We start from the raw sequence: 461,373 nt of genomic DNA on the forward strand, positions 1-461,373 counted from the left end.
CGCCGTCGCCACGTGCGTCTCCGTGGGCCCGTACTGGTTCTCCAGCACCCCTCCCAGTCTCTTCATCAGCCGGCGCAGCGCGGGCGTCACCCTCAGCTGCTCTCCCGCCGTGATGACTTCCTTCAGCGCTCGCGGTGCCAGCCCCTCCCGGTCCGCCTCCTCCGCCAGGTTCTGCAACGCCACGAAGGGCAGGAACAGCCGCTGCACACCGCCGCTGTCCAGCTTCTCCAGCATCGCCCTCGCCTCCAGCCTCAGCTCCTCGGGGATGAGCACCAGCTCTCCGCCCGCTCCCCACGTGGAGAACAGCTCCTGGAAGCTCACGTCGAAGCTCAACGCCGAGAACTGCAACGTCCGCGGCTTCTCCGCCGAGCGCGCCACCTGCCAGCGAATCAGGTTGAGCAGCGGCCGGTGGTGCATCGCCACGCCCTTCGGCACTCCCGTCGAGCCCGACGTGTAGATGACGTAGGCCAGCGACTCCGGCCCCGGCACCGTCTCCGGGTTGCTCTCCGCGCACTCCGCCCAGGCCGCCGCCTCCTCGTCCAGGTACAGGCGCTTCGCCTCACTGGCCGGCAGCGTGTCTCCCAGTAGCTTCTGGGTGAGCAGTACCGGCGCCCGTGAAGCCCCGAGCATCAGCGCCAGGCGCTCGGCCGGGTACGCCGGATCCAACGGCACGTAGGCGCCACCGGCCTTGAGAATCCCCAGCACGCCCACAGCCAGGTCCATCGAGCGTCCGACGCACAGGCCCACCGGCACGTCCGGCCCTACCCCCAGGCTCCTCAGGTGGTGCGCCAGCCGGTTGGCCTTCCGATTCAGCTCGCCATAGGTGAGCCGCTCCTCCCCGAAGCTCACCGCCACCGCTTCCGGCGTCCGGTCCGCCCACGCCTCGAACAGTTCGTGCACCCCGTTGGCCGGGGCGTACAACACCTTCGTGTCGTTGAACTCCACCAGCACCCGCCGCCGCTCCGCCTCGTCCATCAGCGGCAGTGCCGACACCTTCCGCTCCGGCTCGGCGACGGCTCCCTCCATCAGCCGCGTGTAGTGCGCCGCCATCCGCGCCACCGTCGCCTCGTCGTACAGGTCCGTGTTGTATTCCCAGAGGCTCACCAGCCCTTCCGCCGTCTCCCTCACGAACAGCGTGAGGTCGAACTTCGCCATCCCCGGCTGGAAGGAGAGCTCGCTCACGGACACCCCGGGCAGCGCCATCGCCGTGAGCTCGGTCTGGTAGACGAACATCACCTGGAAGAGTGGCGACCGGCTCAAGTCCCTCACCGGCTGGAGCGCGTCCACCAGTTGCTCGAAGGGCATGTCCTGGTGCGCATAGGCGCCCAGGCATGACTCGCGCACCCGGCCCAGCAGCTCCCGGAAGCTCACGTCTCCCGAGGCTTCCACCCGCAGCGCCAGCGTGTTGAGGAAGAAGCCGATCAGCCCCTCCACCTCGCGCCGGTTCCGCCCGGAGATGGGCGTTCCCACCACCAGGTCCGTCTGCCCGCTGTAGCGCGCCAACAGGGCCTCGAAGCCCGTCAGGTACGCCATGAACAGCGTGACGCCCTCCTCGTTGCTCAGCGCCTTCACCGCCCCCGCCAGCCCCGCCGGCAGTGGCATGGTCAGGTGCGCCCCGCGGAAGGTCTGCACGGGAGGCCTCGGCCTGTCGGCCGGCAACTCCAGCACCGGCGGCGATCCGGCCAGCCGCTGCTTCCACCACTCGAACTGCTCCTCCAGCCGCTCGCTCTTCAGCCACTCCCGCTGCCACGCCGCGTAGTCCGCGTACTGCACTGGCAGCGCCGGCAACGTGGGCTCCGTCCCCGAGCAGTACGCCGCGTACAGCGTCTCCAGCTCCCGCGACAGCACGCTCAGGGACCAGAGATCGCACGCGATGTGGTGCATCACGAGCACCAGCACGTGCTCCTCCGCCGCCACGCGCAGCAGCTTCGCCCGCACCAAGGGGCCCGTCACCAGGTCGAACGGGCGGCGTGCCTCCTGCTCCACCCGCCGGGTGGCTTCGCCGGCCTCCTGCCCCTCCAGGTCTTCCACCACCAGCGTCAGCGCCAGCTCCGGCGCGACGTGCTGCACCGGCCGTCCATCCACCAGGAGGAACGTCGTCCGCAGCGTCTCGTGCCGCTGGATGATCTCCCCGAGGCTCCGCTGCAATGCGGATACGTCGAGCCGTCCTCGCAACCTCAGGGCATAGGGCACGTTGTACGTGAACCCACCGGGCTCCAGCTGCTCGATGAACCACAAGCGCTGCTGCGCGAAGGACAGTGGCAGTTCCCCCTCCCGCGACACGGGGACCAGTGGGGGAACTCCGGATTCCTCCGTGGCTCCCGGGAGTGCCTCGAGACGCGCCGCCAGCGCCTCCACCGTGGGCGCCTCGAAGAGCATCAGGATCGGGAACTCCCGCTGGAGCGCCTCACGCAGCCGCGTGGCCACCTGCGCCGCCAGCAGCGAGTGTCCGCCCAGTTCGAAGAAGTCGTCCCGAGCCCCTACCCTCGGCTGCTTCAGCAGCGGCGCCCAGATGTCCGCGACCAACTGCTCCATCCGCGTCCGCGGTGCCACGTACTCCTCGCGCTCCGCTCCCTCCGCCTCCGGCGCAGGCAGGGCCTCGCGATCCAGCTTCCCGTTCGGCGTCAGCGGGAGACGCTCCAGCCGCACGAAGGCCGACGGCACCATGTATTCGGGCAGCGTCTGCTTGAGCCAGGTGCGGAGTTCCTCGGGTTTCAACCCGGGGCCCGTGGCACCCTCACCCCGTCCCTCTCCCGGAGGGCGAGGGGAAATTGGGACCACGTAGGCCACCAGGTGCTTGCCGCTGGGAACAGTGTCCCTCACGACCACCGCCACCTCGCCCACCCCCGGGTACTTCGCGAGTGCCGTCTCCACCTCTCCCAGCTCGATGCGGAAGCCACGCACCTTCACCTGCGCATCCCGCCGGCCCAGGTATTCGAGCCTTCCGTCCGCCAGGTACCGGACCCGGTCTCCCGTCTTGTACAGCCGCGCCCGAGGGTCCTCGCTGAACGGATGGGGCACGAAACGCTCGGCCGTCAGCTCCGGCCGGTTCAGGTACCCCAATCCCAGCCCGTCTCCTCCCGCGTACAGCTCTCCCACCACCCCCACCGGCACCGGCTGCATCCGCTCGTCCAACACGTACACCACCGTGTTGGAGATCGGCCTCCCGATGGGCATCGGGTTCCCCACCTGCCCGGGCTCCGTCATGACGTAGCAGCAGGTGAAGGTGGTCACCTCCGTGGGCCCATACCCGTTCACCAGCGTCCCGGTCCTCCCTGTCTCCAGCACCGTCCTCACCCACCTCGGGTCCGCTGCCTCACCGCCGAACAACACCTGCCGCACCGTGAGGAAGGCTTCCGGGCACTCGGCCGCCACCTGGTTGAAGAGCGACGTCGTCAGGAACATCGCGCTCACCCGCTGCTCGCGCAGGAACGTGGCCAGCGCCTTCGGGGCCAGCGCTACCTCCCGGGGCACTCCGACCAGGCACCCTCCGTTCAGCAGCGCTCCCCACAGTTCCAGGGTGGACGCATCGAACGAGGTGTTGGACATCTGCGCGACACGGTCCTCCCCGGTGAACCGGACGAAGTGGGTGTCGCGCACCAGCCGGACGATGCCCCGATGCGGGATGCACACGCCCTTGGGCCTTCCCGTCGAGCCCGACGTGTACATGACGTACGCCAGGGACTCGGGCCCCACCGTCTCCTCGAGGTTCTCCCCGCGCTCGTGCGCGAAGGCCTCCGGCGACAGCTCCAGGATGAAGGCGCCACCCGCGGGCAGCTCCGAGGCCAGCTCCGGCTGGGCCAGCACCACCGTCACCGCCGTGTCCTCCAGCATGAACGCCAGCCGCTCCGGCGGGTACGACGGATCCAACGGGACGTAGGCGCCACCGGCCTTCAGGATGCCGAGCGTCGCCACCACCAACTCCACCGAGCGTCCCGCGCACAGGCCCACCAGCGTCCCCGCGCCCACGCCCAATCCCCGCAGGGTCCGCGCCACCTGGTTGGCCCGCTGGTTCAGCTCGGCGTACGTGAGCCGCTGCCCCTCGTACTCCACCGCCACGGCCTCGGGCCGGCGCACCGCCTGCTCCTCGAACAGCGCGTGGACGCTGGCGTGGCGTGGGTACTCCGTCCGCGTCTGGTTCCACTCCACCAGCAGCCGCCGCCGCTCCTCCCCGGTCAGCAGCGGCAGTGCGGACACCTCCTGCTCCGGCCGCGCCACGGCGCCCTCCAGCAGCAGCACGTAGTGCGCCGCCATCCGCGCCACCGTCGCCTCGTCGAAGAGGCCGGTGTTGTACTCCCACAGGCTCTCCCAGCCCTCCTCCGTTTCCCTCACGAACAGGTTGAGGTCGAACTTCGCCAGCCCCGTCTCGAAGGCCACCTCTTCCGCCACCACTCCGGGCAGGGGAAGAACGGGGGCCGGCTCGATCTGCGAGAACACCACCTGGAACAACTGCGCACGGCTCGGGTCCCGTATCGGCTGAAGGGTGTGGAGCAGCTGCTCCACCGGCAGCTCCTGATGCGCGTAGGCGCCCAGGCAGGCCTCACGCACGCGCCCGAGCAGCGTCCGGAAGCTCTCCGTCCCCGGGACCCGGGCCCGCAGGGCGAGCGTATTGACGAAGAGGCCGACCAGCCCCTCCAGCTCCCGCTGAGTGCGTCCCGCACTGGGCGAGCCCACCACGAAGTCCTTCTGCCCGCTGTAGCGCGCCAGCAGGGCCTGGAAGCCCGCCAGCAACGTCATGAAGGGGGTGACCCCCTCCTGGCGGCTCAGCTCCCGGAGGGCCCTGGAGAGCGACACGGGCAGCCGCATCGGAATCATCGCGCCACGGAAGGTCTGCACCGGAGGCCTGGGCCTGTCCGTCGGCAGCTCCAGCACGGGAGGCACCCCGGCCAGTTGTTGCTTCCACCAGCCCAGCAGTGAGTCCAGCGACTCGCCCTTCAGCCACTCCCGCTGCCACCGGGAGTAGTCCGAGTACCGCACCGGCAACTCCGGCAGGGAAGGCGCGCTCCCCGTGGAGAACGCCTGGTACAGCGCCGCCATCTCCCGTGCGAGCACGCCCAGGGACCAGCCGTCACAGACGATGTGGTGCAGCACGAGCACCAGCACGTGCTCCTCCGCCGCCACCCGCAGCAACAGCGCACGGAACAGGGGTCCCCGCTCCAGATCGAACGGGCGCTGGAACTCCTCCTCCACCCGCCGTTGGAGTGCCCCCTCCAGGCTCTCCACCGGAAGTGCGAACGTCAGCGCTGGGGCGATCCGCCGCACCGGCTGCCCCGCCTCCTGGGTGAATGTCGTCCGCAGCGCCTCATGCCGCCGGATGAGCTCCCCCAGGCTCCGCTCCAGCGCGGGCACCTCGAGCCTGCCCCTGAGCCGTGTGACGTACGGCACGTTGTACGTGAAGCCTCCCGGCGCGAGCTGCTCGAAGAACCACAGCCCCTGCTGCGCGAAGGACAGCGGCAGCGCCCCCTCCTCCGGCTGTGACACGAGCGGTGGAGGCCGTGGCCCCTGATGCGGCTCGGCGGCCGGCTCGAGCCGCCGCGCGAGCTCCGCCACCGTGGGGGCCTCGAAGAGCGCGCGCACGGGCAGCTCGACCCGGAGTACCTCACGCAGGCGCGAGACGGCCCGCGTCGCCAGCAGCGAGTGCCCACCCAGCTCGAAGAAGTGGTCGTGAGCACCCACGCGCCGCACGCCCAGCAACGAGGCCCAGAGTTCCGCGACGAGCTCTTCCAGCGCGGTCCGGGGAGGGACGTACTCCGTGCTCACTGCTTCCGGCTCCGGCTCGGGCAGTGCTTTGCGATCCACCTTCCCGTTGGGAGTGAGGGGCAGGGCCTCCAGCCACACGATGGCCGAGGGCACCATGTGCACGGGCAGGGTCTGCTTGAGCCAGGTGCGGAGCTCCTCGGGATTCAACCCGGGGCCCGTGGCACCCTCACCCCGTCCCTCTCCCGGAGGGCGAGGGGAAGTTGGCACCACATAGGCCACCAGGCGATTGCCACTGGCGCCGTTGTCCCTCGCCACCACCACCGCCTCGCCTACTCCCGGGTGCTTCGCCAGCGCCGTCTCGATCTCCCCCAGCTCGACGCGGAAACCGCGCACCTTCACCTGCTCGTCCCGCCGCCCCAGGAACTCGAGGTTTCCATCCGGCAGGTACCTCGCCAGATCTCCCGTCCTGTAGAGCCTCGCTCCCGGCCTCGAACTGAAGGGGTGGGCCACGAACCGCTCCGCCGTCAGATCCGGCCGGTTCAGGTACCCCAGCGCCAGTCCCTCGCCCCCCACATACAGCTCTCCGGCCACCCCCACCGGCACCGGCTGCATCCGCTCGTCCAGCACGTACACTTCCGCGTTCGCCGGTGGCGTACCCATGGGCACGGACACCGCCCCCTCCGGCACCCGCTCCACCACGAAGAACGTGGACGCCGTCGTGTTCTCCGTCGGCCCGTAGCCATTCACCAGGTACCGCGGCGCGCCCCGCTCCAGCACCATCCGCATCGCCTTCGGCTCCGGAGCCTCGCCTCCAGCCACCACGTACGTCAGCGTGTGGAACGCGTCCGGACACTCGGCCACCACCTGGTGGAACAGCGCCGTGGGCAACACCGTCGCGCTGATCCGCTTCTCCCGCAGGAACGCGGCGAGCACCCTCGGGGACAGCGCCACCTCCCGCGGCACGCCCACCAGACACCCGCCATTGAGCAGCGCGCCCCACACCTCCAGCGTCGACGCATCGAACGAGGTGTTGCACACCTGCGCGACCCGCTCCTCCCGCGTCAGCCGGACATGGATGGTGTCGCGCGCCAGCCGGACGATGCCCCGGTGCGGGATGCACACGCCCTTGGGCCGTCCCGTCGAGCCCGACGTGTACATGACATACGCCATCGCCTCCGGCCCGCCCGTCTCCCCGAGGTTCTCCTCGTCCTCGTGCGCGAACGTCTCCCAGGAGCGCTCCAGCGGCACCACTGTCGCGCTCATGGGCGGCAGCTTCGACACCAGCTCCGGCTGCGCCAGCACCACCGGCACCGCCGTGTCCTCCACCATGAACGTCAGGCGCTCCGCGGGATACGAAGGATCCAGGGGAACGTACGCGCCACCCGCCTTGAGGATGCCCAGCATCGCCGCCATCAGCTCCAGCGTGCGCTCGGCGCACAACCCCACTCGCGTCCCCTCCCCCACCCCCAGCCGCCGAAGGTACCTGGCCACCTGATTGGCCCGGCGGTTGAGCGCCGAGTACGTGAGCCGCTCCCCCTCGTATTCCACCGCCTCCGCCTCGGGCCGGCGCGCCGCGTGCTCCTCGAACAGCCCGTGCACCGTGGCGGGGCGAGGAGACTCCGTCCGTGCTGGGTTCCACTCCACCAGCACCTGGTGCCGCTCGGCGTCCGAGAGCAGCGGCAGCTCCGCCAGCGCCCGCTCCGGGTTCGCGAGCGCCCCCGCCAACAGCCGCGCGTAGTGCGCCGCCATCCGCGCCACCGTCGCCTCGTCGAAGAGGGCCGTGCTGTACTCCCAGAGGCCCACCAGCCCCTTGGGGGTCTCGCGCATGAAGAGCGTGAGATCGAACTTCGCCACCCCGGGCTCGAAGTCGAGCGCCTCCACGGCTACGCCGGGCAGGGTCAGCGCGGAGAAGGGCGCGGCGGTCTGGAGGGTGAACGAAGCCTGGAACAGGGGCGGCCGGCTCAGGTCGCGCGCCGGCTGGAGGGCATCCACCAGTTGCTCGAAGGGCACGTCCTGGTGGGCATGGGCCTCCAGGCAGCAGGTGCGCACCCGGCGCAGCAGCTCACGGAATCCCCGCTCGCCCGGCACCTCCACACGCAGGGGCAGCGTATGGGCGAAGAAGCCGATGAGCCCCTCCAGCTCGCGCCGGTTGCGCCCGGAGATGATCGAGCCCACCACGATGTCCCGCTGCCCGCTGTAACGCGACAGCAGCACCTGGAAGGCCGCCAGCAGCGTCATGAAGGGCGTGAGCCCCTCCTGGCGGCTCCACGTGCGCACCGCCTCGGAGAGCCCCGGCGGGAGCGGCACCGTGAGCACGGCCCCCTGGAGGGACTGGACCGGGGGCCTCGGCCGATCCGTGGGCAGCTCCAGCACCGGTGGCGCCCCGGCGAGCCGCTGCTTCCACCACGCGAGCTGCCCCTCCAGCACGTCCCTCGCGAGCCACTCCCGCTGCCACACCGCATGGTCCACGCACTGCACCCGGAGCGCGGGCAGCGCCGGGGCCTCGCCAGCGAGCAGGGCCCGGTACAGCCCGGACAGCTCCCGCTCCATCACTTCCAGCGACCAGCCATCACACACGGCGTGGTGCAGCGTGAGCAGCAGCACGTGCTCCGAGGCGGACAGGCGCAGCAGCTTCGCCCGCACCAGCGGCCCCTGCTCCAGGTCGAACGGGCGCCGCGCCTCCTCCTCCGCTCGCCGCCGGGCGGTGAGGGAACGCTCCGCTTCGGGCAGGGCCTCCAGGCTCTCCACGGGCAGCGGGAGCACCGGCTCGGGAGCTACCCGCTGGGACGGCTGCCCCTCCACCAGGACGAACGTGGTGCGCAGCGCCTCGTGCCGCCGGACGAGCTCCACGAGGCTCCGCTCCAGCACGGCCACGTCGAGCGGACCCGACAGCCTCGCGGCGAGCGGAACGTTGTAGGCATACCCACCCGGCGCGAGCTGCTCGATGAACCACAGCCGCTGCTGCGCGAAGGACAGCGGCGGCACCACGTTCCGGGATACCGGCACCAGGAGAGGAGCCCTGAGCCCCGGCCGCGTGCCCGGCTTCGCTCCAGGGGTGCTCTCGGGGGGCTGCACATCACGCACGTTCATATCGGCCTGGGAGTCCTGAATCGGAGGCAGGGGAGGCAGCGGGAGGACTTTCGAAACCACGGAGGAACAGGCTCAGGCGGGGCCGCCGGGCTGCTCCTTCAAGCGCTCCCGCAGGAGGAACTTCCGGATCTTCCCGGAGGGCGTCTTGGGCATCTCGGAGATGATTTCCAGGCGGTCCGGCCAGTACGAGACGGACATGCCGGCCTTGCGGAGGTGCTCTCGCAATTCATTCAAGGTGGGGGCCTCGTCGCGAGGCACCACGACGGCGCACACCCGCTCGCCACCGATGCGATCATCCGCATGGGCCACGACGGCGACCTCGCGCACCTTGGGATGCGCGTACAGCGCGGACTCGACCTCGACGACGGGAATCTTCAGACCGTGGCGGAAGATGATGTCCTTGAGCCGGCCCGCGATGCGGATGCCTCCGCGCCCGTCGTCGCGCGCCAGGTCGCCCGTGTCGAACCAGCCCTCCGCGTCCACACACGCGCCGTAGATGTCCTCGCGCTTGAAATACCCGAGGCACTGGCTCGCGCCGCGGACCAGCAACCGCCCCGCGCCATCCGGGAAGGGCGTCCCGTCCTCGGAGAGGGCTGAAGCGATCTTCACCTCCATCCAGGGAACGGGAGCACCGTCGCTGTTGGCGGGCCAGTCGGGTGGATCCTCGTTCCGGGTGATGGTGACGGCGCCGTTCTCCGTCATGCCCCAGAGCGTGTGCAGCCGGACGCCGAGCACCTCGCGCACCTCGGCGATGAGGTGGGGTGGCACGGGCGTGGAACCCGTGGCCAGACACCGGAGCGAGCCCACCTTCCGGGGCCGGCGCTTCTGCGACGCCAGCATGTTCAGGTAGTACGTGGGAATCCCATACATGAACGAGATCCCATGCTCCTCGATGAGCTTGAGGTGGAACTCGGGATCCGCCACGTCCAGGTAGACCGCCGTCGCCCCGAGCAGGACGGGCATCTGGAAGAGATAGGTGAAGCCACTCGAGGCGGTGAGGAGGCTCGGCAGGGAGATGACGTCGTCCGCGCCCAGTCCCATGGTCTCGTTGAGCGCGCGGGTGATGGAGTAGTTCGTGTTGTACGAGTGGATGACGCCCTTCGGCTCGCCGGTGGTGCCCGAGGTGTAGAGCACGTTGAACACGTCATCCGCGCGGGCCGTCAGCGCGTCCAATGAGCTGGACGGATGGCGCTCCTCCCACGGATGCGCGGTGAAGTGGGCGTCGAAGTCGAGCTCCCCCTCCCCCACCGCGCTGCCCGCCCCGAGGAAGATCCGGTGGCGCAGCGCCGGGAGTGCCGGGGCCATCTCGCGCAGCATGTCGCGGTGGGAGAAGCCGGTCCAGCTCGCGGGCCCGATGTACACGGGCGCCTCGGTCCTGTTGAGGATGAACTCCACCTCGCGCCGCCGGTAGTCCGGGGGAATGGGCGCGAGCACCGCGCCGATCCGCGCGCACGCCAGGGCCAGCGCGGTGAACTGCCACCAGTTGGGGAGCTGCACGGCGACGGGCTGCCCGCGCTCGACTCCCAGCTCGCGCAGGGCCCCAGCGAACCGCTCCATGTAACGGCCCAGCTCCGCGTAGCTGATCCTCGTGAGATCCCTCGAGAAGTACCGGGCCGCGATGATCGCTGTCTTGTCCGGGTGCTTCTGGATCGCATGGCGAAGGTCATCGACAACCGTTTCGTCGCGCCACCAACCCTTCTGACGATAGGCCGAGCCGTTGCTGCGCGCGACAGTGTTGCCGGATTTCTCCGCCATTGCCATGCCTCTCCCGTTGATTTGTCTTTATGTGATTTGCCGTTTCATGCCCTAACACTTTCTCAACGGCTGGCCAATGTCGGATTTTTTTTTTACATCGGCCCCAAAGTTCACACATTGACGAGGCATCGATCAATTTCTTATAGGGTGGTTCTCGTTAAGCATCGAAGTCACGAATTGTCTCCCCCCACCAATCATGACTCGCTCGATGACCGCAGCAACGATAGACGCTCGCGTCGAGCGTCCCCCCGATGGCGCCCTGCCCCCGCTCGAGGCCCATGCGAGACATATCCGGCGGCTCATCGTCCGGCTCGCCGCCACCCCGGCGGGATGCCACCTCGGAGGCTCCCTCTCCCTCGTGGAAATCCTCGTGGCGCTCCTCGGGCGCATCATGAAGATCCGCCCCACGGACCCCCACTGGGAGGAACGGGATCACCTCATCCTGTCCAAGGGACACGCCGCGGCGGGGCTGTATGCCGCCCTGTCTGAATTTGGCTTCTTCGATCCCGAGGAACTCGTCCAGCGCTACAACACGGAGGGCAGTCCATTCACGGGACATGTCAATGCAAGGGTTCCCGGCGTGGACTTCTCCACTGGGAGTCTCGGACATGGACTGGGTTTGGGAACCGGACTCGCGCTCGGCTACCGGCTGAAAGGTCTGTCCAATCGTGTCTATGTCATCTGTGGTGATGGCGAGATGGGAGAAGGCTCCAACTGGGAGGCCCTCCAGATCGCCGCGCATCGACGTCTGTCCAATCTGACCATCATCATCGACCGGAACGGAGGCCAGAACGACGGCCCGACCGAGGCGATCCTCTCGCAGGCGGCCCTGGCGGACCGGCTGCTCACGTTCGGGTTCTACACGGTGGAGGTGGACGGACACGATCTCCCGGCACTGCTCCAGGCGCTGGAGACCCCCGCCGCCGGGCCGGCCCCGCGCGCCCTCATCGCGAGGACCCAGAAGGGAGCGGGCGTGCCCATGTTCAAGGGCAAGGGTCCGCATTACGCGGTCTTCTCTCCCGAACAACTCCGGCGCGCGCTCGTGTCCATGGGAGAGACCCCGTGAGCGAGACCCAGACGGGCGGCGCGGATCTCGCGAGCGCCCCGGACGCCTGGCTGCGGGAGAATCCCCAGCTTTCCAACCGGCAGATCTTCCGGCATGCCCTCGCGCGCTTCGCCGACCAGGACCCGCGGCTCGTCCTGCTGGAGGCGGACCTCGCTGGCGGGGGAGATCCCTTCGCGGCCCGCCACCAGGGCCGCTACTTCAACCTGGGCATCTGCGAGGCCACGATGCTCGACATGGCGTGCGGCATGGCGCACGTGGGGCACGTCGTGTTCGCGCACACCTTCGCGCCCTTCGGGGCCATGCGGGCCTGCGAGCAGGTGCGGCTCGGCATGGCCTACCCCCAGGCCAACGTGAAGCTCGTCTGTGACTACGGCGGCGTCTCGGGCGCGTTCTTCGGCCCCACCCACCACGCCATCGAGGACCTCGCCATCCTCCGCGCCATGCCGGGAATGACGGTGTTCTCCCCCGCCGACGGGCTGGAGACGATCCTCGCCACTCGCGCGATGATCGAACACGACGGCCCGGTGTACATGCGGCTCGGCCGCAACCGGGTGAGCCGGCTCGAGGAGCCGCGCGGGGGCTTCGCGCTCGGCAAGGCACTGTGCCTCCGGGAGGGAACCGACGTGGGACTGATCGCCCACGGGGAGATCGGCGTCCACGTCGCGTTGGAGGCGGCCCGGCGGCTGGAGGAACGGGGCGTCTCGGCACGCGTGGTGAACCTGCACACGCTCAAGCCGCTCGACGAGGCGGCCATCCATGAAACGGCGGAGCGGACGCGGCTGCTCGTCACGGTGGAGGAGCACAACATCCTCGGCGGGCTCGGAGGCGCGGTGTGCGAGACGGTCTGCGCGCATGGGCCCGCCCGGCGGGTGCTCCGGATCGGCATCCAGGATCGCTACGACCCGCTCGCGGGCTCCCACGAGTCGCTGCTCCTCGGGCACGGGCTCGATGGCACGGCCGTGGCCAAGCGCGTTCTCGGCACGTTGTCGGAACCTGACTCAAGGAGGAGCTGATGCAGCTGCAGAAGCAGATGGATGCCAAGGATGTCGCGGGAATCAACGGGTGCCCCACGTGTGCCTTCGAGATCACCGGGGACGGCTACATGGAGGGCGAGGTCGTCACGTGCGAGGGCTGTTCCGCCGAGCTCGAGGTGGTGGGCCTGAAGCCCCTCCGCTTCGCCGAGGCGCCCGAGGTCGAAGAGGACTGGGGCGAGTAGTCCCCTCCCCATGAAGAAGATCGATCTCATCTACACCCGGCTGCGCACGGAAGAACGGATGATCCTCGAAGCGCTCCGCCAGCGGGACTGCGCGGTCGAGCTCCATCAGGACGCGGATCTCGTCCTTCCCCTGGATGCCGGGCGCTGGTCCGGGGGCGGCGTCGTGCTGATGCGGAGCATGTCGCTCACCCGCTCCCGGTACCTGGCGGCCATCCTGGAGGTGAAGGGCGCGCGCGTGTTGAACAGCTCCAGGGCCATCACCACGTGCGGGGACAAGATCCTCACGAACCTGGCACTGGCCGCACAGGGGATTCCCATGCCGTGGTCGTTCGCGGGCTTCGAGGAGGAGGCCTGCCTCGCGGAGATCGAGCGCCGGGGCTACCCGGTGGTGACGAAGCCGGCGGTGGGCTCATGGGGACGCATGGTCGCGCGCATCGACGGGCGCAACGCGGCCGAGGGCCTCCTGCAGATGCGCTTCGAGATGGGCGGCGCCAGCGATCACGTCGCGCTGGTGCAGCAGTACATCGACAAGCCGGGCTATGACCTGCGCGTCTACGTGCTGGGCCGGACGGTGGGCGGCATCCGCCGGCGCTCGGAGCACTGGGTGACGAACACCGCGCGCGGAGCCGTGCCCGAACGGTACGAGGTCCCCGAGTCCCACGCGACGCTCGCCGAGCGCGCCGCGGCGGCCGTGGGGGCGGACATCGCGGCCGTGGACCTGCTCGAGACGCGGAGCGGGGAGATCCTCGTGAACGAGGTCAACCACTGCGTGGAGTTCGCCCGGAGCATCGAGTCCACCCGCCTTCCGCTGCCGGAGCTGATCGCGGACTACGCCGCCGGGGTGCACCCATGACGCGCGTGGCCGTGCTGGGCGCCTCGGGCTACACGGGCGGCGAGGTGCTGCGGCTGCTCCTGGCCCACCCGGGCGTGGAGGTCGTGCAGGCCACCTCCGGGCAGTTCGCGGGCAAGCGCCTCGACTTCCCGCATCCAAGCATCCGGGGCATGAGCTCGCTGCGCTTCGTCTCGCACGAGGCGCTCGAGCCGTGCGAGCTGCTCGTGAGCTGCCTGCCCCAGGGTGGATTGCTCCAGCGCTGGGCCCAGGTGCGCGAGCTCGCGGGCCGGATCGTCGATCTCAGCGCGGACTTCCGGTTGGATCCAGCGGACCACGCACGCTGGTACGCGAAGCACCCGCGGCCCGAGGACGCGCCCCGCTTCGTCTATGCGCTCCCGGAGTGGACGGCCAGCGAGCTTCCCGAGGCCCGCTATGTGGCCATCCCCGGCTGCATGGCACACGCCGCGCTCCTGGGAATCCTCCCGCTGGTGCGCGCGGGCCTGGTGAAGCCGGAGCTCGTCGTGGACGCGAAGACGGGCTCCTCGGGCGGTGGCGCCACGCCGGACCGCGCGTCCCACCACCCCGAGCGTGCCTCCGCCCTCCGCTGCTACCGGCCCGTGGGGCACCGGCACACGGGGGAGATCGAGAACGTCGTCGAGCGGCTCACCCGGACGCGCCCCAGCGTGCACTTCAGCGCCACGGCCGTGCCGAGCGTGCGCGGCATCCTCGCGACGGTGCACGGCTTCGCCGCCAGGCCCTTCGACGAAAACGAGCCCCTGCGCGCCATCGCCACCGCCTACCGCGAGAAGCCCTTCGTGCGGCTCATCCGGCCCAACACGAGCGCCTCGCCCTTCCCCGAGCCGGGTCCGCTGCAGGGAACGAACTACTGCGACCTGGCCGTGGACGTGGACACGGAGCGCCAGCGGATCGTCGTGAACGTTGCGATCGACAACCTGGTGAAGGGCGCGGCGGGAACGGCCGTCCACGCCATCAACCTGATGCTCGGGAGACCCGAGACCGAGGGCCTCGGCTTCCGCGGCCTGCATCCCATCTGAATCACACGGGAGGAACACATGAGCACGAATGGAACCGCGGGGACCGAGCTGTCCCCCGGGCGGGCTTTCGCCGCGGCGGTCGTCTCTCAGGGCACGAAGGCATCCGTGGAGTTCTCCACGACGATCACCGACGCATTCCCGGGCTTCAAGCGCCGCCCCCGCATCGCGGTGCGCGGCCTCTTCAAGGTCGTGAAGACGGAGCAGCCCCAGGTCAAATACTGGTACGAGACGCGTCCCCAGGCCGCCCTCACCGAACAGGTCATCGACGCGCAGCTGAGGCAGGAAGCCACGTTCGAGTTCCACTCGGACAAGGCGGAGCTGAGGCCGACCACGGCGTGGGTGCAGGTCAACGCCGAGCTGCTGAATGACCCCGAGGCGCTCGCGACGTTCATCGACTACCGGCTGCTCGTGCGTCTGTGCACGGCGGAAAACCAGGCGCTCGCCCGCGGTCCCGGTGGCGAGCGCGTGCGGGGACTGCTGGAGACTCCTGGCATCACCCGGCTCGCGGCACGGGAGACCCCGGTCGCCTCGCTGCTGGCGGCGTGTGATCGCGTGGAGCAGGTGGGCGGCTCGGCGGACGGCATCCTCATGAACCCGGCGGACTACTACCGCTACTTCGTGGGCCAGGGCAGCCTGCTGCGAGACCTGGCGGACATGGGCGTGCGCATCGCCCGCGCTCGCATGGTGAACCCGGGAACCATCATCGTCGGGGACTACACCGCCGCCGCCACCATCTTCGACAGCGGCCGTTCCGTCATCCGCTTCGCCGAGGCCCCCAAGGGCATCTTCCCCCGCGAGGGGCTCGCCGTGTGCGGGGAGATCTACGAGTCCCTGGTGGTCCACCTGCCCACGCACTTCTACGTCGCCGCGCTGGTCTGACGGCAACCGGAACAGGGAGCTCGCGTGTCTCGACATCCTCTCAAGGTTCTCTACATCACCGGCTGGTGCCGCAACGGCAGCACCATCATCGGCAACGTGCTCAACGAGGTGGCGGGCTTCTTCCACACCGGCGAGCTGAGCTTCCTGTGGAAGAACGCCTACGGCAACGGCTCCAACACCGCCTGTGGCTGCGGTGAGGCGCTGACCCGCTGTGGCATCTGGTCCAGGGTGCTCCAGGAGGAGACGCCCCCAGGCCGGAGTCCCGCCGAGCATGCCCGCGACGTCGCGAGGCGTCAGACGGAGGGTGTCCGGACGCGCCACACGTGGAACATCCTCCGGGAGGGCACCCGCTCGGAGGCGGTCCGCGAATACGCCGCCACGCTGAGCCGGACGTACCGCGCCATCGCGAACGCGACCGGCAGCCACACCCTCGTGGACAGCGGCAAGCTCCCCTCCGAGGCGGCGCTCCTTCCGCACGTGGAAGGCGTCACGCCCTACTACCTGTACCTGGTGAGGGATCCGCGCGCCGCCGCGCACTCGTGGACGAAGACGAAGCAGTACGTCGTCCCGATGTCCACGTTCCGCAGCACCTCGTACTGGTTGGGGTTCAACCTCGCCTCCGAGGCCGTCATCCGGCGCTACCCCGTGCGCTCGTTCTTCCTCCGGTACGAGGACTTCATCGCCCATCCGGACAGCGTGGTGGACGGGCTGTTCGGGCTGCTCGGCGCGGAGGGGGTGGTGAATCCAGTGAAGGGGCGGACGGTCCACCTGGGCGGGAACCACACCGTCACGGGCAATCCAGATCGTTTCCGCGCCGGGACCACGCTCCTGCGTCCGGAGGACGACGCGTGGAAGAAGGAGCTCCCCTCCCGGGCAAGGGCCCTCACCGAGGCGCTGTCGTGGCCGCTGATGGCCCGCTACGGCTACTTCCAACCGCCGCGCACCCAGGCCCGCGCGAGCGTGGGCTCCGTGACCGCGAACAACGACACCCGGGAGGACGTCCGTGGAACTGGGACTGGCAGGTAGGGTCGCGCTCATCGCGGGAGGCTCGAGCGGGCTCGGGCTGGCCGTCGCCGAGGAGCTGGCGAAGGAAGGCGCCCATGTCGCCATCGGCGCGAGGGACCCGGAGAAGCTCGCCCGGGCCGAGCGCCGGTTGAAGGAGCTCGGCCGGGGCCAGGTACTCGCGACGGAAGTGGACCTGAAGAACCCCGAGGCTGTCCGCCACTGGGTCGAGGACGTGGCGGGCCGCATGGGGGCGCTCCACATCGCGGTGACGAACAGCGGCGGGCCTCCTCCGGGCCCGGCGACGAAGTTCGGCGTCGAGGCGTACCGGGAGGCCGTCGACGCGGTGCTGCTGCCTCCCATCAGCCTGGCGTTGGCCGCCCTCCCCCACATGCAACAGGCCCGGTGGGGGCGCCTGCTCTTCATCACCTCCGAGACGGTGGTCCGGCCCGTGGCGCGGTTCGCCCTCTCGGGGTTCTCCCGGCTCGGCATCGTCGGGTTCGCGTCCGCACTCGTGCAGGAGCTGGGGGACTGCGGCGTCACCGTCAACGTGCTCGCCCCGGGCTACACCCGCACGCCTCCGGTCGAGCGCACCGCGGGGGCCGGGGGAGACGTGGACTCGGGACTGCGCGCCATGGCGGCCCACATTCCCCTGCGCCGGGTGGGCCTCCCCGAGGAGTTCGCCGCCGCCGCCGCCTTCCTCGCCAGCGAGCGGGCCTCGTTCATCACCGGGACGGTGCAGCTCGTCGATGGTGGCGCGAGTGTGATCGGATGAGCGGCGGACCCATCGTGGTGAAGATCGGCGGCGCCCCGGGGGTGGACCTCGAGAACGTCTGCGCTGACGTCGCGGAGCTCGTCCGCCAGGGCGAGCGTGTCATCGTGGTGAATGGAGGCTCGGACGCCGGAGAGCGCCTGCTGAAGCTCCACTCGCTCGAGCGCCCCGAGGTCACCACGCCCTCCGGCAACGTCGTGCGCCTCACGAACGCGGCCACCCTGCGCATCCTGATGATGGCGTGGGTGGGCGAGGTGAACAAACGCATCGTCCTGGCCCTCGGGGAGCGGGGCATCTCCGGGCTCGGGCTGTGCGGCGCGGACGGACGGGTGCTCGTCGCCCGGCGCCGGCCTCCGTTGAAGATTCACGACAACGGGCGGCTCCGGATCGACCGGGAGCACCTGGCCGGGGAAATCACCTCGGTGAACACGGGCCTGCTGGGAACGCTGATGGAGCTGGGCCACGTGCCCGTCCTCTGCCCTCCCGCGGTCACGGAGGACGGCGTGCTGGTGAACGCCGATGCGGATCAGATCGCCGCTTCGGTGGCCACCGCCCTCGGCGCCCGGGCCTTCGTGATGCTGTCGAACGTGCCGGGACTGCTGGAGAACCCGAACGAGCCGCTGACGCTCGTGCGGCACAGCGACGACGTGGAAGGCTGCATGCAGCTCGCGGCCGGACGCATGAGGTACAAGCTGGACGCCGCGCGCAAGGCGCTCCAGGGCGGAGTCCCCTCCGTCTACGTGAGCTCCTCCCGCGTGCCCCGCCCCGTGTTCGTCGCCCTCACCGAGGAGTCCGGCACGAAGTTCACCCTCCCCCGGAAGGACGCGGCCAATGCGGGCACGTGAGAAGTCGATCGAATTCCTCAAGTGGATGGTGGAGCAGTACAGCCCCAGCCACCACGAGCAGGCCTTCTCCCGCGCCCTGGCCGCACAACTGGAGCGCCGCGGCTGGCGCGCGCACACGGACGAGGTGGGCAACACCATCGCCAGCCTGGGCGAGGGCGATACGTGCATCGCACTGCTCGGCCACATCGACACGGTGCCCGGCGAGGTGCCGGTGCGCATCGAGGACGGACGGCTCTTCGGACGCGGAACGGTGGACGCCAAGGGAGCCATGGGCGCCTTCATCGAGGCCGTCGAGCTGCTCGAGGAGAGCGAGCGCGCCGGGAAGACGTTCCTGCTGCTCGGGTGTGTCGAGGAGGAGGTGGCCATCACGCGCGGTGCGTTCCACGTCCGCGAGCGCTACCGCCCGGACTTCGTCATCAACGGAGAGCCGAGCGGAGCCCATGCCGTCACCATCGGGTACAAGGGGCTCGTCCGGGCCGAGCTCGAGTACCGGGCGAGCCGGCGCCACACGGCGAGCCGGGACTACCGCGCCCCCGCCGAGCACGTCGTCGAGGCCTGGAACCAGCTGCGCGCGGACTGTGACGCGTGGAACCGGGAGCGGCCGCTCTTCGAGCAGAACCTGCCCGCGTTGACCTCGTTCCAGACGGGCTCCACGGACACCGAGGAGTGGGCGCGGGCCAGCGTGAACGTCCGCACCGGGCCGGCCAGCGATGGCGAGCGGCTGCTGGCGCTCCTGGGGGGCGTTCCCGGCGTCACCGTGAAGGCCCTGTCGAACAAGGGGGCGGTGAGCACGGAGGGGAACGACGCGCTCTCGCGGATGTTCAAGCGCGCCATCCGCGAGCGGGGGGCTCGTCCGACGCTCCGGCTGAAGACGGGGACCTCGGACTGGAACACCGTGGCGGAGGCGTGGCGGGTGCCCACCCTCGCCTACGGTCCCGGCGACTCCTCCCTGGACCACACACCGCACGAGCACATCGGCCTCGACGAGTACGAGGAGGGCATCGCGGTGCTCGCTCGCGTGCTGGCGCTGTTGCCCACGAAGACGTCCGGGTGAGGGCTGTGACGGCGTGCACACCCTGGCTGTTCGCGCCGTCACAGCATCCCCCCGGCCTCGAGGTCAGACTGCTTCGTTTCAGGGCCCCCCAGACACGACACCCCGGTCGAAGCCGCCATGTCCCACATCACGAGCACCGAGTTCATCCTCCCCCACTCCCTGTCCGCCGAGGCGCGGAGCCAGCTCACCGATTCCCTCTATGCCGTCCACCAGCGCATCTTCGATGGCGTGGACCGGGAGTCTTTCGCCCGCTACGTGATCGAGTCCAACGCCGAGCACACGTGGCTGCTGCTCCACAAGAACGAGGCGGGAAAGGTGGTCGGCTACCTCGCCCTGCACCTCTTCGAGAAGCAGCTCGGTGACGAGCCACTGGCCGTGTTCCGCGCGGAGACGGGCCTGCTGCGGGAGTACCGGGGCGGCAACGTCACCGCGGGACTCTGGATGGAGCGGGTGATGCGCTATGTGCTGAAACACCCGGGCCGGCGCATGTTCTACATGGGCTCGCTGGTGCACCCGTCCAGCTACTGGCTGGTCACCCGGCACTGTGACGAGGTGTGGCCACGACGGGATCTGGAGACCCCCCCGGAGCTGCTGGCCTTCATGGACACGCTGGCCACGGAGTTCGGCCTGGAGAAGGAGGACCCGGCCCATCCGCTGGTGCGGAAGGTGGGCTGGCGCACGCGCGAAACGGAGATGGAGCGCGAGTATTGGGCGCACTCCGGCAAGCCGGCGGTGAATTACTTTCTCGAGACCAACCCCCGGTATGGCGAGGGGCACGGGCTGGTGACACTGGTGCCCATCACCCTGGGAAACCTGCTGAGCATCACCCGGGCGCTGCTGACGAGGCGGCTGCGCCAACCCATGGAGCAACTGGCGGCCCGGGTGCAGCGCACGCGCCTCGGAGCCCGCTTGGGTGCCTCTCAGATGATCCAGCAACTGCGCCGGGTGCCATTGCTGGCCCATCTCGACGAGGCCGCCCTGCGCGATCTGGCCGGGCGAGCGGAGCGCCTCGTGCTTCCCGCCGGCCGGTACGTCTTCCACGCGGGGAGCGCCTGCGACGAGCTGTACGTGCTGGAACGGGGCGCGGTCTACGTGCTGACCGAGGGAGAGGAGCTCGTGGACGAGCTCGGCAGCGGTGCGGTGTTCGGTGAGGGGGCCCTGCTCACGGGCGAGCGCCGCTCGGCGTCCATCCGCACGGCGACGGCGTCGACGCTGGTGCGCATCCCCCGCTCGGCGCTCCTGCCCCTGCTGGAGGGGGATGCGCGTCTGCGAGAGGGGATATGGAAGACGCACGCCGAGCGGCGCTTCGATGACCTGGCGCGTGGAAGTGAGCGGTACGGGCACCTCGGGCGCAAGGACCGGCTCGCCCTGCTCCGGGAAGGCGAGCACCGTGAGCTATCGCCGTGGGAGCAGCATGAGCTCGAGGCGGGCACCCAGTTGTTCGTCATGTCGGGCTCGGTGGATGTCGAGCACGAGGGGCTGGTGATGACCCAGCGGGGATCCACGTTCCTGGAGGCCCGGTGGCCGCTCCGGATGAAGGCCCGGGAGGCCACGCGGCTCTTCCTGTTGAAGCAGGAGCCGGCACCGCGGAACGAGGAGGTCTCGCTCCTGTACCTGGCGGCGGCGTAGGACAGACCAGCCAGAGACGAAATGGCCTGAACGTCTAGAAGCTTCGCTTATGAGCACCCGATGGAATCATCTGGGGACTAGAGGCAACTCGAGCCGGTGTTCCAGTCCCAGGTGGAACGAGAGGCCCCGGCTCTTCGCGCCCTGGATCAGGGCCGACTGGCCACCCCCAGGGCAGCCGGGCTCACTTTGGCTCACCTATCCTCTTGCAGTGGAGCGCGGGTCCCGCTATGAGAGGCACCACTTTTTGGCCAGGTAGCTCACCTGGTTAGAGCGGCGGTCTCATAATCCGCAGGTAGTCGGTTCAAGTCCGACCCTGGCCAAGGCCCCGTCTCCGGGTTCACTCGGAGACGGGGCTTCTTTTTGCCCGAACCCCGGTGAACTCCGGCCAACGTGAGAGGTCCCCCTCTCGCCCATGCCGTCCGACTCCGACTCCCGCTCCTCGGCTCCCGGTCCCGAGATGCCCCGCCTCCACGAGGAGCGCCTGCGTCTGGCCATCGAGGCCACCGGCCTGGGCACCTGGGACCTCGATCCCCTCACCGGCGCACTGCTCTGGGACGAGCGCTGCAAGGCCCTCTTCGGCCTGCCCCCAGAGGCCTCCCTCGACTACGACACCTTCCTCTCCCTCGTACACCCCGAGGACCGCCAACACGTCCACCAGGCCGTACAGCGGGCCCTGGATCCCTCCGGCAGCGGCTCCTACCGGCTCGACTACCGGGCCGTGAACCCCCGGGATGGCTCCATCCGCTGGTTGTCCACCTCGGGAAGGGCCTTTTTCGACTCGAACGGCCGCGCGGTGCGATTCCTCGGCACGGCGCGCGACATCACCGGGCGCGTCCTCGAACGCGAGGCCGCCGAGCGCGAGAAACACCGCGTCGCCACCCTCCTCGAGAACATCTCCGAGGCCTTCGAGGCCTTCGACCGGGACTGGCGCTTCATCTACCTCAACCGCGAGGCCGAGCGGCTCCTGGGCAGTCCTCGCGAGGAGCTCCTGGGCCGCACCCAATGGGAGGTCTACCCCGAATCCGTGGGCACCCCCGTGGAGCACTACTTCCGCCGCGCCGCCTCCGAGCGCATCCCCCTCTCCTTCGAGAACCACTACGCCCCCTGGGATCGCTGGTTCGAGGTCCACGTCTACCCCACCGATGAAGGCGTCGCCGTCCTCTTCCAGGATGTCACCGTGCGCAAGCGCCGCGAAGAGGAGCGCGAGCGGCTGCTCCACGAACAGACCCGTCTGCGCGAACAGGCCGAGCAGGCCCTGCGCGAACGTCAGCGCGCGGTGGAAGTCCTGGAGCATGGCGAGGCCCTCCTCGTCGTCGACAAGGACTTCCACATCCTCCTCGTCAATGAGCACCAGGAACGCCTCTCCCGCACGCGGCGCGAGGACACGCTCGGCCGGAGCCTCTGGGAGGTGTTCCCCCCTCTGGCCCACCCCGACTCCAGCTTCCAGCGCGCCTTCCGCCAGGTCCTGAAGCAGCAGGTGCCGGTGCAATTCGAGGAGTACTACGCACCCCTGGACCTCTGGGTGAGCATGAGCGTCTATCCCACCAGCGAGGGCGGGCTCGCCGTCTTCTTCCGCGACAGCACCGAGCACAAGCGCGCCGAGCAGTTCCGCGAGCGGCTCATGGGCATCGTCAGCCATGATCTGCGCAGCCCGCTGAACGGCATCGCCCTCACCACCGAGCAGTTGCTGCACCGCGAGGACGTCACCGGGCCCGTGCTCGCCGGAGTGCAGCGCATCGCCCGGAGCACCGAGCGCATGTCGCGGATGATCACCGATCTGCTCGACTTCACCCGCGCCCGGCTCGGCGGCGGCATCCCCCTGCGACTCCGGCCCTGTCAGCTCGTGGAGCAGGTGCGCGCCACGCTCGAGGAGCTCGAGGTGACGCACCCGGGCCGCATCGTGCTCTCCCATGCGCCCGGCTCGTACACCGGGGAGTGGGATCCGGACCGGCTCGCCCAGGCCGTCTCCAACCTCGTGGGCAACGCGCTCCAGCATGGCGCCCGTGACACGCCAGTGGAGGTGCGCCTGGCGCACGAGGGCTCCACGTTCGTCCTCTCCGTGCACAACCAGGGGCCGCCCATTCCCGAGGCGCTGCTGCCCCATGTCTTCGATCCCTTCTTCCGCGCCAACGATCACTCGCGCCAGGGTCTCGGACTGGGCCTCTACATCGTGCAGCAACTCATCCTCGCCCACGGCGGCTCCATCACCGTGGACTCCCGGATGGACGCGGGCACCACCTTCACCGTGCGCCTGCCCCACCCCGCGCCCACGCCCTGACGCGGGCACGGCACTCCGCCTCGTCCGCGTCAAGCATTCGTGCCCGCAGGGTGGTTTTTTTGACGGCTTCCCCTCCTGCCCTCCTAATGCGCCCACAGGCCGGTAGTGGCCTGTAGCAGCCCCGAGGAGGTAGTTCCGATGCAGGATGCCAGCGCCAGCCCGATGAGCTCCGAGGTCACCCCGGCCTCCGCCGACTCGAACGGCCCCGATGCCGCCGAGTCCGTGGTCTCCACCCACGTGCTCGTCCCCATCGAGCAGGTCCACAAGCTGCGCGAGCTCGCCCGCCGCACCCGCATCCACCAGAGCGAGTACCTCCGCGAGGCCGTGGAAGATCTGCTCTCCAAGTACGGCCGCCAGGCCAACTCCGAGGGCGAGCTGTGAGGACGGCCCTGCCCCTCCAGGCCCGCTCTCCCGCCCTCTCCCGCGAGAAGGCCTCGCCTCCCGTGGACACCCGCGGCTTCGGCACCCGCGGCTCCTCCGAGCGCCCTCCCTCCATCCGCGAGACCATCATCCGCTGGCTCAACGAGGAACTCTGAGACCTCTCGGGCGCTTCACGGGTGGGAACCCGGGGGGCGTGGCACCCTCACCCCGTCCCTCTCCCGAAGGGAGAGGGGTTGGAGTCAGGTGGACGGGAACGAGGCCTGCTGCCCTTCCTGTTCCTTGTCCAGCTTGCCGGCGAGCTCCTTGAAGGACAGGTGCCCCAGCGACATCAGCACCACGCCGAAGCCCACCTGCTGCACCGTCTGGCACAGCCACAGCACGTTCGCGTACGCCATCCCGTCCCCGTTCACCACCGAGGCCGGCAGGAAGAGCGACAACCCCACGCTGATCGCCGCCTGGAACGTGCCCACCATCCCCGGTGCCGCCGGAATCATCACCCCCACCACCAGCACCGACATCACCACGTACGCCTGGAACAGCGTCAGGCTCGTCGGGCCGAACGCCCTCGACAGCAACGCCATCCCCGCCCCGTTCAGCCCCCAGTACACCACCGTGTACAGGAAGAAGCCCACCATCTGGCGGCGATCCGGCAACTGCCGCATCGCCCCCACGAAGGTGTCCACGATGTCCGCGATCTTGTCCGCCACCTTCGGCACCACCCGGCCCACCGTGGAGCGCACCAGCCCCACCGCCGTGGCCCGGTGCTTCAGCGCGAACAGCAGGAACGTCAGCAGGCCGCCGAACCCCGCGAACATCAGGTGCGCTCCCAGCTTCACGAAGCGGATCCCTGGCACGTCCGCCGGCACGAAGAAGAGCAGCACCCACATGAGTATCGCGATCGACATGCCGTCCGTGATGCGCTCGAGCACCACCGACGTCATCGCCGCGCTCCGGCGGATGGAGCTGCGCTGCGCGATGAGCAACGGCCGCGCGAACTCGCCCAGCCGGAACGGCAGCACCAGCAGCATCATGAAGCCGATGCCCGAGGCCTCGTTCAGCTTGCGGAATGGCACCCGCTCCATCCCCGACAACAGGCAGCCCCACCGCAGCGTCCGTGACAGGTGCACCAGCGTCAGGATGACGAAGTACGGCAACACCCAGAGGTAGTTGGCCGACTTCAGGCTGGTCATCTGCGAGTCCCAGTCCGTGTGCCGGAATGCCCACCACGAGCACAGGAGGGTGACCAGCAGGCTGGCGATCAATTTGACGGCGCGATTCACATCGGCCCGTATACCCTCACCCCACTCCGGACTCCAGGGGTTCCCCCGCCAGCAAGCGGCCCGGCGAGGTGGCCATCAGCCGGGTGAAGGCCCGCTCCCCCACCCTGCTCCGCAATTCCCCCAGCGCCTTTCCCACCCACTCCCGCGCTCCCACCGGCCCGTGTAGGTCCGTTGCTCCCAGGGCGTACAACCCCTCCTCCAGGAAGGTCCGCGCCAGCTTCCTCGCCGTCCCTCCGTACCGCCCCGTCAGCGCCCCCACGTCCAGTTGCAGCAGCGCCCCCGCCCTCACCGCCTCCGCCGCCCGTCCCGGACGCTCGAACTCCAGGCTGCGCTCCGGGTGCGCCAGCACCGGCGTCACTCCCTTGAGGCGGATGCGGAAGAGGATGTCCGTCAGCGCCGGCACCGGCGAGGTGTAGGGCAGCTCCACCAACACGTACCGCCCCGCCCCCAGCAGCCGCGCCTCCGGCGTCCCCAGCACCCGGAGGAAGGCCTCGTCCAGGAAGTTCTCCGCGTTCGTCCCCAGCGCCAGCTTCACCCCCGCGCGCGCCAGCGCCTCGCGCAACTCCGCCAGGCGCTCCTCCACCACCTGCCGCGAATGCGAGGGGTACTCGGGCCGCGCGTGCGGACTGGGCGCCACCGTGGTGAAGCCCAGGTCCACCAGCGCCCGCGCCATCTCCACCGCGTCCTCCAGCGTGCGCGCCCCGTCATCCACCCCCGGCACCAGGTGGCAGTGCAGGTCGCACAGCCCGCTCACGCGTCGCCGCCGCGCTCGGGATGCTGATCGGCCGGCAGCTCGTCCTCCTGCTCGTCCGTCTGCCGAGCCGGCACCCGGTACTCCTCTCCCAGCCAGCGCCCCAGGTCCACCATGCGGCAGCGCTTGGAGCAGAAAGGAAACGCCGGGTTCTCGGCTCGCGGGGCGACCGGCTTCCGGCAGACAGCACACTCTTTCAAGGTCGTGGGCACGCCGTACTCATAAACCCCGCTGCCCGCCCCGGCCAGCGCGTTCACGGCCCCCGCTCCGCCCCCTAAGCCAGCCGAAGTCAGTCCGTTCAGGGGTCTGTCCTCAGCTCGAAAGCAGGAGGGAGCCCTCCGGGCACGGTCTCGCCAGACTTGTCCAACAGTTGGACAAGTTCGTGAAGAGCGCGCCCGGAAGGCGGACTCTCTCTCCCCTGAAAGGACTTTGTTCCGATGGCTTAGGGCGCTCCCTCCAGGAAGGAGTCCAGACCCTGGAGATCATCCGCGCCGAGGAAGTCCACCCCGTGCTCGAGCGCCACCCGCCAGACATCCGGGTGGTTCGGCGCCCCGAAGAAGCGGACCTTGCGCCCCCGGGCATGCGCGTTTTCCACGATGCAGGCCAGCCGCGCGCGCTGAGCCGCGTCGAGCTGCCCCGTGCCCGAGGAGTCCAGGTAGTCGCCCCAGTTGAGCGCGTAGTAGCCCCAGGCGCTGTCCGCCGGCGGATCCTCCGGCGAGTAGTCGTTGCTGTCCCGCACCGCGCGCCGCTGAGGGTAGCGGCTCACGAAGTCCTGCTTGCCCCCCGCGTCCCCCGTCAGCACCACCGTGACGGGGCCCGGGTGCACCTCGTCACCATCGATGCGGGTGAGCATCGGGTACTTCTCCAGCACGGCATGCAGGGTGTCCACGAGCTCCCGCCCGCCCTGCTTGAGATCCACCCACAGGGTGAAGGGCACGCCATCCCCATGCACCGAGCCCCGCTCGTCCACCCGCGCCTGGAGCGGCTCCAGGTAGAGCTGCTCCAACGAGCGCCTGGCGTCCCAGGGGAGATTGAGATGGGAGACGGTGAGCTTCCCGTCATTCAGATAGAGGTCCGCCTCCACGCTGTAGAAGCGGTGGTCGAGCGCATCCAGGAGCGGGCGCTCGTGCTCGTAGTCATTGTGGGCATGCGCGCGGACATGGTGGCCAGCCACCGGGTGGCGCGGAGCGGCGGCCAACGTGGCCACCTGACCCTCGCGGCAGGCCTCGGGCCTGGCAGCACACCCGAGTCCCCCGCACATGGCGAGGCCCAGGAAGACGGTGACGAGTTTCCGCACGGACATGATGAGCACCTCGGAGGAGCTTGCGGGTGGGGGACCGGGAGCATCCGTGCTTGACTGCCCCGGTACAACGACCTCCCAGGTGCTCTCCCATGCAGGTGCTCCGCTTCACCCGTCCCGGCGGTCCCGAGGTGCTCGACTTCGAGGAGCGTCCCGCCCCCACTCCCGGCCCCTCGGATCTCCTCGTGCGCGTGCATGCCACCGCGCTCAACCGCGCCGATCTCCTGCAGATCCGCGGCGGCTACCCCGCCCCTCCCGGCGTTCCCTCCGACGTCCCCGGTCTCGAGTACGCCGGCGAGGTGATCGCCACCGGTCCGCTCGCCCGCCGCTTCAAGCCCGGTGATCGCGTGATGGGCCTCGTGGGCGGAGGTGCCTTCGCCGAGCAGCTCATCACCCACGAGCGCGAGGCCCTCCCCCTTCCGGAGAACCTCGACTTCGCCTCGGCCGCCGCGCTCCCCGAGGCCTACCTCACCGCCTTCGACGCGCTCGTGCTCCAGGGTGGCCTGCGCATGGGCGAGTCCGTGCTCATCCACGCCGTCGCCAGCGGCGTGGGCTCCGCCGCCGCGCAGATCTGCCGCGCCCTCGGTGCCCGGAGCCTCGGGACGGGACGCAACGCGGTGAAGCTCTCCCGCGCTCCCGCCTGGGGCGTGGAAAAGACGGTGCTGTGTGATGCGCCTCCCCGCTTCGCGGAGGCCGTCCGGGAGGCCACCGGGGGACGCGGGGTGGACGTGGCGTTGGATCTCGTCGGCGGGGATTACCTCCCGGAGACGCTCCGGGCCATGGCGCCCCAGGGCCGCGTCCTGCTCGTGGGGCTCGTCGCCGGCCGGCAGGCTCTCACCGACCTGGACGTCCTCCTCACCCGGCGGCTGCGCGTCACCGGCACCGTGCTCCGCAGCCGGCCTCCCGAGGAGAAGATGGCGCTCGCCCAGGCCGCCGAGCGCAGTCTGCTTCCGCTGTTCCGCGCCGGGACGCTCACCCCCGTGGTCGATGCCGTGTACCCCATGCGCGAGGCCCGTGAGGCCCTCGCCCGCATGGCCAGCAACGACACCGTGGGCAAGCTCGTCCTCCGCTGGGAGTGACGCGACGCCCGAGCCTCAGGCGGGAACGAGTTCCACGGGCAGCACCGCGGGCCCGTGGATGGTGAACCCGGGCAGCCACTGCACTTCCGGCGAGCGCAGCCGCAGCCCGCGGATGCGCGAAACGAGCGCCTCCAGGCCCAGCCGCGCCTCCATCCGGGCCAGTTGCGCGCCCAGGCAGAAGTGCACCCCGTACCCGAAGGACAGGTGCTGGGTGGCCTTCTCCCGCCCCGGGAGGAAGCGCTCCGGCTGCTCGAACACCCGCTCGTCCCGGTTGGCCGAGCCAATCAGCCCGAACACCAGGCTCCCCGCCGGCACCTTCGTCCCCGACAGCTCCACGTCCTGCATCGCCATGCGGAAGCTGAGCTGCGTGGGCGGCTCGTAGCGCAACACCTCCTCGATGAAGCGCGGAATGTGCGTCCTGTCCGCCTTCATGAGCTCCAGTTGCTCGGGATGTTTCGCGAGCATCAGCACCGCGTTGCCGAGCAGTTGGGTCGTCGTCTCCATGCCCGCCGGCAGCAGCAGGAAGAGGAAGGACAGCAGTTGCTCATCCGTGAGCTTCTGCCCCTCCACCTCCGCCTGGAGCAGATCACTCACCATGTCATCGCCCGGCTGGCGGCGGCGCGCGTGGATGACCTCCGTCAGGTAGTCCTTCATCTCCCGCACCGTGGCCCGGATCTCCTCGTACTGCGCCTGCGTCGTCGCCGAGGAGATCAGCCCCATGTTCGTGGACCACCGCTTGAACTCCGAGAAGGTGCTCGGGTCCAACCCCAGCATCGCGCCGATGATGTTGCGCGGCTGCGCGAAGGTGAAGGCATCCACCAGTTCCACCTCGCCCTGGCGCACCGCGGCCTCCGCCAGATCCTCGCTCACCCGCCGGACCTGGGCCTCCAACCGGGCCATCCCCGCGGGGCCGAAGGCCCGGGTCACCAGTGCGCGCAGGGGGGTATGGCGCGGTGGATCCATCGACAGCATCGACTGGGCGACCGGATTGGGCCCCAGCCAGGCCGGCTCCGCCGTGACGGCGAGCGCCTCGGACGAGAAGCGCTTCGGATCCTTCAGGATGGCCGCCGCGTCCTCGTAGCGGGCCGCCGCGTAGGCGCCGAAGGGCTCCACGCGGCACAGCCCGGGCTCGCTCCGCATCTTCGCGAACAGGGCGGCGCGGTCGGACATGGTGAGGGTGGGGGCGAACAGGTCGTACGTCTGAATGGTGTCCTCCTGGAACGAGGCGGTACCGTAGACCAGGGATCCAACGCTTCCCAGAGACCCCCCGGGAAGCATCCAGGGCCATGGAGGACACATGTCGGGCTTCCGCTTCACCTGCCGGAGCTGTGGAGAGGTGCACGAGGGCATCCCCTCGTTCGGCGCGGATGCACCACAGCCCTACACCGCGCTCCCAGAGTCCGAGCGGGAGCAGCGGGCCGAGCTGAGCAGCGACCAGTGCATCATCGACGGCAAGGAGTTCTACGTCCGCGGCTGTCTGGAGATACCGGTGCACGGGCAGGAGGAGCCCCTGGTGTGGGGCGTCTGGGTCTCCGTGAGCGAGCAGAGCTTCCAGCGCATGAGCGAGCGCTGGGACGAACTCGGGCGCGAGAAGGAGCCCCCCTCCTTCGGCTGGCTGTGCACACACGTTCCGTTGTACCCGGACACCCTCCTGTTGAAGACACATGTGCGGACACGTCCGGTGGGACAGCGCCCATTCATCGAGCTCGAGCCGACGAACCACCCGCTGGCGGTGGACCAGCGCGAGGGCCTCCGCCCGGAGCGGCTCCAGGAGATCATCGAGACACTCCTGCACAAGAAGCAGGACGGGCCTCCGCCCATCGTCCGCGCGGTGTACGAGGCCCACGTGAAGGACTATGGCGAGCCGGATGCGCGGCTCGTCTTCGATGCATCCACCTCGGCGACGGGCACTCCTCCCTTGAGCCGCACCGAGGTGTGCATCTGGCGCGCGAACGACGAAGTGGACGTCACCTCCTTCCTCACCGTGGGCATGGCGGAGCGCCCCATGCCGGGAAAGGCAGGACTCCGAGCCGAGCTGCATTGGGGCATCCGCGCGAGCCTCAGCGAGGACGAGGAGCATCGCGCCGCGAGATTCCTCGCCAACCTGGCGTGCTATCCCTGGCAGATCGAGGTGACGCTCGATTGGTGGCACACGGTGGTCGACCCGGGAAGCATCCCGCTCTTCCCCCACTGCAGCTCCGTCCTCTTCCATCCTGCCTTCGTGGAGACCGGGCTCGACTGCATCCAGCACGAGGGCCAGACCGTCCACATCCTCTTCGTCGTCCCCATCACCCGGCACGAACGCGAGCTGGTCCGGCGTGGAGCCCGGGAGTTGATCGGCCACTGGGATCAGGAAGGTGTGGACGTATTCGTGGACCGCCCGGCACCTCTGGCCTGAGATGAATCCCCGTGGCCGATGCCTCGCCCACCACACCCAATGCCTTCACCCCGCTGATGCGGGAAGGCATCGACGGCATCCTCTCTGACGTCTTCTCCGACTGCACCGCCAGCGCCGAGTCCACGCCAAAGCAGGCCCCGGCACTCATCGCCGAGGTGGCCCTGGCCTCGCCCGAGCCCGTCACCGTGGTGGCCACCGGGCCCTTGTCCAACCTGGCCGCCGCGCTCCAGGCCGAGCCAAAGCTCCAGGAGCACATCTCCCGCACCTTCATCATGGGTGGCGCCGTGTCCGTGCCCGGCAACCTCTGCTGCGGCGTGCCCGAGAACTTCGACAACACCCAGGAGTTCAACAGGATCCCCTGGCGGCCATGGCGGCCGTCCACCCCGACGCCGTCACCTTCCAGGCTCAACCCGTGGAGGTGGTGATCGACGGGGCCTCGGCGGGCCGGACACGCACGGCCGAGGGCGGACAGAGTACGCGCGTGGGCGTGAGTGCCAACGCCCAGCGCTTCGAGGACCTGTTGCTGGAGAGCCTCACCGCCCAACCGTAGTCACTTCCCCGGGCTCAGGGACTGGCGACTCCCCACGCTGGCTCCTCGCCTCGCGACAGCTCGTCCCGAAGCGCCCGCGCCTCCTGGAGATCCAGGCACTCACCACCCGGCTCGAACCAGACACAGACCCGCTCCAGCATCCTCCGCGCCACCTCCGTCTGGCCCCCGTCCCTCAGCAAGCGGCACAGGCGCACCGTCGCACGCAGTTCCAACAGCCGCGCCCCCTGCGCACGAGCGACCACGAGGGCGCGGACGAAGCAGGGGCCCGCCTCCTCTTCCCTCGCCGCCCGCCTCAGGCACTCGCCCCGGATCAGGTGCAGCTCGGCGTCGATATTGATGTCCCCCGTCTCCGCGCTCTCGGCCAGTGCTTCATCAACCGCCGCCAACGCCTCCTGGACCTCCCCCTGCGCCAACCTGGCCCTCGCGATCACGCTCAGGCAGGAGGAGATCGGGTTGCGAATGCCCCTCACACGCCAGGCCTCGAGGAGCCTCTTCGCGATGCTGAGCCCTTCCCACGATTGCCCCAGCTCGGCCAGGGCGCATCCCCGGATGAGCGCCGCCCACGCGCTCCACATCACGAACCGGCGCTCGCTCGCGAACGTGAGGGCCCGTTCCACCAGCGACAACGCGCCCAGGGCATCCCGGCGGAGCAGGCGGGCACAAGCGATGTAGACCTGGGTGGAGCCCAGCGTGAAGGGATGGCCCACACGGCTGGCCAGCTCCAGCGCCTCCTGTCCACAGCGCCGAGACTCCTCCATCCGGCCGAGCACCGAATACACGATGGCGCCCTCCGTCAGCGCCATCATCCAGGGATCGCACCCGTAGCGGAAGATCATCGCCCGATGCTCCTCGGGAGAAAGCTTCGGTCCGTCCAGGACGCACGCCAGTTCCCGCGCGGCTTCCCGCGGCCGTCCCCAGAGGGAGAGAATGGCCGCGCTCATCACCCGGCCCTGGCCGAGCATACCCGGCTGCCCATGGCGCTTCCCCAGGTCCACGAGCCACCCCGCCAGCTCCTTCGCCCGGTGGTTCTCGGCCCGCCCCTGGTAATAGACGAAGAGACCCCAGAAGGACAGCTCGAGCCGCGGCAACGCCTCGCCTACCAGGGAGAGGAGCTCCCAGACGCGGGCGAACATCCGCTCCGTCCCGGGCGCGTCGTAGCCATGCACCTGCAGCATCGACAAGCCCAGATCCATGCGGATCTCCAACTCCCGCTGAAGACGCCGTGGCTCATCCGTCAGGACGGGCAACAACTCCAGCGCCCGGTTCAGATGACCCAGCGCCTCGGGGCTGTCCTCGCGCACGAGGGCGAGCCGTCCGGCCTTCGCCCAGTAGCCGATAGCGCGCGCGTGCTCTCCCGCCTCGGTGAGGTGGTGCGCGAGCACCTCCGGCCGCTCCTCCGCCAGCTGGGGGAAGTACGTCTCCACCGTCGGCACGATGCGCCGGTGGTAGCGCCGCCGCGTGCTCCGGGACAGGGACCGGTACGCGGCCTTCTGGAAGAGCGCGTGCCGGAACTGGTACTCCACCCCGGGCATGTATTCCCCCTCCCGCTCGATCAAGAGCCCCGCTTCCATCAGCCCGGCGATGTCACGCAGCACGGTGGTCTCATCGCGCTCCGACAGGAGGGCCAGCATCCGGGCACAGAAGACCCGCCCCACCACCGCGCCCAGCTGGGCCAGGGCCTTCTGGCGCGAGGGCAGCAGGTCCAACCGGGCCAGCAGCAACTCGTGCAGGGTGAGCGGGATGGACGCCGCCGCCCCGCCCTCCAGCACCATGCGCGTCATCTCCTCGATGAAGAGCGGGTTGCCATCCGTCTTCCCCACCAGCGTCTGGACCGTCTCCTCCGGCAGCTCGCGCTCCCGGGCCACCTGCCGCACCAGCGCCGCGGCGTGCCCGGCCGGCAACCGCTCCAACAGCAGCAAGTGAACCCCCTCGCGCCAGGGGCAGGCCGGCTGGAACTCCGAGCGGGCACTCAGGACGACGAGGACGCTCGCCTTCCCGCAGCGTTCCAGGAGGAAGCCGAGGAACTCGAGCAGGGAGGAGTCGGCCCAGTGCAGATCCTCGATGACCAGGAGCCGCGGCGGGTCATCACAAGGACAGCGCATGAGCATGCGGACCAGGGACTCGAAGGTCTTCTCCTTGCGCCTCTCGGGCGTGAGCTGGAGCAGCGGTGAGCCCTCGGGAAGGGGCAGCTCCAGCAGCAGGCCCAGCAGCGCCCTGTCTTCCTGGGACAGGCCCAGCGCCCCCAACCGGGCCTCCAGCTTCTCCTGGCGCAGCGCGGGAGGCTCCTCCGGGCGGATGCCCACCGCCACCTGAAGCAGCACGATGATCGGGTGCAGGGCCTGGGTGCTGTACCGGGACCAGCACTGCACCCGGATCAACGTGGACGACTCCGCCACCCGCTCGCACAGGGCCTCGATGAGGCGGGACTTGCCGATGCCCGCCTCACCGCTCACCAGGACGGCGGCCCCCTGCCCCCGCCGCGCCTGCTCCCACAGCCCCAGGAGCCGCTCCAGCTCCCGCTCCCGCCCCACGAGCGGGGAGAGCCGTCCGGCCCCGAGCGTCCGCTCGAACCGGGAGGCCACCTCCCGCTCACCCCGCACGCGGTGCGTCTCCAGGCTCACGCGTCCCGACAGCCCCTCGAAGTCGTGGGAGCCGAGCGGCTCGGACTGGAAGGCGCCCCGCACGAGCTTCCACGTCGCGCCGCTGATGACCACCTCTCCTGGCCCGGCCCGCCGCGCGAGCCACCCGGCCAACTGGGGGGCCTCGCCCTGGAGCCGCGGGCCCACCGTCATCCACTCCGTGTGGACGCCCCCGCGCACGAACAGGCCGGAGAGGGGCAGATGCGGCAGCCCGTGCCACAGCGTGTCCCGCAGCTCCCGCGTGAGCTGGAGCCCCGCGCGCACCGCGCGCTCCGAGTCATCCTCCCGGCCCTGCGTCCCACCGAAGCACGCCAGCACCTCGCCGCCCATGGACAGGGCCACGGTGCCCCCGTGCCGCTCGATGACCTCCAGGCAGGCCTCGTGGAAGGCCTGCTCCAGCTCGCTCATGTCCTCGGCATCGAGCGCCGCGCCGCCCTCGGAGAGCCCCGCGAGCTGACAGGACACCAGCGTCACCTGACGCCGCTGGAGCTCGGCGGAGGCGCCCCTCGCCTCATGGCTGGCCTCGAAGAGCCGCCCGCTCAGCTCGCGCACCTCCTGCCGCAGCTCCAGCGCCGAGGCGAAACGCCGGGCCGGCTCCTTCGCCAGCGCGGTGGCCAACAGCACCGCCACCCGCCGCGGCACCTCCGGGTGGCGCACACGGACCGGAGGCGCGGGCTCCGGGGAGGTGACCCGCTCGCGAAGCTCCGCCATCGTGGCGCCCTGGAAGGGCGGCTCCCTCGTGAGCAACTCGTACAGCACCACGCCGGCCGCCCAGATGTCGGTCCGCACGTCCTGCGGCTCTCCGCGCCACTGCTCCGGTGCCATGTAGGCCGGGGTGCCTCCGGCCGGCTGGAGCTTGGAGCCGACCGGCTCCACGGCCAGGTGCGATAGGCCGAAGTCCAGCAGCTTCACCGTCCCTTCCCGGGTGAGGAAGACGTTGCCGGGTTTGAGGTCGCGGTGGACGATGCCCCGCTCGTGCGCGTGCGCCAGGCCCGCGGCGATGGCCTCGAGAATCTCCAGCACGCGCCGCAGCCCGGGGCGCTCGCGCTCCAGCAGCCTGGCGAGCGACTCACCCTCCAGGCACTCCATCACCAGGAAGGGCACCCGGGCGGGGCCGGGCGTGGGACTCCACTCCGCCACGTCGAAGATGCGGACGATGTTCTCATGATCGAGCCGGGCCACCGCCCGCGCCTCGGCGAGCGCCAGCTCCTCGAAGCCCGGGCGGGGCAGCAGGAACTTGAGCGCCACCTCACGCCGCAGCATCGCGTCCCTGGCACGGAAGACCTGCCCCATTCCTCCTCGTCCCATCGGCTCGAGGATTTCGAAACGCCGATCGTCCGGGCCCCCGAGCCGCTGCCCGGGGACTGGCATGCGGGACGACGGCTCGACCTGGAGCACTTCCTTCAGGAAGGAGTCACCGGACTCGGAGGCCGTCCCGAGGGCCATGGAGTCCTGGCGCACGCCCGTGTCCGGCCACGCATGCATCTCCTCCTGAAGAGCATCCTTGCTCATCTCACCCTCCCCGGCCTCTTTCGCGCTCGAACCCCTCCTCGGAGAAAGAGAGGTGTGTCCCATGAAGTTAGGGAGCCAAATGACTCCGTGTGGAGCGCGGGCCGTCTACCGGGAGGGCAGGCGAATCCTCACGCGGCCTGACGTGGCAGGCCTTCCTGCCGTGCTGTCCGCAAGGCTTGCGCATACCACTCCAGCTCCGAGGCGAACCGATCGAAACGCCGGAGGTACGCCTTGTCGGCCGGAACACCCGCGTCGTCGAACGCGGCATACACCTTCGGGATGGGGAAGTGGCTGGGGATGCTCGCCATTCCGAGCTCGGCCAGCATGTCTCGAAGGTGCGAGACCGCACGGACCCCGCCGAAGCTGCTGCCGGAATACGAGACGATCGCCGAAGGGCGGAAGGAGTACTCCTCGTAGAAATGATCGAGCAGGTTCACCAGCGCGGGCGGGGCCGCGTGGTTGTACTCCGCGGTGACGATGACGAAGCCATCGGCCGCCCGGTACAGGGCCGCCAGGCGCTCGAGCTGTTCCGGCGCCGTCCCCGGGGCGTGTTCCTTGTACATGCGGTCGAGCAGCGGGAGCTTGTACTCCATCGGGTCCACCAGCGTGACGCGGTGGCCCCGCTCCTCCAACTGCCGCTGCACGAACTTCACGGCCTTGATGCCCTGGCGGTCCGAACGCACGGAGCCAAAGATGATGACGAGGTTCAAAGGCAAGGAAATGCTCCTGTTGGGAATTCAGGCCTTCACCGGCCCTGCACTCTCATGGAGTCGTGAGGACTCGAGATGTGAAGCAGGTCCCAGGCAGACCCCCGCCAGGCCGGAGCCCCCGCCACGACAACGCCCCGCCGCCCCCTCATCAGAGCGGCGAGGCGTCAGCCAGCGCGCGTCACTGCACGGCGAAGACGAGATCGTCCTGGTCGTCGTAGGAGTCGCCGATCGTGCAGGCCGCCACGCTGCCCGCGTAGCGGAAGCGGGCCCGGACGGCCTGCGTCCCTCCAGCGGGCAGCACGTACGTCGCCGAGAGCGTCTGCTCGCCTCCAACGCTGGGGGTGAGCGTGGTGAGGTACTGCCAGCTCGGGTTGTGGGCGTCCGCCGTGTAGTAGAGGTCCAGCTTGTCCGTCGTCGGGCTGCCCGCCCAGGCCCACACCGTGGCCTCCACGCGCACCGTCTTCCCGGCCGCGAAGGGCGTTCCATCCACCGTCAGCACGCGGATGCGCTCGTTCGACTCGTCCACGTGGTACGTGCCGTACAACCCGTCCGCGCAGGAGTTGAAGAGGGTGTTGGGCGCATGGAGCTCGGGGCCCGCGTTCCCCCGGCCCAGCAGCAGCAGGCCGGAGTCACACACGCTGTCCACCGTCTCGCACCGGGGCGCCAGGAGGACGGAGTCATACCGGGCACCCGGGCTCACCTGCTGGCGCTGGATGTCGAAGACCATGAAGCCGATCTCCCCCACGCCCACCACCATCTCGGTGCGCCCGTCGGCGTCCACATCGCCCACGAGCAGGGCGTCGTTCTCCCCCACCTGCGAGCCGAGCACCTCGCTGGCCCACTCCTCCGCGCGGCTGGAGCCATCGAGGATGCGCAGCTGGTTGCCCCGCGCGAAGACGTAGTCCGCCACCCCATCCCCCGTGAGCTCCTTCACGGCCAGGCCGTTGACCTGCCCGCCCACGTTGGCCACCGGCTCCACCACGGCGCCCGTCGCCGAATCCAACACCTGGAGCGCTCCGGCGGCCGTGCCGATGACGATCTCCGCCCGGCCATCCCCGTCACGGTCCGGCGTGTCGAGCGCGGTGATGTCCAGGTCCGCGGTGGTGAGCTGGACGTTCCTCGCCACCGGATCCACCACCCAGAGCTGGCCCGAGAAGTTGGCCACCACCGCCTCCAGCGCGGGATCCGCGTCCACGTTGGCCACCCGCAGGAGGGACAGGTGCAGCCAACCCCAGGGCGCCAGCGTGGGGCTCTGCCACTCCAGGGCACCGGTGGCCGCGTCGTGGACGTAGACGTAATGACCCGGAGCGCCGGTGTGCTCGGTGCCCACGGAGGACACCACCTCCAGCGAGCCATCCCCGTCCACGTCCGCCACCGCGAGCGAGCGGATGCTCAGGCCCGAGGGCAGCCGCACCCGCCACTGCTCGGCACGCGTCAGCCCGTCGTAGCAGAGCAACACCCCGTCGTAGCCGATGCTGGAGGTGACGAACACCTCCTGCGCCGCGTCGGCGTCCACGTTGGCGGTGGCGACGCGCCACATGCCCGTGAAGTCACTGCCGGTGGGCCTGCCGCTCACGTACTCCAGCGCGTGGGTCGCCGCGTCGTGGATGAAGTAGAGCCCATCATAGGAGCCGCCTTCCGACTCGAAGGAACCCGACACGAGCTCGGGCCTTCCGTCCGCATCCACGTCACCCGAGGCGAAGGCGCGGAACGGACCCTTCACGTCCACGCTGCGCCACTCGGTGAGGCGCGTGTCGGTGCCCACCACGTAGAGGAAGTCCGCCCCGGAGCTGGAATAGCCGGCACCGAACAGCAGCTCGCGCACGGAGTCCCCGTCCACGTCCCCCACGGCGATGTCCGTCACGCCATGCTCGGGGTTGTTGACGGACCACATCTCCACGCCCGTCATGCCCGTGAGGACATGGACGCGGCCCCACTGGGCGTCGCCGTACACCAGCTCCAGGAAGCCATCGCCCTCGACGTCCACGGCCCTCATCGCGGAGAGGTTGAAGATGGGAACGGACCACGCGAGCGTCCGCGTGTCCCCGTCATACACCTGGATGCCCTTCGTCCAGGTGAAGCCGGCGGCGATCTCCTCGAGCCCATCCCCGTCGAGGTCCGCCACCCGAACCAGGTCCCCGAAGCCCGAGGCGTTGGACCACTCGACCGCGCGGGTCGCCCCGTCCACCACGGAGCCGGCGGAGGTGCCGTTGGCGACGATGATCTCCAGCGCCGCGTCCGCGTCCACCTGCCCCACCGCCAGGTCCTTGCCCCCGAGCCCGGTGCCCTGGAACTCGGTGGCGCCGGTCGCGAGATCCAGCACGTAGAGCTTGCTCGTGTCGCAGAAGACGAGCTCCAGCGCGCCGTCCGCGTCCACGTCCGCCACCGAGAGGCCGGTGATCTGCGTGGCGGGAGTGGTCACGGTCCGCTGCAGCTCGTGCGTCGCGCCGTCATGGATGTAGACCTTGTTCCCCGAGGCCACCAGCACCTCGAGCGGCGCATCTCCATCCACCTGGGCCACCCGGAGGCCGGTGATGGAGGCCGCGTAGGGCAGGCTCACCCACTTCTGGCCATAGCCGTTGGCCTCCCGGGACAGCACGTACCAGAAGGAGTTGGCGAAGAAGTCCCGGGGGCCCGCGGCCGCCACCACCTCCAGCGTCCCGTCCCCGTCCAGGTCCACCGTGTGCAGCCCCGTGGCCCCGATTCCCACTCCCATGATGGCGCGGTACCACTCGCGCTCGATGACGAGCCCGCCCGGCGTGGCCGCCACGGCCCCGCTCCCGAGCACCCCCACCGCGAGCGCCGAGCACGTCCCCAGCACCCGCCGCTTCCAACTCTTCCTCTGTGCCTGCTTCATATCGGGTCCTCCCCTGAAATCCCGGGAGGCAAGCTATCCAGGAGGACTGACATCCTCCGTTGCGACAGCACGGCTCTGTCACCCAAGAAAGGACTCACCTGTTTTGCGCGAAAAGTTTAATATCCCATAGTTGTGAGGGGGCGCGGGGTGCCCCCTCTTGCTTTTCCAGGGAAGGGCGGATCCGGTGACGTTCGACGTAGCGCGGCCGTGGAGCATGAGTGATGGCCTCGCAATCGGGCTCTACCTCGTGGAGTTCCCCTCGGGCCAGGTCCTCTACGCCAACCCCCGGTTCCTCCAACTGGCGGGCCTCGAGGCGCTGGAGGAGCTCATCCGCCGCGGGGAGGCCACCCACTCGCACGTCCTCCACGCGCTCGCGGCCAGCGACGCGGAGGCCTTCTTCCCCACGCACCTTCCCCCTTCTGGCGAGCCTCCCTCCGGGCAGGAAGAGGGACTGGTGGAGCTCGCCAACGGGCGCACCCTCCGCCGCCTCTCGACGCCCGCGCGCGATGCCGCGGGCAAGGTGCTCCGCCAGTTGTACCTGTTCGAGGACGTCACCGAGCGCATGCGCACCGAACAAGCGCTCCGGCGCTCGGAGCAGAGCTTCCGCAGGGTCATCGAGAACGCGCCCGAGGCCATCTTCATCCACAGCAACCACCGCTTCATCTACGTCAACCCCATGCTGCTCAAGGCGCTCCGCTACGAGCACCCGAGCGAGCTCATCGGCCAGGACATCCTGACCATCGTCCATCCGGACGATCGCAAGCTGGCGCGGCAGCGGATCCATTCCGCGGCGGATCTGGGCAAGTTGGCCCCATTGAAAGAACTCCGCTACCTGCGGCGGGACGGCACCTGGTTCGATGTCGAAAGCACGGGGGTGCCCGTCGAGTTCGATGGAATGAATGCCGTCGTGGTGATGGCGCGCGACGTCTCCGAGAGGAAGCAGATGCAGGCACAACTGCTGCAGACGGACCGGCTGTCGATGGTGGGGACACTCGCCGCCGGAGTCGGTCACGAGATCAACAACCCCCTGTCCTACGTGCAGGCCAACCTCGCCCTGGCCCTGGAGTCCATGAAGGAGCTCGCCCAGGAGCGCATGGGCGCCGGAGCGGGCGGTCCGGAGGCGCAACGCTGGAACGAGCAGTTCGCGGAGCTGGAGACCCTGCTCCAGGAGGCTCACGAGGGGGCGCTCCGGGTGCGCAACATCGTGCGCGATCTCAAGAGCTTCTCGCGGCAGGAGGAGGAGGAGCGGAGGACCGCGGTGGATGTGCGGGAGCCCCTCGGCTTCTCCCTCAAGATGGCGGCCAGCGAGCTGCGTCACCGCGCCCAGCTCATCACGAAGTACGAGCCCGTCCCCCTGGTGCATGCCGACGCGTCCCGCCTCGGACAGGTCTTCCTCAACCTGCTGATCAACGCGGCGCAGGCCCTCCCCGAGGAGAACTCCGCCCGCAACACCATCACCCTCTGGGTCCGGCTCGATGCGAGCGGCCGGGTCGCCGTGGACGTGAGCGATACCGGCGCCGGCATGCCTCCCGAGGTGATCGCACGCATCTTCGATCCGTTCTTCACCACCAAGCCGGTGGGAAAGGGAACGGGGCTGGGCCTGTCCATCTGCCACGGCATCATCCGCGACCTCGGCGGGGAGATCTCCGTCCGCAGCGAGGTCGGGCGTGGGACCACCTTCACCGTCCTCCTGCCGCCGATGCGGCCGGCAGCGGCGGCCGGAGCACCGTCCCCGGGCTCGCCCGTGAACCGCGCGGAGCGCCGCGGACGCTTGCTGATCATCGATGATGAGCCGCTGGTGGCCCGCTCGCTGTCGCGGATCATCGGCCGGCAACATCAGGTGGCGGTGGTGGTGAACTCGCAGGAGGGCCTGGCACAGCTGACCTCCGGTGAGCCGTTCGACGTCATCTTCTGTGATCTGATGATGCCGGGCCTCACGGGCATGGACCTCTATGAACAGGTGCTCGAGCGCAGGCCCGAGCTCGCCCCGCGCTTCGTCTTCATCACCGGCGGGTCCTATACCCCGCGCGCACGCCGTTTCCTGGAGACGATCCCCAACACGTGGTTGGAGAAGCCCTTCGATGTGCAGCACATCCAGCGCCTGATCGCCAAGGCCCTGGAGGCCTCATGAGCCATCCCCCGGTGTTCCTTCATTCCAGAGGAGTGCACGATGATCGACGGCACTTTCGTCATTGATGCCGTAACCCACGCCTACAATCTCCACCCGTCCAACTACCGCGCCGGCCGGTATGCCGAGTCGCTGGCCCAGCTCATCTACGGGCTGCACACCGGCCTCTCGGAGGATCCGTACCGGGTCAACGAGCCCCACCGCTTCCTCAAGGACTGGTCCATCCAGGAGCTGGCCCACATGCTCTTCGTGGAGGGCGACGTGGACCTGGCCGTCCACCACGTCCTGCCGCTGCAGACGCTCTACCACGATGGGTTGTGCTCGTATGAGAAGACCCGGCAGATCCGCAAGCGCTACCCGGATCGCTTCCTCGTCTATGCCGGAGTGGATCCGCTGCGCGGCACGGCGGCTCTGGATGACCTGGAGCAGCAGGTGGAGGCCCTTCAGCCCAGCGGTCTGAAGCTCTACCCCGCGGCCTGGCTGGGCGAGTCGTTCCGCCACACCGGCTGGCGCATGGATGATGCACGCATCGCGTTCCCGCTCTTCGAGCGGGCGCGCAAGCTGGGCATCAAGAACATCGCCGTCCACAAGGGGCTGCCCATGGGCGCGGTGCCCATCGAGGCCTACAAGGTGGACGACATCGGTGGCGCGGCGGATGCCTTCCCCGAGCTGAACTTCGAGATCGTGCACGGAGGCATGGCGTTCCTGGACGAGACGGGAATGCAGCTGTCGCTGTTCCCCAACGTGTACGTCAACCTGGAGGTGACGGGGGCGCTCATCGTGAAGCGCGAGCGCTGGTTCGCCGAGGCCATGGCCGGGCTGCTGAAGTGGGCCGGCCCGGCGAAGATCATGTGGGGCTCGGGCACCGTCTTCGGTCACCCCCATCCCGCCATCCACAAGTTCTGGCATGACTTCCAACTGCCGGAAGATCTGGTGAAGGTCGCCGGCATGCAGCTGACCCCGGACATCAAGCGGATGATCCTGGGTGAGAACTACGCCCGGTACGCCGGCGTCGACATCGAAGCCGCCAAGGCCCGCATCGCCCAGGACAGGTTCTCCAAGCAGCGCGCCAAGGGGCGAGCCCCGCCCTACAGCTACGAGGAGAAGAAGGAGGACGGCCATGACGATTGAGCACGAGCTGATGGAGCGGATCCAGACCATTCCGGATCCCTGCAGCCTGGCCACCGGGGTACCCCTGAGCATCGGCGAGATGGGGTTGCTGCAAGCCCTCGAATGCAACGAGGGCCGGGTGACCGTGCGCCTCCAGCTCACCTCCCCCATGTGCATGATGGCCGCCTACTTCATGCGGGAAATCGATCAGCGCCTGAGCTCCCATGAGGGCGTCCAGTCGGTACACGTGGAGTTCGACCACGCGCTCGAGTGGCGGCCCGAGCACATCTCCGCTGATGGGCGCCAGCGGCTCGCCGAGCGGCGCATCACGATGATCGGCGGGCGCATGCTGCCCTCGGCCGATCGCGGGACCTGACACGGCCTCCCGTGACAGGTCAGCGAGCGGGCGGGCAAGGGTTCAACCCCTGGCCCGTGGCACCCTCACCCTTTCCCTCTCCCGGAGGGCGAGGGGCAAGTGGGGGCACAGGGGCCACGGGGTAGAGCGGCCATGGGGTTGGTGCCTGGGGCGGGATTGTCTGGACGCAGAGGATCGTTGCTTCGCGCACACGGCCCCTTATCCTCCGCCGCCACCATGCCTGCTGCCTTCGACCCCAGCGCCGCCGCCCCCCCCGACTCCGGCATCTTCGGCCTCCCCCACTCTCCCGACGAGGCCCACGTCGTCCTCATCCCCGTCCCCTTCGAGGCCACCACCAGCTACGGCGGTGGCACCTCCGACGGGCCCTCCGCCGTCCTCGAGGCCAGCCGCCAGGTCGACCTCTTCGACGTCGAGACCGGCCGCCCCTATGAGCGCGGCATCGCCCTCCTCCCCGAGCCCGCTGAGTGGCGCGCCTGGAACACCCGCGCCAAGGAGCGCGCCGTCCCCATCATCGAGGCCGGCGGCATCGATCCCTCCAACCCCGAGCTCCAGGCCGCCTCCACCGAGGTCAACCAGCTCTGCGAGCAGCTCCACGACGCCGTCTACCGCACCGCCAAGGAGTGGCTCGCCAAGGGCAAGCGCGTCGCCGCCGTCGGGGGAGATCACTCCATCTCCTTCGGCATCATCCGCGCCCACGCCGAGAAGTACCCCGGCCTCGGCGTCCTCCACCTCGACGCCCACGCCGATCTGCGCAACGCCTACGAGGGCTTCACCTGGTCCCACGCCTCCATCATGCACAACGTCATGGAGCGCATCCCCGGCGTGAAGTCGCTCGTCCAGGTCGCCATCCGCGACATGAGCGAGGACGAGCACCGCTACATCGCCTCCTCCAACGGCCGCGTCCGCGCCTTCTTCGACTCCGACATCAACCACAAGCGCTTCGACGGCATCCCCTGGAACCGCCAGGTCGATGCCATGCTCGAGGGGCTCCCCCAGCACGTCTACCTGTCCTTCGACATCGACGGGCTCGATCCCACCCTGTGCCCCCACACCGGCACCCCCGTCCCCGGTGGGCTTTCCTTCCCCGAGGCCGTCGCCCTCATCTCCGGCGTCGTCCGCTCCGGCCGCACCATCGTCGGCTTCGACCTCACCGAGGTCGCTCCCGATCCCGAGGGCGGTGAGTGGGATGGCAACGTGGGCGCTCGTCTGCTCTACAAGATGATCGGCTGGATGCTGAAGTCCGAGCAGCGCAAGTAGGGACCACGGGGAGAACCCGTGGCCCGCGATACCCTCACCCCGACCCTCTCCCGGAGGGAGAGGGGTGAGGGGTGTTGTGGATCAGCTTCGCGGCAGCATCACGCTCAACGCCGTGCCCTGCCCCTTCTTCGACTCCACCGACAACCCGCCGCCATGCAGCCGCGCCAGCTCCGAGGCGATGTAGAGCCCCAGCCCCGCTCCCGCTCCAAACGGCTCGAACAGGTGCCGCAGCTCCTCGTCCGAAATGCCCGGGCCCGCGTCCTTCACCCGGATCGTCACCAGCGACGGCGAGCACTCCAGCTCCACCCGCACCGTGCCCCCGTGCCGCACCGCATGGCCCAGCAGCCCGTCCAGCACCCGGCGCAGCCGCTGCGGATCGAACCGCGTCTCCACCGGTGCCGCTGGCATCCGCAGCTCCCACACCACCTCGGGGTGGCACTGCTCCCACTTCTCCAGCTTCTGGCGCAGCAACACGCTCACGTCCGCCACCACCGGCACCACCACCACGGTACGCGCCGCCAGGTGCGCCGCCTCGTGGAAGTCCTTCGTCAGCGCCTCCAGCGTCTTCAGCTGCGCCCCGAGCGTCTCCAGCGCCCCTCCGTCCGCCGTCCCCTCCGCCCGCAGCCGCTCCACCTGCGCCCGCGCCGTCTCCAGCGGCCCCTCGAAGCCCTTCGCCACCCAGTCGCCCAGCGCCTCCATCGCCGACGCCCCCTCCAGCGGCTTCGGCCGGGGCGCCTCCTCCAGCGCCTTGCGGATCAACGTCTCGAAGTCCGTGATCTCGAAGGGTTTGTGCAGGAAGGCATGCGCTTCTGGCGCACCATGTGGGAGAACCGCACTCAACAAAATGATGGGCACGCGGCCGAGGACCTCGTCGCCCTTGAGCTTGCGACACAGGTCCACGCCACTCAGGCGAGGCATCATGTGGTCCGTGACCACAAGGTTGGGCCGGCGCGTCCGCGCGAGGTTCCATGCCTCCTCGCCATCACGCGCCTGGATCACATCATGGCCCAGGTCTTCGACGACCTGGCTCAACACCTCGAGCACCGCGGGCTCATCGTCCGCGACAAGGACGAGACTCATGTGCTCATTCCATTCAACCCCGGACCTGTACGCCAGTCCGAGGACCGGGAATGCCCGCCCTGCTGCGGAGTTCCCGACAATCAGGGCGTCATGGAGCCGACATTGCCCATGCCTCAGAGGGAGGACTTGACGTGAAGAACCAAGTGAGCCGGTGGGGTCTGATGCTCGCCGTGTTGCTGGCTTTCACCAGCGGAACCAGCGCCCACGCCGACGCGGCCCGGCGCCGCAATGAAGTCGTCGAGGTGGTCCAGAAGGTCTCCCCCGCCGTCGTCTTCATCGGCACCGAGAGCGAGGAGGAGTCCCCCTTCCGCGGGCGCCGCTCGATGATGGAGGAGTTCTTTGGCGCCCCCCAGCAGCGTCAGCAGAAGCAGGGCCTGGGCAGCGGCGTCATCGTGGATCCCAGCGGCATCATCATCACCAACGAGCACGTCATCGGCGGCGCCTCCGCCATCCACGTGGTGCTGGCCGACGGGCGCGAGCTGGAGGCCGAGGTCATCGGCAGCGACGCCACCAACGACCTGGCCGTGCTCAAGGTGAATTCCAAGCAGCCGCTGCCCGCGGCGAAGCTGGGCACCACCTCGGATCTGATGATCGGCGAGACGGTCATCGCCATCGGCAGCCCCCTGGGGCTGAGCAAGACGGTGACGTCGGGCGTGGTGAGCGCCACCGGCCGCACCCTCAAGGCGGACGGGAAGAGCTACGACGACTTCATCCAGACGGATGCGGCCATCAACCCGGGCAACTCGGGCGGGCCGCTGCTCAACGTGGACGGCGATGTCATTGGCATCAACACCGCCATCATCGCCAGCGCCCAGGGCATCGGCTTCGCCATCCCCGCGGACAAGGTGCGCCGGATCGTGGACGAGCTCACCCGCTTCGGGAAGGTGCGCCCGTCGTGGGTGGGCATCGAGGTGCAGCAGCTGTCGCCCCGGCTCGCCCGGCAGCTCGGGTGGGACCGGACCTATGGCGTTCTCGTCAGCGACGTGGAGCCGGGCAGCCCCGCCGAGCAGGCGGGCGTGCGGCGCGGGGACGTGCTCGCCGAGATGGGAGGCTCGCGCATCTCCGATGCCGAGGACTACGTCAGCCGCGCCCGGGGCTACCCCGCCCGCGCCGCCTTCCCGCTCGTCCTCTTCCGAGAGGGCGGCCAGCGGACCCTCCAGGTGACGCCCGTCGAGTTCCCGCCCCAGCTGGTGGAGGCCCTCGGGTGGAACCGGCTGGGACTTCGGGTGAAGCCCACGCGCGGCGCCATGGTCATCCAGGAGGTGCGCCCGGGCTCGGCGGCGGCCAAGATCGGCCTGGATCGGGGAGATCTCATCCTCCGCGTCAACAACCAGCCCGTGGCCGAGCCCACCGCCTTCCAGGAGGCCCTGCTGTCCGCCCGGGGCACCCGGAGCGTCCTGCTGCTCGTACGGCGCGGCCGCTACCACTACAACATCCCCCTTCCCTTCTAGGGAAAGGGAGACCTCGGAGGTGGGGCCCTAGCGGTTCCCCTGCCTGGGCCTGCTAGCATGGGGGCCTCCATGAGTCAGGTTCGCTATCACCCGCTCGGGCCCCTCCTGGCCGGCGAGGGCTCCCGGGCGTTCCTCGGGCTGGCGCTCGAGGACAGTGCCCCACCCCGTCCGGTGGTGCTCGTCTGGGCACCTCCCGACGTCACCCGGGATTCCGAGCTGTCCGCCCAGTTGCAGCGCGAGACCCAGCGCGCCGCCGTCCTGGAGCACCCCAACATCCTGCGCGTCCACGGGCTGGTGCCCCTGGAGGCGGGGCTGGCCCGCATCACCGAGTTCGCCGACGGTGAGTCGCTGCGCCGGCTCCTGGAGGTGCGTCCACGCATCCCCCCCGCCTTCGCCGCGCTGATCGTCTCGGACGTGGCCATGGGCGTGCACTACGCCCACCTGGCCGGCAACGATGACGGCACGCCGCTCGTCCACGGAGACCTGCGCCCGGAGACCGTCATGGTCTCCTTCAATGGCGTCTGCAAGGTGACGGGCTATGGGGCCCTCAATGTCGCCCCGCGCGAGCGCAATGGCCGGCGCGTGCGCAACCGCCGCAACTACAGCGCCCCCGAGCAGCTCATGGGCGGCCGCGAGGCCGTCACCGCCCGCACCGACGTGTTCCTCCTGGGCCTGCTGCTGCACGAGTGCCTCTCGGGGCGCATGCCCTTCCAGGACGCGCAGGACTCGGATCAGGCCGTCATCAACCGCCAGTTGCCGCCCCTGCCCTCGGACGTCCCGCGCGGCCTGGCCGAGGTGGTGCGCATCGCCACCTCCAAGCGCGGCAACGAGCGCTACGCCAACCCCCTCGAGTTCCGCGAGGCCGTGGTGGCCGCCGTCGAGGGGCTCCCCTCCGCGGAGACCTTCTCCGAGTTCCTCGCCCAGCTCTTCCCGCCCGATCGGGACGCGCGCGCCACCCGGCGGCAGATGCTGGAGATCGGCCTGGCGGACATGGCCCGCCGCAACTCCCTCACGGGGATGCCGGCCGTCAACCCCACGCGCCCCTCCGGCAACACCGCCACCGTCGCCCCCTCACGTCCCATCACGGGCAGCATCCCGCCCGTCGTCCTCGACGAGGCGACGCAGAACGCGGACGCCGAGTTCGAAGACGTCCCCTTCGAGCGGGATGACGAAGTCGCCCTGGACTCGGTGATGGAGCTCACCGGCCGCCACTCCCGCCCCGGAGTGGCCCGCCCCCTTCCTCCACGCGAAGAGCCCCGCGCTCCATCGCTCGAGGAGGAGCCCCGCACACCGCCTCTCGCCGAGCCGCCCCGTCCGCTCCCTCCCGATGAGCCCGAGGCGCCCCGTCCACCCGCCGCCCGCCGGGCGCCCCCCCCGCCCCCGGCCGAGGAGGTGGACGACGCACCCGTGCCCAGGAAGAAGCGCTCGCGCCTGCCGCTCCTCGCCGGGGCACTGGCCACCGTCGCGGCGGCCGCCGGGGGTTTCTTCTTCTGGGAGCAGCAGCAGCAACAGGCCCGCGAGAAGCTCGCGGCCGCACAGGCGGCGGCCGCCGCACAGGCCAGAGCCGAGGCCCCGGTTCAGGCCGCGGCGAAGCCCGTGGAGCCCACGCCCGCCACCGCGCAGCCCGCGCTGGAAGGAGACGCGGGAACGCCTCCGGCCCAGGGCGAGGCTCCGGCCGTGGCCCTCGCGGCGGGGACGTCTCCGGCCGCCCCGGGAGATGCCGTGGTGCCCGCCTCGGGGACGCTGCCCGCCACACCGCCCGCGTCCGAGGCGCCCGCCGCCCAGGCGCCCGTGGTGACCACCCGGCTCCAGCTGCTCGTGATGCCGCCGGTGGAGGTGTCACTGGAAGGCAAGCGGCTCGGCAAGACGCCCATGAATGTGCTGCTGGCCCCCGGTGCCTACACGCTGGAGCTGAGCAACAAGACCAAGGGCGTGCGCACCACCCGTGCCATCACCGTCCAGCCCCAGGGCACGACGAAGCAGCGCATCCTCCTGGGCAAGGGCACCGTGCTGGTGCGCGCTCCGGCCGGCTCGCGCATCTTCCTCGATGGACGCAAGGCGGGCCCGAAACTGTCCCTCTACGAGGGCGAGCACCAGCTTGTCGTCACCACCGGCAAGGCGCGCTGGGAGAAGTCCTTCCGGCTCGAGCCCCGGCAGCGCGTGACATTCGACGTGGTCCACGAGAAACCGTGACGTGAAACTGGAGGGGAAAAGATGCAGGGAAGAATCGCAATGCTGTGCCTGGCCTCGCTGCTGACGGTGACGTCCGCGCGGGCCCAGACGTCCGCGGCGGAGACCCAGGTGGAGCCCACCGCGCCCGCGCCCCGGCTCAACCGCGTGCAGGGCGTGGGCGACATCGACGCACGCGCGATGCTCAACGCGGACATCGTGCTGGCCTTCGTCAACCTGGGCGTGGGCGCCGACGTGGGCGTGCTGCCGCTGGGCCCCGGCGTGCTGGCCATCGGCGGTGAGTTCGAGGTGGGTGCCTGCGTCTCCGCGTGCATGCTGCTCAACACGGTCACCGGCTACAGCTGGAGCCACATGTTCTACTCGCCGCACGCCCGCGCCTCCTACCACCTGCTGCCGGGCAGCTCGCCCGGCCTGGAGAAGGTGGACCTGTACGGGCTGGCGCTCGTGGGTGCCACCATCACCACCACCCGCGTGGCCGGCAACGACTCCGACACCGACTTCGAGTACGCGGGCAGCGACGTGGGCCCCTCGGTGGGCCTGGGCGTGGGCGGCAAGTACTTCTTCAGCGACAACCTCTTCTTCGGCGCCGAGGGCCGCCTGCGCTACTCCGCCGGCCAGTACACGTACACCGCCCGTGCCGGCAACGTGAGCATCTCCGACTCGCTGTCCAGCTGGAGCCTGAGCGGCTTCAACGTGCAGCTCTTCGCCGGCCTGCGCCTCTGAGCGGCCCCGGACTCCGGCCGGCTCACGCGCTCTTGCGGTGAGCCGGTTCGGTAGACACACCCGATGAGCCGGTACGCATGAGAAGGCCCCCGTTCCTGTTACGCCTGGTCCTGCTCTCGGGCCTCGTTTTTTGCACCGCGTGCGCGACTTCTCGAGCGCAGCTCCCGACGGACCCGGAGCAGCAATACCTACGGGGCTCCACAGGTCTTGAGCCGCGCCCGGCACCACCCGCGAGCCGCCTCCAGGAGACGGAAGAGAGCCCCCCCCTTCTCCAGCAGGCCCAGGAAGCAACGAGTCCGCCGGTATTCATCAACACACTGCCCGGAGGTCCGCTTCGGCTCTCCTTCCCCGCCTCGCCGCTCCAGCCGGGCATGGAGATGCTGGGCGTGGAGGACATACGCCCTTTGCTCGCCGCCCTCGGGTCCTTCCGGCCTCCGGCCCATGCTCGACTGCGGCTGATGACGGAAGGAACCCGCCTGACCCAGGGGCCTCCGTCCCCTTGGGAACTCCGGCTGCGTGGGGAGTTCCTCTCCCAATACGGACCCGCGCTCCTGCCCCTTCCCGAATCCCTGGAGTCGAGCCGCCTCTCCGCCGCCCTCAACCTCTCGACCCGATACATGGACGACGGCATCCGCGAGGCGGCCCAGGAGCTCTTCAGTGCTCCGGCCTTCCTGGCCAGCGTCTCGCTCTCGGTGCTGGTGTACTTCGCCGCCTGGCTGGCGCCCGAGCCGTTCTTCTCGAAAGCCTTCGCGGCCACCCTCACGGTCCGTTTGTCTCTGCTGGTGGGTCTGGTGGAGTTGAGCCGCGTGGCCATGGCCTGTCTCTCCCTCCACCGGGAAGCCGAGGCCTCCACCACGCCCCAGGAGCTGGAAGCCGCGGCCGAGCGCTTCGGCAAGTCCATTGGAGGCACGGGCCTGCGAGTCCTGGTGGTCGTCGCCAGCCTCGGACTGCCCCAGGTGCTCCCCAAGGTGCCCATGGGGAGATTGGAGACCCTGCTCAGCCCGCTCCGTCACGCGCCAGCGGGTGGGCCCGCCCTGGAGTCCATTGCCACGGTTCAAGTCGTGGCCGATGGAACCCTCATCGTCACCGGGGTGGCCGCGGGAACCTCCGCGGCATCCCTCTGCGGAGAGCTCGCGACCTGCGCGATGATGAATGGTGGAGGAAATGTTCCAGGCAGCGGCCCGAAGCTCTCCACCCGCTATGGCAAGCCCCATACCCGGCAGAATCCGCCCCACAACGAGGCCATCGAGGAGGAGCTGGCCAGACGCGAGGCGGCTGGGCACACCGACTTGAGGAAGAACAAGCCTCAACTGAATGCCACGCGCCAGCGTGCCTATGACGAAAAACCACTGAAAGGGGTCAACTTTCGCAAACCGGATGCCTCCTCGGTACGACCGGATGGCGTACGGCACAACACCAACTATGTCTCCAACCCGCGTGACCTGAAACGTGAGCTGGATGCATTCGAGGCCATGGTCCGAGCGGATCGAAAAGCAATCCATGAATTGTTCTTACTCGACGGGACACTGATCAGACGGTTCGTGCCGAGAGGCGTGAGCTTTCCATAGCGGGGGCCAGGACAAGGCATGGCGGTCAAACCGGATGTAGCGCGGGTTCAAGAAGAGTTGGTCGATGCATTCAAGTGGGGGGATGAAGAACGGGCGCGCGCGCTGCTCTCCCAGCTTGGCGCGGGTCCCCGGAAGAGAAGAGCCGTGCTGGAATCCATGCTGGAGGTTCCAGACATCCTCGTGCGACAAGCCGCGGTCTTCGGCCTGGGCGAGCTGGGAGGAGCCGCCGTCGCCAAGCGCCTGGAGCAGCAGCTTGCTCTCGAAGAAGCCAGAGGGGATTACGACGGAGAGTCTGTCGCGGATGCCATCACCCGGACGCTGGGGCGTATTGAAGAAGCAGGCACCCGGGCAACCCTGGTGCGCAGGCTGGAGCGGCTGATCGCCCGAAAAGCGGATCTCTCGGATGTGAATGCCGTGGCGCACGCCCTCTGGCGCAAGCGTCACCCGGAGCTGCTCCCAGCCGTCCGGAAGGCCATGGAGCAGCTCGCCCCTTCCTTTCTGAACTCCCTGCATGGCCTTCTGCTGCTTCTGGAGAAATCACCAGAGGAGCTCCGCTCGTGGGTCCGAGAGCCGTCAACGCCCGTGGAGCACAAAACGGAAGTGCTCACCGTGCTCGAAGAGGAGGTGCCAGATTCACTGGTTTCCACACTCCCTTCGTTCATCTCCGCGGCACACGCCCTGGTGGAGTCAGCATTGAGCCAGGACAAGGAGGCCGCGTACTACTGCGAGCGACTATTCGTCATGTTGCTCCTGCACCGGGAGCAGCTGCTCCCTGCTCTGTCAGAGGAAATACGCTCCGAGCTGCGTACCATCGCTCGAAGCCTCGTGCCCGCCGCCTCGCCCAACTGCTCCTTTCGAGCCGCGATCCTGCTGGAGTACATCGGGCAGCCGGAGGATGCGGCGGTCATCGAGGCCAACCGCCCCGAGGATTCCGTCGGGGCCGAGGCCTTCGATGCCATCGCACGCGCACTGCGCGGCCGCCAGGGTCAACCCTGACCGGCCCGCTCCGGCCGGCTCACGCGCTCTTGCGGCGCCGGATCATCGCCTCGTACGAGCGGTTCACGCCCTGCGAGAGGATGAGCAACTCGCCCACGTCGGGCGGGGTGAGCTGGCCGGGCCCGTTGTCCACGTACAGCAGGTGCACCAGCTTGCCGCGCACCAGCAGCGGGAGGATGACGGCCGTCGTCGGGTAGTCCCCCCCCAGCAGCTTGTAGAAGAGGCCCGAGGCCGCGTCCCGGCGCACCGGGCCCACGTAGTGCGAGCGCGTGTCCCTCACCAGCCGGAAGGTGCTCGGCCCCTGCAGGCCAATGCCGATGCGCTTCACCGCGGCCTCGCGCACTCCCTTCCCCATACCCCGCCAACCCGTCACCAGGTTGCCCTGCACGCTCAACAGCAGGCTGCGCTTCCACTTGCCCAGCGCGAAGCGCAGCACCGTGGTGGCCACCTGCTCGCGATCCAGGCTGCGCCCCAGCTCCGCCTGCGCCTCCGCGAAGGTGAGCGGCGTGGGCGGCGGCTCCGGCGCCACCACCGGCGCACGCGGCCGCACGGACGCCACCGGGGGAGGCGCCGCGACAGGAGGCGGCGGCTTCGGCGGCGCCACCGGCGGAACGGCGGGCACCTGGGGCGGCACGGGCGGCGGCGCCTCGTCCAGCACCAGCGCCTCCGGCATGAGCAGCTCCGGCAGCTCCAGGGGGGGCGCCTCCACCGGCGCCTCGGTCACGTACCCCTCGACGATCGGCGCCGGGGCCTCCTCCTCCACCATCTCCACCAGGTCCAACACCGGCTCCGCACCCGGGGGTGCACCACCCCCCGTGAGCGCCCGCGCGTAGAGCGACTGGAACTCCTCCTCGCTGATGAGGTCCCCGGACTGCTCCGCCTCGGCGGCCTTCTCCGCCTCCTGCTGCGCGCGCGAGGGCCGCACGGCGTTCATGTCGATGGCCCGCATCGCCCGGAATGCCTTGCAGTAGCGCCGCTGCAGCTGGTTCATCCGGAACTCGGGGATGATCACCGGCACCACGCGCTTGCCCGTCCTGAAGGCCAGCGCGTCCAACGTCTCGATGTCCTGGGGGTTGATGACCGCCACGCTCATCCGCGTGGCGTCCACCCGCATCGGGAGGAAGTCCTTCTCGTCCGCCTCGTTGAGATCCACCAGCTCCAGCGCGCGGGGATCCGGCACCATCTCGCCCGAGGCGGACGCCACGTTGTGCTGCTGGCCCAGCAACCGGGCCAGCTCCTGCTCGGATAGCAGCCCCAGCTCGACGAGATTCGTCCCGAGCCGCCCGCCGTGGACGACCTGGGACTCGAGCGCCTCCTCCAGCGCCTCGGGGGTAATGACGTTTTCCTGAAGGAGCAGTTCGCCCAGGCGCATGACGGCACGGCTTGTAGCCGCCCCCCACCGCCTTCCGCAAGGCGAGCCTGCGCCCTCAATCCTCCGGGTGGTGACTGAGCGCCACCCGGTTCCCCTCGGGGTCCCGGACGTACACTGTCCAACGTGTCTCGTGCTCCAGCGGTACCCCCGCCCGGGCCAGGGCCTCCACCGCCCCGGCCCGTCCGGCCTTGGAGATGCGGAAGGCCAGCAGGAAGAGGCCCGGCTGCTCGTTCCGGAAGGGGCCCGGCTCGGGCTCCCCCGTCACCTCCTCCAGGGCCAGGAATCCTCCGCCCGGCACCCCGACCCAGATGCTGCGCAGCGAGCCATCCGGCCGGTGGTGCCTTTTGAGCTCAGAGAAGCCCAGCACGTCCCGGTAGAAGGCCGTGACCTTTTCTACGTCCCGAACCTGGATGGCCAGATGGTGGAAGCCCTGAACGTCCATGAATCGAATGGTATGGTGCCCACCCCCCATGGCGCGACTGCTGATCGTCGAGGATCACCCCGAACTCGCCTCCCTCATGGTCGCCGCGGCCGAAAGCCGCGGTCATGAGGCCACGGCCGTCCATACCGGCGAGGCCGCGCTCGCCCTCTTGCGCCCGGCGGCCTTCCATGCCGCGGTGGTGGACCTGCTGCTGCCCGACATGAGGGGCAGCGCCGTGCTCTCCGCGCTCCGGGACCACGCCATCCCCGCCGTCGCCGTCAGCGGCGTCTTCAAGGGAGACCGCTTCGCCCGTGAGGCCACCGAGGTCCACGGCGCGCGCGCCTTCTTCGAGAAGCCCTTCGAGCTCCTGCAACTGCTGGAGTCCGTCGAGCAACTCTGCGGCCTCACCCGCCCCCTGTCACTCCCTCCGTCCGACGCCGATGAGGAGGAGGTGGTGGTCTTCGAGGACGCCGCGCTGCTGGACATGGACGACGAGCCCGTCTTCACCTCCCCCGAGGATGAGCCGGGCTTCGCCTCCAGCGACGACGAGCCCGTCTTCAGCCCTCCTCCCGAGGAGCACACCCCCGTCATCGAGGGGCTCGCGCTCGTCGAGGAGGCCCAGGATCCCCTGGGCGAAGAAGCCCCGGACCAGGCCGCGCCCGAGATGGAGGCGGCCCCCGAAGTCGAGACCGCACCCGAGGCCGAGGCCACACCCGAGGCCGAGACAGCCCCCGAGGCCGAGACCGCGCCCGAGGCGGAGACCACGCCCGGCCCGGATGAGCAGGCTCCTGCCTTCGGCCAGGGGGTGGCCCCCGTCACCCTCAGGACGGAGGACCTCGAGGAGCTCGATGGACTGGAGGAGCTCGCGGCGGACGGCAAGACACCGACCATGGCGCTGTCCTCCGAGGAGTTGCAGGCGCTGGACGCGCTCGCCCAGCAGATAGAGGAGGCGCCAGCACCGCCCCCCTCCCCCGAGGAGCTCAAGGCACTGGAGGCACTCGAGCCCGTCGCCGAGGCGCCGGCACCCCATCCCGCCACCGAGGTTTTCGAGGCGTTGGAGGCACTCGAGCCCGCCGCCGAAGCGCCAGCACCCGCCGAGGCCGAGGAGACGTCCCCGGATCCCGAGCCCGGGCTCGCCCTGCCCTTCGGAGAGCGCGAGAAGGTGTGGAGCAAGCCGGCCATGTCCGGCCCTGGCCGCCGTCCCCTGCCCGAGTGGTCCCTCTCCGGAGACCTGAAGAACACCAGCGTTCCCCGGTTGCTCAACGCCTACTACGAGGCGCGCCACAGCGGAGAGCTCAAGCTCAAGCAGGGCTCCGTGCTGAAGGTCGTCTACTTCGAGGCGGGCCGCCCGGTGTACGCGGCCTCCAACCTCGCCCATGAGCGGTTCGGCCGCTTCTGCGTGCGCCGGGGCGTGCTGCCGGAAGCGAAGCAGCAGGAGGTGGCCGCGCTCGCCCGCGAGCAGAACCTCCGCACCAGCGACGCGATGATGCGCCTGGGCCTGCTGGACACGCGCAAATACCCGCAGCTCATCGAGGAGCAGGTGAAGGAGATCCTCTGGTCCACCTTCTCGTGGACCGAGGGCGCCTACGGCTTCAGCCCCACGCGGCCACCCCGCTCGGGCCTGGTGAAGCTGTCGGTGTTCCCCGGAGATCTCATCCTCGAGGGCGTGTTGCGTTCCGAGCCGCTGGAGACGCTGCGCCAGCACATGCCGCGCTCGCGCCGGCTCTTCCCCGCGGCGGCCCCGCCCTACGGACTGCACGAGCTGAAGCTGAAGGGACCGCAGGCGCTGCTGCTGGCCTACACGGACGGCAGCAAGACGGTGGCGGACCTGCTGAGCATCACGGAATTGCCCGAGCGCGGCGTGCTGGCCACGCTCCGGGGCCTGGAGTTGATCGGCGTGCTGGAGGAGCGGCGCGACGAGCCGGGCACCAGCAGCCGCAACCGCATCAGCTTCGGACTGTAGGGCGCGCGCGGCGGCGGCGCACGGCCGCCACCAGCGCCCCGAGCGCGAACAGGACCGGGCCCGAACCCGAGCCGGAGCAGCCACAGCCAGGGTCCGGCTCCGGCCCCGGATCATCGCGCAGGGAGATGAGCTCGCCGCCCAGCCAGGCATCGCCCTCCATGCGGCGGTCGCCCACCAGGTGCGGACGCGCCACATAGGTGAGCTTCCCGGCGGCATCCCCCGCCAGGGTCAGCCCCGTCACGGTGAGCGCCCCCGACTCCCAGGTGGCCTCGATGGGCTGGCCGTCGAACTTCGCGCTGCCCTCCACGTACGTCAGGCCCTCCAGGCGCTCCACGTAGCTCACCCCCGACACCTCGCAGGGGGTGGTGTTGATGAGCTCCACCGAGACGCCGACGAGCCCCGTCTCCGAGGCGGCGGGCAGCTCGGTGCGGCGGCGCACCTTCACGAAGGGGTCCACGGTGATGGGCAGGGTGAGCAACTGCGAGGCCTCGTTGTCCGGGCTCGCGCTCGCCGTCACCCGCATCACCACCGACCTGCCCACCAGCGAATCCAACCGGGTGTCCCGCGTGGCCAGGGACACCGTGGCGCCCGACAGCACCTCCTGCTCGAGCGCGGGGCCTTCATCCTCCTCCCGGGTCCAGGTGACCTCCGGCGTCTGGCATGTGCCAGGCGGGAAGGTCTGCGTCAGCGTGACGCGGGCCGGCTCTCCACACCGGGCAACCAGGGAGGGCTCCTCCGAGAACGGCGCCAGCCCCACGTCCACCCGGTGTGTCGCGACCTCCTGCTGGCGCACCGCGGAGCGCTGGCCCACGTCGTCCTCCATGAATCCCTTCAACACCACGGGCCGGCCGCACCCCGTCCCCAGGGGGACCTCCCATGTCTCGCCCATCGGCACCGTCACCGGCTCCCTCAGGGGGCTGCCATCCTGGCGCTCGAGCCAGACCGTCGCGTCCAGTCCACGACGCTCGGGGCAGTTGAGGTCCGATTTCACGCCCACCCGCAACCCGCCCGAGGGGTCCACTTCCGGCTCGAGCAGGAACGAGCCCGCGGCGAAGTCCTTCAACTCGGTACGGACGCTCATGCGGTGTTCCGAGACCGGACCGGTGAGGTCCTCGTCGGACACCAGGTGGTGCTGGGCGGAGACCACCAGGTCCGCGTCGATGCAGTCCTGCGTCTCCACCACGAAGCGCCCGCCCTCCTCCCGGAACGTGAGGCCGTCACCCGGCACGCCGCCATCCGACAGCGCCACGCTCCACCGGGTGGCCACCTCCGGCTCGGGAGAGGTTCCATCCATGCAGACATGGAGGGGCCGCAGGGGCTCGAGGATCCGCGCTTCGCCCGCCTTGAGCGGATCTTCCGACCCCGCGCCGAAGACCGCGTTCGGTCTGCCCCAGGGCGCCATGCTCACGTTGAACGTCCTGGAGCTGGAAAGGCCCCCGTCGTCCGTGACACTGAGCTGGAAGCCGAAGCTCCCGGCCGTCGGAGAACAGAACATGTCCGGCGGTGTGATCACCGCGGTAGCCCCTTCCAGCTTCAGCGACGGAACTCCCGTGCCCGAGAACAGCGGCTCCCATTTCGGGTGAAGCACGCAGCCCGCGGCCGTCGTGCCACCGCCGGCCATCCGCAGCGCCAGGGGAGGCCCTCCCGGTATCAACTCGCCCAAGGCCCCACTGCTCGGGATGGTGCCCCCATCGGCGAACACCACCGTGGGCGGCTCCGGCGGCCGCGAGTGCCTCACGTACACCTTGACGGTCTCGTGCGCCTCATGCCGGGCCAGACCATCCGAGGCGGAGACCGTGAAACTCCCCAGACTCCGGGTCTCGCAGGCAGGGGCGGTGGTGACGTCCCAGAGCTCGGGGTCCCCCGGCTGCTGTCTGGCATCGCGCACCGCCGTCCATCCCCCCGTGGCTCCCCCCGGCGGGCCGGCGGACGTCACCAGCACGGGATCTCCATCCGGATCGTTCGCCGCGAAGGAGAGCTGGTAGCGCCCGCCCTCGTCGAGCATCACCACGGTCTCCGTCCCGGAGCTCCCGGCGTCCACCACGCCCCCGTCCGAGACCGTGACCGCCAGCTCCGGGCCCGCGTCGTTGGTGTAGATGAAGAGGTTGCCACCACCGGCCTTGTCGGCGGAGAAGACGCAGTAGCTCGCCTCCGCGCAGGCCACCGCCTTCAAGGGAGCATTCGCGACACTCTCCGGAACGCTCCGGAGCCGCCAGACGGTCCCCGCCTTCGTGGCCGAGGGCATGGGCAGCGGGCTCATCACCTGCCTGCTGCCGTCCGCCAACGCCACGATGGCCATGCCAAAGCCCTGTCCGGCGCTGCTTCCAGCACCCACGTTCATGGAGACGTCGAGCACGCCCGCGTCATTCTCGAACTGAAGGACCGGCCGGATCGGCTCCACGGAAGCCAGTGAGCCCTGCAGCAGCGCGTGCTGGGTGCCCACCACGGCATAGGGAGCGGGCGGCTTCGCCGGCTCGCGCACGGGGAACACATCGATCGCCTGCACGATGGCGGGCGGCAAACCCGTCTGGGTCCGGTACTCCATCCAGGAGGAGAGGTTGAGATCGATCCAATAGACGCCCGAATTGTCCGTCGTGGTGCCGAGGAGCGCATAGACCGTGCTGTCCACACGCGCCACCCCGAGCACACCACTGAGGGAGCGCAGGAGCGAGCTATCCATGGGAACCGCATAGAAGGGAGCGGAGTCGTAGGCGCTCCTGTTCGACACGTAGACCAACCTGCCCGTCGTGCCGCCAAAATTCACCACCGCCACGGCTCCGCCATCCTGCGCGTGCTTCAACCGCATGTCGTAGCCCGTGAGCGTCGATTCGATGGGTTGTCCGTTAGGTCCGCATGAGCGTCCATCCGCCCCCACCGCGCTCCGGAGCCCCCCCGGATCCAAGCTGACCGAGATGAAGCAGTTCTCGGGTTGCTGGTAGTAGGTGCTGGCCGAGGCGATGGACGAGCCGCCGTCGATCGATCGCACGACGCCGCCGTCCACGAACAGGTAGGCCCCTTCTCCGTGTCCCACCGAGAAGCGCTCTGGCCCCCACACCTGGAGGACGTGGTTGGGTTGCTCCGCCAAGGACAAGTCCGTACGCCAGTCGGCATGCGCGCTGGCGGCGGCGAACATCACCAGTCCCGCGAGCACGCACAAGGACAGGAGCCGCACACGCACGCCCCACCTAGTACGCCAGCTCCGCCCGAAGATAGAGCCTGTCGGTCCCATCATTTGCCTCCTTCGGCAAGCCCGTCCCGGTGAACCCCAGCAGCGTATAACCCGCCGCCACCCGCAGCCGTTCGTCCACCCGGTACGCCACCTCGCCGCGTAGCGAACCCAACGATTCTCCCTCGGGTGCGACCGACCGCCCCGCGGCCTCCACCGCGATTTCCAGCCCCCCCACCACCCGGACCGACGGGCGCAACGATCCGGTGAGAACCCATATCGCAGAATCGTCGTAGGTACTGCGGCTCGCATGCAACCCCGCAGCGAGCGCGAAGCGATCTCCCAGGCGCACCGCCGGCAGCAGTGAAATTATCTGCTGGCCACGTTCTCCGAAGATGGAGCGCTCACCGGGTAGCAGCTCGCGGGTGAGGCCGTAGCGCGCCACCAGCAGGAAGGGGCCGGGTCTCCAGGCGAGCGCCGCATAGCCCTCGAGCAGGCGGGCCTCGGCCTCCCTGCTCTCCCGCTGGTACGTGCGGCCGTAGTTCATCCGCATCGAGAGCGACAGGTCCTCGCGCAGCACCGCCTCCGAGGCCAGCGCCATCACCGCCTGGATGCGATCCACCGGCTCCGTCGAGCCGCGCACGGGCGTACCGCTCTCGAAGCGCAGCTCCATGCGCCCATCGGCCCGGAAGCGCTCCAACAGGAGCTGCCCGGAAAGGCTCGCCACGTCGCGCCGCAGCGAGCCCGGCAGCTCCAGGGGATGGCGCAGACCCCGCTCGTAGCGGGCGCCCACGTTCAACGCGCCGAAGACGGTCTGCTGGAAGCCCACCGCCCGTGCCAGACGCACGGCGTTGGCATCGTGCGAGGCCACGTCCTCCACGAAGAGGCGCGTCCCATCCCCCAGCTCCGTGCTCGCCCCGCTCACCGCGCGGCTGGCGCCGAAGTCCGGCCCGTCCACGTCCACCGAGTGGCTGCCGTAATAGACGTCCTGGCCCCGGCGCCACGTGCCCTGGACCCAGGCCAGCGGGCCCAGCTGGGGACCCCAGCCGCCACGCACGCCCACCATCCCCTCCTCGCCCACCTTCACGTCCACGCCCGCGGAGGAGAAGCTGTCATCCACGTTGCCCGGCCCCGTGCCACGCTGGTGGAGCGTCTGACGGTGGCCGGCCGACACGCGCAGCCAGTCATTCACCACGAAGTGGCCCTGCAGCCCCGCGGACGTGCGCCCGCCCTCGAGCAGCGCCCCCTCGCCGGGCACCTCGCTGGCGCGCAGGAGGGAGTCCCGGAGGCTCAGCTCCACGCCCCAGCGCTCTCCGGTGTAGCCCCACCCCACGCCCAATGTCCGCGCCCCCAACAGCCCCTCCGCGAAGGGCCGCCGCGGATCCACCGAGAGCCGATCATCCCCGAGCAGCGTGAGCCGCCAGGGCCCCAACGGCTGCACGGCGCGCAAGGAGAACTGGCGGAAGGACCCGGTGTCCGCATGCGTCCCATCGGAGAACCCCTGGGTCCGCCGGCGGAAGGCCGCGTCCACGGAGCCCGTGCCGAAGAGGCCCGGCCCGCGCAGGCGCAGCCCCAGCGCGTCCCCGCCACCCGCCGGCTCGTCCTCGTCTGGCCGCAGGAAGCTGAGGCCGCCATCGTCCGAGACGCCGAACCGATCCGCCATCACCGCCGAGCCCCGGCTCCGCGCCACCTCGGCCATGAGCGTGTAACCGCCCAGCGTGGTGCGCGCGTGCCCGGAGAGGAGCAGGAAGGGAGACCCCTCGCGCTGCTCGCGCACGGCGGACACGGACACCCGCCCGCCCCGCCACTCCGTCCACGCCTCGCCTCCCGCGGCATCCGCCGGGGAACCCGACTGCAACGCGGCGTACTGCACGGTGAGGACGGGCTCCGGCGCCGCCGTGAACGGATCCGCCCGTAGCAACGGCTCGCCGGCGATGAGGGACAACGGCCGCGCGAGCAGGATGCGGCCCGCCGTGTAGTCGATGTCGTAGTCCCGGCCCCGGATGAGGTGGCGCTCGGCGAGCGGCAGCCCGGTGAGGCCGTCGCGCAACTCCACGCGCACCAACTCCGAGCCCTCCGCCACCGGCGACGAGCCCAGGTAGTAGAGGCTGCCGCCGGTGCTCCGCAGCTCCTCGTACGCGGGCAGGGCGGCGAGCATGCGCGTGGGATCCGCCAGCCCACCGGCGAAGGCATTCACGCCCGCGCGCAGCGAGCCCCATTCCGCCTCCAGCTCCGCGAAGGGACCGAACAGCGGCCGGTGGTAGCGGCCCACCTCCCCTTCCGACTGATAGGCCCGGTACGTCCCCAGGCCCACCCGGCCGAAACGCTCGTGGCGCACCTCCAGCCGCAGCCGGCTCTCGGCGGGGTTGGGCGTGAGGCCCACGGAGGTGTCTCCCCACTCGGCGATGGCCTGGTCTGGATCTGGCGCCCGGTCCAGCCGTGGAATGCGAGGACGCAGCCAGTCCGCCACCGGCCGATCCCGCAGCAGGTCCACGTCGGTGTCCCGCAGATCCAACTCCCCCACCAGCGACAAGGGCCCCAGGCGCGCCTCACCATGGGCAGCGCCACGCCCTCGCAGCCGGAAGTCCCCCGTGGACGGCGAGAACGTGGCTTCCACGTCCAGCAACCCCACCGCGAAGGGCCGGGACACCGCCTCCAGTTGGATCGCCACTGTGCGGGCCGGCTCGCCGGGTGGCTGCACTTCCAGCGCCACCTGGTTGCGGCCCGGGACGAGCTCCAGCGGGACCAGCACGGACCCCTCGGGCCCCACCGTCACCTCACCCCGTGACGAGCGCACGCGCGTGCCCGCGGGGAACTCGGCCATCAACGAGGAGGGGCCACTCGCCGGTGGCTCGTCCCTGCTGCCCGGCAGCCGCAGCACTCCCGCCGGCTCGGCCTCGCGAGGAATGACGAGCAGGCCGCCCTCGCGCGACACCACGTCGATGCGCTGACGGAAGAGGCGCAGGGTGGACTCCGTCCCGAAGGCGGTGATGGACAGCACGTTCTCCCCGGGCACGAGCCGGACGCGCGCACGCCAGTCGCCACGCGCGTCCACCTCCGCCTGGAGGCCGCCCACCATCACCTCGTCTCCCGGCGAGGCATGTCCCGCCACGACGAAGTCCACCCCGCCCGGCACCGCCGCCGCGGAGGGAGGCGTCGTGTCATAGGCGAGCGCCAGCGAAGACGTGGACTCGGGCAGGGCACGCACCGCGAAGTCCTGCAGCACCACGGCGGCCCACGGCACCTCCACCGTAACGGCCTCGGGAGTGGCCACGCTGTCGGGCGGCAGCGAGCGCGCATCCACCTTCAGGCGCTGCCGGCCGGGCCGCAGGTGCACTCCGCCCGTCGTATCGGGCCCGCGCGCGTCCACCTCGGCGAAGTGGTAGCGGCCCCGTGCGTCCGTGCGCACCTCACGGCCCGTGGCCAGCACCAGCCGGACATGGGCCAGACCCGGCTCCTCGGGAGAACACCGGCCATCCGCGTCCAGGTCACGGCACACCCGCCCGGTGATGGCCGCCGCCAGCTCCGGAGACTCCGCCCTCGCCAACTGGGCGCGCACCGCGCCCGGCAGCAGGAGGAAACCCAGGCACAGTGCCCACGCGGCCCGGCTCAAGGCCGCACCTCGGCGAGCGCGGTGACGCCGGTGGCCACGTCCGCCACCGAGACACTCACCGGCCCCTCATGCGTCACCCGGAAGCTGCCGCGTCCGTCCTTCACCTCGATGTCGCCGCGCTGACCGGCGGACAGCGACACGTGGGCTTCGCGGCCCTGCAACACCCGGCCCGACGCGTCCTCCATCCAGAACGTGACGCGCGGGCCCTCCACCTTCAACCGCACGTTCACCGGCACGGGAGGCGCGAGCCGCACCGTCTGCTCCACCCGGGCGTGGGCGAGGGGCCGCTCCAGCGGAAACACCGGCCCGCCTTCCACCACCACGTGCACCGTCTCCCGGAGGCCGGGCCACAGGCCGTGCACCACCTCCACCCGGCCCGGTCGCACGGGGCCAAGCACCACCGTCCCGTCCTCGCCCGTCACCCGCTCCTCGCCGCCCACGCGCAGCGGCTGCCCCGGCACCGGCAGGCCGGCCAGATCCGTCACGCCCGCGGACAGGACGCCGCCTTCCGCCCAGACACGCAGACGCGCCGGCTCCGTGCCTGGCGGGCCATACGCGTGCACCGCCACCACCGTCTCACCCGGCGCGCCGCCCGTTGGCAGCGTCCACGCACTGCCGGACACGCCCGGGGCTTCCTCGCGAGGCGGACTGAACGTGCCCACGGAGGACCGGGGCACCACCACGGCCCCGGCTCTCGGCTGGCCGGAGGCATCCCGCGTGGTGACGGTGACGGCCACCGTCGAGCCGAGGTGCACCACCGTCTCGGGCAGCGACAGGGCGGCGCTCGCCACCGGCCCCTGCGCGAGCCAGAGCGGAATCTCCTCGCGCGAGCTGGCGCCCCGCTCCGGCCACGTGGCCACCAGCCGCTCCGGCTCCGCCGACGGGGTGCTCGGGGCGGTGTAGATCCACTCGAGCAGGCCACCCGCGGCGCGCGTGGGCCCGCGCAGGGCGCCACGGCGGACCGAGGCTTTCACCCGCGCGTCCTGCACCGGCCGGCCATAGGCGTCGCTGGTGGCGCACAGCATGCGCGCCCGCGACATGCCATCCGCCGGGAGCCGTTGCGGATTGAGGACACACGCCAGCCCATCCGTGGGAGGCAGCGCCAGATCCATCTTCGAGCGCCGCATGTTGCCCGCCGCGTCCACCACGCGAAGCTGCGCGACGCTGTGCCCGGGAGGAACGACGACGGGCAGCCGGAAGCGCCCGTCCGGCGCGACCTTCACCGGCCCGAAGGCCGTCCCGGCGATGGTGGCGGAGAGATCCGCGTTGGGCTCGGAGCGGCCCGGCAACTCCACCGAGGCGGCGAGCGGCACCAGCACCTTGCCGTAGGCACCGTAGATGGACTGGGGGTGGGGCCAGGCCGAGAGCGCCACCAGGATGGCCACCTCCGGGTAGCGCGTGTCGGGCAGCACATAGCGAGCCCGCCACGTCCCGGGCCCCGTGCGCTCCAACTCCTCCACCCGGCCCACGTTGGCGCGCAGCACGGGAGGTGCCCCGGTGTCATCCGGCGTGCCATCCGGCTGGAGCATCCGCACCGTGAGCCGCGCTTCCTTGTCCCGCCCCTTCACGGGCGCGGGAGGCTCCACCGTGAGTGACACCTGGGTGGCCGGCGGACCCAGCACGTACCGCGCCTCGGCCCTCAGCCCCGCCCCCTCGGCGGTCACCCGCACCTCCCTCGCTCCCGGCTCCGGGACGACGACGAACGTCCGCAGGGGCTCCTGCTCGGGCCCGGGCCGCAACCCGGCTCCGCTCGCCGACACGGAGAGTCCCCGCGCCGGCACGGGCGCACCCGTTCCATCCCGTCGCACCAGGGCGATGGGAAACCCATCGGGTGGGACGGGCGCGGACGGACCCAGGATGTCGAGTGTGTCCGCCGCTGCCGCCGAGGCGACGAGCAGCAACACTGGGAGGATACAGTTCAGAGTGTTGGTAATTTATCAGCGACCTTGCCGTGCCTGAAATTCTATCGCCGCGACACGACAAGGCTCCGCGCCCGGGTGCCCCGCCTGTCCCGGAGCAGCAACGAGGCGAACATCCACACCCCGAGCAGAACCACGGGGCCGCCCGCCGCACCACAGCCCACACGCACCTCCTCCGGCGGCGCGGCGGCCGGTGTCCCACCCGTCTCGGAGTCACCGCCCCGGATGTGCTTCCCCTCGTAGCCGCTGGGGACGAAGTACCGCGTGAAGCCAACCGCCTCGGGCCTGGATTCCACCTGGGCGGGAACGAGCTGGCCGTAGCGCGCCTCCGGCTCCTGGGACGTCTCCTCCCGCGGCCCGATGTCACAGGTCATCTCTCCGTAGAGACGCACCCGGAACGCACTGCCGGGACTACCCGCCACCTGGGCGGACAGCGCGAGCCGGCCCTGGAGCGGCACCCTGCGGGCCAGACTCGTGACGTCCTCCCGGATCTCATCCGGCCCCACATGCAGGCCCACGCCCAGCCACACCCAGCCCGCGGAGGCCGGCGACGCCTCGAAACCGTTGTCCACACAGAGCACACCGGTGCCCGTGCTCTCGAACTCCGTGGAGACCACCTCCGGCGCCCCCTCGGAGCGGCTCACCACCAGCGAGCCCAGCAGCGACCGCGTACCGGGCGAGGCGCACACAGCGGCGGTGTCCTTGATGGGGGTGCGCGTGCAATCGGCCGGCAGGCGGAACACGTAGGAGTGGACGTTGAGGTTGCCGCCCTGCCGCACCGTCCACACCACCCGCACCAGCCCCTCCGCGTCCATGCTGATGTCGCTGAGCGTCTCGCTCTCCGGCGTCTCGGTGAGGCGGTAATACGTCTGCGTGCGCAGGTCGTACAGCACGACATCGAAGTTGGGCGTCGCGCTGGACGCATCCCGCCGCTCGAAGGCGATGAGCGGACCGCTCACGTTGGGGTTGGTGTCCGTGCCCGGGAGCGCGAGGCGATGGACCTCGCCCCCACCCACCGGCTGCCAGGCGATGTCCGACTCCAACACGCCCTCGACCAGGGAACGCGTCACGTACGCCACCACCTCGCCGTTGGTGTCGGGCAGGGACTCCTCGCCCTCCGGCCCGGTGAGCTGGGAGACCTCGTAGCCTCCCTCCACCTCACGGGCCGCCCAGAGGTCACACCCGTCGACGCTGGTGGCGCACCGGGTCCACACCACCACCCGGCCATCCGCGCTGACGGCGGGCGAGCGATCCATGCTCGTGTCCTCCGTCAGCCGGGTGAGCGCGAGCGTGTCCAGGCGGTAGGCAAAGATCTCCGGCGGGAGGGACTCGGCGGTGTAGCCCAGTTCCTGCCAGGCCACCGTCCGGCCACCCAGGGTGGCCGCGCGCCGCTCCGCACCGGAACGTGGGGCGAGCTCCCGCGCGCCACCGTCCGCGCCCACGTCGAAGCGGAAGATGCGGCCGGCGTCGGTGGTGCGGGTGAAGACGATCGTGTTGCCGCTGATGTCGGCCAGGGCGTCATAACCCCCCTCGGTGGGGATGGCCCGATCCTCGCCCGTGAGCAGATCGTGGTAGCGGATCTCACTGCTGCTGAGGCTGCTCTGGTGGGTGTAGGCGACCAGCGCCCCGCTCACATGGGGATCCGTCTGATCCCCGGGTCCGTCGTTGACCACCTGCGTCCTGCCCGTCAGCGGTGCCGTGGGCTGGCCCAGTGCCAGCGCGGGGAGCAGACACAGGAGGGGGATGAGCGTTCGCGACATCGTGGCGGACCTCGGTTGCACATCGGGGGAGATGGACCCATCCCTCCCAAGGACACTCCCGGGCACAGCCCCCCAAGCGCCACGCATGGCGCCAGTTCCCACGGCAACCATGGCCGGCCGCACTTCGGGCCCCACGGCTTTGCGCACCCTGGCTTTCACCCGGGATTGCCCTTGGTACTGGGACGACTCTCAGCTCTTGAGACAGTGCAAATCAGAGGCCGGGAGGCCGGACATCGAGGCGCTCGTCTGTCCGCCTGCCCTCATGGGCCCTTGGCCCCCGGGTCATCCCATATCCCCGGGTCCACTTTGACCGAGGGCGGGGTGGTATCCAGGTTGAAATCGCGCGCCTCCTCCTGGCGCAGGCCGCCCACGGAGAGCGCGTCCACCTTGAGGGAGTTCTGACCTTCCTGGAGAGGCAGGACCTGGGAGAAGCGGCCCTCCTCGTCGGTGGGGACGAGCCGACCCCCCACCCGCACCTGATTGCCGGGGTCCGTCTGCCCGGAGACGACGACCTTGCGCCGCGGGTGGGCGGGCCAGTTCACCTTGAGCAGGAGGCTGGTGGGGATGGGGGTGGGCTCCGCGGGCGCGCGGCCGGGGCGGATGATGGACTGCTGGCCGGCGCGGACGATGACGACCTTGCGCTGACCGCTGAAGGTGACCTCGCCCTTGCGGGTGGCCAGGGACACGGTGCCCGCGCCGTTGTTGTTCATGGTGAAGGTACCGCCCTCGGTGCGGGCCTCGGCGTCGCTGCCAGCGGCCTTCATCTCGAAGGTCTGACCCGACCCCGTGTCGACGCGGGCCGTCGTCATACCGTTGTTGAGCAGGAAGCGGGTGAGCGAGTGGGTGAGGACCTCCACGGACACCTCGGCACCGGCCTCCATGCGGACCTCCACGGCCTCGCCGCCGATGATGACGGCGTAGGCGCCTTCCCGGGTGCGCACCGCGTCCGAGGGATGCAGGGCCTCGCCCACGCTGGCGGTGCGCCATTCGCCGCCGCCCCGGCGCACCTCCACCGTGCCGCGGCTCTCCTCCAGCTTGAGCTCCAACGGGCGCGCCTCCGGCGGGGCCTCGGGCGGCGGGGCCACGGGTGGTGGTGGGGCCTCCACCACGGGCGCGGGGGCGGGAGCGGGAGGCTGATGGAGGAAGAGGAAATAGCCCAGCGGCAGCGCCGCCAGGATGGCGAGGAGTCCCAGGAGGAAGGGCGCACTGCGCCGGGGGGAGCGGGGGGCGTCCATACAACCCCCAAGCTACCTCAGGCGGGGCCCGGGGCTCACGCCTTCGGCAACCAAACGGTGAAACAGGTGCCCTGCCCCACCTCCGTGCGCACATCGATGGTGCCGCCCGCCTCGCTGACCACCCGCCAGGCCACGGAAAGCCCCAGGCCCACGTTGGACCAGACGTCCTTGGTGGTGAAGAAGGGCTCGAAGATGCGCGAGCGGTGCTCGGGGGCGATGCCCTTGCCGGTGTCCTCCACCTCGAAGAAGCCCCGCCCGTCCCGCTCTCCGGTGCGCAGGGTGAGCCGCTTCGCCCCCGACTTCATCATCGCGGTGCGCGCGTTGGACACCAGGGCCAGCACCACCTGGGACAGGTGCCCCGGATCCGCCTTCACCTTCGCCTGGGGGGAGGCCAGCTCCGTGTCGAGGGCAATCCCCTCCCCCTTGAGCTGATGCTCCGTGAGCGAGAGCGCATCGCGCAGGACGGCGTTGAGGTCCACCGCGCGCAGCTCCGGCTTCGCCCGCTGCTGGGAGAAGCGCAGCAGGTTCTGGGTGATCTCCTTGCAGCGCTTGGCGCTCAGCTCGATCTTCCGCAGCGTCTCGAAGTCGGGATCCTTCTCGTCGCGCTCGAGCATCAGCAACTGGGTGTTGCCCAGGATGCCGGCCAGGGGGTTGTTGATCTCATGGGCCACACCGGCGCCGAGCTGCCCCACGGCCGCGAGCTTCTGGGCCTCGAGCAGCTGGACCTGGGCGGCCTTCAGCTCGGAGGTGGCTTCGTCCACGCGGAGCTTGAGGTCATCGTTCCAGCGCAGCATCCGGGTGCGCGCGGCCTCCAGCTCGGAGCCCATGCGGTTGAAGGTGGAGGCCAGCTCGCTGAGCTCGTCCTCGCCATCCACGGTGACACGCCGCTCCAGCTCGCCGCGCCCGAAGGCCTCGGCGCCCGCCACCACCCGGGACAGGCGGAGGTTGAGCCGGCGCGTGAAGAGCGCGCCCAGGCCGAGCAGCACCACGAAGGCGGCCCCGATGGACAGCAGCACCGTGCGGCGCATGCCGCGCACCGGAGCCAGGGCGACGTCCTCGTCCACGGCCACCACCACCTCGAAACCGGGCACCTTGGGAACCCGTGCGGCGCTCACCCAGATGGCGGGAGCGTCCACCCGGAAGCCACGCACCTGCGTGTCTTCCTCGGCGAGCCGGGCGGCCAACGCGGGCTCCAGCGGCTGGAGGCGGCGCTCCGACAGGGAGCTGGCCAGGATGCGCCCGGCCGTGGTGTCCACCAGGTGGATGTACCCCGGATTGCCCAGCGCACGCCGCGCCAACAGGGCCTCCAGGTCGGAGAGGACGACCTCGGCGAGCGCGAAGGGAGCATCCTCCCCATCCCCCAGCTTCACCGCCACCGCCACGGCCGCCCGCCCACTGAGGGCGTGCGCGTAGACGCGGCCCAGGGCGGCCTGTCCCTTGTTGCCACGGCGCAGCGTCTGCACCGGCACCGCCCGGGCGAGCGCCTGCGTCGCGGAGGGCTCGAAGCCCGGGTGCTCGCTGTCGCCGGCGGCCTGATACACAGGTGGGCCGCGCGGGACGCCCTGCGCATCCAGGTGCAGCACCGCGCTGACGGCGGGAGACTGCCCGTAGAGCAGCTGGAGCCCGCCCTGGAACTCCTCGGGGGTGATGCTCTCCCAGTTGAAGAGCTCCGCCGAGCGGGCCAGCGCATCCACCGTCTTCATCAGCTCCGAGGAAGCGCTCTCGGCGGTGGTCTCCGCGATGACGCGCTGCTCGGAGAGGATCCTCCCGGCCAGCGCCGCCTCCGCGCGCGACAGCAGCAGGAAGCCCACCGCGGCCAGGGGCAACACGCTGGCCGCGAGCATGAAGAGGATGAGTTGCTGGTAGAGCCTCATCCCGTGGCCGTCCGGATGACCGCCAGCTCCCGATCACTGCGCAGGTAGACGGAACCTTGAATGGCCTTGGCGCGCTTCTTCATGTCCGCGGCCTGCCGCGCCAGCTCGGCATGATCGCTGGTCAGCCCGTCGCTCAGCACCGCCACCACGGACACGCTCATGATGGGGAACTTGCGCTTGTCCCCGTAGCGGTCATCCGTCTCGATGTAGCCGTGCTCGCGATCCTGCTTGTCGTAGTAGAGCGGGATGATGCGATCGAAGGCCTCGATGGCACGCTGGCAGATGCGGTCCACGCTGTCCGGGGAGGTGACGAAGACGAAGTCGTCCCCCGCCACGTGGCCGAGGAAGTCCCCGGGCAGGCCGTCCTGGCCGAACACCTCGCGCAGCAGATCTCCCGTCTGGCGGATGACGCCGTCGGCCTTCGCGAAGCCGTAGTAGTCGTTGTAGGCCTTGAGGTTGTCCAGGTCGAGGTAGCAGAAGGCGAAGGGCCGGCGCTCGGCGAGCCGGCGCTGCACCTCGCGCTCGATGGCACCCGAGCCGGGCAGTTGCGTGGTGGGCGAGGCGCCCAGCTCCTGCTCCTTGCGGCGCAGCACCATCTCCACGCGCGCGCCCAATTCCAGCGCGTCGAAGGGCTTGGTGAGGTAGTCATCCGCGCCCAGCTTGAGGGCGCGCACCTTGGCGCTCGTCTCGGAGTGGGCGGAGATGAAGATGACGGAGATGTAGCCGCTGGCGCGCTCGGCCTTGAGCTCCGAGAGGAAGTGGTAGCCGTCCCCGTCGGGCAACTGCACGTCCAGCAGCAGCACGTCCGGGCGGCGCTCGCGCAGGGCCCGGTGCGCCTCCTCCAGCGAGGAGGCCACCTGCACCTCGTAGCCGTGGCTCACCAGCACCTCGCGGCAGATGACGCCCACCTTCTCGTCGTCGTCCACCACCAGCACGCGCCCGTGGTGCTGGCCGGCACTGCCGCGCACCAGCGAGTCCACGGTGGCCAGCAGCCGGTCGGACTGCAGCGGCATGGGCAGGAAGGCATCCGCCCCGGCCCGGAAGGCGCGCTGACGCTCGTCGAAGGCGGAGAAGAGCAGCAACGGCAGCTGCCGCGTGTCCGGATCATGCCGGAGGATCTCCGCCAGGCGCAGGCCGTCGATGACGGGCAGCCGCGCATCCACCAGCAGGGCATCCGGGCGGTGGGCGCGCGCCTGGGTGAGGCACTCCTCGGCGGTGGGGGCCAGACGCACCTCGTAACCGCGCGCTCGCAGCAGGGCCTTGGTGATGTAGCCGATGTCCGGCTCGAACTCGGCGAGCACCAGACTGCCCCGCCGCTCGGGGTTGTGCTTCTGGGTGAAGTCCAGGCCGTCCGGCCGCAGGTACTCGCCGGGCGGCTCCACGGGCAGCACCACCACGAAGCGCACACCGTCGTGGCAGGGCTCGCACCAGATGTGGCCGGCGTGGGCCTCCACGATGTTGCGGCAGATGGCCAGACCCAGTCCGGTGCCCCGCACGGTGCGGTTGGCCTGGGTGCGCGCCTGCTCGAAGCGATCGAAGATGCGCTCCAGGTTCTCCTCGGCGATGGGCTCGCCGCTGTTCCAGCACGTGAGCGCCACGTAGCCGGGCACCGCCGAGGTGGCCTTGAGCTCCAGCCGCACCTCCCCGCCCTCGGGGGTGAACTTGGCGGCGTTGGTGAGCAGGTTGTTGAGCACCTGGGTGAGCCGGTTGGGATCCGCCAGCGCCCGCAGACCGTGCTGCGGCAGGCCGGCGGACACCTTGATGCGCCGCTCCAGGAAAGCGGGGCCGTACTTCTCCACCGCGCGGCGCACCTGCTCGTCCACGTACGTCCACTCGAAGTTCATCCGCAGCCGGCCCTTGGCGAACTTGGCCAGGTCCAGCAGGTCATCCACGATGGCGTTGAGCTTCTCCGTCGAGTCGCGCGCCAGCATCAGATAGCGGCGCTGCTTCTCGTTCATGTCGCTGGCCAGGAAGTTGAGCACCAGGTCCAACGAGCCGGAGATGGAGGTGAGCGGCGTGCGCAGCTCGTGGCTCACCATGTGGACGAACTCGTCCTTGCGCTCCTCGAGCTGCTTCTGCTCGGTGACGTCGCGCAGCACCACGCACACGCCGCGCAGCACCCCGCGTGCGTCGTTCACCGGGGTGACGGTGGTGTGGATGGTGCGCTCGTCGAGCTTCAGCTCCTCGCGCAGCACCTGGGCGCCGCCGTACTCCCAGCCGCGCACCAGCTCGAAGGGATCGAACCCGAGCTTCTCGCGCAGCCGCTTGCTGGCATCCGGGGCGGCGGGCCCCTCCCCCAGCACGAGCAGGCGGCGCGCGGCGGGGTTGAGCACGACGATTTCATTCTTCTCGTCGGTGAGGATGACGCCATCCGCCATGGACTCGACCATGCGATCGATCCGCTGGCGCGAGGCCTCCTCGGAGGCGCGCAGGGACTGGATGGCATCCGCCGTCTGGTTGGCGAGCGTGTCGAGCAGCGCGCCATCCTCCTCGGAGTAGACGTGGGAGCGCTGGGAGAAGAGCGACAGCAGGCCCACGGGGCGGCCCCCGACCGTGAGGGCGACGGTGAGCTGGCTGGCCCAGGTGGCCGGGGCGGCGGCGTCCTGCGAGGTGGTGCCCGTCACGTGCGTGATGACCCGGTCCTCGGGCAGCACCAGCCCCGAGCGCTGGCCCCACGCGGCCAGCATGGACTCCTTCACGCCCAGCAGGGATTGCTCCCCGACGACGGTGCCCTGGCAGCGCAGGCGCAGGGTGGCCGTGCGATCCCACCCCACCGCGATGAGGGCCGCGCCACAGTCGTATGGCAGCACGCGCGACACCGCGGTGAGCACGCGATCGATGATGGCGTCATAGCCGAGCGGCTCGCCGGCACTGGCGCGGCTCACCTCGTAGAGGACGCCGAGCGCTTCCACCCGCTGGTGGAGCTGGCGCAGCAGCCGCTCCTTGTCCCGCCGCAACTGGGTGTACTCCACCGCGTTCTTCACGGTGATGACCAGGTCGTTCAGATCCCAGGGCTTGGTGATGTAGCGGTACACCTGGCCGCGGTTGATGGCGGCGATGATGTCCTCGGGATCCGTGTAGCCGGTGAGGAGAATGGCCGTGACATCGATGCCCTCGGAACGCGCGGCGGCCACCAGCTCGATGCCCGTCATCTCCGGCATGCGCTGGTCGGTGATGAGCAGGTCCACGCGGTGCTGCCGCAGCAGTCCCAGGGCCTCGGGTCCGGAATTGGCCGAGAGCACCTGGTAGCGCTTCTGGAACATGCGCACGAGGAGATCGATGACGTCGGGCTCGTCGTCGACCAACAGGAGGGTATGTCGGGGCTCGGACAAGGTGTCTGGAAGTCTACGCGCAGAAGGGGGACGACCCCAGCACCTGTTCGGAACCGGCGGGCACACACGGATTGTGCGTGCTCATCCTTGAACGAATTGACTCTATACGTATGTTCAGGGAGCATGACGGTACTGAAAGTTTGTTGCGCCGGTGGGTTGCCCACCAGACGAGGGAGCGAGGCATGGAAGAGCTGACTGAACGCCAGCGGGAAATCCTGGCCTTCATCGTCAAGGAGACGGAGTCGCGGGGTTTCCCGCCGACCATCCGGGAGATTGGCGAGGAGATGGACATCCGCTCGACCAACGGGGTGAACGATCACCTCAAGGCGCTCGAGCGCAAGGGCTACCTCAACCGGGGCGAGCAGCAGAGCCGGTCGCTGGTACCCACCAAGCGGGCGCGGCTGTTGCTCGGCCTGGGAGCGAGGAAGGAGTCAGGCCTCATCGAGATCCCCCTGCTGGGCAAGGTGGCGGCCGGCGCTCCGTTGCTGGCCCAGGAAAACGTGGAAGACTCGGTCCGGATCGACAGCTTCCTGCTGGGCGGTCAGGGACGCGAGGTCTTCGCGCTCCGAGTGAAGGGCAACTCGATGATCGACGACGGCATCTTCGACGGGGACTACCTCTTCGTCCGGAAGACGCCGCAGGCCCAGGCCGGGGACATCGTGGTGGCGCTCATCGAGGACGAGGCCACGGTGAAGCGCTACTACCCGGAGGGCGAGCGCATCCGCTTCCAGCCGGCCAACGCCACCATGCAGCCCATCTACGTGAGCAAGGCGGACTTCCGCTCGACGATGATCCTCGGCCAGGTGGTCGGCGTGTACCGCAAGCTGCCGGGAGTAAAGCACTAGCCCCCGTTTCACTTCTCATCGGTGAGAAGTGGAATGTCCCAGGCCCGTTTCACTTCTCATCGGTGAGAAGTGGAATGGGCCTGTTGCGTTTCACTTGTCGCCGGCGACAAGTGGAATGCGCCCGCCTCGTTTCACTTCTCATCGATGAGAAGTGGAATCGCCCTCCCCTTTTTCACTTGTCGCCGGCGACAAGTGGAATGCGCCGGATGGGCGTGCCGCACTTTTCCGCTCCGGTCGTTGCTCAGGGGCACTTCTTGAGCTTCACGCCATTCTTGGCGATCCGTTCACACACCGTGCGAACGGTGGCCTCGTCCTTCAGCTCCTGGGCCAGGGTGGCGGTGCGCAGCTGTAGGTCCAGGTCCTTGGAGTGGTCCGGCTCGGCGCTCAAGTTGGTGAGGATGCGCAGGGCGTCCGGCTTGCGGTCGAAGGTGGAGAGCAGCGCCGCCAGCTCGGTGAGCTCGTGGATGTCCGAGCCGGAGACGGTCTCGAGCGCACGCCCCAGCTCCTCCTCGGCGGCCTTGCGGTCATTGCGGCTCAGGTGGAGGCGCGCGATGGCCACATGGACGATGGCGCGCTCCTTCACGCGCAGGGACTCGCGGTAGGCCGCGAGCGCCTCCTGGGGCTTCTCCAGCTTCGAGTAGATCTCCCCGACGAGCTCCCACAGCGTGGGATCCTTGGGAGACGCGGCAGCGGCATCGCGATAGGACGCCGCGGCGCGGAGCAGCTCGCCCGCCCGCACCTGCTCGTCGCCGAGCGCGGTGAGCAACTCGGGAGTCCGCACGCCCTTCCCCGTCCACTCGCCCAGGAGCAGCAGGGCCTCGGCGTGGCGCCCGTCTTCCGTGAGCACGTCGACGGCGCGCAGCACGAGGGGCGCCTTGCTGGCATCGGGGATCGCCTCGGCCGCGAGGACGAAGTGCTTCACGGCGGCGTCCTTCTCGCCGCGCTTGACGTGGAGTTCCGCCAGTTGCTCGAGGGCGTTGAAGTCCTTGGGGTTCAGGGCGAGCGCCTTGCCCAGTGAGCTCTGGGCCATGTCGCTCTTGCCAAGCTGGGCCTGGATGAAGCCGAGCCGGCTCCAATTGGTGGCGCGCTTGGAATCACGCCGGAGGGCGAGCTCGAACTGGGTGGAGGCCTCGCTGAGGCGGCCCATGGACAGGTAGACCTCGCCGATGGCCGCGGGCAGGCGGGGGTCGTCCGGGGACAGCTCCTTCATCGTGTTGAAGGAGGTCAGGGCCTCATCGAACTTGCCCTGGAGGTACTCGGTGTTGCCCTTCACGTAGTAGCCCTCGGCCTGATCCTTGGGAGAGGGCTGCGAGGGCCGGTCCTCGCAACCAGCGGCGAGGAGGGCAAGCAGGGACAGGACACGCCAGCGCGGATGCATGTGGGGAGCTCCAGGCTCAGAAATGCCAGGCGATGCCGGCGTTGAGTTCGAGGTTGAGGCCGCTGCCCAGTCCCCCATCGGAGAGGCCGAGCGTGGCCTGGGCGATGTTGGTGGAGGCCTCGAGTTGGATGCCGAGATGGCCGGCGATGAGGTACTCGCAGCCGAAGAAGCCGATGACGGTGGGCAGTGGGCCGGTCTGCCGGAAGATGCCGAACTCGCCGAAGGACAGCTGCACGCCGACGCCCAGCCCCCAGTACGGACGCAAGGCGCTCTCGACGTTGTGGTAGTGGCGCAGGCCGAGCACGCTGGGCAGGACGTTGAGGCCGCCCTTGCGCCCCGTGTCCTGGGCCGTCACGTAGGAGAGGCCCACCTGTCCGAAGACGATCCACTCGGGATGGAACTGGAAGCCGATCTCCACGTCACCACCCGGGTTGAACGAGGAGAGGTTGGAGATGAGGCTGTTGTTGAACCGCACGCCGAGGAGGAAGGAGCCCAATCCGGGGACCTTCGTGACGGTGGGCGCCTTGGCGATCTCGCGCTCCGTGGACTCCGGGATGAGCATGGCGAGCAGTTGATCCGCGACCGACACGGCGGCGCGAGGCAGGGCATCCCGCGCGGCGACCTCGATACGAGGCCGGCCCAGGGCGCGTCCGCTCTCCGCGTCCATCAGGCTGGTGGTGAGGACGAAGCGGGAGCCGAAACCGTCGAGCCGGCCGGTGATGACGTAGCGCGCCTTGCTGGAGCCGGGAGTGCCGGGGGCGGCCTCGGGACAAGGGCCCGCGGCGCAGACGCCCGCGAGGCGGACGGCCTCCTGCTCCGACGCGGTGGACACCGCGAGACGGGAGGACTCGGCGAGCCGGCTCACGAGGAGCGACGACACACCCGCGGCCTGCTCCCGGGCGTCCGCGTTGCTCTCCAGGGAAAGGAGGATGACGGTGCGGACGGTAGCGGGCTCCGGGGCCTCGGGAGCGGGCTCCGCGGAGGGCGACGCTGCCTCCGGCTCCGGGGAGGGCGGCTGCGCGCCAGAGGCCGTGCCAAGCAGGAGGACGAGCAGGAGTGGCGGAAGGCGACTCACGGGGCGCCACTCTAGTACCAGACGGCCCGCCCGGGGCGGCGAGAAGCGGGCCCGGCATGGGCCCACCTGCCCGCCCGGTGCGCCCTCGGCCCGCCCGGGCGCCGGGCCAGCGGTGCTCAGCGGGCCTTCTTCACCCGGGCCACGAACACGGTGCCCAGCGCGAAGTAGAGGATGGCCACGGAGAAGATGACGGTGTAGCCCATCGTGGGCCGGCCGCCCTGCTTCCCGAAGGCATTGAAGGTGTCCAGCAACCACCCGGCGACGGGGGTGGCCAGGAGCTGCGGCACCGTCAACGCCATGTGCCAGATGCCCATGTCCTTCGCCGCGTCGTCCATGTCCGGCAGCACGTCCGTGGCCAGCGCCCAGTTGACGCTCTCGTAAGCCCCGTAACCCACGCCGAACAGGGCGCCGATGAACAGCGCCGCCAGGTAGTTGTCGTTGAAGATGAAGCCCGCGGCCACCACCGCCTGGATGGCTCCGGCGACGTAGACCACGCGCTTGCGCCCATACCGGTCCGAGAGCTTTCCGGCGATCACCGTGCTGGGCAGGGCCAGCAGGAGCAGCAGGCCCAACACGCCCAGCACGGCCAGCTCCGGCGTCGTGGCCAGCGGCCGGCCGAACACCGAGAAGTCCTTCACCACGTCCCTCAAGTAGAACAGGAGGAAGCTCTGGACGCTGAAGACACCCATCGACATCAGCATCCGGGTGAGGAACACCCAGCGGAAGTCCCGCGCTCCGAACGGCGCCACGAAGCCCTTCAGGAACGAGCCCCATTCAAAGGGCTTGGGCTCGGTGGTGAGCGGCTGCTCGCGCGTGCCCAGCACGGTGACGAGCACGCCCACCACCAGGATGAGGCCGATGAGCATATAGACGCGGTAGATCTGCCCCTGGAACTCGCCCAGGGAGGCCTGCTGGCTCACCATGGAGCTCGCGAGACCCATGCCCACGCCATTGCCGAGCAGCGTCATCAGCCCGTACCACCCGGCCACGGAGCCGCGCTGCTCCGGGTGCACCACGTCCGGCATGAGGGCCGTATAGGGTGCCGTGGCGACGTTGTTGGCGAAGTTGGCCATGAGGTAGGCCCCCACGTACAACCAGTACGCGCCGGTGAAGCCCCACAAGCTGTCCGTCTTGAGGAAGGGGAAGGTGGCCATCCCCACCAGCGCCACCAGGTTGAGCGCCGTGCCCACCACCATGAAGGGCCGCCGCCGTCCCATGCGCAGCCGCACCCGATCACTCCAGGCACCCAGCAGGGGCGGCACGAGGATGCCGGTGATGGAGCCGATGGCGATCGCCGTCCCCACCCCGGCCCCCTTGGACTCGTCCCCCACCATGACGAGCACCTGGGACTGCACCAGGATGGTGAGGATGGCTCCCCAGTGCACGTTGCTGGAGAACCAGAAGAACGTCAGATAGAGCTGCTCCAGCGTGCCCAGCCGTCTGGACTCGTTGGGTAGCACCGCGGCCGTGGCTTCCAAGGTCGCCTCATTCCTGATGTAGCATGGGGCCCCATCATTCTGGCCCCGGCGCGTTTCGGTCCACACGATGCCCCGGAGCCCCCCACGAAGGAAAGAGGGCCCCATGCCTTCCTCCGCCTCTGCCCGTCCCCTGCTGTGCGGTCTGCTGCTCCTGGGATCCAACTCGCTGGCCGAGAGCCCCACCCGGGACGTCCCCGAGGTTCCGCGCGCCGAGCCTCCGCTGACCGGCATGCCCATGCGGCGGCTCAACCTCGATCACTTCATCGGCGGTGGCGTCAATCCGACGGTGGCCGAGTACAAAGTGCGCGTCAGCCACACGCAGCGTCTGGGTCAGAGCGAGGACATCCTCTGGCGCGACACCTTCCTGGGGCTGGGCGGGCAGGTGCGTCTCAACCCCTGCTACACAGCGGTGGGGCCCACGTTGAATTGGCAGCCCATCGCCATCTTCAACCTCAAGGCCGTGGTGGATGCCTACGGTTTCTTCGGCACCGCCGGCATGCTCCAGTCCTTCCGCTCCCCGCTGGATGAGTACTCCGACGCGGTGCAGCGCGCGAACACCGACTCCCAACAGACCTACGGCACCACCGGCTGGCACGCCATGCTGCAGCCGACCTTGCAGGCCCAGATCGGTCCGGTCGCCCTCCAGAACGTCGTCACGCTCGACTACTTCAACATGCGTCTGCGGAACGGGGACACGCTCTGGTACGACGCCGGCCCGGACACGCTGCTCCCCGGCCGCGGTTTGATGCTCACGGAGGAGGTCAACCTCGTCTACTTCGCCGGCCCGCTGACGCTGGGCGCCACCTTCCGCTACCTCCTGCCCTTCTACGACGAGGAGAACTTCCGGCCCGGCGAGGACGTGAAGGCCGCGAACAACTCCAACATGCGGCTGGGCGCGCTCGTCGCCTACACCTTCCAGGATGGAGGCTACTCCTCCTTCAACCACCCCACCGCCTTCCTCACGGCGACGTGGCACGTGAGCCACCGCTACCGCGCTGGCCAGGAAACGTCCCAGGCCATCCCCTTCGTGGGCCTGGGCTTCTCCTTCCAGCAGGACTTCGTCTACTAGGCCGCGTCGTCCGTGCGCGCCTGGGGGTCGAGTCCCAGGCCGCGCGCCAGCTCCTGGAAGGTGGCCACCGCCGGAGTGGGCGTCCGCGTCCTGTCCGGGCTGCTGTAGTCCACCTGGAACAGGCCGAAGCGCGGCTCGAAGCCCTCCGCCCACTCGAAGTTGTCCAGGAGGGACCAGTGGAAGTAGCCGCGCACGTCCACGCCCTCGTGGGCCGCGCGCACCACCGCCTCGAAGTGCTCGCGCAGGAAGCCGGGCCGGCGATCACCCTTCCCGTCCGCCATGCCGTTCTCGGTGATGTAGATGGGGAGGCCCGCCCGCCCGTAGCGCTTGAGCGCCTGGTAGAGGCCCTCGGGGTAGATGTCCCAGCCCAGATCGTTCACCGGCCGTCCCTCGGCCACGTACTGGCGTGACAGCGTGGGGCTCTTGAAGTCCGCGCGCACCATGTCCCGCGAGTAGTAGTTGAGCCCCAGGTAGTCGTACGAGCCCTTCAGGTCCGGCACCGCCTCGTCCAGGTCCGCCATGCCCGGCACGGAGATCTGGATGCGGCCCGTGCGGTTCACGTCCACCAGCAACTGGTTGAAGAGGCGATCCGTGAAGCCCGCCATCACCCGATCCATGGGAGAGCGCGTGGCTGGCTGGAAGATGCGCACGTGGTGCGCGATGCCCACCCGCGTGGCGTGGCCGTCCCCATCCGCGTCCACCGTGTCGTGCTCGCGCAGCTCCCGCGCCATGCGGGCGTGGGCGCGGATCTGCCGCGCCAGCACGTGCAGCCCCAGCTTCCCGTCCTGCAATCCCGGCGGCCACTCGCCCTTCATGTAGCCGAACGCCATCAGCACATTGGGCTCGTTGAGGGTGCACCACAGGTCCACCTCGGCGCCCAGCTTGCGGGCCACCCGGCGGGTATAGGCGGTGATCCACTCCACCGTCTTCTCATTGGCCCACCCGCCCTGGGCGGCCACCCAGCGCGGCAGGGTGAAGTGGTTGAGCGTCACCATGGGCTGGATGCCCTGGGCGCGCAGCATCCGCATCCACTCCAGGTAGCGGTCCGCCGCCGCCTCGTTCCACGTGCCCTCCTCGGGCTCGAGCCGGCTCCACTCCAGGGACAGCCGGTAGGCATTGGCCCCCAGCTCGCGCAGCAGCGCCACGTCACCGGCGAAGCGGTTCCACGAGTCGCACGCCATCCCGGACACGTCCTGGTGCTTGATGTGGGGCTTGCCGTCCGGGTACGAGCCCTTCTCCCACTCGGACCAGTCGTTGTCGTTGCCCCCCTCCACCTGGTGGCTGGCGGTGGCGGCGCCCAACAGGAAACCGGACGGCAGCACCTGCCGCGCGGGAGGCAGGGGCGCCAGAGCGGACCTCGACGGGGCCGGCGGATGGGGCTCCGAGACCAGGGAACCGAGGGCGATCTTCGCGGCGTGGATCAAGCTCATGGGCGATCCCCTACCACGGGAGTCCACCCACCGGGCAACCGGGACCGCCCGCGAGCGTCACGACGAGGGCAACGGCCCCAGATAGTCGAGCGGATCCACCGGCTTGCCGCCGACACGCACCTCGAAGTGGAGCTGGGGGCCGCTCGTCTTGCCGGACTCGCCCACGGTGGCGATGACCTGGCCGCGCCGCACCTTCTGGCCGGTGCGCACGCGCAGGTCGCGGTTGTGCGCGTAGAGCGTGATGAGGTGCTCCGAGTGCTGGACGATGACGATGAGCCCGTAGCCGCGCTGCTCGCCCGCGTACAGCACGGAGCCTTCCTGGGCGGTCTTCACGGGCGTGCCCGCGGGCGCCGCGAGGTCGATGCCATCATGCGGCTCGCGTCCCTTCTTCCCGAAGCGGGCGTACAGCACCCCGCGCAGGGGCCAGTCCAGCATCCCCTTCGTCTCCGGTACCGGGCGGGAAGACGCCGGAGGAGTCGTGGGCCGGGGCGTCTGACGTGACGGCGCGGTGACGACGACGGGAGGCCTGGCCGGGGCCGAAGTCCCGGACGCGGCAGGCTTCGCGCCAGGCACCGGCCGAACCCTCTCGGGCTCCGGCGTGGGAGAGGACTCGGTGGCCACCCGCACCGGCTTCTCGAAGCCGGGGATGATCAGCTCCTGACCAACGGAGAGGGTGCGCGGGTCGGAGATGCCGTTGGCCTCGGACAGCTCCTCCACGGTGATGCCGTAGGTACGGGAGATCCGGTACATCGTCTCGCCCGGGGCCACGGTATGCCGGACGGAGACGAGCTCCGGCTCCGGGTGGGGCTCGCGCAGCTCTCCGAGCTCCAGGGGGGGCGATTCGGAGACAGGCGCGGAATCAGCGGCAATGGGAGGACGGGTGACGCCCGGCGCCACCGCGCAGCCGGTGGTGGCGAGCAGCGCGAGCAGCAGCAACCCCGCTGCCCGCGCTGGACTGGCGCCCGCCACCGCCAACCTCAGTCGCCTCCCCTGCCCACGTCGCGGCGTGGGAAGCCTTCGAGGTTCCAACCCTCCAGGGCCGCCAGGGCCTGGGTGTCGGTGAGCTCGAAGTTGAGGGGCGTCACCGAGATGCGGCGCTCATCGTGCACGGCGTTGCAATCGCTGCCGGGGATGTCCTCGTGCTCGTAGGTGCTGCCGCCAATCCAGTAGTACTTGCGGCCGCGCGGGTCTTCCTTCTCCACCACGTCGTAGCCGTACGAGTGACGGCCCAGGCGGGTGATGGCATAGCCCGTGGGCTCGCCCCGGGGGATGTTGACGCTGAGCAGCATCCGGGCCGGCAGCTTGGGCTGGGCGATCGCCGCCGCCACCAGCGAGCGGGCGAAACGCGCCCCGTGCTGGAAGTCGAACGGCGCGCGTGACACCAGACTGAAGGCAATGGACGGGATGCCCAGCAGCGCCGCCTCCCGGGCAGCAGCCACCGTACCCGAGTAGTTGACGTCGTCGGCCAGGTTGGCCCCGTGATTGATGCCAGACACCATGATCCGGGGGCGATCATCCTTCATGAGGTGATGGATCGCCAGATAAGCGCTGTCCGCCGGGGTCCCATCCACGCAGTACCAGCGCTCCCGGATCTCGGTGATGCGCAGGGGGCGGTTGAGGGAGATGGCGTGCGAGGCCGCGCTCTGCTCGCGGTCCGGCGCCACCACCCACACCTCCCCCAGCGGGCTCACCGCGTCCACCAGGGCACGCAGGCCTTCGGAGAAGTAGCCGTCGTCGTTGGAGACCAGGATGCGGGGTTTCTTGTCGGCCACGTCTCTCTCGTTTCCTTACTTCAGGCCCTTGATGGCCCGCTTGCCCGCGTAACGCGCACCGGCGCCCAGCTCCTGCTCGATACGCAGCAACTGGTTGTACTTGGCAACGCGGTCCGAGCGCGACGCGGAGCCCGTCTTGATCTGCCCGCAGTCGAGCGCCACGGCCAGGTCCGCGATGGTGGTGTCCTCGGTCTCGCCCGAGCGGTGGCTCATCACCGAGGTGTAGCCGGCCTTGTGGGCCATGCGCACCGCCTCGAAGGTCTCCGTGAGGCTGCCAATCTGGTTCACCTTCACCAGGATGGAGTTGGCCACGCCGCCCTGGATGCCGCGGCCCAGGCGCTCCACGTTGGTGACGAAGAGGTCATCGCCCACCAGCTGGATCTTCTCGCCGAGCGCGTCGGTGAGGCCCTTCCAACCCTCCCAGTCGTCCTCGGCCATGCCGTCCTCGATGGAGACGATGGGGTAGCGCGACACGAGCTGCTGGTAGTAGTCCAGCATGCCCTTGCCGTCGAACTCCTTGCCCTCGCCCTTGAGGCGGTACTTCTTCGAGCCCTTGTCGAAGAACTCGCTGGCGGCCACGTCCAGCGCGAGGAACATCTGCTCGCCGGCCTTGAAGCCCGCCGCGGAGATGGCCTCCATGATGAGCTTGAGGGCTTCCTCGTTGGCCGGCAGGTCCGGGGCATAACCGCCCTCGTCACCCACGCCGGTGGCCAGCTTGCGGCCCTTGAGGATCTTCTTCAGCGCGTGGAAGACCTCGGCGCCCCAGCGCAGGCCCTCGGAGAACGAGGGAGCGCCCGCGGGCACCACCATGAACTCCTGCACGTCCACGCGGGTGTCGGCATGGGCGCCGCCGTTGAGGATGTTCATCAGCGGCACCGGCAGGGTGCGGGCCTGGGCGCCGCCAATGTAGCGGTAGAAGGGAAGGCCGAAGGCATCCGCCGCCGCGCGCGCCGTGGCCATGGACACCGCGAGGATGGCATTGGCGCCCAGCTTGCTCTTGGTGGGCGTACCATCCATCTCCAGCATCTGCTGGTCCACCGCGAACTGGTCCGCCGCGTCCATGCCCACCAGCTCGGGGGCGATCGTGTCCACGATGTTGGAGACGGCCTTGCGCACGCCCTTGCCCAGGTAGCGATCCTTCTCCCCGTCCCGCAGCTCGAGCGCCTCGTGCTCACCGGTGGAAGCACCGGAGGGTACCGCCGCACGGCCCTTGGCCCCGCCCGCCAGGAAAACCTCGGCCTCCACGGTGGGGTTGCCGCGGGAGTCGAGCACTTCACGCGCCACGATTTGAGCAATCTCGGTCATGGCGCCGGGTTCTAGAGGACACCTCCAGCCCTCGCAAGCCTGCTCGAAGGGAGGACTGCTACACTGTCGACCCCCCGAAGTCCCGTTCACCGCCAGATGCCGCCCCCACGACGACCCATCACCCCTGGACCCGACCCCTACCCGAGTCAGCGTGGCCGAGGCGCGCTCCTGGGGCTCGCCGTGGGAGATGCGCTCGGCGTCACCTTCAAGGGGAAGCTCCTCCCCGCCCCACCCTTCCCCCAACTGGCGGACGTCCCCCACCGGACGCTCAAGGGAGGCGGCCCCTTCGAGCTGCGCAAGGGCCAGGTGGGCGAGAACGGGCAGATGGCGAGCTGCCTGGGCGTGGGCCTGCGCGAGCTGGGCACCTACGACGCGGATCAGCAACTGCGCCGCTACCTCGCCTGGCAGGGACACGCCGCCGGCATGAGCGAGTACATGACCGAGGTGCTGACGGAAGTGGCCGAGTCCGGCCTGCCCAAGGCGACGGCCGGGCGGCGCATGTGGCTGAAGGGGATGCGGCGCGTGGCCCACAACGGCAGCCTGGCGCGCACGGCTCCCCTCGGCGTCTTCTTCCACGAGGACACCCAGGCCCGCGTCCAGGCCTCGCTCGCGGACTCCGCGCTCACGCACTTCGATCCGCGCTGTCAGCTGGCGTGCGCCGCCTTCAACGGCTCCATCGCGCACGCCCTCACCGCGGGCGAGCGGTTGAAGAAGGAGGATCTCATCACCGCCGCGATGAGCGGGCTGACGGTGGGCAGTGCCATCCTCGGCCGCTCGGCCGCCGACTACGTCCAGGAAGTCACGGTCGCCACCACCTTCCTCAAGGAGGACCTGGCCGCGGCCCAGCAGGATGACCCGATGCTCTACTGGCCGGACCTGCACATGCACCGGAAGCAGGACCATGTGCGGGTGGCCTTCCGGCTGGCCTACTGGGAGGCGCTGCACGCCCCCAGCTTCGAAGCCGGGATGCTGGACATCATCAACCGGGGTGGGGACACGGACTCGAACGGGGCCGTCGCTGGCGCACTCCTGGGTGCACTCCACGGCGAGGACGCCATCCCATCCGAGTGGCGGCAGGGCGTGCTGGAGGCGATGGGCCACGGCTCGGGGCCGCTCGGGTCGCTCTACCACCCCCGCCAGTTGTTGCCGCTGGCGCCGGAGTGAGGCGTCCCCCGGGGCCAGAAAGCACGAAGCCCGCGTGGGCCGTCCCCGTGACAGGACGTCCACCGCGGGCCTCGGAAGCGCGAGAGCGGAACCGGCTCAGGCGAGCAGATCGATGATGATGACGCCGCGCTGCGGCTTCTCGTCGTCGTCGGCGTCGGTCCTGCGCTTGGGGCGCTCCTCGGGCACCGGAAGCGGGATCTCCAGGGCGGGACGGTCCCGCTCTTCCCGGTTCCGTTCCCGGCGCTTGATTTCCTCGATGATGAAGGCGTCGAGCATGGGTTCGGTTTCTCCACTCAGCCTACGTACCCCGATGTACGCCCGCCATCCCGCTCCTGGTTTCCTGCCACCCTATCGGCTTCTGAGTACATCAGATGCAAATTAAGGACCCTGGTTCCTTCCTGAATCCGCGCAAGCAACCTCGCACGCTTGCCCTTCGACCACCCGGCTCCTGGCGTTGGCGGAAATGTCCAGGAAACGAAGTGGCCTCGAACCACCGGACGCCGAGAACGTTGACTGGATTCTAATCGAGCCAGCGCCCCCCGCAAGCGCTCCAACCCGGCAGAGTCTCCTGGACATCCGGAGTGACGGCTCTTCCTGGATACGGTCCGTCCACCCGCCTGCCCTCCGGCGGACCGGAGGGCTCATGCCGCACAGCGTCGAAGCTGGACGCGGGTGTTCCGGGGACTAGGCGCCCTCGGCCCGGCGCTTGAGGGCGTCCAGCATCTTGGGCAGCGACTGGTCCACCAGGGCGTTGAGGATGGCCTTGGGAACCAGGGGGCCCACGGCCACATCCACGCTGTAGGTGACCTTGGTGCGGCCCTCGCCCTCCGGCTCCAGCACCCAGCTGCCCTTGTTGTCCTTCATCACCTCACCCTCCACGAAGGACCAGGACATCCGCTTGGCCTTCTCCTCGCGGGCGAGGATGGTGTAGCGGATGGTCTTGATCTTGAAGTCCACCTCGTAGTGGACCTTCACCTCGTCGCCCTTGCGGTCCGAGGTGCGGATCTTCTTCACCTCCTCGAGCCACTCGGGGTAGCGGTCATAGTTGGTGACGATGTCGTAGACCTTCTCGGGCGGGGCGTTGACGACGATGCTCCGTGAGGCGCCAGGCATGGTGCGGGTCTCCTCGATGGGGGTTGCCTAGAAGTTGTAACCCGGCTTGCTGTCCAAGCGGTGACGAGACTGGATGAAACGCACCGTGCCGGTCTTGCTGCGCATGACCACCGAGTGCGTCTCGCAGCCGTTGCCGAAGAAGCGCACGCCGCGCAGGAAGTCGCCGGTGGTGACGCCGGAGGCGGCGAACATGACCTCACCGCCGGCCAGCTCCTCGGCCGTGTAGATCTTCGTGATGTCGGTGATGCCCATGCGCTTGGCGCGGGCAATCTCGTCGTTGTTGCGAGGCACCAGGCGGCCCTGCATGTCGCCGCCCGTCGAGCGGATGGCCGCGGCGGTGATGACGCCCTCGGGGGCGCCGCCAATGCCCATCAGCACGTCCACGCCGGTGTCCTCGAAGCAGGTGGCGATGCCGCCGGCCACGTCCCCGTCATCGATGAGGCGGATGCGCGCGCCCGCGGCCCGCACCTCCTTGATGAGGTCCGCGTGCCGCTCGCGGTCGAGGATGACCACGGTGAGGTCCGCCACGTAGACCTTCATCTTCTCCGCGATGGCGTGGAGGTTCTCGGTGGCGGTGCGGCGCAGGTCGATGGAGCCCCGGGCGCGGGGGCCCACGGCGATCTTCTCCATGTAGGTGTCCGGCGCGTTGAGCAGCTTGCCCTTCCCGGCCATGGCCACCACGGAGATGCTGCCCGGACGGCCGTAGGCGCACAGGTTGGTGCCCTCGAGCGGATCCAACGCGATGTCCACCTCCGGATCCTCCGGGTTGCGCCGGCCCACCTTCTCGCCGATGTAGAGCATGGGGGCCTCATCGCGCTCGCCCTCGCCGATGACCACCGTGCCCTGAATCTGCAGGGCGTCGAAGGCCCGGCGCATGGCGTCCACGGCGGCCTGATCCGACTCGTTCTTGTGGCCGCGGCCCATGAGCCGGGCGGAGGCGATGGCCGCCATCTCGGTGACGCGCACGGCCTCCATTGCCAGGTTGCGATCCATTGTGGTGTCTCCTTGGAAACGACGTGAAGAAGTGGGGACTCAGGGCGCTTCGTGCAACAGGCGCACGACCGCGTCCGGCAGGCGGGTGGGCTTGCCATCGCGGCCCACGCAGGCGTGCACGGTGCGCCCGGTGCACAGGGGGGTGTCCGGGCCCCCCTCGCGGAAGATCTCGTAGGTGAACGTCAGCGACACGCGCTTTACCTCGCTCACCCGGACACGCACGAGCAGCACGTCCTCGTAGCGAGCGGGGGACTTATAGGAGGCAGTGGCCTCCACCACGGGCAGGCCCAGCCCCTCGCGCTCCACCTCGCGGTAGCTGCCTCCGCGGGCGCGGAAGTACTCGCTGCGGGCGAACTCGAAGTAGCGGAAATAATTGGCGTAATACACGACCCCCATCTGGTCCGTGTCGCCGTAGATCACTCGGATTCGTGCTTCGACCATGAGTCGCGGCGACCGTAACAGGGGAGTGTGCGCCCGGAAAGCATGGGGCTCGGGAGTTGGTTGCTTCTGAGCAGGAGGCATGGAGGATCATCTCCATGCTCCGCATCCTGTCCCTGCTGCTGCTGCTCACCGCCCTACCCGCCCTGGCGGCGCCCCCCCGGTTGACGCTCTTCATCACCGTGGACGCGCTGGGCTCGGATCTGCTGCTGCGCTCGAAGCCGCGCCTCAAGGGAGGGCTGCGGCAGCTCATCGACTCGGGGGCCTTCTACCCGTACGCGCGCTATGGCTACGCCAAGCCGCGCACCGCGCCGGGCCACACCACCCTGGCCACCGGGGCCAACCCCTGGCGCCACGGCATCGTGGACAACCGGATCATCGACCGGGCCACGGGCAAGCCCGAGCGCGTCTTCCCGGATCCGGCGCACCCGGTGTTGGAAGCGCCCCTCTCCATGGAGGACGTGAGCCCGGCCAACCTCATGGCGGAGACGTTCGCGGACCGGCTGCGGTTGTCCACGCAGGAGCAGGGCAAGGTGATCGCATTGTCGGGCAAGGCGCGCTCGGCCATTCCGCTGGCCGGCCGGCTCGGGCAGGCCTACTGGTTCGACGAGACGGTGGGAAAGTTCACCACGGGCACCTGGTACACGAAGGAGTTGCCGGACTGGCTGAAGGCCTTCAACGCCGCCAACCCCACCGCCGCGTGGTTCAACAAGACGTGGGAGCCGCTGCTGCCCCGCACCGCGTACGTGGGGGAGGATGATCGGCCCTACGAGGGCGAGCACTACGGGCTGGGGCGTGTCTTTCCGCATCCCCTCACCGGCGGCCTCCCCTCCCCTGGCCCCCAGTCCTATACGGCCTTCGCCATTTCTCCCCTGTCCCTGGACCTGGTGGTGAAGGCGGCCCGGGCGGCCATCGAGGGCGAGGGCCTGGGCAAGGACGCGGTGCCGGACGTGCTCGCGGTGAGCTTCAGCGCCACGGATCGCGTCTTCCACCAGTACGGCCCCAACTCGTGGGAGATGCAGGACACAATGCACCGGCTGGACAAGGCGGTGGGAGACTTGGTGGCCCTGGCCGAGCGCGCCGCCGGTGGACGGGCCAACCTCCTGGTGGTGCTCTCGGCGGACCACGGCGGCGCGGCGGTGCCCGAGCACTGGGCGGCCTCGGGCGTGGGGGCCGAGCGGGTGGATCCGCGCGCCCTCTCCAAGGGGCTGACCGAGGCGCTGCGGGCGCAGTTCGGCGGGGACATCACCGCCACCGTCGAGGAGCTGGACGTGTACCTGGGCGGCAAGACGCTGGAGGGCGGCAAGGTGGACGGGGCGGCGGTGCGGCGGGCCGCGGCGGCCTGGCTGGTGAAGCAGCCGGCCGTCACCCTGGCGGTGGCGAGTGATGACCTCTACACGACGCCGGACGTGGCGGGGCTGGTGGAGCCCCTGCGGCGGGGCTACTACGCGGGACGCAGCGGCGACGTGCTCTTCGTGGTGAAGCCCTTCCACGTCATCAGCACCGAGACCGTCGGCACCAACCACGGCACGCCGTACGCGTATGACCAGCTCGTGCCCGTCATCCTGGCGGGCAAGGGGGTGAAGCCGGGCATCTACCCCCGGGAGATCAGCACCACGGACGTGGCGCCCACCGTGTCGGCTGTGCTGGAGATGAACCTCCCCGCGTCGGCCGAGGGAGAGCCCCGTCACGAGGCCCTCGTCCCCAGCCGCTGAGCGGACGGCCTAGCGCGCCTGGACGATCTCCAGGGACAGGTCCATGGCGCGCGCCGAGTGGGTGAGCGCGCCCATGGACACGAAGTCCACGCCGAGCTTCGCCAGACGGGGCAGGCGCTCCAGGGTGATGCCGCCGGAGACCTCGAGCGGGATGCGGCCGGCCGTGAGCTCCACGGCGCGGCGGATCTGCTCGTCGTCCATGTTGTCGAGCATCACCACGTCCGCGCCCTCCTCCAGCGCCTCGGCGAGCTGATCGAGGTTGGTGACCTCGATCTCGATCTTCACCAACTGGGGCGCGTTGGTGCGAGCGCGGCGGAGCGCCTCGCGGACGGAGCCGCCCACGGCCGCGATGTGGTTGTCCTTGATGAGGACGCCATCGAAGAGGCCGAAGCGGTGGTTGAAGGCACCGCCAGCCTTCACGGCCTGCTTGGACAGCGAGCGCATGCCGGGGGCTGTCTTCCGCGTGTCGAGGATGCGCAGTTTCGTTCCATGCACCGCGGCCATGACCTGCTGGGCCATGGTGGCCATGCCCGAGGTGCGCTGGACGATGTTGAGGGCGGTGCGCTCGGCGGTGAGGAGCGCACGCATGCGGCCGTGAACCCGGGCCACGAGGGCCTTGGGTTGCACCTCCTGCCCGTCGCGCGCGAGGAGCTCGACCTTGACGTCGGGATCCACGCGCACGAAGACGCGGGCGAAGGTGTCCAGTCCGGCGAGCACGAGCCGCTCCTTGGCGATGAGCTCGGCGGAGCCCATGGCGTCCGCGGGGACGAGGGCTTCGGTGGTGATGTCGCCCGCCGCCCCGAGGTCTTCCTCCAGGGCGAGCGAGATGAGGCGATCCAGGAAGGCATCCATGTGAGTCGCGTCTCCGATCGAGGTCAGCGCCGGGCCTTGGCCGGAGCCTTCTTGGCCGCTGCCTTCTTGGCCGGAGCCTTCTTGGCCGGAGCCTTCTTGGCCGGAGCCTTCTTCGCCGCTGCCTTCTTCACGGGAGCTGCCTTCTTGGCCGGAGCCTTCTTCGCCGCTGCCTTCTTCACGGGAGCCGCCTTCTTGGCTGGAGCCTTCTTCGCCGCTGCCTTCTTCACGGGAGCTGCCTTCTTGGCTGGAGCCTTCTTCGCCGCTGCCTTCTTCACGGGAGCCGCCTTCTTGGCAGGAGCCTTCTTGGCCGCCGCCTTCTTCACGGGGGCCGCCTTCTTGGCCGCCGCCTTCTGTGCCGGCTTCGGAGCCGGAGCCGGCTTCGGGGCCGGAGTCGGCTTGGGGGTCGGAGTCGGAGTCGGCTTCGGAGCCGGAGTCGGCTTCGGGGCCGGAGTCGGCTTCGGGACCGGAGCCGCCTTCTTGGCGGGGGCCTTCTTCTGCGCCGAAGCCCTGACGGGCGAAGCCTCGGACGCGGCCTGGGCCTTCACCGCGCCCTGGGTGGTATCGCCCTTGCGCTCGGCCCTGGCCGGAGCCTCCCCGGCTTCGGCATCGCCGATCGCATGGCCGTCCCCGTCGTCCTCGTCGAACTCCTCGTCGATGGACTCGAACTCCTCGTCATCCTCGTCCTCGACGGTCGTCGTCTCGACGGCACCCGCTTCGGTCTCCACGGCCTCGGCCTCGACAGCACCCGCCTCGGCCTTGACGACCTCACCCTCGGCGTCCGCCTTGCTGGCGCTGGACTCGGGAGCCGGCGTCTCCGTCTCGGCAGGCGTGCTGGTATCGGGCTCGAGCCGCTTCAAGCTGTCCTGCAGCTTGGAGATGCGCGCCGTGAGCTCCTCGACGCGGGCCTTGTCCTTCTCCACCACGTCCGGAGGCGCCTTGGCGACGAAGTTGGGGTTGTCCAGCTTGCGCTGGATGCCGCCCAACTCCTGCTCGGAGCGGGAGATCTCCTTGGTCAGGCGCTCGCGCTCGGCATCCACGTCGATGAGGCCGGCGAGCGGGACGAAGACCTCCATCTGCGGGCCCACGAAGGCCGCGGACTGAGCGGGCTTGGGCCCGGGAGCGGTGATGCGCAGCTCGCCCAGGCCGGCCAGGGGCATCAGGTAGCCACGCCACCGCTCGAGCAGCTCGCGGGTGCGCGCATCCGCGCTCTGCACGTACGCGGTGATGCGGGCCGAGGGAGGCAGGTTGCTCTCGCCGCGGATGTTGCGCAGGCCCTCGATGGCGGCGATGACCGGTCCCATCTCCGCCTCGGCGGCGGCGTCCTCGAGCGACGCATCCGGCTCGGGGTACGAGGCGATCATGATGGAGTCGGCCGGCCGCGTCATGGGCAGCTTCTGCCAGATCTCCTCCGTGATGAAGGGCATGAACGGGTGGAGCAACCGCAGGATGCGGTCCAGGCAGTAGACGAGCACCGCGCGGGTGGTGTCCTTGGCCTTGGGGTCCTCCCCGTAGAGCGAGCCCTTGGACAGCTCGATGTACCAGTCGCAGAACTCGGACCAGAGGAACTGGTAGAGGGTGGAGGCGGCCTCGCCGAACGCGTAGGCATCCAGCGACGTCCGGGTCACCGCGATGGCGCGCTGCAGCCGGGAGAGGATCCACCGGTCCGCGAGGGTGAGCTCGCGCTCGGTGATGGGCCGGTTGTCGAGCGTGAAGTCGCCCAGGTTCATCAGGGCGAAGCGGCTGGCGTTCCACAGCTTGTTGGCGAAGGCCTTGTAGCCAGCCACGCGATCCAGCGAGAGCTTGATGTCGCGGCCCTGCTGGGTGAGCGAGGCCAGGGTGAAGCGCAGCGCGTCCGCGCCGTGGGCGGGCATGCCCTGGGGGAACTTGTTGCGCAGGTTCTTGTTGAGCTGCTCGGCCGGAGCGCCCAGGACGATGTCGAGGGGATCGATCACGTTCCCCTTCGTCTTGGACATCTTCTCGCCCTTCTCGTCGCGCACCATCGCGTGCAGGTACACGGTGCGGAAGGGCACGTCCTTCATGAAGTGCAGGCCGAACATCATCATCCGGGCGACCCAGAAGAAGAGGATGTCGTGGCCCGTCTCCATGACGGAGTTGGGGTAGTAGGCCTTCACCTCGGGAGTCTGCTCGGGCCAGCCCAGGGTGCTGAAGGGCCACAGGCCCGAGGAGAACCACGTGTCGAGCACGTCCGGATCCTGCTCCAGGTGCGAGCCGCCGCACTTGGGGCACTTCTCCGGTGCCGCGCGCGAGACGATGGGCTCGGCGCGCGAGTAGTCGATGCCGCCCGTGGCCTCCAGGCGCGGGCTGCAGCCGGCGCAGTACCAGGCCGGAATCTGGTGGCCCCACCACAGCTGGCGGCTGATGGTCCAGTCGTGGATGTTGCGCATCCAGTGGAAGTACGTGTTCGTCCACGTCTCCGGGATGATCTTCGTGCGGCCCTGCTCCACCGCCTCGATGGCGGGCTTCGCGAGCGGCTCGATCTTCACGAACCACTGCGGAGACAGGCGCGGCTCCACCACGGTGGCGCAGCGCTGGCAGCCGCCGACGGACAGCTTGTGCGGCTCCTCCTTCTCCAGCAGGCCCTGGGCGGTGAGGTCCTCGAGGATCTTCTTGCGCGCGGCGAAGCGCTCCATGCCCGCGTACGGGCCGCCCTCCTTGTTGATGCGCGCGGCCTCGTCCAGGACGTTGAGCATGGGCAGGTGGTGCCGCAGGCCCGTCTGGTAGTCGTTGAAGTCATGGGCGGGCGTCACCTTCACCACGCCAGTGCCGAAGGCCGGGTCCACCAGCTCGGCGTCGGCGATGATGGGGATTTCGCGGCCGGTGAGCGGCAGCACCACGAACTGGCCGGCGAGCCCCTTGTAGCGCTCGTCATCCGGGTGGATGGCCACGGCGGTGTCGCCGAGCATCGTCTCCGGGCGGGTGGTGGCGACGGTGAGCTTCCGGTCGCTGTCCTTCACCGGGTACTGGATGTGCCAGAGCGAGCCCTGCTTCTCCTCGTGCTCGACCTCCAGGTCGCTGAGCGCGGTGTGGCACGAGGGGCACCAGTTGATGAGCTTCTGGGCGCGGTAGATGAGGCCCTCTTCGTGCAGGCGGACGAAGACCTCGCGCACCGCGGCCGAGACACCCGGATCCATGGTGAAGCGCTCGCGGCTCCAGTCCAGGCTGGCGCCGAGCACCTTGTGCTGCTCACGGATGCGGTTGCCGTACTTGTTCTTCCACTCCCAGACGCGCTCGAGGAACTGCTCGCGGCCCAGGTCGTGGCGGGACTTCTTCTCCTTCTCCTTCAGCTCGCGCTCCACCACCATCTGCGTGGCGATGCCGGCATGGTCCGTGCCCGGCACCCAGAGGGTGTTGAAGCCGCTCATGCGCTTCCACCGGATGAGGATGTCCTGGATGGTGGCGGTGAGCGCGTGGCCCAGGTGGAGGCTGCCCGTCACGTTGGGCGGAGGCAGCACGATGCAGAAGGGAGGCTTGCCGGAGGTGGCCTCGGCGCGGAAGTAGTTCCGCTCCATCCAGTGGGCGTACCAGCGAGCCTCGACCTCCTTCGGGTCATAGGCCTTGGGGAGTTCGGTCGTATCGCTCATGGGAAACGAGAACCGGCCCACGCGGGCCGGTGGAAGGACCGGCCCGACGAGGGCCGGTCGGGGTGGAAAAGCAGTGATGAAGAGTCGAGCTCAGTGCTTCGTCTCGCGGTCCTTGATCAACCGCTCCAGCTCCTCGCGGATGATCGTCTCGGCCAGCTGGGGAACGACCTCCCAGGCGATCTTCTCGATGACCTCGCGGGAGGCCCTGGAGAGCGCCTCGCGCAGCTGCGCCTCGCCTCCATCGGAGGAGGGAGCGTGCCGGGCCTCCGCGACGGGCGCCGGCGTGTGAGCCGGTGCCGGAGCGATGGGCTCGGGCTCATCGAGCGAGAGTTCCTCCAGACCACTGGCCTCGGCCGGTTCCTCGGGAGCGGGCTGCGGCGCCGGAGCACCGAGACCGAACGGATCCTTGCCGCGGCCGGAGGCGGGAGGCGTCGGCGTGGGCAGCGCCCCGGCACCCGGAGGACGAGGCAGACCGCCCGTCGGCATGCCAGCGATGGGAGAGGCCCCAGGCCCCGGCATCCCCGGACGCGCCATGCCCGGCGCACCCGGCCCCGGCGGAATGCCCGGTCCCGGCGGACGAGCCATACCCGGAGCACCCGGCCCCGGCGGCATACCCCCCGGCCCCGGCGGACGCGCCATGCCCGGCGCACCCGGCCCCGGCGGCATCCCCCCCGGTCCCGGCGGACGCGCCATGCCCGGCGCACCCGGCCCCGGCGGCATCCCCCCCGGTCCCGGCGGACGCGCCATGCCCGGCGCACCCGGCCCCGGCGGCATACCCCCCGGCCCCGGCGGACGCGCCATGCCCGGAGCACCCGGCCCCGGCGGCATGCCCGGCCCCGGCATTCCCGGACGAGCACCCGGCGGCGGCATGCCCGGCCCCGGCGGACGCGCCATGCCCGGCGCACCTGGACCCGGGGGAACACCCGGCCCCGGCATGCCCGGCCCCGGCGGACGCGGCCCACCAGGACCCGGAGGACCGGCGGGACGCTGCGGCTGCGCGACGGCGGCGGGGCCACCAGAAGAGATGACCTGGGTGGCGGCGGAGGCGGGCATGGTGTTGGACTTCTGACCCACCAGCGTCTTCACCTTGTCCAGGAGCACCTGGCTCTCGAAGGGCTTGGTGATGTGGTCGTCCGCCCTGGCCGCACGCGCACGGGCCTCGTCAAAGGCCTCGAAGGTACCAGCCAGCAACAGCACGGGGATGCTCTGCGTGGCCGGATCGTTCTTGAGTGCCTCGCAGACTTCGTAGCCGTTCTTGCCCGGCATCATCACATCCGCGAGCACCACGTCCGGCCGCAGCTCGCGCGACCGGGTGATGGCGTCCAGCCCGTTGTCGACCGCGGTGACCTGAAAGTCCTCGGTCGCGAAGATCATCCCGATCACCTTGCGGATGGTGAGCGAGTCATCGGCGACCAGCAGATTCTTGGGCATCGGTTCGGGCCTCGGGGGTCCAAACCCCCTGGAATTCGGTGAGAAATCGGGACTCTGGGTCCCACTGTCAAGCCGGGCAGCTTACGGTTCGGCACCCGGGCCTTCAAGAAAACAAGCGGCTGCTCAAGAAAACATGCGCCGCAGGTCCAGAAAGAGCACGGGTCCGGGGACTCCTGGCGCGGTGAACTCCCCCGGCTCCTCAGCGGGCTCGAAGCGGGGGTGGACGCCCAGCACGCGCGAAGCGCACAGGCCCAGGCTCCGGCCCTCCACCTCGGCGAGCACCAGGAAGTCCTCCGCCCGGGAGGCGCCCCCCAGCAGCGCCGGAGCCGAGTACAGCGGCCAGAGGGCCTGTCCATGGGGCATGACGCCCGCGACCGCCCCACTCTTCCCGGGCAGCGCGCTGAAGGCGGGCCCGCGCATCACCACCTGCGACACCCAGGACAGTGGGAGACCGAACAATCGCCCCTGCGACTCGAAGACGAGCGAGCGTTCAGGCGTCAACCCGGTGAGCCGCACGGGGAGCTGGGGAGGGGGGCGCACGGTACCGGGCTCGTGGGGGAGCGCCTCGGCGTTGATCTCCAGGTAGAGCCGCTCCTTGTGGAGCACGGCGCTGCGGCTGAGCGCGGCCAGCGTGTCCCCCAGCCCGGTGGGCAGGAGGAAGTGGGGAGCCGGGGCCACGTCCGTCACCTCGACGATCGAGCGGACACGGACGGCCAGGGTGGGGCTGACGTCGAACACCACCACCATGCCCGGGGTCTGCTCCGGTTCACCACCGAGCAGCACGGAGAGATCCTTCACCTCGAGCACGCCGCGCAGGCTGGTCTCATCGGGTCCCGGCACGGCGACTTCCATGACGGAGGTGGCCTCGACGGAGAATCGGGTATCGCCCGCTTCCATCAGGAGACAGAGCCGGCGTCCGCTTTCGTAGGGAGGCACGGAGGCAGGCTAGCAGCCCCCGAGCCGGGGTGGTAAGCCCTTCGGAGAGATGGCGCGCCTCCTCCTCGTCGATGACGAAAAAATCGCCCGGGCCCTGTACGGGGACTACCTGCGTGGGGTGGGCCACGAAGTCACCGCCGTGGCCAGCGTCCAGGAGGTCAAGGAGGCACTGGCCCAGGCTCCCTATGACGTGGTGGTGACGGATCTCATCCTCCCCACCGGGGACGGGATGGAGGTGCTGCGCCACACCAAGGAGCACTACCCGGGCATCGAGGTGGTGGTCATCACCGGCCTGGACAAGGTGGACCCGGCGGTGCGCGCCATCAAGAGCGGGGCCTCGGAGTACCTCGTCAAGCCGGTGGCGCCGGAGGTGCTCCAGCACGCCGTGAACCGGGCGCTCGCCACGCGTGAATTGCTGACGGAGAACGCCGCGCTGCGCCGGTACGTCTCCCTGTTGGAAACGGGACAGCGCATCTCCACCACGCTCGACCGGGTCCGGCTGTCGGAGACGGCCTGCGCCTCCTTCCTCTCCATGGGCTCGGCTGGCGCCGCCATGCTGTTCCAGTGCGATGGCAGCGGCCGGACCCGGCTGCTGGGCACCCAGGGGCTGAGCAGTCAGACGCAGGAGGCCACCCTCATCGCTTCCGTGGTTCCGCGCCTGGGCACCTCCCGGGAGGTGCGGGTGCTGGAGGGGCTGCCGGGCCTCTGGCCGCGCGCCCTCGCCGTCCCCGCCATCGAGGGAGAGGATCTGCTCGGCTACGCCGTCCTCCTCTACCCCGGCTCTCCGCCCGAGGGCATCGCCGAGGCCACGGGATTCCTCGCCCGCTGTCTGGCGCTCGCGCTGCGCAACCTGGGCCGCATCGCCGAGGTGGAGGATCTGGCCTACCTGGACGACCTCACCCACCTCTTCAATACCCGCTACCTGCACCTGGTGCTGGACCGGGAGGTGAAGAACGCCCAGCAGACCCATGGCGTCTTCAGCCTGCTCTTCCTGGACCTGGACTACTTCAAGAGCGTCAACGACACCCACGGGCACCTGGTGGGCTCGCAACTGCTGGTGGAGATGGCGCGGGTGCTCAAGGGGTGCGTGCGCGACCGCGACGTGGCGGTGCGCTACGGCGGAGACGAGTACGTGGTGTTGCTGCGGGGCACCGACTCGGGCGGGGCGCTGAAGGTGGCCGAGCGCATCCGGCGCACCGTGGAGAACCACCGCTTCCTGGCGCGCGAGGGCCACTCGCTGGCGCTCTCCACCTGCATCGGCATGGCCAGCTTCCCCGAGCACGCGCAGGACAAGGCCACGCTGTTGGACCTGGCGGACCGGGCCATGTACCGGGGCAAGAAGGGCAGCCGCAACGTCGTCTACATGGCCACCCGGGACCTGGAGGCCACGCCCCCGGCGCGCCACAGCCAGCCCACCGGGAGCTGAGCCGGACTCAGCGCCGCAGCGAGCCCACCGTGAGCCGCTTGTCCATGCCGGGCTCGGCCGCGGCGGAGCCACCGCCTCCCCCCTCGCCCGCTGCCTCCACCGCCTCGTGCGAGGCCCCGGAGACGATGAGCTGGTACTTCTCCGACATCACCTTGATGTGCTCGGCCTGGGCGGGGTCCAGGCGGGCGATCAGCTCCCAGAAGAGCGCGGCGTGCTCGCGCTCCTCGTCCATGACGTGACGGAGGATGGCCTTGGCGTCCTCGTTGTCCGTGGCATCGATGTGAGCGGCGTAGAGGTTGATGGCGTCCAGCTCCGCTTCCATGTCCAACCGGATGGCGCGGGCCAGCTCCGAGTCCGTCAACTTCCTGGGCACCATCGCGTGGAACGGATTGGTCTGCGGCATGAGGGACTCCCCGAGGACGTACGGCCAGTATGAGCGAACGGCCAGTATGAGCGGAAGAAGCTGTAGGCGCCGGAAGCATCCGTGCGCCAGGGCCGCTGGTCAACGGAATCCGGCGCCTCGCGTTGCGGCAAGGCGGGTGGCTCGGCCATGCTGATGAACCATGGACATCCCGGTCCCGCTCGCGCACCTGATGCAGGCCCTGGAAGCGGGCGATCTGCCGGCGGCGAAGGCCGCCGCGGCGGAACTGCAACGCACCAGCGCGGGCTCCACCCGTCTCGCCGCCGAAGTGCTCCATGAGTTGCGCCAACCCCTGTTGGGGGTGAAGGCCTATACCCAGATGCTGTCCGAGGAGATCGGCACGCGCGGCCCCCTGCGGCAGATGCTGGCCCAGGTGGAGCGGATGGAGCAGATCATCTCCGACTTCACCCGGCTGGCCAGCGAGCGCCCCGCGCCGCAGCAGGCCGTGTCGCTGGTGACGCACGTGCAGGCGGCGGCGCGCGCCTTCGGCCTCAACCCGGACTCCGCCCGCGTCACGCTCCAGGTGGAGGCGCCCGAGGAGCTGACGGTCCAGGGCAATGGCCGGCTGCTGGAGCAGCTCACCCTCAACCTGCTCAACAACGCGCGTGACGCGGTGTCGGGACCGGGGCGCGTGAAGGTGGTGCTGGGGCGCGAGGGGACGTCGCCGGTGATGTACGTGGCGGACTGGGGCCCGGGCGTCTCCGAGGCCGTGCGCCACCACCTCTTCGAGCCCTATGTGACGGGCAACAAGCGAGGCACCGGGCTGGGGCTCGCGGTGTGCCGGCGCATCGCGCAGGAGCACCACGCGCGGCTGGAGCTCGTCCCGTCCTCGGTGCTGACGGATCAGCCTCCGCCCAACACCGTCTTCCGCGTCCTCTTCCCCGCTCCGGGCACCGTCCCGGCGTCAGCCACCTCCCCTGCTCCGGGCTCCGCTCCCGCGCAGGCCCCCGCGCGCCGCCGCCTGCTGGTGGTGGATGACGAGGAGATCATCCGCAGCGTCTTCAAGGATTTGATGGGCCGGGAGTGCGAGGTCATCGAGGCCGCCACCGCCGAGGACGCGCTCGAGCAACTGAAGCGCGGCCCGGTGGACCTGATCGTCACGGACAAGAACCTGCCGGGCCTCTCGGGCCTGGAGCTGGCGCAGCAGGCGCGCCGGATGGACCCCCACTCGCGCGTCATCCTGATGACGGGCTACCCCTCGCTGGTGACGGCGCAGCAGGCGCTGGAGCTGGGGCTGCTGGACTACCTGCTCAAACCCTTCGACGACATCCGCGAGGTGCGCACCAAGCTGCGCGAGGCCCTCACGCGGGCCGTGCCCACCCGGCGGGAATCGCCACGGGCGAGCCGCCGCGTGGACGTGCTCGAGGACAACCCGGCCTCGGCCCGGCGGATCACCGAGGCGCTCGCCCTGCTGGGACTGGAGGCGCGGGTGCTGACGGGCGCGCCAACGGAGCCCGCAGCGGAGCCCCCGGCGGCCGTGGTGGTGAGCTGGGAGCTGCCCGGCACCTACGGCCGGCAGGCGCTGGACCTGGCTCGGACGCTGGGCCAGGGGGCACCCTTCGTGGTGCTCGCCGGGTACCTCTCGCAGGAGTTGATGCTGGAAGCCCTGCGCGCCGGCGCGTCCGGGTGCCTGCCCCGGGACCTGGACGCCCGGGAGCTCGGCCACGAGCTGTCCCGCCTCCTGGGCCAGCCGCTCTGAAAAACACCGCGGCCCCGAGCACCTCCACGAAGGAGGCGCCCGGGGCCGGGGGCTCAACTCAAGTCACTGGGGCTCAGTACTCCAGGTCGTCGCCGCCGTAGTCCGGGGCGCCACCGGCCGACGCGCCCTTGCCCTTCTTCTTGGGACGATCGGCGACCATGGCCTCGGTGGTCAGCAGCAGCGAGGCGACGGAGGCCGCGTTCTGCAGCGCGGTGCGCTCCACCTTGGTCGGATCGATGACGCCGGCCTTCTCCAGGTCCTCGAACACGTCCGTGCGGGCGTTGTAGCCGAACGCGCCCTGGCCCTCGCGGACCTTGTTGATGATGACGGCGCCCTCGAGGCCCGCGTTGGAGGCGATCTTCCGCAGCGGCTCCTGCAGGGCCTTGCGGATGATGTCCACGCCGAAGTCCTGCTCACCGCCCAGCTTCATCTTGTCCAGGGCGGCCAGGGTGCGCAGGTAGGCCACGCCGCCGCCGGGGACGATGCCCTCCTCCACGGCCGCGCGGGTGGCGTGCAGCGCGTCCTCGACGCGAGCCTTCTTCTCCTTCATCTCCGTCTCGGTCGCGGCGCCCACGTGGATGACCGCCACGCCGCCAGCCAGCTTCGCCAGCCGCTCCTGCATCTTCTCGCGGTCGTAGTCGCTGGTGCTCGTCTCCATCTGGCCGCGGATCAGCTTGATGCGGCCCTCGATGGCCTCGCGCTTGCCCGCACCGTCGACGATGGTGGTGTTGTCCTTGTCGATGGTGATGCGCTTGGCGCGGCCCAGGTCGTTGAGCGTGAGGGCGTCGAACTTGTGGCCCAGCTCCTCGCTCACCACCGAGCCGCCCGTCAGCGTGGCGATGTCCTGCAGCATCTCCTTGCGGCGATCACCGAAGCCCGGCGCCTTCACCGCCGCCACGTTCAGCACGCCGCGGATCTTGTTCACCACCAGGGTGGCCAGGGCCTCGCCCTCCACGTCCTCGGCGATGATCAGCAGCGGCTTGCCCGAGCGCGCCACCTGCTCGAGCACGGGGATGAGATCCTGCATCGCCGAGACCTTCTTCTCGCTGATGAGCAGGTAGGCGTCCTCCAGCACGGCCTCCATGCGGTCCCGGTTGGTGACGAAGTACGGGGACACGTAGCCGCGGTCGAACTGCATGCCCTCGACCACGTCCAGCGTCGTCTCCAGGCCCTTGCCCTCCTCCACCGTGATGACGCCCTCCTTGCCCACCTTCTCCATGGCGTCGGCGATGATGTTGCCGATCGTCTCGTCGCCGTTGGCGGAGATGGTGCCCACCTGGGCAATGGCCTTCTTGTCGGCCGTGGGCTTGGACAGCTTCTTCAGCTCGGCGACCACCGTCTCCACGGCCTTGTCGATGCCGCGCTTGAGGTCCATCGGGCTGTGGCCGGCGGCCACCAGCTTGAGGCCCTCCTCGTAGATGGCCCGGGCCAGCACGGTGGCCGTCGTGGTGCCATCACCGGCCTTGTCCGATGTCTTCGACGCCACCTCCTTGACCATCTGGGCGCCCATGTTCTCGAACTTGTTCTCGAGATCGATCTCCTTGGCGACCGTCACACCGTCCTTGGTCACCGTGGGCGAGCCGAACGACTTCTCGATGACCACATTGCGGCCCTTGGGACCGAGCGTCACCGCCACCGCGTCCGACAGGATGCGCACGCCGCGAAGGATCGCGTCGCGGGCGGACTGGTGGAAGAAGATCTCCTTGGCTGCCATCGTAACCTCCTGAAAAAATTGAAGAATGAACTACGCGGGCCGGGGTACGGGGGTTAGCACTCGGCCCAGGCGAGCGCCAAAATAAGAGCCGGCCCCGGGTTGTCAACACGGAAGGGAGTGGCTGTGGGGGAGCGGACGGCCCGGGTGGCGGGCGGATTACTCGGCGAAGCGCACGAGGTTGAGAAGCTGATTGAAGTCCAGGGGCTTCTCCAGCGTCATGGCCACGCCCTTGCGCAGGCCCTTGTCGTGCACGTTGCCGTCGGCGTTGCCCGTCATGAGGATGACGGAGGTGCCCTGGTGGCGGGGGTCGGCCTTGAGCATCTCGGTGAACTGGATGCCATCCATGTGGGGCATCCGGTAGTCACTGATGACGAGGCCCACCTCGTGGCGCTCGAGGATGTCGAGGGCCTGCAAGGCGTCTGCCGCGGAATAGACGGTGTACCCGTGCTTCTCCAGGAACCGAGAGAGCAACGTGCACAGCTCGACGTCATCATCCACGACCAGAATGTTCACGGGCCCTTAGGAGAGAGTCGGGGGGGCGCGGAACGTAACAGCCGTGACGCACGTTGACAACGCGCGGAAGGGGTTCGTATGTGGCCGGGCATGGGGAAGCGTACGTCGAAGCAGGCGGCGCCGTCGGGCGTGGAGGTTCGGCTCGACGGGGTGGCGGCGGCATTTGAAGAGGGCGCCTTCGAGGAGGCCCTGGCCGGAGCGGAGGCGCTGCTGGCCGAGGCCCCCGGGCTGCCCGAGGCCCTGCATTGGCGGGCGGCCACCCTGGTGGAACTGGGGCGGATGGAGGAGGCCCTGGAGGCATACGGGAAAGCCCTCAAGGCGGCCCCGGATGACCTGGAGCTGCTGCTCGGGGCGGCCGAGTGCCTGGTGTGCCGGGCGGGAGATGACCGCGAGGCGGTGGAAGAAGGCCTGGAGCTGTGCGCCCGGGGCCGGAAGACGGCCCAGCGGGCGGGCGACGTGGAGCTGCTCTTCGAGTTCCTCCTGTTGGAGGGCACCGGACTGAACCAGGTGGGCGAGTGTGCGCGGGCCATGGCGAGCCTGGACGCGGCGCTGGGGCATGTGCCGAGGTCGGTGGAGGCGCAGGTGGAGCGGGCCATCGCCCTGTTCGAGCTGTGCCGGTTCCCGGAGGCCCAGGCGGCGTTCGAGGAGGTGCTGAAGGACGCGGCGGACGAGCCGTGGGCGCACCACTACCTGGGACTGCTGGCGGAGCGGCGGGGAGATGGGAAGGAGGCGCGCAAGCGGTTCGGGAAGGCGCAGGTGGTGGCGCCGCGGGAGTTCCCCCCGCCGGTGGAGCTGGGCGAGGAAGCCTTCGACAAGGCGGTGGAGGACGCGGTGAAGGCGCTGCCCGGGCACGTGAAGGAGTACCTGGACAACGTCACCATCGCGGTGGAAGAGATTCCCAAGGACGAGGACCTGCTGGGGGAGAGTCCGCCACTGTCGCCGTGCATCCTGGGCGTGTTCCGGGGCTCGCCGGTGGGTGAGCGCCACAGCATCCTGGGGAACTTCGACCCCTACCCCGCGTCGATCGTGCTGTACCAGAGGAACCTGGAGCGCTTCGCGAAGACGCGCGAGGAGCTCATCGAGCAGATCGGCATCACGGTGATGCACGAGGTCGGGCATTTGATGGGGCTGGACGAGGACGATCTGTGGCAGCGCGGGTTGGACTGAAACGCGGCGTTGACGCGGGAGGCACGGCCCGGCAGTAATCGCGAGTGGTAGGACCTCTGGACCTGGTGGCCGGCCCGGTCTTCAAAACCGGTGGGGGGCATGGAGACATGTCCCTGGGAGGTTCGATTCCTCTGTCCTACCGACCTGTTTCCCCTCTGAACATGGGCGTTTACGGAGCTGATTGCCCAGGCGGCGCGGGACACCCTCACCCTCAAGTTGTGGGACAAGAGCGGAGGTCGGCTTATCACCGTGGGCGGAGTGATAGTCCCGTGAACCCCGCTCCGGGGATTGTCGTACCCATTGGGAATTCTTCCGGACTGGATACCCATCGGGGTAGCCGGGAGGAAATCCCATGAAGCTGTGCTGCACGGCTGTGATGCTGGTTCTCCTCGTCGGTTGTGGCACCGCCTCCCGGGTCGTGCGCCTGGACACGGGCCAGACCGACACCATCGTCTTCACCCCTCGTTCCGGCGCCAGGCCGGTGACGCTCGGCAACGGCGAGTTCGAGGATGCCGTGTCGGAACTGGCTCGGGATGTTCGGCCCCTCACTCGGCCCCAGCTGGCCGCGAAGGTGCCGAAGCTGCCCGGCTCGATGCAGGCGGCCGTGCAGGCGGAGACGCAGGTGGGTATCCGTCTCGCGGCGGTGGGGCAAGTGGAGACGGTCGCCATGAGCGCCGAGTCCGTCACCATCGCCCTTGCTCCTGGTGCTGTCGCCATGACGGCTCGGGCCATGAGCGGCGCCGCTGCCAAGGCTCCTCCCAACGGCTTCAGGGCGTGGGGCTCGTACAAGAGCTTCAAGCGTGCCATGGGCTCGGCAGGCCCAGGGAAGGAGTGGCACCACATCGTCGAGCAGACGCCGGGCAACCAGAAACGGTTCGGGGCTCAGGCAGTTCAAAACACCGAGAACATCGTCCCGTTGGACAAGGGCATCCACACCCGCCTCAGCTCGCTCTACTCGTCCATTCAGCGGGATATCACCGGCTCGTCCACCCTGACCGTCCGGAAGTGGTTGAGCACGCAGTCGTACGAAGCCCAACGTGAGTTCGGGCTGATCGACAAAGTAACGAAGGGGTTTTGGTGATGAAGCTGGAGGAACTTGTCGAACAGTTCGCGCAGAACGTGGCCGCGCAGACCGACGCCATCTGGAGGGGAGATGCCAAGACCGGGAACAAGCACGCCAAGAAGTACGGCGCCGCGTTCGACAAGCTCCGGGCCCACGGTGATGCTGGACGCGACGCACTGGCCGTGCTGTTCAAGCACCCACGCCCGGACGTACGAGTCATGGCCGCCGCGCACCTGCTCCGCCATCGGACAGCCGAGGCCAAAGCGGTCTTGGAGGAGGTCGCCAAGGGCGAGGGGTTGGTCTCATTCAAAGCAGGGCAGGCGCTGAAGCGGTGGGAGGAAGGCACCTGGGCTCTTGACCCAGGGTAGCCCCCCTCATTACGGCGAGATCGGCAGGGAAGATCAGGAGGTCCGGTGTGGCGGCCACCTGCGCCTTGGGGACCGGCGGGGGCGTGAACAAGTTGTGGCAGTAGCCCGCGAAGAGGCTGCCATGTGGGGTGCCCGTGGCACGCGCGCACTGACAGCTCACCCTACCGTATAGGGTAGAACTGAGGGGAGACGCCCCAGGTGGTCCTTCAGTGGGAAGGCGAGTTCTGGTTGAAGGTGGAGCTGCGGTATGCGGCTTCGCTCCGTCTCCCCCTCAACAACAGACATCACCTGTACCGGCTTATGGAGCGTGGCTTTTCCGAGGGGGGATGGAAGCGACGAGGAAGTACTGGACATGACGGGCGAGGTCATGCCATGAATCCCACGGGAGAAGTAGGCCCCGAGAATGCCCGTGTCGAAAGAGGAATGGGAGACACAAATCCGCGCGAGCGAGAGGGCTCATCACGCTGCGGCGAGCTGTCTGGCGCAGCCACGAGCGTTGCTGTGTGAACTGAAGCCGCAGCTCCAATTCTGTTTTGTATGGATCGCCAGTCGGAAACGATTGGCGTTGATTTGATGCTCACCTGGCTGAGACGCCTGTTCATTGGACGTTCAGGAGTGCCTGAACTCCCGGGGGCCACACCACCCGCCGAGTCACCTCCCACCTGGGGCACCCTGCTTCTGGATACCGTCCAGAAGTCCTCTCGGGCTCAGGCCCGTCTGGCCCTCCATGTCGAGGATCTGGAGCGCAAGCTGGAAGGAGGACTCGCGGAGCTGAGGGGCTCGCTCTCCTCTCTCCGCGGCGCTACGTCGGGCAACTCCTCGGGGCGCGAGCCCCCCTGGGACGAGCTCCTGGATGCCCTGGATCTGCTCGAAGAGGCCTCCCGCGTCGCGGCGGATGCGGCGCTCGCATCGGGACTCATGGGGGTGGCGGCCCGGATCGAGCGCTTCCTGACCTCCTCCGGGATCACACGCCTGACCTCCATCGGCCACATTCCCGACGGGCGCCTGTTCCGGATTGTAGGCACCCAGCCTCACCCCAGCTTCGCCGAGGGCGCCATTGCCCGCGTGGTTCGCGCCGCCGCCCTCCGGGGCGAGCGTCTCATTCGCGAGGGCGAAGCCCTCATCGTGAGGAATACCCCTTGAGCCATGTCTTCGGAATCGATCTGGGTACAACCAACTCCGTCATCGCCCATCTGGTGGAGGGCCGCCCGGTGGCCGTGCCCGTGGACGGCAGTCGCATCGTCCCCTCGGTGGTCCTCTACGAGGACAATCGTGTCGTCGTGGGGCGCGAGGCGCGCAACCTCGAGATGCTGAGGCCCGAGCGGTGCATCCGCTCGGCCAAGCGCAAGATGGGGACGCTCCACCGCTACTCCATCGCCGGGCGCGAGGTGTCTCCCGAGGAGGTCTCCGCCCAAATCCTGTCCGCGCTCAAGCAGGGAGCCGAAAAAGCCACCGGCGTCCCCGTGCGGGACGTGGTCATCACCGTGCCCGCCTACTTCGATGACGCCCAGCGCCGCGCAACCCTCGAGGCCGGCCAGCGCGCGGGGCTGCACGTGCTGCGGCTGCTCAATGAGCCCACCAGCGCCTCGCTCCTGTATGAGCGCGTGTTGCATCCCGAGGCCCTCCGTGTGGCCGAACCCGAGATCCTTCTCGTCTACGACCTGGGGGGCGGCACGTTCGACGTGTCGGTGCTCGAGGTGTTCCAAGGGGTGCGCGAGGTGCGCTCCACCGCGGGCAACACCCAGCTGGGTGGGGACGACTTCGACGACAAGCTCGTTCAGCTCTTCCTCGAGGCTCTCAAGAAACAGGGCGTGGAGCCTCGCGAGGACGGGCGGGCCATGGCGCGTCTGCGCCAGCTGGCCGAGGAGACGAAGATCCGTCTGTCCACGGACATCTCCGTGCACGTGAAGGAGGAGTTCCTCACCCAGGCACGAGGCAGGCCCATCCACCTCGAGATGGAGGTGCGGCGGCGCGACTTCGAGGCGCTCATCGAGCCACTGCTCGAATCCACCGTGGCCCTGACCCGTCAGGCCCTGGCGGAGGCCCGGCTCGAGGGGCAGTCGCTGTCCAAGATATGCCTGGTGGGAGGCTCGACGCGGATCCCCCGGGTCCGCCAGATGCTGGAGGAAGCCTTCGGCGTAGACGTCCATGAGGAAGTGGATCCAGACCTGGCCGTGGGGCTGGGCGCGGCCATCCAGGCCGGCATGCTGTCCGGCGAGCCGGTGGGACGCATCCTCGTGGATGTGGCGTCGCATAGCCTGGGCATGCGCGTCATCGGAGAGGACGACCTCGGGAGCGCCACGCCGGATACCTTCGCCCCGGTCCTCCGCCGCAACACGGTGTTGCCAGCAACGAAGGTGGAGGAGTTCTACACCCTGGTGCCCGAGCAGGAGCTCGTCCAGGTAGAGGTGTTTCAGGGCGAGTCGCGCCGGGTCTCGGAGAACACACGGGTGGGAGCCTTCGAGTTCCCGCTCGAGCCCCGGCCCGCGAACTCACCGGTACGGGTGGAGTTCACCTACGACCTCAACGGGGTGGTGAAGGTCTCCGTCAGCCAGCCCGGCACGACGAACGCCAAGACGGTGGCCCTCTCGGTGGCGGACGTGGGCAAGGCCGTCCCGGCCCTGGCGCCGGGACAGAGCGCGGTGGAGCGCAAGGGGTACGCCCTGCTCGAGAGGCTCCCTCCCGAGCAACGTGCTGGGTTGAAGCGGCTTCTCGACGAGTACGCGCAGTCCCAGGGCGTGGCGCGCGAGCGCGCGGAGGAGGCGCTCCTGGATTTCTTCCTCAATCTCGAACACGCGCCGGGACTCCCGGAGCCCTGAGCCATGGTGAAGCACGACCGCACCGGGCGCCAGCACCGCCAGTGGCTGGAGGAGGCCCGGAAGTACGAGAAACGGGGGGACCTGGAGGGCATGTTGTCCGCGCTCCTGCGACTGCCGCCGCCGCTGAGGGAAGAACTGCTCCCCAGCGGTGCCGCCCTCTTCCGGCAGGCCGTCCGGGAGCAGCACCGGCGCAGCTCTTGGGGGACGCTCGGCACCCAGGCCGTGCGCGCGGACGCCGAGCCCGGCCTGGTGGAGCGAGGCGCGGCTCCAGAGGAGACCTGTGCCACGTACTGGCCACTGGTATGGGCGGCGGGCCGCGCACGGGATTGGGAGCGCGCACGGCGGTTGTGGCAACCCCTCACCGGCCCGGCACGAGCGCATGCGCCCCTTCTGGCCCAGGCGATGGATGACTGGCTCTCCTCCGAGGGGAGCCCCGCGCCCGAACTCATCGCCCCGGCGCTCGAGCACCTGCCCCCGGTGGATTCGCTCCTGGGAATCGAGCCGCCGAGCCAGCGCGTCTCCCTGCCGCCGCCCCGCTCGCTGGAGGAGGTGGAAGGGGCGCTGCTCGCCCTGTGCGCGCTCGAGCCCTTCCCCGTCTTCGCCAGCCGCGCCGAGGCGTGGGCACGAGCGGCACCCGCCGAGGTGGCTCGGGCGGTATGGGAGCTGGCGGGACAGCTGGCGGCGCGAGAGCTGTGGCTCCGGGCGGCGGAGGGCAAGGGGCACGCCGCTCTCTCGGAGCCCGCCTCGCTGTTGGCCCGGGCGGTACGTGAGGGAGGCGCCCCCGAGTCCCTGTCCGCACCCACGTTGCAGGCGCTGCGGGTGGTCGCCGCGGGACTTGCGCGGCCGGTCGTCTCGCGCCTCGAGGACGCCGAGCCCCTCTGCACCCTGGCTCAGGCCGCGGCGCTCCAACCGTCGGCCCAGCCCTGGGTGGTGCAGGCGGTGTCCGGGCTCCGCTTCGAGGGGGCGGCCCTGCCGCGCGCGCTGGGCCTCTACCAGGAACTGTTGCCCCGGAGCATGAACGTGCCCCTGTGGGCGCGGGCCTTCCTGGCTTGGTGCGAGCAGAACCCCGAGGCGCCCAACGCACCCGGGTGGCTCCAGGAGGGATTGGGCCGGCTGGTCGCCACGGAGGCCTCTTCCCTGCTGTCCTGGCTGGGTGGGGCCGAGCCCTCGGAGCGTATGGAGCTGCTCGAGTGTGTGGCCTCTACCTGCGCACCGGACCTGGTGGAGTCATGGGTGGATGTCTGCTGGGAGGGCGCGAGCGAGGAGCTCCGGAGGGAACTCAGCGAAGCCATCAGCATCCTGCTGAACCGCAGTCGGATGAAGCAGGGAGGACGGCAGTTGGAGCGACTGCTGCGCGACGTGCGGAGCCTGGAGGATGCGGAGCGGCTGATGGAGGTGGAGGGGGCGATGGAGCAGATCTACTCCTCGATGAAGCTGATCGGGGACGGCCTGCGCATCTGGCGCCGGTTCGCGCCCAAGGTGCTGACCTATCAGGTGCAGTTCCTCGAGGAGGCGGTGCGCCATGCATCCTCGGACGCCCAGGCATGGGATGCCGCCATGCGGTACCTGGAGGCTCATCCTGGGAACACGGGGTATATCGAGGCGCTCCGAACGATGGTGATGTTCGAGCGGAAGGCGCTCGCCCGGCACATTCTGGAACGCTGGCTGGAGGGCCTCGCCGCCAATGTGCTGGCGCTCGCCGAGGCGGTGGTGGCCGCCGGAAGGATGGACACTCCTTGCGAGTACCTCCACCCGGTGCTGGAGGCCTTCATGCGGGCCCTGGCGGAGCAGTTACCCGCTTCCCATGCCCCGGTGGTTGAGCAGGCGCAGGCGTTGGCGAACAAGCATGGGTACCGGCTGCGCAAGCGCGGGGCTTCGCGGAAGAAGAAGGACGCGAGCACCACGGGGCGCCGTGCGTCACGCTCGAAGAAGAAGTCCGGGGGAAGCCCCTCGAAGGCTGTCTCTCCGGAGGAAGGAGAGGAGAGCAGCTGATATGACGCCCGAAGAGCCGTTCGCCGTATTGGGGTTGGCGCCCACGATGGACCCGATCGCCGTCAAGAGTGCGTACTTCACCGCGCTGGCGCGGCACCCACCTCACCAGGATCTGGAGGGGTTCCAACGATTGCGCCGCGCCTACGAGGCGCTCACCCGACCGGGAGGCCTGGCGGCGGCATACCTGACCAGCCCCGTGGACGTGCAGAAGCTGGCCAGGGACGCGCGCGAGCGTTTCGATGCGCCGCTCGAGAAGGCCGCCGTGGTGGCACTGGCCGCGCGAACGGGAGCGGAGACGGTGGCGCGGTGGGTGGAGCGGTGCTCTCGGATGAGTTGGGATGAGGCGCTCCGGGCTTTTGCCAGGTGATGCGGCCTGCACTCGATGCTGATGGCATTCATGGAGGCCCTCTCCGCGCAGAGCTCCGCCTTCTCCAGCGATGACCTCGAGCTGACTCCGGACGGCGACAACCTCGCCTACGCCATCTACACCTCGGGTTCCACCGGCCGCCCCAAGGGCACCCTGTTGAACCACCGCGGCCTCTGCAACACCGTCCTGCAGAGCGCGGTGCTGGCACGAGTGCTGGAGATGGGTGAGCGCAGCGGAGCCCTGCCGCCCGGTATGGGGCTGGAGCAGCTGCGCCCCCTGCTGCGCGTCTTCGAGAGCAACCTGCGCGCCAACCAGCGCTACACGGCCCGCGCCTCCGGCCAGCGGCTGCTGCTGCTCAAGGCCGGTGAGGTCACCCACCAGCCCGAGGACGGCGGGTGGTCGGCGATGGCCGGCGGAGGCCTCGAGCGCCACGTGCTGCCCGGAGGCCACCACGCCTTGCTGCGCGCGCCTCTCGTGCGGCAGCTCGCCGAGTTCCTGCGCGAGGCCCTCGCTTCAGGCACCCAGGATTCGCGGCGCCGGGCCCTCCAGCCCTGAGGACCGCGCCCTGACTCGGGGGGCCGGAGTCCATCTCCGGCCCCTCCGGGCGTCACTCCGCCATCTCCGAATGGCTTCCGGCTCCCCGCGGCCTCAGCCTCCGCACGCGCGTGAGCACCTGCTCGGGCAGCGCATCCCGGAGCACGTTCCGGGCTGTCCGCTCCAGCGCCTGGGCTCGCACCACCCAGTCACCCAGGCTCATCGGCCGGGTGATGCGCAGCTGGACCGTCATCCGCTGCCTCCTCGCCCAGTCCGATTTGTAGGCCTCGGTGCCACGCAGGAAGTCGTACTCGGAGAAACCCTCGGCCAGCGCATCGCGGAACGTCTCCCCCACGAGCACGAGCCCCACGCTCCGTGACTTCCACTCGGGATCGTATCCCGCGTTGTAGTAGCTGAAGGTGCGCCCGTGCCGCAGGGCGTAGACCGACGCCACCGCCCTGCCTCCCACCGACAGGAGGTAGAGGCGCACCTTCCCCGCCGCCGACAGCCGTGGCACCACCTCCTGGTGGAAGGCCTGGACGTCCGGCGCGCCGAGCCCGCTGCGCGCTCCCCAGCGCAACGCGTGCAGCCGGAAGAACTCCGGCAGCGCACGGGCCAGCTCCTCGGGCTTCTCCGCCCTCGTGATGGCGAACCCCTCCTGGCGCTCGAGCCACTTGCGGCGGCGCAGGAAGTTGTCGGCCCGGGCCGTCCGAGAGAGGAAGGTGTCGAAGCGCTCGCCCGCCTCGAGGACCTCGTACGGGCAGCGGTTGCGCCCGGTACGCTCGAGGTTCCACCCACGGGCCCGGCACCGCGCCTCCAGGAGCGCCACCGTGGGGGACAGCTCCTCCACGTCGGACAGCTCCAGGATGTCCCACTCGTGCCGGAGACGCTCGAGCGCATCCGCGAGGATCTCCGTGAGGGCCGCCTCGTCCCCGGGCCGGAGGATCGCATCGAGGTAGTCACTCCCCACGCCCTCGTCCCCCAGCCACCGCAGCCACTTCAGACGGACACCTCCCCACCACCGCTCCTCCAGGGAGAGCGGCAGCACCCCCGCGAGCAGGCCCGACCCGTCCCGCACCGTGAGGAGGAAGAGCTGCCGCCGCCCGCCGAGCTGGAGGTGCCAGCCGAAGAGCCACTCCCAGGTGTTGAAGACGCTCGCGCGTCCGGACTCGCACAGGCTCCGCCACTCGTCACGCAGCGCCAGGAAACCCCGTGTCTCGCGCACGAGCACCACCGTCCAGCCGTTCATGTCTCCAGCACCTCCCACACCACGCGCGCCATCCGCTCCAGTTCCTCGCGGCCAAGGTCCTGATGGCAGGGCAGCTCCACCACCCGCTGGCGGAGCGCCTCCACCTCGGGAAAGCACTCGCGCGGCACCGAGGGATGGCCGTACCTCCAGAAGTCGACCGCATGGATGCCTCGCGACCACAACTGGCGCAGGACGTGATCCTTGTCATCCACCTCGAGCGCGTAGAAGAGCGGGCACACCCCGGGCGGCAACGAGGACCAGACCGTCCGCCCGGGCCTGCCGATCAACTCATGGAGCAGGAACCAGTTGTCACGGCGGCGTTGCACCACCTGCTCCGCGTCCACGGTCTCGAGCAGCCGGGCGGCCATGGGGCTCATCCCGAGATGCAGCACCGCCGGATCGAGCTCCTGGGTCCCCACTGGGATGTCCTCGTCACGGGCCCACTCGCGGATGTGCCGGGTGACGGCCTTCGCCCCCGTGCGCACCCACCTGCCCGCGCTGGGAAAGCGGCGCTCGGACGCCACCAGCATCGAGCCCGCCAGGTGCGAGAGCGCTGGCAGGAGCGGAGGCAGTGCGGGAGGCGAGAGCCCGGCCATGGTGGCCTTCCGCATGAACAGACCTCCCCCGTGGGGCACGGGGAGCGTCTTGTAGAAACAGAAGATGGAGGCGTCGCCCAGGCTCCCCAAGGGACGCTCGCCGTCGCTGGAGAAGAGCGACAGCGCGCAGTCCTCGATGAGAAGGGCGCCGCACTCGCGGGCAATCTCCGCCAACGCGTCGAGGGGTTGGGGGAAGCCGGCGTAATGAATGACATAGATGGCGCGCGTGTGAGGCCCCACGCACGCGCGGACGTGCTCCACATCCAACCGGCCCTCCCCATCCACGCGCGCGAACTGGATCCGTGCGCCCGCGTGCAGCAGCGCCGAGACTTCCACGCCATGGTGATACGCCGGAACGATGACCTCGCCCCCCTCCAGCCCCAGCATCCTGGCCGCCCGCCACACCGCGTTGCGGCCGAGATAGGTCAACTCGAGCCCGAACCTGTTGAAGGGAAAGGAGGCCGCGACGCTCGTGCGCGGCAACAGCTGCTCCGGGCCGAGCCCGGGCAGCGACGGAATGTCCATCAACGCAGCCATCCACCCACCTCCCGAAGCCATCGCATCGCCGCCGGTCCCTGCTGGAAGCGCACCGAGTGCAGCAGGCGCCCCTTGAGCGTGGGCCGGAGGATGAAAAGCCAGACATGGCGGCGCACCCGCTGCGTCCAGTCGAGCTTCCAGGGCATCCTCGGGCCCAGGAAGTCGAACTCCGCCGTGCCCCGGTGCGCGAGATCCTCCAGCACGTCCTCGACGAGGAGCTGGCCCGGAGAGCACTCGGAGAAGCTCTCGTCGTAGCCGGGCTTGAGCAGGTAGTAACGGCCCCCGTACTCCAGGCCGAAATGGAAGGCCACGGCACGGCCCCCCACCCGCAGGGTGTAGAGGGCGAGCCAGCCCCCCGCCGCGGCGAACCGGGCCAGCCCCGTGTAGAAGTCGAGCGTCTCCTGACGGCACCTGATGGCGGTGCCCCGCTGCCCCTTCCACCCACCGCCCTCCAGCGCGAAGCCCTCCTCGAGCGCCCGGTGCAGCGCGTCCCCGCCCTCCACGCGCTCGAGCGTGAGCGGGCCGTGCCGCGCGAGCTTCTTGCGGCGCCGCCGGAGGTTCGCGCGGAACTTCGCGTCGAGCGTCTCCTCGAGCGCACCGCGGGAGAGAACCGGGAGCCATGGGGATTCGAGCGAGGGCCAGCGCGCCACCTGGAAGCCCTCCTCCCCCGCGGCCGCGCCGAGCGTCTCGTCCAACACCCCACCCGCTTCGATGTCCTTGAGCAGGAGCACCTCCCAGGGCTCCTCCCGGAGGTGTGCCCAGATGGAGCGGACGGACTCCTCCGGACAGGCCGCGTCGAGCGCCCACGTCACACGCTGTGAGTGCTCGTTGGACGGGGACTGCCACATCCGGACGGGCACGCCCGCCAGACGCCCACGCCGCTCGAACAGCGGAGCGAAGGCGAGAGGCCCACCGTTCCCTCGCGCGCGGAAGACCCGGAGCGGGGAGCCCGGGGCGAAGCTCTCCATCCACAGCCGTGTCCAACCGCCGAGCGCGAAAGGCCCCGCCCCCGGAGCACCCCGCGCGACCGCGTCCCACTCGGACGAGAACCCGGCCATCGCCCCCAGCCCCACCCGTTGCTCGACGGTGACGCCAGGCCCGGACGCCTCCTCCCACCGGACCACCTGCTCCATGGCCCCCTCCTCCCGGCCGCTCATGGCGACACCTTCCACACCAGATCGAAGGCCAGCTCCGACACCGGCACGGGCGCCCCGATGCGCGGCAGCTCGAGCAGTTCGCTCGTCCGCGTGCAGAGCCCCGAGCGGGTGGTGACCGCTGCCTGGAAGTAGCGGCCCACGAGCGCCGTCACCTCGGGACACGTGGCGCCATTGGGATAGGAGAAGAGCGCCGGGCGCACGCCCAGCTTCTCCTCGAGCGTGTCGCGGCAGGACCGCAGCTCCCGCTCCACCTCCGCGAGCGGCAACCGCGTGAGGATGGGGTGGCTGCGCGTGTGAGCGCCCAGCTCGAAACCCTGGTGAGCCAGCTCCCGCACCTCCTCCCAGGAGAGGAAGCGGTTCTCGTCGTTCACCGGCACCGGGAACTTCGCGCGCATCCGCCCCACGATGTCGAGCATGCTCTCGTGCGGCAGCTCCTTGAGGTACTCGACGCACGCGCTCATCAGGACCCGCGGTCCCAACCCGAGCGAGCCCAGGCGCATGATGGCCGGGTCTTCACTCGCCTGGCACACCTGCTCGGGCGGGGAGCGGGAGAAGATCTCCTCCAGCTCATACCCCCACATCCAGCCGTCGGTGCCCACCAGCCCGGTGGTGATGAAGATGGTGGCGGGAACACCATGGCGCGCGAGGATGGGCGCGACGAGGTACAGGTTGTTGCGGTAACCATCATCGAAGGTCAGTGCCACCGCCCTGCGGGGCAGCCTCGCCCGGCCCTCGAGTCCCGCGACGAGCTCGGACAGGAGCACGGGTTGGTACTGGCGTGCGAGAAAGGCGACATGCTCCTCGAACGCATGGACATCCAGCACCGGCTCACCCCACACCCCCACCGGCCGCCGCTGGACCTTGTGATAGAAGAGGATGGCCGCCTCGCCTTCCCCGAGCCGCAAGGAGGCGGGATGAAGGCCCGCGTAGTACGTGAGAGCCTTCACGCCCTTCTTCACCCAGTACACCCAGTCCCGCTGGTCCACGCCGCGCGCGCGTGAAACCACCCGCGCCAGGTCGATCCGGTTCTTCGATCGCTCCCGATCGATCCGGTTCCTCGGCCGCTCGGGCCATGCCTGGTCCCGTCCGGCTCCGGGAACGAACACATTGGCATCCTTCATAGGTCCCCCCCGCTCGAGCTCATTGCAATCACAGCGCCGGGCCAGAACTCCCGAAGTTGCGGGGGAGGTGCACCCACATTGGGCAACGCATTCCCACGCAATGCCCCAGCGCGACCAGGAGAGGAGCGCGCACGTCACTCGAAGCCGCGCACCATCCGATGTTGGGGCGGCACCGGGAGGAGGGGCATCCGAGCAAGGGAAGGCGAGTACACGGGTACGCATCGCGGCGCCCCACCAGACAATGGAAGGGAAGCCCTCCTCTCTCCATCTTGTCGCATGAGCGGGTGCGTCGCGCGCGATGGCGTCCGCTCTCGGAGGGGGGAAGACACATGAATGGACAGCGGCTCTGGAGCGCCGTGCTGGCGGTGTGTTTCATCGCCGGGTGCGGAGTGTCCGACGGGATGGAGCAGGAGGAGCCCACCGGGCTCTCGGAGGTGGAGGAGGCCCGGGACGAGGGAGAGTTCCAGGACGATGAGGAACTCGAGGCACAGTGGAAGCAGCCCTTCCAACTGATCTACGAGGAGTATTTCGGCAAGGGAGCGGGGCCCGAGTGGAGCATTCCCCGCACGTCCAAATCGCCCAACGGACAGCGCCGTTTCCTGGGTCCCTTCAACCAGGAAGAGGTGGTGCTCCAGCTCGATGAGCTGTCGGCTCATGACGAGGTCAAGGTCACGCTCGAGCTGTTCGTCCTCGGAACGTGGGACGGCAACAGCACCTGCTGCGGCCCGGATCGCTGGGTGGCACAGGTGGACGGCGGTCCCGTGCTGCTCGATGCCACCTTCTCCAACGATGACGCCCCGTTCGATCCCGGGTTCTCGCAGTCGTACCCGGGACCGTACCCCGGAAGCAGCAACCCGGGCCTCACGGGCGCGGCCGAGAAGGGGACGCTCGGCTATCCCGATGAGTCCGGCTACGGCGGAGTGGGTGACTCCATCTACCGGCTCACCTTCACCGTCCCGCACTCCGCCAGCAGTCTGAAGCTCCGCTTCACGGATCCGCCTCGCGGCGATGCCAACGAACTGTGGGGCCTGGATTGCGTGCGCATCAAGGTCCGTAAGAAGGAGGTGAAACAGGGGGATCTGCTCGTCACCCGCAACACCGACAGCAGCGTGCTGCGCTACGACGGGCGGACGGGGGCCTTCGCCGGCGTCTTCATTCCTCCCGGCAGTGGCGGACTGGCCAACCCCCAAGGCATGACGTACGGCCCGGATGGCAACCTGTATATCGCGAGCTTCGAGAGCAGGAACGTCCTGCGCTACGACGGAAGGACGGGCGCCTTCCTGGGCGTCTTCGTTACACCTGGGAGCGGTGGGCTCGGGGCTCCGAATGATCTGATCTTCGGTCCCGACGGCCACCTGTATGTCAGCGACGGCTTCTTCGGCACCAACAGTGTGCTGCGCTACGACGGGAGGACCGGAGCCTTCCTGGGAGTATTCGCTTCCGGGGGTGGACTGTCCGTCCCGCAGCATCTGGCCTTCGGTCCGGATGGGAACCTGTTCGTTGAGAGCGTCCTGGGCAATGACGTACTTCGCTACGACGGGAGGACGGGCGCGCCACTGCCAGCACCGGGAGAGAGCGAGGCGGTCTTCATCCGGGACATCGACCCCGTCCCGCTGGCCTTCGGCCCGGACGGCAAGCTGTATGTCGGCACGACCGCCGACGACGTGCGGCGCTACAACGGGAGGACGGGCGCGTTGATCGATGTCTTCGTGCCGCCCGGGAGCGGTGGGCTCAACTCGGCCAATGACCTCGTCTTCGGCCCCGATGGGAACCTCTACCTGCCGAGCTTCCTCGGCGACTCCGTGTTCCGCTTCAACGGGAGGACGGGTGCGTTCATGGACCTGTTCGTTCCACCCGGAGGTGGAGGGCTGGCGCGCCCCATCTCCTTGACGTTCATGCCTTCGGACAAGGCGCGCTGAAGCACACGGCCAAAATCGGCACTCCAACCTTCACGAGGACCCCGCCGCTCCGTGCGGCGGGGCTTCAATGACTGGTGGGGAGTGTCCCCGGGAGGTTCGATCCGTCCCTGTAGCAACGTGTAGAGAGGCGTAATTCCCTGCCTGCTCGCGATTCCAGCGACCTCACCACCATGTCTTGTAGTGGTCATTCGGTTGCACCTACGCTCTAGGCGCTTCGCGCCCTGACGGAGGTAGCACCCCGATGACGTTCCCCTCGCCTGTTTCCCGTGCGTCGACGCTGCTCGAGTTGCTCGAAGAGCGCGCCTCCCGCCACGGCGAGCGACGCCTGTTCTCCTTCCTGGAGGACTCCGAAGGCGACTCCTCCGAGCTCACCTACGCGGGGCTGTGGCAGCGAGCATGCGGCCTGGGGGCTCTCCTCCAGCAAGAGGTGCCAGCGGGCGAGCGGGCCGTCCTCCTCTACCCTCCTGGCCTCGACTATGTCACCGGCTTCTTCGGCTGCCTGGCCGCGGGTGTCACCGCCGTCCCCGCCTACCCCCCGGACCCCTCGCGTCTGGAGCGCACCCTTCCCCGCCTGCGCTCCCTCATCCACGACGCCCAGGCCTCCGTCATTCTCGCCCCCTCCTTCATCACCTCCATGGCGGAGTTCCTCTTCGAGTCCGCCCCGGACCTGCGCAACTTGCGCTGGGTGGCCACCGACGAGCTTCCCCAGGGCTCGGAGTCCAACTGGAAGCGGCCAGAGCTGACGAGCGACTCTCTCGCCTTCCTCCAGTACACCTCTGGCTCCACGGGCACGCCCAAGGGCGTCATGCTCAGCCACGCCAACCTGCTGCACAACCTCCACCTCATCCACGGCGCCTTCCGCATGCACGAGGGCAGCGCCGGTGTCATCTGGCTGCCGCCCTACCATGACATGGGCCTCATCGGCGGCATCCTCGGCACGGTGTACGGGGGTTTCTCCACCTCCCTCATGTCTCCGCTGAGCTTCCTGCGCCGGCCCCTGCGCTGGCTGGAGGAAGTCTCCCGCACTCGCGGCACCATCAGCGGTGGCCCCAACTTCGCCTTCGACTTGTGCGTGCGCAAAACCACCGAGGCCGAGCGCTCCTCCCTCGACTTGAGCCACTGGGAAGTCGCCTTCTGCGGTGCCGAGCCCATCCGCGCAGAAACCCTGGAGCGCTTCGCCCAGGCCTTCGCCGTCTCCGGCTTCCGCCGCCAGGCCTTCTACCCGTGCTACGGCCTGGCCGAGGGCACCCTCATCGTCTCGGGCGGTGAGGTGGGTGCCCTCCCCCAGCAGCAGGCCCTGGACGTGCAGCAGTTGCGCGAGGGACGCGCCGTGGCCGTCGAGGCGGAGACGGCTCGCAACCAGGTACTGGTGGGCTGCGGACTGGCGCTCGCGGAGCAGGAAGTGCTCGTGGTGCACCCGGAAACCTTCTCTCGCTGCGCGCAGGGAGAGGTGGGTGAGGTGTGGGTGAAGGGGCCCAGCGTCGCCCAGGGTTACTGGCGCCGCCCCGAGGACACCCAGCGCGACTTCCACTCCCACACCGCCGACGGCTCGGGGCCCTTCCTGCGCACCGGTGACCTGGGCTTCCTGCGCCAGGACGGCCAGCTCTTCGTCACCGGCCGTCTGAAGGACCTGCTCATCATCCGCGGGCGCAACCACCACCCCCAGGACGTGGAGCTGACGGCGGAGCAGGCGACTCCCGCGCTGCGGCCAGGGTGCGGTGCCGCCTTCTCGGTGGAGGTGGAAGGCGAGGAGCAACTGGTGCTGGTGTACGAGCGCGATACGCGCCGCCAGCCGGAGGAGAGCGTCGAGTCGGTAGCCCAGACACTGCGCCAGCGCATTGCCGAGCAGCATGAGTTGCGCCTGCACGCGCTCACCCTCCTGGCCCCGGGCAGCCTGCCCAAGACGTCCAGCGGCAAGATTCAGCGTCGCGCCGCTCGCGCCGCCTTCCTCGCCGGTGAGCTGCAGGAGGTGGCGGCCTGGCGTGAGCAGGGGCTGGAGGTGACGGGGGCGCTGAGCGTCTCCGCCGCGCAGGCGGAGGCCACGCCCGAGACCGAGGCCCGGCCGGAATCGCCGGAAGCGCTCGAGGCCTGGCTGCGCACGCGCTTCGCTCGCCGGCTCCGCATGCAGCCCGAGCAGTTGGACGCGCACGAGCCGCTCACCCGCTACGGCCTGGACTCCCTGGCCGCGGTGGAGTTCAGCCACGAGGTGGAGAAGGGGCTGGGCCTCTCCCTCCCCATGGAGGTGGTGCTCAGCGGCCCCAGCCTCTCTCAGCTCGTCGAGCGCCTGTCCTCGCAGTCTGCCCTTCCCTCCGGCACGCCGCTCCTGCCTCGGGCCTCCGCCTCCGAGACGGAGGAGGACACACTTCCCTCCTTCGCCCAGTCGCGCCTGTGGTTCCTGGAGCAGCTCGCCCAGGGTGAGACGCATGAGCTCATTCCCGCCGCCGTGCGGCTACAGGGGCCTCTGGACACTCGCGCCCTGGAGCTCGGCCTGGCCGAGGTCGTGCGTCGCCACGACTCCCTGCGCACCACCTTCCTCTCCGAGGCTGGCCAGCCCCGGCGGGTGGTTCATGCCGAGCTCCCCTCGGCGGTGCGGCATGTGGACCTGTCCGCACTGCCCGCCGAGCAGCGCGACGCCGAGGTGCGGCACCTGGCCCTCGAAGAGGCCCGGCGTCCCTTCGACCTGGCTCGCGGCCCCCTGCTGCGCACCTCCCTGCTGCGCCTGTCCGACTCCGAGCACGTCCTCGTCCTGGTGATGCACCACATCATCTCCGACGGCGGCTCCATGGGTGTGCTGCTGCGGGAAATGGCCTCCCTCTACGAGGCCTTCTCCCAGGGCCGTCCCTCGCCCCTGCCTGCGCTGCCTCTGCAATACGGCGACTACAGCCGCTGGCAGCGTCAGTGGCTCGAGGGTGACGTCCTCCAGCGGGGCCTCTCCTACTGGAAGCAGCAACTCTCCGGCGCTCCCGCCGTCCTGGAGTTGCCCACCGACAGGCCTCGCCCCTCCGTGCGCAGCCAGCGCGGCGCCAGTCTGCCCGTGCGTCTATCCCCCGAACGGTGGGAAGCGCTGAAGGCTCTGGCTCGCGCCGAGGGCACCACGCCCTTCATGCTGCTTCAGGCCGCCTTCCAGGTACTCCTCTTCCGCTACTCGGGCCAGGAGGACTTCTGCCTCGGCACCCCCGTCGCCGGCCGCCCCCGCCCCGAGTTGGACGGCCTCATCGGCTTCTTCGTCAACACCCTGGTGCTTCGCGCCCGTCTCGACGGCAACCCCTCCTTCCGCGAGTTGTTGCGGCGCGTGCGTGAGACGACGCTCTCCGCCTACGCCCACCAAGACATGCCCTTCGAGCGTCTCGTCGAGGAGCTGCGCCCCTCGCGTGACTTGAGCAGCACGCCTCTCTTCCAGGTGATGCTCGCCCTCCAGCCTCACCCCCTCGCCTCCGCCTCCCTCCCGGGACTGCGCCTTCACTCGCTGGAGCTGGAGAGCCATGTCGCTCGCTTCGACCTCGAGCTCTCCCTCTTCGAGTCCGACGAAGGGCTGAGTGGCACGCTCGGCTTCAGCACGGACCTCTTCGAGCCCTCCACCGCCTCTCGCATGGTGGGCCACTTGGACGTGTTGCTCCAGGCCATTGTCTCCCGGCCCGAGGCGCTTCTCTCCGAGCTCCCCCTGCTCTCCGACTCCGAGCGCCAGCAGGTGCTCGTCGACTTCAACGCCACCTCCTCCCCCTTCCCCTCCGACGCCTGCATCCACCACCTCTTCGAGAAGCAGGTGGCCCTGCGTCCCGACGCCGTGGCCGTGGAATTCGGCGAGCAGCGCCTCTCCTGGCGTGAGCTGGACTCTCGCTCCAACCAGCTCGCCCATCTGCTGCGCTCTCATGGCGTGGGGCCTGACTCCCTCGTCGCCCTCTGCATCGAACGCTCCCTGGAGCTCATCGTCTCCCTCCTGGGCATTCTCAAGGCCGGCGGCGCCTACCTCCCGCTCGACGCCTCCTACCCGGCCCAGCGCCTGGCCTTCATGTTGGAGGACGCTCCTCCACGGCTGTTGCTCACCTCTCAGGCACTGCGCTCCCAGCTCCCTGTCTCCGAGGCGCTGCCCTGCCTCCTCTGGGAGGAGTTGAGCCTCGAGGGCCTGCCCACTTCCGCTCCGGACTCCGGCGTCACCTCGCGCAACCTCGCCTACGTCGACTTCACCTCCGGCTCCACCGGCAGGCCCAAGGGCGTCGCCATCGAGCACCGCTCCGTCCTGCGCCTACTGCACGGCGCCTCCTACGCCCACCTCTCTCCCGAGGAGACCTTCCTCCTCCTCGCCCCCATCTCCTTCGACGCCTCCACCCTCGAAGTCTGGGGACCTCTGGTCCACGGTGCTCGCCTCGTCGTCTTCCCTCCGCAGTCTCCCAGCGACCTGGACCTGCTCACGCAGGTGCTGGAGCGCCACGGCGTCACCACGCTCCACCTCACCTCGGGTCTCTTCACCCAGGCCGTCGACCACAAGCTCGACAGTCTGCGCGGCCTGCGTCAGCTCCTCACCGGTGGCGATGTCGTCTCCGCCCCACACGTCCGCCGCGCCCTGGAGCAGCTGCGCATTCCCGTGACGGCCTGCTACGGCCCCACCGAGAGCACCCTCTTCACCTCCTGCTTCCGGATGACTCGTCCCGAGCAGCCGGGTGACTCCGTGCCCATTGGCACCCCCATCGCCAACACCCAGGTGTACCTGCTCGACGCGCACCTGCGGCCCGTGCCCGTGGGCGTGCCCGGTGAGCTCTACATCGGCGGCGACGGCCTCGCCCGTGGCTACCTCTCCCGCCCGGACCTCACCGCCGAGCGCTTCCTCCCCAACCCCTTCTCCTCCACTCCTGGTGAGCGTCTCTACCGCACCGGTGACCTCGCCCGCTGGCGCCCGGATGGTGTCCTCACCTTCCTCGGCCGCATCGACAATCAGGTAAAGATTCGCGGCTACCGCATTGAGCTGGCCGAGGTGGAAGCCGCCCTCCTCTCCCTCCCCGAGGTTCGTGAGGCCGTCGCCCTCGTCCGAGAGGACGTGCCCGGCGACAAGCGCCTCGTCGCCTACGTCGTTCCTCCTCCGGGACAGCCTCTCCCCGATGTGGACTCTCTGCGGGCCTCCCTCGCGCAGCGGCTCCCCGAGTTCATGCGGCCCTCCGCCTTCGTCGCATTGGAGAGCCTCCCGCTCACCTCCAACGCCAAGGTGGACCGCAAGGCCCTGCCCGCTCCCGACGGCTCGCGGCACCTGCCGTACACGCCTCCCGCGACCCCCACCGAGGAGCGGCTCGCCGCGCTGTGGGCCCAGGTGCTGCGTGTCCCCCAGGTGGGCCGCGACGACGACTTCTTCTCCCTCGGCGGCCACTCCCTGCTGGCCACCCAGGTGGTGGCGCGCCTGCACGCCACCTTTGGCGTGGAATTGCCGTTGCGCACCCTCTTCGAGGCCCCCACCCTGCGGAGCTTCGCGGCGCGCCTCGACGCCCAGAGCCACGACACCTCACGGCTTCCCCCGCTGGTGCCAGCGCCTCGGAACGGCCCGCTGCCCCTCTCCTTCGCCCAGCAGCGGCTGTGGTTCCTCGATCAGCTCGAGCCCGAGAGCCCTCTCTACAACCTCCCAGCCGCCATCCGGCTCGAGGGCACCCTGGACCTCGCCGCGCTCCGGCATGGCTGCCAGGAGCTGGTGCGCCGCCACGAGTCCCTGCGCACCACCTTCCGCTCCGAGGCAGGGCAGCCCCTCCAGGTCATCGCTCCCTCCCTCGACCTCCCCCTGGAGGTAGTGGACCTCTCGGGCCTCACCTCCGAGCAACGCGAGGCGGAGTTGCTGCGTCTCGTCCAGGAGGACGCTCAGCGCCCGTTCCAGCTCTCCACGGGTCCGCTCCTGCGCACCCACCTGCTGCGGCTCTCCGGCAGCGAGCACGTGCTGCTGCTCAACATGCACCACATCATCTCCGATGGCTGGTCCACGGGTGTGCTGGTGCGGGAGCTGGCGGCTCTCTATGAGGCCCATCTCCAGGGCAAGTCCTCTCCGCTGCCCGAGTTGCCGGTGCAGTACGCGGACTACGCCGTCTGGCAGCGCCAGTGGCAGAGCCAGGTGCTCGAGCGGCAACTCTCGTACTGGAAGCAGCAGCTCGCCGGGGCGCCGCAAACCCTGGAGTTGCCTACCGACAAGCCTCGGCCCGCCATCCAGTCCGTCCGCGGCGCACAGCTTCCCGTGAAGCTTTCAAAGGAGAGCTCCGAGCGCCTCCTCCAGCTTTGCCAGCGTGAAGGTGTCACGCCCTTCATGGCCCTGCTGGCCACCTTCCAGCTCCTCCTCGCCCGCTACTCCAACCAGGACGACATCTGCGTCGGCTCTCCCATCGCCGGCCGCCGCCACGCCGAGCTCGAGGGCCTCATCGGCTTCTTCGTCAACACCCTCGTCCTGCGTTCCCGTATCGACTCGCGGACCTCCTTCCGCTCGCTGCTCTCCCAGGTCCGTTCCACCACCCTCGATGCCTTCGAGCACCAGGACGTTCCCTTCGAGAAGCTCGTCGAGGAATTGCGGCCTCCGCGTGACTTGAGCCGCACTCCGCTCTTCCAGGTGATGTTCGCTCTCCAGAACGCCCCCATGGGCAACCTGGAGCTCCCGGGCCTCTCCCTGCGAGCCCTGCCTCCCGTCGAGCTCACCTCCAAGTTCGACCTCACCCTCTTCCTCTCCGAGGGCCCGGAGGGCTTCACCGGCTCCCTGGAGTACTGCGCGGACCTCTTCGAGCGTGACACCGCCGCTCGCATGATGAGCCACCTGCAGGTGCTGCTCACCTCCGTCCTCACCTGGCCCGAAGCCCCCCTCGCATCCCTGCCGCTGATGACCGGCGCCGAGCGTCAGCAGGTGCTGGTGGATTGGAACGCGACGGGAGCCGAGTACCCGCGCGAGGCGTGCGTCCACGAGCTCGTGGAGGCACATGCCCGTGCGAGGCCGGACGCGTTGGCGGTGGCGGACAAGCACCGGAAGCTGACGTACCGGGAGCTGGACGAGCGGGCCAACCAGCTGGCGCACCACCTGCGGACGTTGGGCGTGGGACCGGATTCGGTGGGCGTGGTGTGCGTGGAGCGCTCGGTGGACTTCATCGTGGGAGCGCTGGCCATCCTGAAGGCGGGTGGCGCGTACCTGCCGGTGGACGTGGCGTACCCGACGGAGTGGCAGCGCCAGGTGGTGGGTGACAGCGGTGCGAAGGTGGTGCTGTCGCATCGCGTACGGGCGGGCAGTGTGGAGGGAGCCGGGGCGGCGGTGGTGTGCCTGGATGACGCGAGCGTGCTGGAGGCGCAACCGAAGCACCGGCCGGAGACGGGCGTGTGCGCGGAGAACCTGGCGTACAGCATCTACACGTCGGGCTCGACGGGCAGGCCCAAGGGCGTGGCGGTGTCGCACCGGAGCCTCGTCAACCTGGGCAGCTGGTACCAGAGCACGTACGAGGTGAAGCCGGAGGACAGGACGACGCTGGTGGTGGGCCTGTCCTTCGATGTGTCCGTCTGGGAGGTGTGGCTCAACCTCATGGTGGGTGCGAGCGTGCACATGCCAGCGGACGACGTGCGCGCGGAGCCGCGCCGGCTGCTGCAATGGCTGGAGGAGGAGCAGATCACCGTGTCCTTCATGGCGACGCCCATGGCGGAGGCGGTGCTGGAGGAGAAGTGGCCGGAGGGGGTGGTGCTGCGGTGGCTCTTCACCGGAGGAGACAAGCTGACCCGCCGGCAGCGCCAGGAATTGAAGAAGGTGGCGCTGGTGAATGTGTATGGCCCCGCGGAGAACACGGTGGCCACCACCATCTGCACGGTGGAGCCGGAGGGAGTGGTGGAGGGGTTGCCGCACATCGGGCGGCCGCTGGCGAACGTGCGGGTGTACGTGCTGGACGAGCGGCTGGCGCCGGTGCCGGTGGGCGTGTGGGGCGAGCTGTACATCGGCGGAGAGAGCCTGGGCCGTGGCTATCTGGACCGGCCAGCGCTGACGGCGGAGCGGTTCATCCCCAACCCGTTCGAGCAGAACGGAGCGCGGATGTACCGGACGGGAGACGTGGTGCGCTACTTCCCGGACGGGAACATCGAGTTCCGGGGCCGCAACGACTTCCAGGTGAAGATTCGCGGTTTCCGCATCGAGCTGGGTGAAATCCAGTCCGTCCTCGACAAGCACCCGGGCGTGCGCCAGTCCGTGGTGTTGGTGCGGGAAGACGTACCGGGCAACAAGAGGCTGGTGGCGTACTGGGTGGCGCAGGAGGGACAGGAGCCGGAGGATTCCGAGCTGCGCGAGCACCTGAAGCAGAAGCTGCCCGCGCACATGGTGCCCTCGGCCTTCGTGAAGCTGGAGAAGGTGCCGCTCACGCCCAACGGGAAGGTGGACAGAAAGGCCCTGCCCGCGCCCCAGGGCGTGTCCGCCAGCTCGGCCGAGTTCGAGCCCCCGCGCAACGAGCTGGAGGTGCAGCTCGCCGCCCTCTGGTGCGGAGTGCTGGGCGTGCCCCAGGTGGGCATCCACGACGACTTCTTCTCCCTGGGCGGCCACTCGCTGCTGGCCACCCAGCTCATCTCACGCATCCGCTCGGTCTTCGGCGTCGAGATGCCCCTGCGCTCCATCTTCGAGCGCCCCACGATCGCGGCGCTCGCCGGCCAGCTGGAGGGGGCCCTCGTCCAGAGCCGCCCCTCGGCGCCTTCTCTGCTCCCCACGTCTCGAGAGGGCTCGCTGCCTGTCTCCTTCGCGCAGAGGCGGATGTGGATTCTGGATCAGCTCCACCCCCTGCACGCCGACTACAACGTCTTCTTCGCGCTTCGGATGGAGGGAGCCCTCCAGGTGGACGTGCTCCGCCGCGCCCTCTCCGAGGTGGTTCGCCGTCATGAAGCCCTGCGCACCGTCTTCCGCTCCGGCATCGATGGCCTGAGCCAGCTCATCCTCCCCGAGTCCTCGCTGTCCCTGGACGAGGTGGATCTCTCGTCTCTGTCCGCTCCAGCGCGCGAGGCGGAGATGCTCCAGCGGGCCGAGCAGGAGTCTCAGCGTCCCTTCGATCTGGCCACCGGCCCCCTCTTCCGGGTGCAGCTGCTGCGCCTCTCTTCCAGCGAGCATGTGCTGCTGCTCAACATGCACCACATCGTCTCGGATGGCTGGTCCATCGGCGTGCTGGTGCGCGAGGTGGCGGCCCTCTACGAGGCGTTCTCCCGCAGCCTCCCGTCTCCCCTCCCCGAGCTTCTCATCCAGTACGCCGACTACGCCTCCTGGCAGCGGCAGTGGCTGGAAGGAGAAGTGCTGAACGAGCAGCTTCTCTGGTGGCGCCAGCAACTCGCCGGGGCGCCCAAAACCCTGGAGCTGCCTACCGACAAGCCTCGCCCCGCCGTCCAGTCCTTCCGTGGCGCACGGGTTCCCGTCCAGCTCTCGAAGGAGCTCTCCGAGCGCCTCCTCCAGCTCTGCCAGCGCGAGGGTGTCACGCCCTTCATGGCCCTGCTGGCCGCCTTCCAGCTCCTGCTCTCCCGCTACTCCCACCAGGATGACGTCTGCGTCGGCTCCCCCATCGCTGGCCGCCGGCATGCCGAGCACGAAGGCCTCATCGGCTTCTTCGTCAACACCCTCGTCCTGCGTGCTCGCTTCGCGGGTGCCATCTCCTTCCGCGAGCTGCTGCACCAGGTGCGGGAAACCACCCTTGGTGCCTTCGCCCACCAGGACATTCCCTTCGAGAAGCTCGTCGAGGAGCTCCAGCCCCAGCGTGACCTGAGCCGCTCGCCCCTCTTCCAGGTCATCTTCGCCTTGCAGAACGCGCCCATGCCCGAGATGGCGCTTCCGGGGCTGACGCTGCGCCCGCTCGAGGTGGAGAACCGCGTCACCAAGTGCGACGCCAGCCTCATCCTCACCCCCTCCGAGAACGGCTTCCACGGCTTCTTCGAGTACGCCACCGATCTCTTCGAGCACTCCACCGTCTCTCGCATGATGGGCCATTTCGTGGCCCTCCTGGAGGCCGCGCTCTCCCATCCCGGGTCGCGCCTCTCCGAGTTGCCGCTGATCTCCGAGGCCGAGCGCCAGCAGGTGCTCGTCACCTGGAACCAGACGCAGCGGGACTACCCGCGCGACGCCTGCATCCACCACCTCATCCAGCAGCAGGCGGCCCTTCGCCCCGATGCCATCGCCGTCGAGTTCGGCGAGCAGCGCCTCTCCTGGCGTGAGCTGGACTCTCGTTCCAACCAGCTCGCCCACCTGCTGCGCTCCCACGGCGTGGGGCCCGACTCCCTCGTCGCGATCCGCCTCGAGCGCTCCGTGGAGCTCATCGTCTCCCTGGTGGGCATCCTCAAGGCCGGTGGCGCCTACCTCCCGCTCGATGCCTCCTACCCGGCCCAGCGCCTGGCTTTCGTGTTGGAGGACGCTGCGCCCCGGCTCCTGCTCACCACCCGCGCCCTGCGCTCCCTCCTCAGCCTCCCCGACTCGCTCCCCTGCCTCTTCTGGGACGAGCTGAGCCTGGAGGGCCAGCCCACGTCCGCGCCAGACACGGGCGTCACCTCGCGCAACCTCGCCTACGTCCACTTCACCTCCGGCTCCACCGGCAGGCCCAAGGGCGTTGCCATCGAGCACCGCTCCGTCGTCCGTCTCTTCCATGGTGCCCGCTTCGCCCACTTCGGACCCGAGACGAGCTTCCTGCACCACTCCCCCATCTCCTCCGACGCCACCACGCTCGAGATCTGGGGCACCCTCCTCTTCGGCGGCCGCGTCGTCGTCTTCCCGTCCCAGTCCCCGAGCGACCTGAACCTGTTGACGCAGGTGCTGGAGCAGCACGGCGTCTCCACGCTCTATCTGTCCGCGGACCTGCTCGCCCTCGCCGTCGACCACAAGCTCGACGGACTGCGTGGCCTGCGCCAGCTCCTCACCGGGGGTGACGCCGTCTCCGCCCCCCACGCGCGCCGCGTGCTCGAGCAGCTGCGCATCCCCCTCTCCAACAGCTACGGCCCCACCGAGGGCACCGTCATCGCCTCCTGCCTCCCGCTCTCTCTGCCCGAGCAGGTCGGCGCCTCCATCTCCATCGGTTCCCCCATCGCCAACACCCAGGTGTACCTGCTGGACGCCTCCTTCCAGCCCGTGCCTCCCGGTGTCCCCGGTGAGATCTTCATCGGTGGCGAGGGCCTCGCTCGCGGCTACACCTCCAGGCCGGAGCTCACCGCCGAGCGCTTCCTCCCCAACCCCTTCTCCTCCGCTCCGGGTGAGCGCATCTACCGCACCGGTGACCTCGCCCGCTGGCTCTCGGACGGCACCCTCGAGTTCCTCGGTCACGCCGACGCTCAGGTGAGCCTGCGCGGCTACCGCATCGAGCTGCCCGAGGTGGAGTCCGCCCTCCTCTCCCATCCCGAGGTGCGCGAGGCTGTGGCCGTGGTCCGCGAGGACTCTCCCGGCGACAAGCGCCTCGTCGCCTACGTCACCAGCGACTCGCAGCAGCTCGATGTCTCGGCCCTGCGCTCCTTCCTCAAGCAGCGCCTGCCCGATTTCATGCTGCCCTCGGCGCTCGTCCGCCTCGAGGCTCTCCCTCTCTCGTCCAGCTCCAAGGTCGACCGCAAGGCGCTTCCTCCTCCCGACGTCTCCTCCACCGGCCGCACCAGCCATTTCGTGGAGCCCACCACGCCCCTGGAGCGCCAGCTCGTCTCCATCTTGTCCCGCGAGCTGGGCATCGATGACGTGGGCGTGGATGACCACTTCTTCGAGAAGCTCGGCGGCACCTCCCTGTCCGTCATCAAGATCGCGACCCGGATGCGCGAGGAGTTGGGGCGTGAAGTGCCGGTGACGTTGCTCTTCGAGCACCCCACCGTCAGCGACCTGGCCCGGCGCCTGGAAGCGGGCACCCCACAGGCTCCAGCGCCCCGGGAGCAACAGGAGACCCAGGCAGCCGAGCGCTCCGGCCCGGAGGACATCGCCATCATCGGCATGTCCGGCCGCTTCCCGGGGGCTCGCTCCGTCGACGAGCTCTGGCAGAACCTGCGCCAGGGCGTCGAGTCCATCTCCCGCTTCTCTCCCGAGGAGTTGGAGCCGATCTCCGACCTCCCCGAGGGCATCTTCCAGTGGCAGCACCCCCAGTTCGTCCCCGCGGGTGGCGTGCTCGCTGACGCCGACAAGTTCGACCCCGGCTTCTTCGACATCTCGCTGCGCGAAGCGCAGTGGATGGACCCGCAGCAACGCCTCTTCCTTCAGACCGCCTGGAGCGCTCTGGAGGACGCGGGTGTCGATCCGGAGCGCACCCAGGGCCGCATCTCGCTGTACGCGGGTGCCTCGGACTCCGGCTACTCGCAGTTGGTGCGGAAGAACGTGCCGCTGAATCCCGCCGCCTTCTTCGAGGCGGGCACCAACGCCACGCACCAGGGCATGGCCACCAAGGCCTCCTACAAGCTGCGCCTCACCGGCGAGAGCCTCATGGTCTACACGGCCTGCTCCACGGGCCTGGTGGCCGTGCACATGGCCTGTGAGAGCCTGCGCCAGCGTCAGTCCGATGTGGCCCTCGCCGGCGCCACCAACCTCGCCCTCCCGCAGAAGACGGGCTACGTCTACCAGGAGGGGATGATCCTCTCTCCGGACGGCCACTGCCGCGCCTTCGATGCTCGCGCCCAGGGAACCGTCGCGGGCAACGGTGTCGCCGCCGTCGTGCTCAAGCGTTTGTCCGATGCTCAGCGCGATGGCGACTCCATCTACGCCGTCATCAAGGGCTCGGCCATCAACAACGATGGCCACCTGAAGTCCGGCTACACCGCCCCCAGTGTCCAGGGTCAGTCCTCCGTCATCCAGGAGGCCCTGGAGCATGCCCGCCTGCGGCCCGAGGACATCGGCTACGTCGAGGCCCATGGCACCGGTACGCCGCTGGGGGATCCGCTCGAAATCGCCGCCCTCCAGCGTGCCTACGGCCTGGGCGCCGGGCACAAGGGCACCATTCCCCTCGGCTCGGTGAAGACGAACATCGGCCACCTGGACACCGTGGCGGGATTGGCGGGCCTCATCAAGGCGGCGCTGGTGTTGCGCCATGAGGAGATTCCCCCCAGCCTCAACTTCGAGCAGCCCAACCCCGCCATCAACTTCGACGCGGGGCCCTTCGTCGTCAACACGGCCCTCCGGGAGTGGAAGCGCGGCCCGGTGCCTCGGCGCGCGGCGGTCAGCTCCTTTGGCATTGGCGGCACCAATGCCCACGCCATCCTCGAGGAGGCTCCCGAGCAGCGCAGCGAGCCCAGCCAGCGTCCCCACCAGGTGGTGCTGCTGTCGGCGCGTACGCCCGCGGCTCTGGATGCCCTGGGTGAGCGGCTCGCGGCACACGTGGAGGCACACCCGCGCCTGTCGCTGGCAGACGTGGCCTTCACGCACACCCTGGGCCGCAGGGGCTTCGAGCACCGCCGGGCCGTGGTGGCAAAGAACGCGGCCGAGCTGGTGCAGCGCCTGCGCAAGCCCGGGGCGGCCGTGGAGCTGGACGACGTGGAGTCGGGCCGCCGCCTGCGTGTGGCCTTCCTCTTCCCGGGCCAGGGCGCACAGCAGGTCGCCATGGGCCGCGAGCTGTACCAGGCCGAGCCCGACTTCCGCGCTCACGTGGACATGTGCCTCGGGTTGCTGGAGATGCCTCTGCGCGAGGAGGTGCGCTCGCTGCTCATGCCCGAGCCGGGCCAGGAGGCCGCCGCCAAGGAGCTGCTGTCCCATCCCCGCGTGGCCCTGCCCGCGCTCTTCACCGTGGAATACTCCCTGGCCCGCACGTGGATGGGCTGGGGGGTGACGCCTCACGCCCTGCTGGGCCACAGCTACGGCGAGTACGTGGCCGCTTGCCTCGCGGGTGTCTTCTCCCTGGCCGACGCGCTGAAGCTGGCCGTGGCGCGCGGCCGGCTGATGGAAGGCATGGCTCCGGGCGCCATGCTCGCGGTGGGCCTGTCCGAGGCGGAGGTGCGTCCGCTGCTCTCCGGCCGCCTGTCCCTGGCCGCCCTCAACGCTCCGGGCCGCTGCGTCGTCTCCGGCCCCATTGCCGAGGTGGAGCTCCTGACGGAGGAACTCAAGCGCCGCGACGTGGGCACGCTGCGGCTGCCGGCGCCCCATGCCTTCCACTCCGCCGACGTCGAGCCCTTCATGCCCGAGCTGGTGCGGGTGGTGACCTCGCTGGGCCGCTCGGCCCCCAAGGCGAAGCTCGTCTCCAGCCTCACTGGTACCTGGGCCACCGCCGAGGAGATGACCGACCCGGGCTATTGGGCCCGGCAGATGCGCCAGCCCGTGCGCTTCGCCTCGAGCATCGAGGCCCTCCTCGGCGAGGGCTGCGGCCTGCTGCTGGAAGTGGGCCCGGGGCAGGACCTCACCGCCCTGGTCCGCGCCAACGTGGACACCAAGAGCGGCAAGGTGAAGGCACTCCCATCCCTGCGCCGCCAGGGCAGCTCCGCCTCGGAGCACGCCGTGTTCCTACAGGCCCTGGGCGACGCATGGGCCCATGGCCTGACCCCGGACTGGAAGGCCTTCTACGCCCGCGAGCGGCGCCTGCGCCTCTCCCTCCCCACCTATCCCTTCCAGGAGAAGCGTTGCTGGGTGGAGGCGGTGCCTGGCCTGGCGCCCACCCTGCCCGCCATGGCGCTCCCGGGCGCGCATCCCGCCACGGCCGCCACTCCGGCCCTCGCGCGCCTCGACCCGGCCCCCGCGGCCGCTCCCGTGGCCGCGCCTCCTCCTGGGCGGGAGGACATGCCTCGCGGTGACATCGAGGAGCGCGTGGCCGCCCTCTGGCGTGCCCGCCTCGGCCTCGAATACGTCGGCCGCGACGAGAGCTTCCTCGAGCTCGGCGGCAACTCGCTGCTGGCCGCGCAGATGCTCACGCAGATGCGCGACACCTTCGGGGTCAACCTCCCCCTCGCGGATCTCTTCGACAGCCCCACCGTCGCCGGGATCGCCTCCCGCATCGAGGCCCTGCTCCAGTCCGCGCCGAAGCAGCAGCAGACCCAACAGAAGACCCTGAAGCTGGTGCCCCTCACGCGCGACGGCGAGCTGAAGCTCTCCTACGTGCAGGAGCGCACCTGGCGCCTGGAGCAGTTCCTCCCGGGCCTGTCCGCCTACAGCATCCCCTTCGTCCTCCGCCTCGAGGGCGCCCTGGACGCGCGGATGCTCGAGCGCGCCATCCAGGAGGTCGTCCAGCGCCACGAGGCGCTGCGCACCACGTATGACACCGTCGATGGCCGCCCCGTGCAGCGCTTCCATGCGAAGGTGCACGTGCCGCTCGAGGTGCTGGTGCTCGACGGCACTCCCGAGGAGCGCGAGGCCGAGGCCCTGCGCCTGGCGCGCGAGGACGCCGCACGGCCCTTCGATCTGGTGAAGGGGCCGGTGCTGCGCACCACGCTGCTGCGGCTGCGCGAGGACGTCCACATCCTGGTGGGCGGCATCCACCACATCGTCAGCGATACGCTCTCCATCACCATCTTCGTCCACGAGATGGCCGCCCTCTACGTGGCCATGCGCGAGGGGAAGCCCTCGCCGCTGCCGGCCCTGCCCGTGCAGTACGCCGACTTCGGCCACTGGCAGCGCCGCAGCGTCAGCGAGAACCTCCTGGCCGAGCAGCAGCAGTGGTGGCGCCAGCAGCTCGCCGGCATGCCGCCGCGGCTGAACCTGCCCACGGACAGGCCCCGGCCCGCCACCTGCCCGCTCACCTCGGAACGCATGTCCGCGGACTTCCCTCCCGCGCTCGCCAACGAGCTGGTGGCCTTCGGCCGCCGCGAGGGCTTCACCTCCTTCGTCATCCTGCTGGCCGCCTGGCAGGCCCTGCTGCACCGCTACAGCGGACAGACGGACATCGTCGTCGGCACCCCCATCGCCAACCGCACCCAGCCCGAGTTGCAGACGCTCATCGGCTACGTGGCCCACTCGGTGGCGCTGCGCACGGACGTGGGGGGTGATCCCACCTTCCGCGAGCTGCTCGGCCGCGTGCGCGAGGTGCTGTTGGGCGCGCAGAACCACCCGGACGTCCCCTTCGAGCAACTCATCGAGGAGATGTTCCCCCAGCACGACATCGGCCGTGGCCGCATCACGGACAGCATCTTCGTGCTCCACAGCAATCCGGCTGGCGACTCGCAGCAGCTGCCCGGCCTGCGCGCCAGCCTGATCGACGTGCCGGACGCGCCCGTGCAGTGGGGCGCGACGCTGTCGGACCTGACCCTGGTGTTCCGCGAGGTGCCCGGCCACCTGCACTGCGCGCTGGAGTACGCCACCGAGCTCTTCGACGCCTCCACCGCTCGCCGCTTCCTGGAGCACCTGCGGGTGCTGCTGACCGCGGGCATGGCCCGGCCGGACGAGCGCATCTCCCGCCTGCCCCTGCTCACCGGCGAGGAGCGGAAGCAGTGGATCCAGCCCCGGCCCGCGCCCACCTCGCCCTCCGTGCCCGAGTTGCTGGCCCGGCGCGCGGAGAGCACTCCCGCCACCGTGGCCGTCACGAAGGAAGGACAGTCCTGGACCCTGGGTGAGCTGATGACCCGGGCCCGGAGTCTGGCCGCCCGCCTGCACGCCCTGGGTGTGAAGCGCGGTGAGCCCGTCGTCGTCTGCCTCGAGCCCTCTCCCGAGAAGCTGCTGGCCCTCTGGGGCGTGTTGGAGGCCGGTGCCTCCGTCATGACCCTGGGCCCCTCCGAGCTCGGAAGCCTGCCCCAGTACGCCCCCGAAGGGGCGAGCGCGCCCGTGCTGCTCACCTGGCGTGGGCTCGTCACCGCCCAGAAGCTGGAGCCCTCTCGCGTCCTGTACGTGGAGTCCCTCGAGGACGCCCCGGCCCCGGCCGGGGCGAAGGCCCCCGTGCGTCCGGAGGACCCGGCCTGGCTCCTGCCCGTTGGCCCCTCTCAACCCGCCTGGGTGCTCTCCCAGGGTGGCCTGCTGCAGCTCTTCGAGACCCTGGACGCGCGGCTGAAGCCGTCCGAGGGCAGCACCTGGCTCGCCGCCGCCGAGAACGCGGTGGAGCGGCCGGAGATGGAGTGGTTGTGGGCGCTCTCGCGTGGCCTGCGCGTCCTCTTCCCCTCCCAGGAAGTGTCCACGAGCCTCTTGCACCTGCGCGGCGAGGGCATCCGCTCGCGCGCGGTGGACTTGAGCCTCATGTACTTCGCCAATGACGAAGACTCCATGCGGGGCGCCAAGTACGAGCTGCTGATGGAGGGGACGAAGTTCGCCGACGCCAACGGCTTCTCCGCCGTCTGGACGCCCGAGCGCCACTTCCACGCCTTCGGCGGCATCTATCCCCAGCCCGCCGTCCTTTCTGCGGCCGTGGCGGGCGCGACGCGCAACCTGCGCCTGCGCGCTGGCAGCGTGGTGCTGCCGCTGCATGATCCGCTCCTGGTCGCCGAGCAGTGGTCCGTGGTGGACAACCTCTCCAACGGACGCATCGACGTGTCCGTGGCCACGGGCTGGCACGTGCAGGACTTCTCGTTCGCTCCGCACAACTACGAGAACCGCCGCACCGTCCTCCTGGAGAACCTGAAGACGCTGCGAGCCGTCTGGCGCGGCGAGAAGCTCAAGCGCAAGGGCGGCGGTGGAGTGGAAGTGGAAGTCGGCCTGCGCCCGATTCCCGTGCAGCGCGAGCTGCCCATCTGGCTCACCGCCACCTCCAACCCGGAGACCTTCCGCCTGGCCGGTGAGCTGGGCGCGGGAGTGCTCACCGCCATGATGGCCCACAGCTTCGAGGAGCTGAAGGCCAAGGTGGGGCTGTACCGCGAGGCCTGGCGCCGTAACGGCCACCCGGGCCGCGGCCACATCACCGTCATGCTCCACACCTTCATCGGCGACGATGACCGCGAGGTGTTGGAGACGGTGCACAAGCCGCTGCTGGGCTATTTCCGCAGCTCGGTGGACATCATCGCCTCGCTGGCGGCGCTGCAGGGCTTCAAGGGTGACATCGCCAAGGTGCCCGAGGCCGACGTGCAGGCCATCCTGGAGCGCGGCTTCGAGCATTACGCCTACCAGGCGGGCCTCATCGGCTCGGTGGACAGCGGCGTGAAGCGCCTGGAGGTGGTGCGCCAGGCGGACGTGGACGAGGTGGCCTGCCTCATCGACTTCGGCCTGGACAACCAGACGGTGCTCCAGGGATTGCGCAAGCTGGCGGAGGTGCGCCAGCGCAGCGAGGAGCTCGCCGCCGGGCGCCAGCAGCAGGTGCTGGTGGAGGGCCGTCAGGGCATCGACGCGCTGGTGGAGCTGGCGCGGAGCTCGGGCGAGGTGCTGATGCACGCCTCGGCGCGGCTGGCCCGCTCGTTGTCGGAACTGCCCGAGGCCCGGCGGGCCCTGGAGCCGGTGAAGACCCTGGTGTTGGAGGAGACTTCCGCCGAGCTCGCCCGGGCACTGCGTGACGCGGCCGGGGTGCCGGTGCTGCGAAGGGGCGCGGTGGCGGACGGCTCGCTGGTGCCGCGCACGCCGGAGGAGGAGCTGCCCTCGGAAGTGCAGCGCTGGGTGCTGGACGAGTCCGGCCAGCCAGTGCCGCTCGGAGTCGTGGGCGAGCTGGCCCTCTGGGGCGCCGGTCTGCCGCAGGGCCTGTGGCGCACCTCCCGTGAGGACCACCAGCGGTGGGTCCCCCATCCGATGGACTCCTCCGCGCGCCTCTACCGCACCGGCCGTTATGTGCGCATGCGCACGGACGGTGGCCTGGAGCCCATGTCCGCGCCCGTGGTCCGCGCGAAGCGCCCCGCCGACACGGAGCGCCCCGCCAATGCCGTGGTGCCGGTGGCCGCTGGGGGGCCGTCCGCGCCCCCGCCCATTCCTCGCGCGCCAAGGAACAAGCCCCTGCCGCTCTCGTTCGCCCAGCAGCGGCTGTGGTACCTGCAGCAGATCGAGCCGCTGGGCGTGGCGTACAACAACGGCGTCACGTACCGCCTGAACGGCTCGCTGGACGCCGCCGCCCTCCATGGCGCCTTGGAGGAAGTGGTGAACCGCCACGAGGTGCTGCGGACCACCTATGCCCTGGGCGAGCAGGAAGCCGTCCAGATCATCCACCCGGAGTTCAAGCTGTCCATGCCCCTGGTGGAGCTGAATGCCTCGACGCCCGAGGAGGGGGAAGCCGAGGCGCTCCGGTTGTGCGGCGAGCACCTGATGCTGCCCTTCGATCTGGAGAAGGGCCCGGTGCTGCACGCGCTGCTCGTGCGGGTGGGGCCGGAGGAGCACATCCTCAACCTGGTCTTCCACCACATCGTCTCGGACGCCTGGTCCTCGCTGGTGCTGGCCAAGGAGCTGGTGCCGCTCTACACCGCCTACTGCGCCGGCCAGCCGTCGCCGCTGCCGCCCATGACGCTGCAATACGCCGACTTCGCGGTGTGGCAGCGCCAGTGGCTGGAAGGCGGGGTGATGGAGAGGGAGCTCGGCTGGTGGAAGCAGCGGCTCACGGGCGTTCCGCCCCTGGAGCTGCCCACCGACAAGCCCCGTCCGGCCGTCCAGACCCACAAGGGAGCCCTGCACCACTTCCTGCTGCCTCGGGAAATCTCCGAGCCGGCGCTGGCCCTGGGACGGCGTGAAGGCGCGACGTCCTTCATGGTGATCATGGCGCTCTTCCAGACGCTGCTGCACCGTTACAGCGGCCAGGAGGACTTCGCCGTGGGTCTGCCCACGGCCGGCCGTCACTACCCGGGGACGGAGGAGCTCATCGGCTGCTTCGTCAACACGCTCGCGGTGCGGGCCCCGCTGGGCGGAGCTCCGTCCTTCCGGGAGTTGTTGACGCGCGTGCGGAAGGCGTCGCTGGAGACCCTCGCCCACCAGGAGCTCCCGTTCGAGCGTCTGGTGGACGCGCTCCAGGTGCGCAGGGAGCCCAGCCGCTCGCCTGTGTTCCAGGTGGTGCTCAACGTCATCAACGTCCCCACGCCGCAGGCCGAGATGGCCGACTTGCGGCTGAGCGGCGTGAAGATCAACGCGGATACGACGAAGTTCGATCTGTCGCTCGAAGTGCTGGAGCGGAGCGACGGGTTGCACTGCACCTTCGAGTACTCGACGGATCTGTTCGAGCCGTCCACCGCGGCGCGCATGGCCGAGCACCTGGCCGTGCTGGCGCGGCAGGTCGTGGAGTCTCCAGAGAAGCCGCTGGCGCGGCTGACGCTGCTGACCGAGGCCGAGCGCCAGCAGGTGCTGGTGGACTTCAACGCCACCTCCTCGCCCTACCCCACCGACGTCTGCATCCACCACCTCTTCGAGAAGCAGGTGGCCCTGCGTCCCGACGCCGTGGCCGTCGAGTTCGGCGAGCAGCGCCTCTCCTGGCGTGAGCTGGATGCGCGCGCCAACCAGCTCGCCCACCTGCTGCGCTCCCATGGCGTGGGTCCTGACTCCCTCGTCGCACTCTGCCTCGAGCGCTCCGTGGAGCTCATCGTCTCCCTGTTGGGCATCCTCAAGGCCGGCGGCGCCTACCTCCCGCTCGACGCCTCCTACCCGGCTCAGCGCCTGGCCTTCATGTTGGAGGACGCTCCTCCCCGGCTGCTCCTCACCTCTCGCGCCCTGCGCCCGCAGCTCCCCGTCTCCGAGTCGTTGCCCTGCCTCCTCTGGGAGGAGTTGAGCCTTGAGGGTCTGCCCACGTCCTCTCCGGAGACGGGCGTCACCTCTCGCAACCTCGTCTACGTCGACTTCACCTCCGGCTCCACCGGCAGGCCCAAGGGCGTCGCCATCGAGCACCGCTCCGTCTCCCGCCTGCTCCATGGCGCCTCCTACGCCCACCTCTCCCCCGAGGAGACCTTCCTCCTCCTCGCCCCCATCTCCTTCGACGCCTCCACCCTCGAGGTCTGGGGACCGCTGGTTCACGGCGCTCGCCTCGTCGTCTTCCCTCCCCAGTCCCCCAGTGACCTGGACCTGCTCACGCAGGTGCTGGAGCGCCACGGCGTCACCACGCTCCACCTCACCTCGGGCCTCTTCACCCAGGCCGTCGACCACAAGCTCGACAGTCTGCGCGGCCTGCGTCAGCTCCTCACGGGCGGCGATGTCGTCTCCGCCCCCCATGTCCGCCGTGTCCTGGAGCAGCTGCGCATCCCCGTGACGGCCTGCTACGGCCCCACCGAGAGCACCCTCTTCACCTCCTGCTTCCGGATGACTCGTCCCGAGCAGCCCGGTGACTCCGTTCCCATCGGTACACCTATCGCCAACACCCAGGTGTACCTGCTCGACGCGCACCAGCAGCCCGTGCCCGTGGGCGTGCCCGGTGAGCTCTACATCGGCGGCGACGGCCTGGCCCGCGGCTACCTCTCCCGTCCGGACCTCACCGCCGAGCGCTTCCTCCCCAATCCCTTCTCCTCCACTCCTGGTGAGCGTCTCTACCGCACCGGTGACCTCGCCCGCTGGCGCCCCGATGGCGTCCTCACCTTCCTCGGCCGCATCGACAATCAGGTAAAGATTCGCGGCTACCGCATCGAGCTGGCCGAGGTGGAAGCCGCCCTCCTCTCCCTCCCCGAGGTGCGTGAGGCCGTCGCCCTCGTCCGCGAGGACGTGCCCGGCGACAAGCGCCTCGTCGCCTACGTCGTTCCTCCTCCGGGACAGCCTCTGCCCGATGTGGAATCGCTGCGAGCCGCCCTCGCGCAGCGGCTGCCCGAGTTCATGCGGCCCTCCGCTTTCGTCGCCTTGGAGAGCCTCCCGCTCACCTCCAACGCCAAGGTGGATCGCAAGGCGCTTCCCGCGCCCAAGGGCACCAACCTCCAGTCGGCGACGGCCTATGCCGCGCCCCGCAGCGAGCTGGAGCAGCGCCTGGCTGACATCTGGACCCAGGTGCTCAACGTCGAGCGCGCCGGCATCCACGACAACTTCTTCGCGCTGGGAGGCGACTCCATCCTCAGCCTCCAGGTGATCGCACGCGCGCGCCGGGCCGGGATTGCCCTCTCCGCTCGCCAGTTCTTCCAGCACCAGACCATCGCCGAGCTGGCCCGCATCGCCGGAGACTCCTCGGGCTCACTGGACGAGCAGGGTCCTGTCACGGGCGAGGTGCACCTCACCCCCATTCAGCACTACTTCCTCCAGCTCGACACCGCCCACGCCCACCACTTCAACCAATCCCTGCTCCTCGAGGTGCGTCAGTCCCTGGACGCGTCGCTCCTCGAGAAGGCGCTCGGCCACGTGGTGGTCCACCACGATGCGCTCCGCGCACGCTTCACGCGCGTCGAGGGGCGCTGGCAGCAGCATTTCGCTGGCACCGAAGCCGCTCCCACCCTCCTCCAGGTGGACCTCTCCGGCATTCCCGCGGCCTCTCGGCCGGCGGCCCTCGAAGCCGAGGCCTCTCGCCTCCAAGCCAGCTTCGATCTCTCCAGGCCGCCCTTCCTCGTTGCCGCGCTCTTCAACCTCGGTGACGCCCAGCGCCTCTTCCTCTGCGCACACCACCTCGTGATCGACGCCGTGTCCTGGCGCATCCTCGTCGAGGACCTCGAGGCCTCCTACCTCCAGCTCCTCCAGGGTCAGCAGGTCACGCTTCCGCCCAAGTCCACCTCCGTCCAGACGTGGGCGCGCCGCCTCTCCGAGTACGCCTCCTCCGAGGCGCTCGCCGCCGAGGCGCCCCTCTGGCTGAATGAGGCGCGCTCCCTCATCCAGCCCCTCCCCATGGACTCGTCCGGGGAGAACACCTACGCCTCCGCCGCCTCCGTCTCCGTCTCGCTCGACGCTGACGAAACCCGCCTCCTGCTCCAGGAGGTGCCCGCCAGCTGGCGCGCGCACATCAATGACGTCCTCCTCACCGCGCTCGTCCAATCCGTCTCGGAGTGGACGGGCCAGCCGCGCCTCCTCGTGACGCTCGAGGGCCACGGCCGCGAGGACCTCTTCGCGGATGTGGACCTCTCCCGCACCATCGGCTGGTTCACCTCCCTCACGCCCCTGCTGCTTTCCATTCCCGAGGGCGGCTCTCCGGGAGACTGCCTGCGCTCCGTTCGCGACTCCCTGCGCCAGCTGCCCCACCACGGCATTGGCGCCGGCATCCTCCAGTGGATGGGACCCGAGGCGCTTTCCCAGCAGCTGCGGGCACTCCCCGCTCCGCAGGTCGCCTTCAACTACCTCGGCCAGTTGGATGGCTCCGCCGCCGCGAGCACCCTCTTCTCACTCTCCAGTGAGCCCACCGGCCCCTTCGTTGCACCGGCGTCTCGCCGCATGCATCCCCTGGAAGTGAGTGGCTCCGTCCTCGAGGGACGCCTCCAGCTCTCCTTCACCTACAGCACCCACCTGCATCACGCGTCGACGATCCAGGGCCTCGCCCAGCGCTTCCTCACTCGCCTCCGCGCCCTCATCTCCCTGCGTCACTCCGACGACGCTCGCCGCTTCACGCCCTCCGACTTCCCCCTCGCGCGCCTCACGCAGGGGGCCCTCGACTCGCTCCTCGCACGCCACTCCGCGTCACCCGAGGACCTCTATCCCCTCACGCCGCTGCAGCAGGGCATGCTCTTCCACGCCCTCCTGACACCGGAGGCGGACGTCTACTTCTCGCAGCTCTCCTGGAGCATCGACGGCTCCTTCAACCTGGAGGCTTTCCTCCAGGCCTGGCAGGCCGCGCTCGACCACAACACCATCCTTCGCACCGCCTTCCTGTGGGAGGGGCTCGACACCCCCCTGCAGCTCGTCCACGCGCGCGCCACCATCCCCTTCCAGCAGCATGATTGGCGGCACCTCTCCGCGGACGAGCAGAAGACGCGCCTCGACGCATTCCTCCTCGAGGACAAGCGCAAGGGCTTCGACCTGGCTCGCGCCCCGCTCATGCGCCTGACGGCCATCCGCCTCCAGGACAACACCTGGCGCGTCCTCTGGAGCTACCACCACCTCCTGCTGGATGGTTGGAGCATCGGGCCCCTCATGCAGGACGTCTTCGCCGCCTACGACGTCCTCAGCTCCGGCAAGCCGCTTCAGCTCCCCGCCCGGCCTCCCTTCCGCGACTACATCTCCTGGCTGCAGCGCCACGACCCCGCCGCCGAGGAGTCCTTCTGGCGCTCCATGCTCGCGGGCTTCGCCTCCCCCACGCCCCTTCCGGCCGACACCCACGCTTCACCTGACAAGGGCCAGCCGCCAGCCCCGCACATCCACGAGCGGAGCCTCGACGCCGAGACCACCGCATCCATCATCGCCTTCACGCGTCAGCACCAGCTCACCCTCAACACCCTCGCCCAGGCGGCCTGGGCGCTCGTCCTCTCGCACTACAGCTCCGAGAAGGATGTCGTCTTCGGATTCACCGTCTCTGGCAGGCCTCCCGAGCTCCCGGGCGTCGAGACCATGGTGGGCCTCTTCATCAACACCCTCCCTGTCCGCGTCCGCATCCCCGCTCCTTCCGAGCCCCTCCTGCCCTGGCTCCAGCAGCTCCGCGCACAGCAGCTCGAGTTGCAGCAACACGAGCACGCTTCGCTCGTCTCCATTCAGGCAGTGAGCGGCCTGCCTCGCGCGACGCCTCTCTTCGAGTCCCTCCTCGTCGTCGAGAACTACCCGCTGGACGAGTCCCTCCAGCGCCAGGCTTCCTCTCTGAACATCCGTGATCTGCTCGCACCCAGCGGGCAGACCAACTTCCCCCTCACCCTCACCGTCATCCCGGGCGCACGCATTCAGTTCAGCGCGGCGTACGACTCGACGCGCTTCGACTCCGCCCTGCTCCAGCAGGCCCTGACGCGCTGGTGCGATCTCCTGGTGGAACTGACCCTCCGGCATGACGCCTGCCTGAGCGATCTGCCCCTCGGCACTTCAGAGAAGCAGCAGCAGGTGCTGACCGGCGCCGAGCGTCACCAGCTTCTCGTGGACTGGAACTCCACCGCCCGCGAGCTGCCCCAGCATCCGCTCGTCCACCGTCTCTTCGAGGCCCAGGTGCGCCGCACGCCGCACGCCCTCGCCCTCCAATCCTCCAGTGCCCAGCTCACCTACTCGGAGCTGAATTCCCGCGCCAACCAGCTCGCCCGCCTCCTTCTCTCCCTCGGCGCCGGCCCGGAAGTCCTCGTCGCGCTCCACCTCGAGCGCTCCACGGACTTCGTCATCGCCCTGCTCGCCACCATCAAGGCTGGCGCGGCCTGGCTGCCCCTCGACCCATCCCTCCCCAACGAGCGCCTCTCCTTCATCGTCTCGGACGCTCGTCCCGCCCTCCTGCTCACCCACTCCTCCCTGGACGTGGACATCCGCTCCTTCCGGATGGAGGCCCTGTCCGAGCAGCTCTCCTCCTTCTCCGATGCGGACCTCGAGGTGACTCCGGACGGCGACAACCTCGCCTACGCCATCTACACCTCGGGCTCCACCGGCCGCCCCAAGGGCACCCTCCTGCGCCACCGCGGCCTCTGCAACACCATCCTGGAAACCATCGACGACATGGAGCTCGGGCCAGACTCTCGCGTCCTGCCCTATGCCTCCATCGGCTTCGATGCCTCCATCGTGGAGATGCTGCCCCCGCTCCTCTCGGGTGGTCAGCTCTTCCTCGCCACGCGCGAGCAGCTCCCGCCCGGCCTGCCCTTGCAGCAATTCCTGCGCGAGCACGCCATCAACGCCGGCACCTTCACTCCCTCCCTCCTCTCCCTCCTCGATCCCCAGGTCCTCGAGTCCCTCCACACCATCGTCGCCGCCGGCGAGGCCCTGCCCGCGGATCTCGTGGCCCGCTGGAAGCCCGGGCGCCGCTTCCTCAACGTCTACGGCCCCACCGAGGTCTCCATCGCCTCCACTGTCGCCTACGACGTGGAGCCTCGCCGCGTCTCCATCGGCCGCCCCTTGCACAACATCCAGGCCTACGTGCTCGATGAGCACCTGCGGCTGCTCCCCGTGGGCCTGCCCGGCGAGCTGTACCTGGGTGGCGTCGGCCTGGCGCGCGGCTACCTCGGCCGCCCCGAGCTCACCGCCGAGAAGTTCATCCCGCACCCCTTCTCCTCTTCTCCGGGCGAGCGCCTCTACCGTACCGGTGACAAGGCGCGCTGGCTGCCGGGTGGACAGCTCGAGTTCCTCGGCCGCCTCGACTCCCAGGTGAAGCTGCGCGGCTTCCGCATCGAACTGGGCGAGATCGAATCCGCCCTGCGCGCCCACCCCTCTGTCCGTCAGGCCGTTGTGGTGCTGCGCCAGGACTCGGGGGACAAGCGCCTCGTCGCCTACCTCGTTCCCAACGAGGGCCTCTCCGTGGACCCCGGCACACTGCGCGACGTCCTCAAGCGCTCGCTGCCCGAGTACATGGTTCCCTCCGCCTTCGTTTCCCTCCAGGCCCTGCCCCTGTCTTCCAGCGGCAAGGTGGACACCAAGGCGCTTCCCGCTCCCGACAGCTCCTCGCTGTCGACGACGGCCTATGCCGCGCCTCGCAACGAGCTGGAGCAGCGTCTGGCCGATATCTGGGCCCAGGTTCTCCGCCTCGAGCGTGTCGGCGTCCACGACAGCTTCTTCGAGCTGGGTGGCCACTCCCTGCTCGCCACTCAAGTCGTCTCTCGCATCCGCTCCACCTTCCAGGTGGAACTGCCCCTGCGCGCCCTCTTCGAGGCGTCCACCATCGCCGCCCTCGCGGCTCACCTGGGCTCGGCCCTCCAGTCCGGCGCCTCGCTCCAGGCTCCTCCGCTCGAGCCGGCAAATACATCAGGCCCGCTGCCCCTCTCCTTCGCTCAGCAGCGCCTGTGGTTCCTCGACCAACTCCAGCCGGGTTCGTCCTCCTACAACATGCCCTCCGTCCTGCGCCTGGAGGGCGCTCTGGACGAGGCTGCTCTGCAGAACGCCTTCACCGAGCTGGTCCGCCGTCACCACGCCCTGCGCACCACCTTCGGCTCCGAGTCCGGCCGGCCCGTCCAGCTCATCGCGCCCACGGCGTCCTTGCCCCTGTCCCTCGTGGACCTCTCCTCCCTGCCTCCCGCGGAGCGTCAGGAGGAAGCCCACCGCCAGGCCTTCCACTCCGTCATGCGGCCCTTTGATCTGGCCCATGGCCCGCTCCTGCACGCCTCGCTCTTCAAGCTCGAGGAGCGGCTCCACATTCTCGCCCTCTCCATGCACCACATCGTCTCCGACGGTTGGTCCATGGGCATCTTCATCCGCGAGATGGCCGCCCTCTACCAGGCTTTCTCCTCGGGCCAGCCCTCTCCTCTGCCCGAGCTGCCTCTGCAATACGCTGACTACGCCGTCTGGCAGCGTCAGTGGCTGCAGGGTGCTGCCCTCGAGCAGCAGCTCTCCTTCTGGCGTCAGCAGCTCTCCGGTGCTCCCGCCGCTCTCGAGCTGCCCACCGACAAGCCTCGGCCCTCCGTCCAGAGCCAGCGTGGTGCCCTCCTCGAGGTCCACCTCCCCAAGGCGCTCTCCGAGTCCCTCAAGGCCTTCTGCCAGCGTGAAGGTGTCACTCCCTTCATGGCCCTGCTGGCCTCCTTCCAGGTGTTGCTCTCGCGCTACTCCGGCCAGGACGACATCAGCGTTGGCTCTCCCATCGCCGGCCGCCGCCACTCGGAGCTCGAGGGCCTCATCGGCTTCTTCGTCAACACCCTCGTCCTTCGTGCCCGCCTCTCTGGCGTCTCCTCCTTCCGGGAGCTGCTCCAGCAGGTGCGTGAAACCACCCTCGGTGCCTTCGCTCACCAGGACATCCCCTTCGAGAAGCTCGTCGAGGAGCTGCGTCCTCCTCGCGACCTGAGCCGCACTCCTCTCTTCCAGGTGATGTTCGCCCTGCAGAACGCTCCTCAGTCGGACATCGACCTGCCGGGTCTCTCCCTGCGCCCGTTGATGCCGAACGAGGTGGCCTCCAAGTTCGACCTCACCCTTTCACTGCTCGACGGCCCCGAGGGCTTCACCGGCACTCTCGAGTACTGCTCCGAGCTCTTCGAGCACGACACCGTCAGCTGCATGACGAGCCACCTGAGCGTGTTGCTCGAGTCGCTCATCTCGCGCCCCGAGGCTCCTCTCTCCTCCCTGCCGCTGCTGTCCCAGGCCGAGCGCCAGCAGGTGCTGGTGGAGTGGAACGAAACGCGGACGGACTACCCGCGCCACAGTTCCATCCACGGCCACTTCGAGACCCAGGCCCGACTCACTCCCGACGCCATCGCGGTGCAGGAAGGCGAGCAGCGCCTCACGTACCGTGAGCTGGACGAGCGCTCCAACCAGCTCGCCTGGCACCTGCGCTCCCTGGGCGTTGGCACCGAGACCATGGTGGGCCTGTTGCTCGAGCGCTCCACCGACATGGTCGTCGCCATGCTCGCCACCCTCAAGGCCGGCGGCGCCTACCTGCCTCTCGACACCTCCTACCCCTCCGAGCGTCTGTCCTTCATGCTCCAGGACTCCTCCGCTCGGGTCCTCATCACCCGCCAGTCACTCCAGGCACGGCTGCCTTCCCACTCGGCTCGCCTCCTCCTGTTGGACTCCGAGTCCACGGCCCTTTCCCAGCAGCCTCGCCACGCCCCGCCTTCAGGCTCCGGCTCCGACAACCTCGCCTACCTCATCTACACCTCGGGCTCCACGGGACGTCCCAAGGGCGTCGCCGTTCCCCACCTCGGCGTCCTGCGCCTCGTCCTCTCCTCCGACTACGTCCGCTTCTCTCCCGAGGACTGCGTCGCTCACGCCTCCAATACCGCCTTCGACGCGGCCACCTTCGAGGTCTGGGGCCCTCTCCTCTCTGGCGCTCGCCTCCTCATCCTCTCCCGCGAGCAGCTCCTCTCTCCCCTTGAGCTCGGAGCAACACTCCGCACCCACTCTGTTTCCACCCTCTTCCTCACCACCGCCCTCTTCAACCAGGTCGCCTCTCTGGCGCCTTCTTCCTTCTCCTCCCTGAGCAACCTCCTCTTCGGCGGTGAGGCCTCTGACGCTCTCTCCATCCGCCGTGTCCTCGAGGCCGCTCCTCCCTCCCGTCTCCTCAACGTCTACGGACCCACTGAGTCCACCACCTTCGCTACCTGGTTCCTCATCCAGTCCGTCGCGCCTCACGCCTCCTCGGTCCCCATCGGCCGCCCCATCTCCAACACCACGGCCTTCGTCCTCGACGAGCACCTGCAGCCCGTACCTCCCGGCGTCCCCGGCGAGCTGTACCTGGGTGGCGACGGCCTGGCGCGTGGCTACTTCGGCCGCCCCGAGCTCACCGCAGAGAAGTTCATCCCCCACCCCTTCTCCTCGTCTCCGGGCGTCCGCCTCTACCGCACCGGTGACAAGGCGCGTTGGCTGCCGGATGGCCAGCTGGAGTTCCTCAGCCGCCTCGACTCCCAGGTGAAGCTGCGCGGCTTCCGCATCGAACTGGGTGAAGTGGAGTCCGCTCTGCGCGCCCACCCCTCCGTGCGCCAGGCCATCGTCGTGGTGCGCCAGGACTCGGGTGACAGGCGTCTCGTGGCCTACATCGTGCCCACTTCCCCTCGCCCTCCGGGAGAGGGACGGGGTGAGGGTGGCGCGCCCCCCGAGCTCACCTCCGCGGACCTGAGCACCTTCCTCAAGGGCACCTTGCCCGAGTACATGGTGCCCTCCGCCTTCGTGCCCCTCGACGCCCTGCCCCTCACTCCCAACGGCAAGGTGGACACCAAGGCGCTTCCCGCTCCCGAGACCGCTCTCTCTTCCTCCAGCGATTACGTCGCGCCTCGCAACGAGCTGGAGCAGCGTCTGGCCGGCATCTGGGCCCAGGTGCTGGGCGTGAAGCAGGTGGGCATCCACGACAACTTCTTCGAGCTCGGTGGCCACTCCCTGCTCGCCACTCAAGTTGTCTCTCGCATCCGCTCCGCCTTCCAGGTGGAGCTGCCCCTGCGCGCCCTCTTCGAGGCCCCCTCCGTCGCCTCCTTCGCGGCCCACCTGGGTGCAGCCCTCCAGTCCGGTGCCTCGCTCCAGGCTCCTCCGCTCGAGCCCGCGGACACTTCAGGCCCTCTGCCCCTCTCCTTCGCTCAGCAGCGCCTGTGGTTCCTCGACCAGCTCCAGCCCGGCTCCTCCACCTACAACATGCCCTACGTCCTGCGCCTCGAAGGCGCTCTGGACGAGGCTGCTCTGCAGAACGCCTTCACCGAGCTGGTCCGCCGTCACCACGCCCTTCGCACCACCTTCGGCTCCGAGTCCGGTCAGCCCGTCCAGCTCATCGCGACCACGGCGTCCTTGCCTCTGTCCCGCGCGGACCTCTCCTCCCTGCCTCCCGCGGAGCGTCAGGAGGAAGCCCGCCGCCTGGCATTCCACTCCGTCATGCGGCCCTTTGATCTGGCGCATGGCCCGCTCCTGCACGCCTCGCTCTTCAGGCTCGAGGAGCAACTGCACATCCTCGCCATCTCCATGCACCACATCGTCTCCGATGGGTGGTCCATGGGCATCTTCGTGCGCGAGATGGTCGCCCTCTACCAGGCCTTCTCCTCGGGCCAGCCCTCGCCTCTGCCCGAGCTGCCGCTGCAGTACGCCGACTACGCCGTCTGGCAGCGTCAATGGCTGCAGGGTGCTGCTCTCGAGCAGCAGCTCTCCTTCTGGCGTCAGCAGCTCTCCGGTGCTCCCGCCGCTCTCGAGCTGCCCACCGATAGGCCTCGTCCCTCCGTCCTGAGCCACCGCGGCGCCTTCCTCGAAGTCCACCTCCCCAAGGCGCTCTCCGAGTCCCTCAAGGCCTTCTGCCAGCGTGAAGGGGTCACTCCCTTCATGGCCCTTCTGGCCTCCTTCCAGGTGTTGCTCTCGCGCTACTCCGGCCAGGACGACATCTCCGTCGGCTCTCCCATCGCCGGCCGCCGCCACGCCGAGCTCGAGGGCCTCATCGGCTTCTTCGTCAACACCCTCGTCCTGCGTTCTCGCCTCTCGGGTGTCACTTCCTTCCGCGAGCTGCTCCAGCAGGTGCGTGAAACCACCCTCGGTGCCTTCGCTCACCAGGACATCCCCTTCGAGAAGCTCGTCGAGGAGCTGCGTCCTCCTCGCGACCTGAGCCGCACTCCTCTCTTCCAGGTGATGTTCTCGCTGCTCAACCTCCCGACGGGAGAAGCCCAGCTCCCTGGCCTCACCCTGCGCCCCATCGAGCACGAGAGCACCACTGCCAAGTTCGAGCTCTCGCTCGCCCTCGGCGAGGGCCCGGATGGATTCAGCGGCACGCTCACCTACAACACGGACCTGTTCGACGCTCAGACCGCGGCGCGGATGATGCGTCACTTCCAGGTGCTCCTGGAGGCCATCGCCGCCCATCCCGACACCGCTCTGCATGACCTGCCCCTCCTCTCCTCCGAGGAGCGCCAGCAGGTACTCGTGGAATGGAACGACACGCACACGGACTTCCCCCGCGAGTCCACGCTCCACTCGCTCTTCCTGGCCCAGGCTCTGCGCACTCCCGAGGCCACTGCCCTCGTCTCCGAGTCCGGTAGCCTCACCTACCGCCAACTCTCCGAAGCCTCCTCTCGCCTCGCCCTGCACCTGCGCTCTCTCGGCGTCGGCCCCGGCACGCTCGTCGCCCTCTGCCTCGAGCGCTCCCCGGAGATGCTCGTCTCCCTCCTCTCCATCCTCCAGTCCGGTGCCGCCTGGGTCCCCTTGGATCCGGAGTACCCCTCCGAGCGTCTGGCCTTCATGCTCGAAGACAGTGGCGCGAAGCTGCTCCTCACCCGTAGCGCCTTGCTCCAGGCCCTGCCCACTACCCAGGCTCAGGTCCTGCGGTTGGACTCGCTCGACGCGCTCAACGCACTGCCGCCCGTGCCCCAGGGCACCGTCCTGCCCGAGCCCGAGGCCTCCAGCCCCGCCTACGTCATCTACACCTCGGGCAGCACGGGCCGTCCCAAGGGTGTCCAGGTGGCCCACCGCGCCGCCGTCAACCACCTGCTCTGGCGTCAGCGCGAGTTCCCCATGGGGCCCCAGGACGCCTTCCTCCAGAAGGCCTCCTTCAGCTTCGACATCTCCGTCTGGGAGATGTTCGCTCCTCTGCTGGCCGGCGCCCGGCTCGTGCTCGCGCGCCCCGGCGGCCAGAGGGACCCCGAGTACCTGGTGCAGATGGTTCTGCGTCACGGAATCACCCATCTGCACTTCGGCCCCGCTCCGCTGTCCACCTTCCTGCAGACGCCGGACGTCGCGCGCTGCCAGTCCCTGCGCTTCGTCTTCTGCGGTGGCGAGCCCCTCACCCACGAGCTCCACGCGCTCTTCCTCTCCAAGCTGAGCGCCCGGCTCGTCCACCAGTACGGCCCCACCGAAGCGTGCATCGACTGCACTGCATGGGTGTGCCCCTCTCACGCCGTCTCCGCGCTGCCCATCGGCCGCCCCATCTCCAACACCCAGGCCTATGTGGTGGACGCCTCGCTGCGTCCCGTGCCCGTGGGCGTCCCGGGCGAGCTGCTCATCGGCGGTGAAGGACTGGCTCTCGGCTACCTCGGCCGTCCGGAGCTCACCTCCGAGCGCTTCATCACCCATCCGTTCAGCACCACGCCCGGCGCCCGCCTCTACCGCACCGGTGACAAGGTGCGCTGGCTGGCCGACGGCACGCTCGAATACCTCGGCCGCCTCGACTCCCAGGTGAAGCTGCGTGGCTTCCGCATCGAGCTGGGTGAAATCGAATCCGCCCTGCGCACCCACCCCTCCGTGCGCCAGGCCGTCGTGGTGCTTCGCCAGGACTCCGGCGACAAGCGCCTCGTCGCCTACGTCGTACCCACTTCCTCGTCCCCCGAGTTCGACACCGCGGACCTGCACACCTTCCTCAAGCGCTCCCTGCCTGAGTACATGGTGCCCTCCGCCTTCGTCTCCCTCCCGGCCCTGCCCCTGACTCCCAACGGCAAGGTGGACACCAAGGCGCTTCCCGCTCCCGAGGCCTCCTCGCTTCCGTCGTCGGCGGCCTACGTCGCTCCCCGTGACGAGCTGGAGCAGCGCCTGGCTGGCATCTGGGCCCAGGTGCTCCACGTCGAGCGTGTCGGCATCCACGACCACTTCTTCGAGATGGGCGGCCACTCCCTGCTCGCCACCCAGGTCGTTTCTCGCATCCGCTCCACCTTCCAGGTGGAGCTGCCCCTGCGCGCCCTCTTCGAGGCGCCCACCATCGGGGCCCTCTCCGCACACCTGGGCGCAGCTCTTCAGTCCGGCGCCTCGCTTCAGGCTCCTCCGCTCGAGCCCGCGAACACCTCAGGCCCGCTGCCCCTCTCCTTCGCTCAGCAGCGCCTGTGGTTCCTCGACCAGCTCCAGCCCGGCTCCTCCGCCTACAACATGCCTTACGTCCTGCGCCTCGAAGGAGCGATGGACGAGGCCGCTCTCCAGCGTGCTTTCGCCGAGCTGATCCGCCGTCATCACGCCCTGCGCACCACCTTCGGCTCCGAGGCCGGCCAGCCCGTACAGCGCATCGCGCCGACGGCTTCCCTGCCCCTGTCCCTCGTGGACCTCTCGTCCCTGCCGCCTTCCGAGCGCCAGGACGAGGCCTACCGTCAGGCCTCTCGAGTCGCCCTGCGGCCCTTTGATCTGACTCACGGCCCGCTCCTGCGCGCCTCGCTCTTCAAGCTCGAGGAGCGGCTGCACATCCTCGCCCTCTCCATGCACCACATCGTCTCCGACGGGTGGTCCATGGGCATCCTCGTGCGCGAGGTAGCGGCCCTCTACCAGGCCTTCTCCTCCGGACAGCCCTCGCCTTTGCCCGAGCTGCCCCTGCAATACGCTGACTACGCCGTCTGGCAGCGTCAGTGGTTGCAGGGTGCTGCCCTCGAGCAGCAGCTCTCCTTCTGGCGCCAGCAGCTCTCCGGTGCTCCCGCCGCCCTCGAGCTGCCCACCGACAAGCCCAGGCCTTCCGTCCAGAGCCAGCGTGGCGCACTCCTCGAGGTCCACCTCCCCAAGGCGCTCTCCGAGTCCCTCAAGGCCTTCTGCCAGCGTGAAGGTGTTACCCCCTTCATGGCTCTGCTGGCCTCCTTCCAGGTGTTGCTCTCGCGCTACTCCGGCCAGGACGACATCAGCGTTGGCTCTCCCATCGCCGGCCGCCGCCACTCGGAGCTCGAGGGCCTCATCGGCTTCTTCGTCAACACCCTCGTCCTGCGTGCCCGCCTCTCTGGCGTCTCCTCCTTCCGTGAGCTGCTGCACCAGGTGCGTGAGACCACCCTCGGTGCCTTCGCCCACCAGGACATCCCCTTCGAGAAGCTCGTCGAGGAGTTGCAGCCTCCCCGTGACTTGAGCCGCACTCCCCTCTTCCAGGTGATGTTCGCCCTGCAGAGCGCTCCTCACTCGGACATCGAGCTGCCGGGTCTCTCCCTGCGCCCGTTGATGCCTAACGAGGTCTCCTCCAAGTTCGACCTCACCCTCTCCCTCCTCGACAGCCCCGAGGGCTTCTCCGGCGCTCTGGAGTACTGCTCCGAACTCTTCGAGCACGACACTGTCAGCCGCATGGCAAGCCACCTGGGCGTGTTGCTCGAGTCACTCATTTCGCGCCCCGAGGCTCCTCTCTCCTCCCTGCCTCTTCTGACCGGCACCGAGCGCCAGCAGGTGCTGGTGGAGTGGAACGAAACGCGCACGGACTACCCGCGCCACGGCTCCATCCACGGCCACTTCGAGGCTCAGGCCCGGCTCACTCCCGACGCCATCGCGGTGCAGGAAGGCGAGCAACGCTTCACGTACCGTGAGCTGGACGAGCGCGCCAACCAACTCGCCTGGCACCTGCGCTCCCTGGGCGTTGGCACCGAGACCATGGTGGGCCTGTTGCTCGAGCGCTCCACCGACATGGTGGTCGCCATGCTCGCCACCCTCAAGGCCGGCGGCGCCTACCTGCCTCTCGACACCTCCTACCCCTCCGAGCGCCTGGCCTTCATGCTCGAGGACTCCTCCGCTCGCGTCCTCGTCACCCTCCAGTCCCTCCAGGCCCGGCTGCCTTCCCACTCGGCTCGCCTCCTCCTGTTGGACTCCGAGTCCGCGGCCCTCTCCCAGCAGCCTCGCCACGCTCCTCCCTCGGGCTCCGGCTCCGACAACCTCGCCTACCTCATCTACACCTCGGGCTCCACGGGACGTCCCAAGGGCGTCGCCGTTCCCCACCTCGGCGTCCTGCGTCTCGTTCTCTCCTCCGACTACGTCCGCTTCTCTCCCGAGGACTGCGTCGCTCACGCCTCCAACACCGCCTTCGACGCGGCCACCTTCGAGGTCTGGGGCCCTCTCCTCTCCGGCGCTCGCCTCCTCATCCTCTCTCGCGAACAGCTCCTCTCTCCCCTTGAGCTCGGCGCCACCCTCCGCGCCCACTCCGTCTCCACCCTCTTCCTCACCACCGCCTTCTTCAACCAGGTCGCCTCTCTCGCGCCTTCTTCCTTCTCCTCCCTGCGCAACCTCCTCTTCGGCGGTGAGGCCTCTGACGTTCTCTCCATCCGCCGTGTCCTCGAGGCCGCTCCTCCCTCCCGTCTCCTCAACGTCTACGGACCCACTGAGTCCACCACCTTCGCYACCTGGTTCCTCATCCAGTCCGTCGCGCCYCACGCCTCYTCSGTCCCCATCGGCCGCCCCATCTCCAACACCACGGCCTTCGTCCTCGACGAGCACCTGCAGCCCGTACCTCCCGGCGTCCCCGGCGAGCTGTACCTGGGTGGCGACGGCCTGGCGCGTGGCTACTTCGGCCGCCCCGAGCTCACCGCCGAGAAGTTCATCCCCCACCCCTTCTCCTCGTCCCCGGGTGCCCGCCTCTACCGCACCGGTGACAAGGTGCGTTGGCTGGCCGATGGCACGCTCGAATTCCTCAGCCGCCTCGACTCCCAGGTGAAGCTGCGCGGCTTCCGCATCGAACTGGGTGAAGTGGAGTCCGCTCTGCGCGCCCACCCCTCCGTGCGCCAGGCCATCGTCGTGGTGCGCCAGGACTCGGGTGACAGGCGTCTCGTCGCCTACGTCGTGCCCACGACCTCCGAGCTCAACACCGCGGACCTGAGCACCTTCCTCAAGGGCTCCTTGCCCGAGTACATGGTGCCCTCCGCCTTCGTGCCCCTCGACGCCCTGCCCCTCACTCCCAACGGCAAGGTGGACACCAAGGCGCTTCCCGCTCCCGAGAGCGCGCTCTCTTCCTCCAGCAACTACGTTGCGCCTCGCAACGAGCTGGAGCAGCGCCTGGCCGACATCTGGGCCCAGGTACTGGGCGCGAAGCAGGTGGGCATCCACGACAACTTCTTCGAGCTGGGTGGCCACTCCCTGCTCGCCACTCAAGTCGTCTCTCGCATCCGCTCCACCTTCCAGGTGGAGCTGCCCCTGCGCGCCCTCTTCGAGGCCCCCTCCGTCGCCGCCCTCGCGGCTCACCTGGGCTCCGCCCTCCAGTCCGGCGCCTCGCTCCAGGCGCCTCCGCTCGAGCCCGCGGACACTTCAGGCCCCCTGCCTCTCTCCTTCGCTCAGCAGCGCCTGTGGTTCCTCGACCAGCTCCAGCCCGGCTCCTCCACCTACAACATTCCCTTCGTCCTGCGCCTCGAAGGCGCTCTGGACGAGGCCGCGCTCCAGCACGCCTTCACTGAGTTGGTCCGCCGTCACCACGCCCTGCGCACCACCTTCGGCTCCGATTCCGGTCAACCCGTCCAGCTCATCGCTCCCACGGCTTCTCTGCCTCTACCGATCGTAGACCTCTCCTCCCTGCTTCCCGCGGAGCGTCAGGAGGAAGCCCGCCGCCTGGCCATCCACTCCGTCATGCGGCCCTTTGATCTGGCCCGTGGCCCGCTCCTGCACGCCTCTCTCTTCAAGCTCGAGGAGCAACTGCACATCCTCGCCATCTCCATGCACCACATCGTCTCCGACGGGTGGTCCATGGGCATCTTCATCCGCGAGATGGCGGCCCTCTACCAGGCCTTCTCGTCGGGCCAGCCCTCGCCTCTGCCCGAGCTGCCGCTGCAGTACGCCGACTACGCCGTCTGGCAGCGTCARTGGCTGCAGGGTGCYGCYCTCGAGCAGCAGCTCTCCTTCTGGCGTCAGCAGCTCTCCGGTGCTCCCGCCGCTCTCGAGCTGCCCACCGAYAGGCCTCGTCCCTCCGTCCTGAGCCACCGCGGCGCCTTCCTCGAAGTCCRCCTCCCCAAGRCKCTCTCCGAGTCCCTCAAGGCCTTCTGCCAGCGTGAAGGGGTCACYCCCTTCATGGCCCTTCTGGCCTCCTTCCAGGTGTTGCTCTCGCGCTACTCCGGCCAGGACGACATCTCCGTCGGCTCTCCCATCGCCGGCCGCCGCCACGCCGAGCTCGAGGGCCTCATCGGCTTCTTCGTCAACACCCTCGTCCTGCGTTCTCGCCTCTCGGGTGTCACTTCCTTCCGCGAGCTGCTCCAGCAGGTGCGTGAAACCACCCTCGGTGCCTTCGCCCACCAGGACATCCCCTTCGAGAAGCTCGTCGAGGAGCTGCGTCCTCCTCGCGACCTGAGCCGTTCTCCTCTCTTCCAGGTGATGTTCGCTCTGCAGAACGTCCCGACGGGAGAAGCCCAGCTCCCTGGCCTCACCCTGCGCCCCGTCGAGCACGAGGGCACCACTGCCAAGTTCGAGCTCTCGCTCGCCCTCAACGAGGGCCCCGACGGCTTCGGCGGCACGCTCACCTACAACACGGATCTGTTCGACGCGCAGACCGCGGCGCGGATGATGCGTCACTTCCAGGTGCTCCTGGAGACCATCGCCGCCCATCCCGACACCGCCCTGCACGACCTGCCCCTCCTCTCCCCCGAGGAGCGCCAGCAGGTACTCGTGGAATGGAACGACACGCACGCGGACTTCCCCCGCGAGGCCACGCTCCACTCGCTCTTCCTGGCCCAGGCTCTGCGCACTCCCGAGGCCATCGCCCTCGTCTCCGAGTCCGGCTCCCTCACCTACCGCCAGCTCTCCGAGGCCTCTTCTCGCCTCGCCCTGCACCTGCTCTCTCTCGGCGTCGGCCCCGGCACCCTCGTCGCCCTCTGCCTCGAGCGCTCCCCGGAGATGCTCGTCTCCCTCCTCTCCATCCTCCAGTCCGGTGCCGCCTGGGTCCCCTTGGATCCGGAGTACCCCTCCGAACGTCTGGCCTTCATGCTCGAGGACAGTGGCGCCAAGCTGCTCCTCACCCGTAGCGCCCTGCTCCAGGCCCTGCCCTCCACCGGCACCCAGGTCCTGCGGTTGGACTCGCTCGACGCGCTCAACGCTCTGCCGCCCGCGCCCCAGGGCACCGTCCTGCCCGAGCCCGAGGCCTCCAGCCCCGCCTACGTCATCTACACCTCGGGCAGCACGGGCCGTCCCAAGGGTGTCCAGGTGGCCCACCGCGCCGCCGTCAACCACCTGCTCTGGCGTCAGCGCGAGTTCCCCATGACTCCCCAGGACGCCTTCCTCCAGAAGGCCTCCTTCAGCTTCGACATCTCCGTCTGGGAGATGTTCGCTCCTCTGCTCTCAGGCGCCCGGCTCGTGCTCGCGCGTCCCGGTGGCCAGAGGGACCCCGAGTACCTGGTGCAGATGGTTCTGCGCCACTCCATCACCCACCTGCACTTCGGCCCCGCCCCTCTGTCCACCTTCCTGCAGACACCGGACATCGCGCGCTGCCAGTCCCTGCGCTTCGTCTTCTGCGGCGGCGAGCCCCTTACCCACGAACTCCACTCGCTCTTCCTCTCCAAGCTGAACGCGCGGCTCGTCCACCAGTACGGACCTACCGAAGCGTGCATCGACTGCACTGCATGGGTGTGCCCCTCTCACTCCGTTTCCGCGCTGCCCATCGGCCGTCCCATCTCCAACACCCAGGCCTACGTGGTGGACGCCTCGCTGCGCCCCGTGCCCGTGGGCGTCCCGGGCGAGCTGCTCATCGGTGGTGAGGGCCTGGCTCTCGGCTACCTCGGCCGTCCGGAGCTCACCTCCGAGCGCTTCATCACCCATCCGTTCAGCACCACGCCGGGCGCCCGCCTCTACCGCACCGGCGACAAGGTGCGCTGGCTGGCCGATGGCACTCTCGAGTTCCTCGGCCGCCTCGACTCCCAGGTGAAGCTGCGCGGTTTCCGCATCGAGCTGGGTGAAGTGGAGTCCGCCCTCCTCCAGCATGCCTCCGTGCGCCAGACCGTGGCCCTCGTGCGCGAGGACGTCCCGGGTGACAGGCGGCTGGTGGCCTACGTCACCGGCGACTCGCCCGACGCCTCCGTCCTGCGCGCATTCCTCCAGCAGCGGCTGCCCGAGTACATGGTGCCCTCGGCCTTCGTCCACCTGGAGGCCCTGCCCCTCAATCCCAACGGCAAGGTCGAGCGCAAGGCGCTGCCGCCTCCCGAGGCCTCGGCGCTCTCGCGCAAGGCGTCGCGCGCTCCGGACACGGAGATCGAACGCGCCCTGGCCGCCATCTGGGCCGAGGTGCTGCGCGTGGAGTCCGTGGGTGCCGAGGAGGACTTCTTCTCGCTCGGTGGCCACTCGCTGCTGGCGACCCAGGTCATCAGCCGCATCCGCGCCTCGCTCGGCGTGGAGCTGCCCCTGCGCGTCCTCTTCGAGGCCCCCACCGTCGCGGGCCTCGCCGAGCGCGTCCAGTCCGCCAGCCGCACCCAGGCTCCCGCGTTGAAGCCCGCGGCTCGCGGAGGCCCGCTGCCGCTCTCCTTCGCCCAGCAGCGGCTGTGGTTCCTCGCTCAGCTCGAGCCCGGTAGCACCGTCTACAACATGCCCTTCGCGCTCCGGCTCTCCGGGCGGCTGTCCGCCAGCGCGCTGGAGCGGGCACTCGAGGCGCTCGTGCTGCGCCATGAGGCGCTGCGCACCACCTTCCAGCCGGGCCAGGACGGCCCCGTCCAGGTCATCTCCGAGACTCCGCTCTCGAAGCTGCACACGGTGGACCTGGGCTCACTGCCCGAGTCCCAGCGTGAGGCCGAGGTCCTCCGGCTCGCGGAGGAAGAGGCCCGTAGGCCCTTCGACCTGGCGCACGGTCCGCTCTTCCGCGCCTCGCTGTTGCGCCTGAGCGAGACCGAGCATGTCCTGCTCCTGGCGCTGCACCACATCGTCTCCGATGGCTGGTCCAACGCCATCCTGGCGCGCGAGGTGGCCGCGTTCTACGAGGCCTTCGCCACGAGCCAGCCGTCGCGGCTGCCGGCGCTCCCGGTGCAGTACGCCGACTACGCGGTCTGGCAGCGTGACTGGCTGAGCGGCTCCGTCCTCCAGCGGCAGGTGGACTTCTGGAAGCAGCAGCTTTCCGGTGCCCCCGCGGCGCTGGAGCTGCCCACCGACAGGCCTCGTCCCGCGGTGCTGTCGTACCGGGGCGCCAATCTCCCGGTGAAGGTGTCCCGGAAGGCCTCCGAGGCGCTCAAGGCGCTGTGCCAGCGCGAAGGCGCCACGCCCTTCATGGCACTGCTGGCCGCCTTCCAGGTGCTCCTGTCCCGCTATTCGGGCCAGGACGACATCAGCGTGGGCTCGCCCATCGCCGGCCGCACGCGCGCCGAGACGGAGGGCCTCATCGGCTTCTTCGTCAACACGCTCGTGCTGCGCTCGCACCTGTCCGAAGGAGCCTCCTTCCGCGAGCTGCTCGCCCGGGTGCGCACCAGCACCCTGGCCGCCTACGAGCACCAGGACGTCCCGTTCGAGAAGCTGGTGGAAGTGCTCCAGCCCACGCGCGACCTCAGCCGCAGCCCGCTCTTCCAGGTGATGTTCATCCTGCAGAACACGCCTGGCGGCGAGCTCCAGCTCCCGGGCCTCACCCTGCGCCCCGTGGAGCATGAGGACACCACCGCCAAGTTCGAGCTCTCGCTCGCGCTCGGCGAGGGCCCGGACGGCTTCGGCGGCAGCCTCAACTACAACACCGGCCTCTTCGACGAGGCCACGGTGGCGCGGATGATGCGCCACTTCGAGACGCTCCTGGACGTGCTCTGCGCCCGTCCCGACACCGCTCTGCGCGACCTGCCGCTGCTCGGCCGCGACGAGGAGCGGCTGCTGCTGGAGACGTGGAACCTGCCCGGGGAACTGCCGCGGGATGGCTCGCTGCTGCACACCCGCCTGGAGGCCCAGGCCCGGCGGACCCCGGACGCGCTGGCGGTGGCCGACGGCACGCGCTCGCTCACCTATGACGAGCTGATGCGGCGCGCCAACCGGCTCGCCCGCCACCTGCGCACGTTGGGCGTGGGCCCGGAGGTCCGGGTGGGCGTGTGCCTGCGGCGCACGGTGGAGCTGCCCGTGGCGCTGCTCGCGGTCCTCGAGGCCGGGGGCACCTACGCGCCGTTGGATCCGGACTACCCCTCCGAGCGGCTCGGCTACCTGCTGGAGGACTCGAGCGCGGCGCTCGTCGTCACCGAGCGCGGCGTGCTCCCGGCGCTTCCCCAGGTGCGTCCCCAGACGCTCGTGCTGGAGGACCTGGAGTCGGTGCTGGCGGCGCAGTCCGACGAGCCGCTGCCTACCTCTTGCGATGCGGAGAACCTCGCCTACCTCATCTACACCTCGGGCTCGACGGGCCGTCCCAAGGGCGTGGCCATCACGCACCGCAGCGCCGCGCTCTTCATCTCCTGGGCGCTGAAGGTGTTCGCCCCCAGCGAGCTGAGCGGAGTGCTCGCCGCCACCTCGGTGTGCTTCGATCTCTCCATCTTCGAGCTCTTCGTCCCGCTGTCCTGCGGTGGCCGGGTGCTCCTCGTCCCCAACGCCCTGCACCTGCCGTCCTTCTCGCGCCGCGACGAGGTGACGCTGGTCAACACCGTGCCCTCCGCCATGGCGGAGCTGGTGCGCATGGGCGGGCTGCCGCGTTCGGTGCGGACCGTCAACCTGGCGGGCGAGGCACTGCCCCGGCGCACGGTCGACGCGCTCTACGCTCTGGGCCACGTGGAGCGGGTGCTCAATCTCTACGGGCCCTCGGAGGACACCACGTACTCCACCTCCGAGCAGGTGCCTCGCGACGAGGGCCGGAGTCCGGCCATTGGCCGGCCGCTGGAGAACACCCGGGCGTACGTGCTGGACCGCCACATGCGGCTGGTGCCGCCCGGTGTCCCGGGCGAGCTGTACCTCGCGGGTGATGGGCTGGCGCGAGGCTACCTGCTGCGGCCGGACCTGACGGCCGAGCGCTTCCTGCCGGATCCGTATGGCCTCACGCCGGGTGGGCGCATGTACAAGACGGGCGATCTGGTGCGCTACCTGCCGGACGGGCGTCTGGACTACCTGGGGCGCCTCGACTCCCAGGTGAAGCTGCGCGGCTTCCGCATCGAGCTGGGCGAGATTGAAGCGGTGCTCGCGCGCCATGCCTCGGTGCGACAGGCCCTGGCCCTGGTGCGCGAGGACGTGCCCGGCGACAAGCGGCTGGTGGCCTACGTCACCGGCGACTCGCCCGACGTCTCCGTGCTGCGCGCCCACCTCCTGCGGTCCCTGCCCGAGTACATGGTGCCCTCGGCCTTCGTAGTCCTGGACGCGCTGCCCCTGACGCCCAACGGCAAGCTCGATCGCAAGGCCCTGCCGGTGCCGGAGGCTTCGCACCGGGGGCTCGAGCAGACCTTCATCCCGCCTCGGGATGCGCTGGAGTTGAAGGTGGCCCGCGTCTTCGAGGAGGTGCTGGGGGTGCGGCCGGTCGGCGTGCGCAGCAACTTCTTCGAACTGGGCGGCCACTCGTTGCTGGCCGTGCAGCTCATGGCACGCGTGCGCGAGGCCACGGGCCGCGAGCTGCCCCTGGCCACCCTCTTCAGGGCGCCCACGGTGGAGCAGCTCGCCGCGCTGCTGCGGCAGGAGTCCCCGCTGCCCTGGTCCCCGCTCGTCCCCTTGAGTGGTGGTGGCGAGAAGACGCCCCTCTTCCTGGTGCACCCCGTGGGAGGCAACGTCTTCAGCTACACCGGGCTGGCGCGCCAGCTCGGCTCCGAGCGCCCCGTGTTCGGCCTGCAAGCCCAGGGGTTGGATGGGCTCAGTGATCCGCTGTCCTCGGTGGAGGAGATGGCGGCCCTCTACGTGGAGACGATCCGCACGGTGCAGCCATCCGGCCCCTACCTGCTAGGTGGCTGGTCCCTGGGTGGCGTCATCGCGTACGAGATGGCTTGCCAGCTCCGTCAACGCGGAGAGGAGGTCGCGCTCGTGGCCCTCATCGACTCGTACGCGCCTCGGGAAGAGGCCTGGCCGGAGCTGAAGCCCGCCGAGGCGGCGGCGCTGTTCCTGCGAGATCTGCTGGGCACCTTCGGAGCGGAGCTGATGCAGGAGTGGGAGCAGCTCGAGGCCCTGGAGCCGGAGGCGGTGCTGGCACGGGTGCTGGAGGTGGGTGAGCGCAGCGGAGCCCTGCCGCCCGGTGCCGGGATGGATCAGCTCCGCATCCTGCTGCGCGTCTTCGAGAGCAACCTGCGCGCCGGCCAGCGCTACACGCCTCATACCTCCGATCAGCGGCTGCTGCTGGTGAAGGCAGGCGAGGTCACGGGCCAACCCGAGGACGGGGGGTGGACGGCGATGAGCGGCAGCAACCTCGAGCGTCACGTGCTGCCCGGAAACCACCATGCGTTGCTGCGTGAGCCTCTCGTGCAGCAGCTCGCCGAGCTCCTGCGCGAGGCCCTGGCGTCAAGCGCCCGGGATTCGAAGCGCCGGGCCCTCCAGTCCTGACCGCCTCGCCCTATCTCAGGGGCCGGAGTCCGCCTCCGGCCCCTCCGGGCTGCATCAGGCGTAGCGACTCCGAGCCTGGTGGCTGTGTTTCACTCCCAGATAGCGACAAGGGACCGGAGTGGCTCTACCGCATGGAGGACGCGAGTGCTCACCGCGGTATTGCGCCACGCGAACTGCCCCGAGGCATGGATACCAACAACGAGACCCGTGCGAGGATCGAAGAGAGGGGAGCCCGAGCTGCCAGACAGGGTCGTGCAATCATGGAACAGTCGATCTCCCTCCGCGCCCAGCAGTTCCCCGGGTGAGGCCCGCTTCACGCCGTAGACATTCTCGAAGAGCGCATCAATCCACGCAGGGTTGCCATCGCTGTAGATGGGATAACCCACCCCGAGCACCCGCCCACTACAGGGAAGCCCGGGCTCCCGTGCCAGCGGCAAGCCCCGCGCCAGCGGTCCAGCGGCTCCCATTTCGAGGAACGCCACATCCTCCGCGGGGTGGCGGGCGAGGACACTCGTAATCGGAATGGCGCGTTCGTCCCGGTGCTCGTCCGCGTCGAAGCGTGCGACGAAGTGGCCTCGAGCCAGAGCCTCGCGGTCCTGCAGCAACCGCTCCGCCACGTGCGCACAGGTCACCAGCACACACGGGGCAACCTGGAAGGCGGTCGCCCAAGGGATGTCCCAGCTCCAGCCCACCGAGGCAATCCCGGGCAACGAGGCCTCGAGCACGGCCCGCGCAGGCTCGTCCATACTCAGTGACGACGAGACCGGCAGTCGTCCCTTCTCGATGCGAAGCGCCGGGCGCGCCCTCCGGATCCCCACCTCCAACGCTTCCAGTTCGCCGGGAAGGAGCCTGCTGCCCGCCCGGAGCTTTTCCACCGCTCTCTGGGCGAGAACCCCATCCACGCTCGATACGATCGCGGCCGCGAAGCCGACCAGCGCTCGAGAAGCAGGCATGACCTCTTCGAGGGACCGGCCTCCGAGGGCGCGCTCCAACCGCTCCAGGAGCCAACTCGTTTCATTCATGAGCATTCTCATCGGGGAACCGGCCTACCGGCGAGGACACGGGTCCAGCCAGAATCGGATGTGTTTCACGGCATGCTTCACCAGGAAGGAGCCGCCCCCCAGTGCGGACGCCGCCCGTGTCGTCCCCACCACGAGTCCTCGCAGCAAACGCTCCAGGGATGACGCCGTGGCCCGCACCACCCGGGCTCCGGGCGTCTCGAGCAGGCGGAGATCCACGGGTGCATCCGACGCGATGATGACGAGGGACTCAGGGCGTTCTCCCGTGGCCGGTACGGTGGCGGGCCAATCCAGCTCGAGTCCTACGAGCGTTCCATCTGGGAGGGCTCCGAGGGTCTCCACACGCTCGGGCCCAAGGACCAGGCCCGAGGGTTGCGAGGTGCTCAACAACGTGATGCAGCCGCTGACTCCAACGTCGAACACCGAGACGTAGATGCGGGAGCCCCCCCGGTTGCGCAGACGCACATAGAGACGCTCTCCTGCCTGGAGACAGGCCCCCACGGAGGGAAGTCGGCGCGCATACCCGGCGAGTACCCGTCCCCACTCGATGTCGAGACAGCCTTCGAGCCAATCCGAATCCACGGCACTCTCGAGTTCACGCAACGTTTGAGCTCGAGCCAGGACATCCACAGCACGAATGACTTCCAGGGCCCCGTGGGGAGTCGGCGGTAGCGGGTGGACGACGCCATCCTCCGCGGCATCGAGAACGTCCACGCGCCCATTCTCGAGTCTGATACGGGCGAGCACGGGCTCCTGCTCGTGCCCGGTGCCCTGTCTTACGAAGGGCGAGGCCTCAATCCCTTCGCGCAGTTGCAGATGAAAAGGCTCATTTGCATCCCAGGGCCCTTCCAGCACCACGGCATGCCGGGGTTGAGCGGAACGAAGCAGGAAGGCCGGCGCCCCCGTTGGAATGAGGGAGCCGGACCTCCCATCCAGTTCCACCTGACTGACGCCTCCCAGCACCTCGACGACCCGGGCACGCGCGAGGGCCCGGCCAGCATCCGGTCCAAGGTTACCCAGGGGCATGATCGCGTACTCGTTCCCCGGGTGGACTCCGTGGAGACGCCCACCCCTGAGCCAATGGCGATTGCGCTCCGGGAAGTACGGCAGCGCGTGCTCCTGCTCGAGCTCCTCGAGCAGGAACAACAGCCGCCTCCCAGGCCCTTCGAGCTCGGGCCGCTGCCGGGGACACCGCGCCAGGACCCGCTCGCGGACACGACGGCCAAACTGCCCCCAGGAGACGCGGAGCCCTCGTGCCTCCTCGAGCACCTCGAGGAACGCATCGGTCAACAGTCCCGTCCTCACGCCCCTCGCATTGGTGTACTCGTAGGCGAGCTCATCGAGCGCCGAAGCCACCAGCCGGACCGCATGCGGATTGCTCTCGACGTGGAGATCTCCGAGTGCACTGCTCCGGGCCCGGAGTCGCGCCAGATGAGCGCGCACGACCGGCTGCGGAACCTCCGGGATCGCCCTCGGCATCAACCCCAGCCCGCGAGACATTCGCGCGGCGAAACAGCAATCGAGCACGACCGTGACGTTCTGCGTCTTCGCCGTCAGCTCCGCCAACAGCCCCGACAGCTCCAAGGCGGTGATCCCGCGGAAGTCCTCCTCCGTGGAGCGCTCGAAGTCCACCGGCACGATGAACTGGAATCCGTCCTCGGGCTCTGGAGACTTCGCGCCATGGCCCGCGTAGTAGATGAAGGCCGCCTCTCCCGGTGCACACGTCTCGATGAGACGACGGTAGCCCTGAAGGATGCCCTCGCGCGTCGCCTCCGCACCCACGCAACGGAGCACACCAAAACCGAGCGCACCCAATGCGTCCGCCATCCGCTCCGCATCCCCGAGCACCCCCGTCAATCCGTGCGTCTGGCTCCCGAGGATGAGTGCATGTCCGCGCATTGGCTGTCCTGTCCGAGCAAGGGCCGTGCCCAGAAGACGCATCAGCCCATCATCGGGCGCCTCCGACCGAAAGCGTGATCGAGGCTCGCGTGTCCGAGTGGCCACTTTCATCCACTGATCGGTCACATACGTCCACGTCACGGCTCGCGAAAGACTTCTCTCCAACACCCATGTGGAGGGGCCACGGCGCACTCCGTCCATCCGACGGCTGAAAACGTCCCCTTTGCCAGGGAACGAGGCGCGCCGATGCGAATTCTCCCCCCGTGGAGCGCCCGGCATGGGCGGCACGGCAGTTGCTCATACACCCCAACGCGGTGCCCCTCTCTCTCAAAGGACATACCCGATGAATTCCCATCCAATCCCCGCCCACGCCCACTCCCGCTCGAGCTTCGTCACCCAGTCCCCCATGATGTTCGGAGACCTCTACCTCCGGCTCCTACGCCCGGATGGCAACGGCCTGGAGCGCTTGCGGAAGATGCGCGACGCCGCCCGCGAGCCCCACGTCTCCGGGACCACCGCTCTGGAACAGTTCCTCACCCGGCTCATCGAGCAGCCAGTGCGGCTGAGCGAGCCCCAGCGCCACGCGTTCGAGCGCCTCGCCGGATCGCCCGCCCTCGCCGCGCTCTCGCCCTGGAGCGGGCAGGAGCGGCGCGGGGAGGTCCAGGAGATGGTGTCGGCCTCGGACCTCCACGACATCTACCTGGCACTCCTCAAGCCGGATGGTGGCCTCGTGAAACGCTTCAAGGGTGTCCAGGCCGCCGCCGCCCTGTACGAGCCTGGCACTACCAGCAGCCGGAATGCGCTGGACCAGGAACTCTCCCGGCTCGTCGGCCGGCCCGTGCAGCTGAGCGAGCCCCAGCTGCGCTGCTTCAAGGAGCTGCTCGTCGACGAGCCGGCCTTCGCCCACATCGCGCCCTGGGAGGACCTCACCGCGAGCTGGTGAAGCCGACCGCCCATGCGAACCACGATTGATTCCACCTACCAGACGGTGATCGCCAGCCTCCCGCCTGATCTGCGCGAGCCAGCACGTGGGCTGCTGTTCGAGCTGGGCCTCGCTCGCACTCCGGAAGCGAGTTGGGCCGACGTCTTCCGGCTCCAGCCGAGCAGGGATCTGCCACTCTTCGCCCTGCCCATCGCCAGTACGGGTGATGAGCGTACACTCGAGGCCTTTCAGCGGGCCCACCACGGAGCGTGCTTCTACAACGTGCTGGTGGACCGCATGGCCGACCGGCAGGCGCCCATCACGCCCGAGAGGGAACGGCTGGCGACGCACTTCCTGGCGTACTGGCGGCGAAGCCTCGCCGAGGCCGATGGGGACGAGCACCATACGGCGAAGGTGATTGATCGTGGCATCCGGGCGTGGCGCCGCGGCGTCGCTCTCGAGCAGGCGGCACTGGCACGACGCTCACTGGACCGCAGGCGCTACGGCCGCATCATCCTCCTCAAGCTGGGTTGGGCGGGCCTCGCCAGCGAGTGCCTGCTCCGCCACCGGGTGGAGGCATCCAGGGTCCGGCTGTTCCGGTGCGCCTTCTCCCTGCTCGCCTCGGGCATGCAGTGCGTGGACGACGCGGCGGACGCCGCCGAGGACGAAGCGGTCCACGGGCTCGGCGTTCCGGCGGCACTGGGGTTTCCACCCACCGCTTTCTTCACGGCGGGGGCCCTGCTGACAAGGGCCGCCGCACTCACCGCGTCGCGGGGCCGGTTCGAGCGCTTCGCGCAATGGCTCTCGCACCGCGCAAGCGAGCTGGAGTGGATTCGCCAACGGCGCGTTCGCCCCGCTGACAACCTCGCTGGAATGGTCATCGCATCCTCCTTGGAGGCCGTATGTCTCTCCGTGTCCAGGCCTACCCACGACAGCACCGTGGGTATCACCTCCTGCGCCAGCTCGATGTAACCCTCTCGGCGGACGATCTGCCCTACCAGGACTACTCGATCGTCTCGCCGCTTCCTGGAGCGGATGGCCGTCCACTGCCAGTCCCCGTGAGCTGGGTGCCCTTCCCCTCGGTCGGCGAGGAACGGCTGTACGTCTCGCCGTCCATCGATGAGGGGGCACTGCCAGCGCGCTTCATCCAACCCCTGGTGTGCCGCAGACGAGGCCATCCCGCGCGCGGGGTGGGCTACATCGGCGTGGACAGCCATGTCTGCATGGGCGAGCGCTACGTTCCCCAGCCCGCCCCGGGCGAGCAGCGGCAACCCCCATCACTGGAACAGCCCGAGATTGGCCTGCCGCGGCCGCGAATCTCTATCGACACCCTGCTGCGTGCCATCGGACTTTCCTCCCCCAACAGCCCCGCCGTGGGCTGGGACGGTCATCCACGAGCCCCAGTCCGGGTGGCCGTCATCGACTCGGACTGCGGCGGCTGGGGCGTCCTGCGAGGCGTGGACGAGAGCACCGTCCATCAGGCGCTCTCGGAGCAGCACTTGCGGTTTCCTCGGCTCCAACAAGCGCCGGAGCGCGTGCAGCCCATGGCGGGGCACGGAGTGGTGATGGCCGCTGCGGTCGAGGCGGTAGCCGTGGACGTACGGCTCGGGTTGTTCGAGATTCCCCTCGCGCACGCCTCGCACGTCCATGGGACGGATCTGGCGGCGGCCCTGGCCCGAGCCGTGGGTGACTGGGGCGCGGATGTGGTCCTGATCGCCATGGCCTATGCGGGTTGGGGAACTCCGGCCCACCTTCGAGCCATCCTGCGGGGCTGCGCCCGGAGTGGCCGCGGGGGTCGAGGAGCCATCATCGTGTGCTGTACCGGGCGCATCGATCAGAACCAGGATGCCCATGGAGACAGCACGGTGCTCGCGGCAGATGATTTCAATGCCCAGCCCTGGGTCATTCCGGTAGCGGCCTGCGGTCTCAGGGGGGGTTGGTACCGGGTCCATCGCCATCCCCTCGGGCGTCTGGGACCATCCGTCGAGCTCTGCGCGCCGGGGGAACTCGTCACGTTCCCGGACGTTGGGGCGGCGGACGACTCGAGCCTGGCCGCGGCGCTGGTCGCCGGCACGGCGGCCCGAATGATCGCGACCCATCCGGAATTGAGCCTCGTCGAAGTCCGCCAGCTCCTGCGCGCCACGGCCCTGAAGCTGCCCTCCGAAGAGGATGCAGCCGCCCCGGGACTGGAGGCCGACTCCTTCAATGAATGGGATGGTATCGGGCACAACTTCAAGCTGGGCCATGGACGGATCGACGCTCTGGGAGCCTGTCTGGCCGCGGCCGACCCGGTCTGCTACGCCTTGCTGGCGACTCGTCGCTCCCTCTCCGACCAACCAGCCAGCCCCTCCACTGCTGGGATGGAGTTGGAAGCGGCACGGGGATGGGAAGCGCTTTTGAGGAATCTGGCGCCTCGGAGTGACCTGGCACAACGCTATCTGGCCCTGCGTGGGCACCTGATCCCGCTGGTCTTGCGTGCCCCCGTCCTGAGGGACGCCCTCTTCTGGCTCGCGCGCCACCTGCGCGCCTTGCGGTTGTACGGCCCTCCCGTGTGGCCGGAGGACGGAACGGACCATGGAGCGCTCGGTGATCGCTGCCTCCATGTGCTCGAGGTGCTGGGCGATTCGTTGGAGCAGGCACCAGCGGAGCTCCCGGTCAAGGAGGTGTCGAGATGGCTTTACGAGCTGGTGCGGCTCCTCGAGGTCATGCCCTCCCAGACGGTTGCTCGTTTCCTCGCCAAGGCCTGTGCATTCCCCTCGGCGATGCCGGGTTAGACTGCATTGCGCTCAGGACGGGAAAGAACGATGGCCCCAGCAACGAATTCGCGAGTCCAACACCCTCGGGGGCATCGCCTGATCCTCCCGTCGGTACTGGCGCTCGTGCTCACGGTGATTGCCGCGACCAGCGCGTACATCACCGTGGGCAAGCCCTTCCCCTCGTTCCTGGTGGATGCCTACCACTTCTACTCGATCGTCGATCTGCCCTCGTGGGAGCACACCGAGTTCCTCCCCCACGTGAGCCATCGCCTCGTGGCCGTCAATGGAGAGCGGCTGTCAGAAGAGGCCCCTCTTCCCTCCCCCATGGAGCTCTACGAACTCCTGGCGGGCACCTCCAGGGATTCGATGGTCTACCTCGGATTCGAGGATCCGCGAAGTCAATCCTTGCATCCCATCCATTCCCGGGTCAGCCGCTTCGGCACCGAGGAGTTCCTGTTCTTCTTCGTCGCGTATGCGCTGGCGGCCTGGCTGGTGCTCTGGTCCGGAGGAATGGTCTTCACCGTGAGCGGCCAGCTCGCCGCGCGGCGGGCCTATACGTTCTGGTCGGTCGTGACCTTTCTTTTCCTGCTCTCCTTCTACGACTACCACACGAATGCGTGGCTCGCGCCGTTCTTCTCGGTCGCCGCGGTAGGTATCCCGCTCGGGGCGCTCTGGCTGGCCTATGCCTTTCCAAGGCCGCCCCAGTGGAGGGAGACAGCCATTCGCCGCGGGCTCATGGCCCTGACGGTGCTGGGAGCCGGAACGGCCATCGGCCTCGTCGTGGCCCGTTTCACCGGATGGAATATCCATCCCATCCGCTCCGCCATCGATCATCTGATGGCTCCCAGCCTGTTGACCCTCGCGGGAGTCGTCCTCCTCCGCATGCGGCACAGCACCGGACTGGAGCGCACCGAGCTGGTCACCGCATCGTGGGGCCTGATTACCACGCCCCTGCTGCTTGCGCTCGTGCACGTGCTCACCCTCTTCACCGGCCGGGACGTGAGACACCTGGTGCTGCCTTTCGCGGTCCTCCTTTTTCCGCTCTCCATCGGCTACGCCATGATTCGCAACAACATCCTGGAAGCCCGGACGGTGCTCACCTCGAGGATGTTGAGGGTTCCATTCACCCTGGGGGCCATCCTCCTGTCGGTCCTGGGCACGTATCTGGCCTGGTGGGCCACCCGGAACGGGCAGGCCGTGCTCCAATTGCTCGTGCTGCTGGGCTTCGCGCTCTTCCTCCTCTTGATGGTGCTCGCCCGGCACATCCAGACGCGGCTGTTCTTCCCTGCCACCCTGGCCTTCCGCGGCACCGTCGAGGGACTAAGTGACAGGCTGGCCGCACTGCGTGACCTTCCCTCCATCCGGCGAGCCGTGGAGGAAGAGGTGGTGAAGACCCTTCCCACGCTCTCGGCCCAGGTTGTCGAGCCGGGAGCGCTCGTCGAGCTCGCCTATCTACCGGTTGACTCCCAGGAGCGGCTCGCGCGGGGAGAGAACCTCTGGACTGCGCAAAGCCCCCGGGAGCAGAACCTCTTGATTCCCATGCGCTCGCTGGGAGAACTTCGAGCCGTGCTGCTCATCGCCCCCAAGCGCGGGGCAGCCCTGTACACCCAGGAAGACATTCACCTGCTGGAAACGCTCGCCAGCCTGGGAGCCCTGGCCCTACACAACGCCGAGGTCGTTCAGGAGCTTGAATCCTTCAGACGCCTCGAAGTGGGTGCGGCCCAGAAGGAAAAGCAGCTGACGCTCAGCGCGCTGAGCGAAGAGCTCTGCCACGAGATGGTCTATCCCTTGAATTTCCTCCAGGATCTCCTCCGGCGCGGCGCCAGCGGTCAGCCGCTCGATGAGGAGGACCTGTCCTTCGCTCGTGATGAGGTCGACCGGATGAAGCGGATGCTCGATTCCTTGCGACGGCTCCAGCTCCCCACGCCCCAGCTCGCTCCGCTCCAGCTCCTTGGGCACATCCAGCGAGCGCTCCTGCTCGTCCGCGAGCCGATCCACGAGAAGAAGCTGTCCGTCACGATCGACGTCCCCCCGGAGCTGACCGTGACCGCCGAGGGGGGCTCCCTGGTACAACTCCTCAGCAACCTCCTGCGCAACGCGGCCCAGGCAACCCCCGATGCGGGAACCATTGGCATCCGTCTTCACCAGGGGCCCGCGGGTCAGCTCCTCGACGTCTGGGACACGGGTCCTGGCATCCCAGAGCATGTGGCTCCCGTCCTCTTCACCAGCCGCCGCGTCAGTACGAAGCCAGGGGGGTATGGCATTGGACTGACCGTGGTCCAGCGCATCGCCTACACTTTCCGATGGGATATCTCCTTCCGGCGTGAATCGGAGCGCACGTTGTTCCGCCTCACCCTTCCCCAACCGCCATGAACTCCGAAGATACGAATGCACAGCGGCTTCTCAGGGTCCTCATCGTCGATGACGAGCGAATGGCGCTGAGGAGTCTGGCCAGTGTCCTGCAACCTCTCGGGAACCTTGAGGTCCACCGGGCCAGCAACCTGACCGAGGCCCGGCAGCTCCTCGCGGAGGTCGTGCTCGACATCGCCTTCATCGACCTGCAGCTCTCCCAGGATATCCGGAACCGGGACGGCTTCACCCTCATCCAGGAGATACGCGGCCGTTACCAGACAGTGACTGTCGTGGTGAGCAGCCACAGCCAGCCCAACGAGATCCGCGAGGCCATGAAGCTGGGGGCAGAAGACTACGTGCTCAAGACGGAAGTCGAGCAACGGGTCCCCATCATCCTCAAGGACCTGCGCCGAAAGCTCGAGCTCAATCAGGAGTTGCTGGACCTGCGGGCCCGAGGAGCCCCCGACTCGAACCTTGGACTCATTGGCACCTCGGTAGCCATGCAGAACCTACGAGCCCTGATCCAGCGGGTAGCCACGGCCGACACCCAGGAGCAGGTGCCCGTTCTCATCCTGGGGCCGACGGGCTCTGGAAAGGAGCTGGTGGCCCAGGGCATCCACAAGCTCGGCCCCCATCCCTCCGAGCCCTTCTTCGACATCAACTGTGGCGCCCTCACGGAGACCCTGGTCGAGGCTCAGCTCTTCGGTCACGTCCGGGGTGCCTTCACCGACGCCACTCGGGACCAGGACGGGTACTTCACGCTCGTGCGGCGAGGCACCCTTTTCCTGGATGAGGTGGCCGAGTTGAACCTGGCCCTTCAGGTCAAGCTGCTTCGCGTCCTGGAGACCCGACGTTTCAGGCCAGTCGGTCCCACCGCTCGTGAGCAGATCTTCCAAGGCCGTATCGTCGCCGCCACTCACGTCGACCTGAAGGAACGCGTCCGACAAGGACGCTTCCGCGAGGATCTGTTCCATCGGATCAACGTGCTGTTCATCCGCGTCCCTTCTCTCTCGGAGCACAGTGAAGACATCCCCGCGCTCGTCCAGTACTTCGCCGCCAGGCACCGCAAGCCGTTATATTTCACGCAGCAAGCCATCGAAGAACTCTGTCGACGTCTCTGGCCAGGTAACGTCCGCGAGTTGCGTAACGCCATCTATCGGCTGACCATCCTTGCCAACTCCGAGCGCATCGACGCGGAGGAGCTCAAGCAATACCTCCCGCCGGAGTCCGATGGAGTGCGGAGTAACGATCTGGAGGACTTATTGAGACAGATGGCCCAACATCTTCTCGCGCTTTCGCTCCAGGACAAGAGCTACGCCATCACCAAGGCCCTCGTGCTTGTGGCTCTGGAGCAGGCTCGCGGAAACAAGACAGAGGCAGGCAAGAAGCTCGGGTGGAATCGCAAGGCTGTTGAGCGCTTCCTCAAGAATCTCGGCGACTCCGAATCCGGCGAAAGCGACGACGAGGACGAGCCGGTGGCGTGAACTGACGCACGTGGACGGTTTTGTCCAACCTCGGCATGGCAGTGGTCAGTTCCGTCCAGGCTCTGAGCGCGCACCAGGGAGTTCCTCCCTCTAAGAAACCCCTGCGGCCATGAACTGGCGCACTGCTTGCTAGTCATCATCTCGGATGGGGCCACCCAGCCCCAGGACAGGAGGGAAGTGTTGGGGGGAACTCCCCTCCTGCCCTGGTAAGCGGATGTCTGCGGGTACGGGGGTTTCTTGCTCTATCCGTAGTCTGAACCGAGGGAGGAAATAACATGTTGCGAATGCGCAGTCACCTATTCAGTGTCATGAGTGGCGCTTGCTTGGCCATGTTTTTGTGTGCATCTGAGTCGGGCGCCAATGCCAATGAAGAGCAGCAAGCCGTCTACAGCCACAGTGTTCAGGGGCTCAGGGGGCGCGGAGAGCGCGGACGTCTGTCCAAGGCCGAGTGGGCGACTCAAATGGCCGATCAGCGCTATCTTCATGGGCTCGCCCGGCCAAATGTCCGTATCCGCTTGAATCTGGCGGATCAGAGGCAGTACCGGTTCGCCATGGCACGGCTCAAGCTCGCGGGCAAGACGCCCGAAAATTCGCCGTACCTGTTCAAAGCTATGGAGCAGCGGCGCCAGAAGCACTTGGCCCGTGGTTTTCAGGCGGGTCTACTGCCCGAGCCGGAGCTTGGGCTCCAGTTCGCGAGCGGAACAAGCGAGATGCACTTCATCGAAACGGCCAGCATCGGCGAGAGCAGTGCGGTCACCAACGATGGGTCGGGGACCGCGAGTTCCACATTCCCCGGTGGCTCCTTCTACACCTATGCCGATGTCAACTACACCGACGCAAGCGGCTACCCTCTGGGAGATCTGGGCTGGGTGGAAGAATTCGACGGCGGCTACAGCATGACCGTCAGCACGACTGCTGATCTGAGCCAGACCAGCCTTACTCGCTATGTCGTCTCGTCCTACAAGATCGAAGACTCGGCGGAGGGATTCACGGACTCATACATCTTCACCGTGATGGGTGCGGAAGTCGGAGCCCCAGTCCCTGAGAAGCCCAGCGTAGCCGTCCCGCTCGTCCAAGCGCCACTTGACGTCAAGCTCAACGACGGCATCATCTCCGTGTGTTTGAACCGCACCTGGACCATGGACTGCGACTACGATCTGACAGGCACCCCCCAGTCCATCAAACTGCCGCTGAAGGGCTCGGTCACCATCCAGAGCAACCACATCTTTGACGAAGCGACCATCAACAAGATCAGGACGGACCTCAACAACAAACAGCCAGTTGAAGATGCCGGGCACATCAAGCTGATCCTTACCAAGGGGGGCGGGGGCTGCGATGTGGTCGACGGCAACACCTTGGCGCCAAACATGGCCCAGTTCTGGAATCGGGTGACGCTGGCTGATAACAAGAAAACCTTCTACTGGGATCTCACGGGAACCAACGCCGCGCTCTTCGATGAGGGCTGTCGACAGATGCAGGATCGAGTCAAACTGACCGCCCGCATCTTCCTACCTCTCATTAAAGGCACCCTGAAGCAAAGCTCCTCCATCACGCTCAGCAATGATGACAGTGTCTTTCGGCCGAATTACAAGTTCAAGCCCATCACCATCACAAACAGTTGCCTGGCGGCAGGGACCGAGATCGAACTGGCTGCAGGTGGTTCGTCCCCCATTGAATCACTGAAGGTAGGCGATCGAGCCTCCAATCCCTACCGCGATTCACTCACGGTCATGGATACGGCCGTCGGTATCGAGCCCGTCCCGATGGTACGCATCCGGGATGAGGCTGGCCGCACCCTTCTGATGACCGAGATGCATCCCATTCAGGTCGTGACTCGCGGCATGGTCCAAGCCAGGAGCTTGCAGGAAGGAGATTTGGTCATGACCAAGGCCGGACCTAGCAAGCTTGTCGCAGTGCGCCGCGAGGCCTACAGCGGCAAGGTGTACAATCTCAAGGTTGGCTCGGAAGCGGAGCAGGCCACGCTCGGGAGAGATCAGACAGTGATGTACGCCAACGGTTTCATGGTGGGCGACGGCCAAATCCAGAGCAAATACGAGTCCATTGCCATGGCCCGCAAGGATGGAAACGTGCTCTCCAGGCTGCCCAACAAGTGGCATCGGGATTACCTGATGTCCAACCAGACACGGTAGAGCACCTCTCATCTCACGTCCGGTCTAGGACTCACTGTTCGATTGCAATCGGCCCCTCAGCAGAATTCTGCTGAGGGGCCATGTTGCGCCCCCTTCCCAATCAACAAGTTGGAGCAGATCTAATGCAACCGCGCAAACTCCTCTTCGTTTCACTTATAGCAGCCCTCACGGCGGCATGTGTGGATCCCTCTCCACCCGAGCCGAACAAGCAGGCCCGAAAGTCAGATAATCAGACCAGGGTCGAGCGGCGATTAGCCACGAGCCGGCACCTGGTGGTGTCGTCAAATGAGCACGCCCTCACCGCAGCCACGGATATGGCCACGGCTCTGGATATTCCAGCGGAGATGGTCACCGAAGCCCACCTCATCAGCCCAGGTCCTGGAGCTGCGGGAGTGTTCAAGAAGGGCGGCTTTGGTGTCATCCAACCCCGCCGAGGCGATTCGATGGTGGTTCTGAGCACGGGCCGCATCCTTGATGGCGACCACCTCCCCGAGCCGGGCAGCGACTTTGCTCCCACCGGAACTGATGGTGATGTGGTGACATTGCGGCTTACGGTCAAGGTTCCACTTGGTATGAATCGATTGTCCTTCGATTACAATTTCCTGAGTGCCGAATGGCCCGAATTTAAAGACTCCGAGTACAATGACATATTCACTGCACGGGTGAAGGATACCACCTTCGGGGAGCGCGTTGTTACCAGTGCCTCGGTCAACGCCTCCGGGTTCGAGGCTATATCAGATACACTTGCAAACGGAACCGGATTCCATTTTTTGTTTTCCGACGATCCGGACGGGGTTGACGACTTTTCGGCTCCCCCTCCACTTGGGCTCCCACTCTTCCCAGATTCAGGAATCACGGACTTCAGGAGCGCCAGTGCCGAGGTCGCGAGCGGAGGACTGGTCACTCTGGAGTTTGACATCCGCGACCAGGGAGACGGCGTCATGGATTCAGCGGTGGTCATTGATAACATCACATTCTCGAGCATTGATGTGGTCGATGTAAACCCCGATCTCATTGACTCGCTCCTGGGCACTGTGACGACCAACACCGCCGAACTCGCGGTCAAAGGGAACCATGTCAATGCAGTAGCGGCGGACGGTGTCACCCAGGTCCTCCTGCGCGTCAAGTTGCCCAAGGATCTTGGACCCGGACAGGTGCAGTTCACGTTGCTCGGCGCAGAAGGTCCTGCGGACCGCAGTCTCGGTGCCATCCGTGCCGTTGATGACGATGCGTGGAGTAACTCGGTGACGGTGAATACCCAGGAAGTAATGCCAGGACGTTACGCGTTTGCACTATACACGAGCCCCGAAGACTTTGCCTCCGGAGGTCATGAGCGAGCCAAGACGCGAACCGTGAGCATCGAAACTCGGTACATCTCCGCCGATGGCTCCGGATTTCAAAGACATCACAATCTGACCATTGTTCGCCCCCCCGTGGTGATCGTACACAATATCTGGTCGCACAACATGGTGTTGTCCTTGTCTAGCTGCTCTTACTGGAAGGAGCATGCAAGCATTTACAAGGATGAACGCTTCGAAGCAACATGCATTGACTACTCCCCATCCGCCTCACTTGCCTCCATAGGCACCCAAAAGGTCGTACCGGCCTCGATACGTCAAGCAATTACGAAGATGCGCGCCCGCGGAACTGCCGTCACCCAAGTGGATGCCATCGCTCACGGCTCTGGCGGACTACTGGCCCGCAAGATCGTCGACTTGCCTGCCTATTTCCGTACTGAAAACTTCAACAAAGGCGATCTCAACCGACTCATCACCATCAACACTCCCCATCTGGGAACACGCATGGCAAACGCAATCATAGAGATGCGCACAAGCGTGATGAAGAATCCAGACGACTGGGATAAGCTCAAGAACTTTCTACTCACAATGGGAATCGACATCAGCCCTGGCGCCGCCATTGATGATCTCCAGAATAGTAGCGATTTCATCAAGACCATTGGGGAAACCCGGGCTCCCTCGCATGTGATGGTAAGCCGTGGCGGGCGAAGTCTGAGTCGTATCGACGCCAACAGTATGCTATTCCCCCACATCAAAGTCCTATATACAAACACAGAATTCTTGCATCCATCGAATGCAAAGCTGAACCTCATCTATGGGTCGAGCAGCAAGCTTTTTTGTGGCGATGATCATGACCTATTCGTGCCCGAAGCAGATCAGAAAGGCGGCGTCGCAGGCACTGCGGTAAACGATGACTTCATCCTCGCCAAGGAATTCCCCGAGACCGAACACTTCAAGCTGGCAAGAGATGCAAAACACAACAGCGCGCTTGCCGATCTTCTCAACAGTCCCACCGACAGCGAGTTGTTTGCTCCGTCCATTCCGAGGCCAGCCAATGTGGATCCGGTCAATAGCTGCAATGGAGGAGCGATCGCCGCTTCAGTGCCGAGCGAAGACAGTCGCACGGACATCCATAACTCTACCCATGGAGTAAAAGCTCGCCAGGACACATCCAACTCGGGAACTGCGCACACCTGCAATGGGCCAGTCGTAGGATGCTTCACCAGTGCCCGGCCGCTCTCGCAGAGCGGTCTGCGCATCGTTTCGCCCAGCTCCGGGACGCCTGTGTTCCCGGGCAGCAACGTGATGGTGCAAGTAGAAGCCACTGAAGGATTTCAGCCCGCAGTCGTGTTTGTCACCGGTGGTGGCCAAGCGGTCTTCTTCGAATCGTCCCCCTTCGTGGCCGAATTCCCGATCCCAGCTCAAGCCCTCGGCACGATTGAGTTGATCGCGTTCGGCTTTGACGAGCAGGGCGAGATGCTGGAATCAAACCCGGTCGTCCTGCCCGTGGTCTCATCCGCGACACTGCTATCCATGGAGGAACTCAACGGGGATGTCGTGCTTGAGGGCCCTGGTTCTACGCGGCAGTTGGTGATGCTCGGCCACTACGATGACGGTCTCACTCGGGACATCTCCTCATCTGTCCTGGGCACCGTCTATTCGAGTTCGAACACGAACATCGCCACAGTGGCTGGCGATGGACTGGTCACGGGCAAAAACCCGGGGCGTGCCACGATCACCATGCGCAATGGAACGGTCTTCACCAGCATCACCGTGATCGTTGGCGACAACAACTTCGGCCAATGCATCCAGGTCCGACTGGGTGAGCATAACCTCCTTGTCCTCGAAGACTATAGTCAAGGTCACTATATTGCTGGCCGCGTGGCTGCTGGAGGCAACATCTCTCTCCAGGACTTCTCTGTCGGCAGTGGGCTGCCAGACACGGACACTAGCAGCGTGCTGGTGGCCGGTGGCGACATTACCCTCTCCCGAGGCGGCCTCTGGGGTGACATCCGGTATGGTGGACAGTTCGTCTCAGACACGTCCGTCAACCACCTGCGCGGCACCGCGTCCCCGGGAATTCCCATCGACTTCGCGGCCCTCGGTGGGAGGCTGCGCACCCTCTCTTCCAGACTGTCCACCATCCCCGCAACAGGCACCACTACCCTTGAGCCCTCCTGGGGCGGCATCTTCCTGCGCGGCACCGAGGCAAAGGTAAATATCTTCGAGGTGAACGCCAACGTCTTCCAGGGTGCGACACTGTTCTCCATCGACGCCCCCGCAGGCTCCCTTGCCATCATCAACGTCCGCGGCACCTCGGCAACCCTCTCCAGCTTCGGCCAAAGCTTGAGCGGTGGCATCGATGAGCACGGCGTTCTCTTCAACTTCCCGGATGCCACCTCCCTCACTGCCTCCGGCTATGGCTTCCAGGGCACGATGCTGGCTCCATTGGCTCACGTCACATTCAGTGCCGGGAGCTGGAGCGGTGGCCTCTACGCTCGCTCGCTGACAGGCAACGCTTCAGGCTACATCAACAGGCTACGCGACATAGACATCTGCCTGTGACGGTAGCAGTCCACGTGCCATAGTGTTGGCAGGGGAAAATGACAATGCCCAAGGTCTTGCAGTGCAGTATATCCCTCATCCTGGTGACTCTGACGATGTGCGCAGGGTCCACTGTGGAACCGTCCAAGGAAAACGACTCCGCTCAAGACGAGCCGATCACGGGCGCGTCCGCGAACGATACGGGAGGGACACTGCACGCTGCCATCGTATCGATGGATGTGGAGCGCAACGCCCCGATGATGGTGTGGGCTGACCACGATCAGGCTCCTCCCCTGCCTGCCCACGACACGCCTGAAGCTGCGGCACGCTGGTTCTTGGAACAACATGCGTCCCTGTACCGGCTGTCGCGCGCAGATCTGCGGGCAGCGTATGTTCACAGGGTCCACGACGTCGGCCGGGGTGGAGTGATCGTCATCTTCCGGCAACGCGTGGGTGACCTAGAAGTGGTTCGCAACGACCTCAAGGTGCTCATGACGCGAGACCTGAAGCTGGTCGCGCTGACGGGGATCTTGCATGACGGGGTGGACCACGCTCTGGCCAAGTCCGAGAACCCGGCTGCCCATGCCCTGTTCCGGCACCCTCCCGCAGAGGCGGTGATGAACGCTCTCGGTGACCTGTATGGCCTCTCACTCGCTGGCGGCGTCCGCCAGGTGGGCATCGCCAGCGAGGGCCCTCTGTTCTTCGACCTGGGGCCCGGCACCGACAGCGAGCGTGGCACCCTTTCACTGATAACCCCCGCCCAGGTCATTCCAGTGTATTTCCCCGTTGCCGGCCGTCTGGTGCCTGCCTACTCGGTTGAAGTCCTGGCCGCGCGTGCTGGTGACGAACACCCGCAGGGCTATGAGTATGTAATCGACGCAGACGATGGCCGAGTGCTCCATCGTCGCAATCGGATATCGAAAGACGTGTACTCGTACCAGGTATGGGCAGACGCGGAGGGAACACCTCTGGATGGACCCCAAGAGCGCCAAGCATGTCATCCATCTGGAGACGGAGCACCCGGTTGCACCGAGCCGACACTCATTCCCTCAAGACAGGTTTCCAAGACAGGCCTTGTCCATTCAGACGGGGGGGTGGACCTGTGGTTGCAAGAGGGCGCAACTCACACTACAGGCAACAATGTGCGGGCCTACGCGGACCACTATGATCCGGATGGATTCACCAGCGGCATAGACAAGCAGGCCACCGTAGCTCTGGGCACCAGGAATTTTCATGATGTGTATGACACTAGCCTCGAGCCGCTCGCAAGCGAGACGCAGACGCACGCCGCAATCGTCCAGTCCTTCTATACGACAAACTGGCTTCATGATTATTTTTACACCTCGGGCTTCGATGAGAGTGCAGGCAATGCCCAGGACAACAACTACAGCCGCGGCGGCAAGGCTGGCGACGCCCTGCTCGTCGAGGCCCAGAATCTCGGCCCGGACCCTCGGCAACGCAACAATGCGCTCATCTACACTCCAATGGACGGTGTTTCTCCACAGATGGAGTTGTATCTCTGGGAGACGCCGGAGGAGCGTTCGTTCACGGTCTCTGGGAGCCAATACAAGACGGGCAAGGCGGCATTTGGCGCGCAGAAGTTCAAGGTAGTGGGCGCCAACCTTGTGCTGGCCTCTGATAAGGAGACAAGCTCCGACGGCTGTGAGCCCCCTCTGAATGATGTCGCAGGCGCCATCGTCATGGCCGACCGGGGTAACTGCTTGTACGAACTCAAGGCGGTGAATGCGGAGAACGCTGGTGCAGTAGGATTGATCATCCTCAATCATGTTCCCGGCGATCCTCCACCAGATATGTTTGATGTGGACACGACGCTCAATGCCACCATCCCGGTGCTGTCGCTATCCTACGAAGACGGTCAGGCGCTCAAGGCCATGCTCGCCAGTGGGGCTGTAGAAGGAGCTATGGAGCGTACGCCCAGCATCGAGCGAGACGGCGCCATCGACAACACGATCATTGCCCACGAGTGGGGACATTTGCTCCACCATCGCCTTGTCGAGTGCAGCACACCTCAGTGCCGCGCACAAAGCGAGGGCTGGGGCGACTTCATTGCCCTCCACATGATGGCCCGCCATGGTGACGATCTTGACGGAACCTATGGGATCGCCAGCTATGCCGCACATATTCTCGGCGAGAGCGTCTACTATGGCATCCGCCGAGCACCGTATTCACGTGATTCAAAAAAGAACGCTTTCCGGTTCCGGCACATCGCCGATGGGGTGTCACTACCCAGAGAGCATCCCATTCGTGATTCGAACATATCAAATTCGGAGGTCCACAATGCAGGGGAAATCTGGGCCGCCATGCTCTTTGACGGCTACTTGGCCCTCCTCGCCAAGGACAGGAGAGACAGCTCTCCACCGGCAGCTTTTGACGAAACCAAACGGCGCATGGCCGATTACGTGGTTGCCAGCATGGCGTTGGCACCACCAGAGCCAACCTTCACGGAGCAACGCGACGCGCTTCTCATGGCAGCGCGGTGCCGGAACCCAGAAGACATGCTGCTGCTGGCCCAGGCGTTTGCTGGCCGCGGCGCCGGTTCGTGCGCGGTATCTCCACCGCGCGATTCAACGGCATTCACCGAGGTGAAGGAAGACTATACCCTGCGTCCCGATCTGCGACTTGAGTTCGTCCAGACGAGTGACACATTGCGCTCCTGTGACCGCGATAGCGTACTTGATGCCGAGGAGGCGGGCCATATCACGCTCAAGGTCACCAATTGGAGCCCGGTGACATCAACTGATGCAACCCTTCGAGTCTCCACCACATCGACCAGGATCCGTTTTCCCGCCGGGACGAAACTTGATGTTGGCGAGGTGGCCCCGTTCTCATATACCACCCTACGGATACCTCTCGAACTCGACCCATCACTGCCCCAACCACACGAAGCAATCCTCGACGTCGTTCTCTCTAGCCCCACTGCCTGTCAGGACCTCACAAGCCTGTCGACTGTCTTGAGGCTGAATTACGACCTGTTTGATTCACACTTTGATACAGTTGAAAGCCCCAAGACCACATGGAGCGCTAAGGTACTGGAGGGCGGAAGCCAGCAGTCCTGGCGCATCGTGCGCTCGTCTTCCAAGGAAAACGACCACGTTTGGTACGCGAACGATGGATACGAGTTTGCGGATACGACACTGGAGACTCCTTTGATCGAAGTCGCATCCAGTGAGGACTTTATCCTGAACTTCGAGCATCGGCACTCATTTGCTCAACAGTGGGACCCGCAAACCGGGCAGAACTTCTACTGGAATGGAGGGGTGATCGAACTCTCCCGAGACAACGGTAATACATGGGAGGATGTTCGTGCCCATACAGCGCCGGGTTATGGGGGGACGCTCGCTACGAACACAGGCAACAATCTTGAAGGTCGATTGGCCTATGCAGCGAAGAATCCCTCATGGCCGATGACAGACACGGTCGTCCTCAATTTCGGCAAGAGCTTTAAAGACAAATCAGTGAAGCTGCGGTTCCGGCTTGGCTCGGCCTGGGTTTTCGAGGACCACGGGTGGGAACTCGATAACATTTCCGTGCAGGGGAGCAAAAATCAACCTTTCTTGATCGTTGGCAATGACACTAGCTCATGCACGCCACTCGCCGACGCCGGGGACGATCAGACTGTCTTCAGTAGTAACGAAGTGCTTCTTGACGGTTCGCGGAGTTCGGACTCGAATGGTGACACGCTGACGTATTCATGGGTGCAGACCTCAGGGCCAGAGGTCACACTGCAAGCTGCCGATTCGGTGCATTCGCGCTTCACGGCTCCAGCAGTTGCGGACAGTACGCGGTTGACCTTTAATTTACATGTCAGTGATGGTACATTTATGCACACAGATACGATGAATGTCCTGGTGCATCCGCTCCCGGGAGATGCTGGAACTCCTCCGGGAGATGCTGGAACTCCTCCGGGAGATGCTGGAACTCCTCCGGGAGATGCTGGAACTCCTCCGGGAGATGCTGGAACTCCTCCGGGAGACGGCGGGCTCTCGGGCGGCGGGGAAGGCGGCTGCGCCTGCAGAGCCACGGGAGACGGTCCGAATCTCCCCTGGCCTTTTTGGCTTCTTGTAGGTGTGATGGCCTCTACCCGGTACCGACGGAAACACGCCTCTCCTTGCATCCATCCCGCCGACAAGAGGCCAAGCGAGGCATGACAGACCTGCAGTTTGACGGTGTTGTGGTTGGCAAAGGTGGAGCATTCTTTTCTTGTACTGCCATTTGACTGAGGCTTTTAGTCACCGGGGAAACATCCAGGTTGTGTCGTGGGATTCCTGGTATCACGTCGAACTGTTTGCCCACCGATGCGAAACTCCAACACCGCACTGTCCGACTTCAAGCACAGCCTCGCCATCGTTATCGGCATCAACTCCTACTCCCACGGCATTCCGACCCTCCACAATGCGGTGCGCGACGCCAACGCTGTCGCCAATTCCCTCGAGCACCAGGGCTTCGAGGTGCTTCGCCTCCTCGACTCCCAGGCGAGCCTCTCGGCACTCTCCCGCCTGCTGTCCCACCACCTTCCGTCCCTCCCCTCGCCTCCCGACAGGCTCCTCATCTACTTCGCTGGTCATGGCCTAGCCCATACCGACGAACGACACCAACTCGCTGGCTTCCTGCTGCCCTCTGACGCCCGCCGCGATGACATTTCCTCCTATTGGGCCATGGCCACCCTTCGCGACGCGCTACGGCAACTGTCCTGCCGCCACCTGCTGCTCATCCTCGATTGCTGCTTCGCCGGAGCATTCCCCCACTCGCCCTCCCGCGACATCCGCGCTCCTTCCCTCCCCCAGCCCCTCTACCTTGAGCGCTTCCGCCACTTCTCCTCCCGCCGCTCGTTCCAGCTCCTGCTGTCCACCTCCCACGACGAACTTGCCTCCGACAGGCTCCTGACCAAGCCCTCTCAGGAATCCCTCGGTGACGGCCTCCATTCCCCTTTCGCCCTCGCGCTCCTCCAGGGCATCCACCCCCTCTCCCCCGCCGACTCCAACCAGGATGGTCTGCTCACCGCCGCCGAACTCTACACCTTCCTACGCGACAGGCTCCTCTCCCTCGTCCCTTCCCACTGCCAGCAAACACCGTCCCTCTGGCACCTGGACTGGCACGATGGCGGCGAGTTCCTTTTCCTACTCTCCGACGCTTTTCCCGCCCTGCCTTCCGCCGCACCGCTCTCCCAGCACTCCAATCCCTACCTCGGGCTGCGCCCCTTCTCCTCCGCCCACCGCCACCTCTTCTTCGGCCGCGAACGCCTCGTCGACACCCTCCTTGAGCGCCTGAGCAACCAACCCCTACTGCTGTTGTGCGGCCCCTCCGGAGCTGGCAAGTCCAGTCTCGTCCATGCCGGCCTCCTTCCTCGCCTCTCCGAGGATCCCGTCTGGCGCGTCCCGCCCTCGCTGCGCCCATCGAGCCAACCCATCCAGGCGTTGTCCTCCTGGCTTGCCTCTCTGGCTCCCGGCACCGCCGTTCCCTCGGCATCTATCCTCTCCTCGAGTCCCCGCTCCGCCGCCGAGTTCGTCGGCGCCTATCTCTCCCGCCACCCCGAGCGCTCCGTCCTCCTCGTCATCGACCCACTCGAGGAACTCGTCACCATCTGCCTCGAGGACTCCGTACGCCGCGCCTTCCTGCGCGCCCTGTCCTTCCTCCTCCATCTCTCCCACCCCCAGTTCCACCTGCTGCTGCTGCTGCGCGCGGACTTCGAGCCCCACTTCCTCTCCCTCCTCCAGCCCTCCGCCCTTCCCTCCGCGCTCTGGCACGGCTCCCGTCTCAATCTCCCGCCCATGAACCGGGACGAGCTGCGCCGCTGCATCGAGAAGCCCGCGGAGGCATGTGTCCTCTTCTTCTCCCCTGGCCTCGTCGAGCGTCTGTTGGACGATGTCGAGCAAATGCCTGGCGCCCTTCCTCTTCTCTCCGTGGCGCTCAGTGAACTGTTCGGCGCCTACTTGGCCAGTGGCCGGGACGACCGCACCCTCTGCTTCGAGGATTACCACCACATTGGCGGCGGCATCGCTGGAGCACTCCAGCGCCGGGCCGAGCTCGTTTTCTCCGGGCTGCCACTCCCCGCCACGGAAGGCCAGCCCGCCCTGACGCCTGTTCCCCCGTCGGAGCTGCCCGCCTTCCAGCAAACCCTGCGCAACGTGCTGCTGCGCATGGTGTCTCCCGAAGGTGGCGAGCTGGCGCGCCGCAGGGTGCCACGCTCGGAGCTGGAGTACTCGCTCCGGGAGGAGAATGTCCGCGTCCAACGCGTCCTGCGCACCCTGGAGGCCAGCCGTCTCGTGGTGGCCAGCGACGACGGAGGGCCTTGCGTCGAGCCCGCGCACGATGCCCTGCTCTCCGCCTGGCCCCGGCTCCATGACTGGGCACGCCACGCCCAGCGAGAACAGCTCCTGCTACGCCGTATCTCCCATGCCGCCTTCGAGTGGCACCGCCATCGGCGCGCAAGCGACTTCCTCTGGGCGGACGCGCGCCTGGACCAGCTCGGTATCGCGCCCACCGCCCTGCGCGGCACTGGCGAGCCCCTCGCACTGCCCACCGCCGCATCCGGGAGTCAACCCACCGAGCCTTTGGCGCTCAACGCCACGGAGAGTGGATTCCTCCGCGCCAGCGCGACACGTCGGCGCATCCTGCGCACCCGTCGCGGCGCACTCGCGCTCACGTTGGCCATGATACTCGTTGCGCTCACGGTGGCCGCCCTCTTCCAGGCAGACAAGGCCAACTTCAATGCCAGGGAAGCCCGACTCCAGCAGCGCGCCGCCGAGGCCAGCGCAGAAGAGGCACGCAGGCAGAAGCAGGCCGCCGAGGCCAACTCCCTGGAGGCTCAGAAGCAACAGCGAATTGCCGGCATCAACGCCAGTGAAGCCCAGCGGCAGCAACAAGCGGCCGAGGCCAACCTAGAGGAAGCGCGAAAGCAACAGCGAGCCGCCGATGCCAACGCCAGAGAAGCCCTGACACAGAGGAACACTTCCGAGACCAACGCCAGGGAGGCGCAGCGGCAGCAAGAAGCCGCTGAATCTAATGCCAGGGAGGCGCAGAGACAGCAGCAACTCGCTAACGCCAACGCAAGAGAAGCCCTGATGCAGAAGAACACCGCAGAGGCCAACGCCAGGGAAGCTCACAGGCAACAAGAATCCGCCGAAGCCAACGCCAGGGAGGCGCAGAGACAGCAGCAACTCGCCGACACCAACGCATTGGAAGCCCGCAAGCAACAAGAATCCGCAGAAACTAATGCCGGGGAGGCGCGGAGACAGCAGCTCCTCGCTGACACCAACGCATTGGAAGCTCGCAAGCAACAAGGTTCCGCCGAGACCAACTTCAGAGAGGCTCGGAAGCAACAGGAGACCGCCGATGCGAGCGCCAGAGAAGCTCAGCGCCAAAAAGAGGTTGCCGAAACAAACCTCAGGGAGGCATGGAGACAGCAGCAACTCGCCGACCTTCATGCCAGGGAAGCCTTGGCACAAAGGAATGCCGCTGAAGCAAGTGCCAGAGAGGCGCGCAGGCAACAGGAAGCGGCTGAAGCCAGTGCCAGGGAAGCTCAGGAACAAAAAGAACTGGTCCTGGCCAATGCTCTGGTCAAGCAAGTAGACAGGCTCGTCGAGGAGGATCCCACCAAGGCACTTCTTGTGCTACTTGAGGCTAACAATCGGCTCAAACTTCCGGACAATCCATGGCACCAGGTTGCCTTGACCATCAGCCGACACGCCATTAGCAGCGCCATCCTATCCGGGCATAGGGACTCTGTATTCAAAGCTCACTCTAGCCCCAATGGGGCCCTGGTCCTCACAGCCTCCGCAGATAAAACCGCTCGCATCTGGCACACTGACGGTACAGGGCAACCGATCATCCTCTCAGGCCATACCGGCACAGTCAATTCCGCCACATTCAGCCGGAATGGCGCCCTGGTCCTCACAGCCTCCGTAGATAAAACCGCTCGCATCTGGCGCTCCGACGGTACGGGCAAACCGGTCATCCTCTCAGGCCATAAAGATGAAGTAACTTCCGCCACCTTCAGTCCCGATGGCTCCTTCGTCCTTACTTCCTCTTTGGATAAAACCGCCCGCATCTGGCGCACTGACGGTACAGGGCAACCGATCATCCTCTCAGGCCATAAACAAGGAGTGAATTCCGCCACCTTCAGTCCCGATGGCTCCTTCGTCCTCACGGCATCCGCGGACAAGACTGCTCGTATATGGCGCTCCGACGGCACGGGGCAACCGATCATCCTCTCAGGCCATAAAGATGAAGTGACTTCCGCCACCTTCAGTCCCGATAGCTCCCTCGTCCTCACGGCCTCTTGGGATAACACCGCTCGCATCTGGCGCTCCGACGGTACGGGTAAGCCTCGCACTCTCTCAGGCCATACAGATACAGTGACTTCCGCCACCTTCAGCCCTGACGGCTCTCTCGTCCTTACGGCTTCCGTGGATAACACCGCTCGCATCTGGCACCTCAACGGCACGGAGGAACCTCTCGTCCTCTCAGGCCATAGAGATGAAGTGAGTTCCGCCACCTTCAGCCCTGATGGCTCCCGTGTCCTCACTGCCTCTTGGGATGGAACCGCTCGCATCTGGCGCACCGACAACACGGAAAATCCACTCATTATCCTCACAGGCCATACCAACGCAGTGTACTACGCCACCTTCGGCCCTGGTGGCTCCTTCGTTCTCACAACCTCTTTGGATAACACCGCTCGCATCTGGCACACCGGCAACACAGAGGACCCGTTCACTCTCGAAAGCAATCCCATTGACGTAACCACCGCCACCCTTAGCCCTGATGGCACCCGCATTTTCATGGCCTATTGGGATAACACCGCTCGCATCTGGCATACCGACGGTACGGGGGAGCCGATCGTCCTCTCAGGCCATACCAATAAAGTGACTTCCGCCGTCTTCAGCCCCAACGGCGCCCTTGTCCTTACTGCCTCTGTGGACGGAACGGCTCGCATCTGGCGTACCGACGGTATGGGGGAACCGATCGTCCTCTCAGGCCATACCGATGGGCTGAATTCCGCCGCATTCAGTCCCGACGGCTCTCTCGTTGTCACAGCCTCCTGGGACAAAACCGCTCGCATCTGGCATACCGACGGTCTGGGGGAACCGATTGTCCTCTCAGGACATACCAATACAGTGAACTCAGCAACCTTCAACCCCGACGGCTCTCTCGTTGTCACGGCCTCTTGGGACAAAACCGCTCGTATCTGGCGCTCCAACGGTATGGGGGACTCGATTGTCCTCTCAGGCCATAACAAAGGACTGAATTCCGCCGCATTCAGTCCCGACGGCTCTCTCGTTGTCACGGCCTCTTGGGACAAAACCGCTCGTATCTGGCGCTCCAACGGTACGGGAAAGCCGCTCATCCTCTCAGGCCATACCGATGAAGTGATTTCCGCCACCTTCAGTCCCAAAGATTCCCTTGTCCTGACTGCATCATTGGATAACACCGCTCGCATCTGGCGCACCGACAGCACGCAGGTGCTTTTCATCCTCACAGGCCACACCGGAGAAGTGGAGTCCGCCGCATTCAGCCCCACCGGCTCCCTTGTCCTTACTGCCTCCATGGATGAGACCGCTCGCATCTGGCATGTGGACGAACAAATCCGCCCCCTCATCCTGCAAAAAGCAGGACGTGCATTATTCCTTCCAGACGGCTCGGGCCTCATAGCGCTGAGTCCGCATGGGCTAGTTGACATCTTGCCTGTGGAACCCCTCCCGCTACTCACATCTTTTTTAAATGCGACGACAGCGTGCCTTTCCACCAACGAACGCGTGAGCTACCTCTTCGAATCTCCTGATAAGGCACGCCAAGGCTATGAACATTGCGAGCAATCCCATGGTCGGATTCCCTGATCGCAGCGACCAATGGTCCCTGGGCAATAGCCTCAAGATGCCGGGATGACGCGTCCGGCCGGAGATGTCCGCATCATCGGGCTGGCCGACCCGAGGCTCGACAAGCTAACTCACCTCACGGAGAGCTTGCGCGCGCCTCCTTACCACCAACCTCCCGGTCAAGGAGCCTTTGTTGATGGTCACCAGGAAGCGCGGATTCCTGGTCATGGGTCGCCGGGAGTTGCATGACTTCAAGCTCACTCCCTGCGATGGTTTCGGCCGAGAAGTTGAGAGGGGGAGGAGTGCGCCGGTGGAGTCTGCGGTTGCGTGCGTCCTGAAAAGATGCGTGCACCGGGCGATCTTGAGCACCGATTCCGGGCCAAGGTGGGCACCCATTCCGGAGCAAGGTGAGCACCTGTTCCGGGCATACCGAGCACCTCCTTGACTGGGGCGCGAGGGCCTGCTGAGGAGCTGGGCGGAGCGTCAACGGTGCTGGGCAGCAACTGGCCTCTCCGGCCTCCCTTCAAGGAGGTGGAGATGGCGGCAGAGAGACTATCCATGCGGAAGCTGTGAGAGTTGTTCCGCTTGAGGTTCGAGGCCAGATTGTCGACGCGAGCGATAGCGGCGAGCCTGAATGTCGGCAACGGCACGGTATGCGACTACCTGGGGAGAGCACGGGCAGCTAAGCTGCCGTGGCCACTGCCGCCGAAGATGAATGATGACAATGCGCTGACGGCACTGCTGTTCCCCGGTGACAGCAAGGCCGCGGCGGAGCGCCCGGAGCCGGACTGGGCGCGCATCCACGCGGAACTCAAGAAGAAGGGAGTTACGAAGCAGTTGCTGTGGCAGGAGTACCTGGAGAGTAAGCCTCCGATCTAGCCCAGGTAGTACTGGTGCTCGAGAAGCCGCAGAGTGCGCGGCGCGATGACGACGAACACAGCGACGACGAAGGCGGAGCCAGCGTGGTTGGAAGCAGCGCGACGGCCCCGATGGACACCGGAGATAGCAGCGCAGGTGGTGCGAGCCTGGGAGGAGGAAGGAGGCACGCAGTCGGCGTTCATGCGCAAGCACGGGTTGCCATGGCCCTCAAGGGCCGGCAGCCAGGGCGAGGCTTACTGCACCACTCGGACCGGGGCAGTCAGTACGCCAGCGAGGACTACCAGAAGCCTCTGGCTGCTCGTGGCATCCAGTGCAGCATGTCGCGCAAGGGCAACTGCTGGGACAACGCCGTTGCCGAGAGCTTCTTCAGCAGCCTGAAGATGGAACTCGTCCACGACGCCGACTTCGTCACGCACGAGCAGGATCGCACAGCACTCTTCGAGTACATTCAGATCTTCTACAATCGCCAGAGGCGGCACTCTTCGCTGGGCTACGTCAGTCCAGTGGATTTTGAGCTTGCGGCCTTACCGCAGAAGTCGGCATCTTAATCCTACTGCCCACGTAACCAGGGCAAGCCCAGGGGCCCCATGTCGCAGGTGTACAACATTCATGTCCGGGCGCTTAGGCGGCTGGCGTAAATTATATTGCCAACTTCACAATATCGTAATCTGCGTCTCGTATGAAGCGAAACACTGCGTTGGAAGCCACCATCCGGACGAAGTACGAGGCCATCTCTCTTGTGCTTGACGAGCGCGCTCGTCGTCTTTGGGCAGCCGCAGAGTCTCAAGCCATTGGCTACGGTGGTGATGCGATTGTTTCGGCGGCGACAGGCCTGGCCCGTGCGACGATCCGTGTCGGCCGCAAGGAATTGAAGCGGGGCGTGGCGGCGACCGGGCGTGTGCGTGGGTCTGGAGCTGGTCGTCCCCTGAGGCATCCCCTCATATAAGGCCGAAAGCTTCACGGAAAACGAGCTGTTCACAGACGAGTTGGGCGAAGCGTTCAATGAGAGGCCGCAACTGGGCTTCGGGCATATTGGGCAGAGCCTGGTAGTACATGCAGCCCTGGCGGAAGAGGGAGTAGGTGCGCTTCTTGGAGGTGTTGGCTTTGAGGTGGCGCTCCATACCGAGGCTCTCGCCAGCAGCCCCCAGCAGCGTCAGCAGGGCACACGCGAAGGCGCTCAGTAGCAGCAGCCTGTCACGCCTGTCCGTCTCCGCGATTCGGAAGGAAGACAGGCCCATGCCAAAGCGCAAATCCTTCACATCCCTGAAACTCTCCTCGATGGTGAATCTCCCGCTGTAGAGCGTCACCACCTGGGCTCCGGAGCTCTCCCCCAGGCTGGTTGCCAGACACCAGGGCTCCTTCATGCCCTTCTTCTTCACGCATACCACCGCGGCGACTTCCACCTCATCGGCCGTGACGCGTGCTCCCTTGAGCTTGCGCAGGTGGCCTGAGGTGGGCACCCACTCCGCTGCTGTCCGGCGCTCTCCCTGCGCGCTGGTGACGATGATTCGCTGGCGGAAGCGCACCACGTACGAAAAGCGCAACTGCTCGAGCAGGGCATAGAGTTTCTGGTCAGCGAAGCCCCGGTCGGCCAGAATCGTCACCCTCACCTCGGGCGCAATGTAAATCCTCGCCCGAGCCCGTCGTGACGCGAGAGCAGAGGCGTGAGCATGTCCGTCGCCCCCGTGAAGGAGGAGGAAGCGATGGAAATGAAGGAGCAGGCGGAGAAGTTCCGGCGGCAGGTACTCGAGCGGGGCGAAGTGGGCCCGCGTACGCGCTACACGCAGGAGCAGAGACAGGAAGCGGTGGCGTACATGCGAGCGCGCCAGCAACAGGGGGCGAGCAGGGAGGAAGCGGCGAAGGAGTTGGGCGTGAGCAGTTGGACGCTCAGCCGCTGGGGCAGCGCAGCTCGCCGTGCCACTCATGAGGAGCCCGCGAGGGCAGCGCTGGTCCCCGTGGAGGTGAAGGACGCGCGCCCCGAGGCCAGAAGAGGAGGGCTGGTGGCGCACGGGCCCGGAGGAGTACGGGTAGAGGGCCTGTGCGTTGAGGACGCGGTGAGGTTGCTGCGAGGGCTGCTGTGATTGGCTCCACGCGCAGGCTCGCGGTGTACGCCTACGGGCAGCCGTGCGACATGCGCAAGAGCTACGACGCGCTGAGCGGGCTGGTGACGCAGGCACTGGGCCGCGACTTCCTCTCGGGCGACGTCTTCCTCTTCGTGGGACGGGACAGGAAGAGGGCCAAGGCGCTCTTCTGGGACGGCACCGGGCTGTGCCTGTACGCCAAGCGGCTGGAGAAAGGACGCTTCGCGCCGCTGTGGCAGCCAGAGAGCGACAAGCCGCCGCTGGTGCTGACGGTGTCGGAGTTGGCCCTGTTTCTGGAGGGCAGCGAGCTGGTGGGACGAGCGCCGCTGTCGCCCGCGCCGTACACGCTGGCGCCGCTCTTCCAGCCGGAGGACGCTGGGGCGGTGACTTCGTGAGTCATGCCGCGCGCACTACTTGCGCGGGCGGGTGCTGGCATGGCACTACCCGCGCATGAGCTTCCAGCTTACGACGGAGAAGGACGTGGAGAGGCTGCGCCAGGCGGCCCTCCTGTTGGAGGCGGAAAACAGACGCCTGGTGGCGCGCGTGGTGGAGCTCACGCGCAAGCTGATGAGCGCCCAGGGCAAGGACGCCGAGGAGTTGCAGCTGCGTTTGCAGGAGTTGGAGCGGCAGCTCGCGCAGCGCACCGGCGAGCTGTTTGGCCGCTCCAGCGAGAAGCGCCCCCAGCGCGAGCAGGACGAGGGGAACAAACCCGAGCCGCCCACGCACGGCCACGGCCCGCGCGCCCAGCCCACGCTGCCGACGCTGGAGGTGGAACACACGCTGGAGGAGCCCGACAAGCAGTGTCCCAAGTGCGGCGGGGCGCTGGCGCAGATGAAGGGCTGCTACGAGGAGGCCGAGGAGGTGGACGTGGTGGAGCGGCGCTTCGTGCTGCGCCGCCACAAGCGCCAGAAGTATCGCTGCGGCTGCGGCGGGTGCGTGGAGACGGCCCTGGGCCCGCCCAAGCTCCAGGCCGGTGGGCGCTACTCCGTGGACTTCGCCGTGGAGGTGGCCGTGGCCAAGTACCTCGACCACATGCCCCTGGAGCGGCAGGTGGGAAGCATGGAGCGCGAGGGGCTGGTGGTGGACAGCCAGACACTCTGGGACCAGATTGACGCGCTGGCGCGGTTGCTGTCGCCCGCGCACGAGGCGCTGCACGCGGCGCTGCTGACGCGCGAGATTCTGGGGGGAGACGAGACGCGCTGGCCGCTGCTGGGCAGCAAGAGCCAGACGCGCTGGCACGCCTGGGCGCTGTGCGCCCCCGACGCAGTGGTGTACCGGATACAGGAGGGCCGGGACACCGAGGCCGCGCGCAACATGCTCCAGGATTATGGCGGAATCCTCATGGTGGATGGGCTGAGCACCTACGAGAGCGCCGCCGCGGGCTCCGGGGGGAAGCTGACCCTGGTGAACTGCTGGATGCACGCGCGGCGCAAGTACGTGGAGTGCGTGGAGGCCTTCCCCCAGGCCGAAGAGGCTCTGGAGATGATTGCCGGGCTGTACGCAGTGGAGCGCGAGTACAAGGAGGGACCCGAGAGCCTGGAGCGCCTGCTGGAGCTGCGACAGCACAAGAGTCGTACCATCATCGAGCGGCTGCACCAGTGGGCGTGCGAGCAGCGCGCATTGCCCCAGTCGGCGCTGGGCCAGGCAATCAAATACATGAGCAACCGGTGGACGGGGCTGACGCGGTTTCTGACGGACCCGCGGGTGCCGCTGGACAATGGGGCCACCGAGCGCGCCATGCGCGGGCTGGCGCTGGGGCGCAAGAACCACTACGGCAGCCGGAGCCGGCGTGGCACCGAGGTGGCGGCCCTCTACTACAGCCTGATGGAGACGGCGAAGCTGGGCGGGGTGGACCCCAAGCGCTACCTGCGAGAGGCCGCGCTGGCGGCCCTGCGCGGGGAAGCGATTCCCCTGCCCAACCAGCTCGCGCAGTCCGCTGCGGGCTGACTCGCCACGGCACTCATTCCCACCTGTCTTGAGCTGACCGGGCGCCGCGCTGGCTGTCGCACCGCGGTGAGCGCTCCCTCATGCCCCGCGCTCGTCGTCAAGCTCCTCGACCACGGGGCTCGGCGAGCATTTACAGTGCACCGAGGGCCGCGGCGGCCGCAACTCCTTGCCGTTCGGGCCGCGCTTGTTGCGCACGAAACCCGGGTACATGCCCTGGAAGCTCTTGATGTGCTTGAGCAGTCCCTTCCTCCGGGCGTCCGCCAGGCAGGCCTGCATCAACCGAAGCATCTTCCTGTGCAGCGTGACGCGCACCACCTTGCCGCCCTCACCCAGCGGCAACCGCGCCGTCACCATGTTCTTGCCCGCCACGCCGAAGGTGGCCTTGATGGCGGCCAGCCCGCGCGGCGGCGAGAAGGTGACGGGAGGCGGTTTGCTGGGGGGCGGAGGTCTGGCGATTCGCGCGCCCAGTCGCATGAAGGCCATGCGCGTCGCCGTCTCGTAGGCACCCGTGGGAGTCATGCCGTGCTTCGCCTGGAACTTCGCGAGTGCCGCCTGCGTTATCGGCCCGAAGGAGCCTGGGCCCTTGTTCACCTGTTCCTGCGTCATGAGGCGCAGCTTCACCAGTGCACCCTGGAGCCGCCTCACCGCTGGGCCCCTGACGCCCCGCTTCATGTTCCCCGCGGGCAGGAGGGTGCCACGCAGTACGCCGGTGCTCTTCGAGATGGATTCCTTGAGGGGCCTTGCGCCTCCTCGGGTCAGGAGCTGCTCGCCCGCCTCCGCCTTGCGGAAACCCGCGGGGCTTGCCACCTGACGTGTCTTGCGACCAGAGATATTCGCCGGTCGCGCCCTGCTCTTCTCAGTGATTCGGATGTTCTTGGCCGTGCGTATCATGATCGGTCTCCCATGCTTCATGCTCCCCGTGCATCGCTCAGGGGGCGGTTGCTGGGTGGTCGTTCACTTGGGCTCGACACCTTCCTTTCTGGCACCGTGACTTCCGCGGGGTGCCTTGGTCAGGGGTGAGTGGCCAGCTTGCGTTCTGTGACGCACTGACCACGACGCCGCGGGGAGCGAGTCTCCGTGTCACATCAGCACGCGCGGGACTCCATCTTCTGGACGGGGCAGTTCTGATGCCGCGGCGAACAAGCAGGGATGAGGCTCTGGCCAGCGGCATGGCCAGCAATGAAAAGGAAAGAGGGACCCGTCGATAACGTCACACGAGCGCAACAGGAGGCTGCCATGAATGAGCCAAGGAACAAGTCGGAGGTACGGACCCCTGTCGAAGACGGCGAGTTGTCGAACGACACGAAGCTCCTCGACGAGCCAGAGGTGGGGATGAAGCGCGAAGCCGAGCCGCGCGGCGACTCCAACCCGGACATCGATGAGACTCCTCCGGAGACGGATGGGGTGGGCTCTTCGCGAGAGGAGCAACCGACGGGACCGGAAGCGCGGTTCCCCTCACGCTTCGAGGGCATCCAGATGAGGATGCGCAAGGGGATGGAAGGGAGCTGCGTCATTGGCCTCAATATCGAGCTGGCCTTCGATAAGGCGAAGCCAGACGGCGAGGCGCCCCCTTTGGAGGCCGAGGACGAGATGCCCGAGCCGGAAGAGCCGAAGCCGGACGGCGACTCCTCCGGGGAGCTCGAGGCCGAGTCGCTCGATGAGGACGAGGACTTCGGGGATGAGGAGCTCGCGGCCGAGTCGCTCGATGAGGACGAGGACCTCGGGGATGAGGAGCTCGCGGCCGAGTCGCTCGATGAGGACGAGGACTTCGGGGATGAGGAGCTCGCGGCCGAGTCGCTCGATGAGGACGAGGACCTCGGGGATGAGGAGCTCGCGGCCGAGGGGATCACTTCGCCCTCACTGAGGGCCGCGAGTGGCAAGCGCGTGGCCGCGGCCGCGCCGCGAAAGCTCCGGCTGAGCAAGCGAGGAGCGCAGTTCATCGCCCGCTTCGAGGGGATCAGGCAGAAGCTGTACAACGATCCCGCGGGGCACTGCACGATCGGCATCGGACACCTGGTCCACAGGGGACGGTGCAACGGGCGCGAGCCGGCGGAGTTCAAGAAGGGCATCACGCGCGATCGGGCGTACGCGCTCTTGCAGAGCGACGCGCGGAGGATGGTGGCGGCGGTGCATGGCATCGGCGTCCCGTTGAACCAGAACCAGTTCGATGCCCTCGTGAGCTTCACGTACAATCTCGGCCCCAACTGGATGAAGCAGAAGAGCGGGCTCCGAGACGCGCTGCGCGCGCGCCGCTACCGCGACGTGCCGCGTCAGATGATGAAGTGGGTCAAGGCGGGTGGCCGGGTTCTCCCGGGGCTCGTCCGCCGCCGGAAGGCGGAGGGGCGCCTGTTCGCGACACCCGTCAAGCCTGTTCCCCCGAAGAAGCCCCATGTGGTCAAGGCTTCCGGCGCGCAGCCGGGCTTGTAGAACCCGAGTGTTCTGCAAGTGCGCTGCAAGGGCCCCAGGTTCTCCGGAACCTGGGGCCTTTTGTTTTTCAGGCCGGCGAGACGATCCGGCCATCGCCCTCCAGGCAGGGGCGCCTTCCGGCCGCGCGGCGTGCCGACTGGTCCGACAATCGGACCAGTTGCTCCCCATCGCCACCGGAACCTCCCCACTGAACGGATTGACTTCCGCTGGCCTGGCGGAGGGGCGCCGCCACCCTCCGGCCCTGCGCCCCGGATGCCTCGAGCGTCCGCAGGAGGTTCTCCTGATACGCCCTGCGCCGCGCCTCGGACCGCTTCCGGCGAGTTGAGGAGCTGGGCGAGGATGTACTCCAACTCGCCGCTGTCCTGCCCCGCGCGCAGCAGTTCGATCACATCCTGTCGTCAGGAGGAGAGCAGGAGTCCCAGGCAGACGGACGCGATGTTGGCGGAGAATCCGGCGGCGAGCGTGGCCCCGGCGAGCACCACCCGAAAGGGAGAGGCTCGGTGTCGTGGGGCTTGATGCGCGGAGGCCCGGGAATAGGAAGGGGATGGAAGGACTGTGGGGTGGTGAGGGCTGGAGCAGAGGGGCCGAGGAGGGCCGATGACGGGAGCCCCGCCCGAGCAGTGCGCCAGGCCGGAGGAGAGGCCCCACAGCTCCCCCTTGGAGTACATGCGTACGTGCAGCGGGCGGGGAGCGAGCCGCCCTACAGGCCCAGCTCGTCGAAGCCGTGGAGCTCCCGTTCGCGGCTGCGCGACTCGCTGTTCCCCGCGTTCGTGTCGTGGCGGCGCAGCGGGCCGAAGTTCAGGCCCGTGAGCCGTTCGATCTCCGCCACAGTGCTCCGGTACTCGTGGATCTCCGTGGTGTCGCTGAGGTCCTCCGCTCCGCCATCCAGACTCTCGCCCATCCTCTCGGGGAGCCGGCGCGGGAGCAGCGCCTCCTGACTGGCCCTGACGGCGGTGGCTCGCAGTTGATCGCCCTGGACGAAGACGACGATCTTCCAGAAGGACCGCGGCACCTGCACGGAGCGGTACTTGGGGTCATCGCCTCCGAACACGGGCCCGGTGAAGACGATGATGCGCTCCCGGTCCGCGACCGCGTTGTCCTCGAGCAGCCACCGCTCGATGCCCTGCCAGTATTGCGCACGCTGATTGAAGCGGGACACCTGCGGCGTGCAGTTGGTGAAGTGAAAGGTATCGGCGTTGGCGCGCTGGGCGCGGGTGCTCGTGCCCCAGGTAGGGTCCTGCCTGCGCACGAGGTGGCCCCGGTCGAAGGTGCGCGGCCGCTGGCGGTCGTACAGGTCCTGGTTGCTCTGCGCGTCCGGCGAGATGCGTGGATCCTCGAACCAGACCTCGGCGGCTTCCGCGGCCTCCCGCGGCTCGCCGCTGGCACGGTTGATGTTGACCCAGGTGGAGCCGTCGATGTTGCACGCCGTGAAGAACGCCATGCGCCTCTTCGCGTTCATCACGACGGAGAAGTGCTGGTACTTGAGTTCGAAGGGGTCCTCGCCCTTGGCGGCCCGAAGCTTGCGCGCGGCCTGCTTGCGCATCGCGGCGCTGAGCCGTGGCAGCTCGACGTGGAAGCCCTTGAGGAAGTCCGGGTCATAGCCGCGGCGGTTCGCGTAGTTCGTGTCGATGCGGACGAGGGCCTCGCCCGCGCCGTCCGCGTCGCGCGAGGTGGGGCGCGGCTTCGGCCCGGGTGCCGGCGGCCGCGAGGCGATTCCCACAGGCGGGCTCGCGCCCAGCCGCATGGAGAGCTCGAGCGGAATCGTCCAGGTGACGGCGCCGTCCGGTTGGAGGCGAGTTGCCGGGCCCGGGGATTTCGCTGCGCCCGGAGCCACGCCCGTGCGTTCCGACGGCCCGGTGGCGGCGGCCCTGCGGACACCTCCGCGGCCCGGGCTGCGCAGGGCGGGCTGGAGCAACCGGCGCTCTTCAGGGCTCCTGTCCTGCATCATGTCCTGCAATGTGCGGACGATGGCGCTGATGCGGATGCCCTCGTTCAGGTCCTTGCGGATTCGGGCGCCCGTGGGGAGGGTGACCTCGCGGAAGGGCGTGCCCCAGTGGTGGAGCGCCACCAGCGCCCATTGGTCGTTGAAGACGGGCGAGCCCGAGGAGCCCGGCAACGTATCGGCCATGTAATGCAGGACGGTGTCGAGCCGCGTGACGAGGCGGTTCTCGCGGATGACGACCTGTTTGTAGTCCCCTTCGGGGTGCTGGACGATGTTGACGAACTCGCCGAGCAGGTGCCTGTCAGCGGTGGCGAACAGCGGGCAGTAGCCGAACTCGGAGACCTCGCGCCTGCCGAGCACCCGCTTGCCGAGCGCCACAATGGTGAAGTCGAGATCGTCCTGGGGGCTCGTCAGGAAGAACGAGTCCGGGTCGAAGGTATAGCGCGTGAGGGGGCGGGGCTGGCCATTGGCATCCAGCTCGTAGTCGAGCTCCACGAACAGCTCGCGGGCGGCCTGGGCGTCTTCGATGAGGTGGTTGTTGGTGAGGAAGAGCCGGTGGGAGATGAGGACGCCCGAGCCCAGGGGCTTCAAGGTGCCCTCGACGACGCGGCCCACGGCGTTGGCGCCCCCGCGCGCCGAGTCGATCCACGACACGCCCATGAAGTCCGTCTTCTTCCCCAGGATGCGCTCGGCCCCGGCGCGGGCCTCGCCCGTGAGGCCGAAGACCTGGAGGTCCTCGCCCTGGATGATGCGCCTGGCGGCCTCGGAGTCCATGCCAGTGATGGCCTGGATGCGCTTGAGCTTACGGTCCTCGTCCGTCTCCGCGTCCAGCGGATGGCCCTCGCGAATGGCCTTCAGCACGAGCTTGCGCTGCGATGCGGCCTGTTGAAGGCGCCGGCGAGTCGCCTCCGCGATTCGGTCTCGAGTTTTCATGGTCAGGAGCCTCCAGCTCTCCAACGGGTGGAAGGGAATGGCCCGCGTCCCCCCAACTCCTGGCAGAGGGCGGGAACCTCGGCTTGTGTTGACCCTAGGGAGGTAGGGGGGCGCGGTTCGTTCTGTGACGGATGCCGGCCGGCCCGGCGTGCATCCCACCGCCGGCCGGTACGAGCTGCTGGCGCGGGCGGCAGGGAGTGCGTTGCTCCCCGGAGAGGCCGTGCACATTCGTCATTGGATGGGCACGAGGCCAGGCCATGCAGGATAAAGGGAGTCACCCCTTCCAGGTGCGGTCCCAGCCGGAATCGCCGCAAGACGATTCGGATTTCGGGGACTCTTTCCTGGCGGAGGTATTGCGCGCGGAGAGCTGGCTGCCCAACCCGGTGCCAGGGGAACGGCTGGGGGGACCCGATGGCCACCGGTTCGAGATTCAGCAGGCACTCGGCGGCGGAGCCATGGGCAAGGTGTACCGGGCCTGGGATGCGGCGCTGCAACGGATCGTGGCGCTCAAGTTTCTCCAGCCCCGTACCGGACCACCCGGCCGTGCGGCCTTCGACCTGCTCCAGCAGGAGGCACGGGCCGTCGCCCGGCTGAACCATGAGAACATCGTCAAGCTCTTCGATGTGGCCGAGTGGAATGTCGAGAGTGGCGAGCTCCAGGTGCCCTTCCTGGTGATGGAGTACCTGCAAGGCGAGTCGCTGGCGAAGTTGCTGCACCGGGGCCGGCCGGGAATGAAGCGGGCGATGGAGATCATGGAAGCGGTGGCCGCCGGTCTGGCTCATGCGCACCGGCGGCACCTCGTCCACCGGGATCTCAAACCCGCCAATGTCTTCATCACTCGCGAAGGCAAGGTGAAGTTGCTGGATTTCGGTCTGGCCCACCTGGTGGTGAGCGCCTCGCCAATGCCCAGCCTGCCCACTGCCGGCACCCCCGCGTACATGTCACCGGAGCAGTGGCGCGGCGAGCCGCAGGATCAGCGCGCGGACATCTGGGCCGCGGGAGTGCTGCTCTATGAGTTGCTGACCGGAGCGCTGCCGGTGACGGGCCCGAGCATCGAGCAGCTCCGCGCCCGGGTACTTTCGCCAGAGCCGATGCCCTCGGCACGTGAGCGCTGCCCGGAGCTGGCACCAGAGGTGGAGCCTCTGCTCGCCTCGGCGTTGGCCAAGGACCCGGCCCGGCGCATCCCCTCCGGCCAGGAGTTGCTGGAGGAACTGCTCGAGCTGGGGGAGCACCTCGGGCTGCACGACAAGCCAGCGCGCCCCAGCTCACCCCAACGCCGGCAGGTGACGCTGGTGTGCTGCATGCCTGTTGGCCTCCCGGAGCTGCCCGAGCCCGAGGAGCGCGATGAGCTGGAGGCCGCCTTCCACGGGGCCTGCGCCGAGTTCCTCGGCCGCTGTGGCGGCTCGGTCACCCTGACCCTCGGGGCCCAGGTATTGGCTTGCTTTGGCTATCCCCAGGCCCACGAGGATGATTCCAAGCATGCCGTCCAGGCGGGAATGCTCCTGAGCAAGAGCTTCCCTCAGCTGCTTCAGCAGACCCTGCGGCGCCTCCCCCCACCAGGGCTCTCCGTGGCGGTGGGCATCCACACGGACACAGTGACGCTGCACGAGAGCCCTCAGGCGCTGGGCTCGAGCGCGCCTGTCCTCGCGGGAGAGGCCCCCGAAGTGACCGCGTGGCTGGCCCGGCAGGCCAGGCCAGGCACGGTGCTCCTCACCGAAGCCACCCACACCCTGGTGCGCGGTGCCTTCGAGCTGGAAGATCTCGGAACACAGGCGCCGGTGGGGCTGCCGGCCACCCGCTCGGTGCGGGTCTACCAGGTGCTCGGCGAGCGCGAGGCGCAGTCCCGCTTCGAACGAACGCGTGCGGCCTTCGGGCTGACACCGCTGGTCGGGCGGGAACAGGAACTGCGGGAGGTGCTCCGCCTGTGGGAGAGCGCCCGGCGGGGGCACGGCACCGCCGTGCTTCTCTACGGAGAAGCGGGCCTGGGCAAGTCCCGCCTCATCCATGAAGTGCTCGTCCGGGCGGCATCCTCGGCGGACTGCCGCTTGAATGCCCAATGCGACGCCCAGTTCACCTCCAGCCCTTTGTACCCCATCATCGAGGTGCTCCGGCGCCTGCTCCAGGAAGCCCTTCCGGAGGGCAGCTCCCCCTCCACACTCTTCACATTGAAGCCGCGGCTGCATGGGTATGGCCTCTCGGAAGAGCAGTTGCAGGCGCTCTCCTCGCTTCTATCCCTGCCGCCCGTGGAGGAGCTGCCCTTCCCTCAGCTCACGCCCGAGCGGCAGAAGTCGCTGGTCTTCGAGGCGCTGACCGCGCTGCTGAGGGGCCTGGCTCGTGAGCGGCCCATCGTGGCCATCGTGGAGAACCTGCACTGGGTCGATCCCTCCACCCTGGAGCTCCTGACCTGGCTGCTCGAGCCGGTGAAACAGTCCCAGGTGCTCTTGCTGCTCAGCTCCCGCCCCGAGCTGCGTTACCCGTCGTTGCAGCAGTCTGGCTGCCACATCTTGACGCTGCACCGGCTGCCGGAGGAGCACTCCGAAGCGCTGGTACGGCAGATGGCGCGGAACCATCCCCTGGCGCCAGAAATCGTTCAGCAGCTCGTGAAGCGGACGGAGGGCGTTCCGCTCTTCGCGGAAGAGTTGACGCGCATGGTGATGGAACAACAGATCTCTGGAGTGCTGCCTGCCTCCATTCCCCTGAGCCTGCACGAGTTGCTGCTGGCGCGCCTGGACGCGCTGCCTCCGCGACAGAAGGGGCTGGCACAGCTCTGCGCCGTGATCGGACGAAGCATCTCGAGCCCGCTGCTGGACGCCTTGATAGAGCAGTCCGAGGCAGCGAGGAGCCGTGACCTGGAGAGCCTGGTGGCGGCGGGCATCCTGCAGCAGGAGGACCCAGGCACCGGGCCAGCGGAGTACCGGTTCCGGCATGCCCTCATCCAGGAGGCAGCCTGGCAGTCCCTGCCGCGTAGCACCCGGCGCGAGTACCACCAGCGCATCGCCGAGGTGCTGGCGGAGCGCTGTCCGGAGATAGCGGAGTCCCAGCCCGAGTTGCTGGCGCATCACTACACCGAGGCCGGAGATCACCCGCGAGCCATCACCTGGTGGGCCCGCGCGGGAGAGCATGCCAGCCAGCGCTCGGCTTATCAGGAGGCCATCGGCCACCTCACCCAGGCGCTGACGCTGCTGCGTGGCCTGCCAGACGCGCACCAACACAAGGGACAGGAATTGCACCTCCTGTTGATGCTAGGCATTCCCCTGGTCCAACTGCAGGGCTATCAGTCCCCAGCGGCCGAACATGCCTACGCACGCGCACGGGTGCTGTTCGATGAGGTGGGCGAGGCGCTGCCGCGGCTGGAGCTGTCCTACTGGGGACCCTTCACCTTCCACATGGCACGCGGAGAGCTGCACCTGGCTCATCAGCTGGCCGCGCGGCTGGTGGGCCAGGGTCCGCGGCCCCGTGAGCTGCTCGCCCTGGGGTACTGGATGGAGTCCGTGGTGGCCCTTACCCGCGGGCAGGGCCGCTCCGCACGGGACCATGCTCAGAGAGCACTCGAATGCTCGCGCTTCACTTATGAAAAGCACCGGGCCCTGGCACACCGGCACTGGGTGGATCCGAGGGTGGCGGCGCTGGCCCACGGCTCGGTCATCCTCACCTTCGTAGGCGAGCTGGAGGGGGCCCGCGCCTGGGGTGAAGAGGCGCTGGAACTGGCCGGGCGGATCGGCCACCTCCACACCTCCGCCTTCGCCCTCCATTTCGTGGCCCTGGGCTGCCAGTACCGGGGGGATGTGGCCGACACGCTGGAGCTGGCGGAGCGCTGCCTGGCACTTGCCAGCGAGCACCGCTTCCGGTTGTGGCAGAGCTGGGCGGTGCTCTTGCGGAGCTGGGCCCTGGCCGGGCTGGGTTGGTCCCTGCAGGGGCTCGCACTCATGCGGCAAGGGCTCGAGCAGTGGCGGGCCTCCGGCATCCGGGCCGGCGAGAACCACCACAACCTCGGAATGCTGGCGGAGATCCACCTGTGGCAGCAGCGGCCCCGGCAGGCGTTGGAGGTAGCCGACCAGGCCTTGGCCCGATTGGGGAGCGAGCGCTTCTACGAATCGGTGATCCATCGGCTGAGGGGCGAGAGCTTGCATGCGCTCGGCCGCGAGCAAGAGGCGGAGGCCAGCTTCCAGCGGGCTCTCGCGGTGGCTCGCGAGCAGGGGGCGCTGACCTTCGAGCAACTCGCACGACAGTCAAGAGGACGGCTGATGCGGGTGCGCAATCCCAGGGATATGTTTCACATTGAAGATTCGAGGAGGCCCTAGAGCCGGCAAAACCCTCTCCACCCGAGCAGCCATGCCTCGATTGCGCATCCATGCCAAGCTACTGATGGCATTCATCATCGTCCTCCTGCCAGTCCTGGTCCTGCTGATCGCCAGCTTCCTGAGCGATCTGCGACGCACCGAGAAGACCATCCTGGAAACGCAGGCGATGACGGCCCGGTCTGTCTCCGTGCAGATCGCCGAGACCTTCGACAATGCCATCGGCTTCGGTTGGGCCGTGGCTCAAGATCCGCTGATGCAGACCATGGATCCCCGTGTGCTGGATCCTCACCTCCAGGAGATGGTCAAGCATTACCCCCTGTATGACTCCATTGCCGTCTACGATGCCAAAGGCAGCAACCGCGGGTGGGGGGATCCCAATCAGCCCGCGACCCCCAGGCTCCATATCGGCGACCGCGAGTACTTCCGGAAGGTGATGGAGACCAATGCTCCCGTCATCTCCAAGGCGCTGGAGCTCAAGCGGCTCAAACACACGGGAGTGGTTGCAAGCATCCCCATCCGTGGCCCGGAGGGGCGCCCCATCGGGGTCGTCAACATCATGATCCGCTCCGACCAGCTCGCGCACCGGTTCGTCGACGCCCACCTTCAACCGATGCAGACGATCTTCCTGGCCGATTCGAACAGCCGGCTGGCCTTCCATACCGGGGCTTCCCATCTGTCCTATCAGCAGAGTGGGACCTTCACCCATCTCGACGCCCTCCAGAAGGCGCTGACCGAGCTCTCGCCCCAGGCGGCCCAGTTCACCAACCCCCTCACCGGTGGCGAGAACCTGGGCGCCTTCGCTCCCGTCCCGCGATACCCATGGGCTGTCGGGATCTCCATTCCTCGAGACGTCGCGCTGGCGCCTCTCTTCGCGCGGCTGCGCCTCCAGCTCGGCGCCTTCGCGGGCATCCTCCTGTTGAACAGCCTGTTGGCCCTGAAGCTGGCTCGCTCCTATGCCCGCCCGGTCCAGCAACTCCAGGCGGCCGCTCAGGCACTGACACATGGAGAGAGGGAGCCGCCCGTGGACATCCACACGGGTGATGAGTTGGAGGAGCTCGGCTCGGCCTTCCGCGGAATGGCGGCCGAAGTGGCACGGCGAGAGGTGGAGGTGAAGGCCCTGTACAAAGAGGCCGAGGAACAGGCCCTCCAGCTCGCGGCCATCATCGCCAGCGTGCCGGATGCCATCTTCCTCGCCAGCCTGGATGGGCGGGTGATCGGCACGAACCCCGCGGGATTCCGGCTGCTGGGACTGCGGGGCACCTCCGGGCTGAACATGTCCTTGCCCGAGTACCTCCAGCGCTACGACATCCGGCATCCGGCGGGCCAGCCGATGGAAGCGAAAGAGTTGCCCATCGTCCGGGCGCTGGCGGGTGAGACCTTCACCGGCGCGAAGATGCGCCTCCGCAGCCTTGATGGCAGAGAACTCCTGCTCAGCAGCAACGGGGCTCCCGTCAGGGATGCCGCCGGGCAGACCATTCTCGGGCTGATTGTCATCCGTGACATCACCCGCCGCCGGCAGGAAGCAGAGGCGTTCCAGGCGAGCACGAAGCGCCTTGACCAGGAGCAGCACGCGGAGCACCCGGGGTTGAATCTTGGCGGGTACCCGGTTCCACGAACTGGCTGAGCCTGGAGACGCCGGAATCAGAGGTACATGCCTCCCGAGACCTCGATGCGCTGCGCGGTCACCCACCGGTTCGCATCGGACAGCAGCGCGGCGATCATGGGACCGATGTCCTCGGGAACGCCGGTCCGGCCGAGCGCGGTGTTCTCTGCCACCGCCCGGTTGAGAGCGGGATTGTCGCGCACCGCACCACCCAAGAAGTCCGTCTCGATGGCGCCGGGCGCGACCACGTTGACGGTGATGCCGCGCGGAGCCAGCTCCTTCGCCAGATACCATGAAGGCACTCCAGAGGTCGCGCGCCAGGGACGTGAAGACGGTGTGAGCAGCGTTGCCGGTGGTCACGCCACCATGAATGGCTCCACCACGACGCGCTCCCGGCTCAGGGAGGGTTGGTGCGCGCGGAGGCTGGAGCCTTCCGGGTGGAGCGGCGGGTGGCGTCCAGCAGGGCCTTGCGTGCCGTTCGCAGCGCCTTGCGATCCTCATCGTTGGGTGGACGGGTGAAGGCTGGACGCGCCGCCGCGAGGAAGGGCTCGAGCGAACGTGTTCCCTTCAGCTCGTCCTCCAGCTCACGCATCACCGTCTCCAGCGTGAGCCTCCAGACGAGCGGGTCCTCCGAGTAGGGCCCCTCCAACACCAGGTCGACGAAGGACAGCGAGAGGGCCACCCGGCGATCTCGCCGGTCGGGCTCGTAGGGGTCCGCCTCGTCGCCAATGGTCTCCAGGTAGGCGGTGAGGTCTTTCCGCTCGTCCGCGGAGAGCCCGAGGCCGAGCATCTTGTCCACCTCGACGAGCGCCTCGGGAATGGTGCGTGCCCGGGCGTCGTGGAGGTACGGCGGCGTGTGGACGAGACCCAGGAGCGCCGGGGTGTCGTAGCGCTCACGCTGGCTGCCGAGCACATGCACCTTGCCATCCGTGAAGCCCTGCTCCGGTGGGTGGCAGGTGGCGCACGAGTCCCCGTCCAGCGCTGGGCGCGGGAGGAAGAACGCGGCCTCGCCACGCTGGGCGGCCTCGCTCGCGCCGGGGGCGAGCCTCCCACGAGGGCCGAGCTTCGGGTTGGGCAGCGGATCCAACTGGTTGAGGAAGGCAACGAGCGCGTCCATGAGGTGGCCGGGCACCTCGGGTACGGCGAACTCGCCGACGATGACGTTGCGCACCTGCTCGCGCAGGCTGTACGTGCGGCCATCGAGCGGGTACGGCGCGGTGAACCGGATGCCTCGCAGCGTGGGCACCACGTGCGCGTTGAGGATGCCGTCATCCCCGGTGGGCGAGAAGTACGAGACGGTGAGGTCGATGCTCCCGGGCACCATGTACGAGTGCTCGGTGTAGACGGTGGGATTGGTGGCGCCGTGGGGGTGGCACGAGTGGCAGGACACGCCCATCCGCACACTCAGAGGCCCGAGCACCCGGGGCGCGTGGAAGAGCATCTCGCCGAGCAGCACCGCCCAGGGAGTGCGCCGGCCACCGTCCGTGTCCCCGGGCAGATTCACCCACGGCAGCGTGCTGGCGGGGCCGCGGTTCTCCGGGGCGGACTCGAAGCGCAGCGCCCGGCGGGGCACCTTGGGCGGCAGGGGAATCATGTTCCGGCCCTCGAAGGTGACCGGCATCGCCACCATCTCCTCGAATGTCAGCGGCTTCGGCCCTGGTTGGGGGGCTGAAGAACCGAGGGCCACTGCGAGTCCGAACGCCAGCACGGGAAGCATTGCGGAGAGTATAGGGCATCCCACATGTGGCAGAGGGGCTCCCCTCCGATGGGTCCCGCGGAGGGCAAGGTCTTCGTAGGAGGGCTCTTTCTGAAAAGACGGGCTGGGCTCATACTCTCCGTCCACCCACAGTCACGGCTCGCGTCTCGAGAGCGGACCACCTGGAAGGTCGAGCGGCGTGGCTCAGGCCAATTGAAAGGGACCCATGTACCACGAGCTGATCTACCACCTGGACCTGTGCATCCTGGCCTACCACCAGTACACCCAGAGCCTCATCTGGCCATTCGATCCCTACTATGAACGCCTCTCGATGAAGGGCTCGAGCCGGCGCGACAACTTCATGACCCAGGTCCGCACTCTCTTCCTGGGAAACAACGCCTATCATGGGCCCGGCAACACCCACGGATGGGCCGTCAACAACACCCTGGATCCCATCATCGGCCGATACGATCGGCTCCACCCCTGGCGGATCGCCTTCTGCAGTCCGGAGCCTGGCAGCTGGCTTTGCTACAAGCTGCCCACCTACATCACCGATCGCATCGCCTCGGTGGCCATGTGCTCGTATCAAGCGGGAGCTGGCAACCCGAACAACGCCACGGCGGCCGCTGTCATCCAGCCAGCCGTGGCCAGGCCTGTGGGAATCGCCGGCGGTGGTGTGGACCGGCTCTATGCCTTCGAGGGGGGAACGGGCACCCTCAACGGCTCGCCGAACGTCTGGAGTCTGATGGGATGCGTGCTCGAGCGGCATCACGGGGCGACCTACGACGTCCACATCACCTTCCGAGGCAGCCGCAGTGGGTCGGGGGCTCGCGCGCTGACCCATGGACTCGTGGGGAAGGGCAACCCGGACTGGGTGACGGACATGGACTTCAACACGATGGTCCAGGACAACTGCTTCAGTGTCCATGGCTCCGTATGCCGCGGGTTCAGCCGGTCCGTGAAGACCTGCATCCCCTCCATCCTCACCATCCTGCAACACATCCACGGGCAGAACGGGGCGCCCCCCTCCAACATCTACGTCACGGGGCACAGCCTCGGAGGCGCGCTGGCCACCCAGTTCGCCACGGCCATGGTCCTGGGAACCACCCACGGACCCGATGGAGTCAACCTGCCGGGCAATCTTCCCACCTGGCCCTGGCGCAACCTGAAACTCATCACCTTCAGCGCGCCGGTCGCTGGCGGCAAGAGCTTCCACAGACAGTTCAACTCCAAGATTTTCTGCCGCCGGGTGGTGCTCAGCCAGGATCCCATCACGCAAGACAAGCGCGGCCACCACGTGGGCTCGGAGGTCTACATCACGGGGGAAAACACCTTCAACCCGGTCCCCCTCGCCTACCACGAGCCCATGAATGTCCGGGAAAGGCTCCACCGCAAGGCCACTCAATGGGGTGATGCCCTGCACAACGTCCCCGGGCCCAACAAGAATCACGTGGATTTTCCCTGGAAGGTCTACGACAGCTTCCGCGCGATGTACCAGGCCGAGCCATCGATTCAGGGCGCGGGCGTCCTCAATGGCATGCTGACCGGCCTGGATGGAGACGTGCTTCGCTACCTGGGCGCCATCGCCACCGTCCTGGGAGATTCCGGGGCATACAAGACCTTCATTCGTGACTCGAAGGTGGCGACCCGGTCGGCGAGCATCCTGACCGCCAGCAACCGCATGGGCAGCACGGCCGCCGTCGCGCTAGCGGCGGCGCCCAACACCCTGGCCGCGAACGTGCAGTTGGTGCGCGCTCAGTTCGGTGAGGTGGGCAAGCACCTGTCCTTCGCCCTCATGCTGGCGGAGCTGGCTCGCAATCCCGCCCTGGACTTCAACACCTTCATCCTGAACGCGGCACTCAATGAGTGCATCCAGTAGGGCAACCTGCGTGGCGTTGGAGCGGATGCCCACGGGAGACGGCTTCAGCGGGAGACCACGGGCACCCCATCCCCAGCGGGCCGGCCGGCGCGGCGCTGGAGCCGCACCACCTCGGCTGTCACCGTCACGCTGCTGGGCAGGGGGATGAAGAAGAAGATGGCGCCGAACACCCTCGTCACCGGCAGGTACTGCGTCTGGCGGAAACGCACGTTGATGGCGCCATCTCCACCCATCGCCCGCACCTGGGGAATGAGCACTTCCTTGAACCCGGTATCCAGGTCCGTGCCAACCACGTCCACGAAGCCGAAGAGCAGCACGCCCGAGCGCGTGGCCTGGACCATGCCGAGCGTCTCGTAGGACTCGGGGATGTCGCCCGCCGTCACGAAGACGTCCCTGCCACTGCGGTCGGACGGGACGGAGGCGGTGTTGATGACGGTGCAGCCGGTGAGCGCCACGAGCGCGAATGCGACGAGGAGACGCATGGGAAGAAGTCTCACGGTTGGGAGGAGATGAACTGGATGACTTCGCCGGTGACGACCACATTGCGCTCGCGGACCTTCACGCCTTCGCCGCTGCGGCTCGCCACATTGGTGATGGACTCGGTGAACTCGGCCGCGCGCTCCACGTCGGTGGGAGGATTCTGATCCTCGAACTCGATGTTGATGACGCCATCGCCGCCCATCCGAAAGGCCGTGTCCACGAGCGACTTCTTGATGACACCATCGATGGCGGCTTCCCCCATGTCCGCGTAGCCCGCCATGGTGACGCCATAGCCCAACACCTGGGCGAAGCCGAGGGTGCGATAGGGCCGCGGCGAACCGCCGGTGCTGAGGTACAGGCCGCGCCCGCCATCGGGCGGACGGTCCGACAGCTTCGTTCCGTGCGACACGGCACTGCAGCCGACGCACAACAGCACGGGAAGGAGCAACGGGAGTTTCACCGGATTCTCCAGGAACGGAACGGGTTCAACGCGAAGGAGCCCCCGCCGACGGCGGCGCGGCACCCGGACCGAGCTTCACCACCTCACCGCTGATGGTGACCTCGCTCGGCAGCGGGATGAAGAAAAGAAGGGCGAAGAGGATGCGGGTGGGGAGGATGTACTGCGTCTGACGGAACCGGACGTTCATGATGCCATCGCCGCCCATGCGCCGGACCTCGGGGATGAGCGACTCGCGCAGCCCGGCCTCCAGGTCCGTCCCCGCGGGGTCAGCGAAGCCGAAGAGCAGCACGCCGCGCCGCGTGGTCTGAACCACGCCGAGGCTCTGGTAGGGGCCCTTCACATCCCCCGTGGAGACGAAGACGTCCCGCCGGTCACGAATGGACGGCACCTGGGCCACGTTCACCGAAGTGCAGCCGGCCAGTGCCATCAACAACAGGAGTCCGAACGTCCCACGCATGCGGTGTTGCCCTCTCTCGTCCGCGGTAGGGCGAAACATCGACGCGGAGGGCTCACCAGGGCAACCCCTTTTTTCCAGATGCTCCCCAGAGCGCCGTTCCTACCGGGCGGGAGGCAGGGCAACGGAGGTGGTGGCGGTCGCGAGGTTGCCAGCGCGATCCTTCGCGAGCGCGTAGAGCTTGATGGCGCCCTTCACGGAGGGCATGCGCACGAGCCAGGTGTCAGGCGTCGTGCCAGGCTTCGCCTGAAGCCTCACCACCTCGTCGCGCTCGTGGCGAGTGGAGGCACCCCGAAAGTTGTAGGCGAACGAGACGTCGAGTGGTGCTCCCGCCGCATCCTTCGCCTCGACGCGAACCTGGGCCCACGTACCGGATTCATCCTGCTTCACGTCACCCACCGTGACACTGGCAATGGTGGGCAACGGCGTGGCGGGCTTCTGGCCGGTATAGGCCTCGCGCACCGCATGCCACGCGGGCCGGGTGGAACTGCCCGACAACATGCCGAGCCAGAGCCCGGTGTGGTCGAACGCCGAGCTGTAGTTGAAGACGAACAAGCCCAGACAGCGTCCGGCCTCGACGTGCGGAGCAAGGGCATTCCGCCATCCATCGACGATGGCGGTGTATTTCTCCGCGTCAGCCGGCTCGCGCGGAACACCGTTCGCGTCCTTGGGAGCATCCCACTCCCCCTGCGCGCCAAATTCGGTGATGAGCCACGGCTTGGCCACGCCGGCCTTCGCGAGCTCGCCGGAAATCACGTGGATGCCATGGCCGTAGACGTTGATGCCGTACGCATCGAGCGACGGCGTGTACTTCTCCCACCACGGCACGCCGAACATCCATGCATCAACGGAGATGACGGGATGGCCGGTGTCGATCTTCTTCACCTCCCGGACGACCTGCTCCAGGAAACGCGCGTAGGCCTCTTTCGCGCCATCCGGAGAGTTGAGCAGCACCTCGTTGCCGATTCCCCACGCGAGCACCGCCGGGTGGTCCTTGAAGTAGCGCACCTGAGCGAGCGTGTCCGCCAACTGCTTCTTCATGCCCTGCTTGTCGTGGAGGTAATCGAAGGAATCATCACTCTCGGCACCAGGACGCCCCTGGCGCAGCCAGAGTCCGACGAGCACTTTCAGCCCGTGCTTGTGCGCGGCGTCGAGCAACAGCCGCGTTTCACTCGTCGTCCCCCAGGTGCGAAGCGTGTTCACGCCAAGGGCCGCGAGGCGCGCGCAATCCTGCTCGTAGGCCGCGGAGCTGCTGCTTCCACTGAAGGTGACCCCCCGGGCCACATAGGGTTTCCCATCCACCTGGAGCTGCCACCGGCCGTCCACCTTGACGATGGCGGTGCGAGCGCGCGCCGGGACAACGGGAACGAGAACAATCGCCATCAAGAAGACGAGGGCGAAGGAACGGACCGGGGCCATGACACGCATCTCCAGGACTGAGTGGGTACAACGAAAAAGGGGCGGCCACCAACGTCAGCGGCCGCCCCCGTACTCCCGTGGTTACTTCGTGAAGGTGATGGGACCGTTGGAGAGGGTGGTGTTCCCTGCCCCATCGACCGCGCGCACCCGCCACGTGTGGCTACCGGTGCTCAGCCCGGTGAGGGAGAGCTGCTCCGTGCCCACACCGTACACCTCGAACTCCCACAGCGAGTACCCGTAGACCGTCGCGCGCTGGACGCCCCGCATCCGCACGTAGCGCCCGACGCCGCTCAGGCTGCCCAGGTCATCCAGGCCGCCATTGCCGTTGGTCTCCGTGTAGAGGGGCTTCCAGCCCGTGGCGCCGTCGAGCGACGTCTCCACGACGTACTGGCGGCCATAAGCGGCCTCCCAGCTGAGCACCACGCGCTTGATGGAGTAGATGGCTCCCAGGTCGACGGTGATGGACTCCGTGTCCGGACTCGCCACGTCGTTGCGGCTGGACCAGCGCGTGGTGGCGCTGCCGTCCACCGCGTCGTTGGGGCTGCCGAACTCGTTGGACGTGGCGGCCACGTTGCGCCCGAGCGCGAGGTTCGTCGTCGTCCCCACGTAGGCGCGTGGCGTCACCGCCGGCGCCCGGTCCGTCCCATCCACCGTGAGCACGTACTGCGAGATGCCCGCGCCCACGTCCGAGGACTGCTCCCAGATGAACGTCGTGCTCGCACCCGGCACCGCCGAGCCCGCCGCCGGCACCAGCGCCGCGAAGGCCCCGGGTGGCGTGGTGTCGTTCAGCGTGAAGGTGGCCGTGGCCGACGTGGTCACGCCCCCGGCCCAGTTGTAGGCCTTCACGTGCCAGGTGTGCTGGCCATTGCCGATCGTCGCGTGGGTGAGCGTCGCGGACGTGCTCCGCGTCGTCGCCACCGGGAACGGGCTGCCGTCGAGGAAGACCTCGTAGCGGTGGATGCCCGTCTGCGGATCGCTGCTCGCCGTCCACGAGAACGCCGGCTTCGTGGTGATGGTGGAGCCCGGCGCCGGCGTGAGGAGCGAGAAGGACGTGGGCGGCGTGGCGTCGGTGAGCCCGAAGCCCTGGATGCCCGCGCCGTACTGGAAGAGCGGGTTGCCATAGATGGGCTGGATGGGCAGGCCCTGTGCGATCCTCTGGCGGATCTCCGTGCGCTGGGCGGCGGTGGCACCCAGGTCGAACGGCAGATCCCACTGCTCCAGCTGGTTGTTCTCCACGTCGGTGCCAATCTGGTCCAGCGAGCGCGGGAGCTGCCACGGGAGCATGCCGCGCGGGAACACGTCGCCGAAGAGCACATCCGCGACCGCCGGTCCGCCCATGTCGCCGGGCCGGTACGCCACCAGCAGCGCGTTGGTCTGCTGGACCACGTTGGTCAGGATGTACGGGCGCGGGAGGATCAGCACCGTCGTCGTCGGGATGTTGCGCGACTTGAAGCTGGTGATGATGCCGTACTGGTCACCCCACTTGGCCTCATGCGCGGGGCCGATCGGATCGCCCGGCAGGTACGGTTTCTCCTTGTCCCACTCGGTGCCGTGGGTGAAGTAGCTCTCACCCACCACCACGATGGCCGCGTCCGGCGTGACGCCCGCGGGCGCCGCGTCCTTGTAGACGGTGATGCCGTCGCGCTCGGCCCGCTGCTTGATGGCCTGGTAGATGGTCAGGTCACCGAACTCCGTCCCGTGGAAGTCCGAACGCCACGTCACCATGCAGGACGGGTCGTCCGCGCGCGGACCGGCGATGACGAGCCTCGCCCCCGCGGGCAGGCGCAGCGGCAGGGCGCCGTCGTTCTTGAGGAGCGTCATCGCGTTCTGCGCCGCGCGGCGCACCAGCGCCTTGCTGTCCGCCGTGTGCCACTCGGAGGTGCCAGCGGGGCCCTTGCGATAGGGGTCCTCGAAGATGCCCAGGCGGAACTTCAGATCCAGGATACGGCGGACCGCCTGGTCGATGCGGGCCGTGCTCACCTCGTTCTCGAAGTTGCCCATCTGCGTGGGCGTGGCGCCGCCCATGACGTCCGAGCCCGCGTTGGCCGAGCGCGACCACGCGCCCGACGGCAGCCAGTCCGAGCAGACGACGCCCGTGTAACCGAGCTGCTGGCGCAGGTAGTTGATGATGCTCGGGTTGTCACCGGCACCGTAGCCCTCCGGCCCCAGCAGCCAGCTCCCGGCGTAGCCGGGCATGATGCCGCTGGTGCCCGCCTCGAGCGCCGCGTGCCACGGGCGCATGTGGTAGTGGATGGTGGTGCCGTCATAGGTGATGCCGGCCTCCCCTCCCGCTCCCTGGCCCGGCCAGTGCTTCGTGGTGACCCAGATGGAGTGCGGGTTCACCTCGGGACCGCCCTGCAGGCCCGCGATGAGGGCGCGGGTGATTCCCGCCGCCAGGTCCGCGTCCTCGCCATTTCCCTCCTGGATGCGCGGGTAGAGCACCTTGGTGCCCACCTCGGCGAGCGGAGAGAGCGTGCCCCGGCTGCCCACCGCGAGCTGCTCGCGCCGCTGCACGTCGCCCAGCTCGTAGATGGTGTCCAGGTCCCTCGACGCCGCGAGCGCCGGCTGCGTGGGCCAGCTCGTCTTGTACCCGTGGATGGTGTCACCCGCGTCGATGTGCGGAATGCCCAGGCGCGTCCGCGCGGAGGCCTGCTGGAAGTCCACGATGTCCTGCGGGCTGAGCGGTCCCATGGTGAAGCCCGCTTCCGGCACCGTCTTGGCATCGAAGAACATCTGCAGCGCCTTCTCGTGCAGCGTCATGCGCGACATGAGGTCGTTCACGCGCGTGGCGATGGGGTTGTGCCAGTCCTCGTACGGCTCGATGGTGCCGTTCTTGTTGAGGTCTCGCATCCCATTGATGAGCGCCACGCCGTCCGCCGCGGTCTCCACCACCGGCAGGTACACACTGAAGGTGCGCAGGTCGGAACGGCTGGTCGTGCCGCTCGGGAGGGTGGCCACCACGTACCACTTGTACGTCCAGCGGTCGGGCAGGTCGCTCGTCAGCGTCCACGAGGTGCTCGTGGTCGTGGTCATCAGCGTGTAGCGATCCAACAGGCTGCCGGGCGCCATCCAGTCGTAATCGTCCCGGCTGACGTTGAGGTAGACCTTGTAGTTCGTGGCACCCGTGACGGCCGCCCACTGGAGCGTGGGCCGGCGGGTGTTGGTGATCATCGCGCCGTTGGCCGGAGCGACCACGGCGAAGGCCCCGGAGACCGGGGGCGGAGCCGGCGCCACGTACGGATCCGGGATGATGGTGCGGTCGCGGCCATCATTGCCGCCGCCACCCGTGGAGAAGATCTCCACCTTCCACTCGGCGCCCTGCACCGCCAGTGCGGTGACGGTCTGTCCCCGGAGCACCGTGCCCGTGGAGGTGGTGACCGCCAGGCGGATGTCCGTGTTCGGCGCCGTGGGCGAGAACTGGTTCTTCGACATCGTGACGGTGGTGTTGGGCGGGAAGGTCAGCTCGTAGGTGAACGGCCCGGGCGGGTTGCGCACCGAAGGCGTCGTGTTGCCCTCCTCCGGCGTCGGCGTGACGCTGATCGGCGCGGGCGAGACGTTGATCTTCGCGTAGGCCAGCTCCGGGAACATGAGCTTCACCGTCTGGTTCGCGGTCTGCGGGGGCGGATCCTGCGGACCACTGCCGGGCGCGTAGACCTCGAAGGACCAGAGCGAATAGCCATAACCCGTCCCACGCTCGATGCCGCGCATCCGCACATAGCGGGCGCTGCCCGTCACGGTGATGTCGCGGCGGCCCGGCGCGCCGTTGGTGATGGTGGGCGCCAGCGCCGTCCAGTTGGCGTCATCGTTGGAGCCCTCGATGGCGTACGTCTTCCCGTACGCCCCCTCCCAGTCCAGCACCACCTTGCCGAGCGCCTGGGATGTACCGAGGTCGACGCGAATCCACTGCGCCTCCGCGGCCGCGGAGGACCAGCGCGTGGTGGCATTCGCGTCGAACGCGAAGCCGGCAGCGAGGTGGGCGGCGTTGTCCTCGACGCTCGATGCCGTGGCGGGCCGGTTCTTGGCCAGGTCACCCGCCGGGGCCGCGGTGCCGTAGACGGCGAACTCCCACAGCGAGTACCCGAATTCGGGGAGCGCGCGAGTCTGGCAGAGGATGCGCACGTAGCGGCCGTTGCCACTCACCGTGAGGTCATCCACGCCGCCGTCACCCGTCGTGACGACGAGCGCGTTCTGCCAGGTCACCGCGTCATTGGACACCTGGACCGTGTAGCCCCGGGCATGAGCGGCCTCCCAGGTGAGCACCACCCGGTTGATGGCCGTGCTCTGCCCGAGATCGACCTGAATCCACTCGGTCGCGCTGAAACCGCTGCCCCAGCGCGTCCCACCGTCACCATCCACCGCGAAGCTACCGGCGAACGGGCCTTCAAAGGAGGACGTCACCGTCGGCTGGTTGTAGGCCAGGTTCACGTTCGCGGACTGGGCTTCCGCGACCGACGACCACGTCATCACTCCCAATACCGCCGCGATGGCACAGACCCTGGCCACCCAGGGCCCCGGGCCGTGCGCATCCCGCGCACGAAGAGTCGGCACACTCATGAGAAAAGCGGACCGCTGGAGAAAGGGGGGGTGGGGGCGCAGGTGCTTATCGAGATGAAAGGCGTTGTCCGAGCGATCCTTTCCTTTCTGGAAGGCGATCTAATCGTTCGGACGATGGACGAAGTCAATCAAAGACTCATGCATTCAGCGCAAAACGCGATTAACACGCACCGCGTCAAGAAGAGGGCGGGACCTCACTGTCCCGTTGTCTTCTCCCGGATGCGCTGCTCGTGCTCGAGCAACCACTGCTTGGTGGGTACGCCTCCCGCGTACCCGGTGAGCTTCCCACTGGTGCCCACCACGCGGTGGCAGGGGACGATGATGGAGATCGGATTCCTCGCGTTCGCGGAACCCACGGCCCGCGACGCTCCCTCCCGGCCGATGTGACGCGCGAGGCCCGCGTAGGACCACGTGATTCCCAACGGAATCTCCCGCAGGGCCTTCCACACCGTCTGCTGGAAGGACGTCCCCATGGGCTCCAGCGGAAGCTCGAAGGACACGCGCTCGCCCGAGAAGTATTCCTCCAACTGGCGCCGCGCCTCCCGCAGCACCGGGTGCGACTCCCCCTCGCTGGCCACCAGCACGGGAGCCCCTTTGTGGTTCTCCAGGTAGATGGCGGTGAGTGCCCCTTCGTTCGCGTACAGCCGGAGGGGGCCCACCGGGCTCTTCAGGATCATGGTGTACAGCTTCATCCGCCTGCTCCTTCCGAAAGAGAAGTCCAGAGGTGTATCGCCGCGTAGGAGCGCCAGGGCCGCCAGGCCTCGGCCCGCGCACCGGCCTCCTTCGCCGTCACGTTTCCGAGCGCCTTGCGAATCCCCAGGTCACTCGCGGGGAAGGCATCGGGCCAGCGCAGGGCCCTCATGGCCACGTAGTGCGCCGTCCAGGCACCAATGCCCGGCAGCGCCTCGAGCGCCGCCATCGTCCCGTCCACATCCGCATGCCGGTCCAAGCGCACCGAGCCCTCCGCCACCGCCCGCGCCACCGCCAGCAGGCTCCTCGCCCGCGCCCCGGGCATTCCCAGCGACGCCACGTCATCCTCCGTCGCCGCCGCCAGCGTCTCCGGCAGCGGGAACAGCCGTGAGGTCTCCGCATACGGGCTGTCTACGGGCTCGCCGAAACGCGCGACGAGCCTCCCGCTCAGCGTGGTCGCCGCGCGCACCGTGACCTGCTGTCCGAGGATGGCGCGCACCACCAACTCGAAGGGCTCGAAGGCCCCCAGCACCCGCAGCCCCGGGTGCGCCTGGACGTACTTCGCCAGGAGCGCGTCGCGTCCGAGGCACTCCGCGATGACCTCCGGCTGCGCATCCAGATCGAAGAGCGCCCGCAGCCGCGCCGCCACCTGCATCAGCACTCCCGCCAGCGACAGCGAGACCTCGGCCAGCAGCGCGGGGCGCTTCGGATCCTTCCGCACCGAGAGCCAGCCCGTCCTGCCGCCCAGGCGCACCGTGCGCCGGTATCCGGCATCCCCCGCGTGCTCCACTCCCGGAATGGCGCGCCCGCTCAGGAAGCGCAGCTGCTGCTCCCAGTCCAGCGGCGGGCGGTAGTCCAACCGCAACACCAGCGAGCGCGCGCCCACGGGTTCGTCACTCGCGCGCCGCAACGCCGAGGGTGGCCTGCCGAAGCGCTCCTGGAAGAGCGCGTTGAAGCGCCGGACACTCTGGAAGCCACTGGCGAAGGCGATCTCCGCCAGCGGGAGCGTGGTGTCCTGGAGCAGTTGCTTCGCCAGGGCGAGCCGCCGTGACTGCGCCAGCTCGACTGGAGAGACACCGAGCTCCGTCTCCATGGCCCGGCGCAGGTGCCGACTGGTGACCCCCAGCTCGGCCGCCAGGTCCTCCAGGGATGACTCGTTGAGGCACCCTCCCTCGATGCGCGCGACCGCGGCCGCCACGAGCCTCGGCACGGAATCCACCGGCGCGCCGCCCGGCGCCAGCTCGGGACGGCACAGCAGACAGGCCCGGAAGCCCGCGTGCTCGGCCTCGGCGGCCGTGCGGTAGAAGGCACAGCGCTCCCGGCGGGGCGTTCTCGCCGTACACACCGGCCGGCAGTAGATGCCCGTCGTCGCTACCCCGACGAAGAAAAGCCCATCGAAGCGCCTGTCTCGCGCGGTCAGGGCCCGGTAGCAGGTTTCGGTCTCCAGCGTTCGCATCACGAGGCTTTCGTAGCGTGCCCGCCCCCACCTGTCTGGCCGTTTTCGGACCTGACCGCGAAAATCGGGTCGCCCGCCCGGAAAACCCGGAAGCCGGGCGGGGGTGGTATCTTGCAGCGTCCGTCGCAGCCCGCCCCATCCCAGGAGGAATGCTCGGTGTCACCGGGCCTCGCTCAAGCCTTCGTCGCCGCCCGTGAGGGTGCACTCGTAGGAGAACCGCTCGCCACGTTGGAGGAGCGGCTCGGCCGTGGACTGAGCACGGCCCGCGCCGCCTGGCCCGGTGTGGACCTGGACGGTGCGCGCTTCGCCGCCCATCTCGCCCGGCACCTGTCCGCCGACAGCCCCGCCGAGTCCCTGGAGGCACTGCACCTGGCGGACCTCTACCTCGCCTGCGCCTGCGCGGAAGGCCTGCCCCTGGCGCATGCCGCCTTCGAGGCCCGCGTCCTCCCCGAAGTGCACGTGGCCGTGGCCCGCCTCAAGCTGCCCCCCTCCTCCGTGGATGAGGTGCGCCAGCTCGTGCGCCAGAAGATGCTCGTCCCCGGCCCCGAGACCCCCGCCCGGCTCGCCGCCTACCCAGGCACCGGTCCGCTCTCCGGCTGGGTGCGCGCCGCCGCCCTGTGGATCGCCCTGGACCTGCAGCGTCAGCGCTCCAACCAGGACGTGTCCATGGAGGACAGCACGCTCTCCCTGCTCGTGGACCCTGGCGACGACCCCGAGCTCGTCTACCTCAAGACGACCTACCGCGCCGAGTTCAACACCGCCTTCACCCAGGCACTCGCCAACCTCTCGCCGCGCGAGCGCAACACCTTGCGCCTCAAGTACCTGGATGGCCTGAGCATCGACCAGCTCGGCGCCCTCTATGGGGTGCACCGCGCCACCGCCGCGCGGTGGGTGGTGGCCGCCCAGCAGGCGCTCCTCGAGGAGACGCGGCGCCTGCTCACCGAGCGTCTGCGCCTCACCGGCTCCCAGCTCGACAGCGTGCTGCGCCTCATCTCCAGCCAGATCGACGTGAGCCTCAGCCGCCTGCTGCGCTCGCGCATCGACTGAAGCGCCATGACCTGCCTCGACGAATCCACCTTCATGGAGTTGATGCTCGGCGGCCTGCCGCCGGAACGTGCCGCGGAGGTGGACCGGCACCTGGACTCATGCCCCACCTGCCGCCGGCTCGTGGCCGAGGCCATCCGCGCCCGGACCCCCACGGGCCTCGCCGAGCCCCCGGCCCTCCACTCCCCCTCCCCCACCGCTTCCGTGGAGGCCGTGCTGCCGCGTGGCACCGCCGTGGGGCGCTACCTCGTGCTGGAGCGGCTCGGCGCGGGCGGCATGGGCGTCGTCTACTCGGCCTATGACCCCGAGCTGGACCGCCGCGTGGCCCTCAAGCTGCTGCGCGTCGCGGCGCTCGGACTGGAGGCCGAGGAGGGCCGCGCCCACCTGCTACGCGAGGCCCAGGCCATGGCCCGCGTCTCCCACCCGCACGTGGTGTCCGTCCATGACGTGGGCAGTTTTGGTGAGCAGGTGTTCCTCGCCATGGAGTTGGTGGAGGCCCAGACGCTGCGCCAGTGGATGCGGGCCACGCCGCGCTCCTGGCGCGAGGTGCGCGACGTCTTCCTGGACGCGGGCAAGGGGCTGGCCGCCGCGCATGCCGCGGGGCTCGTCCATGGGGACTTCAAACCGGAGAACCTCCTGGTGGGCGCGCGCGTGCGCGTCACCGACTTCGGCCTCGCCCACCGCGCCGCCAGTGACACGCGCCGGGCCATGGGCGGCACTCCGGCCTACATGGCGCCCGAGCAGTTCGGCCCGGGTGGCCATGCCGACGCGCGTTGCGACCAGTTCTCCTTCTGCATCACCCTGTACGAGGCCCTGTACGGCGAGCGCCCCTTCGCGGGAGACACCGAGCGGACACTGGTGGCGGAGATGCGCGCGGGCCGGGTGCGCCCCGTGCCGAAGAGCACGGACGTGCCACCGTGGCTGCACCGCCTGGTGATGCGCGGGCTGGAGGTGGAGCCCTCCGCGCGCCATCCCTCGATGGAAGCCCTGCTCACCGCGCTCCAGGGCGAGCCGGCGAAGCGGCGGCGGTGGTGGCCGCAGCTCGGTGGAGCACTGGCCCTGTTGCTCTCGGTGGGCATCACCCACGCGGTGGCCACGCGTGGGGCGCGGGCCTGCGCGGGCGCGGCGGACAAGGTGGCCGGCATCTGGGGCCCGGAGCAGCAGCGGGCGGCGGAAGCGGCCTTCCTCGCCACCGGCCGGCCCTTCGCGCTGGAGGCCTGGAACAGCGCACGGCGCACGCTGGATGCGTACACCACCGCCTGGGCCACGCTGCACACGTCCGTCTGCGAGGCCACCCGGGTGCGCGGCGAACAGCCCGAGGAGTTGCTGGGCCGGCGCATGCGCTGCCTGGACCAGCGGCTGGCCGAGGTGGCCGCGCTGACGCGGCTCTTCGCCCAGGCGGACCACCGCGTGGTGCAGTACGCCCCGCGCACCGCCGAGCAACTCTCCCCGCTGGCCGGGTGCTCCGACCTGGCGGTGCTCGAGGCCGCGGGACCCGTGCCGGAAGATGCCGCCTCACGCCAGCTCACCGAGGACCTGCACGCCGCGCTGATGGAGGGGCGCATGCTCGGCGCCGCGGGGCGGTACGCGGAGGGCGCGGCCCGGGTGCTGCCCGTGGCCGAGCAGGCCCGCGCCGCGGGAAACCGGTACGGCGGCGCGGAAGCCTTCCTGCTCGTGGCGGAGCTGCGGGACCAGGCGGGGGACTACCGCGGCGCGGAGAAGCTCGTCCAGGATGCCGTCTGGGCCGCCGAGGCCAGCCGCAACGACGAGGTGGCCGTACGGGCCTCCACCCTGGCGGTGCGCATCACCGGCGAGCGGCTGGAGAAGTACGACCTGGCGCACCTGTGGCAGGAGCGCGCGGACGCGGCCCTCGCCCGCATGGGCGGCGACGAGGTGCTGCGCGCCCGGTTGCTCCACAACGTGAGCCGCGTCCTGGCCATCGAGGGCCGCTACGTGGAGGCCACCGAACGGCAGCGGCAGGCCCTGACGCTGCTGGAGAAGAACCAGGGGCCCGAGTCCCTGGCGGTGGCGGACGTCCTCGTCGATCTCGGGCACGATCTGCTCACCCAGGGCCAGGTGGACGAGGGACTCATCCACCTCCGGCGCGCCCTGGCACTGCGGGAGCGGGAGCTGGGCGCCCTCCACCCGGACTCCGGCCAGGCCCTGCTCGCGCTCTCGTCCGCTGCCTGGATTCGGCGCGATATCGCCGAGGGCCGGCGCCTCACCCACCAGGCCCTTCAGGTGCTCGAGCAATCCCTCGGCCCGGACCATCCGATGGTCGCCTACGCGCTCAACGACTACGCGATGCACCTGCTCCACGGCTCGAAGAACGATGCGAACGAGGCCCTGCCCATGATGCTGCGGGGGTCACGCATCATCCAGAGCGCCGAGGGCCCGGACAGCAGCAGCGCGGCCCTGTTCACCAGCAACCTCGCACAAGTCGAGATGAGTCTGGGCCGCATGTCGGAGGCGGAGCACCACTTCCGCGAGGCCATCGCGCAGCTGGAGGCGAAGCGGGGACCCGAGCACGTGACACTCTGCTCCCCGCTGCACGGGCTGGGCATCGCGCTACAGAATCAGGGCCGGATCGACGAGGCCCTGCCGTACTTCGATCGCTCCGTCTCCATCCACGACGCCCAGCCCGGCGACTACCACAAAGCCCGGGCGGACCTGCTGATGGACCTGGGCAATGGTTACCTCATCGCCAAACGGCCGCGCGATGCCATCCCCTCCCTGGAGCGCGCGCTGGCCCTCATCGAGAAGTCCTCCGAGAAATCCCCCCAGCCCCTGCTGCATCAGCGGAGCATCATCCGCTTCCGCCTCGCCCGGGCCCTGTGGGACGCGAACGAGGACCGGCTCCGCGCACGGCAGCTCGTCACCGAGGCGCTCGAGCTGGCGAAGGAGGAGCGGCACCCCGGTGCGGAGAAGTACCAGAAGAACCTGGAGCGCTGGCTCTCCGAGCACCCGCCCGTCGTCGCCCCCAGCCGCTGACCCCTCCGTCAGTGGTTCGTCGGCAGGTACAGCTCCCCTGCCCTGCGCTCGGCTTCGTCGGAGGGGATGAGCTCGATGGGCCCCTTCACCGCCAGCGCATCGCTCCGGGCCTTCAACAGCTCCTCGATGGCCTCCTTTGCTCCATAGGGACCCTCCAGGACGCCGAGACACGCATCCAGGTCGCCCTTCAACGCGGCGGCGGTGGCGTACCGCTCCTCGGGACGGCGGCGCAGCAGCTTGTGGATGATGAGCCGCACGGGCTCGGACACACGCCGCATCAAATGATCGATGTGCTCGGGACTGAAGGCCGCGGCCCTCCGGGCCATCTCCTCCACCGTGGTCCAACTGGGCACCTCGGACACCCAGGGCACCTCTCCGTCGTACCCGGGGTGGCCTGGAGGCAGCTTCTCGGCGGCCTTTTCCACCTCGTCCGAGCCATAGAGCTGCAGGCCCGTGATCATCTCCAGCATCACCATGCCCACCGAGAAGAGATCCGAGCGGGCATCCACCCCGCCCTCCGGCATGGGGCCCAGGCGCTCCGGGGCGGCGAAGTCGATCTCTCCCTGGACGATGAACGGGACGACCGGCGCGCGTCCGGGCAGCAGCGAGGACGCGGACATGAAATTGGCCAGCATCACCGAGCCATCGTGTTTCAGGATGACGTTGTAGGGGTCCACCGCCCGGTGGATGACGCCCAGGGGCCGCCCGGCGGCGTCCGTGAGGGTGTGCACGTAGGACAACACGTCCGCCACCGCGGAGGCCACGTAGAGCGTGAAGGCCTCGGACAACTGGCGCCCGCGCACGCTGCCGTAATGCCCCGCCATGTTCAGGCTGATGCCGGACACGTACTCCGTCACCAGGTACCGGCCCCCCCGGTGCTGGAACAGTCCGTGGGTGCGGGGAATAGCCGGGTGTGACAACAGCAGGGCCAGTTCCGCCGCGTCCTCGAGCCGCGCGTGGCTCGTCCAGTGGGCGGACGCACTGACCATCGCGACCTCCACCAGGGGCCCATCCTTCGGGGCCCCCTCTTTGTCCCCGGTGCGAGGCAGGCACAGGAAACGCTTCTGCTCACCCGGCCCGTGCGTCAACTTCCGCAGCCGCAGATACCCCGTGTCCCCATGGGAGAAGAGAACGGGGCGCCTTTTCTCCGAAGGGCCGTGTTTGCGCGAATCAGCGTCAGACATGAAGACACTCCTCTCCCGTCGAGGAGGGGCCAGGCGGCCCCACCCGGGAGGATGAAGACAAGGGAAGTGGTGCGAAGGTGCGGCGGAGGTTACTGGAGACATTCACCCCGAGGGAACGACCTGGAGGGTTGTGCGAGGGCGTCCCCGCCCGGCGGTCGCTTGCAAGGTCCCCCGCCCTCCCAGCGGCCCCGTCTTCCCGGGTGGAGAGCGGCCAGGGGAGCGCGCTCGACCGCCCGTCCGCAATGCCCGCGAGAGAGAATCTCCTGTGCTTCGAGTGCGTTGGAGAGGGTCCTGAATGAGCGAGCACATCGACGGGACCCTCTCCAGCCGGCTCGGCCCCGCCCTGTACGCACGGGCCCCCTACCTCCTACCCGGAGAACCAGAAGACCTCTTCGCGGGCGGAGGGGAAATGGGCGCGCACATGCGCGCCTTCGATTGGTCCGCTACCTCGCTGGGCCCCGTGGAGGGCTGGTCCCAGTCGCTGCGCAGCGCGGTGAGCATCTGCCTCAACTCGCGCTTCCCCATCCTCATCTACGCCGGGCCGGAGCTGCTCGTCCTCTACAACGACGCCTTCATTCCCTTCTTCGGACGCAAGCACCCGGAACTGGCCCTGGGCCGGCCGGGCCGCGAGGCGTGGCCGGAGGTCTGGCACGTCATCGGTCCCATGCTGGAGGGCGTCCTCGCCACGGGCCGGGCCACGTGGGCGGATGATCTGATGCTGGCCATCGACCGCAGCGGCTTCCTGGAGGAGACCTACCGGACCTTCTCCTACAGCCCCATCGGCATCGAGGCGGGCCGGGTGGAGGGCGTCTTCAACGCGGTGAACTTCACCACCGAGCGCGTCATCGCCGAGCGGCGGATGAACACCCTGCGGCAGCTCGCCGGGCACGTCAGCGAGTCCCGAACCCAGGAGGAGGCCTGCCGTCAGGCGGCTCGCACCTTCGCGGCCAACCCCGCGGACGTGCCCTTCGCGCTGATGTACCAGTGGGACGAGCCGCGCGCCCAGGCCACCCTGGTGGCGAGCGCGGGAATCGAGAACGAAGTGGACGCCACCCGCTGGCCCCTGGCGCACGTGGCGGCCACCGGACGCATGGAGGTGCTCACCGACGTGCGCGCGCGCTTCGGCGACCTGCCGGGAGGACCCTGGGACGAGTCGCCGCACTCGGCGGTGGTGCGTCCCCTCGCCCAGCCGGGACACAAGGTGCCCTATGGGGTGCTGGTGGCGGGCGTGTCTCCGCGCCTCGCACTGGACGACTCCTACCGGAGCTTCTTCGAGCTGGCCGCCGGGCACGTGGCCTCGGCCGTGGCCAACGCGCGGGCCTATGAGGCGGAGCGCCGGTACGCGGCCGAGCTGGAGGCCAAGCAGCGGCTGCTGGACGCGGTGCTCCAGCAGATGCCCGCGGGCGTCATCATCTCCGAGCCCTCGGGCCGCACGGCCTTCTGCAACCACCAGCAGGAAGAGCTGTTGCGCGGCCCCATGCACCCCGCCAATTGCGTGGCGGAGTTCACCGGGTTCCACGGCTTCCACCCGGACGGCAGCCCCCTCCATCCGGAGGAGTGGCCACTGGCCCGCGCGCTGCTCCAGGGCGAGGTGGTGAAGGACCAGGAGCTGACGCTGGAGCGCTGTGATGGAGCGCGCGCGACGGTGCGGGTGAGCGCCAGCCCGGTGAAGGACCCCGAGGGCCACCTCATCGCGGGCGTGGCCATCACCCGGGACGTGACGCATCACAAGGAGCAGGAGGCCGAACTGCACCGCCGTGTGGAGTTCGAGCAGCAGCTCATCGGCATCGTCAGCCACGACCTGCGCAACCCCATCAACGCCATCACCCTGGCGGCCCACACCCTGCTGCGCAACGAGGAGCTCGACGCGCGCGCCACCCGGTCCGCCAGCCGCATCCTCTCCTCGGCCGAGCGCGCCACGCGGATGATCCGCGACCTGCTCGACTTCACCCAGGCCCGGCTGGGCGGTGGCATCTCGCTGGAGCGCCGGCCCACGGACCTGCGGCACCTCGTGGACCAGGTGCTGGACGAGGTGGGCGTGGCCTGGCCGGAGCGCCACCTCGAGGTGCGCCAGCGCGGCTGCACCACGGGGGACTGGGACTCGGATCGCATTGCCCAGGTGGTGTCCAACCTGGTCACCAACGCCCTCAAGTACAGCCCACGGGACACGCCCGTGCGCGTGGAGTTGCGCGGCGGGGACGACACCGTGGAGCTGTCGGTGCACAACGACGGGCCGCCCATTCCGCCCGACCTCCTCCCCCGCCTCTTCGAGCCGCTCCAGCGCGGCACGCCGCAGGTGGACCGGGCGAGCCGCAGCATCGGGCTCGGCCTCTACATCGTGAAGCACCTGGTGGAGGCGCACGGGGGCACCGTAGCCGCGCAATCGGGCCACGGCGGAGGGACGGCCTTCACCGTGCGGCTGCCGCGCTCACCGGGTGCCCTCGCCCACCACTGACGCCCGCGCCTGCTCGACGCTCGCGGCGCAGCGGAAGCCGAAGTGGTGGAAGACGGGCCGGTTGGCCGGCACGTGGGGCCGCCGGTACACCGCCGTCGCGTACGAGGCCGGCCAGAACCACGAGCCCCCTCGCACCACCTTCTCCGTGTGGCCCGGGCAGGGCTCGCTTCCCTCGCACGGGCCCTTCGGGTCCACCCCCAGGCACGCCTCGCCACACGCCTTCCACGAGGGCGTGTACCAGTCCGCCACCCACTCCCACGCGTTGCCCGCCATGTCGTGGAGCCCGTAGGGGTTGGGCGGCCGCGTTCCCACCGGCTCCGGACGTCCCACGCCGGCGTGCGTCTTCGAGCGCTGCTTCTTCCCGCAGCTCCGCCCCCGGCGATCCTGGATGACGGCGCGCTCGCAGGTGGCCGGCTCGTTGCCCCATGGGTAGAGCCGCCCATCCGTGCCCCGCGCCGCTTTCTCCCACTCGGCCTCCGTGGGCAGGCGCTTGCCGTGGGCCGCGCAGTAGCCCTTCGCGTCGTACCAGCTCACCCCGTTGATGGGCTGCCGGGGGTGGTCGAAGTCGCGGTAGTTCGGCCCGCCCCTGCCGCACCGGCCCTCCTTCTCGCAGGCCTTGTACTCGCCGTACGTCACCTCGTGGGTGTCCATGTAGAAGCTCTGCACCCAGACCTCCGCCTGGGGCTTCGCCGGCGCGTGCTTCCCCGTGTTCACGCCTCGCGAGAAGGCACCTCCGGGGATGCAGGCCATGCCCGGTACTGGAGCCTCGAGGCAGGGCAGCACCTCGGGAGCCCCGGGGAACGGAGCCGCCGCCCCGGCCACGCCCGCGCTCCCGAGTCCGAGCGCGAGGAGAAGCCGCATCGCGCTCCTCACTTCCGCGCCATCCTTCTCGTCCGCTTCTCGAGGAGCTTCCGCTTCCACGCCTCGCGCGCCTCGGCCGGCCCCATGTCCAGCCGCGACAGCCCACGGGGCTTCCCGGTGTCCGGCGCGTACCGGAGCATCCCGCGCACATCCCGCGTCTTCACGTCCTCCAGCCAGGCCAGGAAGCTCGAACCCGACTGGGTGTTGTAGTGGTAGTAGGTGCCCTTCACGTGGGTGATGCCCCGCTGGCCGCTCGTGCGGACCACCACGCTGGTGCCGTCCAGCGGGAGCGCGCGCATGTTGCTCCGGTAGTCCCGGTCAAAGGGGAAGTACTGCTCGGCGTTCGAGAGGTAGAGCACTCCCAGCTTCTTCCCCGCCCGCGTCGTGGTCCGGCCGATGGCGGCCACCGTGCGATGGGCGGTGAGATCGCCCCGCACGATGAGGACCTTGTTCCGCTGATAGAGACCACGGATGTGCGCGTAGTCGCCGGCATCCACCACGAAGCTGGGCAGCGAGGCCTTCCTCATCTGCTCCACCACGCGCTTCAGCCGCCGCTCCACCGCCCCGCGCGCGGTGCCGTACGCCCGGAGCATGCTCGCCTTCTCGAACCGGGTGCCCGCGTTCTCCTGGATGAGGCGGCGTACCTCCGCGCGGCTCTCCCTGCTCCACAGACGCAGGAACTCCTCGGGCGTCTCCGCCGCCAGGAAGATGAGGCGATAGACACGATGGAGATCCACGATGGACTGATCGAAGTCCATCAACACGAGCAGCTCCGCGCGGGCCCAGGCGCCCAGCAGGTAGTTCTGGTCCGAGCCCACTCCCAGGTAGACGCCTCGCTTGTCCTTCACCGCCTCGTGGAAGAGCCCGAGGTGGTCCTCGTTGGAGATCCAGTAGTGGCTGTCCCGGATGAGCTCGGCAGGGGCGGGATCCGCGGGCAACTGGATGGAGCCGGTGAGCTCTGGCTCGGGCTGATTGGCCGCGGCCACGGCGCTGGCCAGGAAGACGACGAGGGCGAGGACACGCATCGCGGACATGATACCGCGCCCCGCGTGATACGCTCGGGGGGTCGTCCAGGGGCGCGCCGCCGCTCCCGGGGGCCCGTATGTCGGCGCATCTCCTCGCCTCATCCATCGTCGCGCTCATCGTGGCGCTCTTCAACGGCCTGCTGGCCGGCTACGTCCTCGCCTCCGCCAGGGGAGAGCGGCGCAAGCTCTTCTTCGCCTGCGGCCCCACCGGAGTCGCCCTCTTCGCCGCCGGGTGGTTCGTCGTCCTCCTGGAGCCCGGAGCCCGCGAATCCGTCCGCGTGGCCGTCGGGCTCGCCGCGCTGATGTCCATCTCCGGCTTCATCGCCGATGCCTTCGCCGAGCTCGAACCGTCCCAGGCACGCCGATGGCTCCGATGGGCCCTCCTGCCCGCCGGGCTGGCGCTCCTCGGCCTGTCGGCGTGGGTGGCCGTGGTCTTCGACCAGCCGCTCCTGGCGGTGTTCCCCCAGGCGCTGGGACTCGCCGGAGTGGGGCTGCTCGGCGGGCTCCGCTTCGCGCTGTGCCGCCATGAGAACGCCTCCGTCCGCCGGCTCTCGCGGCACCTGACGGCGCTCATCGGTGTGTCGCTGCTCGTCTGCCTGCTCCGGACGGTGTTCGAGCTGTCGCGGGGGATGCCCGCTGGCAGTGGGGCGCTGCTGTGCATCGTGCTCGCCGCGGAGATGGCGACGCTCAGCTACATCCTCCACGAGCGGGTCGCCGTGCATCTTCCCGTTTCCCGGGCCCTCACCCACGCGGTGCTCGCCATTGCAGTGGCCTGCGTCGTCGTCGCGGTGTTCCGGGTGCTGGGCTACCCGGTGGATCTCGTCCAGGTCTCCGTCTCCGTGGGCGTGGTACTCGTCGCCTCCCTGCTCTTCATCGGCCTGGGCGAGCAGCTCAACCGGGGCATCGAGCAGCTCCTGTTCCCCAAGCAGGCACGGCTCTCCGAGCAGCTCTCGGCCTCCCGCGCCGAGGCGGCGGCCCTGCGCGGCCGGCTGGAGCGTGCCGAGCGGCTCGCCATCGCCGGAGAGCTGGCCGCCTCGGTTGCCCACGAAATCAAGAATCCACTGGCCGCCGTGCGGGGTTACGCCGAGCTGCTCTCCGGACAGGCCGGGCACGTCTCCCCCGAGCACCGTGCCCGCTTCGAGAAGGCGGTCCGCATCATCCGCGAGGAGAGTGATCGCATCGACGCGCGCGTCGCCGAGCTGTTGAGCCTCGGCCGGGCGCCGCGGGGTGAGAAGGGGGCGAGCCCACTCGATGTGTCGCGGATCGTCCTGGAGGCGGTGGCGGTGGCCGAGGGCGAGCCGGACTTCCCCACGCTCGTGTCCCGGTTGGATCCGGACCTGAGGGCGGTGGGCGACGAGGACGCGCTGCGCGGAGTGCTGCTGAACCTCTTGAAGAACGCCGCCGAGGCCATGCAGGAGACGCGGGACGGGCGCATCGAGGTCGTGGCCCGGTGTGAGGAGGGCCGCGTCGTCGTCGAGGTGCGCGACGAGGGCAAGGGGCTCGAGGCCGTGGATCGCGAGCGGCTCTTCCGGCCCTTCTACACGACGAAGGCCGGTGGAACGGGACTCGGGCTCGCCATCTCGCGCTCGGCCATCGAAGCCGTGGGGGGAAGGCTCGGGCTCCTGCCGCGCGAGGACCGGCCGGGCGCGATGGCCCGTGTGGAGCTGCCCGTGGCACCAGCGGGCTCCAGCCCGGCGAGGGAGGACGTGCGATGACGGTGGATGCCGCGGTGGACGGGCCCGAGGTGGCCCTCGTGGAGGACGAGCACAACCTGCGCGAGCTCTACCAGGACGTGCTGGGGGCACGCGGGATGAAGGCCGTCCCGCTCGGCTCGGTGGCGGCCGCGGAGGCGTACCTCTCGCGCCACGCGCCGGACCTCCTGCTGCTCGACGTGAAGCTGGGCGATGGCGATGGGCTGGTGCTGCTCGATCGGCTGCGCAAGCAGGGACTGCGCACGCCCGTCATCGTGATGACCGCGTTCGGCACCGTGGAGCGCGCGGTGCAGGCGCTGCGCGCGGGCGCGGCCGACTTCCTCGTCAAGCCGTTCCCCAACGAGCGGCTCGTCTCCTCCGTGGAGGCCGCGCTGGAAGCGGGACGCCGGCTCGTGGAACTGGAGCTCGCCGCCCCCACGCTCGCCCCGGACTCGGACACCGGCCGCGCACTCATCGGCGCCGATGGGGGGCTGCGGGATGTGGCCGCGCTCCTGCCCCGCGTGGCCGCCTCGGATGCCACCGTGCTCGTGCGCGGCGAGTCCGGCACCGGCAAGGAGCTCGTCGCCCGCGCCATCCACGCCGCCTCGCCCCGGCTCGACGGGCCCTTCGTCTCCGTCAACTGCGCCGCCCTGCCCTCCTCCCTCCTCGAGTCCGAGCTGTTCGGCTTCGAGCGCGGCGCCTTCACCGGCGCCCACTCCCGCCGCAAGGGGCTCATCGAGGCCGCCGAGGGCGGCACGCTCTTCCTCGATGAAATCGGAGACATGTCCCTGGAGGCCCAGGCCCGTCTCCTCCGCGTGCTGCAGGAGCGGGAAATCACCCGCATCGGCGGGCGCGAGGCCGTGAAGGTGGACCTCCGCGTCATCTCCGCCACCCACCGCGATCTGGATGCCATGGCCTCGAGCGGGCAGTTCCGCTCGGACCTCCTCTACCGGCTCGCCGTCATTCCCATCCACCTGCCCCCCCTGCGCGAGCGAGCCAGGGACATCCCCGGCCTCATCGAGCACTTCCTGGAGAAGCACGCCAGGAGCAAGGGGCTCACGCCTCCCAGGCCGGATGCGGAGACCTCGCGGCGTGCCCTGGCCTACCCGTGGCCCGGCAACGTGCGCGAGCTGGAGAACTTCGTCGAGCGCGCCGTCGTGCTCGGTCACTTCGACCCCGAATCGCTCCGCGCGCCCGTGGCTCCACGCGGGGCTCCGGGTCCCGTCGCGGCTCCGGCTCCGGCGGAGGTGACGGCGGTGGGAGATGGGCCCACCGTCCAGACGCTTCGTGACGCCGTCGCCAGCGCCGAACGTGCCGCCGTCATCGCCGCCCTCCAGGCCGCCAAGGGGCAGAAGACCACCGCCGCCCGGCTGCTCGGGGTCAGCTACAAGACCCTCTTCAACAAAATCCATGAACACGGCATCCGCGAGGAGCTCCACATCGGCTGAGGGGTTCGTCGTTCCGGGGATACCTGTGTAACGCCTTACATACCTCTGACTTGTTCCTCCCAGGTGCACCGCGTCACGCGGGGGTTTGGCACGGATGGGAGAACGGAGACGGGCACCCTCACCCCGTCCCTCTCCCGAGGGGAGAGGGGATATTGGGCCGAGGTTTGGATTGATGGAGGCGGAGGTTCTGGGTCTGGGGCACGGGGCTTGCTCAATCCCGGGTCGCGCGATGTCGCGCACCTGAGGAGGCCTCATGGGCTCTGCATCTCCCGGGGCGGCGGTGGGCCGCCTGGACCTGATTCATTCTCTCCTGCGCGCGGTGGACCGGCCCGCTCGCGAAGCGCTCGACATGGCCCGGCGCCCACTCGCCGCCACCCTCGCACCGGCACTGCTCGGCATCTTCCTCGTGGCCGCTTCTTCCGCCACCGCCGGCTTCGTCTCCTCCACCGGCCTCCGCTTCGTCCCGAAGCTCGATGCCCTCCGCGCCGTCTTCGAGGCCCTGCTCGTCGTCGTCCCCGGCACCCTCGTTTTCGCCATCTACCTGCGTCTGCGCCTCACCACCCGCGTCCTGCTCGCCGCCACCTCCATCGGACTGCTCGCCGCCGGGCTCGTGGCCACCTGTGTCATGCCCCTCATGGCCTTCCTCGTGCTCGTCTCGCGGGACGCTCCGCTCGTGCTCGCACTCCCCGCGGTGTTCGTCCCCGGACTCGCGCTCGCCACCCTCGCGGCCCTGCCCGTGCGCGTCATTACCTCGCTCGACTCCTCGAGGGCCGCCTGGTGGATGTCGCGAGCCTTCGCCTTCTTCCTGGGCGCCGTCTTCCTGCTGCGCGTCCACTCCTCCTTCCTCACGCTCTGGCTCTGACGAGGTCTTCCATGCAAGCCATTTCCCCGACTGTCCCCCTGACCGCCGAGCCCCTCACGCCGTTCATGCCCTGGTCCGTGGAGGAGCGCGCGCCCCTCCACGAGCCCGCCGTCCCCGCCGAGCCCGAGCGGCAGCTCCTCGTGGAGCTCCTGCGCGAGCCGTCCGCCATCGTGGAGCGGTTGCTGGATGCCACGCGGCTCCAGGGGCTCGTGGTCGGCTCGGTGGGAGTCATCGCCGTCTGCACGAGCGCCTTCGCCGCCACGGCGAGCGCCGCGCGTGGCCACGGAGAGGCCTGGGCCCTGCCGGCGGCACTGGCGTCGATGAATGTGCTGCTGGCGCTCGCGGCGTCGCTGGGCCCCATCTACGCGGCGAGCATCCTCGTGGCGGCGCGTGCGCCCATTGCCCGGCTGGTGGCGGCACTGCTGGCCTCGGCGGCCACGGGCTCGCTGCTGCTCGCGGGGCTCGCGCCTCCGCTCTACCTGCTGTGGCGGCTGGATGCCGAGTGGGCGGGGCCGCTGCTGCTCACCGCGGCGTTCCTCCTGTCCGGGTGGGCGGCCGGTGCGCGCATCCACCGGCTGCTGAGCCTGCTGGCCGAGTCCGTCACCCGCGTTGCGCTGGGCAACCCCACCGCCGTGCTGTCCTCCGAGGACGCGTACCGCGTGGGCATCCTCGCGCGGGTGTCCTGGATGATGGTGGCGTTCACCTCGGGCCTGGGCTTCTGGGCCTTCAACGCGCTGGGCTGAAGGAGGACGGACCATGACGGCACTCGTGATTCTCACGGCCTATGTCGTGCTCGGAGCGGTGGCGGCGGTCTGTGCCTTCGTCCAGAGGCGGGGAAACACCCTCGCGGAACGGCTCGGCCAGGCGCTGCTGGCCCTGGCCCTCTGGCCCTTCCTGCTCCCCGTGCTGCTCAGTCCGGGAGACGCCGCCCTCCGCGTGGAGCGGGGCCACCAGAGCGCGCGGGCCCGGCGGCTGGACGAGGTGACGGGGCGGCTCGAGGAGTGCTGGAGGCAGGCGGCGGTGGAGAGCGCGTGGGCGGCGGATCAAGCGCGCGAGCACCGGTTGCTGGACGGGTTCGTCGGACGCCTGCGGACGCAGGAGCGGCGGCTGCTGGAGATGGAGGTGGCGCTGGCCAGTGCACCGGTGAGCGTGAAGGAGCGGCTCACCCGGCTGTACGAGCACGCCGCGGCCGAGCTGGAGCACAGCATCGGGCTCGTCGAGGAGCTGGCCGCCCAGCTCACGCTGCTGCGCTTCTCCGGCCTGGGCAACCCGTCCGCCACCCGCGTCGAGCGGAGCCACATCGAAGAGCTGCTGCTGCGCATCGAGGCGCTCGCGGAGGCCTCCCAGCCCGGCCCGAGCGAGGCACCGCCTCCGGCCCAGGTGGCCCGGGCGTAGCCTGGAAGGCTCATTGCCATCCAGCAAGCAAAGCACGGAGTGGAGGGGAGCCACAGGCCGGGGTAGATAGGCCCCATGACGCCAGACGAGCAGGACTTCCTGCGCAGGTTCTTCCGAGCGGTCGCCGACCGGCCCATCGAATTCAATGGGCAGGACGACCGGCGCTACGTGAGCATCTACTCGGATCCGAACTTCGAGGAGCACAACCCCGTCAAGCTGTTGATGCGCTCCATCGAGTACTCGACGGGCCAGAGCGTGCAGTTGCTCTCCGGCTTCCGTGGCAGCGGGAAGAGCACTGAGTTGCGCCGGTTACGGAGCAAGCTGGATGGACGCGGGGTCTACAAGGTGGCCCTGGTCGACATCGAGGACTACCTCAGCCCCTCGCAGCCCATCGACGTGAGCGACTTCCTCATGGCTCTGGCGGGCGGGCTGGGGGATTCGCTACTAGCAGCCGGTCATCTGACGGGAGACCCGGCTCACGAGGGCTATTGGGCGCGGCTCGTCAACTTCCTGACACGCACCAACATCGAGGTTCCGGAGATATCGGCGGGATTGTCCGCCGGTGCCTCCACTCCGGACAAGTCCGTCTCCATTGGAGCCTCCGCGGGTCTCAAGGCCACGCTCAAGAGTGACCCGTCCTTCCGCGAGAAGCTCCAGAAGCGCATGGCGGGCCACCTGGCCGCCCTGACCCGGGACGTGCGCGCCTACGTCGAGGAGTGCGTCAAGAAGGTCAAGGCCCGGTACGGACCGGACACTGAGGTGGTGTTGCTCGTGGACTCCATGGAGCACATCCGTGGCACCATCACCAATGCTGCGGCCGTGCAGGACTCGGTCATCAACCTCCTCGTCCAGCACAGCGACAAGCTCCACTTCGACTACCTGCACGTCGTCTACACGGTTCCCCCGTACCTCAAGATCCTGCAACCCAATCTCGGGTCCCTCTATGAGCCGGGCGGCCTCCAGATGATTCCAACGCTGAAGGTGCGGCTCAAAGACGAGAATCGGACGCCCTTCCAGCCCGCGCTCGACCTGCTGGAGAAGCTCATCTCGGAGCGCGGTGACTGGAAGCGGCTGCTGGGACCGGAGTCGCGTGCGGTCGTTGACGAACTGAGCCTGCTCTCCGGGGGCCACCTGCGTGACCATCTGCGGCTGTTCGCGGAGATCATCCTCCGCGCGGACAAGCTGCCCGTAAGCAGAGCCGTGGTGGACGCGGCCATCCAGCAGAACCGCAACGGGTTCCTGCCCATCTCCGATGAGGCGGCCATCTGGCTCGACATGATCGCTAACAGCCATGATGTGGCCCTGAAGAGCAATGCACGGTTGCACGAGCTGGCTGGATACTTCGAGGCCCATCTGGCGCTCAACTACCGCAATGGCGCGGACTGGTACGATATCCATCCCCTGGTGCGTGACGTCGTGCGACAGCAGGCGGAGGTGGCCAGGACGCGGTGGGCAGGGAAGGACTAGGCAACGTGCGCCCTCCTGATGAGGTGGGACTTGGCCCCGAGGGTGAGCAGGATTGGCTGCGCCTGCGCCGCCAGGTGGAGTGGTCGGAGGACTTCTGGCTCTGCTTCATCTTCGCCCCCTCGCCGCGCACGACAGGGATTCTCCGCCAGCGTACGGAACGTCTGCTGCGTGGACAGACGCGCCGTCTGAACCGGTATGAGCCCTCGCGGCCGGAGGAACTGCCAGCGGTGCTCCGGGAATTGCTCACCCCGGAAGCGAGGGACGTCGGTTGCCACTGGATCGAAGCGCTGCATCTCGACTCGGGGGCACAACCCGAGGGACCCTGGCATCAGGCGTGGATGGAGCTGGTCGTCCTGATGAACGAGCGCCGGGATGCCTTGCGCCGCCACCTGCGAGGAGGGCTCGTGCTGGTGGCCCCTCCCCGGCTGAAGCCCTACTTCCGCCAGATGGCTTCGGATCTCTGGTCGGTTCGAGCCATGGAGATCGAACTGCTGCCCGCGGCGGAGCCCGCTGAGGCGCGGGAGTGGCCGGGCGTGGATCTGCGGGGGGCAGGCGCCTCGGGCAGCGAGGTCGGTGGCGCCATTCCCGACGCGGACTTCGCGCTCGCCGAGCTGCGGCGGATTCAGTCTGGGAACCTGAAAAGCTATCAGGCGCTGGCCTCCGTGCTGACCCGAGCCATGGAAGGACTGCTTGCCTCCGGCAGGGTGAGCGAGGCCCTCGAAGCGGCGCGGCAGGCATGGGAACTCATCCGCACGCGTGATCAGGAAGACCCGCTGAGCAGTGCTGGAGTTCTTCATGCACTGGCCATGGCGGAAGAGGCAGAGGGGGATTTCGCGACTGCGGCGGAGCACCTGGAGCAAGCCGTTGAACTCACGCGTGGGCAGATGGATAGACAACGTCTCCTCTGGCTCGATCACCTGGGACGTTTGGCTTACCTGCGGCGGGATTTGAGGGAAGCGAATCGTGCATATGAAGAGGCGCTCTCCCTCTGCCGTCAGCGCAGCCAGAGTCAGGGGGATACGCCAGAAGCGCTGCGCGACCTCTCCATTTCGCTCGACAGAGTGGGCGACATCCGCTGGGCTCGCGGGGAGCTGTCGGCGGCAGCTGAGGCCTACGAGGAGTCCCTGGCTCTGCGGCGCCAGTTGCGCGAGGTGGTGGGACAGACGCCGGAGGCGCTTCGTGACCTCTCCATTTCGCTCGACAACGTGGGAAACATCCGCCGGGCTCGCGGGGAGCTGTCGGCGGCGGCTGAGGCCTACGAGGAGTCCCTGGCTCTGCGGCGCCAGTTGCGCGAGGTGGTGGGACAGACGCCGGAGACACTTCGCGACCTCTCCATTTCGCTCAACAACGTGGGAGACATCCGCCGGGCTCGCGGGGAGCTGTCGGCGGCGGCCGAGGCCTACGAGGAGTCCCTGGCTCTCATCCGCCTGGTGCGCGAGGCGGTGGGACAGACGCCGGAGGCGCTTCGCGACCTCTCCATGCCGCTCAACAACGTGGGAGACATCCGCCGGGCTCGCGGGGAGCTGTCGGCGGCGGCTGAGGCCTACGAGGAGTCCCTGGCTCTGCGGCGCCAGTTGCGCGAGGTGGTGGGACAAACGCCGGAGGCGCTTCGCGACCTCTCCATTTCGCTCAATAACGTGGGAGACATCCGCCTGGCTCGCGGGGAGCTATCGGCGGCAGCTGAGGCCTACGAGGAGTCCCTGGCTCTGCGGCGCCAGTTGCGCGAGGTGGTGGAACAGACGCCGGAGGCGCTTCGCGACCTCTCTATTTCGCTCGACAGAGTGGGCGACATCCGCATGGCTCGCGGGGAGCTGCCGGCGGCGGCCGAGGCATACGAGGAGTCCCTGGCTCTCATCCGCCAGTTGCGCGAGGTGGTGGAACAGACGCCGGAGGTGCTTCGCGACCTCTCTATTTCGCTCGACAGAGTGGGCGACATCCGCATGGCTCGCGGGGAGCTGTCGGCGGCGGCCGAGGCCTACGAGGAGTCCCTGGCTCTCATCCGCCTGGTGCGCGAGGCGGTGGGACAGACGCCGGAGGCACTTCGCGACCTCTCCGTGTTGCTCGATAAGGTGGGAAACATCCACCAAGAGCGCGGGGAGCTGTCAGCGGCGGCCGAAGCCTACGAGGAGTCCCTGGCTCTGCGGCGACAGTTGCTTGAAGTGGTGGGACAGACGCCGGAGGCGCTGCGCGACCTCTCCATTTCGCTCGACAACGTGGGAGACATCCGCCGGGACCGTGGCGAGCTGTCAGCGGCGGCAGAGGCCTACGAGGAGTCCCTGGCTCTTTCGCGCCAGGTGCTTGAAGTGGTGGGACAGACGCCGGAGGCACTGCGCGACCTCTCCGTGTCGCTCAACAAGGTGGGAAACATCCACCAGGCGCGCGGGGAGCTGTCAGCGGCGGCCGAAGCCTACGAGGAGTCCCTGGCTCTGCGGCGACAGTTGCGCGAGGTGGTGGGACAGACGCTGGAGGCGCTGCGCGACCTCTCCATTTCGCTCGACAACGTGGGAGACATCCGCCGGGACCGTGGCGAGCTGTCAGCGGCGGCAGAGGCCTACGAGGAGTCCCTGGCTCTTTCGCGCCAGGTGCGCGAGATACTTGGCGATATCCCACAGGCGAATCAGGCTCTCCATTATTGCCTCACCCAGGCCGCCGCTGCACGTCAGGCTTTAGGTAACGAGTCTGGGGCCCAGGCCGCCCAGGACGAGGCGGATGCGCTGGCTCGCCAATCAGACTGAAATCCCATTTCTGACTGGAGCGCAGGAGAGTTCGCCCAACGCCAAGGGGGGGATCCGCTCTCCGGCGGACATTCCACGGGGAAACAGCCCCATGACTCTTCCTCGACCGGAGGGGAGCGGCGTTGACTGCCGCCCATGGGTATCTGGTCGACGAAGAGCCTCGCCCAATTGCAGGGTGAGGAAGGTCATGGGCACGAACTGCACCGCACGCTCACGGGCCTCCAGCTCGTCCTGCTGGGCATTGGCGCCATCATCGGCGCGGGCATCTTCGTGGTGACGGGCACGGCGGCGGCCCAGCACGCGGGCCCCGCCATCCTCCTGTCCTTCATCCTGGCGGGAGTGGGCTGCCTCTTCGCCGGGCTGTGCTACGCCGAGTTCGCCGCGATGATTCCCGTGGCCGGCAGCGCCTACACCTACGGCTATGCCACCCTCGGCGAGCTCGTCGCGTGGATCATCGGCTGGGATCTCATGCTCGAGTACCTCTTCGCCTCCTCCACGGTGGCGGTGGGCTGGTCCGGCTATTTCACCGCCTTCCTGCGCGACTACCTGCACCTCCAGCTCCCAGCGGCCCTGACGAGTGCCCCGTTCGACATCCGGCCGGGCTCGCACATCCCCCACGCCACCGGAGCGCTCATCAACCTGCCAGCGGCGCTGCTGGTGGCGGTGCTCACCGGGCTGCTCACCATCGGCATCCACGAGTCGGCCCGGCTCAACAACCTCATCGTCTTCCTGAAGGTGGGCGTCGTACTGCTCGTCATCGGCTTCGGCGCGTTCTACGTGCGGCCCGAGAACTGGACGCCCTTCATCCCAGAGAACACGGGCACCTTCGGCCACTTCGGCTGGAGTGGGATTCTCTCGGGAGCGGGCGTCATCTTCTTCGCGTACATCGGCTTCGATGCCGTCTCCACCGCGGCCCAAGAGACGCGCAACCCACAGAAAGATCTGCCCGTCGGCATCCTGGGTTCGCTCGCCGTCTGCACCGTGCTGTACATGCTCATGGCGCTGGTGATGACGGGCCTGTCGCACTACAGCACCCTCAACGTACCCGAGCCCGTCTACGTGGCCATCGCCCAGGCGGGACCGGCGCTGTCCTGGTTGCGGCCCATCGTCAGCCTGGGAGCCATCGCGGGCCTGGCCTCGGTGGTGCTCGTCCTGCTGATGGGACAGCCGCGCATCTTCTACGCGATGGCGCGTGACGGCCTGCTGCCCCACTTCTTCGGCCAGGTGCACCCGCGCTTCCGTACGCCCTATGTCTCCACGCTCATCACCGGCGTGGTGGCCATGGTGGTGGCGGGGCTGTTCCCCATCGGCCTGCTGGGGGAGCTCGTGTCCATCGGCACCCTGTTCGCCTTCGTGGTGGTCTGCGCGGGCATCCTCGTGTTGCGCTACCGGCGGCCGGAGCTGCCCCGGCCCTTCCGCACCCCCTTCGTCCCCGTGGTGCCCGTGCTCGGCATCCTCACCTGCGGGTCCCTCATGCTGGGCCTGGGCCTGGCCACATGGTTGCGGCTCGGAGCCTGGATGGCGCTCGGGCTCGCCATCTACTTCGGCTATGGCCGCAGGCACTCACGCGTCGGCCACGGAGACACCACCCCCGGCGAGCCGCCGCCCCCTGACCTCGGCGGGCCGCTCTGAACGAGCCGTGCACTTCGCCACCCCCAGACGTGCGCGAAGACGGACAGCCGTCCACCACTCGTAGTCGACTACGAGTGACGTGTGCATTCATCCCACACCACTCGTAGTCGACTACGAGTGAGGGGGCCAACGGGCGCGCATTGCCCGACCCGGCCGGGGCACTCAACCTGCTACGTTGAGGTTCTACGAGGTAGGCCCGCGTGTCCACACCTTCGCCATTCCCCGCCCCCGCTCATCCCGTCCCCCATCACGGAGTGGGCGCCCTGAATCCGCTCGACATCCCGCCGCTGCCTGTTGGCACGCGTATTGGTGGAGACGTAGTGGAGGGGGTGCTGGGCCGCGGCGGCTTCGCCATCGTCTACCGGGTACGCAGTCCCGAGGGCCGCCTGTTCGCGCTCAAGTTGCTTCCGCTGGACGTTGGCCCCGAACGCGCCGAGCGCGCCTGGCGCGAGCTGTCACTGGGCATGCTCCTGCGCCACGCCAACCTCGGACGCCAGGTGGGCGCGGGCCAGTGGCCCGAGGACGAGCCGCGCTTCGTGTGGCTGAAGCTGGAGCTGATCGAGGGCCCCACCCTGGACGAGTGGGGGCTGACTTCCGGCCGTACCGTGGGCGAGGTGGTGGACAGGGTGCTGGAGGTGGTGCGCGGTCTGGCGGTGATGCACGAGGCGCGGGTGGTGCACCGTGACGTGAAGGAGGCCAACATCCTGGTGCACCTGCGCACCGGCCAGGCGGTGCTGGTGGACTTCGGCGTGGGCTACCACGAGGGAGACCCCACGCTGACGAAGGGGATGTTTCCCCCGGGCACGCTGCCCTACCGCTCCCCCGAGGCCTGGGCCTATGGCCGCGCGCACGCGGGCGAGCCGGGCGCCCATTACCGGGCAGGGCCGGGAGACGACCTGTACGCGGTGGGCGTCGTCCTCTACCGGCTGCTGACGGGCCGCTTTCCATTCCGGCCCGCCGAGCACGGGGGCGAGGACGTGGAAGCGGTGCTGCACCAGACGCCCCTGCCGCCGCACCTCGTCAACCCGAACGTGCCCCGAGCGGTGGAGGAAGTGTGTCTGCGGTTGCTGGCCAAGACGCCCGAGGGGCGCTACCCGGGCGCGGTGGCGCTGTTCGAAGCGCTGGAGGAATTGCGGGCCCGCACAGATGTGGCGTGGACGGCCCCACTGCACCCGGAGCGTCGGCCCGCCGTGAAACCACGGGCGCGCGGGTGGAGGATGCTGGCGGCGGTGAGCGTGGGGTTGGCCGTGGCATTGGGAGCCTGGTGGCTCACCCCCGGCCAGGAAATGGCGCCAGCAGAGCCCGCGCCGGAACCTGGGTGGGCCGTGGCCGCGCCTCTTCCCGAGGCGCCCCCTCCCCCGGCCGCCGCCCCGCCGCTGGCGCCCCGAAAGGACAGTGCCCCCGTGAAGCAGACGCAGCAGACCCCCTCAGCACCCCAGCCCGAAACGGCCCCCAAACGCCGGGGAGCCGCCGTGCGCAATGCGTGTCTCGGCCTCACCGGCGCCGCCTTGCAGGCCTGCATGGGGGCTCCACAGCAGGTGCCCGCCGAGCGCCCCGCACCGCCTCCCCAAGCGTGCCCCGCCGGGGCCGTGGAGACCATGACGAGCACGCTCGGCTTGAGCCTGGGAGAAATAACGCCCGTGGACTGGAGCGACGTGCGTGGCAGGTACGTGCACGTGAACGAAGACACCCCCGTCTACGTGTTCGGCCACTGGGAGGCAGGGGCCGACCCCCAGGGCTATGGCGGCTACAAGGTTGCCCTGCCGACCAAAACCCAGCTCAACGGGCGGCTCTACGTCAAAGAGGGGCGGGTATACGGCCGCTTCACCGAGGCGCGCACGCCTCTCGGGGTGACGTACCCGGTGTGCCTGGAGTTGCTGGACTCGAGTGAGAATGTCGGCCTGGAACTCCGGCCTGGCAGCGCGCCAGGCAAGATGATGGTGAGCCCCGTTGCGCGGGTACGGGTGGTGAACCGCTTCCCGTAGGGGCATCCGGAAGGCAGGACACTGGTGGGACGAACGTGAGGCTGACATGACCGGGCAGGAGGTGTGGTAGAGCCCCACTTCTCCGGTCCCGTCCACGTCCTCGGGAGACCCCTGCCCCATGCCCGTACTGCCCTCCGCCGCCCTGTTGCCAGTCGCGTTGCTCACTGCCCCTCTGGACGTCTCCGCTCTGCCCGCGCCACCAGGCTGCGAGACAGGTACGCGCCACCTGAAGCTGACGGAGGACACGCACCGCGAGACGCTCGCGGTGTGCATCCACCCGGGGCTCTCCACCAACTTCCTCTTCGACGCGAAACCGGAGCGTGTGGAGCTGGCCGGGCGTGAGCGTTTCCGGGTGATAGAGAATGAGGTAGGCCTCACACTCGTTCCCACGCGAGCCTTCACGCAGGGCGAGCGCGTGCCGATGACGGTCTCCTTCCAGGACGGCGTGGCTCCGGCGGACGTCACCTTCATTCTGGTGGTGCACCCCTCCGAGGCCGCACGACAGGTGGAGGTGACACGCCAGCCGCGCACGCTCGCCTCCTGCTACGAGGGTGAGCAGCAGGCGCGGGCGGAAGCACGGCAGTGCCAGGAAGAGAAATCGCGGCTGGAGGCGAGGTGTGGTGGGCAAGCGGGGCTTCTGGGCCTCCTGGCTCAGGGGCTGTTGGGTAAGAATGGCATTAGCAGCAAGGACATTATCGATGGCGTCACTTGGCGCCCGGGCAACACGCTCACCGTTTCCAGGGCACGGAGCTACCGCTCTGGTTCCGCTCCCGGAGGAGACGGGCGAAAGGTGGTGCGGCTGGCCGTGGAACTGGAGCTACAAAACAACGGGAGTACCCCCTGGACGCTCGCCGGTGCGGTGCTGGTAGAGCCCAAGGGCGCCGAGTGGATGGCGCTCGCCGTGTGGCAGCAGGAGCCCATTGCCCCGGGAACGAGGCGCAACGTCAGGGTAGAAGTGGAAATGGAGGAACAGGAGGTACGAGGCTCTTTCACCCTGAAGCTGTGGGGCCAGGAGGCGAGCAACGGGGGTGAGTTCTTCGACGGTGTGAGCTTCCAACACCCCGACACAGGACCTTGAATCTTTCGGGGAGGCGAAAGCCACGAGCCGCGCCATACTGCCCGCCGCCATGAATGCCCAGGACCTCCTCGCCCGACTCCAGGACGCCTCTTCCGACGGTCCGTTGGATCGCCTCGCCTCGCTCGTCGTGGAGCACGAGCTCTCCCAGCCCCTCGAGTCCCTCCTGCCGCCCGCCCTCGCGGCACGCGCGCTGAGGGCCGCCCTCGAGGGCTGGCTCGCTTCCGACACCGCGGACCGCGAGCTCGCCTCCGCGCTCGACCATCTCCAGCGCCAGCTCTCCCAGGACCCACGCACCGTGCGCGAGGCCGTGCCTCCCGAGCTCCCCAAGATGCTGTCGGAGCTGGCCACCCGCCGCTACTCACCGGACCGGGCACTGGTCCTCTCCATCCTGGACCGTCCACCCGTCCGCTCGCTGGCGCGTGCGCTACTCCTCAATGTGCTCATCGAGTTCAGCCGCAAGGTGAGCGCCCCCGTGACGGAGAACCGCATCGCCAAGGGCTTCTCCGGCCTCGCGAAGTTCGCCGCCGATCAGGCCAAGAGTTCGGGCGGAGCGCTGGGCGGCATCGCCGGCGCGCTCTCCGATGAGATCGAGCGCCAGGTGGAGAAGCGTGCCCGTGACTTCGCTGACTCAGCGCTCTCCGGCCTCTTCCAACAGCTCGCCGATGCGCTCACCGACCCCACCCGGGCCTCCGAGCAGGCGGAGATGCGCGTGGCCCTCCTGGACGGAGTGCTGAGCCTGCCCCTGGCGAAGCTCGGACAAGAGCTGTCCCGCTCGGACATCCCCGGCAGCGCGAAGGTGGTACGCAAGGCCCTCACCCAGTGGCTCTCCACACGGGACGCCACCCGGGAGCTGGAGGGACTGATCACCCGCATCATGGAGCGGGACGGCAAGCGCCCCATGCGCGAGCTACTCGAGCCGCTCGGGCTGCTCGACACCTTCCAAGACCTGGGCCGCGAGTCCCTGCGCAGGCGGCTGACGCCGGTGGTGGCCTCCGAGCCCTTCGCGCGCTGGCTCGAAGAACTGATGAAGTAGAGGAGAAACCGTATGGCACTCGAGGATGATTTCCGTTCCGCGCAGGAGCGCGTGAAGACGCTCAAGACGCGCCCCTCCAACGACACGCTGTTGGAGCTGTATGCGCTCTTCAAGCAGGCCACCGAGGGCGACGTGCAGGGCAAGCGCCCGGGGATGTTGGACGTCAAGGGGCGCGCCAAGTACGACGCCTGGACCGGCCGCAAGGGCCTGGGCAAGGAAGCGGCCATGCAGCAATACGTGGCGCTCGTGGAGCGGCTGCTGCGCGGCTGAGCAGCGCCTGAGCTCAGGGGTCCGCCGCGTACCGGATCTTCATCCGGTTGATGGGACCGGCGGCCCCCGCTCGATTCACCGCCCGGACCTCGAGCGTATTGAGCCCCGAATGCAGCTTCAGTGGCGCCGTGTCACCGGGCAGCCGCTTCCACTCGCCGCCGTCGACCCGCAGCTCGTAGTGGCTGAACCAGGGCATGCCGTGCTGCAACGTGAGCGTGTAGTCCGGCCGGGCGGCGAACAGCGGCCGCTTGCTCAGAAACTCCTGCTCCGTGGTGATGTGGTGCTCCTGGATGAGCTCGATGGGCCGGCGCGCGTTGTTGTACGTGAACAGAACCTGCGTGTGATTGAGCGGGAAGTAGAGCTCCCGCGGGTCATCGGTGAAGAGCAGGCCGTCGGCGTGGAACCCCTGGAAGGTCGCGAACTGCCCCTTGCCCTCCAGTGGCAGCATCAGCGTGGCCTTCTTCCCGTCCCGCAGGTACGGGATGTTCATGTACCCGAAGTAGCGGCCGATGAACTCCCGGTACTGCTTGTCGAGTTCCTCCGGCGTCTTCTTGTGACGCGCGAGGTAGCGCGGTGAGGGGGTGAAGCGGATCTCCTCGAACCGGCCCTCGCGCTTGAGCTGGAACATCTCGAGGAAGCTCAGGTAGCGCCCCTCGTGGGTGGCGGCCATGCTGAACTGCGGGTCGATGAAGATCCACTTGTCCAGGGTGTTGGACCAGACCTCGGACGCCACGTGGGACTGCCCGAACCCCCCATAGGCGGGATCCGCCGTCATGATGCCGAGCGGCCGCGACGGATAGCCCAGCGACAGCAGCAGGTCCGACACCACCGTGCCGTACTCCACGCACCGGTAGCGCTGCCCCTTCTTCACGTTCTGGAGGATCTGAAACGACGACGTGCCCGGCGGGGGCTCGTTCATGCCGTCATGGTCCCACTGGATGCTCACCCACTCGAGCGCCTCGAGGATGAGCTCCGGGTCCGAGCGGCGCGAGAGGTCCACCTGCTTGAGGACGTGCTCGCGGAGCTGGCGGAGCTCGGGGGTATCGAGGCTCTCGGGCAGCTTCAGGGTGCGGTAGCGGTCGTCCAGCTTGAAGTTGGAGGACTCGACGATGGAGATCTTCTCGAGCGGGCCCGGGGCGGTAGTGGGAGCCCCAGCGAGGGCGGCCGGAGCGGTACCCAGCAGGGCCAGCAGGACGGTGAGGGACGCGGACTGTCGCATGTCCCCCCTTTACGACCCCCACGCGGGGCGATTGCCTGCGGTAATCTGCTCCGTGATGAGCACGCCCCCCCTCCCCCATGAGACGTCCCTTCGGCCCGAGGACTTGTGGCCGCGGATCGTCTCCACGACCCGGCACGCACTGGCCACGGGCGCCCTGCAGCCGATCGCCACCGAGTGCCAGACCCTCGAGGAGCGGGGAATCCCCTTCCAGGTGCGGGTACTCGGCCGGGCGCACCTCAAGGACGAGCGGGCCAAACGCGAGAAGCCCCGCGCGGTGCCCTTCGACCCCTTCGAGAACCCGGATCCGGACCTCATCGTGGGAGGGCTCTCGCCCACGCACCTGTGCCTGCTCAACAAGTTCAACGTCGTGGAGCACCACCTGCTCATCGTGACGCGCGCCTTCGAGGAGCAGGAGTCCCTGCTCACGGCCGCGGACTTCGAGGCGCTCGCGCTCTGCATGGACGGGCTGGACGGGCTGGGCTTCTACAACTCCGGCGAGGTGGCCGGGGCCAGTCAGCCCCACAAGCACCTCCAGCTCATCCCCCCGCTCGGTCCCGAGGGACTGCGGGTCCCCATGGAAAAGGTGTTGCCCGGGGCACCGGCGTTCGCCCACGCGGTGACGCGCCTCGGGCCGTGGGAGTCCTCACCCGCCCGGGACGGGGCCCGGCTGCTCGCGGCCTACCAGTCCTTGATGAAGGAGCTGGGAATCGGGCACCCGCTGCCTCCGTACAACCTGCTCACCACGCGGGACTGGATGCTACTGGTGCCTCGCGCGCGGGCCGAGTCCCACGGCATCAACGTCAACGCCATGGGCTTCGCCGGCTCGCTGCTCGTCAAGAACCAGGAGCAGCTCCAGCGGCTCCAGGAACTGGGACCCCTGGAGTTGCTGAGACAGGTCGCCGGGTAGGAGCTCACTCGAGCATCGCGTTGCCCACGGCGACGGAGTCGTTCAGGTCCAGGTCTTCGCGGCGCACCACGGCGCACAGCCGGGTGAACCAGGCCTCGAAGCTGTCGAACCCGAACGTCAGCGGAGCATTCGAGTCCAACCACTCGCCATCATCCACGTAGTGCCCCGCCAGCGCCTCGTAGTCGTTGTCCTCCAGCAGGAGGGGAAGCTCGCCGCCCTTCGGCTCCGTGCGCGTGTAGAAGCACCAGCGCGCCGCCTCGACGCCCAGGTGCGCGTCCGCGAAGGAGATCAGATCCGTGGTCGTGATCTCCCTGTCATCCACCGTCGTGCCCGAGGGCGTCCACGAGGCCGTGAGGGACTCCAGCGTGGGCGTCCAGATGTGGAACGGGCGATACGTCTCCCACTCTTCCCCATCGGGCTGGTGCTCCAACCGGACCTCACGGTGCAGCAACAGGAACTGGAGGTAGCTCTCCGGGACAACGAAGGCTTCCTCGCGGTAGGGCGTCGGCAGTTCGTACGGATAAGCGGACAGCAAGCGAGGCAGCGCATCCACCTCCTCGCGCGTCAGCGGCGGCTCCCGCACCAGGCGCCAGCCCCGCTGCCGGGCCCAGGTGTCCATCCCATCCAGCAGGGCCTTCAAGTCCTCTCGCCACGTCGCGCTCGCCATGGCGGCTTCTACCCTGACACGACCCCGTCCGTCCTATGCTCATGCTCCGACCATGAGCCCGCCCGGAGGGCTCAGGCCTCCGTCAGGATGCGGTGCCGGTAGAGCTCCAGCAGGATGTCCTCGTGCAGGTCCGCGTGCTTCTCCTTGCGCAGGCGCTCGCGCACGGCCGAGACCGGCTCGCGGCCCGTGAACTCCACCAGCAGCGAGTAGGCCACACCGGGCAGCGCGACGGCGTCGTACTCGCTGTAGGCCCCCAGCGCCACACTGCCATCCGCGAGCCACTTCACCGTGGCCTCGGGGTTGAGCTTGAGCACCTTGGGCAGCGCGGGCGCGACCGCGTCCCGCAGGCTCTTCTCCAGCACCTTCAGCTCGATGACCCCATCCAGGCCCATGATCTTCTCCACCTGCTCCGGAGACAGGGCGCGGATGGTGTCGTAGCAGGCCCGGTAGAACTCCACCTCGCGGCCCGACCACTGGCGCCACAGCGCGCTGTACTCCTTCTCGGGCAGCGGCTTGTCGTCCAGGTCCTCGAGCGTCGGCGTCTCCGACAGGTCCGGCTTGTCCCGGCCCGCGAGGACGTACTCGGGCAGCAACTGGAGCACGGCGTAGCGCGAGAGCTGGATCTCCGCGAGCGCCAGGTACGTCTTGAACGTCATCCACAGCTTCCGCCCGTCCGCGCCCGCCACGTACTTGCAGAAGAACGTGGAGCACACGGCCTCGCGGAAGGGCCAGATGGTGCAGCCGCCCTGCTGCTCCTCGAAGTATGGGCAGCGCATGGAGGCCGCCCGGCCGAAGAACTGGCGCGAGTTGCGATACAGCAGGTTGTAACGCGCCGACGGCCGGAGCCACTGCGGCGTCACCCCCACGTGGCTGGCGATCTTCTCCCCCACGCGCCGCTGCCCCTCGCCCAGCTCGTCACGTGTGTCGGACAGGAGCGCGCCCACCAGGTAGTTGGGCAGCTTGGGGTAGTAGGTGCAGCACTTGGTGTCCGGCCGGAACAGCCGGCTCACCCCGTCCACGGACTCGACGGCCCCCTGCGCGGAGGACGGACACATGGCGCACGAGGAGCACGTGGCCTTCTCCTCGTTGGGAATCTCCGCGCGGAAGAAATCGGGCAGGAGGCCGCGGTAGAGGACCGGCAGGCTGTCGAGCATCTGGGGCATGGGCGGGGATCCTCCGGGGGTGGTGACGGGCTCAGGACAGGATGCGGATGAGGATCATCACGCACAGCGCGAACATGCAGAGCGTGCCGATGCCGAAGGTCATCGAGCGCCACGGCTGCATGGCCTTGATGTAGGCGACGCTGTACACCACCCGGGCGGCGGTATAGGCGATGAAGCAGATCTGCAGGCCGAGCACCGGCACGCCCGCCAGCACGGCGATGAGCCCGAGGATGAGGAAGCCCGGGATGTTCTCCAGGTCGTTGCGGTGGGCGCGCAGCACGCGCTCCACGTCGGGGTGCTCGGTGGTCAGGACCTGGGCACCGAACCGGGCCGCGTCCTCGGGGTTCATCGCCACCTTCAGCCGGGAGCGCGTCGTGGCGGTGTAGAGGCCCACGGCGAACATCTTGATGATGAGGATGACGGCGCACAGGGCGTAGAGACGGAAGCCCGGGAACGCCAGCACCAGGTTGGACGTCATCTGCGGGAAGAATTCGCTCATGGAGGGGGCCATCTACCAGCAGTGCGTGCGTTTGGACAGCGGGCGCGCCCCACGTGTACCGTGCGCGCACCATGCTCACCCTCCTCCTCCTCGTCCTCGCTGCGCAACCCACGGCCGCGCCTGGCAAAGCCCCCGCCATGGATCCGGCGTACGTGGCATACACCACGGAACTGGAGCAGGGCATCCACGCGGGTGACGGCTCCCTCCTGGACACGCGCGTCGACATGGATCGGCTCCTCGAGCGCTCCACGCGCGGCACCTCCGCTCCCAAGGCCTTCCACGACAGCTTCGCCTCGGGCGCACGCAGCACGGGCATGCAGCTGGGCAAGCAGCTCGTCGCCACGCGGGAGGATGACTCCAGCTTCCGCCTGCTGCGGCTGCGCATGGAGGGCGGCGCTCCGCACGCCCTCTACCGCATCATGAGCTCCGAGGGCGGCGTCAACTACCTGGACCTGGAGCTGGCCAAGAACGCCGAGGCCCAGGTCGTCATCGTCGATTTCTACCCCTACATCACCGGCGAGCCCTTCAGCGAGACCATGCGCCGCATGTACCTCCAGGCCGCCACGGAGGCCGGCTACAACCTCGTGGACAAGCTCATGGGCAAGGAGCAGGACTTCCTCAAGAACGCCACCAAACTCCAGGACATGCAGCGCATGGTGCAGGAGAAGCAGTTCGCCGAGGTGGTGAAGACGTTCGAGGCCCTGCCCAAGTCCCTGCGCCAGACCAAGCCCTTCCTCCTGGTGCGCCTCACCGCCGCCGGCCAGCTCGACGAGGCCGCGTACCAGAAGGCCATCGAGGACTTCGAGAAGGCCTACCCCAACGACCCCAGCCTGGATCTCATCTCCATCGACGGCCACATGATGCGCAAGGACTACGCCACCGTGATGAAGATGGTGGACCGGTTGGATCAGCGGGTGAACGACCCGTACCTCCAGTACCTGCGCGGCAGCGTGATGCTGGACAAGGGGGACCGCAAGGCGGCCATCGGCTACTTCAAGACCGCCGTGGCTCGCGAGCCCACCCTCGCCCTGGCCCACTGGGTGCTCATCGGCCTGTCGCTCCAGGACAAGCAGTTCAAGGACACCGTCCGCTACCTGGACGCCATCGAGCGCGACACGAGCGTGGAGCTCGCCGACCTGGAGGGCCTCGAGGAGTACGCGGGCTTCGTCAAGTCCCCCGAATACAAGGGCTGGAAGAAGAAGCGCGCCGCCCGGATGCAGGCCGCACCAGCAGTACCTTGACGGCGGGGCCCGGCTTGTGAAAGTTGCCGGGCTTCATGCCAGTCCTCAGTGGTGCAGTGACCTTCTCGCGCTTCCGGTCCGAGCCGGCCGGAAACGCTCCTTCCGACAAGAAACGCTGGCTCTCCAAGGGCTTGAAGTCCGGGGCCTTCGAGCCCATCGACCTCAAGAAGACCGAGGACGAGCGGGCCGCGGGCTTCGTGGAGCTGGAGAACCATGACGCCGTGGAGTTCTCCACCGGCGCCATCCTGTACGGCGACTACGCGCTGTTCGGCTTCCGCGTGGACACCGTCAAGGTGCCCGCCGCGGTGCTCAAGGCCGAGCTGGACAAGTGGGCCACCGCCTTCGAGAAGCAGAACGGCCGCCAGCCCACCCGGGGCGAGAAGGCGGAGAACCGCGCCTCCATCCGCCACATGCTGCGCCAGCGCGCCGTGCCCTCCACCAAGGTGCACGACGTGAGCTGGAACCTGCAGTCGCAGCAGGTGCAGATCTGGGCCGCCTCGCGCAAGCAGGTGGATGAAATCCTCCTGGCCATGGAGACGGCCTTCGAGGTGAAGCTCCAGCCGCTGGTGCCCGCCGCCATGGCCGCGCGCTCCGGCATCAAGGACGAGGAGCTCGTCCCCACGCCGGAGCTCATCGGCATGGAGATTTCCCACAACGAGATTCCCAGCAGCGAGGTGGCCCATGGGGAGGCGTGAGCAGGCGAGGATCGAAGCGGCCTTCATGAAGGGAGACACCGGCGTCGACGGTGGAGCCACCGAGGAGGACACGCGGGACGAAGCGGAAATCGAACGCGACAAAGCGCGCGAGCAACTGCTGCGCGGCCGGGCCTACCTGGGCCGGGAGTTCCTCACCTGGCTGCTGTGGCGCTCGGAGTCGGGCAACGTGCTGGTGGACTTCGAGGGCACGGGCGTCGTCGTCCTCTACACCGGCCGCTGCACCCTGCGCGGCGTCAACGGCGACGTCACCGAGCTCATGGCCCGGGGCGCGCTCGCGCCCTACTCGGAGCAGGTGAAGCACGCCATGGACCGCGGCCTGCTCGTCCACCAGGCCCGCTGGCGCCTCACCCACGGCGAGAAGGTGTACGAGGTGACGCTGGACGCCGAGTTCCTCGACATCCGCGCCGCGAAGCTGCCGGAGCTCATGGCCGAGGAGGAGGATGACCGGCTGCTGGAGCGGCTCTACCTCACCGAGCAGCTCTCCGGGATGGTGGACGCGCTGGTGCAGGCCTTCCTCGAGGTGCGCGCCAGCCGCAACTGGAGCAAGAAGGTCGTCCCCGCCATGAAGAGCTGGATGAAGGGCGAGGACGAGGCCCCCAAGGCCACCAAGGTGCAACTGGCTCGCGCCGCGCGCGGCTGAGCGGACACCCCGGCCCGTCTCCACTCACCGGGGGACGGGCCCCACCCGGTAGCCAGGCACCGAGAGCACGAACCGCGCTCCCTTGCCCGGCGCCGGCTCGGCCTCGAGCGTCCCTCCATGGGCGAGGGCGATCTGCCGGGCGAGGTACAGCCCGAGCCCCAGCCCCGAGGAGCCCGGGCCCCGCGTGAAGCGCTCGAACAGCCTGGGCAGCAGGTGGGACGGAATCCCGGGCCCCTGGTCGCTGACGGAGATGACGGCCCAGCTCCCGTCCTCGCGGTTCTGACGCTCCACCGCCACCGTCACGTCCCCTCCCGCCGGCGAGTGCTTCACCGCGTTGGAGACGAGGTTGGAGAGCGCCTGACGCAGCCGCTCGGGGTCCCCGATGAGGACGAACTCCTCCGGTCCCCGGCTCTGGAACGTGTGGGCCGGAGTCCTCGCGGCCGCCACCACCTCCTCCACCAACTGCTTCACATCCAGGGGCTGGACGCGCAGGGTGAAGAGCCCCTGGTCCAGCCGGCTCACGTCGAGCAGATCCGCGGTGAGCCGCGTGAGGCCCTCGAGGCTCGCGAGCGCCGCCTCCGTGTCGCGCAGGTCCTCCGTGGCATGCGCCCGGTCCGCCCTCCGGCGGATGAGCTCGATGCGCGCGCGCAGCGGGGCCAGGTAGTTGCCCATGTCATGGGCCAGCACGGTGATGAGCTCGTCGGCGACGGCCCGGCGGCCCCGCTCGATGGCGGCCTTCGTCAGGGCCTCCACCAGCTCGGCCCGGTGGGCCACCACGCCCACCCATCGGACGGCCACCTCCAGGAAGCGGAGGTCCTCCAGGGAGAAGAACTCCGCCTCGGCCGAGGAGCACTCCACCACGCCCCGCCGCTCTCCCCCCACCTCGAGCGCCACCGCGATGGCGGACCGGATGCCCAGGCCGTACTTGATGCCGGGCAGCTCCTCCGGATCCTCGTCCTGGTGTCCCGTGTGCCAGGAGCGCCCCGTCTCGAACACCTCGACGATCCGCCCGCGGTTGGCGAGTTGCAGCCGGTTCAGCCCGAGGCTCTTCTGCTTGCGCCCCATCGGGGTGTCGCTGACGCCCTCGGCCACCAGCGTCTGGCTCGAGGGCTCCAGGAAGAAGACGTCCACCTTGTCGGCCGCGAAGAGCTCCGCCAGCAGTTGGCTGACGCTCTCCATCGTTGGCTCGAGCTCGGCGGCCGGCAGCTCGAGCAACTTCTCGAGCGCGGACCAGAGCAGCTCCCGCCGCTCACTCTCATTCTGAGGTCTTCCGGGCGGCATGGGAGAACCCTGCGTCCGCGGGCCGGGGGATGGCATTGGACCCGGGACCACCCCGAATGTCAGACAGCCAACGAACGCCGCCCGCCTGTCCGCCACCTCACGCTTCATCCCCCCGAACAACACATCCCGCGCGGAAGAAAAACAGTCATTCTGGATCCGGGTTTAACGCCAGCGGCAATTTCGTCCTGGGCAGATCGCGGTGGCGGTTCGACCCCATGGGCCCAGCAAGCCCATGTCCGGCAGTTCGCAGTCCCAACATGCCCACCACGTGACTTGGGGAGGGAAGCACATGGAAGCGACGCAACTGGAGTGCATTCAACGGAGGGCGCTGTACGCCACGGCCGTGCTGCTGCTGTGGACGGGCGCGGGCTGCGGACCGGCCCAGGAGGATTCCAGTGCTCCGGAGCCCGGCACCACGGCCCAGGAGATGGTCACGCTCAATGGTCTGGCCTTCAACGGGCTGGCTTTCAACGGGCTCGCCTTCAATGGTCTGGCCTTCAACGGGCTCGCCTTCAACAGCCTGTCCACCGAGGCCTTCACGGCGTGGTTCGACTCGGACCCGGCGATGACCGACATGCTGATGAAGTACATCGTCGCGTGCGCCGTGCCGGCCGGGCAGAGCCGGACGTACACGCACGGGGGGACGGACTACACGTGGCACGGCTGGCTGGGGCTCGCCCCGGATTGGGCCAGCGGCACGCCAGCCACCCTGGCCGAGCAGCAGATCATCTCCGCGTGCCTGGCCGCCCATGGCAACAAGTATGGCCAGCGGGTGCTCATCTCCATCCTGGGAAGGAACGCGCGGGGCCAGCCCATCCCCACCTTCTCCTGGGAGCACGACTCCTTCCCGGAACGGGAAGCCTGCTTCTTCGGCAACCTCTTCACGGGTGAAGGCGTCTACGTGGGCAACGACCGGGGCCGGCTCAACGAGCGGGAGAGCACCGCGCGCGCCTGTGCCCTCTCCACCAGCACCGAGGCCGCGCGCGACGCGTGCCCGCCGCTCGTCCATGCCGGGAGCTGCCAGGGAGCGTGCAAGAAGGACCCCACCAACACCTGGTACGTGAGCTGCGACTACAACGGCATCACCTACCAGCCGCTCACCACGCGGATGCGCGGCGAGGACATCTACCGTTGCGGTGACGGCGTCTGCCAGTTCACCGAGTCGTGTGGGACGGGCCGGACCTACGACAGCTGCCGGCTGGACTGCGGCCGCTGCGGCTGAGCCCCGGCTCGCGCACCGGAGAGCGGGCGCTCGCGTCCCGCTCTCCATGCCCGGCCGCTCCTTCCCGCGCGTTACTGGACGAGCCGGTGGATGTCCCCGCAGGCGATGTAGGAGCTGCCATTGGCGGTGGTGGTGATCTCCTCCACCACGTACAGCACGTTCTCCTCGCGGATGTCGCGCGGGAAGCGGATGTTGAGGTTCGGGTCATACCCGTCCGACACCACGCGGGCGCGCAGCTTGCTGCCCTCCTTGATGCACTGGACGATGACACCCGTGCCCACCGAATTCGTGGTGGGCAGATCCGCCGCCGAGCCCGCCGTCACCTTCGACGCGGTGGGCTTGCCCTTCTTCGCCACGGCCGCTCCCGCCGGACGCGCCGCGCGCTCCTGCCCCGGCTGCACCAGCCGCTTGATGAGGCCATTGACGCGGTAGAAGGTGCCGTCCCCCGACAGCTCCAGCTTGTCCACCACGTACGTGACGCCCTCCTCGCGCACGCTCCGGGGGAACTGCACGTTGAAGCCCGGGTCATACCCCTCGGACACGGTGTGGATGCGCAGCTTGCCGCCCTCGCGCACGCACTTGAGGACGATGCCGGTGCCCGCGCTGGCCACCGCCTCCAGGCTGTCCGCCGAGCCGCCCGCCGTGCCACGCAGCGCCAGGTCCCCACGGCTGCGCGTGCCCGCCTGGTAGGACTGATCCCTCAGCTCCTTGCGGATGACGGAGTCGTACTTCCTCGACTCCAGGCGCTGCGCGTAGTGCGCGAGCTGCTCCACCTCCTCGGCGATGTCATAGGAGGCCTTGTCGAGCGTCACGGACAGCTCGCCGATGACCTGCCGCAGCCGCTGCGAGGCCGTGGCGAGGTCCCCCTTGTCGGCCAGCTCGACGGCCTGGTCCTTGACGCGCGCGATGCGCAAGCGGTCCGTCTGGGCCAGCACGTTCTTGTCCGCCGACACCGCCGAGGACTCCGACGCCGAGGCCAGGTTGACGACGATGGGCACCTCGCCCGAGAGCTCCCGGATGGCCCCGTCCACCACCACCTGCGCCCGGTACACCAGCGTGGCCAGCGTCACCGGACCGGCTGCCGCCCCCGCGTCCACCGACAGCTCCGCCGCCAACTGCCGCTCCTCGGTGGAGTACACGTCGCCCAGCCCCACCGCCACCTCCTGGCCCCGGGACTCGAAGCGGTAGCGGTTGAGCACGCTCGCCACCTTCACCGTGGGCGCCGGCTTGAGCGTCACCTCCAGGTTCTGCGCGATGAGCGAGCCGAGCCCCTCCATCTCGATGCCGAAGACGCCCTCCGCGTCCGTGGGCGACTGGATGTAATAGAAGTGCCCCTCACCGGCGTTGGCCATGCCGATGAGCAGGTCCTCGTTGAAGTTGGAGCCGAAGCCCAGCGTGGTGGTGATGACACCCGCGGCGGACTTCTCCCGGGCCGTGGAGATGAGCGTCTCGACGTTCGTGATGCCCTCGTTGGCCTGACCATCCGTCAGCAGCAGCACGCGGTTGATGCGCTCGCTGGCCTTGTTGGCGTTCACGTGCTCCACGCCCTTGAGCCAGCCGCCACTGAGGTTGGTGCAGCCGCCCGCGCGGACATTGGAGAGCACCGCGCCGATGGCCGCCTTGTCCGTGACGCGCACGGGCGCGAGCACGGTGGACACCGCATCGTCATAGGTGACGATGGAGAGCCAGTCCTCGGGCCCCATCCGCTCCACCAGTTGCCGCGAGGCCTGGAGGGCGTGTTTGAGCGGCGCTCCCGCCATGGAGCCCGAGCGATCGATGACGAGGCCCAGGTTGAGCGAGCGCTTCGCGGACGCCGCCGGAGCCTCCGCCTTGAACGACACCAGCAGGTCGATCTTCGAGGAGGTACCCACGGGAAGTACCGGACGGCTCAACGTGTAGGACGCCTTCATGGCCAGGCCCTTTCGAGAAAGAGGCGAAACAGCCTAGTCTTGACCTCTGTCATGCGTCACCTCGGGCCTACCCGCCCTGATACGTCGGACGCATGCGTCAGGGACAATGGGGACCCCAATGATCTGCCTGGTCTGTGCCGAGCTCCGCGACGGGGAGAACACCTGTCCGGACTGCGGCGCCCTGCTCGAGCCCGCGACACGGGAGCACGTGGACAGGCTCGTCCAGGAGAAACTGAAGCGGCGGATCGCCGACTGGCAAGCCACGCGGCTGGTCGAACCGGCCACCGCGACCCGGCTCACCGAGTCCCTCTCCGCCACCACCACGAGCGACGCCATCGCGATCGCCGCCGTCGCGGTGCCGCTGCTCGAGGACGCGAGCACGCTGGAGCAGAAGGCGGACGCGCTCGCCGGGAAGCTCGAGGAGCTCGAGGACTGGCGCCCCACCTGGGGCCAGGCGTTCTTCCAGGCGCTGGAGAACGCGGCCCGCGAGGAGCGCGAGCGCGAGTCCGCGTCCCGCCCGCACCACGAGGAGGAGGGCATCGGCCTGGCGTCGGAGTCGGGACAGGCCCTCTTGCGCGTGGACGCGGGCGCGCTCGGCGGCGGGCTGGATGCGATGGTGGCGCTCGATGACTCCGCGAGCGGCGCGGCGCCCAAGCTGCACGAGTACGTGTGGTGGTTCCTCGGCGCGGTGCTGGTGCTCGGCGGCTCGCTCATGGGCGTGCGAGAGGCCTGGCGAGCGCTCGGCGGCGTGCCTCGGCAGTTGCTCGTCACGGGTGCCCTCTTCGCCTACCACTCGGCCTTCGTCGGACTCGGAGTGCTCCTCGCCCGGCGCTCGGCCTCGGCTGGACGGGTGCTCGCGAGCATCGGCATCGCCCTGCTGCCCGTCGTCTTCGTCGCGCTGTCCTCCCTGGTGGGCCTGGCCCCGGCGATAGGAGGGCCCGCCTCGGCTGGCGTCGCCGCGCTCACCCTCCTCACCCTGAGACCCACGGGACGCCTGTTGTATGGGGCCTCCCCGGTGTCGCTCGGGGTGGCGCTGCTCCCCTCACTGCTGGCCGGACTGCCCTTGATGGGGCTGGACGAGGCGCCCTGGACGCGCACCCTCTGTGCCTTCGCCGGTGTGGCGGCCTTCGGGGCCTCGGCGTGGCGGGCCCGGCGGGAGCAGGCCCGGGCGGGGCTCTCCGTCCTGACCACGAGTCTCTATGGAGCGGCCGCCCTCGCCCTCTTCTCCATCGCGAGCGCACCGTCCGGCTTCGACGCCCTCTTCCCGGGGAGCCCCCTCTTCGCCGGCATGACGCTCTGGGCGATGGCGCTCGCCACGGTGGCCGCCGGTGTGGCGAGCCAGTCCTCCGTACGCGAGGCCCATCCCCAGGCGGCGCCCGTGGTGGAGACCGTCGCGCACGCGGTGCTGGCCAGTGGAGCCGTCGCCGCGGGGCTCGCGGCCTTCTCCATTCAGCCCGGCGTGGAACCCTGGGTGGACCTCGCCTCGGCCCTCACGCCCATGGGGGCCGCGCTGACCTTCTTCCTGCTCGAGCCCCGGCGCCGGGCGCTCGTCCATCCGGCCGTGCTGGCGCTGACCCTGGCGGGCGTCCTCCTGGCCCGCCTGATGATGCCGCTCGAGCCGCGCTGGTGGATGGTGGGCATCGCCGCCGTGGGCGCGGGTCTGCTGCCCATGGGCCGGCTGAACGCCCAGCACATGCGCGGTTTCTGGCTGCTCGGATGGGGCGTGGTGCTCTCCCTGGCCTCGATGCCGCTGAGCGCGTACGGCGTCACGATGTGGGGCTCGGATACGGCGTGGCCGGCGGTAGCAGTGGGCACGCTGGTGGCCGTGGCCGCGCATCTCACGGGTGGATACCAGGGGCGGGCCCTGCACTACCTGGGAGCGGTCGCCGCCGTTTTCGGAGCCTTCGGACTCATCGACGCCGCGGGTGTGGCGGCGAGGGACGCGGCACAGCTGGCCGCGCTCTCCGGGACGGCGGTGCTCTACGGCGTGGCGGGGCTCGTCCAGGAAGCGTGGATGCGCCGGAACGGGAAGAGCGACGAGCTCCTGCCCCTGGATGACCTCTCGCTCGCCCTGGCCGCCGTGGGGGTCGTGCTCGCGCTTCCCGGCGTGCCGGGCGGTGCCGCCGGAGAGTCCGCGAGCCTCCCGGCGCTCGTCATCGGCTGCATGCCGACCGCCCTTGCCTCGGTGCTCCTCCTGCTGCGCGTGAGACGGGACCGGAGCCGGCTCGTCAGCACCCTGGCCGCGTGGGGCCTCGGGCTCTCGGCCGTGCTGTTCGTCCAGAGGCTGCACCCCATGGACTTCGCCGGCCAGCCCCTGCTGCTCGCGAGCCTGACGCTCGCCTTCTCCGCCATCGCGGCGCTGCGTGGACGCGAGACCGCGGCCCCCGAGGTCCCCCCGCGAGGCCGGCGGCTGCTCGGGTGGATCCGCCTGCCCTTCCCCGAGTCGGGCCGCCCCCTCTACACCGATGGCTTCGCCGTGGTGTCGGCCATGGGAGCCGCGCTCACCCTCTTCTCCCTCTCGAACTGGATGCAGTTCCCGGTGGAGGATCAGCGCTCCAGGGTGGTGCTCGCGGGGATGCTGCTCACGGGGAGCGCGGTGGCCGCCTTCGTCTCGCGTGGCTTCGTCACGTGGCGCCTGCGCGGCTCGGTGGGACTGCTCGCCCTCGCGGGACTCTTCATCGCCTTCACGGCGGTGCTCAACCGCGCGGGACGTCCGCTGCCGCCCGACATGAGCGCCATGCGCCTGCCGCTCATCGGCGTGGGAATCTGGCTGCTGGCGCTCGCCACGCGGCGTTTCGGGCCGGGGCTCGGGCGCCTCCTGGAGAACGAGCGCCACGGCCGCGTCTACCACCTCGTCCCGCACGCCGGTGTGGCCGCGCTGGCCGTGGTGCTCTCGGTGGGCGCGTGGAACGCGGGTGGGCCCATCCTCTCCCGCGCGTTGACGGTGGTGCCTCCGCTCATGCCGCTGGGCGCCGCGCTCCTGGCGCTGCTGCTCGCCTTCTCCTTCCGGGCTCCGGCGCTCGCCAGCCTGGGGTTGCTGCTGGGGCTGCCAGGGGCCGCGCTGTGGGCCGTCCATCGCACCGTGCTCGGACATGCGCTGGTGGCCACGCAGCCTCCGGGTGGGCAGTGGGTTCGCGCCGAATTCCTGGAAGCAGCCCGGAGCACGCACTGGCTCGCGTCCGAGGCGTGGCTGGCCTCCGGTGAGACGGTGGACCCGTTGTGGTACCGGGCCTTCCTGGGGCTCGCCGCCGCGGGGCTCGCGTACGCGGGCGCGGGGCTGGCGCTGACCCTGGTGGGGGCACGTGTCCGCGTCGTGCAGCACCTCCTGTTCGGCGAGTCCGGCTCCGACTCCTTCGGCCCGCGGCTCATGCGGGCACTGCACGGCTGGTCGGGCACCGCCGCGGGGCTCGTCTTCGTGGCGGCGTTCTTCCAGCCCGGGCTGGAGGCGGCCGTGCTCATCCTCGGCGCCGGGCTGCTGCTGCTCGCGAGCCGGGCGCGGCCCCAGGGACGGCTGGTGCCGGGACTGGGTCTGCTCCTGGTCATCCACGCCCTGGCGCATCGCGAGCCCACCGTGGGGGCCTGGCCGGGCCCCGTGCTCGCCCTGGTGGCGCTGGGCGTGGTGGCGCTGAGCCCGTGGCTGGCCCGCCGGCGGGGGCTCGACGAGGGCCAGGCGCGCGCGCGTGCCCAGCTGGGTGCCCTCTTCTATGCCCTCAACGCGACGGTGTACGCGCTGGCCAGTGGGGGCCGGACCGATCCGCTGCTGGCCGTTCCCCGGCTCCTGCTCTCGGACGCGTACGGCCTCGGGGGAGACTGGATGCTGTCCGTGTCCCTCCCCCTCACCACGGCGCTCCTGGCCACCACGCTGTACATCGGCGCGGCCCAGTGGAAGGGCGCGCTGGCGCGGCTGGGCGCGGGCCAGGCCACGACGCTGGCGGGGCTCGCCGCGCTGACGGGCCTCTCGGTGGCGCTCGTGGCGGGCATGAATACGCCCCGCCTCGCGCCGCACCTTCCGGCCCTGGCGCTCTGCGTGGCGGGGGTGGCGGCGCTCGCGCACGCGGCCAACCGGCAGCTCCGGGAGAGGCGCGAGGACCTGGCCCGGGGGCTCGCCTGGGGCCGCGACCTGTGGCTCATCGCGATGGGTGGACTGCTCGCGCTGGTGGCGGCACAGGGGAGCACGCCGGACGAGCGGGCGCTGCCGCTAGCGGGCTCGGCCATCGCGCTGGCGGTGGCGGTGGCGCTGCATGCCGCGTGGCGCGAGCACACCGGACGGCACGTGTACTTCGTGCAGGTGGCGGTGGTGGGCGTGTACGCGCTCGTGAGGGCGCTCTACGCCCAGGAGCTGCGCCCCGAGCACGATGCCCTCTTCGCCCTGGCGCTCGGCTTCGTGCTGGTGGGAGTGACGGTGCTGGCGCGGCGGGCGGGGGTGGCACCGGTGGAGCGGGCGACCCGCCGGTTCGCGGCGCTGCTACCCGTGGGCATGGCGCTGGTGCTCCCCAGCGAGGCCACACAGGAGGCGGCGCTGCTGGCGGGTGGCTCGGGCCTCCTGTACGCGGCCCTGGGCGCGGTGGAGCGCAGCCGGCTGTTCGGCTCGCTCGCGGCCACGGCCTGCAACGCTGCGTTGCTCATCGCCGCGCTCTCCATGGACATGGAGGGCATTGAAATCTACCTGGCGCCGCTCGGCCTGCTGCTGTTGATGCTGGGCCAGCTCTTCACGTCCAGCCTGCCGCGAGTGGCGAGGAACGCGGTGCGCATCCTGGGTGGCATGCTGCTGTACGTCCCCGCGGCGGCGAAGCTGACCCTGCAGATCGGCCAGGCGGCGGACGGCACCTATGCCTTCGTGTTCGGCGCGGCGTGCCTGCTGGGCGTGGCGCTCGGCATGGTGCTGCACATCCGCGCCTACCTGGCGCTGGGGACGTTGTTCCTCACGCTGGACGTGGCGGCCACGCTCGTGCACGCCGGGTTGAGAGACCATCGCATCGGCTTCGTGGTGATGACGCTCGCCGGCCTCTCCATCGTGGGCGGCCGGGTGTTCGCCACGCTGCGCCGTCAGGAGCTGGACCGGTGGCTCCGGGGCGTGCGCGTGGCACTCAGGGGCTGGGACTAAGCCAGTTGAAGAAAGTCCTGTCAGGGGGGTAGCGTCGCCGCTTGCTCATCGGAAAGGAGCGGCGATGTGGGTCCTGAGCGACAGAGCCTCACCCTGACGCCCTCCGAGCGCAGACGCCTCCAGCGTGCACTGCATCAGCAGAAGCACGCGGGAGTGGCAGTGCGAGCTGCCATCGTGTTGTGGAGTGCTCAGGGTCAGAGTGCTACCAGTATCGCGCGGGCCCTGGGAGTGACTGCACGCACCGTGCACCGCTGTCGGCAACGCTGGCGGAGCATGGGGTTGGAGGGGCTGGCCGACTCGCTTCGTCCTGGCCGCCCTCCTCGCGTCAGCCCCGCCTACCTCGAGCTTCTGCTGAGAACGGTGGAAACAGACCCCAGGCAACTGGGCTTCATCTTCTCCCGCTGGACGTGTGCGCGGCTGTCCTCCTACTTGGAGCAACGCACCCAGGTGGCAATCAGTCCCAGGTGGGTCAACGAGTTGCTGCACTGCCACGGCCTGGCCTGGCGCCGCACCAAGCTCACCACCCAGCATCTGGCGGACGAGGCAGAAAAAAGCACGCGCCGCTCGGCGCCTGCGCTCTCTGAAGAAGGCCGCCGTTCGCCCAGGGGCGAGGTTCGAGCTGTGGTACGCGGACGCCACACGCTTCGACCTGCTGCCGGTGACACGCTCCATGTGGCGCCGCCGCGGCAGTCGCCTGCTGCTACCGACGCCAGGCAAGAACGTCCGGGTGGGCGTGGTGGGCGCGCTGCACTACCCCGACAAGCACTTCCTCTTCACCCACCAACTCCAGCGCGTCACCGGCGACATGGTGCCGCCCCTGCTCGACAAGCTGGTGGCTCGGGCCAAACGCACGGGGAAGAGAATCGTGCTCGTCATCGACAACGGGCGCCCCTTCGATACCCGCCTCGCCCGAGCCGCCCTTGAGGCGGTCAGTCCCTGGGTGCGGCCCTTCAGGTTGCCCCGTTACACCTCCGAAACCCTCAACTGGATTGAGGACTTCTGGGAGCACTTGAAGGACACCTACTTCAGCCGCATGCTGACCCAGCAGCGCGAGGCGTTCTATCCTGATGCTGTTCGCCTGCTCAGCCGCTTGCGGCATTCGGGGCAGCTCAAAGGGCTCGCTCTGCGCGAGACCCCCTGACAGGACTTTCTTCAACTGGCTTAGACCCGAAGTCCCCGAAGACGACGCGGGAGCGGCCCTCCATGGGCAACTCCCGCTCCTCCACGTGGGGGAAGCCGAGCTCGCGCGCCAGGTCCGCCAGGTACCGGCGCCACGGGTTGTACGGCATGCTGTTGTCCGAGCAGCACGGCACCACGGCGAAGGGCAGCCGGTGCTTCGCCGCGTACTCGATGATGATCCGCGTCGCCCCATCCGGGTGCATGCCCACGAGCAGATCGCACTCGCAGGGCTCCTCCAGGGTGAACATGCGCTGCTCGTAGCGGACGGGCAGGTGCTTGTGGCGCAGGTCGAAGGTGGTGACCGTGCGGCCCAGCCTGGACAGGGCCTCGTTCAACCGGCCCTGCCCTCCCGCGATGTCATAGATGCGCGGAGCGGGGAACCGCTCGGTGATGAACTGGGCGAAGAGGTCGAAGCGGCGCTTGTCGGCCATGCCGCCTCTCTACACCAGGTCCGGCGTCCGTGATTCCCGGATGAGGGCGGCGGCGACCAATCTGGTCACACGCTCCGACAAAATTCGTCACCGCTCCCCTGGTGGGCAGGCAGGTAACCGGTGATTCCAGGGGTTTGCGTCACCTCGAACATTGGCACGCCAACTGCTCCCGGCCGTAGACCCCGGCCCCGGCCAGAGAGACGGGGCTCAAAGCCAGACGAACGCGAACGGGCATGCGCCCGTGAGGCACCACCATGTCAACGGAAGGGAATACCTGGATGAAAGCCAGATGGATGGCATTGCTCACGGCCGTCATGATGAGCGGCTGCGGTAGCGGCGAAGAATCGTCATTGCAGCACCCGGCCGCCCCCGAGCTGACGAGCGAGGCCCTCGAGGACTCGAGCCTTCGCGGAAGGAGGTGGAACGCGCCACTCCAGGGCGTGCTCGCGGCCGGCAGCGCCCACTCCCTGGCGTTGGATGCGGATGGCACGCTCTGGGCCTGGGGTTACAACGGCTATGGCCAGCTCGGAGACGGGACGGCTCGCAACCGCTCCCTTCCCGTGAAGGCGGTGGGCCTCGGCAAGGTGAAGGCCGTGGCGGCGAGTCCCATGCACAGCCTGGCGCTGGCCAAGGACGGCACCGTCTGGGCCTGGGGTGACAACATGGTGGGCCAGCTCGGACAAGACCCCGGCAACTCCATGTCCAACCCCACGCCGGCCCAGGTGCCGGGCCTCACGGACGTCGTGGCCGTCGCGGTGGGCGAAAGCCACTCCCTGGCGTTGCGCGAGGACGGCACCGTCTGGAGCTGGGGTTCCAACGTCTACGGTCAGGTGGGGCAGCCCGTCGGCGACGAGCCCCTCTTCACGCCGGCGCAGGTGCCGGGCCTCACGGACGTCGTGGCCATCGCGGCCGAGGGGCGCTACACCCTGGCGCTGCGCGCGGACGGCACCGTCTGGGGCTGGGGTGCCAACTTCAGAGGCCAGCTCGGGTGGCCCTCCAGCTACGAGCCCAACTCCACGCCCACCCAGGTGCCGGAGCTCACGGGAGCGGTGGCCCTCTCCGCGGGCTTCGACCACGTCCTGGCACTGCGCGCGGACGGCACTGTCTGGGCCTGGGGTGACAACTCCTCCGGCCAGCGCGGGCAGTCCCCCTCCCTCGATCTCTCCTCCCTCCCGGAGCAGGTGCCGGCCCTGACGAACGTGGTGGGGCTCGCGGCTGGCGACGGTTTCTCCCTGGCGCTGCGCGCGGACGGCACCGTCTGGGCCTGGGGCCGCAACTCGTCCTTCCAGCTCGGAGACGGGACGAATCTCGAGCGCCACACGCCCCAGCAGGTGCCCGGACTCAGGCATGTGATTGCCCTGGCGGCGGACCAGCACCCCCTGGCGCTGAGCAGGAACGGCACCCTCTGGGCCTGGGGTAACAACGCCAACGGCCAGCTCGGGACCGGGACGGAGCTGCGGCCCACGCCGGTGCGGGTGCCCCGCCTGAGGGACGCGAAGACCGTCTCCGCCGGCGGGCTCCATGTCCTGACGCTGCGCGAGGATGGCACCGTCTGGGGCTGGGGTGACAACTCCTCCGGCCAGCTCGGTGGAGGGGCGGACATCCGGCGGGCCACTCCGATGCAGGTGATGAACCTCCCGGAGGCCGTGGACGTCTCGGCCGGCTTCGCCCATTCCCTGGCGCTGCGCGCGGACGGCACCGTCTGGAGCTGGGGTGCCAACTTCAGGGGCCAGCTCGGGCGCCCCGCCAGCTCCATCGACTCCACCCCGGCGCAGGTGCCGGGCCTCACGGGCATCGTGGCAGCCAAGGCGGCGGGCCTCTCTTCCCTGGCGCTGCGTGCGGACGGCACTGTCTGGGCCTGGGGCGCCAACGCGGAGGGGCAGCTCGGGCGTCCCGCCAACTACAGCGCCAACCCTACCCCGGCGCAGGTGCCGGGCCTCACGGGCGTGGTGGCCCTCGAGAGCAGCGGTCAATACGTCCTGGCGCTGCGCGCGGACGGTACCGTCTGGTCCTGGGGCTTGAACTCGATGGGCCAGCTCGGGCGGCCCCCCACCTACGTCGCTCCCACGCCAACGCAGGTGCCGGGTCTCACGGGCGTGGTGTCTCTCTCGGCGGCCTTCCAGTACGCCCTGGCCCTGTGCGCGGACGGCACCGTCTGGGCCTGGGGCGCCAACTGGCAGGGGCAGCTGGGGGATGGCACGCGGATGAACCGGTACACCCCCGCCCCCGTGCCGGGCCTCACCGGCGTCACGGGCATCGCGGCGGCCAAGGCGAGCTCGCTGGTGGTGCGTCAAGACGGCACGGTGTGGGGCTTCGGCTCCAACGACTACAACCTGTTGTCCGCCACGGATGAGAGCCTCTCCCTCGTCCCCGTCCGGCGCCTGGGGCTCACGGGCGTGACGGCACTCGCCACGAGCGGCACCACCGTCCTGGCCCGGCACGGGAACGGCACCGTCTGGGCCTGGGGCAGCAACGCGCTCGACCAGATCGGTGATGGGGTGTCGAGCATCCACACCACCCCTGCCCGCACGCGGCTGCCCCGCCGCTTCACGGCAATACCGTCCGCGGATCACCGCGCCTCGGAAGAGGAGCACTTCCCGGCCACGCCCTGAGCAGTCACGGAGGCCCGTGCACACCAGGGGAACAGGTGTGCCCGGGCCTTCCCTGCCCGGCCTCCGGGAGGCTCAGGAGAACAATTCGAGCAGGTCCTCGCGGGTGATGGCCGTCGCGCCCGCCGCCTCGCTCAAGGCCGCCTCGAAGAGGGCGCGCTTCTTCTCCTGGAGGCCCAGGATGCGCTCCTCCACCGTGCCCTGGGATACCAGCCGGTACACCATCACCGGGCGTTCCTGGCCGATGCGGTGGGCACGGTCCGCCGCCTGCGCCTCGGCCGCCGGGTTCCACCACGGGTCCATCAGGAACACGTGGTCCGCCGCGGTGAGGTTCAGGCCCGTACCGCCGGCCTTGAGCGACATGAGCAGCACCGGTGCGCCCTCGGGAGTCTGGAAGCGCGCGGTGATGTCCCCGCGGTTCGTCGTCGTTCCATCCAGGCGATCGAAGCCGATGCCGGCCGACTTCAGGTGCGGCTCGATGAGATCCAGGAGTGAGGTCCACTGCGAGAACACGAGCGCCTTGTGCCCGTCCGACACCGCGGTGCCGAGCGCCTCCACGAGCGTCTGCACCTTCGACGACGAGCTGGCCTGCTGACCCGGGACGAGCGCCGGGTGGCAGGCGGCCTGACGCAGCCGGAGCAGGGCCTCCAGGGCCTTCAGCACGCTGCCGCCCTCGTTGAGCAGGGCGACCACTTCCGCGCGCGTCGCCGCCATCACCGCGTCGTAGACCGAGCGCTCCTTCTCATCCAGGGACACGTGCATCACGGACTCGGTGCGCGGCGGCAGCTCGGGCGCCACATCCCGCTTGAGACGGCGCAGGACGAAGGGACGGATGCGCTTGCGCAGCTGCTGCGCCGCCTCGGCGCTCCCGTCCGAGATGGGCCGGGCCACCTTCTCCTCGAACTGCCGGCGTCCCCCGAGCAGACCCGGGTTCGTGAAGTGCATGAGGCTCCAGAGCTCCTCCAGCCGGTTCTCCAGCGGCGTACCGCTCAGCGCCAGCCGGAACTGGGCCTGGAGCCCGAAGGCCGCGCGCGCCACCTGGCTCTCCGGGTTCTTGATGGCCTGGGCCTCGTCCAGCACGACGGCGTCCCAGGTGCGCCCGCCGAGCACCGCCGCGTCCAGGCGGAGGATGGCGTACGTGGTGATGGTGACATCGGCGGCCTCGTCCAGGGCGCGGCCGGGGCCGTGGTACACGCACACCTTGAGCGACGGGCGGAAGCGCTTGAGCTCCGCGGCCCAGTTCGGGAGCACGCTGGTGGGGCAGACCACGAGCGTACGAGGCCCCAGCACGCAGATGGTCTGGAGCGTCTTTCCGAGACCCATGTCGTCGGCGAGGATGCCTCCGAGCCCCGAGCTCTTGAGGAAGCCGAGCCAGCTCACGCCCTGCTGCTGGTAGTGGCGCAGCGTGGCGGTGAGGTCCTCCGGCAGCGTGGGCGCGGGGAGCTTCTCGAAGCCCTCGACCAGCGGCGCCAGCCTGTCCAGTCCCGGCGGAGGCGGCTGCTCGAGCGTCTCACACAGCGAGCTCAGCTCCGGCAGGGCGTGGTTGGAAACCTTGCCATCCGCCTGGCGCGCGGCCAGGAGGTCCGCGACGCGCTGCCCGTTCTTGTCCAACCAGGCACGAGGCAGCGGCGCCCAGCCACCGCCCTCCAGGGGCACGAGCCCCAGGCCCTCGTTCCACGCGCGGATGACCGCCGCCGCGTCCACGGTGTGCGTCGTGCCCTTGTCCCCTTCCACCTGGAACTCGAGCGTGAAGCGCACGTCGGGAATGCCGGCCGCGGTGACGGCGGATTGCACCTCGAGCTTCGGGCGAAGCTTGACGTTCGGGCTCACGATGCCCGCGGCGTCGCCGGAGAGATCTCCACGCCAGCGGCGGATCTTGTCCGCGAAGCGAACCATCTCCTGGCCCTGCACCGTCAGCCGCCGACCGGGCACCAGGTTCAGCTCGTCCCGGAGCGAATGGAGGAGCCGCTGCTCGGCCGCCTCGTCGCGCAAGGGCACGGCGCCGCGCAGGTAGACCATCCGGCCGTTGTCGATCCGCACCGCCGGCGGCGCCCCGTAGACGAGCGTGGGCAGCACCGACAGCCCGGACTCGAGCTGATTGAGCTCCAGCAGGATGCGCGGCTTCAGGTCCCGGTCGATAGCGGGCAGACGCTTGCTGCGGACCTCGACCGGCATGCGGCGGCCCAGCTCCGGGAGCACTTTCGAGGTGATCTCCCCCATCTGCTCGGGCGAGAAGGTGCGGACGACCGGAAGGTTCTGGAGCCACGGCCCCGTCATCGCGGTCTCACCCAGGCGCGCCAGCGCGTCTCCCAGCAGCGCGACCCCCGGGCTCACGACATCCACGACACGGGGATCCTTCGCCACCGTCACCACCAGCTGCCCGCCCCGGTCCTCGACCACGGCCCGCGGAAGGACGACCTCTTCAGAGACGGCAACGGGCCGGCCGTCGAGCAACACGTTGCGCGCGGACTGGAGCACCTGGAGCAGCGCATCCAGCCGCTCGGGAGGAAGCGCGCCCCGGGTGCGTTTCTCCAGGAGACGATCCGCGAGGAGATCCGACTGCTCGACCTGGAGGGTGGCGGCCTTCGCGGGCCTGGCCATCAGGGAGGCGAGACTGTCCTCGAGGGGCTCCTCCTTCCCATCGGGGTGCGCGAGGGTGCGGTGGAGCTCCAGCCCGCCGGAGACCCGCGTGAAGTGGTAGACGACGCGGGACCACTTCTTGGTGACCGTCTCCAGGGGGGTGTCCTGCTTCTCCGCCTGCTGGATGAAGATGGCCGCTGCCACCACGTGCTCGCACGGGTCCACCCGGCCGGGGCAGTCGCACTCCCAGACGGCGTCGTTCGGGTACAGGGTGACCGTGAGGGCAACCGGGCGGCCCGGTGCCTTGACCCTCAGCTCCAGCTCGGTGGGCTTCTGGGACTGGAGCGAGACGGCCCCATTGCGGGAGAGGGTCACCCCGGTGGTCCAGATACCGGGGCGGGCTTCCTTTCGAACGGCTTCGAGCAGTTGGGCGGTCGCGGACATGGGAGATGGGACTCCCTACGCTCCGAAGAAGCGCCGCGCAACGCCCGCGATCGCCTGTCTGGGGGCTCAGCGACGAATCCCGGCACCCTTCAGACAATATTCGTCACCCCTCACCCAGCAAGCAGGCAGGCGCCCGCTGATTCCGGGGGTTTAGGAGAGAGCGCGGCCCCTGGCATGCGCGGTGCTCATGGCCCGCTGCCTCCGACGTCAAACCAGACACGCGTGAGGCACAACCCCCTCAGGAGAAAAATCACCAGATGAGAAACCTGTGGATGGCATTGCTCTGGGCTGTCTTGTTGACCAGCCATGTCGGCGCGCGGGCAGCACCCCCCCCGTCGAACGCGGCCCGCCCCCTTCGAGGCGTCCTCTCAACGAGTTGGAGCTCTCTCGGGGCGTCGGATGAGGGGCATACCGTGGCGCTGGATGAAAATGGCTCCGTCTGGAGTTGGGGCAACAACAAGAGTGGCCAGCTCGGGGACGGAACAACACGGGAACGTGCCCTGCCGGCCGAGCTCGAGACCATTGCCCGGGTGAAGTTCATCGACACCGGCGCCAGGCACACCGTGGCACTGCGCGAGAATGGCACTGTCTGGACGTGGGGCAACAACCGGATGGGCCAGCTCGGACGGCCCGCCTCCGCCTCCGAGCCCACACCGAGGCAGGTGCCGGGCCTCACGGACGGAGTGGCCGTCGAGGCCGGCGGCGACCATTCCCTGATGCTGCGTGCGGATGGCACCGTCTGGAGCTGGGGCAACAACACGACGGGCCAGCTCGGACGGACCACGTCCACGTCATTCGACGCCATCCCCGCGCAGGTGCCGGGCCTCACGAACGTGGTGGCGCTCTCCGCCGGTTTCAACCATTCGCTGGCGCTGCGTGCGGATGGCACCCTCTGGAGCTGGGGCAGCAACGCGAATGGCCAGCTCGGACGAACCCTGGCGGCGTCTTTCGATGCCATCCCCGCGCAGGTGCCGGGCCTCACGGGCGTGGTGACCCTCTCGGCCGGCTTCGAGCATACCCTGGCACTGCGTGCGGATGGCACCGTCTGGGCCTGGGGCTCCAACAGGTTCCGCCAGCTCGGCTTCCCCGAAATCAAATCCATCAACCCCACTCCGCGGCAGGTGCCAGCGCTCACGGATGTGAGGGATGTCGCGGCCGGCATGGACTTCTCCCTGGCGCGGCGCGCGAATGGCTCCGTCTGGTCCTGGGGCGCCGATCCCTCCGTGCAGCTGCGCACCCCGGGTAACGACACCCCACAGCGGGTGGACGGGCCGAAGCATGTCATCGCCCTGACGGCGGGCGTACGTCCCCTGGTGATGGAAAAGAACGGCACCCTCTGGGGTTGGGGCTGGAACCACACGGGCGTGCTCGGCACGGGCTCGAACATCCGGAGCACGCCGGCGCGGGCGCGAGACCTGTCGAGGATCGTGAGCCTCGCGACCGGCTTCAGGTATGTCCTGGCGCTGCGCGAGGACGGCACCGTCTGGGGTTGGGGCAACAACTTGTTCTATGAGCTCAGTCCGTACCTGCCCGTGTTCCAGGCCACGCCATCCCAGATAACGGAGCTCCCGAAGGTGGTGGCCGTCGCGGGCACCGAGACCCACTCCCTGGCGGTGGCCGAGGACGGCACGGTCTGGGGCTGGGGCGACAACAGTGCGGGCCAGTTCGGACCGCAGCTTCCCACCTCCAGTCCGGTACGAGTGGAGGGTCTCTCGGGGATGGTGGCCGTCAAGGCCGGTCCCAATTACTCCCTGGCGCTGCGCGAGGATGGCACCGTCTGGGGCATGGGCATCAACTCCTCCGGGCAACTCGGATGGCCCCGCGACTTCAACCTCCACACCACACCGATGCAGGTGCCGGGCATCACGGGCGTGGTGGCCCTCTCGACCGGGCACTCCCATGTCCTGGCACTGCGCGAGGATGGCACCGTCTGGGCCTGGGGTGACAATACGCAGGGGGTGCTCGGGGTTCCGGAGTCGTTGGATCACCGGCACACCCCGGCTCCCGTACCGGGGCTCACGGACGTGGTGGCGATCTCCGCGCAATTCGAAACCAACCTGGTGCTGCGCGGGGATGGCACCGTCTGGGCCTGGGGCTCCAACGCGAAGGGCCAGCTCGGAGATGGCACGTTCACCTCCCGGTACACCCCGGCCCCCGTGCCGGGTCTCACGGACGTGGTGGGCCTCCCGAGCACCTCCAACGGCCTCTCCCTGGTGCTGCGGCGGGATGGCACCGTCTGGGGTTTCGGGCGCAACACCCTGGGGGTGCTCTCCAACACGCGGCAGGAGTTCTTCCCCACCCCCGTCCAGATTCCGGCGCTCGGGGGGGTGAAGGATCTCGCCGTGGTGGGCGAGGAGACCGGCGTGGCCCTGCTCGAGAACGGAACGGTGTGGGCCTGGGGCGGCAATTCGTATGACCAGATTGGCGATGGGGTGTCGAGCGTCCATCGCACCGCGGTCAAGGTACGGCTGCCCTGCCGCTTCACGGCCATGACGTCCCGGGACCACCGCGCCCCGGAAGCAAGGCACTGCCCGGCCATGCCCTGAGCACACCTCGGACGCCTCCTCTTCACACGGGGCGAGGAGGCGTCCACCGCTTCCGGCTGTGAGCACTCAGCGACGAATCTGGGCACACTCCCCGACGAAATTTGTCACCCCTCACCCAGCAAGCAGGCAGGCGTCCACTGATTCCAGGGGTTTGGCGGAACCCGCCCGCTGGCACGCGAGGTGCTCAGGGCCTGTCGCCCCCCAGCGTCAAACCAGACGTGCGTGAGGCATCACCCTCTCAGGAGAAGAGTCCACCGATGAGAAACCTGTGGATGGCATTGAGCTGCGCCGTCTTGTTGACCGGCTATGGCGGCGCACGGGCATCGCAACAGCAGGGGAAGCCACACAGCACCCTTCGAGGTGTCCTGTCGACGGGTGGGGCCTATACCGTGGCGCTGGATGCGAAGGGCACCGTCTGGAGCTGGGGCACCAACGGGTTTGGCCAGCTCGGGGACGGAACGACACAACCGCGTGCCCTGCCGGCCGCGCTCGAGACCATTGATCGGGTGAAGTTCATCGAGACGGGCTACTCGCACACCCTGGCGTTGCGCGAGGATGGCACCGTCTGGAGCTGGGGCGCCAACGGGTATGGCCCGCTCGGACGGCCCGCCACCCGCTCCGAGCCCACCCCCACGCAGGTGCCAGGGCTCACGGGTGGAGTGGCCGTCGCAGCCGGCGGCTACCATTCCCTGATGCTGCGAGGGGATGGCACCGTCTGGAGCTGGGGCTACAACGCGACGGGCCAGCTCGGACGGAGCACGCCCACGTCCTTCGATGCCACTCCCACGCAGGTGCCGGGCCTCACGAACGTGGTAGCGCTCTCCGCCGGCTCTGACAATGCCCTGGCGCTGCGCGCGGATGGCACCGTCTGGAGTTGGGGTAACAACGGGAATGGCCAGCTCGGACGGAGCACGCCCACGCGTTTCGACCCCATCCCCACGCAGGTGCCGGGCCTCACCGGCATCATGGCCCTCTCGGCCGGTTCCGGGCATGCCTTGGCGGTACGGAGAGATGGCATCCTCTGGGCCTGGGGCACCAACAGTTACCGCCAGCTCGGGTTCCCCGAAGCCACCTCCTCCAACCCCACCCCGAGGCAGGTGCCAGCACTCACGGACGTGGTGGATGCCGCGGCCGGCTCGTCCTTGTCCCTGGTGCGGCGCGCGGACGGCTCCGTCTGGGCCTGGGGCCTCGACCCCTCCGTGGTGGTCCCCTGGGAAGGCGACGCCACTCCACGGCGGCTGGACGGGCCGAAGCACGTGATCGCCCTGGCAGCGGGTGGACCGGCCCTGATGCTGGACAAGAACGGCACCCTCTGGGGTTGGGGTTGGAACAGCTCCGGTGCGCTCGGGACCGGGACGAACATCCGGAGCACGCCGGTGCGGGTGAAGGATCTATCGGGGATCGTGAGCCTCTCGGCCAGCACGTACTTCTCCCTGGCGCTGCGCGAGGACGGCACTGTCTGGGGTTGGGGTGACAACCGGTACTACCAGCTCAGCCCGTGGCAGCCCGAGCTCCAGGCGACTCCGACCCAGGTGATGGGCGTCCCGAAGGCGGTGGCCATCGCGACCGGTGCCGTGCACGCCCTGGCGGTGGCCGAGGACGGCTCCGTCTGGGGCTGGGGCGACAACAGTGACGGCCAGTTCGGACCGATCATTCCCACCACCAGTCCGGTGGTCCAGGTGGAGGGTCTCTCGGGGATGGTGGCCGTTACGGCCGGTTTCCAGTTCTCCCTGGCACTGCGCGAGGACGGCACCGTCTGGGGCCTGGGCCGCAACGGCAGCGGGCAGCTCGGATGGCCCGATGACTTCGACATCCACACCACTCCGCGGCAGGTGCCGGATCTCACGGACGTGGTGACGCTCTCGGCCGGGGCTGTCCATGCCCTGGCGCTGCGAGAGGATGGCACCGTCTGGGCCTGGGGCGTCAACCAACAGGGCCAGCTCGGGGTCGACACATCGTTGGCGTCCCGGCACACCCCGGCCCCCGTGCCGGGCCTCACGGACGTGGTGGCGATCTCCGCGACACAGGGTTCCAACCTGGCCCTGCGAAGGGATGGCACCGTCTGGGGCTGGGGCGACAACAGCCTGGGCCAGCTCGGGGATGGCACGCGGATCTCCCGGCACACCCCTGCTCCCGTGGCGGGCCTCACGAACGTGGTGGGCCTCATGAGCACCTTCTACGGCACCTCTCTGGTGGTGCGCCGGGACGGCACGGTCTGGGGCTTCGGCCACAACGACATGGGCGTGCTCGCCAACACGGCCCAGCAGTTCTACACCACCCCCGTCCGGCTTCCGGCGCTCGCGAGGGTGAAGGCGCTCTCGGCGGGCATGGGGACCGGCTATGCCCTGCGCGAGGACGGAACCGTCCGTGCCTGGGGAAGCAACGCGTATGACCAGATAGGCGACGGGGTGTCGAGCGTCCATTCCACCCCTGTCCGGGTGCGACTGCCCTGCCGCTTCACGGCCATGACGTCCCGGGACCACCGCGCCCCGGAAGCGAGGCACTGCCCGGCCATGCCCTGAGCACACCTCGGACGCCTCCTGTTCACACGGGCGAGGAGGCGTCCACAGGCCTCGGCCAGGAGCGCTCAGCGGCCCTGGATGGAGTCCCGCAGGGCGGAGATGAGCGTCTCGTAGCGCAGGGGCTTGCCGAGCACGCGCCGGACCCCCAGGGAGCGGGCGGCCTCGGAGGCCAGCGAGTTCACCTGCCCCGTCACCACCAGCACCGGCGAGCCCGGCCGGAGCTCACGGGCCGCGCGCACCACGTCCAGCCCATGCCCTCCGGGCAGCACCACGTCCGTGATGACCGCGTCGAAGAGCTCGCCGCGCAGGCGCCGGACAGCCTCGTCCGGCTCGCACAGGCCCACCGTGACGTAGCCGTCCATGGACAGGAGATCACACAGCGCGCCCATGGCCACGGGCTCGCCGTCCACCACCAGGATGCGCCTCACGGCATTCTCGGTGCTCATCGCCCGACCCACGGTGGGGGCCGGACATTGCCCGGGCGGCGCCCGGTGGCCACGGGTAGCGGGAAGGCCAGCTCCAGGGCATCCGCCGCGTCCGCCAGCGGCCCATGAGCGGCCTCGATGCGCGCGAACTTCGCCCGCACCCGCTCCATCACGTCCGCCGGGAGCAGCCGCCGCACCATGGGGAAGAACCGCACCTCCTCCGCCTCCGTGTGGCCCCGGTGCAGGCGCACGTAGCGCTCGGCGATGGCGAACATCTCCTCGGGCAGCAGGATGCCCTCCGTCACCGCCCGGACCGCCGCGCGCAGCTCCGCCGCCAGCTCCCGCCCCAACGCGTGTTGCCCCGAGAGCGCCGCCAACACGCCCGCTCCCGGCGGCAGTCCGCGCGAGGAGAGGGCCTGGAAGACCTCGTCCTCCTTGGCGTCATGACTGCCGTCCACGAAGGTGACGAGGAACTGCGCGGCACGCTCGAAGAGCACCGGCGACACATCTCCTCCTCCGCGTCCGTACTCCACGGCCCGCTCGAGCACGTCCATGACGCGCTCGATGTGGCGGTGTTCATTCATGAGGATGTCGATGGCGTCCATGCTCAGACCGTCCGGGAGAAGCGGGGCCGCTCGGCCCGGCGCAGGTAGGCGTCGAACACCATCGCCACGTTGCGCACGAACAGCCGCCCCAAGGGGGTGACCTCGAGCTGGCTCCCCTCCCGCCGAACCAGCCCATCGTCTTCCAGCGGCCGCAGCCGCTCCAATTCCAGCGCGAAGTCGCGCGTGCCGTCCTCGCCCAGGTCCACCCAGAAGTTGCACATGAGCTGGGTGATGATGGCGCGGCGCCGCCGGTCGTCCTCGGTGAGCTGGATGCCACGCTCGGTGGCGAAGCGGCCCTCGCGCACGCGCTCGTAGTAGTACGGCAGGGCGCGGACGTTCTGCGCGTAGGCGCCGCCCACGTCACTGATGCCGGTGGAGCCGAGCGCCACCACGTCCTGTGCCGCCTTCACCGTGTAGCCCTGGAAGTTGCGCCCCAGGGCGCGCCGCTGCTGGGCGAGTGCCAGCTCATCCTCGGGGACGGCGAAGTGATCCATGCCGATGGGCTGGTAGCCCGCGTCCACGAAGGCGGCCCAGGCGGCGCGGAATAGCCCCTGCTTGGTGCGCGCGTCCGGCAGGGCCTCGGCCGGCATGCGCTTCTGGTGCTTGAGCACGTCCGGAATGAAGGCGAAGGAGTACACGGCGAGCCGGTCCGGCCGCAGCTCCAGGATTTGGTCGAGCGTGCGAGCCCAGCTCTCCGGGTTCTGGTACGGCAGCCCGTAGATGAGATCGAAGTTCACGCCGGAGAAGCCCAGATTCCGGGCGTGGTCCAGCAGCTCCCGCGTCTGCGAGAAGGGCTGGTGGCGATTCGTGACCTCCTGCACCTTCGGATCGAAGTCCTGCAACCCCATGGAGACGCGGTTGAAGCCGAGCTCCCGCAGCAGGGTGAGCTGTCCGGGCGTGGTGATGGCCGGGTGGACCTCGATGGCAACCTCCGCGTCGGACAGCGGCGAGAGATGCCGGGTGATGCCGCTCCACAGGCGCTCCAATTGCCGCTCGTTCAGGAAGGTGGGAGTGCCCCCGCCCCAGTGCACCTGCGACAACTTACGGCGACGGCCCAGCCGGGCCACCACCTGCTCCAGCTCCAGGAGGACATGGTCGACGTAGACGTCCGCCGCGCGCTTGTCCTGGGAGACGACCACGTTGCACCCGCAGTACCAGCAGAGGCTGCGGCAGAACGGCAGGTGCACGTAAAGAGAGAGGGGCTCGCCGGCGCCCACACTGGCCGCCACGTCGAGCCGCTCGGCGTAGCGCTCGGTGCCGAAGTCCTGCTTCCACTCGGGCACGGTGGGGTAGCTGGTGTAGCGGGGGCCGGCGACGTCATAGCGCCGCATCAGCTCTTCGGAGGGAGTGGGGATGTGCGGAGACGAGACCATCGGTTCCCTCCCCCAATCCAAGCACCGTGCCAGCGGCCCTCCCTCGGAAGAGCCCGTCCCGGCAGGGATTCCGGGTGCAAGGGCTGCGTCCAGGCGCAAGGGTTGCGCTCAACGCCCCACGGCCGGCTCACCTGCCTGTCCCAGGAAGCAGGCCTCCTGCCTGCCTGCTCGCCTGCACGGACTGTGACCCCAACGGTTTCGATTCCCACTGCTCTCGGAGGATGTCCATCACGTCCTCCTCCTCGGGGAGCCCGGCCACCACGCCGTCCGCGGCCACGCGGTCGTGGCCACCTTCCGGCAGGCCGGACACCAGCGCGGTGCCCAGAAACACCACCGGCCACATGTTCCTCAGGAGCGACAACTCATTCCGCATGGGTTCTCCCTCGCTTCGTGCCGGCGACAGGCGCCCGGGCTCATGGAGGCCATTGCCGTGTGCCAGAGGCTCAAAGCAGCAGCCGTGCCAGGAAACCCGGGTGGCCAGGCCCTTGGAATCCGGTGGATCTCTCCTGGCGTGAGCGCGAGAGGTGACGTTTTTCGTACGTGGCGGTGACGAATCCCGGCGGTGCTCGCCATACTCGCGGATTCCACCCCCCTCGCGTACAGACGCGAAAGGAGTTCCCCATGAAGAGTGCCGTGAGCATGGTCGTGTCACTGGCCGCCAGCCTGCTGCTGGCCTGTGGTGCTGGAGCGTCCGCGGATGAGCCCTCCACCACCTCCTCGCCCGCCGGAGACGAGCAGGGTGCCGTGACCGCGGCCGCCCCGGTCTGCGGCGATGGCATCTGCGCCCCTATCGAGCGGCTCAACTGCCCCGCGGACTGTCCCAATGGGACCTGCGGCGACGGCGTCTGCTGCAACGGAGAGACCACTCTGTCTTGTCCCTCGGACTGCCCCCGGGACGTGCCCTACTGCTACAAGAACATCATGGCCAGCACGCCCGACACCGAGGCGCCCTCCACTTCCCGCTCAGCCAGGTGAAGCACGAAGGGCCTCCGCTCCCTGAGCCGGAGCGTGAGGCCCTCCGCCCGGGAAACGCGAGCGCACGTGAACACCAAGAAGCCCATGGCCCCACGGACAATGAGCACGACAGGTGTGAGATGCCTGGGTGCGCTGCTGGTGGCAGAGTTCTTGATTCTGGGCGTCTCGTCATTGCACACGGGCCCCAGCTACCTCCGCTTGCTCAACGACTTCGGAGCATATCCGCCGCCGTTGGGACTGCGAATCGTCTCGTCCGGGTGGTGGCTGGCGAGCTGGTGGACCCTGCTGGGAGGTGCCGCGCTCTGGAGTCTCTGGTGGAAGCGAGCCCGGGCACGCACGGTCCTGGGCACCACGATCGGAATGGCGGCTCTCGCGTGCGGCTTTGCCCTCTGGACGATGCATCATCTCCCCATCATCTGGGGGTGCCCGGTGGGGCCCATCCGCTGAGCACACCATCACTCCATCAGGAGCCGCACCGTGGCCCTTCCCTTCCGCTTCCGATGGCCGATGCCCGCCTGGGCGACGTGGGCCCTGGTGGTCTGCGTCGTCGCCGCCTCGCGGTGGTTGCTTCCGCACGTCACGGTCTGTCACCCAGGCCCGGAGGCACGGGCTCCTCTCGAAGTGACCGACCCGGACGGCCGTACGGTCCGGGGACGGCTGGCGAATACCCTTCTGTGGCTCGAAGTGGACGAAGAAGAGGTTCGCTGGCAGATCTTCCAGGACGATTTCAGCTTCGACGCGCAAGGGAAGCTCGACCCGGACGGCCGCATCGTCGACCGGACGAGGAATGCCGCCGTCGTCGATTACGGCACCCCGGGAGCCATGGTGCTCCGAAAGGATCGATGGGGGCTTCCCTCCTCGTTGTACCTCGATGACATGCTCTGCCTCGAGAACACCTTCCCCTGCCAATCCGTGGGGAGAGCGAGCCTCGAGCTTCCGTTGAGCTGTGGACCGCGCCCGCGCTGGGCCTTCAAGGGGCTGTCCGCGCTCGACTACCTCGGAGTGGCTCTCTTTGTCGTTCCACCACCTTTCGTGGTGGCTCTGGGGCTGATCGTGGGATTGTTCTTTTCAATCTTCGAGGCCCGTGCCGCTCGTCGCTTCACGCGAGGGCACTGGTGGGCGATGGCCGCGCTGTTCACGCGTGTTCTACTTCCGGTGGTAGCGGCCGGTTCCATCTCCGAGGTGAGCTGGGGTTGGTCGCTCTCGGTGTGGATGTCCGTCGACACGGACGCCGGGCGGAATCCCTTCATCCTGCTCCGCCTGGGATGCTTGGGGTTGGGTCAGCTCCTCGCGGCCGGGGGAGTCGCTTTCAGACGGGAGGATGTCCCCAGCGGCTCGATGCGCGCCGCTCCCCCGGTTCCCGTGCTGCTGGTGCTCACGGCGGTGTTCGGGCTCGTGCTCATGCAGCGCGTCGACCCGGCGCTGCTGGCTGAAGACCCCAGGGCGCGAGCATTGAAGATGCTCTCGACGTGGGGCCTGCTCTACCTCTCCGTTCCCGTCCTGCTCTGGCTCATCATTCCCCGGCCACTCCGCCGCCATCTCCGCCTCGGGGGTTTCGCGACGGTGATCTTCGTGTTGGGTCAATTGATGGTGAGGAAGGAGACCCACATCCAGCTACTCAATGTCTTCTTCGGGGTCGAATCCTGGGGTGGGCGGGGAGCGCACGAGGAGTTCTCCCAACTCGAGGCCCGGCTCGCCTCGTGGATGCTCCTGGGCCTCGTGATGGGCGGCACCGCGTTGATCGTGAGCGTCTCGAACCTCTTATCCCGAGCAGCGAGCGCACCCGAGGGGCGAGGAAGTCATTGAGCCGGTGTTTGGTTGCCCAGGATGACCCGCGCGCGTTCGAGCGCGGAGGAGGGAATCTCGAGCCCGTGTTCGCTCGCGAATCGCCTGGCCTTTCCCGGGTCCGCGAGGATTTTCGAGAACCAGAGCTCTTCCTCAGGACAGATGGGGATCCCGTCTACCCATTGCGCACGCCCGATGAGGACGTCCGCATCGAGACGGGCGTTCTCGTAGGTCGCATCGCATTGCAGTCCGCCGTCGAACTGCGCGCGGACGTAGAAGCGCCCTTCGAGTGCATTGTTCCGATGGGCGAGCTCGAAAGGCTCTCCCCAGGAGGTGACCGGTGCGTTCCGGCTTCGTGCGAAGTGGACGAACGCGAGCAGCGTGTCCATTCCCCGGGCGAGGAGGACGTCGACGTCGGGGAGGCGCGTGCCGGTGAAGTGCGAGGGATGGAGCAGCGCGAGTCCAGTGCTGCCGATGGTGACGAAAGGCACGTTCGACGCGGCGAGCTGCCGCAACAGCGAGCGCGCGTCAGTCATAGCAACCGACGACCTGCGAGTTGGGGACCCAGTCTCCACACAGCTCGCGGGTCGAGTGGAACACGAGCTTTTGCAGCACTCCCGACCCGACGGCGTCCCGGTGTGCGACGTAGCTCGAGCCTTCGAGGGTGACCTCGATGCGGCCGCGCCGGTAACGCTCGTTGTAGTAGTAGTAGCCCGAGGTCACTCCTTCGAGCGTCCATCCCGTGCGCGTGTGGCCCTCCGCATCGAGGATCACATCCATGAGAGCGCGCACGGGGGCGCGGTGGGCGGCGATCCACCGCGTCTCGCGGTTCTCACGGTAGATGTCCCCGAGGACGCTGAGCTCTCGAAACACGACGTTCCCGACGCCGAGCGCTTCGGCCTCGTCCAGATAGTGCTCGACGTGCTCGATCGTGGAGACGCCCTGTGTGTTGAGGATGCACACGAGCTTCACGGGCACGCCTTCCCGTTGCACACGCCGGACGGTCTCGCTGAATACCTCACCGCCACGGATCGGCTGCCCGAGCCCGAAGCGCATGATGCGTTGGTTGAGCTTCTCGTCGAAATGGGCCCGGGAAAGCTCGGCGCGATCGAAGCGGGCGCGGGCGAGCGCTGGCACCAGGCGCTCGTCGGTCGCGAGTCCCGAGCCGTTGCTGTAGAGCACACGCTCGGCGAAGAGCGCGCTGTGCACGTCGAGCAGTGAGAGCAGGCGCAGGAGCCACTCGGGCTCGGAGGTCGCTTCGAGTCCGCTGAGACTGAGCCCCATCTCGAAGCCACGAAGCTCGCTCCACGCGCGATCGAGCGCCGCGAAATAGCGGTCGTAGCCGGAGATGGTCGTGTGGGCGGAGAGGCGCGTCGCGTCGATGCGCGCGAGCTCCTCGGAGCAAAATGCGCAGTGCGCGTTGCAGCGCGTGGGATTGGCGTAGGGCGTGAACGTGAGCCCTGGCCGGAGCAGCCAGCGGCGGCCGAGCAGGACGCGCTCGACGGGAGCGCGCGGGGTGAAGGTGTGCCAGCGTCCGTCACGGAATTCACCGGGGTGGGTGATGCTCGAGGCGTGGCGGAACTGATTCGGGCTGAAGCGCTCGGAGCTCATCGGAGGTGCTGGTTCAGGACCGTGTTGGCCATGGCGACGCCGAGCGTTCGCGGCGGGGTGAAGGATTCGCGTGAGTGCCCGTAGCGGATGTTGTCGCAGAGCAGGATGTCGCCTGCTTCGTAGTGAAGGCCCTCGCGCGTCGCGAGAAACGCGCCGAGCAGGAGGTCGACCTCGTCATCGTCGAGCTCGCGGCCGTTTCCGAGGGGATAGCGCCGGTGTCCGTTGACGATGGACGGGGGGTCGAGGGCGATTCGCGGAAAGAACATCGTCTCGCGCCCGCTCGATGGATCCACGTAGAAGCCCGGGACACGGACGCGTGTCATCAAGGTGAAGCAGGGCTCACCCGAGGAGGTGGGCTCGTCGATCCACCAGCACTCGTCGAATTGCTGCGTCGAGGCCCGGCAGCGCGCTTCGGCTTCGTCGCGGGATGCGGTCTCGAAGCGGTCCTGCCACGAGCGGAAGAAATTCCTGTGCTTCTCGGGGTGCCGCTCGTCGACGAAGCCCATCTCGATGAGCATTCCGTGCTCGCGCAGGGCGCGGAGCAGGGCTTCACCCTGGGGGCCTCGTGAACGAAGCCAGCGCTCCATCCCATCGGCTTCGTGCAAGAACGTGCGTCCTCCCTGCGAGATGGGGCACTCACTGGCGGAGAAGAAGAGCAGGCTCGCGGGCATGTGCCGCTGGTAGAGCACCTCGTTGTGCGGGAGCAGCCAGAGGTGCGCGGGGTACTCGTCGGTGGCGCGGAGCTCGCGCGAGATGGCTTTGCGCGCGGTGCGGCCGCTGTGCATTCCTCCCCAGGCGAAGCTCGACTCGCGGCCGAAGCCGAGGGACTCGAGAACGCGCCCATCGAGCTGTCCGGGCCCGAGGAGCGAGAGGCCGCTGTTGCGGATATGCAGCGCTCCGTGGCGGGCGAATTCACGGCGAGTGGCTTCGATCGCCCCCGCGTCGAGCGCCCCCCCGGCGTCGAACGTGCGGACGCTGAACAGCTCGTCACGCCGCACGAACGCGGGTGCGATGGCGTAACGCTGGGACGGATCCGAGGCGGTGCTGGCGAAGCGGGCAAGCGGAGGAACCAGCTTCGCTCTCGCCTCTTCCCGCTGCTGCCGTGCCTGCCCGGTGCGGTCGTCCCAGAGCTCGCCTCCCATGGCGACGTAGACCTCCCGGCCGCCCTCGAAGCTCTCCCGGGAGTGTCCGTAGCGGAGGTTGTCGAAGAGGACGAGGTCCCCGTCGTTCCAATGAATGCCCTCGCGAGATTGGAGGTACGCCCTGATGAGGGCCTCGCGCTCATCGCCGCTGAGCTCTTCGCCGTTGCTGAGCATGAAGCGCCGGTACCCGTTCTTCGCGCCCGGCGGATCCATCGCGATGCGTGGAAAGCGCAGGTACCTCCGCCCATCGCCCGGATCGGACCAGAACGCGCTGATCGTGATGCGCGTCATCAGGGTGGGGTGCGCGTGCTCGCCTGGGTCGTCGCGAAACCAGCACTCGTCGTATTCGAGTGTCTTCGCCCGTGCGCGAGCGAGCGCTTCGCCGGGGGAGTCAGTGCCGAAGCGCTCCTGCCACGATTGAAAGTAGTTGGCGCTCTTCAGGGGGTGCGCGCGATGGAGGAAGCCCGTCTCGATCACCAGCCCGAAGCGCTCGAGCTTGTCGACGAGCGTCCGTCCCACGTGGCCCGTCTCACGGAGCAGGGGGACGATGGCGTCCGCGCGATGGACGAAGGTGCGGCCACCCTTCGAGGGAGCGCGATGGCAATAGAACAGCACCCGGCGCGGAGAGCAGCGCTGGTATTGCACCTCGTTGTTGGGCAGCAGGTAGAGCTCGGGCGGATAGAAATCCATCCGTCGAAGGCCGGGTTCGACCCACTTCTTCTGCCACGCTTCGCTGGTGCGCCCGCCCGCGGTGAACTGCTCGTGCGGAGCGAAGCCGAGCTCGCACATCGCACGGAGGGTGTCGTCGACACCGCGGAGCCCCGTGCGGCGAACGTGCACCGCGCCAAACTGCTCGAGCGCCGCGCGAATCGATGCGAGCTTGCCGGCATCGAGCAGGCCGTGGGCATCGAACGTCCTGGCACTGAAGCGCTCGGGGTGCATCGCCGCGGAGCGAGCGCGCCATTTCTCCCATGAATCGTCCACGGCGATGATTTGTACCACAGTCAACACATGACGGCACCCGGTGCCAGCGGGGCTGTCCAGGGTTGCGCTACGGCCGCTCCACCCCTCCGTCTCCGGCCGCCGCTTCCGGGGCAGGCTCGCGGCAGAAGGAGAGCCGCTCCTTCAGCACGTCGAGCGGCAGGGCCACCTCCAGCCGGAACTCGGCCCCGTCTGGCTGCACGCGCGCGAAGTCGAGCAGCTTCGCCACTTCCTCCTGCCCCTCGCTCTGCGCACGCATGCGCGCGAGTGCGAGCGCCCCGCCCAGACTCTTGCCCAGATCCGTGACCGCCTGCTCGTCCTCGCCCTTCACGTCCGCCACCACCGCCACGTCTCCGCGTGCGTCCACGTGCAACTCCACCGCGCCCGCGGCGCGCACCAGCTGCTCGGCGATCTCGCGCTGGTCCGGCGGGAGGACGCTCGCGATGGTGCGGGTCGCGATAACGCCGTACACCTCGCCGTACGTCGCGGTCTCGCCGAGCACCGGCGGCTCCTGCGGGCCACGCCCCTCCACCCGGTCGATGACGTCGCGCACCCCGTCGCGGTCCCGGCCCACGACGATCATCTGGTTGCCCCACGTCGCGAACGTGGGCCCGCCGCCGCGCCCTACCCCGCCGTCGGCGAGCACCGGCGCGGACGGGGGCTCGTAGATGCGCGCGGAGTCGCCGTAACCCGAGCGCCCGTGCTGCCCGAGCAGCTCATCGGTCTTCGCCTTGCCGAAGTTGCCCGACAGCACCAGGCCCTCGTCGGTGATGGCGAGCCGATCCAGGTCCGTGAGCGGATCGATGCCCGTGCGCTCCTTGAGTTGCTGTAACTGCTTGCCGCCGTCGCGATAGAGGCACTCGAGCAGCAGCTCGCCGATGGGCGAGTGGCGAAGGGCGTTGGCCTCCAGCACCACGGCTGTCTTGCCCTTGCCGCGCGGCAGTGCCGCGAGCAGCGGATCCGAAGCCCCCTGGGGCCCGGCGTCCGGCGCCGGGACCACCCAGGTACGCCGCGCCTGCGCGCGCGTCTTCTCCTCCGCGCGCAGCCGGCGCGGGAACTCCACCGGCGGCCGCCTGCTCTCGCTGAGCGCCTCCTCGCCCTGTCCGAACCACATCAGCAGCGCCGCGGCGGAGAACAGCACCACGGCGAGCACCATGAACCGCGAGCCTCGCGTCTTCATCTAGTAGTCCTTCCGTTCGAAGTGCCAGAGGCCGAGCGCGAGCGCGCCCATGCCGAAGAGACCCACGCCCGCGAGCACCGCGCCCAGAGAGCGCTGCTCGAGGGGGATGGAGGCGGCGATGTAAGCCGATGCGTTGGCGAGCGAGCTGAGGCGGGGCAGGAAGAGCGTGAGCAGCTCGAAGCCCGTGCGGCTCACCCCCTCCTCGAGCACCGGCGCGATGCTGCGCCGGAAGCCGGCGATGACGCCCAGCACCAGGAACACGCCGCCCGCGGCCGCACACAGCGCCGCGCTGCGCACCAGCGTCGCGCAGGTGAGCATCACCGCATACACCGCCGCGTACGCCACGCACGCGAGCAGCGCCGCGATGAGCGGCCCCACCGTCCAGTACCCCGTCTTGACGCCGAAGATGAGCCACAGGCCGCCCGCCCCGTACGCCGCACCGCCCACCGCCAGCGTCATCACGCCCACGAACGTGCCGGCCAGCACCTGCCAGCGGCGCACCGGCAGGGCGAGCAGATGCTCGATGCGGCCGGGCGACAGAAGGCCAGGCGCGAAGTCCGAGCACGCCACCAGGCCGAAGAGGATGCCGCCGTAGAACACCAGCCAGGCGGTGGCCATGTAGAGCGGCCGCAGCGCCATGTCGACGGCCCGGATGCTGAAGTCCAGGGACTGGCCGAACAGCCGCGTGGCGGCGAGCGCGCCGTCCAGGACCTCGATGCGCAGCGACAACGTGAGTGTGAGGAGCAACAGCGTGATGCCCACCAGGAAGGCGAGGATGAACTTGCGGCTCAGCGCCTCGCGCAAGACGTAGCCCGCGATGCCCAGGACGCCGTTCATGCCGCCACCCCCGCGCCCACCGCGTCCGTCAGCACCGCCTCGAGGTCCTGCGCATCGCGCCGCAACTCCACCAGCAGCGCGCCGCCCGCGAGCGCCTGGCTCAGGGCCACGTTGAGCGCCGCGGCGTCTGGCGTCCCGAGGGCCCAGCGTCCGTCGCCATCGTCGCCAGCGGGCGTGAAGCCCGCGGCCCGCAGCACCTGCTCGCTCGCGCCCGGTGCGAAGCGCACCGACCAGCGGTGCCCGATGCGCTGCAAATCCTCCAGCCGCCCCTCGCGCAGCACCCGGCCCTCGCCGAGGATGGCGATGCGGTCGCACACGCGCTCCGTCTCCGCCAGCAGATGGGAGTTGAGGAAGAGGGTGGCGCCGCGGCGCACCTCGTCCTGCAGGATGCGGCGCACCTCCATGCGGCCCATGGGGTCGATGCCGTCCGTGGGCTCGTCGAGGATGAGCAGCTCCGGCTCACCCAGCAGCGCCGCGGCGAGCCCGAGCCGCTGCCGCATGCCCTTGGAATAGCCCCCGATGCGCCGGTCCGCCGCGTCGGCCAGGCCCACGCGCTCGAGCAGGCGCGCATGGGCGGCCCCATCGCGCCGCAGGTTCTTCAGCCGCGCCACCGTGTTCAGGAAGGCGGTGGCCGTCCACGCCCCCGGCAGGTGCAGGCGCTCGGGCAGGTAGCCGATGCGCGCGCGCACCGCGGGGTCCTCGGGGTCGCCGCCGAGCACCCGCACCTCGCCCCCCGTGGGCCGCACGATGCCGAGCACCGACTTGATGAACGTCGTCTTGCCCGCGCCGTTGGGCCCGATGAGCCCGAACGAGCTGCCCACCGGCACGTGCAGGTCCACGCCCGCGAGCGCGACCTGACCCGCGCGGCGCCAGCCCTTGCCATACGTCTTCTTGAGCCCCACGACCTCGATGGCATGCATGTCGAGGGACTGTAGGCGCTCGCATCGCGGCGCCTCGTGACGATGGTCCGGCCGGTCCGGAGGGGTCGCCGACCGGTCCCAACCGCGAAGCGAGCGGCCGGCACCCCGGGGACGAGGAGGGCCGCTGACAGGGCCCTCCCCACCGTGCCGGATGCTCGAACTGCTACTTCGTCGGCGCCACCACCAGCTTGCCGAAGGGCTTGAGCTCCTTCTCGATGACCTTCTTGTCGCCCACGACGACGATGACCATCTTGTCTGGCTTCAGATAGTCCCGGGCCACCTTCTGCACGTCGGCCGGGGTCACCGCGAGGACGTCCTGGATGTAGTTCTCGAGGTAGCTGTCGGGCAGCCCGTGGAAGTCGGCGAAGCGCAGGCGGGCGAGCAGCCCGCCGCGGGCCGAGCTCTGCAGAATGAAGGTGCCCACCACGTAGTTCTTGATGGCCGCCAGCTCCTTCTCACTGGGGGCTTCGGCGCGCAGCCGGTCCACCTCGAGGAAGATTTCCTTCAGCGAGGCGCCGGTGACGTTGGTGGTGACGTCGGCCACCTGGGACCAGTAGGCATCGCGGTAGTGGTTGGTGACCGAGCTGAAGGGCGAGTAGGTGTAGCCCTTCTGCTCGCGGATGTTGCTGGTGATGCGGCTGGCGAAGCTGCCTCCCAGCAGGGAGTTGGTCACCAGGAGCTTCATGGCATCCGGGTGCGAGGGGTCCACCGCCGGCAGCCCCAGCCGGATGGACGACTGCACCGCGCCCGGCCGGTCGACGAGGTACACCGCGCGCTGGGAGACCGGCTTGGGAACGTGATTCACCACCTCCGGCCCCTTCTGCCAGTCGCCGAAAGCCTCGCGGATGGCCTTCTCGGTGGCCTGGCCATCGAACTGGCCCACCACGTAGAGGTGGCTGCGGGCGGCGCTGAAATTGGCGTCGTAGAAGCCGCGCACCTGCTCCAGGGAGTAGCCCTTGAGCTGGGGCTCGGTGGGGTAGAGACGGCCGTAGGGGTGGTCCGGGTAGAGCGCGATGTGGAAGCGCTCCAGGGAGAGCATGCCCGGGCGGCTCTTCTGGATGGTGAGCTCGCGCGCCAGATCGTTGCGCACGCGCTCCAGCTCCGAGGCGGGGAACTTCGGGTGACGGGCCACGTCGGCCACCAGCGCCACGAACTGGGGCGCGAAGTCGGCCAGCACGGTGCCGCCGAAGGTGGTCTCGTCCGCGGAGGCGCCCACGTCCAGGGTGCCTCCCATCCGGGCGGCCTCCTGGGCGAGCTGCTCGGCGCTACGGGAGGTGGTGCCCTCTTGCAGGAGCCGGACGGTGAGATCGGCCAGCCAGGCCTCCTTGGGGCCCTCGTGCACATTGCCGGTGCGCACGGCCAGCTGCACGTCCACCTTGGGCATGTTGCCGTAGGGAACGAGCGTCACCGCCATGCCGTTGGGGAGGGTGAACTCCTGCCGCGGCGGCAGCTTGAATTCCTTGGGGGTACCGGGGGCAGGCGGCGCTTCGCGCGCGGGAGCCGCTGGGGAGGCGCCCAGCGCGCCCGCGAGTACGGTGACGAGAATGCTTGCGTACATGGGTGGTGGCTCCTTCTCAGGACTTGGGCTTCACGACGAGGAGGGTGCGGTTGTCCGGCCTCAGGTACTCCTGGGCCGTCTTCTGGATGAGCTCGGGCGTCACCTTGGCCAGCTCGTCCTCCAGCCGGTTGATGCGCGCGGGGTCGTCATCGAACAGCGCGAAGGAGGCCAGCAGATCCGCCGTGCCGAAGCCGAAGATGCCCTCCATCTGCCCATACAGCTCCGAGCGCGCCTTGATCCGTGCCCGCTCCAGCGTGGCGGCATCCACCGGAGAGGTACGCACCTTCTCGATGGACTCGTCGATGGCGGAGAGCAGCGTCTCGGGCGACTTGTCCGCGTCGTGGTAGAGGGCCAGCGTCCAGAGCATCGGCCCGTTGTAGTTGTACATGTTGCCCAGCAGGTTGGTGCCTCCGGACACGTCACCGGTGAGGCCCTTCTGCTGCACCAGGTTCTGGTAGAGGGCGCTGTCCTTGCCCTCGAGCAGGATCTGGTGGAGCAGCCCCATCGCCCAGTACTCGGGGCTGTTGCGCGGGGGCATGTGGTAGGCGAGCGCGAAAGCGGGCCGCTGGGCCAGGGGGTCCACCTTCTCGGCGCGCTTCATCTTCTCCTGGCGCGGCTCACGGATGTCCGGCTGCGGAGGCTGGGGCACCGAGGGGATGTCATTGAAGTACTTCTTCACCCAGGCGAGCGCCTGCTGGGACTCGAAGTCGCCCACCAGCACCACCACCGCGTTGTTGGGGGCGTAGTAGGTCTTGAAGAAGGCCTGCACGTCCTCGAGGGTGGCGGCGTCCAGGTCCTCGAGGTCGCCGTAGAAGTTGTGGGCGTTGTACCAGTTGCTGTTGGCCAGCTGCGGCATGTCCAGCCAGGGGAAGCCGCCATAGGGCTGGTTGAGCACGTTGACCTTCACCTCGTTCTTCACCACCCCCTGCTGGTTGACGAGGTTCTCCTGCGTCACCGCGAGGCCACGCATGCGGTCGGCCTCGGCCCACAGCATCGTCTCCAGGGCATGGGAGGGAACGATTTCGAAGTAGTTGGTGAAGTCGAAGCGGGTGGAGCCGTTCAGGACTCCGCCGTTGGCCTGCACCAGGCGCACGAACTCCATCTTCCCGAGGTTCTTCGAGCCCTGGAACATCATGTGCTCGAAGAGGTGGGCGAAGCCGGTGCGGTCCTTGGGCTCGATGCGAAAGCCGATGTTGTAATAGACGCCCACCGCCACCTTGGGGGCGCTGGTGTCGCGCGAAAACACCACCTTCAGGCCGTTGTCGAGCTTGTGGTACTCGACCGGCACCTGGAAGCGCCTGGCCCCCTGAGTCGTCGGGGCGGCCTCTGCCGGCGCCGGCGGCGGAGTAGGCTTGGACTCCTGCGCATCCACGGGCTTGTCGGGCTGCACCGTGGCCTGCGGGCCGGTACAGGCCAGGGTCCCCGCCACCAGGCCGGTGGCGGCGAGTCGGGTGAATCTCATCATATCGGTTTCCACTCCCGCGCCGGGGCCCCGGCGCGTCCTGTCGTTGGCACTGCACAACGCCGCCCGAGGGAAAACCCCGCGCGGCCGCCCCCGAACGGCTGGGCGTCTCCTTTGTTCCCAATGCTCAGGGCGGGCTCGGAACGAAGCCGAGCAGGGTCCCGGGAAATTTGTCGGTCACGAGCAGAAAGCCCCGGTCCTCCAGCCGCACCAACCCCTCCCAGTTGCGTGGCGCCTCGTCGGAGAGCCGCAACTGGAGAGGGGGCCGCTCGGTGAGCACGATGCCGGTGGGCCGCACCTGGAGCTCGATGAGCCGTTCCACCTGGGGCTTCCGGGCATGGGTCGGCCCGGTGCCGTACCGGGCCATGAGGGGATCCGGCGCCGGATCGTAGGCGCGAGAGGTTCCTGGAAAGCTGTAGTTCATCACCCAGAACCGGCCCTCCGGGTCCATGGAGGTGGCATCGGTGACGCGGTATTCGATCGCTGGGAACGTGAGCTTGCCGGACGGGGAAAGCGCTCGATCGAAGCTCTCGGCGGCGGGGGCCTGGTTCACACGGGCCCCGTTGGCCTCGTACAGGGCCAGCAGGCGCTCCCCACCCACCACCAGTGTCTCGAAACCCGCGTTCGACACCCCGGCGGGCAGGGCGAGCGAGGCCATGGGCGAAGCCTCGAGCTTCAGCACGCTCAGATCCGGCGCGATGCGGCCGGTCACCAGGAAGCCCTGTCCCGTGCCCCTGCGGGTCTCCACGGACAGATACGCCTGGTCCCCCACGAACCCGATGGCCTCATAACCTTCGAAGCCAGGGATGCGATTCTCGAGGTCACCGCTGTCGAACGGAATGCAGCGGGGCTCGAGCGGCCCTGACGCCGGGTTCTCGAGCCGCGCGAGGACGTCTGCCTTCGCAACGGTGTAGAGGCAGGGAGAGCCGTCGCGCCGCCAGCCGGGATACTGCGGCAGCATGACGAGGTGCTCCCCGTACCAGGCGAGGCCAGAGAGCTCGGCGTTCTCGCTCCCAAGAGCACCACCGAGCGGCAGGAGGGTGACGGCCTGCTCCGGCGCTGTCCCCTGTAACTCCGGAGGCACGTCCGCCAGCGGAACCTTCTGGGCCGGCGTCGAAGCACACCCGGTCAGCAGCAGCGGGAGCAGGAGGGTTCGAATCCTCCCACCCACCCGCCCTCTTTCTCCCCGCATGTCCCGCTCCTTTCGCCTACTTCGCCTGCGCCCGATCCGCGGCCAGCTTGAGCGCGCGCTTCTCCACCCCGCGCACCGTGGCCTCCACGGCGTCCTTCTGGCCCACGCCCGCCAGGAAACCCGGGATGGAGCCGCCCGGCTCCACGATGAAGCGGTAGACGAAGTGCACCCCACCCTCGGCGCGAGGGGTGAAGTACCAGCTGCCCTGGTTGTGACGCAGCCGCACCACTCCCGCGCGCTCCGGCAGGGTGCTGTTGTCCGGCGTCCACTTCTGGTGGAACGCCACCTGTTTGCCCTCCGCGTCCAGCACCGGCAGGTCCAACACCCGGAGCACGTAGTCGCGATCCGAGATGAGGGGGAAGTCCAGCCGCGTATACGTCACCCGGGCGCCATCCGCGCCCCGCGCCAGCAGCCGCGACTCCGTCACGTACGGCATGAAGAGACGGAAGTTGTCATGCTCCGTCAGGGCCGTCTGGACGTCCTGGAGGGTCACCGGCAGCACCCCCTCGGCCCACACCTCACGCCCTCCCGTCACGGCCGTGTAGGGCCGGGCCTTGATGGCGATGTCCCCCGTCGACACCTGCTCCCAGTCCTCCGCCACGGCGCGACCCGCCGCCAACGTACACACCAGAACCGCCACACCCGTCACACTCCGCATGTTCGGCTCCTTCGCTCTCGCCGGATGGGGGCCCATGCCTCCAGAAGCATCGACACTTAGCACCAGCCAGGGCACGAAGGGAGACAACCGTCCGCCCGAGCGTGGACTGTTCCCCACATGCGCACGGGGAAGCCCTCATGGCCGGGCCGCGGTCCGCCCCCGGGCTTCAACCCCATACACTGAAAAAAAGACTGTGTTTGCCCGCTTTTTTCCAACAACGGAGAATATCTCGTTTTACCTCTTTCTAATTGACAATGAAGCCTGAACCCCACTACTCCGACAAAGCCGTTTAGAACGCACAACAAGACATCCCATCCCAGATAGGTTCGGCATGAAACCGGCTTTCAGAAAGCTTTTCGTCGCTCTTTCGTCGTCCGTGGCGGCCATCTGCGCCATGGCGCTCCCGGCGAGCGCATCGGCGCAACCCCTGACGGGCGTGTATCGCGGAGAGGTGTACTCGTCGCCCAACGCGGTCAACGCATATTCCAGCTGGCTGGGCTACGACGTCACCCTGGGTCAGGGCCACCAGGCCAAGGACAGCTGGGCCAACATCGAGAACCCCACCTGGCAGCTCAACTCCTGGAGCAACTGGGTGAAGGCGAAGCCGGGCCGGCGCCTCAACTACTCGGTCGCCATGTTCCCGTCGGGGCAGGGCTCGCTGTCCCAGTGCGCGCAGGGCTCCTATGACTTCCGTTTCCGCAACCTCGCCAACAACATGGCAGCGGCCGGACTGCAGCGCAGCATCATCCGCCTGGGTTGGGAGTTCAGCGGCAACTGGATGCCGTGGTACTCCGGCAATGGGCAGCAGGCGAACTTCGCCGCCTGCTTCCGCCGGATCGTGACGGCCATGCGCGACGCGCAGCCGTCCGCGGGCTTCGAGTTCGACTGGAACCCGAACTATGACATTCCCGCCAGCGATCTGAGCACCACCTACCCGGGCGACGCGTACGTCGACTACATCGGCTTCGACCTGTACGACCAGGGTTGGAACGGGGCCTACCCCATTCCGTCCGGCTGCACGGGCTCGTGCGCGCTGACGCGCTGGCGGTCCGTCTGGAACAACCAGTTCGCTCCGGCGCTGACCCGGTTCCGCGACTTCGCGCAGTCGCACGGCAAGCGGCTGTCCGTTCCGGAGTGGGGCGTGAACGATCCCGCCACCACGGGCGGCGGCGACAACACCTACTACGTCCAGCAGATGCTCTCGTTCATCTTCGACCCGGCCAACAACGTCGGTTACCACTCGTACTTCGACTACCAGGCCTCGGATGGCCACCACCAGCTGTCGGATGTGGACGGCAGCGGCGGCCGCACCTTCCAGACGGAGTTCCCGAACTCGGCCGCGCTGTTCAAGAGCCACTTCGCCGGGCTGCCCTCTGGCTCGGTCACGGCCACCAAGGCGGTGACGAACCCGTCGTCGGTCGCCCAGGGCGGGAGCCTCCAGGTCTCCTCGTCCGTGACGTCCTCCACGGCGCGCACCCTCATCGTGAAGTTCGAGCTCCGGAACTCGACGAGCCTGGCGCTGCTCGCGGCGCAGACCTATTCCGCACAGGCATTCACCGCGGGGCAGATGCGCGCCTACAGCCCGTCGTTCACCATCGCGGCCTCGGCCGCGACGGGCACCTACCGGGTGGACACGCTGGTGCTCTCCGGAGACGGGTCGGACACGCTGGTCCACCGGACCGACACGACCTTCTCCGTCACGGCGGCCCCCATCCCGACAACGGTGTCGGCGGGCAAGGCCACGGTCTCCCCGGCGGCCGTGACGCGAGGCCAGGCCTTCGCGGTCTCCGGCTCGGTCACCTCTCCGACGGCGAGGACGCTGGTGGTGAAGTATGAGATCCGGACCACCGCCTCCCCGTACACGATGGTGGCCTCGCAGAGCTACACGGCCCAGGCCTTCACGGCGGGACAGACGCGCACGTACACGCCGTCCTTCACCATTCCCACCTCCGCTGCCGCGGGCACCTACCGGGTGGACACGCTGATCTACACGTCCGACTGGTCGCAGACCCTGGTGTACCGGAACGACACGACGTTCACCGTGAACTGAGGCATGCCTCGCGAGGGTGGTGACGGTCACCCCCTCGCGGTCCCTGCCGTCCCGGCCAGGGGCAGTTGCAGGATGAAGCGGGCACCGCCCTCGGTGCGATTCTCCGCTTGGAGCGTGCCCCCGGCCCGAGCGATGTACTCCCGGCACAGGGCGAGCCCCAGCCCCGTGCCCTTGCCGGGAGGCTTGGTGGTGAAGAACGGCTCGAAGAGCCGGGGCAACACCTCCGCGGGGATGCCCGGCCCGTTGTCCTCCACGAGCAGGCGCACGCCCTCCTGCATCCGCCGCGCGCTCACCGTGACGTGGGCGCGGCGAGCGGGCCGCGCCTGCTCCACCGCGTCCGCCGCGTTGAGCAGCAGGTTCACCATCACCTGCACCATGTGCCGCTGACCCAGCCGCACCTCGGGCAGCTCCGGGTCGAGCGACAGCTCCACCTGCCCTCCCCCACCCAGGCGCACCGAGACCAGACGGCTCGCTTCGCGCAGGGCGTCCTCCAGCGGGCCCCGATCGTCATCCCCCAGGTATCCCGCGCGCGAGAAGTCCTTCAGGTCCGTGACGATCTGCTGGATGCGCAACACGCCCTGCTGGGTCTCCTCGAGCAGGCTCTTGAGCTCCGCCCTGTCCAGCGGAGGGCCCTCGCTGTCCACCTCTCGCGCGAGGAAGCTCAGGTTGGCCTTCACGAAGGCCAGCGGGTTGTTCACCTCGTGCGCGACCCCCGCGGCCAGCTGTCCCACCAGGACCAGCCGCTCCACCTCGGCGCGCTCCCGCTCGGCGCGGCCCCGGAGACGCTCGCTTTCCGCCAGTTGCGCCAACGCCCGGAGCCGCGACTGGTGGGCCTCGCGTTGCGCGTCAATCACCCGCTGGTACACGCGAGAGCCGGTGAAGGCCAGCATCAGGATCACGAGGCTGGAGAAGGCCTGGAGCATCAGGGTTCGCGGCGCCATGCCGCCCAATCCACTCACGAGCGACAACGCGGCGAGCGCCACGCACCCGCTCACGAGCGTGGGCTGGCTGCTGTCGGGCGAGAACAACGCCAGCATGAATGGCAGGGCGCCAAACAGGTGGATATAGGGGCTGAGCGGTCCGCCACTCCAGTGCACGAACAGCACGATGGCCACCAGGCCCATGACTCCGCCGATCACCCCCACGCGCACGGGCGAGAACCATCCCCGGCCCATGACCGCTCCCAGCACCAGGTAGAGCCCCACGAGCACCAGCACGGGCACCACGAAACCACGAGGCACCGTCCCCACCACCAGATAGTGGAAGAGCAACCCACAGAAGAGGTGGGCCGCACCATTGAAATGGCTCCTCTTCTGGGCTTTCAGCAGGGCCTTCGCATCGGTGGGATCGGGCAACATTGATTGGGAATCATAGCTTCTGGCTATCACCCCCAGGGTCAATGCCCGAGCGGCTGCCGGGCAGTGGACACACGGTATCTCGTCAGGAGTGTGGCCCCACTACCGGCTCGCGCCCGGCGGGCCCAGGAAGCGGGCATCCAGCCGTTTCACCTGTCCCGAGACCTGGTCGGTGACCTCGACCTTGAAGACAAACGGCACGAGAGGGCCCCGCTCCACGGTGACGAAGAGGGGCAACCGGAAGCTCTCCAGGGAGCCCAGCTTCACCTGCTGCTGCGGCACCACCACGTTGGCGGGCACCGGGCTGTCCACCCGTACGGTGAAGGTGGACTCCACCGGGTTCTTGTTCACCAGGTGCAGCTCGAACTGATTGCGCACCGTGCTGCCCTCCAGGAAGTAGGGCAGGCCCTGGAAGCGCAACAGATTGGCCTCGAAGGGCGTACGGCCCACCAGGCTCACCGTGAGCGCGAGGGCGGAGACGAGCAACATCCCCCCGTAGAGGAGCAAGCGCGGCCGGAGGACGCGGCGGGGCTGGCCTTCCAGCCCGTTGAGCGAGTCATAACGGATGAGACCCCTGGGACGCCCCAGTTTGCCCATCACCTCGTCACAGGCGTCCACGCACTGCGCACAGGCGATGCAGTCCATCTGCAAGCCATTGCGGATGTCGATGCCCGTGGGACAGGCGGTGACACACTTGCGGCAGTCCACGCAGTCCCCCTTGCGGGGAGCCTCCGCGAGCGCCATCCGCGCCTTCACCAGACGGCCGCGCGGCTCGCCCCGGGCAATGTCATACCCGATGAGGAGCGAGTCCCTGTCCTGCATGGCCGACTGGAGACGCCCATAAGGGCAGAGCACCACGCAGAGCTGCTCACGAAACCAGGCGAAATTGAAATACAGCGCGCCAGTGACGGCCATGGCCCAGGCAAAGGGCACGGCATGCCCGCCCGGCCCATCCATCACCATGGAGCCCAGGCCCTTCACGGAGACGAAGAAGGCCAGCGCCACATGCGCCAGCAACCAGGACACGGCGAGGAAGGCCCCGTGCTTCGTCACCGCGCGCAGCACGCGCTCCGGCGTCCAGGGACCGGCGGCCCGTTTCAGCCGGCGTTCGCGGGGACCTTCGAGCCACCGTTCGATCCGCCGGTAGACGCCCTCGAGGAACACCGTCTGGGGACAGGCCCAGCCACACCACACGCGGCCGAGCCACGCGGTGGCGAAGAGCAGGGAGAAACCCGCGGTGGTGAGCAGGAAGAGGACGATCCAGAAGTCCTGCGCGTTGAAGGTGCCGCCGAAGAGGTAGAAGCGGCGCGCGGCCACGTCCAGGTGGATGGCGGGGTGGCCACCCATCCGGATGAACGGCATCACGGCGTAGATGGCGATCAGCACCGCGAAGACGATGCGCCGCCAGGTGATGAACCGGCCGCGCACGTCCGAGGGATGGATGGCCAGCCGGGAACCATCCGGCCGGATGGAGGAGAGGTGCCCGGTGTCTGGCCCGGAAGCCCGAGGCTGCGCCATCTTCCCACCCTCCTCTACTGCGCCGGCTCGCCCTGAGGGGCCTTGCCGGGCACGTTCGTGTCCTTGAGCGTCAACACATAGGCGACGATGGAGCGCACACGCTCGGCGCCCAGCGTCCGCTCCCAGGCGGGCATGCCCTTGACCACCACGCCCTCGGACACCGTCTTGTGGATGTCCATGGGCCTGCCGCCGTGCAGCCAGAACTTGTCCGTGAGGTTCGGACCGATGAGGCCCTCGCCCTTCTGGCCGTGGCAGGAGGCGCACTGCTGCGTGAACTGCGCCTTGCCCTGCTCCACCGACTGGGCGTCCTGCATCAGCGCGAGCAACGCCTCGTCGGACACGGGCGTGTTGGAGGCGGCGTTGCGCGCGGCCTCGGCGGCCTCGGCCTTGTAGGCCTCCATCGAGCCGGGACCCGTGCCACTCACCTGGTAGTAGAACCAATAACCAAAGCCAAAGACGATGGTGCTCCAGAGGATGAACAACCACCAGTTGGGCAGGTGGTTGTCCATTTCCTCGATGCCGTCATAGACGTGGAGGACGCCCGGCTTGTCATTCGCGCTCATGGTGGTCCCTCGCGCCGCGGGAATCGGAAGTCACCGCGACCGTCTCGGCCAGCGGCAGCCGGGAGATCACGTCGTAGTCCTGGCGGCGGCGCGCGAGGAACACCCACGCCGTGACGCCGGTGAAGACCGCGCAGAAGAGGAGCAGCGTGAAGAGCGGCAGATGGATCATGTCCATGCCCGCGTAGAATTGGCGCCACATCAGGGAGTCCCTCCCGTCGTCGAAGCCGTCTCGATTCCGCCCGGCACGGCCGGAACCACGTCCTGGGGTCCACGCCCGAGCCGCTGCAGATAGGAGATGATGGCCACCATCTCCGAGTCCCACGCCACCTGGACGCCCTGGCCGGCCAGGTCCGCGGTGATGGCTTCCGCCTGGGCCTTCTGGCGAGCCTCGGCGCCGTCCACGTCGGCGTTGGTGTAGGGCACGCCGAGCTTCTGCATCAGCGCCAGCTTCTTGGGCGCCAGTTTGACGTTGATCTTGTTGTCCGCGAGCCACTGGTACGGCGGCATGTTGGAGCCGGGACTGGTGGCGCGCGGATCCATCAGGTGCGTGTAATGCCAGAGGTTCGGGTACTTGCCACCCAGGCGGTGCAGATCCGGACCGGTGCGCTTGCTTCCCCACTGGAACGGATGGTCGTAGATGAACTCCTCGGCCCGGGACACGTCGCCGTAGCGCTGCGTCTCCGCGAGGAACGGGCGGATCATCTGCGAATGACAGACATAGCAGCCCTCGCGCACGTACAGGTCCCGGCCCTGGAGTTCCAGCGGGGAGTACGGCTGCTGGGCCTCGCCATGGTGCGGCACCGCCTGCTTGATGAGGATGGTGGGCAGCAGCTCCGCCACACCACCAATGAGGATGGCGAGCAGCGTGAGCACGGTGAAGGCCAGCGGGCGGCCCTCGATGATGGCGAACCAGGAAGGCCCCCCGGACTCACGATTGCGCCGGGCGACGATCCACGCGAACTCACCCAGGGCCAGGATGGCGCCCATGATGGCGATGGCACGCACGGGGCTCGACCAACCCAGGAAGAAGCTGAGGCCGATGATGGCCAGCGCGAACAGCAGCGGCCACCCGGTGACGATGGCCACCCACGCGGGCTTGCCCACCCCCACGGCCTCGGGAGCCTTCTCCTCCACCACCACCGTGGTCTCGCCGTCCACCGCCTGACCGGAACGGGCCGTCTTCCAGAGGTTCCACACCATCAGCAGGAAGCCCGCGAGGTACAGCAAGCCACCGATCAGGCGGACGATGTACATGGGCCGGATGGCGATCAGCGTCTCCACGAAGTTCGGGTAGAGCAGCGTCCCGTCCGGGTTGGTGGCGCGCCACATGAGGCCCTGGTTGATGCCCGAGGCCCACATCGCGAGCATGTAGAGCAGGATGCCCACGGTGCTCGTCCAGAAGTGCAGGTCGGCCGCCTTCACCGAGTGCAACTTCGTGCCGTACAGCCTGGGCACCAGCCAGTAGAACATGCCGGCCGCCATGAGGCCGTTCCACCCCAGGGCGCCGCCGTGCACGTGGCCGATGATCCAATCCGTGTAGTGGCCGAGCGCGCTCACCGACTTGATGGAGAGCAGCGGTCCCTCGAAGGTGGCCATGCCGTAGAAGGTGATACCCGCGATGAGGAACTTGATGACGGGGTCTTCCCGCAGCTTGTGCCAGGCGCCGCGCAAGGTGAGCAGACCATTGAGCATGCCGCCCCAGGACGGAGCCCACAGCGCCACGCTGAACACCATGCCGAGCGACTGCGCCCAATCCGGCAGCGCGGTGTAGAGCAGGTGGTGCGGACCGGCCCAGATGTACATGAACACCAGGGCCCAGAAGTGGATGATGGAGAGCCGGTAGGAATAGACCGGGCGCTCGGCCGCCTTGGGCAGGAAGTAATACATGATGCCCAGGATGGGCGTGGTGAGGAAGAAGGCGACGGCGTTGTGGCCATACCACCACTGCACCAGCGCGTCCTGCACCCCGGAGAAGACGGAGTAGCTCTTCAGCGGGCCGAGCGGCAATGCCAGACTGTTGACGATGTGCAGCACCGCCACGGTGATGATGGTGGCGATGTAGAACCAGATGGCGACGTAGAGGTTCTTCTCGTTGCGCTTCGCCAGCGTCCAGAAGAAGTTGATGGCGAAGACCACCCAGACAATCGCGATGGCGAGATCGATGGGCCACTCGAGCTCGGCGTACTCCTTGGAGGTGGAGATGCCGAGCGGGAGCGTGACGGCCGCCGAGACGATGATGGCCTGCCATCCCCAGAAGTGGATTTTGGAGAGGAGGTCGGACGCCATCCGCGTCTTCAGCAGACGCTGGGTGGAGTAGTAGACGCCCGCGAACATCATGTTGCCCACGAACGCGAAGATGACCGCGTTGGTGTGCAGCGGGCGAAGGCGGGAGAAGGTCAGATAGGGAATGCCGAAGTTGAGCTGCCACCAGGCGAGCTGGGCGGCGACGATGCAGCCCACCAACAGGCCCACCACGCCGAACAGCACTGAGGCGAAGATGAACCGCCGTGTGATGGCGTCGTCGTAGACGATGCGTTGCTGTTGCACGAGATCACCTCGGGAGAGTCAAGGCTGCGGCTTGGATTCGGAGGACGGGGCTGGCCTGGCGGTGTCGTCCTCGAGCGGGATGAGGGACAGACGGTCCGCGTGCTCGTAGTCGCGGTGCCGCACGCTGAAGGCGTAGAGCAGCACCGAGCCCACCACGAGCATCAGGCTGACGAAGACCTGGAGGACGATGACGTTCATGCGGGCACCTCTTTCAATGCCCGTGCCGGCTCTCCGGCCAGTAGCTGACGGCGCGCGGAGAGACGCACGAGGGTGAAGAGGATGAGGGAGAGGGAGCTGAGCGGCATGACCACGGCCGCGCGCAGCGGCGTCATCAGCCCGGCGAGGCTCACCGCCACCGTCACCGCGTTGTAGGCGAGCGAGATGCCAATCACCTGGCGAACCACCCGGCGCAGGCGGCCGGAGAGCTCCAGCGCCTCGCGGATGGCCGAGAGGCCCTCGCCCATGAGGAAGAAGTCGGACTTGCCCGGCAGCACCGGCCGGTCGATGGCCGGCGTGCCCGCGCAGAAGGCACGCTCGAAGGCGAGGCTGTCGTTGACGCCGTCACCCAGGTAGAGCGTGTCCGCCCGGTCGATGCGCGCCACCGCCTCGGCCTTGTCCTCGGGCCGCTGGCCGCCGAGCGCATGTTCCACCGGCACGTCCAGGGACTCGGCCATGGCGCGCACCCGCGCGGGCGCGTCACCGGAGATGAGCCACACCTCGTGGCCGGCCTCGCGCAGCGCCTGGATTTCCCGGCGAGCATCGGCACGCACGGACTCGCGCAGGGCGAAGGTGGCCAGGGGCTGGCCGTTGCGCGCGAGGACGGTCCCTCCCGCTCCCGTGGCGCCGGGTGCCGCCCACGCCGGGGCGCCCAGCCGCCACAGTCCGTCCTCCCGGAGCAGTTCCAGGCCCAGCCCGGGGTGCTCCGTGACTCGTGCGCCGGTGGAGAAGCGGGCACCAGCGCGAGAAAGAGCCGCGGCGAGACACCGGCTCACCGGGTGGTTGCTGCGCGCGGCCAGGTCGAAGGCCACGTCGCGCAACTCTGGAGCGAGCACGTCCACGGCCTCGCGCTCCACCAGCTCCAGCCGGCCGAGCGTCAGCGTGCCCGTCTTGTCGAAGAGCACCTTGCGCACGCGGGGCAGCCGGTCCAGCAGGTCCTGACTGCGCACGAAGAGGCCGAGCCGGCGCAGGCGCGTCTGGGTGAGCTCGTAGGCGAGAGGCACGGCGATGCCGATGGCACAAGGGCACGTCACCACGAGGAGGGCCACGGCCACCTGCAACGCCTTGTCCTGGCCCTGGGGCAACCAGAGGGCGAGCCCCAGCCCGGAGACGAGCAGCACGGAGAGCACCCAGCGGCGGGACACGGCGTTCCAGAAGCGCGCGTGGGCGGGAACGCGGCCGGGCGCGGAGGGCGTCTGGCGCAGCAGGGCCACCAGCGGCGAGTCCTGGAAGTCCGTCCGGGCACGCAGGTGGGCGGCGGCACGGGCCGCGTTGAAGGCGCCGGCGGGCACCTCTCCGCCCTGCTCCACCGCTCGCACGTCCGGCTCGCCCGTCACCCAGTCGGTGGAGAAACTGGCATTCGCGTCGAGCAGCTCGGCATCCACGGGCACCAGCTCGCCTGGAGCGATGACGAGCACGTCGCCCGCGCGCAGCTCGGCGGCGCGCACGGTGACGAGTCTGTCTCCCTCCTGCCGGCGGGCGAAGAGGCCATCCGCTCCATCATCCTCCAGGAGGAAGCGCCGGTTGCGCTCGAGGACGCGCTGCTGCAACCAGCGGCCCACCAGCATCAGGGTGACGAAGGTGTTGAGCGTATCGAAGTAGGCCAGGTCTCCCCGGCCGTCGCGCGCCTTGAGCAGCGAGGTGGAGAAGACGAGGAGGATGCCCAGGGCAATGGGCAGGTCCAGGTGGAGGACGCCACTGCGCAAGCCACGCCAGGCCGAGCGGAAGAAGGGCCAGCCGCCCACCAGTACCACTCCGGTGGAGAGCCACACGCTGAGCTGGCTGAAGAGGGAGAAGACGTCGCCGTCGGCTGGGGTGAGCCCCACGTAGAAGCTCACCGAGAAGAGCATCACGTTCATCGTGATGGCGGCGCAGATGCCGAGCCGGATGGGCAGGTCGAGCGAGGCGGACTCGGGGCGCTTGCGGCTGGGGCCGAAGAGGTAGCCGAAGCCCTCGACGGAGCGGAGGAAGCCGGCCACGTCGAAGGCGCCCTTGCGCCAGGCGAGCCGCACCTTGCCGAGCGCCGGATTGACGGTGAGCGAGGCCCCGCCGGGCTGGCGGCGGAACAGCTCGTTCATCAGCCAGACGCATGCGGCGCAGTGGATGCCCTGCACATCCAGCTCGAGCGAGCACACGGAGCCGGTGGAAGACTCGGCGCGAGCCACGAGCGGCTCCAGCCAGGCGAAGCCGCGGTCCTGCCGGGGCTCGGGGGCGGGGGCGGTCTTGCCGTCGGCGAGCGAGTAGTAGCGGGTGAGGCCCTGGTCCACGAGGAGTCGGTGGACGGCCTCGCAGCCCGCGCAGCAGAAGCCCCGAAGCGGCGAGCCCTGGGGAACGGGGCTGCCACAGTGAAGGCACGAGGCCGAGGCATGCTCGATTGGCTGGGAGACCGGCATCGAAGCGGGCCCCTTGCGAACGGCATGCCCATTGCGATGGACCCGGGCATGACCACGGCATTTCCCGTTCTCGAGAACCTCTGGGTGGGCGCGATGGGGGCGCTGATGGTGGGCCTCACCGGAAGCGTGCACTGCCTCCTCATGTGCGGGCCGCTGGCGTGCGCGGGACTGCCAGGGGTGAGGGGCCCGGAGCGATGGCGCGCGGTGCTCGCCTACCAGAGTGCGCGCGTGGGGGCTTACGCCCTGGTGGGAGGGCTGCTGGGAGCGCTGGGCGGAGGGGTGACACGGGCCCTGGCGGTCTCGGCGCGACCCTGGCTGCCGTGGGTGATGGCGGCGGCGCTGGTGGCCTCGGCGCTGGAGCTGGGGAAGCGTCTGAGGCCGTTGCCGGGGCTGAGCCACGTAGCGGGGGCCGTCACCCGGGTGGGCGCAAAGTTTTCGTTTTCGAGCAGAGCGGGCGCAATGGGTGCGGTGACACCGCTGCTGCCCTGCGGGCTGCTCTACGGGGTGTACGCGGCGGCGCTGGCGAGCAGTTCCTTTGGAGGAGGAGCGTTGCTGATGGGGGCGTTCGCGCTGGGCGGACTTCCGGCGCTACTGGGGGCCCAGGTGCAGACAGGCTTATGGTCGCGGCAACCGCGTGTGGCGACGTTCGTACTCAAACGAGCGATGCCATTGCTGGCCGCGGCAGTGCTCATCTACCGCGCGGTGGGCATCAACACGGGCCAGCCGAGCTGTCACTGAGAGCCCTGCTCTGTCATCCCATGCCCGACGGGTTCGAATCCCTTCGGGGACAACCTGGTGTCCGGCTCGCGCCCCGGAACGCGCTACGCTGAGGACCCCAGGCCAGACGACTCCACAGAGGCAGACCGCGACGATGAATCCGAAAGACATCCTCTATTCGCTGCCCACCCTCTCGAAGGATATCCCCGGCATCGAGGAGGGCTCGACGAAGCCAGGCCAGCAGGTACTCGAGCTGCACGAAGACGACTGGCGGCAGATCGAACTCGTGGCGCACACGCTCGAGGCCTCCATCGAAAACGAACTGAGGGCCGTGGCGCTCATCCACCAGAAGCACCGTCAGAGCGCCGGCTTCAACGCGATCCACCTCCGGAAGGAAGTGCCCTCGCCGCTGGCGGGAACCTGGCTCACCCTGGATGAGCTGCGAAAACACCTGGGAGAGACGGCCTCGTGGTTGGACGGGGTGTCGTTCCAGGGCGTGGCGGGACTGGTCGCGGGAGGCTTCGCCGTGAAGCAGCCCTCGGGGCTCACGTTGTACGGGCTGCAGCGGGGAGGACGCGTCCAGGTACTGGCCCTCCGTTCGCCGAAGGGGCTCACGGGCGCCGAGGGAGACATCCGCCTGGTGGCGGAATTCGCCACGCGGCACCAACTGTACCTGGTGGATTGGTGCAGGGTGGACCAGTTCCCGCCCACGGCCGAGTACTTCCAGGAGTGGCTGTCCGGCCGGAGTTGAATCACCGAATCATCCCGATTCCTCTTCCGCGCTCCGTCTGACCTATGCTTCGGGCTGTCCACCGAGGTGCATTCATGGTGAAGCCCTGGCCTCTGTTGTTGCTGGCGGTACTGCTGTTGGGCAGTGTCCCCGTCATCGAGCGGCCCGTGACGGATCAGCGCGATCTGCTGACGCCCGCTGAAGAGGAGCTGGTGGCCTCCAGTCTGGAGCAACTGCGCATCCAGACGGGCGCGCAGATGGCGGTGCTGCTGGTAGGTACCACCGGGGGCGAGCCGATCGAGGACTTCGCGCAGGCTGTGGCCGAGGCGTGGAAGGGAGGCCGAGGCGGGGGTGCGGACGACGGGTTGCTCTTCGTGCTGGCGCTGGATGATCGGCGCATGCGCCTGGAGGTGGGCTACGGGCTGGAGGACCACCTGCCGGACGACACCGTGCGCCGGCTGCTGGATGCGCAGGGGCCGCTGATGCGCCAGAAGAACTACGCCGGTGCGGTGCTCGGCGTCATCAAGGGCGTGCGCGCGCGTCTGCCGGCAGGCTCCGGCGCCTCGTGGAGCCCCGGCGCCGCGCCATGGAGCCTCGACAAGGTGGTCGAGGTCCTCTTCTGTCTGATGGCCGCCGGGATTGTCGTGGGCATGCTGCTGGGCGGGTCTCTCACCACCTGGCGGAAGCAACTCGGACCCTCGCGGCTGGCAGCGGCCGTGGGGTCGCTGCTGCTCGGGCCCCCGGTCCTCATCTTCTTGTGTGTGGACACCAGCCAGCCGTCCGCCCGGGACCTCCTCCTGTTCTACGGTGCGTATGCCACGGTGTTCCTCGTGTGTACCCTCCTCTTCACCCTGCGCTGGACCACCGGGCTCGGAGCGACCCTGATGTGCGCGACCCTCCTTGCGAGCATGGGGGTCCTGTTCTTCCAGAAGCCCAGCCTCTTCGTCCTGGAGATGCTGGAGACGGCGGCAACGGTGTCCGGCGTCCTCTGGGGAGGGCTCGCGGTCCTCTGGCTCATCCTGGGCCCCATGTCCAACAAGCTCAACAGCATCGTCATCTTCGAATCGAGTCCGTCGGGCAGCCGGGGAGCTTCTTCGTCCTCGAGCTCTTCGCGGAACACCTCGTCCTCGTGGGGCGCCTCGTCCTACTCCTCGGGCCGCTCCAGCTCGGACAGCTCCAGCTCGAGGAGCTCCAGCTCGGACAGTTCCAGCTCGAGGAGCTCCAGTTCGAGGAGTTCCAGCTCGGACAGCTCCAGCTCGAGGAGCTCCAGCTCGGACAGCTCCTGGAAGGGAGGCGGCGGCAGATTCGGCGGGGGCGGGGCCAGCTCGTCCTGGTAGGTCACCCGCGTCCAGGAGCGGTGAATTGGACGTCATGGGACTCCGCGTCCGTGGCGACGCAGGTGAGAAGCCGGGCCCCCTCCTCGGCCAGGGCTGTGCGGTCCTTCGCAGCCAGCCGCCCGAAGGGCTCGATGCGCACGGTGGCAATGCCCTCATCGCGCTCGAGCGTCCAGGTTCCCCGGACGAAACCATCGACGAGCACGGTGGAGCGAACCAGACCGTTGTTCGTGAAGACCGCCGCGCGGTGCTCATCGGCGATGATGCGGGTCCGGTCCTGATGGGAGAGCAGCACGTTGTCGAATTCGGGCAGCAGGCGCGGAGGAACCGGCGTCTCGGGGCCGGGCAACGGAGCGTCGGGCACGTCGAACAACTCGTGACCGTGCTCGTCGCGGAACGTGCGCAGACGTGGCCGGAGCCGCTCGATGACCTCACGCACTGAGTTCAATCCGGACCAGACTGATACGTCCTTGGCGGTGGCCGGGCCGAACGCGGCCAGGTAGCGCAGGACCATCTCGTCCGGAGCCGTGGCGGTTTCGAGCGGACGGTCGAGCCAGGACTCAGCCGTGGTGAGTGTGGCGGGCTTGTGGGAATCCCAGGTGCCGGCGGGTGGCACGTGGATGAGGGGCTCCAGATTGCGGATGGCGTTGGCGAGCGCCTTGGCATCGCGGCCGGGCCACTGCTCGCACAACAGCTTGCCGAGTTCGTTGGAGGTACGTGGCCGCTCGGAGAGCAGTGCCCGGCCAGAAGCCGCGAGCGCCTCGGTATCGAGCCCCGCGAGAAGCCGTCCATATGTGCCACGCAGCAGGCGTTCGAGGACTGGCTGCAACACGGGGCGCAATCGCAGGAAGTCGCGGGCGGTGACCAGGTGAAGGGTCCCTCGCATCAGCACGGAGCGCACCACCCGCCGATCGTTGATCAACCGGGTCAATTCACCGGGCTGGAAGCCCTCCAACCTCGTCCACAGGCCGATGTAGGGAGGATTGGGGGCCTGCGCCTGCAAACCGGCCAGTTGCTCGAGCGCATCGGGGATGGAGAGCTTCCGGCGGCGCAACAACAGTTGCCGCTCCAGCATGGCGCGATTGAGCGCGCGCACACCGAGGACGGACTCTGGGGGCACGCGTCTTGGCATATCGGCTCCCTTTTATCGGGAGCCGGTCCCGCCAGCGAGTCTTCGCGAGGGCTAGCGCCGGTTGCCGTGCTCGTCCCGATCCGGCAGACCGAGCTCCCGCGCGGCCTCCTTCATCATGCGCTGCCGATCCGCTTCCGGGAGGCTGTCCTCGCTGCGGTGCGGGTTCGCCCCCACGTCCTCGGCCAGACCGCTTCCCCGCCAGCTCTCGGCGGGGGCGCTGCTCCCGATGTCCATCCCGAGCGACGGCGTCTCGGCCCCCGTGTGAAGCCGGGGCGAGCGCAACGTCCCCACGGCGGCGAACACGTCCACGAGCGTCACTCCGGCGACCGCGGCGGTGATGGCGCCCAGCCAGCCCTTGTTCGAGAGCGGACGCTGGAAGGCCACGCCCAGCAGCGAGAGGTCGAGGGCATCACCCGCGACGCGAGACCAGACCCATTCCCGCCGATGCGGCTGGAGCAGCAGCCCCAGTCCACTGGCGATCTCCCGGAGCCCGAACACCCGCAGCAGCCCGGCGTGGCGCTTCGGGACGCCCATGAGGCGGCAGAGGCCCTTGGGGAATGCCAGCTCCGTCAGTCCGATTCCCAGGCTCACCCATCCGAGAGTCCACGGCAGCCGCTCACTCTTCATCGAGGACGTCCTCCCTCGACCAAGGTGAGCCCCCTCGCGCGGCCGGAACAGCCCCGGAGGGCCGGTGCCCGTGCCCACCCGTCCCCCGGGCAGGCGAGCTGGCCCCCTGTCGAGCACATGACGGGCAGCCGATGGAGAAACGCGCCCTTCATGTAGACTCGGCGGCCCAGAGGGTCCCGCATATGGGCGAAGACACGAGCCTGCTCGAGCCAGGGGGGCTCCTCGACAACCGTTACGAGGTGGTGCGCAAGCTCGCCGCGGGCGGCATGGCCACCATCTACCTGGTGCGCCACCTGGGGCTGCACAGCCTGCATGCGCTCAAGGTGCCGGATCCCCGCATCTTCCACAGCGCCGACGCGCGCCACCGCTTCACCACCGAGGGCCGCATCCAGGCCCTCCTGCGCCATCCACACATCGCCCAGGTGACGGACATCGTCATCAGCCCGGTGCCGGGCCTGGTGATGGAGTACGTGGAAGGCGGCACGCTGGAGGATCTGCTCGGCCAGAGCCCGGGTGGAAGGGTCGGCCTGCCCACCCTGCGGCAGATCTTCCTGCCGGTGCTGGACGCGATGCAGGAGGCGCATGGCCACCGGGTGGTGCACCGCGACCTGACGCCCAGCAACATCCTGCTGGCGCAGGGGCACCAGGGGCGGATGCATCCCAAGGTGACGGACTTCGGCATCGCCAAGGTGACGCAGGACGAGCCGGGCGAGAAGTACCGCACCCGGACCGGAGTGCTCCTGGGGACGCGGCCGTACATGAGTCCGGAGCAGATCGGCGGGGCGTCCGACGTGGATGCGCGCACGGACATCTTCGCCCTGGGCACCATCCTCTACGAGGCGGCCACCGGCCGGGTGGCCTTCGACGCGGGCAGCGACTTCGAGATGATGAAGCGCATCACCGAGGGCAATTTCACCCCGCCCGAGCAGGTGGTGCCCGAACTGCCCGAGAGCCTCTGTCAGTGCATCCGCAAGGCCATGACGGTGGATCCGTCCGGGAGATTCCAGGACTGCGCGGCCTTCCGGGCGGCCCTCGAGCAGGCGCTCGAAGATCCAGTGCCCAAGCCCGTCCCACCGGTAACGGTGGCCCCCCTCCCCGCCCCCGCTCCGGTTCCTGCCTCCGCTCCGGTTCCGGCACCAGCCTCTCGCGGCCGTGGGCTCGTGGCGGGCCTGCTCGTGCTGGGCGTCCTGTCGCTCCTGCTGCTCGCGGGCCTGGCTTCCTCGTGGCGGAACCTGCGCCTCTCGAGCGAGGACAAGGCGCGGCTCCAGGTGAGCTACCAGACGGAGCAACAGAACACCCGGCGGCTCAAACAGGAGCTGGACATCGCGAGGAGCCAGGCCAGGAGCTCCGAGGCACAAGCACGGGATCTCCAGGCGAAGAATCAGGGAGCCCTGCAACAGCTTCAACAGAACGAGCAGCTCAAGGACGAGCTCCAGAAGTTCCAGCATCAGGCACTGAAGTTCCTGGAGATGACCCTGCTGGACACCGCCGTCCGCAACAACCTGCCCGTCTCCCGGGTCGTCAGGGCCTGCAACAAGACGGGTACCCTGTTGTCGTATCAGTACATGGACGATGAGAGGAATTGGTCCGAGGCACTGGTCCTCGAGCCGGGGCGCTGCCTCTCCCACTGGCTGACGGGCTATCACGCGCAGGTTCCGGTGAGGCTCACCTCCCTGAGGGACGGCATCACCGTGCAGGACAATGCCCTGGCTGGCATGGTCGTCGGACGGGTGCCCGATACCGATATGGATTGGAGACCCTGGGAGAACCAGCTCGTTCTCGATCAGGACCATGGCCTCCAGTTGAAGCCCGTCTTCGTCGAGACCGGGCTCCTGGGAGGAGCCTCGCCCGGCCAATGACCTCCAGGCCGGGCGGCCCGGCTTCCCGGTCTATTTCTCTCCGAGCAAGGCAATGGCCCGCTGGAGCAGGCCGCGATAGCCAAGCCGGTTCGCTTCCTTCTGGAGGGACTGCAACTCCTTGCGCGCCGCGGCGGCCTTCGCCTCGCCGTGGAGCTCCAGCCGGAGGATCCGCGCCTCGAGCGCCACGCGCTTCATGCCGTCACGAGCCGCCCGCGTCGCGAGCACCTGGAGCTGCCGCGCCGCCTCTTCCCGCTCCGAGGGCCCTCCATCCCGCCGCACCAGGGCCGCGCCGGTGAGCCGCACCTCCGCCGCGATGAACACATCCTCGCTGCCGCCCGCGAGGGACCGGGCACGCTCCAGTGCCTCACGCGCCGCCGCCATCTTCCCCAGGGCCATCAGCACCCGGGCCTTCACCGCATTCGCGAGGCCTTCCCCGTCCACGCTCTTCAACGCCGCATAGGCGGCCAGGGCGGACTCGGCCACCGCGAGCGCCTCCTGGGGCCGCCCCTCTTCCAGGGACAGGCACGCCAGACCCAGCTCGGTTTCCGCCACGAAGGCGCCCAGGCCCCGTGCCCGCCGCAACGCCAGCGCGCGCTCCAGTTGCTGCCTGGACTGCGCCAGCTCGCCCAGATCCATCAGCAGACAGCCCAGCTCGTAGCGGCCCCAGGCCTCGGCGTACCCATCCTCGAAGAACACGTGGGCCGCATGACTCCCCTCCTCGAGCAGGCGCTTGCCCTCGTCCAGCCCGCCCATGAGCCGCCGCACCATGCCCTTGAGAATGGTGCTGGAATTCATGTCGGACAGCCGCCCGCGCTGCCGGAAGAGCTCCACGGCCCGGCTGGCACGCTTCAGACCCTCGGAGAGATGACCCAGCCGGCAGCTCAACCCACCGGCGCACAGGAGGGCCTCGGCTTCCAACGAGGCGCCCTTGATCTCCCGGGCCGCCTCGATGGCGGAGACGAACACGCGCTCGGCCTCCAGCAGCCGGCCCGTGTCGATGAGCGCCATGGCGTGCACGAGCATCGAGCGCGCCGCCCCGCCCCGGTCCCCTCCCGCCAGGAACAACCGCTCCGACTCCTCCAGCAGCTCGACGGCGCGCAGGGGCTCCCCGAGGTTGCGCGCCGCATAGGCTTCCATGATGAGCGCGGAGGCGGCGAGCTGGCCCTGGCTGGCCCCCTGTGAGCGGGATACCGCCGCCTCGGCATGCTTCCTGGAGGCGATGAAGTCCGCGGTCGCGCTCGTGGCCACCGCCGCGGCCAGCTCGATGCGCGCGTCCTCGCCCAGCGGAGGCGGGAGCCGGCGCAGCGCCTCCAGGGTGGACTGGGCCTCCCGGTTCTGCCCCGCGGACACCTGCGCGAACACCAGCGCGGTGCCGTACTCCACGTTGTCCGGGAAGAACTCGAAGAGCGTCCGGTACGCCTCGATGGCCTGGGACCACTCGGCCTGGGCCTCGTGATGGCGGGCCGAGACCAGGAGGCGCTCCTCGCGCGAGAGGCTCGAGGACAGCTCGAAGGCCCGGCGCGCGGCCGCCTTCGCCGCCTCCTCCTGGTAGAGGTACTGGAGGGCCGCGGCCAGCGCTGAGTGGGCGGGGGCGAAGGAGGGCTCGTGCTTCACCACGCGCTCGAAGTGCTCCACGGCGGTGGCCGCGTCATGGCCGCGCAGGGCCGCGAGTCCCTCGGCGTAGAGCCGTGCCACCTCGGGCTCCGCCGGCATCGCGCTGCGCACGCCGTGGGCCTGCTCGGTGGTCAGCGGCGCCAGCCCCAGGCGCTTGCGCAGGGCGGCGCCCACGCGCGAGACGAGCTCCAGCAGTTCCTCCTCCGCGCCCATCTCCGTCAGGTGGGCCAGCGTCTCGCCCGTGGTGGCCTCCTGCAGGCGCAGGTTGAGCCGCAGCCGCGCGGCCTCCTCGCGCCCCTGCACGAGGTACGCCCCGGTGAGCACCAGGTCCACGCCCGAGTGCGCGCGGATGCGCTGCAGCGTGGCCGCCGCGAAACCCTCCTCGTCCGGCAGGAGGAGGTCCCTGCGCATCTGCACCACGCCCTCTCCGGGGAGCAGGCGGAGCTGTTCCCCCATGGCCAGCTCCGCGGAGAGCAGCTCCGCCAGGGCGGTGGACAGCCAGGACAGCTCGGCCCTTGCCATGAGGTTGCGGGGAGCGAGCACCGCCACCACCCGCCGGGCCACCGGCTGACTGCCCGTGCTGCCCGGCGCCGGCGCCGGTGCTGGTGCCGGGGAAGGCTTCGTGGGGCTCCGCTTCCTGGACGGGGTGAGCTTCACGAGGGCCGGGGTGGGCTCGCCGCTCCGCAGCGCGGCGATGGCCTCGGACGCGGTGGCGAAACGCTTCTCCGGCTGGCGCTCCAGGCACCGCAGGAGCACCTCCGCCCAGGACGCAGCCAGCTCCGGCACGAGCTCGAGCGGAGAAGGAGGCGCCTGACGCAACCGCAGCAACGAAGTGGCCGTGGGCGTCTCCGCCACGAAGGGCCGCTGGCCCGTCACCATCTCGAAGAGCACCAGCCCGAAGGAGTAGATGTCCGAGGCCGGCGACAGCGGCAGGCCCTCCACCTGCTCTGGGGACATGTACGAGGGACTGCCGACGATGTGGCCATCGCGCGAGGTGGAGCCGTCCCCCTCGAGCAGCTCGCCCCGGGCGAGGCCGAAATCGGTCACCACCGCCCGCAGGCCTCCGGCCGCCGGCGGCGCGGGCACCAGCATCACGTTGCCCGGCTTGAAGTCGCGGTGGATGATCTGCGCGGCATGCGCCGCATCGAGCGCCCCCGCCATCTGCTCGGCCAGCCGCAGCACCTGCTCCGGCGGCATCCTGCCATGGCGAACGAGTTGCTCATGCAACGTGCGCCCCGCGAGCAGCTCCATGGTGAGGAAGACGATCCGGTACGAAGTGCCTCCCTCCTTCGGGACGACCTCGTGCTCGCCGATGTCGAAGACACGGCAGACGTTGGGATGCGTCACCCGGCGTGCCAGCCGCAGCTCGCGCTTGAAGCGCAGGAGCGCCTCGGGCGTGGCGGCCAGCTCCGGGCGGATCGTCTTGAGCGCCACGGGCTCGTGCAGCGAGAGATCCTCCGCCGCGTACACCTCGCCCATGCCGCCCCGGGAGAGGAAGCGCTCCACCCGGTAGCGCCCGGCCACTTCCGTCCCCACGGAGAACGTCTGCCGGGGCGGGGCGGGAACGGGAATCGGACCCGAGAGGGTGGGCTCCGCCGCCGCACCGCCACGCATCAGGGTGGCCGTGCTCTGCGGCGCCTTGAGGGACTTCCGATCCATGGCTGGGCAATACTCCCGTCACAGCGGACGGCGGCACACTAGCATGTGACGCCGAGCCCCGTGACGGTCGCCCGCCCGCGAGCCCCTCCCCCTCCCGAAAGGAGCGAGGCCCCGGGCGCGGTGGACGTTCCACCGGACCGGGGCCTCGCGTACTACTTGGGAGCGCGACTACTTGCCGCCGACGCTGAACACCTCGACGGAGGCCTGGTCGGTGTTGCTCACGCCCGCGGTCGCCAGCACGCGGCCATCACCGAGCAGCGTGGCCGTGTGGCGGTAGCGATCCACCTCGAGGCTGCCCGCGGGGCACCAGGTCCCGGTGGCCGGGTTGTACACCTCCGCGAGCTTCTGGATGCCGGTGGCCTGGTGGTAGCCGGCGACGGCCAGCACCTTGCCATTGGGGAGCAGCGTGGCCGAGTGGAAGCGGCGCGGCGTGCTCATGCTGCCGGTGGCCGACCAGGTGCCCTTGGCCGGGTCATACAGCTCGGCCGAGGAGCTGCTGGCGATGTCCCAGCTGCCACCGCCCGCCACCAGCACCTTGCCGTTGGGCAGCAGCGAGGCCGAGTGGAAGCTGCGCGGCGTCCCCATGCCGCCCACGGACGTCCAGGCGCCGGTGGCCGGATCGTACAGCTCCGCCGAGGCCAGGGTGTCGTAGGAGTCATTGCCACCGCCCACCACCAGCACCTTGCCGTTGGGCAGCAGCGTGGCCGTGTGATCGCGGCGGGCCGAGCCCATGTTGCCGGCGAGCGAGAAGGTGCCGGTGGCCGGGTCATACAGCTCCACCGAGCTCAGCGCGGCGCCGGAGGTGTCCTCGCCACCGGTGATCAGCACCTTGCCGTTGGGGAGCAGCGTGGCCGTGTGGTGGGTGCGGAAGACGACCAGGCTGCCCGTGGCCCTCCAGCGGCCCAGGGCCGGGTAGTACACCTCGGCGGTGGCGAGCGTGACGGGGCACGTCCCTCCACCGGCGATGAGCACGCGCCCGTCCGCCAGCCGCGTCATCGTGTGGTAGATGTGCGTGGCCAGCGTGTCGCCAGTGCGCGCCCAGGTGCCCGTGGCCGCGTCATACAGCTCCGAGGTGGTGTTGAAGCCACCCGCCACCAGCACGCGGCCGTCCTCGAGGAGCTCGGCGGTGTGCAGGATGCGGCCCAGCGCCAGGCTGCCGGTCTTCTCCCACGAGCCCGTCACGCGGCAGACGCCGGCGACGCCCGGAGCATTGGAGCGGAAGGTGTTGAGGCCCGGGGTGAGCCAGTTGGCCACCGGGTGCGCAGGAATGGTGCCGTCGTCGTTGACGTTGGTGATGGAGTAGGCGTGCTGGTTCCAGATGCCGCGCGTGCCCACCCAGGCATTGTCACGGTCGCCGTACACGCGGATGCCATTGAAGCCCGGGGCCGCGTGGTTGTTCTCCACCACGATGATCTCCGCGCTGCCGTCGGCGTCCACATCCACCACGAGGGGCAGCTCGTGCGTGGTGCCGGAGCTGTGACGGGTCTGCCAGCGCACCGCGCCGGTGGCGCCGTCGAAGACACGCAGGTAGAGCTCGTCGGCGTAGATGACCTCGGTGCTGCCATCCGCCTCGAAGTCGAAGGTGGTGGAGGTCGTCTTGCCGGAGCTGAACTCCTGGACGGTGTGGGTCCACTTCACGGAGCCATCGGCCCCGTAGACGGTGTAGTTCCAGTCACCCGCGAGGCCGATCTCCACCTGGCCGTCGCCATCGAAGTCCGCGATGTTGGGCGGGCCACCGTGGCCGGGCTGCGTGGGGAAGGGATGCCCCGGGTCGGTGTAGTGGACCGAGCGGGTCCACAGCAGCGTGCAGTCGTCGTCGAGCAGGCTCACCGTGCCGTAGCCCGCCACGGCGATCTCCGCCGCCGGATCCTCGTCGAAGTTGGCCACGCCGGCGAAGCCCTGGGGAATCTCCGTGTTGGCGCACTTGAGGCTGCCATCGGCGCGGTAGACGGCGCGGCCGTTGATCACCTCCTGGATGCCATCCTGGTCGATGTCCGCCGCGAAGGAGACGGGGCCGGTGTACTGCGCGCCGCCCATGCCATCGGAGCCCACCCACTTCAGGGCGCCGGTGTGGCTGTAGACGCGGTTGCCGTCGAGGATCTCCACGGTGCCGTCGCCGTCCAGGTCCGCCAGCGAGGGGCCACCCCACTCGTTGTAGTCGTACGCGTCCTCGGCCGAGCGGAACTTGAAGGTGCCGTCGTGCTCGAAGCAGATGATGCCGCGGCCGTTCTCGGGAATGCCGCAGATCTCCACCTTGCCATCGGAATCGATGTCACCGGCGGCGATGCTGGCGGCCGGCTTCACCCGGGCATACGGATCCACCGCGGTCCACAGTTCGCGCCCATCCTTGCCGCTGATGGCCCGGAGCACACCATTGGTGTTGCCGTTGCCGCCGTTGTTGTTGGTCTCGTTGTAGTAGTCGCCGTCGAAGGTGCTGAAGACGATGTCCGGGATGCGGTCCCCGTTCACGTCCACCACCACGGGCGTCATCATCACCTGCTTGTACTCCGGGAGCACCTCACTGCCCGTCCACTCGAACTGCAGCGCCGCCGCGAGGCTGGCGGCACTGGGAGCCGGGGCGCTGCTGGAGGTGCTGGCCGGAGTGGGGGTGCTGGGGGGCGTGCTGACAGTGGAGGACTGCGGGGACGCGGGCGGTGCCGCCTGAGCAAGCTGCTGGCCCGTGGGTGCCTGTCCTGACTGTTGTTCGTCGTGAACACCACTGCACGCCGCCAGCGCCAGTATCGCCGAGCCCGTCAGCGCACTCCGGGCGCCAGCGGATCTCCACGTCCAGCCTCGGGTCCTCATCTTCATGCACGTCCCTCTCTCTCGATCGGCCAGGGGGCTGCGCTCCACACGCAGACCAGCCGGTGCAAGCATGAAGAAACGACGCCTCTCTTTCCACGCCAAAATATTCAAACAAGACCGTGACCGATGAATGTCTTTGTGTGTGTGGGCTCCATCCGTTCAGCAAAATCACCGCGGGCCTGGACACCCACACACGCGCACGGCCCCGCCCGCATGAAGATTTCGCGAAACCTGTGAGCCGATTCACAGCCCCACGCGCGGGTGGCCTCTAGAAATGAAGACGTGATGGGCACGGTGGGGGGGACCCGCGACATACCGGGAAACCGCATGTGCGCCGTTGTCGCCCATCCTCTGGAGGGACACATGGAGAGCGCGCAAGTTTCGTGGCACCAGGCTCCGGTTGACTGGCAGCACGATTGCGGAATGCGGATGTCTCACTGCACCCCGCAGGACACCGCTCGCGGGATGTTCCTGAATGGCATGCTGAAGTCGATCCGCGCGCTGGCTGGAGACGCCGTGGCGAAGCAGTGCCTGGAGGCCAGCGGGCACGAGCAGCTCGTGGATGCCTTCAACTACCCCGCTACGCTGCAACTGCAGTTCCTGTCCATCGCGATGCCCGCGCTGCTCGCGCGGTGCGCGAGCCACGATCAGGCGATGAGGAAGCTCGGCCGCGATGCGGTCATGGACTTCCTGGGGACCACGGCTGGGAGGATGTTGCTGACGCTGTCGGGGAAGGACCCGAAGCGGCTGGTGGAGAGCCTGCCCTCGGCGCGCAAGGCGTCCGTGAACTTCGGGACCCAGGTGATCGAGTGGATCGGCCCGAAGCAGGGCCGCGTCATCTTCAAGCGCGAGTTCATGCCGCATGCGTACTACGCGGGCATGGTGGAGATGCTGCTCGAGCTCGGAGGCGCGACGATGGTGGGCGTGAGGAGCCGGCAGACGGGGCGGGTCGACAGCGAGGTCATCTTCACCTGGGACTGAGTCCCGGCGGTACCCGCTGAAGCAGTCCGGTCGGTGGCGGCTGGAGCGCTCCCGGGCGAGTCGTGCGAGACTCGCCCCGAGGAGCGCTCGCCATGAATCTCATCACCCTGTCCATCCCCCTCTTCTTCCTGTTGATGGGAGTCGAGTGGCTGTGCGGACGCATCCAGGGCCGGCGCGTGTTCCGAGGGCCGGATGTGTTCGCGAACCTCTCGCTGGGAGCCGCGCAGACGGTCTTCACCACGGTGGCGGTGGGCCTGTTGGCGGGCGCATACCTGTCCGTCTACCAATACCGGCTCCTCGACATCTCCGCGTCCTCGGCGCTGGCGTGGGTGGTGCTGATGCTCGGCGTCGACCTGGCCTACTACTGGTTCCACCGCGCCTCGCACCGGATGAACCTGGCCTGGGCGGCCCACGCTCCGCACCACCAGAGTGAGGATTACAACCTGGCCGTGGCCCTGCGGCAGGGGCCGTTCCAGCCACTCGTCTCGCGCCTCTTCTACCTGCCGCTCGCGTGGATCGGCTTTCCCCCGGCCATGTTCGCCACGGCGGCGGCGCTCAACACGCTCTACCAGTTCTGGGTGCACACCGAGTTGATCGGCAGACTCGGGCCGCTCGAGTGGGTGCTCGTCACGCCCTCCCACCACCGCGTGCACCATGCCTGCAACGGCCGCTATCTGGACAAGAACCATGGCGGCATCCTCATCATCTGGGACCGGTTGTTCGGCACCTTCGAGGCCGAGGAGGAGCGGACCACCTACGGCACGGTGAAGCCGGTCCGCACGTTCAACCCGCTGGTGGCCGCGCTGGCTCCCTTCGGTGAGCTCGTGGCCCGCGCCAGGAAGGCCCCTCGCGCGCTGGACAAGCTCAAGGTGTGGTTCATGCCGCCCGAGTGGTCTCCACCGGGAGTAGAGGTTCCGGCCACGGAGACCGCGGTGGACCGGGCCCGGTTCGAGGTGAGCACCTCGCGCCGGGTGGCACTCTACGTGGGCGTGGTGGGCGTGCTGACGCTGGCCGTCACGGTGCTGTTCCTCGTCCGGAGCCGTTCACTGTCCCAGCCGGAGCGGCTCGCGTTCGCGGCCTGGTTCCTCGTGTCACTGGGAGGGTTGGGCGGAGTGCTGGAGGGCAAACGCTGGGGCCCCCTGGTCGAGGCGGTGCGGCTCGCGGCGGCCCCGCTCGTGGTGGCCGTGCTCTGAGAGAACAACGGCCGAGGCCACCGGAGGAACGGTGACCTCGGCCCATACGCACTCCCTCTCGCACAGGAAGAGAGGGCCTACGTGTGATGGTGCAGACTCTCCACGAGGTATGGGTCATGGCGCGCGATGAGCGGCACCGAGCCCATCGTCCGCGTCACCGTCAGCACGAACAGCGCCCCGAGCCCCAGCAAACCCGCCACGTCCCATACGCTGACGCCAGTGTACTCGGGCATGTTGGCGGGGGAGATCATCAGGTGCAGATCCAACCACCGCCCCGCCAGCATGATGCCGGCGACGATACACAGGTGCGACGGATTGCGCTTGGCCGGCTTCGGCAACAACAACACGAAGGGCAGCGCCCAGTTGAGCGCCAGGTTCAAGTAGAACAGCGGTGTCCAGCCCCCGTGCATCCGGTGGATGAAGTAGACGGTCTCCTCCGGGATGTTCGAGTACCAGATGAGCAGGAATTGCGAAAACCAGAGGTAGGCCCACAGCGTGGCGAAGCCGAACATCAGCTTGCCCAGGTCGTGCAGGTGGCTGGTGTTGATCTCCTTCATCCGCCCCGAGCTCTTCATCAGGACCACGGCCAGGGTGATCGCCGCGACGCTCGACTCCAGCATGCCAGCGATGTTGTAGAGCCCGTAGATAGTGCTGAACCAGTGCGGCTCCAGGCTCATCAGCCAGTCGAAGCTGGCCAGGCAGAAGGTGATGGAAAACAGCACCAGGAACACCGCCGAGGTGGCCACGTTCCGCCGCGTGGGATTGGCTGAGACATCGGAGTCCTGGGCCAGCGAGTTGCGCCGCAACTGCCAGGTGAAGAAGGCCCAGATGGCCAGCATCACGGCCATGCGGAGAGCGAAGCCCGGTGCATTGAGGAAGGCGGCCTTCTGGTGCAGCAGGTGGTCCGCCTCCATCACGCCAGGGCGGGCCCACAGGTACAGCGAGGGCAACCCCGCGAGCACCACCAGCAGGCTCGCTGCGCCCACGGGCACGTAGGAGGCGAAGGCCTCGGGGATGCGCTTGAAGACGGTGTACCAGCCCGCGTTGGCCACGGAGTTGAGCGCGAGGAACACCGCGCCGCCCAGCGCGAGCGTGAGGAAGAAGAAGCCGTTGATCAGCAGGCTGGAGAAGCCACGGGTGGGCGAGAGGGCCAGCCCCGCGCCCAGTGCGGACAGGCCGAGTGCCGCTACTCCCATGCAAATCCGGCGGACGTTGGGGCCGACGACGATTCCCGAGGAGCTCATGGCGTGTCCTTCCGAGCGGTCCGCGCCGGCGACTGCAACGAGCGCAGGTAGTGGACGATCTTCCAGCGATCCTCCGGGGCCACCTGGGAGCCATGGGCCGGCATCAGCCCCTGTCCCTGGGTGATGATGTGGAAGAGCTGCCCATCGGCGAGGCCACGGGCGTGCTCGGCCAGCAGCGACGGAGGCCGGGGGAAGCGCGCGGCCACCAGCCCATCCCCGAGCCCGCTCGAGCCGTGGCAGTGCGAGCAGTAGCGGTTGAAGGCCACCTTGCCGCGCTCCAGCACCGGCTCCGAGGCCTCGAAGGGATTCTTCAGCTCCGTGGCGGCGCGGGTGGCCTCCTCGGGGCCCGGGCCATGGTGCAGCGGCGAGTAACCCCGGGGAATGCTGCCTGGGGCGGGCGCCATCAACGTCTTGCCATCGCGCGTGTTGGGATTGGGCGCGTAGCTGTCGTACGGCACGGAGCCGTACATGTCCGGCGCGTACTCGAGGTTGGGCTGGGAGACGTCCCGCTCGCACCCCACCTGCAGGGCCGCGGCGAGCACGCTCGTACCAATGAGGAACCGCTTCACGACGCCACCTCCATCTGCTCTACCTCCAGCGCACCGTGGCGCTCGAGGAGGGCCTTCACCTTCGCGTCCGACTCATCCGCGCGCAGCGCCAGCACGAAACGGTCATCCGTCACCCTGGGCAGTGCCTCGCGCTTGCTGCCGGGGAAGGACTTCGAGCGCAGCAGGAAGGCCGCCACGGTGAAGAGGCCCGCGAACAGCACGGTGAGCTCGAACGTCACGGGGATGAACGCCGGGAACGAGTTGAACGGCTTGCCGCCCACGTTGAGCGGCCAGCTCACCACGGACGTGTAGTACTGGAGCGACAGCGCGGACGTGGCGCCCAGCAACCCCGCCCCGAAGCACACCCAGGTGAGGCGCGAGGGCTTCAGCCCCATGGCCTCGTCCATGCCGTGGATGGCGTAGGGCGTGTAGACATCATGCACCGCGTACCCAGCCTCACGGACGGCCCGGGTGGCGTCGAGGACGTGCTCCTCGCTGTCGAAGTAGCTGAGCAGGACGGACTGGGACGGGCTCATACCGGCATGTCCTTTCGCACCGCCGCGGCCGCCAGGGCCGGGGTGGGCAGGGGCTCCGGCGCCTCGGCCGGGTGCTCGTGCGGAGCCTCGGAGCCGTGGGCCGGTTGGGAGGCGTGCTCGGGGGCGTGCGAGCCCCTGGCGAAGGCCGCCACGCTCTTCACCTCGCCAATGGAGATGATTGGCAGCACCCGGGTGAACAGCAGGAACAGCGTGAAGAAGAGGCCGAAGGTGCCCACGAAGGTGCCCACCTCGACCACCGTGGGCGTGTACATGGACCAACTCGAGGGCAGGAAGTCCCGGTGCAGCGACGTCACGATGATGACGAAGCGCTCGAACCACATGCCCACGTTGATGACCAGCGACAGCACGAAGATGGCCGCGGGCGACGTACGCACCTTCTTGAACCAGAACAGGTGCGGCGACACCACGTTGCACGTCACCATCGTCCAGTACGCCCACGCGTACGGCCCGAAGGCGCGGTTCATGAACGTGAACTTCTCGTACGGGTTGCCCGAGTACCAGGCGATGAAGAACTCCGTCCCGTAGGCCAGCGACACGATGCCACCCGTGACGATGATCACCTTCGTCATGTTCTCCAGGTGGCGGAGGGTGATGAGGTGCTCGAAGCCCAGCACCACGCGGGTGATGATCATCAGCGTCAGCACCATGGCGAAGCCGCTGAACACCGCGCCGGCCACGAAGTACGGCGGGAAGATGGTGGTGTGCCAGCCGGGGATGACCGAGGTGGCGAAGTCGAACGACACGATGGTGTGCACGCTGATCACCAGCGGCGTCGCGAGGCCCGCCAGCAGCAGGTACACCGTCTCATAGCGGTGCCAGGTGCGTGACGAGCCATTCCACCCGAACGACAGCACCTTGAAGACGGCCTTCTTCAGTCCGCCCTTCACCCGGTCCCTCACCGTGGCCAGGTCCGGGATGAGGCCGAAGTACCAGAACACCGCCGAGATGGTGAAGTACGTGCTGATGGCGAACACGTCCCACAACAGCGGCGAGCGGAAGTTCACCCACAGGGAGCCGCGGTCGTTGGGGTACGGCAGCACCCAGAAGGCGTTCCACGGCCGGCCCATGTGGATGACCGGGAAGATGGCCGCGCACATGACGGCGAAGAGCGTCATGGCCTCGGCGGCGCGGTTGATGCTCGTGCGCCACTTCTGCCGGAAGAGGAAGAGGATGGCGGAGATGAGCGTGCCCGCGTGGCCGATACCCACCCAGAACACGAAGTTGGTGATGTCGAAGGCCCAGCCAATCGTCTTGTTCAGACCCCACACGCCGATACCGGTGGAGACCTCGTAGGTGACCATGCCCACGCCCACCGCGAGCGTGGCCACCGACAGGGCGAAGGCCACCCACCACATGCGGGAGGGCTTGCGCTCCATGGGGGCGCAGATCTCCTCGGTGAGCTGGCCGAGGGTGCGCTCCTCGCTGACGAGCGGCACCCGGAGGGTGGAAGTGTGCTGGTTGCTCATTCCGCGCTCCCGTTTCCGGTGTTGCGAACCTTCGTGAGGTACGTCACGGCCGGCCCGATGTTGATCTCCTCCAGCAACCGGTAGGCGCGCCCGCTCTTCGCCAGCTTCGCCACGCCGCTGTCCGGGTCGTTGATGTCGCCGAAGTGGATGGCCCGAGCCGGGCAGCTTTGCTGGCACGCGGTGCGGATGTCTCCATCACGCAGCTCGCGTCCCTCGCGCTTCGCCTCGGCCTTGCCCTCGTGGATGCGTTGCACGCACAGCGAGCACTTCTCCATCACGCCACGCGTGCGCACCACCACGTCCGGGTTGAGCACCAGGCGCTCCAGGGGCTCGTCGTGCTTGTAGTCGAACCAGTTGAAGCGGCGGACCTTCGTGGGGCAATTGTTGGCGCAGTAGCGGGTGCCCACGCAGCGGTTGTAGACCTGCTGGTTGAGGCCCTCCGTCGAGTGCACCGTGGCGAGCACCGGGCACACCGTCTCGCACGGGGCGTTCTCGCAGTGCTGGCACATCATCGGTTGGTGCACCACCCGGGGCGCGTCCGGCTCGCCCTCGTAGTACCGGTCGATGCGCATCCAGTGCATCTCGCGCTGCCTCAGCGCCTCGTCCTCGCCCACGATGGGGATGTTGTTCTCCGCCTGGCAGGACACCACGCACGCCGAGCAGCCCGTGCACGCGCTCAAATCCACCGCCAGCGCCCACTTGTGGCCCTTGTACTCGTGACCGGACCAGATGGAGAGCGGGTGCCCACCGCCGTGCCCGCCCTCCACCTCGTTGCCCGCGCGCGGGTTGGCGAGGAACTCCGCCAGCTCGGCCTCGCGCACCAACCCACGCCCCTCCATCGAGGCGTGGATCTGCGAGAGGGCCAGTGGCCGGGTCTCGGGCGTCACCTCCAACTTCACCCCGAGTGCCGCGCGGCGCACCTTCCCGTTGGTAGAAGCGGCCAGGACGAAGGCGTTTTCCCCCACTGCGTTCCCGATACGTCCCACCTTCGTCCGGCCATAACCCATGGCGAGGCCCAGCGCCCGCGGGTGCGTGCCCGGCTGTACCAGCGCCGGCACCGCGAGCGTCTTCCCTCCCGTGCTCACCCGCACCACCTGGCCGTCGCTGATGCCCAGCTTCGCGGCCGTGGCGGGCGCCACACAGAGGTAGTTGCCCCAGGTGGCCTTGGAGATCGGATCCGGCATCTCCTGCAGCCAGCCGTTGTTGGCCAGCGCGCCGTCCCTCAAGCCCACCTTTTGATACAGAACCAGTTCGAGCCCCTCGTCCGCCGCCACCACCCTGCCCGCCAGCGCCGCCGCCACGCTCTCGGGGCGGAACGCGGGGCTCCCGGTGGTGGCCGGCTGGGGCAGCACCGCCGCCACGCCCTGCCGTACCGCCTCGTCCCAGAAGGCCTGGAAGCCCGTGGCCACATTCGCGCGCGGGAAGACCTCGGCCTCCCAGCGGGCGCGCAGGAAGTCGTGGTGCGACTGCTCCACCCCTCCCCACTTCAACAGAGACTCCACCATGCCGCGCGTCTCGTGCAGCGGGGACACCACCGGCTGGCGCAGACTCAGCACGCCCCGCCGGGGCTCGGCATCACCCCAGGACTCCAACGGGGTGTGATCCGGCGCGTGGAAGCGCACCAGCGAGGCCGTCTCGTCGAGCCGGTCGCTCGTGGCCACCGTCACCGCCACGTCCTTCAGCAGCCCCGCCAGTGCCTCTCCCCGAGGGTGCGTGTAGGCCGGGTTGACGCCGTGGAAGAGCACGGCGCCCACCTGCTTCGCCTCCAACTCGGCGAGCAGCTCGCCGAAGCCCATCGCTCCCGCGTCCAGGGTGAGGCCGCCGGAGACGGAAACCGTGATGCCGGCATTGCCGAGCAGCTCGTTGGCCAGGTTGGCCAGCACCTGCGCGACGGGCTCGTCGCCACCGCACACCACCAGGGCCTTCTCCTTCGCGGCCCACAGCTCAGCGGCCAGCGTGTTCAGCACGCCGGCGTCCATACGAGGCGCGGGCACGCCCGAGAGACCCTCCACAGCGCGGCCGGCCTTCTGGGCCAACCGCTTCACCAGCCCCGCCAGCGCGGGCACCTGGTCCGACGCGGCCACCGGCACGCGCTTGTCGGCGCTCGCGCCCGTCAGCGTCATCAGCGGCTCGAGCTGCCAGTGCCGCGACATCTCCCGCGTGCCAGCCGCGTCGCGCGCCACGCTGTACTGGCGGGTGAAGGCCACCGGCGACACCCAGGTGCCCAGGAAGTCCGCGCCGAAGCTGGCGATGACCTTCGCCTGGTCGAAGCGATAGTCCGGCACCACACGCACACCGTGAGTGAGGCGGTGCGCCTCGGCGATGGCCTCCAACTCACCCGTGGCGTCGTAACGCACCGTGCGGGCAGTGGGGAACGCGGCGAGGAAACGCGCCACGGCGGCCTCGGCAGTGGGCCCCAGCACCCACGGGAGGACGAGCCGGATGGCCCTCCCCTCCTTCGCCACCTCGCGGAGCCCCCCGGTGACGGTCTGGTCCAGGCTGGCCCATGTGGCCTTCGTGCCCCCCACGGACGGCCAGCGCGAGCGGTTGGCGTCATAGAGGGACAGCACGGACGCCTGGCCCACGGCACACACGCCACCGCGCGACACCGGGTGCTCCGCGTTCCCCTCTACCTTGATGGGGCGGCCATCGCGCGTCTTCAGCAGCACGCCGCACTGGGCGCTGCACGCGCCGCAGGTGGACGCGTACCAGAGAGCCAGTCCCGGGGTGAGCTCGTCCGGCTTCGTGAGGAAGGGCACCGCCTTCTGCACGGGGGCACGCTGGCAGGCCACCATGGCCGCCGCGGCGCTCAGGCCCATCACCTTGAAGAAGTCCCGGCGCGAGCTCTGGTCCGCGGGCTGAGCCGCCACGCCCACGGGCAACTCCTCGGAGAACTCGTTGCGCGAGCGCTCGAGCAGGGCCGGGTCTCCATCCCGCGCGGCCAGGCTCTGCCAGTATTTGGGGGTCGTCTCGGACATGGTGCGCGTTCCTCAGCGGTGGCAGCCGGAGCAATCGGTGGGAGGATTCAAGGTGCGGGGCGCGGGGTTGAGGGGGGCCTTCGCCGTGGGCACCCCGGACGCGGAGGCCATCAGCACACCGGATGCCAACGGCGGCACCGGCGCCCTCGCCTGCGACTCCTGCGTCTGGCGGTGACAGTCCAGGCACCAGCCCATGGTCATGGGCTCCGCCTGCTCCAGACGCACCATCTCCTGCACCGGGCCGTGGCACTTCTGGCACTCCAGCCCCGCCGTCACGTGGTTGGCGTGGTTGAAGTACGCATGGTCCGGCAGCCGGTGCACCCGCACCCACTCGATGGGCTTGCCGCGCTTCACGGCCTGGGTGAGCTTCTGGATCTCCGGCGAGTCCGTCTTCACCTGGGTGTGGCAGTTCATGCACACCCCGGCGTGGGGAATGCCAGCGTGCCGGCTCTTCTCCGCGCCCACGTGACAGTACTGACAGTCGATCTCGTAGTGGCCCGCGTGCACCGCGTGCGAGAACGCGATGGGCTGCTCGGGCATGTAATTCTGGTTGTTGTTCACGGGCGTGGTGTCACAGCCGCCCATCGCGAGGGCGGCCAGCACACCGGAGAGCAGAGCGGCTCGGGTCGGGTCGATCATGGGATGTCTCCCGCCTATCCGGCGGTCTCCTCCCGGGCGGAGACGAGGCCGGGCGCGGAGGACTCCGAGGCCAGCCAGCGCGTGAGGGGCCAGGCGAGCAGCAGCGCGAGCGCGCCAAAGAGGTGCAACCGCACCGTCAGCGGCAGCTGGGCGATGAGCGTCGCGTCCGGCTGGAGCGTCACCAGCGAGCGCAGGTACGGCACCACCACGCTCACGTACCAGGCCGAGGCCCAACGGTAGGCCACGGCGATGACGAGGCCATTGAGCACCTCGGCCAGCAGCAGCACCTGGAAGGGCAGCCACGCACGGGCGCCAGGGTCACGGCTCGACAGCCTGCGGGTGATGCTCGCCACCAGGCCCCAGGCCAGCATCATCCCGCCGATGAGCCCCACCACCTCCAGGAGGAAGAGGCGCATGGGCGAGCGGATGAAGAGCTGCACCGGCTGCGGCAGGAGGAAACAGGCCGCGTGCCACAGCAGCATGATGGTGGCGCCCACCACCAGGGACACGGCCGCCGAGCCGGTGCCCTCGCGCTCCACCTGGTGCATCACCCAGGCGGAGAGCCGCTCACGGTGGCGCAACCAGGCGGGCACGCCCACGGCGAGCACCAACACCAGGTACGGAAGGGAATCGTAGAGGAACGTGTTGCTCACGTGTCGCCTCGCTCTCTCAGTCCTTCGCGCGGCCACGGCCGCCCAGGACGATGCCGATGAAGCCCAGCGCGACGCCCATCCCCACGAAGCCCAGGTAGAAGAAGTCCCGGTCCTTTCGGGGCGGCGTGCCGTCGCGCGAGACGCTCGCCAGATACGCCTTCACCTCGTACTGCTCCGCGTCCGTCAGCGGCGCCTTCCCGTAGAGGTCCTTCATCAGCGGGAAGTCCATGTCCTTCAGCGCGGGCGTCAGCTTGCGCTCGCCCAGCCGCGCGTAGGCGAAGGTCAGGTCACGCGCCAGCGTGCCGCCCCCCACCACGCCAATGTCGCGCACGTTGTGGCAGCCGATGCACGGCGGGCCCCCGTTGGCCAACGCCGCCCGGCCCTCGAAGAGCTGACGGCCGTGCTCGATCTGCTCGGGCGTGGCGTCCGAGGCCAGCTTCGGCCCGGTGTCCCCTGGCTGGCAGCTGCCCTTCTCCGCGCAGTCCCGGAAGAACGCGAACAGGCCCTTGCGCTCGTCATCGGTGAGCTGCTGGTCCGGCATCCGGATGCCGTTGAACTTCCCGAGCAGCTCGTTGGCGATCGGATCGCCTCCGTCGATCATCGCGCCCGGACTCTTCAAGAAGGAGGTGACCCAGGACTCCTCGCGGCGCGTCAGCACGCCCATCAGGTCCGGGCCCACCCGATCTCCCTGACCAACCGTGTGACAGCTCGCGCAGCGCTGGTTGAAGAGCTGTGCCCCCTCGGGAACTCCCTGCGCCGCCGCGGGCAGCGCGGCGAGCAACGCCAGCATCGGCAAGGCGGCGACGGCCAGTGCCCGCCCTTGGCGCCGGCTCAGGACGTATGTATCCATCGCGGAGTGCCCCTCCTCGTGAGAGCCCGGCTCCCTCGCCCGGCTCACGGCGCCGCCCTGCAACCGCAAGGCCAGCAACCGGCCGGGCCTCACTCCGAGAGAGCACGCGTTTCCACGTGAAGTGCCGGGTGCGCAGCATTTGCGCCCGCGCATTTCCCGCGCGCAGCATTTGCCGCGCACGCGCACTGACGACGTCTCTTCCGCGAGCCCGAGGCGTATCGCTTGCAGTGCTCTGGGGCACTTCCATGAGCACGCACTTCCGCCCGGACCCGTCCCCCGTACGTCTTGATCTCGGCTCCCTCTTCTTGGGACCCAAAGGAGAGAACGCCGATACCTTCGAGCGCCTGTTGCTCGAGGCCTTCCGCGACCACGTCTTCTGGCGCCGCAACCTCCACCCCGAGGACGGCTTCTTGATTCAAGAAGCGGAGAAGCGCGCACCGGGCTACGAGGACTCCGTCTCGAGGCTCTCGCAGGAGCTGCTGGGGCTGCTGGGCCAGCTCAAGGGAGGCGTGCCCTCCTTCAGCCCCCGCTACATCGGGCACATGTGCTCGGACCTCACGATGGCGAGCCTCATCGGCTACTTCGCCACGATGCTCTACAACCCCAACAACGTGTCGGCGGAGGCCTCGCCCGTGACGACGCGGTTGGAGCTGGAGGTGGCCGGGCAGCTGGCGCGGATGGTGGGCTACGCGCCGGAGAGGTATTGGGGACACCTCACCTCGGGCGGCACGGTGGCCAACTTCGAGGCGCTGTGGGTCGCGCGCAACGTGAAGTACCTCCCGGTGGCGCTGCGGCACGCCGCGGAGGAGGCCAGCGTGAAGAAGCTGGAGGTACGGCTGCCGGACGGCCGGGAGACGCGCTTGAGCGAGCTGAGCCTGTGGCAGCTCCTCAATGTGACGCCCGAGGCCGCCTTGGACGCGCTGGAGCGCCTGCGTTCACTGCTGGGAGACCCGGGCCGGGCGCTGGAGCTGGTGACGCGTCACTCCCTGGCGGGACTGGGCTACCAGGAGTTCGGCCTGCGGCTGGCCTCCGAGTTCAAGGACGCGCTGCCTCCCGGCGTGGTGCTGGTGCCCTCCACGGCGCACTACTCCTGGGAGAAGACGTGCCGCGCGCTGGGCATCGGAGCGCGGCAGCTCATCCACGTGCCGGTGGACACGAACTTCCGCATGTCGCCCTCGGCGCTGGAGGACACGCTGCGCACGCTGGCGGTGCGCCGGCAGCCGGTCATCGCCTGCGTGGCCGTCATGGGCTCCACGGAGGAGAGCGCGGTGGACCGGTTGGATCTGCTCGCGGACCTGCGCGAGCGGCTGGGCCGGGAGCTGGGCATGGCGTTCCACCTGCACGCGGACGCGGCCTGGGGCGGCTACGCGGCCTCCATCACCCGGGGCGCCAACGGCGAGCGCCGCACCTATGAGGAGACGCTCGCGGACTACGCGCCGGAGGCGTGGCCCACGGAGGGCGTGTACCGGGCCCTGTGCGCGCTGGAGCGGACTGACTCGGTCACCATTGATCCGCACAAGCTGGGTTACATGCCGTACCCGGCGGGCAGCATCACGTTCCGGGACAAGCGGGTGCGCGACCTGGTGTCGGTGGAGGCGCCGTACCTCTTCCACACCGGAGGCCACGAGAGTGCCTACCTGGGCCGCTCCATCTTCGAGGGTTCGAAGCCCGGCGCCGCAGCGGCCGGCGTGTGGATGAGCCACCAGGTGCTGCCACTGAACGCCAGCGGGTACGGGCGGTTGGTGGGCGAGACGGCGAAGGGAGCCATGGCGCTCCACCGGCGCATCGCGGGAGGGGACTGGGCACCGTTCAAGCTGGTGCCGCTGCCGCCGTCGGACCTGAACATCGTCTGCTTCGCGGTGGGGCACCCGTCGCTGGAGACGCTGGAGCGGACCAATGACTTCGTGGACCGCATCTACCGGGCGCTGAGCGTGGGCCCGGACACGCTGAAGCGCCCGGACTACTACGTGACGAAGACGGAGCTGCGCGCCCATGAATACGGACGCGCGGCCCTGCCCACGGTGGAGCGGCTCGGCTTCACCCACGCGGACTACGACCGGGCCGGAGGGGTGGCCGTGCTGCGCTGCACGGTGATGGACCCGTTCCTGGCCTCGCGCCGCGGCAAGGTGGACTACATCCGCGGCTTCATCCAGACGCTCGGGGAGGTGATGCGCGCGGAGCTGGAAGCCGCCCGGCGCTGATTCACCCGCCGATGGGGGTGCTGGTCATCAAGCCCCGGCCGATGGCCAGGATGCCGCCGATGATGAGCACCAGCGCCCCGCCCACGCCGATGAGCGGCAGCAGGTAGCCGGGGTTGGGGCGCTTGCGGTTGATCACCAGCAGCGCGTGCGCGAGGCCCGCCGCCGCCACCATCATCACCAGGTGGCCCCAGAACGCCGGGTAGAACTGCCAACCCGAGCCCGGCAGCACGCCCAGCAGGATGATCCCCAGCAGGATCTGCGTGTCGAGGAGGCCAGCGAAGCTGGAGCCGATGATGCGCACGGACTTGTCCACGGGCCGCTTCGTGACGAGCCCGAAGGCGAAGTACACGACGGCAACCAGCCCCATCAGGAGCACGAGGTAGCGCAGCCCGGAGTGGGCGTGATAGAGCATTCTCATGGCCGCGCTTCCTAGCGCCCCCCAGGCCGGGAGGCGAGCCTTTACGTCGGATCCGGCTTCGGGGTGGTCTTCGTGCTCGGCGGCAACGTGGGCGGCGCGAGCACCTCGGGCCCGGGCAGCTCCCCGGTGAGGCTCTTCAGGTAGGCCACGATGTCGTCCACCTCGGGCTCACTGAAGGTCATGCCCAGCTGGTGCTTCGCCATCAGCCGCACCGCCTGGGGCAGATCCTTCACCGAGCCATCGTGGAACCAGGGGCCCGTCTTCTCCACGTTGCGCAGCGTGGGCACGCGGAACTTGTGCAGATCCTCCTCGTTCTTCGTCACCTCGAAGCGGCCCTTGTCCCCGGTGGGGTACTCCTCGATGAGGCCCAGCTTCTGGAAGGAGGTGCCGCCCACCGCCGGGCCGTTGTGGCATGTGGTGCAGCCCGAGGCGGCGAACAACTCCAGCCCGCGCCGCTCCTGCTCGGTGAGGGCGCTCTCGTCCCCCGCGAGGAACTTGTCGAAACGCGCGGTGGTGAGGAGCTTGCGCTCGAAGGCGGCGATGGCCCGCGCGGCATTGGCCACGTTCACCGGCTTCTTCTCCCTGGGGAAGGCCTCCTTGAAGCCCTTCACGTACTGCGGAATGGAGTTGAGCGTGGCCAGCACGCGCTTCTCGTCCGGCATGGCCATCTCCACCGGGTTCATCATCGGCCCCGCGGCCTGCTCCTCGAGCGTCGCGGCGCGGCCATCCCAGAACTGCGCGATGTGGCCCGCGGCGTGGAACACGGTGGGCGCGTTGCGCGTGCCCTTCTGGCCCTTGTGCCCCTCGGAGGTGGGCTTGCCGTCCACGCCGAAGGTGGCCAGGTCATGGCAGCTGTTGCACGAGATGTCGTGGTTCTTCGACAGGCGGTTCTCGAAGAAGAGCAGGCGCCCCAGGGCGATCTGCGCCGCGGTGTCCTCGGGCGTCTCGGCCTTCACGGCGGCGGACGGGCGGAAGAAGGAGACGAGCTTCTCGTGGCTCATCCTCGGCTTCGGCGGCTCCGCGGGAGCAGGCGCGGGCGCCGGGGCCGCCGCGGCGGTGGCGGGCTTGGACTCGGGCGGAGGGGACTCCTTGCTGCACGAGGAAGAGAAGGCGCCCAGCGATACCAGGCCGACGCCGAGCAAGAGCCGATTCCGCATCATCACCAACAACCTCCCAGGAGAAGCAACATCACCGAGTCATTCCTACCATTACCCGGCATCCCTTGGGGATGACCCCCCGCGTGCACCGACACCGTCAGCAGGGGCCGCCTCCCGCCTGGTAGCCCTCCCCCGCTCCCCTGGGCAGCGGGCACACCGCCGTCGCGCTGGAAGAAGAGCCGATCGACCGCCCACGACAGGCCGAGCCCGGTGGCCGTCCCCAGCACGTCCCACGTCAGGTCCTTGAAGGAGAAGAAGCTCCCGCGCCCCGCGTCGTAGAGCTCCTTCGCCACACCCGCGCCGAGCGCCACGCCCGCTCCGGAGATCCACCGCGCCTCGGGGGCCTCGAAGAGCAGCGCGCCCCCGGCGTACCCCGCGCCCGCCAGGCCCACGCTGACGCCAAAGTGCAGGGCCTTGTCCTGCCCGAACCAGTCATCCAGCACTGGAATCCCGGGCTCCGCGCCCCGGGCGGAGAGGGGCACGAGCAACGACAGACACAACACGGCCAGGAGATTTTCACGGGCTGTCATGGCGCCATGACACCACCCCCGGGGGCCCGCGTCAGCGCCCGGCGTCCGATTTCGAGACGCGCGGCCCGCTTGCACGTATGCTTGGGATCCGTGACCCCTCCCGGTACCTCGCTCTTCGATCTCCGCAAGCCCTCGTCCCGTCATCCCGGACTCGACGGCGCACGAGGATTGGCCGTGGTGGCGATGGTGCTGGGGCACACGCTGGACGCGCTGCTCGCGCCGGAGATGCGCGCCAACGCTTGGGTCCAGCGGTACTGGGAGCTGCGCGGCATCACCGCTCCCCTCTTCCTGCTGGTGGCCGGCTTCGCGGTGGTGGCGGCGCTCGGCACCTCGCAGGAGAGCGCGGGCCTCACCTTTGGCCGCCGGGCCCGGCGCGCGCTGCTGCTGCTCTTCCTCGGCTACCTGGTGCACTGGCCGGGCTGGGACACCGTGCATGCGCTCGGCTGGGGAGAGCCGCTGCGCTCGCTCGTCTTCACCTTCGACGCGCTGCAGAGCATCGCGGTGAGCCTGCTGGTGGGCGCCGCGGTGCTGGTGCTGGCGCGCGGCACCTGGACGCGGGCCGTGGTGCTCGGCGTGCTCGCCGTGGGCATCCCCCTGGCGAGCACCTGGATGTGGAGCGCCGCCACGGGCTGGCCCGTGGAGCTGCGCCAGGCGGTGGGTATGCCGGGCGCGCGCTTCCCCCTCTTCCCCTGGGCGGGCTTCTTCTTCGCCGGGGCGCTCGCGGCCCACCTGCTGCGCTTGCTGCGGCCCGGCTGGCCCCAGGGCCTGGCCCTGCTGGCGCTCGGCTCGGGCCTGCTCGTGCTCACGCGTCAGTTGCACCCGGACTGGAGCCCCACCAGCGCCTGGCTCGTGGCCTTCCGCGTGGGCCAGGGCTTCCTGGTGCTGGGCGCCGTCAACCTGCTGCCCCGGTTCGTCTCCGGGCCGCTGGCGCCCCTGGGCCGCGCCTCCCTCTGGCTCTACGTGCTGCACCTGCCCGTGGTGTACGGCTGGGCGGGGACGCCGGGCCTCGCCGGGCGCGTGGGCCCCACCCTCGGCCTGCTGCCCGCCCTCGGCGTGGGCCTCGGGCTGCTGGCGGTGTGCTTCGCCATCGCCCGCCTCTGGCAGGTGGTGCGCGGAAAAAGCCGCTCCGCCTCCGACTCCACCACGTGGCGCGCGCGCCCCGTCCCCATGAGCAACGCCGCCCTCCGCTCCGGCCAGCGCATCTAGCAAGGCATTTACTTCCACCCGGAGCACGGGTACATGCCTTGCCACTTCACTCCCAGGCAGTTCAAGCGAGGAAACATGCACCTGCTGCGCAAGCTGTCCAAAGCCGCCGTCCTCTGCGTTGCCGCCACCGGCCTCTCGGGCTGCGCGGGCATCGCCTTCCCCGGTGCCATCGGCTTCTCCAGCCTGTACGCCAACTCCGTTGGCAACACCTTCGTGAATGAGCAGACCAAGCTGGGCTCCAAGTCCGGCGAGGGCTGTGCGACGTCCATCCTCGGCCTCATCACCACCGGCGACGCGGGCGTGAACGAGGCGGCGCGCAAGGCCAACATCAACCGCGTCACCCACATCGACTACCGCTTCGAGAACATCCTCGGCATCTACGCCAAGTACTGCGCCGTCGTTTACGGCGAGTAGCTGTTTCCTTCCCCGGTACCGCGTCCCCGCCCACGAGGCCGAGGGACGCGGTGTCCCGCCCGGCCGAGGGCGTTTCCCCCCGGCCCCCGAGGCTGCTAATTTCCCTTGGCTTCCGGCCCCCCCACGTGGACCCGACAAGGTCCCTGGCCGTGGAGCTCAGTGGAGAGCGCAGACCTCATGAAACTCAAGACCCTCGTTCGACCCCTCCTCCTGGTCGCCGCGACCGCGGGCGCCGCTGCCTTCGCGCAGGCGGCCAAGCCGGCCGCTCCGGCTGCTCCCGCCACCCAGAAGGCCGTCATCGACCGTGCCCTGCTCACCGTCTTCAAGGCGCTGCCGGCCCGTTTCGAGGACCCCAAGAATCCCATCACCCCGGAGAAGGTGGCGCTGGGGCGCATGCTGTACTTCGAGAACCGCCTCTCGAAGAACCACGACCTGTCCTGCAACAGCTGCCACGACCTGAACAAGTACGGCGTGGACGGCAAGCCCTTCTCGCCGGGCCACAAGAAGCAGCTGGGCGGCCGCAACTCGCCCACCGTGTACAACGCCGGTGGCCACCTCCTGCAGTTCTGGGATGGCCGCGCCCCCAACCTCGAGGAGCAGGCCAAGGGCCCCATCCTCAACCCCGTCGAGATGGCCATGCCCGACGAGGCGCGCGTCGTCGAGACGCTCAAGTCCATCCCCGGCTACGTGACGGCCTTCCAGAAGGCCTTCCCGGGCGAGGCCGACCCGGTGACGTACAACAACCTGGGCCTGGCCATCGGCGCCTTCGAGCGCCAGCTCGTCACGCCCTCTCGCTTCGACAAGTACCTGTCCGGTGACGAGAAAGCGCTCACCGAGGCGGAGAAGGTGGGCCTGAAGAAGTACATGGAGCAGGGCTGCCAGACCTGCCACAGCGGCGCCGCCCTGGGTGGCGCGATGCAGAAGATGGGCCTGGTGCTGCCCTACCAGTCCAAGGACCAGGGCCGCTTCGACCTGACGAAGAAGGAGTCGGACCGGATGATGTTCCGCGTCCCCACCCTGCGCAACGTGTCCAAGACCGCGCCCTACTTCCACGACGGCTCGGTGAAGGATCTGCAGACGGCCGTGAAGCTCATGGCCCAGCACCAGTTCGGCAAGCAGATCACCGACGACGACGCGAAGCACATCGTGACCTTCCTGGACTCGCTCACCGGCGAGCTGCCCAAGAGCTACATCGCCAAGCCGAAGCTGCCGGCCAGCGGCCCGAAGACGCCGAAGCCGGACCCGACGTGATGTGAAGCACCCGCCCCCGCGCGCCGCGAGGTGACGCGGGGGTCCTCCACCCGGCGGCGCTGGCTACGACGCCATCCGCTGCCGGGACGGAGGCTCGGTGGCCCGGCCGCGCTCGTCGAGGGCACGGACCACCGACTCCAGGGCCACGATGCGCCGCCCGGCGCGCCCCGGAGCCCACTGCTCGGGAAGCCGCGAGCCCAACAGCTCCGCCCCGTGCTCCACCCCACCCGGCTTGCTCTTGAGCGCCCGCGCGCACGCGAGCCGCACGTTGAGCGCCTCGGGCACGGGGAAGCCGTCGCGGCGCAGCAGCTCCAACGCGAACGTCGTCCACACCGCGAGCTTGTCGCCCGGGCGCACGAAGGCCTGGAAGCGCGCGAGGCCCGACTCGAGCGGCTCGCCGGCCCGGAGTGTCTCCTCCGGCAGTTCCACGTGCAGACAGGTGCTGCGTGCCAGCGGCTGGCGCGGGGCGAGCACGGCCTGGAAGCGCTCGCCCGTGGCCGGGCGCATGGCCACGAGGTGCACCAGCTCGGAGGGAAGGGCCTGCTCCGCGGGGTGGGCGTTGGCCTCGGCGTAGAGCAGCACGAGGTGCTCGAAGTTCTCCGCGATGGTGCGCAGCTCCAACGGCGGCTGCCACGCGGACTTGAAGATGCGCCGGCGAGGCGGCTCCGTCCGGGTTTCCTGGCGGTCCAGCTGGGTGTCCACCATGAACTCGAAGGGGTTGAGCAGGGTGTCGAAACGCTCCTGGTTGCCCTCGAGGGCGCCCAGCACCTCCACCACGGCCTCGATGGTGGAGACACAGTGCTCGGCCGGCTCGGCGCGGATGCGGTAGTTGCTCGGGCGGCGCGGGACGAAGCCGATGCGCGGCAGGCCAGCCAGGAGCGGGTTCGTCTTCACCAGCTTGCGAGCCAGGGGCCAGGTGCCGTCCACCACGATGAGCGTCTCGGGAGGGTTCAGCCGCGCCTCTTCCAGGGGGATGGCCTCCTCGCCCGGGAAGAGGACGGCCACGCGCTCGGGGTGGGCGGCGAGCGCCTCGAGCCGGGCATGGCCAGAGAAGTCCACCCCCACGTGGAGCTCGGAGTTGGTGAGCGAGAGGTGCGCCATGCGGGCGGTGCCGATGGCCACCCGCCGCTCACGGGGGTGCTGCAGGAAGACGACGCGCGTGCGCGAGTCCACCTGGGGCACGCGCGCGCAGTAGCACGTGGACTGGGGACGCAGGCAGCGGAGGCAGAGGGAGCGCACCCCGCCGCTTTAACGGTACCCCGGGGGGGCCGGCAAGGACTGGCGGTGGGAAGGTGGGCCGGGGAGCCCCTGGGTGCCCGTCTCGCCTGGAGGGGGACAGGGGAGCGAGGGCCCCGGTCAATCCAGGAAACGGCGCTCCCAGCGGAGCAGGTCCTCGGTGGCTGGGTAGAGGTCATCCATATCACTGCGATACAGGTAGGGATCGAGGAGCCGGGCGAGCGCGCGGTGCCGAGGAAGAGCCTGGCCCGCCTCCACATCTCCGGCCTCCGGTTGCGCCCCCAGGGTGATGAGCACCCGGTCTCCACTCATCTCTTGGAGGATGATTCCCGGGAAACCCAGGTGCGCGCGCAGACTGGACACACCGCCGAGCTTTCCGAGCACGGGCTCCCCGAGGAAGTTCATCCAGTGCACCCCATCCACCCAGGTGTTCATGCGAAGGTTCGCGCTGCTTGGCGCGAGGTGCACTCCCGGGTAGGGCGGTCGGATGAGTTTGAGGGCCTCGTCAAAATGCCAGCCGTCCGAACACAGGGCAAAGTCCACGTACCCCGAGTTGAAAGGGAGCTCCGCAGCCACATCGAGGGCCAGGGCACGAACCTCGTCCGCGCCCCGTTCCACCAGGAACTCCGTGGGTAGTCGCACATACAGGACGCTCACTCCGTCCTTTTGCTCTGGCCAGGGAGAGGGCCAGACATCCAACCCTCTGTAGTGTACGCGGAGGTCATCCACCTTCGTGGATGGGCCATCCAATATCAGATATGCTGACATGCCTGGCTCCGGATTCAATGTTCGCATGTGAAGTTGTTCCCATGCGAAGTCATCGAGTGGCTCTGCTTGTCCCTCACCTGCATCGTACCAAGCGAACTGGTAGGGGTGAATCCGTTCACGAATAGTTTGCAAGGCTCGCAAGATGGCCGGGGCGATTCGCTTGTTGGGGTGCTGCATGTAGAAGCACATGAGCAAGGCATCGCTTGCGACCAGCCCACCATGTTGATTGTGTTGGCGCAATCTCGGATATCGCATGAAGGGTATTTCTCCTAATCCTCTCGTATTGCTCCCTGCCGCGGAGAGACAAGCCTTGGCTTTACTCCAGTTGCACGCTCATAAACCCGTCCCTGCATCTCATCGTGCCAACGCCCCCCTTTGTATCTCTCCCATCGCGCGTTGTTGAACTCGGGGCAAGGAAACTTGAGATCGTACACGTGTACGATGAAGCCCTTCTCGTCCATGAGGACGATGTCCGGCTCGATGGTGCCCCACAGCCCCTTCCAACCGTGCTCCGACACAATCTTTTTCACCTGCTCCTCATTCAAGAACTTCCACGTTCCAGTCAGCTCGTTGAGTTGAAAGCGAGGATGAAGCAGGTATCGCTTGGGTAGCAATTTGTCCAACGCCTCGCGCAGGCACGGCCAGGACTCCTCGTGCTTGAAAAGCCCCAGGTACACGGCCCACGTCGTCTTCTCACCCATCTTCACCTGCTGGCAGAGTTCCCGGCTCGGGCTCCGGCCGTTGAAATGGTAGTCGTTGACCTTCTGGTCCGCCTGTCGCACACACTGTTCGATGGCCCTCTCCACCTTCGCGAGCAGGTCCGTGGCCAGTGCCACCCCCCTCCGCTCGGCTGAGTTGATCTGGGGCATCATCGCCACCGTCGTGACCACCACCGTGGCGCCAGCGGCGATCTTCGTAGCAGTGGACACGGAACGCTGTGCCGTCTCGGCCACGTGCGCCATTTCGGATGAGCCGGTGCACTGTTCCCACTGCCCGGGGTTCTTCTTGAGGCAACACTCGGGCGTCAGATCCCGTGGTCCGCACTCACCCACCACCTCCACCGAGTCCGGCTCCGACAGGCATCCCGCCTGGTGGACGGCCAGGAGCACCAGACTCGATAAGAGCCTGCTCTTCGCGCGAGGGAGCATGGAACCCATGGTAACTTGAAGCAATACCATGAGCACATCGACCGGGGACGGACAGGAGCGTCCTGAGAGGGGGACGCCTCCGCGGGAGGCTGGAGCAGGGACACAATGCGGGTCTCGCCGCCGCTTGCTGCGATGGGCCCTGGGGATGGTGCCCATCGCGATGGGAGGTGGCTGGGCCACCTCCCGGTGGCTCGACGAGCGCGAGCGGCACATGCGGGAGGAAGAACTGGGGCCGGAAGACGGATGGGAAGTAGAGGGCGGGCGCGTCCTGAGAGGGGGAGCCGAGAAACACAGCAAGAGCCCGGAAGCCCGAGCCGCGGATCTGGCCCAGGAAGCCGCCTGGTATTCCTTCGCAGGCAACTATAACGCCGGCATCTCCGCGAATCTGGCCATCGACGTATTTCCGTCCTCCGCGCCGGCCCGGCTGGTGAGGGCCTGCTGGTACATGCAGGAGAACGCTTGGCGCGTGGTGCGGGAGGATCTCTCGGCCCCTCCTCTCCGGGACACTCCGGAGGCACGTCTGTTATTGGAATTCGCCGATCGCCTGCCCCACGCCCCTAATTGGCGCCATGCCTTCTTCGACTCCTGGAAGGCCGTTGGACAGCCAGATTTCCGCAAGAGCGCCCTGCTCCCCGCTCCCATCGAGTGGAATCACATCAATTCGGAGAGCATCACCCGGCTCCCTCCTGGCGAGGACTGGCTCTTCCCCATCGGGATCCTATCTCCAGACTCGGCGAAGGACCGGGAACCGTGGATGCGCGAGCATGTCCTCTCCTGCCAGTCGGCGCCCCTGCTCCTGGCCCTGCGCGAACAGTTGCTCCCCCTCGAGGCTCAGGCGCCGCTCCGCCAGGCTTGTCTGGCAGCAGTGGAGGAGCGGCTCGGCCAGCTCGCGGGGTCCACGCCCCGTACCCTCCAGCTCGCCCTCGTCCCCTTCCTGTCGGGCACCTCGCGCTCGGCGCCCTTCGAGCGGCGGGAGCTGGAAGCGCTCGAAAAGCTCGTCGCGCTGCGCGAGTGGAAGCAGCCCTCCAGTGAGGAGGTCTTCCGGGAGATGCGAACGCATACAGACATGCTGCATGGCCCCGCCCACCATGCCTGGGTGATGACCTCCCTGGCACAGAGCACGTCCCACGGCTCGTGGCTCCTGCAGCGTGCCACGGCCAGCAAGGCGCACCTGTCCGAGGACGAGCTGCGGTGGCTGGGCCGGTTGCTGTACGAAGTGGGCGCGCGCCTGCGTGAGCAGCGCTCCCGTCTGGAATTGGAGATGGGACTGCGGCTCCAGATGTTCGGCTCCGAGCTGACGCAGCATGTCCCCACCCGCGAGGAGTGCATCGCCGCCTGGATTCAACTGGGCAACTGGGAGGGTGCCGTGAAGAAGGCGGCCTATGACCGTTGGCCCATCGGCCCACTGCGCGAGGAGTCCTGCGAGCACCGTGCCCGCGACGAGCTCGCGTGGATGCAAGCCTTCGCGGGCAGGGGCGAGCTGCCCTGAACTACCGTATCTGTCTGGATTTGACGAGCCCCTGCTCCCGCAGGAAGGCCACGGTCTTCTCCACGCCCTCGGAGAGCGGCGTTGGCTCGAAGCCGAGCTCACGCCGGGCCTTGCTCGCATCCACCCGCACATTCCACAGCAGGAAGGACAACTGCCCGGACGCGATGAGGGGAGTGAAGCCAAACATCCTCGCCAGGGGCGCGGACACCGCGGCGAGCACCTTCATCACCCCCGCGGGCATGGTGGGCGGCACCCGGGCTCCCAATCCCTCCACCCGGAGGATCTCCCGCGCCAGCTCCGCGTTGCTCACGTGCGTGTCGGCCAGCAGGTAACGCTCGCCCGGGACACCGCGCTCGGCCGCCGCGAGGTGCGCGTCCGCCACCCCGTCCACGTACGCCACCGGCATTCCCCCGGGCGGCAGGGCCGGCGCCTTCCGGTTCAGCACCTGGAGGAACAACGAGTTGAGCCCCACATGCACCGGAGAGGGCCCGTACACCGCGCCTGGATTCACATACACGAGCTCCAGCCCCTCGCGCCGGATCACCTCCGCCTCCCGCTCCGCGGCCTGCTTCGAGCGCTCGTAGGCGGTGGGCTTCGGCTCCGTGTCCAGGTTCGTCTCCACCAGCGTGCCCCCTCGGGGCGCGGCGAAGACATCCATCGTCGAGGTGTACACCACCCGCTTCACCCGCCCGGCGAGCGCGGCCCGCAGCACGTTCACCGTGCCCTGGCGGTTCACCCGGTCGAAGATGGTCTCATCCGGCTGCCACTGCTCGGGCATCCCCGCCGCGTGGAACAGCCACTCCACGTCCCGCACGGCCGCCGGCAGCGAGTCCGGCGCCGTCACGTCGCCTCGGACCAGCTCCACGCCCGCCGGTAGCAGCCGTGCGGCCCGCTCCGGGTCCCTCACCAACGCGCGCACCTGGTGTCCCCGCGCCATCAACCTCTGGGCGATGGCGTTTCCGATGAGGCCCGTGGCCCCCGTGACCAGCACGTTCATCTTCCAGCCCTCTCCGGGTCCAACCCTCCATGACGAGGAGACCCCTGCCTCGCGGTGTGACGGCGCCACATGCCGCCCGGCCTGCTCTCCCAGGGAGCATGCGGCGGCCCGGTGCGGGCGTCCACTCTGACTCCCTCCCACCGCTCACAGCCCCTGCTTGCCCACTCTGAACATAGAGAGGACGCGACCCACCACGGCCCTCGAAAGGAACCCCCTCATGCCCTTCACTCCCGACCTGCTCTTCCACGAGACCCTGTCCGGCCCCATGGCGCTGGGCAGGCGGGAGTCCGGGCACCACGCGCGCCACGGCCGCACCACGCGCCTGTCCCTGCACGCCACCATCCGCATCGACTCCATGGAGGACTTCCTCCTGGACCCCGAGCACGAGGCCTGGCTGGGCGGGCACCTCTCCTTCCCGCCCTTCTCCAAATGCCTCCCCGTCCGCCAGGGCCGCTTCCAGCTCTTCTCCCCCTCGGACGATCCGCTCATGCGGTTGATGCACTACGACGCCCGCTTCGAGCACGAGGGACGCACGTACTTCCTGTCCGGCACCAAGTTCCTCCGGGATGACCCGGGGCCGGACCTCTGGACGGACACCACCCGGCTGCTCACCACCCTGCACGAGGGCCACGACGAGCGGGGCCCGGTGGTTGCCACGGGCGTGCTCTCGGTCGGCATCCGCGAGCTGCTCGCGCTCATGGCCAGCATGCGCTCACCCCGGGGCGGCTCTCAGACGCTGGTGCGCTTCGGCCGGTTCTTCCTCGGCAACCTCTGGGAGCTCTACGCATGACCGCGCGACCCGAGCACTTCGACGCCATCATCGTCGGCTCCGGTTTCGGCGGCTCGGTGATGTGCTACCGGCTGGCCGAGGCGGGCCTGCGCGTGTGCCTGCTCGAGCGGGGCAAGGTGTACCCGCCGGGCTCCTTCCCTCGCAGCCCCCGGGAGATCCGCCACGGCTTCTGGGACCCGGGCCGGGGCCTCCACGGACTCTTCAACATCTGGTCCTTCCGGTGGTTGGGGGGCGTGGTGGCCAGCGGGCTGGGCGGCGGCTCGCTCCTCTACGCCAACGTGCTCCTCCGCAAGGACGAGCACACCTTCGTCCGCGAGGACCGGACCTCCGGCGGCTACGAGTACTGGCCCGTCACCCGCCAGGAGCTGGAGGCCCACTACGACCAGGTGGAAGCGATGATGAAGGCACAGCGCTTCCCCTTCGAGCACGAGCCCTACCGCTCCACCCCCAAGACGCAGGCGATGAAGCAGGCCGCCGGGCGGCTGGGGTACGAGTGGTTCCTCCCGAAGCTGGGCGTGACCTTCGGCAACCCGGGGCAGCGGCCCGTCCCGGGCGAGCCCATCCTCGAGTCCGCGCCGAACCTGCACGGCCGCACGCGCCTCACCTGCCGCATGTGCGGGGAGTGCAACCTCGGCTGCAACTACGGCAGCAAGAACTCGTTGGACTACACGTACCTGTCGGCGGCGAAGCGCCTGGGCGCCGAGCTCCGCCCCCGGTGCGAGGTGAAGGCCTTCCGTCCGGACGTGGGCGGTGGCTACGCCGTCGAGTACGTGGACTACAGCAACGTCGCCGAGGGCGAACCGCTCCCGCGCGAGCCTCGCCGGCACCTCATCACCGCGGACCGGCTCATCCTCGCGGCCGGCACCTTCGGGACGAACCAGTTGCTGCTGCGCAACCGGCACTCGTTCCCCCGGCTCAGCCGGCAGCTCGGCCTGCGCTTCTCGGGCAACGGCGACCTGCTGTCCTTCCTCCTGGGCAGCAAGAACAGTGACTCCGGCACCTCCCGGCCACGGGTGCTCGATGGGGGCAATGGCCCCGTCATCACCAGCGCCATCCGCGTCCGGGACGCACTCGAGGGCGGCGATGGGCGAGGCTTCTACATCCAGGACGCCGGGCACCCGGAGCTCCTCAACTGGCTGTACGAGTCGCGCAACCCCCTGCCGGTGATGCTGCGCTCGCTCAAGCTCGCCGGGCGGCTGGCCCGGGAGTGGGCGCGCACCGAGCGCAGGAGCGACATCGGCGCGCATCTCGCCGAGGCGCTCGGTCCCTGCATGGACTCGGCCACGTCGATGGCGTTGCTCGGCATGGGCCGGGACATCCCCGATGGCAGGTTGCGGCTGACTCGCCACGGGACGCTGGATCTGGACTGGAGCCCTCGCGGCGGCTCGGCCAGATACTTCCGACGGCTGCGCGGAGCCATGGAGGAGATCGCCTCGGCACTCGAGGGGGAGCTGGCGCACAACCCGCTCGGGTACCTGGGCCAGATGGTCACCGTGCATCCGCTCGGCGGCTGCGCGATGGGGCGCGACAAACACGAGGGAGTCGTCGATGCCCATGGCGAGGTCTTCGGCTATCCCGGCCTCTACGTGGCGGATGGCTCGGTGATGCCCGGCCCCGTTGGTCCCAACCCCGCGCTCACCATCGCCGCCCTCTCGGACCGCTTCGCCGAGCGGCTCCTCGCACGGCGCCCCATCCACCCGAGCACCCGGGAGCAATCGGGGGCCGAGGCGGCCTGAAACCCATCATCCTTACGGAGGAAGACACGCATGAACATTTCGCCACGAACAAAGGACTCGCGGACACCGGAGCACGAGCGCGTGGTCCCCCGCTTCACCCTGGAGGGTGTGCCGGACGCCGATGTCCGCACCTACCATTTCACCACCGGGGACAAGCTCGGGCTGAGCATGCTGCGCTTCCAGCGTGAGCCGTGTGACGACGCGGTGCTCGTCATCCACGGACTCACCACGTCCAGCGACATGTTCATCATGCCGGAGCACGAGAACCTGGTCCGCCACCTGCTGGACCATGGGTTCACCGATGTGTGGACGCTCGACTTCCGGATGAGCAACCGGCACCCGTACAACCTGCGGCGGCACCGCTACACGATGGATGACGTCGCCGCGTTCGACCACCCGGCCGCCGTGGCCCGCATCCGCCAGGAGATCGGTAACAAGCGGCTGCACGTCATCTGCCACTGCCTGGGCTCGGTCTCCTTCCTGATGAGCCTTTTCGGTGGCGCGGTGGAGGGCATCACCAGCGTCATCGCCAACAGCGTGGGGCTCACCCCGCGCATCCCCACGTGGTCGCGCCTGAAGCTCGCCGTGGCGCCATTCTTCCTCGAGCGCGTGATGGATCTGCCCTACGTCGACCCGAACGCCCGCGACGAGCCCCTGCTCTCCCGGAGCGGGCTGATCGGACGAGCCGTGGAGTTGCTCCACCCCGAGTGCGACGTGCCGGCCTGCCACATGCTCAGCATGATGTGGGGCACCGGCTGGCCCGCGCTCTACCACCACGAGAACCTGCACGACGTCACCCACCAGCGCGGCGGAGATCTCTACGGCGCCACCAGCGTCCACTACTACCGGCACGTGCGGAAGATGGTGAGCGCCGGCGGCGCCGTGAAATACGACCCCTCCGACCCGAGGCTCGACCATCTGCCCGACGATTACTTCGACTTCGCCGAGGAGATCGACACGCCGGTCCTGTTCGTCACCGGAGAGAGCAACCACGTCTTCACCGACTCGAACATCGTCTGCTATCAGCGGCTCGAGTCGCTCGCGCCGGGACGGCATTCGCTCGAGATCATCCCGGGGTACGGGCACCAGGATGTCTTCATGGGCAAGGACTGCGCACGCGATGTGTTCCCCCGCTTCGTGCGGTACATGAATGCGCACCGGGGCGAACGGAGACGCCGTCAGGTCCATCTCCATATCCAGGAGGACGTGACGCGCACGGCGCACTGATCCGGCCAGATATCCCCTCTCCCCTCGGGAGAGGGTCAGGGTGAGGGTATCTGTCCCTGTTCTCCAACCCATGGACCCCAGTGTGGACAGGGGGTTCAACCCGGGATTCGAGGCACCCTCACCCCGTCCCTCTCCCGGAGGGCGAGGGGAAATGGCCGCGTTGTCAGCGCTTGTTCCCAGGGACGCTTGCTCCCAGGGACACCCCTTCGGTTTCCGAGTGCTATCGGGACTCGTGTACGCTCCCGCCTCCGGACACGGAGCACCGAGGGGTCGCATGCGATTGAGGAATCTGGTGGTGGTTGCGGTGGTGCTCTCGAGCGGCTGTCAGCAATCCGCCCGGCCCGAGCCGGCCGCCACGAGCGAGCAGCCGCCTGGCTCCGGAACCAACGCTGGCACCCAGGCCTCTCTTCCGGAAACGGCCGGGGAAGCTCCACCCGCCGAGCCCCCACCCGCTCCGGCGGAGGAGCTTCCCGAGCAGACGTGGTCGGCTCGCTCCGCGGACGGCAACGCGGAGGTCCAACAGACCGCGTTCAGCAACGGCAAGGCCCTCCGGTGCACGAGCACCTCGACGTGGTCATCGCCGTGGGATGACCGGAAGACCGTGTGGAAGTGGGACACCTGCATCGCGACGCGGGAGCAGCTCAAGTTCGTCTCTCCAGACGGCAAACGGGTGCTCGTGATCGAGCCAATGCCCGCGTCCCTCCAGGCAGGGGCCCGCTGGCAGGACGTGGAGGTGGCCACGCTCTATGAGCATGGGGTGCGCGTGAAGGGCGCCAAGGCCGGAGCCCTCCTCCGTGCTCCCATCGAAGTGCGCGAGCCCACCCTCCGCATCCTCTGGCTCAAGGGCCATGGAGGCTTCCCGGGAGCTCCCCCTCGCTACACCTCCGACGGGAAGACCGTCGAGCTCGACATGGTCGATGGACAGGCGCTCCGCCTCGGCTTCGAGGGTGACGGCTTCCCGGCCTCGCCCGAGGAGAAGCAGGTCTTCAACGCTTCCGCCGGCATGTACCGGTACGAGGATGAGAAGGGCACGGTCCACTTCGTGAGCTCGCGCGACGATGTGCCCGACGCGTACCGCGCCCGAGCCGTGCCCGTGGATGCCCAGATCCTCACCATGAGCGGCCCACTGGGTCTCGGGGATCCCCATGCCTCCGGGCCCAAACCGGAGCCCGAGTCCCCGCCCGTGGCCAAGAAGGACCCGAGTCCCGAGAAGGTGCTGGAGAACGCCCAGCTCGCCTCTCCCGCGGAGCTCCTCCAGCGGGCCCGGGACACCGTGAAGCAGGTCGAGGAGGCCCAACGCACCCGGGCGAACCTGGCGGATTCCCTGCTCTCGGGCGCCCCTGCTCCCGCGGGAGCGGCTCAGCCCGCGTCCGGCGCCCAGCCCCCCGCCACCGCCGGCAAGAACCCGAATCCCGAGCTCCCCCTGGAGAAGGCCCGGATCCCCACACCCGAGGAGCTCCTCGAGCGGGCCCGTGAGGCCGTGAAGAAGGTCGAGCAGGTACAACGAGCGCAAGAGACTCCACCCCAGTGAACCTGCTCCTCCTCCAGGACTCCGACTTCCTCCCCGATGGCACCGTCCAGATGACGGGCCGCCGGGCCCAACACGCCCGCGAGGTGCTCCGCGCCGAGCCCGGAGAAACACTGCGCGTGGGCAGGCTCGGTGGGCTCGTGGGCACTGGCGAGGTGCTGGAAAACACACCGGGCCTGCTGCGCCTGCGTGTCTCCCTCACCGACCCGCCTCCCCCGAGGGCCGGGGTGGATCTGCTGCTCGCCATTCCCCGCCCCAAGGCCCTCAAGCGCGTGCTGCCCGCGGTGGCCCAGCTCGGCGTGGACCGCGTGGTGCTCGTCAACGCCGCGCGCGTGGAAAAGAGCTACTTCGACTCCAAGGTGCTGGCCCCCGGCTTCGTCGAGGAGCTCCTCCTCCAGGGCCTGGAACAGGCCCGCGATACCCGGCTCCCCGAGGTGCTCATCCGGGAGCGCTTCCGTCCCTTCGTCGAGGACGAGCTGGATGCCATCTTCGGCACCGGGGCCCTCCGGCTCCTCCCCCATCCGCCCGCGCCCCAACCCCTGCACCGGGTGGGCGTCCAGGAAGCACCGCGCGTGGTGATGGCCGTGGGGCCGGACGGCGGCTGGGTGCCCTTCGAGGCGGAACTGCTGGAGGCCCACGGCTTCCGGCCCTTCTCCCTCGGCCCTCGCATCCTCCGGGTGGAGACCGCCGTTCCCGTGCTCCTCGGACAGCTCGCGCTGCTACGGGAGGACACAGCGCGCACGGCCTGAGGGCCTCGTCGCCGCACGCAGGACCTCCACGCGCGGCAGCAGCGCTCCAGCCTTCACGGCGAGGAAGACCCCTTCCGCCGCGTCGAGGACCGCGTCCGCCCGCTCGGGCGCATGCAGGAACCACCGCTCCGCCAGGGCCAGCTTCACCAGCCCCACCTGCAACACATTGCCCGTGGCCTCGGCCAGTTCGAGCGCTCGGGCCAGGTGCGCCTCCCCCTCCTCCTCTGGCACCAGCGGTGCCAACGCGCGGCGGGAGAGAATCTCATCGAACGGATTGGCGAGCACCGGCTCCAGGGAGCGCTTCAGCGCCGCCTCCGCCGCCTCGCGCGCGGCGTCCGGACGGCCCTGGGCGAGCTCGAAACGGGACTCGTAGACACGCACCAGCGTCTCCATCCGGAAGTCCCCCGCCCTCGCGGCCTCCAGCGCCCTGGGCAGCGACTCGCGAGCGGCGGCCGCGTCCTCGAAAAGGACATCCCGGCATGCCGAGTACACCAGCACGTACAGCTTCAACCAGCGGTCCCCGGGCAGCACCTTGGAGAGCTGCTCGCCCTTGGCCACCACCGCGGCCACCAGCTCGTGCTCGCCTCGCTCCAGGTAGTAGGGCGGAGTGTAGATGGCGAGGTTGCGCTCGGGCAGGCGCGGGTGGCCCAGGAGCCGGATGAGCTCCTGCTTCTCGCTGAAGGGCGGCACGAAGGCCGTGGCATCGCCGATGAAGGACGCGCGGACGATCTGCGATTGCAGGTGGTAGATGCGGATGTCGGTGAAGCCGTAGGCGTCCGCGACGTCGAACCCGTCCTGCGTGGCCAGCTCGTCGAGCGGCTCACCGCGCAGGGCCAGGTTCATGTTCAGGAAGTAGCAGCCCATGCCGAGCGCCCACGCCAGGCGCCGGGGCGGTTGCCCCACGGCGTCGCGCAGGGCACGCAGCCGGTCCACCTCCGCGCGCTGCGCCTCCACCACGCCCGAGAAACGGCCGGTGTGCGAGCTGAGCCCTCCCCTCGCGATGAGGGCACCGGAGCGATAGGGAGACTCCACCGGGTGCTCGGCCTGTACGCGCTCCAGCAGCGCGTGGAACTCCGCCGTGCGGCCCATGATGGCCAGCGCGATGCTCTGCAATATCTGGAGCTCCGCCTGCTTCCAGAAGACCTCCGTGGGTGCCATCCGCGGCTCGATTGGAATCTCCCGGATGACGCGCAGCAACGCCTCGCCGCGCCCGGCCTCCGGGACCGCGGACGCCTCCGCGAGCCGCGCCAGTGCCTCCCGCCGGCCCGCGCCCAGGTCCACCGTGGCCGCCCAATGGGCGAAGAGCTTCTCCGCGTAGAGCAGCGAGGTGGGCGGATCGCTCACGTAGCCGATCTCGATGAGCGTCACCCAGGTGCGGATGAGCTGCTCCGCTCGCTCGGGTGAGCGGGGCCCGGCCTCCAGAAGCGCGGCGGCCTCCTTCAGCACCAGCGTGGCATCCAGCAGGGCCTTGGCCTCGATGGAGGCCTGTCCGGCGCGCAGCAACGGGATGACGGCGCGCTGTGGCTCGTTCGAGCGGATGAAGTGGTAACCCACCGCCCGCGCCACACCCGGCCGGTTGCCGCCCAGTTGCAGGAGGAACTCCGCGATGCGCCCGTGGTGGGCCCGCCGCTCCGCCTCCGGGGTGCTGTCGTGGAGCGACTCGTGCACCGTGTCGTGGGTGAAGACGCAGCGGCCCTCCACCCGCTGGAGGAACTGGCGCTCCACCAGCTCGTCGAGCGCATGGAACAACTCCGCCTCGGGCAGCTCCGACAGCGCGCGCACCAGGGGCAGCTCCAGGCTTCGCCCCGCCGGAGCCAGCCGCCGCAGCAGCGCCACCCGCTCGTGGGGCAGCGTGGCCAGCCGCGCCAGCACCGTCTCCCGGATGCTTCCTGGCAGCTCGCGCTCCTCCAGGTTCTCCACCGCGCACCAGCGGCCACCCACCCGCTTCAGGGCACCCTCCTCCACCAGCATGCGCAGGCACTCGGTGGCGAAGAAGGCATTGCCGCCGGTGGTGGCATGCAGCCGGGCCACGAAGCCCGCGGGCACGTCCAGGCCGGGCAGCACCAGACTCACCAGATCCTCGATGTTCCCGGCCGTCAGCGGCGACAGCTCCAGGCGCGAGGTGAGCCCCTCGTCCACCGTCTCGAAGGCCAGGCTCAGCCGGTTCAGCTCGTTCGAGCGGAAGGTGGCCACCACCATTCCGCGCGTCTGGTGCAGCGAGCGGATGATGACGTTGAGCACCTCCAGCGACGCGGCATCCGCCCACTGCAGATCCTCGATGCACAGCACGAAGGAGCACTGGTGGCCCAGCGTCTGGAGCCACTCGGCGAGCGCCCCGAAGACGGCCATCTTCTCCGCGCCCGCGTCCCGGAAGGTGGGCACCGGCCCGGTGGCGAGCGACGGCACCAGCTTGCCCAGCAGGGGCCGCAGCCGCTCCATCAGCTCCACCGGGGTGCGCGGCACCAGCATCCGCAGCGCCTGCCCCACGGGCGCCAGCGGCGCCAGGCCCTCCGCGCGGCACTGGCCCACTCCGACGGCAACCTCGGAGAGCTGGGCCTGCAGCTCGAACTCCTGCAACAGGCGCGACTTGCCCACGCCCGCGGGCGCTCCCAGCAGCACCGCGCGGGACTCGCCCTGGCCGGCCTTCTGGAGCGCGCGCAGCATCAACTCCAGCTCCGCCTTCCGCCCCACCACCTCCGGAATGTGCAGGTAGCTGGTCCGCGCCGCCAGTGGCTCCTCGGGCAGCGGCTCACCACTGGCCTGGCACAGCGCCGTCAACAGCTCGGAGGCGTTCTGGAAGCGCTCGCGGGGATCCTTGGCGAGCAGCACGAGGATGATCTCCTCCAGCCAGGGCTCCACCGGGCAGATGCTGGAGGGACGCGGGGGGTGGCGGGTGAGGTGGTCCGCGAGCAGCGACGCCGGGGTGTCGCGTTTCTTGAAGGGCAGCTGGCGCGTGGCCAGGAAGTAGGCCATCACCCCGAGCGAGTACAGGTCCGCGCGCCCGTCGATGCTGGCGCCGCGCTGCCACTCGGGGGCGAGGTACTCCAGGGTGCCCTTGAGCCGGCCGGAGCCCGGCGTGCCCACCTGGTGCATCACCCCGAAGTCCATCAGCTTCACCGCGCCGGAGCTGGTGATGCGCACGTTGCTGGCCTTGATGTCGCAATGCACGTAGAGGCGCGAGTGGATGAAGGCCAGCACCTGCGCCATCTGGATGAGGACGCGGTAGAGGGTGCGGGTGTCGAGCGCCTGCTCGCGCGCCAGCCGGCTCAAGTCCTGGCCGTCCACCGCCTCCATGGTGATGAAACGGTGGCCCGACTCGGTCAGCCCCCAGTCGAACACCTTGAGGGTGCCCGGGTGCTGGAGCCGCTTCATCGCGAAGTACTCGTGGCGGAACATCAGCACGAGCTCCTCGACCTTGGCGTGCGGCAGGCCCGCGGGCAGCTGCATCACCTTGAGCGCCACGCGGCGCTGCTCCTGCTCGTCCTCGGCGAGCCAGATGCGGCCCATGCCGCCTTCGCCCAGCTGCTCGCGGATGAGGTAGCGGCCCGACACCCGCATTCCCGGCTCCAGCGAGCGCCGCTCGGCGAACGAGATGCCCGGCATGGAGATGGGTGTGCGGTTGTCCATCGAACCCAGCGTGCCGCTGGAGAGCAGCCCCCGGCTGCTGTCGATCACCGCTGTCTGCTCGTCGTCGCTCATCACGGGCCGCATGTCCCCCCGGCTCGCCGGAAGCCCGGGAGACAAGGAATAACACGATTCAGCGGGAGAGCCAGTACCGCCCTACGTCGGACATCACGCGGAAGACGTGGTGCATCGGGCTTGAAGGGGCGCGATGGGTTGTTGAAGAGTCATCTCCCATGGCGAAGAAGACCCCATCCAGAGCCCAGGCCGTCGCGGCCACCGCGCAGGAGCAGGTGCCCGAGCAGCAGCCCCTCATCACCCCGGAGTCGGAGTCGAAGGCGAAGCCCGCCGGTCATGACTCGGTGGCGCCTCCCGCGCTGCTCGACTTCATGATGACGGGGTGGAAGCCCCAGGGCGGCAAGCCCCCTCCGAAGATGAAGAACGCCGAGGTCTTCGAGGCCCGGCGCCGGGAACTCTCCAAGCTCTTCCCGGGCGAGACGCTCGTCATTCCCACCGGCCACGAGAAGGTGCGCGCCAACGACACGTACTACCGCTTCCGGCCGGGCACGGACTTCTACTACCTGACGGGCAACATGGAGCCCGACTGCGTGCTCGTGCTCCAGCCGAAGGAGGGCGGCGGCCACACGGACATCCTCTTCGTGGAGACCAACCCGGGCCGCAGCGACACCACCTTCTTCACGGACCGCGTGAAGGGCGAGCTGTGGGTGGGCCCGAGGCTGGGCGTGAAGGAGAGCCAGGCGCGCTTCGGCGTGCACGAGGCTCGCGGCCTGCCGGAGCTTCCGGGCTTCCTGGAGGGCCTGCGGGGCGCGGCCGTCATCCCCACGCGCGTGCTGCGCGGCATGTCGGCCCGGGTGGACGGCGCGGTGACGGAGCATGCCGAGCGAGACAAGCAGCTGGCCACGGCGCTGTCCGAGATGCGGCTCATCAAGGACAAGCTGGAGGTGCGCGAGCTGGAGACGGCCATCGACTCCACGCACCGGGGTTTCGAGGACGTCATCCGCCGGCTGAAGGCGGCCCGGAGCGAGCGCGAGGTGGAGGGAGTCTTCAACCTGCGCGCGCGGGTGGAGGGCAACGACGTGGGCTACGGCACCATCGCCGCGGCCGGCCACCACGCCTGCGTGCTGCACTGGACGCGCAACGATGGCGACATCAAGAAGGGCGAGCTGCTGCTGCTGGACGCGGGCGTGGAGGGCAACAGCCTCTACACGGCGGACATCACGCGCACGCTGCCCATCTCCGGCAAGTTCTCCAAGGAGCAGCGCGAAATCTACGAGCTGGTGCTGGAGGCGCAGAACCAGGCCATCGCCGCGGTGAAGCCGGGCAACGACTTCATGGAGCCCAACCGGGCCGCCATGAAGGTCCTGGCCGCGGGCCTGTATGAGCTGGGCATCCTCAAGACGACGCCGGAGGAGGCGCTGAAGGAAGAGCACCAGTTCTACAAGCGCTACTCGCTGCACAACGTCAGCCACATGCTGGGCCTGGACGTGCATGACTGCGCGCAGGCGCGTCAGGAGGCCTACAAGTACGGCAAGCTGAAGGCGGGCATGGTGCTGACGGTGGAGCCGGGCCTGTACTTCCAGAAGGACGACCTGACGGTGCCGGCGAAGTACCGGGGCATCGGCGTGCGCATCGAGGACGACGTGCTCGTGACGAAGTCGGGCTGCCGCGTCCTGTCCGAGGACATCCCCCGCGAGCCGAGGGACATCGAGGACTGGATGAAGCAGATCTGGAGCGAGAAGCGCTGATCCCCTTCGGGTCAGGTCCGCGTGCTGACACCGTGCCCATTTCCCCTCGCCCTCCGGGAGAGGGACGGGGTGAGGGTATCGGGTGAACCCGGGTTGAACCCCCTGCCCACACTGAGGGCCACGGGTTGAAGAACGGGCTCTGGCACCCTCACCCTGACCCTCTCCCGAGGGGAGAGGGAAGAGCAGGGAATCAACGCCTCGGCTGAGGACCGCGGTCGTAACACGCGAGCAGCAGCCGGGCGCGCTCGGGCCCTGGGCGATGACCCCAGGGCACCACCGCTGGCGCGCTCAGGAAGTAGGACTCGAGCTCGCCCACCTGCGCTCGCGACACGAGCCCCTGCCGCTTGAGGAACTGGATGGACGCGCAGTCCGCGCCCTCCTCGCCGGGGTTCTCCACGGGCACCGCATGTGCGCACGCATGGCCGAACCAGAAGAGCTGCACCTTCGGCGGCAGTCGCGCCAGCAGGCCGGGGTTGTACTCGACGTGCGCAGGAACGCCGGGCCACCCGGAGAACCACAGCCCGACATCGGCGAGCGAGGTGTTCGGCACGAAGGCCACCGGCGCACCCTGAGCGGACATACAGGCCATGGGCACGCCCGCGATCCGGGGGTGGTACGGCGTTCCGGTCTGGTCTCGCGCGAAGCCGGGAAGGCCCACGAGCACCGTGAGCGCCAGGAGGGTCGAGCGCATCCTCATCCTGCCTCCACCTTGAACTCGCGCGGCGCCGTGGAGGCGTCGGGGCTCACCGTGAAGGACAGGCGGCCGATTTCCCGCCCGTCCTCGGTCTCCATGGCCACGCGCCAGTCACCGGGCCGGGGATTCGTCACGTACGCGAACGTCCGGAAGCCGCGCTCGCGCCCGCCCTGCTCCAGGTACAGATCGTCATAGGCGTGGTACTGCGACCAGCCCTTCTCCGGGTCGTCGTAGTACCAGCGGATGACGAGCCGGGTGCCCCGGTCTCCCGCGCGCTGCGGCTTGAAGCTCGTGGGCGCGAAGACACTGGCGAAGAAGTAGACCCGGTCACCGGAGCGCGCACGGAAGTCCTGGTCCCCGCGCTCCCACAGCCGCCATTCGGCGCGCTCGTGGAGCAGCCGGTAGTCCTTGCCCCGGGGGCCCTTCACCACCTCCACGCCGTGGTAGATGCCGCTCGAGAGCATGGACAGCGGCACCGGGGGAATGGCCTTCAGCAGGTACAGCGCGACCAGCAGCCCCTGGATGCCGAGCCCCGGCAGCGCCACGTGCCGCAGCGTGCGCCGCCCTTCCCCGCTCCACACCCTCACCAGCAGGGTGATGAGCAGCGTGGCCACGCAGGACAGGCCCACGGAGGCCATGAACAGCGTCCCGCTGTAGTAGCCGAGCACCACGGGCAGCAGGTACGCGCAGTACGAGGTGAGGCAGAAACTGAAGAGTCCCACGCGCACCACGGGCCCCAGCGCCCGGAAGCGCGGCAGCTCGTTGACCACCAACAGCCCGAAGACGCCCGTGAGGAACAGGAACGCCGTCAGCCCGGACGCGCTCTTGAAATAGAAGAGGGTGTAGGGACTCAGCAGTCCGCCGAGGAAGAAGTGCAGCGCGTCCTCGCGGAAGCGCCACACCCGGGCCAGCCACCGCGGCGGCTCCGTGTCCCAGCTCCAACGCAGCTCCACCAGCAACAGCAGGCCCAGCACACCGAGGAACACGCCCTGCTTGGTGAGCACGAGCCAGTTGTCGATGCGCCGCAGCGTGGCGATGTCGTAGGCGAAGCTCGCGAAGAAGAAGAGCGCCAGCTCCCACTTCGCGTGGCGGGCCCGGAAGTCCCGCACCCGCTGCTTCAGCGGAGAATGCGCGGCCGGCACCTTGGAGACGAGCCCCAGCGGGCCCACGGGCGCCGGGGCTTCGGCCGGCTCCACGGGAGCAGCCGTCTCTTCGGAGATGCGCGGTGTTGCCGTGGCCACGTCGTTCCCAGGAGCCTGGCGGGTCCTACCGGTTCGTCCCCATCCAGGCGTTGTGCTGGGGCGTGCTGCTCCGCACCGGGCCGCCGTGCTCATGGCAGCGGGGCCCATTGTACGTATGTCTCCCCGGCACGTCCTGCCCGAGCGATGGGCAGGACGTGCCTTCGTCCTCGTGGGCGGGAGACTGAACGCCTCCTCGGACGGCACCCTGGCGAGCGCCGTCAGGAGGATGGCTCAGTCGATCCAACCTCCGAGCCACGAGGGACTGGCCCAGTCCTCATAGTAGACCGTGGTGCCCGGGGCGGTGCCCGACACGTAGTCCACCACCATGGCCGTGCCACCCGTGCCCGCGCGGTTGATGAACATCGCCTGAGCGTGGTTCAGCCCACGGAAGTCACCCGTGAGGAGCAGGTCGTTGGGGTCGAGCCAATCCAGCAGCAGGTTCGACTGGCCCCATGCCTCCGAGTAGACCTGAGTCCCCAGGAGCCCGGGCTGCACGCTGACGGCGTAGTCCAACACCATCACCTTGCCGCCAGTGCCGCCGCGGTTGATGAACATCACCTGGTCATGTCCCAGGCCACGGAAGTCCCCCACGCGCTGCAGGTCGCCATCGTCGATCCAGCCACCCAGCCACGAGGGGCTCGTCCAGCTCTCGTGGGCGCGCACGGTGCCCGGCACGGCTCCGGAGCCGTAGTCCACCACCATCACCTTGCCGCCGGTGCCATCGCGGTTGATGAACATCACCTGGTCGTACCCCAGGTTCGTGAAGTCACCGACGAGCTGCAGGTCTTCATCCCCGATCCAGCCATCCAGTTGAGCCGACTGGCCCCACGCCTCCGAGTAGACCTGAGTCCCCAGGAGCCCGGGCTGCACGCTGACGGAGTAGTCCAACACCATCACCTTGCCGCCGATGCCGCCGCGGTTGATGAACATCACCTGGTCATGTCCCAGGCCACGGAAGTCCCCCACGCGCTGCAGGTCGCCATCGTCGATCCAGCCACCCAGCCACGAGGGACCCGTCCAACTCTCGTGGGCGCGCACGGTGCCCGGCACGATGCCGGCCTTGTAGTCCACCACCATCACCTTGCCGCCCACGCCATCGCGGTTGATGAACATCACCTGGTCGTACCCCAGGTTCATGAAGTCACCGGCGAGTTGCAGGTCTTCGCCATCCACCCAGCCATTCAGCAGGCCCGACTGGCCCCACTCCTCCCAATAGAGGGGAGTGCCAGGGGCCGTGCCGGACTGGCGATCAAGGATCATGATCTTCGTGGCCGAACCGCCGCGGTTGATGTGGAGCACCTGATCATGGCCCAGGTCCATGAAGTCACCGACGAGCTGCACATCCGCGGTGCCCCGGACCACCCGGTCGAGCTCGGCCTGGGAGCCTCCGGCCAACGCCACGGACAGAGCCCGCACGTACTGCACGTACTCGGACTCCGCCGGCTCCCGCCCCAGCTGGCTCTGGAAGGTGGCGAGGACCCTGTCCTGCGCGTTCAGCACGGAGGTGATCTCCGTGGAGGCAGCGAGAACAGCCCCGATGCGCATGCCAAAGTTGTTCCCCCCGGTCGTGGTGCAGCCCCCGTTGGTGTGCACGCCAACGAGGAGGCCCGTCTCGCTGTGGAGGATTCCCGAGCCAGAGTTGCCACCGAGCGTATCCAGGTTGCCGTAGTTGAGGCGGTTGCCACTGATGCCAGCGCTGTTACCCGTGGAGAGCTGCTTCGGCTGCCCGGCCGGGTGCCCGATGATGGCCAGGGGCTCATTCGTCGCGGCATCATTCCGCGCGATGCGCGCGGCACCATGGATCAGCCCCGGTGCGCCATTGAGGCGAAGCAAGGCAACATCGAGCCCGTTCAATTCGAACTCGACGAGCGCATCGACTGTGTACGTCTGCTCCGTGCGCAGCGAATTGTCCGGGGCGCGCTGATAATTGAACCTGACGAGCATCTCTTGCGCGGCCACCGCTGGCGCAATGGGATTGCCCGCGGCGTCACGGGGGAACGTCCAGCCGTTGCCCTCCCTGAAGCAATGCGCGGCCGTCAGGTAGAGATCCTCCGAGATGAGCGTCCCGGAGCACCAGCGCTGCCCGTTCACGTCTCCGGGATTGTCGTAGCGCGCCGCGAGATCGTTCCGCCACTGCGTCTGCGCGACGGGCCGCTGACGGTTCTCGACGAAACCCGTCGTGACGTTGAACGAGCCGTCGTACTGCTCGACATGCTGGAAGTCCAACGTGGCGCCACACTGCGACTCCTGTCCCGTGGAGCCGATCGCCTCGGGCAACGCGGGGCGCGCATCCTCCCTCCCGCAGCCCGGCAGCGCGGCGGAGAGCAATCCAAGACACACCATTCCTGCCGTACCGCGCCACCCGGCGCGGCGACGTGACTGAAAATCCATCCTCATCGCTCCGTTGACGCCCCCCAAGAGGCGTCCTCTCACAGAGGGACCAGGCGGCAACGCGGATGCGCTGACCTGTCTGGAGCCCCCCGGACTTCATGGCGTGGAGCCGGCCTCTCCACGCCGCCACGGCACCTGCCGTGGGGAGCGGCACCCTACAACCGGGGAACACGAGGTAGAAGTGAAATGTCTGTAAAGCTCATGCCCGCACGAAAAAGCTCCCGGCGGGGAAGTACGTCCCCCGGCGGGAGCTCGATGTCACGGGCCTGTGCGGCGCGCTCAGGCGGGCGTCTTGCCGGCGATCATGTCCGCCAGCTCGCCGCGCTCTTCCAGCTCCATGAGGATGTCCGAGCCTCCCACGAACTTCCCGTTGATGAACACCTGGGGAATCGTGGGCCAGTTGCTGTACTCCTTGATGCCCTGGCGCACCTCGGGGTCCGCCAGCACGTCCACCGTGTGCACCTGCCCGTGCTGCTGCAGAATCTGCAGCGCGCGCGCGGAGAAGCCGCACTGCGGGAACATCGCGTTGCCCTTCATGAAGAGGACGATCTTGTTGTTGCGGACAGCCTCGTCGAAACGGGCCTTCAACTCGGGAGTCATCATTCGGTTACCTCGTCAGCGATTGCCGAACTTCTTCCACTGTTCGGGCGAGTAGGTCTTCAGCGCCAGCGCGTGCAGCTCGCCGGTCTTCAGCCAGTCCTGCAGCGGCGCATACACCAGCTGGTGCTGCTCCACCATGGACTTGCCCGCGAAGGCGGGGCTCACCACGCGGGCCTCGAAGTGGTCTCCGGTCCCCGTGGTGTCGCGCACGTCCACTTCCGAGCCGGGCAGCGCGCCCACGATCCGCTCGCGGATGGCATTTGGATCAAGCATCAGTTCAGTCCCTTCCCCTTCAAGAGCATCACGGGATCCACGCCCATGCTCTTGAGCGTGTTCTCCCAGAGCATGCCAGGGTCCCCCTCTAGCACGGGCCGGGCGGACGCCTCGGCATAGAGCCAGGAGCCGGAGGAGATTTCGCTCTCCAACTGCTGGGCGCCCCAACCGGCATAGCCCAGGCAGAAGCGCACGTGGGCCGAGGGATCCTTCAACAGGGGTCCGAGCGTATCCAGGGTGAGGCTCAGGAAGAGGCCGGGCACCACCTCGTGCTTCTCCTCGACATTCTCGTCGTCATGGAGGACGAAGCCGCGGTGGTTCTCCACGGGGCCGCCCATGAAGACGGGCTGGTTCGCCCGCTCGGGGGCGATGGTGAGGGACTGGTTCTTGGCCAGCTCCCCCAGCGTCAGCGAGGCCCCGCGGTTGATGATGAGGCCCATGGACCCGCCCTCGCTGTGCTCGAGCATGAGGATGACCGAGCGGCGGAAGTTGGAGTCCGTCAGTTGTGGCATGGCCACCAGGAGACCAGGAGCGAGAGTCTGCACAGAGGGAAGTGTCCGCCCTTCCCTCCCTTCGCGCAACCGAATCGTACCCACCCTGGACCGGGGGCCAGACGGGTGCCCGCTCAGTGCCAGCTGGTGTGCCGGGACTGGAGCGCCTGGGCGAGCTTCTCGGGAGCCAGCGGCTTGCCGATGAACAGATCCGCGCCCAGCCCCTTGCACTTGCGGGCCATGGACGCGTCGCTCATGGCGCTCACGCCGATGAGCACGGCCTGGGGGAACTTCTCGCGCAAGCGGGTCATGAGGTTGGTGCCGCTACGTCCGGGCAGGAAGACGTCCACGATGGCCGCGTCCATGCGCTTGTTGCGCACGGCGAACTCGGCCTCCTCGGCGCTGCCCACGGGGAGCGGTGCGTAACCCCACTGCGTGAGCAGTTCCACCAGCAGCTCGCGGTGGGCCGGATCGTCCTCGACGATGAGGACCGTGCCCCGGACGGGCTCCAACTTCAGGTTGTCTTCGTCCCGGGTCTTGGAGCGGGCGTGACCCGTGGCGATCGGAAGCTCCTCGTTGACGATGGACATGGCAACCTTCTGGGCAGGGGGTTCGTGTGGTGCCAACGTCCACCACACTGCCCGGAATTCCACACTCGCTGCCGGTGAAACGGGGGACCGCCGCTCCCCTCAGGTGCGGCGCGTCCCGGCCCCGAGTGCTTGAGAGGAGAGCGAGGCACCAAGCACGAGCAGCACCAACAGCCCCCAGGCGGGCAGCACCACGCGAGCACCGCCCTCGTAGATGAGGGCCGCGTAGCTGGTGCCGAGGTAGCGGCCGAGCGACATGGGCTCCATGCGAGCGATGCCGAAGAAGCTGACGGTGGACTCGGTGAGGATGGCGGTCGGCAGGCGGCTGAGGAAGACGGCGAGCACGAAGGGACGCAGCGAGGGCCAGAGGTGAACGCGCAGCAGGTGCCAGCGGCCGGCGCCGAGGGCCCGGGAGGCGGCGATGAACTCCTGGCCCTCGAGCGTGGCCAGGCGGTTGCGGAACATGCGTGCCGGGCCCGCCCAGCCCACCAGGGCCAGGGACACCACCATGAGGCCAAAGGGGCCCAATCCGCCCGCGTGGCCCGCGTCCAGCATGGACTGGCCGGCGAGCTGGAGCACCATCACCACCAGCACGTCCGGCAGCGCGAAGACGGCGTCCACCGCGCGCAGCACCCAGTGCTCCACCCTGTCGCCCGCCGCCCGGGCGCTCATGGCCACGCCGAGCCCCAGCACGGTGGACAGGGCCCCGGCGGTCAGGCCGATGGCGAGGGAGACCCAGAGGCCACCGAAGGCCAGCTCGCACACGGTGCGGTCCGGATGGGTGGGGTCGGTGCCCAGGGGGCAGGTACGGGCGAGCGCCTCGGGGAAGACGCGGCCGGCGAGCCAGCTGGCCAGCCCCAGGCCCACGAGCAGCACGAGGCCCACCCAGGCCCGCGTGGGGATGCGGCGGGCGCTCATGAGCGGGCCTCCCGGGCGCGGGGGTCCACGAGGAGCCGCACGAGCTCCACCGCGAGCCCCACGAGGACGAGCAGCGAGGCGAACACGGTGGTGGCCACCACGACGACGGCCACCTGCTTCTGCAGCACGGCGAGGACGTAGAGCTGGCCGAAGTATGGGAGGCCGAAGACGCGCTCGGCGGCGAAGGAGCCGGCGAGGAGCGCGGTGGCCACGGGGCCCACGGCATCGAGCAGCGCGGGCAGCACGTTGGGCAGCACGTGGCGCCACAGCACGGAGCGTGGCGAGAGACCCTTGCTGAGCGCGGTGCGCACGTAGTCGCGGGCCAGCTCGGTATCCAGTGCGTCCGCCACCAGGGTGCCGAGGAAGATGCCGGGCCAGACGGAGATGACGAACGCGGCGGTCAGCTCGGGCAGCAGGTGGCCACGCTCCACGACGGCGGGGGCGAGCAGCAACGCGGGGATGAAGACGGGGGTACCGAAGGCCGCGGCGGGCAGCGCGTCGCCGAGCACGGAGAGCCGGCTGCGCCGCCAACGGGCCCGGAGCAGCGCGAAGGCCAGGGCCCACCCGAGCGCGAGCACCAGGGCCACGAGTCCCACGCCCACGCTGCCGGAGAGCTTCCACAGCAGCTCGTCGCCGGTGATGCCCTGGGCGCTGGTGCCCAGGCGTTCGCCGCGGAAGAGCTTCTCCCACGGGCGGAGGAAGCCGAGCGGTTGTCCCAGGCCGAGGTCCCTCCGGTAGGACGCGAGCACCTCGGGGGCCACCTGGCGCTTGGCGTCGTCCGCGGTGGTGAGGGGCAACGCGGCCATGAGGAAGTAGGACGCGATGGCGACGATGGGCACGAGCACGAGCTGCCGGCCGAGACGCAGGAGCGCGGGGGGCATGGCTCAGTGCACCTCCGTGGGGGCCGCGCTCAGGCGCAGCTCGCGCAGGGAGAGGAAGTTGAAGGGGTCCACGTCCACGCCACGCAGGGAGGCTCGGGTCCGGAAGTAGCGGTCCGGGTGGTAGAGCGGCGCGATGACGGCCATCTCGTCGAGGAGCACCGCCTGGGCCTGGCCATAGAGGGCACGAGAGCGGGCCTCGTCGGGCTCGGCGTCGGCCTCGTCCAGGAGCCGCTCGAAGCGGGCCATGGGCTCTCCGCCCTGCTGGGTTTCCCAGCCCGTCTGGTGGAGACCATTGCGCTCGAAGAGGGTGAAGAAGGTGTTGGGGTGCGCGTAGTCCGCGCCCAGGCGGCGCAGGTAGAGGTCGTAGGCACGAGGGCCCTCGGCGGTGCGGCGGGCCACCTCGGCGGAGAAGTCCGAGCGCGCATCCAGCGTCACCTTCAAGCCCACGGCGGTGAGCTGCGCGGCGAGGCGCTCGGCGATGGCCACCTCGGGCACGAAGGAGTCTCCCGAGCGGTAGACGAGCCGCAACGGCCGGTCCAGTCCGGGGACTCCGGCGAGCTCCGCGCGGGCCCGCTCGGGGTCGAAGTGGGGCAGGCGCGCGGCCTCCTCGGGTGGGGCGGCCCCGGGCAGCTCGGGCGGGAGGAGGACGTGGCTGGGGCGAGCAGCGGGCAGCAGGCCCTTCATGAGGGCCTCGCGGTCGATGCCGTGGGAAAGGGCGCGGCGGACCTCGGGCCGGTCGAGGGGTGGGCGCTCGGTGTTGATGGCGAGGAAGTAGGTGGAGAGGAGTGGCTCGCGCTGGAGGTCGTCCGGGCGGCGGCCCTGGAGGGCCACGGCGCTGTCCACGAAGACGAAGTCCACGCGGCCGCGCTCGTAGAGGGCGGGGCCGATCTCGGACTTCATGAGGGTGAGCACGGGGGCGGGCCGCTCCCCGGGGGCGAGCGGGGGCAGGAAGGCGGAGTGCGGGTTGTGGACGAGCCGCACGCGCTCGCCCGCGCGGTCCCAGTTCTCCACGCGGTAGGGCCCGAGCGCCAGCGGGTGGCCATCGCGAGGCCGGTCGAAATAATCGCGCACCTGCTCCTCGGTCTTGCCGGCGAGCACGGCGGAGGGCGCGGGGAAGAACAGGTACACGTTGGCGAGGCGCGCGAGGAAGTAGTTGCGCGGGCGGGCCAGGGTGACGCGGAGGGTGTGCGGGTCGAGCGCCTCGACGCCGGTGCGGTCGAGAGCGGCCTTCAGCTGTTCGGGGGGAGCACCCTTCTCCTGGAGCTCGAGCACCTCGTCGGCGCCGGCGAGGTCGGCCAGTTCCCCGCGTTCACGGCCCTGGAGGGCACGGTGCCAGCCGATGACGAAGTCCTGGGCGGTGAGGGGGGTGACACCATCGGACCAGCGCACGTCCTGACGGAGGTGGAAGGTGTAGACCTCCTGGCCGGTGGAAGTGCGGGAGCGCTCCCAACGCTCGGCGAGCCCGGGCTGGACGGAGTGGTCCGGCGCGAGCGTGGTGAGCCCGCGCTGGGTGGCGAGCATGACGGGGTAGTTGGCCCAGCTGGTGGGGTCTGAGTAGCTCCAGTCGAGCGTGGTGGGCATCGAGGGAACGACGACCTTGACGCCGGGGTCGGGCTGGAAGCCGCAGCGGCCACAGCCTCCGGCCACGAGGACCAGGACGAGCATCAAGGCGAGTGAGCGCACGAGGGGAGCCACCGGGGTGGGGTTGTATCGCGCAACCGAGGCCCATGGGGTGTGGAGTGCGCTCCCCTCCCCTCGCCCCCCGGGAGAGGGACGGGGTGAGGGTGCCTCGCATCCCTGGTTGCCCAGGTGGAGCCCCACTGTGCCGCACGGGTTCACGGTCCAGTGGGGAACACTGGGACGGATACCCTCACCCCGTCCCTCTCCCGGAGGGCGAGGGGAAATGGGCGGAGAGCGAGGCATGAAAAGACAACGGGCCCCAGGGAAATCCCCGGGGCCCGCGAATCACTTCAACCTCTGGCCCGCCGCTACGCCGGTGCCGAAGCCGCCGCGGTGGGAGCAACCTCGGTGGTCTTCTGCTGATCCTTGCGGCCGAACTCCTCGGGCTTCTCCAGGAGCAAGGCCTCGCGGAGCACATCGTCCACGAACTCCACGGGGATGATGCGCAGCGCCTGGCGGATCTTCTTCGGGATGTCCTTCAGATCCTTCTTGTTGGCCTTCGGGATGAGGACGGTCTTGATGCCCGCGCGGTGGGCGGCCAGCGTCTTCTCCTTCAGGCCGCCGATGGGCAGCACCCGGCCGCGCAGGGTGATCTCCCCCGTCATGGCCACGTCCTTGCGCACCTGGATGCGGGTGAGCGCGGACACGAGCGCCGTGCACATCGTCACACCGGCCGACGGACCATCCTTCGGGATGGCGCCCTCGGGCAGGTGCACGTGGATGTCGTAGTTCTCGAACATCTTGCGGTCGATCCCGAACCGCTCCGCTCGAGTCCGCACGTACGACATGGCCGCCTGCGCCGACTCCTGCATCACCTCGCCCAGCTTGCCGGTGATGATGAGCTTGCCCTTGCCCGGCATCACCGTGGCCTCGGTGGTGAGGATCTCTCCTCCCATCTCCGTCCACGCCAGGCCCGTGACGATGCCCACCTGGTCCTCGCGCTCGGCCACGCCGTAGCGGAAGCGCGGGGTGCCCAGGTACTTCATCGCCTGCTTGCGGTCGACCACGATGTCGCGCCGGCCGTTCTTCAGGATGTCGCGGGCGATCTTCCGGTACACGCCGCCGATCTCACGCTCCAGCGAGCGCACACCGGACTCACGCGTGTAGCGGTGGATGATGGTCCGCAGCGCGTCGTTGGTGATGTCGATCTTCAGATCCAGCAGCCCGTTGGCCTCCTGCTCCTTGGGGATCAGGTAGCGCCGCGCGATGTTGAGCTTCTCGGGCTCGGTGTACCCCGCGATCCGGATGACCTCCATGCGGTCCTGCAGAGGACCGGGGATGTTGTGCATCGTGTTCGCGGTGCAGATGAACATCACCTTCGACAGGTCGTAGTCGAGGTCGAGGTAGTGGTCGTTGAAGTTGTGGTTCTGCTCGGGGTCCAGCACCTCCAGCAGCGCCGCGCTCGGGTCGCCGCGGAAGTCGGTGGACATCTTGTCGATCTCATCGAGCAGGAAGACAGGGTTGTTGCTGCCCGCCTTCTTCAGCGACTGGATGAGCTTGCCCGGCATGGCGCCGATGTACGTACGCCGGTGGCCGCGGATTTCGGCCTCGTCACGCACGCCGCCCAGGGACAGACGCACGAACTTGCGGCCGGTGGCGCGGGCGATGGAGCGAGCCAGCGACGTCTTGCCGACGCCCGGAGGTCCCACGAAGCAGAGCACGGGGCCCTTGAGCTTCTTCACCAGCTGCTGCACGGCCAGGTACTCGAGGATGCGCTCCTTGGGGCGCTTGAGGCCGTAGTGGTCCTCGTTGAGCACCCGCTCGGCCTCGACGACATCCAGACGGTCCTGGGTCTCCTCGTACCAGGGCAGGCTGATGATCCAGTCGATGTAGTTGCGGACGACGGTGGCCTCGGCGCTCATCGGGCTCATCATCCGGAGCTTCTTCAGCTCCTTCTTGACCTTGAGCGTGGCCTCCTTGCTCATCCGCTTGTTCTTGAGCTTCTCCTCGATCTCCTGGATCTCGTTCTTGAACTCGTCGCGCTCACCCAGTTCCTTCTGAATGGCCTGCATCTGCTCATTCAGGTAGTACTCCTTCTGGGTCTTCTCCATCTGCTTCTTGACGCGGGTGCGGATCTTCTTCTCGACCTGCAGTATCTCGATCTCACCCTGCATCAGCTCGTAGAGCTTCTCCAGCCGCTTGGCCGGGCTCTCCGTCTCGAGCAGTGCCTGCTTGTCGTTCAGCTTGAGCGACAGGTGGGCCACGATGGTGTCAGCGAGGCGCGCCGGGTCGTCGATGCTCGCCACCTGCATGAGCATCTCGGGCGGAATGCGCTTGTTGAGCTTGACGAAGGCCTCGAAGACCGAGTGCACGCTGCGCACGAGCGCCTCGAGCTCCACGGACTTCTCGCTCTGCTCCTCGACCTCCTCCACCTCCACCATGAAGAAGGCGTCGTTGGGCATGAACTTCTTCACGCGCGCCCGCCGCACGCCCTCCACGAGCACCTTCACCGTGCCATCGGGCAAGGGGAGGAGCTGGATGACGTGGCCGATGGTGCCGAAGTGGAAGATGTCCTCCGGCGTCGGGTCATTCGTCTTGGCCTTTTTCTGAGCGGCCAGGAGGATGACAGCCTTGTCGTCGGGGCCCTTGTGGGCCATCGCGTCCTTCAGCGCCGCGATGGACTTCTCCCGGCCGACGAACAGCGGGACCACCATGTGCGGAAACACGATGATGTCCCGCAGCGGGAGGAGCGGTACGGTGCTCCCACGCTTCTGGGCATCCCTCTTGTCGTCTCGTCCGAAGAACATGTATTCGCCACCTGCCTGCTTGCCACCCTTGGTTGCAAGCCCCTGGTAAAGTTGCCCGCCCGCACACCGAGAGTACGAACAGGTAAGACGGTCTCTATAACACGGCCCCTCCAGCGGCCGTTCCCCGGGTGAAAGATGGGGAACGTTGGCCTGCAAGCAAGGGAACACCCTGGGGGCCATCGGGTGTCCGGCCGGTGCTTTAGCGGGCCCGATTTGCGTTCGCAGCGGATGCAATGCCGCCCGCCTGAACGCCTAGCACCTCGAAAAGGAAGCTGTAGAGGTCCACGTTGGACTCGATGGCCTTGGCCACCTGGTCCGCTCCGCCGTGCCCCGCGTTGGCCTCGATACGTAACAGGGCAGGCGCGGCATGTCCCGCGTTCTGTACGAGGGCCACGAACTTGCGGGCATGCAGGGGGTCGACCCGGTCGTCGTGGTCCGCGGCCATCATCAGGAGGGCCGGGTAGCGCACGCCCGCTCTCACGCGGTGATAGGGCGAGTAGGCGTGGAGCACCCGGAAATCCTCCGGTTTTTCCGCCGTGCCGTACTCTGGAATCCACGTCTTGCCACTGCCGAACAGGTGATAACGCACCATGTCCAGCAGGGGCACCTGGCACACCACTGCCCCGAAGAGCTCCGGGCGCTGGGTCATCGCGACCCCCACCAGCAGGCCGCCGTTGCTGCCGCCAGCGATGGCCAGCTTGTCGGGCCGGGTATAGCCCTCGCGGATGAGGAACTCGGCCGCCGCGTGGAAGTCGTCGAAGACGTTCTGCTTGCGGTCCAGGCGGCCGGCCTCGTGCCAGGCCTTCCCGTACTCCCCGCCCCCACGCAGGTTGGCCACCACGTACACGCCCCCGGCATCCAGCCAGGGGTAGATGCTGGAGCGGAACGACGGCAGCATGCTCACGTTGAAGCCGCCGTACCCGTAGAGCAGGGTCGGGTTGTCCCCCGTCTTCTTCAGATCCTTGCGGTGCACCAGGAAGAGGGGCACCCGCGTGCCATCCCTGGAGCGGTAGAAGGCCTGCTCCACCGTGTAGCGCTCCGGCTCGATGGGCAGCTCCACCCGGGCCCACTGCTCCACCCGCCCGCTGGACACGGACGTTTTGTAGACCTGCGGCGGAGTGCTGAAGGAGCTGTAGACGAACCAGGCCTCGTCGCGGTCCTCCAGGCCGTAGAGGTTGCTCGCCGCGCCCAGGCCCGGCAGCGCCACGTCGCGCACCGGCTGGCCGTCCAGTGTCACCAGCCGCACCCGCGTGGTGGCGTCCTTCAGGTACGCCAGCGCCAGGTGGCCGCCCACGATGTTCATGCCCTGCAGCGCGGCCGTGGGGTCCTCGGGGACCAGCTCCTTCCACGCCGAGCGCTCCGGCCGCTCGGGAGACACCTTGAAGACGCGCTCCATGGGCGCGCCCTCGTCGGTCTGAACGTAGAAACCGTCCTCCCAGACGTCCACCGAGTACCGGGCGCCCTCGCCCTTCACCAGCAGGCGGAAGTCCTTCTCCCCCACCCGCTTCCACCAGACGTCGTTCTCGCTCCAGCCGCGGGTGATGTAGACGAAGAGGTACTTGCCATCCCGGGTGACGTTGCCGCCGAGGAACGTCTTCGGATCCCCCGTGCGCGGGTGCACCTGGGTGTCCGTCTTCGGATCCGTGCCCAACCGGTGCAGGCGCAGCTCGACGTAGCCGGGCCGCTCGGCCACGGGGATGGACGGGTCCGTGGGCTGCCATGCGTAGTAGAAGGACTCGTTGTCCGGCGTCCAGCTCGGGGAGGCGTACCTGGCCCCTTCGATGACGTCCACCTCGCTCCACTTCCCCGTGTCCACGTCCAGCACGTGGAGGATGGCCTCGTCCGCCGCGTTCGGCTTACGGCTGAAGGCCACCTTCCGGCCATCCCACGAGGGCACCCAGACCCCGAGCGACACCGTGCCGTCCGGGCTCCAGGTGTTCGGGTCCAGCAGGACGCGCTCCTCGCCCTTCTCGCCCTCGCGCCAGTAGACGACGGCCTTTTCCTTGTCCTTGTGGGTGCGGACATAGAAGTAGCGGTTTCCCCGCACCGCCGGCGCGGACAGGGACTCCACGTAGAAGAGCTCCGTGTAGCGCCGCCGCAGGGCCTCGCGGCCGGGGAGCCGCTCGAGGTGCTCCCGGGTGAAGGCGTTCTGGGACTTCATCCACGCCTGGACCTCGGGGGACTTCTCGTCCTCGAGCCAGCGGTACGGGTCCGCCACTTCCACCCCGTGCAGGGTGTCCACCACCGCCTCGGTCCGCGTGGCTGGATGATTCATCCGCTTCGTCTCCATATGAGGGACAGCAGATAAGGCAACGCCCCCGTCCGTCCCACGAAAAGCGCGGGACTGGCGGGGGCGTCCGTGACGCACGGTGGGGCTCGGGCTCAACCTGGGGCCCGGATACCCTCACCCCGTCCCTCTCCCGGGGGGAGAGGGGATCTTGCGCGCGGGCGCTTCGGCGCGCGAGCGCCTACGCGCTCTCCTTCTTGGGCTCCGCTTCCTTGTTCTCCTGGGAGTGGAGCACCACTGGCTCGCTCTTCTTGAGGATGACCTCCTCGGAGATCACCACCTCGCGGGCCGTCTTGCGCGAGGGCAGCTCGTACATCACGTCCAGCATCGCGCTCTCCAGGATGGAGCGCAGGCCGCGCGCTCCCGCCTTGCGGCGGATGGCCTCGGAGGCAATCGCCTTGAGCGCCCCATCCGTGAACTTCAGCGAGATGCCGTCCAGCTCGAAGAGCTTCTTGTACTGCTTCGTCAGCGCGTTCTTCGGCTGGCTGAGGATGTTCACCAGCGCCGGCTCGTCCAGCTCCTCGAGCGCCGTCACGATGGGCAGACGGCCGATGAACTCCGGAATCATGCCGAACTTCAGCAGGTCCTCCGGCTCCACGTGCTTGAGCAGCTCGGTGAGGTTGCGCTGCTTCTTGGACTGGATGTCCGCGCCGAAGCCCAGGCTGCGGCCACCCAGCCGCCGCTCGATGATCTGCTCCAGCCCGCCGAAGGCGCCGCCGCAGATGAAGAGGATGTTCGTCGTGTCCACCTGCAGGAACTCCTGCTGCGGGTGCTTGCGGCCACCCTTCGGCGGAACATTGGCGACGGTGCCCTCGATGATCTTCAGCAGGGCCTGCTGCACGCCCTCGCCCGACACGTCGCGGGTGATGGACGGGTTCTCCGACTTGCGGGCGATCTTGTCGATCTCGTCGATGTAGACGATGCCGCGCTGGGCCCGCTCGATGTCGTGGTCCGCCGCCTGGAGCAGGTTGACGATGATGTTCTCGACGTCCTCACCCACGTAGCCGGCCTCGGTGAGGCACGTGGCGTCCGCGATGGTGAAGGGCACGTTGAGGATGCGCGCCAGCGTCTGCGCCAGCAGCGTCTTGCCGCTGCCCGTGGGGCCGAGCAGAAGGATGTTGCTCTTCTGCAGCTCCACGTCGTCCATGGCCACCTTGGACTCGATGCGCTTGTAGTGGTTGTGCACCGCCACCGAGAGCGTCTTCTTCGCCCGCTCCTGGCCGATCACGTACTCGTCGAGGATGGCCTTGATCTCACTGGGCCGCGGAATGCGCAGCTTCGTGTCCTTGGTCTCCTCGCGGTCGATCTCTTCCGCGATGATGTCGTTGCACAGCCCGATGCACTCGTCGCAGATGTAGACCGTCGGTCCCGCGATGAGCTTCTTCACCTCTTTCTGCGATTTGCCGCAGAACGAACAGCAGAGGGACTGGTTATCTCGCTTCTCCACGTTCTTACCCGCCATGTTTGCCCTCGCTGCAACTGCCTGGAGGTGCGCTCCCCAACCGGCCCGCCCCCCTGCCTTGAAACCAATCTAGTCAGCCCCTGTCCGGGACGTCCACGCACCTGCTCGGTACTTAACAGCCCAAAACGACAGGCGCAGAAAACAGAAGCCGGAGACGCGGTACAGCATTCCCGCGGCTCCGGCCCGTATGCCCCGCGAGGGGGCGCCTACTTGCGCTCGCCCGTGGGCGGCGTCAGCACCTTCCGGGGGTTCTGTACCTCGTCGAGGATGCCGTACGCCTTGGCCTCCGCCGCCCCCATGAAGTAGTCGCGATCCGTGTCCTTCTCCACACGCTCGATCGGCTGGCCGGTGTGCTTGACGATGAGCTCGTTGAGCTTGGCCCGCATGCGGAGGATTTCCTTGGCCTGGATCTCGATGTCCGTGGCCTGCCCGCGCACCCCGCCCAGCGGCTGGTGGATCATGATGCGCGAGCTGGGCAGGGCGTAACGCTTGCCCTTGGCCCCGGCCAGCAGGAGCACCGCGCCCATGGAGGCCGCCTGGCCCACGCAGATGGTGGACACCTGCGGCTTCACGTACTGCATGGTGTCGTAGATGGCCAAACCGGCCGTCACCGAACCACCGGGCGAGTTGATGTAGAGGTTGATGTCCTTGTCCGGGTCCTCGGACTCCAGGAACAGGAGCTGGGCGACGATGACGTTGGCGACGTCATCGTCGATCTCCGTTCCCAACATGACGATCCGGTCCTTCAGGAGCCGGCTGTAGATGTCGTACGAGCGCTCCCCTCGGTGGGTCTGCTCGATGACGTAGGGAACGGGCATGAAGGGCATGACAACCTCGTGAAGGGTCGAAGGAAGAAGAACTCCTAGGAATACTTCGCCTGACCCTTCAGGAATTCAATCGTCTTTTCTTCGCGAAGTCGGAGGCTCAACCCCTCGCGCTCGTTGGCGCCCTTGAAGTACTTGCGGACGACGGAGATGTCCTGCTTGGCCTCCTTGGCCAGCTCCTCGAGCTTCTTCTCCACGTCGGCGTCGCTGGTCTGGATGTTCTCCTTCTGAGCAATGGCCTCGATGAGCAGCGCCCCCTTCACTTCCTTGGTGGCCTCCTCACGCAGGTCCTCGCGCAGCCGGGCGAAGTCCAGGTTGAGCTGGCGGGGATCCATGCCCATGCGGGCCATGGCGCGCAGCCGGTTCTCCAGCATGTTGTCGATGGTGCGCTCCACCATCGCCTTGGGCACCTCGAAGGTGTTGCGCTCGATGAGGGCCTTGAAGAGCGCGTCGCGCTCCTCGCCCTGGGCCTTGTTGCGCTTGCCCTGCTCCAGGTCCGCGCGGATCTTCCCGCGCAGCTCCTCGAGCGTCTGGGCCTCGCCCGTCTCCTTGGCGAAGGCGTCGTCGAGCTCGGGGATGACCTTCTTCTTCAGGCCCTTGACGGTGAACTTGAAGCGAGCCGTCTTGCCCTTGACGTCCTCCACCCGGTAGTCGGCGGGGAAGGAGTAGTCCAGCTCCTTGGCCTCGCCCACCTTGGTGCCCTCGAGGGCGGCCACGTTGGACTCCACCAGCTCGCCGGGGGCCAGCTCCACCGTCACGTCGTCGGCCTTGCTGCCGGGGAAGTCCTTGCCGTCCACGGTGGCGTGGTAGTCCACGGTGGCGAAGTCGCCCATCTGCGCCGTGTCACGGCCCTCGATGTTCTCCAGCCGCGCCATGCTCTCCCGCAGCTGGGTCAGGCGGTCGTCCACCTCCTTGTCCTCGACCTTGGTCTCGGAGCGGGTGAGCGACAGGCCCTGGTAGTCCTTGGCCTCCACCTTGGGCTTCACCTCGACGCGGGCCTCGAAGGTGAAGGGGGCGTCGGCCTTGAGGCCGGAGTTGTTGGTCACCTGGGGCGGGGCCACGGCCTCCACCTTGTGCTCACGGGCGGCCTCCAGCCAGGCGTTCTGCACCACGCGCTGGATGACCTCGTCCTCCACCTGCTCCCGGTAACGCTGCTCGAGGATGCGGCGGGGAACCTTGCCCTGACGGAAGCCGGGCAGCTTCACCTGCTTGCCGAGCGCGGTATACGCGCGGGTGAGCTCCTCGGTCACGCGGGAGTTCTCGACCTCGATGGAGAGCTTCTTCTCGATGGGAGAGAGCTCCTCGATCTGGACCTTCATGGGGATGCCTCGCTCGCGCCGGGCACGGCCGGCGTGTCGAATGGGTGAAGAACAGAAGAAAGCAGGACGTGCGCGTTTAGGAGATAGGTCCGATCCGGTCAACGCGAAATGGCCGGAATGGGCGAGGAGGGACTCGAACCCTCACACCTTGCGGTACCAGATCCTAAGTCTGGCGCGTCTACCAGTTTCGCCACCCGCCCGGGGGCTGACCGTGCGTTCTAACCCGAAAACGGGGCTCCGGCGCACGGCAATCCAGGAGCCCAAAAAGGAACCGGGGCCCCCTCATCACTGAAGGGGCCCCGGTCTGTTGAGAGCGGAGGGAATCGAACCCACAACCTATGGATTAAGAGTCCATTGCTCTACCAATTGAGCTACGCTCCCGACTCTTGTGCGCCGCCGCGGTTCGTCACCGCGCGTCGACGGGGACGGCTTGTACGGTGCGACGCGGTCCACGTCAAATGCTTTTTTTCGCACCCTCGCGCAACCCCTCCAGACCCTCTCCGCTGAGCCCGTCTGCCCTCCGAGCTGGCGCTGGACAGGTGTTCAGTATCGGGATGCCAACGCGCGCCTTCCAGGGTTGAATCCTCCCCGAGGTGCGGGCGGACGGAGGTCGTTCGCCCTTTTCGAAGGCGGAGACAGAGCAGTGGAAGCACACAACAAGGCGGAAACCGCGTCGAGCCAGTGGAGCTCCGAGCGCGTGGAACTCATCAAGCGGACCATCTGCCCCCGAGGAATCGGGGAGGACGAGTTCGCCCTCTTCATCGAACAGTGCAAGCGCTCCGGGTTGGACCCGTTGCTGAAGGAAGCCTTCTGCGTGGCCCGGCGGCAGAACGCGGGCAACCGGGAGAAGCCCAACTGGGTGACTCGCTACGAGTTCCAGCCCTCGGAGGCGGGGATGCTGGCGCGCGCGGAGCGCTTCCCGGACTTCAAGGGCATCCAGGCGAGTGCGGTGTACGCCGAGGATGAGATCATCGTGGACCAGGGAAGGGGCGAGGTGTTGCACCGCTTCAACCCGGCCAAGCGCAAGGGCAGCCTGGTGGGAGCCTGGTCGCGCGTGGTGAGGGATGGGAAGTTGCCGGTGGTGGTGTGGCTGGACTTCGCGGGCTACGTCCAGCAGACGCCGCTGTGGGCCAAGATTCCCACGACGATGATCGAGAAGTGCGCGCGCGTGGCGGCACTGCGCAAGGCGTACCCCGAGGCCTTCGGCGGCCTGTACGTGCGCGAGGAGATGCCGGCCGAGGAGTTCGAGCCCACACAGGCCGAGCCCGCGGCGTCACACGGCTACGAGGTGCTGGGTGCGCGTTCCGCTCCGGTGAAGGCGTCCTTCCCTCCCCCGCCCGCGGCTCCGGAACCGGCGCCCGTGCAGGCCCAGGCCCAGGAGACGCACAGGGAGACCGTGCGTGAACCCGAGCCGGTCCGGGAGTCCGTGAAGGCGCGTCCCGCGGCCACCTCCGCCAAGGAGGTCCGCGAGCCCGTGGTGGCCCGGGAGACTCCGGCGAAGGAAGTGAAGGCCCGGGAGAAGACCCCCGAGCCCACTCCGGCCGCCGAGCCGGCTCCGGCCGTGGAGGCCCCGGCGAAGCTGAAGAGCTCGTCGGTGGTGGTGGCCTTCGGTCCGCACAAGGGCAAGACGGCCTCCGAGCTCAACGACGAGGAGCTGGCCGAGACGATCGACCTGGCTCACGAGAAGTTGATGGAGCAGCCCAAGGCGAAGTGGGCCCGGCCGATGCGAGAGAACCTCGCGGCGCTCGAGACCGAGGCCGAGCTGCGCTGCCGCGTTCCCGCGGTGGACGCCAAGGCCTGAGCCCGTACTGAGTCGCTAGGGGAGGAGAAGTTCCCCGGCGTGGCGGCACCCTCGGAAGGGGGTGCTGCTGCGCGCCCAGAGGGACTTGAACCCCCAACCCTCGGCTTCGAAGGCCGATGCTCTATCCAGTTGAGCTATAGGCGCAAAAAGCGGGGGATGAGAAGGGCGGCCAACCGGGATCGAACCGGTAACCTCAGGAGTCACAGTCCTGCGCTCTAACCAGTTGAGCTATGGCCGCCGTTACGACGAACAACTCGCGCTGGAACAACCGCGCTGAAACGTGGCGGCTTCCCTACCGTGGAAACCGATACGGTTCAAGCCCCTTTTGTCACAACGGAGAAGGTGGCGCGCCAGGCGGGACTCGAACCCACGACCCTCGGCTTAGAAGGCCGATGCTCTATCCAGCTGAGCTACTGGCACGCAATCCACTCCGTTACCGCGGTACTGCTGTATCGGGGCGAGAGGATTTGAACCTCCGACCCCCTGCGCCCAAGGCAGGTGCGCTACCAGGCTGCGCTACGCCCCGATGAAGCTCAACATTGTTGAACCATCCGGAACGGACGCGCAAGGCAAACGTTCCTGACGCCTGCTCACCCTCCAACAGGCTGCCCGCCCACCATCGCCCTCAGATGGGGCAGCATCTTCTGGAAGGCGACACCCCGGTGCGAGATGGCCGCCTTCTCCTCGGACGTCAGCTCCGCCATCGTCTTGCCGCCCGGCAGGAGGAAGACCGGATCGTAGCCAAAGCCGTGGGAGCCCCGGGGCTCGTGGCCGATGCGGCCCTCGCAGCGGCCCACCTCGATGATGGCGGGGCCCCCGCCCGGCCGCACCAGGCAGAGCGCGCACGCGAAGGCGGCGGTGCGCTTGTCGTCCGGCACGCCCGACAGCTCGGCGAGCAGCTTCTGGTAGCGCGCCTTGTCGTCCCCCTCTGCATAACGCGCGGAGTGCACGCCAGGACGGCCTCCCAGTGCGTCCACGCACAACCCCGAGTCATCCGCCAGGGCGGGCAGGCCGCTCGCCGCGGCGTAGGCGCGGGCCTTGAGCTCAGCGTTCTCCTCGAAGGTGGCGCCGGACTCCTCGGGCTCGGGGATGGGCGGCAGGTCCTCGAGGGAGACCACCTCCACGGCGTCCCCCACGAGTCCACGCAGCTCGCGCAGCTTGCCCTTGTTGCCGGTGGCGAAGAGCAGGCGGGGCTTCATGCGCCGAGCACCTTCTGCTGGGCCTCGGTGAGCTGGCGGATGGCGGCCAGTCCCGCGTCCAGCATGGCGTCCATCGTCTTGCGGTCGAAGAGCTGGTGCTCGGCGGTGCCCTGCACCTCGACGATGCGGCCGTCGCCGGTGGCCACCAGGTTCAGGTCCACGTCGGCGGTGGAGTCCTCGTCGTAGTCGAGGTCCACCCGCACCTCGCCCTTCACCACGCCCACGGACACCGCGGCGATGGGAGTGAGCTTGGGCATGCGCGTCATCACCCCGGCCTTGTGCAGCTTGCGCATGGCGAGCACCAGGGCCACGTAGGCGCCGGTGATGGAGGCGGTGCGGGTGCCGCCGTCGGCCTGGAGGACGTCGCAGTCCAGGGTGAAGGTGCGCACGCCCAGGCCCGGCAGGTCCACCGCGGCGCGCATGGAGCGGCCGATGAGCCGTTGAATCTCCAGCGTGCGCCCGGTCTGCTTGCCCTTGGCGGCCTCACGCTGCGTGCGGGTATGCGTGGAGCGCGGCAGCATGCCGTACTCGGCCGTCACCCAGCCGGAGCCCTTGCCCATCAGGTGGGGCGGCACCTTCTCCTCCACCGAGCAGGTGACGAGCACGCGGGTATCGCCGAACTCCACCTGGGTCGAGCCCTCGGCGTGACGGGTGATGGCAGGGGTAAGGGTAACGGGGCGCATGTCCAGCGCCCCACGGTTGAAGGACCGCATGGGGAGGCTCCTCGGTAAGGGAAACGGGCGCCTCTCTAGCAGACGCGCCGCCCCGCTGTCCGTCGCGAGTGCGCTCCTCTGTCAGGGAGTCGCGGGAGCCGCCACCTTCGCGGGCTTGGGCGAATCGCGCCGGCGCACCTCGGCCAGGAAGACCCTCACGCCCTCGGCGATGGCGGTGGCGAGCCGCTCCTGGTACTCGGCGCGGGCCAGCTTGCTCCCCTCCTCCGGGTGCGAGATGTAGCCAATCTCCACGAGGACGGCGGGGGCCTCGACGCCGTTGAGCACGTAGAAGGGCGCCTGCAGCACCCCCCGGTCCGAGCCCCCCGTGGCCGCGATGAGCTTCTGATGGATGGCGTACGCCAGGCGCGAGGAGTCCTGGTGCGCCTCGGTACGCGCCAGGTCGTGGAGGATGAAGGCCAGCGTGGAGTCTCCCCGCGCTCCCCGCGCCGCTGGGGCCTCGGCATTCTCACGGTCCGCGGCCGCCCGCGCCGTGGCGTTGGAGGCGCTGGCCGAAAGGAAGTACGTCTCGATGCCCTGGACGCGCGCGCGGGTGCGCCGGGTGGGCATCGCGTTGCAGTGGATGGAGACGAAGAGGTCCGGCCGCTGCTTGTTGGAGAACTCCACCCGCTCGGACAGGGGCAGCGACTGGTCCTCTTCCCGCGTCATCAGCACCTGCGCCCCGAGCTCCTCCTCCAGGTGATCCCTCAGCCGCTTCGCCACCTGCAGCGACACGTCCTTCTCGAGCAGGCCCGTGGGGCTCGTGGCTCCCCCCTTGTCTCCACCATGGCCTGGATCCACCACGATGCGCGCGGGGCGCTCGGCCGCGGGGGAGGACGAGGGCAGGCACAGCAGGACGAGCACGCCGACGAGGGGGGGGAGGCGGAGTGTCATGGCCGGAGCGGATCGTAGAGGCGCGCCGGGTGGAGCGCCAGCGGCCGGCCGTACGTCCTTCAACCGACGACTTCGACGCCGGGGCGGCCCTCGCCCACCTCACCGATGAGGGCCACGCCCACGCCGGCCTTCTCCAGCGCGCGGAACGCCTTGGGCACGTCCTTCGCGGGCACCGAGGCCAGCAGGCCTCCGTTCGTCTGCGCGTCGGCGAGCACCCACTGGATGTCCTCGGGCAGACCCTTGGGGAAGCGCACCTTCTTGCCCACGTGGGCGAGGTTGGACTTCGTCCCGCCCGGCACCACGCCCTGCTGCGCCAGCGCCGGCACTTCCGAGAGGATGGGGATGCGCTCCAGGTCCAGGAAGGCCCTGGCCTTCGCCCCCGTCATCATCTCCAGCAGATGCCCCAGCAGGCCGTAGCCCGTCACGTCCGTGAGGGCGTTCACCTTGAACTTCCCCGAGGCGAACACCTCTCCCGGCTTCTTGTTCAGCTCCGACATCAGCGCCACCACGCGCTTCGTCAGTTCCTTGGACGCCACGCCGCGCTTGATGGCCGTGGTCGCGATGCCCGAGCCCAGGGGCTTCGTCAGCAGCAGCACGTCGCCCGGCTTCGCCCCGGCGTTCGTCAGCACCTTCTTCGGGTGCACCTGACCCGTCACCGCCAGCCCGTACTTCGGCTCGGGGTCCTGCACCGAGTGCCCGCCCAGGATGGGGATGCCCGCCTCGTCCGCCTTCGCCTGGCCGCCCGCGAGAATCCGCGACAGCTCCTCCATGGGCCGATCCTTCGGGAAGCCCACCAGGTTGAGCGCGAACAGGGGTTTGGCCCCCATGGCGTAGATGTCCGACAGTGCGTTCGCCGCGGCGATGGCCCCGAACTGGTACGGGTCGTCCACCACCGGCGGGAAGAAGTCCACCGTGCTCACCAGCGCCAGTCCCGGCGCCACTCGATACACAGCTGCGTCATCGTTGGTGTTGAAGCCCACCAGCGCCCTCGTATCCTTCGAAGTCTTCAGTTGGCGCAGGACCTGCGCCAGATCCGCGGCGCGGATTTTCGCCGCTCAACCCGCGCAATGCGCCAGCTCGGTGAGCCGGCGCGGCTTCTGCTCCTCGGACACGATGAACCCCGTCAGCTGGCGCGCACGTAGTCGCGCTTGATGAGCTGCAACACCGCCTCGGCCGCCTGCACGTCGTCCTGCTCCGAGTGGTCCAGCACCCCACCCAGCGAGCCGTAGTTGTGCACCTGCTGCAGCACGTCCAGCAGCTCCGGCGTCAGCTCGCGCAGCTTCGCCGTCATCGGCATCGCCAGCGACAGCTGCGTGGCCATGGACGGCAGATCCTTCTGGATGCGCTTGTACTCGTCCAACTGCCTCAGCGCGTCCATCAGGAGCGCTTCGGTGGACGAGTCCAGCTCCACCATGAACTCCTGGGGGTCGGCCGGCTGCAGCTCGAAGTCACCCTGCTCCCAGGTGATGATGCGGTTGAAGCTCTTCTGCGGACCCAGGTTGTGGTTGTCGTCGATGACCGCGTAGTACACGCGGCCCTGGCGCAGGTAGATCTTCGCCTCGTGGTCGTTGCTGACCACCAGCACGCCGTTCTTCTTCGACGTGTGGAAGAGCTGCAACAGGTCCGGCAGCGGAATCTCCTCGATCTTCCCCGTCATGGACGAGGCCTTCGTCGAGGTCCGCGCCGCCTGCACCGCCACCTCTTCCAGGCGCTGCTTGGCCACCACCTCGTCGACCTCGCCCACCCCCACGCCCTGCAGGATGAGCTTCAGGATGGAGGTGCCGATGAGGATGCGGTCCCCCTCCTTGAGCGTCGCCTGCTTGACCTTCTCGCCGTTGACGAACGTGCCGTTCGTCGAACCGAGATCCTCGATGGAGATCTGCCCGGTCCCGTTGACCATGATGCGCGCGTGCTTGCGCGACACCATGTCCTCGACGAGCACCATGTCCAGCTCGCTCGAACGGCCGATGACGATCTGCTTCTCCGCCTTCAGCGGGAACTCACCGCCCTGGTACTTGCCGGAGATGAACTTGAGCGCGTACGTCTTCGCCGGCGATCCGCTCGGAGTGCTCACGGTGCTACGACCTCGATGATGAGTGTGGCCACGGCCTTCAGCCTCCCGCCCACTGCCCTGTCCGTCCCACCCGGCTGAGCCCTGCTGCGATGGCGCCTAGCCTACATGAGACTGGACGAAAACAAGAATTCCTCTTCGTGACGAATGAGCGAGAACCGGCGCTGGCCCCGCTCATCCACGGGCCGGGAAGGCGTCTGTCCCTCCAAGCGCCAGGCCTCGGTGGCCACCGCGTCGTCCCGCTCCAGCCGCAGCAACCACGTCTCCGCCCGGTAGCGGCGCCGCTGGAGCTCCATCACCCGCTCCAACTCCGCCTCCCCTCCCCCCGTGGACGACTCCAGTCCCGGCGCGAGCAGGGCCTCCAGGGCCTCGCGGTCTCCCGTCTCCAGCGCCCGGCGCCGGGACTCCAGCGCCCGGACCACCGCCGCCAGCCGGGGCGCGGCCAGACTCTCCGGCACCCACTCCCCTCCGCGGCGGACGAAGGGCACCCGCTCCACACCCAGGGAGCTGATGGCCGTGCGGCCCAGCAGGCCGTCGAAGTCCAGGGTCGCCCAGGCCACGGCCCGCTCCCCTCCGGGCTCCACGTTGACGGTGATGCGCGCGAAGTAGTGCTTCTGGGACCGGAGCGGCTCCCCCACTCCGGGCACGGTCAGCGACAGCCCGTCCCGCTCGGTGCTCTTCAGGGCGGTGATGATGTCCGCCTCGGGCCCGGCGGCCACGCCCAGGAGCCGGGGGACCAGGAGCACCGCCACGGCCGCGAGGGCCAGCACGGTGATGACCACCCCACCCAGCCGGCTCCAGTCCTCGGCGCTCCTCACGAGCCCATCATCTTCCGCGCCCGCTCGGCGGCGGGCGTCCCGGGAAGGCGCTCGATGATCCGCTGCAGCGTCTGCTTCGCCTGCTCAGCGTCGTTGAGCTTCACATAGGCCTCATGCAGGTCGAAGAGGGCTTCCTCCTCGACGGAGGTGCCCGGGTAGTTCTTCAACAGCCCCTCCAGCCGCTGCGCCACGGCCTTCCAGCGCTCGCGCCTGGCATAGAAGGAAGCCACGTACAGCTCGTGCTCGGCCAGCCGCCGGCGCGTGTCCTCGATGTTCTGCTTCGCCTCGGCGACGTACTGCGAGTTGGGGTACTGGCGCACGAAGTCGTTCAGGGAGACCAGCGCCGCCCGGATCTCCGTCTGATCCTTCTCCGTCGAGGGAGGCAGGAGGAAGAAGTCCGAGGGGATGTCCGCGTAGTGCGAGAGGGCCGAGCGGTACGCGGCGTAGTCCACCTTGGGGTGCGTGGGGTGGAGCTTGATGAAGGACTGGTACTTCTCGCGCGCCTCCGGGTACGTCTCCTGGGCGTAGGCGAGGTCCGCCAGCTTCAGCTCCGCCTCGTTGGCCACCTCGAGGTAGGGGTACTTGGTCCGGACGTGCTCGTAATACCGCTCGGCCTGGAGGAAGTCCTTCCGCTCCACGGCCTCGTCGCCCAATTGGATGTTGGCGGCGGCATCCGAGGAGAAGTCCGGATCCCCGGACTGGCCGGTGGAGAGGGCCGCGCAGCCGGCGGCGGTACACAGGAAGGCAGACAGGCAGGCAGCTCGAAGGAGACGCATGGGTAGGTAAGCAAGCTAATCGTCCGGACCCGAAGGTTCCAGCGCCGCGTCACCGAGTACCCGCTGGATGACGTCCTCGGAGAAACCCCGGCTGAACAGGAGACGGCCGGCCCGGGCATGTTCCTTGGGTCCCAGCTTCCGGCCGGACAGGCCCCGCTGAGCCAGCACCTGGCGCGCCGTGGCCTCCGCGTCGAACTCCACCGAGCCACGGGCCTCGGCCACCGCCTCGCTCGCCGCCTCGCGGCTCAGCCCGTGGGCCTGGAGCCGCTGCTCCACGGCCTGGGGGCCATATTTCCCCCGCTGGAGCAGCACCGCCGCCCGGTCCCGGGCGAAGCGCTCGTCATCCAGGTAACCCCACCCCGCCACCTGCTCCAACGCCGCTTCGCGCACCGGCTCGGAGAAGCCCTTGCGCTCGAGCGCCGTCAGCAATTCGTGCCGGCTGCGGGCCCGCACGGCCAACAGTCGCAGGCACGCGTCCGTCGCACGTTTGACGTCCTCGGGGGTGAAGTCCATCGCCTGCTCTCTAGCATGTGGTAACAGGCGCGGCATGCACCCCCTCATCGCCCGCTACCTCAGCCCCGAAGCCGCCCGTGAGACGCTCGAGAAGGAGAAGAACGGAGAGCCGCTCGGGCCCGAGGAGCGGCTCTTCGCCCAGACCGCCTCCGCCCACCCCGACAAGCGCAACGAGTTGATGGGCGGCAAGGGCAAGCGCAACCTGTCCTCGGACGCCGAGGCGGCCGTCGTCTTCCTGGCCGCCTACGCCGCCACGCACGCCATCGCCGAGGACCCCGCGCTCAAGGACGCCACCCAGAAGGCCCGGGAGTCCCTCAAGTCCGAGGGCGCCACCGACGACGAGACGGATGCCTTCATCGCCGCCATCCTCCTGGAAGAGGCCTTCGGCTACGAGGAGGAGGTGGAGACGTTCGACAGCTCGTTCGTCCAGGAGGCGCTCGGCGAGGTGCCATCCCTGGCGGCCCTGACTCGCGAGCAGGTGGATGCCCTCGTCCTCGGCTTCGAGAAGGGGGCGAAGGACGAGACGGAGCGCAACGTGCGCGCGCACATCTCGCGGGCCCTGGTGAACATCGCCTGGGGCGAGGGCCCCACCCCCATCAACCCCGAGCACATGGAGGCGCTCTACGAGAACGAGATCGCCGACAAGCCCGAGGCCGAGATGGAGGCCGGGCTGCGCGCCACCGTGGACTTCCTCCAGTTGCTGGCGAAGGAGGGGCTCATCGGCACCCAGCGGCTCACCCGGCTGCGGGCGCAGATTGGAGATGAGGAGGCGTAGAGTTTCCCCTCTCCCGGAGGGAGAGGGGGTGTGACGCAAGCCCCACGCGGATTCCCTAGAAGCGCTCGATCTGGAAGTCGTCGTCGGCCGCGGGCGCCTTCGGAGCCGCGGGAGCGGACGCCGGAGCCGCGGGACGGGCACCCACCGCCGGTACCCCAGGCCGGGACGCGGCGGAGGGAACAGCGGGCACTCCCGGACGAGGCACGGAGGCAGCCGCCGAACGGGGCGCCGCGGCCCCAGGAGCCGCCACACGCGGGGCCGGCGTCGCGGCCGGCGCGGGCTGCTGGTTCTGCCCGAAGCTGGCCGAGCCCGGCACCGGCTTGGAGCCACCCCCATCGAAGTTGTCCCACTTCGAGTCCGAGGTGGCGCTGATGCCGGAGAAGCGCAGCGCGAAGTCGTCCGGATTCGTGGCCTGCCGGTGGGCCTCCTCGTAGGTGACGAGCCCCTGCTTCACCAGTGACATCAGCGACTGGTCGAAGGTCTGCATCCCATACGTGTCGAAGCCCTGCGAGATGGCATCCGGAATCTCCTTCGTCCGGTCCTTGTCCTCGATGAGCTCCTTCACGCGGGCGGTGCAGCGCAGCACCTCCACCGCGGCCACGCGGCCCTTGCCGTCCGCGCGCGGAATCAGACGCTGGCTCACCACCGCCTTGAGCACGCTCGCGAGCTGGATACGCACCTGCTTCTGCTGGTACGGCGGGAAGGCCGAGACGATGCGGTTGACCGTCTCCGTGGCGTCCAGCGTGTGCAGCGTGGACATCACCAGGTGGCCCGTCTCCGCCGCCGCGAGCGCCGTCTCGATGGTCTCGTGGTCACGCATTTCGCCCACCAGGATGACGTCCGGATCCTGCCGCAGCGCGCTCTTGAGCGCCTGGGCGAACGACATCGTGTCCACGCCCACCTCGCGCTGGTTCACGATGGAGCGCTTGTCGCGGATGAGGAACTCGATCGGATCCTCGATCGTCATGATGTGGTTCGTCTCGGTGGCGTTGATGTGATCGATCATCGCCGCGAGCGTGGTGGACTTACCCGAGCCCGTGGTGCCGGTGACGAGGATGAGGCCGCGCTCGTCCAGGCAGATCTTCTCCAGGATGGGCGGGAGCATCAGCTCCTTGATGGCCATCACCTTGGTGGGGATGACGCGCATCACCGCGCCGATGGTGCCGCGCTGCTGGAAGACGTTGACGCGGAAGCGGCCGAGCCCGGGGACGCCGTAGGCCAGGTCCACCTCGTTGCTCTGCTTGAACTTCTCCTTCTGGAACTCGTTCATGATGCCGAAGACCATGCGCGCCACCTCCTCGGGAGGCAGCCGCTTGCCGTCCTTCAGCGGGACGAGTGAGCCGTCGACACGGAACATGGGCGGCAGACCCGCCTTGAGGTGGATGTCGGAGGCGCCGCCGCGGAGCGCAATCTGGAGGATCTCGTTGAGTTCCATGGATGCGCCGATGGTAGCACGCCCAACGGAACCGACGAGGGGGCCCTGGACAACACGCGCTCGCCTGCCCTGGCCCGCAAAGCACAACGGCGGAGGCTCCCGAAGGAACCCCCGCCGTGCGTGTACTCCAGCGATACCGCGTGAGAACGGATTAGCGCTTGGAGAACTGGAACCGGCGACGCGCGCCCGGCTGGCCGTACTTCTTGCGCTCCACCGCGCGGGCATCACGCGTGAGGAACCCGGCCTTCTTCAGCGCGGGACGGAACTCGGGGTTGTAGTTGCACAGCGCACGGGACAGACCGTGGCGGATGGCGCCGGCCTGGCCGCTCAGACCGCCGCCGCGCACGTTGACCTCAATGTCGATCTTGCCCTTCTGCTCCAGCACGTCCAGCGGCTGGTTGAGGATCATCTTCGACGTCTCGCGGCCGAAGTACACGTTGATGTCGCGGCCGTTGATGATCACAACACCGGTGCCCGGGCGGATCCACACGCGCGCGGTGGCCTCCTTGCGGCGGCCGGTGCCATAGAAACCCTTCTCGGTGGCGGTAGCCATGTCGTCTCTTCTCTAAATAGGGTGCGGAAAGTGGGGAAGGAAGGACAGCGCTTACGCCTCGACCTCGCGCGTCGCGGGCTTCTGCGCGGCGTGCGGGTGGGTGTCACCGGCGTACACCTTGAGCTTCGTCATCATCTGACGGCCCAGGGCGTTGCGCGGCAGCATGCGGCGCACGGCGTTGAGGATGATGTCCTCGGGGTGCCGGGCGCGCAGCTTGGCCAGGTTGGTGCTCTTCAGGGCACCCGGGAAACCGGCGCGGGGGTGCCGGTAGTACATCTTGTCCTGCTCCTTCGTACCCGTCACCTTCACCTTGTCGGCGTTGATGACGATGACGTGGTCACCCGTGTCGATGGACGGGGTGTACGTGGGCTTGTGCTTGCCCTTGAGCAGCGTGGCGATCTGGCTCGCCGCGCGGCCCAGCACCTTGCCGTTCACGTCGATGATGTGCCACTCGCGCTTGATATCCGCCGGCTTCGCGCTGTAGGTCCTCTGCGACATTGTTTGAACTCCAAAAGCATGGTTGGCGCCTGAAGCGCCTGTAGCCGTAGCAACCACGGGTCCAGCCCGTAAACTTCCAAGCCGTCCCGGAAAGGCCGACCGTCTTAGAGGGGGGCGGGGGGCAAGTCAAGGTCGCACTGCGTTCACCGTACCCCACCCGTGGTTCCGGTCGCGGCGGGCCCCCCGGTTGTCGGGGCCCCTACGGCCGGTTTGCTCCCGGGGGCCACTCCCCCACTCGTCCCCGGCGCCTTGAAGCGCTCCTTCAGGCTGGCGAAGAAGTTCTTCTCCTGCTCACCAGGAGGGCCCTTGCGCGGTGCGTCAATATCCATCACCTCCACCAACTCCGGGGGGATGTCCTCCAGGAAGCGCGAGGGGGTGCGCGGCACCTCCTTGCCCCGCTTCACCCGCATGGCGGAGCGCGTCAGGTAGAGGAGCTCCTTGGCCCGGGTAATGCCCACGTAGCAGAGGCGGCGCTCCTCCTCGAGGTTCTGCGCCTCGCCCTGCATGCCCTTGTGGGGCATCAGCTCCTCCTCCATGCCGATGAAGAAGACCACCCGGTACTCCAGGCCCTTGGAGGCATGGAGGGTCATCAGGGTGACGGCCTTGTGGCCCCCGGGCACCTCCTCCTCCTCTTCCTGGCGGGTGTCGAGGCTGAGCCGGTTGAGGTAGGTGAGCAGGCTGGCCTTCGGGCCCTCGCGCTTCTCGAAGGCCTCCAGGGAGTTGATGACCTGGTCGATGGACTTGAGCTTCCGGTCCGCGCTGGCCTGCGAGCTGATGAGCGACTTCGCGTCGTCCTTGTAGCCGATCTCCTCCAGCAGCTTGCGCGTCACCTCGGCCAGCTTGCCGGTCTCGTAGCTCTGCCGGTAGCGCTCCACGAGCTGGAGGAAGTCCTTCACCTTCTCGGCGGCGCCCTTGGGCAGGTCCTCGTAGCCCTCGGCGCGCTCCATGGCACCCCAGAGTGTCACGCTGTCACGCCGGGCGTGCGCCACCAGCCGCTCCATGGTGACGTCGCCAATGCCCCGCGCCGGCACGTTGATGATGCGCAGGAGCGCCGTCTCGTCCCGCGGGTTGGCGATCAGCTTGAAGTAGGCGATGACATCCTTCACCTCGCGCCGGTCGAAGAACTCGCTGCCCGATACCACCTCGTAGCGGATGTTCTTCTCGCGCAGCATCTCCTCGATGGGACGCGACTGGCCGTTGACCCGGTAGAGGATGGCGATCTCATCCGCCGGAATCCCCCCGGCCACCAGCCGGGAGATCTCCGTGGCCACGTACCGGGCCTCCTCCTCCTCGGTGGGAGCCGTCACCACCTTGATGCGCTCGCCCCCCTTGCGCTCGGACCACATCTTCTTGGCCTTGCGCTCGGGATTCTTGGCGATCACCGCGTTGGCCGCGTCCAGCACCACCTGCGTGGAGCGGTAGTTCTGCTCCAGCCGCACCTCCTTGGCCTCGGCGAAGTACTTGTCGAAGCTCAGGATGTTGCGCACCTCGGCGCCGCGCCAGCTGTAGATGCACTGGTCGTCGTCCCCCACCACGCACACGTTGCGCGTCTCGCCGCTGGCCAGCAGCGTCAACAGATCGATCTGCGCCTGGTTGGTGTCCTGGAACTCGTCCACCAGGAGGTAGCGGAAGCGCTGGGTGTACTTGTGCCGCAGGTCCTCGTGCTCGCGCAGCAGCCGCGAGGGGAGGATCAGCAGATCATCGAAGTCCACCGAGCCCTGCGCCTTGAGCGCGAGCTGGTAGGCCTCGTAGACCATGTGGGCGATGAGATCATAATCGTCCCCCATCCCCTCCCCGAGCGGCTCGGGTGTCTTGCCGGCGTTCTTCGCCTTGGAGATGAGGGTGAGCACCTTGCGCGGATCGAAGGTGCGGTCATCGATGCGCCGCTCGCGCATGGCCCGCTTGATGATGGCCGCCTGGTCGCCCTGGTCGGCGATGGTGAACTTCTTGGGCCAACCCAGCCGGTAGATGTCCTCACGGAGCATCTCCGCGCCGAAGGCATGGAAGGTGCACACCAGCACGTTCTGGGCCCGGGGGCCCGCCATGTGCACCAGCCGCTCCTTCATCTCCGTGGCGGCCTTGTTGGTGAACGTGACGGCCAGGATGTTGCGGGCCAGCAGTCCACCCGGCCGTTTGTCCAGCAGGTGGACGATGCGGTTGGTGATGACGCGAGTCTTGCCGCTGCCAGCGCCCGCCAACACCAGGAGGGGGCCCTCGGTGGTGAGCACGGCTTCGCGCTGAGGGGGGTTGAGCTTCGAGAGGTCCATTGCGCGCGGCCCGGGGATACCCTTTGATTCCCCTGTGCGCGACTATTCTTTTCTCCAGCGGCTCTTTCTCCTCGCGCTCGTCGCGGGCACGGCCTGCACCGATGGTGGAAAAAAGACACCGGGAGACGCGGACAGCACGGCCGCGAACACCCCGGCGGACTTCCCCTGCGCGCATTTCGAGGATCTGCGGACATTCCTCCCGGAAGATCTGGCCGGCCTGCAGCGCGCCCAGGAGGGGGGCTCCACCGGCCGGTATGGCGAGGTGTCCATCAGCGAGGTGGAACGCAGCTTCACCCACGGTGAGGATCGGGAAGTGAAGGTGCGCATCGTGGACACCTCCGGGGGCCTGGGCAAGAAGCTGGGGCAGACCATCCGCGCCGCGGCGGACGAGGGCCGGGACCGGGCCACGAATGATCCCACCGCCCCCATCTTCTGGAAGGACAAGGAGGCGGTGGGCTTCGTACGCTACGACGCGTCCACCACACTGGCGGAGGCCAGCCTGCTGGTGGGCAACCGGTACGTGGTGGCGGTGAGCAGCCGGGGATACCCGGGCACGGTGGAGGTGCGCCGGGTGGCAAAGGATATCGACCTCGAAGGGCTGGCGCGGCTGCACCAGACCCCGGCGGAACGGACCGCCAATAGAAAGGAGCTTCCGTGGTGAAGGACAGAGGGTCGCGGGCGAACGTACCGGAGGTGCTCGAGCAGGAGGCCCAGGCGCGCCAGCAGGTGGCGGGCATGGGCAAGCGCGAGTTCCTCGAGCAGTACCAGCGGCTCGCCAAGCAGTACACGGCGGACCCGGGCAACCCCGGCTCCTATGCGTGCGAGGGCTGTGAGCGGTGCGCCAACTGCATGTTCTGCAAGGACTGCGACAGCTGCTACCAGTGCACCCACTGCACCCGCTGCGAGCTGTGCAACAACTGCTCGCACTGCGTGGACTGCAAGCAGTGCCACAACTGCGCCTACTGCGTGCAGAGCGAGAACTGCACCAGCAGCGCCTACCTCGTGCTCTGCCGCAACATGTCCGACAGCAACTACTGCTTCGGCAGCGTGGGCCTCTCCAAGAAGGACTTCCACATCCTCAACGTCCCCTTCCCCCGCACCGAGTACTTCAAGCAGGTGAAGCGGCTGCGCGCGGAGATGGGCATCTGAACCGGGGCCCCTCCGGGCACTACAGCAGGACGCGGACGAAGAAGGCCTTGAGGTACTCGGTCTCCGGCAGGCCACCCAGTACCGGGTGATCCAGGCCCGCCCCCCGGCGCTCGAGGATCTGGACCGGCCGCTTCGCGTCCGCGGCGGCCGAGAGCACCATCTCCTCGAAGGCCTCGCGCGTCAGCTTGCCGGAGCACGAGCACGTGACGAGCAGGCCCTCGGGGCGCAGGCACTTGAGGGCGCGCAGGTTGAGCTCGTGGTAGGCGCGCAGCGCGGTGGCCAGGCCCTCGCGCCGTTTGGCCAGCCCCGGCGGGTCCACCACCACCGTGTCGAAGCGGCGGCCGGACTCGGAGAAGCGGCGCAGCACGTCGAAGGCGTTGGCGTTCTCCACCGTGACGTTGGTGCGCCCGTTGCGCGCGGCGTTCGCCCGCGCCCGCTCGGAGGCCTTCGGGTCCTGCTCCACCGCCAGCACCGAGTCGCACGTGCGGCTGAGCGCCAGCGCGAAGCCTCCGTGGTAGCTGAACAGGTCCAACCCCTCGCCGCGGGCCAGCTCGCCCGCACGCACGTGGTTGTCCACCTGGTCCAGGAAGGCGCCCGTCTTCATGTCCCCCAGCAGGTCCACCTCGAAGAGGTTCTCCCCCTCGTGGTAGCTGAAGCGCGCCTCGCCCTGCCCGTGCAGCAGCTTCACCTCGCGCGTCAGGCCCTCGAAGTCACGCCCCGAGGCGTCGTCGCGGCACACCACGTGCGTGGCCCCGGTGAGTTCCGCCAGCGCGCGCGCCACCCACTCCTTGCGCACGTCCATGCCCTCGGAGAGCGTCTGCAGCGCCAGACCCGCGCCATAGCGGTCCACGAAGAGGCCGGGCAGCAGGTCCGCCTCGCCGTGCACCAGGCGCACGCCGTCCCTCTGGCGCAGCGGCGCGCGCCTCGCGAGCGACAGCTCCAGCCGGTGGCGCAGGAAGGCCTCGTCCACCTTCTCCTCGGCGGGACCCTTGCGCGTGAGCAGCCGCAGCGCCAGCGGCGAGCGCTGCGCGTAGAAGGCCTGGCCCACGGGGTTGCCCTGCGGGTCCACCACCGACACCACGGCGCCGCGCTCCTGCGTCTGGGGCGGCTCCAACAACTCGGTGCGGTACAGCCAGGGGTGGCCCTTGCGCAGGGCCTTGGCCCCCTTGAGGCTCACGCGGGCGGTAGGGGGGGTTGGGCGAGCCATGTCTCGTGTCACTCCAGGCCGCGAGCGGCCAGTTCCTGATCGTCCTCGCCCCGAAGGTGCCCCACTTCGTGGAGCAGCGTTACCTTTATCTGCTCCCTCAGCTCCTCCCGGGTGCGCACCGCCCGGGCCAGGTTGAGCCGGTAGAGGGCCACCGAGCGGCACGGCGTCTCCGTGCCATCACAGGGCTCGCCCAGCGGCGGGCCCCGGAAGAGGCCGAGAATCGCGGGCGACAGGGGCGGCTCCCCGGAGAGCAGATCCTCCTCCGCGGGCAGCTCCTCGGCGCGCACCGGCACCCCGGTCAGGTCCTTCCGCATGTCCTCGGGGAGCGCCGCCACCGCGCGGGCCACCTCCTCGCGGAACTCGGCTTCCGTGGGCGTGGGCGGCACGGGGAAGTCCTCCGGCGAGGCGTGCCGCGCCTTGTCGAAGTGCTCCCGCGCCTCCTTCCACTTGCCCTCGCGCTCCAGAAGCATCCCGAGGTGGTAGTGCGCGTGCGCCCCGCGCTGCGGATCATTCCGCAGGGTGCCGAAGGCGGCCCGGGCCTCGGCGAAGCGGCACAGCTCGAAGAGGGCCAGGGCCTTCTCGTAGGCGGCCTCGCGGTTGTCCGGCTCGCGCGCCAGGACGAGCTGGGCGCGCTGGAGCGCCTCGGCGGCCTGCCCCAGGTCATTGAGCGCCATGGCGGCCACCAGCGCGAAGCGGGGCAGCAATTCCGGCGCCGCATCGGACTGGGACAGCCCGCGCTCGGCGTAGAGGGCCCCCAGCTCGTCGTACTCGCGGCTGGAGGGCAGCTGCACGGCGTAGAGGTGCGCCGCGCCGAGCAGCGCGTCCGGCTGGCCCGGATCAATCGCCAGGGCCCGGGCATAGGCCACCTGCGCCTCGGCCGTGCGCTGGAGGGCGGCCAGCGCCTCGCCCCGCGCCGAGTGGGCGGCGGCCGAGTCCGGCTCCAGGGCGGAGGCCTGGGCCGCGCAGGAGAGCGCCTCCGGGTACCTGCCGGTGTCGAGGTAGTCCAACGCCGCGCTGAGCGGGCTGGCGCCCTTCGCCCGGCATGGGGGAAGCGGCTCGGGCACGGGCGCCGCCGTGGGCACGGGCGCCGGCGCCGAGGCAACCGGGGCGGTGCCCGCGTCGGAAACGGCCGGAGGGGACGTGGGAGACGTCCACTGGCAGGAACCGAGGAAGAGAAGGCAGAGGGCGAACGGACCGCGCCGGGACATGGGGGGCCGAAGGCTACGGCATCGCCCGCGGCACGGGAAGATACCAGCAGCCCGCCCGCCCGGCCGCCATGACCGCCCCCCTGAAAACGGCGGGGCCCGCCATCGCCTCGCGGCGAGGACGGGCCCCGGTGGACAGCTCAGCCCTGGATCAAATCCCCGAGGGCAGGCAGGCCTGCTTGCCTCCACCGTTCGGGCCCGGCTGCAGGTGGCGGCACTCGTGCAGACCCCGCGAGACGGGCAGCTCGTAGATGGACTGCAGCACGTCCGTGCTGGCGGACACCTGCGTCTGGTTGGCCTTCTCCCTGTTGGGCCCGGGCTCCAGGAACACGGTGGAGTACTTCACCTGGCCCGTCTTCGAGATCTGGATGGACGTGGACACATCGGGCGGGGGCGCGATCACCGAACGCTCCTGGTAGCGAGCGAAGGTGGTGTTGTTGGAGAAGCCCACCGCGCAGTTGGGCGCACCCGTGATGAAGTCCGCCTGGAAGAGACGCGCCCGGCTGGCGTACGAGCCGGAGCACGCCAGGGACTCGCCCGGCTGCGGCTGGACGGCTTCCGAGTACATGGAGTTCCACATCGTGCAGCTCGCCAGCACCGCCGAGCCGCTGGCCGTCTTGTGATGCGGACCGTCGTACTCGTAGAACCAGCCCCGGCTGTCCGGAGCGGCCAACGGCCTGCTCGCGACGCAGCTCGTGCTCCCGCTGGCGCACGTGCAGGAGCCGTCGGCCCTGCAGACGACATCCGTCACGTTGCGCAGGTCATCGTTGGAGTCCGACAGCCGCCGGTTGTCGTACTTGTCCGCCATGTTGGCCGAGCTCGAGTTCGGGTCCTCGGTGAAGACACGATCCTGGGCACCACCGTAGGCCCAGATGCCGAAGAAGCGGTTCTTGCCAACGGCGGTGCTCGTGGCCGACGGCTGCTTGACGTCCAGATCGCCCATGTTCTTCGTGTCGATCGTGGCCGAGGCGGGCACGCGGCAGTCGAAGACATCCGACGAGTACTGGCCGCACTCCACGCTGGTGGAAGCGAACGCGTAGGTGGACGTGCCGCCATCCTTCCGGGTGCAGGTCTGGGCCTCGCGCTTGTCGAACGCGGCCTTGATGAAGGACTTGCTGGTCGTCGGACCGCAGTAGTCGAACGAGGCCGGAGTGTCGGTCCACTGAGTGGACGCCGCCTTGGCGTAGGTGCCCTTGCCCCACTCGCTGTTCATCGTCTGGGCGTCGGACGTCCCACGCGTCACCTTGTAGTTGGTCAACGTCTGAGCGCACCCGAGCTTGGAGCACGCCTGGGGGTTGTCGTAGCGGCAGATACCGACACCTTCATCCAGGATGGAGTAGCGGTTGCCCGTCCCCACGAAGGCGCGCAGGGCCCGGGAGTCCTGCTGGTACGCCAGCGAGCTCAGGTAGAAGAAGGGCGAGCGCTTGTCGACCCGCTCCGCGGTGGCCGAGGACACATCCTGCCGGTCCATCGCGAAGGCGCGCCCGGCGCTCCAGTTGGTCACCAGACCCGAGCTGTCGATGATGCCCGGCTCGTGGAAGCGCGCCGTCCAGAGCTGGCCTCCCAGGTCACCCACCACCGCGGTGTCGAAGAAGCCATCCAGCGCCGGCTCGGTGCTGGGGCCGTAGTCCGCCATGGCCACGGGAGCCACGAAGCCGTACTTCAGGAACTCACGCGTCTTGTCCGCTCCGCTCGAGGCCTTGCCCGGCGACGCGAACTCCCACTTCCACAGCAGGTTGTCGCGACGGGAGTCCACCTTGCCGTTCCACACGTCCACCATGTAGATGCCGCGGCCCTTCTCGCCACCCGGAGACCAGCCACCGGACAGCATGGTCACCCAGCGCTCGGAGAAGTCCTTGGGAGGCAACCCCTCCGCCTGGGGCATGGGACTCGCCGACCTGAACCGGACGGGACCGATCGGGGGCGACTTGGGGCTGAGGCTGAAGAGCGTCTTGCCGAAACGCAGCGCCTCGTCCGTGCACGGCTGCGGGAACATCCAGCGGAAGCCAGGAGCCAGCGCGGCCGGCTTGTCGGCCTCATCCCAGCGCAGTTCCAGGGCGAAGTAGTGCGTGCCACCGCGGCCCTCGGCCACCACGGCCACCGTGTGGTACTCGTCCTCGTCCTTCCAGCCGTTGTTGTTGTCGTCCGACCAGATGTCGCGGACCATGATGTCGCCATCCACGTAGTAGGCGTGGCCCTGCAGCATGTCCTGCAGCCGCGGCAGCAGATCCGACGGGATGAAGGCCCACACTTCCTTGCCGCCGCCCTGATCACCGGCGACCGGGTTGTAGTGGATGTTGCACGCCTGATCCACCGAGCCCTTGCTGTCGCTGAAGGCGTGCAGCATGCCGTCGTTGGCACCCACGAGGATCAGCCGCTCGCGCATGCGATTCTTGTGGTGGTAGCCGTCGTAGGCATCACCCTGATTCATCGCCGCGCCCGGCTTGCAGGTCGCGGGGATGGGGTCCTTGGACGGCTTCAACGGCGTGGCCTGCCCGCCCAGCTGCTCCGCGCTGGAGTAGAGCGTGCGCACGCACTGGGTGCTGACGCCCAGGTCGCACAGGAACTTGTCCACCGGCGGGCTCACCACCACGGGCGCCGAGTGGAAGATGTCGCCCAGCGCGGACGGCCGCATGTTGGAGCGGGAACCATCGCCATCCTCGTCGAAGAGATCCTGACCGCGCACGTACTGGATGACCAGCGCCGCGCACAGCTTGTCGTAGTCGGTCTGGGACGCCGGGTCCGCCACCACCACGCCCGAGCGCACCTTGTTCATCATCTCCGCGGCCTGCTTGGAGGTGAGCCCCATCTTGCTCAGGATGAAGCCCGGCTTGTAGCCGGCGCCCGTGCCGCTGGGGCACATGGGCGCCCCGCTCACGGCCAGGTACTGCTGCAGCTCAGCCAGCTTCTCGAGCTTGAACTCGACGATCTCGTCATCCTGGTTGATCAGCCCATCCTTGAGGCCACCCTTCAGCCGGCCGTTGTCCGTCACCGTATAGATGTTGCGGCCAAAGTCCGGCTTCTTGGCGCCCCCGGTCTCCGCGCCCTGCTCCCAGTCCTTCTTGAGCTCCTCGCCCGCCTCCCAGTAGTGCTGGGCCGCCTCGCCGAACTGGGTGACGGTCGCGGGGGTGCTGAAGGCCGTGATCTTGCGGAAGTCACCCTCCTGGGTCTCCGCGATGACATCCCCAATCCTGTCGATCAGGTAGACGTCGTCGTAGTCCTTGTCGCCATTCCGGTCCTCGTTCAGGACGAACTCGTTGAACTGCTCGTAGCGGAAGAGCTTGCCCGCCCACCCCTTGTTGCTGGCGGGGATCATGCGGGGGATGATCGCCAGCTGCGACGAGTTCTGCGACTGCAGGCTGTTGACGGCCACCGAGGTGAAGGCGTTGCTGCGCGCGTTGATGTTGTCCAGGATCTTCAGCAGGGCCTGCTTGAGCTCGCTGGTGCTCCGGGCCGGGAAGAACTCGCCGCCACCCACCCGCGCCGTCTCCTGCAGCAGCTTGCTGGAGGTCACCGCCTCGGAGAAGCCGATGGTGTACGTGGCCACGCGCTGCATGCCGCCCTTGTCCTCGCGCATGTCGTTGTCCCAGAAGTACTTGGCCACCTTGTGCAGGTTGCCCCTGCAATCCGTGCAGTTGGAGGTCTGCCGGGTGATGGCGTTGGGGAGGGAGACGTAATTGCCTTCGCTGGTGGGATCACCGTCCGTCAGCAGGATGACGGCGTTGAACCCGCACTCGTAGCAGATGGCATCGCCGCGGTTGTACGCAGCGGAACCGACGCTCGCCGGCTTGGGGTGACCGGAGCCAAAATACTTGGAGAAGGGCGTGGTGCCGCTGCTCCTGCTCTGGAAGTAATAGCCCGCCGCGTAGAGCGTGTCCGAGAGCGGAGTACCGATACGGCCCCACGACAGCCGCTTCGTCGTGCTCCCATTGTTGGTGAGGTTCTTGAGGAAGGTGTCACGGTCGGCCTTCATCGCGTCGGCGTCCAGCGGGTAGGAGCACGAGGGGCTCATCTCCTGGAGCATGCAGAGGCTGTTGACGCCCGACGAAGACTTCCAGCACCCCTCCGACCCCACGGTCTCGAACGACATCACCGAGAAGCGCGCCTCGGGCAACGCGTGGACGACATCCGCCAGCACCTTCACGGCACCCGAGTCACGCGGCGCGTAGAAGTTGAGGAAGTTGCCCTTCACCCGGCGCGTCGAGCCATCGACGTAATAACCCTTGGTGTCCAGGCACGTCTGGCAGAGCGTGCGGTCCACCGTCTTGGTGGAGACACCCTTGCACGCATCCGTCACGTTCGACCACGCATCGACCTGGTCGTCATTCTCCGGGGGGCTCTGGAAGGTACGGCCATACCCGTCCGTGGGCGCGTTGTAATACTTGTTGGTCGCGAACCACTCGTTGGACTGGGTGGACATGCTCGTCCACAAGCGCGGGTACACCTCGTCCTTGTCGTAGCCCAGCTCCTCGAAGAAGGAGTGCGAGCAGCCCTTGACCGTGGGCCAGGTCGTCGGCCACGCGTACATGGAGCTGGAGGTGTCGATGATGAAGAGGATGTTGGGTGAGCCGCTCGGGCTGGAGAAGAACTTCTCGTCTCCGCTGAACTGCGTCGGATTCATCAACGAATCCAGCCGCGAGGTCGTCGGCAGACAGCAGGCGGCCTGATCGATGGCGGCCGCCGTGTCCGCCCGGAGCACCACCAGCACCGAGGCAACAAGGTACAACGTCAGCTTACGAATCATGGCGCCTTCCCTCACAGGCCATAACGGAAGAGGAACTCCACCTCGGACTGACGGCCCTTGGCCGCCGGATTGCCCGAGGACTCCTCGCACTTGACCACCACCCGGTAGTACTGCCCACCCAGGATGGTGGAGCGGGGAGCGTTATTGGCCAGTTCTACCGCCTGGCCAGCGGCCGCTCCCATCGTCACCGCATCCACGGTCGTCACCGTGGCGATTGCTTCCGAGTCATAGTGTCCGGTCATCAGCCGCGAGCGCGCATCCGGATCCGGATCATCGATGAGCTTCGTATCGAGGATCTCCAGCGTACCGGTGGCCTGGAACAACGACAGGCGGGAGAGCAGGTGGCGGCGCGCCGCCTCCGCGCAGACGTTGACGCGATCCCCGCGCAGCTTCTCCGCCGTCGCCTCACGGTTGCGATTGGTGAACTGGATGGCCCCTCCCACCAGCACCATCAACACGGAGATGGCGATGACGGTGAGCAGCAGGGCGTTGCCTCGGGGGGCCCGGGTTCTGGGATGAATCATGATGGGTCAGCCTCCCCATGAGATGTCGGTGGGCTCGTCACCGACCTCGGGAATGAAAGCGGAGCGGGACAGCATGTTGGGCACACGCACCGTCAGGGTCATGTTGGTCCGGTAGTAGCCGTCCGCATCCACGGCTTCGTTGGAGTCTTCCAGATTCTCGCGCTCGAAGGCACGGCGCCCGTTGGATTCGGGGCGCGTCGAGCGCACGCTGATGCTCAGGCGCACGGCCCGGATGTTCGCGGGGTGCTGGTTGTAGCGCGTCGCATCGTCGTAGGCCGTGCCATACACGGGCGCCGGGGTGACGTCCGGGTTGGGGAAACGCTCCGAGTCGTCGCTGCCCACGTCTCCCAGCACCCAGTTGGAGGGATCCGAGCTGGCATCCACCGGGGACAGGACCGGGGCGTGGACGCTGTTGGGCAACGGGCGGTTCATCACGTAGGCCACCTGGAAGGACTCCACATCCGCGGCCAGGGGCACGGCATTGGCCGGGTTCAGCGTGTCCAGGCGATCGAAGGCCATCAGGAACGGACGGCCATCCAGGTCCATGATGCGGATGCGCAGCTCATGCAGGAGCATGATGTAGGGCGCATCCGTCCCCGTCCAAGCCAGACACCCGGCATCCGCGCCCACGGAGGACAAGCGGGCGTCCACCACGAAGTTCTTCGAACCGATGGCGTCGGACTGCAAGCCTCCCGCGTTCACCGTCAGGACCATGTAGTCACGCCCGCCCCGGCACGACACGAGGAAGCGCTGGCTCTCGGGGAAGTCCACGCCGAACGTATCCCCGCCCTGCAGCTGCAGCCCATCGGCGGCGGTGTAGAAGCCCCGGCGCAACCACGAGGGATCCCGGTAGCGGAAGGCCAGGTCATCCGTCACGGACTGGGGAACGCCGGGCCCGAAAGCGAGGACCTGATTGGCCTTGGGGGCCAGGGCGGCGTCGAAATCGAAGGCGAAGCGGGGATCCACTCCATAGCCGGCCATCCGCAGCCGCTGCTCGATGAAGGTCGCCGCCGTGCGCGCCCCCTCCACGGCCACCTTGACGCGCGACTCGGCCTGATAGGAGCCCTGCACCGCCAACACGGAGAAGGCCACGGCGAAGAGGATGATGCTGGTGGTGGCGGCACCAACCAGGAGCTCGACGAGGGTGAAGCCGCGCGGCGCGTGGGATTGGGGGGATTTCGAACGCGTCATGAAGACCACTCAGATTTCGATGTTGGTCCCGTTACCGAACGGGCTCGCGTCGTAGAACCCGACGAACTGCCGCAGGAAGCGCCGGCGCCCCAGCTCGTTCCAGGACACGACGATCGCCACCTCGTCGATCGTCACATTGACGACCGGATCCAACCGCGACACCCGCACCAGGACCCGGCGGAAGCGATCCCTGTCCGTCTTCGTGTAGCCAGGCAGCAGCCTGTCGGCCTCATCCGCGGTCTCCTCGAAGGCGTCCAGATCCATGATGCAGCGCACCGCCCACGGCTCCGCGCCGGGATCCAGACTCTCCAGCCCGCCGGCCAGTTCCTGCACGCTCGCGCTCGCATCACAGACCGAGCCCGTGAGCATGCCCTCGACCACCCGATGCCGGCCGAGCGTGTCCAACGCCACGCGCACCTGGGAGCCGATGCCCGCGGCGCGGCTGGCCTGGTTGGCCATGGAGTTCTGCTCGCTGGCCACCAGCACGCCCTGGAACACGCCCAGCAAACCAATGAGCAACACGACGGAAGCCACCATCCCTTCGATGAGTGACACTCCGCGCGGAGCGGAACCCATACGGCGGACACGGCGTCGGGAAGTGAAGTCCACGGCAAAGCCTCCGATCGGCTTCAGTGGGAGAAGGCCGCCACGTAGCCGGTGGGACCAGCGATGGCGAACAGGTATTCGGACTTGCGGTCCTGGCTGCTGAGGGCCAGTCCCTGATTCTTGGCGAAGACGTACTCGCCCTGTCCATTGACGAAACGGGCGCTCCCATCCGCGAAGAAGGCGATGGCGCCGCGCAGCGGCGTCCCCGAGCAGAAGCCACAGGTCTGCACCGGGAGCGCCGCGAAGGGCTGCGCGTACTGCCCCGCCTCACCGGGCTTCAGCGCCTCGAAACGCACTCCCTTGCTGTAGTCCTCCAGGAAGTACGCCGCCGACACCAGGGAGGAGCCCCTGGGATCCATGGCGAAGAGATTGGCGGGCGCACGCACGTAGCTGCCCCCGGAGTCCTCCATGAGGAAGAACGCGCCCGGGCCTCCCTCCATCGCCTTGCGGCCGGCGGACGGATACAGGAGGACCCATATCGGATAACCCCGGGAGACAGCCTGGGCCCGCGCCGTGCTCAGCACGCCCTGCATGTCGAACGCGGCATTCTGCAGCGCCCCACGCCGGCCCAGCGAGTCGAAGGCCACCATGGACAGCGCCGCCAGCACGCCGATGATCGCCACCACGACCATCACCTCGACGAGGGTGACGCCCCTGATGCGCCGCTCATGCTTCGCTGGATTTCCCTGGGTGCACATTTGACCGACTCTCACTGGGAGAACAGATTGCCCGGCATTATGGGAAAAGTAAATAATTCTCAACTCATCGGAAGATGGATGGTCAACACCTTTGTGGAGGAAAGCCGATCTCCGGGGTTGCGTCCCTCGCGGCGGAAGGATCCCTCAACGCACCGAGAAGAAGCAAACCGGCCCACCTGAGAGGCAGGCTCCCAGGAAAACCCGGCTACGTCTATTTCCGGACAAGCCACCGCCAGGCAGCTCGCACCCTCGTGGCCCGCTGGCCAGAAGCCGCGCCCCGAGTTGCGAACCTGCTGGAAAAATGGCGGAAAACCGATCACATCGACGACGCCAAGCAAACGGTGGGCCGCCTGCCAACCCCCCGAAAGCACGACTGTCTGGTGGCGATCACCGCAGGTGTTGCGGCCAGAACCCTCGCAAACTTTGCGAGGTGCGCAAAATGTAGTGGGTCCAGATTAAGCAGACAGCTCGGACAGGATTTCCGTCCAGGCGGAACGGGCACGCGCCAGCTCCCCGGGCTTGAAGCTGATGGCGGCCACCACGGGGTGCCCGCCGCCGCCGTAGCGCGAGGCGATGGCGGCCAGGTCGTGCCGCCGCTCCTGGGGACGCCACGGGTTGGAGCCGAGCGACACCTTGGCGCGCGAGGGGCCCTGCCCCACCCAGAGGGTGTAGCGGGCCTCGGGATAGAGGGCGTAGGCGATGAACTTGTTGAGGCTGTCCACGCCCTCGTCCGCGAGATCGAAGGAGACGACACCGTTCTCGTAACGGGCCTTGGCGCGCACCAGTTCAATGTGCTGGCGGTGGCGCTCGAGCAGCGGCGCCAGCGGCGTGGCGATCAGCGGCGAGGCGGCGATGGCGGCCAGTGAGTCGGTCTGCATCCGCTCGATGACCTGGGGAATGAGCGAGGGATCCTTGTTCGCCTCGAGCACCGTCATGATGCGCAGCGCGGGCTCCTCCAGCGCCACGGCCATCTCCGGGTTGGGGAAGAGCGCGCCGTCGATGATCTCCGCCCAGTGCAGCAGCTCCTTCAGGGGAGAAGGGTCCCACCCGAAGCGCTCGCGCGCCACGTCCGCCAGATACACGGTGCAGCTCTTGCGGTGCGCGTCGTGGAACTTGCGCCCGCTGGTGTCGGCGCGGAAATGGGACTCGTCCCCCGGCTGCTGGAAGGCGGAGACGTGGTGGTCGAACCACCAGGTGAGGCGCGCGTCCTGGCTGTAGCGGAAGTCGACGATGACGTTCTCGTCCCCGGTGAAGACGGCCGGATCAATGGCCGCGCCCCCCGCCTGGTGGGACAGGCCCCGGTAGCTGAAGCGGGCATCCGGGCGCACGCGCTCGCGGTAGAAGCGGGTGAAGACCGCCGCGCTCGCGGCCCCGTCGAAGCAGCTGTCGTGGAAGAGAACCTGGACGTTCATGCCGGTGGCCTTACCTGACTCCCATGTCAGATGTGTACGAAAAGCCTCAACGAAACGAGTCATTCCCCCACGGAAGATTGAACGAAGTTTGGAATCCCTCCCCCGGGTCCGAGGCGAGTGGTGACTGCAAGTCCCTGATTCTTCGTGACAGGCAGGCGGACGAGCCCCTGGCATGCCGCATGCAATCCATTTCGGCCTGATCAGTCCATCGACCCACGGGCAGCAGGTGGGAGGACACCATGGCCAAGACGGCGACACGCAAGCGCGGTTCGGTCCAGCGGCAGGGACGCAGGACAATGCCCACGCCCCGGAGGAGCACCCATCGCCGGGCGGCTCCGGCGTTGCTCACCCTGGGAGATCTCATCGCGGCGGCCTACGACACGGCCGGCGGAGAGAGCTTCGAGGTGCTCAAGCTCGTCACCTCGCAGCAGATGACCCGGGCCCTGGGACGGCGCATCGTCCTGGAAGGCTGAGTCTCCCCTCCCCCAGCGGCCTCGTGGCCCCAAGGGAGTGGTGAGCCCACGCGGAGGCCCTCAGGGCACGTCCGTGATGGAAATGTACTGCTTGCCGGTGGGCTCGCCCGCGAGCAGCTTGCCGAGGTCCTCGGCGTTGTTGGGGTGCACGAGGAAGGTGCCCGCGGGCGTCTCCATGCGCACCGGCTCCGAAACCGCCTGCACGTCCCCGGCGGGACCTCCGCTTCCAGCGACGGAGGAACGCGACGACGGCAGGGTCGCGCAACCGGCCAGGGCCAGCAGACAGAGCACGGCGTGGAGCTTCATCCAGGTCCTCCCCAAGCAAGAGCGGCCCGCAGCGCGGGAACGGGGGCGCCTGGGTACGTCGCTTTGGCCCGGGAGGCAAGTCCCCGGCCTCCGGACGCGGCCGACTGTACACAGGACAACGCCCGCGCCCCGTGGCTTCCGGGACGCGGGCGCCAGGCCCTGCTCCATGCGTCAGGGGACTACCGCGGCTGCCAGCGCGGGCGGTGGTCGTTGCCGAGGCCCGTCTGCACCCTCAGGGTCGTCGGGGTGAGCACGGTGGCCGGATCGCTGCTCAGGGTGCCATCCGCGTTGATGCCGCGCACGTAGAGGCGCTGGCCCTGGATGTAGGCCACGTAGCGCCCATCCGGAGAGACCGAAGGCAGGGTGGCGTTCTCCGACACGAGGACGGGCGCCCCCGACACCTGGCCCGTCGTGGGATCGATGCGCTGCAGGTAGACGTTGGGTCCCGCCTGGGCCCCGCAGGCCTCGGCCCCCGTGTTGCCGCAGATGATGGAGGGGTCCGTATCCCCGTCGGGGTCGAAGTAGAACGCGCGCACGTAGGTGACGTACGTGCCGTCCGGCGCCCAGTCGTGGGCGGTGATGAAGGACTTGAGCTCACCACCCGTCACGGCCGTCGGCGTGCTCACCGTGGCGATCTCGTTGGAGCTCGCCGCCCCCGCCGCGGGCAGGGTGAGGAGCTTGTAGAGGGACTGCGAGCCATCCGCGAAGTTGGTCGAGCCGGTGCTGGCGAGGAAGAGCAGGAAGTCCGTCACCCGGTTGTAGCGGGGCTGCTCACCGCCCGAGCTCCCGCTCACATCCGAGGATGACCCCCCGAGCGTCACCGACAACAGGCCAGACCCCGCGGCGCTATAGAAGAGGGTCTGGTCGTCCTTCCACGAGGGGAAACCCCCGTTGGGGCTGGCCGTCTCGACGGTGGTGCTCGGGGGCGCGAGGACGGAGATGCCCGTGACGCTCGTGCCCGTCTTCTTGGTCCAGGCGACGCGCGACGACGGCTCCCACTCCATGTGTCGGAAGTCCTCGGTGCCGGCGGCCGTGCCGGTGGTGAGGTCGGTCTTCTGCCCCGTGGCGAGCGGAATCGTCCGGGAGACGAGCACCGGGCTGCCCGCGGTCTCCTCCTGCACGAAGGCCACGGCCGAGCCGTCCTTGTTCCAACGCGGGAAGCGGCTGGCACCCGCGGCCTCACTGAGCTCGAACGGCGTGGCGCCCGCTTCCGCGCGGACGGCCACCGCCTCGATGGGACCGGCCCCGCTGTTCACGGAAGCCGTCACCGCGACGTGCAGCGGCTGGCAGGTCTTGCTGCCCGTGGCGCCCTCGCACCGCAGGCCTCCCATGCAGTTGATGGAGTCGGTGCAGGGACCGTCCTTCCCCACGGTCATCGTGCCCGCATCCGGCTCCGTGCCGGCGTCCGTCCCCGCATCCGTGCCCGCGTCCGTCTGCGTCCCCGCATCCGTGCCCGCGTCCGTCTGCGTTCCCCCGTCGGGGACTGGCGTGGGAGTGATGTCCTGTTCCTGGCACTTGTTGTCGACGCAGACCCACCGCTTGCCTTCGCCCGGCTCACCCTTCTCGTTGAGGCAGTCGATCTGATCGACACACTCCTCCGTACAGCCCGTCGCCACCATCATCAGCGCGCTGACGAGCGCACCCAGGACAACACGCTTGGTCATAGGACCCTCCGAAACCGCCGCGTGCGTATAGGCTCGCCCCCCTGGCCTCGGGGACTGAACCGGAGAGCCACAGCGCGGCGGCTGTCTCGGGCTGAACGACGGACGAACGAAATGCCACCGGACCTTTCCGATGATTGACACCCACTGCCATCTCGACGCGTCGCGTTTCGAGCCGGACCGGAACGAGGTGCTCGCCCGCGCCTGGGCCGCCGGACTGCACGGCATCCTCGTCCCCGGTGTGGGACCGGACAATTGGGAACCCCTGCTCGCCATGTCCCGCGCCGAGCCGCGCCTCCAGGTGGGACTCGGCATCCACCCCCAACTGCTCCCGGACCTCCCTCCCGAGGAGGACGAAGCGCACCTCGAGCGCCTGGATGCGCTGCTCTCCCAGGGCGGCGCCATCGCCGTGGGTGAGTGTGGGCTGGACGGCCCCTCGGCGGCGGGCGCGCCCATGGAGCGGCAGGTGGCGGTGCTGCGGCGGCACCTGGCGCTCGCGCGCAAGCACGGCCTGCCCGTGCTCATGCACTGCTTCCGCGCACACCCCGCCCTCATCGAGCTCTTCAAGCAGGATCCCCTGCCCGAGGCCGGCGTGCTCATGCACAGCTACGGCGGGGGCGTGGACCTGGCGCGCTTCTACATCCAGAAGGGCTGCCACTTCTCCTTCGCGGGCCCCGTCACCTGGGCCGAGGCACGCAAGCCACTGGACGCCCTGCGCGTCATCCCCCCGGACCGGCTGATGGTGGAGACGGATGCCCCGGACCAGGCGCCCACGCCCCACCGGGGACAGCGCTCGGAGCCCGGCTACCTGCCCCACATCATCGAGGGCATGGCCCGGGTGCTGGGGCAGCCGGTGGAGGAGCTTGCCCAGCGGACGACCGAGAACGCCCGCCGCCTGTTCCGGGAAGCCTTTCCCCGGCCTTAGCGGTAGGGAGGCGGTCGCGCTATAGAGGCCCTTCATGAATCCGCAGCCCACTCCCCCGGAAGCCGTCCCCGCCGCCACTGGCACCCCCGCTCCCTCGGAGCCCAAGCCCTTCAAGCTGCACCGGCGCTTCGACCGCACCGGCCGTCTGCTCGGAGACCCGGCGATGGAGCGGCTGGCGAAGTCACGGGTGATCGTGTTCGGCCTGGGGGGCGTGGGCAGCTACGCCGCCGAGGGACTGGTGCGCAGCGGCATCGGCCACCTGACGCTGGTGGACTTCGACACCGTGTGCGTCACCAACGGCAACCGCCAGCTGCACGCCACCGCGAAGACGGTGGGCAAGCCCAAGGCGGAGCTGATGGCGCAGCGCTGCAAGGAGATCAACCCCGACGCCCAGGTGGAGGGCCTGCGCGAGTTCTACCGCGACGAGCTCGCCGACCAGTTGCTGGCCCCGGGCAGCTACGACTACGTGGTGGACGCCATCGACAACGTGAAGGCCAAGCTGCACATGCTGCACCGGTGCGTCAGCCTGGGCATTCCGGTGGTGAGCTCCATGGGCGCCGCGGCCCGCCTGGATCCCACCGCCATCCGCGTGGAGGACCTGTGCGAGACGCACATGGATCCCTTCGCCAAGGACATCCGTAAGCTGCTCAAGCGCAAGTACGGCGTGCCCACCGAGCGGCCCACGGGCATCACCGCCGTCTACTCCATCGAGCAGCGGCGCCAGCCCCTGTCCCTGCGCTACGACTCGGACGACGGCTTCTCCTGCGTGTGCCCCAACGACAACGACTTCCACAGCTGCGAGCACCGCAACCAGATCGACGGCAGCGTGGCCTTCGTCACCTCCGTGTTCGGCATGAACGCGGCCGGTGTCGTGGTGCGCCGCCTGTCCCAGGGACGTTGAGCCTTTCCCTTCTCGAGGTGGGAGGCTGAGCCATGAGTCGAACCTCCATGAAGTGGCACAACCCTCCCCCGCGCTGGAACGCCAGCGAGGGGTACCTCTCCCTCGAGACGGGCGACCAGACGGACTTCTGGCGCGAGACCCACTACGGCTTCATCCGGGACAGCGGGCACTTCTTCCACCAGGAGGTGGAGGGAGATTTCACCGCCTCCGTCCGGTTCTCGGGAGAGTACCGGGCGCTGTACGATCAGGCCGGGTTGATGGTCCGCCTGGACGAGCGCCACTGGATCAAGGCCGGCATCGAGTACACCGATGGCGTGCAACACCTCAGCGTGGTGGTGACGCGGGAGTTCTCCGACTGGTCGGTGCTTCCGCTCACCCAACCGCCGGATGAAGTCACGCTCCGGTTGAGCCGCCATGGAGACGCGGTGCGCGTGGAGTATGCGCTCGGCGGCCCGGCCTTCCGGATGCTCCGGCTCGCGTATCTTCCGCCCGGACGTCCGGCCAGCGTCGGCCCCATGGCCTGTTCACCCCAGCGCAGCGGCTTCGTCGCCACCTTCCGCGACTTCCAGGTCGGCCCAGCGATCAGCCGCGAATTGCATTCCCCTGAATGATCCCGGCTCAGTCCCGGGACCCCTTCTGGAGCACGCCCAACACCGCGCCATCGTTCCGTACCTGGAGGGTGACGGACTGGCCCTTGCGCATCGCGTGGAATCTCGCCTCGTTCGGGAGCTGGTACTCGTAGTCACGCGACTCGCCTCCCTTGCTGTACCGGATGCGCGCGGAGTAGGCCGCCAGCCGATGCACCCGGTCCAGCGGCCCCGCGACCAGGTTCCCCTCCGGCCAGCGAGGCGTGTCGTCCCGGCCCTTCGCCTCGAGCTGATCCACCTGCTTCCACACCCACGTGTCGTAACCGCACTGCTCCGCGTAGATGGGCTCCTCGCGGTAGCGCTTCACCCGCTCGCAGACCCTCTCCGTCTTCGAGCAGTACTTCGGACTGTCGCTGCATGTCTCCTTCGCGAAGCCGTTGCCCATGTCCACGCGAGAGCACCTCCTGGTCGACCCGCACACCACCGACGAGCCGGCCCGGTCCTCACATTTCGTCTCGTACCCGTCCTCCACCCTTCGCGAGCCCCGCTGAAGCTGCTCGCAATCGCGCACGGCTTCCACTCCCGCGACCTCTCCGCGCCCGTTCACGGGCATCCGGGCCGACGCCGGCTTCAACTCGTCCCTCCATCCCCGCCGCGTCACCTTCTCGAAGGTCTCCCGGCGCACCAGGCGCTTCCACTCCATCGCCTCCACCTCCCCCTTCACCTCGCGCTCCTGGAAGCTCCAGACGAACGGTCCCACGATCAGGCCCACCAACCCAAGCAGCACCAGCAGGGGAATCGACTGCTGCACACGAGTCCTCAGCGCCAGCGGGTTCGCCACCGGCAGGCGCCGCCAGAACGCCGACAGGGGCCTGGCCCTCGGAAAAAGGGTGTTGATGCCAGGAGCCGCCTCGTCGCACCTGCCGCAGGTTTCCGACTGGCCCCCGTTGCTCTTCCCGCACACGCCGCAGACCCAGTCGCCCCGCTCCTCCTTGGCCTGGGTCCGCCCGCCACTCGCGCGCTCGGCCCGGCAGTTTCCGCAGCGTGGCGCGTCTCCCCGGTTGGTGGCGCCGCAGTGTCCACACGTCCAGTCCACTCCCGCCGCCGCCGCTTTCAGCAGCCCCGGGTCGGTGACGGATTCGCGCAAGGAACGGCCGGTCGCCGCGTCCGTGGGGCCGAAGTCGAACCGCGACTCCCCCCCCGTTTCCTCGCGAGGGTTGCCGCAAGTGGGGCAGCGGCGATGTCTCGCCAGAATGCCCTTCGCCTCACAGCTGCTGCAGTTCCACGTCCCCTCGATGATGCGCGTGGTACTCGTCATGCCCCGGACTCTATCCCCTCCAGGAACGGCGTGTACCCGCGCGAAGGCTCAGGCAACCTTCGCGGCAGCGGCCTCGCGCCCACACGGGCGGCGGAAGGCGCAGCGCGTGCACGACGACAGGTTCTCCGTCTGCGGGAAGGCGGACTCGTCCTTCGGAGTGTCAAGTCAAGAGCCGACCACCTCCCTGCCCTGGGCCTTCTTTCTGGAGCGGCCACCCAGCATCCATCCGAAGAAGAAGCCCAGGGCCGCGTAACAGGCCAGATTGAAATAGATCAGGAACGCACTCCACTCGCTGGGCAATGGGCTCAGGCCGCCGGGAGGGATGGACCACCCCAGCTCATCCCGCCCGTAGACGAGCAGCCGCTCCCCCAACGTCCCGGGCGCGTAGAAGACGTAGCTCGCGATGTTCGAGAGTCCGCCCAACAGCAGGGGCAGGGCGAGGAAATCCACCACCAGGAAGAGGAGCGCCCCAGCCACTCCCCATAATGCCTGCCGCCTCATAGGTTTCGAGCCGCCTGGAAACCCGCAGCATCCCAGGAGAGACGCTCCGCGTATCGGTCGGTGGACACCGCCCGGCTCATGAAGACTCAGGCCACCTTCGCGGCAGCGGCCTCGCGTCCACACGGGCGGCGGAACGCGCAACGTGTGCACGACGACAGGTTCTCCGTCTGCGGGAAGGCGGACTCGTCCTTCGGCGTGTTGCTGGCCGGGTCCGCCAGCAGCTCGCGCATCCGCGCCACGCTCTGCGCGAACCGGGCCTTGAAGCCCTCCACCGCGTCCGCGTCCACCTGCACCTGATGCTCCACCCCGTCGTTCAGGTACACCAGCGACGCACGCACCTTCTCCATCGGCAGCCGGTAGCGCTGCGACACGTACAGCGCGTATCCCAGCACCTGCTCGTCGTACCCCTCGCGCACCTTCCCCGTCTTCCAGTCCACCACCACCGGAGAGCCGTCCGCGTCCACGTACGCGAAGTCCGGAATCGCGAACACCTTCACCCCGTCCATCGTGAAGGTGGAGAAGTCCGCCCCCGCGTCCACCTCCAGCCACTGCGCCGGCTTCAGCCCCCGCGCCAACTCCAGCCAGCGCGAGCCGAAGAACCACGCCAGCGCCGAGCGCACCGTCTCCCAGTTCTGCTTCCACGCCTCGTCCGCGACGGGCTCGTCGTACTCGTGCTCCACCAGCCCCGAGAACGTCTTGCGGTACTTCTGCGTCCAGTACGACTTGCCCCGCGAATAGCGGAAGTCGTCCTGCATCAGCTTGCGCGCCCTCGCCTCCACCTTCTCCGGCTCCACCGCACGCCCCGCCCGGATGTCCAGCAGCGCGTCCTTGATGGCGTCATGCACGATGCTGCCCGCCCACGCGTAGCGGTTGCCCAGCTTCTTGAGCACGTACAGCTCCCGCACCTCCTTCGGCGCCCCCGACTCCCAGCCGCCCCAGGAGCGGTAGTAGTAGAAGTAGTAGGCCCTCAGGCATTCCTGGAGCTTCTCGTGACGGCTCTTGGACCAGGAGAAATCGTTGGCGAAGGAAGTGCGCCGCATGGGAGGCCGCGCATCCTAGACGGTGGCTCGCTGAAGTCGAAAGAGGGACAGACGTGCAGGCACTCCCCAGCAGGTCCTTTTCCCGCTCCCGCCAGCCGCTAAGGTGCCCCGCCTCATGGCCACCAGAGACTTCCAGGGCAAGGTCGTCCTCATCACCGGCGCCTCCAGCGGCATCGGCCGCGCCGCCGCCTCCGCCTACGCCTCCCAAGGCGCCCACATCGTCCTCGCCGCCCGCCGCGAGTCCCAACTCCAGGACGCCGCGCGTGAAGTGGAAGCACTCGGCGTGCGGGCCCTCCCCATCCGCTGCGATGTCACCGTGGAGGAGGAGGTACACCGTCTCATGCGCGAGACGGAGGCCGCGTTCGGCGGGCTCGACATCCTCGTCAACAACGCCGGCCTCGGGCTCTACGGCCCCGTCGAGGGCTTCAGCGAGGCGCAGTTGCGCCAGGTCTTCGACATCAACTTCTTCGGCCTCGTGCGCGTCACCCGCGCCGCCCTGCCCCTGCTGCGCAAGCGCGCTCCCGGCTCCCAGGTCATCAACGTCAGCTCCGTGCTCGGCCACCGCGGTCTGCCCCTGCTCGGTGGCTACGGCGCCTCCAAGGCCGCGGTGAACCTCCTCACCGAGTCCCTGCGCGCCGAGCTCGCCGCCGAGGGCATCTCCGTGCTGCTCGTCTCCCCCGGCCTCACCGAGACGGAGTTCCGCGATGCCCGCCTCAACGCCGAGGGCTGGAAGCAGGACGCCATCCCCTTGAACGCGATGAGCTCCGCCACCGTGGCCTCCGCCATGGTGCGCGCCAGCCGCCGCAAGCGCCGCGAGACGGTGCTCACGCTGCCCGGCCGCGTCATGGTGCTCGCCAACCGCTGGGTCCCCGCCCTCTTCGACCGCGTGGCCCGCCGCATCATCAACCCCGCCAAGGCGCCGTGAGCCTTCCGCGCACATGAGCCCCCAGCGCAAGAGCAAGGCGTCCTCCCCCGCGTCCCTCGTCGAGCCCACGCGCCGTGAGTCCATCCGCGATGGATTGCTCGCCTGGTACGACCGGCAGAAACGCGACCTCCCCTGGCGCCGCACCCGCGACCCCTACGCCATCTGGCTCAGCGAGGTCATGCTGCAGCAGACGCAGGTGGCCACCGTCATCCCCTACTGGGAGCGCTTCCTCCAGCGATTCCCCACCGTGGAGGCGCTCGCCGCCGCGCCCCTGCCGGACGTGCTCGCCGGGTGGCGCGGGCTCGGCTACTACTCGCGCGCTCGCAACCTGCACCGCGCCGCACAGGAGATCGTGTCCCGCTTCGGCGGCAGACTCCCCTCCACCGCCGCCGAGCTGCTCACCCTCCCCGGCTTCGGCCGCTACACCGCAGGGGCCGTGGCCTCCATCGCCTTCGGTGAGCCCGCCCCCCTCGTGGATGGCAACGTGGCCCGCGTCCTCTCGCGCATCTTCGAGATCGAGGGCATCCCCGGAGACAAGGCCCGCGAGGCCCGGTTGTGGGAGCTCGCCACCGCGCTCGTCCCCGGCGAGCGGCCCGGTGACTTCAATCAGGCCCTCATGGAGCACGGCGCCACCGTGTGCCGCCCGGAGAATCCCCTGTGTCTCCTGTGCCCCGTGCGCGAGCAATGTCTCGCGTACCGTCATGGACGCGTGGATGAGTTGCCTCCCGCCAAGGTGCGCGCCGCCCCCAAGCGCATGACGCTCGCCGTCGCCGTCTGGGCCCATGAGGGCCGGCTGCTGCTCGCCCGGCGCTCCGAGAAGGGGTTGTTCGGCGGACTCTGGGAGCTGCCCGCCGCCGAGGTCGCGGACGACACGTCCGACCCCGACTCCGCCGTGAAGCTCGCCGAGGCGCTCGGCGCGGAGGTCAGTGTGCGGGGGCACCTCGGCACCGTGCGCCGGCAGCTCACCCACCGCGCCCTCTCGCTCCGGCTGCTGCGCGTCACGGGACGCCAGCACCCCACCCGCGCCCCCGCCTTCCAGGAGCTGCGCTGGTGCACCCCCGGCGAGGCCTCCTCGCTCGGCATGAGCACCGCCATGCACAAGGCGCTCGAGGCCGCTGTCACCGCCGGTGCTCTTCGCGACTGAGGAGCGTCCGCTAGAGGACAGGTCCCGCTCCGCCGTGTCTCTCCGACAACGGCGGCTCACGGGGACAATTTCCCTCCCTCGGCCCCGTGCCGATGCTGCGGGCCGCAGTCTTCCTTTGCCTCCGAGGAGAGCCCCGCATGGCACGTACGCACTCCAAGACGTCCCACAATGCTCCGACCCAGCGGATGCCGGAGACCCCGGCTCGCAATGCCTCGGCCTCCCACCGCAACGGCCCCACCCAAGAGCAGATCGCCCGGCGCGCCTATGAGCTCTTCCTCGCTCGCGGCGGCGATCACGGTCAGCACGAGCAGGATTGGGCACAGGCCGAGCGCGAGTTGAAGCTCGGACGCTGAGTTCCGCGCAGACCCTCACCCCCTGCCCTCTCCCAAAGGGAGAGGGGGCTTGCCACCGATTCAACCCGGGATGCGAGATACCCTCACCCTTTCCCTCTCCCGGGGGGAGAGGGGTGGGGGCTCAGCTGGCGTACGGGGACCTCGGGGTGGACTGCTCGGATGACAGTGCCTCTCGGAGCCGGCGCTGGGCGACTTTGAGTTGCTCGAGGACCCGCTCCGCGTCCACCACCGTGCGCATCGCCAGACCGCACGCTGGCGTCAGCAACACCTGAGAGCCCACCCGCTCGAAACCGTGTCCCGGCGGCAACGCCGCCTTCAGCGATACCTCCACCGCGTCCACCAGTTCGTCCACCGCGTAGGTCGACGCCAGGTCCGTGGGGATGATGCCCAGGCTCAGCGTCGCCCCCGACTCCAGGAAGCGCGAGAACGCTCCCGACTCCTCCAGCACCGCGTCCAGCGACAGCCTCACGTCCAGCGACAGCACGTCCAGCCCCACGTCCAGCAGGTTCGCCCAGTCCGTGTTGCCACAGCAGTGCACCCCCACCAGCGCCCCCTCGCGCTGCAGCGCCACCACCAGCAGCCGCAGCTCCTGCATCGCCAGCAGGTGCCTCGGGTTGGAGCGCTCGAAGGCGTACAGGCCCGGCTCGTCCAGGAAGAAGAGCGGCGTCGTCCCCGCCCGCCTCAGTGCCTTCACCATCCCCAGCGAACGCGCCAGCACCAGCCGGAAGATGGCCTCGTCCAGCCCCGGCACGTCCAGCGTCGCGTGCCCCTCGCTCGTGCGCGCCACCGACCGCACCGTGAAGGGCCCCGCCAGCTGCGCCTTCACGAACGCCAGCTTCCGGTTCTCCACCTCCCAGAGGAACGGTCTCCACGCCCGGCAGTTGTCCAGCGAGGGCTCGAAGGCCTCCAGCGCCCCAGAGGACAGCGCCGCCTCCAGCCGCGCCAGGAAGTCCGCCCGCCCCGCCTCCCACGCCCCCAGGTCCACCGTGCACATGCCCTCGTCGTCCCACCTCAGGCCCGGCAACCCCTCGAGCGCCTGCGGAATCATGAACTCCGCGGGCCTCCCCACCGGCAGCTGCGGCAGGAAGGGAATGTCCAGCGCGAGCGCGGCCTGCAGGCCCATCTCGAGCTGCGTGTGCGGAAGACTCCCGATGCCCGTGGTGGCACACGTGGGGAGCAGCTGGATGGCCCGGCGGATGTTCGGCGCGCTCATGCTCCCGACTCTAACTCAGGAAGCCCGCGCCACCCGCTCTCCATTGCCCAGCGCCCCCCGGCCCGGCCCATCCATCCACGTTTCCACAGTCGCGATGAACTCGTCCGGAATCTCCATCATCGGCGTGTGGCCAACCCCCTGGTACTCCACATACGTCCAGTCCGGCCGCACCCGCGCCAGCTCCCGGGAGTTCGCCACCGGCACCAGCCGATCCGCCGAGCCCTGCACCAGCAGCGTGGGCACCCGGATGCCCTTCTCCATCTCCCGGAACTGCTTCTTGCGCAGCAGCAGCTTCACCAGTGAGCGCGCCGCCTCCACGAAGGTGTCATGGCTCCAGGGCATCCGCTCGTGCCGCTCGCGGGCGAAGTCCACGTGAGCCTGCACCACGCCCTCCGGGAAGCGATTCAGATCCTGGCAGCACAGCCTGAGCATTCCCCGCGCCAGCTTCTCCGGCCCGAAACGCGCCGCGCGCCGCTTCACGAAGAACTCCCCCACGCCCGGAATCGCGTAGAGCGCGAACAGGGCCAGCACCTTCCGATCCATCTTCGTGTCCTCCGCCCGGGGCTGCGCGGGATTCACCAGCACCAGCCCGGACACCCGCTCGGGCCGCCGCGCCGCCTGCAGCACCGAGATGGCGCCCCCCATGGAGTTGCCCATCAGCATCACCGGCTCGTTCGGAGACACCGCCTGGATGAACCGGTCCAACAGCACCTGGTTGGCGTGCACGCTCGCCGAGCGCCCCTCCGGCGGCGTCAGGCCGAAGCCCACCAGGTCCACCGCCACCACCCGCGCCCGCCGGGCCAGCTTCTCCCCCACCTTCATCCAGTTGAGGTGCGAGCCCCCCAGTCCGTGCACCAGCACCAGCGTCGGCCCGGTGCCGCCGAAGTCCATGTAGTGAACGGGTCCGTCCAGGTCGAGCGTGCGCGTGAGCATGAGCCCTTCCCTACCACGGAGCCGCTCCGGGTCGGATAGCCTCCCGCGCCCATGCTCGAGCTCCCTCCCCTTCCCTCCTCACTCCACGCCTGGCACGAGCGCCTCGAGTCCGCCGCCGCGCCCTGCCTCCTCTTCTCCGCCCGGGACGCGGAGGACCCGGACATGCCCGGGTGCCGCTACGGAGGACACCCGCTCGTCCCACCGGGCACGCAGTGGCCCCGCTCGCCTCGCGGGCTGCTCGTCTTCGTGGGCCAGCTCGATTTCGCCGAGCTCGCCGCGTGCCGGGGCGAGGCCCTGCCCCACCTGCCCAAGGACGGCGTCCTCGCTCTCTTCTACGACGCCCAGGAGCAACGCTGGGGGAACGACCCCAAGGACAGCCAGTACTGGAAGCTCCTGTGGACACCGAGCCGCGACGAGGCCGTGCCCCTCGCGCCCCCCCGGGAATTGGAGGACGCCGGCATGGCCTTCGATCTGCCCCTGCGGTTGGAGCCCCGGCTCGGCGTCTGCCTGCCGGACCCGGGGGACAGCCGCGCGCCCCTGCCCGCGGACGAATGGGGCCAGGAGCAGGCGGATGACTACGCCGTGCTGCGCGAGCGGCTCACCGGCGGCGAGCACGCCCACCAGGTGGAGGGCCATCCCTGGTGGATACAGAACGACGCCCGCCTGGAGGCCCAGCTCGTCTCCCATGGGCTGTATTGCGGCGGCTCGCGCGGCTACGGCTCCCCCGAGGCGCGCAAGCTCGAGCCCGGTGCCTCCTCCTGGCGACTGCTGTGGCAGATCGGCTCGGATGACCAGACCGGCTTCACCTGGGGGGACGCGGGCAACCTCTACCTCCTCATCCGCGAGCAGGATCTACGCGCCTGCCGGTTCGACCGAGCCTGGCTAGGCCTGCAATGCAGGTAAGGTCCGGCGGCTCTACCCAGGAAGGCGGTTTACTCCTGGAAAAATCCAGCGTCGTTGTCTTGGCGACTCCATGGGTCACGGTGTAGGACCGGACTTATGGAAGCTCCTGCCCCTGCCCCCGTCCCCGAGCTCACCCCCCTCACCACCAACAACACCAGGCCCATCCCCCGGTTTCCGGGCGGCTTCCTCCAGGGGAACCTCTCCGAGTTCCGGCACCAGCGGCTGAAGCTGTTCCGGGACCTCAAGGAGACCTGCGGGGAGATCGGCACCATCCGCCTTGGTCCGGTCTCCACCCACGTCGTCACCTCCGGGAGCATCGCGCACACGCTCCTGCACGGCCACGCCAACGACGTGGATGGCGGGCCCCTGGTGAAGACCTTCACCCCGCTCGTGGGCGAGAGCAGCCTCGTGCTGCTCCACGGGCCCCAGCACCGCAAGCAGCGCAAGCTGCTGGCACCGAGCTTCCAGCGCGAGCAGCTCGCCCACTTCACGCAGACCATGGTGCGCTACACCCTGGATGCCATCGACGGCTGGCGCGACGGACAGACGTTCGACGTCCACGACGAGATGGCCCGCCTGACGATGCGCATCATCGGCAAGACGCTCTTCGACGTGGACTACCGCCACGAGACGAACGAGCTGCTCGGCGCCATGGGACAGGCCCTGGAGCACATCGAGTACCTCACCTCGAGCCTCGTGCGGATTCCCCTCTCCTGGCCGACGCCGCGCAACAAGCGCGTCCGCGAGGCCCTGCGCACCATCGACACGACCTTCCGCGAGATGATCCGCCAGCGGCGCGTGGACCATGCGCAGCGCAAGGACATGCTGTCCTCGCTCGTGCGGGTGCGCGACGAGGAGGGCCAGCCCATCGGCGAGGATCAGCTCCACGACGATCTCATGACCATCTACTCCGGGCATGAGTCGACCGCGCTCTCGCTGGGGTGGACGTGGTACCTGCTGGCGCGCCATCCCGAGGTGCTCGCCCGCGTGCGCCAGGAGGTGGACACCGTGCTGGGCGGACGCCCGCCGGCCTTCGAGGACCTGCCCCACCTGCGCTACACGCTCCAGGTCATCAAGGAGTCGCTGCGGCTCTACCCCGTCATCTTCATGCTCGCCCGCGCGCCCACGAAGGACCTGGAGGTCGCGGGGTACCGTCTTCCCAAGGGGCAGATGGTCCTCATGCCGCCCTACATCATCCACCGCGATGAGAAGTTCTTCCCGGATCCGGAGCGCTTCGATCCCGACCGCTTCCAGCCGGAGCGCGAGAAGCAGCTGCCGCGCTACGCGTACTTCCCCTTCGGCGCGGGCCCGCACACCTGCATCGGCAACCACTTCGCCCTGATGGAGAAGCAGCTCATCGTCGCGACCATGGTGCAGCGGCTGGACGTCACCCTGGTGGACAGCGAAGAGCTGGCCCCCGAGGTGCTCACGGTGACGCTGCGCCCCTCGCACCTGAAGATGCGGGTGGAGCACCGCAAGGACGCCCCCGTGAGCCGGGTGGCGTAGAGCACCACCCGGGACGAGGCCCGGGGCACCCGCCTGGAGTGCCCCGCGAGTGCCCCGCCGGCCTCAGGTGCCGCGCTCCTTCGACTTGCGCTGGTCGAGCATCAGCATCGCGGCCAGCTCGAAGATGGTGTCGATGCGGTCCACGCGGTACAGCTCCTTGGCGATCCAGCACTTCACCTTGGTCTCGGGGCGCGCGAAGGGCCGGTAGTTCTGCAACATCCACGCGAAGGCCCGGTCCAGCGCCAGGGTGATGCCCTGGTGGGTGACGCCCTGACGCTCCAGGTAGGCGAGCATCAGCACCGCGTAGGCCGTCTCCGTCAGGTTGGTGGGGCCATTGGTGCTCCAGCCGCCGTCGCGGTTCTGGCACACGAGCACGGCCTCGACGGCCTCGCGCAGCGCCTCCACGTGCGGGGAGCCGACGAGCGCGATGGCCGCGTGGCCCGTCGTGTACAGCCAGGAGCGGTTCCACTTGTCCACCGTCCAGCGCCCATCCGCGTCCTGGCGATCCAGCAGGAAGCGCTGGAAGGGCGCCACGTCCCGGCCCATCACCATCAGGGCGTGGATGCAGCGGGCCGTCACCGTGGGCGAGGGATGCATCTCCCCCGCGTAGGCGACGAAGTGATCGTCCTTCTGGAAGCGGTAGAGGATGGACAGGTCCACCGGGAGACCGAACTCGTGCAGGAGCAGCACGGCCGCCGCCGTGTTGTCCCCGTCCTGCAGGAAGTGGTCACTCATGGCGATGCCCTTGGGGCCCAGGGCCGTGGCCAGCTCCCGGACGACGGGCATCACCACGCCCTCGAGGCGCGGATCCTTGAGCACGCCGGCGATCTGCAGAGCGTAGAGCGAGAAGAGCTGCTCGTAGCGATCGAACGGGTAGATGGTGGAGGTGACGCCGGGAATCCCCATCTCGCACGCGCGCTCGGCGTTGGCCAGGTACCTGCGGGCGCGCTGCGCGGTCTCCTCCAGCTCCGGCCGGCCCGAGGCGGCCTTCACCCACGCCGCCGTCGCCGCCGGGCTGTGGCTGAGGCCTCCCGAGGCGTCGATGAGCCACGGCTCGGGCTCGGTGCCGGTGATCTCCCAGACATGGTTCCAGGGCATGCCCTGCACCTTCGGCAGCTTCGCGACGGACTGACGCTTGCGCTCGCCGAACTCCATCAACTTGCCGTAGGGCCTGCGGGGGATGTGCATCTCCCCGGCCGCGTCGAGCTGGTTGAGCAGGCCGGGCAGGACGATCTCCCCACCCACGGGCAGGTCATCCTTGGCCATGGTGGCCCACAGCGCCGCCTGTTTGCGCAGGAAGGACACGCCCTCCTGGATGGCGGCGCGGGTTCCCTGGCGGCGCCCGTACTCGCGCAGCGCGAGGACGGCGGCCAGGGTGGGAATGTCCCGGTGCAACGGCATGGCCGGGTCTCCCCAACCCCCGTCCGGGTGCTGCTGGGACAACAGCCACTCCACCGCGGACCAGCCGCCCTCCGCGGGAGGCAGCGTCAGCAGTATCTGCGCCGTGTCGTAGACGGAAGGGCTCATCAGCCCGCCCTTCGCGCCCAGGGAAGACACCAGCGAGTGCAGCTCCGCCAACAAGACATCCTGGATGCGTTTCATCAGACCTCTTCGGACGAGCTGGACTCGGGGTGGTGGAACTCGCGCTGCATGTAGAACATCCGGCTGAAGTGGCCCGTCGCCACCAGCGTCCTTCCCCAGGGACGCAGCGGCTCGGGGAGCCGTCCGGCGACGTCCGCGAGCGATGCGAGGTGCTCGCCGGAGCGCTTCACCGCCTCGCGCTCGGCCTCCGCCTCGGACATGCCCGCCGCGCACAGCAGGGTCAGGCTGTTGACCTTCCCCTCGGCGCGCTCGCGCTCCAGGCTGCGCACGTCATTCATCCACCGGCCCAGCAGCGCCATGTCCGACAGGGCCTGCTCGACGAGTGGCTCCTGGAGGGGATCCGCCGCGAAGTCCGGCCCGAGCACCACGAGCGCCGCGCTGTGGTACATGGGCGCGCCACACGTCCACCGCGACACGTCCAGGTAGTGCTCCAGCGTGGGCAGCGCGCCCTCGCGCTGGTGGCGGCGCTTGTCGTGCAGCTCCGTCAGGTGACCGGAGCACATGCGCCGGAAGTGCTCCTGCCACAGCGCCAGGAAGCGCCCCGCGCCCGGAGCCGCGTGCAACTGCCTCGCCACGTCCTGCACCGCGCCGCCCACGACGCTGGCCTCGTCCGTCCCCGCCCACTCCTGGGAGTCCGGAGCGCGCACCGTCTCCACGTAGCGCTCGAGCACGCGCTGCATCTCCGCGTCGTCCAGCGAGCCGATCTCCCCGTCCGCGATGTCATCCACGGCGAACACCAGGAGCCCCGCCTTGGCGATGAGCAGGTGTTGCTCGATCGTGACATCCGGGTGCCCCGCCACACTACCCAACGTGGCGGGTTTGAGCCGCGAGGCCATGACGGCCGGGAAGCGCTCCCGCCAGGCCATCAGCGACGGCAACAACTCCTTCACCCGCGCCTGAATGCGCTCCAGGTGCTCCTTCGGAATACCCGGGGACTGAGCCTCGGCGTACTGGTTCTTCAGCTCCCGAACGACTCCGAAATGACGGCCTTCCGAACTGCGTGTGCTCATGGGCCTCCAGGATGAGGCAATCCGCCCCACCGTGCTACCAGTGGGAATGGACTTCTACCATGATTTCACAAGTCGAGTATCGCGGATGACCCACCACTGGGACAAAACTGACCCAGGTGTTAAAATGTGGGCTTCATACCCCCATCAATCCTACTCCGGCGTCAACCATCTCACGACACTGAGAAGTAGTGTGCCTGGGGGTGGTGGAAGACGAGGGCGGAGACGCTGGCCTCGGGCTCCATCATGCAGCCGTCGGTGAGCTGGACGCCGATGTCCTCGGGGCGCAGAGCCTGGAAGAGGAGCGTCTGGTCCTCGAGGCGGGGGCAGGCGGGATAGCCGAAGGAGTAGCGCTTGCCCTGGTACTCGGCGCGGAAGCGCTCGAGCATCGTCATGTCCGGCTTGTCCGGAAAGCCCCACATGCTGCGCAGCTGGGTGTGGAGCATCTCGGCGTAGGCCTCGGCCGTCTCCAGCGCGAGCGCCTGCACGGCGTGCATCTTCAGGAACTCGCCCTTGGCCTTGTACTCCTCGCTCAGCTCGCGGATGCCCTGGCCGGCCGTCACGACGAACATGGCCAGGTTGTCGCGGGGCGCGCCGTTCTCCAGCGGCTGGACGAAGTCGGCCAGGCACAGCCCGTCCGGCTTCTCCTGGCGCGGCAGCTCGAAGACCACGGACGGCTGCCCCGTCTCACCGTCGAAGAGGTGGAGGCGGTTGCCCTCGCCGCCCACCTTGAAGAAGCGGAACACGGCCTTGGCCTGCATGCGCCCGCCGCGCAGCGAGCCCTTGATGAGCTCCACCTGCTCCTTGAGCGCGAGCGCCTTGCGGCCCTCCTCCGTCTTGGCCAGCTCGGCCTCTGCGGGGGTGCCCAGCGCGCGCGAGGCCGTGCGCAGACCCAGGTGGCGCCCGTAGAGCATCACCGGGTTGATGAAGCGCCAGATGGTGTCCAGCGGGGTGTTCGTCAGCACGTGCCGCGTGTAGTCCGGCGCGGGCGGCACCTGCTCCAGGATGGAGACCTCCTTGCTGCGCGCGGCCACCACGGGAGCGGTGGCCTTGGGCCGGTCCTTGTCCTGCTGCGCCAGCTTCGTGCGGCGCTCGGCCAGCTCGCCCTTGAGCTTCTCGTGGGCCGTCGGGTCGACGATCTGCTTGGCCAGCTCCAGGCCGCTCATGGCGTCCTGGGCGTACGCCACCGTGCCGCCCCCGTAGGCCGGGGCGATGTTGCGGTCCACGAAGTTGCGGCTCAGCGCGGCGCCGCCCACCAGGATGGGCACGTCCACGCCCTGGCGCTTGAGGTCCTCCGCCGTGGCCACCATCTGGTGCGCGCTCTTCACCAGCAGGCCGCTCAGACCGAGGATGTCCGGGCCGTGCTCGCGCACCGCCTGCACGAGCTGCTCGGGCGGCACCTTGATGCCCAGGTTCACCACCTGGAAGCCGTTGTTGGCGAGGATGATCTCCACCAGGTTCTTGCCGATGTCGTGCACGTCGCCCTTCACCGTGGCGAGCACGATCTTCCCGCGGCTGGCCGCCTGGGCCTTGCTCATCCTCGGCTCCAGGTAGCTCACCGCGGCCTTCATCGACTCGGCGCTCTGGAGCACCTCGGCGACAATCAGCTCGTTGGCGCCGAAGAGCCGGCCCACCTCGTCCATGCCCTTCATCAGCGGGCCGTTGATGATCTCCAGCGGGGCGTACTTCTCCAGCGCCAGATCCAGGTCCGCGTGGAGGCCGTCACGGCTGCCCTCGATGATGTAGCGCTGCAGCCGCTCCTCCAGCGGCAGCGTGCTCACGTCCGCCTTCTTCGGCTTGCGCTCGCGGAAGTGCGCGGCGAAGGGCGTGATGGGGTCCGCACCCCGGTTGTAGAGCAGGTCCTCGGACAGCTGGCGCTCCTCGGGAGGCAGCGACGGGTAGCGCTCGAGCTTCTCCGAGTTGACGAGCGCCATGTCCAGGCCCGCTTGGACGCAGTGGTAGAGGAACACCGAGTTGAGCACCTCGCGGCCGGCGGTGGGCAGGCCGAAGGACACGTTGGAGATGCCCAGCACCGTCTTGCACTGGGGGAAGCGCTGCTTGATGAGGCGCACGCCCTCGATGGTCTCCACCGCGCTGCCCGTGTACTGCGCGTCGCCCGAGGCGCACGGGAAGACGAGCGGATCGAAGTACAGGTCCTCCGCCTTCATGCCGTACTTGCCGGTGAGCAGCGCGAAGGAGCGCTCGGCCACCTCCAGCTTGCGCTGGCGGGTGACGGCCATGCCCTGCTCGTCGATGCAGCCCACCACCAGCGCCGCGCCGAACTCGCGCGCCAGCGGCACCACCTTCTCGAAGCGCTCCTCGCCATCCTCCAGGTTGACGGAGTTGATGATGGCCTTGCCCTGCGAGTACGTGAGCGACATGGCGAGCACGCGCTCGTCCGTGGAGTCGATCATCAGGGGCACGCGCACCTTCTTGACGACCACCTCCAGGAAGCGGCGCATGTCCTCGAGCTCGTCCCGGTCCGGGTTGGCCAGGCAGATGTCGATGACCTGCGCGCCCCGCTTCACCTGGGCCCGGGCGATCTCCGAGGCGTCCTCGAGCTGCCCCGCGACGATGAGCTCCTTGAACTTCTTGCTGCCGATGACGTTGGTGCGCTCGCCGACGATGACGGGGCGCTCCTCGTTACGGATCTCCAGGAAGTCCACGCCGGAGAGCGTGGAGCGCGGCGGCGGGATCTGGCGGCGGGGCGTGAGGCCCTTCACCGCCTCGGCGATGGCCTTCACGTGGCCGGTGTGCGTGCCACAACAGCCTCCCACCACGTTGAGCCAGCCCTGGTCACAGAAGCGGCGCAGCGAGCGCGCCAGCATCTCGGGCGACTCCAGGTAGTGCCCGTTCTCGTCCGGCAGGCCCGCGTTGGGCACGCACGACACGGCGAAGGGACTCGTGGCGGCCAGCGAGCGGATGTGGTCCGTCATGAACTCGGGGCCGGTGGCGCAGTTGAGGCCCAGGTAGAGCAACTCCACGTGCTCCAGCGAGACCGCCAGCGCCTCCACGGACTGGCCGGCCAGCATGGTGCCCATGGGCTCGATGGTGCCGGACACCGCCACCGGCAGCTTCCACCCCATCTTGCGGAAGGCCCGCTCGCACCCGAGCAGCGCCGCCTTCACGTTGCGCGTGTCCTGGCACGTTTCAATGAGCAGGTAGTCCGAGCCGCCCAGCGCGAGCCCCTCCGCCTGCACGGCGAAGTTGTCCACCAGCTCCTCGAAGGTGATGCCACCCGTCACGCTGATGGCCTTGGTGGTGGGGCCGATGGAGCCCGCCACCCAGCGCATCCGCCCGTCCTTCGCCTCGGCGGCCTCGGCGGCCTGGAGCGCCAGCTTCGAGGCGGCGATGTTGATCTCCATCGCCTTGTGCGACAGGCCGAACTCGCCCAGCACCACCGGCGTGCCGCCGAAGCTGTCCGTCTCCGTCACGTCCGCGCCCGCGGCGAAGTAGGTGGCGTGGATGCCCTGGATGACGTCCGGCCGGGTGAGGACGAGGTTCTCGTTGCAGCCCTCGTACTCGGCGCCGCCGAAGTCCGCGGCCTTGAGGTTCTGGTTCTGCAGGAGCGTGCCCATGGCGCCATCCAGCACCAGCACGCGCTCGCGCAGGGCGGCCCGCAGGGCCTCCACGCGGCGGCCGTGCTGCCCCGGAGGAGGAGGAAGGGGGGCGGGAAGATGGCTGCTCATGACTGTTTGACTCCGGTAAGGAGGAAGACGCGGAAGGGACTCGCCCCCTCGCGTGCATGCGTTTCGCGCGTGAGGGCGCCAAAGCCCACCTCGCGCAGGGAAGCCTCGAGCGTCTCTGGCGCGAAGCCGAGGTGCCGGTGACCCAACCGCTCCAGCACCCACCGCTCGTCGTGGGGCATCAACTCCAACAACACCAGCTTGCCCCCGGGCTTGAGGATACGAGCGGCCTCCGACAACACCGCCGGCGGGGACTCCATGTGGTGGAGGCTCTGGGAGATGACCACCAGGTCGCGCTGGCCCGGGGGCAGCGACAGCCGGTGCAGATCCTCGCGCAGGAAGCTGATGTTGGTGCGGCCCTCGCGGGCGGCGCGCTCGCGGGCCTTGGCCAGCGCGGCCTCGCTCTGGTCGATGGCCCACACCCGCGAGGCCCACCGGGCGATGGCCACCGAGAGCACCCCCGTGCCGCACCCGAAGTCCGCCACGTCCAGCGCCGGCAGCAGCGAGGCCAGCGCCCCCGCCCACAGGAACCAGGACTGGCCGGGCTCCAGCAGCCGCTCGTTGAGGGCCTGCCGGTCCTCGCGCTGGCGCAGGAGGTCCTCCAGGCGGGCCAGGTCTCCTTCCTCATCGGCGGCCTCGCGGGCCAGACGGATGAGGGGCCAGCGCGCGTCCTGGGGCTCCAGCGCGAGCGAGTAGTAGGTGAAGCCCGCTTGCCGCTCCTCGCGGATGAGCCCGAGCCCCTTGAGCTTGCCCAGGTGGTGGGACACCGAGGACTGCGCCACCCCCACCAGGGACACCAACTCCGACACGTTCAGCGGAGCCCGCGCCATGAGCCGCAGGATGCGCAAGCGTGTCGGGTCACCCAGGGCCCGGAAGGATTGGGACAGCTCTTCCATATCGGTGAATCAACATACGTCGATGCGACGCGGAAGGCCAGGGAAGTTCGTGGGGGCGACGCGACGCGTTGCCATGTGGGGAAGCGTCGTCTAGAGACGGCCCCCATATGGCCGCCCCCACCCTGAACCAGCTTCTCGAAGGCAAACGTTTCGGACTCGTCCTCTCCGCCGGGTACTTCGGCTTCTATGGACATGCCGGCTTCCTCAAGGGGCTGGCGGCCACGGGGTTGAAGCCCTCCGCGTATGCCGGGACGAGCGCCGGGGGCCTGGTGGCCGCGTATGCCGCCGCGGGGGCGAGCGTGCAGACCATCGAGGAGCTGGTCCTCAAGCAGACGCGGCAGGCGTTCTGGGATCCGGATCCGATCGGAGCGGTGCTCAACGGGTTTCCGAGCGAGGGCCACGGGGCCACGGGCCTGCTCAAGGGCGAGCGCTTCCGCCGGCTGCTGGAGGACACGCTGCCGGTGCACGGCTTCGAGGAGCTGCCGCACCCGCTGCTGCTGGTGAGCGCCAACCTCACGCAGGGCACGCACGAGGTGTTCACCACGGGCGAGCTGGCGCCGAGGGTGCACGCGACGTGCGCCTACCCGGGCCTGTTCCGCGCGGTGCGGTTGGGACGGGACCTGTATTGGGACGGGGGCCTGGTGGACAAGGCGCCCGCGCTGGCGATGCGGGACAGCGCCTTCGGGAAGGACCTGGACGCCATCCTCGTGCACTACCTGCCGAGCCGGACGCGCAAGATGCTGGGCGGCCCCATGGCGTACGCGCAGGGGATCGCCGCGGGCTCGGCGGCGCTGAGGCAGGACCACTTCCGGTTGCAGTTGTCGCTGCTGAAGGAGCGCAACGTCCCTGTCTACGTGGTGGTGTCCAACCTGCCGCCGGTGTCGCCGTCACAGATGGAGCGCGGCTTCGACGCCCTGCACCAGGCGAAGCTCAGCGCCGAGCGCGCCATCGCCCGGCCTCCCGTGCCCTTCGAGCAGGCGTGAGGTGAAACAAGGCCCGGCGTGCCTCGAGCCCGTCAGCGCGTTGACAATTAGGTCATCTGACCTAATATTCATCCCATGCACTCTGAGACACAGGAAGTCATCGCGCGGGACACGCTCCGGTATGACCCGGAGGGGGCCGTAGTGCTCGTCGGCGGGTACGGGGTCGTTGGCGCCGAGGTGGCCCGCATGATCCGGGCCCGGCATCCCTCGCTGCCGCTGAAGCTGGCCGGACGGACGCCCTCCCGGGGCAGCGCCCTGGCAAAGGACGTGGGAGCAACGCTCCAGGCGGTGGATCTCTCCGGCCCGGCGCCGCTCGACTTCTCCGCGCGCGCCGTCGTCGCCCTGGTGAATGATCCGATGGATCGCCTGCTGCGCGCGAGCATGCGCGCTGGCATTCCCTACGTGGACATCACCCGCTGGACGGCGCGCGTCCAACAGGCGCTGGCGTGGATGGCGGTGGAGCCGCCCCGAGCCGCCGTCGTGCTCGCTTCCGGGTGGATGGGAGGACTCGTCCCGCTGGTCGGCGCGGCGCTGGCGCGGGAGCTGGGGGGCGCCTCCTCCATCGACACCGCCATCCTCTACGACCTGGCCGATCGCGCGGGCGAGGACTCCATCGAGTTCATGGACCGCATGCACGTCGCCTTCGAGGTGATGGAGGACGGACAGCGCCAGGTGGTGGAGCCGCTGTCCGGAGCGCGCCGGGTACGGTTCGAGGACCGCGCGCGCCGGGTGGTCCGGATCGACACGCCCGAGCAGCTCACGCTGCCGATGGTGCTCGGGGCCCGGACGGTGTCCACGCGCATCGGGTTCAGCGACGAATCGGCCACGATCGCGTTCCAGGTGCTCCAGGGGATGGGGCTCTTCCACCTGCTCCGGGGGGAGCGCTTCCGGAACCTGCGCCGCGCCCTGCTGCGAGGCTCTGGCCAGGGAGGACGGGCCGTGCTCCGCGTGGACGTCTCCCGGGGTGGGGAGTCGCGCTCGGCCACGCTGGTGGATGCACGGGGACAGGCCCACCTGACCGCCGCGGGAGCCACCCTCGCGCTGGAGCGTGCACTCGGATTGGATGGAGACGCGCCCCCGCGTGGCGTTGTCTTCCCGGAGCAATCGGGGTCACCCGGACGGGTGCTCGAGGCGCTGCGCTCCCTGGGAGTGGAGCTCGAGGTGCGGGGCGGCGCGGACGCGGAGAGGCGGGCGGCATGAGCACGCGCGGTGCCTCCCCCAAGGGGCAGGAGCGGAGCGAGGCCATCCTCGACGCGGCGGAGCGGCTGCTCGTGGACGAGGGGCACGCGGCCCTCAGCCTGCGAGGAGTGGCCCAGCGTGCCGGCATCCGGCTGGGCAACCTCCAGTACTACTTCGCCACCCGCGAGGAGCTGGTCCGGGCCCTGCTCGCGCGCATCCTGGAGCGGGCCACGGCGCAAATCGAGGAACGGATGGGCGCGGCGGATAGCCCGGCCCGGGCGCTCGACACGGCGCTGGAGTCCCTGCTGGAGGACCAGAAGGACCCCGCCAGCTACCGGCTCTTCTACGACTTGTGGGCGCTGGCGGCTCGGGAGCCCACCATCGCCACGGAGCTTCGAGCCTTCTACGCGCGCTACATTGGCGCGGTGGCGGAGCGGCTGGGCCTCGCCGCCCCGGAACTGCCCCGCGCCGAGGTCCACGCGCGAGCGGAGCTCCTGGTGGCCATGATGGAGGGGCTCTCGCTCTTCCGCTCCGGGACGCTGGGCGCGCCCGACAGGAAGGTCGAGGCCGAGCTGCGGCGGGTGAGCACCTGGCTCACCACGAAGAGCGAGCCCACACCGCCCGCTCCGAGCCGGAAGAAGGGCCCTCAGCGGCCGTAGCGGCGGTGGTCCACCATCAGGCAGCGGTCCTGCACCACCTTGATGCCTGCCCGGGCCAGCTTCTCGGCCGCCGCGTCGTTGCGGATGCCGGACTGGAACCAGACGGCCTTGGGCTTCTTGGCGAGGATGTCCTCCACGTGCTGGTCGATGTCCTGCGGCCGCCGGAAGACATCCACGAGGTCGAGGTCGCCCGGGATGTCCACCAGCCGCCGGAACACCGGCTTGCCGAGGATGTGCGTCACGTCCGGGTAGTAGACGGGCACCGGCACCACGTCCACGCCCGCATCGGCGAGATACTGCGGCACGTAGAAGGCCGGCTGGCCCTGCTGCTGCTCCGTCTTGATGCCCAGCACCGCCACGCGCTTGCTGCCCTGCACCACCGCGCGGATGCCCGCCTCGTCCTCGATGAGATTCTGCTCGTAGCCCATCACCGCTCCTCCTCGGGCGCCCGCGCTGACTCCAGCTGCGAACGGGCTGCCCACGTCCAGGTTTCTCCGTCCAACGTCGCCCGCAAGGTGAGCCCGCGCCGCACCGGGATGAAACGGCCTCTTCCGAGCAACTGTTCTCCCTCGCACTGAACCCCCGGCGTCAGCTCCGGGTTCCCCGCCTGGCTCAACGCCTCGAGCACCTGGGGAGAGGCGTCCGCTCCGGGGGCCTCCAGGCAGCGCAGCGAGAACAACATCGCCTCACCGTGCTCGGTGGTCACCGTCCCGGAGAAGGCGCGCTCCAGGAGGTACGTCACCTCACGCCCGCCCAGGGGGACCGTGCCCACCACGTAGGAACGCGCTCCCGGCTCCCAGGAGCGTCCATAGAGGCCGCCGTACTTCAGGTCCCACTCGCTCCGCGTGCGCGCCTCCAGTGCATCCGGGGCGAAGAAGCCCTCCAGCGGAGAGACGTCCTGCCCCGCCGGGGCCACTGCCGCGAGCGCCGCCAGCGCGGCCTCCGGCGCCACCATCCCCAAGTAGGTTCCGTCACTCGCGAGCCGCACGCGCAGAACGAAGCGCGTGAGGACATCATCCACCAGGGTCTCCACCGGAGCGCCGTCGCGCGAGTAGCGCGCCTGCGTCACCCGCTGTGTGAGAAGCCAGCCGTTTTGCTCCGGAGTGAAGCGCGTGACGGTGGTCAACTCCGCGTCCTGCGTGCCCGGGGCGCCGCTGCGTCCCACGGAACTCTTCAGCGACTCGGTAAGGACCGCGTCATCGGGAGGACGGAACTCGAGCCGTGGGAAAGGCGGAGCACCTGACTTCGGCACCAACGAGGGAACGTTGCGGCTGCACGCGCTGGCCAGGGCCACGAGGAGCAGCAGGAAGCTCGAACGGAGAAGGCGCATGACGCCGCGCACGCTGGCAGAAAGAACCCTGGCTCGCGAGCGCTTCGTTTTACGGCGCGCTGGAGTCCAACTCCCGTTGCGGAGGGATGCGAATCAGCACGCGCATCTTCCGGTGACGATTGTAGCCCACGGAGTAAAGCTCGTTCCCAATGGAGACCACGGCTGGAGGTGGAGGCTCGGGTTGAGTAGCCAACCAGGAGTCCGCCTCCTCATGGGTTGCGAAGGACGCGAGACGAGGTGCGGTCCTGGCGAAGCGAAGGCTCTCCAGGTACTCCTCGAAGCCATACTCCTCCCCCACGCGCATCACGAAGTTGAAGGAGATCTTGGCGGTCCTGATGGCTTCGAGTTCCTCGGGTGAGGACATCCGCTTCTCCATCTGATGGAGGTCGTAGCAGGTCCTGTCGTAGAGCTTGAAGAGGCTGAATTTCGCGCCAGGGCTCGGTTTTGATGGCTCCGGCGCTTCCTCGACTTCTTGCTCAGCTTCTTCCCCTGCCTCATCCGTCTGCGTCACTTCTTCAGGAGAGGGAAGGCGCAGCAACTTTCGGTGGTGGAGAGCGCGTGCGTCGACGACGGTATAGAAGTCATTCGCGGCCTTGATGAGGGCGCCGTGAGGCGGGGCAGGATGATTCCGCAGCCAGATATCCGCCTCATCCTTGGTGGTGAAGGACTGGAGGGGCGTCACGGGGGCGGTGTCGAAGCTCTCTACAAATGCCTTGAACTCGCCTGTCTCCCCCCTGCCCTGGATGAAATGCAGCGTAGTCCTAGACGCAGTGAGGGCGTCGGCCTGGTCCGAGGTGGAGGCATACCGTTCCACCTCGCGGAGCCGTGTCAGGGTCATCTTGATGAGGTCGGGATTCATCTCTTCAACTCGCTACGAGCACGATGGGAGCCAAGATGAGGAATCCCGGCCCGGCCGAAAGAGACACGAAAGCAACACCAGCGATGACAACTATCGTTCCAGCAAAGAGTTCCTTCTGGTTTCGCTTCAGCCACTCCACTGCATCATTTCCCGTGGAGAACTGGAGCGAGCGAGCCTTCTCTACCTCAAGACATTGCTGATATTCCATCAGACACCTTGTCTGACAAAACCCATACTTGTTTCCGTTATTGCGATTGATGTGGCTTTCGTGGGACGGACGCCTGCGCTTCATACAGTCCCTGACGCAGGCAATTTGCTCCTGGTCGCAATCCCTGGGACGGCGTGAAACGAGGACAATAGCTCCAGTGCTGGGTGGTAGGGCATACCCGCTCAGGCCGACCTCGTCAGCGCGCCGCCACGAATGAATGGATTGACCGTCTGGCGCCTCTCCAATGACGAGCACGAAGTCAGAGATTTCCGCCTCGCTTGGGGATGGAGCGTGATGGGTGCTGACACAAGAGGTCAATGACAATGCGAGGGCTACCGCCCAAAGAAGACTCCTCCCACGCATGCGCATGGAGCATGCAACGTTGGGGAGGATGGCTCCAGGGAGGAACGAACGAAGGAGGCGCATGACGTCCGTTCACATTGGCAGAAAGCACCCCGGCTCGCGAGCGCTTTGCCCTCAGACGAACCTACGTTCGAATGGGCCTCGCTTGTCCGGCGTTCTTCCGTCAATCGAGGCCACTCGCTATCGGGGCAGAGTTGGAGCGTGCTGCCCGTGTACAAGGGCCAGCGCGTCCCCAACAGCGTCACCGCCGACCATCGATGGGCGCTCCAGCTCCAGTCGTCTACGGGCCCCCGCTCGGCGTGAACGGGGGCCCGTTTCATTTCGAGAATAGATTCAGCAGTTGAGTGCCAGAGGGCCTACTCGGTCTTCAGGTCACCAGCGAGCACCCATCCCCGGCGCTTCGGCTTGCTGGTCGTCTCAACCTCGTAAGCTGTTCCAGCTGCGCCCAAGTCCTGCGAGCCAACCACGACCACGGGGGCCCCTGGTTTCAGTTCTGCCAGGATGTCCTCTGCCCCCCAGCGATCGGCGCTGCGCGACATGCTGACGGTGTCCGACAACTCAGACTTAACGAGGGTCGCGCGCGTTCCGGTTGGCAGCGCCTTCCGTTCCTGAAAATAACGCTCCTCAACGTCAACCTTGGCCAGCCAATTCGACAGAGGGACGCCGGGATCTGCCGCGCTCCACTCACCGCCCGGAGCGAAATCACCTTTGGCCGCGTCATAACCCAGATTCGTTTTCGTCGTGGTAAAGGCGCCCACACTGACAGCGCCGAACTTCACGGGGCCAGCCTCATAGAAACGCAGGAGCGCGTGCCGGACGTTCCCCTCAAGTTCTTCCCGCGTAAGTCCACGGGGGACCTGCACTCTCACGACCAACCGCGGCGCCCCCGCGATGTCGACCCGGTCCATGCTCAGAAAGGTGTATTGCGGGGTGAAGTCGGGCCCTACGCCGAGCACATCCGCAGCCGTGGGCGCCCTCGCTGGCGCGGCCTGCGGCACCGCAACGGGCGCCGCGTCCCCTCCAGACCTGAGCGCTACGCAGGTGATGACGCTGCACAGGCCGACGAGCACAGCACCGAAGGCGACCCGCCTCGGGTCGGGGTGCGTCTTCTGCGACACGGCCATTTACGGTCTCCGGAGGGCGCTGCAGCGGATGCGCGACCGAAACGTTCTAGCCGTGGTTAATGTCCACAAGCAAGTAGCCTGAACTGTAGGGAGAGATCATGAGGTGGCTCCCGCCGTTGGCGTTCCTAGCGATACTCTCCGGATGCGGTGAACCGCCAAAGATGAGCCGTCGGACACCGGCGAGCACCCACGAGTGGCGAGGGGCTTTGAGGGCTACAAATTCCAGGGCCATGGTCCTCTCCTCCGGGGTAGTCCCTGAAAGATGACCTCGGCGGTAGCCCGGTGCTGCTCCCTCGGTTTCTTGCCAGCTCCCTCGCTAGCTTTCCTTGCCGGGCAGTATCACTCGCCCGACCTTGAAAGTGGTGGTCCTCAGACGGCCTGCCATTCCCTCTGGAGTGATGCCACCCAGCCATGTCATCCCACCGAGAGGACGCCGTGACCAGCGACCTGCCGGAACTTCCTGACCTCGGGAGTTATCCCCACGGGGGCGACGGCGGAAGTGGGTTTGTTCTTGTCCCCAGGAAAGCGCCTCCCCTACCCTGCACTCCTGCCCTGTGAGTGCTCGCGTGCGCCCTGGTTCCTGGCTCTTCGTCCTATCCCTCCTGCTCTCCGCCCCGGCCGCCGCACAGGCCCGGTTGGACTCGCCGTGGATCCGCCGACGAATGCTCGTGGTCCCCATCCATCCCGGGCAGGTGCCGCCACTGGAACTGCAAGTGCGCGCGGGTGTGGCCTCGCTCCTCCTGTTCGAAGCACCCCTGAAGCGCGGAGCCGTGACACTCCCCGAGGACGAGAAACGCCTCCAACTCGTGCCGATAGATGACGGCTCGCTGATCATCGTCCCCATCACGGACCTGCCCGAGGAGACGCAGGTGCCCCTCTCCGTGGAGACCGGGCCAGGAGTCGAGCCACTCCGTTTCACGCTCGTCACCCGGCCCGACGCGGTGGATCTCCAGGTGCGCGTGGTGAAAAGTGAGCCCTCCGCCGATGAGGCCGCCGTGTCGGCACTGGCCCGGAGCCTGCTGTCCACACCCGACGGCCGGGCCACGCTCGCTGTTCCCCAGCGAGCTGCGGACCTCCAGCCACGAGTCTCACGGGGACAAGCTGAATCCGTGCTCTGGATGGAGCGGCGCTTCTTCGCCACCGTGGCCCTGCGCAGCCGCAAGAAGGGCACCTCCCCGTGGAGGCTGGTCCAGGCGCGTCTGCGGGCGACACTCGCGGACGGCGTCCTCCTGGAGTGGCCCGCGCACCTGTTCTCGGGAGAAGCAGGGGCGATACGTCAGCGCCACATCCTGAGTGGTGTCCTCCCGGAAGGATCTTCGCGGCTGGAACTGGCCCTGGACGGAGAGGACTCGCCTGGGGCCTTCCAACCCCTTCCCCTCGAAGAAGTGCGGACGCACCCATGAGCCGGCCACTGCATCCCCACCAGCTTCGCCCGGGGCACTACATCCGGGACTTCCTCATCGTGCGCCGGTTGGGCGTCGGGGGCTTCTCCTTCGTCTTCCTGGTAGAGCGAGAGGGGCGCCGTTGTTCGTTGAAGATGGCGGCCAAGCCCGTCTCGAAAGAGGACGAGGATCGGGTCGACGACTGGATGCGCCGCGAGATGGCCTCCCTGGAGCACCTGGAGCACCCTCACCTGCTGACAGTGATTGAGCGGGGCCGGTGGCCCGACCCGGAGACGGGATACACCTATTTCGTCACCCCCTACGTCTCTGGAAGCACCTTCCACGTCTGGCGCTGGCACGAACGTGCCACGTTGCAGAGAAGCGTGGGCGTGTTGTGCGAGTTCTTGAAGACGCTCGAGGTGCTGCACGAGCGCGGCATGTGCCACAGGGACGTGAAAGCGGAAAACCTGCTAGTGCGTGAGGGAGACGACGCGCCCTTCCTCATCGACTTCGGTGCTGTGCACCTGCCCTGTGCGCTCGTCCTGACAGATGGGCTCGCGCCGGGAACGCTCCATTGCCAACCACCCGAGGCCGTCCTCTTCCTGGCGTCCCTGCTCTCGGCAGACACGCCCCGGGACGCTCGGCTGGAGGCCCGCCCCGCGGCGGATCTGTATGCCGTGGGCGTACTGCTGTACGAAACACTCACCAACTGCCGTCCCTTCAGCACGCGGGTGCCACTGGAGCATTTGCTGGCGACCATCGCCTCCACGCCACCGTTGGAGCCCGAACAGCTCGCGCCCGGTGCTCCTGATTCGTTATGCGGGCTGACCCTGCGGCTGCTGGCGAAAGAACCCGCCCAACGCCCTCCGAACGCCCGGGCGGTCCGCGAGGAGTTGGAGCGACTGCTCGGGGAAGAGGGACACACCGCGTCCTGGCAGGCTCCGGCACAGCGCCCCGACGAGTGCACACGGGTGCGGGAGCTATTCCCTGATGTGGACCTGCTGGAGGAGCCACGAGAGGAACTCGCGGAACCGAAAGCCTCCGCCCCTCCACCAGAGGACCCTTCGCCCGAGCGCGCGGGGTGGACGGGCAGGCGGCTGCGGCGCCTGGCCGCGCTGGCCCTCGGATTGGGAGTGCTCGGGATAGGGTGGATGCTGCTCCGCGCGGAGCCCACTGCACCGGTCACTCCGGCGCATTCCGAAAAAGGAACATCCCCTATGCCGCCTCTTGCCACCGAAGTGCCCGAAACCTCCTCCACGCCACCTGTGGCTGGCTCACGCAGGTGCGCGCTGCTCACCAGCCTGCTGGGAGCGGCCACCGCTCAGATGCTCGGGTGCGCCACCGCTCCCGTGCGGCCCGACCCCATCGGCTACCTTGCGAGTTGCTCCCCCGAGGCCCGTGCCACCCCGGTCAAGCTTGGCATCAAGCCCGACGAGCAGGGCTCCTTCATCGAGCCGGAATCGGGCACTCCCGTGTCAGATGAATCCATCGAGGATGGAGGAGCCCTCAACCTCAAGCCGGGCCCCATCACCGCATCCATGTTCGTGGAGATGAACGGCCAGGAGCTGTATCTGAAGATCACTGGCGAGGCGGTGACGACCCCCCACCGTGTCTACATCCAGTTCGACCGGCTCTATCTGCAGGACGGCACCATGTATCCCATCTGTGGCGTGGCCCTGGATGGATTGCACCAGTACGGCATCCCGACGTACGCGAAGTTGCCCATGCATGGCGCCAAGGTGGACCCGGCTCGGGTGGACAAGAGCCCGGGTAGCGTGGTGCTCAACGATCCGCGCTTCGAGACGGTGTTGCAGGGGCCCGAGGGCTACTACGTGCCCCGCGTCGATCTGGCTCCGCCGGACTGGCGCTGAGTGCTTCCGCTCGGGCCCGTTGAACCGCGGCGCTCCGCGCACCGCATGTCACTGGGAGAAAGGTAACAGGTGGTGGAGTTGGTGCCCCAGGAGTGCCGGGGATGCAAGCGACGCTTGCATGGGCTGGACAGCGCGCTCCGGCGGCACCAAATCATGGCCCGGGAAATCCTCCAATGGGAGCCGTGCCGACCCGTGAATGATTACAGCCGCATGAATTGCGGCTCTCGCCGAGCCTGAAAATAGCGAAAGTTGAGTAGGACTTCCTCAGGTGTCCACGTCAGGGTTTTCACATGAGATGTGATTCGTGTCACCTCCAGAGCGTGAGATGGATCACGGCGCCGATGCAGCTCGGCTGGCAACTTGGCGCACATCAGAACGGTAACGGTTCGGCGTTCTGGTGAAGGGCCATCGACCGGACCCACTCACGTGCCTGTGAACAGGTACAATCAAGGAAAACCCATGTCTCAAAAGTACATCATCCAGAGTCAGCAGAACACGAACTACTGCTTTGGGGTGCTCCAGGCCGCCATGAACCAGCCCGTGGTCCTCAGCTACATCCAGGGGGCGGCGAACCCGCTGACGCAGTGGATCATGGACCCGAACACGGGGCTCATCAGGCTCGCCGCGAACCAGGACCTGTATCTCGACGTGCAGGGCACTGTGACCCAGGGCTCGCAGCTCATCCTCAGCTCCTATATCCCTGGCCGGCTGTCCCAGTCCTGGAACTGGGTCGGTAATCCGCCGTTCATCGCCAACAACGCCAACCCCGGTATGGTCGTCGACAACTCGGAGGACAACGTCTCCCCGGGCAACCCGATCTTGATCTGGCCGCAGAATGGCGGTCAGAACCAGAAGTGGACCCTGGTGAGTGTGGCGACGCATGAGGCGTTCCAGTCTCGGCTGACGAGCGCACAGCCGGAGTCGCGCTCGAAAGCGTGAGCCAAGCTGTGGCGTCGTAGCCTCTGGAAACGGGCCTCACAGGGTGGTTTCCCCTTCAGGGGTGAAACCACCCCCTGCCCTACAGCAGCTCCTGTTCGAGGCCCACATCAATGGGACCGGAAGCAGAATCCCCAGCACGATGGCGAGCAGTGCACGCCACCTCACTTCCGAGCCTTCCTGGTCATGAGCTTGCTCCGGTGACGTGGGCACAAGCTCGAATCCCACCCCGCCCCGGAAAACCACAGCGCCCGCGAGGTCCGGCCGCTGCTGGCCGGCGCCCGCGAGCGCCTCGACTGCCTCTGTCATCTCCCGTGACTACGGATGCCGCGAATTCCCATCCGGGGCGTTCTCCACCAGGTCCCGGCCGATGTTGCGCCGATCCCGATCCACCCCGTCATCATCACGCAGGCCGCCGCTCGCGAAACGCCGCGCCGCCTCCGCCAGATCACGCATCACCTCTTCGCGAGACTGGTACTCCTCCCGTGGCAGCGACTTGAGGACGTTGATGATGTCCACGTACGCACCGTTGTCCGCCGCGGCCGCGACAAGCTGCTCGCGCGTGGCCGGGTAGTCCACGGAGTCCAGGTGGGGCGTGATGGAGAGTGCCGGGTTCTCCGCAAATCCGAATGCCATCTCGTGTCCTGTGCCTTTCCGCCCGGGCTTCCCTCTCCACTCCCGGGCCTCGGCTTCAACGTGGGGATGGAATGTGCGGCGGGCCACCTCGTCATCGCCCCTTCGTCCATGCCTCCCGGGCAGCCTTCCGGCCAGGGCCAGGGTAGACTGCCGCTCCCAGAACTCCTCCGGGACTCCCGATGCTCCTCACTCCCCTGCTCGTCACCTGGCTGGCGCTCACCCCGCCTCCCGCCGCTCCCTCGCCCGCTCCCCAGACACCCGAGACTCCTTCCTCCGACGCCGACGCCACGAGCGTCTACTCGCTCGATGACGGTGCCTTCGTGGACCAGGCCCTCCAGGATCTCGAGGCCATCGAGCGCTACGCCCAGGGCCTGCGCGCCCTGCAGGAGCAGATCTCCAAGACGCGCGGCCTCTACACCCGCAAGCAGGACGTCCCCTACTCGCCGGACGAGAAGCGCACCCTGCTCACCACCTGGGCGGCCTTCTCCGACTACTTCGCCTCGCTCGAGCTCATCCGCCAGCGCTACTGGGACTTCGTCAAGCAACCGGCCCTCACCCGGCAGACGAAGCACGCCTGGGGCTTCCTGCTCACCCACGGCGCGCTCACCACCGAGCTGGCCCACGGGCTCACGTACGCGGAGCTCACCAACGGCCGCAAGCAGCTCGAGGTGCTCCTGGACGAGCCCTCCGAGGAGTACGGCCTGCCCGCCGGCACCTTCGCCCGCTTCAAGGAAAAGGCCATCCACGTCTCCACCTCCACCCAGCTCCTGACGGGCGACACCTACGCCGAGCAGCTCCGGCCCCTGCTGAAGAAGACGGGCATCCTCAACGTGCGCCGCGCCGTGTGGCTCATCCAGGAGACGCGGCTCAACTCCAAGGCGGCCCGCGGCAAGCTGCTCAAGCGCGGCTTCACCCTCTTCACCAAGGCCGGCGCGGACGTGCTCAAGGACTCCACCGCCAGCGCCATCTTCCCCGTGCAGCGCTCGGTGGCCGAGTGGATGGGCGACACCCGGGTGAAGCGCATCGGCCAGCCCCTCATCCGCCGCGAGCAGACGCTCGCCCTCCTGGCCCACCTGCAGCCGGGCGACATCCTCGTGGCCCGGCAGAACTGGTACCTCTCCAACATCGGCCTTCCCGGCTTCTGGCCCCATGCCGAGCTCTACGTGGGCACGCCCCAGGACTGGGCCTCCTTCCTCGATGGCGACCCCGGCGTGCGCGACTGGCTGAAGACGCTGCCCGGCGCTCCCCAGACGCTCGCCCAGCACCTGGCGCGCGAGTACCCCTCCAAGTGGGCCACCTATACCGCCCCGGACAGCCACGGCGACGCCATCCGCATCATCGAGTCCATCAGCGAGGGCGTCTCCTTCACCGGCCCCGAGCACGGCATGCACGTGGACTACCTCGGCGCCATGCGCCCGCGCCTGTCCCCCGTGGAGAAGGCCCGCGCCATCGCCCGCGCCTTCCACCTCCAGGGCCGGCCCTATGACTTCAACTTCGACTTCTTCTCCGACTCCTCCCTCGTGTGCACCGAGCTCGTCTACAAGTCCTATGCCCCCTCCCAGGACATGACGGGCGTGCGCATCGGCCTGGTGGACGTGGCCGGCCGGCGCACCCTGCCCGCCAACGAAATCGTCCGCCTCTTCGACTCCGAGTACGGCCAGCCCGGCCAGCAGCTCGATTTCGTTGCGTTCCTCGATGGCCGTGAGCAGGAGCGGGATGCGGTCCTGGGCGATGTAGAGTCCTTCCGGCGCACCTGGCGCCGGGTGAAGTGGGACATCGCCCAGCAGTGACAAGAGGAGCCCCATGACGGAAGAGAGCGGACTCGAGATGCTGGAGATTTCCGGCAAGCTCTTCGAGCGGATGATTTCCCAGCAGCAGGCCAAGGTCCTCCGCCTGGCCCGCGAGGTGGTGCCCAACATCACCCCCGAGGAGCTGCGCAACCCCCATGACTTCCCGAAACTCAAGGAACACCCGACTTTCGAGTTCGAGGACGGTCTCCTTTCGGGACTCATCTCCGCCCAGGTGGCGATGCGGGCGGAGATCAAGGGGCGGTTGTTGCCCCCCGAACCCCCTGGGAGCTGACTGCCTGCCTGCCTTTGCCGTTCCCTCTTGCCTGGGTTAGTCCTTCCCGCCGTGAGCATCACCTCGACCTTGAGTCCGTCAGTCGCCCGCGAACGCCTCGTTTCCGCGCTCGCGGCCGATCCACCCCGGTTGGACCTGGCGGCATTGGCCATCGCGACGCTCAACCGGCCGGAGCTCGACACCTCGGCGTACCTGCACACGCTGGACGCGCTGGCGGCCCGGGTGCAGTTGGAGATGGAGCGGCACACCGGCCATGGCGAGGTGCTCGCCGGCCTCACCGCGTTGCGTCACGTGCTCGCGGACATCGAGGGCTTCAGCGGCAACGAGGAGGACTACCAGGCGCCGGAGAACAGCTTCCTGGACCAGGTGCTGGAGCGGAAGGTGGGCCTGCCCATCACCCTCTCCGTGGTGTACCTGGAGGTGGCGCGGCGCGCGGGCATTCCCCTCTACGGGGTGCCCTTCCCCGGGCACTTCCTGGTGGCCTGCAGCGCGGGGGACCACAAGCTGGTGGTGGACCCGTTCCACGGCGGGGAAATCCTCACCGAGGAGGGCTGCAAGGAGCTGCTGGAGCGCGTGGCGCCGCAGCTGCGCTTCAACCCCACCATGCTGTCTCCGGCACCGGTGGAGCTCATCACCTACCGGATGCTGTCCAACCTGCGCCGGGTGTACCTGGAGCGCGACGAGAGCGAGCGGGGCCTCGCGGTGGTGGACCTGTTGCTGATGCTGGCCCCCAACCATCCGGGCGAGCTGCGCACGCGGGCGTCGCTGCTGGCCAACCTGGGGGCCTACCGGGCGGCGCTCAAGGACGTGGAGCGCTGCCTGGAGCTGTCGCCCGAGGCGCCGGACCGGGATCGGCTGGAGTTGACGGCCCGGGAGTTGCGCGAGCGCGCCGAGCTGTTGAACTGAGCCGATGAGCTCCATCAAACCGTGGCCCCGCCTGCGCCGGGGCCTGGAGTACGACTACCGCGTCCTCAAGGTCCGCCAGGACATGGTCGCGGATCCGCGCACGGGCCATGAGCATGCCCGCGTCGTCATCGACAGCGCCGACTGGGTGAACGTCATCGCGGTGACGAAGGACGACCAGCTCGTGCTCATCCGCCAGTTCCGCTTCGGCACCCGGGAGACGACGCTGGAGGTTCCCGGCGGCCTCGTGGAGCCCGGAGAGGACCCCGGGGCGGCCGCCGCGCGCGAGCTGGAGGAGGAAACGGGGTACGTGCCGGGCCGCGTGGTGAGGCTCGGCCAGGTGCACCCCAACCCCGCCATCCAGAGCAACGTGTGCCACAGCTACCTGGCGCTCGACTGCGTGAAGCAGCACGAGGGCAGGCAGGAGGCGGGGGAGGACATCGCCGTGGAACTGCACCCCCGCTCGGCGGTGCCCCAGCTCATCCTGGGTGGGGCCATCACCCACTCGCTGGTGGTGGTGGCCTTCTACCTGGAGCACCTGCTCGCCCAGGCGGGGGAGACGCGCTGAAATTTGCCGGGGGGTGCTCCGCGTTGGATGGGGCCCCCCGTGACACCCGGCCGGGGCGGCACTAGCCTCTTCACCCCGAGGTGAGTTCGCCATGGCGGAAAGCCTGACGCAGCCCCGTGAGGAGCGCTCCGAGCCGCTCCCCGCAGCCCCACTCCCCGGCGCCAGCGCCGAGGCCGCTCGTTCCCACGAGAGCGCCCCGGCCCGCGTCTCCATCCCCAGCCTCCTCCCCGGTGAGGACGTGTTCGCCTACGTGCGGCGCGTGCACGGCGCCTTCGAGCCCCGGCTGTACCAGCAGGTGGTGGGCGCGGCGAACGAGTTCAAGGAGGGGGACGCGGCCATCGGCGTCGCCGCGGCTGACGAGGAATCCCGCCGCAACTCCCGGGAGCTGCTCGCGCGCACGCGCATCGGCGACCTGGACGCGTACCCGCTCATCGAGGAGCGGCTCTACACGTACATGCAGGGAGCGCTGGACGCGAAGGCCCAGGCGCGCACCGCGAGCTGGACGCTGGGTGAGCTCAAGGCCTTCCTGCTGTCCGCGAGCGAGGCGGACATCCACGAGCTCAAGGGCGGGCTGAGCAGCGACGTCATCGGCTGCGTGGTGAAGCTGATGAGCAACGCGGAGCTCGCCGCCGTGGGGCGTGAGGTCTTCAATCCGCTCCCCGGTAGCAAGGTGGGCGCCAGGGGCTACCTGGGCGCGCGCATCCAGCCCAACTCGCCCACGGACCACCCGGAGGACATCCGCTGGCAGGTCTTCAACGGCTGGAGCTTCGCCCTGGGAGACGTGGTGCTCGGCACCAACCCGGTGTCCTCGGCGCCCGAGTCCGTGGCCGCCGTGGAGTCCGCCCTGCACGACATCCTCGTGACGTTCGGACTGCGGGACGTGATGCCCCACTGCGTGCTGGCGCACGTGGACGTGCAGGCGGTGGTGGAGGCCATGCAGCCGGGCACCACCGGCATCTGGTTCCAGAGCCTGGGCAGCACCGAGGCCGCCAACCGCACCTTCGACGTCACCCTGGAGAAGATGGAGACGCACGCCGCGGCGCGCACCGGGCGCTGGGGCATGTACTTCGAGACGGGCCAGGGCGCCGACGCCACCAACGGCCATGCCGCCGGGGTGGACATGGTGGTGCACGAGTCGCGCAAGTACGGCTTCTCGCGCGCCCTCACCCAGCGCATCGCCGCCGCGCAGGCCCGCGCCGGCCGCGAGCCCGCTCCGCATGTCATCGTCAACGACGTGGCCGGCTTCATCGGCCCCGAGGTGTTCCGCACCCGGGAGCAGCTCGTCCGCTGCTGCCTCGAGGACATCGTCATGGGCAAGCTGCACGGCCTGACGATCGGCCTGGACGTCTGCTCCACGCTGCACATGGACGTGTCGCTGGACGACCTGGGCTGGTGCCTGGAGCAGCTCATGCCGGCCAACCCGGGCTACCTCATGGCGCTGCCCACCCGGAATGATCCCATGCTCAGCTACCTGACCACGGGCTTCCAGGACCACGTCCGCCTGCGCGAGCAATTCGGCTACAAGGTGGATGACCGGATGTGGGCCTTCTTCCAGAAGCTGGGCGTCATCGACGCGGAGGGCCGCCCCACCGGACACTTCGGGGACCCCGCCTGGGTGTACCTCCAGTACCGCCGCCACAAGGGCGACGCGCGCCCGGACGCGGACGTGCTCGCCGAGGCCGCGCGGCAGATGGCCGAGGTGCGTGCCCGCGGCGTGCCGCTCGCCGTGGGCCATGGCGAGCACCCGTGGGACCTGGAGCCCTCCCTGGACGCCGAGCTGCGCCGCCTCTACGACGACGCGAAGGCCGGCCTCTGGTCCGATCTCACTCCGGACTTCATCGCGTCGATTCCCGGTGCCGTGCCCCTGCGCACCCGCGCCTCCACCCGCCGCGACTACATCCTCCACCCGCCCTCCGGCGAGCAGCTCGAGCCCGCCGCCGAGCGCGTGCTGGAGTCCCTGCGCGCGCGCCATGCGGGCCGGTACGACGTGCAGCTCGTCATCTCGGACGGGTTGGACGCGCGCTCGCTCATGGACGAGGGCCACCTGCGGCCCTTCCTCACCGCGCTGCGCACCCGGCTCGAGGCCGCTGGCCGCCGGGTGGCGCCCGAGCACCTCGTGCTGTCCCTGGGGCGCGTGCGGGCCGGCTACCGCGCGGGGGAGATTCTCTTCGCGGACGCGGCGGCGGACGGGCCCCGTGCCCTCATCCACGTCGTCGGCGAGCGCCCCGGCTCCGGGCACCACAGCTTCTCCGCCTACGTCACCGCGCCTCCAGCCGGCGTCTGGGCCCGGCCGGGCACGGTGGACCACAACATCACCCGCGTGGTGGCCGGCATCTCCGACACCAGCCTGCGTCCCGAGGCCGCCGCGACGGAGGTGGCGCGCATCCTGGGCGAGCTCACCTCCGCGTCCTGAGCCTCAGCGAACCACGAGGCGCAGCCACAGGTCGATCGCCGCCCAGCCCCGCTCCTTGCCGTAGTGGCCGTTGAAGACGTGCCCGGTGTTGTTCAGCGTGTCCACCCACACCAGGCGGGAGCGCGGGTACATCTTCGCCTCGGCCCTGGCGTAGGAGGCCGACGCCACCAGGTCGTTGTCCCCGAGCTGCACCATCACCGGCACCCGGATGTCCGCCGTCGGAATGGACGCCGGCGAGCCCATCATGGTCAGCAGGTCCAGGTACTGGCCGCGCGTCACGGCGTCCGCCGTCTCGTTGTCGTAGGCGACCAGATCCGGGTTGGAGTGCGCCGGGTCATAGAAGAGCGCGCTGCGCATCTCGCTGGGGATTTGGATGTAGGGGCCCTGCTCGAGGAACCCCAGGAGCACGCTCTGATCCACCGGCACCTCGTGCGCGGTGTTCAGCCAGCCCGTGTTCACCAGCGCCTGCGCATCGCCGTACTGTGCCTGCGCGAAGGTGGAGATGAGCGCCCCGTTGGAGTGCCCCACGTAGATGAGCGTCTCGAAGGTGTTCTTCGCCGCCGTGGCCCGGAGGTGCCGCGCCACCTGGTGAAGGGCGCTCGCCGACTCCGCCAGGTTCAGCGCGTCCCCATCCAGCTTGTCACTCTCGCCCGTGCCCGGCAGGTCCAACGCGAGCACCGCGTAGTTCCGGCGCGCCATGTACCGCGCATACGAGTAGTCCTGGCCGTCCACCCCCGGCATGTCCCAGTAGCCGTGGTTGTAGGTGATGCCGTGCGTGAGGATCTGCACCGGGCGGTTCTTCAGGCTGCCCTGGTAGTAGAGGTAGCCCACCACCGTGTACCGCTGACCGTTGGCCAGCCGCACCGGGAACTCCCTCCGCTCCACCTTCACGCCCTGAGACCCGTGAGCCTCGGCCATCGCCGGAAGAGCCAGCGCCAGCAACAACGCCATCCAGGCGCCCATCGTACGGATCGTCTTCTTCATCTCCACCCTCCCTCTTGCGGCCATTCCGGAAATCCCTGCTTCCTATAAATAACGGGAGGGCCTGATATTCCTGACCTTCTGGTACTTCCAATGAAATTAACTTTTGAACAAAAACTCAAGGTGAGGGGAGGTGGGTCCTGGCATACGGACCCGGAGTGCGAGGGACCGCGACACTGGCCCCCGGGAGCGGGCGGGATCTGACACGATGGCGGGCCGTGTCCCGGGAGGGGGAGAAGGCGTGAAGCAATCCGAGTCGGTGAAGGAGCGGCTGGAGCGGCTGGAGTTGCCGTTCAACGCGTACGGGGTGGACCCGTACGGGGTGTCCAAGTGGCACCTGCGCGTCATCTTCGAGGCGATGAGCTTCTTCTACCGGAGCTACTTCCGGGTGCGCTGCCACGGAATCGAGCACATCCCGGCGCGCGGGAGGGCCATGGTGGTGGGCAACCACTCGGGAGGGGTGGCGGTGGACGGGGCCATGGTGGTCACCTCGTGCTTCCTGGAGATGGAGCCGCCGCGGCTGGCGCAGGGCATGGCGGAGAAGTTCATCGCCGCCACGCCGGTGGCCTCCACGTGGGCCAGCCGCTGCGGCCAGTTCCCCGGCCTGCCCGAGCACGCCGCCCGCCTCCTGGAGGAGGACCGGCTGTTGATGATCTTCCCCGAGGGCGCGCGCGGCACCGCGAAGCTCTACCCGCAGCGCTATGACCTGGTGGATTTCGGCACGGGATTCATGCGCCTGGCGCTCAAGACGCGCACGCCCATCATCCCCTTCGGCTTCCTGGGAGGCGGGGCCGCCATCCCCACGGTGGCCAACCTCTACGGACTGGGCAAGGTGCTCGGAATGCCGTACGTGCCCGTCACTCCGTACGTGCTGCCGCTGCCCCTTCCGGTGCCGCTGGAGATCCACTATGGCGAGCCCATGGTGTTCGAGGGCACGGGCAACGAGGAAGACACGGTCATCCAGGGCTACGTGGAGCAGGTGAAGGAACGCATCGCGGGCATCATCGAGCAGCGCCGTCACGAGCGCTGGGAAGGGCGTTGAGCCATGAGGGTCCTCATCCTGGGGATTGGCGGAGCGGTGGCCCGGCGCGTGGCGCTACGACTGCGGGACCAGGGACATACGGTGTTCGGCATCGATACGCGGCCGTGGGAGGACGCGCCGGCGGACATCGAGGTGCACGAGGTGGACCTGCGCAAGCGGCCCGCCGAGGACGTGTTCCGGACGCGGCGGCCCGAGGCGGTGGTGCACATGGCCACGGTGACGTCGCTGCGTGTGCAGGGCGAGGAGCGCCACCGCATCAACCTGGGGGGCACGCGCGTGGTGTTCGAGCACTGCCGGGCCTACGGGGTGAAGCACGCCGTCTTCGTGGGCCGGCACACGTTCTACGGGGCGGCGCCGGACTCGGTGCTGTACCACACGGAGGACGAGCCGCCGAAGGAGCTGGCCTCCTTCCCGGAGCTGGCGGACCTGGTGGCCGCGGACCTGTACGCCTCGACGGCGCTGTGGCGCTACCCGGAGCTGACCACGTCGGTGCTGCGCGTGTGCTATTCGCTGGGGCCCTCGGCGCAGGGCACGCTGGCCACGTTCCTGCGCGGCCGGCGGGTGCCCATGGTGGCGGGGTATGATCCGCTCTTCCAGTTCCTGCACGAGGACGACGTGGCGTCGGCCATCGCGCTCGCGGTGGAGAAGCGGGTGCGCGGTGTGTACAACGTGGCGGGTCCGCAGCCGCTGCCGCTGTCCGTCATCATCCGGCAGGCCCAGCGCCAGCCCGTGCCACTACCGATGATGGTGCTGCGCCAGCTCATCGGCCGCTTCGGACTGCCGAAGCTGCCGCCCGGAGCGCTCTACCACCTGCAATACCCCATCGTGGTGGATGCGCGAGCCTTCAAGGAGGCCACCGGCTTCACCTACCGCTTCGACGAGGTGAAGACCATCGAGTCCTTCCTGGCGGACCACCCCCCCCCACGCCCACGCCGGGAGGAGCTCTTCGACCGGCTCGAGGCGCTCGGGGTGCTGAAACAGTAATGACCCGGCGTGCCATCAACTCCCCAGGCACGCCTCCTCGTACTCCCAGCGCTCGGAGACAGTTCCTGTCTCGAGCAGGCTCCTCACTGAATCCAGGGAGAGGGCCGGAGGGACATCGACAGCCACCAGGTTGGGAATGTGACTCAGTTCGGTGTCACACCCGAGCGCCTCCAGTTCCTGGCGCAGAGCCGGAACCTCTGAGGCTTCGTAGACGATGACGCGCAAGGTGCTGTGCCCGGAGGGGCGAACAACCTCGACGAAGCCCAGCGTGCCATCGTCACGACGGACCGCCGAGACAACATCCTCATAGGCGACTCCACTCGCGAAGAAAGGGATGTTGCCCAAACGGTAGAGCCCATCGCCGATAGGTGTGGCCCACATGCTCTCGCACGTGACAGGCGGATAGCCATCCTCATCCTGCTCGAGTTCGAAGAAGACCTTGACCAACTGCTTGGATTCTTCACCGGCCATTTGAATGGAGCGTATCAGGCGCACGTGCCACACCGCGCCCGTTCTCCTACCCAACCTCACCAGGGCTCGCGATCCCACCCCCATCCCGGCTAGCCTCCGCGTGCAATCTCGACCCAGGGGGCTTCGATGGTCGTCGTACCGTCCACGCTGGATGCCGTCACCGTGCATGCCGAGGGCGCGCTCTGCACGCGCCTGGCCGCGGTGCCGTCCGACAACGGCCGGCTTCCCAGCCAGGTGCGCATCAATGGCCTGCCGCTCGGGCTGCGCACCGGCTCGCTCCGGGCCGCCGTGCTGAAGGGCCCCCAGGGTCTCCGCGTGCGGGACATCCGCCCCGTCTACGATGTGCGGCTGCCCCCGGAGACGGACCTCCCCGCCGAACAGCACGCCCTGGAGGAAGCCAGGGAGCGGCTCAACACCCTCTCCTCCGAGCTGGCGCGGGTGCGGAATGAGGTCGCCACCCTCCAGAAGCTCAAACCCTCCTTCCCGCCCCGGCCGAAGGACGAGCCCCACGAGCCTCGTGAGTCCGCCCTCACCGCCATCCTCTCGCTGGCGGGCTTCCTCGACTCGGAGCTCGCCGCGCTGAACACCCGGCAGCTCGAACTGGAACGCCAGCAACGCGAAGCGGCCGAGGAAGTGGAGCTGCGCCGGCGGCGGCTGGAAGAGGGCTCGTCCGCGGTGCGCGGCCAACGTGCCCAGCTCTACCGGGCCGCCATCATCACCCTCTCCGAGGTGGGCACGGCCGAAGAGGCCGCGCAACTCGCGCTCGAGTACGCGGTGTCCGGTGCCCGCTGGGTGCCGGGCTACGACCTGCGGATGCCCCGGACGCTCGACGGAGGCACGCTGCGCATGCGCGCCTCCATCATCCAGCGCACCGGCGAGGACTGGAGCAACGTGCGGCTGGCCCTCTCCACCGCCAACCTGGAGCGGCGCGCCGAGGTGCCGGAGCTGAAGGCCCTTCGCATCGGCCGGCGCCAGCCGCCGCCGGCCCTCTCGGGCTGGCGTGAACCTCCCCCGGGGCTCGACGAGCTGTTCGCCGGCTACCGCGTCGCACGGATCATGATGCCGCAGCCTCCCGAGCCCAGCGTGGAGAAAGAGGTGCGCGTCCTGGCCGCTTCCGCCGAGGAGCCCATGCCGCAAGGTGCGGCACCCCCTCCCAAGCCGATGCCGTCGTCACCCGCGCGGATGCGTGCGTCGCAGTCCATGCCTTCCGTGCCGGCGCCCGCCCCAGTGTTGTCGGCCGAGAGCGCCACCGACTCCTTCCGCGCGGGGGGCCCCCCTCCGCCCCCTCGTGCGCCGGCCCCCGGAGCAGCACCCGCGGCCCCGAAGAAGAAGAGCGCGAACCTCATGATGCGCCGTGAGGTCGCCGACGAAGCGCCCATGGAGATGCTGGAGGAGGCTCCCGACGAGCGCGAGGACATGGACGGGTACGGTTACGCCGCAGCCGATCTGGGCACGCTGGGTGGCGGTGGCGGTGGCGGCCCCGCGGACACCCATGACCGGCCCACCGGCCTGGAGCCGGCGGTGGATCTGCTCGACTACGGCCGCCTGGAGCTGGCGGGCGCGGACCAGAAGGTCGGACAGCGCGGGCGGCTGCAACCCCAATCCGAGGACAAATCCCGGGAGCTGATGATGCTGCTGGGAGTGCACGTGAGCGTGGACGTCTTCGCGCTCGTGGCCCGGTACGAGGAGACGGCGGCCTCGTTGCAGTACGTGGAGCCCCCCACCCGGTGGTCCATGCCACCGCGCTCCTCCACGCCGCACTTCGACTACCGCTTCGACGTGGAGACGCGCGTCGACGTGCCCTCGGATGGCGTGTGGCACACCGCGCCCGTCTTCTCCGCCCCCGTGGGACTGAGCGCCGAGTACGTCTGCGTGCCCTCGATGGAACCGCGCGCCTTCCGCACCGTGAAGGTGGAGAACCGCACGCCCCACGCACTGCTCGCCGGCCCGGTGGACATCACCCTCGGCGACGAGTTCCTGATGACCTCTCCCCTGCCCACGCTCGCCCCCGGTGCCACACAGCGGCTGGGGCTGGGCGTCGAGGAGTCCATCAAGGTGTCGCGCAACACGCGCTTCGACGAGGCCTCCGGCGGCGTGTTCGGCGGCTCCAATGTCCTCACCCACCACGTCTCCGTCGAGCTGGCCAACCGGACCTCGCAGCGCGTCACCGTGGAGGTACTGGAGCGGGTGCCCGCGGTGCCCTCCGCGGCGGAGAAGGACATCAAGGTGGACGAGGCCGAGGTGAAACCCGCCTGGAGCAAGCGCGCGCTGCTGCCCGGAGAGACGCCCGTGGAGGGCGAGCGGGCGTGGAAGGTGACGCTGCAGCCGGGTGAGGCGCAGACGCTGAACGCGACGTGGGCCGTACGAATTCCCTCGAGCAAGATGCTCGTGGGCGGCAACCGGAGGACGTGATGAGCAACCCCATTCATCTCCCCATCGTCAAGGTGACCGTCCTTGAGGATCGTGCGCTGGTGGAGCGCCACGCGGACGTGGTGCTGCCCGCCGGACCGCAGCGGCTGCGCGTGGAGGGGCTCTCGCCGCTCGCGGTGAACCAGTCGCTCCAGGCGCAGCTCACGGGAGGCACCGTGGCGCAGGCGCGCGTGAGCCACACGTGGAAGGAGAAGCCTCGCGGCGAGAGCGCACGGGCACAGTGGACGGAGCTGCGCCGCCGCGTGGAGGACCTGGAGGCCGAGGGGAAGCGCGCACAGGTGGACGTGCAGCGGCTCCGGGCCCGGCTGGACGTGGTGAACGTGGCTCGCGAGGACGTGCTGCGGGCCATCTCCGAGCTGTCGGGCGCCGGCCGGGCGAAGCCGGAATCCTGGCACGAGCAGCTCGCGACGGTGCGCAAGGAGGCGGCCTCCGTCGAGGACGCGCTCCAGAAGGCGCATGGCCACGTGGCGGAGACGTCACGGCGGCTGGCGGAGGCACGGGCGGCGCTCCTGCGGAGTGAGCAGCCGGAGCAGCAGCTCGTCACGGCGGCGGAGCTGGAGGCGAACCACCCGGCGGGCGGGACGGTGTCCCTGCGCGTGACGTACCTGGTGCCCTGCGCGGTGTGGCGGCCGGCATACCGGGCCACCCTGGCTCCGGCCGAGGGCGGTGAGGCAGTGACGCTCGAGTGCGAGGCCGTGGTGTGGCAGCGCACGGAAGAGGAGTGGAAGGACGTGGAGCTGCTGTTCTCCACGGCGCGGCCGACCCTGGGCGCCTCGCCACCGAGGCTGGTGGAGGACTGGCTGCGGCTGCGCGACAAGAGCGAGCAGGAGAAGCACACGGTGGAGGTGAGCATCCGTGAGGAGGTCATCCAGACCACCGGCGAAGGGGGCGCCAGCAAGGTGGAGTCCATGCCGGGCCTGGACGACGGTGGTGAGGCCCTGACGCTCCGGGCAACCCACCGGGTGACGGTGCCGAGTGACGGAGCGCCGCACCGTGTGCCGCTGTTCCAGTTCAGCGCCCCGGCGGAGTCCGAGCTCATCGGCTACCCGGAGCACTCACCGCTGGTGCACCGGGTGGCGCGTTTCGACAACCGGGGTCAGGCGGTGCTGCTGGCGGGCCCGGTGGATCTGGTGCGTTCGAGTGGTTACGTGGGCCGCTCGCAGCTCAAGTTCACCGGCGTGGGCGAGAAGCTCAAGCTGGGCTTCGGCAGCGAGGACACGCTGCGCATCGCGCGGCTGGTGGACTCGAAGCAGGACACCCAGCGCATCACCGGCAAGCGCACGCGGACGCACCAGGTGAAGCTGTTCCTCTCCAACACCGGCTCCCGCGCCGAGAAGGTGGTGCTCGAGGAGCGCATGCCCGTCTCCGAGGTGGAGGCCGTGGAGGTGAAGCTGCTGCAGGAGCAGACGAAGCCCGCCCCCGCGAAGGTGAGCGAGGACGGCATCGTGCGCTTCGAGCTGGCCGCCCCACCCCGCTCACAGCAGGAGCTGGCCTTCGCCTACTCGGTGGCCAGCTCCGCCAAGGTGGCCGGGCTCTAGCTACATCCGCTCGAGCCGGAATTGCTGGCAGTCGTTGTTGGACCAGCTCCACTGCTGGATGTTGGCGCCGTCTCCGCTGCTCCAGCAGTTGGCCACGTCGATCACCTTGCCGCTGTGACGCGCCTCGAGCCGGTACCAGCCATCGCTGACCAGGATGGGCTTGAACTGCTGGTTGGCCGAGTTGAAGGAGGCCCACTGGTGGATGTTGGCCCCATCGGCGGTGCTCGGGCCGGCGACGTCGAGCACCTTGCCGCTGTAGCGGGAGACGAACCGGTAGTAGCCGCTGTCCGCCGGCTCCATGGCCCACTGCTGGCTGGAGCCGGTGTGGCAGGCCCACTGGTGGATGTTGGCGCCATCCGCGGTGCTCGGGCCGGCGACGTCCACGCAGCGGCCCGTCGACCTGTTCACGAGCCGGTAGTACGCACGAGAATCCCACCTGAACGAGGCCACCGAGAGGGCCGGAAGCGTGTAGTCGAAGGACTGGCCGCCCCAACGCACCTTGAAGGTGAGGGAGCTGCTCGCGTGGGAGTTCAGCGCCACCAGGGCCAGCGAACCATCCGGATTCTTGAAGGCCACGGTCTCGATGCTGCCATTGCCCAGGCTCGTCGAGGCGATGCGCACCGCGCCGGTCCGCACCACCTTCGCCAGGTGGCCCCAGCTGTAATAGTCCTCGTTCTTCGTATAGGTGCCCGTGGCCGTGTTCACGGTGATCATTCCGCGGCAGTTGTCACAGCCGCCCACGCGCGGGCCATGGTTCTGGTCGAGCGCGATGTTCCAATACAGCGAGCTCTTCGCCCAGTTGCGCAGCGGACCGATGACGTTGTTCTGCAACTCCCACTTCAGGTTCCAGGCTTGGTTCGTCGCCCAGTCTCCGCCGGAGCACTCGGTGAAGTGGACCTCCTTGCCAGGGTAGGCGTTGCGGAAATCGGACTGGACGCTGTAGCTGCCGTCGGGGCCCTCGTAGCAGTGATAGGCCACGCCCGTCACCGAGTTGAGCGCCTGGCTGTTGTTGTAGCTCATCAGGTCGAACGGAAAGCGGGCGGGGCTGCCGTTGTCGTACCAGTTGTGGTCCCACCCGAGAATCTTCACCGCTCCGAACCCGGCGCTGTTCAGCGCGGGCCGCAGGTTGTGGGTCGCGAAGTTCGACTGATCATTCGGCTCCATCTGCATGGACGCATAGGAGGGAGCGGCATAATGCGGCTCGTTCTGCATGCTGACGGCGTACACCGGCAGGCCGTGGCCGTTGTAGGCCTGGAGGAAGCGCACGAAATAGTTGGCATACAGGCCATACAGATCGTTACGCAGGTACCCGCCCCCCGTCAGCGAGTTGTTGAACTTCATCCAGGCCGGGGCGCTCCACGGAACGGCCATGAGTTTGAGCTCGGGATTGAGCTGCCGCGCCTGCTGCAGGAGCGGGATGATGTAGGCGGTGTCGTGGTTCACCGAGAAGTCGTTCAGATCGCAGCAGGTATCATCGTAGGTATAGTGATTCCGCGCGAAGTCGGACGAGCCCATGGGCACCCGGACCAGGTTGTACCCGGCTCCGCTCGCGACGCTGAACAGGTCATTCATGATCGCGTTGCGCTGGGGTGAATTGTAGATCACCCACGCGGAGGCATCGGTGAGCGCACCGCCAAAGCCATCAATGCTCTGATAGGTGGCCGCCTCGTTGATGTCGATCACCAGGGACGTGCCGCTCTCCGGCCCGAAGTTCCTGGCCGGCTCCGCGCTGAGCCGCTTGGAGAGCACGTTGTTCGAAGTGGTCGTCAGCCACACCTGAACGGGCTCGCCAGCGGCCACCGCGCTCGAGGGAGAAAAGCTACAGAGAAGTACCGTGGCCGCGAGACCGCTCCAAGCGGTCCGGCGGCTGGACAGGGCCGTGCGCATACGAAACTCCTGAAGGTGAAAGGATTCGCGGCACGAAATACAGACGCGGCAAATAGAAATCCACTCTTTTCCGCTTTGACCCGTCTAGAACAGAGTGGTGATGACTCCAGACATCAGGTGATGACTGTTGTCACCAGTCCATACGCTCCGGCTTCCAGCTCAAGCCCTTGAAATCACGGAACCCGGCACATCCTGGCATCCATGAGAGACATGGCACGCCAGACGCAAAGGGACCGCCACGACACACCTCCCCCATAGGAAGACCCGATGAACCGTGGATTCAAGACCCTGACCCTGGCAACGGCGCTGTTCGCCGGAACGGCCACCCTCGCCATCATCCCCACTCCCGCCGAGGCCGCCTCCACCGAGGAGGCCGTGGCCGTGCCGGACCCGTCGCAGGAGATCCTCTCCGCGATGAAGCGGGACCTCGGGCTCGATGGCGAGCAGGCCCGGCGCCGGCTGGTTTCCGAGGCGGCGGCGGCCCGTCTCGAGAAGAAGGTGCGTGAGAACCTGAGCACCACGTTCGGCGGCGCCTGGCTCGGCCAGGACGGCAGCACGCTCATCGTCGGCGTCACGGACGAGGCCAGCGCCCGCTATGTGCGTGGCCTCGGCGCCGAGCCCCGGCTGGTGGCCCGGAGCGAGAAGCAGCTCGACAAGGTGAAGTCGACGCTGGACCGCAACGCCAAACGCGCCGATCGGACCATCCACGGCTGGTACGTGGACCCCGTCACCAACAGCGTCGTCGTGCTCGCCCGGGACCCGTCCCTATCGAGCGTCGGGAAGTTCATCGCCGACAGCGGCGCGGCCGATGGCTCGGTGCGCGTGATCACCTCGAACGAGGAGCCCCGCACCACGTACGATCTGCGCGGCGGTGATGCCTACTACCCGGGCAACTCGCGCTGCTCGATCGGCTTCTCCGTCAATGGCGGCTTCGTCACCGCGGGCCACTGCGGCGGCGTGGGCACCAACACCTCCGGCTCCAACGGCGTGGCCCAGGGCACCGTGCGCGGCTCGTCCTTCCCCGGCGCCGACTACGGCTGGGTGCAGGTCAACTCCGCGTGGGCCTCCCAGCCCTGGGTGAACAACTACGCGGGCGGTATCGCCAACGTCGCCGGCTCCAACGAGGCCCCGGTGGGCGCCTCGGTCTGCCGCTCCGGCTCCACCACCGGCTGGCGCTGCGGCATCATCCAGGCCAAGAACGTCACCGTGAACTACCCCCAGGGCGCCGTCTACGGCCTCACCCAGAGCAACGCCTGCTGCGAGGGCGGCGACTCCGGTGGCTCCTGGCTCTCCGGTGACCAGGCCCAGGGCGTGACCTCGGGCGGCTCGGGCAACTGCACCACGGGCGGCACGACGTTCTTCCAGCCGCTCCGGCCCATCCTCTCCGTCTACGGCCTCACGCTCACCACCACGGGCGGCCAGGCCATCGTCTCGAGCTGGAATGGCAAGTGCATCGACATTCCCAACTCGAACACCACGGACGGCACCCCGCTCCAGATGTGGGACTGCAACGGCACTGGCGCCCAGCGCTGGACCTTCTACTCCGACGGCACCGTCCGGGCGCTCGGCAAGTGCATGGACGTGGCCTGGGGCTCGCGCGACAACGGCGCCGTCATCCAGCTCGTCGCCTGCAATGGCAACCCGGCCCAGCATTTCGTGCTGAGCGGCGCGGGTGACCTCGTGAACCCGCAGGCCAACAAGTGCGTGGACATCAAGGAGTGGAACTCGGCCAGCGGCGCCCGGCTGCAGCTCTGGGAGTGCGGCGGCACCGCGAACCAGAAGTGGTTCCGCCGCTAACGCGCCGGCTCTCCACCTTCCAGTTTCGCCACCACCGCCTCCAGTTCCGCCACCCGGCGGGCGAGCTCCTCGGACCCGCCCGCCGGTAGGACTGGAGGCGGCTCACGCCGCGCGAGCGGTGACAGGTGGGGATCGCTCTTCCAGAAGTCCATCCCCATCTCGGTGGCCTTCTCCACCGAGCACACCACCAGACGCACCTGGATGGTAAGCAGCTCCACGTCCAACAGCTTGATCTTGATATCCCCCGCGACCACCAATCCCTTGTCGAGGACGCGATCCAGCACATCCGCGAGTGTGGCGTTGCGAGGACCCTGGACGATGCGTTGCGATGTCATGCGTGCTCCTCACAGCAGCCTGCCGAGTGGGCCCAGGTCCAGGTTCAAGTCTTCCTCCGTCAGCCCGAACTCCAAACGAAGCCGTTCAATCTCCTCCGCCTGACGCATCAAGGCCGTTCCCAGCCTTTCAATCTCCTCATCACTCAGTGAACCACCCTCCATGCGGCGGATGGCCTGCTTCTCGAGCAGCTCGTGCAGCAGCTTCACCAGGGTGAGCACCAGCTGCCCGAGCCCGTTCTTCAGCTTGCCCTCGTCCAGCGAGAGCCTCCGCACGGGCGCGGTGCCCTGCTTCTGGATTGCCGCCTCGAGCTCGCCTTCCATGGCGTTCATCGCTTGCCTCCACCCACGAGCCCCGCGCGCCGGGCCGTGTCCGTCGAGCACAGGACGAGCTGCAAACCCAGGTAGACGAGGTCCACATCCGCCACCGACAACACGATGTCTCCGCGCAGCGCCACACCCTTGTGCAGCACCCGGTCGAGCGCCTCACAGAGCGACAGGGATTCGGACTCATCCAGCAGCGCCTCGTCCCCGAGTCCCTCCAGGTCCAGTTTCACGCCGCCCTCTCTTCCTGGTCCTCGGTGGCCTCGGCCTCCTCCTGGCTCGCGAGGATGGCGTCGAGCCGATCCAGCAGCTCCGCCTCCCGCGCCTCGAACTCCTCCTCCGCGAGCTGCCCAGACTCGAGCTGGAGATACAGCTCCCGCAGCCGCTCCTTGAGCGCTTCCTCTTCCTGCTCCTGCTCCTGGCCCATGGCTTCGTCGACCTTCCTGGCGACCCAGAGCAGGCCATGGAGCGGCGCGAGCAGGAGGTCATCAATGAGTAGCATCGTTACTCCTGCGCGGACGTGGCCGGGAGCTTCAGCTCCGTGAAGCTGTGCGGAGCCCACGGACCGTTGAACTCGAAGGTGAAATGATCATCGAAGCCCTCCGCGGCGGCTTCGACCAGCTTCTCGAAGGCATCCAATCCCTCTCGCGGCACCAGGCACGAGAGATTCATCACCTCGGCCTCTCCTTTCACCGGGTTCCACTTCAGATCGACGTCCCGCGCCCGGAGCACCGCCGCCACCCGCTCGGCATGCGCCTGCCGATCGGCTTCCCGGAGGCTCTCGAACAGCTTGCCCACCGTGATCAGCTCCTCCCGGCCGATGTCGTGGCGGCCCTTCATGCGATCCCGGGCGGCCCCCAGCTCCGGATGGGAAGCAACGAAGTAGTCGAAGAGGTTCGGGGTACTCCAGCGCACCTTGAGCCCCATCTCCACCTTTCCCGCGACGTGGGCGAGCTGCTCCCGGAACAACTCCTGGCTCTCCAGCAACCGGCCGCGCACGGACTCGTCACTCCGGGCAACGAGGCCGAACGCCGCCGGCAGCACGGTCGTGTGCTCCATCAAGCGCCGCAACACCGCTTGATGCGCGAGGAGATGCTTGCGCTCGGGCCGGAGGCGCGCACGGCTCACACGGCCCACCACCGCCGAGATGTCTCCCGCGGTGATGCGGTAGACCGCGCCGCCCTCGATACCGCTCAACTCCGTCTCCCCGGCCCCTTCCGAGCCGGCGAGTACGGCATAGAGATACGTGCCTCCAGCCTGAGCGCTCATCATCTCCTGGACTCCTTCACGTGTTGATCCGGGTTCGTATCGCTACACGCCCATCGCCGCGGCGGGCACGCCAGCCGTGGCCATCGCCGGAGCCGGCATCGGCAGGGCCGCGTTCTTGCCCTCGTGGAGGGCGCTGCTGCTACCGGCCGTGAGACCAATCGCCGCCGCGTACTTCAGGTACGTCTCGACCGAGGCGATGACCACACGCGCCTCCACCGAGAGGATCTGGATGCCCACCAGCGAAACCGTGGCCCACACATCGATCACGATGCCCTTGTCCAAGATGATGCTGATCACTTCCGCGAGGCTGGACGAATCGGTCGACTTCGTAATGGCCGCCATGACTGCCTCCTGTTGTGTTGGGCTCGGACCGGGGCCTTCCCGTCCTTGCTTGCCTTCACGCTTAACAGGGGACTCCGACATGTCTGTCAATGGACAGATTCACGCCACGAAATTGAAGGGCGGCCACGGCCCGCTCAGCGCGATGTCTGTATTGAACTCGACAGGAATTGAAGACACCGCCGTGCGGAACGCGAGCACCTGTTCGCGTGGCACCAGGAAATACAGCGAGCAGAGCGCGGGCTCGCCTGGGCGCTGTGCCGGGAACTCCGTGCGGTGTTCCCTGCACAGTGGCGCCACCTTCGACAGCAAGGACTGCTCCAGCGCCTCGCACCGTTCACGCAGCCGGCTTTCCGCGGAGTAGAGCCTCCGCCGGGCCTCGAGGTACGCGGCCCCCGGGCGGCTCATCGGCTTCACGGACATGTCTGGCACGGTGGGTGATGAGGACACGGAAAGCAGCGCTCGCACTCCCAGTTCCACGCAACCCGCAACACGCGTGAGTGCACGCACATAGGTTTCGCGTTGCTCGTCGAGGTGCGCACGCACCGCCGTCTCTCCGGAGAGCACGCTGCCGAAGCGCATGGGCACCACATCGGCCACGGTGTGCTGCGAACGGATGACACGCGCATACTCGAGCAGGTCCGCCTTCGTGGGCGCTTCCATCCGCGCGGGCTCGTCGAGGGGAGCGACCACGGCCGCGAGCCCGCCATGCACGATGCGCTGGGGTCCATCCACCCGCGCTCCCCCAGGCAACGCCGCCGCGTCCGCGATGCAATAGAGCAGCAGACAGGCCCTGTCAGTCATGGGTCCGCGCCTCGCGTCCATCGCCGGTCACGTCCCCGAGGTGCGGTGCGAAGTTGTAGGCCGGCCAGGGCCCTCGCGCCAACAGGTGCAGACCACGCGCCGACAGGGACTCCGCCAGCGGCTCCAGCCTCCGCGCCAGCTCCGCCTCCGCGCCTCGCGGCAGGAGGAGCGCCCAATGGAAGACGCCCTCCCGCTCCGGCTGCTCCGGGTTGCGTGAAGGTGGCCGCAGGGAACGCCAATCGAGCACCAGTCCCTCGAGGGCCCGCGCGAGCTCCGCCTGGGTCTCCTGGGCCCACGCACGCGCGGCGCGCACCGCGTCCTTGCGCAGCTTCTGCTCCAGCAGGTAGCGCGCGCCTCCCTGCGCCGGCAGCTTCGCCACGCGGGGATCCGCGGCGAACAGGGCCTCCTCACAGGCCCGCACGTCCAGTGAGCCCTGGAGCGACCACTCCTCCTCGTGCGCCGCCTTCGCGATGAAGGCCGAGATTCTCACCCGCTCGCGCCGGAGCAGTTCATCGAGCCGCTCCGCCGACGAGAACAGGCACCCGAAACGCAGCGGCAGCACCGGGGAGGCGCGCATCATCCGCTCGATGACGGCTTCATGGCGCAGGGCGCGCGGCCCGAGCCATTCGAGGTCCTTCAAATGGGCCTCGCCCACCTCCCCTGTCCATTCGTGGAGCGGCACCTCGCAGCAGATGGCCGCGATGTCCTCATGCACCCTCGCGTCGAGGCCATGGCCCAGCTCCGCCCTGGCCGCATCCGTGCGCGCGAAGCAGAAGACATACACACCCACGCCTTCTTCACCCGTGGAACGAGCAATCTCTCTTGCGTTCATGGCGCCCCGCAGTGTCCCTCCCGCCTCCGACAGAGACGGGGGTGCACGCGAGCGCCCGGCCGTCAGGAATATGACAAGCACTCATGGCCAGTGCGCCCGTGTGTTGTTTCCTGGTCATTCACCTCCGCGGGCACGCCCCCGGGCCCCGGGCGTACGCTGCCCGACTCCTCCTTGCGGCCCGGGAACAATGGGCGCCGGAGACCCCTCTCCTGATCTTTGCGCTGCCGTGTGGCGGCTCTCGCACGGTGGAGGGGGACAGACATGACTCGCCGATTCCCGCGCCAGCTCGCGATGGCTGGCGCCTGCGTGCTGTTCAGCGCCTGCGGCCCGCTGGAGGAGCCGCCGGAGCTCGAGGAGTCCTCGACAGCCATTGCGGCACTCGAAGAGGACTCCGGACGCCGCAATCACCCAGAGCGCTGCGAACCTCCCATCCTGGTGGCCGACCTCACCCCGGGTGGAAACTCGTTCATGACCGAGCAGCTCGAAGTGGACGGTGCGCTCTTCCTCATCAACCTGGACGTCCTCCGGAGCACCTTCTCTCTGTGGAAGCTGGAGGACGTGTCGGAAGGCCGGAGAAGGGACCCGGAGTTCCGTGCCGTCCTCCTCAAGGGAGATCTCACCGTGGAGCCGCGAGGACTCGTCCGCGTGGGCCGGACACTCTTCCTCACGCTCGATGACGGAATCCATGGCCGCGAGCTGTGGAAGAGCGACGGAACTCCCGAGGGCACGGTGCTTGTCGAGGACATCAACCCGCTCGGCGACGCCTTCACCTCGAGCCCCACCTTGGTGCCCGTGGAGCGGACGCTCTACTTCGTCGCCGATGATGGCAGCCATGGTGCCGAACTGTGGCGCAGTGACGGCACGCGGGGAGGCACCCGGCTCGTGGAGGACATCGCCCCCGGGCCCGCGAGCGCCGCTCCGGGTCCGTTCGCGGTGGACGGTCACCGGCTCCTCTTCGGCGCGGACGATGGCATCCATGGCCGTGAGCTGTGGCGCAGTGACGGCACGCGGGCAGGCACCCGGCTCGTGGAGGACATCGCCCCCGGGCCCGCGAGCTCCACTCCCGAGCGGCTGGTCCGGGTGGGCAAACACCTGACCTTCTTCACCGCGGATGATGGAGTGCACGGCCGTGAGCTGTGGCGCAGTGACGGCACGCGGGGAGGAACCCGGCTCGTGGAGGACATCCGCCCCGGCCCGGAGAGCTCGGGCGTGGAGTCGATGGTCGCGGCGCGGCGGACGCTCTACTTCACCGCCGAGGATGGGGTGCACGGCCGCGAGCTCTGGACCTCGGAGGGATGCGAGGAGGACACCCGGCTCGTGAAGGACATCCGCCCCGGGCCGGAAGGCTCACGGCCCCTCGAACTGACCCCACTGGGAGGCAAGGTCATCTTCACCGCCGATGATGGCATCCACGGCATCGAGCCCTGGCGGAGTGATGGCACCCGCGGGGGCACGATCCTGCTCGCGGACACCCAGCCGGGAGCCGCCGTGGAGTTCTCGCCCCCGACCTTCCTCACGGCGGCGGAGGGCAAGGTCTTCTTCTATGCCTTCACGCCCACCACGGGCTTCGAGCCCTGGGTGACGAATGGCACGCGGACCGGTACGCGGCTCGTGAAGGACATCCGGCCAGGTCCCCCCAGCTCCATCTCCGGAGATCCCGACCCGATCTTCCCGATACGCGGCGGTGCCGCGTTCCGGGCCTTCGACGGTGTCCATGGGAGCGAGCCGTGGTGGACCGATGGCACCGAGGAGGGAACGATGATGGCGGACCTGGTACCAGGGTCCGGCTCGTCGTCCCCCGCCAGCTTCATCGCCGCGGGCAGGTGGGTCTACTTCCAGGCCCTCGACATCACCGTGGGGAGCGAGCCCTGGGCACTCCCCCTGGCGTGCTTCCCGAAGGGCCAGGGTTCTCACTGACGCCTACGCCCTCCACGAACCAGGGCCGCTCATCCCCTTCAGGTATGTCCGCGAAGGAGTACCCCAGGGAACAAGCGCGGCCACATCCCCTCGCCCTCCGGGAGAGGGACGGGGTGAGGGTGCCTCGAATCCCGGGTTGAACCCCTGTCCACACAGGGGGCCCACGGGTTGAAGAACGGGCCCGGATACCCTCACCCCGTCCCTCTCCCGAGGGGAGAGGGGAAATTCGGTCACCACTGGCTCCGGGCCTTCAAGGAGAGCCGGTGACCCCGGGCGTCAGTTGGCCCATGACGTGCGATTGGCCATCCTCGGACTTCACGCGGTAGGCGACGGCGCCTTCCTGCTGCGCCGCCGTCTGGAAGACCACCCGCGAGGGCAGCAGCAGCGGACGGCGGAACGCCGAGGTCAGGGTGAGCGCGGGAGCTTCCGCCGCCTCGCCCATCTCCGCCACGCAGCGGCCCACGGTCCACATGCCGTGCGCGATGGCACGCGGAAAACCGAAGGCCCGCGCCGTGAGGGCGTGCAGGTGGATGGGGTTGTAATCCCCCGAGGCCCGCGCGTAGCGGCGGCCCGTGTCCTCGGACACCTTCCAGGGCGCGGGACGGCTGCGGGCGAAGAGCGCGTCCTCCTCCGTGGCGGCGGCCGTGGAACCCGCGGGCCGCTCCTCGCGCGGACGCTCGCCACTCCCGGGCAGGCGGCGCAGCATCGTGGTGACGGCGCTCCATACGAGCTCCCCGTCCTGCTCCACGCGGGTGTGCAGGTCCAGCTCGCGTCCCTGCCGGACCTCACGCTGTCCCTCCACCCACGCGTGCACGGACAGCGAAGCTCCCTCCGCCAGCCTCCGGTACTGCCGGATGTGGTTGCGCACGTGAATCATCCCGAGCAGCCGGTAGGGAAACTCGGGACGGTTGAGCAGGGCCAGGTGCAGCGGCGCGGCGAGCACCTGGGGAAAGGGCAACGGCATGAAGCCATCCGCCGGGAAGTCGCACACCTCGCGGTAGAGCGCGAGCTGCCACGGGTCCGGCGTGAAGGAACGCACGCGCACCTCGAGCCGGGGCACCTCGCCCGGGCGCGCGGGGCGGCGGGCCACCGCGGCCCGCAGCAGTTCCATGGAGAGAGACGGAGATTCAGCGAGCTCGAGCACGGTTGGAGAAACGGACAAGGGGTGGGGTTTCCATGATGTCTGGGTATTCGAACCGGAGCCGCCGGGCCAGTCTCAGCCCGCGGCGTAGATGCGGCGGTGGTCGCGGATCTCCGCGAGCCGGAACTCCCCCGGTGCCGGGGTCAACGGCTCCGGCGCGTCCGAGGCGAGCCGCATGATGCGCTCGTACTCCTCCATGGAGACGCGCTCGCGCTTCGCGAGCACCTCCTCCACGTCCGCCTGGGCCATCCGCCGCGCCGCCCCCTCTCCCACCACGCCCGAGTAGAACTCTGCGACGCACCCGCTGCCGTAGGACAGCAGGCCCACCCGCTTGCCGGCCAGCGCGGCGCCCTCGCCATGCAGCAGCCCCGCGAGCGCCAGGTACATCGAGGCGGTGTACACGTTGCCGATGCGGGCGTTGAGCCCCAGCGACGACGCCACCTGCGCCTCGTAGCTGGCCTGGGACTTCGCCGCCTCCTCGCGCGCCGCCGGAGTGCTGTCCTGGCCGCCCGGCGCGTCCTCCAGGTCGCACAGCCTCAGCTGCGTGTGCGCCTTGCGCGCCATCTTGCAGAAGGGCACGTGGTAGAGGATGCGCGCGAGCTGCTCGCCCGGCAGCGAGTCTCCCCAGCGCACCACCTCGTGCGCCAGCGCGCGCTCGCGCCAGCCGCGATACGCGCCCGAAAGCGCGTCCAGGTAGCAGCTGATGGAGTAGTGCCCGTCCACCACCGCCTCCCGCCGGCCGAGCGGCCGCCAGAAGTCATACACATCCATGGAGCACACGCCGTTCAGCCCGATGTCCAGCGCGAGCAGGTCCGGCTGCTCCGACACCAGCAGCGCCACTGCACCACCGCCCTGGGTCGGCTCGCCCGCGGTGTTCAGCCCGTAGCGCGCGATGTCCGAGCACACCACGATGGCCGAGCGGCCCGCCGCCGCGCCCGAGGCAATCCACTCGGTGGCCGCCATCAGCCCCGCGGTGCCGCCGTAGCACGCGTGCTGCGTGTCGAAGGTCCTCATCGTCCTCGGCAGCTTCAGCAGCCCCTGGACGTGCGAGGCCACCGCCTTCGAGTGGTCCACCCCCGTCTCCGTGCCCACCACCAGCATGCCCACCCGCGACGGATCCACGCCGTTGCGCTGGATGAGCCGGTGCGCGGCCGTCGCGGCGAGAGAGACCGAGTCCTCCCCCGGATCCGCCACCGCCATCTCCTTCGCGCCCAGGCCCGCCGTGAACTTCGCGGGATCCACACCCCTGGCCCGGGCCAGGTCCTCGATGTCCACGTAGCGGCGGGGGACCGCGATGGCCAGCGCTTCGATTCCAACCTGCTTCTTCATGGAAAGCTCCTTAGCCTCGTGGACTCACTGCAGCTCGGGGGGAACCAACACCAGACGGCCCGCGACCTCGCGGTTCTCCAGACGGAAGTGCGCCCGGCCGGCCTCCGCCAGCGGCACCGACTCCGCCACGAAGGGACGGATCTTCCCGTCCGCCACCAGTTGCAGCGACTGGTCCAGCTCCTCGCGCGTGGTGGCGTACGCCCCGAGGATCTCCAGCTCCTTCACGATGACGAGGCCCGGGTTCAAATCCACCGTGCCCGTCTCCAGGTTGCCCACCACCACCACCCGGCCGCCCGGCGCCATCGCCTTCAGCGTCTGCCCGAAGGTCACGCTGCCGACGATCTCGATGGCCACGTTGACGCCCTCGCCTCCCGTGCGCCGCCGTGCCTCGGACGCGAAGTCCAGCCCGCGCGACACGATGACCTCGTCCGCGCCCGCCTCGCGCAGCGCCTGCACCTTGGCCTCGCCGGACGTCACCGCGATGACGCGCGCCCCATCCAGCTTCGCCAGCTGCACCGCCGCCAGGCCCACGCCGCCGCTCGCCCCGGTGATGAGCACCGTCTCTCCGTCACGCACCCGCCCGCGCGTCCGCACCGTGTGCACCGCCGTGCCCAGCGTGCAGCACACCGTGGCCGCCACCGGCCAGGGCAGGTTCGCGGGCACCCGGCCCAGCCCCGCCACCGGCGCCGTCATGTACTGCGCGTAGCCTCCGGAGATCTCCTCCCCGAAGAAGCGGTTGTCCTTCTTGCACAGGCTGTTGCGGCCGCTCTTGCACAGCGCGCACTCGCCACACGAGAGCCGCTGCAGCGTCGCCACCCGGTCGCCCACCTTCCATCCCGGCGTGTCCGGACCCACCTCCACCACCTCGCCGGCGGCCTCGTGGCCGAGAATCGCTGGCACGTGCGTGCGCGGCAGGTTGCCCCGGCGGTTGATGACGTCGTGGTAGCAGACGCCGCAGGCATGGACGCGGATGAGCACCTCGCCTCGCCCCGGCCGGGGATCGGGCACGGACTCCAACTTCAAATTGCTCGCCTCACCAAACTCACGCAGCACGACAGCCTTCATGGAGCACTCCCTGGCCGGAAAAGCACTTTGTCTGTCTATTTATGGAAGACTCAGGCACCCACGAGCTGATCGCGGAGGCCTCTGGAATCAATGGCGCGGATGGCGGACACCGTGCGCGCATCCGGAAGCGGAGTGACGGGCAGCGGCTCCTCCACCTCGAAGGAGAAACCGGTGCGCTCCTGGATGGCGTCGAGCTCCACCCAGGGATGACGGGCCAGCAGCCGGGCCCCGCCCGCCCCGAGCTCGAAGACACCCAGGTCGGAGATGAGCTTCACCGGACGGCGATCGTCCCGGGTGGTCGCCACCTGCACCTCGGGCACGAGGTTGCGGCGCGACTGCCGCGGCACCACCAGCACCGGCCGGCGCACCCACTGCCGCAGCGTGGCCGCCCCCGCCACTCCGGGGAACTTGCTCCGCGGCCGCTCCAGGCTGCCCGAGGCCGTCATGTTCGTCCGCCCCTGCGCATCCACCTCGGCGGCCCCGAAGAAGACGGTGTCCACCCTCCCCCGCCGCGCATGGTCGAAGAGATCCGGAATGGTGATCTCCGCCGAGCGTCCCTCCAGGTAGCCGAGGTCCTCGGACGAGGGGTACAGGCTCGGCAGGTCCGGGTCCAACGAGCCGACACACGCCAGGTACGTCAGCCCGGGCGCGTGCGTGGCCCGGGCCACCGCGATGGCGAGAATGGCCAGCGGCGAGGCGACTCCGGTGGCCACCACGGCCCCATCGTCGATCTCCTGCGCGAGCAGCGAGACGACCATCTCCGCGGGAGTCACGGCGGGCGCCACGTTCATGCCGCCCTCCGCGTCTGGAGCAGCGCGCTCAGGAACTCCGCCTCCCGCCCGGCCTCGGCCAGCGAGAGGTAGTCCGCCAGCATCGCGTCGTCGTGCGGGTACAGTCCGGTGCACCCGGTGGGCAGTGCTCCCTGGCGCGCCAGGGCCACACGCTCCACCTGGAAGCCGGGAATCGTCACACGCGGGAGCCGGGACACGCGCTCCTCGGCCGTCGCCAACACCCGCCGCGCCGCGCCCGCCACCAGTACGTCCGTGGTGGGATCCTCGATGAACAGGTTGCCCCGCTCGTCCGCCGCGCGCGCGTGGACGAGCGCCACGTCCGGATAGAAGGCCGGCTCCACCGGCACCCGCTGCCCCGTGAACGGATCCACCACCGTCTGGAGTGGATCCGCATCGGCCAGCTCGGACACATCCGCGTCCGGCGCGGGCAGGAAGGGCACGCCCATGGACGCCGCGCGCAGCCGCTGGACGATGCGGTAGCCGTCATGCTCGCGCCACTGGAGCCGCCCCTGTTCGATGGCCCGCTTGAGGCACGGCATGGGCCGCACCCGGTTCTCCAGGTTCAGCGCCCCGAAGGGCAGCTCCACCCGGGACAGACAACCCCCGGCCACCAGGAACTCGGCGGGCAGCGGGTTGGGCAGCGAGATGAGCTTCAAGTCCTTGCGTCCCTGGGCAATCAGCTCCAACACCATCGCCATGGGCGCGCGGCCCAGCATGAAACCGCCCGTGGCCAGCCACGCCCCATCCGGGATGGACGCCACCAGCTCGGACAACGAGCCCCAGCGGCCCGGCTTCATGACTTCTCCCCCACCGCCACGGGAGGAACGATCGACAACTGCGGAGCACCCGCCCCGGGCACGGCCGCCGCCACGGGCGCGACGAGCCCGGCGAAGAGCAGCTCCACCATCTCGTTGGAGACCTGCTCGGCCGTCAGCCGCCCATCGGGCTGGAACCACTTGTAGATCCACAGCACCATGCCGAGGAACGAGAACGCCGCCACGGTGGGCTGCACGGCGCGGATGCGCCCCATGCGCACGGCCTCGGAGAAGGCATCCTCGAGGAACCGCACGTAGGCCTTCTTACGGCTGTCGATGAACGCCCGGGCCTCGCCGGTGAGCGTGGCGTGCTCGTGGAGGATGATGATGACCTCCTTGCTGCAGCCGCCCGTCACCAGGTGGATGTTGAGCCGCATGCACTCACGCAGCCGCGCGACGGGATCCTCCAGATGCCGCACCTGGTCGAGCACCTGCTGCTCGAAGGCATCCATCCCGTAGCTCATGATGTCGAAGAGCAGTTGCTCCTTGTTCTGCACGTGGTGGTAGAGCCCCGCCTTCGTCATCCGGCACGCGGCGGCGATCTCCTGCATCGAGGTGCCCTCGTACCCGCGCTCGCAGATGAGACGCGCCGCCGTCTCCAGGATGGTCCTGTAGCGCTCGCCGTCGTCTGGCCTTCGCCCCGAGTTCATCGCGTGTCCTCCGTGGGTGGCCGTCCGCCATCCGGACGACCTACCGACCGGTCGGTAAATGCACCCGGGTAACACGAGGCGTCAAGCCAAAATCACCTGACGGCGACGGACACACGTGAAAACAAGGGGTTGGCGGCCGCCTCCTCCCCGGACGGGAGGGACAGGGCTCGCTGCAGCACCCACATGGACATACCCACCTTCCTGGCGCCAGAGGCACGGCAGGAGGCGGAAGATGGCGCTGAATCTGAAGAAGCGGTTCGTGGTGGCCGGGGCGGTACTCGGGGCTTCGCTGTTCACGTTGGCGGTGGCCAACGCGCAGATCGATCCCGCCACGGGACAACCCACGACACCTGGAGTCTCCCCGACGCCCCCGGGGCTCCCGCCCCAACCGGGCGTCTCGCCCTCACCGGGGAGCGTGACTCCCTATGACTCGGATGGAGGCCTCGGCGGCTCGGGCATCGCGCCGAGCTACCCCTCGCCCTTCGACTCGACGGACGCGGGGCTGGGCGGCTCCGGCGGGCTCATGCCGCCGCCCATCCTGGGTGGATTGGACGCGGGCCTGAGATAGAGACAAAGCCACACATCCGACAGAGACCCCTCCCGGGAGGGCTGTTTACTTGCTCTCCCGCTTCATCCTATTCAAAACACAGACACTCCAGGTGGAAACCACCACACGGAATGTCTGTATTTTCTTGAATGTTGGGAGGGCCACCGAGCGCCGCTCCCACGTGAGGCCCTGAGGGGGGGCAATCCATGTCATGGGTAGCGAGGAGGCCGCGCACGGGAAGGGTGCGCGCGGGAGGGGTGTACCCACTCATCTGGGCTGTACTGGCGCTGACACTGGCCTGCCAACAGGGACTGGACGAAAACCCAGACATTCCCACGCCCATCGACAGCAGCACCGATGGGCCACCCGTCGTCGAGCCCGCGCCGCAGATACCGCCGCTGGTGCAATGCCACCGCGTGGTCACCGCCCGCGTCGTGGCGTTGGATCAGGTCTACACCTACAACCGCTTCGGTTCATACAACCCCACGGGGATGATCTACGCCCTGCTCCGGGACGTGGAGCCCATCGACCCCTCGCGTCCCGTGGGCCCGGGCAACGCGCGGCTGCGCCAGGACAAGCGCCCGCGCCCGCTCACCCTCCGCGTCAACGTGGGGGACTGTCTGCTCATCCATTTCACCAACTGGCTGGCCCCCACCCGCGAGGCCATTCCCTCTCCGGAAGACTCACAACCCGAAGTCAGCCGGGTCAGCAACGAGGACCACCGCCAGGACTCGCCCTTCACCCGCAAGGCCTCCGTGCACGTGCAGGGAATGCAATACATCAACATCGGCAGTGATGGCGCCTGGGTGGGGCGAAACCCTGGCACCCTGGTGGCCCCGGGCCAGGGCCTCAGCGTCTCGTACTACGCGGACCACGAGGGCTCCTTCTTCCTGTCCAGCAAGGGCGCCCTCATCGGCGGAGAGGGCAATGGCGGCTCGCTGGCCCAGGGCCTCTTCGGCGCCGTCAACGTGGAGCCACCGGGTGCTCGCTGGTACCGCTCCCAGGTCTCCGCCGCCGTGCTCCAGGCTGCCACCCGCCGGGACGCGCATGGCCATCCCCTCACCAATCCCGACGGCACACCCCTGCTCGACTACGAGGCCCGTGGCCCCGACGGCACGCCCCTGTTGAACATGCTCGAGCCGGACTCGCTGGAGCTCGTTCACGCGGATCTCCACGCCATCATCACCGGCTACTCCAGCACCGTCGTGGGAACGACGTCCTCGAAGGACCAGGGCCACTTCCGCGAGTTCACCGTGCTCTTCCATGACGAGCTCAAGACCGTGCAGGCCTTCGAGGAGCTGGAGACGAATCCCTCCTTCCAGGGACTCCGGGATGGGTTCGCCGTCAACTACGGCGCGTCCGGCCTGGGCGCGGAGCTGCTCGCCAACCGCGCGAGGATCGGCCCCACCAAGGACTGCGGCGAGTGCCAGTACGAGGAGTTCTTCCTCGAGTCCTGGGCCAACGGAGACCCCGCGCTCAACGTGGAGAAGGACGCCACCGGCCGCGCCGTGCGCGCCCTCTACCCGGATGACCCCTCCAACGTGGACCACAGCTACCTGGGGGACCCCGTCCGCTTCCGCAACATCCACGCCGGGCCCAAGGAGACGCACGTCTTCCACCTGCACGGCCACCAGTGGAAGGCCGCCCCGGGCGAGGAGTACTCCAGCTACCTCGACTCGCAGACCATCGGGCCGGGCTCGTCCTATACCTACGACATCAACTACGGCGGCTCCGGCAATCGCAATCTCACTCCGGGCGACGCCATCTACCACTGCCACCTCTACCCGCACTTCGCCCAGGGCATGTGGGCCCTGTGGCGCGTGCATGATGTCTTCGAGGCCGGCACCGGGGATCGCCGTCTCCCGGATGGGGAAATCACCGAGGGCACGCCCAGTCCCGCGGTCATCCCCATTCCCAAACGCGGCATGCCGCCCCTGCCCACCTACGTGGACACGGAGGTGACGGACGCCTCGGGGCTGCCAGTGGTGCGGCCCGCCTTCCCGGGCTACCCCTTCTACATCGCCGCCAGGGCGGGCCATCGCCCACCCCAGCCCCCGTTGGATCTCCTCGAGGACGGAGGCCTGCCCCGCCACCTCGTCACCCGGGCCATCGGCCCCTCCGTGCTGGGCACGCCCGACAAGCGCTTCTTCGTGGAACACACCGCGCTGGAGCTCAAGCTGCTGCCCCAGGACGGCACGCCTCCCGAGAAGAAGGCCATGTCCTTCCACGCCGGCCAGTTCCCGGGCGCCAGCCCGGCGGCGAATGGCTACGGCGACACGGTGGCCGCCTATCCCGCGTACACGGCGCTCGGCTCGCCCTCGCGCTTCCTCGTCAACGGCCGCCCGCCCTCGCCCGGCGCGCCCTACGCGGATCCCTGCCCCACGGGCGCCCCGCGGCGGGACTACCGCGCCGCCTATCTGCAGATGGATCTGCCCAACATCAACCGCGCGGGCTGGCACGACCCGCAGGCCCGCCTCATCGTCCTGGAAGACGACGTGGCCGACACCCGCTCCGGCCTGCGGCCTCCCGAGCCCTTCTTCTTCCGCGCCGAGTCCGGCGAGTGCATCAACTTCTTCGCCACCAACCTGGTCCCCAAGGCACTGGAGCAGGACGACTTCCAGATCTACACGCCCACCGACACCATCGGGCAGCACATCCACCTGGTGAAGTTCGACGTCACCTCCTCGGATGGCGCGGGCAACGGGTGGAACTACGAGGACGGCACCTTCGCCGCCCAGGAGGTGCTGGAGCGGATCGAAAAGGCCAACGTGGCCGGCGGGGCATTCTCGGCCGATGGCACCCTGAGTCCGGATGGGGCACGCGAGACGCTCACCGCCAAGGCCCACCCGCGCCTGGGAGCCTCCGGCGCGCAGACCACCGTGCAGCGCTGGTGGGCGGATCCGCTCCAGGACGCCAACGGGCGCGACCGCACCGTGGAGACCGTCTTCACGCATGATCACTTCGCGCCCTCGTCCCACCAGCAGCACGGCCTGTACGCCGCGCTCATCGTGGAGCCCAGGGGCTCGCGGTGGAGGGATCCCCGCACGGGCGTCTTCTACGGCACGCGCCCGAGCGACGGCGGCCCCACGAGCTGGCAGGCGGACATCCTCACCGCCTTCCCGGCCGACAGCTACCGGGAGTTCGCCCTGGCCATCGCGGACTTCGCGCTCACCTATGACGAGTGCGGCAAGCCGGTGAATCCGCCACCCCCCCGGGAGGCGCCCCTGCCCCTGGCCATCCTGCCCTCGCCCTTCCCCGCGCCCGAGGCCATCAGCGCCAGGGATCCGGGCACCATGGTCATCAACTACCGCAACGAGCCCATTCCCCTGCGCATCTCGGAGCGCGAGGGGTGTGGCGCCCGCTACCAGCGGCCGGACTTCCTCGGGGACATGGCCCACGTCTTCCGCTCGGACGTGCATGGGGACCCGTTCACCCCGCTGATGCGCGGCTACGTGGGAGACCGGGTCAAGCTGCGCCTCATCCAGGGCGCCCAGGAGGAGCAGCACTCCTTCACCATCCACGGCCACAAGTGGCTGCGCGAGGAGCACGACCGGGACAGCGGCTTCTCCAACGCCCAGCCGCTGGGTCTCTCCGAGCACTTCGAGTTCGCCCTGACCAACGGCCTGCCCGCCATCGGCGGCAGCTACGAGACGGCCGATTACATGTACCAGAGCGCCGCCTCGGGAGACCTCTGGAATGGCACGTGGGGCATCCTCCGCACGTACCTGCAGCCCCAGACGGGACTGATGACGCTCGCGGACGTGGCGCTGCAAGCCGCGGACGGACAGCCGCGCCCGCCTCCCGCGCCCCTGCTGGCCCTGCCTCCCGAATCCCGCCGCATGCCCCTGACACCCACGAGCGCGCCCCTTCAACCCTCGTACGTCACCGGCCCCAACGGACAGCAACAGGAGCTGCGCCGGGTGAGCGGCCCCATGGTGTACCCCCGGGAGATGTATGCCCTCGCGCCCGAGCTCGTCCGCCAGGCGGAGGCCGAGGGCCGCTTCCGGCCCCGGCCGGTGATGGTGGACTCGTGCCCGGGCACGGCCGCGGTGCGCACCTACCAGGTCTCGGCCATCGACGCCGCGACGTGGCTGCCCGGAGGCCGGCTCACCTACAACGAGGAGTACGGCCTGTACGATCCGGACGCCCTGCTCTTCGTGCGCGACGAGCACCTGGAGGACGTGCGCACCGGAAGGCGCAAGCCCGAGCCGCTCATCCTCCGCGCCCGCGCGGGCGAGTGCGTGCAGGTGACGCTCACCAACCTCCTGCCGGAGGCCCCACGCCAGACGCCCCACTGGGCCCACCACGCTCCCATCACCCCCTTCTTCAACGTCAACCAGGTGCGGCCCTCCAACCACGTCTCGCTGCACCCGCAGCTCGTCAACTACGACGTGAACACGGATGACGGCGCCAACGTGGGCCTCAACGCGCCCCAGACGATTCCACCCGGCGGCTCGTGGACGTACCGCTGGTACGCGGGAGACCTCGCCAGTCCCCCGGTCATCGGCGCACTGCCCACGGAAGGAGGACGCGCAACGCCCGTGGAGTACGGCATCGTCAACCTGCGGGACATGGCGGACGTGGTGAACCACGGCATGCATGGCTCCCTCGGGGCGCTCGTCATCGAGCCCGCTGGCGCCGTGTGGAGCACCGACGCGGACACCGAGGCCCAGGCCCGCGTGCGCTACACGGAGCCGGACGGCACCCAGCGCACGTTCCGGGAGTTCGTCCTCCTCATCCAGGACGACCTCGGCCTGCACACGGACACCGCCGCCTTCCGGGACACGGACGTGGAGCTGAACAGTGGAAGCGCACTGCGCAACCTGGCCGGCGAGGACGATGCCGAGGACACGGGCATGAAGGCGTTCAACTACCGCACCGAGCCCCTCTGGACCCGGCTCGGGGTGGCGCCCCAGACGTCGCTGGAGCAGCTCAACGACCGAGAGCAGTCCAACCTGCTGTCCTCCAGGGCCTTCGGAGACCCCGCCACGCCCGTGTTCCGGGCGCTCCGCGGAGAGGCGCTGCGCCTGCGCATCGGACAGCCCTCGGGCCATGCGCGCCAGCACGCCTTCGCGCTCCACGGCGCCGAGTGGCGCTTCAACCCCTGGGCCCGGGGAGAGCGCTCCCTCGTCTTCGGCCCCAGTCCCCTGTCTCCCATCATCTCCACCCAGGGCGGCATCTCCGTGATGCAGCACTGGAACATCGTCCCCGAGTACGGAGCGGGAGGTCTCTACGCCGTCCCGGGCGACTACCTCTACCAGGACCTCGGCAGCTTCTCGTTCACCCAGGGCCTCTGGGGCATCGTCCGCGTGGAGTAGCGCGGCCTCACACCATCGCAAGCAAAGGGGGGGATTCACATGCCGGGAAGGCCAGGATGGGCAGTGCTGCTCGTGTTGTGGATGGGTTGCCAGCCACGGAAGGAAGAGGGGCCACCCGCCCCGCTTCCCGTGGCCGCGCCAGCCCCCGTGACGATGACGAAGGCGGGGGTGTCCGTGGCCTTCGACCTTCAGGCAGGCGCGGAGGGCACGGCGCGCTTCGTGCTGAAGGATCCACGCACCGGGGCGCCCGTACGGGGAGCCCGGCTGCTCGCGTGGATGGACGCGAGGCCCGAGGGACAAGCCGCTCCCGACGACGCGGCCTGCCGGGCCCGCATCAAGACGTACCTCGGCGGCCTGCTGGCGGCGCGTGCCGAGGTGGACCTCAACTCCTTCCTGCTGCTCACCCTCAACCATGACCACACCCTGTCCGTCATCGATCCGCAGCTCTCCTTCCAGCGCACCAAGCTGAAGCACCTGGTCTCCCTGAGCGGAGCGGCCGGGGACTGGGCACTGCGTCCGGACGGAGGCGCGCTCTACGTGTCGCAGCCCACACACGGCACGGTGTCCGTGGTGGATACCCGCCGCTTCCTCGTGCAGCGCAACGTGCGGGTGGGCCAGAAACCGGGGCGGCTGGCGCTCGCTCCGGACGGGCGCTCGCTCTGGGTGGACAACGAGGGAGACGGCACCGTGTCCGTGCTCGACACCACCACGCAGGAGGTGCTGGGCACGCTGGAGGTGGGCGAGGGACAGAAGGAATTCGCCTTCGGCGAGGAGGGCCGGACGGCATGGCTCTCCAGCTCCGGGGGCGAGGAACTCGTCGCGGTGGACGTGGCCTCGCGCGAGGAACTGGGGCGCGTGACGGTGGGCACGGGCACCCGCGCGCTGGCCTACAGCGAGGTGGCCCGGGCGATCTACGTGGTGCGGGAGCAGGCCCATGAAGTCCTGGTGGTGGATGGCTCGCGGCGCGAGGTGGTGCACCGCCTCTCCGTGGCACCGGGGCCGGGCACGCTGCGCTTCGAGCCCTCGGGCCGCTGGGCCTTCGTCCTCTACCCGCACGGCGACCGGGTGGACATCCTCGACACGGCCTCCAACCGGGTGGCCCATTCGCTCACCGGATTCTCCGCCCCGGACCAGGTGACCTTCACCTCCGCCTTCGCCTACGTGCGCAACACCGGGGACGCCCGCGTGTCGCTCATCGAGCTGGCCTCGCTGGAGAAGTCCGGCACGCCCTCCGTCGTGCAGATCACCATGGGCCAGAAGAAGCCCGCGCTGGCTCGGGAGCTCGGACGCTCTTCCGCCATCGCCACGCTGCCCGAGGGCAACAGCGTCCTCGTCGCTGGAACCGCCGACCGCGCCCTCTACCTGTACTCCGAGGGCATGATGGCCCCGCGAGGCACCCACCTGAACTATGGCCGCGAGCCCCGGGCCGTCCTGGTATTGGACCGCTCGCTACGCGAGGTGGAGCCCGGCGTCTACGCGGCCCAGGTGCGCCCGCGGAAGAACGGCCCCCATGACGTCCACGTGCTGCTGGACTCGCCACGCACGCCCGTGTGCCTCACGTGGACGGTGTCCGGCGTTCCCGAGGACGCCGCCTCCGCGGGCACCGCCCCGCTCGTGCTCGAGCCCGGGTTCGATTCCTCCCGGCACCTGACCGCGAGCCAGCGCACCTCGCTGCGATTCCGGCTGACGCCCGCCGCGCATGTGAAGGATCAGCGTCCGCTGTCACCCGAGGAGCTCCAGGTGCTGATGTTCCGTCCCCCATCCGGGCGCTGGCTGGAGCGGCCCGTCCCCCGGCGCGTGGAGGACGGCGTCTTCGAGATCGATGTCTCCCCACCCGAGCCCGGCCAGTACGTGCTGCTCGTCGGCGCCGAGAGCCGGGGAGCCCCGCTCGGGGCCCTTCGCGACTTCAAGCTCGGCGTCCAGGCCGAACCCACCCTCCGCCACGTCTCCGAGGTCCAACCGTGATGCTCCCACGTCCGTGCTGCCTCGCCGTTCTCCTCACGCTGACCACCGCCGCCGCGTCCGCACAGGGCACCGTGCGCGTGCCCGCCCCACCTCCCTCCGAGTCCCTCCAGGTGCAGGTGCCCGATGTCACACTGGTGGATCAACACGGGCGCCAGGTTCGGCTGTGGTCCGACCTCGTCCGCGGGCAGGTGGTGGCCATCCACTTCATCTTCACCCGCTGCAAGACCATCTGCTCGCCCATGACCGCCACCCTGGCGCGCGTGCGGAAGGAGCTGGGTCCCAACGCGCCCGTGCGCTTCATCTCCATCACCCTGGACGTGGCCCACGACACGCCCGGGAAGCTGGCCCGCTTCGCCGAGCCCTTCTCTCCTGGACCCCGCTGGTCCTTCCTCACCGGCGAGCCCGAGCAGGTGAAGCAGGCCCTGGTAGCACTCGGCGGCTACACCCCGGACAAGGAGGCGCACCGGCCGCTCGTGCTGGTGGGCAACGCCACCGCTGGCAGGTGGGTGCGCGTGGACGGGCTCGGCTCCGCCGCCTCCATTCTCGACGCCATCCGCGAGGTGCGCGCCGCCTCCGCGCCGCCTCCCGAGCTGGAGGACGCCACCACCGCCCGGGACGCCTCCGCCGCGCGCTACTTCACCAACACCGAGCTCATCGATCAGCACGGCAAGCCCCACCGCTTCTACGAGGACCTCATCCGCGGCCGGAAGGTGCTCATCAACTTCGCCTTCACCTCCTGCAAGGGCGTGTGCTCGCCCATGACGAAGCACCTCGCCGAGGTGCAGCGCAAACTGGGCGCTCGCGTGGGCCAGGACATCACCATGATCACCCTCTCCGTGGACCCCGCCAACGACACACCGGAGAGCCTCGCCCGCTTCGCCAGGAAGTTCAGCACCGGACCCGGCTGGTACTTCCTCACTGGCGCCCGCGAGAACGTGTCCCTCGTCCTCAAGAAGCTCGGCGGCTACACCGAGGACCCCGCCGCTCACAGCTCGGTGCTGCTCATCGGCGATGCAGCCACGGGCACGTGGGTGAAGGCCCCAGCCATGTCCGCCGCCGACAACATCGTCTACGCCGTGGAGCACCTCGATGACCCACGGTAGGGCACGACGGACGGCCCTGGCGGCGCTGCTCCTCAGCCTGGGGATGCTAGGGGCGTGCCGCAAGGAGACGGCTTCTTCGGCTCCGGAGTTGGCCCGGCGAGGGCGGAGTCTCTTCCTGCGCGGAGAGAGCGCCCGAGGCGAGCCCCTCGTGGGACGGCTGGGACCCGAGCGCATCGAGCTGAGCGGGCACGTGGCCGCGTGCGCGCGCTGCCATGGCGCCTCCGGCCGGGGCAGCCTCGAAGGAGGAGTGGAGGTACCCGGCATCCACCCGGCTGCGCTCGGGCATGCCCGGGTGAACGCAGTGGGAACGGTGGACGATCGCTCCCGCCCCGCCTACGGCCGGGCCACCCTGTTGCGCGCCATCACGGAAGGCGTGTCCGCCAGCGGCCGGAAGCTCGGCGTGGCCATGCCCCGGTACGAGCTCGGCGAAGCGGAGCGGGAGGAGCTGCTCGCCTATCTGGAACGGCTCGGAGAAGCACCGGATCCTGGCATCTCCCCCACCTCCCTCACCCTCGGTGCCGTCCTGCCTCTGAGTGGTGAACGTGAAGCACTGGGACGCGAGGTGGAAGCGGTACTGCACGCGGCCTTCGCGGAGGTGAACGCCGAGGGAGGCGTCTTCCGGCGCCGGTTGGAGCTGGTGGTGGAGGACGAGACGGCCCCGGATGCCACCGCGAAGCTGCTCGAGCGCGGCGTGTTCGCACTGGTGGGAGGCCCGAGCACGACGTCCTCCGCCTCGGAGGCGCTGCTCCGGCGCGAGGACATCCCGGTCCTGCTGCCCCTCACCTCCAGCGGAGGGGATGGGGAAGGCTCCCCCTTCTTCCTGTATCCGGAGGAGTCCCAGCAGGCGCGGCTGGTGGTGCAGCACCTGACGCGCACCGACGAGGAGAACGTGCTGCGCCGGCACCCGCTATGGGTGGTACGGCCGGAGGACGAGTCAGGCCGCGCATGGGCTCGGGCGGCGCGCGAGGAAGCCCTGCGGCGCGAGCTGCCCGCTCCGGTGGAATCATCGGCATTGCCCGGCGGGAGCGAGCCACCACCGGCAATCCTCTACACCGGGCCTGCCTCCGGGTTGAAGGAGCTGCTCCAGCAGATGGAGGCACGGGGCCTGGAGGTTCCGGTGTTCGCTCCCGCGAGCATCGCCGGGTCCTCCACGGTGGCAGGGGCGAGCCGCCACGTGCGGTTCATCTACCCACCGGGCCTGGACAGCGACGAGGAGCGGCGCCGGGTGCTCTCGGCCTTCCTCGGGCGCCATGGGCTGCGTCCAGGCCACGAGGCGCTCCAGCGCCACGCCTACGCCGCGGCACGGGTGCTGGTGGAAGCACTCCGGCGGGCGGGCTCGGACGTGACACGCGCGGAGCTGGTGCACGTGCTGGAGTCGATGCGTGACTTCGACACGGGGGTGACCCCGCCGGTGACGTTCGGGGTGGACAGGCGCGTGGGTGTCCGGGGCGCTCAGCTCGTGCGGGTGGAGCCGATGGGTGGCCAGCTCCAGGCCGCGTCGCCCTGGATTCCCCTGTCCCCCTAAGCCATCGGAACAACGTCCTTTCAGGGGAGAGAGAGTCCGCCTTCCGGGCGCGCTCTTCACGAACTTGTCCAACAGTTGGACAAGTCTGGCGAGACCGTGCCCGGAGGGGTCCCTCCTGCTT

At 68.7% G+C, this 461,373-nt stretch carries 316 protein-coding genes, 8 tRNA genes, 6 pseudogenes and 1 riboswitch (1 of these 331 cut by a window edge); of the genes and pseudogenes, 147 read left to right on the forward strand and 183 right to left on the reverse strand.

Going from position 1 to position 461,373, the window contains the following annotated elements; genetic code table 11:
• Together BO221_RS28815 and BO221_RS28820 are read right to left on the reverse strand one after the other, a co-directional pair.
• Positions 1–8,790, reverse strand: partial view of a non-ribosomal peptide synthetase gene (locus tag BO221_RS28815; protein WP_083681476.1) — the 5' portion only. The gene continues 4,947 nt to the left of window position 1, outside the view; only the first 8,790 of its 13,737 coding nucleotides appear in the window; the start codon lies at positions 8,788–8,790; its stop codon lies off the left edge, out of view.
• A gap of 72 nt (positions 8,791–8,862) precedes the next feature.
• The gene (locus BO221_RS28820; RefSeq protein ID WP_073563830.1) at positions 8,863–10,545 is read right to left on the reverse strand and encodes an AMP-binding protein; all 1,683 of its coding nucleotides are present in this window, start codon (positions 10,543–10,545) and stop codon (positions 8,863–8,865) included.
• Between the two features lie 208 nt (positions 10,546–10,753).
• Here BO221_RS28820 and BO221_RS28825 point away from each other — a divergent pair, with 208 nt between their 5' ends.
• The 15 genes from BO221_RS28825 to BO221_RS54990 all read left to right on the forward strand — a co-directional run bounded on the left by BO221_RS28825 (position 10,754) and on the right by BO221_RS54990 (position 23,709).
• Positions 10,754–11,611: a transketolase gene (locus BO221_RS28825; protein WP_073563832.1), complete on the forward strand. Its 858-nt coding sequence runs from the start codon at positions 10,754–10,756 to the stop codon at positions 11,609–11,611.
• Complete coding sequence (locus BO221_RS28830; protein ID WP_083681478.1) at positions 11,608–12,624, forward strand: transketolase family protein; 1,017 nt, start codon at positions 11,608–11,610, stop codon at positions 12,622–12,624. The genes BO221_RS28825 and BO221_RS28830 overlap by 4 nt, the downstream gene beginning before the upstream one ends.
• Positions 12,624–12,827: a lysine biosynthesis protein LysW gene (gene lysW, locus BO221_RS28835; protein ID WP_233166298.1), complete on the forward strand. Its 204-nt coding sequence runs from the start codon at positions 12,624–12,626 to the stop codon at positions 12,825–12,827. Before BO221_RS28830 ends, lysW begins: the two co-directional genes overlap by 1 nt.
• Positions 12,828–12,837: 10 nt before the next feature.
• Complete coding sequence (locus tag BO221_RS28840; RefSeq protein WP_073563834.1) at positions 12,838–13,680, forward strand: RimK family alpha-L-glutamate ligase; 843 nt, start codon at positions 12,838–12,840, stop codon at positions 13,678–13,680.
• Positions 13,677–14,714, forward strand: a complete 1,038-nt coding sequence (gene argC / locus BO221_RS28845) for an N-acetyl-gamma-glutamyl-phosphate reductase (RefSeq protein WP_073563836.1) — start codon at positions 13,677–13,679, stop codon at positions 14,712–14,714. The genes BO221_RS28840 and argC overlap by 4 nt, the downstream gene beginning before the upstream one ends.
• An 18-nt stretch (positions 14,715–14,732) precedes the next feature.
• Complete coding sequence (locus BO221_RS28850) at positions 14,733–15,593, forward strand: family 3 encapsulin nanocompartment shell protein (protein ID WP_073563838.1); 861 nt, start codon at positions 14,733–14,735, stop codon at positions 15,591–15,593.
• A 24-nt stretch (positions 15,594–15,617) separates the two neighbouring features.
• The gene (locus BO221_RS28855) at positions 15,618–16,619 is read left to right on the forward strand and encodes a sulfotransferase (RefSeq protein ID WP_073563840.1); all 1,002 of its coding nucleotides are present in this window, start codon (positions 15,618–15,620) and stop codon (positions 16,617–16,619) included.
• On the forward strand, positions 16,597–17,370 hold the full coding sequence (locus BO221_RS28860) for an SDR family oxidoreductase (protein ID WP_073563842.1): 774 nt from the start codon (positions 16,597–16,599) through the stop codon (positions 17,368–17,370). Before BO221_RS28855 ends, BO221_RS28860 begins: the two co-directional genes overlap by 23 nt.
• Positions 17,367–18,212 carry a [LysW]-aminoadipate kinase gene (locus BO221_RS28865; protein WP_073563844.1) on the forward strand — a complete coding sequence of 282 codons (846 nt, stop codon included), beginning with the start codon at positions 17,367–17,369 and terminating at the stop codon, positions 18,210–18,212. The genes BO221_RS28860 and BO221_RS28865 overlap by 4 nt, the downstream gene beginning before the upstream one ends.
• Complete coding sequence (locus BO221_RS28870) at positions 18,199–19,266, forward strand: M20/M25/M40 family metallo-hydrolase (RefSeq protein WP_073563846.1); 1,068 nt, start codon at positions 18,199–18,201, stop codon at positions 19,264–19,266. Before BO221_RS28865 ends, BO221_RS28870 begins: the two co-directional genes overlap by 14 nt.
• A gap of 117 nt (positions 19,267–19,383) precedes the next feature.
• Positions 19,384–20,895 (forward strand): cyclic nucleotide-binding domain-containing protein, encoded by a 1,512-nt coding sequence (locus BO221_RS28875; protein WP_073563848.1) that lies wholly within the window; start codon positions 19,384–19,386, stop codon positions 20,893–20,895.
• 246 nt (positions 20,896–21,141) lie between these two features.
• A tRNA-Ile gene (locus tag BO221_RS28880) sits at positions 21,142–21,215 on the forward strand.
• A 92-nt stretch (positions 21,216–21,307) separates the two neighbouring features.
• Positions 21,308–23,173 (forward strand): HAMP domain-containing sensor histidine kinase, encoded by a 1,866-nt coding sequence (locus BO221_RS28885; protein WP_073563850.1) that lies wholly within the window; start codon positions 21,308–21,310, stop codon positions 23,171–23,173.
• A 138-nt stretch (positions 23,174–23,311) separates the two neighbouring features.
• The gene (locus BO221_RS28890) at positions 23,312–23,554 is read left to right on the forward strand and encodes a ribbon-helix-helix domain-containing protein (protein WP_043408315.1); all 243 of its coding nucleotides are present in this window, start codon (positions 23,312–23,314) and stop codon (positions 23,552–23,554) included.
• A complete protein-coding gene (locus tag BO221_RS54990) occupies positions 23,551–23,709 on the forward strand; it encodes a hypothetical protein (protein WP_158079927.1) in 159 nt (52 codons plus the stop codon). The genes BO221_RS28890 and BO221_RS54990 overlap by 4 nt, the downstream gene beginning before the upstream one ends.
• A gap of 84 nt (positions 23,710–23,793) precedes the next feature.
• Here BO221_RS54990 and BO221_RS28895 read toward each other — a convergent pair whose 3' ends face one another.
• The 4 genes from BO221_RS28895 to BO221_RS28910 all read right to left on the reverse strand — a co-directional run bounded on the left by BO221_RS28895 (position 23,794) and on the right by BO221_RS28910 (position 26,888).
• Positions 23,794–24,834, reverse strand: coding sequence for a lysylphosphatidylglycerol synthase transmembrane domain-containing protein (locus BO221_RS28895; protein ID WP_073563852.1), 1,041 nt, complete (start codon positions 24,832–24,834; stop codon positions 23,794–23,796).
• A 16-nt stretch (positions 24,835–24,850) separates the two neighbouring features.
• The gene (locus tag BO221_RS28900; RefSeq protein WP_043408310.1) at positions 24,851–25,588 is read right to left on the reverse strand and encodes a tyrosine-protein phosphatase; all 738 of its coding nucleotides are present in this window, start codon (positions 25,586–25,588) and stop codon (positions 24,851–24,853) included.
• A complete protein-coding gene (locus tag BO221_RS28905; protein WP_073564373.1) occupies positions 25,585–25,797 on the reverse strand; it encodes a DNA gyrase inhibitor YacG in 213 nt (70 codons plus the stop codon). The genes BO221_RS28900 and BO221_RS28905 overlap by 4 nt, the downstream gene beginning before the upstream one ends.
• A gap of 230 nt (positions 25,798–26,027) precedes the next feature.
• Positions 26,028–26,888: a hypothetical protein gene (locus BO221_RS28910; RefSeq protein WP_143195744.1), complete on the reverse strand. Its 861-nt coding sequence runs from the start codon at positions 26,886–26,888 to the stop codon at positions 26,028–26,030.
• An 89-nt stretch (positions 26,889–26,977) separates the two neighbouring features.
• On the opposite strand from BO221_RS28910, the gene BO221_RS28915 reads away from it, so the two are divergent.
• Positions 26,978–27,964, forward strand: coding sequence for an NAD(P)H-quinone oxidoreductase (locus BO221_RS28915; protein WP_073563856.1), 987 nt, complete (start codon positions 26,978–26,980; stop codon positions 27,962–27,964).
• Positions 27,965–27,979: 15 nt separating this feature from the next.
• Here the strand turns inward: BO221_RS28915 and BO221_RS28920 are convergent, their stop codons facing one another.
• Positions 27,980–29,134, reverse strand: coding sequence for a cytochrome P450 (locus BO221_RS28920; RefSeq protein WP_073564374.1), 1,155 nt, complete (start codon positions 29,132–29,134; stop codon positions 27,980–27,982).
• 127 nt (positions 29,135–29,261) lie between these two features.
• On the opposite strand from BO221_RS28920, the gene BO221_RS28925 reads away from it, so the two are divergent.
• Genes BO221_RS28925 through BO221_RS57100 form a run of 3 tightly spaced genes read left to right on the forward strand, consistent with a single transcriptional unit; the run spans position 29,262 to position 30,912 of the window.
• On the forward strand, positions 29,262–30,362 hold the full coding sequence (locus BO221_RS28925; protein ID WP_073563858.1) for a DUF2199 domain-containing protein: 1,101 nt from the start codon (positions 29,262–29,264) through the stop codon (positions 30,360–30,362).
• Positions 30,363–30,373: 11 nt separating this feature from the next.
• Positions 30,374–30,787 (forward strand): nucleoside hydrolase, encoded by a 414-nt coding sequence (locus BO221_RS28930; protein WP_073563860.1) that lies wholly within the window; start codon positions 30,374–30,376, stop codon positions 30,785–30,787.
• The gene (locus BO221_RS57100) at positions 30,784–30,912 is read left to right on the forward strand and encodes a hypothetical protein (protein WP_255408493.1); all 129 of its coding nucleotides are present in this window, start codon (positions 30,784–30,786) and stop codon (positions 30,910–30,912) included. The genes BO221_RS28930 and BO221_RS57100 overlap by 4 nt, the downstream gene beginning before the upstream one ends.
• 14 nt (positions 30,913–30,926) lie before the next feature.
• On the opposite strand, the gene BO221_RS28935 is transcribed toward BO221_RS57100, so the two are convergent.
• From BO221_RS28935 to BO221_RS54995, 3 genes are all read right to left on the reverse strand, one after another.
• Positions 30,927–35,063: a protein kinase gene (locus BO221_RS28935; protein WP_073563862.1), complete on the reverse strand. Its 4,137-nt coding sequence runs from the start codon at positions 35,061–35,063 to the stop codon at positions 30,927–30,929.
• A 128-nt stretch (positions 35,064–35,191) separates the two neighbouring features.
• The gene (locus tag BO221_RS28940; RefSeq protein ID WP_073563864.1) at positions 35,192–35,779 is read right to left on the reverse strand and encodes an NADPH-dependent FMN reductase; all 588 of its coding nucleotides are present in this window, start codon (positions 35,777–35,779) and stop codon (positions 35,192–35,194) included.
• A gap of 172 nt (positions 35,780–35,951) precedes the next feature.
• Positions 35,952–38,630 (reverse strand): VCBS repeat-containing protein, encoded by a 2,679-nt coding sequence (locus tag BO221_RS54995; RefSeq protein WP_073563866.1) that lies wholly within the window; start codon positions 38,628–38,630, stop codon positions 35,952–35,954.
• Between the two features lie 184 nt (positions 38,631–38,814).
• Here BO221_RS54995 and BO221_RS28950 point away from each other — a divergent pair, with 184 nt between their 5' ends.
• From BO221_RS28950 to BO221_RS28965, 4 genes are all read left to right on the forward strand, one after another.
• Positions 38,815–40,761: an ATP-binding protein gene (locus BO221_RS28950; protein WP_233166299.1), complete on the forward strand. Its 1,947-nt coding sequence runs from the start codon at positions 38,815–38,817 to the stop codon at positions 40,759–40,761.
• A 39-nt stretch (positions 40,762–40,800) separates the two neighbouring features.
• Complete coding sequence (locus BO221_RS28955; RefSeq protein WP_073563870.1) at positions 40,801–41,889, forward strand: amidohydrolase family protein; 1,089 nt, start codon at positions 40,801–40,803, stop codon at positions 41,887–41,889.
• Positions 41,879–42,244, forward strand: coding sequence for a metal-sulfur cluster assembly factor (locus tag BO221_RS28960; protein ID WP_073563872.1), 366 nt, complete (start codon positions 41,879–41,881; stop codon positions 42,242–42,244). The genes BO221_RS28955 and BO221_RS28960 overlap by 11 nt, the downstream gene beginning before the upstream one ends.
• A 216-nt stretch (positions 42,245–42,460) precedes the next feature.
• Positions 42,461–43,501: an agmatinase family protein gene (locus BO221_RS28965; RefSeq protein WP_073563874.1), complete on the forward strand. Its 1,041-nt coding sequence runs from the start codon at positions 42,461–42,463 to the stop codon at positions 43,499–43,501.
• Between the two features lie 81 nt (positions 43,502–43,582).
• On the opposite strand, the gene BO221_RS28970 is transcribed toward BO221_RS28965, so the two are convergent.
• Positions 43,583–44,581, reverse strand: coding sequence for an ATP-binding protein (locus tag BO221_RS28970; protein ID WP_073563876.1), 999 nt, complete (start codon positions 44,579–44,581; stop codon positions 43,583–43,585).
• Between the two features lie 131 nt (positions 44,582–44,712).
• Here BO221_RS28970 and BO221_RS28975 point away from each other — a divergent pair, with 131 nt between their 5' ends.
• The 5 genes from BO221_RS28975 to BO221_RS28995 all read left to right on the forward strand — a co-directional run bounded on the left by BO221_RS28975 (position 44,713) and on the right by BO221_RS28995 (position 51,509).
• The gene (locus tag BO221_RS28975; protein WP_073563878.1) at positions 44,713–46,032 is read left to right on the forward strand and encodes a trypsin-like peptidase domain-containing protein; all 1,320 of its coding nucleotides are present in this window, start codon (positions 44,713–44,715) and stop codon (positions 46,030–46,032) included.
• Between the two features lie 69 nt (positions 46,033–46,101).
• Positions 46,102–48,225, forward strand: a complete 2,124-nt coding sequence (locus BO221_RS55530; RefSeq protein WP_073564375.1) for a protein kinase — start codon at positions 46,102–46,104, stop codon at positions 48,223–48,225.
• A 21-nt stretch (positions 48,226–48,246) separates the two neighbouring features.
• Positions 48,247–48,945, forward strand: coding sequence for a hypothetical protein (locus BO221_RS28985; protein WP_143195745.1), 699 nt, complete (start codon positions 48,247–48,249; stop codon positions 48,943–48,945).
• A 458-nt stretch (positions 48,946–49,403) separates the two neighbouring features.
• A complete protein-coding gene (locus BO221_RS28990; protein ID WP_143195746.1) occupies positions 49,404–50,513 on the forward strand; it encodes a hypothetical protein in 1,110 nt (369 codons plus the stop codon).
• An 18-nt stretch (positions 50,514–50,531) separates the two neighbouring features.
• Positions 50,532–51,509: a hypothetical protein gene (locus BO221_RS28995; protein ID WP_073563883.1), complete on the forward strand. Its 978-nt coding sequence runs from the start codon at positions 50,532–50,534 to the stop codon at positions 51,507–51,509.
• A gap of 19 nt (positions 51,510–51,528) precedes the next feature.
• On the opposite strand, the gene BO221_RS29000 is transcribed toward BO221_RS28995, so the two are convergent.
• On the reverse strand, positions 51,529–52,881 hold the full coding sequence (locus BO221_RS29000) for a general secretion pathway protein GspE (RefSeq protein ID WP_073563885.1): 1,353 nt from the start codon (positions 52,879–52,881) through the stop codon (positions 51,529–51,531).
• Positions 52,882–52,936: 55 nt separating this feature from the next.
• Positions 52,937–53,323, reverse strand: coding sequence for a VOC family protein (locus tag BO221_RS29005; protein WP_198956203.1), 387 nt, complete (start codon positions 53,321–53,323; stop codon positions 52,937–52,939).
• 28 nt (positions 53,324–53,351) lie between these two features.
• On the opposite strand from BO221_RS29005, the gene BO221_RS52845 reads away from it, so the two are divergent.
• A complete protein-coding gene (locus tag BO221_RS52845) occupies positions 53,352–55,265 on the forward strand; it encodes a response regulator (protein ID WP_073563889.1) in 1,914 nt (637 codons plus the stop codon).
• Here the strand turns inward: BO221_RS52845 and BO221_RS29015 are convergent.
• The 7 genes from BO221_RS29015 to BO221_RS29045 all read right to left on the reverse strand — a co-directional run bounded on the left by BO221_RS29015 (position 55,249) and on the right by BO221_RS29045 (position 72,164).
• Complete coding sequence (locus BO221_RS29015; RefSeq protein ID WP_143195747.1) at positions 55,249–58,443, reverse strand: hypothetical protein; 3,195 nt, start codon at positions 58,441–58,443, stop codon at positions 55,249–55,251. The genes BO221_RS52845 and BO221_RS29015 overlap by 17 nt on opposite strands.
• A 7-nt stretch (positions 58,444–58,450) precedes the next feature.
• A complete protein-coding gene (locus BO221_RS29020; protein ID WP_073563893.1) occupies positions 58,451–62,044 on the reverse strand; it encodes a flagellar motor protein in 3,594 nt (1,197 codons plus the stop codon).
• Positions 62,041–63,945 (reverse strand): hypothetical protein, encoded by a 1,905-nt coding sequence (locus BO221_RS29025; RefSeq protein WP_073564376.1) that lies wholly within the window; start codon positions 63,943–63,945, stop codon positions 62,041–62,043. The genes BO221_RS29020 and BO221_RS29025 overlap by 4 nt, the downstream gene beginning before the upstream one ends.
• Positions 63,946–64,007: 62 nt before the next feature.
• The gene (locus BO221_RS29030) at positions 64,008–65,723 is read right to left on the reverse strand and encodes a hypothetical protein (RefSeq protein WP_233166300.1); all 1,716 of its coding nucleotides are present in this window, start codon (positions 65,721–65,723) and stop codon (positions 64,008–64,010) included.
• Positions 65,724–65,822: 99 nt separating this feature from the next.
• Positions 65,823–65,903: riboswitch (cyclic di-GMP riboswitch) on the reverse strand.
• Between the two features lie 80 nt (positions 65,904–65,983).
• A complete protein-coding gene (locus tag BO221_RS29035) occupies positions 65,984–66,958 on the reverse strand; it encodes a hypothetical protein (RefSeq protein WP_073563895.1) in 975 nt (324 codons plus the stop codon).
• Between the two features lie 35 nt (positions 66,959–66,993).
• Positions 66,994–68,832 (reverse strand): sensor histidine kinase, encoded by a 1,839-nt coding sequence (locus BO221_RS29040; RefSeq protein ID WP_073563896.1) that lies wholly within the window; start codon positions 68,830–68,832, stop codon positions 66,994–66,996.
• Complete coding sequence (locus BO221_RS29045; protein WP_073563898.1) at positions 68,829–72,164, reverse strand: response regulator; 3,336 nt, start codon at positions 72,162–72,164, stop codon at positions 68,829–68,831. Before BO221_RS29045 ends, BO221_RS29040 begins: the two co-directional genes overlap by 4 nt.
• Positions 72,165–72,346: 182 nt before the next feature.
• On the opposite strand from BO221_RS29045, the gene lexA reads away from it, so the two are divergent.
• Entirely contained in the window at positions 72,347–73,009 is a 663-nt protein-coding gene (gene lexA / locus BO221_RS29050) for a transcriptional repressor LexA (RefSeq protein ID WP_043408269.1), read from the forward strand.
• 241 nt (positions 73,010–73,250) lie between these two features.
• Here the strand turns inward: lexA and BO221_RS29055 are convergent, their stop codons facing one another.
• The 3 genes from BO221_RS29055 to BO221_RS29065 all read right to left on the reverse strand — a co-directional run bounded on the left by BO221_RS29055 (position 73,251) and on the right by BO221_RS29065 (position 76,940).
• Entirely contained in the window at positions 73,251–74,387 is a 1,137-nt protein-coding gene (locus BO221_RS29055) for a lipopolysaccharide assembly protein LapB (RefSeq protein WP_073563899.1), read from the reverse strand.
• A gap of 16 nt (positions 74,388–74,403) precedes the next feature.
• Positions 74,404–75,462 carry a hypothetical protein gene (locus tag BO221_RS29060; protein WP_198956204.1) on the reverse strand — a complete coding sequence of 353 codons (1,059 nt, stop codon included), beginning with the start codon at positions 75,460–75,462 and terminating at the stop codon, positions 74,404–74,406.
• Positions 75,463–75,578: 116 nt separating this feature from the next.
• Complete coding sequence (locus BO221_RS29065; RefSeq protein WP_158079928.1) at positions 75,579–76,940, reverse strand: MFS transporter; 1,362 nt, start codon at positions 76,938–76,940, stop codon at positions 75,579–75,581.
• Between the two features lie 103 nt (positions 76,941–77,043).
• On the opposite strand from BO221_RS29065, the gene BO221_RS29070 reads away from it, so the two are divergent.
• Positions 77,044–78,009: a hypothetical protein gene (locus BO221_RS29070; protein WP_073563901.1), complete on the forward strand. Its 966-nt coding sequence runs from the start codon at positions 77,044–77,046 to the stop codon at positions 78,007–78,009.
• On the opposite strand, the gene BO221_RS29075 is transcribed toward BO221_RS29070, so the two are convergent.
• The 4 genes from BO221_RS29075 to eno are packed head-to-tail and all read right to left on the reverse strand — an operon-like array spanning position 78,006 to position 82,516.
• Positions 78,006–79,439 (reverse strand): glycoside hydrolase family 1 protein, encoded by a 1,434-nt coding sequence (locus BO221_RS29075; RefSeq protein WP_083681488.1) that lies wholly within the window; start codon positions 79,437–79,439, stop codon positions 78,006–78,008. The genes BO221_RS29070 and BO221_RS29075 overlap by 4 nt on opposite strands.
• A gap of 57 nt (positions 79,440–79,496) precedes the next feature.
• On the reverse strand, positions 79,497–80,408 hold the full coding sequence (locus tag BO221_RS29080) for a M23 family metallopeptidase (RefSeq protein WP_083681595.1): 912 nt from the start codon (positions 80,406–80,408) through the stop codon (positions 79,497–79,499).
• A gap of 8 nt (positions 80,409–80,416) precedes the next feature.
• Complete coding sequence (surE, locus tag BO221_RS29085) at positions 80,417–81,211, reverse strand: 5'/3'-nucleotidase SurE (protein ID WP_073563903.1); 795 nt, start codon at positions 81,209–81,211, stop codon at positions 80,417–80,419.
• A gap of 15 nt (positions 81,212–81,226) precedes the next feature.
• Positions 81,227–82,516 (reverse strand): phosphopyruvate hydratase, encoded by a 1,290-nt coding sequence (gene eno / locus BO221_RS29090; RefSeq protein ID WP_073563904.1) that lies wholly within the window; start codon positions 82,514–82,516, stop codon positions 81,227–81,229.
• A 96-nt stretch (positions 82,517–82,612) separates the two neighbouring features.
• Between eno and BO221_RS29095 the strand changes: the two genes are divergently transcribed.
• Entirely contained in the window at positions 82,613–83,680 is a 1,068-nt protein-coding gene (locus BO221_RS29095) for an ADP-ribosylglycohydrolase family protein (RefSeq protein ID WP_073563906.1), read from the forward strand.
• 96 nt (positions 83,681–83,776) lie between these two features.
• On the opposite strand, the gene BO221_RS29100 is transcribed toward BO221_RS29095, so the two are convergent.
• From BO221_RS29100 to BO221_RS29115, 4 genes are all read right to left on the reverse strand, one after another.
• Positions 83,777–83,956 (reverse strand): hypothetical protein, encoded by a 180-nt coding sequence (locus BO221_RS29100; RefSeq protein WP_073563908.1) that lies wholly within the window; start codon positions 83,954–83,956, stop codon positions 83,777–83,779.
• Between the two features lie 408 nt (positions 83,957–84,364).
• Positions 84,365–84,793: a type II toxin-antitoxin system RatA family toxin gene (locus BO221_RS29105; RefSeq protein ID WP_073563909.1), complete on the reverse strand. Its 429-nt coding sequence runs from the start codon at positions 84,791–84,793 to the stop codon at positions 84,365–84,367.
• 27 nt (positions 84,794–84,820) lie between these two features.
• A complete protein-coding gene (gene glpX, locus BO221_RS29110) occupies positions 84,821–85,786 on the reverse strand; it encodes a class II fructose-bisphosphatase (RefSeq protein ID WP_073563911.1) in 966 nt (321 codons plus the stop codon).
• A gap of 39 nt (positions 85,787–85,825) precedes the next feature.
• Positions 85,826–86,227 (reverse strand): thioesterase family protein, encoded by a 402-nt coding sequence (locus BO221_RS29115; RefSeq protein ID WP_073563912.1) that lies wholly within the window; start codon positions 86,225–86,227, stop codon positions 85,826–85,828.
• 95 nt (positions 86,228–86,322) lie between these two features.
• Here BO221_RS29115 and BO221_RS29120 point away from each other — a divergent pair, with 95 nt between their 5' ends.
• On the forward strand, positions 86,323–87,939 hold the full coding sequence (locus BO221_RS29120; RefSeq protein ID WP_073563914.1) for an alkaline phosphatase family protein: 1,617 nt from the start codon (positions 86,323–86,325) through the stop codon (positions 87,937–87,939).
• Positions 87,940–87,948: 9 nt separating this feature from the next.
• Here the strand turns inward: BO221_RS29120 and nadC are convergent, their stop codons facing one another.
• The 4 genes from nadC to BO221_RS29140 form a co-directional block, all read right to left on the reverse strand.
• On the reverse strand, positions 87,949–88,791 hold the full coding sequence (nadC, locus tag BO221_RS29125) for a carboxylating nicotinate-nucleotide diphosphorylase (RefSeq protein WP_083681490.1): 843 nt from the start codon (positions 88,789–88,791) through the stop codon (positions 87,949–87,951).
• Between the two features lie 23 nt (positions 88,792–88,814).
• Entirely contained in the window at positions 88,815–92,393 is a 3,579-nt protein-coding gene (locus tag BO221_RS29130) for a valine--tRNA ligase (RefSeq protein WP_073563915.1), read from the reverse strand.
• Positions 92,394–92,483: 90 nt separating this feature from the next.
• Positions 92,484–93,824: a PleD family two-component system response regulator gene (locus BO221_RS29135; RefSeq protein WP_073563917.1), complete on the reverse strand. Its 1,341-nt coding sequence runs from the start codon at positions 93,822–93,824 to the stop codon at positions 92,484–92,486.
• Between the two features lie 123 nt (positions 93,825–93,947).
• A complete protein-coding gene (locus BO221_RS29140; RefSeq protein ID WP_073563919.1) occupies positions 93,948–94,760 on the reverse strand; it encodes a chemotaxis protein CheW in 813 nt (270 codons plus the stop codon).
• Positions 94,761–94,809: 49 nt separating this feature from the next.
• Here BO221_RS29140 and BO221_RS29145 point away from each other — a divergent pair, with 49 nt between their 5' ends.
• Positions 94,810–96,186 (forward strand): diguanylate cyclase, encoded by a 1,377-nt coding sequence (locus tag BO221_RS29145; RefSeq protein ID WP_073563921.1) that lies wholly within the window; start codon positions 94,810–94,812, stop codon positions 96,184–96,186.
• Positions 96,187–96,193: 7 nt separating this feature from the next.
• On the opposite strand, the gene BO221_RS29150 is transcribed toward BO221_RS29145, so the two are convergent.
• On the reverse strand, positions 96,194–96,589 hold the full coding sequence (locus BO221_RS29150; protein WP_073563923.1) for a demethoxyubiquinone hydroxylase family protein: 396 nt from the start codon (positions 96,587–96,589) through the stop codon (positions 96,194–96,196).
• 160 nt (positions 96,590–96,749) lie between these two features.
• Here BO221_RS29150 and sinK point away from each other — a divergent pair, with 160 nt between their 5' ends.
• Positions 96,750–98,306, forward strand: coding sequence for a hybrid histidine protein kinase/response regulator SinK (sinK, locus tag BO221_RS29155; protein WP_073563925.1), 1,557 nt, complete (start codon positions 96,750–96,752; stop codon positions 98,304–98,306).
• Positions 98,307–98,379: 73 nt separating this feature from the next.
• On the opposite strand, the gene groL is transcribed toward sinK, so the two are convergent.
• Both groL and BO221_RS29165 read right to left on the reverse strand, forming a co-directional pair.
• A complete protein-coding gene (gene groL / locus BO221_RS29160; protein WP_073563928.1) occupies positions 98,380–100,020 on the reverse strand; it encodes a chaperonin GroEL in 1,641 nt (546 codons plus the stop codon).
• Between the two features lie 156 nt (positions 100,021–100,176).
• On the reverse strand, positions 100,177–100,533 hold the full coding sequence (locus BO221_RS29165) for a response regulator (RefSeq protein ID WP_073563930.1): 357 nt from the start codon (positions 100,531–100,533) through the stop codon (positions 100,177–100,179).
• 90 nt (positions 100,534–100,623) lie between these two features.
• Between BO221_RS29165 and BO221_RS29170 the strand changes: the two genes are divergently transcribed.
• From BO221_RS29170 to BO221_RS29205, 9 genes are all read left to right on the forward strand, one after another.
• Positions 100,624–101,700, forward strand: coding sequence for a metallopeptidase family protein (locus BO221_RS29170; protein WP_073564383.1), 1,077 nt, complete (start codon positions 100,624–100,626; stop codon positions 101,698–101,700).
• Between the two features lie 46 nt (positions 101,701–101,746).
• Positions 101,747–101,842, forward strand: a tRNA-Sec gene (locus tag BO221_RS55000).
• 210 nt (positions 101,843–102,052) lie between these two features.
• Positions 102,053–102,781 (forward strand): hypothetical protein, encoded by a 729-nt coding sequence (locus tag BO221_RS29175; RefSeq protein ID WP_083681492.1) that lies wholly within the window; start codon positions 102,053–102,055, stop codon positions 102,779–102,781.
• The gene (locus BO221_RS29180; RefSeq protein ID WP_073563932.1) at positions 102,781–103,131 is read left to right on the forward strand and encodes a DUF2019 domain-containing protein; all 351 of its coding nucleotides are present in this window, start codon (positions 102,781–102,783) and stop codon (positions 103,129–103,131) included. The genes BO221_RS29175 and BO221_RS29180 overlap by 1 nt, the downstream gene beginning before the upstream one ends.
• A gap of 615 nt (positions 103,132–103,746) precedes the next feature.
• Positions 103,747–104,274, forward strand: coding sequence for a nucleotide exchange factor GrpE (grpE, locus tag BO221_RS54070; protein ID WP_158079929.1), 528 nt, complete (start codon positions 103,747–103,749; stop codon positions 104,272–104,274).
• Complete coding sequence (locus BO221_RS29190; RefSeq protein ID WP_073563935.1) at positions 104,271–105,950, forward strand: Hsp70 family protein; 1,680 nt, start codon at positions 104,271–104,273, stop codon at positions 105,948–105,950. The genes grpE and BO221_RS29190 overlap by 4 nt, the downstream gene beginning before the upstream one ends.
• 3 nt (positions 105,951–105,953) lie before the next feature.
• The gene (locus BO221_RS29195; protein WP_073563937.1) at positions 105,954–107,942 is read left to right on the forward strand and encodes a DUF6109 family natural product biosynthesis protein; all 1,989 of its coding nucleotides are present in this window, start codon (positions 105,954–105,956) and stop codon (positions 107,940–107,942) included.
• Between the two features lies 1 nt (position 107,943).
• Complete coding sequence (locus BO221_RS29200) at positions 107,944–108,309, forward strand: J domain-containing protein (RefSeq protein ID WP_073563939.1); 366 nt, start codon at positions 107,944–107,946, stop codon at positions 108,307–108,309.
• Between the two features lie 15 nt (positions 108,310–108,324).
• Entirely contained in the window at positions 108,325–108,864 is a 540-nt protein-coding gene (locus BO221_RS29205; protein ID WP_073563941.1) for an AMP-binding protein, read from the forward strand.
• 52 nt (positions 108,865–108,916) lie between these two features.
• Here BO221_RS29205 and BO221_RS29210 read toward each other — a convergent pair whose 3' ends face one another.
• From BO221_RS29210 to BO221_RS29225, 4 genes are read right to left on the reverse strand one after another with little or no spacing between them, the layout of a single operon-like run.
• On the reverse strand, positions 108,917–110,092 hold the full coding sequence (locus tag BO221_RS29210; RefSeq protein ID WP_083681500.1) for a GNAT family N-acetyltransferase: 1,176 nt from the start codon (positions 110,090–110,092) through the stop codon (positions 108,917–108,919).
• On the reverse strand, positions 110,089–111,225 hold the full coding sequence (locus tag BO221_RS29215) for an aminotransferase class V-fold PLP-dependent enzyme (RefSeq protein WP_073563942.1): 1,137 nt from the start codon (positions 111,223–111,225) through the stop codon (positions 110,089–110,091). The genes BO221_RS29210 and BO221_RS29215 overlap by 4 nt, the downstream gene beginning before the upstream one ends.
• Positions 111,213–112,382 (reverse strand): GNAT family N-acetyltransferase, encoded by a 1,170-nt coding sequence (locus BO221_RS29220; RefSeq protein ID WP_073563943.1) that lies wholly within the window; start codon positions 112,380–112,382, stop codon positions 111,213–111,215. Before BO221_RS29220 ends, BO221_RS29215 begins: the two co-directional genes overlap by 13 nt.
• The gene (locus BO221_RS29225) at positions 112,379–113,503 is read right to left on the reverse strand and encodes a polysaccharide deacetylase family protein (protein WP_073563944.1); all 1,125 of its coding nucleotides are present in this window, start codon (positions 113,501–113,503) and stop codon (positions 112,379–112,381) included. The genes BO221_RS29220 and BO221_RS29225 overlap by 4 nt, the downstream gene beginning before the upstream one ends.
• Positions 113,504–113,832: 329 nt before the next feature.
• Here BO221_RS29225 and BO221_RS29230 point away from each other — a divergent pair, with 329 nt between their 5' ends.
• Both BO221_RS29230 and BO221_RS29235 read left to right on the forward strand, forming a co-directional pair.
• Positions 113,833–115,422, forward strand: coding sequence for an NHL repeat-containing protein (locus tag BO221_RS29230; protein ID WP_073563945.1), 1,590 nt, complete (start codon positions 113,833–113,835; stop codon positions 115,420–115,422).
• 241 nt (positions 115,423–115,663) lie between these two features.
• Positions 115,664–158,581: a hybrid non-ribosomal peptide synthetase/type I polyketide synthase gene (locus BO221_RS29235; RefSeq protein WP_073563946.1), complete on the forward strand. Its 42,918-nt coding sequence runs from the start codon at positions 115,664–115,666 to the stop codon at positions 158,579–158,581.
• Between the two features lie 89 nt (positions 158,582–158,670).
• Here BO221_RS29235 and BO221_RS29240 read toward each other — a convergent pair whose 3' ends face one another.
• Both BO221_RS29240 and BO221_RS29245 read right to left on the reverse strand, forming a co-directional pair.
• Positions 158,671–159,603: a serine protease gene (locus BO221_RS29240; protein ID WP_158079930.1), complete on the reverse strand. Its 933-nt coding sequence runs from the start codon at positions 159,601–159,603 to the stop codon at positions 158,671–158,673.
• A gap of 24 nt (positions 159,604–159,627) precedes the next feature.
• Positions 159,628–161,499: a caspase family protein gene (locus tag BO221_RS29245; RefSeq protein ID WP_073563951.1), complete on the reverse strand. Its 1,872-nt coding sequence runs from the start codon at positions 161,497–161,499 to the stop codon at positions 159,628–159,630.
• Between the two features lie 343 nt (positions 161,500–161,842).
• On the opposite strand from BO221_RS29245, the gene BO221_RS29250 reads away from it, so the two are divergent.
• The 12 genes and pseudogenes from BO221_RS29250 to BO221_RS29310 form a co-directional block, all read left to right on the forward strand.
• Complete coding sequence (locus BO221_RS29250) at positions 161,843–162,442, forward strand: hypothetical protein (RefSeq protein ID WP_073563953.1); 600 nt, start codon at positions 161,843–161,845, stop codon at positions 162,440–162,442.
• 12 nt (positions 162,443–162,454) lie between these two features.
• Positions 162,455–163,393 carry a hypothetical protein gene (locus tag BO221_RS29255; RefSeq protein WP_073563956.1) on the forward strand — a complete coding sequence of 313 codons (939 nt, stop codon included), beginning with the start codon at positions 162,455–162,457 and terminating at the stop codon, positions 163,391–163,393.
• Positions 163,324–165,195, forward strand: a complete 1,872-nt coding sequence (locus tag BO221_RS29260; RefSeq protein ID WP_143195752.1) for a S8/S53 family peptidase — start codon at positions 163,324–163,326, stop codon at positions 165,193–165,195. Before BO221_RS29255 ends, BO221_RS29260 begins: the two co-directional genes overlap by 70 nt.
• 30 nt (positions 165,196–165,225) lie before the next feature.
• Positions 165,226–167,550: a HAMP domain-containing sensor histidine kinase gene (locus tag BO221_RS29265; protein ID WP_143195753.1), complete on the forward strand. Its 2,325-nt coding sequence runs from the start codon at positions 165,226–165,228 to the stop codon at positions 167,548–167,550.
• On the forward strand, positions 167,547–169,013 hold the full coding sequence (locus tag BO221_RS29270) for a sigma-54 dependent transcriptional regulator (protein ID WP_073563962.1): 1,467 nt from the start codon (positions 167,547–167,549) through the stop codon (positions 169,011–169,013). Before BO221_RS29265 ends, BO221_RS29270 begins: the two co-directional genes overlap by 4 nt.
• 275 nt (positions 169,014–169,288) lie before the next feature.
• Entirely contained in the window at positions 169,289–171,163 is a 1,875-nt protein-coding gene (locus BO221_RS29275) for a Hint domain-containing protein (RefSeq protein WP_073563964.1), read from the forward strand.
• Between the two features lie 80 nt (positions 171,164–171,243).
• Entirely contained in the window at positions 171,244–175,026 is a 3,783-nt protein-coding gene (locus BO221_RS52855; protein WP_083681508.1) for a choice-of-anchor A family protein, read from the forward strand.
• Between the two features lie 44 nt (positions 175,027–175,070).
• Positions 175,071–179,174, forward strand: coding sequence for a M36 family metallopeptidase (locus BO221_RS29290; protein ID WP_073563966.1), 4,104 nt, complete (start codon positions 175,071–175,073; stop codon positions 179,172–179,174).
• Between the two features lie 147 nt (positions 179,175–179,321).
• Complete coding sequence (locus BO221_RS29295) at positions 179,322–184,859, forward strand: caspase family protein (protein WP_073563968.1); 5,538 nt, start codon at positions 179,322–179,324, stop codon at positions 184,857–184,859.
• Between the two features lie 690 nt (positions 184,860–185,549).
• Positions 185,550–185,717: a hypothetical protein gene (locus BO221_RS55005; protein ID WP_158079932.1), complete on the forward strand. Its 168-nt coding sequence runs from the start codon at positions 185,550–185,552 to the stop codon at positions 185,715–185,717.
• 200 nt (positions 185,718–185,917) lie between these two features.
• Positions 185,918–186,265 (forward strand): annotated as a pseudogene (locus BO221_RS29305) (IS3 family transposase); the annotation flags it as partial.
• 149 nt (positions 186,266–186,414) lie between these two features.
• A pseudogene (locus tag BO221_RS29310) lies at positions 186,415–186,642 on the forward strand (ISAzo13 family transposase); the annotation flags it as partial.
• A gap of 13 nt (positions 186,643–186,655) precedes the next feature.
• On the opposite strand, the pseudogene BO221_RS29315 reads toward BO221_RS29310, so the two are convergent.
• Positions 186,656–187,378 (reverse strand): annotated as a pseudogene (locus BO221_RS29315) (transposase); the annotation flags it as partial.
• A 9-nt stretch (positions 187,379–187,387) separates the two neighbouring features.
• On the opposite strand from BO221_RS29315, the gene BO221_RS52860 reads away from it, so the two are divergent.
• From BO221_RS52860 to BO221_RS29330, 3 genes are read left to right on the forward strand one after another with little or no spacing between them, the layout of a single operon-like run.
• Positions 187,388–187,798: a helix-turn-helix transcriptional regulator gene (locus BO221_RS52860; RefSeq protein WP_073558437.1), complete on the forward strand. Its 411-nt coding sequence runs from the start codon at positions 187,388–187,390 to the stop codon at positions 187,796–187,798.
• A complete protein-coding gene (gene tnpB, locus BO221_RS29325) occupies positions 187,795–188,193 on the forward strand; it encodes an IS66 family insertion sequence element accessory protein TnpB (RefSeq protein WP_083680609.1) in 399 nt (132 codons plus the stop codon). The genes BO221_RS52860 and tnpB overlap by 4 nt, the downstream gene beginning before the upstream one ends.
• 55 nt (positions 188,194–188,248) lie before the next feature.
• On the forward strand, positions 188,249–189,745 hold the full coding sequence (locus tag BO221_RS29330) for an IS66 family transposase (protein WP_143195195.1): 1,497 nt from the start codon (positions 188,249–188,251) through the stop codon (positions 189,743–189,745).
• Positions 189,746–189,823: 78 nt separating this feature from the next.
• Here the strand turns inward: BO221_RS29330 and BO221_RS29335 are convergent, their stop codons facing one another.
• A complete protein-coding gene (locus tag BO221_RS29335; protein WP_233166301.1) occupies positions 189,824–190,552 on the reverse strand; it encodes a peptidoglycan-binding protein in 729 nt (242 codons plus the stop codon).
• A 429-nt stretch (positions 190,553–190,981) separates the two neighbouring features.
• Here BO221_RS29335 and BO221_RS52865 point away from each other — a divergent pair, with 429 nt between their 5' ends.
• Positions 190,982–192,172, forward strand: coding sequence for a lysozyme (locus tag BO221_RS52865; RefSeq protein ID WP_143195755.1), 1,191 nt, complete (start codon positions 190,982–190,984; stop codon positions 192,170–192,172).
• 700 nt (positions 192,173–192,872) lie between these two features.
• Here BO221_RS52865 and BO221_RS54075 read toward each other — a convergent pair.
• Positions 192,873–195,047 (reverse strand): DNA/RNA non-specific endonuclease, encoded by a 2,175-nt coding sequence (locus tag BO221_RS54075; RefSeq protein WP_073563974.1) that lies wholly within the window; start codon positions 195,045–195,047, stop codon positions 192,873–192,875.
• Positions 195,048–195,304: 257 nt separating this feature from the next.
• Between BO221_RS54075 and BO221_RS29350 the strand changes: the two genes are divergently transcribed.
• Positions 195,305–199,348 carry a protein kinase gene (locus BO221_RS29350; RefSeq protein WP_073563976.1) on the forward strand — a complete coding sequence of 1,348 codons (4,044 nt, stop codon included), beginning with the start codon at positions 195,305–195,307 and terminating at the stop codon, positions 199,346–199,348.
• Positions 199,349–199,379: 31 nt separating this feature from the next.
• Positions 199,380–200,972 (forward strand): cache domain-containing protein, encoded by a 1,593-nt coding sequence (locus BO221_RS29355; protein ID WP_083681522.1) that lies wholly within the window; start codon positions 199,380–199,382, stop codon positions 200,970–200,972.
• A 17-nt stretch (positions 200,973–200,989) separates the two neighbouring features.
• Here BO221_RS29355 and BO221_RS29360 read toward each other — a convergent pair whose 3' ends face one another.
• A complete protein-coding gene (locus tag BO221_RS29360) occupies positions 200,990–201,253 on the reverse strand; it encodes an SDR family NAD(P)-dependent oxidoreductase (RefSeq protein ID WP_304528728.1) in 264 nt (87 codons plus the stop codon).
• 95 nt (positions 201,254–201,348) lie between these two features.
• Positions 201,349–202,572 (reverse strand): hypothetical protein, encoded by a 1,224-nt coding sequence (locus BO221_RS29365; protein ID WP_073563980.1) that lies wholly within the window; start codon positions 202,570–202,572, stop codon positions 201,349–201,351.
• 301 nt (positions 202,573–202,873) lie between these two features.
• On the opposite strand from BO221_RS29365, the gene BO221_RS29370 reads away from it, so the two are divergent.
• Entirely contained in the window at positions 202,874–204,526 is a 1,653-nt protein-coding gene (locus tag BO221_RS29370) for a lipase family protein (RefSeq protein WP_073563982.1), read from the forward strand.
• A gap of 44 nt (positions 204,527–204,570) precedes the next feature.
• Here the strand turns inward: BO221_RS29370 and BO221_RS29375 are convergent, their stop codons facing one another.
• The 7 genes from BO221_RS29375 to BO221_RS29405 form a co-directional block, all read right to left on the reverse strand.
• Positions 204,571–205,008 carry a hypothetical protein gene (locus BO221_RS29375; protein WP_073563984.1) on the reverse strand — a complete coding sequence of 146 codons (438 nt, stop codon included), beginning with the start codon at positions 205,006–205,008 and terminating at the stop codon, positions 204,571–204,573.
• Positions 205,009–205,019: 11 nt separating this feature from the next.
• Positions 205,020–205,466 carry a hypothetical protein gene (locus tag BO221_RS29380; protein WP_073563986.1) on the reverse strand — a complete coding sequence of 149 codons (447 nt, stop codon included), beginning with the start codon at positions 205,464–205,466 and terminating at the stop codon, positions 205,020–205,022.
• A gap of 25 nt (positions 205,467–205,491) precedes the next feature.
• On the reverse strand, positions 205,492–205,923 hold the full coding sequence (locus tag BO221_RS29385) for a hypothetical protein (RefSeq protein ID WP_073563989.1): 432 nt from the start codon (positions 205,921–205,923) through the stop codon (positions 205,492–205,494).
• A gap of 99 nt (positions 205,924–206,022) precedes the next feature.
• Positions 206,023–207,339, reverse strand: a complete 1,317-nt coding sequence (locus tag BO221_RS29390; RefSeq protein WP_073563992.1) for a glycoside hydrolase family 2 TIM barrel-domain containing protein — start codon at positions 207,337–207,339, stop codon at positions 206,023–206,025.
• A gap of 81 nt (positions 207,340–207,420) precedes the next feature.
• The gene (locus tag BO221_RS29395; protein ID WP_083681524.1) at positions 207,421–211,803 is read right to left on the reverse strand and encodes a discoidin domain-containing protein; all 4,383 of its coding nucleotides are present in this window, start codon (positions 211,801–211,803) and stop codon (positions 207,421–207,423) included.
• Between the two features lie 284 nt (positions 211,804–212,087).
• Complete coding sequence (locus BO221_RS29400; RefSeq protein WP_073563996.1) at positions 212,088–212,585, reverse strand: methylated-DNA--[protein]-cysteine S-methyltransferase; 498 nt, start codon at positions 212,583–212,585, stop codon at positions 212,088–212,090.
• A complete protein-coding gene (locus tag BO221_RS29405) occupies positions 212,582–214,039 on the reverse strand; it encodes an AlkA N-terminal domain-containing protein (protein ID WP_073563998.1) in 1,458 nt (485 codons plus the stop codon). The genes BO221_RS29400 and BO221_RS29405 overlap by 4 nt, the downstream gene beginning before the upstream one ends.
• A gap of 156 nt (positions 214,040–214,195) precedes the next feature.
• Here BO221_RS29405 and BO221_RS29410 point away from each other — a divergent pair, with 156 nt between their 5' ends.
• Both BO221_RS29410 and BO221_RS29415 read left to right on the forward strand, forming a co-directional pair.
• Positions 214,196–215,086 carry a sigma-70 family RNA polymerase sigma factor gene (locus BO221_RS29410; RefSeq protein ID WP_073564000.1) on the forward strand — a complete coding sequence of 297 codons (891 nt, stop codon included), beginning with the start codon at positions 214,196–214,198 and terminating at the stop codon, positions 215,084–215,086.
• Between the two features lie 6 nt (positions 215,087–215,092).
• Positions 215,093–218,074, forward strand: coding sequence for a tetratricopeptide repeat protein (locus BO221_RS29415; protein ID WP_073564002.1), 2,982 nt, complete (start codon positions 215,093–215,095; stop codon positions 218,072–218,074).
• 8 nt (positions 218,075–218,082) lie between these two features.
• On the opposite strand, the gene BO221_RS29420 is transcribed toward BO221_RS29415, so the two are convergent.
• Positions 218,083–219,258: a protein kinase gene (locus BO221_RS29420; RefSeq protein WP_158079934.1), complete on the reverse strand. Its 1,176-nt coding sequence runs from the start codon at positions 219,256–219,258 to the stop codon at positions 218,083–218,085.
• A 295-nt stretch (positions 219,259–219,553) separates the two neighbouring features.
• Here BO221_RS29420 and BO221_RS56445 point away from each other — a divergent pair, with 295 nt between their 5' ends.
• Positions 219,554–221,713, forward strand: coding sequence for a GAF domain-containing sensor histidine kinase (locus BO221_RS56445; RefSeq protein ID WP_073564006.1), 2,160 nt, complete (start codon positions 219,554–219,556; stop codon positions 221,711–221,713).
• On the opposite strand, the gene BO221_RS29430 is transcribed toward BO221_RS56445, so the two are convergent.
• Complete coding sequence (locus BO221_RS29430) at positions 221,687–222,574, reverse strand: SUMF1/EgtB/PvdO family nonheme iron enzyme (protein WP_143195758.1); 888 nt, start codon at positions 222,572–222,574, stop codon at positions 221,687–221,689. The genes BO221_RS56445 and BO221_RS29430 overlap by 27 nt on opposite strands.
• A gap of 8 nt (positions 222,575–222,582) precedes the next feature.
• Positions 222,583–223,608, reverse strand: coding sequence for a hypothetical protein (locus BO221_RS29435; protein ID WP_073564010.1), 1,026 nt, complete (start codon positions 223,606–223,608; stop codon positions 222,583–222,585).
• Positions 223,609–223,676: 68 nt separating this feature from the next.
• On the opposite strand from BO221_RS29435, the gene BO221_RS29440 reads away from it, so the two are divergent.
• The 12 genes from BO221_RS29440 (at position 223,677) to BO221_RS29495 (ending at position 239,195) form a co-directional block, all read left to right on the forward strand.
• Positions 223,677–225,314, forward strand: coding sequence for an ATP-binding protein (locus BO221_RS29440; protein WP_073564012.1), 1,638 nt, complete (start codon positions 223,677–223,679; stop codon positions 225,312–225,314).
• Positions 225,311–226,738 carry a sigma-54 dependent transcriptional regulator gene (locus BO221_RS29445; protein ID WP_073564014.1) on the forward strand — a complete coding sequence of 476 codons (1,428 nt, stop codon included), beginning with the start codon at positions 225,311–225,313 and terminating at the stop codon, positions 226,736–226,738. Before BO221_RS29440 ends, BO221_RS29445 begins: the two co-directional genes overlap by 4 nt.
• 253 nt (positions 226,739–226,991) lie before the next feature.
• The gene (locus BO221_RS29450; RefSeq protein WP_143195759.1) at positions 226,992–227,600 is read left to right on the forward strand and encodes a hypothetical protein; all 609 of its coding nucleotides are present in this window, start codon (positions 226,992–226,994) and stop codon (positions 227,598–227,600) included.
• A gap of 11 nt (positions 227,601–227,611) precedes the next feature.
• Positions 227,612–228,343, forward strand: coding sequence for a hypothetical protein (locus tag BO221_RS29455; RefSeq protein ID WP_073564018.1), 732 nt, complete (start codon positions 227,612–227,614; stop codon positions 228,341–228,343).
• Positions 228,344–228,356: 13 nt separating this feature from the next.
• Positions 228,357–228,995 carry a hypothetical protein gene (locus BO221_RS29460; protein ID WP_073564020.1) on the forward strand — a complete coding sequence of 213 codons (639 nt, stop codon included), beginning with the start codon at positions 228,357–228,359 and terminating at the stop codon, positions 228,993–228,995.
• Positions 228,996–229,070: 75 nt separating this feature from the next.
• The gene (locus BO221_RS29465; RefSeq protein WP_073564022.1) at positions 229,071–230,462 is read left to right on the forward strand and encodes a hypothetical protein; all 1,392 of its coding nucleotides are present in this window, start codon (positions 229,071–229,073) and stop codon (positions 230,460–230,462) included.
• Between the two features lie 5 nt (positions 230,463–230,467).
• Positions 230,468–233,197 carry a tetratricopeptide repeat protein gene (locus tag BO221_RS29470; RefSeq protein ID WP_143195760.1) on the forward strand — a complete coding sequence of 910 codons (2,730 nt, stop codon included), beginning with the start codon at positions 230,468–230,470 and terminating at the stop codon, positions 233,195–233,197.
• 135 nt (positions 233,198–233,332) lie between these two features.
• A complete protein-coding gene (locus BO221_RS29475; protein ID WP_073564025.1) occupies positions 233,333–234,829 on the forward strand; it encodes an amino acid permease in 1,497 nt (498 codons plus the stop codon).
• A 200-nt stretch (positions 234,830–235,029) separates the two neighbouring features.
• Entirely contained in the window at positions 235,030–236,814 is a 1,785-nt protein-coding gene (locus tag BO221_RS29480) for a serine/threonine-protein kinase (protein ID WP_083681530.1), read from the forward strand.
• Between the two features lie 118 nt (positions 236,815–236,932).
• Positions 236,933–237,892 carry a DUF2381 family protein gene (locus BO221_RS29485; protein ID WP_073564028.1) on the forward strand — a complete coding sequence of 320 codons (960 nt, stop codon included), beginning with the start codon at positions 236,933–236,935 and terminating at the stop codon, positions 237,890–237,892.
• A 49-nt stretch (positions 237,893–237,941) separates the two neighbouring features.
• Positions 237,942–238,925, forward strand: coding sequence for a hypothetical protein (locus BO221_RS29490; RefSeq protein ID WP_073564030.1), 984 nt, complete (start codon positions 237,942–237,944; stop codon positions 238,923–238,925).
• 12 nt (positions 238,926–238,937) lie between these two features.
• Entirely contained in the window at positions 238,938–239,195 is a 258-nt protein-coding gene (locus BO221_RS29495; RefSeq protein ID WP_073564031.1) for an acyl-CoA-binding protein, read from the forward strand.
• A gap of 13 nt (positions 239,196–239,208) precedes the next feature.
• On the opposite strand, the gene BO221_RS29500 is transcribed toward BO221_RS29495, so the two are convergent.
• Entirely contained in the window at positions 239,209–240,414 is a 1,206-nt protein-coding gene (locus BO221_RS29500) for a transglutaminase-like domain-containing protein (RefSeq protein WP_073564033.1), read from the reverse strand.
• A gap of 55 nt (positions 240,415–240,469) precedes the next feature.
• Here BO221_RS29500 and BO221_RS29505 point away from each other — a divergent pair, with 55 nt between their 5' ends.
• On the forward strand, positions 240,470–241,321 hold the full coding sequence (locus BO221_RS29505; protein ID WP_073564034.1) for an ATP adenylyltransferase: 852 nt from the start codon (positions 240,470–240,472) through the stop codon (positions 241,319–241,321).
• 4 nt (positions 241,322–241,325) lie between these two features.
• Here BO221_RS29505 and BO221_RS29510 read toward each other — a convergent pair whose 3' ends face one another.
• From BO221_RS29510 to BO221_RS29520, 3 genes are all read right to left on the reverse strand, one after another.
• Entirely contained in the window at positions 241,326–241,988 is a 663-nt protein-coding gene (locus BO221_RS29510; protein WP_073564036.1) for a hypothetical protein, read from the reverse strand.
• Positions 241,989–242,059: 71 nt separating this feature from the next.
• Positions 242,060–243,151 carry a YkgJ family cysteine cluster protein gene (locus tag BO221_RS29515; RefSeq protein WP_073564037.1) on the reverse strand — a complete coding sequence of 364 codons (1,092 nt, stop codon included), beginning with the start codon at positions 243,149–243,151 and terminating at the stop codon, positions 242,060–242,062.
• Between the two features lie 31 nt (positions 243,152–243,182).
• A complete protein-coding gene (locus tag BO221_RS29520) occupies positions 243,183–243,650 on the reverse strand; it encodes an MAPEG family protein (protein WP_158079935.1) in 468 nt (155 codons plus the stop codon).
• Positions 243,651–243,721: 71 nt separating this feature from the next.
• Here BO221_RS29520 and BO221_RS29525 point away from each other — a divergent pair, with 71 nt between their 5' ends.
• The 3 genes from BO221_RS29525 to BO221_RS29535 are packed head-to-tail and all read left to right on the forward strand — an operon-like array spanning position 243,722 to position 246,247.
• The gene (locus BO221_RS29525; protein WP_143195761.1) at positions 243,722–244,891 is read left to right on the forward strand and encodes a lipopolysaccharide assembly protein LapB; all 1,170 of its coding nucleotides are present in this window, start codon (positions 243,722–243,724) and stop codon (positions 244,889–244,891) included.
• A gap of 35 nt (positions 244,892–244,926) precedes the next feature.
• Positions 244,927–245,586: a recombination-associated protein RdgC gene (gene rdgC, locus BO221_RS29530; RefSeq protein WP_073564388.1), complete on the forward strand. Its 660-nt coding sequence runs from the start codon at positions 244,927–244,929 to the stop codon at positions 245,584–245,586.
• On the forward strand, positions 245,573–246,247 hold the full coding sequence (locus BO221_RS29535; RefSeq protein WP_083681534.1) for a hypothetical protein: 675 nt from the start codon (positions 245,573–245,575) through the stop codon (positions 246,245–246,247). Before rdgC ends, BO221_RS29535 begins: the two co-directional genes overlap by 14 nt.
• 24 nt (positions 246,248–246,271) lie before the next feature.
• Here the strand turns inward: BO221_RS29535 and BO221_RS29540 are convergent, their stop codons facing one another.
• A complete protein-coding gene (locus BO221_RS29540) occupies positions 246,272–247,528 on the reverse strand; it encodes a GAF domain-containing sensor histidine kinase (RefSeq protein ID WP_073564041.1) in 1,257 nt (418 codons plus the stop codon).
• A gap of 289 nt (positions 247,529–247,817) precedes the next feature.
• Here BO221_RS29540 and BO221_RS29545 point away from each other — a divergent pair, with 289 nt between their 5' ends.
• Complete coding sequence (locus BO221_RS29545) at positions 247,818–248,750, forward strand: hypothetical protein (protein WP_143195762.1); 933 nt, start codon at positions 247,818–247,820, stop codon at positions 248,748–248,750.
• A 71-nt stretch (positions 248,751–248,821) separates the two neighbouring features.
• Here the strand turns inward: BO221_RS29545 and BO221_RS57420 are convergent, their stop codons facing one another.
• Complete coding sequence (locus BO221_RS57420) at positions 248,822–250,660, reverse strand: VWA domain-containing protein (RefSeq protein WP_073564043.1); 1,839 nt, start codon at positions 250,658–250,660, stop codon at positions 248,822–248,824.
• Between the two features lie 118 nt (positions 250,661–250,778).
• Here BO221_RS57420 and BO221_RS29555 point away from each other — a divergent pair, with 118 nt between their 5' ends.
• The 3 genes and pseudogenes from BO221_RS29555 to BO221_RS57105 all read left to right on the forward strand — a co-directional run bounded on the left by BO221_RS29555 (position 250,779) and on the right by BO221_RS57105 (position 256,905).
• Entirely contained in the window at positions 250,779–255,764 is a 4,986-nt protein-coding gene (locus BO221_RS29555) for a hypothetical protein (protein WP_143195763.1), read from the forward strand.
• Positions 255,765–255,923: 159 nt separating this feature from the next.
• Positions 255,924–256,298: pseudogene (locus BO221_RS57670) on the forward strand (helix-turn-helix domain-containing protein); the annotation flags it as partial.
• Positions 256,299–256,383: 85 nt separating this feature from the next.
• Positions 256,384–256,905 (forward strand): transposase, encoded by a 522-nt coding sequence (locus tag BO221_RS57105; RefSeq protein ID WP_369865866.1) that lies wholly within the window; start codon positions 256,384–256,386, stop codon positions 256,903–256,905.
• Here the strand turns inward: BO221_RS57105 and BO221_RS29570 are convergent.
• Positions 256,874–257,374 (reverse strand): hypothetical protein, encoded by a 501-nt coding sequence (locus tag BO221_RS29570; protein ID WP_073564049.1) that lies wholly within the window; start codon positions 257,372–257,374, stop codon positions 256,874–256,876. The two genes, BO221_RS57105 and BO221_RS29570, sit on opposite strands and share 32 nt — an antisense overlap.
• 278 nt (positions 257,375–257,652) lie before the next feature.
• On the opposite strand from BO221_RS29570, the gene BO221_RS29575 reads away from it, so the two are divergent.
• Positions 257,653–259,986 carry a hypothetical protein gene (locus BO221_RS29575; RefSeq protein WP_073564051.1) on the forward strand — a complete coding sequence of 778 codons (2,334 nt, stop codon included), beginning with the start codon at positions 257,653–257,655 and terminating at the stop codon, positions 259,984–259,986.
• 72 nt (positions 259,987–260,058) lie between these two features.
• Here BO221_RS29575 and BO221_RS29580 read toward each other — a convergent pair whose 3' ends face one another.
• On the reverse strand, positions 260,059–263,007 hold the full coding sequence (locus BO221_RS29580; RefSeq protein ID WP_073564053.1) for a DEAD/DEAH box helicase: 2,949 nt from the start codon (positions 263,005–263,007) through the stop codon (positions 260,059–260,061).
• 272 nt (positions 263,008–263,279) lie between these two features.
• On the opposite strand from BO221_RS29580, the gene BO221_RS29585 reads away from it, so the two are divergent.
• Both BO221_RS29585 and BO221_RS29590 read left to right on the forward strand, forming a co-directional pair.
• Entirely contained in the window at positions 263,280–265,553 is a 2,274-nt protein-coding gene (locus BO221_RS29585) for a hypothetical protein (protein WP_083681599.1), read from the forward strand.
• Between the two features lie 257 nt (positions 265,554–265,810).
• On the forward strand, positions 265,811–268,075 hold the full coding sequence (locus tag BO221_RS29590) for a hypothetical protein (RefSeq protein ID WP_073564057.1): 2,265 nt from the start codon (positions 265,811–265,813) through the stop codon (positions 268,073–268,075).
• A 65-nt stretch (positions 268,076–268,140) separates the two neighbouring features.
• Here the strand turns inward: BO221_RS29590 and BO221_RS29595 are convergent, their stop codons facing one another.
• The 4 genes from BO221_RS29595 to BO221_RS29610 all read right to left on the reverse strand — a co-directional run bounded on the left by BO221_RS29595 (position 268,141) and on the right by BO221_RS29610 (position 270,851).
• The gene (locus tag BO221_RS29595) at positions 268,141–268,521 is read right to left on the reverse strand and encodes a response regulator (protein ID WP_073564059.1); all 381 of its coding nucleotides are present in this window, start codon (positions 268,519–268,521) and stop codon (positions 268,141–268,143) included.
• Entirely contained in the window at positions 268,518–269,105 is a 588-nt protein-coding gene (locus BO221_RS29600; protein ID WP_073564061.1) for a hemerythrin domain-containing protein, read from the reverse strand. The genes BO221_RS29595 and BO221_RS29600 overlap by 4 nt, the downstream gene beginning before the upstream one ends.
• Before the next feature lie 2 nt (positions 269,106–269,107).
• Positions 269,108–270,478 carry an oxygen-independent coproporphyrinogen III oxidase gene (hemN, locus tag BO221_RS29605; protein WP_073564063.1) on the reverse strand — a complete coding sequence of 457 codons (1,371 nt, stop codon included), beginning with the start codon at positions 270,476–270,478 and terminating at the stop codon, positions 269,108–269,110.
• A gap of 127 nt (positions 270,479–270,605) precedes the next feature.
• On the reverse strand, positions 270,606–270,851 hold the full coding sequence (locus tag BO221_RS29610; RefSeq protein ID WP_073564065.1) for a hypothetical protein: 246 nt from the start codon (positions 270,849–270,851) through the stop codon (positions 270,606–270,608).
• Positions 270,852–271,099: 248 nt separating this feature from the next.
• On the opposite strand from BO221_RS29610, the gene BO221_RS29615 reads away from it, so the two are divergent.
• The 3 genes from BO221_RS29615 (at position 271,100) to BO221_RS29625 (ending at position 273,259) form a co-directional block, all read left to right on the forward strand.
• Positions 271,100–271,453 (forward strand): hypothetical protein, encoded by a 354-nt coding sequence (locus BO221_RS29615; protein WP_083681536.1) that lies wholly within the window; start codon positions 271,100–271,102, stop codon positions 271,451–271,453.
• 114 nt (positions 271,454–271,567) lie between these two features.
• The gene (locus BO221_RS29620; RefSeq protein ID WP_073564067.1) at positions 271,568–271,900 is read left to right on the forward strand and encodes a hypothetical protein; all 333 of its coding nucleotides are present in this window, start codon (positions 271,568–271,570) and stop codon (positions 271,898–271,900) included.
• A 30-nt stretch (positions 271,901–271,930) separates the two neighbouring features.
• Complete coding sequence (locus BO221_RS29625; protein ID WP_143195764.1) at positions 271,931–273,259, forward strand: hypothetical protein; 1,329 nt, start codon at positions 271,931–271,933, stop codon at positions 273,257–273,259.
• Here the strand turns inward: BO221_RS29625 and BO221_RS29630 are convergent.
• The 10 genes from BO221_RS29630 to BO221_RS29675 all read right to left on the reverse strand — a co-directional run bounded on the left by BO221_RS29630 (position 273,253) and on the right by BO221_RS29675 (position 284,779).
• Positions 273,253–273,774, reverse strand: a complete 522-nt coding sequence (locus BO221_RS29630) for a hypothetical protein (protein WP_073564071.1) — start codon at positions 273,772–273,774, stop codon at positions 273,253–273,255. The genes BO221_RS29625 and BO221_RS29630 overlap by 7 nt on opposite strands.
• Positions 273,767–274,849: a hypothetical protein gene (locus BO221_RS29635; RefSeq protein WP_073564073.1), complete on the reverse strand. Its 1,083-nt coding sequence runs from the start codon at positions 274,847–274,849 to the stop codon at positions 273,767–273,769. The genes BO221_RS29630 and BO221_RS29635 overlap by 8 nt, the downstream gene beginning before the upstream one ends.
• Complete coding sequence (locus BO221_RS29640; protein WP_233166316.1) at positions 274,846–276,993, reverse strand: TauD/TfdA family dioxygenase; 2,148 nt, start codon at positions 276,991–276,993, stop codon at positions 274,846–274,848. The genes BO221_RS29635 and BO221_RS29640 overlap by 4 nt, the downstream gene beginning before the upstream one ends.
• 49 nt (positions 276,994–277,042) lie before the next feature.
• Positions 277,043–278,152, reverse strand: coding sequence for a hypothetical protein (locus tag BO221_RS29645; protein WP_073564077.1), 1,110 nt, complete (start codon positions 278,150–278,152; stop codon positions 277,043–277,045).
• Entirely contained in the window at positions 278,153–278,989 is an 837-nt protein-coding gene (locus BO221_RS29650) for an ABC transporter permease subunit (protein ID WP_073564078.1), read from the reverse strand. It abuts the gene before it with no gap.
• Positions 278,986–279,909, reverse strand: coding sequence for an ABC transporter ATP-binding protein (locus BO221_RS29655; RefSeq protein ID WP_073564080.1), 924 nt, complete (start codon positions 279,907–279,909; stop codon positions 278,986–278,988). The genes BO221_RS29650 and BO221_RS29655 overlap by 4 nt, the downstream gene beginning before the upstream one ends.
• 163 nt (positions 279,910–280,072) lie before the next feature.
• Entirely contained in the window at positions 280,073–281,467 is a 1,395-nt protein-coding gene (locus tag BO221_RS29660) for a pitrilysin family protein (protein ID WP_073564081.1), read from the reverse strand.
• Positions 281,468–281,483: 16 nt separating this feature from the next.
• On the reverse strand, positions 281,484–282,932 hold the full coding sequence (locus BO221_RS29665; protein WP_233166303.1) for a pitrilysin family protein: 1,449 nt from the start codon (positions 282,930–282,932) through the stop codon (positions 281,484–281,486).
• A gap of 124 nt (positions 282,933–283,056) precedes the next feature.
• A complete protein-coding gene (locus BO221_RS29670; RefSeq protein ID WP_143195766.1) occupies positions 283,057–284,121 on the reverse strand; it encodes a hypothetical protein in 1,065 nt (354 codons plus the stop codon).
• 16 nt (positions 284,122–284,137) lie between these two features.
• On the reverse strand, positions 284,138–284,779 hold the full coding sequence (locus tag BO221_RS29675) for an SRPBCC family protein (RefSeq protein ID WP_158079937.1): 642 nt from the start codon (positions 284,777–284,779) through the stop codon (positions 284,138–284,140).
• 331 nt (positions 284,780–285,110) lie between these two features.
• Between BO221_RS29675 and BO221_RS29680 the strand changes: the two genes are divergently transcribed.
• Positions 285,111–286,829, forward strand: a complete 1,719-nt coding sequence (locus tag BO221_RS29680; RefSeq protein ID WP_233166304.1) for a glycosyl hydrolase — start codon at positions 285,111–285,113, stop codon at positions 286,827–286,829.
• A gap of 26 nt (positions 286,830–286,855) precedes the next feature.
• On the opposite strand, the gene BO221_RS29685 is transcribed toward BO221_RS29680, so the two are convergent.
• From BO221_RS29685 to BO221_RS29715, 7 genes are all read right to left on the reverse strand, one after another.
• A complete protein-coding gene (locus BO221_RS29685) occupies positions 286,856–288,187 on the reverse strand; it encodes a sensor histidine kinase (protein ID WP_073564086.1) in 1,332 nt (443 codons plus the stop codon).
• A gap of 99 nt (positions 288,188–288,286) precedes the next feature.
• Positions 288,287–289,702 carry a cytochrome c oxidase accessory protein CcoG gene (ccoG, locus tag BO221_RS29690; protein WP_073564088.1) on the reverse strand — a complete coding sequence of 472 codons (1,416 nt, stop codon included), beginning with the start codon at positions 289,700–289,702 and terminating at the stop codon, positions 288,287–288,289.
• 14 nt (positions 289,703–289,716) lie between these two features.
• Positions 289,717–290,265: a cbb3-type cytochrome c oxidase N-terminal domain-containing protein gene (locus BO221_RS29695; RefSeq protein ID WP_073564089.1), complete on the reverse strand. Its 549-nt coding sequence runs from the start codon at positions 290,263–290,265 to the stop codon at positions 289,717–289,719.
• Complete coding sequence (locus BO221_RS29700) at positions 290,252–290,464, reverse strand: cbb3-type cytochrome c oxidase subunit 3 (protein WP_073564091.1); 213 nt, start codon at positions 290,462–290,464, stop codon at positions 290,252–290,254. The genes BO221_RS29695 and BO221_RS29700 overlap by 14 nt, the downstream gene beginning before the upstream one ends.
• Positions 290,464–292,812, reverse strand: coding sequence for a cytochrome-c oxidase, cbb3-type subunit I (gene ccoN / locus BO221_RS29705; protein ID WP_073564092.1), 2,349 nt, complete (start codon positions 292,810–292,812; stop codon positions 290,464–290,466). Before ccoN ends, BO221_RS29700 begins: the two co-directional genes overlap by 1 nt.
• A gap of 18 nt (positions 292,813–292,830) precedes the next feature.
• A complete protein-coding gene (locus BO221_RS29710) occupies positions 292,831–293,010 on the reverse strand; it encodes a hypothetical protein (RefSeq protein ID WP_047856283.1) in 180 nt (59 codons plus the stop codon).
• Complete coding sequence (locus tag BO221_RS29715; RefSeq protein ID WP_073564094.1) at positions 293,007–295,421, reverse strand: heavy metal translocating P-type ATPase metal-binding domain-containing protein; 2,415 nt, start codon at positions 295,419–295,421, stop codon at positions 293,007–293,009. Before BO221_RS29715 ends, BO221_RS29710 begins: the two co-directional genes overlap by 4 nt.
• 48 nt (positions 295,422–295,469) lie before the next feature.
• Between BO221_RS29715 and BO221_RS29720 the strand changes: the two genes are divergently transcribed.
• From BO221_RS29720 to BO221_RS29730, 3 genes are all read left to right on the forward strand, one after another.
• Entirely contained in the window at positions 295,470–296,159 is a 690-nt protein-coding gene (locus BO221_RS29720) for a sulfite exporter TauE/SafE family protein (RefSeq protein WP_233166305.1), read from the forward strand.
• Positions 296,160–296,292: 133 nt separating this feature from the next.
• Positions 296,293–296,889 carry a hypothetical protein gene (locus BO221_RS29725; protein WP_073564098.1) on the forward strand — a complete coding sequence of 199 codons (597 nt, stop codon included), beginning with the start codon at positions 296,293–296,295 and terminating at the stop codon, positions 296,887–296,889.
• A gap of 74 nt (positions 296,890–296,963) precedes the next feature.
• Positions 296,964–298,205: a YgcG family protein gene (locus tag BO221_RS29730; RefSeq protein ID WP_073564100.1), complete on the forward strand. Its 1,242-nt coding sequence runs from the start codon at positions 296,964–296,966 to the stop codon at positions 298,203–298,205.
• 1 nt (position 298,206) lies between these two features.
• On the opposite strand, the gene BO221_RS29735 is transcribed toward BO221_RS29730, so the two are convergent.
• Both BO221_RS29735 and BO221_RS29740 read right to left on the reverse strand, forming a co-directional pair.
• Entirely contained in the window at positions 298,207–299,334 is a 1,128-nt protein-coding gene (locus BO221_RS29735) for a winged helix DNA-binding domain-containing protein (RefSeq protein WP_073564102.1), read from the reverse strand.
• Positions 299,335–299,385: 51 nt separating this feature from the next.
• Entirely contained in the window at positions 299,386–299,961 is a 576-nt protein-coding gene (locus BO221_RS29740; RefSeq protein ID WP_073564104.1) for a hypothetical protein, read from the reverse strand.
• A 182-nt stretch (positions 299,962–300,143) separates the two neighbouring features.
• Between BO221_RS29740 and BO221_RS29745 the strand changes: the two genes are divergently transcribed.
• Entirely contained in the window at positions 300,144–301,820 is a 1,677-nt protein-coding gene (locus tag BO221_RS29745; protein ID WP_073564106.1) for a serine/threonine-protein kinase, read from the forward strand.
• A 30-nt stretch (positions 301,821–301,850) separates the two neighbouring features.
• Here BO221_RS29745 and BO221_RS29750 read toward each other — a convergent pair whose 3' ends face one another.
• Complete coding sequence (locus tag BO221_RS29750) at positions 301,851–305,093, reverse strand: serine/threonine-protein kinase (RefSeq protein ID WP_073564107.1); 3,243 nt, start codon at positions 305,091–305,093, stop codon at positions 301,851–301,853.
• A 168-nt stretch (positions 305,094–305,261) separates the two neighbouring features.
• A complete protein-coding gene (locus BO221_RS29755; protein ID WP_233166306.1) occupies positions 305,262–307,904 on the reverse strand; it encodes a kelch repeat-containing protein in 2,643 nt (880 codons plus the stop codon).
• A gap of 423 nt (positions 307,905–308,327) precedes the next feature.
• Between BO221_RS29755 and BO221_RS29765 the strand changes: the two genes are divergently transcribed.
• Together BO221_RS29765 and BO221_RS29770 are read left to right on the forward strand one after the other, a co-directional pair.
• Positions 308,328–308,879 (forward strand): TIGR02265 family protein, encoded by a 552-nt coding sequence (locus BO221_RS29765; RefSeq protein WP_255408495.1) that lies wholly within the window; start codon positions 308,328–308,330, stop codon positions 308,877–308,879.
• A gap of 92 nt (positions 308,880–308,971) precedes the next feature.
• A complete protein-coding gene (locus tag BO221_RS29770) occupies positions 308,972–310,072 on the forward strand; it encodes a sterol desaturase family protein (protein ID WP_073564116.1) in 1,101 nt (366 codons plus the stop codon).
• A 77-nt stretch (positions 310,073–310,149) separates the two neighbouring features.
• Here the strand turns inward: BO221_RS29770 and BO221_RS29775 are convergent, their stop codons facing one another.
• From BO221_RS29775 to BO221_RS29810, 8 genes are read right to left on the reverse strand one after another with little or no spacing between them, the layout of a single operon-like run.
• Complete coding sequence (locus BO221_RS29775; RefSeq protein ID WP_073564118.1) at positions 310,150–311,316, reverse strand: hypothetical protein; 1,167 nt, start codon at positions 311,314–311,316, stop codon at positions 310,150–310,152.
• Complete coding sequence (locus BO221_RS29780) at positions 311,313–311,885, reverse strand: cytochrome c (RefSeq protein WP_073564120.1); 573 nt, start codon at positions 311,883–311,885, stop codon at positions 311,313–311,315. The genes BO221_RS29775 and BO221_RS29780 overlap by 4 nt, the downstream gene beginning before the upstream one ends.
• Positions 311,882–312,400: a DUF3341 domain-containing protein gene (locus BO221_RS29785; protein ID WP_073564122.1), complete on the reverse strand. Its 519-nt coding sequence runs from the start codon at positions 312,398–312,400 to the stop codon at positions 311,882–311,884. Before BO221_RS29785 ends, BO221_RS29780 begins: the two co-directional genes overlap by 4 nt.
• Positions 312,397–313,887 carry an NrfD/PsrC family molybdoenzyme membrane anchor subunit gene (nrfD, locus tag BO221_RS29790; RefSeq protein ID WP_073564124.1) on the reverse strand — a complete coding sequence of 497 codons (1,491 nt, stop codon included), beginning with the start codon at positions 313,885–313,887 and terminating at the stop codon, positions 312,397–312,399. The genes BO221_RS29785 and nrfD overlap by 4 nt, the downstream gene beginning before the upstream one ends.
• On the reverse strand, positions 313,884–316,865 hold the full coding sequence (locus BO221_RS29795; protein ID WP_073564125.1) for a TAT-variant-translocated molybdopterin oxidoreductase: 2,982 nt from the start codon (positions 316,863–316,865) through the stop codon (positions 313,884–313,886). Before BO221_RS29795 ends, nrfD begins: the two co-directional genes overlap by 4 nt.
• A gap of 12 nt (positions 316,866–316,877) precedes the next feature.
• Positions 316,878–317,504, reverse strand: a complete 627-nt coding sequence (locus BO221_RS29800; RefSeq protein WP_073564127.1) for a cytochrome c3 family protein — start codon at positions 317,502–317,504, stop codon at positions 316,878–316,880.
• Between the two features lie 14 nt (positions 317,505–317,518).
• Positions 317,519–318,157 carry a respiratory nitrate reductase subunit gamma gene (locus BO221_RS29805; RefSeq protein WP_073564129.1) on the reverse strand — a complete coding sequence of 213 codons (639 nt, stop codon included), beginning with the start codon at positions 318,155–318,157 and terminating at the stop codon, positions 317,519–317,521.
• Between the two features lie 16 nt (positions 318,158–318,173).
• Positions 318,174–319,007, reverse strand: coding sequence for a cytochrome c (locus BO221_RS29810; protein ID WP_073564393.1), 834 nt, complete (start codon positions 319,005–319,007; stop codon positions 318,174–318,176).
• Between the two features lie 245 nt (positions 319,008–319,252).
• Here BO221_RS29810 and BO221_RS29815 point away from each other — a divergent pair, with 245 nt between their 5' ends.
• Positions 319,253–321,208: a pyridoxal-dependent decarboxylase gene (locus BO221_RS29815; protein ID WP_073564131.1), complete on the forward strand. Its 1,956-nt coding sequence runs from the start codon at positions 319,253–319,255 to the stop codon at positions 321,206–321,208.
• 1 nt (position 321,209) lies between these two features.
• Here the strand turns inward: BO221_RS29815 and BO221_RS29820 are convergent, their stop codons facing one another.
• The 3 genes from BO221_RS29820 to BO221_RS55540 are packed head-to-tail and all read right to left on the reverse strand — an operon-like array spanning position 321,210 to position 323,313.
• Positions 321,210–321,626: a hypothetical protein gene (locus tag BO221_RS29820; protein WP_073564133.1), complete on the reverse strand. Its 417-nt coding sequence runs from the start codon at positions 321,624–321,626 to the stop codon at positions 321,210–321,212.
• Positions 321,627–321,667: 41 nt separating this feature from the next.
• On the reverse strand, positions 321,668–322,786 hold the full coding sequence (locus BO221_RS29825; protein WP_073564135.1) for a cytochrome-c peroxidase: 1,119 nt from the start codon (positions 322,784–322,786) through the stop codon (positions 321,668–321,670).
• A complete protein-coding gene (locus BO221_RS55540) occupies positions 322,786–323,313 on the reverse strand; it encodes a YfiM family protein (RefSeq protein ID WP_073564137.1) in 528 nt (175 codons plus the stop codon). The genes BO221_RS29825 and BO221_RS55540 overlap by 1 nt, the downstream gene beginning before the upstream one ends.
• A 90-nt stretch (positions 323,314–323,403) precedes the next feature.
• Here BO221_RS55540 and BO221_RS29835 point away from each other — a divergent pair, with 90 nt between their 5' ends.
• The 3 genes from BO221_RS29835 to BO221_RS29845 all read left to right on the forward strand — a co-directional run bounded on the left by BO221_RS29835 (position 323,404) and on the right by BO221_RS29845 (position 326,184).
• Positions 323,404–324,519: an acyltransferase family protein gene (locus BO221_RS29835; RefSeq protein WP_073564139.1), complete on the forward strand. Its 1,116-nt coding sequence runs from the start codon at positions 323,404–323,406 to the stop codon at positions 324,517–324,519.
• Positions 324,520–324,552: 33 nt separating this feature from the next.
• Positions 324,553–324,933 carry a TRL-like family protein gene (locus tag BO221_RS29840; RefSeq protein WP_083681546.1) on the forward strand — a complete coding sequence of 127 codons (381 nt, stop codon included), beginning with the start codon at positions 324,553–324,555 and terminating at the stop codon, positions 324,931–324,933.
• 177 nt (positions 324,934–325,110) lie between these two features.
• The gene (locus tag BO221_RS29845; protein ID WP_073564143.1) at positions 325,111–326,184 is read left to right on the forward strand and encodes a cytochrome-c peroxidase; all 1,074 of its coding nucleotides are present in this window, start codon (positions 325,111–325,113) and stop codon (positions 326,182–326,184) included.
• Between the two features lie 63 nt (positions 326,185–326,247).
• Here BO221_RS29845 and BO221_RS29850 read toward each other — a convergent pair whose 3' ends face one another.
• From BO221_RS29850 to BO221_RS29860, 3 genes are all read right to left on the reverse strand, one after another.
• Positions 326,248–327,423 (reverse strand): tRNA-uridine aminocarboxypropyltransferase, encoded by a 1,176-nt coding sequence (locus tag BO221_RS29850; RefSeq protein ID WP_073564145.1) that lies wholly within the window; start codon positions 327,421–327,423, stop codon positions 326,248–326,250.
• Between the two features lie 117 nt (positions 327,424–327,540).
• Positions 327,541–328,443, reverse strand: coding sequence for a type VI immunity family protein (locus BO221_RS55010; protein WP_083681548.1), 903 nt, complete (start codon positions 328,441–328,443; stop codon positions 327,541–327,543).
• A 14-nt stretch (positions 328,444–328,457) separates the two neighbouring features.
• Positions 328,458–329,141 carry a hypothetical protein gene (locus BO221_RS29860; protein WP_143195768.1) on the reverse strand — a complete coding sequence of 228 codons (684 nt, stop codon included), beginning with the start codon at positions 329,139–329,141 and terminating at the stop codon, positions 328,458–328,460.
• A gap of 340 nt (positions 329,142–329,481) precedes the next feature.
• On the opposite strand from BO221_RS29860, the gene BO221_RS29865 reads away from it, so the two are divergent.
• Positions 329,482–330,825, forward strand: coding sequence for a hypothetical protein (locus BO221_RS29865; RefSeq protein WP_143195769.1), 1,344 nt, complete (start codon positions 329,482–329,484; stop codon positions 330,823–330,825).
• Position 330,826: 1 nt separating this feature from the next.
• On the opposite strand, the gene BO221_RS29870 is transcribed toward BO221_RS29865, so the two are convergent.
• Positions 330,827–331,822, reverse strand: a complete 996-nt coding sequence (locus BO221_RS29870) for an SDR family NAD(P)-dependent oxidoreductase (protein ID WP_073564153.1) — start codon at positions 331,820–331,822, stop codon at positions 330,827–330,829.
• 217 nt (positions 331,823–332,039) lie between these two features.
• Between BO221_RS29870 and BO221_RS29875 the strand changes: the two genes are divergently transcribed.
• The 5 genes and pseudogenes from BO221_RS29875 to BO221_RS29895 all read left to right on the forward strand — a co-directional run bounded on the left by BO221_RS29875 (position 332,040) and on the right by BO221_RS29895 (position 337,852).
• On the forward strand, positions 332,040–332,612 hold the full coding sequence (locus BO221_RS29875) for a hypothetical protein (protein ID WP_073564155.1): 573 nt from the start codon (positions 332,040–332,042) through the stop codon (positions 332,610–332,612).
• A complete protein-coding gene (locus tag BO221_RS29880; RefSeq protein ID WP_073564157.1) occupies positions 332,609–334,348 on the forward strand; it encodes a GMC oxidoreductase in 1,740 nt (579 codons plus the stop codon). The genes BO221_RS29875 and BO221_RS29880 overlap by 4 nt, the downstream gene beginning before the upstream one ends.
• Positions 334,349–334,516: 168 nt before the next feature.
• Positions 334,517–335,428 (forward strand): annotated as a pseudogene (locus tag BO221_RS29885) (alpha/beta fold hydrolase); the annotation flags it as partial.
• 421 nt (positions 335,429–335,849) lie between these two features.
• Entirely contained in the window at positions 335,850–337,106 is a 1,257-nt protein-coding gene (locus BO221_RS29890) for a hypothetical protein (protein ID WP_143195770.1), read from the forward strand.
• Positions 337,103–337,852: a 16S rRNA (uracil(1498)-N(3))-methyltransferase gene (locus BO221_RS29895; protein ID WP_073564163.1), complete on the forward strand. Its 750-nt coding sequence runs from the start codon at positions 337,103–337,105 to the stop codon at positions 337,850–337,852. Before BO221_RS29890 ends, BO221_RS29895 begins: the two co-directional genes overlap by 4 nt.
• Here the strand turns inward: BO221_RS29895 and BO221_RS29900 are convergent.
• Positions 337,823–341,551: a serine/threonine-protein kinase gene (locus BO221_RS29900; protein WP_083681607.1), complete on the reverse strand. Its 3,729-nt coding sequence runs from the start codon at positions 341,549–341,551 to the stop codon at positions 337,823–337,825. The genes BO221_RS29895 and BO221_RS29900 overlap by 30 nt on opposite strands.
• Positions 341,552–341,709: 158 nt before the next feature.
• On the opposite strand from BO221_RS29900, the gene BO221_RS29905 reads away from it, so the two are divergent.
• Complete coding sequence (locus BO221_RS29905) at positions 341,710–343,239, forward strand: aminopeptidase P family protein (protein ID WP_073564165.1); 1,530 nt, start codon at positions 341,710–341,712, stop codon at positions 343,237–343,239.
• Between the two features lie 190 nt (positions 343,240–343,429).
• On the opposite strand, the gene BO221_RS29910 is transcribed toward BO221_RS29905, so the two are convergent.
• The 17 genes from BO221_RS29910 to BO221_RS29990 all read right to left on the reverse strand — a co-directional run bounded on the left by BO221_RS29910 (position 343,430) and on the right by BO221_RS29990 (position 362,015).
• Positions 343,430–343,930: a hypothetical protein gene (locus tag BO221_RS29910; protein WP_073564167.1), complete on the reverse strand. Its 501-nt coding sequence runs from the start codon at positions 343,928–343,930 to the stop codon at positions 343,430–343,432.
• 2 nt (positions 343,931–343,932) lie between these two features.
• On the reverse strand, positions 343,933–345,174 hold the full coding sequence (locus BO221_RS29915) for a DUF2914 domain-containing protein (RefSeq protein ID WP_233166307.1): 1,242 nt from the start codon (positions 345,172–345,174) through the stop codon (positions 343,933–343,935).
• 231 nt (positions 345,175–345,405) lie between these two features.
• On the reverse strand, positions 345,406–347,451 hold the full coding sequence (locus tag BO221_RS29920) for a serine protease (protein ID WP_233166308.1): 2,046 nt from the start codon (positions 347,449–347,451) through the stop codon (positions 345,406–345,408).
• 393 nt (positions 347,452–347,844) lie between these two features.
• Positions 347,845–348,165, reverse strand: a complete 321-nt coding sequence (gene grxD, locus BO221_RS29925; protein ID WP_073564396.1) for a Grx4 family monothiol glutaredoxin — start codon at positions 348,163–348,165, stop codon at positions 347,845–347,847.
• Between the two features lie 15 nt (positions 348,166–348,180).
• Positions 348,181–348,438, reverse strand: coding sequence for a BolA family protein (locus BO221_RS29930; RefSeq protein WP_043405371.1), 258 nt, complete (start codon positions 348,436–348,438; stop codon positions 348,181–348,183).
• The gene (locus BO221_RS29935; RefSeq protein WP_073564171.1) at positions 348,438–348,983 is read right to left on the reverse strand and encodes a YqgE/AlgH family protein; all 546 of its coding nucleotides are present in this window, start codon (positions 348,981–348,983) and stop codon (positions 348,438–348,440) included. Before BO221_RS29935 ends, BO221_RS29930 begins: the two co-directional genes overlap by 1 nt.
• An 80-nt stretch (positions 348,984–349,063) precedes the next feature.
• Positions 349,064–349,519, reverse strand: a complete 456-nt coding sequence (locus BO221_RS29940) for a response regulator (RefSeq protein ID WP_073564173.1) — start codon at positions 349,517–349,519, stop codon at positions 349,064–349,066.
• Between the two features lie 99 nt (positions 349,520–349,618).
• A complete protein-coding gene (locus BO221_RS29945; protein WP_073564175.1) occupies positions 349,619–350,434 on the reverse strand; it encodes an ABC transporter permease in 816 nt (271 codons plus the stop codon).
• Positions 350,431–351,315, reverse strand: coding sequence for an ABC transporter permease (locus BO221_RS29950; protein WP_073564177.1), 885 nt, complete (start codon positions 351,313–351,315; stop codon positions 350,431–350,433). The genes BO221_RS29945 and BO221_RS29950 overlap by 4 nt, the downstream gene beginning before the upstream one ends.
• Positions 351,316–351,318: 3 nt before the next feature.
• Positions 351,319–352,980 carry a peptide ABC transporter substrate-binding protein gene (locus BO221_RS29955; RefSeq protein ID WP_073564179.1) on the reverse strand — a complete coding sequence of 554 codons (1,662 nt, stop codon included), beginning with the start codon at positions 352,978–352,980 and terminating at the stop codon, positions 351,319–351,321.
• Positions 352,981–353,303: 323 nt separating this feature from the next.
• The gene (gene lon, locus BO221_RS29960; RefSeq protein ID WP_073564181.1) at positions 353,304–355,742 is read right to left on the reverse strand and encodes an endopeptidase La; all 2,439 of its coding nucleotides are present in this window, start codon (positions 355,740–355,742) and stop codon (positions 353,304–353,306) included.
• A gap of 199 nt (positions 355,743–355,941) precedes the next feature.
• Positions 355,942–358,017: a prolyl oligopeptidase family protein gene (locus tag BO221_RS29965; protein WP_073564183.1), complete on the reverse strand. Its 2,076-nt coding sequence runs from the start codon at positions 358,015–358,017 to the stop codon at positions 355,942–355,944.
• Between the two features lie 193 nt (positions 358,018–358,210).
• The gene (clpX, locus tag BO221_RS29970) at positions 358,211–359,491 is read right to left on the reverse strand and encodes an ATP-dependent Clp protease ATP-binding subunit ClpX (protein ID WP_073564185.1); all 1,281 of its coding nucleotides are present in this window, start codon (positions 359,489–359,491) and stop codon (positions 358,211–358,213) included.
• A 206-nt stretch (positions 359,492–359,697) separates the two neighbouring features.
• Positions 359,698–360,318, reverse strand: coding sequence for an ATP-dependent Clp endopeptidase proteolytic subunit ClpP (gene clpP / locus BO221_RS29975; RefSeq protein ID WP_043405396.1), 621 nt, complete (start codon positions 360,316–360,318; stop codon positions 359,698–359,700).
• A 35-nt stretch (positions 360,319–360,353) separates the two neighbouring features.
• Entirely contained in the window at positions 360,354–361,634 is a 1,281-nt protein-coding gene (gene tig / locus BO221_RS29980; RefSeq protein WP_073564188.1) for a trigger factor, read from the reverse strand.
• 118 nt (positions 361,635–361,752) lie between these two features.
• Positions 361,753–361,834: transfer RNA gene (locus BO221_RS29985), tRNA-Leu, on the reverse strand.
• A gap of 108 nt (positions 361,835–361,942) precedes the next feature.
• Positions 361,943–362,015 (reverse strand) — tRNA-Lys (locus BO221_RS29990).
• Between the two features lie 262 nt (positions 362,016–362,277).
• Between BO221_RS29990 and bet the strand changes: the two genes are divergently transcribed.
• Positions 362,278–363,435 carry a phage recombination protein Bet gene (gene bet / locus BO221_RS29995; protein ID WP_073564190.1) on the forward strand — a complete coding sequence of 386 codons (1,158 nt, stop codon included), beginning with the start codon at positions 362,278–362,280 and terminating at the stop codon, positions 363,433–363,435.
• Positions 363,436–363,505: 70 nt separating this feature from the next.
• Here bet and BO221_RS30000 read toward each other — a convergent pair.
• From BO221_RS30000 to BO221_RS30055, 12 genes are all read right to left on the reverse strand, one after another.
• Positions 363,506–363,579: transfer RNA gene (locus tag BO221_RS30000), tRNA-Arg, on the reverse strand.
• 20 nt (positions 363,580–363,599) lie between these two features.
• Positions 363,600–363,673 (reverse strand) — tRNA-His (locus BO221_RS30005).
• A 105-nt stretch (positions 363,674–363,778) separates the two neighbouring features.
• Positions 363,779–363,855 (reverse strand) — tRNA-Arg (locus BO221_RS30010).
• Between the two features lie 32 nt (positions 363,856–363,887).
• Positions 363,888–363,961 (reverse strand) — tRNA-Pro (locus BO221_RS30015).
• A 64-nt stretch (positions 363,962–364,025) separates the two neighbouring features.
• Complete coding sequence (gene rdgB / locus BO221_RS30020) at positions 364,026–364,634, reverse strand: RdgB/HAM1 family non-canonical purine NTP pyrophosphatase (RefSeq protein WP_073564192.1); 609 nt, start codon at positions 364,632–364,634, stop codon at positions 364,026–364,028.
• Complete coding sequence (gene rph / locus BO221_RS30025; RefSeq protein WP_073564194.1) at positions 364,631–365,347, reverse strand: ribonuclease PH; 717 nt, start codon at positions 365,345–365,347, stop codon at positions 364,631–364,633. The genes rdgB and rph overlap by 4 nt, the downstream gene beginning before the upstream one ends.
• An 81-nt stretch (positions 365,348–365,428) precedes the next feature.
• Complete coding sequence (locus BO221_RS30030) at positions 365,429–366,238, reverse strand: N-acetylmuramoyl-L-alanine amidase (protein ID WP_073564196.1); 810 nt, start codon at positions 366,236–366,238, stop codon at positions 365,429–365,431.
• 59 nt (positions 366,239–366,297) lie between these two features.
• A complete protein-coding gene (gene selD / locus BO221_RS30035) occupies positions 366,298–367,350 on the reverse strand; it encodes a selenide, water dikinase SelD (RefSeq protein ID WP_198956206.1) in 1,053 nt (350 codons plus the stop codon).
• Positions 367,351–367,361: 11 nt separating this feature from the next.
• A complete protein-coding gene (locus BO221_RS30040; RefSeq protein WP_073564198.1) occupies positions 367,362–368,312 on the reverse strand; it encodes a DUF4388 domain-containing protein in 951 nt (316 codons plus the stop codon).
• A 101-nt stretch (positions 368,313–368,413) separates the two neighbouring features.
• Positions 368,414–369,127 (reverse strand): hypothetical protein, encoded by a 714-nt coding sequence (locus BO221_RS30045; protein WP_073564200.1) that lies wholly within the window; start codon positions 369,125–369,127, stop codon positions 368,414–368,416.
• Positions 369,124–369,903, reverse strand: coding sequence for an outer membrane protein assembly factor BamD (locus tag BO221_RS30050; protein WP_073564202.1), 780 nt, complete (start codon positions 369,901–369,903; stop codon positions 369,124–369,126). The genes BO221_RS30045 and BO221_RS30050 overlap by 4 nt, the downstream gene beginning before the upstream one ends.
• A gap of 15 nt (positions 369,904–369,918) precedes the next feature.
• The gene (locus BO221_RS30055) at positions 369,919–370,416 is read right to left on the reverse strand and encodes a regulatory protein RecX (RefSeq protein ID WP_043405420.1); all 498 of its coding nucleotides are present in this window, start codon (positions 370,414–370,416) and stop codon (positions 369,919–369,921) included.
• Between the two features lie 34 nt (positions 370,417–370,450).
• Between BO221_RS30055 and BO221_RS30060 the strand changes: the two genes are divergently transcribed.
• Positions 370,451–371,191, forward strand: a complete 741-nt coding sequence (locus tag BO221_RS30060) for a hypothetical protein (protein WP_073564204.1) — start codon at positions 370,451–370,453, stop codon at positions 371,189–371,191.
• A 55-nt stretch (positions 371,192–371,246) separates the two neighbouring features.
• Here BO221_RS30060 and BO221_RS30065 read toward each other — a convergent pair whose 3' ends face one another.
• The 4 genes from BO221_RS30065 to BO221_RS30080 all read right to left on the reverse strand — a co-directional run bounded on the left by BO221_RS30065 (position 371,247) and on the right by BO221_RS30080 (position 375,944).
• Positions 371,247–372,626: a type IV pilus twitching motility protein PilT gene (locus BO221_RS30065; protein ID WP_073564206.1), complete on the reverse strand. Its 1,380-nt coding sequence runs from the start codon at positions 372,624–372,626 to the stop codon at positions 371,247–371,249.
• Positions 372,627–372,777: 151 nt separating this feature from the next.
• The gene (gene rpsI, locus BO221_RS30070; RefSeq protein ID WP_043405429.1) at positions 372,778–373,179 is read right to left on the reverse strand and encodes a 30S ribosomal protein S9; all 402 of its coding nucleotides are present in this window, start codon (positions 373,177–373,179) and stop codon (positions 372,778–372,780) included.
• A 51-nt stretch (positions 373,180–373,230) separates the two neighbouring features.
• Positions 373,231–373,677: a 50S ribosomal protein L13 gene (gene rplM / locus BO221_RS30075; RefSeq protein WP_043405432.1), complete on the reverse strand. Its 447-nt coding sequence runs from the start codon at positions 373,675–373,677 to the stop codon at positions 373,231–373,233.
• A 143-nt stretch (positions 373,678–373,820) separates the two neighbouring features.
• Positions 373,821–375,944: an ATP-dependent helicase gene (locus BO221_RS30080; RefSeq protein WP_073564208.1), complete on the reverse strand. Its 2,124-nt coding sequence runs from the start codon at positions 375,942–375,944 to the stop codon at positions 373,821–373,823.
• Positions 375,945–375,978: 34 nt separating this feature from the next.
• Here BO221_RS30080 and BO221_RS30085 point away from each other — a divergent pair, with 34 nt between their 5' ends.
• Entirely contained in the window at positions 375,979–376,605 is a 627-nt protein-coding gene (locus BO221_RS30085) for a hypothetical protein (RefSeq protein WP_198956207.1), read from the forward strand.
• Entirely contained in the window at positions 376,599–377,093 is a 495-nt protein-coding gene (locus tag BO221_RS30090; protein ID WP_198956208.1) for a caib/baif family protein, read from the forward strand. Before BO221_RS30085 ends, BO221_RS30090 begins: the two co-directional genes overlap by 7 nt.
• Positions 377,094–377,112: 19 nt before the next feature.
• On the opposite strand, the gene BO221_RS30095 is transcribed toward BO221_RS30090, so the two are convergent.
• The 8 genes from BO221_RS30095 to BO221_RS30130 form a co-directional block, all read right to left on the reverse strand.
• The gene (locus tag BO221_RS30095; protein WP_073564210.1) at positions 377,113–378,300 is read right to left on the reverse strand and encodes a class I SAM-dependent rRNA methyltransferase; all 1,188 of its coding nucleotides are present in this window, start codon (positions 378,298–378,300) and stop codon (positions 377,113–377,115) included.
• A gap of 8 nt (positions 378,301–378,308) precedes the next feature.
• Positions 378,309–379,508, reverse strand: a complete 1,200-nt coding sequence (locus BO221_RS30100; protein WP_073564211.1) for a metallopeptidase family protein — start codon at positions 379,506–379,508, stop codon at positions 378,309–378,311.
• Positions 379,509–379,656: 148 nt separating this feature from the next.
• Positions 379,657–384,249 (reverse strand): PilC/PilY family type IV pilus protein, encoded by a 4,593-nt coding sequence (locus tag BO221_RS30105; RefSeq protein ID WP_073564213.1) that lies wholly within the window; start codon positions 384,247–384,249, stop codon positions 379,657–379,659.
• A gap of 11 nt (positions 384,250–384,260) precedes the next feature.
• Positions 384,261–384,773 carry a hypothetical protein gene (locus BO221_RS30110; RefSeq protein ID WP_073564215.1) on the reverse strand — a complete coding sequence of 171 codons (513 nt, stop codon included), beginning with the start codon at positions 384,771–384,773 and terminating at the stop codon, positions 384,261–384,263.
• A gap of 6 nt (positions 384,774–384,779) precedes the next feature.
• Entirely contained in the window at positions 384,780–385,964 is a 1,185-nt protein-coding gene (locus BO221_RS30115; protein WP_073564399.1) for a PilW family protein, read from the reverse strand.
• 9 nt (positions 385,965–385,973) lie between these two features.
• Positions 385,974–386,486, reverse strand: a complete 513-nt coding sequence (locus BO221_RS30120; RefSeq protein WP_143195771.1) for a prepilin cleavage protein — start codon at positions 386,484–386,486, stop codon at positions 385,974–385,976.
• 107 nt (positions 386,487–386,593) lie between these two features.
• On the reverse strand, positions 386,594–387,268 hold the full coding sequence (locus tag BO221_RS30125) for a Tfp pilus assembly protein FimT/FimU (RefSeq protein ID WP_073564218.1): 675 nt from the start codon (positions 387,266–387,268) through the stop codon (positions 386,594–386,596).
• Positions 387,269–387,723: 455 nt separating this feature from the next.
• Entirely contained in the window at positions 387,724–388,680 is a 957-nt protein-coding gene (locus tag BO221_RS30130) for a hypothetical protein (protein ID WP_073564220.1), read from the reverse strand.
• A gap of 239 nt (positions 388,681–388,919) precedes the next feature.
• On the opposite strand from BO221_RS30130, the gene BO221_RS30135 reads away from it, so the two are divergent.
• Complete coding sequence (locus tag BO221_RS30135; RefSeq protein ID WP_043405458.1) at positions 388,920–389,153, forward strand: hypothetical protein; 234 nt, start codon at positions 388,920–388,922, stop codon at positions 389,151–389,153.
• Between the two features lie 60 nt (positions 389,154–389,213).
• Here BO221_RS30135 and BO221_RS30140 read toward each other — a convergent pair whose 3' ends face one another.
• Positions 389,214–389,459 (reverse strand): hypothetical protein, encoded by a 246-nt coding sequence (locus tag BO221_RS30140; protein WP_073564222.1) that lies wholly within the window; start codon positions 389,457–389,459, stop codon positions 389,214–389,216.
• A 179-nt stretch (positions 389,460–389,638) separates the two neighbouring features.
• Complete coding sequence (locus BO221_RS30145) at positions 389,639–391,123, reverse strand: PD40 domain-containing protein (protein WP_073564224.1); 1,485 nt, start codon at positions 391,121–391,123, stop codon at positions 389,639–389,641.
• Positions 391,124–391,253: 130 nt separating this feature from the next.
• Here BO221_RS30145 and BO221_RS30150 point away from each other — a divergent pair, with 130 nt between their 5' ends.
• The 3 genes from BO221_RS30150 to BO221_RS30160 are packed head-to-tail and all read left to right on the forward strand — an operon-like array spanning position 391,254 to position 393,557.
• Positions 391,254–392,045, forward strand: a complete 792-nt coding sequence (locus tag BO221_RS30150) for a TatD family hydrolase (RefSeq protein ID WP_073564226.1) — start codon at positions 391,254–391,256, stop codon at positions 392,043–392,045.
• A gap of 34 nt (positions 392,046–392,079) precedes the next feature.
• Positions 392,080–392,946 (forward strand): ThiF family adenylyltransferase, encoded by an 867-nt coding sequence (locus BO221_RS30155; protein ID WP_073564227.1) that lies wholly within the window; start codon positions 392,080–392,082, stop codon positions 392,944–392,946.
• A gap of 32 nt (positions 392,947–392,978) precedes the next feature.
• Entirely contained in the window at positions 392,979–393,557 is a 579-nt protein-coding gene (locus BO221_RS30160; RefSeq protein WP_073564229.1) for a DUF1349 domain-containing protein, read from the forward strand.
• A gap of 7 nt (positions 393,558–393,564) precedes the next feature.
• Here the strand turns inward: BO221_RS30160 and BO221_RS55545 are convergent, their stop codons facing one another.
• The 3 genes from BO221_RS55545 to BO221_RS30180 form a co-directional block, all read right to left on the reverse strand.
• A complete protein-coding gene (locus BO221_RS55545) occupies positions 393,565–394,851 on the reverse strand; it encodes a zinc finger protein (RefSeq protein ID WP_083681560.1) in 1,287 nt (428 codons plus the stop codon).
• A 165-nt stretch (positions 394,852–395,016) separates the two neighbouring features.
• Complete coding sequence (locus BO221_RS30175) at positions 395,017–395,328, reverse strand: hypothetical protein (RefSeq protein ID WP_073564230.1); 312 nt, start codon at positions 395,326–395,328, stop codon at positions 395,017–395,019.
• 110 nt (positions 395,329–395,438) lie between these two features.
• A complete protein-coding gene (locus BO221_RS30180) occupies positions 395,439–396,392 on the reverse strand; it encodes a PD-(D/E)XK nuclease family protein (protein WP_073564232.1) in 954 nt (317 codons plus the stop codon).
• 115 nt (positions 396,393–396,507) lie between these two features.
• Here BO221_RS30180 and BO221_RS30185 point away from each other — a divergent pair, with 115 nt between their 5' ends.
• From BO221_RS30185 to BO221_RS30195, 3 genes are all read left to right on the forward strand, one after another.
• Positions 396,508–397,317 carry an SDR family oxidoreductase gene (locus BO221_RS30185; protein WP_073564234.1) on the forward strand — a complete coding sequence of 270 codons (810 nt, stop codon included), beginning with the start codon at positions 396,508–396,510 and terminating at the stop codon, positions 397,315–397,317.
• 13 nt (positions 397,318–397,330) lie between these two features.
• Positions 397,331–398,461 carry an A/G-specific adenine glycosylase gene (gene mutY / locus BO221_RS30190; RefSeq protein ID WP_073564236.1) on the forward strand — a complete coding sequence of 377 codons (1,131 nt, stop codon included), beginning with the start codon at positions 397,331–397,333 and terminating at the stop codon, positions 398,459–398,461.
• A gap of 137 nt (positions 398,462–398,598) precedes the next feature.
• The gene (locus BO221_RS30195) at positions 398,599–398,814 is read left to right on the forward strand and encodes a DUF2934 domain-containing protein (protein ID WP_073564238.1); all 216 of its coding nucleotides are present in this window, start codon (positions 398,599–398,601) and stop codon (positions 398,812–398,814) included.
• A 121-nt stretch (positions 398,815–398,935) separates the two neighbouring features.
• Here the strand turns inward: BO221_RS30195 and BO221_RS30200 are convergent, their stop codons facing one another.
• Together BO221_RS30200 and BO221_RS30205 are read right to left on the reverse strand one after the other, a co-directional pair.
• The gene (locus BO221_RS30200; protein WP_073564240.1) at positions 398,936–400,027 is read right to left on the reverse strand and encodes a hypothetical protein; all 1,092 of its coding nucleotides are present in this window, start codon (positions 400,025–400,027) and stop codon (positions 398,936–398,938) included.
• A 15-nt stretch (positions 400,028–400,042) separates the two neighbouring features.
• Positions 400,043–400,960, reverse strand: coding sequence for an alpha/beta fold hydrolase (locus BO221_RS30205; RefSeq protein WP_073564242.1), 918 nt, complete (start codon positions 400,958–400,960; stop codon positions 400,043–400,045).
• A gap of 51 nt (positions 400,961–401,011) precedes the next feature.
• Between BO221_RS30205 and BO221_RS30210 the strand changes: the two genes are divergently transcribed.
• The gene (locus BO221_RS30210) at positions 401,012–401,863 is read left to right on the forward strand and encodes a YwqG family protein (protein WP_073564244.1); all 852 of its coding nucleotides are present in this window, start codon (positions 401,012–401,014) and stop codon (positions 401,861–401,863) included.
• A 96-nt stretch (positions 401,864–401,959) separates the two neighbouring features.
• Positions 401,960–403,369 carry a cytochrome P450 gene (locus BO221_RS30215; RefSeq protein WP_073564246.1) on the forward strand — a complete coding sequence of 470 codons (1,410 nt, stop codon included), beginning with the start codon at positions 401,960–401,962 and terminating at the stop codon, positions 403,367–403,369.
• A 63-nt stretch (positions 403,370–403,432) separates the two neighbouring features.
• Here the strand turns inward: BO221_RS30215 and BO221_RS30220 are convergent, their stop codons facing one another.
• From BO221_RS30220 to BO221_RS30235, 4 genes are all read right to left on the reverse strand, one after another.
• The gene (locus BO221_RS30220) at positions 403,433–404,971 is read right to left on the reverse strand and encodes a prenyltransferase/squalene oxidase repeat-containing protein (RefSeq protein ID WP_073564248.1); all 1,539 of its coding nucleotides are present in this window, start codon (positions 404,969–404,971) and stop codon (positions 403,433–403,435) included.
• Complete coding sequence (locus tag BO221_RS30225; RefSeq protein ID WP_073564250.1) at positions 404,971–405,981, reverse strand: terpene synthase family protein; 1,011 nt, start codon at positions 405,979–405,981, stop codon at positions 404,971–404,973. The genes BO221_RS30220 and BO221_RS30225 overlap by 1 nt, the downstream gene beginning before the upstream one ends.
• A 170-nt stretch (positions 405,982–406,151) precedes the next feature.
• Positions 406,152–409,667, reverse strand: coding sequence for a methionine synthase (gene metH / locus BO221_RS30230; protein WP_073564252.1), 3,516 nt, complete (start codon positions 409,665–409,667; stop codon positions 406,152–406,154).
• Positions 409,664–410,560, reverse strand: a complete 897-nt coding sequence (locus BO221_RS30235; RefSeq protein ID WP_073564254.1) for a metalloregulator ArsR/SmtB family transcription factor — start codon at positions 410,558–410,560, stop codon at positions 409,664–409,666. The genes metH and BO221_RS30235 overlap by 4 nt, the downstream gene beginning before the upstream one ends.
• A 107-nt stretch (positions 410,561–410,667) precedes the next feature.
• Between BO221_RS30235 and BO221_RS30240 the strand changes: the two genes are divergently transcribed.
• From BO221_RS30240 to BO221_RS30250, 3 genes are all read left to right on the forward strand, one after another.
• Positions 410,668–411,543: a patatin-like phospholipase family protein gene (locus BO221_RS30240; protein ID WP_083681562.1), complete on the forward strand. Its 876-nt coding sequence runs from the start codon at positions 410,668–410,670 to the stop codon at positions 411,541–411,543.
• A gap of 75 nt (positions 411,544–411,618) precedes the next feature.
• A complete protein-coding gene (locus BO221_RS30245; protein ID WP_198956209.1) occupies positions 411,619–412,743 on the forward strand; it encodes a saccharopine dehydrogenase family protein in 1,125 nt (374 codons plus the stop codon).
• Complete coding sequence (locus tag BO221_RS30250; protein ID WP_073564266.1) at positions 412,740–413,381, forward strand: TetR/AcrR family transcriptional regulator; 642 nt, start codon at positions 412,740–412,742, stop codon at positions 413,379–413,381. The genes BO221_RS30245 and BO221_RS30250 overlap by 4 nt, the downstream gene beginning before the upstream one ends.
• Here the strand turns inward: BO221_RS30250 and BO221_RS30255 are convergent.
• The 5 genes from BO221_RS30255 to BO221_RS30275 all read right to left on the reverse strand — a co-directional run bounded on the left by BO221_RS30255 (position 413,369) and on the right by BO221_RS30275 (position 417,265).
• A complete protein-coding gene (locus BO221_RS30255) occupies positions 413,369–413,809 on the reverse strand; it encodes a CoA-binding protein (RefSeq protein ID WP_073564268.1) in 441 nt (146 codons plus the stop codon). The two genes, BO221_RS30250 and BO221_RS30255, sit on opposite strands and share 13 nt — an antisense overlap.
• On the reverse strand, positions 413,809–414,711 hold the full coding sequence (locus BO221_RS30260; protein ID WP_073564402.1) for a hypothetical protein: 903 nt from the start codon (positions 414,709–414,711) through the stop codon (positions 413,809–413,811). The genes BO221_RS30255 and BO221_RS30260 overlap by 1 nt, the downstream gene beginning before the upstream one ends.
• Before the next feature lie 49 nt (positions 414,712–414,760).
• Positions 414,761–415,570, reverse strand: a complete 810-nt coding sequence (locus BO221_RS30265; protein WP_073564271.1) for a hypothetical protein — start codon at positions 415,568–415,570, stop codon at positions 414,761–414,763.
• Between the two features lie 4 nt (positions 415,571–415,574).
• On the reverse strand, positions 415,575–415,778 hold the full coding sequence (locus BO221_RS56455; protein ID WP_073564273.1) for a hypothetical protein: 204 nt from the start codon (positions 415,776–415,778) through the stop codon (positions 415,575–415,577).
• A gap of 719 nt (positions 415,779–416,497) precedes the next feature.
• A complete protein-coding gene (locus BO221_RS30275; RefSeq protein ID WP_073564275.1) occupies positions 416,498–417,265 on the reverse strand; it encodes a hypothetical protein in 768 nt (255 codons plus the stop codon).
• Positions 417,266–417,831: 566 nt separating this feature from the next.
• On the opposite strand from BO221_RS30275, the gene BO221_RS30280 reads away from it, so the two are divergent.
• From BO221_RS30280 to BO221_RS30290, 3 genes are all read left to right on the forward strand, one after another.
• Positions 417,832–418,668 carry a DUF2381 family protein gene (locus BO221_RS30280; protein WP_158079939.1) on the forward strand — a complete coding sequence of 279 codons (837 nt, stop codon included), beginning with the start codon at positions 417,832–417,834 and terminating at the stop codon, positions 418,666–418,668.
• Entirely contained in the window at positions 418,665–420,518 is a 1,854-nt protein-coding gene (locus BO221_RS30285) for a serine/threonine-protein kinase (RefSeq protein WP_073564278.1), read from the forward strand. The genes BO221_RS30280 and BO221_RS30285 overlap by 4 nt, the downstream gene beginning before the upstream one ends.
• 459 nt (positions 420,519–420,977) lie before the next feature.
• Positions 420,978–421,457 (forward strand): RICIN domain-containing protein, encoded by a 480-nt coding sequence (locus BO221_RS30290; protein WP_073564280.1) that lies wholly within the window; start codon positions 420,978–420,980, stop codon positions 421,455–421,457.
• 315 nt (positions 421,458–421,772) lie between these two features.
• On the opposite strand, the gene BO221_RS30300 is transcribed toward BO221_RS30290, so the two are convergent.
• On the reverse strand, positions 421,773–422,090 hold the full coding sequence (locus BO221_RS30300; protein ID WP_073564284.1) for a DUF2795 domain-containing protein: 318 nt from the start codon (positions 422,088–422,090) through the stop codon (positions 421,773–421,775).
• A 179-nt stretch (positions 422,091–422,269) separates the two neighbouring features.
• On the opposite strand from BO221_RS30300, the gene BO221_RS30305 reads away from it, so the two are divergent.
• The 5 genes from BO221_RS30305 (at position 422,270) to eutB (ending at position 428,056) form a co-directional block, all read left to right on the forward strand.
• Positions 422,270–423,880, forward strand: coding sequence for a YiiX/YebB-like N1pC/P60 family cysteine hydrolase (locus tag BO221_RS30305; protein ID WP_073564286.1), 1,611 nt, complete (start codon positions 422,270–422,272; stop codon positions 423,878–423,880).
• Positions 423,881–423,893: 13 nt separating this feature from the next.
• Complete coding sequence (locus BO221_RS30310) at positions 423,894–424,172, forward strand: hypothetical protein (protein WP_073564288.1); 279 nt, start codon at positions 423,894–423,896, stop codon at positions 424,170–424,172.
• 69 nt (positions 424,173–424,241) lie between these two features.
• Positions 424,242–425,078: a SirB1 family protein gene (locus tag BO221_RS30315; RefSeq protein WP_233166309.1), complete on the forward strand. Its 837-nt coding sequence runs from the start codon at positions 424,242–424,244 to the stop codon at positions 425,076–425,078.
• Between the two features lie 4 nt (positions 425,079–425,082).
• Positions 425,083–425,643, forward strand: coding sequence for an NUDIX hydrolase (locus BO221_RS30320; RefSeq protein ID WP_073564291.1), 561 nt, complete (start codon positions 425,083–425,085; stop codon positions 425,641–425,643).
• Positions 425,644–425,734: 91 nt separating this feature from the next.
• Positions 425,735–428,056, forward strand: a complete 2,322-nt coding sequence (eutB, locus tag BO221_RS30325) for an ethanolamine ammonia-lyase subunit EutB (protein WP_083681566.1) — start codon at positions 425,735–425,737, stop codon at positions 428,054–428,056.
• Positions 428,057–428,059: 3 nt separating this feature from the next.
• On the opposite strand, the gene BO221_RS30330 is transcribed toward eutB, so the two are convergent.
• Positions 428,060–429,040: an alpha/beta hydrolase gene (locus BO221_RS30330; RefSeq protein WP_073564404.1), complete on the reverse strand. Its 981-nt coding sequence runs from the start codon at positions 429,038–429,040 to the stop codon at positions 428,060–428,062.
• Between the two features lie 238 nt (positions 429,041–429,278).
• Here BO221_RS30330 and BO221_RS30335 point away from each other — a divergent pair, with 238 nt between their 5' ends.
• Together BO221_RS30335 and BO221_RS30340 are read left to right on the forward strand one after the other, a co-directional pair.
• Complete coding sequence (locus BO221_RS30335; RefSeq protein ID WP_233166310.1) at positions 429,279–430,079, forward strand: lysophospholipid acyltransferase family protein; 801 nt, start codon at positions 429,279–429,281, stop codon at positions 430,077–430,079.
• A gap of 3 nt (positions 430,080–430,082) precedes the next feature.
• Entirely contained in the window at positions 430,083–431,063 is a 981-nt protein-coding gene (locus tag BO221_RS30340) for an SDR family oxidoreductase (RefSeq protein WP_073564294.1), read from the forward strand.
• Positions 431,064–431,078: 15 nt separating this feature from the next.
• Here BO221_RS30340 and BO221_RS30345 read toward each other — a convergent pair whose 3' ends face one another.
• Positions 431,079–431,567 carry a DUF4265 domain-containing protein gene (locus BO221_RS30345; RefSeq protein WP_233166311.1) on the reverse strand — a complete coding sequence of 163 codons (489 nt, stop codon included), beginning with the start codon at positions 431,565–431,567 and terminating at the stop codon, positions 431,079–431,081.
• Between the two features lie 93 nt (positions 431,568–431,660).
• Between BO221_RS30345 and BO221_RS30350 the strand changes: the two genes are divergently transcribed.
• Complete coding sequence (locus BO221_RS30350; protein ID WP_073564296.1) at positions 431,661–433,946, forward strand: DUF4139 domain-containing protein; 2,286 nt, start codon at positions 431,661–431,663, stop codon at positions 433,944–433,946.
• The gene (locus BO221_RS30355; protein WP_073564298.1) at positions 433,946–435,502 is read left to right on the forward strand and encodes a DUF4139 domain-containing protein; all 1,557 of its coding nucleotides are present in this window, start codon (positions 433,946–433,948) and stop codon (positions 435,500–435,502) included. The genes BO221_RS30350 and BO221_RS30355 overlap by 1 nt, the downstream gene beginning before the upstream one ends.
• Here the strand turns inward: BO221_RS30355 and BO221_RS30360 are convergent, their stop codons facing one another.
• Positions 435,503–437,389 carry an RICIN domain-containing protein gene (locus BO221_RS30360; RefSeq protein WP_073564300.1) on the reverse strand — a complete coding sequence of 629 codons (1,887 nt, stop codon included), beginning with the start codon at positions 437,387–437,389 and terminating at the stop codon, positions 435,503–435,505. It lies immediately after the preceding gene.
• 267 nt (positions 437,390–437,656) lie between these two features.
• On the opposite strand from BO221_RS30360, the gene BO221_RS30365 reads away from it, so the two are divergent.
• A complete protein-coding gene (locus BO221_RS30365; RefSeq protein WP_073564302.1) occupies positions 437,657–439,186 on the forward strand; it encodes a S1 family peptidase in 1,530 nt (509 codons plus the stop codon).
• On the opposite strand, the gene BO221_RS30370 is transcribed toward BO221_RS30365, so the two are convergent.
• The 8 genes and pseudogenes from BO221_RS30370 to BO221_RS30405 form a co-directional block, all read right to left on the reverse strand.
• Positions 439,183–439,521: a gas vesicle protein gene (locus tag BO221_RS30370; protein WP_073564304.1), complete on the reverse strand. Its 339-nt coding sequence runs from the start codon at positions 439,519–439,521 to the stop codon at positions 439,183–439,185. The genes BO221_RS30365 and BO221_RS30370 overlap by 4 nt on opposite strands.
• A 9-nt stretch (positions 439,522–439,530) precedes the next feature.
• A complete protein-coding gene (locus BO221_RS30375; RefSeq protein WP_083681570.1) occupies positions 439,531–439,851 on the reverse strand; it encodes a gas vesicle protein K in 321 nt (106 codons plus the stop codon).
• Positions 439,848–440,075, reverse strand: coding sequence for a gas vesicle protein (locus tag BO221_RS30380; protein WP_233166312.1), 228 nt, complete (start codon positions 440,073–440,075; stop codon positions 439,848–439,850). The genes BO221_RS30375 and BO221_RS30380 overlap by 4 nt, the downstream gene beginning before the upstream one ends.
• Positions 440,072–440,344: a gas vesicle protein GvpG gene (locus BO221_RS30385; RefSeq protein WP_073564306.1), complete on the reverse strand. Its 273-nt coding sequence runs from the start codon at positions 440,342–440,344 to the stop codon at positions 440,072–440,074. The genes BO221_RS30380 and BO221_RS30385 overlap by 4 nt, the downstream gene beginning before the upstream one ends.
• Before the next feature lie 2 nt (positions 440,345–440,346).
• Positions 440,347–441,114 (reverse strand): GvpL/GvpF family gas vesicle protein, encoded by a 768-nt coding sequence (locus BO221_RS30390; protein WP_073564308.1) that lies wholly within the window; start codon positions 441,112–441,114, stop codon positions 440,347–440,349.
• A 132-nt stretch (positions 441,115–441,246) separates the two neighbouring features.
• Positions 441,247–441,453 (reverse strand): annotated as a pseudogene (gene gvpJ / locus BO221_RS30395) (gas vesicle protein GvpJ); the annotation flags it as partial.
• Positions 441,454–441,552: 99 nt separating this feature from the next.
• On the reverse strand, positions 441,553–442,254 hold the full coding sequence (locus BO221_RS30400; RefSeq protein WP_073564310.1) for a GvpL/GvpF family gas vesicle protein: 702 nt from the start codon (positions 442,252–442,254) through the stop codon (positions 441,553–441,555).
• On the reverse strand, positions 442,247–443,086 hold the full coding sequence (locus tag BO221_RS30405) for a GvpL/GvpF family gas vesicle protein (RefSeq protein WP_083681576.1): 840 nt from the start codon (positions 443,084–443,086) through the stop codon (positions 442,247–442,249). Before BO221_RS30405 ends, BO221_RS30400 begins: the two co-directional genes overlap by 8 nt.
• Positions 443,087–443,347: 261 nt before the next feature.
• Here BO221_RS30405 and BO221_RS30410 point away from each other — a divergent pair, with 261 nt between their 5' ends.
• Positions 443,348–445,003, forward strand: a complete 1,656-nt coding sequence (locus BO221_RS30410) for an ELWxxDGT repeat protein (RefSeq protein WP_073564314.1) — start codon at positions 443,348–443,350, stop codon at positions 445,001–445,003.
• Between the two features lie 250 nt (positions 445,004–445,253).
• Here BO221_RS30410 and BO221_RS30415 read toward each other — a convergent pair whose 3' ends face one another.
• The 6 genes from BO221_RS30415 to BO221_RS30440 all read right to left on the reverse strand — a co-directional run bounded on the left by BO221_RS30415 (position 445,254) and on the right by BO221_RS30440 (position 450,794).
• Entirely contained in the window at positions 445,254–446,114 is an 861-nt protein-coding gene (locus BO221_RS30415; protein WP_073564408.1) for a MaoC family dehydratase, read from the reverse strand.
• A 105-nt stretch (positions 446,115–446,219) separates the two neighbouring features.
• Entirely contained in the window at positions 446,220–447,473 is a 1,254-nt protein-coding gene (locus BO221_RS30420) for a hydroxymethylglutaryl-CoA synthase family protein (RefSeq protein ID WP_073564316.1), read from the reverse strand.
• A 24-nt stretch (positions 447,474–447,497) separates the two neighbouring features.
• Positions 447,498–448,538 carry an alcohol dehydrogenase catalytic domain-containing protein gene (locus BO221_RS30425; protein WP_043398897.1) on the reverse strand — a complete coding sequence of 347 codons (1,041 nt, stop codon included), beginning with the start codon at positions 448,536–448,538 and terminating at the stop codon, positions 447,498–447,500.
• A 50-nt stretch (positions 448,539–448,588) separates the two neighbouring features.
• Positions 448,589–449,329 carry a CoA-transferase subunit beta gene (locus BO221_RS30430; protein ID WP_073564317.1) on the reverse strand — a complete coding sequence of 247 codons (741 nt, stop codon included), beginning with the start codon at positions 449,327–449,329 and terminating at the stop codon, positions 448,589–448,591.
• Complete coding sequence (locus tag BO221_RS30435) at positions 449,326–450,126, reverse strand: CoA transferase subunit A (RefSeq protein ID WP_073564319.1); 801 nt, start codon at positions 450,124–450,126, stop codon at positions 449,326–449,328. The genes BO221_RS30430 and BO221_RS30435 overlap by 4 nt, the downstream gene beginning before the upstream one ends.
• Complete coding sequence (locus BO221_RS30440) at positions 450,123–450,794, reverse strand: TetR/AcrR family transcriptional regulator (RefSeq protein ID WP_073564321.1); 672 nt, start codon at positions 450,792–450,794, stop codon at positions 450,123–450,125. The genes BO221_RS30435 and BO221_RS30440 overlap by 4 nt, the downstream gene beginning before the upstream one ends.
• Before the next feature lie 232 nt (positions 450,795–451,026).
• On the opposite strand from BO221_RS30440, the gene BO221_RS30445 reads away from it, so the two are divergent.
• The 5 genes from BO221_RS30445 to BO221_RS30465 all read left to right on the forward strand — a co-directional run bounded on the left by BO221_RS30445 (position 451,027) and on the right by BO221_RS30465 (position 461,252).
• Positions 451,027–451,362, forward strand: a complete 336-nt coding sequence (locus BO221_RS30445; RefSeq protein ID WP_073564323.1) for a hypothetical protein — start codon at positions 451,027–451,029, stop codon at positions 451,360–451,362.
• A 236-nt stretch (positions 451,363–451,598) separates the two neighbouring features.
• A complete protein-coding gene (locus BO221_RS30450; RefSeq protein ID WP_233166313.1) occupies positions 451,599–456,659 on the forward strand; it encodes a multicopper oxidase domain-containing protein in 5,061 nt (1,686 codons plus the stop codon).
• A 63-nt stretch (positions 456,660–456,722) separates the two neighbouring features.
• The gene (locus BO221_RS30455; RefSeq protein WP_143195773.1) at positions 456,723–458,624 is read left to right on the forward strand and encodes a YncE family protein; all 1,902 of its coding nucleotides are present in this window, start codon (positions 456,723–456,725) and stop codon (positions 458,622–458,624) included.
• Complete coding sequence (locus BO221_RS30460) at positions 458,624–459,727, forward strand: SCO family protein (RefSeq protein ID WP_073564326.1); 1,104 nt, start codon at positions 458,624–458,626, stop codon at positions 459,725–459,727. The genes BO221_RS30455 and BO221_RS30460 overlap by 1 nt, the downstream gene beginning before the upstream one ends.
• Positions 459,714–461,252: an ABC transporter substrate-binding protein gene (locus BO221_RS30465; RefSeq protein ID WP_233166314.1), complete on the forward strand. Its 1,539-nt coding sequence runs from the start codon at positions 459,714–459,716 to the stop codon at positions 461,250–461,252. Before BO221_RS30460 ends, BO221_RS30465 begins: the two co-directional genes overlap by 14 nt.
• Positions 461,253–461,373 lie beyond the last annotated feature (121 nt).

It is taken from the genome of Archangium sp. Cb G35 (assembly GCF_001896145.1).
GTDB classification, from domain to species: domain Bacteria; phylum Myxococcota; class Myxococcia; order Myxococcales; family Myxococcaceae; genus Archangium; species Archangium violaceum.

Coding starts and splice junctions, on each gene's coding strand:
- lon (WP_073564181.1), bottom strand. CDS start 355,742: ATGTTCTTCGGACGAGACGACAAGAGGGATGCCCAGAAGCGTGGGAGC.
- BO221_RS28965 (WP_073563874.1), top strand. CDS start 42,461: ATGCCTGCTGCCTTCGACCCCAGCGCCGCCGCCCCCCCCGACTCCGGC.
- BO221_RS28820 (WP_073563830.1), bottom strand. CDS start 10,545: ATGGCGGAGAAATCCGGCAACACTGTCGCGCGCAGCAACGGCTCGGCC.
- BO221_RS30405 (WP_083681576.1), bottom strand. CDS start 443,086: ATGAACGCAAGAGAGATTGCTCGTTCCACGGGTGAAGAAGGCGTGGGT.
- BO221_RS52860 (WP_073558437.1), top strand. CDS start 187,388: ATGTCCGTCGCCCCCGTGAAGGAGGAGGAAGCGATGGAAATGAAGGAG.
- BO221_RS30365 (WP_073564302.1), top strand. CDS start 437,657: ATGAACCGTGGATTCAAGACCCTGACCCTGGCAACGGCGCTGTTCGCC.
- BO221_RS30180 (WP_073564232.1), bottom strand. CDS start 396,392: ATGCGGCGCACTTCCTTCGCCAACGATTTCTCCTGGTCCAAGAGCCGT.
- BO221_RS30310 (WP_073564288.1), top strand. CDS start 423,894: ATGACGGAAGAGAGCGGACTCGAGATGCTGGAGATTTCCGGCAAGCTC.
- BO221_RS29450 (WP_143195759.1), top strand. CDS start 226,992: ATGGGCTCTGCATCTCCCGGGGCGGCGGTGGGCCGCCTGGACCTGATT.
- BO221_RS29245 (WP_073563951.1), bottom strand. CDS start 161,499: ATGCGCGGACATGCACTCATCCTCGGGAGCCAGACGCACGGATTGACG.
- BO221_RS29055 (WP_073563899.1), bottom strand. CDS start 74,387: ATGCATCCGCGCTGGCGTGTCCTGTCCCTGCTTGCCCTCCTCGCCGCT.
- BO221_RS30330 (WP_073564404.1), bottom strand. CDS start 429,040: ATGAAGAAGACGATCCGTACGATGGGCGCCTGGATGGCGTTGTTGCTG.
- BO221_RS29500 (WP_073564033.1), bottom strand. CDS start 240,414: ATGCGACAGTCCGCGTCCCTCACCGTCCTGCTGGCCCTGCTGGGTACC.
- BO221_RS29365 (WP_073563980.1), bottom strand. CDS start 202,572: ATGCCGGTCACCTTCGAGGGCCGGAACATGATTCCCCTGCCGCCCAAG.
- BO221_RS28955 (WP_073563870.1), top strand. CDS start 40,801: ATGATCGACGGCACTTTCGTCATTGATGCCGTAACCCACGCCTACAAT.
- rpsI (WP_043405429.1), bottom strand. CDS start 373,179: ATGGCTACCGCCACCGAGAAGGGTTTCTATGGCACCGGCCGCCGCAAG.
- BO221_RS29730 (WP_073564100.1), top strand. CDS start 296,964: ATGGTGAAGCCCTGGCCTCTGTTGTTGCTGGCGGTACTGCTGTTGGGC.
- BO221_RS29680 (WP_233166304.1), top strand. CDS start 285,111: ATGAAACCGGCTTTCAGAAAGCTTTTCGTCGCTCTTTCGTCGTCCGTG.
- BO221_RS29555 (WP_143195763.1), top strand. CDS start 250,779: ATGATCTGCCTGGTCTGTGCCGAGCTCCGCGACGGGGAGAACACCTGT.
- BO221_RS29000 (WP_073563885.1), bottom strand. CDS start 52,881: ATGCGCCTGGGCGAACTGCTCCTTCAGGAAAACGTCATTACCCCCGAG.
- BO221_RS29750 (WP_073564107.1), bottom strand. CDS start 305,093: ATGGATCGGAAGTCCCTCAAGGCGCCGCAGAGCACGGCCACCCTGATG.
- BO221_RS29600 (WP_073564061.1), bottom strand. CDS start 269,105: ATGGACGCCATCGACATCCTCATGAATGAACACCGCCACATCGAGCGC.
- BO221_RS29650 (WP_073564078.1), bottom strand. CDS start 278,989: ATGAACGGCGTCCTGGGCATCGCGGGCTACGTCTTGCGCGAGGCGCTG.
- BO221_RS28960 (WP_073563872.1), top strand. CDS start 41,879: ATGACGATTGAGCACGAGCTGATGGAGCGGATCCAGACCATTCCGGAT.
- BO221_RS29460 (WP_073564020.1), top strand. CDS start 228,357: ATGACGGCACTCGTGATTCTCACGGCCTATGTCGTGCTCGGAGCGGTG.
- BO221_RS30150 (WP_073564226.1), top strand. CDS start 391,254: ATGATTGACACCCACTGCCATCTCGACGCGTCGCGTTTCGAGCCGGAC.
- BO221_RS29435 (WP_073564010.1), bottom strand. CDS start 223,608: ATGTCCGCGATGCGTGTCCTCGCCCTCGTCGTCTTCCTGGCCAGCGCC.
- BO221_RS29740 (WP_073564104.1), bottom strand. CDS start 299,961: ATGAAGAGTGAGCGGCTGCCGTGGACTCTCGGATGGGTGAGCCTGGGA.
- rdgB (WP_073564192.1), bottom strand. CDS start 364,634: ATGAAGCCCCGCCTGCTCTTCGCCACCGGCAACAAGGGCAAGCTGCGC.
- BO221_RS55540 (WP_073564137.1), bottom strand. CDS start 323,313: ATGACAGCCCGTGAAAATCTCCTGGCCGTGTTGTGTCTGTCGTTGCTC.
- BO221_RS30240 (WP_083681562.1), top strand. CDS start 410,668: ATGGCCGCCCCCACCCTGAACCAGCTTCTCGAAGGCAAACGTTTCGGA.
- BO221_RS29330 (WP_143195195.1), top strand. CDS start 188,249: ATGAGCTTCCAGCTTACGACGGAGAAGGACGTGGAGAGGCTGCGCCAG.
- BO221_RS30185 (WP_073564234.1), top strand. CDS start 396,508: ATGGCCACCAGAGACTTCCAGGGCAAGGTCGTCCTCATCACCGGCGCC.
- rdgC (WP_073564388.1), top strand. CDS start 244,927: ATGCCAGTCCTCAGTGGTGCAGTGACCTTCTCGCGCTTCCGGTCCGAG.
- BO221_RS29940 (WP_073564173.1), bottom strand. CDS start 349,519: ATGTCCATCGTCAACGAGGAGCTTCCGATCGCCACGGGTCACGCCCGC.
- BO221_RS29965 (WP_073564183.1), bottom strand. CDS start 358,017: ATGAATCATCCAGCCACGCGGACCGAGGCGGTGGTGGACACCCTGCAC.
- BO221_RS30375 (WP_083681570.1), bottom strand. CDS start 439,851: ATGAACGCCATGGAAGGCGAGCTCGAGGCGGCAATCCAGAAGCAGGGC.
- lysW (WP_233166298.1), top strand. CDS start 12,624: ATGCAGCTGCAGAAGCAGATGGATGCCAAGGATGTCGCGGGAATCAAC.
- mutY (WP_073564236.1), top strand. CDS start 397,331: ATGAGCCCCCAGCGCAAGAGCAAGGCGTCCTCCCCCGCGTCCCTCGTC.
- BO221_RS30255 (WP_073564268.1), bottom strand. CDS start 413,809: ATGGGCTACGAGCAGAATCTCATCGAGGACGAGGCGGGCATCCGCGCG.
- BO221_RS30065 (WP_073564206.1), bottom strand. CDS start 372,626: ATGGAACTCAACGAGATCCTCCAGATTGCGCTCCGCGGCGGCGCCTCC.
- BO221_RS30400 (WP_073564310.1), bottom strand. CDS start 442,254: ATGACTGACAGGGCCTGTCTGCTGCTCTATTGCATCGCGGACGCGGCG.
- BO221_RS30130 (WP_073564220.1), bottom strand. CDS start 388,680: ATGAACGTCCAGGTTCTCTTCCACGACAGCTGCTTCGACGGGGCCGCG.
- BO221_RS30265 (WP_073564271.1), bottom strand. CDS start 415,570: ATGAATCCCGACCTCATCAAGATGACCCTGACACGGCTCCGCGAGGTG.
- BO221_RS29775 (WP_073564118.1), bottom strand. CDS start 311,316: ATGAGCTCCTCGGGAATCGTCGTCGGCCCCAACGTCCGCCGGATTTGC.
- BO221_RS28885 (WP_073563850.1), top strand. CDS start 21,308: ATGCCGTCCGACTCCGACTCCCGCTCCTCGGCTCCCGGTCCCGAGATG.
- BO221_RS30095 (WP_073564210.1), bottom strand. CDS start 378,300: ATGGCTCGCCCAACCCCCCCTACCGCCCGCGTGAGCCTCAAGGGGGCC.
- BO221_RS30435 (WP_073564319.1), bottom strand. CDS start 450,126: ATGAAGCCGGGCCGCTGGGGCTCGTTGTCCGAGCTGGTGGCGTCCATC.
- BO221_RS28840 (WP_073563834.1), top strand. CDS start 12,838: ATGAAGAAGATCGATCTCATCTACACCCGGCTGCGCACGGAAGAACGG.
- BO221_RS29375 (WP_073563984.1), bottom strand. CDS start 205,008: ATGCGTCTCCTCGTCGCATTCGCGCTCGTGGCGCTCACCGGCTGCACC.
- BO221_RS29430 (WP_143195758.1), bottom strand. CDS start 222,574: ATGCGGCTTCTCCTCGCGCTCGGACTCGGGAGCGCGGGCGTGGCCGGG.
- BO221_RS28850 (WP_073563838.1), top strand. CDS start 14,733: ATGAGCACGAATGGAACCGCGGGGACCGAGCTGTCCCCCGGGCGGGCT.
- BO221_RS29265 (WP_143195753.1), top strand. CDS start 165,226: ATGGCCCCAGCAACGAATTCGCGAGTCCAACACCCTCGGGGGCATCGC.
- BO221_RS29290 (WP_073563966.1), top strand. CDS start 175,071: ATGCCCAAGGTCTTGCAGTGCAGTATATCCCTCATCCTGGTGACTCTG.
- BO221_RS28870 (WP_073563846.1), top strand. CDS start 18,199: ATGCGGGCACGTGAGAAGTCGATCGAATTCCTCAAGTGGATGGTGGAG.
- BO221_RS29510 (WP_073564036.1), bottom strand. CDS start 241,988: ATGGCGAGCGCGACGTGGCGAGAGGACTTGAAGGCCCTGCTGGATGGG.
- BO221_RS52865 (WP_143195755.1), top strand. CDS start 190,982: ATGAATGAGCCAAGGAACAAGTCGGAGGTACGGACCCCTGTCGAAGAC.
- BO221_RS29700 (WP_073564091.1), bottom strand. CDS start 290,464: ATGTGGCGCCAATTCTACGCGGGCATGGACATGATCCATCTGCCGCTC.
- BO221_RS28890 (WP_043408315.1), top strand. CDS start 23,312: ATGCAGGATGCCAGCGCCAGCCCGATGAGCTCCGAGGTCACCCCGGCC.
- BO221_RS29105 (WP_073563909.1), bottom strand. CDS start 84,793: ATGCCTGGCGCCTCACGGAGCATCGTCGTCAACGCCCCGCCCGAGAAG.
- BO221_RS30160 (WP_073564229.1), top strand. CDS start 392,979: ATGAGTCGAACCTCCATGAAGTGGCACAACCCTCCCCCGCGCTGGAAC.
- BO221_RS30055 (WP_043405420.1), bottom strand. CDS start 370,416: ATGGACTTCACCCCCGAGGACGTCAAACGTGCGACGGACGCGTGCCTG.
- BO221_RS29215 (WP_073563942.1), bottom strand. CDS start 111,225: ATGGCTGCGTTGATGGACATTCCGTCGCTGCCCGGGCTCGGCCCGGAG.
- BO221_RS29230 (WP_073563945.1), top strand. CDS start 113,833: ATGAATGGACAGCGGCTCTGGAGCGCCGTGCTGGCGGTGTGTTTCATC.
- rph (WP_073564194.1), bottom strand. CDS start 365,347: ATGCGGTCCTTCAACCGTGGGGCGCTGGACATGCGCCCCGTTACCCTT.
- grxD (WP_073564396.1), bottom strand. CDS start 348,165: ATGACTCCCGAGTTGAAGGCCCGTTTCGACGAGGCTGTCCGCAACAAC.
- BO221_RS29275 (WP_073563964.1), top strand. CDS start 169,289: ATGTTGCGAATGCGCAGTCACCTATTCAGTGTCATGAGTGGCGCTTGC.
- BO221_RS30320 (WP_073564291.1), top strand. CDS start 425,083: ATGAGCTCCATCAAACCGTGGCCCCGCCTGCGCCGGGGCCTGGAGTAC.
- BO221_RS29525 (WP_143195761.1), top strand. CDS start 243,722: ATGCTCACCCTCCTCCTCCTCGTCCTCGCTGCGCAACCCACGGCCGCG.
- BO221_RS29270 (WP_073563962.1), top strand. CDS start 167,547: ATGAACTCCGAAGATACGAATGCACAGCGGCTTCTCAGGGTCCTCATC.
- BO221_RS29950 (WP_073564177.1), bottom strand. CDS start 351,315: ATGCCCCCCGCGCTCCTGCGTCTCGGCCGGCAGCTCGTGCTCGTGCCC.
- BO221_RS29635 (WP_073564073.1), bottom strand. CDS start 274,849: ATGAGCTCCGAGCGCTTCAGCCCGAATCAGTTCCGCCACGCCTCGAGC.
- BO221_RS30115 (WP_073564399.1), bottom strand. CDS start 385,964: ATGACGCGTTCGAAATCCCCCCAATCCCACGCGCCGCGCGGCTTCACC.
- BO221_RS29040 (WP_073563896.1), bottom strand. CDS start 68,832: ATGAGGCTCTACCAGCAACTCATCCTCTTCATGCTCGCGGCCAGCGTG.
- eutB (WP_083681566.1), top strand. CDS start 425,735: ATGGCGGAAAGCCTGACGCAGCCCCGTGAGGAGCGCTCCGAGCCGCTC.
- BO221_RS29845 (WP_073564143.1), top strand. CDS start 325,111: ATGAAACTCAAGACCCTCGTTCGACCCCTCCTCCTGGTCGCCGCGACC.
- BO221_RS30220 (WP_073564248.1), bottom strand. CDS start 404,971: ATGAAACGCATCCAGGATGTCTTGTTGGCGGAGCTGCACTCGCTGGTG.
- BO221_RS29660 (WP_073564081.1), bottom strand. CDS start 281,467: ATGTACGCAAGCATTCTCGTCACCGTACTCGCGGGCGCGCTGGGCGCC.
- argC (WP_073563836.1), top strand. CDS start 13,677: ATGACGCGCGTGGCCGTGCTGGGCGCCTCGGGCTACACGGGCGGCGAG.
- BO221_RS29035 (WP_073563895.1), bottom strand. CDS start 66,958: ATGGACGCCCCCCGCTCCCCCCGGCGCAGTGCGCCCTTCCTCCTGGGA.
- BO221_RS29075 (WP_083681488.1), bottom strand. CDS start 79,439: ATGAGCTTGATCCACGCCGCGAAGATCGCCCTCGGTTCCCTGGTCTCG.
- BO221_RS29005 (WP_198956203.1), bottom strand. CDS start 53,323: ATGGACGTTCAGGGCTTCCACCATCTGGCCATCCAGGTTCGGGACGTA.
- BO221_RS28920 (WP_073564374.1), bottom strand. CDS start 29,134: ATGTCCGACCGCGCCGCCCTGTTCGCGAAGATGCGGAGCGAGCCCGGG.
- BO221_RS30340 (WP_073564294.1), top strand. CDS start 430,083: ATGAGGGTCCTCATCCTGGGGATTGGCGGAGCGGTGGCCCGGCGCGTG.
- BO221_RS29580 (WP_073564053.1), bottom strand. CDS start 263,007: ATGTCCGCGACCGCCCAACTGCTCGAAGCCGTTCGAAAGGAAGCCCGC.
- BO221_RS29745 (WP_073564106.1), top strand. CDS start 300,144: ATGGGCGAAGACACGAGCCTGCTCGAGCCAGGGGGGCTCCTCGACAAC.
- BO221_RS29910 (WP_073564167.1), bottom strand. CDS start 343,930: ATGCGCTCGACCCTCCTGGCGCTCACGGTGCTCGTGGGCCTTCCCGGC.
- BO221_RS55005 (WP_158079932.1), top strand. CDS start 185,550: ATGAATGATGACAATGCGCTGACGGCACTGCTGTTCCCCGGTGACAGC.
- BO221_RS29295 (WP_073563968.1), top strand. CDS start 179,322: ATGCGAAACTCCAACACCGCACTGTCCGACTTCAAGCACAGCCTCGCC.
- BO221_RS30145 (WP_073564224.1), bottom strand. CDS start 391,123: ATGACCAAGCGTGTTGTCCTGGGTGCGCTCGTCAGCGCGCTGATGATG.
- eno (WP_073563904.1), bottom strand. CDS start 82,516: ATGACCGAGATTGCTCAAATCGTGGCGCGTGAAGTGCTCGACTCCCGC.
- tig (WP_073564188.1), bottom strand. CDS start 361,634: ATGAAGGTCCAGATCGAGGAGCTCTCTCCCATCGAGAAGAAGCTCTCC.
- BO221_RS29880 (WP_073564157.1), top strand. CDS start 332,609: ATGACCGCGCGACCCGAGCACTTCGACGCCATCATCGTCGGCTCCGGT.
- BO221_RS29655 (WP_073564080.1), bottom strand. CDS start 279,909: ATGCATGCCATCGAGGTCGTGGGGCTCAAGAAGACGTATGGCAAGGGC.
- BO221_RS30110 (WP_073564215.1), bottom strand. CDS start 384,773: ATGATTCATCCCAGAACCCGGGCCCCCCGAGGCAACGCCCTGCTGCTC.
- BO221_RS30425 (WP_043398897.1), bottom strand. CDS start 448,538: ATGAAGGCTGTCGTGCTGCGTGAGTTTGGTGAGGCGAGCAATTTGAAG.
- BO221_RS30460 (WP_073564326.1), top strand. CDS start 458,624: ATGCTCCCACGTCCGTGCTGCCTCGCCGTTCTCCTCACGCTGACCACC.
- BO221_RS28995 (WP_073563883.1), top strand. CDS start 50,532: ATGGCGGTCAAACCGGATGTAGCGCGGGTTCAAGAAGAGTTGGTCGAT.
- BO221_RS29720 (WP_233166305.1), top strand. CDS start 295,470: ATGACCACGGCATTTCCCGTTCTCGAGAACCTCTGGGTGGGCGCGATG.
- BO221_RS30195 (WP_073564238.1), top strand. CDS start 398,599: ATGGCACGTACGCACTCCAAGACGTCCCACAATGCTCCGACCCAGCGG.
- BO221_RS29890 (WP_143195770.1), top strand. CDS start 335,850: ATGCGATTGAGGAATCTGGTGGTGGTTGCGGTGGTGCTCTCGAGCGGC.
- BO221_RS30225 (WP_073564250.1), bottom strand. CDS start 405,981: ATGAGCACACGCAGTTCGGAAGGCCGTCATTTCGGAGTCGTTCGGGAG.
- glpX (WP_073563911.1), bottom strand. CDS start 85,786: ATGGATCGCAACCTGGCAATGGAGGCCGTGCGCGTCACCGAGATGGCG.
- BO221_RS56455 (WP_073564273.1), bottom strand. CDS start 415,778: ATGGAATATCAGCAATGTCTTGAGGTAGAGAAGGCTCGCTCGCTCCAG.
- BO221_RS29180 (WP_073563932.1), top strand. CDS start 102,781: ATGAAGCTGGAGGAACTTGTCGAACAGTTCGCGCAGAACGTGGCCGCG.
- BO221_RS28925 (WP_073563858.1), top strand. CDS start 29,262: ATGTCGGGCTTCCGCTTCACCTGCCGGAGCTGTGGAGAGGTGCACGAG.
- BO221_RS30465 (WP_233166314.1), top strand. CDS start 459,714: ATGACCCACGGTAGGGCACGACGGACGGCCCTGGCGGCGCTGCTCCTC.
- BO221_RS29815 (WP_073564131.1), top strand. CDS start 319,253: ATGAGCACGCACTTCCGCCCGGACCCGTCCCCCGTACGTCTTGATCTC.
- BO221_RS29395 (WP_083681524.1), bottom strand. CDS start 211,803: ATGACGTGGTCGTCGGTCGCGGAAGCCCAGTCCGCGAACGTGAACCTG.
- BO221_RS30430 (WP_073564317.1), bottom strand. CDS start 449,329: ATGAACGTGGCGCCCGCCGTGACTCCCGCGGAGATGGTCGTCTCGCTG.
- sinK (WP_073563925.1), top strand. CDS start 96,750: ATGGACATCCCGGTCCCGCTCGCGCACCTGATGCAGGCCCTGGAAGCG.
- BO221_RS29570 (WP_073564049.1), bottom strand. CDS start 257,374: ATGGCCGACAAGCGCCGCTTCGACCTCTTCGCCCAGTTCATCACCGAG.
- BO221_RS29840 (WP_083681546.1), top strand. CDS start 324,553: ATGCCTTGCCACTTCACTCCCAGGCAGTTCAAGCGAGGAAACATGCAC.
- BO221_RS30140 (WP_073564222.1), bottom strand. CDS start 389,459: ATGAAGCTCCACGCCGTGCTCTGTCTGCTGGCCCTGGCCGGTTGCGCG.
- BO221_RS30305 (WP_073564286.1), top strand. CDS start 422,270: ATGCTCCTCACTCCCCTGCTCGTCACCTGGCTGGCGCTCACCCCGCCT.
- BO221_RS29930 (WP_043405371.1), bottom strand. CDS start 348,438: ATGCTTGATCCAAATGCCATCCGCGAGCGGATCGTGGGCGCGCTGCCC.
- BO221_RS28875 (WP_073563848.1), top strand. CDS start 19,384: ATGTCCCACATCACGAGCACCGAGTTCATCCTCCCCCACTCCCTGTCC.
- BO221_RS29710 (WP_047856283.1), bottom strand. CDS start 293,010: ATGAACGTCATCGTCCTCCAGGTCTTCGTCAGCCTGATGCTCGTGGTG.
- BO221_RS30210 (WP_073564244.1), top strand. CDS start 401,012: ATGCTCGAGCTCCCTCCCCTTCCCTCCTCACTCCACGCCTGGCACGAG.
- BO221_RS29610 (WP_073564065.1), bottom strand. CDS start 270,851: ATGCGGAATGAGTTGTCGCTCCTGAGGAACATGTGGCCGGTGGTGTTT.
- BO221_RS30080 (WP_073564208.1), bottom strand. CDS start 375,944: ATGGACCTCTCGAAGCTCAACCCCCCTCAGCGCGAAGCCGTGCTCACC.
- BO221_RS30215 (WP_073564246.1), top strand. CDS start 401,960: ATGGAAGCTCCTGCCCCTGCCCCCGTCCCCGAGCTCACCCCCCTCACC.
- BO221_RS30440 (WP_073564321.1), bottom strand. CDS start 450,794: ATGAACTCGGGGCGAAGGCCAGACGACGGCGAGCGCTACAGGACCATC.
- BO221_RS30060 (WP_073564204.1), top strand. CDS start 370,451: ATGCACCCCCTCATCGCCCGCTACCTCAGCCCCGAAGCCGCCCGTGAG.
- BO221_RS29770 (WP_073564116.1), top strand. CDS start 308,972: ATGAATCTCATCACCCTGTCCATCCCCCTCTTCTTCCTGTTGATGGGA.
- BO221_RS29900 (WP_083681607.1), bottom strand. CDS start 341,551: ATGAGCGACGACGAGCAGACAGCGGTGATCGACAGCAGCCGGGGGCTG.
- BO221_RS29945 (WP_073564175.1), bottom strand. CDS start 350,434: ATGAGCGCCCGCCGCATCCCCACGCGGGCCTGGGTGGGCCTCGTGCTG.
- BO221_RS30415 (WP_073564408.1), bottom strand. CDS start 446,114: ATGGAACTGCTGCGGGCCGCGGTGGCCCGCCGCCCCGCGCGCCCGGGC.
- BO221_RS29645 (WP_073564077.1), bottom strand. CDS start 278,152: ATGAAGACGCGAGGCTCGCGGTTCATGGTGCTCGCCGTGGTGCTGTTC.
- BO221_RS29585 (WP_083681599.1), top strand. CDS start 263,280: ATGGCATTGCTCTGGGCTGTCTTGTTGACCAGCCATGTCGGCGCGCGG.
- BO221_RS29440 (WP_073564012.1), top strand. CDS start 223,677: ATGTCGGCGCATCTCCTCGCCTCATCCATCGTCGCGCTCATCGTGGCG.
- BO221_RS29100 (WP_073563908.1), bottom strand. CDS start 83,956: ATGCTCGACGCCTTCATCATCGAGGAAATCAAGCGCCGGGAACGGAAC.
- BO221_RS29420 (WP_158079934.1), bottom strand. CDS start 219,258: ATGTCTGACGCTGATTCGCGCAAACACGGCCCTTCGGAGAAAAGGCGC.
- BO221_RS29765 (WP_255408495.1), top strand. CDS start 308,328: ATGTCTCACTGCACCCCGCAGGACACCGCTCGCGGGATGTTCCTGAAT.
- BO221_RS52855 (WP_083681508.1), top strand. CDS start 171,244: ATGTTGCGCCCCCTTCCCAATCAACAAGTTGGAGCAGATCTAATGCAA.
- BO221_RS54075 (WP_073563974.1), bottom strand. CDS start 195,047: ATGAAAACTCGAGACCGAATCGCGGAGGCGACTCGCCGGCGCCTTCAA.
- ccoG (WP_073564088.1), bottom strand. CDS start 289,702: ATGGCGCAGCCTCGGGCTTCCGGGCCAGACACCGGGCACCTCTCCTCC.
- BO221_RS29135 (WP_073563917.1), bottom strand. CDS start 93,824: ATGCCCAAGAATCTGCTGGTCGCCGATGACTCGCTCACCATCCGCAAG.
- BO221_RS29955 (WP_073564179.1), bottom strand. CDS start 352,980: ATGCTCGTCCTGGTCCTCGTGGCCGGAGGCTGTGGCCGCTGCGGCTTC.
- BO221_RS28985 (WP_143195745.1), top strand. CDS start 48,247: ATGCAGGGAAGAATCGCAATGCTGTGCCTGGCCTCGCTGCTGACGGTG.
- BO221_RS30275 (WP_073564275.1), bottom strand. CDS start 417,265: ATGGCCGTGTCGCAGAAGACGCACCCCGACCCGAGGCGGGTCGCCTTC.
- clpX (WP_073564185.1), bottom strand. CDS start 359,491: ATGGCGGGTAAGAACGTGGAGAAGCGAGATAACCAGTCCCTCTGCTGT.
- BO221_RS29545 (WP_143195762.1), top strand. CDS start 247,818: ATGGAAGCGACGCAACTGGAGTGCATTCAACGGAGGGCGCTGTACGCC.
- BO221_RS29490 (WP_073564030.1), top strand. CDS start 237,942: ATGAATGCCCAGGACCTCCTCGCCCGACTCCAGGACGCCTCTTCCGAC.
- BO221_RS29115 (WP_073563912.1), bottom strand. CDS start 86,227: ATGGTCGAAGCACGAATCCGAGTGATCTACGGCGACACGGACCAGATG.
- BO221_RS28935 (WP_073563862.1), bottom strand. CDS start 35,063: ATGAGCAAGGATGCTCTTCAGGAGGAGATGCATGCGTGGCCGGACACG.
- BO221_RS56445 (WP_073564006.1), top strand. CDS start 219,554: ATGAGCGAGCACATCGACGGGACCCTCTCCAGCCGGCTCGGCCCCGCC.
- groL (WP_073563928.1), bottom strand. CDS start 100,020: ATGGCAGCCAAGGAGATCTTCTTCCACCAGTCCGCCCGCGACGCGATC.
- BO221_RS30105 (WP_073564213.1), bottom strand. CDS start 384,249: ATGATTCGTAAGCTGACGTTGTACCTTGTTGCCTCGGTGCTGGTGGTG.
- BO221_RS29865 (WP_143195769.1), top strand. CDS start 329,482: ATGGTGCCCATCGCGATGGGAGGTGGCTGGGCCACCTCCCGGTGGCTC.
- BO221_RS29575 (WP_073564051.1), top strand. CDS start 257,653: ATGAAAGCCAGATGGATGGCATTGCTCACGGCCGTCATGATGAGCGGC.
- BO221_RS29725 (WP_073564098.1), top strand. CDS start 296,293: ATGAATCCGAAAGACATCCTCTATTCGCTGCCCACCCTCTCGAAGGAT.
- BO221_RS29170 (WP_073564383.1), top strand. CDS start 100,624: ATGGGGAAGCGTACGTCGAAGCAGGCGGCGCCGTCGGGCGTGGAGGTT.
- BO221_RS29405 (WP_073563998.1), bottom strand. CDS start 214,039: ATGCGAACGCTGGAGACCGAAACCTGCTACCGGGCCCTGACCGCGCGA.
- BO221_RS29495 (WP_073564031.1), top strand. CDS start 238,938: ATGGCACTCGAGGATGATTTCCGTTCCGCGCAGGAGCGCGTGAAGACG.
- BO221_RS29665 (WP_233166303.1), bottom strand. CDS start 282,932: ATGATGAGATTCACCCGACTCGCCGCCACCGGCCTGGTGGCGGGGACC.
- BO221_RS29415 (WP_073564002.1), top strand. CDS start 215,093: ATGACCTGCCTCGACGAATCCACCTTCATGGAGTTGATGCTCGGCGGC.
- BO221_RS29200 (WP_073563939.1), top strand. CDS start 107,944: ATGACGCCCGAAGAGCCGTTCGCCGTATTGGGGTTGGCGCCCACGATG.
- BO221_RS29210 (WP_083681500.1), bottom strand. CDS start 110,092: ATGAACGGCTGGACGGTGGTGCTCGTGCGCGAGACACGGGGTTTCCTG.
- BO221_RS30390 (WP_073564308.1), bottom strand. CDS start 441,114: ATGATGAGCGCTCAGGCTGGAGGCACGTATCTCTATGCCGTACTCGCC.
- BO221_RS29825 (WP_073564135.1), bottom strand. CDS start 322,786: ATGATGCGGAATCGGCTCTTGCTCGGCGTCGGCCTGGTATCGCTGGGC.
- BO221_RS29455 (WP_073564018.1), top strand. CDS start 227,612: ATGCAAGCCATTTCCCCGACTGTCCCCCTGACCGCCGAGCCCCTCACG.
- BO221_RS30250 (WP_073564266.1), top strand. CDS start 412,740: ATGAGCACGCGCGGTGCCTCCCCCAAGGGGCAGGAGCGGAGCGAGGCC.
- BO221_RS29205 (WP_073563941.1), top strand. CDS start 108,325: ATGCTGATGGCATTCATGGAGGCCCTCTCCGCGCAGAGCTCCGCCTTC.
- BO221_RS29475 (WP_073564025.1), top strand. CDS start 233,333: ATGGGTATCTGGTCGACGAAGAGCCTCGCCCAATTGCAGGGTGAGGAA.
- BO221_RS29145 (WP_073563921.1), top strand. CDS start 94,810: ATGGCGCGCCTCCTCCTCGTCGATGACGAAAAAATCGCCCGGGCCCTG.
- BO221_RS29030 (WP_233166300.1), bottom strand. CDS start 65,723: ATGTCGCGAACGCTCATCCCCCTCCTGTGTCTGCTCCCCGCGCTGGCA.
- rplM (WP_043405432.1), bottom strand. CDS start 373,677: ATGTCGCAGAGGACCTACAGCGCGAAGCCGGCGGATATCAAGCGCGAG.
- BO221_RS29795 (WP_073564125.1), bottom strand. CDS start 316,865: ATGTCCGAGACGACCCCCAAATACTGGCAGAGCCTGGCCGCGCGGGAT.
- BO221_RS29485 (WP_073564028.1), top strand. CDS start 236,933: ATGCCCGTACTGCCCTCCGCCGCCCTGTTGCCAGTCGCGTTGCTCACT.
- BO221_RS29535 (WP_083681534.1), top strand. CDS start 245,573: ATGGGGAGGCGTGAGCAGGCGAGGATCGAAGCGGCCTTCATGAAGGGA.
- BO221_RS29735 (WP_073564102.1), bottom strand. CDS start 299,334: ATGCCAAGACGCGTGCCCCCAGAGTCCGTCCTCGGTGTGCGCGCGCTC.
- BO221_RS30420 (WP_073564316.1), bottom strand. CDS start 447,473: ATGAAGAAGCAGGTTGGAATCGAAGCGCTGGCCATCGCGGTCCCCCGC.
- BO221_RS30300 (WP_073564284.1), bottom strand. CDS start 422,090: ATGGCATTCGGATTTGCGGAGAACCCGGCACTCTCCATCACGCCCCAC.
- BO221_RS30200 (WP_073564240.1), bottom strand. CDS start 400,027: ATGAGCGCGCCGAACATCCGCCGGGCCATCCAGCTGCTCCCCACGTGT.
- BO221_RS52845 (WP_073563889.1), top strand. CDS start 53,352: ATGGCGCGACTGCTGATCGTCGAGGATCACCCCGAACTCGCCTCCCTC.
- BO221_RS54995 (WP_073563866.1), bottom strand. CDS start 38,630: ATGAAGCAGGCACAGAGGAAGAGTTGGAAGCGGCGGGTGCTGGGGACG.
- BO221_RS29400 (WP_073563996.1), bottom strand. CDS start 212,585: ATGAAGCTGTACACCATGATCCTGAAGAGCCCGGTGGGCCCCCTCCGG.
- BO221_RS29685 (WP_073564086.1), bottom strand. CDS start 288,187: ATGTTGCCCGATCCCACCGATGCGAAGGCCCTGCTGAAAGCCCAGAAG.
- BO221_RS29520 (WP_158079935.1), bottom strand. CDS start 243,650: ATGAGCGAATTCTTCCCGCAGATGACGTCCAACCTGGTGCTGGCGTTC.
- BO221_RS29095 (WP_073563906.1), top strand. CDS start 82,613: ATGCCGCCCCCACGACGACCCATCACCCCTGGACCCGACCCCTACCCG.
- BO221_RS29630 (WP_073564071.1), bottom strand. CDS start 273,774: ATGACTGACGCGCGCTCGCTGTTGCGGCAGCTCGCCGCGTCGAACGTG.
- hemN (WP_073564063.1), bottom strand. CDS start 270,478: ATGGTCTCGTCTCCGCACATCCCCACTCCCTCCGAAGAGCTGATGCGG.
- BO221_RS29260 (WP_143195752.1), top strand. CDS start 163,324: ATGTCTCTCCGTGTCCAGGCCTACCCACGACAGCACCGTGGGTATCAC.
- BO221_RS29445 (WP_073564014.1), top strand. CDS start 225,311: ATGACGGTGGATGCCGCGGTGGACGGGCCCGAGGTGGCCCTCGTGGAG.
- BO221_RS29370 (WP_073563982.1), top strand. CDS start 202,874: ATGTACCACGAGCTGATCTACCACCTGGACCTGTGCATCCTGGCCTAC.
- BO221_RS28915 (WP_073563856.1), top strand. CDS start 26,978: ATGCAGGTGCTCCGCTTCACCCGTCCCGGCGGTCCCGAGGTGCTCGAC.
- BO221_RS29150 (WP_073563923.1), bottom strand. CDS start 96,589: ATGCCGCAGACCAATCCGTTCCACGCGATGGTGCCCAGGAAGTTGACG.
- BO221_RS29695 (WP_073564089.1), bottom strand. CDS start 290,265: ATGAGCGCGAATGACAAGCCGGGCGTCCTCCACGTCTATGACGGCATC.
- BO221_RS29875 (WP_073564155.1), top strand. CDS start 332,040: ATGCCCTTCACTCCCGACCTGCTCTTCCACGAGACCCTGTCCGGCCCC.
- BO221_RS29350 (WP_073563976.1), top strand. CDS start 195,305: ATGCAGGATAAAGGGAGTCACCCCTTCCAGGTGCGGTCCCAGCCGGAA.
- BO221_RS29820 (WP_073564133.1), bottom strand. CDS start 321,626: ATGAGAATGCTCTATCACGCCCACTCCGGGCTGCGCTACCTCGTGCTC.
- BO221_RS29355 (WP_083681522.1), top strand. CDS start 199,380: ATGCCTCGATTGCGCATCCATGCCAAGCTACTGATGGCATTCATCATC.
- BO221_RS29390 (WP_073563992.1), bottom strand. CDS start 207,339: ATGGCCCCGGTCCGTTCCTTCGCCCTCGTCTTCTTGATGGCGATTGTT.
- BO221_RS30125 (WP_073564218.1), bottom strand. CDS start 387,268: ATGTGCACCCAGGGAAATCCAGCGAAGCATGAGCGGCGCATCAGGGGC.
- nrfD (WP_073564124.1), bottom strand. CDS start 313,887: ATGAGCAACCAGCACACTTCCACCCTCCGGGTGCCGCTCGTCAGCGAG.
- BO221_RS30100 (WP_073564211.1), bottom strand. CDS start 379,508: ATGTCCCGGCGCGGTCCGTTCGCCCTCTGCCTTCTCTTCCTCGGTTCC.
- BO221_RS29515 (WP_073564037.1), bottom strand. CDS start 243,151: ATGCCCCAGATGCTCGACAGCCTGCCGGTCCTCTACCGCGGCCTCCTG.
- BO221_RS57420 (WP_073564043.1), bottom strand. CDS start 250,660: ATGAAGGCGTCCTACACGTTGAGCCGTCCGGTACTTCCCGTGGGTACC.
- BO221_RS30410 (WP_073564314.1), top strand. CDS start 443,348: ATGACTCGCCGATTCCCGCGCCAGCTCGCGATGGCTGGCGCCTGCGTG.
- BO221_RS30050 (WP_073564202.1), bottom strand. CDS start 369,903: ATGCGTCTCCTTCGAGCTGCCTGCCTGTCTGCCTTCCTGTGTACCGCC.
- BO221_RS29675 (WP_158079937.1), bottom strand. CDS start 284,779: ATGCGGAGTGTGACGGGTGTGGCGGTTCTGGTGTGTACGTTGGCGGCG.
- BO221_RS30350 (WP_073564296.1), top strand. CDS start 431,661: ATGGTCGTCGTACCGTCCACGCTGGATGCCGTCACCGTGCATGCCGAG.
- BO221_RS29130 (WP_073563915.1), bottom strand. CDS start 92,393: ATGAGCGATACGACCGAACTCCCCAAGGCCTATGACCCGAAGGAGGTC.
- BO221_RS29505 (WP_073564034.1), top strand. CDS start 240,470: ATGAGCACGCCCCCCCTCCCCCATGAGACGTCCCTTCGGCCCGAGGAC.
- BO221_RS29800 (WP_073564127.1), bottom strand. CDS start 317,504: ATGATCGACCCGACCCGAGCCGCTCTGCTCTCCGGTGTGCTGGCCGCC.
- BO221_RS29175 (WP_083681492.1), top strand. CDS start 102,053: ATGAAGCTGTGCTGCACGGCTGTGATGCTGGTTCTCCTCGTCGGTTGT.
- BO221_RS29220 (WP_073563943.1), bottom strand. CDS start 112,382: ATGAGCGGCCGGGAGGAGGGGGCCATGGAGCAGGTGGTCCGGTGGGAG.
- nadC (WP_083681490.1), bottom strand. CDS start 88,791: ATGGATGCCTTCCTGGATCGCCTCATCTCGCTCGCCCTGGAGGAAGAC.
- BO221_RS30135 (WP_043405458.1), top strand. CDS start 388,920: ATGGCCAAGACGGCGACACGCAAGCGCGGTTCGGTCCAGCGGCAGGGA.
- BO221_RS29715 (WP_073564094.1), bottom strand. CDS start 295,421: ATGCCGGTCTCCCAGCCAATCGAGCATGCCTCGGCCTCGTGCCTTCAC.
- BO221_RS29670 (WP_143195766.1), bottom strand. CDS start 284,121: ATGCGGGGAGAAAGAGGGCGGGTGGGTGGGAGGATTCGAACCCTCCTG.
- BO221_RS55545 (WP_083681560.1), bottom strand. CDS start 394,851: ATGACGAGTACCACGCGCATCATCGAGGGGACGTGGAACTGCAGCAGC.
- BO221_RS29870 (WP_073564153.1), bottom strand. CDS start 331,822: ATGAACGTGCTGGTCACGGGGGCCACGGGCCTCATCGGAAACGCCATC.
- BO221_RS28970 (WP_073563876.1), bottom strand. CDS start 44,581: ATGAGTCTCGTCCTTGTCGCGGACGATGAGCCCGCGGTGCTCGAGGTG.
- clpP (WP_043405396.1), bottom strand. CDS start 360,318: ATGCCCTTCATGCCCGTTCCCTACGTCATCGAGCAGACCCACCGAGGG.
- BO221_RS28865 (WP_073563844.1), top strand. CDS start 17,367: ATGAGCGGCGGACCCATCGTGGTGAAGATCGGCGGCGCCCCGGGGGTG.
- BO221_RS29240 (WP_158079930.1), bottom strand. CDS start 159,603: ATGAATGAAACGAGTTGGCTCCTGGAGCGGTTGGAGCGCGCCCTCGGA.
- metH (WP_073564252.1), bottom strand. CDS start 409,667: ATGAGCAGCCATCTTCCCGCCCCCCTTCCTCCTCCTCCGGGGCAGCAC.
- BO221_RS30360 (WP_073564300.1), bottom strand. CDS start 437,389: ATGCGCACGGCCCTGTCCAGCCGCCGGACCGCTTGGAGCGGTCTCGCG.
- BO221_RS29590 (WP_073564057.1), top strand. CDS start 265,811: ATGAGAAACCTGTGGATGGCATTGAGCTGCGCCGTCTTGTTGACCGGC.
- BO221_RS29595 (WP_073564059.1), bottom strand. CDS start 268,521: ATGAGCACCGAGAATGCCGTGAGGCGCATCCTGGTGGTGGACGGCGAG.
- BO221_RS30285 (WP_073564278.1), top strand. CDS start 418,665: ATGAGCCGGCCACTGCATCCCCACCAGCTTCGCCCGGGGCACTACATC.
- BO221_RS29785 (WP_073564122.1), bottom strand. CDS start 312,400: ATGAGCCCGTCCCAGTCCGTCCTGCTCAGCTACTTCGACAGCGAGGAG.
- BO221_RS29905 (WP_073564165.1), top strand. CDS start 341,710: ATGGCGAAGAAGACCCCATCCAGAGCCCAGGCCGTCGCGGCCACCGCG.
- BO221_RS30155 (WP_073564227.1), top strand. CDS start 392,080: ATGAATCCGCAGCCCACTCCCCCGGAAGCCGTCCCCGCCGCCACTGGC.
- BO221_RS29120 (WP_073563914.1), top strand. CDS start 86,323: ATGCTCCGCATCCTGTCCCTGCTGCTGCTGCTCACCGCCCTACCCGCC.
- BO221_RS55010 (WP_083681548.1), bottom strand. CDS start 328,443: ATGCGATATCCGAGATTGCGCCAACACAATCAACATGGTGGGCTGGTC.
- BO221_RS30245 (WP_198956209.1), top strand. CDS start 411,619: ATGCACTCTGAGACACAGGAAGTCATCGCGCGGGACACGCTCCGGTAT.
- BO221_RS30290 (WP_073564280.1), top strand. CDS start 420,978: ATGTCTCAAAAGTACATCATCCAGAGTCAGCAGAACACGAACTACTGC.
- BO221_RS29225 (WP_073563944.1), bottom strand. CDS start 113,503: ATGAAGGATGCCAATGTGTTCGTTCCCGGAGCCGGACGGGACCAGGCA.
- BO221_RS30260 (WP_073564402.1), bottom strand. CDS start 414,711: ATGCGCCTTCTCCGTTCGAGCTTCCTGCTGCTCCTCGTGGCCCTGGCC.
- BO221_RS28910 (WP_143195744.1), bottom strand. CDS start 26,888: ATGTCCGTGCGGAAACTCGTCACCGTCTTCCTGGGCCTCGCCATGTGC.
- BO221_RS30235 (WP_073564254.1), bottom strand. CDS start 410,560: ATGGAAGAGCTGTCCCAATCCTTCCGGGCCCTGGGTGACCCGACACGC.
- lexA (WP_043408269.1), top strand. CDS start 72,347: ATGGAAGAGCTGACTGAACGCCAGCGGGAAATCCTGGCCTTCATCGTC.
- BO221_RS28825 (WP_073563832.1), top strand. CDS start 10,754: ATGACCGCAGCAACGATAGACGCTCGCGTCGAGCGTCCCCCCGATGGC.
- BO221_RS30355 (WP_073564298.1), top strand. CDS start 433,946: ATGAGCAACCCCATTCATCTCCCCATCGTCAAGGTGACCGTCCTTGAG.
- BO221_RS55530 (WP_073564375.1), top strand. CDS start 46,102: ATGAGTCAGGTTCGCTATCACCCGCTCGGGCCCCTCCTGGCCGGCGAG.
- BO221_RS29615 (WP_083681536.1), top strand. CDS start 271,100: ATGAAGAGTGCCGTGAGCATGGTCGTGTCACTGGCCGCCAGCCTGCTG.
- BO221_RS30385 (WP_073564306.1), bottom strand. CDS start 440,344: ATGCTACTCATTGATGACCTCCTGCTCGCGCCGCTCCATGGCCTGCTC.
- BO221_RS29755 (WP_233166306.1), bottom strand. CDS start 307,904: ATGAAGATGAGGACCCGAGGCTGGACGTGGAGATCCGCTGGCGCCCGG.
- BO221_RS29070 (WP_073563901.1), top strand. CDS start 77,044: ATGCCTTCCTCCGCCTCTGCCCGTCCCCTGCTGTGCGGTCTGCTGCTC.
- BO221_RS30205 (WP_073564242.1), bottom strand. CDS start 400,960: ATGCTCACGCGCACGCTCGACCTGGACGGACCCGTTCACTACATGGAC.
- BO221_RS30445 (WP_073564323.1), top strand. CDS start 451,027: ATGGCGCTGAATCTGAAGAAGCGGTTCGTGGTGGCCGGGGCGGTACTC.
- BO221_RS30370 (WP_073564304.1), bottom strand. CDS start 439,521: ATGACATCGCAACGCATCGTCCAGGGTCCTCGCAACGCCACACTCGCG.
- BO221_RS29255 (WP_073563956.1), top strand. CDS start 162,455: ATGCGAACCACGATTGATTCCACCTACCAGACGGTGATCGCCAGCCTC.
- BO221_RS29195 (WP_073563937.1), top strand. CDS start 105,954: ATGGTGAAGCACGACCGCACCGGGCGCCAGCACCGCCAGTGGCTGGAG.
- BO221_RS29385 (WP_073563989.1), bottom strand. CDS start 205,923: ATGCGTGGGACGTTCGGACTCCTGTTGTTGATGGCACTGGCCGGCTGC.
- BO221_RS29465 (WP_073564022.1), top strand. CDS start 229,071: ATGACGCCAGACGAGCAGGACTTCCTGCGCAGGTTCTTCCGAGCGGTC.
- BO221_RS30030 (WP_073564196.1), bottom strand. CDS start 366,238: ATGACACTCCGCCTCCCCCCCCTCGTCGGCGTGCTCGTCCTGCTGTGC.
- BO221_RS29810 (WP_073564393.1), bottom strand. CDS start 319,007: ATGGATACATACGTCCTGAGCCGGCGCCAAGGGCGGGCACTGGCCGTC.
- BO221_RS29250 (WP_073563953.1), top strand. CDS start 161,843: ATGAATTCCCATCCAATCCCCGCCCACGCCCACTCCCGCTCGAGCTTC.
- BO221_RS29540 (WP_073564041.1), bottom strand. CDS start 247,528: ATGCCGCCCGGAAGACCTCAGAATGAGAGTGAGCGGCGGGAGCTGCTC.
- BO221_RS28990 (WP_143195746.1), top strand. CDS start 49,404: ATGACGGAAGGAACCCGCCTGACCCAGGGGCCTCCGTCCCCTTGGGAA.